We start from the raw sequence: 456,115 nt of genomic DNA, 5'->3' as shown, positions 1-456,115 counted from the left end.
GGCGTTCACCCCCGAGCGACAACCACTGGCTGCACGGTGTGTACAGCCGGTCGGACAGGCCCCGCCTGTCGGCGGGAACCCCCCTGTCCACAGCCGGCGGCCACTGCCGCCGACCCACTCGGTGGGGACCCAACAGGCCCTCCGGCGCCGACTGGAGATTGGGCCGAAGGTATGGGACCGAGCGTGGCCGATCGTGGTCCATTCGGCGCCGTGACACAAGGGGGGTCGTTACTTGCCAGTAACGACCTGATAACCGTGGCGCGACGGGGCGACATCATGCGGCCACACAGGGTGGCACGAAAGGGACAGGTGAATGGCGGGAAACTTGACGGAAACAGGACAGAGCGACCCCTGCGACTTACTGCCAGTAACACTTGGTTCCATTGTCAAGTTTTGGTAAAGGGGCGGTGACTCTTAGCGTTCGGACGGCAAAACGGCCGCGACACCCGGAGGGCATCACGGCCGTCTTGTCACATCGGCACAATCGGCTCGCGGCCGGAGAAATCAGCTCGCCGTCAGAACAGCACGCGCGCCAGCGCGGTGCGGGCGGCGGTGACCCGGGGGTCGTCCGGGCCGATCACCTCGAAGAGCTCCAGCAGCCGCAGCCGGGCGGTGTTCCGGTCGTCGCCGGTGGTGCGGCGGACCGCCTCGACGAGCCGGCCGAAGGCGTCCTCGACATGGCCGCCGACCAGGTCCAGGTCGGCGGCGGCGACCTGCGCGGCCACATCGCCCGGGTTCTCCGCCGCTTCCTTGCGGACCGCGTTCGGGTCCATCGTCTGGACGCGCGCGAGCAGCTCCGCCTGGGCCAGGCCGAGCTTGGCCTCCGGGTTGGCCGGGTCGTCGGTGAGCACGTTCTTGTACGCCTGTACGGCGCCGCCGAAGTCGTTGGCGTCGAGAGCGGAGGCGGCGGCCTCCAGCAGGTGGTCGTACGGGCCGGCCGGCACCTCGGCCGGGACGGCGTCCGGCGAGGCGTCCGGGTCGACGGCGATCCCGGTGAGACCGAACCGCTCCTCGCCGACCTGGATCAGCTGGTCCAGCGTCTCGCGGATCTGGGCCTCGGGGGCCGCGCCCTGGAAGAGCGGGAGGGCCTGCCCGGCGACGACGGCGAAGACCGCCGGGATGCCCTGGATACCGAACTGCTGCATCAGCATCTGGTTGGCGTCGACATCGACCTTGGCCAGCAGGAAGCGGCCGTTGTACTCGACGGCCAGGCGCTCCAGCAGCGGGCCGAGCTGCTTGCACGGCTCGCACCACTCGGCCCAGAAGTCGATGACGACCGGGACCTCGGCGGAGCGCTGCAGGACATCGCGCTCGAAGCCTGCTTCATCGACGTCGATCACCAGGGCGGCGGGCGCCACGGCACCGGTGCCTCCGCTACGGGCGGCCTGCGCACGGGCCTGCTCCGCCTTGACCTTGGCCTCGCCGGCCGCCTTGACAGCGGCGAGGTCGACGACGCCGCTCATGGACATGTTCCTAGGCTGCATACGTACATCCTCCCCCCTGAGCACGCCGTTCCGGAAAGCGATACGGGAACCGGGCCGGTCCGCAGCGCCGGCCGGTGTGCCGGGCGGGCGGACGAAGGCGGTTCCCGGGGGCCCTGAAGAACCCCGGCGGGGCTCCGAACAAACCCCGGTGGAACAGAGACGGGCCTCGATGAGACCCGGTGGACCTTCCGGATCCCCATCCGGCCGGTCCGTGCGGCTCCGGGTCCCCACCCGGCGCCTGGGGCCTCGGTGAAGGCCCTGGTGGCTGTCGCTCGTTCGTTCCGTGGCGTACGGGGGCGGGCCTGCCGCCTTCCTTACGCTACGACCCGTAGCGTAACTGCCGATCGGCCCGCCGGAACAGGCCCTCCCGGTGATCTGTCTCACGGAACCCGGGGCGGAACGAACCTCCCTACCGGCCGGTATGGTCGCCGCATCATGAGCCGCACCGACCCCCAGAACGCCCGGACAGGACGTCCCCGCTCTCCTGCCGCCGATGCCGCGATCCTGGAGGCGACCCGCGCCTCCCTGGTCGACCTCGGCTGGTCGAAGCTGACCATGGGCGATGTGGCGACCCGGGCCGGAGTCGCCAAGACGACCCTCTACCGGCGCTGGGCGGGCAAGAACGAGCTGGTGGTGGACGCGGTGGCCGTCCTCTTCGACGAGCTGGAGCTCCCCGACCGGGGCAGCCTGGCCGCCGATGTGCAGGGTGTGGTGCTCCAGTTCGCCGCCCTGCTGGAGCGGCCGGAGACCCGGACGGCGCTGATGGCGGTGGTCGCCGAGTCGACCCGGGACGACTCGCTGCGGGTGCGGATCCGGGACTCGATCGTGGAGCGGCAGAAGCGGCTGGTGCTGGAGGGCCGGCAGCGGGCGCAGCAGAGGGGCGAACTGCCCGTCGAGACGGACACGGTGGTGGCGGACCGCACCGCCGACCTGATCTTCGACGTGATCGCGGGCGCGGTGGTGCACCGGATGCTGGTGAGCGCCGAGCCGGTGGACGCCGCGTGGGCGAGCGGGTTCACCACGCTGCTGCTACGGGGACTGTCCGGCGCGCAGACGCCTCCTGGTGGAACTCAGACCTGGTAGCGGCCCGGTGCGAAGAGGTGGAGGTGGCCCGCCACCCAGGCCGACGTGCGTTCCAGCCCCTCCTCCAGGGTGACTTCGGGTTCCCATCCTGCCCACTCGCGGGCCCGGGTGTTGTCGGAGAGCAGCCGGTGCACCTCGCTGCCGGAGGGCCGCAGCCGCGCCGGGTCCACGACGATCTCGGCGTCCCGGCCGGAGGCGGTGATGAGGGCCTTGGCGAGATCCCCGATCGAAATCTCCTGCCCGGTACCGAGGTTGACGCTCTCCCCCAGGGCCCGGTCGCAGTCGGCCAGCGCCAGGAATCCGGCGGCGGTGTCGGTGACGTACGTGAAGTCGCGGGTCGGGGTCAGCGAGCCGAGCCGGATCTCCCGTGCGCCGGAGTGCAGTTGGGCGAGGATCGTCGGGATGACGGCACGGGCCGACTGGCGGGGCCCGTAGGTGTTGAACGGCCGCACCACCGTCACCGGCAGCTCGAAGGCGTGCCAGTGCGACAGCGCCATCATGTCCGCGCCGATCTTCGAGGCGGAGTACGGCGACTGCGGCTGGAGCGGGTGGTCCTCGCTGATCGGGGCCGTCAGGGCGGACCCGTAGACCTCGCTGGTGGAGGTGTGCAGGAGGCGGCGTACGGAGTGGCGGCGGCAGGCCTCGGCGATGTTCTCGGTGCCGACGACGTTGGTACGGACGTACGCGCCCGGCGCGTCGTAGCTGTACGGGATGCCGATCAGCGCGGCGAGGTGGAAGACCGTGTCGCAGCCTTCGACGGCGTCCATCACGCGGCCCGCGTCGCCGACGTCCCCGGCGATGAACTCGACCGGGCCGTGCGGGTCCTGGAGGTAGCGGGCCAGGTGGCCTTTGTCGGCGTACGGCTTGTAGTGGACGAACGCCCGGACGTGCGCGCCTCGTTGGACGAGGAGGTCCACGAGGGTGGAGCCGATGAAGCCTTCGGCTCCGGTGACGAGGACGGTGCGGCCGGTCCAGTCGATGACATCGGTGACATCGGTGACATCGGTGACATCGGTCATGAGGTGAACTCCCTTGTGGTGGTGGGTCGTAGGGCGAGGCGGATGACGGTCTCCGCCAGCAGGTCGGCCGCTCGCGCGTGGTTGCCCGGGTCGGCCGCGCGCCCCATCACGGCGAGCCGCGCCGGGTCCGCGAGCAGCGGGTCGATCAGTTCGGCCAGCCGGTCGGCGGTGGTCTCGGCGTCGGGGACGAGGTGGGCGGCACCGGCGTCGGAGAGGACCCGGGCGTTGTGGGTCTGGTGGTCGCCGGGGGCGTGCGGGTACGGCACGAGGACGGCGGGCACCCCGGTCGTCGCCAGTTCCGCGATCGTGGCCGAGCCGGCCCGGCAGACCACCAGGTCGGCCACCGCGTAGGCGAGGTCCATCCGGTCCAGGTAGGGCACGGCCTGGGCGACGGGGCCGGAAGCGGCGCCGGCCGGCTGCTGACGGGCCTCCCCCTGGGCGACGGCCCCCACGCCCGCCTCGGCCAGCTTCCGCCGGGTCTCCGCCAGCGCGGGCGGGCCCGTCTTGATGAGCAGGTGGACGTCCCCACGCCCCTTCCACCGGGCGGCGAGCCCCACGGCGGCCGCCGTGAGCCGGGCCGCGCCGAGGCTCCCGCCGTTGAAGAGGACCACCCGCGCGCCCTCCGGTATCCCGAACGCGCGCCGGGCCTCCGCGCGCAGCGCGGGCCGGTCCAGCGCGGCCAGCGACGCGGCGATCGGCATGCCGACCGTCAGGGCCCGCTCGCCGCCCGACAGATGGGCGCGGCTGCCGTCGAAGGCGACCGTGAGGTGCTCGGTGAGCCGGGCGGCGAACTGGTTGGCCCGGCCCGGGACCGCGTTGGACTCATGGATCACGCTGGGCAGCCCGGCCATCCTCGCGCCGACGATCGCCGGGGCGCTCGGGTAGCCGCCCATACCGACGACCACCTGCGCCCGCTGCCTGCGCAGGACGGCGCGGGCCTGGGCGCCGGAGCGCAGCAGCGCGGCCGGGAGGAGGAAACGCTTCGCGCCGAGCGCGGGGTCGAAGGGGATCATGTCGACGGTGTGCAGCCGGTAGCCGGCGGCCGGGATCAGGGTCGTCTCCAGACCGCGTTCGGTGCCGATGAAGGAGATGACCGCGTCCGGGTCGGCGCGGCGCAGGGCCTCGGCGAGGGCGAGACCGGGATAGATGTGACCGCCGGTGCCGCCCGCACCGATCACGACGGAGAGTGGTGTGCGCATGGCCGCCACTCTCGGGAGGCGGCCTAAGAAGGTTCTAAGAGTCCGGTTTGGCAGGCTTCGGACCATGAACAGGATTCTGGTGGCCGAGGACGAGCCGGAAGTGCGGGCCGCCGTCGAGGACGGGCTGCGGATCGAGGGGTACGAGGTGCGGGGCGTCGGCGACGGGCTGGCCGCGCTGTCGGCGGTGGCCGCCTGGGAGCCGGACGCGGTGGTCCTGGACGTGATGATGCCGGTGCTGGACGGGCTGGCGGTCTGCCGGAGGCTGCGGGCGGTGGAGGACCGGACGCCGGTGCTGGTGCTGACCGCGCTGTCGTCGGTGGCCGAGCGGGTGGACGGCCTGGAGGCGGGGGCCGACGACTATCTGGTGAAGCCGTTCGCGCTGGACGAACTGGTGGCGCGCGTACGGGCGTTGCTGCGGCGGGCCGCGCCGCCCGCCCCGGACGGGGACCTGGCCTTCGCGGACCTGACCCTGGATCCGGTGACGCGGACCGGGCGGCGGGCGGGGCGGCCCGTGGAGTTCTCCCGCACGGAGGCCGCGCTGCTGGAGCTGCTCCTGCGCCACCCGGGCCAGGTGCTGCCGCGCGAGGTGATCCTGGAGCGGGTCTGGGGCCAGGACTTCGGGCCCGACTCCAACTCGCTCGCGGTGTACGTGGGTTATCTGCGGCGGAAGCTGGAGGCGGGCGGCGAACCGCGGCTCGTCCACACCGTGCACGGGCTCGGCTACCGGCTGGACGTGGCGTGAGCGGGGTGCGGAGGCTGGGCGCCCGGTGGCGACGGAGGCGGCCGCTCCGTACGCGCCTCGCGCTGGCGGCATCGGCGGCCGTGGCGCTGGTCGCGGTCGGGGTGTGCGCGGCGGCGTTCTTCGTCATCCGGTACGAGCTGCTGCACCAACTGGACCTGTCCCTGACCCAGTCCGCGACCCGGGTGGTCCAGGAGAACCGGGGCGAGGGCCCGCAGATCATCGCCGGGGAGTGCCGCTACCTCTCCGCGCCCGCCTGCGCCCAGGTCGTCCCGGCCGACCCGGCGGCGGACCCGGAGGCCGCGTATCTGCTGCCCGTCTCCGACCCCGTACGCGAAGTGGCGGCGGGGACGCGGGCCCCGTACTTCAGCAACGTCACCCGGTTCGGGCAGCCGCTGCGGATGCTGACCACGCCGTTCGGGGACGGGCGGGCGCTCCAGGTGGCGCTGCGCGCGGATCCGGTGGAGCGGGGCGTGCGGCAGGCGGCGGTGCTGCTGGCGGCGGTCGGCGGGGCGGGGGTGCTGCTGGCGGGGGTGCTCGGGTACGCCGTCTCGCGTACCGGGCTCGCGCCGGTGGCCCGGCTGACCTCGACCGCCGAGCGGATCGCGGCGACCCGGGACCCGCGCCACCGCATCGAGCTGCCGCCGGGGCCGCCGGGGCGGCAGGACGAGGTGACCCGGCTCGCGGCCAGCTTCAACACGATGCTCGGGGAGCTGGAGCAGTCGGTGAGCGCGCAGCGGCGGCTGGTCGCGGACGCCTCGCACGAGCTGCGGACCCCGTTGACGGCTCTGCGCACCAACGCGGAGCTGCTGGCCCGCGCGGACCGGCTGACGCCCGCGCAGCGCGAGCGGGCCTCGGGGGCGCTGGGGCGGCAGATCCGGGAGGTGACCGGGCTGGTGAACGACCTGATCGAGCTGGCCCGGGACGAGGAGCCGCAACCGCTGCTGGAGGAGGTGCGGATCGCGGAGCTGGTGGAGCGGACGGTGGCCATGGCCCGGACGCACTGGCCGCGCGTCCGGTTCGCGCTGTCCACCGGTCCCGGCGCGGCGGAGGCGGTCCGGCCCGGCGTACCGGCGCGGCTGGCCCGGCTGCTGACCAACCTGCTGGACAACGCGGCCAAGTTCAGCCCACCGGACGCGCCGGTGGAGGTGGGGCTGACCGCGTACGGGGGTGGGCTTGAGCTGACGGTACGGGACCACGGGCCCGGGATCGCGGCCGAGGATCTCCCGTACGTCTTCGACCGCTTCTACCGCGCCGAGGCCGCCCGCGCTCTCCCCGGCTCGGGGCTGGGGCTCGCGATGGCCCGGCAGATCGCCCGCGCGCACGGGGCGGAGCTGACGGTACGGGCGGCGCCGGGCGGCGGGGCGCTGTTCACGGTGGCGTTCGGCGGGGAGGGCCCGTAGGAGCTGAAGGGCCCTCCCCCGGTGGAACCTGCGCGTCCGGGCCCTCCCCGCAACGTCCCCGTACGGCTCAGAAGCCCGGCGGCTCCGTGTACGTGCCCCACTCCTCGCGCAGCGCCTCGCAGATCTCGCCGAGCGTGGCCTCGGCCCGTACCGCGTCCAGCATCGGCGCGATCATGTTCGAGCCGTCGCGGGCGGCGGCCAGCATCGCGTCCAGCGCGGCGCTCACCTTCGCGTCGTCGCGGGCCGCCTTGCGGGCGGTGAGCTGGCTGACCTGGTCGCGCTCCACCTCGTGGCTGACGCGGAGGATCTCCAGGTCGCCGGTGACCGAGCCGTGGTGGACGTTGACGCCGACGACCCGCTTGTCGCCCTTCTCCAGGGCCCGCTGGTACTGGAAGGCGGACTCGGCGATCTCGCCGGTGAACCAGCCGTCCTCGATGCCGCGCAGGATGCCGGAGGTGATCGGGCCGATCGGGTGCTGCCCGTCCGGGTGGGCCCGGGTGCCGCGCTCCTTGATCTGGTCGAAGATCTTCTCGGCCTCGGCCTCGATCCGGTCGGTGAGCTGCTCCACGTACCAGGAGCCGCCCAGCGGGTCGGCCACGTTGGCGACGCCGGTCTCCTCCATCAGCACCTGCTGCGTGCGCAGGGCGATCTCGGCGGCCTGCTCGGAGGGGAGCGCGAGGGTCTCGTCCAGGGCGTTGGTGTGGAGCGAGTTGGTGCCGCCGAGGACGGCGGAGAGGGCTTCGACGGCCGTCCGTACGACGTTGTTGTACGGCTGCTGCGCGGTGAGCGAGACCCCGGCGGTCTGGGTGTGGAAGCGGAGCCACTGCGCCTTGTCGGTCTTGGCGCCGTACGTCTCCTTCATCCAGCGGGCCCAGATGCGGCGGGCGGCGCGGAACTTGGCGATCTCCTCGAAGAAGTCGAGGTGCGCGTCGAAGAAGAAGGAGAGGCCGGGGGCGAAGGTGTCGATGTCCAGGCCGCGGGAGAGGCCGAGCTCGACGTAGCCGAAGCCGTCGGCCAGCGTGTACGTCAGCTCCTGCGCGGCCGTCGCCCCGGCCTCGCGGATGTGGTAGCCGGAGACGGAGAGCGGCTTGTAGGCGGGGATGGAGGAGGCGCAGTGCTCCATCAGGTCGCCGATGAGGCGCAGGTGCGGCTCGGGCTGGAAGAGCCACTCCTTCTGGGCGATGTACTCCTTGAAGATGTCGGTCTGGAGCGTGCCGTTGAGCACGCCCGGGTCGACGCCCTGGCGCTCGGCGGCGACCAGGTACATGCAGAAGACCGGGACGGCCGGGCCGCTGATCGTCATGGAGGTGGTGACGTCACCGAGCGGGATGTCCTTGAACAGGATCTCCATGTCGGCGGCGGAGTCGATGGCGACCCCGCAGTGGCCGACCTCGCCGAGCGAACGCGATTCGTCGGAGTCGCGGCCCATCAGGGTCGGCATGTCGAAGGCGACACTGAGGCCGCCGCCGCCCGCCGCGAGGATCATCTTGTACCGCTCGTTGGTCTGCTCGGCGTTGCCGAAGCCGGCGAACTGGCGGATGGTCCAGGTGCGGCCCCGGTAGCCGGTCGGGTGCAGGCCCCGGGTGAAGGGGTACTCCCCCGGCCAGCCGATCCGCTCGAACCCCTCGTACGTGTCGCCGGGGCGCGGCCCGTAGACCGGCTCCACCGGGTCACCGGAGAGCGTGGTGAAGTCCGCGTCCCGCTTGCGGGCCTTGTCGTAACGGGCCTGCCAGCGGAGGCGGCCTTCCTCGATCGCGTCAGCGTCCATGCTTCGAATTTACTAGGACGTCCTAGTAAATGTCGATGGCAAACCGCCCGGCGCTTCACGCGGGGCGGTGGGAGTGCCGTGCCGGTCAGGCTTTCGCGGGCGCCGGAGCGGTCGCGTCGATCAGATCCTGGGCCTCGCGGCTCACCTTCGGCTCGACGAAGAAGGAGGCGAACGGGATGCAGCCGGCCGCCAGCACCCACAGGAGCTTGCCGAACGGCCACTTCGCCTTGGAGCCGAGGTCGAAGGCGAAGACGACGTAGACGATGAACAGCACGCCGTGGATCTGGGAGATCACCATGGTGTCGCCGGTGTCGAAGGCGTACTTCGCGATGATCGCCACCGTGAAGACGAGCAGCCAGATGGCGGTGACGTAAGCCATCACCCGGTAGCGGGTGAGCACGTTCTGTTTCATGGACACGAGCGTAACGGGACGGCCGGAGCGATCTTCGCGCGGGCCCTCCGTCGAAAGGACAGCCTCGTTCACCCCTCGTCGAAGTCCTGCGCCGCCACCCGCAGCGGCCGGAGCATGGCGAAGATCTCCCCGCACTCCTCGGCGTCGTACACCCCGAGCCCGAAGTCCATCGCGACCAGGTCCTCGGTGGCCGACTCGACGACCTCACGGCCCTTGTCGGTGATGGAGGCGAGCGTGCCACGGCCGTCGTTGGGGTTCGGGCGCTTGCTGACCAGGCCGGACTTCACCAGCCGGTCCACGGTGTTGGTGACCGAGGTGGGGTGCACCATCAGCCGCTCGCCGATCTTCGACATCGGCAGCTCGCCCGCCTTGGAGAAGGTGAGCAGCACCAAGGCCTCGTACCGGGCGAAGGTCAGACCGTACGGCTTGACCACCGCGTCCACCTCCGCGAGCAGGATCTGCTGCGCCCGCATGATCGAGGTGATCGCCCCCATGGAGGGCACGGGCCCCCAGCGCTGATGCCAGAGTTCCTCGGCACGGGCGATGGGATCGAAAGGAAGGCTGAGCGGCTTCGGCACGGCACCGACCTTACCGACTGGTCACATGCCGGTCAGCCCCGTCTCGCCTTTCGGTATCGGACATGCGTCCAGGGGCCGTTCGGCGGACCTCGGCGACCACGAGGAGCGAGACGACGGTACCGATGATTCCGGATCCGGCGACCACGTGGTGCACCGGGAAGAACTCGGCCGCAAGCCCCGCCAGCGCCATGCCCGCGCCCTGGATCGTCATCAGCCCGGCGGTGAGCAGCGTCATGGCCCGCCCGCGCAGCTCCGGCGGTACGGCGTCCACGAACCACTGGTCGAGCCCGATGACGTACGCCGCCCCCATCCCGGCCAGCGCGAGGGCGGCCAGCGCCAGCGGCAGCCCCGGCCGGACCGCGTACACCACCAGCGGCAGCAGGCCCACGGCCGCGACCGGCAGCACGATCCTCGATCGCGTACGGGGCCGGAGCGCGGACCCGACGAAGAGCTCGGCGCCCACGTGTCCGACGGCCATCGCGCAGAGCAGCAGGCCGAGCGCGGCCGGACCGGCGCCGATCTCGGCCACGTACGGAGCGGCGAGCGCCTCCGGAGCGACGACGAACATCGCGGGCAGCCAGAACAGGAACAGCAGCGCCCGGACACGGCGGTCGCCCAGGATCAGCCGGGCTCCGGAGAGCGACTCCTTCAGCAGCGTGGCGGAGGCGCTCCCGGTGCGGGCCGGGCGGTCGCGGGTGCCGAGGCGGAGGAGGGCGGCCGAGCAGAGGAAGGTGACCACGGTGACGGTGATCGCGCCGCGCGGGGAGAGCACGGTGAGCAGCGCGCCGCCCGCGCCGAAGCCGATGAGCATCGCGCTCTGCGAGACGATCCGCAGGAGGGAGCGGCCGAGGACGTAGAGGTCGCCGTCGCCCAGGATGTCGGTGAGCGCGGCCATCCGCGTCCCCGTGAAGACCGGCGCGATCGCGGCGACCAGGCAGCGCAGCGCGAGGAGTCCGGCGACCGGGGTGGCGGGCACCAGCATCACGGCGACGCAGGCCGCGCAGAGGAGGTCGCAGACGACCAGGACGCGGCGGGCCGGATAGCGGTCGGCGACGCCCGCGAAGAGCGTTCCGCCGATGACGTACGGGAGCAGCCCGAGCGCGAACGTCAGGGCGCTGAGCAGCGGGGAGCCGGTGAGGTCGTAGACGAGCACGGTGAGCGCGAGTTCGCTGACGACGACGCCGAGGAGCGAGAGCAGGTGCGCGGCGAAGACGGCCCGGAACTCGCGGACGCGGAAGACGGCACGGTAGCCGGTGGGCGGGGTGGAGGAGGACGCCTGGGACATGAACCGCAGCCTGGAGCCAGGGGTACGCCTCGCCCTAGACTTTCGGCTGGGGACGAATCTCCGATGCCCGGGTGAGGGGTGGCATGCCGTTCCAGCTGCACTTCGACGAGAGCGACCTGCTGCGCTGCCGGTTCGCGCTCTCGCCGCTGGTGGAGACCCAGGAGGCGGTGCGGACGCTGGCCCGGCACCACCGCCACGGCTACCACCTGCCGTGGCTCCGGCGGACCCGGGACGCGGCGGCGGCTCTCGACCTCGAACCGCTGTGGCTGCTGATGCCGGACGGGGGCCACAACCCGGACTTCATCTGCCCGCCGCCGATCGGGCCGCTCGCCACGTTCGCGGAGGAGATCGCGGATGTGCGGGCGGTCGATCCGGAGGTGGCGCGGGCGGACATGGAGCTGGCGCTCCTGGAGCGGCCCGGCGCCCGGGAGTCGGTGACGGGCCGCCGGCTGCTGGCCGATCCGGCGCGGGCCGTGCGGGAGCTGGCCGATCTGCTGGAGCGGGCCTGGCAGGCGCTGATCGAGCCGTACTGGCCGCGGCTGCGGGCGCTGCTGGAGGCGGACATCGCGTACCACTCGCGCAAGCTCGCGGACAGCGGGCTCGCGGGGCTGCTGGGCGAGGTGAGTACGCAGCTGAGCTGGAACGGTTCGACGCTCACCGTGAAGGGCACGCGCGGCGACCACGAACAGGTGCTGGGCGGCCAGGGCCTGGTGCTGATGCCGAGCGTCTTCGTCTGGCCCGAGGTGGTGGGCGGCCACCTGGAGCCGTGGCAGCCGGGGCTGATCTACCCGGCGCGTGGGATCGGCGGGCTGTGGAGCGCGGCGGGCGAGCGGACACCGCAGGCCCTGGCCCGGCTGCTGGGCCGGGTCCGGGCGGACGTGCTGTGCGCGCTGGACGAACCGGCCGGGACGAGCACCTTGGCCCACCGGCTCGGCCTCGCGCCGTCCTCCGTGTCGGCGCATCTGTCGGTGCTGCGGGAGGCGGGGCTGCTGACGTCGCGGCGGTACGGACACCAGGTGCTGTACGAGCGGACGCCCCTGGGGATCACCCTGGCGGCCGGCACCTGAGCGGACGCGCTCAGGCCTACGCGGGCGCCACCTCAGCGGAGGCCCCCAGACTCACGCGGGCCGCTGCCTCGGCGGAGTCCGGTGACGGATGGTGTCGCGGCGCCACTCCGAGTGACCGGTATGTCACGATTGCCGACGTCTGCCCGTGCTCAGCCCTCCGCTGCGCCGTCCGGGCACCACGCCGTCCCGTATCCGTGAGCCACCGCCGTCCGAGGGGGCTGGATGTCCGGCCGTAGAACCGTTTCCAGAGACGTACGCGTTCTCTGCGCCCTTGCCGCCGCCGCTCTCGCGGCCGTCCTCACGGCGGGCTGCTCCGCACCGGACGGCGCGGGCCCGACGGCCGCCGGGGCCGACCCCGTACGCGGCGAACCGGCGCCGAGCGCGGCCTCGCCCTACTGGGTCGACCCGGACAGCGACGCCGCCCGTCAGGTGCGTGCCTGGGACCGGGCGGGCCGGGAGGACGACGCGAAGGCGCTGCGGCGGATCGCCGACCGGCCGGTGGCGCTCTGGCCCGCCTGGGACGCGCCCGGACCCGAGATCGTGGCCGCCACGAAGGCGGCGGCCGAGACGAAGAAGACCGTCCTGCTCGTCGCGTACAACATCCCGCACCGCGACTGCGGGCTCTACTCCGCGGGCGGCGCCAAGGACGCGGACGCCTACCGGTCCTGGCTCGGTGAGTTCACCGAGGCCATCGGCGACGCCCCGGCCACCGTGATCCTGGAGCCCGACGCCCTCCCCCACATCGCGGACGGCTGCACCCCGCCCGAGCACCACGCCGAGCGCTACCAGCTGCTCTCCGAGGCCGTGGACACGCTCAAGGCCAACGCCCGGACCAAGGTCTACCTGGACGCGGGCAACCCGGACTGGATCGTCGAACCGGACAAGATCGCCGGAACGCTGCGCCAGGCCGGGATCGACCGGGCCGACGGCTTCTCGCTGAACGTGTCCAACTTCCAGTCGAACGCGAGCGTGAAGGAGTACGGAGACCTCCTCTCCGACGCCGTCGGCGGCGCGCACTACGTGATCGACACCAGCCGCAACGGCGGCGGCCCGCTCACCGGGGACCGCGCCGAGGCCTGGTGCAACCCACCGGGCCGCGCGCTCGGCACCCCGCCCACCACCGACACCCGCTCCGACCGCCTCGACGCCTACCTGTGGATCAAGCGCCCCGGCGAATCGGACGGCACCTGCCGCGGCGGACCGGAGGCGGGCACCTGGTGGCCGGAGTACGCCCTGGGACTGGCCGAGCGCGCGAAGTCCTGAAGCGCGGTGCCGGGGCTCCAGGAGCGTCGCGCTTCCGGAACCCCGGCACCGCACTTCAAAGATTGCGCAACCTTTAAAGTGTTGTCATGGGATTCGAATCCAGGACAGACACGACGCATCAGGACCGGCCGCGGATGCCAAGGCCGCCTGACGCGGCGCCAGAGACCGTCGGCGAGGCCGCCGTCCTGGTCGGCGGCCCGGCGGACGGCACCCGGATACGGGTCACCGGCCGGCCCGCCGTGGTCCAGGTCACCTACCCCTGCGAGCTGGAAGGACCGTCGGACGGCGCCCGGGCGGAAGCGCTCCACGTCTACCGCCGCGACCTCCAGGTGGAACACGCGCCCCTGCGCTACGGAGTCGACCCGGCCAGCCCCTGACCCGGTACCGCCGGAGCCGGCCGGCGGTCACGGGGCAGGACGGTGGCCTCGGCGCACGCGCCGTCGCCCGGGCTCAGTCCTCGTCGTCGTCCTCGTCCCCGTCCTCATCCATGTCCTCGAACGAGGCGTGGAACAGCGCCGCGAAGCTGGGGAACCTCGTCGTATCGCCGTACTTCGGCGTGAACTCGTAAGCGGCCCACTCGCCGTCCGCTCCGACGTCGGTCGGGTCGAGCAGCCAGTAGTCCTCTCCCTTCGCGATCTCGACGGACCGGCGGAACAGGCTCACATCGTCCTCATTGCCGGCTATCGAGGCGTATACCTCGATCACTCGGCCGCCATCCTCGCTGTCCCGCATCCACCCGACACGACCGCTCGGATGGACACCGTCCACCCAGCCGTCCAGGTGCTCCCATCCGTCGCTCGTCAGGAAGAAGCTCCTCAGGCTCGGCGGCAGCCGCAGCCCGATCCGCTCCTCGGTAGCCGCCAAGGCGTCTTCCCGGGCCGGTTCCGCACCCAGCCAGACGGTGATCCGCTCGCCTCGGTCCAGCGCGTCCGCCTGGTCCTCGTCCAGCAGTTCGTCCGCGCCGTCATGGTTCACCAGGTACCGCTGTCCGTACTTCTCCAGAAACGCGCGCCAGTCATGCGGCGTGGCCGGAGCCGCACCGGCCGTACGCGCCTCAGGTTCCGTTGTCTCACTCATGCCGACCATGGTGGCAGGAGGGTGTGACAACGCCGGCGGCCCTGCCGCGTGCGAAACCCCCGGTTCTCAGGGCGCCTTCACCCACTTCGCCTCCGACGGGACGCCGTCGGTGTCGGTGACGAAGAGCATGTACCAGCCGGGCGGCACCAGTGTGGGGTCGTCCGGCACGCTCACGCTGACCTCGCCCTTGCCCTTCTTCAGGCCCAGTTCGATGGAGCGCTGCTCCACGTCCGTGGTGTGGGTGACCGCGCTCGGCCGCATCAGGCGGGCCGTCGCGATCCGGTCCGCGTCGGCGGTCTTGAAGGTCACCGTCTTCCCGCGCTCGACCGCCTCCGGGCCGTCGCCGATCACCGGGCGGTTGTCCTTGCCCCGGTGCAGGGCGGGCGGGGTGTAGACCTCCATGCGCTGTTCGAACTTGCCGAGCTTGGTGTTGTCCTTGTCGCCGTAGAGCGAGTCGGAACCGAAGGTGACGACCCGGCCGTCGGGCAGCAGCAGCGCCTCGGAGTGGTAGTTGCGGCCGACCGTCGGCTCGGCCGCCTCCTTGAAGGTGTTGGTCTTCGGGTCGTACGACTGCGCCTTGAGGATGTTGCTGTCGCCCCGGCCCCGGTAGTCCTTCGAGCCGCCGCTGGTGAAGACGGTGTCGTCCGGCATGATCACGCTGTTCAGGTAGCGCGTGCCCTGCGGCAGGTCGGGGCCCGGCTTGAAGGCCGGACTGGCCTCCTTGAGGTCGATGACCGCCGTGCGGGCCGTGGACTTCTTGGACTCGCCGACCCCGCCGCCGCCGAGCACCATCACCTTCTGGTCCTGGACGGGCGGCAGCAGCAGCGAGGCGGCCGTCTCCAGCTGGTCGGTGTCGGTCAGGCCCGGCACCTTGGTGAAGGTGTTCTTCCTGATGTCCCAGATCCCGGGGTCGCGGCCCTTGTCCGCCGGGCCGTAACCGGCGTTGGCGCCCGGGTAGAAGAGCTTGCCGCCCTTGGTGAGGAAGAGCGCCGGGTAGGTCGGGAAGTAGTGGAAGGGGCCCTTGGCCCACTTCTTGGTCTTCGGGTCGTAGATCTCGTTGTCGCCCGGCAGGATCGCGCCGACGTCGTCGAGACCGGAGACGGACAGCACCCGGCCGTCCTCCAGGCCGACGAGCGTCGGGTACCAGCGGGCCTCCTTCATCGGGTCGACCTTGATGTACTTCTCCGCCGTCGGGTCGAACTCGTACGCCGCCCTGATCCCCTGGAAGTCCTGCTTGTCCATGGTGATCTTCTCGGCGATCCCGTAGGAGTTGTCGGCCTCCTTGCCCTTCAGACCGACGATCTCGTACTGGGCGGCCTCGGGCGCCACCGCCTCGACGCCGTCGTTCACCGCCTCCACGAAGACCCGCTGCTCGGCCGCCGTCACCTTGGTCTTCCACGGCTTCATCTGGCCGCTCTCGAAGTACGTGACCTCGAACTCGCGCTTCGCCTTCGGCACGGTGACGTCGAACTTGGCGACGTACTCGACACCGGACGGCGAGCGGAAGACCGTGCCCTTCTTCAGCTTCAGCGCCTTGTCCGGGTTCTCGTTCTTGACCCGCATCCCGCCGCCGGCCCGCTTCACCTTGTCGTCCAGCACCTCGTAGCGGGCGGTGCCGCCGGCGATCAGCAGCCGTCCGTCCGGGAGCTGGGCGTGGCCGCCGCAGAAGAAGTCCTCGGGGGTGGGGATCTTCTGGAAGACGTTCTCGGCCGGGTCCCACAGCACGGTGTCGAAGGTGCCCGCGTCGAAGTTCTTCTCGTCGTTGCCGGAGCCCGCGACGATCAGCACCTTCCCGGTGTGCAGGAGCGCCGCGTGGATGGCGTTGGTGCGGTAGTCCTTAGGGATGTCGACGCGCTTCCAGGAACCGTACTCCGCCTGGTACTTCGGCTGGGCGATCTTGTACGCGTGGTACTGGTCCTCCGCGAAGGAGAGCGCCGCCGGCGCGTTGAGCCCCGCGAGCACGACCACGGCGCCGCCGCCCAGGAGCGTCTTCCGCATCTTCTTCGAAGGCCGGTAGGCCATGGGTCAGTTCCCTCCTGCGGTGGTGGTGGCGGTGGTGCCGGCACTCGCGCTGCTGCTGGTGGTGGTCGTCGTGGTCAGGTACGTCGGCTCGGGCAACGCCTGCTGTACGGGGGCGGGCGCGGGGGCAGGCGACGGCGCGGGGACGGCGTTGCCCGCCCGCGTACGCCGGTCGCGCCATTCGGTCCAGGCCCACACCGCGACCGGCGACAGGGCGATCGCGAGCCCGAGCGTCGCCCACGTCCGCATCGCGACATGCGTGTGGTCCAGGTGGACCGAGGCGACGAGCGAGGAGAACAGGACCGCGGCCCAGAAGAGGTGGATACGGAAGGTGAGCAGCCGGTCCGGGGAGACCTGGCCGCCCTTGGGCGTGACGACGAACCGGCCCTCCGTACGCAGCACCGCCGAGCCGAGCGACCTGAGGTAGATCGGCGCGGAGAGCGCGGACATGGCCATCCCGGCGAGGCCGCCGGAGCCCTCGGGCTCGTGCGGCGAGACGTTGTGCCGCCGGTTCCAGAGGTAGAGCCCGATCTGGAGGGCCGCCGCGTCGCTGTAGAGCATCAGCCAGATCGAGGCGGCGACCTGGGTGCCGGACGCGCCGAACCAGAGGAAGAGCACACAGCTGCCCACGCCGAGCAGCCAGTTGACGGCCGTCATCGGGTAGTAGACGAGCATCAGCGTGTAGCTGAGGAGCCGGCCCGGCGGGACCCGGAAGAGCATCTTGACGTACTGCTTGAACAGCGTCTCGTACGTGCCCCTGGACCAGCGCAGCTGCTGGGTGAAGAAGTCCGTCCAGGAGGCGGGCCCCTCACCGACGGCCAGCACGTCGGGGGTGTAGACCGAGCGCCAGAAGCGGCCGGTGAGCGGGTTGCGGCGGCGGTGGATCTCGAAGCCGGTCGCCATGTCCTCGGTGATCGAGTCGTAGAGCCCGCCGACCTGGCGTACGGCGGCGACGCGGACGACGTTGTTGGTGCCGACGAACATCGGGGCGCCGTAGCGGTTGCCCGCGCGCTGGATCAGCGCGTGGAAGAGGAACTGCTGCGACTCGGCGGCCTTGGTGACGGCCGAGTCGTAGTTCCCGTACACCTGGGGTCCGACGACGAAGGCGACGTCCGGGTCCCGGAAGTAGCCCAGCATCCGCTCCAGGAAGTTGGGCATCGGCACATGGTCGGTGTCGACGGAGGCGAAGAAGTCGTAGGCGTCGCCGTGCAGGGCGATCCAGGCGTTGTAGTTGCCGTGCTTCGTCTTCGCCTTGTGGACACCCTTCTTACGGTTCCACTCGGGCACCCCGCGCCGGGTGAAGTGGTGCACGCCCAGCTCCGCGCAGAGCATCCGGGCGGCCGGGTCGTCGCCCTCGTCGAGGAGCCAGATGTCCAGCGGCCCGTCGTGCGTGAGGCGCACCGCGCCCTTCAGGGTGGCGCGCACCATGGAGAGCGGTTCCTTGCCGGGGACGTACGTGGTGAGGAAGGCGACCCGGGTGCCCGGCTCGGGCGTCACGGGTACGGGGTCGCGGGCGACCATCGTCGCGTGCGCGATGGAGACCACGTTGACCAGCATGAAGAGCCCGATCAGGCCGATCGAGACCAGCATCGCGGTGTCGGCGACGACGAGCCACCGCTCCCCGTTCTCCCGCTCGGTCCAGTGCGAGGGCCAGACCAGGTAGAGCATCAGGGTGGCGGTGAGCACCGGGGCGAGCGTCATCAGCAGGACGGCCCTTATTCGGTGCTTCTCCGTCGAGAGCAGGGATCGGTACCGGACTCGGTATCCCTCGGGCTCCGGCTCGGTGAGCGGACCCGCGAGCCGGCTGTAGGTGTCGTAGTCGTAGCCCTCCGACCGCACCGTGCCTCCCACTGTCGAACGGGTTGATATCCCAACAGAAGGGGACAGGCAACGGCGTGTCGACTTGGCAGGTCCGAGTGAGGGGTTTTTGATCCGGGACCGGAAAAGCCCCCGGCCGTGTGGCGGCGGGGGGCTTATCGGGTGAACGCGGGGCGGTGGACGCCGGACGGTCCGTCAGGGGGCGAGATACCGCTCCACCGTCTCGACCTTCGAGGTCAGGCCGTCGGTGACACCGGGCCGGATGTCGGCCTTCAGTACCAGGGAGACGCGTCCGGCGCGGGCCTCGACGGCGGCCACGGCGCGCTTGACGACGTCCATGACCTCGTCCCACTCCCCCTCGATAGAGGTGAACATGGCGTCGGTCCGGTTGGGCAGACCCGACTCCCGTACGACCCGCACGGCGTCGGCCACGTACTCGCCCACGTCCTCACCGACACCGAGCGGGGAGACCGAGAACGCGGCGATCATGCGCTGACCGTGCCTTCGCGGCGGGCGCGGGCGGCGATGACGCCGTCGGCCTCGTACTTCTTGAGCAGCTTGTCGCCGTACAGGCCGCCGAAGGGGATGACGGCGAGCAGGAAGAAGAGCGCGACGCGCTTGAGCGGCCACTTGGCCTTGATCCAGACGTCCAGCAGGAACACGACGTAGATCGTGAAGAGGATGCCGTGGATCATGCCGAGGGGCGGCATCAGGAAGTCGATGTCCGAGACCCGCATGAGCAGCGAGCCGAAGATGAGGAGCGCGGGGAAGGAGAGCGCCTCGGGAAGCGAGATGAGGCGCAGCCGGTGCAGGGCGGAGGCGGTCTTGATGTCCACAGGGGCACCTTCGGTGGGAGGGGTCGTGTGTGGGCGGTGTCGTACGGGCTGGTGAGTCGTACGGGCTTGTGAACGCGGGCACAAGCCGCCCCCATTGTGGCATCGCGCCGGTCCGCTCCGGCCGCCGGGGGCCAATCCCTTCCCGGGCGCGCGTATCGCCGCATATCAGGGCCGGTCGGGGCGCGCATCATCAGGACCGGTCCAGATGCGCATCAGGGGAGCATCAGGGGCGTAACGGTTCCGTAGGGCCTGGCCGGAGCGCGGGGCGGGCGGCTACCTTCGTCCGCGTGGCGATGTTCCGACTCCAAGGCAGCAAGACGCTCGCCGTCGATCTGACGGGCGATGCCGTCAAGGCGAAGAACGGCTCGATGGTCGCGTACGACGGCCGGATGACGTTCAAGAAGATGACCGGCGGCGGTGAGGGCCTCCGCGGGATGGTGACCCGCCGGCTGACCGGCGAACAGATGACGGTGATGGAGGTGTCCGGACAGGGCACCTGCTACTTCGCCGACCGGGCGAGCGAGATCAGTCTGGTCTCCCTGCACGGCGACAAGCTGTACGTGGAGGCGAGCAACCTGCTGGCCACCGACTCCGGCCTGCGCACGGGGACGACGTTCACCGGCCTGCGCGGCGGTGCGAGCGGCAACGGCCTGTTCACCACCACGGTGGCGGGCACCGGCCAGGCGGCGATCATGTCGGACGGCGAGGCGGTGATACTGCGGGTGTCCCCGCAGTATCCGCTGATGGTCGACCCGGGCGCCTACATCGCGCACCAGGGCCACCTGCAGCAGCAGCTCCAGAGCGGTGTGAACTTCCGGACGCTGATGGGCGAGGGCTCCGGCGAGGCGTTCCAGATGCGCTTCGAGGGCGACGGCCTGGTCTACGTACAGCCGAGCGAGCGCAACACCGTCGGAGGCGATGTCTGATGCCGTTCCGCGAGATCAACTCCAAGATGATCGAGGCCACGGTGGTTCCGGGCCAGAGGCTGTTCAGCCAGCGCGGCGCGATGCTGGCCTACCGGGGCGATGTGTCGTTCACGCCGAACATCCAGGGCGGCCAGGGCGGCTTCGCGTCGATGATCGGCCGCCGGGTGACGGGCGAGGCGACACCGCTGATGACGGTGGAGGGCTCGGGCACGGTGATGTTCGGCCACGGCGGCCACCACATCCAGGTGATCAACCTGGCCGGCGACACCCTGTACGTGGAGGCGGACCGCCTCCTCGCCTTCGACGGCTCGCTCCAGCAGGGCACGATGTTCATGGGCTCGCAGGGCGGCGTGATGGGCATGGTGCGCGGCCAGGTGACCGGCCAGGGCCTGTTCACCACCACGCTCCAGGGGCACGGCGCGGTCGCGGTGATGGCGCACGGCGGAGTGATCGAGCTGCCGATCGCGCCGGGCCGGGACATCCACGTGGACCCGCAGGCGTACGTGGCCCACCACGGCGACGTACGCAACAAGCTCTCCACCGCCGTCGGCTGGCGGGACATGGTGGGGCGCGGTTCCGGCGAGGCGTTCCAGCTGGAGCTGAGCGGGAGCGGCGCGGTGTACGTCCAGGCATCGGAGGAGAAGCTTTGAACCCTCCCCTCCCCGAAGGGCAGGGGATTCCTGGCTCAGGCCGCCTCTTGGAGCAGCGCTCCAAGAGGTCTTCCGCCATCGGCACCAGCCGGGGTGAGACCAGCCCGGACGAGCATGACGCGTGCGGAGTTCTTGTCCCGTGGGGACACAGCTCCGCAGGCGGTGCACTTGTAGGTGCGTTCACCCAGCGGCAGTGCGTGCTTGGCTCTCGCATCGCAGCGACCGCAGTCCATCGTGGTAAACGCCGGATGCACCAGGCGGATGTCCCGCCCGTGCTTACGGCCCATCTCGATCAAAGCGGCCTTGGTGGCGCCGATGGCGGCGTCGGCGGCCTTGCGGGCCATGGTCGTTCGAGCGAGGAACTTCGGGCAGAAGTCTTCGACAGCGATGGCGTCGTGGTCGCGGATGGCCTTCTTGGCCCACTTGCGGCCGGTGTCCTCACGCTGCCGCGCGACCTTCTTGTGCGCCTTCGCCCGCAGTCTCTTCGCCTCGCGGTAACCCTTGGACTTGGGGCGGCCCTCCTTCGGCCTGCGGCGGGCCATCATCCGGTCGTACCGGGCCACTTTCGCCCGGGCCTTCCCGCCATGCTCGGCATGCGGCAGGTCGTACACGTCGGACGTCGTGGTCGCGGTCTCCCTCACACCCCAGCCGACACCGAGGACACGGCCCGTCTCTGCCAGCGGCTCCGCCTGTGCGGGAACGACGAACGAGCAGTACCAATGCCCGAGACTGTCCTGGTACACGCGCACCGAGGACGGCTCATGCGGCAGTTCTCGCGACCACACGACCGTCACGGAGATGCCGCCCGCCAGGTGCAGCACACCGTCCTTCAAGCGGAACCCGCGCCTGGTGTAGTTCAGGGTCGTCAGTGCCCCGCGCTTCGACTTCCATCCCGGCATCCCGGCCCGACGTGCCACCGGCAGACGCTCCGCGATGTCCTTGCAAGCCTTGGCACGGGAGCGGCCGAAATCACGGATGACCTGCTGCTGGGCAACCGACGAGCCCTCACGCAGCCAGGGCGTACGGGCACGGGTCTCGGTCAGCATCTTGTCGAGTTGCGCCGGACCGCACGTGGTCTTCTCGCCGGTGAACCTGTTGCGCAGTTGTACGGCCCTCGACTTCGCGACGCACTCGTTCCACACCCACCGGCATCGGTCCCGCTCCGCCACGAGAGCGGTGCGGGCAGTGGACGACACACGCAGCCGGTACGTGAAGCGGGCATGCCCGACCTCGACACCCATCGCCGCCTCGCCCCCTCATGGTCGCACCGGAGTACGGCACTGTCCCGAACCTCCGGCAGGACCATATGTGCAACAGCAGCACAAAGGTGCCCCGCTCCCGCGAGCACCACCCCGACCAGCGATGACGAGCACGCCCGTTCGCATGGCAACACGAGCAGATTGTTCCCCCCGACGTGAGCGCCGGGACCTCATGAAAGGCAGGTGAGCACGCCTGTGATCTTCGATCCGATGACGCTGCCGGCGGACGACAACGTCAACTCCTACACCTTCTGCGTGGAGCTCAAGGGGAGCCGGTGGTTCCTGCAGAAGGGGAAGATGATCGCCTACTACGGGCAGATCAACTTCGACGGCATCGGGCACGGCCGGTTCGACCGGCTGGTGCGCTCCAGCTTCCACTCGCCGCTGCACGCGAGCGACTGGGTGGTGGCGGAGGGCAGCGGGAAGATGCTGCTGGCCGACCGGGCCTTCGACGTCAACTCCTTCGACCTGGACGAGGGCAACCTGACGATCCGGTCCGGGAACCTGCTGGCGTTCGACCCGTCGCTCGCGCTGAAGCAGTCGATCGTGCCCGGCTTCGTGACGCTGATCGGCACCGGGAAGTTCGTGGCCGCGTCGAACGGGCCGGTGGTCTTCATGGAGCCGCCGCTGCGGGTCGACCCGCAGGCGCTGGTGGGCTGGGCCGACTGCCCGTCGCCGTGTCACCACTACGACCACGGGTACATGACGGGCGTGATGGGCGGAATCCGGTCACTGACGGGCATCGGCGGCACCTCGGGCGAGGAGCACCAGTTCGAGTTCGTCGGGGCGGGCACGGTGCTGCTGCAGTCCAGCGAGGCGCTGATGGCGGAGCAGGCGACGGGCGCGGTGCCGGGTCAGCCGGGCGTTCCGGGTGGCGGTTTCGCACCGCGCGCCCCCGGCCAGCTGGGGGACCTCCAGCGTCGCTTCGGCTTGTGAGCGGTAGGCTGCGGAGTGTGACGTCGAACGTCTGCTCCCAGCCGCCGGTCCTTGCCAACCGGCCGGTCACCACTCCGGCGGCTCCGGGGTGCCCGCCGTCACACCTCTTAGTTTCGTCCGGCTTTCAACATCTTAGGTAGAATCGATATATGGAGACCGAGACGGCCACCCGCTGGCTGAGCGACACGGAGCAGTGCGCCTGGCGCACCCACCTGGACGTCAGCAGGCTGCTGACGCACCAGCTGGAGAAGGACCTCCAGCCGTTCGGCCTGACCATGAACGACTACGAGATCCTGGTCAACCTCTCCGAGTCCGAGGACCAGCGGATGCGGATGAGCGACCTCGCCGCCGCGACCCTGCAGTCCAAGAGCCGGCTCTCGCACCAGATCACCCGGATGGAGACGGCGGGCCTGGTCCGCCGCACCCACTGCGAGTCGGACCGGCGAGGGCTGTACGCGGTCCTCACCGACCAGGGCGCCGAGACCATGCGCACGGTCGCCCCGCACCACGTCGAGTCGGTGCGCAACCACTTCATGGACCTGCTCTCGCCGGAGGCCCTGGCGGAGCTGCACGCGGCGCTGACGCCGATCGCGGAGCACCTGCGGGGGCGGCGCGGGAAGCCGTGACCCGTACGGCCTGACCGGCGCGCCTTCGCGGGCCGGTCGGGCCGCAGTGGCGTCGTACGGCTTCGGTCAGGCCACGGCGGCGTCGTCGTACGGCTTCGGTCAGGCCGTGTTCACACCGCGCCCGGCAGCCACAGCCGGAACGCCGCGCCGCCCTCCGGGGCCCGGTGGACCGTGAGCGTGCCGCCGTGGCGGGCGGCCACGTCCCGGGCGATGGCGAGGCCGAGACCCGCACCGCCGTCGTCCCGGCTGCGGGCGTCGTCCAGCCGGACGAACCGTTCGAAGATCCGCTCCCGCTCCTCCTCCGGTACGCCGGCCCCGTCGTCCCGGACCTCCACGCGCACCCCGGACCCGTCGGCCGCCACCCGGACGGCGACCAGGCTCTCCGCGTGCCGCTGGGCGTTGTCCAGCAGGTTGCCCACGACCCGGGCCAGCTGCCCGCGCGACCCGTTCACCTCGTACGAAGCGTCCTCGGCCGCCTCCACCGCCACCGGGATCCGGTCACCGGTCCGCTGGGACACCTCCTCGCGCACCAGCGCCCCGGCCTCAAGCCGCGCGGCCCCGGGCTTCTCCCCCGCGTCCAGCCGGGCCAGCAGCAGCAGGTCGGCCGCCAGCACCTGGAGGCGTACGGTGTCGGCCACCGCGCCCGGCAGGTCCAGCAGCTCCGGGTGGGCGTCGGCCACCTCCAGCTGGGTGCGGAGCGAGGCGATCGGTGAGCGGAGCTCGTGCGAGGCGTCCGCGACGAACCGCCGCTGCCGCTCCACCGACGCCTCCAGGACGGTGAGCGTCTCGTTGGTGGTCCGGGCCAGCGCGGCGATCTCGTCGCGCGAGCCGGGTTCCGGGACGCGGCGGGCCAGGTCCTCGGACGCGGTGATCGCGGCCAGCTCGCGGCGGATGCCCTCGACCGGCCGGAGCGCGCGCCGGGTCACCAGCCAGGTCACTGCGGCGACGACGGCCAGCAGGAGCGGCAGCCCGGTCAGCATGGCCCCGCGCACGGTGTTCACCGCCTCCTGCTCGGCGGCGAGCGGGGCGCCCGCGTGGACGGTCAAGGTCAGTCCGGCGGGCGTGGTGGCCTCGACGGCCGCGAACCGGTAGTCGGCCCGCTTGCCGCCCACGGTGGCGGTGCCGTCGGAGAAGTCCGGATCGTCGGAGGAGACCTCGCCGCGTGCGGGCCGCGCGCTGTCGCCCCCGTCGTCGTCATCGTCGTCGTCACCGGGCGAGGGGGTGGCGGCCGGAGCCGAGGGTGCGGGGCTGACGCCCGGCGAGCGGGTCCCGGAGACGGCCTGGAGCCCCTTCGAGACGAACACCACCCGCCCCTCCTCGTCGGTGACCTGGACCGGGTGGTCCTCCTCGTCGTCCAGGTCCAGATCCTCGAACCGGGTGTCCAGGGCCAGCTGCCCGGCCACCTCGCGGGCCGCCACCTCCGCCTGGAGGTCCGCCTGGTCGATCAGGTTGGTCCGCAGCACGGCGAGCACGGCGAGCCCGGCCGCGACCAGGGCGACGGCGACGACCAGGGTGGCGCCGATGGCGGCCCTGGCCCGTACGGACCTCATCCCGCCTCCAGCCGGTAGCCGGCGCCACGCACCGTACGAATGGAGTCAGCGCCCAACTTGCGGCGCAGGGTGGAGATGTAGACCTCGACGATGTTCGGGTCGCCGTCGTAGGCGAAGTCCCAGACGTGTTCCAGGATCTCCGCCTTGCTGACCACCTGCCCGGCGCGCAGGGCGAGTTGCTCCAGCACCGCGAACTCCTTGGCGGTGAGGGCGTGTTCGTCCTCGCCACGGTGGACACGGCGGGCGGCGGTGTCGATACGGAGGGTGCCGACGGTCAGGACGGGCGCGGCGGTTCCGGCGCCTCGGCGGCGGAGGAGAGCCCGCACCCGGGCGACGAGGACGACGTAGCTGAAGGGCTTGGTCAGGTAGTCGTCGGCGCCGGTGTCGAGCCCCTCGGCCTCGTCGTACTCGCCGTCCTTGGCGGTCAGCATGAGGATCGGCACCTCGTGCCCGGCGGCGCGCAGGGCACCGCAGACCCGGTAGCCGTTCATGCCGGGCAGCATGATGTCGAGGATGACGAGGTCGTAGCCGCCTTCGCTCGCCCGGTGGAGCCCTTCGAGCCCGTCGTGCACGACGTCCACGGCGAAGCCCTCGGCGGTGAGTCCCCGGGCGAGGGACACCGCGAGACGCTTCTCGTCCTCCACGATCAACAGGCGCATGCGCACAGCCTCGCAAACTCCACCTGAAGACGCCTTCAGGTGGCTTCAGGCTGCGTTCAGCAACGGGTCGGCAGTGTGGACCCCGTCAAACCAGCCCAGCACAGCAGCTCCCGGGGAGGAACCTCATGAAGCGCAACGTCACCATCGCCGCCGTCACCGCCGCCGTTCTCATCGGCGGCACGGCCGCCGCCACCGTCGCCTTCGCGGACAGCGACGGGGACCGCGACCGTACGTCCACCAGCTCCGCGGGCACCGTGAGCCTCGCCGACGAGCGGGACGAGCGGGACGACCGTACGGACGACGCTTCCGACGACCGGTCGGACGACCGCTCCCCGTCCGCCGCCAAGAGCGCCGCGATCTCCCTGGACCAGGCCGTCGCCGCCGCGCTGAAGAGCGTCCCGGGCACGGTCACCCAGGCCGAGCTGGACCGGGACGACGACGACCACAACGGCCGTACGGTGTGGGAGCTGGACGTCCGGGGCTCCGACAAGAAGTGGCACGACGTCACGGTGGACGCCGACAACGGCAAGGTCCTGAAGAGCCGCGAGGACGACGACAACGACGACCACGCGCCCCGCTCCTCGGCCGTCACCCTGAACGAGGCGGCGGCAGCGGCCCTCAAGACCGCGCCGGGCACCATCACGTCGATCGACCTGGACGACGATGACGATGACGACGACAAGGGCAGCAAGGGCAACGTCCTGCGCTGGGACGTCGACATCGCCGGCAAGGACGGCAAGCAGCACGAGCTGCGCGTCGACGCGAAGACCGCCAAGGTCACGGTGGACCGGGACGACGACGGTGACGACCGGGACGACGACCGCGACGGCGACGACGACTGACGGGAGCCCGTACCCGGCCCCGTACACGAGAAGGCCCCCTGAGCGCTCAGGGGGCCTTCAGCGCATGCTCAGGGGCTCAGGCGCCCTCGGTCAGCCCCGCCACCAGCTCGTCCGCCGCCGCGTACGGGTCCAGGTCCCCCGCCACGATCCGCTCCGCCAGGGCGTGCAGGCGGCGGTCGCCGCGCAGGTCCGCGATGCGCTCGCGCAGCGCCGTGACCGCGATCGTCTCGACCTCGTGGGAGGCGCGGGCCGTGCGGCGTTCGGCCAGGACGCCGTGCTCCTCCATCCAGGCGCGGTGCTTCTCCAGCGCCTCGACCACCTCGTCGATGCCCTCGTTCCGGGCCGCGACCGTCTTGACGATCGGCGGGCGCCAGGCGCCGGGGGCGCGGGATTCGCCGAGGCCCAGCATGTGGTTCAGTTCGCGGGCCGTGGCGTCGGCGCCGTCGCGGTCGGCCTTGTTGACCACGTAGACGTCGCCGATCTCCAGGATTCCGGCCTTGGCCGCCTGGATGCCGTCGCCCATGCCCGGCGCGAGCAGGACGACGGAGGTGTCGGCCTGGGAGGCGATCTCCACCTCGGACTGGCCGACGCCGACCGTCTCGACCAGGACCACGTCGCAGCCCGCCGCGTCCAGCACCCGGATCGCCTGCGGGGCCGACCAGGCGAGGCCGCCGAGGTGGCCGCGCGTGGCCATGGAGCGGATGTAGACGCCGGGGTCGGAGGCGTGGTCCGACATCCGGACCCGGTCGCCGAGCAGCGCGCCGCCGGAGAACGGCGAGGACGGGTCGACGGCGAGGACGCCGACCCGCTTGCCCGCCCGGCGGTAGGCGGAGACGAGCGCGGAGGTGGAGGTGGACTTGCCGACGCCCGGCGAGCCCGTCAGCCCGACGACGTACGCATGGCCCGCCAGCGGGGCCAGTGCCGCCATCACCTCGCGGAGCTGCGGCGACGCCCCCTCCACCAGCGAGATCAGCCGGGCCACCGCACGCGGCCTGCCTGCTCGCGCCTGCTCGACCAGCGTGGGGACGTCCAGGTCCACGTTCACCGCTCCGTTCTCGCCTTGCCTTGTCTGCGTACGGTGTTACTTGCCCGGCACGCGGATGATCAACGCGTCGCCCTGGCCGCCGCCGCCGCAGAGCGCGGCAGCGCCCGTGCCGCCGCCGCGCCGCTGCAGCTCCAGCGCCAGGTGCAGGACGACCCGGGCGCCGGACATGCCGATCGGGTGGCCGAGCGCGATGGCGCCGCCGTTGACGTTGACCTTGTCCGAGCTGACGCCGAGGTCCTTCATGGACTGGACGGCGACGGCGGCGAACGCCTCGTTGATCTCGATCAGGTCGAGATCGTCCACGCTCAGGCCGTCCTTCTTCAGGGCGTGCCGGATCGCGTTGGAGGGCTGCGACTGGAGGGAGTTGTCCGGGCCCGCGACGTTGCCGTGGGCGCCGATCTCGGCGATCCACTCCAGGCCCAGCTCCTCGGCCTTCGCCTTGCTCATGACGACGACCGCGGCGGCGCCGTCGGAGATCTGCGAGGAGGTGCCCGCGGTGATCGTGCCGTCCTTGGCGAAGGCCGGACGCAGCTTGCCGAGGGACTCGACGGTCGTCTCGGGGCGGATGCCCTCGTCCTGGGCGAAGACGACGGGCTCGCCCTTGCGCTGCGGGATCTCGACCGGGGTGATCTCGGCCTCGAAGACGCCGTTCTTCTGCGCGGCGGCGGCCCGCTGGTGGGAGAGGGCGCCGATCTCGTCCTGGGCGGTGCGGTCGAGGCCGAGGCGGCTGTTGTGCTTCTCGGTGGACTCGCCCATGGGGATGTTCTCGTACGCGTCGGTGAGACCGTCGTACGCCATCGAGTCCAGCATCTCGATCGCGCCGTACTTGTAGCCCTCGCGGGACTTCGGGAGCAGGTGCGGGGCGCTGGTCATGGACTCCTGGCCGCCCGCGACCACGACGTCGAACTCACCGGCGCGGATGAGCTGGTCGGCGAGCGCGATGGCGTCGAGCCCGGAGAGGCACACCTTGTTGACGGTGAGCGCGGGGACGTTCAGCGGGATGCCGGCCTTGACGGCGGCCTGGCGGGCCGGGATCTGGCCCGCGCCGGCCTGGAGCACCTGGCCCATGATCACGTACTGGACCTGGTCGCCGCCGATCCCGGCCCGCTCCATGGCCGCCTTGATCGCGACGCCGCCGAGGTCGGCCGCGGAGAAGCTCTTGAGGGAGCCGAGGAGACGGCCCATGGGCGTCCGGGCGCCCGCGACGATCACTGAGGTGGTGGTACCGGTCGTTGCTGGCATGGGCACGGCCCCTTGGGATCGGATGTGAACGAGGGTTTACCTGAATGTACTGAGCACTCACGCGCCAGTCATCCGGCAGCCGGTGTGACGGCGCGCACGTTGTGTAACCGTGGCGGGAGCGGTGGCGCGGAGCCATGCTGAATCCATGCTGACGCGTATCGACCACATCGGGATCGCCTGTTTCGACCTGGACAAGACGGTGGAGTTCTACCGTGCCACGTACGGATTCGAGGTGTTCCACAGCGAGATCAACGAGGAGCAGGGCGTCCGGGAGGCCATGCTCAAGATCAACGAGACCTCGGACGGCGGGGCTTCGTACCTCCAGCTCCTGGAGCCGACCCGGGAGGACTCGGCCGTGGGCAAGTGGCTGGCGAAGAACGGGGAGGGCGTCCACCACATCGCCTTCGGTACGGCGGACGTGGACGGCGACGCCGCGGACATCCGCGAGAAGGGCGTCCGCGTGCTGTACGACGAGCCCAGGACGGGTTCGATGGGGTCCAGGATCACGTTCCTGCACCCCAAGGACTGCCACGGCGTCCTCACCGAACTGGTCACGAGCAACCCGGAGCACTGACCCGGCGCATACCCGGCCCGGTAGAGTGGGCGGTTCCGGGCCGGGGCCGGGTCGGGGCCGTACCGCGTCCTCGTCGTTTGTCTGTCACCATTCCCCGAGGACAGCTCTCCGCGAGCGGTCCTCGTGTGCAGAGTTGCGACCAGGGTTGGGGTTTCCCCGCTCGAACAGAGTTGAGAGCTCGGGGAAGGATGGGACCGCGCAGTGCGGGGCTACGAAAGCCAGGAGAGCCACCGAGCTGAAGACGACCATCTCTCGCGGTTCGAAGCCGAGATGGACCGGCTGAGGACCGACCGGGAGAAGGCCGTCCAGCACGCCGAGGACCTCGGTTACCAGGTCGAGGTCTTGCGCGCCAAGCTGCACGAGGCGCGGCGCAGTCTGGCGACCCGTCCCGCCTACGACAGCGCGGACATGGGCTACCAGGCCGAGCAGATGCTGCGGAACGCGCAGATCCAGGCCGAGCAGCTGCGCAGCGACGCCGAGCGCGAGCTGCGCGAGGCGCGGGCCCAGACGCAGCGCATCCTCCAGGAGCACGCCGAGCATCAGGCGCGCCTCCAGGCGGAGTTGCACAACGAAGCCGTCCAGCGCAGGCAGCAGCTCGACCAGGAGCTGGCCGAGCGCCGGCAGACCGTCGAGTCGCACGTCAACGAGAACGTCGCCTGGGCCGAGCAGCTGCGGGCCCGCACCGAGTCGCAGGCCCGCCGGCTGCTGGACGAGTCCCGCGCCGAGGCCGAGCAGGCGCTGGCCGCCGCCCGGGCCGAGACCGAGCGGCTGGCGCAGGAGACCCGGCAGCGCGTCGGCTCGGAGGCCGAGAGCGCCCGGGCCGAGGCCGAGGCGATCCTGCTGCGCGCCCGCAAGGACGCCGAGCGCATGCTCGGTGCCGCCTCCGCGCAGGCCCAGGAGGCCACCAGCCACGCGGAGCAGCTGCGCTCCAGCACCACGGCGGAGACCTCGCAGACCCGCCAGCAGACGGCCGAGCTGAACCGGGCCGCCGAGCAGCGGGTGCAGGAGGCCGAGACCCGGCTGCGGGAATCCCGGCTCGAGGCCGAGAAGGTCCTCGCCGAGGCGAAGGACGCGGCCGCCAAGAAGCTGGCCGCCGCCGAGTCGCAGAACGAGCAGCGCACCCGTACGGCCAAGTCGGAGATCGCCCGGCTGGTCGGCGAGGCCACCAAGAGCGCCGAGACGCTCAAGGAGGAGGCCGAGCAGGCCCTCGCCGACGCCCGGGCCGAGGCCGACCGGCTGGTCGCGGAGGCGGCCGAGAAGGCCCGTACGGCAGCCGCCGAGGACGCCGCCGCCCAGCTCGCCAAGGCCGCCCGCTCCGCCGAGGAGGTCCTCACCAAGGCCTCCGAGGACGCGCGGTCCACGACGAAGGCGGCGAGCGAGGAGGCCGAGCGGATCCGCCGCGAGGCGGAGGCCGAGGCGGACCGGCTGCGCGGCGAGGCCGCCGAGCAGGCCGACGAGCTCAAGGGCGCGGCCAAGGACGACACCAAGGAGTACCGGGCCAAGACGGTCGAGCTCCAGGAGGAGGCCCGCCGGCTGCGCGGCGAGGCCGAGCAGCTGCGCTCCGAGGCGGTCGCCGAGGGCGAGCGGATCCGGGGTGAGGCCCGCCGCGAGGCGGTCCAGCAGCTGGAGGAGGGCGCCCGCAAGGCGGAGGAGCTGCTGACCGAGGCGCGCTCCGACGCGGACGAGCTGCGCACCAAGGCGAACGGCGAGAGCGAGCGCATCCGCGCCGAGGCCGCCGAGCGCGCGGCGACCCTGCGCAAGCAGGCCGAGGAGACGCTGGAGCGCACCCGCGCCGAGGCGGACAAGCTGCGGGCCGAGGCCGAGGAGCAGGCGGCGGCCACCACCGCCGAGGCCGAGCGGGGAGCCGCCGAGCTGCGCGAGGAGACCGAGCGCGCGGTCGCCGCCCGGCAGGCCGAGGCCGCCGACGAGCTGAACCGGCTGCACACCGAGGCCGAGGCCCGGCTCGCCGGTGCCGAGGAGGCGCTCGGTGAGGCGCGTACGGAGGCGGAGCGGCTCCGCCGCGAGACGGCCGAAGAGGCCGAGCGGCAGCGCGCCGAGGCCGCCGAGCGCGTCCGTACGCTGACCGAGCAGGCCGAGGCGGAGGCCGAGCGGCTCCGTGACGAGGCCGCGGCGGACGCCTCGCAGTCGCGTGCCGAGGGCGAGAACATCGCCGTACGGCTGCGGAGCGAGGCGGCAGCCGAGGCCGAGCGGCTGAAGACCGAGGCGCAGGAGACCGCCGACCGGGTCCGCGCGGAGGCGGCTGCTGCCGCCGAGCGGGTCGGCGCCGAGGCGGCCGAGGCGCTGGAGGCCGCGCAGGAGGAGGCCACGCGCCGTCGCCGGGAGGCCGAGGAGATCCTCGGTGCGGCCCGGGGCGAGGCCGGCCAGGAGCGCGAGCGGGCCCGCGAGCAGAGCGAGGAGCTGCTGGCCTCCGCCCGCAAGCGGGTGGAGGAGGCGCAGGCCGAGGCGCAGCGGCTGGTCGCGGAGGCGGACGCCCGCGCGACCGAGCTGGTCTCGGCGGCCGAGCAGACCGCCCAGCAGGTACGCGACTCCGTCTCCGGGCTGCAGGAGCAGGCCGAGGAGGAGATCGCCGGGCTGCGCTCGACGGCGGAGCATGCCGCGGAGCGCACCCGCAACGAGGCGCAGGAGGAGGCGGACCGGGTCCGCGCCGACGCGCACGCCGAGCGGGACCGCGCCTCCGAGGACGCGAGCCGGCTGCGCCAGGAGGCGAACGAGGACGCGACCCGGCTCCGCCAGGAGGCCCACGAGGAGACCGAGGCCGCCAAGACGCTGGCCGAGCGGACGGTCTCCGAGGCGATCACCGAGTCCGAGCGGCTGCGCGCGGACACCTCGGAGTACAGCCAGCGGGTGCGTACGGAGGCGTCCGACGCCCTCGCGTCGGCGGAGCAGGACGCGTCGAAGGCCCGGGCCGAGGCCCGGCAGGACGCCAACCGGATCCGTTCGGAGGCGGCGGCCCAGGCGGACCGGCTCATCGGTGAGTCGACGACCGAGAGCGAGCGGATCCGCAACGAGGCGGCCCAGTCGTCCGAGCAGCTCGTCGTGGAGGCCACCACCGAGGCCAACCGGCGCCGCAAGGACGCGAACGAGCAGGCCGACCGGCTGCTGGCCGAGGCCACCGAGGAGGCCGAGCGGCTCCGTACGGAGGCGGCCGAGCACCTCGGCTCCGCGCAGGAGCACGCCGCCCGCACCCGCGAGGAGGCCGAACGGCTGCGTGCGGACGCGGAGTCGGCGGCCGAAACCCTGCGCTCCGAGGCGCGCGGCGAGGCGGACCGGCTGCTGGACGAGGCGCGCGAGGCGGCGGCCAAGCGCCGGGCGGACGCGGCGGAGCAGGCGGACCAGCTCATCAACAAGGCCCGCGAGGAGGCGCTGCGTACGGCCACCGAGGCCGAGACCCAGGCCGACACGATGGTCGGAGCGGCCCGCAAGGAGGCCGAGCGCATCACCTCCGAGGCGACGGTCGAGGGCAACACCCTGGTGGAACGCTCCCGTACGGACGCCGACGAGCTGCTGGTCGGCGCCCGGCGCGACGCGACCCAGATCCGGGAGCGGGCCGAGGAGCTGCGGGCCCGGCTGGAGAGCGAGATCGAGGAGCTCCACGAGCGGGCCCGCCGCGAGACGTCCGAGCAGATGAAGACCGCCGGCGAGCGCGTCGACAACCTGATGAAGGCGGCGACCGAGCAGCGCGACGAGGCCGAGGCGAAGGCCAAGGAGCTGATCGCGGAGGCCAACTCGGAGGCGAGCAAGGTCCGGATCGCCGCGGTGAAGCGGGCCGAGTCGCTGCTGAAGGAGGCCGAGACGAAGAAGGCCGGGCTGGTCCGCGAGGCGGAGAAGCTGCGGGCGGACGCGGCGGCCGAGGCGGAGAAGACGGTCGCCGAGGGCAAACGCGAGCTGGACGTCCTGGTGCGCAGGCGCGAGGACATCAATACGGAGATCTCCCGTGTCCAGGACGTGCTGGAGGCGTTGGAGTCTTTCGAGACTCCGGGCGGCGGCGCGAAACCGGTGCCCGGTCCGTCGGGCGGCGGCAAGGCCCCCGCCGCGGCGGGCACGCGCTCGGGGGGCAAGTCCTCGGAGCGGTAGCGGTCGTACGGGAGGCGACGCGGGAACGTACGGGGGACAGCAGACGTACGGGGGAGAACAGAACGGGATGTCCGGGGACAGCAGGCGTTCGGGGGCGCATGCTCGTCATGGACATTCAACCCTTCGAGTGGCAAGCACTCCGGGGGTCAGCCACTCAAAAGGGGTGTCATTCTCCAGATCAAACCAGTATCTGCACGCTGACACGCCGCTATGGCCCCTAGGATTCCCCTATCACCTCACCGGTCTCATTCGACAGGAACCCCATGAGTGACCCTTCCTCCCCCTTCGGCTTCGAGCTCGTGCGACGTGGTTACGACCGCGGTCAGGTGGACGACCGCATTACCAAGCTCGTCGCCGACCGTGATAGTGCCCTGGCCCGCATCACATCTCTGGAAAAGCGCATCGAGGAGCTCCACCTCGAAACGCAGAACGCCCAGGCCCAGGTGAACGACGCCGAGCCGTCGTACGCCGGGCTCGGTGCGCGCGTCGAGAAGATTCTCCGCCTCGCCGAGGAGGAGGCCAAGGACCTGCGTGAGGAGGCCCGTCGGGCCGCCGAGCAGCACCGCGAGCTGGCCGAGTCGGCCGCCCAGCAGGTGCGCAACGACGCCGAGTCCTTCGCGGCCGAGCGCAAGTCGAAGGCCGAGGACGAGGGCGTCCGCATCGTCGAGAAGGCCCAGGGCGAGGCGAACACGCTCCGCTCCGACGCCCAGAAGGACGCCCAGCAGAAGCGCGAGGAGGCCGACGCCCTCTTCGAGGAGACCCGCGCCAAGGCCGCGCAGGCCGCCGCCGACTTCGAGACGAACCTCGCCAAGCGGCGCGAGCAGTCGGAGCGCGACCTCGCGTCCCGTCAGGCCAAGGCCGAGAAGCGCCTCGCCGAGATCGAGCACCGCGCCGAGCAGCTCCGCCTGGAGGCCGAGAAGCTCCGTACGGACGCCGAGCGCCGGGCCCGTCAGACGGTGGAGACCGCGCAGCGCCAGGCCGAGGACATCGTGGCCGACGCCAACGCCAAGGCCGACCGGATCCGCAGCGAGTCCGAGCGCGAGCTGGCGGCGCTCACCAACCGCCGCGACTCCATCAACGCGCAGCTGACCAACGTCCGCGAGATGCTGGCGACGCTGACCGGTGCCGCGGTGGCCGCCGCCGGCTCCCCGGTGGACGACGAGCCCGCCCAGCGCGGTGTTCCGGCCCAGCAGACCCGCTGATTCCCGGAGCGGTTCCTTCCGCGCGCCCGGTTCCGCCTTTGTGGTGGCGCCGGGCGCGCGGCCGTTCTAGCGTGGGCGCATGATCGAGCTCGAGGGACTGACCAAACGCTTCGGCAGCAAGGTTGCCGTCGACCACCTGACGTGCCAGATCAGACCGGGCATGGTGACCGGCTTTCTGGGCCCCAACGGGGCAGGCAAATCCACCACGATGCGGATGATGCTCGATCTGGACAACCCGACCAGCGGTACGGTGCGCATCGACGGCAAGCCGTACCACGAGTTGCAGGAACCGCTGAAGTACATCGGGGCGCTGCTCGACGCCAAGTCGATGAACGGCGGCCGCAGCGCGTACAACAACCTGCTCTGCCTGGCGCAGAGCAACCGCATCCCGAGCAGCCGGGTCGCCGAGGTGCTCGACACCGTCGGCCTGAGCGCGGTCGCGAAGAAGAAGTCCAAGGGCTTCTCGCTCGGCATGGGCCAGCGCCTCGGTATCGCCTCGGCGCTGCTGGGCGATCCGCGGATCCTGATGTTCGACGAGCCGGTCAACGGCCTTGACCCCGAGGGCATCCACTGGATCCGCAACCTGATGAAGACGCTGGCCGCCGATGGCCGGACCATCTTCGTCTCCTCGCACCTGATGAGCGAAATGGCGCTGACGGCTGACCATTTGATCGTGATCGGCCAGGGCAAGCTGCTCGCCGACACCTCGATGGCGGACTTCATCCAGGAGAACTCCCGCAGTTACGTACGGCTGCGCTCGCCGCAGCAGGAGCGGCTGCGGGACGTGCTGCACCAGGAGGGGTTCACCGCCGTGGAGGCGGACGGCGGCACGCTGGAGATCGACGGCGCGACCACCGAGGAGCTCGGTGAACTGGCCGCCCGTCACCAGGTGGTGCTGCACGAACTGAGCGCGCAGCGGGCCTCGTTGGAGGAGGCGTTCATGCAGATGACCGCCGGCTCCGTGGAGTACCACGCGCACTCCGGACCGGGCGGGGCCCAACCTCCGCCGGCCGTGGACGCGGGCGCGGGCTGGGGCGAGGGCTGGCAGAAGCCGGGCGGGACCACCGCTCCCGGATCCATCGACGGCACCGAGAACAAGGGGGCCTGACGACGATGGCTTCGGTACCCGCGGTCCTCAACTCCGAGTGGACCAAGATCCGTACGGTCTCCTCCACCACCTGGACGCTCATCATCGCGTTCGTCGTCACGGTCGCCATGGGCGCGGGCGTGAGCGCCTTGGTGAACACCACGTTCGACGACTTCTCCGAGGCGGAGCGGCTCACCTTCGACCCGACGCTCATCAGCTTCTCCGGGACGGTCCTGGGCCAGCTCGCGATGATCGTGTTCGGCGTGCTCGTGGTCGGTACGGAGTACAGCTCCGGCATGATCCGCACCTCGCTGGCGGCCGTGCCGCAGCGCGGCACCCTCCTCTTCAGCAAGATCACGGTGGCCGGCGTGCTGGCCCTCGCCGTCGGCCTGCTCACCAGCTTCGTCTCGTTCCTCCTCAGCCAGGCCGTGCTGGGCGACCGGGGCACCGACCTCGGTGAGGAGAACGTGCTGCGGGCGGTCATCGGCGCCGGGCTCTACATGGGGCTGATCGCCATCTTCTCCATGGGCGTCACGGCGATGCTGCGCAGTCCCATGCTGTCGATGGGCATCCTGATCCCGTTCTTCCTGCTGATCTCCAACATCCTGACCGCGGTGCCGTACGCCAAGGACGTCATCCGCTACTTCCCCGACCAGGCCGGGGCGAGGATCATGCAGGTCGTCCCGGAGGCGATGGGCAGCGATCCGTCGCCGTACGGGCCGTGGGCCGGTATGGCGATCATGGTCGGCTGGGTGGCGGCGGCGGTGCTCGGCGGCTACCTGGTGCTGAAGAACCGGGACGCGTAGCCCCCGTAACGGACCGCTCGCAGGCTGTGCGGAACTTGGCCGGAACCGTCAGGCCCTGGTTATCCTCCTAACTCTTACGGGGGTGTGCGGCCTGGCGGCCCGAGCCCCGAACGACAGAGTGAGTCGATGGGGCTGGAGAATGATCGAGGCAGTCGGCCTGACCAAGCGCTACGGCGCGAAGACGGCCGTGGACGACCTTTCCTTCCAGGTGCGGCCGGGGGCCGTCACCGGCTTCCTCGGTCCCAACGGGTCGGGCAAATCCACGACCATGCGGATGATTCTCGGCCTGGACCGGCCGACGGCGGGCCATGTGACGATCGGCGGGCACCCGTACCGGAGCCTGCCGAACGCGCCGCGCCAGGTCGGTGCGCTGCTGGACGCCAAGGCGGTGCACGGCGGCCGGACCGCCCGCACGCATCTGCTGTCGCTGGCCCAGCTCGCCGGGATCCCGGCCCGGCGGGTGGACGAGGTGCTGGGCGTCGTCGGGCTCCAGGACGTCGCCAAGCGCCGCTCCAGCGGCTTCTCGCTCGGCATGGGGCAGCGCCTCGGCATCGCCGCGGCGCTGCTCGGCGACCCGCAGGTGCTGCTCTTCGACGAGCCGGTCAACGGTCTCGACCCGGAGGGCATCCACTGGGTCCGCAACCTGATGAAGACGCTGGCGGCCGAGGGACGCACGGTCTTCGTCTCGTCGCACCTGATGAGCGAGATGGCTCTCACCGCCGACCACCTGATCGTGATCGGGCGCGGCCGGCTGCTCTCCGACATGAGCGTCACCGACTTCATCTCGGCGAACTCCGCCGACTTCGCCCGGGTCCGGGTCCCCGACAACGCCCCGGAGGAGCGGGAGAAGCTCACGTCCTCGCTCATCGAGGCGGGCGGCAGCGTGATGTCCGAGCCGGACGGCGCCCTGCGCGTCACCGGCCTCCCGCTGCCGAGGATCAGCGACCTGGCCCACGGCGCCGACGTACGGCTCTGGGAGCTGTCGCCGCACCGGGCCTCGCTGGAGGAGGCGTACATGCGGATGACGCAAGGCGTCGTGGACTACCGCTCGACGGACGACGCCAAGGCGGGGCTCCTGGAGCCTGCGCAGGGGCCGTACGGGGACGCTCAGGGCGGTTACGGGGCCGGGCCCGGCTACGGGCAGCCCGAGCCGGCGCACGCCCCGCAGCAGAGCTGGTACGCCCCGCCGCCGCCCGGACAGAACCCGTACGCGACCCCGGCCCCGGCCGCCGCACCCGCACCCGCACCCGTCCCCTCCCCCGCCGCCGGGGACCAGACCAGCGAGGACCCCCGATGACGACGCCGGCCGCCGAGCAGGCCCACCAGCAGCCCGGGCAGCCGGGCGGCCCGCTGGGGTACTACGAGTCGCCCATCCCGATCCGGCAGGCCACGCTCGGCGACGCGATCGCCTCGGAGTGGACGAAGATCCGTTCCGTCCGCTCCACGCTCTGGACGCTCGGCGTGATGATCGTGCTGATGGTGGCGATCGGGCTGATGTCCGCGCTGCTGGTCTCCGCCGCCGGCACCGACCTGGCCGGCGAGCCGGTCGTGGCGCTCGGCTTCTTCGGGGTGCTGCTGGGCTCGATCTGTGTGATCACCCTCGGTGTGCTGACCATCGGCTCCGAGTACAGCACCGGCATGATCCGTACGACGCTGACGGCCTGTCCCAGCCGGGCCCGGGTGCTCACGGCGAAGGCCGTCGTCTTCTTCCTGCTCGCCTTCACCATCACCACCGTGACCGCCACGGTCGTCGCGGTGGCGCAGACGGCGATCCTCGGCGCGGGGGTCGACTCCGGCTCGGTCTGGCTGCGCGCCACCGTCGGCGTCGGGCTCTACATCGCGGCGCTCGGGCTGGTGTCGCTGGCCATCGGCGCGATCATCCGGCACTCGGCGGGCGCCATCACGGTCATGATCGCCGTGGTGCTGCTGCCGCTGGTCCTCGCGATGTTCATGTTCTCCGACAGCCTGCGCGAACTGCAGCGCTTCCTCTTCGAGTACTCGATCCCGAACCAGCTCGGCGCGCTGTACGGCACGGCGGTCACCGACTCCGGCCCGTCCGGCTGGGAGCCGCTGCTGCTGATGCTGGGCGTCGCGGCCGTGGCGATGGGCGGCGCCTACCTGGCGCTGGACCGGCGCGACGTCTGAGACGGCGTAACTGAGCCGGCGTTCCGAGACGGTGTACGGAAGCGGCGTCCGAGGCGAGGCCGCGTACGGGCCTCAGTGACGCGGCGCGTTCCTGGACCGCTGCACCCGTGTGGTGCGGCGGTCCTTCGCGTTCCAGCAGGCCTTGTGCCAGTGCCTGCGGTCGTCGATGCCGCCGAACTCGGGCCAGGCGACGAGGTGCGGGACGCCGGAGGGGATCTCCTGGTCGCAGCCCGGGCAGCGGTACCGCTTGCCCTGCGCGCTCGCGCCGCTCACCGGGCGGACCGACCACTCCTCGCCCTGCCAGCTCTCGGTGGCCCCTCCCCCGCCGTACCGCCCCAGCGCCGTACCGGGATGGTCGTCGGGACTCTCGCCGCCACGGGGGCGGTTACGGCGCGGGGACACAGGACACCTCACGGGGGCGGCACGGGCACGTTGTGCTCCCAGCCTAGAGGCTGGCGCCGGGGGCAGGTGCCGGGTCGGGAGGGGCGGGGCGGTCCGGCGCGGTCCGGTGCGATCGGGCACCGTCGGGCACAGGAGTGAGTTAGCGGAAAATCGCAACAACTTCGCGCCGGACCGTGCCTTTGGCACGTGTCAGACGTTGGTGCCAGTGGGGGAGACACGCGTCGGCCGCGAGGAGGCAACACGCGATGCGCATCGGAACGTTCGTTCTGGCAGCTCAGTTCCCGGGCCAGGGACCGGGCGAGGCCCTGCACCGGGCCGTCCGGTCCGCCGAGGCGGCGGAGGAGTCCGGGCTCGACTCGGTCTGGCTCGCCGAGCACCACTTCGTGCCGTACGGAGCCTGCCCGTCCGCCACCACGCTGGCCGCGCTGCTGCTCGGCCGGACCCGGCGGATCCGGGTCGGCACCGCCGTCAGCGTGCTGCCCAACCACCACCCGGTCGCGCTCGGCGAGCAGGCCGCGCTGCTCCATCTGACCAGCGGCGGACGGTTCTCGCTCGGGGTGGGCCGGGGCGGGCCGTGGGTGGACCTGGAGGTCTTCGGCGGCGGACTCGACGCGTACGAGAACGGCTTCCCGGAGGCGCTGGAGCTGCTGCTCGACTGGCTGCGGGAGCCGCGGGTCGCCGGGCGCGGGGAGCGGTTCGGCTTCCGCGAGGTGGCGGTGGTGCCGCGCGCGGACGAGCTGTTGGCCGACGGCTCGGCGGAGGGTCCCGAGGTGATCGTGGCGTGCACCTCGCCGAAGACCGTGCGGCTCGCGGCGGCCCGGGCGCTGCCGATGCTGCTCGGCATGCACTGCGGGGACGAGGAGAAGGCGGAGATGGTCGCCCTGTGGCGTACGGCGGCGCGGGAGGCCGGACATCCGCCGGACGTGGTCGAGCGGGCCGCACATGTGTCCGCCGGGGTGGCCCAGATCGCGGACGGGCCCGGCGAGGCGGCGGAGACGCTGGTGAAGACGATGCCCGGCTGGCTGCGCCAGGGGCTGGACGCGCATGTCACGGTCGACGACCGGCACCGCGTGATGCGGGACCCGGTGGCGTACGCGGAGCTGCTCTGCGGGCTGCATCCGGTGGGCCCGCCGAAGCTGGCCGCCGACCGGCTCGCGGCCACGGCCGAGCGGACCGGCATCACCCGCTTCGCGCTCCTGGTGGAGGGGTCGGGCGATCTGGCGGCGACCGAGGAGAACGTACGGCGGCTGGGCGCGGACGTGCTGCCGCTGCTCATCTGACCTGCGCCTGTACATGGAGGAGATGACCTCGCGTGGAGCGTGGAGCGTGATGCGGTGGTACGTGGTGCGGTGGTACGGGAGCTGCCGCCCCGGAGCCAGTTGCACCTCCCGCGGCCCGAAGCGGCAGCAGAAGCGTTCAGCAGTCCCGTAGTTCGGGCGACTGGTTGAGCAACTGGCCCCTCACCGAGGTGAACTTGGCCAGCCGGTCGTCGACCGAGGCGTCCAGCGGGAACACCGCGACGCGGTGGCAGTTCTGGAAGGCGATACGCACTCCGAAGTGCCGCTGGAGCGCGCCGCGTATCGCATCACTGGCGAGCGCACGCAGCAGCTGACCACGTGCCTGCTCGTCCGGCGGCGGCGTCTGGTTGTCGGCGAACTGACCGCCGTCCACCTTCAGCTGAGCCACCAGCGAGCTGATCATCTCCCACGCGAAAGGCAGGGAGGTCCGGACGCAGTCGACGAAGTCGGCTTCGTCGACCTCGCCTCGCTCGGCCTGTTCCAACAGCGCCGGTGAGACGTCGAGCGACATGGGTTCTCCTCTCGCGACCCCGGACGGTGACCGGGGCCTTACGGGCAGGGAAGAAGGGCGACGACGCAGCGTGCACGGGCGGCGACCTCCTGCATCCACGTTAAGCGCGCAGTGCAGGCCGCACCAGGAGATTGGGAACACAACCGGCCACCGAGCAAGAGGCGCAAAGAGGGGCAAGCCCCCTGCGCGTCTCCGCACTGGGGAGCGAGTGACAGGGGTGGACGGATGGGGAAATCGCGCCGGGCCCCCGTCGTCGAGTAGCGTTGCCGACCATGCGTCTCGTCATCGCCCGTTGCTCCGTCGACTACGCGGGCCGGCTCACAGCCCACCTGCCCTCCGCCCCCCGTCTGATCCTGGTGAAGGCGGACGGCAGCGTCTCGATCCACGCCGACGACCGGGCGTACAAACCGCTCAACTGGATGTCGCCGCCGTGCACCCTGAAGGAGGGCGTCGGCGAGGAGGCGGGCGTCTGGACCGTGGTGAACAAGGCGGGCGAAAAACTGATCATCACGATGGAGGAAATCCTCCACGACTCCTCGTACGAGCTGGGTGTCGACCCGGGGCTGATCAAGGACGGTGTCGAGGCGCACCTCCAGGAGCTGCTCGCCGACCGCATCGAGATCCTCGGCGAGGGCCACACCCTGATCCGCCGTGAGTACCCCACCGCCATCGGCCCGGTGGACATCCTCTGCCGCGACGCGAACGGCGGGACGGTCGCGGTGGAGCTGAAGCGGCGCGGAGACATCGACGGCGTGGAGCAGCTGACCCGCTATCTGGAGCTGCTCAACCGCGACCCGCATCTCGCGCCGGTCAAGGGCGTCTTCGCGGCCCAGGAGATCAAGCCGCAGGCGCGGGTGCTGGCGACCGACCGGGGCATCGGCTGCCTGGTCCTCGACTACGACGCGATGCGCGGCATCGAGGACGACAAACTGCGCCTGTTCTGACCCACCGTCCGTCCACGGCCGGGTGTCCCGTCGCGGGGCACCCGGCTTCCGTGTGTCAGGCCGCGGCCTCGGTGGGGTCGTCGCTCTCGGCCGGGGCCTCGGTGGTCGCCGTGGCGGTCGCCGTGGCAGTCGCCGACTCGGCGGGGCCGCTGGCGGAGGCGGAGGTGTCCGGCGGAGGCGGGCCCGGGTCCGGGGTCTCCGTGGGGGACGTCTCGGACGGGGTCGGATCCGGGTCCGGCTCCGACTCGGACGGCGTCACGGTCGGGCCGGTGCTCGTGGACTGCGAGGGCCTGGGCGAGCTCTTGGTCGGGGTGGGCTCCCCCGGGGTGCTGCTGCTCGGCCCGCTCGACGGCTCCCCCGTACCCGGTGAACTCCCGTCCGGCGACGAGGGGGCCGGGGACGGCGAGCCGGAGGTGGTGGGCGCGGCGGAGCTGGAGGCGCCCGGAGTGGCGGAGACCTCGTCGCCGGGGGCCCCGCCGTCCGGTGCGGGGACGTCGGCCGGCTCGTCGGCGGGGGTCTCGTCGTCCTCGGTGGACTCGGGGGACGACTGCTCGGTGGTGACGTTACGGCTGCCGCCCGGCTCCTCGGTGTCGCCCGCGGTGAGGCCGAGGGTGACGACGGTGCCGAGCACGGCGATGAGCAGCGCGCCCGCGCCCGCCGCGGCCAGGTTGCGCCGGGCGCCGCCGAGGACCGCGCGCCCGCCGCCCGCCTTCGGTGCGGCGGCCGGGAACGGGGCCACCACGGTCGGCTCCTCCTCGGCCGTCTGCCGGGTGAAGAGCGGCGCGGCCGGGAGGCCGAACGGCGGCGTACCGGCGAGGAGGTCATGGCGTACGGCGGGCACCTCGGCGGCCGCCTGGGGCCGGGCCGGAGGTGCGAAGCCGCCGGAGCGGTCCGCGACCAGGGCGAGGGCGCGGCGGCCGGCCACCGCGCCGGACTTGTCGGCGAGCGCGCCGCGCATGGAGATGGAGGTCTCCAGCTCCGTACGGGCCCGGTCGAGGTTGCCGGAGCAGAGCGCGAGGACGCCCAACTCGTGGTGGAAGTAGGCCTCTTCGGCGACCTCGCCGGCGATCCTGGCGGCCTCCTGGCCCGCCCTGAGCGCCTTCTCCCAGGCGCCCCAGCTCATCCCCGCCGCCAGCGCGGGAGCGGCGCTGCGGGCCAGCAGGACGGCCGCGCTGGCCTGGCCCGCCTCGCCGTCGGGCACCAGGCGGCCCATCGCGGCGACGATCGCGTCGGACTCGGCGACGGCCCGCTGCGGGGTGACCGAGGGGTGCGAGACCCACCAGGCGTAGTGCTGGGCGGCGGTACGGGCGTGGGCGGCGGCCTCCTCCGCGTACCCGCCGGCCTCCAGCTGGGCGAGGACACCGGCGGCGAGCCGGTAGCGCGGGCCCGCCGGGGAGAGCAGTCCGCAGCCGGCGAGTTCACCGAGGGCCGCGTCCGCGTGGGTGTCGCCCACGAGGGCCGGCAGATGGGCCTGGTGGGGCACCTCGCCGCCGAGCGCGACGGTGAAGCGCAGGGTCTCGCGGGCCGCCTCGCTGAGCCGGGAGGCGAGCAGGACGGCGGGCGCGGCCCCTTCGCCGAGGGAGGGCAGCGGCACGTCCAGGGTCTCGGCGGTGGGCGCTTCGGGGACCGGGGGCGCGTCACCCGGGCGTGGCTCGAAGTAGTCGTACTCGTCGAAGGCCGCGGGGTCCGTGTTGAGCCGGTCGCGCTGGCGCAGCAGCGATCCGGCCTGGACGAAGCGGAGCGGCAGCCCCTCGGACTCGAACCAGAGGTCGCCCGCCCAGTTCCGCTCGTCCTCGGTCAGCGGGCGCTCGACGACCTTGGCCAGCAGCTCCAGCGAGGCGGCGCGGCCGAGGCCGGCGAGAAGGACCTCCTCCAGGTGCGCGTCGACGCCGGGCGGGGTGAGGTCGGGCGTGGTGCCGAAGAGGAAGGCGCACTCGGGGGTGGCTTCCAGGAGTCCGTCGAGGGCCGCGCCGCCGATCTCCAGGTCGTCGACGATCACGACCGCGCCGACGGAGCGGACGAGGGCGAGCAGCTCCTCGGGGCCGGGGCGGTGCAGCGGGGCGTGGTGGATGGCGTCGAAGAGGCCGTACAGCAGGTCGGCGGCGGTGCGCCGGTGGCCGCTGAGGCGGACGACGCCGTCGGGGGCCAGGTCCGTGCAGTCGGCCGCGACGGCGTCGAGCAGCGCGGTGCGGCCGGAGCCGGCCTGGCCGGTGAGGCGGACGCTGCGGCCGCGGGCCAGCAGCGCCACCAGCCGCTCGCGCTCCTCCTGACGCTCCAGCAGCGGCAGCTGCGGGGCGGGCGGGCCCGCCGGGACGGGTGGTGCGCCGGCGCGCTCGTGGTCGGCGCGTTCGGCGGGGGTGCGGCGGACGGGCGGTTCGGGCTCGGCGCCGGGCGGGCAGGCCTCGACCTCGCTGCCGTCGACCGGGTTGACCGTGAGCAGGAGGTCGCCGACCGTGAGCTGGACGACGCGGGCCTGCTGCGGTGTCGGCTGGCCGAAGTCGGCGGCGTTGGACTCCCGGGACGGCCGGCGGCGGCCGTCGGACGGGTCGGAGCCGTCGGTGCCGTCGGAGGCGCCGGGGGTCCGCCCGTACTCTCCCGGCCCCTGGTGTGTCGGGTCCATCAACAAGTCCCCCAGACGCGTCGCGCTCGGTCAGTCCCTCCGGCCTCGCACGCCCCGCTGTCGCTTCCGGCCCGGTGTCTGTCTCGGGTGGGTGTCATGGGACAGACGGCCGAACCCTAGACCTTCGCACAGTATCCACGCACCGGCGGGGTGCCATGCCGTCCGGGACGTCACATTCCGGTGAGGATTGCGCGTCTTGCGCCCCACAGGTCCGTACGTACTCAGACGCGCGGCAGCGAGTCGGCGGCGATCCCGCCCTCGATCGCCAGGATGCGGTGCAGCCGGGTCGCCACCAGGAGGCGCTGCATCTGCGGCGGTACACCGCGCAGCACGAGACGGCGCCCGGCCCGGCCGGCTCTGCGGTGGGCCCCCATGATGACGCCGAGTCCGGTGGCGTCCCAGGAATTCAGCTCGGTCAGGTCCAGCACCAGATCGCCGGCTCCGTCGTCGACGGCCGAGTGCAGGACCGTACGGGCGTCCGCCGCGCTTCGGACGTCGAGGCGGCCCCCGACGACCAGCTCGGCGTGGTCGCCCCTGATATGCATATGCGCTCCCCTGCTGTTGCTCCGTAGCGAGGTCCGTCTGTCTGTTCTTCTCTTCCACAACTGACTGCCGCAGCGTCAGGGAAGTTGCCGTCTGTAAGCGAACCGATACCGAATTCACTCGGTGGAGTGACGCCGGTTCGCCGGAGACCGGATGCGGCCGGGTACACTCCCCGCCCCTCCGGCCCGCCCCGACAACGGCGGGCCGGAGGGGCGGGGACGCGGTCGGCGTCAGTACGTGTAGAAGCCCTGCCCGCTCTTGCGCCCGATGTCACCTGCGTCGACCATCCGGCGCATCAGCTCGGGGGCCGCGAACTTCTCGTCCTGCGACTCGGTGTAGATGTTGCCCGTGGCGTGGAGCAGGATGTCGACGCCGGTCAGGTCGGCGGTGGCGAGCGGGCCCATGGCGTGGCCGAAGCCGAGCTTGCAGGCGGTGTCGATGTCCTCGGCCGTGGCGACGCCCGACTCGTACAGCTTCGCGGCCTCGACGACGAGCGCCGAGATGAGCCGGGTGGTGACGAAGCCCGCCACATCGCGGTTGACGACGATGCAGGTCTTGCCGACCGACTCGGCGAACTCCCGCGCGGTGGCGAGGGTTTCGTCGCTGGTCTTGTAGCCGCGGACGAGTTCGCAGAGCTGCATCATCGGGACCGGCGAGAAGAAGTGCACGCCGACCACGCGCTCCGGACGCTCCGTCACGGCCGCGATCTTGGTGATCGGGATGGCGGAGGTGTTCGAGGCCAGCACGGTGTTCTCGCCGACGACCTTGTCCAGGGCGCGGAAGATCTCGTGCTTGACCTCCAGCTTCTCGAAGACCGCCTCCACCACGACGTCCACGTCCGCGACGGCGTCGAGGTCGGTGGTCGTGGTGATGCGGGCGAGTGCGGCCTCGGCGTCGGCCGCCTCCAGCTTCCCCTTGGCGACGAACTTGTCGTACGAGGCCTTGATGCCGTCCAGACCGCGGGTCAGCGCCGCGTCGGTGACATCCCGCAGCACGACGTCCCAGCCCGCCTGGGCGGAGACCTGCGCGATCCCGGATCCCATGAGTCCGGCACCGATGACGGCGAGCTTCCTGGCCACGTTCGCACCCCTTGTTCTCTGTCCGCCTCTGCGGCGTCTGTTCACGGCGGTTCACACTGCTCTCCGGCGGAGATTAGTACCCGCCGGGGGCGCTGTGGCCGTGAAGAGATGCGCGTCACGTCTCGAATGACGGACATCACACCGAGACGCGTCATTCGGCGCCACGCCGCGCCCAGTTGGGGCCTGAGCCTCACTACGCTGGGCTCATGGTCAATCTGACGCGCATCTACACCCGGACCGGCGACCAGGGCACCACGGCCCTCGGCGACATGAGCCGCACCGCCAAGACCGATCTGCGGATCGCGGCGTACGCGGACGCCAACGAGGCCAACGCGGTGATCGGGACCGCCGTGGCGCTGGGGCAGCTGGGCGAGGACGTGGTGAAGGTCCTCGTACGGGTCCAGAACGACCTCTTCGACGTGGGCGCCGACCTGTCGACGCCGGTGGTGGAGGACCCGAAGTACCCGCCGCTGCGGGTGGAGCAGAGTTACGTGGACAAGCTGGAGGCGGACTGCGACCGCTTCCTGGAGGAGCTGGAGAAGCTCCGCAGCTTCATCCTTCCCGGCGGTACGCCGGGGGCCGCGCTGCTCCACCAGGCGTGCACGGTGGTCCGGCGCGCGGAGCGGTCGACCTGGGCGGCGCTGGAGGTGCACGGCGACTCGATGAACGCGCTGACCGCCACCTACCTCAACCGTCTCTCCGACCTCCTGTTCATCCTGGCGCGGAGCGCGAACAAGGAGGTCGGGGACGTGTTGTGGGTGCCGGGCGGTGAGCGCTGAGGCATGTCGGCCTAGAGCCGGTCGGCCGGCTCGCGTTCCACCGCGTCCGGGTTCTTCGGGGCCTGCTTCGGGAAGAGCGTGTAGCCGCCGGCGATGATCACGTTGATGCCGATCACCAGGAGCATCTTCTGCTGCCAGCTCTGGAGCGAGCTGACGGCGCCGTCGGGGCCGACGTACCAGACCGCCGCCTGGAGCAGGCCGAGCGCGACCGTCGCGGCGAGGATCCAGCGGGCGGCGGTGCGCCACTCGTGGACGGCGCGGGCCGTGCCGTACTTCGGCGGCTTCACCGGCGGCGGGCCGCCGAACCAGCGGTGTGCGACCCAGGCGTCGACCTTCTTGATGGTGTGGTGGCCGAGGCCCACGGTGAAGCCGATGTAGACGGCGGCCAGTCCGTGCTTCCAGTCCGGCTCGGCGCCGTTCCTGAGGTCGATGACGGTCACCACCAGCAGCACGACCTCCAGCAGCGGCTCGCAGAGCAGTACGGCGGCGCCGAGCCTCGGCTTCCGCGCGACGTACCGCAGCGCGAGTCCGGCGGCCAGCAGAACCCAGAACGCGACCTCGCAGGCCACGACCAGCAGGGCGATCACAGCGTCTCTCCTCCCGTTTCCTCCAGCCTCCCGCCCGCCGGGGCCGCAGACGTCGTCGGCGGTGAGGAAACGGGACTGCATCCTTCGATGTAGTGGCGCATCGGCCGGTGAAGGGAGGCCCGGCGGCGTCGGTGCGTGTTGGATGGAGGAGTGTTCCCAGCCATCCGCCCCCACCGCGACGACGTCGCCCTCGCCGTCTCCGGGCTGCTCGGCGGGCTGCTCCTGTGGGGGCTCGGCCTGCACACCCAGGGCGGCCGCCCCTTCTCCGCGCCCTGGATCACCCTCGTACCGCTGACCGCTATGGCCTCGGTGGAGCTGCTGCGGCGCAGCGCCCCGCGCACCGCGCTGACCGTCGCAACGCTCGCGCTGGTCGCGGACCAGTTCACCCGGGGCAGCCTGGCCACCATCCTGATGTTCACGGACATCATGTACGCGGCCGTGCTGTACGGGACCCCGGCCGCCGCCCGCCGGATCCCGGTGGCCACGCTCCTGGTCACCGTCGCGTCCACGATCGGCTTCCTGGCCTGGTTCCGTCGGCCGGAGGCGCTGCTGATCGGTGTGGTCGTCGGGCTGGTCTCCTTCATCCCCGCGATCACCGGGGTCAGCGTGCGCAGCCACCGCATCGCCGCCGAGACCGCCCGGCTGGCCGCCGTCCAGACCGCGCGGCTGGCCGAGATGGACCGGGTCCAGGCGGTGGTCGCGGAGCGGGCCCGGATGGCGCGCGAGCTGCACGACCTGGTGGCGGGCCGCCTGTCGGCCGTGGCGATCCACTCCACGGCGGCCCTCTCCATCGACGACCCGGACACCTCGCGGAACGCGCTGAAGGTGGTCCGGGAGAACAGCGTGGAGGGGCTGGCGGAGATGCGGCGGCTGATCGGGCTGTTGCGCCAGGGCGGCGAGGAGGGTGCTCCGGCGGCGGCGCCGACGCTGGCGTCGCTGGACGCGCTCATCGAGCAGGCGAACGTCAACGGGGCGTCGGCCGGGCTGGTCTGCACGCTTCAGGACGCCCGGGCGGCGGATTCCGGTGCGCTGCCGACGCCGGTCGAGCTGGCCGCGTACCGGATCGTGCAGGAGTCCCTCACCAACGCGCTCAAGCACGCGGCGCCGGGCCCGGTCACCGTGCGGCTCGGTCTGGCCGGCGAGGTGCTGACGGTCGAGGTGACCAGCGTGTTCGGCAGCCGTCCGGGGCCGACGGCGCCGGGTTCGGGGGCTGGTCTGGTGGGGATGGCGGAGCGGGTGGCACTGCTCGGTGGGACGTTCGAAGCAGGTGGCGCAGGCGCGGAGTTGTGGCGGGTGCGGGCCGAACTGCCGGTACAGGAGAGGGAGATGCGGGAATGACGGTCCGGGTACTGGTCGCGGAGGACCAGGCGGCGGTGCGGGCGGGGCTGGTGCTGATCCTCTCCAGCGCGCCGGACATCGAGGTCGTCGGCGAGGCGGGCGACGGCGAGGAGGCGGTGCGCCTCGCGCGGGAACTCCGGCCGGATCTCGTCCTGATGGATGTGCAGATGCCGCGTCTGGACGGCGTGTCGGCGACCCGGCAGGTGGTGGTGGAGGAGCTGGCGGACGTCCTGGTGCTGACCACGTTCGACCTGGACGAGTACGTCTTCGGGGCTCTGCGGGCGGGGGCGTCGGGCTTTCTGCTGAAGAACACCGACGCCCGCGATCTGCTGGAGGCGGTACGGACGGTGGCGCGCGGCGAGGGTTTGATCGCGCCGGCCGTGACGCGGCGGCTGATCGCGGAGTTCGCCGGCACCACGCCCGTACGGTCCGGGAGTTCGGCCGATCCGGCGGTGCTGGAGGCGCTGACGCGGCGCGAGCGGGAGGTCCTCGGGTGTCTCGGTGAGGGGCTGTCGAACGCGGAGATCGCGCTGCGGCTGGCGATGGCGGAGGCGACGGTGAAGACGCACGTCAGCCGGTTGCTGGCCAAGCTGGGACTGCGGAGCCGGGTCCAGGCGGCTGTCCTGGCCCAGGAGTTGGGGGTCTGACGGCGGCCGGGACCCGGACGGGGCTCGGATGCGGGCCGGGGCCCTCGCCTGCCGGGTCCCGGGCGCGGCCCGGGGCCGCGAAAGGCCGGATTCCGGGTCTATTTCGGGCCGGTTCCGGCCCTCGATCTTTGGTCCAGACCTCTTGACGATTGGTCCAGACCTTCCTAATGTCACCCATCACACACTGCGGTGAGTACGAGAGCACCCGTACTCAGGGCGGCGCAGGGTTTGCAGTCCACGAATCATCCCCGTTTGCTGGACCTCACCCGAGGAGCACCGTTGAGCACTGATACTCCCCCACGCCGTTCCCGGTTCAGATGGATTCCCCTGCGGAGCGGAAGGTCCAAGGTCATCGCCGGTCTCACCGCGCTGGCCGTGCCGTTCGCCGCCATGGTGGGTCTCGCCACTCCGGCCGTCGCGGCCACCTCGGCGACCGCCACGTACACGAAGAAGTCCGACTGGGGCAGCGGCTTCGAGGGCCAGTGGACGGTGAAGAACACCGGCACCACGGCGCTCTCCTCCTGGACCATCGAGTGGGACTACCCCGCCGGGACCCGGGTCAACTCCGCCTGGGACGCAACCGTCACCAACTCGGGCAACCGCTGGACCGCCAAGAACCTCGGCTGGAACGGCAGCATCGCCCCCGGCGCCAGCCTCAGCTTCGGCTTCAACGGCTCCGGCCCCGGCGCGCCCTCCGGCTGCAAGCTGAACGGCGCCTCCTGTGACGGCTCCACCGTCCCCGGCGACAACCCGCCCACCGCCCCCGGCACGCCCACCACCAGCGACGTCACCAACACCTCGGTGAAGCTCAGCTGGAGCGCGGCCACCGACGACAAGGGCGTCAAGAACTACGACGTCCTGCGCAACGGCGCCAAGATCGCCACGGTCACCGGCACCACGTACACCAACACCGGACTGACCGCCGGCACCGACTACACGTACGCCGTCCAGGCCCGTGACACCATCGACCAGCTCGGCCCGGTCTCCGCCTCCGTCTCGGTGCGCACCACCGGCGGTGGCGGCGGCGAGGAGCCCCCGCCCGGTGACAAGATCAACCTGGGCTACTTCACCAACTGGGGCGTCTACGGGCGCAACTACCACGTCAAGAACCTGGTGACGTCCGGCACGGCCGCGAAGATCACGCACATCAACTACGCCTTCGGCAACGTGCAGGGCGGCAAGTGCACCATCGGTGACTCCTACGCCGACTACGACAAGGCGTACACCGCCGACCAGTCCGTCGACGGCAAGGCCGACACCTGGGACCAGCCGCTGCGCGGCAACTTCAACCAGCTCCGCAAGCTGAAGGCCCAGTACCCGCACATCAAGGTCCTCTGGTCGTTCGGCGGCTGGACCTGGTCCGGCGGCTTCGGCCAGGCCGTCCAGAACCCCGCCGCCTTCGCCCAGTCCTGCTACGACCTGGTCGAGGACCCGCGCTGGGCCGATGTCTTCGACGGCATCGACCTGGACTGGGAGTACCCGAACGCCTGTGGTCTGACCTGTGACACCAGCGGCCCGGCCGCGATCAAGACCATGGCCGACGCCATGCGCGCCAAGTTCGGCCCGAACAACCTGGTCACCGCCGCCATCACCGCGGACGGCTCCAGCGGCGGCAAGATCGACGCCGCCGACTACGCGGGCGCCGCGCAGTCCTTCGACTGGTACAACGTGATGACGTACGACTTCTTCGGCGCCTGGGCGAACAAGGGCCCGACGGCCCCGCACTCGCCGCTGACCTCGTACACCGGCATCCCCCAGCAGGGCTTCACCTCCGCCGACGCCATCGCCAAGCTGAAGGCCAAGGGCGTTCCGGCCAAGAAGCTGCTCCTCGGCATCGGCTTCTACGGCCGCGGCTGGACCGGCGTCACCCAGGCCGCCCCCGGCGGCACGGCGACCGGCGCGGCCCCGGGCACGTACGAGGCGGGCATCGAGGACTACAAGGTCCTCAAGAGCACCTGCCCGGCCACCGGCACCATCGCCGGCACGGCCTACGCGCACTGCGGCACCAACTGGTGGAGCTACGACACCCCGGCCACCGTCGGCTCCAAGATGGCCTGGGCGAAGAGCCAGGGCCTGGGAGGCGCGTTCTCCTGGGAGTTCTCCGGTGACACCACCAACGGTGAACTGGTGAGCGCCATGAGCAACGGTCTCAAGTAGCCACCACGCCGTAACCGCACCAGAGCCACCCCCCGAAAAGCGCCGGGGAGACGGGTCCGCCCCCCGTCTCCCCGGCTTTTCGCTGTGTACGTACGCGGCTTCTAGGCCACGTTGACCCGCTGGCCGGGCGGCGCCGCCTCCAGCCAGGCGAGGAAGCCGGTCAGCGCGTCCTCGCTCATCGCCAGCTCCAGGCGGGTCCCCCGGTGGAGACAGCCGAGCACGACGGAGTCGGAGAGCAGCGCCAGCTCCTCCTCGCCCTCCGGCAGCCGGCGGGCGATCACCTCGATCGCAGAACGCTCCAGGCCCCGGCGGGGGCGAGGAGCGTAGGAGAAGACACGGAACCAGTCGACGCGGTCGCCGCTGTAGCGGGCGACACCGTAGACCCAGCCTTTGCCGGAGGGGTCCGCCTCCTCGGAGACGTCCCAGCGGAGGGAACAGTCGAAGGTGCCTCCGGACCGCTGGATCAGCCGCCGGCGCAGACCGAAGACGAACAGTCCCACCAGGACCAGCACGATGACGGATACGCCCACCCACAACGCGAGGACCATCTCCACCGACCTCCTCGCATCGTCGAGTAACGGGTAACGCGTAGCGCGTAACGGATAACGAACCGATTCGAACTGAACTGCACCTGCATCGCCTCAGCCGCGACACGGCTGGATTTCTCCAGCGCGGGCCGCGGCTGAGTAAAAACATCGCTCCGTGGGGGTGCTAGTGCACCGCCACCGCGCGCAGACGGATCTCGGCGCGCCGCTCAGCGGCGGCGTCCGCGTCCGACTTCGCGCGCTCCAGCGCACGCTCGGCGCGCTGGACATCGATCTCGTCCGCCAGCTCGACGATCTCGGCCAGCAGCGACAGCTTGTTGTCCGCGAACGAGATGAAACCACCGTGCACAGCGGCGATGACGGTACCGCCCTCGCTCGTGCGGATCGTCACCGGGCCCGATTCCAGCACACCGAGAAGCGGCTGGTGACCGGGCATGATGCCGATGTCGCCGGACGTGGTACGTGCGACGACCAGGGTGGCCTCGCCGGACCAGACACTGCGGTCCGCGGCGACCAGCTCCACATGCAGCTCAGCAGCCAAGGAGACTCCTCGGGTCACCACCCGGCCGCCCGGCCGGGTGTCGGTTCAATTCTACGGGGCGTGGTGAGGGGGGCGGGACCAGCCCCACCCCCCTCGGTGAGCCGGCGGCTCAGGAGACGCCGAGCTCCTTGGCCTTCGCCTTGAGGTCGTCCAGGCCACCGCACATGAAGAACGCCTGCTCGGGGAAGTGGTCGTAGTCCCCGTCGCAGATCGCGTTGAACGCGGCGATCGACTCGTCGAGCGGAACGTCCGAACCGTCCAGGCCGGTGAACTGCTTGGCGGCGTGGGTGTTCTGCGACAGGAAGCGCTCGACGCGACGGGCACGGTGGACGACGAGCTTGTCCTCCTCGCCCAGCTCGTCGATACCGAGGATCGCGATGATGTCCTGGAGGTCCTTGTACTTCTGCAGGATCCCCTTGACGCGGCTGGCCGCGGCGTAGTGGTCCTGCGAGATGTAACGCGGGTCCAGGATGCGGGACGTGGAGTCCAGCGGGTCCACGGCCGGGTAGATGCCCTTCTCGGAGATCGGACGGGAGAGAACCGTCGTCGCGTCGAGGTGGGCGAACGTGGTGGCCGGGGCCGGGTCGGTCAGGTCGTCCGCAGGGACGTAGATCGCCTGCATCGAGGTGATCGAGTGACCACGCGTCGAGGTGATGCGCTCCTGGAGCACACCCATCTCGTCGGCCAGGGTCGGCTGGTAACCCACCGCGGACGGCATGCGGCCGAGCAGCGTGGAGACCTCGGAACCGGCCTGCGTGAAGCGGAAGATGTTGTCGATGAAGAGCAGCACGTCCTGCTTCTGCACATCGCGGAAGTACTCCGCCATGGTCAGGGCGGACAGGGCCACGCGCAGACGCGTCCCCGGCGGCTCGTCCATCTGGCCGAAGACGAGCGCGGTCTTCTCCAGAACGCCCGACTCGGTCATCTCGTCGATGAGGTCGTTGCCCTCACGGGTGCGCTCACCGACACCGGCGAACACCGACACACCGTCGTGCAGCTTCGCCACACGCATGATCATTTCCTGGATGAGGACCGTCTTGCCGACGCCCGCACCACCGAACAGACCGATCTTGCCGCCCTTGACGTACGGGGTCAGCAGGTCGACGACCTTCAGGCCGGTCTCGAACATCTCGGTCTTGGACTCGAGCTGGTCGAAGGCCGGGGCCTTGCGGTGGATCGGCCAGCGCTCGGTGATCTGCGCCTCGGCCTCCGGCTCGTTCAGGATCTGGCCGAGGGTGTTGAACACCTTGCCCTTGGTGATGTCACCGACGGGGACGGTGATGCCCGTGCCCGTGTCGGTCACCGGGGCCTGGCGGACCAGGCCGTCGGTGGGCTGCATCGAGATCGCGCGGACCACGCCGTCACCCAGGTGCTGGGCGACCTCGAGGGTCAGCGTCTTGCGGGCGCCGGCCTCGGCCGGGTCGTCCACGTCGACGTGCAGGGCGTTGTAGATGTCCGGCATCGCGTCGACGGGGAACTCCACGTCGACGACCGGGCCGATGACCCGGGCGACGCGGCCCGTGGCAGCGGCCGTCTCAACTGTCGTCGTCATTACTTGTCACTCCCCGCGGTCGCGTCGGCCAGAGCACTGGCACCGCCGACGATCTCGCTGATTTCCTGGGTGATTTCGGCCTGGCGGGCCGCGTTGGCAAGCCGGGAGAGGCTCTTGATGAGGTCCCCGGCGTTGTCGGTGGCCGACTTCATCGCGCGGCGGCGGGCGGCGTGCTCGGAAGCGGCCGCCTGCAGCAGTGCGTTGTAGATACGGCTCTCGACGTAGCGCGGCAGAAGGGCGTCGAGGACGTCCTCGGCCGACGGCTCGAACTCGAACAGCGGAAGGATCTCGCCCTTGCGGGTGCTCTCCTGAGCCACCTCGTCGAGCGAAAGCGGCAGCATCCGGTCGTCGACCGCGTTCTGCGTCATCATCGACACGAATTCCGTGAAGACGATGTGCAGCTCGTCGACGCCGCCCTCGGCCGTCTCCTGCTGGATGGCCGCGATCAACGGGGCGGCGATGCGCTTGGCATCGGAGTACGCCGGGTTGTCGGTGAAGCCGGTCCAGGATTCCTCGACCTTGCGCTCGCGGAAGCCGTAGTACGCGACACCCTTACGGCCGACGATGTACGTGTCGACCTCCTTGCCCTCGCCGGCAAGGCGCTCCCGCAGCCGCTCCGCCGCCTTGATGGCGTTGGAGGAGTAGCCGCCGGCCAGGCCGCGGTCGCTCGTGACGAGCAGGACCGCGGCGCGGGTCGGCGCTTCGGCTTCGGTGGTGAGCGGGTGCTTGGCGTTGGAGCCGGTCGCCACCGCGGTCACCGCACGGGTGAGCTCGGTCGCGTACGGCATCGACGCCGCCACCTTGCGCTGCGCCTTGACGATGCGCGAGGCGGCGATCATCTCCATCGCCTTGGTGATCTTCTTGGTCGCGGTGACGGCTTGGATGCGGCGCTTGTAAACGCGAAGCTGAGCGCCCATCGATCAGCCCTCGCCCAGGAGCTTGCCGTCCGAGGTCTCGAACTGCTGCTTGAAGACGGCGATCGCGTCGGCGACCGACTGCAGCGTGTCGTCGGACATCTTGCCGCCCTCGGCGATGCTGGTGAGGAGGTCCTTGCGCTCGCGGCGCAGGTACTCCAGCAGCTCGGCCTCGAAGCGGCGGATGTCCTCGACCGGGACGTCGTCCATCTTGCCGGTGGTGCCGGCCCAGACGGAGACGACCTGCTCCTCCATCGGGAACGGGGCGTACTGCGGCTGCTTCAGCAGCTCGACCATGCGCTTACCGCGCTCCAGCGAGGCCTTCGAGGCCGCGTCCAGGTCGGAACCGAAGGCGGCGAACGCCTCCAGCTCGCGGTACTGGGCGAGGTCCACGCGGAGCCGGCCGGAGACCTGCTTCATGGCCTTGTGCTGGGCGGAGCCACCGACTCGGGAGACCGAGATACCGACGTTGAGCGCCGGACGCTGACCCGCGTTGAACAGGTCGGACTCCAGGAAGCACTGGCCGTCGGTGATGGAGATGACGTTGGTCGGGATGAACGCCGACACGTCGTTCGCCTTGGTCTCGACGATCGGGAGGCCCGTCATCGAACCGGCACCCATCTCGTCGGAGAGCTTGGCGCAGCGCTCCAGCAGACGCGAGTGCAGGTAGAAGACGTCACCCGGGTAGGCCTCACGGCCCGGCGGGCGGCGCAGCAGCAGGGACACGGCGCGGTAGGCGTCGGCCTGCTTCGAGAGGTCGTCGAAGATGATCAGGACGTGCTTGCCCTGGTACATCCAGTGCTGGCCGATGGCCGAACCGGTGTACGGCGCCAGGTACTTGAAGCCGGCCGGGTCGGACGCCGGGGCGGCGACGATGGTCGTGTACTCCAGCGCGCCGGCCTCTTCGAGCGCACCACGCACGGAGGCGATGGTGGAGCCCTTCTGACCGATGGCGACGTAGATGCAGCGCACCTGCTTGTTCACGTCGCCGGAGCGCCAGTTGTCGCGCTGGTTGATGATCGTGTCGACGGCCAGAGCGGTCTTACCCGTCTGACGGTCGCCGATGATCAGCTGACGCTGGCCGCGGCCGATCGGCACCATGGCGTCGACGGCCTTGTAGCCGGTCTGCATCGGCTCGTGCACCGACTTGCGGACCATGACGCCAGGGGCCTGCAGCTCGAGGGCGCGGCGGCTGTCGGTCTCGATCTCGCCGAGGCCGTCGATCGGGTTGCCGAGCGGGTCGACGACGCGGCCGAGGTAACCCTCGCCGACGCCGACGGAGAGCACCTCACCGGTGCGCTGCACCGGCTGGCCCTCCTCGATTCCGCTGAACTCGCCGAGGACGATCGCACCGATCTCGCGCTCCTCAAGGTTGAGGGCGAGACCGAGGGTGCCGTCCTCGAACTTCAGCAGCTCGTTCGCCATGGCGGAGGGCAGGCCCTCCACCTTCGCGATGCCGTCGCCGGCAACGCTGACCGTACCGACCTCCTCGCGCGAGGCCGCGTCCGGCTGGTACGACTGGACAAAGTTCTCCAGTGCGTCCCGGATCTCCTCCGGCCGGATCGTGAGCTCCGCCATCTGGGTTCCCTGCTCTCCTTGTTGGGCCCGAAGTTTCTTAAGGGGGTCTGGGGGCCGACCCCCAGGAATCTTCTGCAATTTCTGCACGGCCCAACCGGGCCGCTGGTCTTGCTTGTTCTTCTGCGCTGAGCTGTGTCAGCCGGCCATGCGCCGGGTCGCCTCGTCGAGGCGGTCCGCGACGGTGCCGTTGATGATCTCGTCACCGACGCGCACCGAGATCCCGCCGAGGACCGAGGGGTCCACGTCCAGGTTCAGGTGCATCTCGCGGCCGTACAGCTTGGCCAGAGCGGCGCCGAGGCGCTGCTTCTGCCGGTCGCTGAGCGGCACCGCCGAGGTGACGACGGCGACCGCGCGGTCGCGGCGCTCCGCGGCGAGCTTGGACAGGGATTCGATCCCTGCCTCCAGGCTACGTCCCCGCGGCTGCGTCACCAGACGGACGATGATCCGCGCGGTGACCGGCTGCGCCTTGCCGCCGAGCAGGCTGCGGAGCAGCTCGCCCTTGGCGGAGGCGGTGGCCGTACGGCTGGTGAGCGCGGAACGCAGCTCCGTGTCGGAGCCGACGATCCGGCCGAACCGGAACAGCTCGTCCTCGACGTCGTCGAGGGCGCCGCCGCGCTGGGCGGCGGTGAGGTCCGCGGTGTTCGCCAGCTCCTCGACCGAGTCCACCAGGTCACGCGACTGCGACCAGCGGGAGCGGACCAGCCCGGAGACCAGGTCGACGGCTTCGCCGCTGACCTGACCGCTGAGCAGGCGCGCGGCCAGCTCGGCCTTGCTCTCGCCGCTCTGGGCCGGGTCCGTGAGGACCCGGCGCAGGGAAACTTCGCGGTCGAGCAGCGCGGTGACCGAGGCCAGGTCGTCGGCGAGGGCCGCCGCGTCGACCGACGTGTTGTCGGTCAGCGCGTCGAGCCGCTCGCGTGCGGCGGCCAGTGCCTCGCGGCTCGCACCGTTCATCGGGCAGCCTCGGCCTTCGCCTCGAGCTCGTCGAGGAAACGGTCGACGGTGCCGCTCTGCCGGGCGTGGTCCTGGAGGGACTCGCCGACGAGCTTGCCGGCCAGGTCGGTGGCGAGCTTGCCCACGTCCTGACGCAGCGCGGAGGCAGCGGCCTTGCGGTCGGCCTCGATCTGGGCGTGGCCGGCGGCGATGATCTCTTCGCGCTGCCGCTGACCTTCCGCCTTCATCTCCTGGATGATGACGGCACCCTGCTCCTGCGCCTCCTGGCGCAGACGAGCGGCCTCGTGGCGGGCCTCGGCGAGCTGAGCCTTGTACTGCTCAAGAACGCTCTGCGCCTCGGTCTGAGCCGCTTCGGCCTTCTCGATGCCACCCTCGATCGCCTCGCGACGCTCTTCCAGGGTCTTGTTGATCACCGGAAGCAGCTTCTTCGAGAAGACGAAGAAGACGATGCCGAAGCAGATCAAGCCGATGACGATCTCGGGCCACACCGGGAGCAGAGGGCTCTGCGCTTCCTCGGCTGCCAGGTACATCATGGTGGACCTTTCGTCGAATGGAGCTACAGGCACAACGTCACTTGACGATGAACGGGACGACGAAGCCGATCAGGGCCAGGGCCTCGACGACGGCGAAGCCGAGCAGCATGTTCTGGCGGATGAGGCCGGCAGCCTCGGGCTGGCGGGCGATGGCCTGCACACCGTTACCGAAGATGATGCCGATGCCGATACCGGGGCCGATCGCGGCGAGGCCGTAGCCGATGGTGCCGACGTTGCCGTTCACGGCCGCGAGGGTCTCGAAAGCAGCAGACATGTCCGTGGTTCCTTCTCTTGGTGGGACCGGTGGAAAGTGTCTTCGCACCGGGCGTCTGGGGTGGGTGAGGGCTCAAGCCGGGGGGCTTGGCTGGTCCTCAGTGAGCTTCTTCGAGCGCCTGGGACAGGTACGTGGCGGTCAGCACGGTGAACACGTAGGCCTGGAGGGCCTGGATGAACATCTCGAACACGGTGAGGACCAGCGTCATGACGAACGACGCGGAGGCGTAGACCGTGCCCAGGACGGTGCCGAGCATGTACCAGGTGGCGATCGTGAAGATCAGGATCAGGATGTGGCCCGCGAACATGTTCGCGAAGAGTCGCACCGCCAGCGTGAACGGCCGGACGAAGACGTTGGAGATGAACTCCAGCGGCGTCAGCAGCACGTAGATCGGCTTGGGCAGACCGCTCGGCACGCAGAGGTTGCGGATGCCTCCGACGAATCCATTCGACCGGAACGTCACCGTCATGTACGTCACCCAGACCACCAGGGCGAGGCCGATGGGGTAGGCGATGACGGAGCTGACCGGGAACTGGGCGATCGGGATGATGGCCCAGAGGTTCAGGATCCAGACGAAGAAGAACAGCGAGACCAGCAGCGGGACGAAGGGCTCGCCCTTCTTGCCGATGACCTCCTTCGCGATGCCGCGGTGGACGAAGTCGTACAGCGCCTCAGCGACCATCTGCAGCTTGCCGGGGACGACCTTCGGCTTCGAGAAACCGGCCCAGAAGAAGGCCAGGATCGCGAAGGTTCCGATGATCGCGAGCAGCATGGGCTTGTTGAACTCGACAGGCCCAATGGTGAAGAGCGGCTCGAAGAGGAACGACCACACGCTGGGGGCTTGGAACCCGCAGTCCTTGAACAGGTGGCAGTTCGTCTCGAAGGCGAGCGTCTGGGCGTCAGTCACCAAGAGCTCCTTCTGCATGGCGCATGGATGCGGCTACCTCGTTGTGTCGGAGCGGCGGGTGGCCGCAGGTCGGCACCGGACTGGTTCTTACGGTGAGGAGGCGGCGGCCGGGCCCGAAGCCTCGCGATGAATCAAGCGACCGCCCTGTTGCCCGCGCTCGCACTACCGCAACCGAGACCGGACGATAGCAGCACGTCGAACACGGCTTTATCCCGGCCCTACTCGCCACGATCTCCCCCCGCTCCACCCGGTCGGTTCCGGGTGTCCGCGTCGGGATCGACGTAGAGCGTCTTGCTCCGCGCGTGCAGCACGGCCTGCGTGGTGATCCAGGTGATCACGGCAGCGACCAGCGAGAGGGCGAAGACCTGAAGATCGAAGAGAGAGGTGTTCCGGATGCTCAGGATGAAGATGAGCAGAAGCACGAGCTGGGCCGAGTAAATCATCAGCCCCATGCCCTGGAACAGGTGAGGCATGGTCTTGCCGACCCAGTTGAGCGCCAGCAGTCCGAGCGCCATGAAGACGATCACGACCACGCAGCCGACCGCAGCGCCGATCGCTCCCTCGCCGCCGGCGACGAGCCCGCCGACGAGGGTGGCGATGGCTCCCACCGCGGCGGTGGGGGTGGCGATGCGCAGTACTTCGCGCATGTCGGACTGCATGGCGGCAGCTCCACTGGTCTTGGGGAGGAATGGGGCGTCGTCATGGACGAGCGTAGGCCCGGTCCGCGAGGCGGATTTCCGGGTCCGAGGACCGTCTCACTAGGGTCCCTCGGCTCCGTCACCGGGTTTCGTGAACGGTATCACAAACTATTTGATGAGGTCTTTACCTAGAAAGTGTGCCAACTGTCACACATGAGAGTTAACCCGCGCGTGTGTGCACGACAAGGCGGCGCAATGTCTGTTAATGCACCAAGGAATCCGAATCGTCAGCGCGACGAGTCGATGGACCGGCGTTCAGGGAAACGCGAACGAGCGCCGATCGCGGTCGCTCCGTTGACGCCGGACACCCCGACCGCCACCGGGGCCCGTTCGGCGCTCTCCTCGCCCATCTGAGCGTCTTCCAGGGCCTGTTGGGCGCCGGAGGCCGTGGGGGCGGGCTTCTCGTCGTACGCGGCGGAGGAAGCCGGCTCCGGGGCGGGGCGGCGGTAGCGCGGCGGGACGAAGCGGTTGGCCCACTGCGGGGTACGGGGGGTGAAGCGCGGCATCAGGAGCAGGACCAGACCGGCCGCGCTCGCCGCCATGATGACGAACACGATCCACGACGACGCCGAGTGGACCGAGTAGCCGACGGTGCCGAAGGCGATCAGGGCCGACCAGAAGTACATGATCAGCACGGCCCGGCTGTGCGAGTGGCCGATCTCCAGCAGGCGGTGGTGCAGGTGGCCGCGGTCGGCGGCGAACGGCGACTGGCCGTTCCAGGTGCGGCGGACGATGGCGAGGATCAGGTCGGCGGCCGGGATCGCGATGATCGTCAGCGGCAGCAGCAGCGGGATGAAGACCGGGAACATCGCGTGGGTCGCCCCGCGCTCACTGCCCTCGAAGAAGATCCGCATGCTGTCCGGGTCGACCTGGCCCGTGATCGAGATCGCGCCCGCCGCCAGCACCAGGCCGATCAGCATCGATCCCGAGTCGCCCATGAAGATCCGCGCCGGGTGCATGTTGTGCGGCAGGAAGCCGAGGCACATGCCCATCAGGATCGCCGCGAAAAGCGTCGCGGGGGCCGCCGCCTCGATCCCGTACCCGATCCAGAGCCGGTAGGCATACAGGAAGAACGCCGCCGAGGCGATGCACACCACGCCCGCCGCGAGCCCGTCCAGGCCGTCGACGAAGTTGACCGCGTTGATCGTGATGACGACCAGCGCCACCGTGAGCAGCGTGCCCTGCCACTGGGTGAGAGCGACCGTGCCGACGCCGGGGATCGGCAGCCACAGGATCGTGAGTCCCTGGATGACCATGACGGCGGCGGCGATCATCTGGGCGCCCAGCTTGAGCAGGGCGTCCAGCTCGAACTTGTCGTCGAGGACGCCGATCAGCCAGATCAGGGCGGCGCCGGAGAGCAACGCCCGTGGTTCGTTGGAGAGTTCGAAGACGCTCTTGAGGTTGTGGAGGTGGTCGGCGACGATCAGCCCCGCACACAGCCCGCCGAACATGGCGATGCCACCGAGCCGGGGTGTCGGTTCCCGGTGGACGTCGCGCGCACGGATCGCGGGCATCGCCCCGATCGCGATGGCGAACTTACGCACCGGTCCGGTCAGCAGATAGGTCACCGCTGCTGTGACACAGAGCGTCAGCAGGTAATCACGCACGGGCTGCCCCACAGGTTTCGCCGGCCATCTCAGCCCCACACCCTAGTCTCTGATACAAGGACTCAACGGTACGGGTGATGGTTCCATGCGCCTCGCCTACCCCGGATAGGGAGGATTCCGTTCCGCCAGCTCCCGGACCTCCGCCGCGATCGGGCCCACATCGCCCGGCTTCCGCACCGCCGCCCCGAACAGCGCCGCGATCCTCGCCATGTCCCCCTCGTCCATCCCCTGCGTGGTGACGGCGGCGGTCCCCAGGCGGATGCCCCGGGCCTCTCCGTACGGCAGCGCACACGTGTCCAGGACCATGCCGGCCGCCGACAGCCGCTCGCGGGCGGTGCGGCCGTCGACGCCGAGCGGGGCCGGGTCCGCGACGACGATGTGGGTGTCCGTGCCGCCGGTGGTGACCTCGAAGCCCTCGGCCTCTAGACCTGCGGCCAGCACCCGGGCGTGCGCGACGACCTGGTGCGCGTACAGCGTGTACGCCGGTGTCTCCGCCTCCCCGAACGCGACCGCCTTCGCCGCCACCGTGTGCATCTGCGCACCGCCCTGCGTGAACGGGAACACCGCCCGGTCGATCCGCTCGGCCAGCTCCGCGCCGCACAGGATCATGCCGCCGCGCGGTCCGCGCAGCACCTTGTGCGTGGTGGCGCAGACGACGTCGGCGTACGGGACTGGGCTCGGCGCCGCTCCCCCGGCGATCAGCCCCATCGGGTGGGCGGCGTCGACGATCAGGTACGCGCCGACCTCGTCGGCGATCTCCCGGAACAGCTCGTAGTCCGGGTGGCGGGGGTAGGAGATCGAGCCGCAGACGATCGCCTTGGGCCGGCGGGCGCGGGCCAGGGCGCGGAGCCGGGAGTAGTCGATGAGCCCGCTGTCCGGGTCCACCCCGTACCCGACGAAGTCGAACCAGCGGCCGGAGAAGTTGCCGGGCGCCCCGTGGGTGAGGTGTCCGCCGTACGGGAGTCCCATCGCGAGCACCGTGTCGCCCGGCCGCAGCAGCGCGGCGTAGGCGGCGAGGACGGCGGAGGAGCCGGAGTGCGGCTGGACGTTGGCGTGTTCGGCGCCGAAGAGCGCGGTGGCCCGGCGTACGGCGATGCGTTCGGCGGCGTCCGCGTGCTCGCAGCCGCCGTGGTGGCGGGCGCCCGGGTACCCCTCGGCGTACTTGTTGGCGAGCGGCGAGCCGAGGGCGGCAAGGACGGCGGGCGAGGTGAAGTTCTCGGCGGCGATCAGCTGGAGGCCGCCGGCCTGCCGGTTCCGCTCGGCGAGCAGGACCCCGGCGATCTCCGGGTCCTGGCGGAGCAGCGAGCCGAAGTCCTGGGGCAGGTCGTCGGGCGCGGTCGGCCCCGGGACGGGTGCGGGTGCGGCGGGAGAGGTGACCGGCATGGGACGGCTCCGGGCCTGGAGGTGGGTGCGCCGGCGAGGGGCCGGTGTCAGCTCCAATGTAGGCCGGGGCGGGGCGGTGTGCCCGCTGTCGCGAGGTCCCGTACGCCGGTCGGCGCACCGGCGCTCCGTACAGCGCGTGTACGTGCGTCAGTGCGTGTACGTCCGTCAGTGCGGGGCGCGTACGCCCGTGAGTGCCGTGACCACCGGGTCGAGCGCCTGGTTGATCTCGTCGCCGATGGAGCGGAAGAAGGTGATGGGGGCGCCGTACGGGTCGTAGACCTCGTCCGCCTCGGCGGTCGGGGCCAGCAGCCAGCCGCGCAGTGCTGCGGCGGCGCGGACCAGGGCGCGGGCGCGCTCGACGACGCCCTCGTCGAGCGGGTCGGGCAGGGTGGCCGGGTCTATCGCCCGGACCAGCCGGGTGAACTCCTTGAGCGTGAAGGTCCGCAGGCCCGCGGAGTGGCCCATGGAGATGACCTGGGCGCGGTGGTCGCGGGTGGCGGTGAGGACCAGGTCGGCGCGGATCACGTGCTCGTCGAGCAGTTCGCGGCCGACGAAGCCGGTGGCGTCCGCGCCGAAGTCGGCGAGGACCACCTCGGCGTTGGCCTCCATCGGGGCACCCTCATGGCCCCAGGTGCCCGCGCTCTCCACGATCAGGCCGCCGCTGAGCGGGTCGCCGAGGCGGCCCACCAGGGCATGGCGGGTCAGCCGCTCGGTGATCGGCGAGCGGCAGACGTTGCCGGTGCTGACGTGGAGGATGCGGAAGGTGTCGGTCCGCCCCGCTATGCCACGCCCCTCGGGGGCGGTCAATTGGCCACCTCGAGGTCGGGGACCACCTTGCGCAGCTCCTCTACGGAGAGCGCGCCGGCCCGCAGGAGGACCGGGGTCGTGCCGGTGACGTCGACGATGGAGGACGGCACGATGCCGGGCGTCGGGCCGCCGTCCAGGTAGACGGAGACGGAGTCGCCGAGCATGCCCTGGGCCGCGTCGCAGTCCTCCGGCGAGGGGTGTCCGGTGAGGTTGGCGCTGGAGACGGCCATCGGGCCGACCTCGGTCAGCAGCTCGATGGCGACCGGGTGCAGCGGCATCCGGATGGCGACCGTGCCCCGGGTGTCACCGAGGTCCCACTGGAGCGAGGGCTGGTGCTTGGCGACCAAGGTGAGCGCGCCGGGCCAGAAGGCGTCGACCAGCTCCCAGGCCTGCTCGGAGAAGTCGGTGACCAGGCCGTGCAGGGTGTTCGGGGAGCCGATGAGGACCGGGGTGGGCATGTTGCGGCCGCGCCCCTTGGCGTCCAGGAGGTCGGCGACGCCCTCGGAGCTGAAGGCGTCCGCACCGATCCCGTACACGGTGTCGGTGGGCAGCACGACCAGTTCGCCGCGGCGGATCGCGGAGGCGGCCTCGCGGAGCCCCGTGGTCCGGTCGGTGGCGTCGTTGCAGTCGTATCGCCGTGCCATCAGCCGGCCTCCTGGAGCGTGTACGGGTACGGGGTGTGGAGCCGGGGGCCGGTCACGGCATGGCCTTACGGGCGGTGGCGAACCGGGGGCGCTTGTTCAGGTCGGGGTGGTCGGCCGCGTCGGCCCAGCCCCGCTCCTCGGTGAAGATCCACGGCACCTGGCCGCCCTGGGTGTCGGCGTGCTCGATGACGACGAGGCCGCCGGGGCGGAGCAGGCGGTGGGCGGTGCGTTCGATGCCGCGGATGGTGTCGAGGCCGTCCTCGCCGGAGAAGAGGGCCATCTCCGGGTCGTGGTCGCGGGCCTCGGGGGCGACGTACTCCCATTCGGTGAGCGGGATGTACGGCGGGTTGGAGATCACCAGGTCGACCTGGCCGTCGAGCTCGGGAAGGGCGCTCAGAGCGTCTCCCTTGTGGACGGTGACCCTGGACCCCTCGGCGTTCTTCCGGGTCCACCTGAGGGCGTCCTCGGAGAGCTCCACGGCGTGCACGCGCGAGCGCGGGACCTCCTGCGCCATGGCGAGCGCGATGGCGCCGGAGCCGGTGCACAGGTCGACGACGACGGGCTCGACGACGTCCATCGCGCGGACGGCGTCTATGGCCCAGCCGACGACCGACTCGGTCTCCGGACGGGGCACGAAGACACCGGGTCCGACCTGGAGCTCCAGATAGCGGAAGAAGGCGCGTCCGGTGATGTGCTGGAGCGGTTCGCGGGCCTCGCGGCGGGCGATGGTCTCCCAGTACCGGGCGTCGAAGTCGGTGTCGGGCACGGCGTGCAGCTCGCCCCGCTTCACGCCGTGGACGAAGGCCGCGAGTTCCTCGGCGTCGAATCGCGGTGAGGGGACACCGGCGTCGGCCAGCCGCTGGGTGGCCTGGGCCACCTCGGCGAGCAGCAGGTTCATCGCGGTTCTCCGTACGGTTTACGGGTGTGCGGGGCGGGCGGTGCGGTCAGCGGCTCACGCGTTGGCGAGCTTGGCGGCGGAGTCGGCGTCGACGCACGCCTGGATGACGGCGTCCAGCTCTCCGTCGAGCACCTGGTCCAAGTTGTACGCCTTGAAGCCGACGCGGTGGTCCGAGATGCGGTTTTCCGGGAAGTTGTACGTACGGATCTTCTCGGAGCGGTCGACCGTACGGACCTGGCTGCGGCGCACGTCGGAGGCCTCCTGCTCGGCGGCCTCCTGGGCGGCGGCGAGCAGCCGGGAGCGCAGGATGCGCATGGCCTGCTCCTTGTTCTGGAGCTGGCTCTTCTCGTTCTGGCAGGAGGCGACGACGCCGGTCGGCAGGTGCGTGATGCGGACGGCGGAGTCGGTCGTGTTGACGGACTGGCCGCCGGGGCCGGAGGAGCGGTAGACGTCGATACGGAGATCGTTGGCGTGGATCTCGACGTCGACCTCCTCGGCCTCGGGGGTGACGAGCACACCCGCGGCGGAGGTGTGGATACGGCCCTGGGACTCGGTGGAGGGCACACGCTGCACCCGGTGCACCCCGCCCTCGTACTTCATCCGGGCCCAGACGCCCTGGCCGGGCTCGGTGGCGCCGTTGCCGCCCTTGGTCTTCACGGCGACCTGGACGTCCTTGTAGCCGCCGAGCTCGGACTCGGTGGAGTCGATGATCTCGGTCTTCCAGCCGATGCGCTCGGCGTACCGCAGGTACATGCGCAGCAGGTCGCCGGCGAACAGGGCCGACTCGTCGCCGCCCGCGCCCGCCTTGATCTCCAGGAGCACGTCCTTGTCGTCGCTGGGGTCGCGCGGGACGAGGAGGAGACGGAGCTTCTCCGTGATCTCCTCGCGCTGCTTCTCCAGCTCCTTGACCTCGGCCGCGAAGTCGGGGTCGTCCGCGGCGAACTCGCGGGCGGTCTCGATGTCCTCGCCGGTCTGCTTCCAGGCCCGGTACGTGGAGACGATCGGGGTCAGCTCCGCGTAGCGCTTGTTCAGCTTGCGCGCGTTGGCCTGGTCGGCGTGGACCGACGGGTCGGCGAGCTTCTTCTCAAGACCGGCGTGTTCGCCGATCAGTTCCTCGACCGCCTCGAACATTCGGGGGCTCCTGGTTGGTCTGAAATCTGCGGGCCTGCTGGAGGGCGTGACTGCCCGGTGGGGTGTACGGAGGGGCTCCCACCGCGTTACGGAGCGCTCCCCCGGACACCCGACCGGAAAAAACGCCGGTTCCGACGCCCCCGGGAAGAGGGCGCCAGGAACCGGCGCAGTGGCTCGCTACTTGCTGGCGGAGCCGGCAGCCTTGCCGAAGCGGGCCTCGAAGCGGGCCACGCGGCCGCCGGTGTCGAGGATCTTCTGCTTGCCCGTGTAGAACGGGTGGCACTCGGAGCAGACGTCGGCACGGATGGTGCCGTTGTCGATGGTGCTCCGGGTGGTGAACGACGCACCGCAGGTGCAGCTGACCTGCGTCTCGACGTACTCGGGGTGGATGTCGCGCTTCAAGGTGTCTCCTAGTTTCGGGAGGGCGCCGGGTCGTCCGCGCGGATTGCGCGGCCGTGAACCGGGGCCGACGTACCAGTCTGCCAGGACCGGCCGTATCTCCCAAAACCGGGGGCGGACCGCAGGTATTCCCCGCAGGCCTCAGCGCACCGTCCGCCCGGCGTCAGCGCACCGTCCGTCCGGCGTCAGCGCACCACCTGTCCGGCGTCGCCCTGGTCCCCGGCGGACTTCTCGGTGGCGGAGGCCGGGATCGGCCGGTCCTGCTTCAGGGCCGCCCACACCCGCTTGCCGGCCTCCTCCTGCGGGAGGACCCGGTTCGGGTCGGCGGGGTCGTACTCCACCGGCAGGGTCACCATGTGCACGTTCTCCGCGCCGAGCCCCTTGAGGCCGTTCGCGAAGCCGGTGAGCTTCTTGACCGAGCCGAGGCCGGAGTCGGTGGTGAGCGCCTTGGTGGCGGCGTTCGCCAGGCCGAACAGCTTCTGCGGGCTGGAGAACACGCCGACGCTCTTCGCCTGCTCCATCAGCGCCTTGATGAACGCCTGCTGGAGCTGGATGCGGCCGAGGTCGCTGCCGTCGCCGACGCTCTTGCGGGTGCGGACGAGGCCGAGGGACTCCTCGCCGTCCAGCGTGTGGGTGCCGGGCTCCAGGTCGAGGTGGCTCTTGGAGTCGTTGATGGCGGTCTTGGTGGTGATCTCGACGCCGCCGAGCTCGTCGATGAGCTTCTCGAAGCCGGTGAAGTCGACCTCGACGTAGTGGTCCATGCGGATACCGGACATCGATTCGACGGTCTTCACCGCGCAGGCCGGTCCGCCGACCTCGTACGCGGTGTTGAACATGGCCCGGTGGGCGGCGGGGACCGTCTCGTCCGTGGTGTCACTGGCGCAGGAGGGGCGTTCGATCAGGGTGTCGCGCGGTATCGAGACGACGCTCGCCGACTTGTGGCCCTTGTCGACGTGCAGGACCATCGCCGTGTCCGAGCGGGCGGCGCCCTCGTCGGCGCCGTACTTGCCGTTGTCGCCGGAGCGCGAGTCCGAGCCCAGCACCAGGATGTCCTGCGAGCCGTCGTCCACGTCGTCGGGGCGGTCGTCGCCGAGCTTGGCGTCGATGTCGATGCTGGAGAGGTTGCCGTCGAGCGTGACGTACGCGTATCCGAGCCCGGCCCCGCCGACGACCACCACGCCCGCCACCGTCCAGGCCGCGACGGCCTTCGTCCGGTGCCGGCGGGAGGGCTTCTTCCGGCGGGTGCCGGTGCCGCGTATCCGCCCCGGGGTCTTCTTCTGCTCGCTCACGCGTCTCCCTCGTCACGGCGTTCCGCTGCTCCTCGCCCCCGGCCCCGTGTGACGGTTCCGGGAGGGTTTGTCATCTCTTGATCAGACGGCGAAGCAGCAAGAAGGGTTGCACAGGGCCCTGTGCGTCCCGCGTGAGCGGCGAAGGGCGCGAGTGGGTCGGCGTACGGGCCGCGATTCCGCGTTCACCTGCGGTTTCGTGGTCCTGACACATATCGGCGGAGGTGCCGTGCGGCGGGACGGCGTGTGGCCAAGGTCTCGGGGCGGAGGCCGGGAACGCCGAGGGCCCCCGGCACCGTGGTGTCGGGGGCCCTCGGCGTCAACTGCCGTGGCTGCGTCAGTCGTTGCCGTTTCCGCTGCCCGGCGTCGTCTTCTGGATCTGGAGCAGGAACTCCGCGTTGGACTGGGTCTTCTTCATCCGGTCCAGGAGGAGCTCGATCGCCTGCTGCTGGTCGAGCGCGTGCAGCACCCGGCGCAGCTTCCAGACGACCGCCAGCTCGTCGGTGCCGAGCAGGATCTCTTCCTTACGGGTGGAGGACGCGTCCACGTCGACCGCCGGGAAGATGCGCTTGTCCGAGAGCTTCCGGTCGAGCTTGAGCTCCATGTTGCCGGTGCCCTTGAACTCCTCGAAGATCACCTCGTCCATGCGCGAGCCGGTCTCGACGAGCGCGGTGGCCAGGATGGTCAGCGAGCCGCCGTCCTCGATGTTCCGCGCGGCACCGAAGAAGCGCTTCGGCGGGTACAGCGCGGTCGAGTCGACACCACCGGAGAGGATGCGGCCGGAGGCGGGCGCCGCGAGGTTGTACGCGCGGCCCAGACGGGTGATCGAGTCGAGCAGGACGACCACGTCGTGACCCAGCTCCACGAGGCGCTTGGCACGCTCGATGGCCAGCTCGGCGACGGTGGTGTGGTCCTCGGCGGGACGGTCGAAGGTCGAGGAGATGACCTCGCCCTTCACCGACCGCTGCATGTCGGTGACCTCTTCCGGACGCTCGTCGACCAGGACGACCATCAGGTGGCACTCGGGGCTGTTGACCGTGATCGCGTTGGCGATGGCCTGCAGGATCATGGTCTTACCGGTCTTCGGCGGGGCCACGATGAGGCCACGCTGGCCCTTGCCGATCGGGGCCACCAGGTCGATGATCCGCGTCGTCAGGATGTTGGAGTCGGTCTCCAGACGGAGCCGGTCCTGCGGGTAGAGCGGGGTCAGCTTCTGGAACTCGGGGCGGCCCCGGCCGGACTCGGGGGCCATGCCGTTGACCGAGTCGAGGCGGACCAGCGCGTTGAACTTCTCGCGCCGCTCGCCGTCCTTGGGCTGCCGCACCGCACCGGTGACGTGGTCACCCTTGCGCAGGCCGTTCTTACGGACCTGGGCGAGCGAGACGTACACGTCGTTCGGGCCCGGCAGGTAGCCGGAGGTCCGGATGAACGCGTAGTTGTCGAGGATGTCCAGGATGCCCGCGACGGGGATCAGGACGTCGTCGTCGGCCACCTGCACATCGCCGGCGAAGTCGTCGCGGCCACGACGGCCACGGCGGTCGCGGTAGCGGCCGCGGCGGCCGCGGCGGCCGCCCGCCTCGTCGTCGAAGTCGTCCTGCGGACCGTTGTCACGGTTGTCGCGGTTCTGCTGGCCCTGACCGCCCTGGCCCTGGCTCTGCCCCTGGCCCTGGCGCTGCGGACGCTGTCCGCCGCCGCCCTGCTGGCCCTGGTCGTCACCCTTGCCCCGGCGGTCGCGCTGGCGCTCACGGCGCTCGCCCCGGTCACCGCGCTCACGGTCACCACGGCCCTGGCGGTCGCCGCGGCGGCCCTCGGCGGTGTCGGCGGCGGCCTCGGCCTTGGCGTCGCCCTTGGGCTCGGCGCGCTCCTCGGTCTTCTGCTCGGCCTGCGGCTCCGCCTTGACCTCGGTCTTCGCCTCGGTCTTGGTGTCGGGGCTGCCCGCCTGCGCGGTGGCGCGGCGGCGACGGCGCTCGCCCGTGGGCTGCTCGTCGCTGGCCGGCTGGCCGGGGATGTCGATCTGCTGCTGGGCCGCCTTCTCGGCGGCGGCCTCGTCCCCGGTGCGCGCCTTGGAGGTGGCGCGCCGCTTGGGCTTGCTCTCCGCCTCGGCGGCGGGGGCGTCGGCGGCCTTGGCGGAGGCCTTGGGGGCGGCGGATCCGCCGCCGGCCTGCGCCTCCTTGATGACCTCGATCAGCTGGCTCTTGCGCATCCGCGCGGTACCCCTGATGCCGAGGCCGGACGCGACCTGCTGCAGCTCGGCCAGGACCATGCCGTCGAGGCCGGTGCCGGAGCGGCGGCGCCGTGCGGTGGTGCCAGAGGCAGCACCTTCGGCGGGCGCGGCACTGTCGACGTTCTTGTCGGCAGTCACGCCCATCAGATCGGTGGTGTCGCTCACGAAGGGTCCTTCCCTGGAGCGGACGTCGGCCTTCTGGCTCGGCGACCGGTTGTGCTGTCCGACTGCGGTCTGTCGATCTTGCTGGATCGCGGACCTTGCCGGGGCGGTGGTCCGCCGGGTACGGCGGAGAGATGAACGTGCGGGGTCCGGCGCGAGATCCCCCTGCTCGGCCCACTCCTGGACGAGCGAGGGGTGTCGTGCCGGTTCCGGAGCGTGCTCGAAACTGCTCAGGCAGGCTGCTCAGGCAGTTGGGGAGGCTCCCGGAAGAATGGTGGTCCCGGAGGGGGACACGAAGCAACGCGCCTCAAAGACGTCGGTTGCAGACTTGAGGTTAACACTACCGGCTCCAACAAACATTCCCCCTCTCGGCCACCGGTAATCACATGCGGTTACGCGGCCAGTGGCAGCACGGTGGCGCCCGCGGAGTCGAGCGCCAGCCGGTTCGCGGCCCAGCCCTCGCCCGCCAGCCGGGCGACCTTGTCGGCGGAACCCTCCTCCGCCAGCGCGAGCACCGTGGGGCCCGCGCCGGAGATGACCGCGGGCACGCCGTCGGCGCGCAGCCGGTGCACCAGCTCGACGCTCTCGGGCATCGCGGGGCCCCGGTACTCCTGGTGGATCCGGTCCTCGGTGGCGGCGAGCAGGAACTCGGGACGCCTGGTCAGCGCCTCGACGAGCAGGGCCGCGCGGCCCGCGTTGAGAGCCGCGTCGACGTGCGGGACGGAGCGCGGGAGCAGGCCGCGCGCCGTCTCGGTGAGCACGGGCCGGCCGGGCACGAAGACCACCGGAACGACGGACTCCGCCGGGTCCATCCGGATCGCCCGGGCCGCTCCGCCGTCCATCCACGCGAGCGTGAAGCCGCCGAGCAGACAGGCGGCGACGTTGTCGGGGTGGCCCTCGATCTCGGTGGCCAGCTCCAGCAGGGCCTCGTCGTCGAGCCGGGCGTCACCGCCGGTCGTCACGGCGCGGGCGGCGACGATTCCGGCGCAGATGGCGGCGGAGGAGGAGCCGAGGCCGCGGCCGTGCGGGATCCGGTTGGCGCAGACGATCTCCAGGCCGCGGGGCTGGCCGCCGAGCAGGTCGAAGGCGGTGCGCATCGAGCGTACGAGCAGGTGGCTCTCGTCCCGGGGCAGCGTCTCGCCGCCCTCACCCGCGATGTCGATGTGGAGCCCGGAGTCGGCGACCCGGACGACGACGTCGTCGTACAGCCCCAGAGAGAGGCCGAGGGCGTCGAAACCCGGACCCAGATTGGCGCTGGTTGCGGGGACGCGCACCCTGACGGCGGCGGCTCGGAACGCGGGACCGGCCATCGGCTGGACGACTCCTTGTAAGGCGGCGGGGATTGCGGTGCGGTGGATCTGCGGCGGTGGGGGCGGGTCTGCGGGGTGGGACTGCGGGGGTGGGGCCGGCGGTCCGGCCCGTACGCGCCGCACACGACGGCGATCGCGCCGCGACAGAGCCGTCGGGCGGATGTCGGGCGGATGGGTACAGCTTATCGAAGGAAGGTTCTGTCGCGACATAGGGCGCACAGGAGGCGCACGATGCGTGTCGCCCGCCTCCTATGCGCTCTCCGCCCCGAAAAGAGGGTGGTTGAGCTGGGTTGTCTCGTGTTGACCCCGGCTTTCGGGCGTCAGGTCAGACGAGGCCGAGCTTCTGTGCGGCGGTGGCCGCGTCGACCGGGACGGTGACCGGCTGCGGGGCGCCCGCGACGGCCCAGTCGGGGTCCTTGAGGCCGTTGCCGGTGACCGTGCAGACGATGCGCTGGCCGGGGTCGACCTTGCCCTCCTCGGCGGCCTTGAGCAGACCGGCGACCGACGCGGCCGACGCGGGCTCCACGAAGACGCCCTCCTGCGAGGCCAACAGCCGGTAGGCGGACAGGATCTGGCGGTCCGTCACCTCGTCGATGAAACCGCCCGACTCGTCCCGGGCGGCCAGTGCGAAGTCCCAGGAGGCCGGGTTGCCGATGCGGATCGCGGTGGCGATGGTGGACGGGTCCTTGACGACCTCGCCGCGCACGAGCGGCGCGGAACCGGAGGCCTGGAAGCCCCACATGCGCGGGGTGTGGGTGGAGACGCCGTCGCCGGCGTACTCGCCGTACCCCTTCCAGTACGCGGTGATGTTACCCGCGTTGCCGACCGGCAGGACGTGGATGTCGGGGGCGTCGCCGAGCGCGTCGACGATCTCGAACGCGGCGGTCTTCTGGCCCTCGATACGGACCGGGTTGACCGAATTGACCAGCGCCACCGGGTAGTTGTCCGAGAGCGAGCGGGCCAGCGTGAGGCAGTCGTCGAAGTTGCCGTCGACCTGGAGGATCTTGGCGCCGTGCACGAGCGCCTGGCCCATCTTGCCGAGCGCGATCTTGCCCTGCGGTACGAGGACGGCGCAGACCATCCCGGCACGCACCGCGTACGCGGCGGCGGAGGCCGAGGTGTTGCCGGTGGAGGCGCAGATGACGGCCTTCGCGCCCTCCTCCTTGGCCCGGGTGATGGCCATGGTCATGCCGCGGTCCTTGAACGAACCGGTGGGGTTGGCGCCCTCGACCTTGAGGTGCACCTCGCAGCCCGTGCGCTCGGAGAGGACCTGCGCCGGAACGAGCGGCGTACCGCCCTCACGAAGCGTGACGACGGGCGTCGTGGCCGTGACCGGAAGCCGGTCCCGGTACTCCTCGATGATGCCGCGCCACTGGTGGGTGCCCTTGCTGGTCATGGGTCCTTTACTCCCCTTCAACACGCATGATGCTGGCGACACCGCGCACGGTGTCGAGCTTGCGCAGCGCTTCGACGGTCCCGGAGAGGGCGGCGTCGGGCGCGCGGTGGGTGACGACGACGAGCGATGCCTCGCCGTCCTTTCCCTGCTGGCGGACGGTATCGATCGATACGCCCTGCTCGGCGAAGACCGTTGCCACCTGGGCGAGCACGCCCGGCTTGTCGGCCACGTCGAGGCTGATGTGGTAGCGCGTGACGACCTCGCCCATGGGGCTGACCGGCAGGCGCGTGTAGGCGGACTCACCGGGTCCGGTGGCCTCGCCCAGTTTGTTGCGGCAGACCGCGACCAAGTCGCCGAGGACCGCGGAGGCGGTCGGGGAGCCGCCGGCGCCGGGACCGTAGAACATCAGCTGTCCGGCGGCCTCGGCCTCGATGAACACCGCGTTGTACGCCTCGCGGACCGAGGCCAGCGGGTGGCTGAGCGGGATCATCGCGGGGTGGACGCGGGCGGTGACGGACTGCCCGTCGGCGGCGCGCTCGCAGATGGCGAGGAGCTTGACCGTGCAGCCCATGCGGCGGGCGGAGGCGATGTCGGCGGCGGTGACCTCGGTGATGCCCTCGCGGTGCACGTCACCGATCTTCACGCGGGTGTGGAAGGCGATCCCGGCGAGGATCGCGGCCTTGGCGGCGGCGTCGAAGCCCTCGACGTCGGCGGTCGGGTCGGCCTCGGCGTACCCGAGGGCGGTGGCCTCGTCGAGCGCCTCGGAGTAGCCGGCGCCGCTGGTGTCCATCTTGTCGAGGATGAAGTTGGTCGTGCCGTTGACGATGCCGAGCACCCGGTTGACCTTGTCACCGGCGAGCGACTCGCGCAGCGGCCGGACCAGCGGGATGGCCCCGGCGACGGCGGCCTCGTAATAGAGATCGCGGCCGTACTTCTCGGCGGCGGCGTGCAGGGCCGCGCCGTCCTCGGCGAGCAGCGCCTTGTTGGCGGAGACGACGCTCGCGCCGTTCTCGAAGGCGGTGGTGATGAGCGTACGGGCCGGCTCGATGCCGCCGATGACCTCGATCACGACGTCGATGTCGCCGCGCCGCACGAGCGCGGTGGCGTCGGTGGTGACCAGGGCGGGGTCGATGCCCTCACGCACCTTCGCGGGGCGGCGGACGGCGACGCCGACGAGCTCCACGGGTGCGCCGATGCGCGCCGTGAGGTCGTCGGCGTGCGTCGTCATGATGCGCGCCACCTCTGAGCCGACCACTCCACAGCCCAGCAGCGCCACCTTCAGCGGACGCGTACGCATCATCCGACCTCTTTCTCATCAAGCTCACGTGGGGACCAGTCTCACTCACCGGACGGGCGTTTCTGACCCCCGTCCGGATCCTGAGATGACTATTTCATCAGCCGACATCGAGACGCAGGAGATCTTCCTCCGTCTCGCGCCGGACGATGACGCGTGCCTCGCCGTCCCGGACGGCGACGACCGGGGGGCGCAGGGCGTGGTTGTAGTTGCTCGCCATCGAGCGGCAGTACGCGCCGGTGGCGGGGACCGCGATCAGGTCCCCGGGCGCCAGGTCGGCCGGGAGGAACGCGTCCTTGACCACGATGTCCCCGCTCTCGCAGTGCTTGCCGACGACCCGGACGAGCATCGGCTCGGCGTCCGAGGTGCGCGAGACGAGCGCCACGCTGTACTCGGCGTCGTACAGCGCGGTACGAATATTGTCCGACATTCCGCCGTCGACGCTGACATACGTGCGCAGCCCTTCGAGGGGCTTGATCGTGCCGACCTCGTACAGCGTGAACGCGGTGGGACCGACGATGGCCCGGCCGGGCTCGACGGAGATGCGGGGCGTACGCAGCTTCGCGGCCTCGCACTCGCGGGTGACGATGTCGCTGAGCGCCTTGGCGATCTCGTGCGGCTCGCGGGGGTCGTCCTCCGAGGTGTACGCGATGCCGAGGCCGCCGCCGAGGTCGATCTCGGGCAGCTCGACACCGTGCTCGTCGCGTACCTCGGCGAGCAGCTGCACGACGCGCCGGGCGGAGACCTCGAAGCCGGCCATGTCGAAGATCTGCGAGCCGATGTGCGAGTGGACGCCGATGAGTTCGAGCCCGTCGAGCGAGAGGGCGCGGCGCACGGCCTCGGCGGCCTGGCCGTCGGCGAGCGCGATGCCGAACTTCTGGTCCTCGTGCGCGGTGGCGATGAACTCGTGGGTGTGCGCCTCGACGCCGACGGTGACCCGGATCTGGACGCGCTGGCGGACGCCGTGGCGCTGGGCGATGTGGGCGACGCGGACGATCTCCTGGAAGGAGTCGAGCACGATGCGCCCGACGCCGGCCTCGACGGCCCGCTCGATCTCGGCGACGGTCTTGTTGTTGCCGTGGAAGGCGATGCGCTCGGCGGGCAGCCCGGCGTCGAGAGCGGTGGTCAGCTCCCCGCCGGAGCACACGTCGAGATTGAGCCCCTCCTCCTTGAGCCAGCGCACGACGGCGCGGGAGAGGAAGGCCTTGCCTGCGTAGAAGACGTCGGCGTCCGGCCCGAAGGCGTCGGCCCAGGCGCGGCAGCGGGCGCGGAAGTCGCTCTCGTCGAGGAAGTAGGCGGGGGTCCCGAACTCCTCGGCGAGCCGGGCGACGGCGATCCCGCCGACGGTGAGGGCGCCGTCCGCGTCGCGGGTGACGGTACGGGACCAGACCTTCTCGTCCAGGACGTTGAGGTCGGCGGCGGGGGCGGAGTAGTGCCCCTCGGTGAGGACGTCGGCGTGACGGGGACCGGCGGGGTGTGCGGAGCGGCTCATCGTGATGCTCTCTCGGGTTTCTTTTCTGATCTCGTCAGAGGTGTTCGGGCGCGCTGATACCGAGCAGGGACAGGCCGCCGGCCAGCACCGTCCCGGCGGCCTCGGCGAGGGCCAGCCGGGAGCGGTGGGCGGCCGAGGGTTTCTCGTCGCCGGAGGGCAGCGGGGAGCCGCTGTCGTGGAAGTCGAAGAACGCGTGCGCGACGGCTTCCAGCTGCCGGGCGACCCGGTCGGGCGCGCGGTGACGGGCTGCGGCGAGGAGGACGCCGGGGTGGTCGGCGAGGAGGTCGAGGAGGGGGCGGGCGGGGCTTTCGTACGGAACCGGAGCCGCATCGGACTCTGCCGTGAACCCGAGGGCGGCGGCGTCGCGGGTGAGGGCGCGGGTCCTGGCGTGGGCGTACCGGACCCGGAAGAGCGGGTTGGCCTCACCTTGGACGAGCAGCTCGTCGCCGAGCGGGGCGCGGTCGTGCGAGGCGGGCCGCAGCAGCCCCCAGCGGGTGGCGTCCGCGCCGAGCCGTTCCAGCAGCTCGGCGGCGGTGGCATGGGCGGGCACGGGGCGGATCGTCGTGGCGAAGGGGCCCGGGGGCGTTTCGTGCGGGTCGGCGGTGACGCCGAGGCGACCCCACTCCAGGTCGCCGCCCCCTTCGCAGCCGACCCCGACCCGGGCGCCTTGCGCGGCGAGGAGCCGGCGTACGGCATCGGCGGTGACGGCCGCGCGCACCTCGGGCGCGTGGTGGAGCCGGATCTCCTCCCCCCGGAGCGCGTCCCCGTGTCCGTACGCACTCCCCTGCTCCCGTACGGCGTCGAGCACGGCCCGGTCGCCGGCGGCCGGGGCGTCCAGGGTGAAGCTCAGGAACCCGGGCCCGGTGATCTCGACCCGCCCGATGCCGGGCTCGGCGGCGACCCGCTCGCGCAGGATCCGCGCGACCTCCAGGGCCGGCAGCCCGGCGTCCCCGGCGAGCTGGAGCGCGACCGCACAGGCGTAGTCGCCGCTGCCGCCGGGCCGGGCCCTCTCCACCCGTACGCGCGCGGGCACGGAGGCGCGCAGCGCATTCTCGTCGACCGCGCGGCGCACGGCGTGCAGCACGGTCCGGGAGAGATCGGCGGGGGTCACGGGACAAGCGTAGGGGAGGAGGAGGGGCACTCCGCGACCCGGTTTCGCCATGCGGTCAGGTGGTGGTGCTGCCTGCCCGTCCGGCACCGCTCCGCCCGTCGACCGGCGGCCGCTCCTCCCCCGTGGCCAGCCGGTGCACCATCCGCACCAGCTCGCTCGGCTCGAACGGCTTCGCCAGGAACGCGTCGACCCCGGCCGAGACGCCCGTGTCCACCTCGTACGGCGTGCAGGCGCTGATGACGGCGATGGGCAGATGGCGGGTACGGGGGTCGGAGCGCAGGCCGGACGCGGTCTCCAGGCCGCCGAGGCGCGGCATCACGACATCGAGGGTGATCACATCAGGACGAACCCGGTGGACCAGGTCCAGGCACTCGACACCATCGGCCGCGGTCACGACCTCGAAGCCCTCCAGCTCGAGATTGACCCTGATCAGCTGCCGGATGACCTTGTTGTCGTCGACAACAAGCACGCGGCCGTACGCCCCTGACACCCTTCGAGAGTAGGTCGGCCCCGGTGACCGCGTCCGGCGTTTGCCCACTTCCGCCCCGGACGGGGGACGGGCTGACGCGACGGAATACCTGTTCACGGAGACCCGTCGGAAGCTGGTAGTGTTTCACCCGTCGCAGAGCAACACCGCGATACGCCCCCGTAGCTCAGGGGATAGAGCATCGGCCTCCGGAGCCGGGTGCGCAGGTTCGAATCCTGCCGGGGGCACTCCGGATCAAGGCGCTGACCAGCAGAAATGCAGGTCAGCGCCTTTTTGTTCGTGCCAAAACAGCAGCGGCCTGCGGCTCCACGCGATGGGCTTCCCTCCGCTCCTCGTGGGAAGGGTCACGAGGAGCGGAATCGGCGGCCACGAGCGTCGTCTCATCCGGCTCCCATGCCGCCGAGAGTCTGAAGCAGGCGCCGCCCAATCCTCCGCGCCCCCAGCGAGACGACGCGGCTCAAAGAGTCTGCTGCGGAACGGATCAGCCGGCGTTCGGTGAGCCCAGGGCCCGGAAGCCTTCCCACATCGGTCTCGGCGAAGGTGCCCGAATGAGTCTCCTCGGGTGCCCAGCGGGCCCATGAAGAGCTGGGACGCAGCCCGGCAGAGGGCGTCATCGCATGGCGGACCCCAGGTATGGGAGCTAGGAGCAAGAAGATCAGCCTGAAGCGGGACCCTCGACCCTGACAGCGGCCAAGTCGCCCTCCGCTTCGCCCCGAGAGCCCGAGAACGCCCATTGGGCGGGGTGCGCTTCGGCGGGAAGTTTGTAGACGAAGACCACATCGCGCTTGAACCCGGGCTGCACGTCTTCGGAACACACTCTGGCCCTGCTGTTCTCCTTGACTCGATAAGCATCCTGAATCATGTCGAACGTCCGACCCTCCGTGTCGACAAGGCCCTGCGAGATCCCACCACCACAGACAGGGTCGAAGGACCTACGGCCGTCGTTGTAGACGGTGGACTCGACGATGACGTACTTGGCGCCGTCACCGGCCTTGAGGATCTTGGTCGTATCGAAGTCGTCGATGGTCAAGGTCGGGGACTCACGGACCTTCTTGACGACGACAGTGACACCGCCGCTCTTCGCCCTCTGTCCCATGGTGTGGATATCAGCAGAGGGAGAGGGGGTCTGCTGCCCCTCCGGCCCCTGTGCGGCGTTGTCGGGATATGTGCGCGTGTCCTGCCAGATCGACGGACTCGATGCGGGTGCAGCAGTCGTACGTGGACCGTCACCACTCACGATGGCGAGAGTGACGCCTGACGACGTTCCAGCAACCACCAACGTCCAGACAGCTGCCGCTAAGACAGCCCGGCGGGGCGGCCGGATCCCGGCTGACGCGGCGACGGGCTCGGCAGGATACGTCGGGGCGTCGGCGGGCTTGGGTGGGATCATGTCGGCAGACTCCTGGGGGGTACGGACCCGATCGGGTGGGCAAATCTATTCCGGGCTTGTCGCGGCGGAGTGCGACCGGGCCTCGTCGGGTGGGCGCGGGTGGTGAAGTGCTCGTCTCAGCGTCTGGCGGAGAGAAGCGGATCGAGGAACCTGCTCGGCTCGCCGTGCCAGGTGATGGCCAGCGCGTCCCGGGCGCGGGTGGCCGCCACGAAGAGCAGCGACCGGGCACGGTGCAGCTCGCGCTGGTGACGGCTGGGGTCCGTCTGTTCCCACGCGTCGACGGAGGTCCGGGGCACGAGCCCCTCCGACGCACCGGCGATGATCAGGCAGCGGTACTCCAGCCCCTTGAAGCGGTACATGGTGCCGATGTGGACGCCCTGGTCACCGCGAGGGCCGTCCTGGGTGATCTCGGACGGGGTGATGCCGGCGCGTGCCAGGCGGTCGGCGAGCTGGGTGACCATCTCGTTGGTCGGGACACAGATCGCCGTGGACTCCCGGGGCACGTCGTGCCAGGCGCGCAACTGCTCCACGACGAGATCCATCTCCTTGTCCCAGCTCGGTGCCCCGTGCAACGAGGGTTCCGTGCCGTGCAGGACGGAGCGGTATCCGGCGAGCGTGTCGGCGTCACCGTCCAGGTCGTCGTAGTCGGCGCCGCCGAGAACCCGGATGGCGTCGCGCAGGATCTCCCGGGTCGTGCGGTAGCTGAGGGTCAACCGGGAGGACCGGCCCCGGATGTGCACGCCGAGACTGCCGAGGGTGACCTGGTTGTCGTAGATCCGCTGATGGGTGTCTCCGACCAGGAAGATGTCATCCGCGTCGGACGGCACCATGGCACGCAGCATCTTCCAGTGGGCGGCACTGAGGTCCTGTGCCTCGTCGACCACGATGTGCCGGTACCGATAGCGCAGCCAGGCGCCGGATCCGGCCTCGGCGTGGAGGTTGTCCAGGCCGCCCCGCTCCTCGCGTGCCTCCGCGCGCTGGTCGATCCGGGTCTTGCGGGCCATCTCCAGGCGGGCGGCCCGCTCCGCGATCTGGCGGTGGGTCTCCAGGCCCTTGGTCTCCAGACGCTGGGCGAAGCGTTCGGCCAGCTGCCAGATCCCGGCGCGTTCGGAGCGGGTGACGCTACGGCCCCGGCCCGCACGACGCGCGGTGAAGTAATCGCTCCGGTTGGACACCGCCTGCCCCAGGATGACCTGGTTCCACTCGTCGCTGAGGAATTCGGCGTTCCAGCGCGTCTGCCCCGTCTCCACGAGCAGTTCCCGCCACTCACGAAGGGCCGCCGCGTCGTCGATCCGGCGCTTCGTGTTGCCCGGGTCGGCCTCGCTGACGATACGCGTGGCGAGCTGGTCGACATGGGCGATGTCGACTCGCGCCAGAACGTCCGGCCCGCCGAGGGAGAGCAGCCGGGCCCTCAGCTCCGCGGCGAGGTTGCGGTTGAAGGTGGTGAGGAGCACGGGCTTCGTGTGGCCGGGTGGAAGTTGCCGCACCAGATGACGGACGCGGTGGAGAGCGACGATCGTCTTCCCCGTACCCGGGCCGCCGCCGACCCGGGCGGGGCCGGAGTAGCGCCGCCGGACCAGCTTCTCCTGGGTGGGGTGGAGGAAGACCTTCCAGCGGCCGAAGTCGCCCTCCTCCAGGATGCTCTGGAGGGATTCGTCGTCGGTGATCACCACGGTCTGGGAGCGGTCGACGGCCGTCTGCCAGTCGTCGGAGTCGAGGTTCTGCTCCGGCTCGGCCACGGCGACGGGCGCGGTCACCTGTTCCATGACCTCTTCGTACGGAACGCCGTCCCGCAACCGGAGGAGGACCTCCCCGGTGTGACGGGGGGCGTACTCGGCGAGGCCCAGCAGTTCGTCGTCGGTCGTGAGTTTCCGGACGATCGGAAGGAGGGGCTGGGTGACGCCGAGGTCCACGAGCTGCTGGTCGGTGTACGCGCCGAAAAGCGGCTCCTCGTCCGGCCATGTCTCCGCGGGTGGACCGGAAGGGGCCGAGGGGGACGCTGCGGGGTTGGTGGGCGGTGTGAGGCCGCGGCGCAGCACGCTCTCTTCGACGACCTGAAGATCGACGTACTCGATCGCACCGGTGATGTGGTTGATGCCGTAGTTGAAGCGTTCGAGGTTCTTGTGGACGTGTCCCCGGTGTTTGACGGCGACGAGGAGCCAGTCGTCACCGCTCAGGCGGATCATCAGAGCACGCCACTCCCGGTTGACGCGCGCCGACCAGAGGCGGTCATGGCCTTCCAGCTGTTTGAGGTCGAATCCGCCGGCGTGCGGGTTGCGGCGGAAGTCGTGCTGGAACTTGTAGAACGCCCCCAGGACCGCCCGGTCCAGTTTGACGATCTCCTTGTCCGCCTTGTCCAGCAGGCGCAGGGTCACACCCGTCCTGGGCGTGCTGTGGACCGTCATGGCTGGTTCTCCCCCTGGTCGTTCGTGGTCGTGTCAGCGTCGCCGCGCACGAGTGCGGCGAGTTCGTCCGCGTTCCATTCCGGCGCGGTACGGACCTGCCAGCCCGCGGCGCGGTAGGCCCCGTCCCGCTGTTCGGCATCGATGTCCCGTCCGCTGACGGGGTCCGGACGGTGGGCCAGGACGACGCCCACCCTCCGGTCGGGCCAGGCCAGTTCGGCGGGCCAGGCCGCCGTTCCCAGCTCGTGGCCCGCCTCGGGTACGGGTACGCCCCCGTCGGCGAGCGCGTGGGCGAGTGCGTCCAGTCCGGGGTCCTCGACCAGCAGCTCGATCACCTCGTCCCAGGCGGGGTCGCGGACGGGCGGGACACCGTCCGTGCCGCCCGCCTTCTCCTGTGGGCCTGCCGATGCACGGCGCCCGTCCGCGGCCGGCTCGGGTGCGTCCGGTGCGGGCTGGTGCGCACGCAGCTGGGAGGTGAGCCATCCGGCTCCGCCGGTGACCGCCAGCTCGGCCGGGTCGAACCCGGACAGCATCCCGGTCGTCAGCTGGACCCCCTCGCCCTCCCCCCCGTCGAGGAACTGGAGCAGGTTGCTCCAGTAGAGCCACGCTTGCCAGCGTCTGCGGTGGGCGGCCTCGTCCGCGTCGACCGTGCCGGGAGCGTCGTCGAGGACGGTCAGCGCGGTCCAGGCCGCCCCTCTCTGCCCGCCGCGCAGATCGAGCGCGATGGTGAGCGGACATCCCGAGCTGTCCCGGGTCGCCATGACCTGGACGGCTCCCTTCCCCGCCGCCAACCGCCGCCCGTGCAGCGCCTCGTGGATCCTGCGTCCGGTCTCGACGCCGTCGGCCAGGGCCCTGCTGGTGGAGGAGACGGCCGCGAAGCCGGCGAGGGCACTCTGTACGCGCAGCCGCCAGGCATCCGGGTCCGGGTCGGTGAGGTACCCGATGAGTGTCTCGACGGGGTTGACCCACACCAGGCGCGTCAGATCACGGGTGTCCCCCTCGTGCATGCGCCGGTGGACGTCCATGGCGGTCTTCTGGGCGGTGTTCGGGTACGGCTTCCACACGGGATCGGCCCCCGGGGCCGTACGCCCCGTCCACGCCTGTACGTCGTCCCAGGTGAGCTGGAAGACCTGCCAGCCCTCGGCTCGCAACCGGGTGCGCTTCACCGCGTCGGCCTCGGCGGTGAGGTGCCCGGGGCCGGCGTGATAGCGGTAGCCGTCCAGGTAGACGGCGACCCTGCGGTCGTCGTCGGTGCTGCGGAAGACCACGTCGGGGCGGGTGAAGCCGAGCGGAGTCTGGGTCTCCATCTGCCAGCCCCGGACGGTCCCGTCGGGTGCGGTGAAGCGCAGGGTGGTGTCCCGGGTGCCGTCGGCGGCGAGCGCGCTGCGGACGCTGACCTCGTCCACACGGTCGGCCCATTCGAGCAGACCACGCCGGAAAAGGGCCTCCAGTTCGCTCTCCACCTGGTGCACGAGGGTGATGTCGCGGGTGGTGGCCACCTGCACGGTGCTCCAGCGGTCGGCCCCACGGCCGAACAGCTCACCGAGCATGTCGAGGGCGTGCTCGCGGCTCACGAGCTCGTACTCGGCGTCGGTCACGTGCCGGAGCAGACACCGGTGGCAGGCGGGTCGGCCCTGCCCCACGCAGACGCAGGTCTCGATCACCTGTCGCGCATGGTCCAGGACGCCCCTCAGCCCGTCCCTCCCGGCCAGGCGGTGCAGATATCCGGTGCCGCCGGGCAGGGTGTCGTACAGGACGAGGAAGTGGCGGCGGAGCGGGCTCTCGCCCCCGTCCTCGGGCATGGAGTCGGTGACGACCGCGAGATGGTCGGGGTCTCCGCCGTAGCTGCGGGCGATCCCGGCCAGGAGGAGGGCTTTGAAGGACGCCAGCCGCTCCTGGGTGTAGGCGGTGACGGCGGGAATGAGGAGGCGCAGCGCGTCGGTGCGCAGCTCGTGGGCGAGCAGCACCCGCTCGCCTCGCCGTGCGGCGTCGTCGGCCGCTCGCCGCCGGGGGCACCAGGGCCGGTGGTATTTGGCGTGGGCCGACGTGTCGCCGGGGTCGTGGGCGGTGGGGCCGCCGTCCGGGTCGGCGAACCCGCACGCGTCGCAGACCCAGAACGGGTTGAGCCGCACCTCCCTTCCGGCGAAGTGCGTGTCCGCGCCGCCGTCCACGCGGGTGGCTCCGACGTTGATGTGGCGGATGCGTGCCTGACGGGTGAACTCCCAGCCGAAGGTGGCGTGTTCGTGCTTCCACGCCTCTTCGATGTCATGTGTGTCGATGTCGACGGCCGGGACGACGGAGTAGTGCCGTCGCTCCCGTTCGTCGGTGTCGTCGCGGACGCGGACGTCGTCGCGCTCGTCGCGGGAGGTGACGCGGCGGGGCACGAGGACCTTGTGCAGGCAGCCGATGTCCCCGATGGCGGCCGACCGGCAGCGGGGGCAGGGCGCGGCGTCCTGCTCGGCCCGGTGGGTGCGGACGTGACCGCAGTCGGGGCAGACGCGCCACCAGAGCCAGGCGGGACGTCCGGGGCTGCCGATGTCGAGTCCGGTGACGCGGTGCTTGTACCCCTGCACGTAGTAGTGGTTGCCGGGGGCGAACTCGGAGAGGGCGAGGCGCGCGGGGCGGCTGTGGCGCAGGGTCTTGCTGTGGTGCGTGCGTGTGCCGTCGGGGCCCTTCTCCGTCCAGGTGAGCGTGGCCTCCAGCTCGGTGGGCGAGTCGATCAGGCTGTAGTTCGGGAGCAGGCCGAGGTCGACCAGGGCCCCGTGCGCGGTGGTGCGGCTGATCTCGCGGGAGAGGCGTGCCACGTCCCGGCGCTCGGCCCGTAGTTCGCGTCCCTGCCGCTCGTGGTCGGGGTCGCCGGCGACGAGCAGCCCGTGGGCTCGGTCGATGGCCTCGGTACGGCGCTGGAGTTCGGCGCGCCGGTCCTCCCACCGTCGGCGCGCCGTGTCCAGGGCGGCACCCAGCCCGTCCTCGCCGGCGTCGGTCGCGTAGGTGACGAGGGCGGCGCGGGCCTGCGGGCTGACACCGGTGCCGCGGTTCTCGTCGTAGGGCGGGAACAGGTCCAGGAAGCCCTGGACGAGCCGGTTTCCGGCGGCGAGTGCCGCTTCGGCGAACTCGGCCTGCCAGGCGGAGGTCCCGAAGAGGTCGGTGGCACGTCCGGGAAGGGGCCTCAGGGGCGTCCCGTCGGGCGAGACCAGCCGTCCGGCGCCCGCGAGGTCGAGGAGGTGGGCCAGGTACTGGCGGCGGAGGATCTCGGCGGCGGAGAGGTAGCAGCCGGGCGGCAGCACCTCTCCGGCGATCATGAGCCGGGGGTCTTCCAGGTAGTAGCGGTCACGCGGGCCGCGGTCGACCATGGTGAGCAGGTAGGCGTTGCCGGTGGACCGTCCGGCGCGGCCCACACGCTGGATGTAGTTGGCCGGGCCCTTCGGCAGCGAGGCGAGGACGACGGCCGACAGGTCGCCGATGTCGATGCCGAGTTCGAGCGTGGGGGTGCAGGACAGCACCTGCGGGTTGGCGTAGTGGACGCGGGTGCCCTCCCGGAACGCCTTCTCCACCGCTTCCCGCCTGGCGCGGCTGAGCGTGCCGGTGTGCTCAGCGGTGTTGATGGTGAAGACCCCGGCCTCGCGGTACATGCGGCGGTAGAAGTCGTCGGAGAAGTCCCGCTGCCGCAGTCCGCTGTCCAGGTCGCGTCCGGTGCCGAGGGTTCCGCCGCACCGGTAGCGGGGGCAGGGCTGCCCGTGCCACTGGTCGGCGAGGTCGGGGTGGACGGTCTGCTCCCAGAAGCACCGGGGGCAGTGCGCGGTGGCGTCGGGCAGCGTGTCGTCGGCGAGGGCCCGGACCTGGATGTGGCCGGGCTGGAGTCCGTAGACGCGGGTGGTGCCGTCGAGGGCCGTCCGCGCGGAGACGACGCCCGCGTCGGCGAGTGCGGGCAGGAGGCGGGTCAGGAAGAGGCCGGCCGCTTCGGGGCGCAGCCCGAGGGAGCGCACGGCCCAGTCCTGGTACCAGCCGAGCCGGCCGGTCAGGACGTCGAAGTCCTCGCTGCCCTGCTTGGGGGTGCCGAGCAGGAAGGCGGGGGCGGAGACGCCACGGGGGAAGGCCGGCATCCCGGTCTCGCGCCCGCCCCAGATCGCCCATCTGCGTACCCCCGCCTGGGCCAGCCAGGGGTCCAGCCAGGCGTGCCGGACCGCTCCGCGGATGCGCATCCGTTCCAGCAGGCCCCGCACGAAGCCGGTGTACCTCTCGGGTCCGGGCGCGGAGCCGTCGGGCAGCGCGATGTCACCCGGGGTGGTCAGGAGTGTCTCCCGTACGATGTCCGCCACCGCGTCGGGGTCCGGCAGCGGTACGTCGGCGGCGATGGTGCGGGTGAGTTCCAGGGTGCGGCCCTGCCGGGAGCGGAGGCCGAACTCCATGACGGTGGCGAACGCCAGGCGCTGGGCGATCAGCTCCCAGGTGGCCCGGGAGCCGCGGCTGCGTCCGGAGAGCAGCGTGTCCACCCCGCGGACGAGGTGGAGGTCCGGTGGGATGACGGCGGCCTGGACGGCCTTGCTGTCGACGACGTCCGCGATCAGGTCGGCGGCGAGGTCGTTCAGGGCGACCGGTTCGTCCTCGCCGATACGGCTGGCGAGCAGCGCCCGCAGCGAGAAGGTGTAGGAGCGGCTGGCGACGTACCCGGCGCGGTGGGCGGCGTCCTGCACGGAGTCGTTGAAGAGGAGCGTCTTGTCCTCTCCCAGGCTCTTGTCCAGTTCGCCGCCGGTGAAGAGCTGGGTGACGGAGGCGGCGGCGAGCGCGGCGAGGCCGGTTCCGAGGTAGCGGATGGAGTTGAAGGTCCGGCAGGCGGGGCACTGGTCGCGTTCGGCCGCCCGGTCGCCGTCGAGGTCGGTGTGGACGAAGGCGGCGTTGTGCAGGGGTACCGGCCGACGGGCTGCCTCGCCGTCGGCGGGCGCGGTGAAGTCGGCTTCGGGTGACAGAGGGCGCAGCCGGCCGCCGGTGCCTTCCAGGACCATGACGGCGGGCCCGCCGCGCCTGCGGTCCGCTCCGGCCCCGAAAGCCGCCTCGTGCACCTCGCGCGGGGTCGCGGCGATCATGTTGCGCACCCGGCGCTTGTCGCGGCCGACGGAGGCCCGGCGGATCTTGGTGGCGTTCAGGTCGAGGTGGGCGGGGTCGACCTCGGGCGAGTAGGCGGCCCAGCCGGAGCGTCCGCACTCGCGGCAGAAGACGGCGGGCAGGAACACCTCGGCGGGCGGCGGTGCGCTGTCGTCTGCCGGTACGGCTCCCTCCCCCACGGCGTCGCGCGGCAGGGCGGGCTTCTCCCCGTCGTACGGGGACGGACCGGCGCCGGAGGTCCGTCCCGCGCGGGCCAGCGCACCGCCGGAGGTGACCCGTTCGTCGTCCCAGCGGAACTCGGCGCGGGCCCCGCTGATGCCGCGCAGGACCCGGGAGACGGAGCGCACCCAGTGGTGGATCTCGATGGAGAGCAGGGGCCGCCCGGGGTTCTGGGGGTCCCGGGCGTACGAGAGGAGGGCGAGGTAGCGGGCGAGCGCCCTGGCAGCGAGGGCCGGCCGCCGCTGCACCGCGACGCCCCAGTGGTAGGCGTACCGGGGCAGGATCTCGGTGATCTCGGCGAGGGTCCTGGGGGTGCCGTCGAGGATCTCCAGGACGGCGGAGGTGAGCCGGTGGCGGCGCAGGACGCCCCCGAGTTCCTCGGGGGTGGGGCCGGCCAGGCCGGTGAACGCGGCGACGAGGTCGTCCATGGCTCCCGGGTCGCGGGTGGGGTCGCCCAGACCGTCGACCTCCTCGGGCGGGGGGAACGGCAGGGTGAAGTCGCTCTCACCGGTGAAGTCCCGCGCCGAGCGCCGGTCCTCGCCCACGACCGCGTCGGCGGGGAACGGTACGCCGAAGACCTGCTCGGCGACCTCCAGCATGCCGGGCCGCCCGGCCTCCCCCCGCCCGGTGCGTACGCCGCTGTCGCCGGGGCCGCCCTCGCCGAGGGTGGCCGAGGTGGCGACCGGGCAGACGGGTCCCAGGGGCCGCCCCGGCTCCGCGAGTCCGGTGACCGAGCCGAGGCGGCGGAGCAGCATGGCGACGTCGGTGCCCTGTGCTCCGTCGTAGGTGTGGAACTCGTCGAGCACGACGTAGGCGAGCGGGGATTCCTGCCACAGACGCCGGTCCTCGGGCCGCTGGAGGAGCAGGTCGAGCATCTTGTAGTTGGTGATCAGGATGTCGGGCGGGGTGCGGCGGATCTCGTCCCGGTCGACGGCGATGTGGGGATTGGCCTGCTTGAACTCCTGGGACGGCCGGTCGCCGATGTAGAGCCCGGCCCGCACGCCCGCGTCGCGCAGCCGGGTGTCCTTCGGATCGCCGAGGCGTTCGCCGATGCGGTGGGCCTGGTCGGTGGCGAGGGCGTTCATGGGGTAGAGCAGGATCGCCTTGACGCCGTCCCGGCCTGCCTCGCGTTCGCGGCGGCAGTGGTCGAGGATCGGGATCAGGAACGACTCGGTCTTGCCCGATCCGGTGCCGGTGGTGACGAGGGTGGGCGCTGCCGGGCTGTGCAGGGTGGAGAGCCGCTCCCAGGCCCGCTCCTGGTGCCGGTGCGGGGTGAAATTCCGGGGCCACCAGCCCAGGTGTCGCTGCCAGTCGTCGTTCTCGGCGCTCCGGAAGGGGGTGCGGACGCGGAGGTAGGGGCCGCGGAAGATGCCGTCCTCGGCGTCCCCGAGGAACCCCTCCAGGGCACGGCGGGTCGACTCGTCGGCCAGCGCGTACGTCGTCGCGAGGTACTGGCTCAGGCTGGCCCGTACCTGGTCGGCGGCGAGGGTGGGACGCACGCGCGGGTCCTCCTTGGTGCGGATGGAAGCAGACCGGCCGAGGATGCCCGGCCATCGGCCTACGGTAACCGGGCGGCGGCACGAGCCTGCTCCCGCCTCACACGTCGAGCTTGCGCCCCGCGTACGCGATGCGGAGGGTGCGCTCCTCGTGGAGCAGCCGGAAGTGCATCCGGCCCGGCTTCGGGAGGAAGTCGCAGTGCCAGTCGAAGAGGTGGTTCTCGCCGTCGGCGTCGGGGAACCAGCACAGCCTTCGGCGCGACTCGAATTCGGTGCGTACGTAGGACCGCCACTGCGGTGCGATGGGCTGCCGGGCAGGGTCCCAGTCGCTGACGGCGTCCTGGAGCTCCCCGAGCCGCTCCCCCACGGGCCGCACCCACACCTCGGCCAGTTCGGCGAAGTGCTGCTCGGCGAGGGGGGTGAACTGGAGGGTCGGGAAGAGTTCCGGACAGCGTGCCCAGAGTTCGGTACCCGACCGCAGGCTCTCGACGGCCTTCTGCCGTGCGGAGTTCGCCCCGCGCCGGATCCACGGAAGGTGGGTGGCGACGTGCTCGCGTCGGGCGGCGTGCACCACGTCGACCTCGGTGACGGCCGATCCGCCGCCCTCGTCGTCGACCAGTTCCTCCCGTACGAGCGTGAGCCGGTCGGTGTCCCAGCGGGAGTCGACCGGAAGCGAGATGCCGAGCCCCCCGGTGAGGTGCGCGGCCCCGAGACCTTCCACGGCGTCGCCGTCGTGCCGGTACTCGACGTCCGCGTGGGTCTCCCCCTCCGGGAACGCCTCCCGGAGCGGCCACTTGGACTGGAGGATGGCCAGCCGCTGCCACAGGTCCTTGGTACCCGGAGACCCGATCCACTTCTGGATCGCGTGGCCCTGGGCGAGCTGCAACGCGGTCACCGGCTCCCCGGAGACGAGCAGGGTTCCCGCCCGGTCCTCCCTGGCCACCGCCAGGACCGCACGGACCATGTCGGTCATGGCCCGGTTGACCCGGTCCGGGTCGGCCTTCGTCCCACAGGACTTCTCGTTCAGGAACAGCTGCGGCATGTCTCCCCCTCCGCCACGATGTCGGTACGCCTCGCCCCGCCCTCCCCGGCGGGCGTCAGCCGATGAGCTGGTCGAGCGTGTTCTCCAGCTCGTCGAAGAAGCCCGGGGGCCACTGGTCGAGCATGCCGTCCGCGTCCACCCGCGGGCTGACGAAGTCCACGCCCGTGCCGTCCCCCCGGAAGTAGTGGAACACCGCCTGCCCGGGAGTGATCCGTCCCTGCTTGACGGCCAGGCGTACCCCGTTGATCACGTGGTCGCTGTGACTTTCCATGATCACCTGCGCGCCCTGCGCGGCGGCCGAGGCGGCGAGCGTGGCCATCTGGGTCTGGCCCTGCGGGTGCAGGTGCGCCTCCGGGTTCTCCAGGAGGATCAGGGCACCGCGGCGGGCACTCAGACAGGCGACGACGATGGGCAGGACGTAGGTGAGGCCGAAACCGACGTTGCCGGGGCGACGGCGCTTGGTGGCGCCGAGCGTGCCCCGGAAGCCGTACGAGAGGCTCACGGCGTCGGTGCCCTTGATGGCGTCGGCCTGGATATCGACTCCGGGGCAGAGGTCGCCCATCCAGGCGGCGGTCTGGTCGATCAGCAGATCGGAGGCGGCCTCGGGGTGGCGCAGCGGCCCCTCGGGGACCGGGTCCTCACGGTGGTGGCGGAGGTAGTTGACGGTGTGCTCACCGCGTACGCCGAGGAAGCCGCGGCCGATCGCCGCCTGGTGGTCGCGAGGGTAGAACTCGGCCGGTGAGATGCGGTCGGCGTGGAGGTACTGGAAGGGCGCGGTGAGGAACGCCGGGGTCACCGCCTCGGGGCCGGCCGGTCGCTCCCGTTCGCCCTCTGAGGTGTCCGGGAGGTCCGCGTCGGCCAGCGGCAGAAGGTTCTGCTCGGCCTCGTACGCGGCGGTCCACCCGTAGTGGTACGCACCCTCGTCGACGGCGAGGCCGATCCGGGGCTCGTCCTCCGTGAAGTCCTCGTGGAGGACGTCCTCGCCGGTGCCGAGCCCGACGAGTTCGCCATTGAGGAGGAAGCCCCGGCCCGCCACGTTCGTACGGCGTCCGGCTCGCCTCTCCTCGGCCGTGAGCGCGGAGAGCGCCAGGTCGCCGGACTCGTAGGACTGGCGCAGGAGCCCGATGGACTGGAGCACGCTGCTCTTGCCGGAGGAGTTGAGACCGGTGAGGAGCGTGAGCGGGCCGAGCGGAAGCTCCGCATGCTGGAACGCCTTGTAGTTGGGCAGCGTCAAACGGTCGATCACGGTGCGGCTACCCCCCGGAACAGTCGTGCCACTTCTTGGAATCGGGTGCGGATCCTCGCCGGGCTCCCGGTTCCCACCGAGATCGACCGGTCGAAGTCCCAGTCGCCCAGGAGCCGGAAGAACTGGTCGTGCACCGCCGGACGGGACGCTACCAGCCGGGCCCGCTCGTCATCATCGAGAAGGGCGAGCTGGACGGAGATCGTCTCGAACAGGGCCTTGTTGATGACGGGCGAGCTGCGCTCGCCTCCCTGCCACTTCCGGAAGGCGTGCTCGCCGAACAGCTCCCAGGCGCACCGCATGGCGGTCCGGAACTCCCGCGCCAGCTGATCCCGTCGCTCGTCGGACAGCGCGTTGATCCGGTACATGGAGTCGATGAGGAACTTGTTGAAGTCGGTCTCGGAGTGCTGGGACGGGTTGGTCAGGCGGAAGGCGAGGAAGCGCAGCACCATCTCGCGGTCGGCCATGCGGGCGTCGGAGACGCTCCACCGGGTGGCCTCCCCGAACGACGGTTCCTCCGCCAGGTCCGCGAGGAACGTCCGGACCTTCCCCCCCACCAGAGCATGCCGGAGCTCCTGCGGCGTGAGCGGCATGCCGCCGGTGTTGATCCTGGTGAAGACGTTGTACTTGACCTTCTCCGGGGTGCCCTGCTGCATGATGTGGACGGTGAGCTGGGTCTCACGCAGCCGGATCCTCATCCGTCCCGTGAGGTCCTGGTAGGTGCTGCCGGCGAGCTGCCACAGGTAGTCCATGCCGCGCAGGGTGAGGGGTTCCAGGCCGGTGATGTCCGGCTCCATGAACCGGGCGATGGCGGTGAGCCGCTGGACGCCGTCCACCACGGCCCACTTGTCCTCGTCGCCCTGGGCCATGTGGAAGTTGGAGATCGGGATGCGCAGCAGCAGGGATTCGATCAGGCGGCTCTGCGCACGGTCGCTCCAGATGCCGGAGCGGCGCTGGAAGTCCGGTGCGAGGTCGATCATGCCCTCCCGCAGCCGGGAGAGCAGCAGGTCCACGGTCGTGGTCTCGGTGTGGATCCGGATGTTGTCGGGCCGGAACGGGGCGGAGGCGTCATCGGCGTCCCGGTGGGCGCCGTGCTCCTCCCCTTCCTCGTCGGCGGGAAGCTCCAGCTCGACGCCGGTCGGACGGCCGTCCGATCCGATCTCGATCGGCGGTCCGAGCGGCAGGAGCAGCGAGTCCGGCTGGTCGATGTCCGCGGCCACGGCGTAGCCCCGGGTTCCCAGAGTCCGACCGCTCTCGACGCCGGCCCGGTCCCCGCCGTCCTCGTCCACCGCCATGGCACCCGCAGCCCTCTTGTCCGCCGCCACCGCCCTGTGCCGTGCCGTCCCCGGCCCAGCCTAGCGAGGGGGCCGGGGAGTGTCAGCGCGACCGCCCGACGCCCGTCCGCAGCGGTCGGCGGTCGGCCCTCGGACTGATCCTTCAGGCCGTCCGGGCCACCGCCCCTTCGAGGTCCAGCTCGGCGACGACGGTCTTGCCGACGGGAAGCCGGTCCAGGACCTCCCAGCGGTCCGCGAGCGCCTCGACCAGCAGCATCCCCCGGCCGGTCTCGGCGAGCGCCCCGGGCGCGGGCGGGGGCACGCCCGGAGAGGGCGGACGGCTCTCACCCCGAGCGTCGGAGACCTCGACGCGCAGGGTCGCGCCGAGGAGCCTGAGGCAGACCTCGAAGTCGCGGCCGGGAATGCGTCCGTGCGTGACGGCGTTCGCGGCGAGTTCGGCGATGAGCAGCGCAGCGGTGTCGGACGCGTCGCCGCCGTACGGCAGCCCCCAGGCGTCCAGCTGCTGGAGGGCGAGCCTGCGGGCGAGCCGGGCGCCGCGCGGGGTGGAGCGGAAACGCTGGGTGAACACACGTACGGTAACGGAATCCGTGTGCGTCACGGTGGGGGTGACTGGTGCTGTCATAGGCCCAAGATCCCGCCTGGTACTGCGGGTTCACCAGGTCCGAGGTGCGTACGCGGCGGCAGCGTACGCGCTGTTCGATGGACAGTACGCGTCACGGCGCGTGACGATGACGGGCGTCGGAATCGGTCCGGCGGTGGGTGGTACGGAAGGTGTCCTGCGATGGCCGGTGAGCACACGGACTGGGGTACGGGAGCGTCGGGCGGCGGGGAACCCGAGGTGTCGGACAGTCTGCGCACCTTCGGCGCGTTCGTCCAGGCTTTACGCGAACACGCGGGCCTGAGCCGGGAGGAGTTCGGCACGCTGGTCGGCTTCTCGAAGCACACGGTCGCCTCGGTCGAACAGGGCCGGCGGATGCCGGACATCGACTTCGTCGAGGGGGCCGAACCTCACCTCGGCAACACGGGCGCACTGCGCGCGGCGGCGCCCCATCTGTCGCGGAAGCCGGGCCTGGCGAGCTGGTTCCGGCAGTGGGCCCGGCTGGAGGCGTCGGCGATCAGCCTGTACACGTACGAATGCCGGGTGGTGCCGGGCCTGTTGCAGACGGAGGCGTACGCGCGAGCCGTCTCCCTGAACGTCCCGCCACTGCCGGACCCGGCGGAGCTGGAGCAGCGGATCGCGGCGCGGCTGGCCCGGCAGGAACTCCTGGCGGTCACGCGGAAACCGCCGACGGCGTTCAGCTTCATCGTGGAGCAGGCGGTGCTGGAGCGGTGCACGGGCGGGAAGGACGTGACGCGGGAACTGCTGGACCACCTAGTGGAGTTGGTGGAGCGGAACTGGAACGTGGAGTTGCAGGTGATGCCTACGGTGAGGGTGAGCCATGCGGGGTTGGATGGGCCCATGCGGCTCGCGGAGACGCCGGAACATCGCTGGTTCGCCTACTCCGAGGGCCAGCAGAACGGGCGGCTGATCACTCACGCCAAGGAGATCAGCCTCCTGCACCAGCGGTATGCGAAACTGCGCTCGCAGGCTCTGACCCCCGAGGAATCGCTGAGCCTGCTGAAGCGATTGCGAGGAGCGCTATGAGCACGTCCGAACTGGCCTGGTTCAAGAGCAGTTACAGCGGCTCTCAGGGCGACGACTGCGTCGAGGTGGCGCAGGGCACGCGGACGGTCCATGTCCGGGACTCCAAGGACCTGCGGAGCCCCGAACTCGCCGTCTCCCCCACCGCCTGGGACGACTTCGTCACGTACGCCGCGCAGAGCTGAGCCTCACGCTGTGCCCCGCACCGGAGTCGTCCGGTGCGGGGCACAGCCGTTCATGAGGCGGGCGGCGTCCACTTCCCCTGGTCGATGGCCTCCTGGAGACGCGCGGAGAAGTAGGCGTGTGCCTCGCGCATCTCTTCCTCGCGGTTGGCCTTGTAGAAGGGGGCGGTGTAGCCCTCGGGGGGCTCGGGCCGTTCCTTGTTCTGGTAGGCGAGGAAGTGCTCGTAGTGCTCTTTGGTCTGGCCGAAGCCGTAAGTGTAGCGGTTGCCCGCGATCTTCCGTTCGTTGGCGTCGAACCAGGTGACGGAGTCGAAGTCCTGCATGATCGGGAAGCGGGCCTTGTACATGGCGACGAGCGCGTCGGCGCTCACGCCGAGCCAGACGGCCACGAGTGCGTCGATCTCCACCAGGGCTGCTCGCCGCGCCCGCTCCGTACGCAGAGGGGTGTTCCGGTTCCATGTCGGGCCGACTGCGTGCAGTGGTTGCAGCTCTGGCCATTCACACGCCCAGGGTTCGTAGGCGGGCCAGGTGGGGTCGTAGAGCTCTTCCCAGAGGTCCGCGTAGGCGTTGGTGAGGCAGTTGAGCCTCAAGGTTCGAAGAAGCAACGCGGACGCCAGGAAATGGTCCCCGCCTGGGGCGGGAAGCCGTCGAGCCTGTGCAACATCAAGGTGACCGACACGCGTTGTACGCAGCAAATAGTCAACCGGGATGGCAGACCAGAAGCCTGCGGTGAGGACAGTGGCTCGGAGGCCGCTCAACCAGGTGCTTCGAACAGCATGAATGTGCGCAGGCCCCGGAGGAACGATCGCGGCATACAAGCTCCGCTCTGTGTCAGGCGCAATCATCTCCCGCCACGCTACCCGGTAGAACTCCGTGTACGGCCTCCGCAGCCTCCGCAGCAGTTCCGCCTCTGTCTGCTCCTCAGTGATCTCCGAAGGCCCCACGCCGAAGCGCCCCGCCGCCGTCTCCCTCGCCCGTGCCACCTCACGCTTAGACGCCTTGAGCTGCTCCGGGGTCCTGCCGTCGCTCCACACATCACGCGCGGGCCCATAGGCCTCGGGCTTTGCAACGTAGACATACTCGGACTCGGGCACCGCATCGTCTGCAAGGGTCATCGGGTTGAGCCCGAAGACTTCGCCAGCGCCCTGGCTCGGCTGCTTGAACAGGGGGTTGGCCAAGCCGATCTGAGGCCCCTTGAGAATCACCTCGGACCAGCCAGCCGGCCGACGCACCACACCCGCACCGTCTGGCACGTTGTACCCGATGAGGTTGTCATCCTTGGCCGTCTTCTCGTTGTAGCCGCTGGTGATCTGAGGCTGGCACGCGCTGAGGCGTAGCGGGTAGTCCGCCAGCGCCCTGATCGCCTGCTCCTCCGCCGTACTTACCGGCGAAAGCAGCCTCGCCTGGCGTACAGGCTGGGTCTCATCGCCAGTGAGTCTCTGCCACCGGGCGAGCATCGCTTCGTTCACACGGACGACCCGCTTACGGTGCGGGCGTTCATCCCAGCTGTCGCCGTAGCGGACCCCGGGATCAGGAGCCTTGCCGTCATCGTCAGCCGAGAGGCGCAGCGCGTCGACCGAGAAGAGCCACGAAAGGTGATCGAACCCGATCCCGCCCGCCCGACCGTAAACATGCACGCCGAAGTGGCTGGACCGGCCAACAGGCGGCGGGAAGAAGCGGTTACCCGCGTTCACGAAGTCACCATGGACGCGGAGCCGCATGTAAGCGGCCTCTCTCAGGCGCCCTTCCTTGTCGCCGCTGAAATGAGAGTCCGGGTGCACCAACCCCACCGTTCCCTCACGAGCCAGGTGCGCCCAGGTTCGGCACATGAATGCCCGGTACAGGTCAGGCCGGGTGCCCGAGATCAGCGGATAGACCACAGCGCTCCCGAGGACTTCCGCCGTCCCCGCCGTCGAGGTCAGGTCGCGCAGATAAGCCCAGCGGTGATTCGCACTCGCCAGAATCTCGCTCTTGCGGTCCTTCCGATCCCCGGCCGACTGCTTCTCACTCAGCTTGAACCAAGGATCGACTTCTGCCAGAACCGCCGCCTCGTCCCAGTCCGGCCGCACCCAAGGCGGGTTCCCCACCTGAAGGTCGAACCCGCCCGCCGCCCCCCGGAAGACATGCGCGAAGTGCAGCTCCCAGTGAAAGAAGCCGTGGCCGTCCTCCGCCCTTATGTCCTTCTCCGTCGTGCCCGCGATGTCCTCGACCGTGTTCAGCCACGGGTAGCGGAACGGGAGCAGTGCCGCCGACCGCATGCCGAGGAAGCCCTCCAGGCGGTCCTCCACATCACCGAGCACCTCCAGCGCGTCGTCCGGGCTGAGCTTCTCGATGCCCGAGAGCAGAGACTCCTCCGGCATGTCGGACGTACCGAGGACGGCCTCCAGGAACTCCAGCCAGTCGCCGAAGCTCTGGAGCGGCACCACCTGGCGCTCCGGCGGGCGGGCGGATCGGGCCGGCCTTCTGGCCGCCGCAGTCTTCCGTACGCCCCCGTCCGAGGAGGCCAACGCCTCGCCCAGCTCGTCCTGTTCCCCGTCCGGGTCGTCGAACAGCCCGGCCGTCCGCCACAGCTGGTCCCCCGGTGCGGAGCCGGACGCGGGCTCGGCCGGAGCCACCGGCTCCGCCCGCTCCGGGGCGGCGGCCTCCGCCGCCGCCCCGGGAACCGCCGCCCCACCCGCAAGGGTGCCCCCCGTGGCGTACACGGGATCGCCGCCGTCGAGTTCGCCGACCCGGTCCAGCGGCCAGAACCACAGCGCGCACCAGGCGTCCATGACCGTCTTCAGCCGCCAGTACGGGGTGCCGTGGCGGGTCAGGTCGTCCAGGACCTTCTGCTTGTCCTCGGCCTCGGTGGACTGGTCCAGCCAGTCGGCGCCCCAGACGTCGACGCGGCGGGCGACCGCCCGTTCGGAGAGTTCCAGCCGGGTCGCGACCAGGGACCACAGGAACTCGGCCCGCCGGGCCACGCCTTGGAGGCGGCCCAGCTCGGTCTTGTCAGCGGCCTTGCGCCACCGTTCGTACCGCTTGCGCCGGGCCTCTTCGGTCTCGTCGCCGCGCTCCTGGAACGGCTTCGGACCCTTGGGGGCCTTCTGGACGCCTTTGCGCCACCGGCCGAGCGCCTTGGCCTCGTCCTCGGCGAGCTTCTTAGCCTCCGGTTCGGCGGCGACCGCGCCCCAGCCGACGGCGGGCAGCAGGAACTGGTGCACCGCTCCCTCGGGGAGGGGGCCGTCGCGGAACGGCAGGTCCGTGGGGGGCAGGGGGTTCTTCCTGGCCAGCCAGGAGCCGTCCGTGAGGGTGTCGGCCTTGTAGACCTTGCGGCCCGCGCCGATGAGGGAGTTGCCGCGCCGCAGGTGGAGACCGAACCAGGGGGCCCGCATGCCGGGGTGCATGGAGTTGAGCCAGAGGGAGACCTCGGCCAGCTCCACGGCCGTGGCGTTGAGGTCCACGCCGTAGGCGTTGTGGAGGGCGACGTACGCCTTGGTCTTCTGGAGCTCGATCTGCCGGAGTTCGGGGTCCACCTTGCGGCCCAGCTCGCGTTCGCGGCGGCGCAGGTACTCGGCGGCGACCTGGTCGATGGCCTCGTTGAGGAACGCTCCGGAGCCGAGGGCCGGTTCGCAGATCTTCCACTCCAGGAGTTCCCTGGCCGGGGTGGTGGTGCCGTCCTGGTCCAGGCGGTGCCTGAGGGCCAGTTCGACGGTGACCTCGGTGAGGGACTTCGGGGTGTAGTAGGAGGCGGAGGTCTGGCGGTCGCGGCCGGCCAGCCGGTACACGAAGGAGCCCCGGGGATGGGCCACCCGCTCCCGGCGGCCGGTCTCCTCGTCGGTGCGCTTGACGAAGACGGCGTCGTCGTAGTCCTGGGCGCGGGAGGCGGGGACCATCCAGCTGCCGTTGGAGGGGTCGCCGCCCTTGGCGACCTCGTACAGCTCCTCCTCGGCGATGAAGCCTGTGTAGGACATCAGGCCCTCGTACACGGCGCCGAGCTGGTTGATGCCGAGCTGGGCGTACGAGATGAAGCCGCCGCGCTCCCTGCCCCGGCCCTTGGTGAGCATCAGGCGGCGCAGGACCTTGTGCAGGGTCTCGTTGCGCAGCCGGGTGTCCAGGACGGGACGGCGGCCGTCCGTTCCGCCCTCCTCGTACGCCGGGTTCTCGATCTGGTCGTCCGAAATGAGGCGGACGGCCTTCTTGGCGAACAGTTCGGAGCGCAGTGCCTCGAAGCGCAGGCCCGCGCTGGTGGAGCGCGCGGCGGCGCGACGGGCGCGGTCGGCCTCGCGGATGCGGTCGGTGTACTCGGCCTCGGTGATCGTGCCGGCGGCGAGCAGCTTCGCCGCCTCGCCCTCGGCCTTGGTCGCGTCGCGCGCCGCCTTCTCCGCCGCGAGGTCCTCGGGCTCGGTGCCGTAGCGGCGGTGGCCGTTCTCGACCTTATCGAAGAGCAGGTCGAGCGATTCGTACAGGTGGAAGCCGCGCCGGGAGCGCTCGCCGACGAGGTCGCGCAGGACGAGGTCCCCGAGGCGCTGGAGCCCGTACCCCTGCTCGTACTCCGGGTAGTCGGAGGGCAGGATACCGAGGGCGGGGCTGGCCTCCGCGTACAGGAGGAACAGGATGCGGTAGAGGTAGCGCAGCGACTCGCGGCTGAGTTCCTTGGCGAGCCGGGCCGGGTCGTCGAGGTCGGCGGGGGCGACGCCGTTCTCCGGTTCGCGCAGGCGGTCCAGGACCTCGTTGGCGATCCACTCCACGCTCAGCCGCAGGCCCTCCCGCAGTTCGGTGGAGACGCCGACGGCGTGTTTGCCCGAGCGGTCGAGGAAGGCGGCGAGCGGGGCGGTGCCGCCTTCGGCGGGGGCGCGCAGCGAGTCGGAGCCGAACAGGGCGGCCAGGGTGTCGAGTTCGCCGCCGTGGCGGTCGTCGCGGCGGTGCAGGGCGGCGTCGAGATCGGCGGCGAGGTAGCGGCCCTCGGGCCAGGCGAGGCGGTCGGCGAGGACGATCACCCCGCCGACGAGCAGGAGGATGTGGCGCGGGGGCGTGTCGCAGGTGAAGAGGAAGTCGGTGAGGGCCTTGGCGTCCGTGAGGTCGGGGGCCGAGGTCTCCGTCCGCACCGGGTGGAGCAGGCGGCCGGCGCCGTCCGGGTCCAGGGCCGCGTCGGATTCGGTGGTCCAGCCGCAGCCGACCGCGTACAGGCCGGGTTCGGCGTGGAGGACCTGGATGTCGTAGGCGCGGTCGGCGCTGCGGACGGTGACGGTCTGCTCGTGGGCGTCCGTGTACCCGAGGGCGCGGAGGGTTTCCAGGTGGCTCTCGGTGTACCGCTTGCGCCACCCCTCGGGCGCGAGCGCGGCGGGCTCGGCGAGCGCGGCGGCGTCCTGGGCGAGCGCGGCGCGGCCCGCAAAGTAGGGGCCGTGCAGGGCCCGCAGCCCCTCCCGGGGGGTGCGGGCGCGCGGCGGCACGGCGTCACGGTCGAGGCCCTCTCGGGCGGCCTCGGCCACCGCGTCGGCGTGGCGTCGGCGTTCGGTTTCCTCGAAGGCCGCCCAGCGGGTGAGGAGGCCGTCCTTCGCCTTCAGGTCCTTGGGGAGGACTTCGGCGAGGTAGTGCGGCGAGAGGTAGTCGCCGTGGTTGACGAGGGAGTCGTACGTCACGTCAGTTCTCCGCCTGGGCGTCGGACGGGTGGGCGGCGGACGAGCCCGGTGAGCCGGTCGAAGAAGCCGGGTCGGTTCCGGGGGCGTCAGGGGTGCCGGGGCGGTCGAGGACGGCGAGGACCCGCAGCAGCGGGCGGCCGGTGGTCTGCAACTGGTCGAGGAGGCGGGCCAGTTCGTCGGCGGTCTCCTCGACGAGGCGCTCGCGCCGGTCGGTGACGCCGGGCAGCAGGGAGTCGGTGCGCCAGCGGGCGACATGGGCGCGGTAGGCGGCGAGGGGCCCGCTGATCCGCTCCTCCCACTGGGCCCGGCCCGCGTCCAGGTGGTGGCGGGCGGCGGCGACGGCGACGGGGACGAGGGCCTGGAGGCCGTCGGGGTCCTGCGGGCCGCCGGTGCGGGCGAGCCTCGGGCCGACCTTGGCGTCGCGCAGCGCGTCGGCCATGGGGCGCACCTCGGGCGTCCCGGTTCCGTCGGGGCGCAGGCCGCCCACGGCCATCCAGCGGACCACGGTCGGGCGGCCGAGGGCGTTGGAGTGGATGCCCTGGACGAGGAAGACGGGGCCGTCGACGTGCGGTGTGGTGATGACCGGGGCCTCCTGCCGGCCGAACTCGACCAGGACCTTGTCCGTCAGCCACTCCACCACCGGGTGGATGTCGGTGAGGAAGGAGACGTCGGGCCACATCGTGGTGCTGCTGCTCCTCGCCTCGTCGAGCTTGCGCTGTGCGAGGGCCCGGTCGGAGGTGACCAGCATCCGGTCGGCGACGCGCTGTTCCCTGAGGTAGGAGGGCGGCAGGGCCTTGAGACGGTGGAGCAGGTCGGGAGCGAGGGACGGGGAGAGGGAGAAGTAGCCGCCGCCCTGGGCGTCGGTGCCGGAGGCCAGGCCGATCAGGTCCGCGGCGCGCTCCTCGTACACCTCGTCGAGGGCGGTGGCGACGAAGTCGGCCGTGTCACCGTCGAAGAGCGAGATCAGTTCGGCGCGGGCGGGCAGCTCGTGTTCGGTGACGGTGTCCACCTGGCCGAAGAGGTCGGCCAGCGCCGTGTCATCCTCGGCGGGCCCGGAGTCCAGGAACTCCTCGACCGTGCCGCCCCGGACCAGCTCCTTGATGAGGCGGCGCTCCTCCTCCTCGGCCCGGTAGAGACCGGACACCGCCTCGGCCGTACCGTCGAGCTTGTGGGCCTCCTCCTCGCGGCGCAGCAGCTTCTCGGCGACCGTGCGGTCGTCCTTGGCTCCGGGGGTGGCCGAGGTGAGGATCAGCGCGTGGAAGCGGGGCTCGTGCTTCTGCCCGTACCGGTCGATACGGCCGTTGCGCTGCTCGATGCGGATCAGGGACCAGGGGATGTCGTAGTGGACGAGGTGGTGGCACTGGCGGTGCAGGTTGACGCCCTCGGAGGCGACGTCGCCGGTGAACAGGAGCCGTACGGGGGTGTCGGCGAGGCCGAACGACTCCAGGACCTTGGCCTGCTCCTCGTCGCTGAGACCGCCGTGCATCACGGCGACGGCCTTGGACGTGCCGTCGGCGCCCACCGGGAGGCCCAGGCGGGCCGGAACGACGTCGGCGAGCCAGGTGAGCGTACGGACGCGTTCGGAGAAGACGACGGCCCGTGTGGTGGACCGGGGGCCGACCCCGATCTCCTTCAGCTGGGCGACGAGCGCGTCGAGCTTGGCGGAGTCGCCGGGAGCGGTGCCGTCGCCCATGCCGTCGACGATCTGCCGGAGGCGGGCGAGCGCGGCCTGCTCGGTGGTGATGGCCGGGTCGGGCAGTTGCCCCTTCTCCTCGGCCTTGCGGACCCGGTCCTGGAGGGAGGCCACGCGGTTCGTGACGGTCTCGCCCAGGGCCTTGTGCGAGGACAGGAAGGTCTTGAGCAGGTTGTAGGCGAAGACCGGTTCGACGGCGACCGAGACGGGGTCCTGGGCGGCCGTGCCGAACTCCGTGCTCGCCGCCGTGGTGGGAATCCAGTGCTCGGCCAGTTCGGCGAAGACGCGTTCCTCCGCCTCCGTGGCGGCGCAGTGGAGGGAGACCGTGGGCCCACGGTCCGGCCACTCGGTGCCCATCTCGTCCCGCACCTCGGGGCTGATCTTGGTGCGCCGGATGTAGAGGTGGCCCAGGTCGTCGGCCGGGTCGTAGTGGTCGCGATCGACGATGGCGGCCGGGTCCAGCAGGGAGATCAGGTCGGCGAAGGACCGTTTGTCGCCGTTGTGCGGGGTGGCGCTGGCGAGCAGCAGGGCGTCCGTGCGCGGGGCGAGGATCTCCGCGAGGGCGCGGCGCTGGCTGCCAGGGTTGATCAGGTTGTGGGACTCGTCGATCACGACCGCGTCCCAGCGGATGCGTTCCAGGTGGTGGCGGTAACGGCCGATGTTCTTGAGGGTGTCCACGGAGATGATCACGCGCTTGTAGTGCGTGAACGGGTTGCGGCCGGAGGGCAGCTCGCGCTGGACACGCTGGATGCCGAGGGAGTCCAGCCGTACGAGCGGGATGGAGAAGCGGGTCCACAGCTCGTGCTGGAACTGCTCCAGGATGCTCTGCGGGGTCACGACGAGAATGCGTTCGCCCCTGCCCCGGCGGATGAGCTCCGCGAGGGTGAGGCCGATCTCCAGGGTCTTGCCGAGACCCACGACGTCGGCGATGAGGACCCGGGGGCGGAGGTTGCGCATGGACAGGGCGAGTTCGGCGGGGCGCTGCTGGTACACGAGCGGGTCGAGCAGGAAGCGGTCGGCGAGCGCGAGGCCTCGTTCCGACTGGGGCAGCGGAGTCTTGCGCAGGGCCGCTTCGAGGAACAGGCGGCTGCGCCGGAAGTACGAGGAGGTATCGGGCACGAGGCGCGTCTTCTCCGGGTCCAGGAGTTCCACCGCGTCGATGCCGCTGAAGAAGACGGCCTCCTCGTCCCGGACGAACTCGGAGACGCCGACCGCCTCGATGCGCTCCCCGTCGTGGTCGGTGGTGGTGGTGTTGCGGACCAGCCACTCCTCGTCCCGTACGAGGATCTGCGCGCCCGGCGGGAACCGGGTCCCCTCCTCCGTCGCCCCCTGGTCGGTCACTCGCGGTCCCTTCCTCTTCCCGTGCTGCGTGCACGCTCGCCGATGCAAGTCTGTCACGGCGGGAGAGGGCGTCGTACGGGATGGAACGGGGGGGCGGAGGGCTCCCCGGGCAGTGCATCGCACCCGCCTGGACGGGGAAGGGCCACGGCTCAGAAACGTGCCTCGCGGGCGTACGCGGCGCGCATCCCCTCGGCGATCCTCAGGGGCGCGGCGGGCCGGATGGCCGTCACCCCGCCCCGTGGCCTGCGGGTGTCCGGACGCGTGGACTCGGCGGCCCGGTGGGCGGAGGTACCTGCCCCGGGGGCGGTCTCTTCGGGGTCGCCTCCCTCCTCGCCCGCCCCGTCCGCCCCGTACTGCCCGGCTCCGGAGGACGCCGGTGCGCCTTCTCTCTCGTCGTCCTCGGCCGCCGCCTGGTCGAGGACCGCGGGCGTGTAGGCATCGGCGCCGGCCGAGGGAGCGGGTGCCGGAGGAGGGAGTTGCGGCACGATGATCTCGGGCGTGAGGTCGGTGAGGCGCCGCTTGGCCTGGAGGGCGGTCAGACCCTGCTCGCGGATGACGTGCACCAGCCGCTCGATGACCTCGGCCAGGGAGGGACGCGTGTCCGGGTCCGACGCCAGCATGTCCGTGACCAGGGGGGCCAGTTCGGGCGGTACGCCCGCCAGGTCGGGAGGGGTCGCCGGGTCCTCGATCTTGAGGGCGACGGCCTGCCAGGTCGGTCCCTCGTACGGGTAGTGCCCGGTCGCGGCGTAGAGGAGCACCGCCCCCAGCGCGTACACGTCGGCCGCCCGGTCCAGCTGCTGCTCGCCCCTGGCCTGCTCCGGGGGCATGCACAGGACGCTGCCGACGACGTAACCGGTGGCGGTCAGGGCGGTACGGCGCTCCGCGAGCACCGCGAGTCCGAAGTCGATCACCTTGGGGCCGTAGGGGGCGAGCAGGATGTTCTGCGGCTTGAGGTCGCGGTGGAGCAGCCCCGCGTCATGGACCGTGCCGAGCCCCTCCGCGAGCAGCGCGCCGAGGCTAGCGGTCTCCGCGAGCGGCAGGGTCCCCTGGCCGGCGACGAGGGTCCGCAGATCAGGTCCGGGGACGTACTCGACGGCGAGCCAGGGCCGGTCGGCATCGGCGTCGGCTCCGACGAAGGCCGCGACGAAGGGCCCGTAGACCGTGCGCAGGCTCTCCACCTCGGACAGGAAGCGCGCCCGGGTGTCCTCGTCGAGCACGGAGGACTTGATGACCTTGACCGCGGCCTGGTGGCCGGCCGCGGACTCGCCCAGGAACACCTGGCCCATGCCGCCGGAGCCGATCCGGCAGACGAGGGTGAACCCCCCGATCTCCGTCGGGTCGTCGTCCCTCAGCGGTTCCACGGTGCCATGCCTCCCCCTCACGGCCGGCTGCCCCGCCGTTCGGTGCGGGGGATCCGGCAGGACCAGGCAGCAGTCTATGCAGCTCCTCCGTCGCCCCGTGCAGTCTCCTCGGCACCCGCGCGGGCCTGGGCCGACTCGACCGTGTGCGCGAACCACTCCAGGATGCCGCGGAGCTGCTCACCGTGTTCGGCGAACACCTCCAGCGGGAACGCGGGACGCAGGTCCAGCTTGGCCGCCGCCAGGTCGATGCCCTCCACACCGTTCAGGCGGGCCATGAGCTCGCGCCGGAACTGCTCGTCGTCGAAGGGCGGCCGGCGCTTGAGATGCTGGAAGACCACTTCGACGGTCCCCGTCACCGGATACAGGGCGAGGGGCCACACCGAGCGCGCCCGGGAACCGGCCAGGGGCAGTGTCGGCGAGCAGCTGGTCTCGCTCCTCCTGCCGTACGTGAGCACGCCGCCCCGTTCGGTCCAGAACCGCAGGCACGAGAGGACTCCCGCGACCGTGTCCGGCGTCTGGTTGTCGTGCAGCAGCTTCTCGAAGCGGGTGGCCGCGGACTCCCCTTCGGCTCCCGCCCCATCGGACTCGGGCGCGGGTGCCTCGTTCCCGAAGTCGTCCCTGCCCACCAGCGTCGCCAGGTCGGAAGCCGTCAGCCGGTGGGAGCGGCGGGCGCGGCCCCGGTCGTCGAACCGTACGCCTTCGCTCTCCAGCACCGCGCGCGGGTCGGAGGCGCCCGTGTGCCCTTCCGGCCAGCGGAAGCCGGGGGAGATCTTTCCGTCCGCCATCAGCACACGGTAGGCGCCGTGCAGGGCGGGCCTGGTGCTGATGTGGTTGCCGACAGCGACGGCGTGGGTGCCGATGAGGGTCGCCAGGTCGCCGTAGGTCGTCCACGTGCCCGCCGGCATGGTCAGCAGCGCCTGGCGCAGCTCGCCCCAGCCGGCCCACTCGGCATCGGCGTGGACCACGCCGTCGAGGGGGCCCGGCCACAGGTCCAACGCCAGCTCGGCCAGTTCGTCGGCGCGGGAAAGGATCTCCGCCCTGCCCCAGCGCTCCACGCCCGCGATGCGCTGGTTCATCCGCAGAGCGCTGGAGTCCAGGATCTGCTGCTTGCGGTGGAAGGGGTGGTTGGAGAGTCTCGCGTTGTCCCCGGAAAGCGTCAGGTTGCCGAGGGTGTGAACCAGTTGAGCGTGCAGTTCCTCCGGGCTCTCGCTCTCCCCGGCCTCCTCGGCGAGGAGGTCGAACCACTGCTGAGCGGGCTGCTGCGGCAGGACGTGCTCGACGGTGAGCTTCGCCCTGGTGAAGTCGACCGGTTCGCTGGCGCCGAAACTCTCCTCGAACCTGCGCAGCACCTCGAACCGCTGGTTCGACCGGCCCGACTTGTAGAAGGGACGGCTGCGGATCGACGCCCGCACTACGGCGTCGGAGGGCCAGACGCCGGTCCCGGTCCTGGCGGACAGGGCGTGGCGTACGGCGTCGGCGAGTGGGCGCCCGTTCTCCAGTTCCCGCTCGACCTCCTTGGGCAGTTGCATGAAGGTGCGGTTGTTGCCCGTGGTGGAGTTACCGGCGAACAGACGCCGGACCAGGTAACTCTCGGCGTAGGAGAGGGCAGTGGCCGCTTCGCCGGGTGCGCAGTCGCCCTCGTCCAGCCGGTCGAGCAGGAGGAGCGCCAGCGGGTAGTGCGTCTGACCGCTCCAACGGGCAAGGCGCTCCAGAACGTCACGCAGACGCGGGTCGCTCTCCCGCCACGGTTCGACGATCCGCATGAGGCGGCCGGCCCTCACCCGCAGCCGGAGGACCTCCGCCTCCAGCGCCTCCTCGTCGGAACTCAGTGGTTCGAGACGCTTCTTCTGGTCCCGGTAGATCTCGCTCTGTTTGGCGCGGCTGTCGCCTCCGACGACCAGGTCGAGCCAGACGAGGAGCTCCAGTCTGCTCGGTCCCAGCAGTTCCTGCATCGGAAGCCACAGGTTGCGGTAGACGGTCTCGCCGCGTCTGGGCAGGCACATGAAGAGGTAGTTGCGGAGCAGGTCGCTCTGGCTCAGCCCGACGCCGGTGTTGTTGATGGACTCGAAGATCCGGTAGACGTTGTCGCCCTCGGCTGCGGTGATCGACACGATGGAGAGAAGGTCCCGGAGGACGGACTCCACGGCACCGATCCACTGCTCGCCGGACCCGTCCTGCTCGGCGGTCTCCTCACCCTCGGTCAGGACGGCGAGGAAATACCGGTAGGCGCCGCCGATGTTCCCCGCTCCTCCGGCCGTGGGGAGGGAGTCCACACAGGCGACGAACGCTTCACGGTCGGCCTGCGTGGGCAACAGGCGGTAGTGGTCGTTCCCGTCCTGGTAACCGTTGACCAGGATCAGGTCGTGAATGCGGGCGGCCTTCTTCTCACGCCCACGAGCCCGGTGCCGGTCCCGCAGCGCGGTGAAGGCGAGCATCAGCGTGGTGAGCCGCTGCTGGCCGTCCACGACGAGCCAGCGCTGCATCCCGCCTGCCGCGACCCGCTCCGGCGCGAGCACGACCGACCCGAGGAAGTGTGCCGCCGGCTCCTTGCCCGCCCGCTTGTCCTCGACGAGCTCCAGGACGTCGTCCCACAACTGGCTCAGCTCGTCGCGCTGCCATGTGTAAGTGCGTTGATAGAGCGGGACCTGGAACTGCGTCTCGCCATGGACCAGTTTGCTGAACGTCGTCTCCTGGGCGTGCACGCGCGCCCCTCCCCGCTTGCTGTGTCGCCGACCCGCCATTGTGCCGCACGCGGACTCGTCGGCAGGAGGAATCCGCGGAGGCGGGGCCAGAACGGCCGCCCCGCAGCGGCGTTACGAATCCCTGTGCAAGCCTGGAACAGGACGCGCATCTTGCGATGACGCGGCGTTCTCACCGATCAGCCGCATCCGAGTGGGCGAAGGTCCGGCTAAGCGACCACGGCACAGGCGGAGGGGCACGGAAACCAAAGGCCATCCGTTCGGGTGATCCTGTTGCGGCCACATGGTCAACACTGCTCACTTCGGACCTCTTTGCCCTCAAAGGTCACTGATCGATACGACAACACGCACAAAATGCCGATGCGGCCGCGCGTGAACCGAGGTGGCTTCGGGCAGAGTTCCGTCGACTTGGAGGGCTCGGCGGTGGGGGGACCGTGATGGCTTCGGGTAACCGGTACGGAAGTGCGGGACAGGGCGCGGCTGGAGGCGGGTTCGGCGGATCCGTGCCGCCGCCCTCCGCTCCGCCCGCCGTCGGGCCGCCGCCTCCCGGGGCCGGGCTTCGGGCTGTCGGGGCCGGGCTGCTCAATCTGACCGGGCTCGGGCTCGGTTACGCGTTGTTGGGGCGGTGGGGGCGGGCCGTCGGGTGCTGGGTCGCCACCGGGATGCTGTTGTTCGTGGCGCTGCCCGCCGATCCGGACGGGGTGCCCGCGCGGGTGCTCGTCGTCTATCTGTTCCTGCTCGTCCTCGCCGCAGCCGACGGGGCGCGGATCGCGCTGCGTTCGGCGCTCGGTGGGTCGTGGCGGCCGGTGGTGGCCGTCGGGTTGGGGGTCGTGCTGTTGGCCGTGCCGGTCGGCGGGACCGTGGCGTACGGGGGCGCTCGGGACGAGGCGCGGGAGGAGATGCTGCTCGACCGGCTGGAGCGCGGGGACCGGAAGGTCGCGGCCGCGGCCACGCAGCCGTTCGGGACGGTGAAGGGTGAGTACGAGGCGGCGCTAGGGGTCTATCGCGCGCTCGACCGGGACCATCCCGGCTCCCGGGCGGCGAAGCTCGTGCCGGACCGGCTGAAGGACTTCTACGAGGCCGTCTCCTCCCCGTACACCGGGAAGCAGCACTGCGATGCCGTGGAGCCGCTGACCTATCTGCGGACGTTGCCGGGGTCGGTGGGCGAGGAGTTGCTGGGAGACCTTGCCGGATGGCCCGACACGCCGCTCGCCGAATCGCTGTACGGGTGCGGTGTCTCGCGGCTGGGCGGGGTGGCCGCCGGAGGCTCGGCGGAGTTCGGTGAGCTGTTGCGTACGTTCCCCGGGTCCGCGTCCGCGCGGCAGGTGGCCCCGGCCATCGGCGGGCGGATCGACGGGCGCGTCACGGAGGTGAGGGGCGGCGAGCCGTGTGCGGCCACCGAGGCGTTGCGGGGGCTGAGGTCCACGGTCGCCGCTCTGCCCGCCGAGAGCGTTCCGGGGCTGAGCGCCAAGGCCGGAAAGGGGATCCAGGACGGGGTGTACGCCTGCGGGGTGGACCAGTTCAAGGAGAAGAGGTTCGGCGAGGCCCGGACCACGCTGGTTGATTTCGCGCGGTCCTACAAGGGTGACGGGCGGGTGGCGCAGGCGCGGAAGATCGCCATCGCCGCGGAGATAGCCGACGACCGGGCGGCGGCCGGCAAGCGGCTGCCGCCGTCGGATCCGCCCGGCGGGCCCCGGATGGAGCTCGTCATCAGCAATGACGCGCCCAACGCCGTCGAGGTGCTCTACACCGGGCCGGTCACCGGCACCGTCTCGCTCAAGCCCTGCGGCGACTGCGAGCGCTACAGCGCGTCGGCCGGTCCCGCGCTCGCCTGCAAGGCCAGTGGCAGGAGCTACCCGAAGGCCCGGCTCCAACTGCCCGCGGGCGAATACCACTTCCTCTACAAGCACGGTACGGGCGCCTCGTCCCGGGTGGACAGTTACGCGGCCGGGTCGAAGGTCCAGCCGGGGTACACGTACACCAGTTGCACCTATGTCATCGAGCGCGGTCCTCTGGGGCTCGATCTGCCCCTGCTGCCCGACTACGCCAAGCCGGCGTCGGCTCCGCCGCTCAGCCCTTCTCGCGCGGGTTCTTCTCGATGACCCGGCCGTCCAGGTCGGCGGTGAGGTAAGCGCCGCCGTACTTGTCGGAGACGTAGAGGCGCAGCACCGGGCGATCGTCGTGGAAGGGCGAGGACGGGTCCAGGATCACGTAACTGCTCTCCGGTTCCGGGATGTTGAGGCTCGTCCTGGCGGTCCGCAGCAGGGCGGGCAGGGCGTCCCAGTCGACGGAGTCCAGGTCGACCGCCTTGTCCCCGGACATGAGCGTGCCGCCCATGTCGTCGTTCTTCGCCTGTCCGTCCCGGTAGCTGAACCGGTCGTAGAGAAGGGAGTTGGACTTCAGCGGCGCCTGGGCCGAGGCGTGCTCGCCGAAGAGCGTGAAGTCGGTGACCTTCGTGCCGCCCATCAGCGGCTTGAGGGCCGCGATGGCCTGGCGTGCTCCTTGCGGGGTGAGGAGGTCGGTGGGCGCCTCCGCGCCGTCGCCGTCGTCGCCGTCGCCGTCCGCGCCGGACTCCTCGTCGTCCACGACCGGTTGGCCGGCCGCGGTGGGCGGCGCGGCACTGCGGTCGTTCGCCGGGGCGCTCGCCGTGGTGTCCGGGCGGTTGCTCCCCTTCGCGCCGTCGTCGCCTCCGCCTCCTCCCCGGAAGAACGACGGGTCGATCATCCAGAGGACGCCTGCCAGCACCGCCGCCGAGACGACGGTCGCGGCCGTGCTGATCACCCGCGTGCGGCGCAGGGAGCGGCGTCTGCGCTCCTCGTCGCCGCCCGAGACCGTCGGGGCCGTGGCCGGGACCGGTGTCGGAGGCATTGTCGGGGGCGGTGTCGGGGGCGGTGTTGACGGGGCGGCGTACGGGTTGTTCGCGTACGGGTGGTGGGGTGCGTCCACCGGGGTGGGGAAGGGCGTCGGGTGGCCGAAACCGGTCGGTGGCGGGGGCGGCGGCGATCCGTACGCGCTTCTGGGGTCCGGGGCCTGCTGAGGCTTCGCCGCCTCCGCCAGCATCCGGTCCAGGGTTCCGGCGTCCGGGCGGGCCGGGATGTCGCGGGTGAGGAGCGCCTTCAGTACGGGGGTGAGCGCTCCGGCCCGTACCGGCGGCGGCACATCCTCGTCGAGCACGGCGGCCAGGGTGGCGAGCGTGGTGGCCTTGCGCAGCGGGTGGTGGCCCTCGACCGCGACGTACAGCATCATGCCGAGCGACCAGAGGTCGGAGGACGGGTCGCCCTCGGTGCCCCGGATGCGCTCGGGGGCTATGTAGTCGGGCGAGCCGATCAGGGCGCCGGTCATCGTGAGGCTCGTCGACTCGCGGATCGCGGCGATGCCGAAGTCCGTGAGGACCGGGCGGCCGTCGGTGCGCAGCAGGACGTTGGCGGGCTTGACGTCGCGGTGCTGGATGCCGGAGGCGTGGGCGGCGTTGAGGGCGGAGAGGATGCCGCGGCCCAGTTCGGCGGCCTCGGCGGGGTCCATCGGTCCTTCGGCCAGCCGGTCCTGGAGGGAGGAGCCGGCCACCAGCTCCATCACGATCCAGGGGTAGCCGTCCTCGCCGGGGTCGACGATGTGGTGGACGGTGACCACGTTCGGGTGGTCCAGGCGGGCCAGGGCGCGGGCCTCGCGCAGGACCCGGGCGCGCAGCCTGCGGGCGCCCTCCGGGTCGTACTCCGCGAGCGCCGGGTCCGGAGGCCGTACCTCTTTCAGGGCCACGTCACGGTGGAGCGCCTCGTCGTGGGCCCGCCACACCATGCCCATGCCACCGCTGCCGAGCCGCTCCACCAGGGTGAAGCGGCCGTCGATCACCCGTCCCGAGGGGGCCTCTGCGCTCATGCGCCGTAGCGTACGGGGGACGTACGACAGGGGGGAGCCGGGGCCGGGAGTCCGTGCCCGGATCGGTACGGGCGCCGGTCCGCGCGGCGGTCAGGCGGAGGCTCGTTTGCGGGGCGAGGCCGTCTTCTTCTTGGTGGTGCCCCGAGTGCCGGACGACGTCTGCTTCTTCGCCGACGACGAGCCCTTGGACGACGAGCCGGAAGAGGTCGACTTGGACGCCGTCTTCTTCTGTGTCGTCTTCTTGGCCGTGGAGGCCGTCGACTTCTTCGTGCCCGTGGACTTGGGCGTGGACTTCTGAGGTGTGGACTTCTGAGGTGTGGACTTCCGGGGTGCCGCCGTCTTCTTGATGGGGTGGACGTCCGCCACGTCCCCCTCCTCGTCCTCCTCCCCCCGGGACTTCTTCGCCGCGCGGACACTGCTCTCCAGCGCCGCGATCAGGTCGATGACCTTGCCGCCGCCGCTCTCCTTCGACTCCGACGGCTGCACCGCCTCGCCCGACGCCTTCGCAGCGATCAGCTCCTCCACCGCCTCCCGGTAGTCGTCGTGGAGGCTGTCCATGTCGACCTCGCCGAGGGTGTCCATCAGCGCGTCGGCCAGGTCGAGTTCGGCGTCGCGGACCGTGACGTCGCCGTCCGGGGCGACTCCTTCGGGCGCGCGGATCTCGTCGGGCCAGAGGAGGCCGTGCATCGCGATCACGTCGTCCACGACCCGGAGCATGCCGAGCCGTTCGCGGCCGCGGAGCGCGTACTTGGCGACGGCGACCTTGTTGCTGCGCTTCAGCGCCTCGCGCAGCAGGGTGTACGGCTTGGCGGCCGGGACCCCGTTGGCGGAGAGGTAGTACGCCGCGTCCATCTGGAGCGGGTCGATCTCGTCGGCGGGCACGAAGGCGACGATCTCGATGGTCTTGGCGGTGGGCAGCGGGAGCTGGGCGAGATCCTCGTCGGTGATCGGGATCATCGTGCCGTCGGCGTCCTCGTACGCCTTGCCGATCTCGCCGCCGGACACCTCCTCCTCGTCCAGCTCACAGACCTTGCGGTAGCGGATCCGGCCACCGTCGGCGAGGTGGATCTGCCGGAAGTGGATCGAGTGGCTCTCGGTGGCGTTGACGAGCTTGATCGGGATGCTGACCAGCCCGAAGGAGATCGCGCCGTTCCATATGGATCTCACCGTTCACCCCTTATGACCGCTCAGGACGTTTGAGTAGGTTTCGACTGTTTCGTGTGACTCTTATCGTATGACGCCGATCACGGAGGTGGAGGGGCGGCGCCTCTCGCTCAGCAATCTCGACAAGGTGCTGTATCCGGCCACCGGGACCACCAAGGGCGAGGTGCTGCACTACTACGCGGCCACGGCGGCGGCCGCGATCCTGCCGCATCTGCGCGACCGGCCGGTCTCCTTCCTGCGCTATCCGGACGGGCCCGGCGGGCAGCTCTTCGTCACCAAGAACCCGCCGCCCGGTACGCCCGACTGGGTGGAGACCACACCCGTCCCGCACAGCGATGACCCGGGCGCCCGCCAGGTGATGGTCCAGGACCTTCCGGCGCTGATGTGGGCGGCCAATCTGGTGGTGGAGTTCCACACTCCGCAGTGGCGGGCCGATGCTCCGGAGATCGCCGACCGGATGGTCCTCGACCTGGACCCCGGCTCCCCCGCGACCGTCGTGGAGTGCTGCGCGGTGGCTCTCTGGCTGCGGGAGCGGCTCGCCGCCGACGGGCTCTCCTCGTACGGGAAGACGTCCGGCTCCAAGGGCCTGCATCTGCTGGTCCCGCTGGAGCCGGTTCCTTCGGCCACGGTGTCCTCGTACGCCAAGCGGCTCGCGGTGGAGGCCGAGAGCGCGCTCCCGGCGCTGGCCCTGCACCGGATGAAGCGCGCCCTGCGCCCCGGCAAGGTCTTCGTCGACTTCAGCCAGAACTCCGCGTCGAAGACCACCGCCACCCCCTACACCCTGCGCGCCAGGGCCGAGCCCGCCGTCTCCGCGCCGGTCACCTGGGAGGAGATCGAAGGGTGTCGGTCGCCGGAGGAGCTGGTGTTCCGGGCGGAGGACATGGCCGGGCGGCTGGAGCGGTACGGGGACCTGCTCGGCCCGCTCCTCGACCCGGAAGAGGCGCGACCGCTTCCGGCGGATCCGCCGTGACCCACAGCCGGTGCGGCGGTTCCCTTTCGGCCGTCCCGTCATGGCAGGGTCATGACCTGGTCACGGCCTGAGGAAAGGCCACAAGTGGCGGGTGGATTGTCGGAGCCGTGGTGCACACTCTGCGCAGGCGCTTTCTTCGGGACGCGCAGCAGGGGCATGCAGCAGGGGCATGGGGAACAGGTGTGCCGGAGACGGGTGGAGCCTCCGGACGCTGCCGTGACGTGGGGAGGGGATGGCGTGTTCTCGGGGATCGATGAGGTCGACTGGGCGTCGATGGAGCATGCCTACGGGCCCGCCGACGACGTGCCGGTGCTCCTGAGGGGCCTCGCTTCCGCCGATCCGGCGGAGCGGGAGAGCGCGCTCGACGGCATGTACGGAGCGGTGCACCACCAGGGAGACGTGTACGCCTGCACGCTCGCGTGCATCCCGTTCCTCTTCGAGCTCGCCGTGGACCCGGAGGTGCAGGACCGGGGCAGCGTGGTCGAGCTGCTCACCAGCATCGGCGGCTTCGATCTGGACGAGGACGACGACGAGATCGACGAGGACGAGATCGAGGGCGCCGCGAACTACGCGATGGCGGCGGCCGCGGTGACCGCCGGAGCCGGGGTCTTCTTCGAGCTGGTCGCCGACGACGACCCCGGCGTACGGCTCGCGGCCCCGCTGGCGCTCGCCACCCTGCACCGGCATCCCGTCCGGGTCCTCGCGCTGCTGCGGGAACGGCTGCCGGCGGAGCCCGACGAGGAGGTGCGGCTCGCTCTCGTGGAGGCGGCCGGGCGGATAGCCCTGCGCCACCGTCCGCTGGCGGGGCGGGTGACCGAGTGGCTGACCCTGCTGGTGGACCGGGAGCGCGCGCCGGGGCTGCGGCTCGCCGCCCTGGCCCAGCTGGCGCGCTGCTGCCCCGACACGCTGCCCCGCGATGTGGTGCCCGTCGTGTCGGAGCTGCTGCGCGAGCTGCGTACGGCCCCGGGCGGCGCGCCGGAGTTCGACCAGGACGGCGAGCCGGACGCCGACGCCGAGGCGGAGCCGGAGGCCGAACCCGTCGGCTGTACGGACGTGGCCCGGGCCGAACAGGCCGCCGCGCCGACCCTGGTGGGCCAGTTGCGCGCGCTCTCCGCCCAGGACAACGCCGGACGCGGCACCCCTTGGGCCGCCGATCTGCTGCGCACCCTGCACGTCGGCCTCGACGACCGGGTCGGTGACCGGACGGCCCTCCTCGTCGACCAGCTCCGCTCCCCGGACCGCTGGCAGCGCATCGACGCCGTACGGATGAGCGGCGGGCTGATACGGGCCTGGCGCGGCTCGTACGAGGAGCTGGTGGCGCTCGTCGGCGACCAGCTGGCCGACCCCGATCCCCGGCTGGCGGACGCCGCCTCGCACGTACTGGAGGAGCTGTTCTCGCTGGCCGCCCCGACCGCCGACGCGCTGGCGGCCCGGCTGGCGGCCGATCCCGGCGGCTGGGTGAAGGAGTGGGCCAGCGGTCCGCCGGGGCTCGGCTCCACGGTGAAGGCGCTGGCCCGGCTCGGTGACGCCCGTGCCGTGCCCGCTCTGGCGGCGGCCCTGGAGCTGCCGGAGGTGCCGCACGACGTGGGGTTCGCGGTCACCCATCTCGGGCCGGCCGCCCGCCCGCTGGCCGGTGCGCTGCGGCGCAGGCTGGCCGGGGTGGCGCTGGACGAGGGGGCGTACGACCGGGCGAGCCCGCTGCTGGCCGGGCTGACCGGGCTGCGGGCGGGCGAGGCGACGCCGGAGGTGCTGCGGGTGCTGCGCGGTGCGCCGGAGTACCGGGGCGAGTGGCTGCGTACGGCGGCGCTGCGGGCGCTCGGCTCGTTCGGGCCGGCCGCGCGGGAGGCCGTGCCGGAGCTGCGGGCGATGCTGCGGCGGCCGGGAACGGCGACGGAGGCGGCCGAGGCGCTCTGGGCGGTCGCCGGGGACCGGGACGCGGTGCTGCCGGTGCTGGTCGAGGCGCTCGGCTCGGACCAGGTGCACGACCGGCGCGGAGCGGCGGCGGCGCTGGGTGCGCTCGGGCCGCGGGCGGCGGTGGTCGCGCCCCGGCTGCGCGGACTGCTGGCCCACGAGGAGCTGTGGCTGCGGGTGGACGCGGCGATCGCGCTCTGGGAGGTGACCGGACGGCCGGAGGAGAGTACGGAGGTGCTCCTGGCCGCCTGGGAGAGGAACCGCCACGTCCGCGTCCGGGTGGCAGAATGCCTGGCACGGATGGGTCCGGTCGGCCCGGCGTCGACGGCGGCACAGGTGCTGCGCGCCGAGCTCGCCTGCGTACGCCGTCACAACGCGCTGGACGGCGGGTACGGCAGCCATGACACCTACGAGGACGAAAAGCTCCTGGCGCTGTGCCGGCAGGCACTCCGGGGCACGGGGAAGACGGGCAGAGGGAGCACGGAATGATCATTTTCGGTACCAAGGGCTATCTCCACCAGCTGGCCATCCTGACGATGGTGTGCGGCTGGTGCGGCAATCCGGCGGCGCACACGCTGCGGAAGCGGGTCACGAAGTTCACGCTGTTCTTCATCCCGCTCTTCCCGTTCTCGACGAAGTACGCGACGCAGTGCACGTTCTGCGGCGGTGAGCAGCAGATATCCAAGGAGCAGGCCGACCAGCTGCTCGCCCAGCACGGCGCCGGTCCGGACGGCGGCCGGGGGCAGGGCCCGCAGCAGCCGGGCTTCCAGCAGCCGGGGCAGAGCCCGTTCCAGCGCTGAAGCCTGCCGTACGGGTACGAAGTGGGCATTGCGTACGGAGACGTCCTAGGGTGTAGGCCCTTGTCGCCCTTCGTCCTTTGTCCTTCGTCCTTGAGGAGGGCCGGCCGTGCGCCCGCTCGCCGTCCGTACCGTCGCAGCCGCCGTGGCCGGGCTCGCCCTGCTCGGCGGCTGCGGTTCGGCCGGCGGACTGGAGAGCGCCGGCGAGGCCCCGTCGGCCGTCGAGCCCGCCCGCCTCTGGCCCGGCCTGCCGCCCGCCTCGGCCGCTCCGTACGACTACGGGGAGGGCGAGACGGCCAGGATCCCCGGGATCACCGTGCCGGGCGGCGATGTGCACCGGCTGGACCCGGTCGCGGTCGCGCAGGCCGGGCTGAAGGCGAGGACGAACCGGGACAGCGGCCTGGACGAGCTGCCCGACGCGACGGTCCGGCAGATCCGGGCCTGCCGGACGGCGCCGGACGCCTGCCCGGTGCTGGCGCCGTACTACTTCGACCTGACCGGTGACGGCAGGGACGAACTGGTGCTCGGCATCCGGATGCCCGAACGCCAGCTGGCCGTGCGCGCGTACCGGGCCGACGGCGCCGGCCGGAGCGGGCTGACCCGGATCATGTCCACCTCGGACGCGGTGATCAGCGTGGAGCTGGCGGGCAGGGACCTGGTCCTGCGGGCGCCTTCGGTGATCTCCGGGTACGAGTACCGCACCGCGTGGTCCTGGGACGAGCGGCAGCAGGCGATGCTGGCCACCCGGGACGAGATCCTGCGGGTGCCGGAGCGGCGCGAGGACACGGACCGCGACCGGGCCCCGAGCCCCGAGGACACGGACCGCAGCCGGACACCGGGCCCCTCGGACTCCGCGTCGGCCGCCCGATGAGACGGCGCCGCTTCCGCTCCCCCGCCTGGACCGCGACCCTCACCTGGAAGTCCGCGGTCTTCCTCACCGCCATGTGCTGCACCCTCGCCGCTCTCCTCGGCGTCCTCGTGCACACCGCGGTGACCCGGCAGACCGTCTCCCACGCCCGCGAGAAGGCGCTCGCCCGGCTGGAGGTCGTCACCGACGCGTACGAGGCCGGGGAGCCGCTGCCGAGGGGTTCCGGCATCGACCCGCCGGGCCTGCCCGCCGCGCTGCGCGACCTGGCCGCGAACGGCGAGCGCGGCACGATCGTCGCGGACGGCCCGCACCGGCCGGACGACCCGGACGGCCGCGGCGGTCCGGCGATGTGGGCGGCGGGCCCGGCGGACGGGCGGGCGCTGGCCACCTGGACGGACTACAGCCACAGCGCCGACACCATCGGCGGCCTGGACCGGGCGATCATCGGCTCCTCGCTGCTGGCCATCGCCGCCACCCTCGTCGTCGGCCTCTTCGCCGTCGGCCGGGTGACCCGCAGGCTGCACCAGACGGCCCGGGTGGCCCGCCGGATCAGCGCGGGCGACCTCGACGCCCGGGTCGGCGACCCCCGTACGAAACGTCCGGTGCGCGGCCAGGACGAGGTGGCCGTCGTGTCGGGCGCCCTGGACACCATGGCCTCCAGCCTGCAGCGCAGGCTCCAGACGGAGCAGCGGTTCACCGCCGATGTGGCGCACGAGCTGCGGACCCCGCTCACGGGTCTCTCGGCCGCCGCAGAGCTGCTGCCGCCGGGCCGTCCGGCGGAGCTGGTGCGGGACCGGGTGCGGGCGATGCGGTCGCTGACCGAGGACCTGCTGGAGATCTCGCGCCTGGACGCCCGGACCGAGCAGGTGGACCTGGCCGTGCACGACCTCGGCCCGGTGGTGGAGCGGGTGGTGCGGGCCTCCGGCACGGAGACCGAGGTGCGGGTCACGGACCCGGCGCCGGTGGAGACGGACCGGCGGCGGCTGGAGCGGGTGCTCGGCAACCTGGTGGCCAACGCCCACCGGCACGGCGCCGGTCCGGTGGTGCTGGAGGTGGCGGGTGCGGTGGTCTCCGTACGCGACCATGGCGCGGGCTTTCCGGCGTACCTCCTGGAGGGCGGTCCGCAGCGGTTCCGCACGGACGGCGCAGGCAAGGGCCACGGACTCGGGCTGACCATCGCCCTGGGCCAGGCCACGGTGATCGGGGCGCGGCTGGAGTTCCTGAATCCCCCGGACGGCGGGGCGCTGGCCCGGCTGACGCTGCCGGAGTACGTACGCCTCGGAGACGGCGATTCCGCCGGGAACACGGGCGACGGGGGCGCGGGGACGCCCGGTCCGGCCTGACATCACGCACAGTGCGCGTTGCGGACGCTCCGTGCCCAACTTAGCGTGACGAAGGCGAGCCCGGCTCGCGTCCCCCACGGCCCCCTTTACTTCCTCATGGAGGCAGCATGTCCCCCCTGTCCCGCCCCTCGCGGTTCCGCCGGATCGGTCTCTGCGTCGCCACCGGCGCCCTCGCGGCGGTCACGGCCGCCGCTCCCGCTCTGGCGGCGGACCCCCACCCCGTCGACCACCGCGGCGAGGCCCACACCTCGGCCCCGGCGTCCGACGAGCTCTCCGCCTCGGCCCTCCAGCGCGAGCACGAGGCCCGCCAGGAGGCGCAGACGCAGAACCAGGCCAAGCCCCAGGCCCCCAAGAAGACCTACAAGGGCCGGGTCGTCGCCAAGCCGTACCTCCTGCTGCGCGACAAGCCGACCCGCAGCAGCAAGGTCGTGGGCTCGGTGAAGTACGGCACCGTCGTCAACATCTTCTGCAAGACGACGGGCGACAACGTCGACGGCAACAACCGCTGGTACCTGCTGACCGACGGCACGTGGGCGTGGGGTTCGGCCCGCTACATCGAGAACATCGGCGCGGCGCCGCGCTTCTGCTGACCTCACCGCACGGCACACCCCGTCCGCCTGGAAGCCACCCGCTTCCAGGCGGACGCGCCATGACCTCCATGACATCGCTATGACATCTATGACATAAGGGAAATACGGCACGCCTCTTGCTACGTTGCGGTCCATGACCGCAACGACGGCGGACGCTCCCCCGCCCGAGCTCCGCCTGCCCAGACGGCGCGGGGTCGAGCTCTCGCTCCTCATCGGGGCCGTCCTGATCTCCGTCTACGGTTACGCGGCCGTCGGCCTCGCCCACGACGGGGCGGTGCCGCCCGATGTCGCCGGTTACGGCGCCGGGCTCGGCACGCTGGCGCTGCTGGCCCATGTGGCGGTCCGCTTCCGGGCCCCGTACGCCGATCCGCTGCTGCTGCCGATCGCCGTCCTGCTCAACGGGCTCGGCCTGGTGCTGATCTACCGGTTGGACCTGGAGACCCCGCGCGACCAGGCCGCGCCCACGCAGCTGATCTGGTCCACGCTCGGCGTGGCGCTCTTCGCCGTCGTCGTGGTGCTGCTCCGCGACCACCGGGTGCTCGCGCGGTACGCCTATCTCTCGGTCGCCACCGCGCTCGTCCTGATGATCGTGCCGATCTTCTTCCCGGCGGTGAACGGGGCGAAGATCTGGATCCGGATCGGCGGACTCTCGTTCCAGCCGGGCGAGTTCGCCAAGATCCTGCTCGCGGTCTTCTTCGCCGCCTACCTCGCCGCCAACCGCAACGCGCTCGCCTACACCGGCCGCACGTTCTGGAAGCTGCAGCTGCCCACCGGCCGGGTGCTCGGCCCGATCGTGGCGATCTGGCTGCTCAGCGTCGGCGTGCTGGTGCTGGAGCGGGACCTCGGCACCTCGCTGCTCTTCTTCGGGCTCTTCGTGATCATGCTGTACGTGGCGACCGGCCGGACCGGCTGGATCGCGGTCGGGCTGCTGCTGGCGGCCGTCGGCGCGTTCGTCGTCGGCTCGTTCGAACCGCATGTGCACAGCCGGGTGCAGGACTGGCTGGACCCGTTCGCCTCGATCGACGCCGGCCGGGGCCCCGGCCAGCTCGCCCAGTCGCTCTTCGCCTTCGCCGCCGGGGGCATGCTCGGGACCGGGCTCGGGGCCGGCCACTCCATCCTCATCGGCTTCGCCGCCAAGTCCGACTTCATCCTGGCGACGGCCGGCGAGGAGCTGGGGCTGAGCGGCCTGACGGCCGTCTTCCTGCTGTACGCGCTCCTCGTGGCGCGCGGCTACCGGGCCGGGCTCGCGCTGCGCGACCCGTTCGGACGGCTGCTGGCCATCGGCCTCTCCTCGATCCTGGCGCTCCAGGTGTTCGTGATCGCGGGCGGGGTGATGGGGCTGATCCCGCTGACCGGGATGGCGATGCCGTTCCTGGCGCAGGGCGGCTCGTCCGTCGTCACCAACTGGATCATCGTGGCGCTGCTGATCCGGCTGAGCGATGTCGCGCGCAGACCGCATCCGGAGCAGGTGGAGACCGGGGTCATCGCCCCGGCCACCGCCTCGTCCGCCGATGAGGACCGGTGATCCGCTACATCCGGCGGGCCGCCGCCCTCTGTCTCCTCCTGCTCGTGGCGCTGCTCGCCAACGCGGCCCGCGTCCAGCTCTTCGAGGCCGACGAGCTGGACGCCAACCCGGCCAACCGCCGTACCACCATCGCCCGTTACGACCAGCCGCGCGGCAACATCCTGGTCGGCGACCGGGCCGTGACCGGCAACAAGGAGACCGGCGAGCAGCTCAGCTTCGAGCGCACCTATCTGCACGGCCCGCTGTACGCGCCGGTGACCGGATACGCCTCGCAGACGTACGGCACCACGCTCCTGGAGAACACCGAGGACGGCGTCCTGTCGGGTACGGACTCCCTGCTGGCCCCGCTCCCCTTCTGGAACGAGTTCACCCGGGGCCGGCAGCCCGGCGGCAACGTCGTCACGACGGTCAAGGAGTCGATGCAGCGCGCCGCGTACGCCGGACTGAGCGGGCGGCGGGGCGCGGTCGCCGCCCTGGAGCCGTCGACCGGCAGGATCCTGGCGCTGGTCTCGACCCCGTCGTACGACCCCGAGCGGCTGTCCGGCACCGGCTCGGCGGTCACCGAGGCGTGGGCCCGGCTCAACGCGGCCGGGAGCCTGCCGATGCTCAACCGGGCCATCCGGCAGACCTATCCGCCGGGCTCCACCTTCAAGATCGTGACGGCGGCGGCGGCGCTGGACGGCCGGGTGGTGACGGACGCGGACGCGCCGACCGACACTCCGTCGCCGTACGTCCTGCCGAACACGCGGACCGTTCTCCCGAACGAGGCGCGCGGGTGCGAGAAGGCGTCGCTGGCCGACGCGATCCGGGTCTCCTGCAACACGGTGATGGCCCATCTGGGCGTGCGGGTCGGGCTGGAGGGGATGGCGGAGACGGCGGAGCACTTCGGCTTCAACGAGAAGGAGCTGCGCATCCCGTCCGGGGTGGCGCGGAGCAACTTCGACACCGACATGAGCCAGGACCAGCTGGCGCTCTCCTCGATCGGCCAGTTCAACACGACCGCGACGCCGCTCCAGATGGCGATGGTGGCGGCGGCGGTGGCGAACGGCGGCGACCTGCGGTATCCGTACCTCGTCGACCGGGTGACCGCCGCCGACGGGGACACGGTCCAGCAGCAGGGCCCGCGCTCCTACGAGCGGGCGATGAGCCCGTCCACGGCGGTGCAGCTCCAGCGGATGATGGTCGACGTGGTGGAGAACGGCACCGGGTCCAACGCGGCGATCGACGGCGTGACGGTCGGCGGCAAGACCGGCACGGCTCAGCACGGCGTCGACAACTCGGGCCTCCCGTACGCCTGGTTCATCTCCTGGGCGCAGGCTCCCGACTCCGGCCGCCCGGCCGTCGCGGTCGCCGTGGTGGTGGAGGACGCGGCGGCGGACCGGGCCGATATCAGTGGCGGCGGCAGCGCGGCCCCGATCGCGCGGGCGGTGATGGAGGCGGCGCTGGAGGAGTGAGCCGCGTCTTACGGGGAGACTTGCCTTACGGGGAGGCTTGTCCTACGGGGGACTTGGCCTACCGGGGGGACTTGCCTTACGGGGAGACTTGTCTTGCGGGGAGACTTACGGCCATGACGTCGACGCCGTCCGCCGTGGCGCGGGCCCTGGAGCGGATCGCCCGGCTGGACCCGGCGCTCAACGCGTTCATCGAGGTCTGGCCGGAGGAGGCGCTGGCCCGTGAGCCGGAGGCCCGGCAACTCCCGCTGCGTGGACTGCCGTTCGCCGTGAAGGGCCCGACCGGCATCCGCTCGTACGCGGCCCGCCGGCTGATCGCGGCCGGCGGCGTCCCGGTCGGCGCGACCTCGGCGCCCGGCCCCGGCACCTACTGGCAGACCTGGGGCCGGGGCGCGTACGGCCGTACGGTCAACCCGTGGCGGGCGGACCGTACGCCCGGCGGTTCGTCGGCGGGCTCGGCGGTCGCGGTGGCGGCGGGAATGGTGGAGCTGGCGACGGGCAGCGACGGGGCCGGGTCGGTGCGCATCCCGGCCGCCTGGTGCGGGGTGTTCGGGCTGAAGACGACGAACGGGCTGCTCCCGTCGCCGGACGCCTCGGGCCTGGCGGCGGCGGGCGTGCTGGCCAGGTCGGCGGCGGATGCGGAGCGGTACGTACGCCATGTGCTGCCCGGGTACGAGGAGTTCGCCGCGCCTCGCCTGCCGCCGGCGGCCGTGTACAGCGAGGACCTGGGGTTCGCGGAGGTGGACCCGGAGGTGGCGGCCGTGGTGCGGGCGGCGGTGGACCGGCTGGTCGCGGCGGGGACGGTGCGCCTGGTGGAGGCCGGGTGCGGGCTGCTCGATCCGGGTCCGGCCTGGCAGGCGGTACGGGGCGGGGCACCGGACGACGCCGAGGCGGTGGCGGTCCGGCGGGCGAACGACGAACGGCTGGACGCGCTCTTCGCCGCCGCGCCCCTGCTGCTGAGCCCGGCCACGCCGAACCGGCCGCACGGGCACGAGGGGCCGGGCGACCGTTACTCGACCGCGCTGACCTGGGCGTTCAACCTCAGCGGCCATCCGGCGGCGAGCCTGCCCGCCGGATTCACGACCGACGGCTGTCCGGTCGGGCTCCAGCTGGTGGCGGCACGCGGGGCGGATGTCTCGCTGCTCGGAATGGCCCGCGCGGTGGAGAACGCTCTGCCTACGGTGCGGCCATGACCTTCATCGAGACGCAAACAGGCTGCGGAAAACACGAGTTGGCCCAGGTGAACACCGCCCGGCTCAGATTCCCGCTGGATTCACCGCAGTTGAAGGACTTCGTCGACGGCCTGGACCCGGTGAACGCGGTCGCCGACGAAGCCGAGGGGTTCGTGTGGCGACTGCGCTCGGACTCCGGGAACGCCACCGACGTACCGGTGTTCGGGGACGAGTGGCTGATCGTGAACCTGTCGGTGTGGCAGGACGCGGAGGCGCTGACGGGCTTCATGTACGCGGGCCGGCACCGGGAGTTGCTGCGCCGGCGCCGCGAGTGGTTCGAGCAGGTGAGTGAGGCGATGACCGCGCTGTGGTGGGTACCGGCAGGTGAACGCCCGACGGTCGCGGACGCCGAGGAGCGCCTGCTGCACCTCCGCGAACACGGCCCCACGGAAAGGGCGTTCACTCTGCGCAACCGCTTCCCGGCACCGGCGGGGACGCGCTGAACCGCGCACCCCGCCGTGGGCGGCCGGTCAGCCGATCGGCCGGCGGATCTCCTCGCGGATCTTGGCGGTCTCGGCCGCCGCCGCCTCCAGGTCGATCGCCGAGGCGTCCTTCAGGGCCGTCTCGGCGCGGATGATCCCCACCGAGACCCCGGTGTTGTCGTCGCCCCAGGCGCACATCGGAACGTTGGCCTTGACGCCGCCCTTGACCGACTGGAGCACCTGGCACTCCAGTGTGATGTCGTACCCGGCGGGGGTGAACTTCTTCGGCGGGACGACGACGGTCGCGCCCTCCCCTTCGGCCCCGCCGTCCATCATCTTGCCGGTCATCACGTCCGGGTCGGCGAACCTCCCGTACATCCCGGAGATCACCAGCGCCCCGCCCGTGGCCGAGCTGTACTGGCCGACCACCGCCTTGGCGTCCCGGACGGTGGGGTCGTACATCTTCTCGATCTTCTTGCCCTCGGTCGAGGACAGGTCCTGGGCCAGGGTGAACTCGCCGTCCAGCAGCTTCTGTTCCAGGACGAGCTGGTACTCGGCGTCCGGGAACGCCGCGTCGACGGTCTTCCCGAACAGCTGGGAGACGCCGAAGGCGATGCCGCCCGCCAGCACGACCGCGCCCACCACGATGCCGGCGATCAGCCCGGTCCGCTTCTTCCGCGGCGGCTGCGCGCCCGGCCCCTGCGGCGGCCACCCGCCCGCACCCGGACCGCCCCAGCCGGCCGCACCGGGCTGCTGCTGCCCCCAGCCGCCACCCTGTTGAGGCGGGGCCGGAGGCTGCTGCGGATAGCCGTAAGGCTGCTGCGGCACTCCGGGGGCGGCGGCCGGCGGACCGTACGGGTTCTGCTGGGGGTGCGGGGGCGGCGGGCCGTACGGGCCCTGCGGCGGCTGAGGCGGGGAGGTCATGCGCTCACGGTACGACACGTTTGCGAACGGAATTTCGACGCGGCGGATATCGGTACCGGGCCGGGACAATCCTCCCGCGCAGGCCGGACGCCCGGCGGCTCCCCCGCACCCCGGCTCATCCCAACGACTCACCCCAACGGCTCGCGCCTGCGCAGCCATTCCTCCGGCGCCCCGGCCGTCCCGGTCGCCGCCCCGACCACCCCGCCGGTGATGGCACAGGTGGTGTCCACGTCCCCGAACCCCTCGGCCGCCGCCCAGAGCGCCGCCTCCAGATCGCGGAGAGGGCGGCCTGCTCCGCGACCCGGTCCAGGTCCTCGTGGAATCGAGCACCGAGCGGGGCGACCCGCATCGCCGCACCGTTGCCGAGGCTGCCGCCGTCGAAGAGCCCGGGGGCCAGGGTGCGCCAGTCGGCCGGGGCGACGAGGAGCTGGGGCAGCAGGAGGTGCATGCCGTGCCCGTAGCCGCGGGCATGGTCGGCGTCGAAGGCGAGGGCGTAGCAGAGGGCCAGGTGGTCCTGGTCGACGAGGCCGCGCTCGTCCAGGGAGCGGTGCAGGGCGAGCGCCAGGGCCGTGTCGTCGGTCCAGTGCCAGAGGGGCTCCTGCGGGGTGCGTCGGGCCCGGATCTCGTTCGCGGCCTGCTGACGTTCCCGGAAGAGGGGGAACCAGCGCTCCCCGAACGCGTCGCCGAGCGCGAGCGCTTCGAGGCTGCGGCGGGCGGCCGCGCGTCCGGCGGCGGTGGCGGGGGCGGGGGCGGGGGCGGAGGACGGGTTGGTCGTCATACCGGCATCGTGCCGTCGGAGCCCGTCGGCGTACATCGAATATCGACAACAGGCAGCGGATTTCACCGGCACCGACCACGCGGCGATCACGATGTGCGAGCCTGCCGGAAATCCCTCATAATGCACACCGGCCCTTTCCCGGAAGGCGTCATGCGGCGAATGCCTTCCGCGGAACTTTCCGCTGGTCAGTGACCGGTCAATGGCTCCCCGATGGCTGGTCGGCGGTGAATTCCGGTCGGCCCCTTCACCCCGTTCCCACGCATTCCCCGCGCTCGAATCGTTGCTTCCGCCCGACGGCGATACGGTGATTACGGGCTTCGCCCACGGAGCCCGGTCTCAGTTATTTGCTCAGAGGAGGAATTATGGCCAACCCCGAGCAGGACCCGAACCAGCAGGAAGGCCCCGCGGACGGCGGCGCGGCCGGCTCCCCCGGTGTCCACGACGGCGGAGCCGACGGAGGCGCGGACGGCGGAGCCGAAGGACCTGCGGACGGCGGCGCGGCCGGCACCCCCGGTGTCCACGACGGCGGAGCCGACGGAGGCGCGGACGGCGGCGCAGATGGCGGAGCGGGCCAGTCCGGCAGCCGCTCTTGAGCACGTCCCGAACCATGCTCCAGGACGTCGGCGCCGCACCGGGCGCCGGGGTCCCGGAGACACGTCTGCCACGTCTGACACGTCTGACCGGCCTGAGCGCGGAAGAGTTCGCCCGTGACGTCTGGGCCCGGAAGCCGCTGCTCACCCGTCGCGCGGGCGACTTCTCCGACCTGTTTTCCGCGGAGGCCGTGGATGAGCTGATCTCGCGTCGCGGCCTGCGTACGCCCTTCCTCCGTGTCGCCAAGGACGGTTCCACCCTTCCCGAGTCGACGTTCACCTCGTCGGCCGGCGTCGGCGCCACCATCGCCGACCAGCTCGACGACACGGCACTGTGGCGGGCGTTCGCCGACGGCGCCACGCTCGTGCTCCAGGCGCTCCAGCGCACCTGGGGGCCGGTGGGCGAGTTCGGTGCCCGGCTGAGCGCGGAGCTGGGGCATCCGGTGCAGGCCAACGCCTATGTCACCCCGCCGCAGAGCCGGGGGTTCGACGCCCATTACGACGTGCACGACGTGTTCGTCGTACAGATCAAGGGAACGAAGCGCTGGCTCGTCCACGAGCCCGTACACCCCGATCCGCTGCGCGACCAGCCCTGGACCGACCACCGCTCCGCCGTCGCCGAGGCCGCGGGGGGCGCCGCCCACCTCGATACCGTGCTGGAGCCCGGCGACGTCCTCTATCTGCCCCGGGGCTGGCTGCACGCCGCCGAGGCGCAGGGCGGGGTCTCCGTCCACCTGACGCTGGGGATCCACACCTGGACCCGGTACGCGCTGGCCGAGCAGCTCGCGCAGGCGGCCCTCGCCGCACTGCGCGACGACCCCTGGATGCGGAGCACCCTGCCGGTGGGGGTGGACGGACCGGACGGCGAGCTCGGCATGGTCCGCGAGCGGCTCCGCGCCGCCGTCGCCGAGGCCGACTCCGCCCCGCTCTTCCACCGGGCCCGGCGCGGGCAGGGCCGCCCGGCACCGCTGGGGCCGCTGGCCCAGCTCGCCGCCGCCGACGGCCTCGGTCCGGACACGCCCGTACGGCTCCGCGCGGCGCTGGAGGCGCGCCTGGAGGGCTCGCGCCTGACCACGCGCGCCGGGTGGCTCGACTTCTCCGAGGCCGACCTGCCGTCCGTGTCCCGGCTGCTCGACGGCGAGGCCCGCGCCGCCGGTGAGCTCGGCGTCGCGCTCGTCGGACGGCTGCTGCGCGCGGGCGTGCTCGTGCCCGCCGGAGAGTGAACGGGCCGCGGTGACCACGCCGGAGAGTGACCACAGCGCGATGACCACGACGGGACGGTTCTTTTGCGCGGACGCCGCCCGGACGCGCGGCGACTCGATCGTCGGTACGGCACCGCACGGCACCGCCTGGGTGCTGATCGAGTACCGGGGCGGCTGGCCGACCGACGGGTTCGACGGCCTCGACCTGGAGCCCGGGACCAAGGCGCTCGTGTTCGCCGCCGCCCGAGCGGCGCGGGCCCGCGTACTCCTGGTGCGGCGTCACGGCCGCAGCGTGCCCCAGGGCCCGCCGCGCTGGGCCGTCCTGCGCTACGACGCCACCGGCGCCCACCGCCAGCACTGGGGCACCTGGGGGTGCGACGAGGACCTGGCGCGGATCGTCGAGGCCCTGCGCACGCCCGGGGAGCCCGACGGCCGGCCCGTCGTCCTCGTCTGCGCCCACGGTCTCCACGACGCCTGCTGTGCCGTGCGCGGGCGGCCCGTGGCCCGCGCACTGAGCGAGCGCCGGCCGGACCTGGTGTGGGAGTGCACGCATGTGGGCGGTGACCGGTTCGCCGCCAACGTCGTCGTCGTGCCCGACGGCGTCTACTACGGGAACCTCGACGCCGGATCAGCCGTGACGGTGGTCGAGGAGCACCTGGCCGGCCGTATCCGCGCCGAGCACCTGCGTGGGTACACCGACCTGTTCCCGCCGCAGCAGGCCGCCGTCGCGGCCGCACTCGACCGCTTCGGCCCGGCGGACCGGCACGACTACGCCGTCGCCCGGACCTTCCGCGACGACGACGGCTGGCGGATCCGCGTCACCGGCCGCCCGCCCGGCCCGGCCGCAGTCGACAAAGAGGCCGACGGAGAGGCCGAGATCGCGATCGACGTCGAGGTGCGGGCCCGGCGGACACCGCAGCGCCAACTGACCTGCCGGGGCCCGGCGACGAGTTCGGCCGTGGTCTACGAAGCGGTCTCGGTCCGGCAGGGCTGACGGAGCGCCTGGGTGGACGGAGCCCTCAGGCAGCCTCCTTCCCCTCCCCGAGCCCCTCCCCGATCGCCTCCGCGACCTCCGCCACCCGGGCCTCCTCCTCGGCGGCGAAGCGTTCGCGGTCCAGTTCCTCGGCTATCTCCTCGTCCTGGGACATGAGCAGGTCCAGGTTGGAGTCGCCGAGTTCCAGGACGCCCATGTCGACGTACGCCTTCTGGAGCCGCGGGCCCCACAGGCCGATGTCCTTGACGCACGGCACGATCCGGCTGAACAGGAGCTTGCGGAAGAGCTGGAGGAACTCCGAGTGCTCCGAGAGGTCCTTCGCCTCCTGCTTGCCGATGCCGAAGTTCTCCAGGACCTCGACACCGCTGAGCCGGTCGCGCATCAGGTAGCAGCCCTCGATGACGAACTCCTCGCGCTCGCGCAGTTCGGCGTCGCTCAGCTGCTTGTAGTAGTCGCGCAGCGCCATCCGCCCGAAGGCGACATGGCGGGCCTCGTCCTGCATGACGTACGCGAGGATCTGCTTGGGCAGCGGCTTGGTGGTGGTATCGCGGATCATTCCGAAGGCGGCGAGCGCGAGGCCTTCTATCAGCACCTGCATCCCGAGGTACGGCATGTCCCAGCGGGAGTCGCGCAGGGTGTCGCCGAGCAGGCCCTGGAGGTTGTCGTTGACCGGGTAGAGCATGCCGATCTTCTCGTGCAGGAAGCGGCCGTAGATCTCCGCGTGCCGGGCCTCGTCCATGGTCTGGGTGGCGGAGTAGAACTTGGCGTCCAGGTCGGGGACGGACTCCACGATCCTGGCCGCGCAGACCATCGCGCCCTGCTCGCCGTGGAGGAACTGGCTGAACTGCCAGGAGGTGTAGTGCTTACGCAGCTCGCCCCGGTCCCTCTCCGTCATCTTCGCCCAGTGCGGGGTGCCGTAGAGCGTGAGGGCCTCGTCGGGGGTGCCGAGCGGGTCGGTGGGGTCGACCTCAAGTGACCAGTCGATGCGCTTGTTGCCGTCCCACTGCTTGTCCTTGCCCTTCTGGTAGAGGGCGAGGAGGCGTTCGCGGCCGTCGTCGTAGTCCCAGCTGAACCGGGCGGCTCCGGTGGCAGGTACCTGCCAGAGCGGTTCGGACGGCGGGGTGGTGTAGAGGTCATGGGTGGACACGGACGGCTCCTTCGCCTCGACTGACTCGACTGGCTTGGCAACTCCTGACAAGTTCCGTGACACCGGAGGCAGTTGGGCACGTACGCCGACCGCCTCCCCTCGCAGGTTCACACGTTGGTAGACGGCGGGTCAACAAGTCGCACGGAGTCGTGCGCAAGGGATTGACGGCCTTGCTGACGAGCAGTCTCATAAGGAGTGACCGCCGGTAACTCCCGTTCCCGGCAACGCCTGTGTGAGGTGCTCCCGCCATGACGACCGTGCCGACCGAAACGTCCGCGACCGCTCGCGATGTGACCGTGCTCCGTGACGCCCTCGGGCCGCTCCGCGACCGTGAGCAGATCGCCGCGCGGCTGCTCGAATCCTCGGCCAAGCACTCCTTCGACCCGGACACCGAACTCGACTGGGACACGGCGGTCGAGGAGGGCAAGTGGTTCTGGCCGCCGGAGCTGCTCTCGCTCTACGACACCCCGATGTGGCACCGCATGTCCGAGGAGCAGCGCCTGGACCTCTCCCGGCACGAGGGCGCGGCCCTCGCCTCGCTCGGCATCTGGTTCGAGATCATCCTGATGCAGCTGCTGGTCCGGCACGTCTACGACAAGCCCGTCACCAGCAACCACGTCCGCTACGCCCTCACCGAGATAGCCGACGAGTGCCGCCACTCGATGATGTTCGGCCGCATGATCGACTGGGGCGGCGCCCCGACGTACGAGGTGCCGCGCGTCTACCACAACCTGGCCCGGGTCCTGAAGACCGTCTCCACCACGCCCGGTTCGTTCGCCGCGACCCTGCTCGGCGAGGAGATCCTGGACTGGATGCAGCGGCTGACCTTCCCGGACGACCGGGTGCAGACGCTGGTGCGCGGCGTGACCCGGATCCATGTCATCGAGGAGGCCCGGCACGTGCGGTACGCCCGCGAGGAGCTGCGCCGCCAGATGGTGACCGCCCCGCGCTGGGAGCGCGAACTGACCAAGCTCAGCTGCGGCGAGGCGGCCCGGGTCTTCTCCATCTGCTTCGTCAACCCGCAGGTGTACGAGAACGTCGGCCTGGACCGCCGGGAGGCCGTCGCCCAGGTGAAGGCGAGCGGCCACCGCGCCGAGGTCATGCAGACCGGCTCCAAGCGGCTGACGGACTTCTTCGACGACATCGGGCTGCTGAACGGTGTCAGCCGCAGGCTGTGGCGCAGTTCCGGGCTGCTGGCCTGAGACGGTGCGGACCGGAGGCTTTAGGCTCGGGGCCATGACGTCCACCGCCGCAGCCCCGCCGCCGCCCCGCGCGTACCGCAGGCTCAGTGTCGAGGAGCGCCGCGCCCAGCTCCTGGTCGCGGCGCTCGGCCTCTTCGCCCACCGGGCGCCCGACGAGGTCTCGCTGGACGAGGTGGCGGTGGCGGCCGGCGTCTCGCGGCCGCTGGTCTACCGCTACTTCCCGGGCGGCCGGCAGCAGTTGTACGAGGCCGCGCTCGGCTCGGCCGCCGACGAGCTGAAGCTCTGCTTCACCGAGCCGCCGGTGGGCCCGCCCACCGAGCGGGTCGCCCGCGTCCTGGACCGCTACCTCCGCTTCGTCGACGAGCACGACACCGGCTTCAGCGCACTGCTGCGCGGCGGCAGCGTGGTCGAGACCTCCCGGACGACGAGCATCGTGGACGGCGTCCGGCGGGCGGCGGCGGAGGCGATCCTCAGCCACCTCGGCCGGATCGGCTCCGCCGAGGAGCGGGGCGCGGGGCCTCGGAGCGCAGGCACGCGGAGCGCAAGCACGCGGAGCGCCGGGCCGCAGAGCGCCGGGCCGAGGCTGCGGATGATGGTCCGCAGCTGGATCGCGGCCGTCGAGGCGGCGTCGCTGATCTGGCTGGACGAGGGCAAGCAGCCCCCGGCGGCCGAGCTGCGCGGCTGGCTGGTCGACCACCTCATCGCGCTGCTCGCCGCGACGGCGGCCACCGACGAGGAGGCCGCGGCGGTGGTACGCGACCTGCTGGCGCTGGAGACCCCGGACGGCCCGGCCGGACGGCTGGCCGAGCTGGTCATCCCGGTCGTCGCCGATGCGGCACACCTGCTGCCGCAGGCCCCTGCGGCAGACTGACCCGGTGAAGAGCGAGAACACCCCTTTCCGCGGCGGCCCCCTGGACGGCCGGGTGCTGCCGGTCCTGGTCGGCCCGACCGGCCACCCACCGAAGTGGTACGAGGTCCCCGTCCCCTCCCCCGACGGCTCCCCGCCCACCGTGTACGCGTACGAACGCGTCCCGGCCGGCTACACCAAGCGGCTCGGCCTCCAGCGCGGCTGGGTCTACGAGTACGCCCCCGGCGGCCGCAAGCGCCCCACCCTCAAGTGGCCCTGGTCCAAGCCCTGAACGCCCGCTTCCCCGGGCGCAGGCCCTAAGATCGACGGTCAGGTGCCGAGGGACGGGTCACTCGGGCGCCGGAGGACGGTCACAAGGGGGGGTGCGCCATGGAGGCGCTGCGTAGCGAAGATCCACGCCGTTTCGGTCGCTTCACCGTGCTGGCCCGCTTCCAGGAAGCCGCGAGCGCCGTGCGGTACGTGGGCCGGGACACCGGCACCGGCGAGCTCGCCGTGATCACCGCCGCGCGCCCCGCGCTCGCCGCCGCCCCCGCGTTCCGGCGCCGCTTCCAGGCCGAGGCCCGCACCGCCGAACGCCTCGCGGGCGGCTGGGTGTCGCCGCCGCTGGAGACAGGCTCCCCGGAGACCGGCTCCCCGGAGACGGGCTCCCTGGAGACCGGCGAGGACGAGCTGCTCTGGACCGCGACCGCGTACGTCCCCGCCGTACCGCTGGCCGAGGCGGTCGGCATCGCGGGCCCGCTGCCGGAGCGCGCCCTGCGGATACTGGGCGCGGGCATCGCCGAGATCCTCTCCCGGGTCCACGCGGGCGGCTCGGTGCTCCAGGGGCTGGCCCCGGGCACGGTGCTGCTGGCCGAGGACGGGCCCCGGCTCACCGCGTTCGGCCCGCTGGGCGCGGCGGCGACGGCGGAGGCGAGGCCGGGCGGGCAGCTCTCGGTGCGGCTGGGCTACCTGACCCCGGAGCAGGTGGCGGGCAAGGAGGTCGGCGCCCCGTCCGACCTTTTCGTGCTGGGGCTGCTGCTGGCGTACGCGGCCACGGGGACGACCCCGTTCACGGAGGGCCCGCCCGAGGAGGCGGCCCGCCGGATCGCCGAGGCCGACCCGGAACTGGACGCCGTACCGGAGGAGTTGCGCGAGCTGATCGCGGGCTGCCTGGCCAAGGACCCGGCCGAGCGTCCCACCGCCGGCACGGTCGCCGCCGAACTGGCCCTGGAGGGCGCGGCCGGCCTGGCCCGGGGCGGCTGGCTGCCCGAGCGACTGGCGGGCGCGGTCGCGGACCAAGAGGCGTGGGTACGGGGGTTGGGGGCGCCAGAGGAGGACGCGCGGCCTGAGGGGGCGCCGGAGGAGGACGCGGTGCCCACCGAGGAGCCCGAGGACGCACGGCCGACGGACGCACCGGCCGAGGCACCTGCCACGCAGAGCCCCACCGACCCGAGGGCCACCACGACCACCGCAGCCGCCGCAGCCACCGAACTCCCCACCCCCAGCAACAACGCCGACACCGGCACCGGCACCGGCACCGGGGACATCGGCGAGGACCGGGGCACCACCCGCTTCCTCAACACCGGCCCCAAGCCGCCGCAGTCCGACCGCGCGACGACTCAGCTCGCCCTCCCCCAAGGCCTCCCCCCGGCCCCGGGCAACGCCCCCGCAGCCCTCCCCGCACCGGTCCCCCACCACACCTACGGCAGCCCCGCCCCCTACCCGGCAGCGGCGCTCCCAGCCTCCAGCGGCCAGGGCAACGGCGGCGGTCAGGGCACCGGCCCCATGGTCGCCCTGCCCCTCCCGCCCGCGCCCGTCCCTCCGGAAGGCTCGGCCACCAGCCGCCGGACCCTGATCACCATCGCGGCAGCGGCGGTCGGCGGGCTCGTCGTGGGCGGCGGCGCGGTCGCCGCGATCGGCGGCGGGGAGACCGCGGCCGCCACGGACGCCAAGCCCCCGGCCCCGAAGCCGCGCCGCACGCTCCCCGGCCAGCCCCCCGAGCCGCGCTGGAGCCACGCCCACCCGGCCTCCGAGTCCGCCCCGCTGACCGCCGCGCTCTGGCGGGACCGGCTGCTGGTGGTGACCAGCGAGAGCCAGGCGAGCGCCGTCGACGTGAGCACCGGCAAGCGGGTCTGGCAGCGCGCGGACGCGGCCAAGGGCCAGGCGGCGCTGGTCGCGGGCGACCTGTGCTTCGTGGCGAGCCCGACGGAGTTCCTCTGGCTCGCGCCGAAGGACGGCACGGTCGTGCACCGCGTGCGGTACGCGGACGGCTTCACCGATCTGCCGGACCTTCAAGTGGGACGGCTGGCGGGCCACTCCGGTCCGGTGGTCTGGTTCACCGGCTCGCGCACGGTCACCGTGAAGGCGCCGAAGCCGAGGAAGGGCAGGAAGAGGGCGGCGGACAAGCGGGTCGTCCAGGCGTACTTCTTCGCGTACGACATCGTGCGGCGCACCGAGGTCTGGCGTACGCCGGTACCGGCGGGCCGCGCCCCCGGCACACCGCGCTACCGGGTGGTGGCGGAACGCTCGGCCGACCTCCTCGTCCGGCAGGACGCCGTCACCCTCACGGCGGCCGAGGTCAAGGCGGCCAGGGGGAAGGGCTTTGTCCGCTCCTTCGACCAGCAGACCGGCAAGCTGCGGTGGGCCAGGCAGTACGGCGCGTCCGGCCCCGACGCGGCCGTCACGGGTGACGAGGACGGGATCCTGTACGCGGGGGTCGGCACGGATCTCCAGTCGTTCGAGGCGGACACCGGCAAGCCGCTGTGGCGGGTCGCCGGTACGGCGGACTCGGCCTTCGGCACCCCGCTCGTCGCGGGCCCGTTCCTCCACACCACCGAGCGCAGCCGGCAGATCGGCGCGGTGGAGCGGGAGAGCGGGCGCCTGGTCTGGCGGCGCTCGACGGAGGTGCCGGGCATCGGCAGCGCACCCGCCCTCACCTTGAGCGGCAGCGGCAGGACGCTGCTCGCTTCCGACGCCACCCAGGTCACGGCGTTCTCGGCGGCCGACGGGGAGCGGCTGTGGAAGTTCCAGGACATCGGGGTCGCCGAGCCGAAGGGGGCCACGGTGAGCGCTCCGTACCGGACGCTCACCGTCGGCGGGGACGTCATCGTCCAGCGGGACAGGGCCTTCTACGCCTTCCCGGCGGCCTGAGCCGAAGGCGACCGTACGGCCTCCGCCGTCCGGGGCATCCCCGGACGGCACGCGGTGCGGTGCTTGCATGACCTGACACCAGGTGACCGGATTAATCGGATGAGCCCACTCACTGGTGGACGAGTCCGATTCTTCCGGTTCCCGTCTCCGTAACGGAGGTGATGTCATGTCAGGCAGGCTCCTGCGCGCGGTCTGCGCGACCGCGCTCGCCACGTCCCTGGCGGTAGCCCCCGCCACCGCCGCCCCGGCCGAACCGGACCCCGTACCCGTACCCGTACCGTCCGAGGAGCCCGTACACCCCGACGGGAACGACGCGGCAGAGGTCGACGCGGAGACCGCACTGGCAGCCCCCGAGGCCGGGGCCCCCAGGAGTGTCGCGACACTCCTCCGCGACCTCCAGACGCGTTACCAGGCGGCGGAGGAGGCGAGCGAGAGCTACAACGCCACCGCCGAGAAGCTGAAGCAGCGGACCGCGCAGGCGAAGAAGGTGAACGGTGAGCTGGCGAAGGCGCACGCCGCGCTGGAGCTCAGCCGGGGGGACGCCGGACGGCTGGCGCGGGAGCAGTATCAGGGGCGCACCGAGTTCTCCGCGTACCTCCAGCTGCTGCTGGCCCGGGACCCGCTGCGCGCGCTGGACCAGAGCCATGTCGTCGAACGGGTGGCGGCGGGCCGCGCGGCGACGGTAAAACGCCTGACCGCGAACGCACGCCGTGCCGACGCCTTGGCCGCCGCCTCGCGCAAGGCGGTCGACGAGCAGAAGAAGCTGGTCGCACGGCAGAAGAAGCAGCGCGACACCGTGCGCGGCAAGCTGAATGAGGTGGAGGCGCTGCTGGCCAGGCTCTCCGCCGAGCAGCTGGCCCAGCTGGCCGGGCTCGAAGAGCGGGGCGTGGCGGCGGCCCAGAGCGAACTGGTCGCTTCCGGCGCGCTCAGCACGACCCGGCCGCCGACCCGGCAGGGCGGTGACGCCGTCTCGTACGCAATCGAGCAGATCGGCAAGCCGTACGTGTGGGGCGCCGAGGGCCCCGGCTCCTTCGACTGCTCCGGCCTGACCTCCCAGGCCTGGGCGACGGCGGGCCGCCCGGTCCCGCGCACCTCGCAGGAACAGTGGAAGCAGCTCCCGAAGGTCCCGATCTCCTCACTGCGCCCCGGCGACCTGGTGATCTACTTCCCGAAGGCCACGCACGTGGCGCTGTACATCGGCGACGGCCTGGTGGTCCAGGCCCCCCGCCCCGGCACCAAGGTGAAGGTCTCCCCACTGGCCTCCAACCCCCTGCTGGGCGCCGTCCGCCCCGACCCCGCAGGCACCCCCCTGTCCACGTACACCCGCCCGGACCTCCCCGAGGGCGCCCGCGACGGCTCGGACACCGGGTACGGCGTGGACCGGGCGCCCGAGTAGTCCTGGCGGCCGGAGCTACGGCCACCAGGACAGCGGGTCGCTCAGGCGCCGGAGACCGAGGCCAGGTAGGCGTTCGTCTTCTCCGGGTCGAAGAAGAAGTTGTCGAAGTCCGCCGGGTCGTTGAAGCCGTTGGCGAAGCGGTCCGCGACGGGCTGGAGCCGGCCGGCCGCGCCGATCAGGTTCAGGACGTGCTCCGGCGGGGCGCCGAGCATCGCGTTGGTCCACTTCACCACGTGCTGGGCGGTGTCCCAGTAGCGGTCGAAGGTGGACTGCATCCAGGCCGCGTCGAACTCCTTGTCGCCGTGGGCCAGGATCGAGTCCAGGTAGGAGTCGGCGCACTTGGAGGCCGAGTTGGAGCCCTGGCCGGTGATCGGGTCGTTGGCCACGACGACGTCCGCGACGCCGAGGACCAGACCGCCGCCGGGGAGGCGGCCGATCGGCTTGCGGACGGTGGGGGCGTAACGGCCGGCAAGGGTGCCGTTGGCGTCGGTCAGCTCGACCTTGGTGGCGCGGGCGTACTCCCACGGCGTGAACCTCTCCATCAGCTCCAGCGTCTTCGCCAGGTGCTCGGAGGGGTCCTTGATGCCCTGGAAGGCGTCGAGCGGGCCGCCCGGGATGCCCTCCCAGAAGAGGATGTCGGCGCGGCCGGAGGTGGTGAGCGTCGGCATCACGAACAGCTCGCCGACGCCGGGGACCAGGTTGCAGCGGACCGCGTCGAACTCCGGGTGCTCCGGGCGCGGGCCCATCCCGTGGACGTACGCGACGGCCAGCGCACGCTGCGGGGCGTCGAACGGCGAACGCGCCGCGTCCCGGCCGAACATGGAGACCAGCTCGCCCTTGCCGGCCGAGACCATCACCAGGTCGTACGTACGCGAGAAGTAGTCCAGGTCGGAGACGGCCGCCCCGTGGATGACCAGTTGCCCGCCGCGCTGGGCGAAGGTCTCCATCCAGCCGGCCATCTTCACGCGCTGGTCGACCGACTGCGCGTACCCGTCGAGCTTGCCGACCCAGTCGATGGCGCGCGAGGAGTCCGGCGCGGCGACGGAGACACCGAGGCCCTCGATCCTCGGGGCCTGGGACTCCCAGAAGTTCAGCTGGTAGTCCCGCTCGTGCTGGAGCGCGGTGTGGAACATGCACTGCGTCGACATGACCCGGCCGGTGCGGATCTCGTCGGCCGTGCGGTTGGACATCAGCGTGACTTCGTAACCCCGGGACTGCAGTCCGAGGGCCAGCTGGAGACCGGACTGGCCGGCTCCGACTATGAGTATCTTCCGCATCGCGGCTCTCCGTTGTGTGTGCTCAAGGCGATCTGTGCGATCTAGGCGGGCGTGACGTCGAGAGCATGGCCCACCAGGGCCAGCAGCGACTCGACGACCGTGATCCTGTTACGCGCATCCATGATCACTATCGGCACCTGCGGCGGTACGGTCAGGGCCTCCCTGACGTCCTCCGCCTCGTAACCCGGCGTTCCCTCGAAGTGGTTGACCGCCACGATGTACGGCAGCCCGCAGCTCTCGAAGTAGTCGAGCGCCGGGAAGCAGTCCTCAAGACGCCGGGTGTCGGCCAGGACGATCGCGCCGATCGCGCCGCGTACCAGGTCGTCCCACATGAACCAGAAGCGCTGCTGGCCCGGCGTGCCGAAGACGTACAGCACGAGGTCGTCGTCCAGGGTGAGCCGGCCGAAGTCCATGGCCACCGTGGTGGTGGTCTTCTCTGGCGTCGCGGAGAGGTCGTCGGTCTCCTCGCTGGCCTGCGTCATCAGCGCTTCGGTTTTCAGCGGCGTGATCTCGGAGACCGAGCCGACGAACGTCGTCTTGCCCACGCCGAAGCCGCCCGCCACCACGATCTTGGTCGCGGTGGGGGCGCGGGTGTGGTCGAGCTGCCAGGCCTGGAGCGACTCCTCGGCCTGGTCCTGCGGCCGGGACGGCTCGCCGTGGGGGTCCGACAGCTGGTCCCGGGGCCCCGCCTGACGCGGGGCGAAGAGCGGCGCCTCAGAGACGGCGGAGTCCATTGAGCACCCTTTCGAGCAGTGCGCGGTCGGGCTGACCGGTGCCGTGACCGGTTCCGTACACGCGGATCTTTCCTTGGTCGGCCAGGTCGCTGAGCAGCACCCGGACGACTCCGAGCGGCATCTTCAACAGGGCCGAGATCTCCGCGACCGTACGCATCCGGCGGCAGATTTCGACGATGGCCTGGAGCTCCGGCATGACGCGCGAGGCCAGGTTGCCGTTGGTGAGCTCGCGGCGCTCCTCGGGTGCTTCGAGGGCGGCGACGAACGTCTCGACGAGCAGGACGTGCCCGAACCGGGTGCGGCCTCCGGTGAGGGAGTACGGGCGGACTCGCGCCGGGCGCTTGTCGGCGCCCCGGACGGGGAGACGGGGTGAGGGCTCGGCTGCGGCGGTCGTCACTGGGCACTCTCCATCGATTTGCGCAGCTCACTGCGGAGTTCGGGGGTGAGGACGTGTCCGGCCCGGCCGACGAAGAGGGCCATGTGGTACGCGACGACGCTCATGTCGCAGTCAGGGGTGGCGTGGACGCCGAGGAGGGAGCCGTCGCTGATCGACATGACGAAGACGCTGCCCTCGTCCATGGCGACCATGGTCTGTTTGACACCGCCGCCGTCCATCAGCTTCGCGGCTCCGACGGTCAGCGAGCCGATGCCGGAGACGATGGTGGCCAGGTCGGCGCTGGACCCCTTGGGCCCGTCCGACGGTCCTGCCGCCTTCACCTCGTGGTGACCGGGGTCGGAGGAGAGCAGCATCAGCCCGTCGGACGAGACGACGGTGACCGAGTGGACCCCTGGCACCTCCTCCACGAGATTGCTCAGCAACCAGTGAAGGTTCCGGGCCTCGGTACTCAGCCCGAACGTGCTGGGCGCAGTCAACTGCGTGCCTCCTCGACTGTGTCCCCCGTCTCTCCGTTCCGGCGATCCGTGCGGCCGCCGGTCTGCTCGGTCGTCCCTGTCTCGTGCCCGGTCCGTGCGGTGGTCACGCCCTCGTGGTCGGCGAGGGCGATGTTGCCGGTGGACTCGGCGATCTCGGCCTCGACATCGCGCCGGCCCTCCTTCGCCGCCTGGTGGAAGCTGCCGAGCCTGCGGCGCAGGTCGTCCCGGTCCAGGCTGCCGGTGCGGCCGGTGGTGGGGGCGTCCTCGGGCCGGACCACCTTGGGCGTGCGCTTGGGCAGGCCCTTGTCGGTGACCCGGGCGGCCTCCGGCTTCCGGGGTCCCGGCACGGTGTCGGCGGCGGCCTCTCCCTGGGGCGCGGGACGGAACTCGGGCCCGTCCGTGCCCTGGTCACCCGGACCGCTGTCGGCCGGACGCTCGTGGCGGTCGGGGCCGATGGCGTACGGGTCGGAGGGCTCGGGGGTGGTGGGGGCGGCGGGCTCCGGGGCGGCCGGGGGTGCCGGAGCGACCTGGGGTTCCGGGGTGGCCGGGGATTCGGGCGGCAGCGGCAGGCGGACCTGCATCGTGACCTCGGAGTCCGACTCCACCGCGGAGTCCGACGCTACGTCCGCGTCCGTGTCCGCGTCCGCGTTCTTGTCCGCTCGCGCGTCCTCGGCCGGCGCGGGCTCCTGCTCACCGGCCTCACCGGCCTCGCGGATCACCCGCTCGGCGGCGACGATCATCGGGTCGACGGGAGGCGCGGCCACGGGTTCAGCGGCAGGCTCGACCACCGGATGGGCGGCGGCCTCCGGCGCCACCGCGGGCTCCGGCGCAGACGCCTCCTCGGCCACCGTCCCCGATACGGGCGGCGCCGCCGCCACCGGTCCCGGCTCCGCCACCGGCCCCGGCAGCATCGGCGTACGGCTCGGCAGGGCGTTGGAGTTGGCCTCGGCCACCGAGCCCGGCAGGTTGAGCGCCGGAGCCTCGCCCGGCAGCTGTACTGCGGGCGGCGAGGAGGCGGGGAGCGAGTTCGGCAGCAGGGTCTGCGGCAGGATGACGACGGCCGTCACTCCACTCCCCTTCTGCTCGCGCAGCTGGACCCGTACGCCGTGCCGGGCGGCCAGCAACGAGGTGACCTGGAGCCCGAGTCCGGCCCCGTCGGCACTCTGCTCCCCCGCCTCGAACGAGGCCGGGTCGGCCAGCCTCGCATTGAGCTCGGCCATCCGGACGGTCGACATGCCGATGCCCGCGTCCTGCACGGAGAGCACCACCTCGCCGGTCTCCAGCAGCCAGCCGGAGAGCTCGACATGGGAGTCCGGCGGCGAGAAGGAGGTGGCGTTCTCCAGGAGTTCGGCCAGGAGGTGGCTGAGGTCGTCGGCGGCGAACCCGGCGATCTGGGCGTGCGGCGGCAGGGACTGGATGGTGACCCGCTCGTACCGCTCGATCTCGCTGACGGCCGCGCGGGCCACGTCGACCAGCGGGATCGGGCCCACGTGGCCGTGGCCGTGCTCGGCGCCCGCGAGGACGAGCATGTTCTCGCTGTGCCGGCGCATGACCGTGGCCATGTGGTCGAGCTTGAACAACGTGGCGAGGCGCTCCGGGTCCTGCTCACGCTCCTCCAGGCTCTCGATCACGCCGAGCTGCCGCTCGACGAGGCCGAGGTTGCGGAGCGAGAGGTTGACGAAGGTGTGGTGGACCGTGTTCTTCAGCCGCTCCAGCTGGGCGGCGAGCTCGGCGGCCCGGACCTGGAGTTCGGCGCGCTGGAGGGTGAGGGTCTCGCGGCCCGCGATCAGTTCGGCGCGCTCGGCGCCGAGGCTCTCGAAGCGGCCGGTGAACTCCTGCTGGAGGCCGGTGAGCTTGGCGTGCAGGGTGTTCATCGACCGCACGACCTGGGCGAACTCGTCGTTGCGGCCGGTGTAGCGGACCGGTTCGGCACTCGCCGGCTCGTCCGCGAGGCGGGCGGCGCCGATGCGGAGGACGGCGAGCGGCTGGGTGAGGGTGCGGGCGACGGCGGTGGAGACGCCGACGGCGAGCAGGAAGCAGCCGCCGAGCAGGGCGATGCTCAGTTCGAGGGCGGTGACGTCGTCGTCGCGGATGCCTTCCAGGCGCTGGACCTGGGTGGTGCCGAGCGCGGACTCGACGCTGCGCATCCGGTCGACCCGGGCGGAGAGCGCGGCCTCCAGCTTCTTGGCGCTGGTCTTGCGCTCGCCTTCGGAGAGCTCGGGGCGGTCGGTGAGGCTGGTGAGGTACTTCTCCGCGCTGTTGACCTCCGGGCCGGTGACGGTGGCGGAGAGCTTGTCGCGGGCGACGGGGTTGGCCGCCTGGTCGAACTCGGCGAGCGAGGCCAGCTCGCGGACCCGGGCCTGCTGGGCGGCGGCGCTCAGCTCGTCCCGGTCGCGGTCGGCCCGTTCGGTCTCGTCGTCCTGGCCCTCGACCGGCAGCCCGGTGAAGGGGTCGATCTGCGGGTCGGCGGGCTCTGGCGTCGGCACGGCGAGGGCGGCGAGGAGGAGTCCGCGGGTGGCGGAGGCCTGCTCGACGGCTCCGCCGAGGGCGAGCGGGGCGCGGGTGGCTTCGGCGGCGCGCGGCGGGGTCTTGTCGGCCAGCTCAGCGGAGATGCCGTGCAGCTTGGCGATGACCTCGGAGTACGCCTGGTGGGCCGCCAGCGCCGAGCCCTTGCCGGTGAGGGCGTCGCGGCGCAGCGAGGGCACGGTGGAGAGGTCGCGCCGCAGGGCCGCCGGGGCCGGTCCGTGGATCTCGTCGATCTGCTGGTCGACCCGGGCGGTGCGGGTGAGGCGGCTCTCGGCACCGGCCTCGCCGTCATCGGCGCGGCCGCCCGCGATGTACGCGGTGACGGCGTCCCGCTCGTCGGCGAGGGAGTGGGCCAGGGTGACGGCCTGCCGGTTCAGCTCGGAGAGGGTCACCAGCCGCTGGGACTCGGCCAGATCGGTGGAGGCGCTCATCGCGGCGGGGGCGCCCGCCGCGATGACGATGACCCCGACGACGGCGACACCGGCGACCAGCCGGCTCCGTACCCGTACGGTCCGCTTGGTGGCGACGGGAGCCGGAGGCGTCGCCCCGGAACCGTCGCGCGTGCTGCCCTTGCTCCGCGGCCGCTTCTTCTGCACCGGTGCTCGCAATCTTGACTCGTCCACCCTTGAAGCAGAGGTGACGCTCGGTCACATAGAAGGACCCCCCGCTCCTGGTACGGCTTCTGACCATTCCAGTGCTTTTGAGAGGGGGGCGCGCATCAACCGCTCCGCCACTCGAACGAGTGAACATCACTCTTGAGTTGGCGAACAAGTTTCCCCACGTGCGCCCCTGACCATGCATAGGGCGCGGGGTGGAACTTCGGCGCGGCCTTTGGCAAGATGCCCGCCCGCACTCCCCGGAGCCCCGCCCTCCGCGTACCGGGCCCGCGTTGACCTGCTGGTACGGCTGGAAACCGTTCCCGTGCGGGCTCGGTGAAGGCCTCGTGCAGACTGGCCCCATGCGCCTCGAACTCGTCACCGTCCCCGGCGATCCCGAACGCCCCAACGAGGACTGGGTGTCGGCTGCCCTCCCGGCGTCCGGCCAGGGGGGAGCGCTGGTGGTGCTGGACGGGGTCACGCCGCCGGAGGGGGACGACGGTTGTGTGCACTCCGTCCCGTGGTTCACCGCCCGGCTGGGCGGCGCACTGGTGGAACTGTCGGGTTCACGGCGAGATATGGACCTGGCCGAGATTCTGTCGGCGTCCATCCGGCGCACCGCCGACGCCCACCGGGCGACCTGTGACCTTTCTCACGTACGTACGCCTCAGGCGACCGTGGCCCTGGCGCGTTGGGGCGAACACGCGATCGAGTACCTGGTGCTCTCCGACGCGGCGCTCCTGCTGGAGGCGCCGGACGGCACGGTCCGGGCGGTCCTGGACGACCGCCTCGACCGGTTGCCGCCGGGTTCGCTGGCCTCGGCGGCGACGGTCGACGGTCTGCTGCGGAACAAGGAGGGCGGCTTCTTCACCGCCGCCGCCGACCCGGCGGTGGCGGCACGCGCGGTGACCGGCACCGTCCCGGCCGATGAGGTCCGGTCGCTGGCCGGGCTGACGGACGGGGCGAGCCGGTGGACGGAGGTGTTCCGCGAGGGCGACTGGGCGGACGCGCTGGAGCTGCTGCGCAAGGCGGGTCCGCGGGGGCTGATCGATCGCGTACGGGAGCTGGAGGCGGCCGACGCGGCCGCCGGGCGCGTACGGCTGCGGCGGAGCAAGACGCATGACGACGCGACGGCGGTGTTCGTGGAGCTGTAGGGGCCGGCCCCCGGACGGGCCGTCACTCCTCCGCGCGGCTGTTCAGCTGGTGCAGCAGCCGGGCCAGTTCGGCCACCTCGGCCCGGTCCCAGGCGGCCAGCTTGCGGACGTACTGCCCGCGCCGGGCGTCGCGGACGCTGCGGAAGCGGGCGAGGCCCTCGTCGGTCAGCCGGACGAGCCAGGCGCGGCCGTCCGCCGGATCGGGTTCGCGGGCGACCAGCCCGAGGTTCTCCAGCGCCCGCAGCTGACGGCTCATGGTGGCCTTGCCGACGCCGAAGTAGGCGGCCAGCTCGGTGGCCCGCTGTCGGCCGGCCGACTCCAGGCGGACGAGCAAGCCGTAGGCGGCGGGCTCCAGTTCGGGGTGGACCTCGCGGGCCATCTCGCCGGAGCTGGCCCGCGCGCGACGCAGGAAGACCGCCAGCTCACGTTCCAGCGCCAGGAATTCGTGGTCCACACCAGTTCCGGCAGTCGCGCCCGGCTCCCGCGCGCTCTCGCTCCCGTGCACGTCAGCACCCCTCGTACGGTTTCCTGCCGATGAAAGTTTCTGCCGCGGCCGGTCAACGCCGCAGCTCGGCCAGTATTTCGCAGGCGTAGACCAACGGCGGCGGCCAGGCCCTCTTCCGTACGCCGGGTCTACGTGCGTAGCGTCGTTGCCGGACCATACGTATGACATGAGCACGCCACGACTGTGGACACCCGTCACCCCACCCCGGAGGCACACCCATGCCCCTGCACCGCCACAGATCCGGCCCCTCCCGCCGCTCGCGCCTCACCGTCGGCGGCGCCCTCTTAGCCGCGCTCGCCCTCCTCCTGACCCTGCCGGGCGCCGCCACCGCGGCCGACGCCGACAGCGCCACCGCGCCACCCGCCCGCGGCACCGCCAGGATGGGCCAGGGCGTCATCGAGCACGACGGCCAGGGCGGGCTGCCCCGCGACCCCCGGGTCGTCCAGACCGAGGGCGTGGACGTCAGCAGCCACCAGGGCAACGTGGCCTGGCAGACCCTGTGGAACAGCGGGGTGAAGTGGGCCTACGTGAAAGCCACCGAGGGGACGTACTACAAGAACCCCTACTTCCCGCAGCAGTACAACGGCTCCTACAACGTCGGCATGATCCGCGGCGCGTACCATTTCGCCACCCCGAACACCGCGAGCGGCGCCGCGCAGGCCAACTTCTTCGTGGACAACGGCGGCGGCTGGTCCCGGGACGGCCGGACCCTGCCCGGCGTGCTCGACATCGAGTGGAACCCGTACGGCGCCCAGTGCTACGGCCTCAGCCAGGCCGGAATGGTCAACTGGATCCGGGACTTCACGAACACCTACCGGGCCCGCACCGGCCGGGACGCGGTCATCTACACCGCGACCAGCTGGTGGAAGGACTGCACCGGCAACAACGCGAGCTTCGGCGCCACCAACCCGCTCTGGGTGGCCCGGTACAACACGACGGTCGGCGAGCTGCCGGCCGGCTGGCCCGTCCACACGATGTGGCAGTACACCTCGACCGGCCCGATCGTCGGCGACCACAACCGCTTCAACGGCGCGCTCGACCGCGTCCAAGCGCTGGCCAACGGCTGACCCCCGCCCGAGCCCACCCCGGTGACGTCACCGCAGGTCACCGGGGTTTCGCGCTGCCCTGCACCCCACTATGCACTCGATGTATACGCGCTATGTATAGTCCTCGGCGTACCGCACACCTGTGCGGAGATTTCCGCGCAGAGGAGTGGCGTGCCCGTGTCCAACAAGATGACCCTGCTCGGGGGCGGGTTGGCCGCCGCCCTCGTGACGACGCTCACACTGGCCCTCAGCGGATGCTCGATGGAGACGACGGCTCCGGGCTCGGCGCGGCAGGACGCGGCGTCCGACGCCAAGGGCACTTTCGGCCGGGCGGACTGCCGTAAGGCGAAGTGCATCGCGCTCACGTTCGACGCCGGGCCGGGTAAGGACACCCCGAAGCTGCTGGACATCCTGAAGGAGAAGAAGGTCCACGCGACCTTCTTCCTGCTCGGCGAGCACCACGTCCTCAAGCACCCGGAGACCGTGCGGCGCATCCAGGACGAGGGCCACGAGGTGGCCAACCACACCTGGACGCACAAGATCCTCACCGACCAGGAGCCGGACGAGATACGGGCCGAGCTGGAGAAGACCCAGGTGGCGATCGAGAAGGTGACGGGGAAGAAGCCCCGGCTGATGCGCCCGCCGCAGGGCCGCACCGACGACAAGGTCTCCGAGATCAGCAAGGAGCTGGGGCTCTCGCAGGTGCTGTGGAGCGCCACCGCGAAGGACTACTCGACCAACGACTCCGCGCTGATCGAGAAGCGGATCCTGGACCAGGCGGGCAGGGACGGCATCATCCTGCTCCACGACATATACAAGGGCACTGTGCCCGCCGTGCCGGGGATCATCGACGCGCTCCAGAAGGACGGCTACACCTTCGTGACCGTCCCGGAGCTGATGGCCCCGGCGGTGCCGGAGCCGGGCACCATCTACCGTCCCTGAGGGCTCCCGGGAAAAGCGGAACGGCCCGCTCCCGTTGACTCGGGAAGCGGGCCGTCCGTACCGGCCGTGCACCTGGGGCCTCTCGTTCGGATCAGGCCGGATCAGGGAGCGGGGTCCGGTGCGTGCAGCTGCAAGGCGGAGGAGGGAGTCGACGCAGTGGGGTCTCCCCTGCTCGAGCTCGTCCGAGAGCTCGGGGAAGTCGGCGACCGACGACAACGCCGCAGATGTGCGTGCCGGGGCACGCGAGCCCGGCCTGATCCGAACGAGAGGCCCTGTGCCACGCCCGTCACTGCGTGGCGGTCAGGCCGCGGCCGGGATCCTTTCCGCCGGGGCCGAGGCCGGGGCGAGGGCGATCTCCAGGACCTGGCGGACGTCGGTGACCGGGTGGACGTCCAGCTTCTCCAGCACCTCGGCCGGGACGTCGTCCAGGTCGGCCTCGTTGCGCTGCGGGATCACCACGGTGGTGATGCCCGCACGGTGGGCTGCCAGCAGCTTCTGCTTCAGGCCGCCGATCGGCAGGACGCGCCCGGTCAGCGAGACCTCACCGGTCATCGCCACATCCGTACGGACGAGGCGTCCGGAGAGCAGCGAGGCCAGCGCGGTCGTGAGCGTGATGCCCGCGCTCGGGCCGTCCTTCGGCACCGCACCGGCCGGGAAGTGGATGTGCACACCCCGGTCCTTGAGGTCCGCGACCGGCAGCTCCAGCTCCGCGCCGTGCGACCGCAGGAAGCTCAGCGCGATCTGCGCCGACTCCTTCATGACGTCGCCGAGCTGACCGGTCAGGGTCAGTCCGGACGCGCCGGTCTCGGGGTCCGCGAGCGACGCCTCGACGAAGAGGACGTCACCGCCCGCGCCGGTCACCGCGAGCCCGGTGGCCACACCCGGCACCGCGGTGCGCCGCTCGGCCGGGTCCTGAGCGGACTCGGGCACGTGGTGCGGGCGCCCGATGAGACCGCGCAGGTCCGCGTCGGTCACCGTGAACGGCAGCTCGCGGTCGCCCAGTTCGTGCTGGGCCGCGACCTTGCGGAGCAGCCGGGCGACGGCCCGCTCCAGATTCCGTACGCCGGCTTCGCGGGTGTACTCGCCGGCCAGCTTGCGCAGCGCCGACTCCTCCAGGGCGACCTCGTCCTTCTCCAGGCCCGCTCGCTCCAGCTGGCGCGGAAGCAGGTGGTCCCGGGCGATGACGACCTTCTCGTCCTCGGTGTAGCCGTCGAGCCGGACCAGCTCCATGCGGTCGAGCAGCGCCTCCGGGATGGATTCGAGGACGTTGGCGGTGGCGAGGAAGACGACGTCGCTGAGGTCGAGTTCGACCTCCAGGTAGTGGTCGCGGAACGTGTGGTTCTGGGCCGGGTCGAGGACTTCGAGGAGGGCTGCGGCCGGGTCGCCCCGGAAGTCGGAGCCGACCTTGTCGATCTCGTCGAGCAGGACGACCGGGTTCATCGAACCGGCCTCCTTGATCGCCCGCACGATGCGTCCGGGAAGAGCACCCACGTACGTACGCCGGTGGCCCCGGATCTCCGCCTCGTCCCGGACACCGCCGAGCGCGACCCGGACGAACTCACGGCCCATGGCGTGCGCGACGGACTCCCCGAGCGAGGTCTTGCCGACACCGGGCGGACCGACGAGCGCGAGCACGGCACCGCCACGCCGCCCGCCGACCACACCGAGCCCCCGGTCGGCACGCCGCTTGCGCACCGCGAGGTACTCGGTGATCCGCTCCTTCACATCGGCGAGACCGGCGTGCTCGGCGTCCAGGACGGCCCGGGCGCCACGGATGTCGTAGGCGTCCTCGGTGCGCTCGTTCCACGGCAGTTCGAGGACGGTGTCCAGCCAGGTGCGGATCCACGAGCCCTCGGGCGACTGGTCACTGGACCGCTCCAGCTTCTCGACCTCCTTGAGCGCGGCCGTCCGGACGTGCTCGGGCAGATCGGCGGCCTCGACGCGGGCCCGGTAGTCGTCGGACTCGTCCTCCGGGTCGCCGTTGAGCTCGGAGAGCTCCTTGCGTACGGCGTCCAGCTGGCGGCGCAGCAGGAACTCGCGCTGCTGCTTGTCCACGCCCTCCTGGACGTCCTTGGCGATGGACTCGGCGACATCCTGCTCGGCGAGGTGCTCGCCCAGCCACTGGATGGCGAGCTTCAGCCGCGCGACGGGGTCCACGGTCTCCAGGAGCTGGACCTTCTGCGCGGTGGTCAGGAACGGGGAGTATCCGGAGTTGTCGGCGAGCGCCGAGATGTCCTCGATCTGCTGGACCCGGTCCACGACCTGCCAGGCGCCGCGCTTCTTCAGCCAGCTGGTGGCGAGCGCCTTGTACTCCTTGGCCAGCTCGGCGGCCGAACCCGGCAGCGGCTCGGGCACGACGACATCGATCACGGTGCCCTCGACCCAGAGCGCCCGCCCCGGCCCACTGGTCCCGGCCCCGATCCGGACCCGGTCCCGCGCCCGGATGAGCGCCCCCGGGTCACCGTCGCTCAGACGTCCGACCTGCTCGACGGTCCCGAGGACACCGGTCCCCGTGTACGTCCCGTCGATCCGCGGGACCAGCAGCACCTCGGGCTTCCCGCCACCGGGACGGGCGGCGGCCTGCGCGGCCTCGACGGCGGCGCGCACCTCGGTGTCGGACAGGTCCAGCGGCACCACCATGCCGGGCAGGACGACCTCGTCGTCGAGCGGCAGCACGGGCAGGTCGATCGGTGTGAACGCCTTGGACTCGGTAGTCATGATCTCCCCTTCGGCAGGCAAGTTGAGCTATGTGGACTCAATGCTTGTGAGCCGCCGAATGTTCCCCGGGTGCTGTTCGCTGTGAGCGATCAGGGCCCGGAGGCCTGGTGAGCGCTCTGTCCACGGGAGCGTCGGACGCGGAACGGCTATTCCCCGGGCCGCTCTCCCCGCTGGGTGAACCTCCCCGGTGAACCTCGGTGAACCGGATACGGTCCGGCGGGCGATAGGGAGGGTGTGAGGCTGTTGCGCCCTGCGGGGGGAGACCGGGATGACGGTACGGAGACGGAGAGCGACGACGCGGCATTGGTGCGCGCCGTGGCACATGGCGACGCGGAGGCGCTCGGCGCGCTCTACGACCGGCATGCGGGCTGGCTGCACGCCCGGCTCGCCCGGCGGTGCGGGGACGCGGAGACCGTGCGCGAAGTCCTCCAGGACACGTTCGTGACCGTCTGGCGCTCGGCCGGCTCGCACCGGGGCGCGCAGGTCGGCGGGTGGCTGTGGGTGATCGCCTCGCGCCGGCTCGTCGACGCCCTGCGGGCGGGCGCCCGCGCCGACCGGGCACCGAGCGCGGTGCCGGAGGCCGTCGCCCCCTCCGCCGAGGACCGGGTGCTGGCGGGCCTGGAGTACGGGGACGTGGGCACCGCGCTGGCCGGGATCTCACCGGAGCTGCGCGAGGTCCTGCGCGCCACGGTCGTGGACGGCCTGTCGACAAGGGAGGCGGCCGCGCTGCTCGGCATTCCCGAAGGCACGGTGAAGACCCGCGCGATGCGGGCCCGGCGCGAGCTGCGGGCCGCGCTGGAACGGCTGGCGCCGGACGGCGAAGCGCTGGGAGGTACGGCATGAGGCGGCAGGGTTCCGGTCCGGGGCCGGACTGGCACGTGGGCGGGGAGCTGGCCGCGCGGTACGCCGCCGGTACGGCTGCCGAGAGCGATGCCTGGTCCCTGGAGAAGCATGTCGAGGCGTGCGGTGCCTGCGCGGCCGTGGTGTCGTCGGCGGTCCGGGCGGTGGCGGAGACCGGGGCGGTGCTGGCCGGCATCCGGGCGGCGGTGCTGGAGCGGGCTGTCCAGGAGCCCCGGGAGAGCGTCGGCTCCCGGGCGTACGCCGACACCACCACCGGCACCAGCACCAGCACCAGCACCAGCACCAGCGGCGTGACAGGCGCGGGGACCACGGGGGTGCCCCCGCGTCTGTCACGGGCCGCACGGGTCGTGTGGGCCGCCGGGCCCGCCCTGCGGGGGGCCTGGCTGGTGGCGCTCGTCTTCGTCGCCCTCGGGGCCGTCGCCCTGTCGTACGGGGCCGGGCTCGGGGCCTCGGTGCGGCCGTTGCTGCTGGTGACGGCGCCGGTGCTGCCGCTCGCCGGGGTCGCCCTGTCGTACGGTCGCCACGCCGATCCGCTGTACGAGATCGCCACCGCGACCCCGTCCGGCGGGCTGCGGCTGCTGCTGACCCGGGCCGCCGCCGTCCTCACGGTGAGCGTCCCGGCGCTGACCCTGGCCGGGGCGGTGCTGCCGGTCGCGGCGGGCGGACCGGGGGCGGCCGCCTGGCTGCTGCCGGGGCTGGCGCTGACGCTCGCGGCGCTCGCGCTGGGCAGTTTCGTCGGCAGCCGCCGGGGGGCGGCTGCCGTCGGCGGAGCCTGGCTGGCCTTCGTCGTCGCTCCTGCCGCCGCCACCGGACCGGCCGGTGCGGCGCTGATGGCGGGAGCCGCCCCGTACTTCGCCGGATCCTCCGTGCAAGGCGGCTGGGCCGCCGGGGCCGTGGCGTGCGCGCTGCTGCTCGCCGCCCGCCGCCGCTCCTTCGACCATCTGGAGACACCGTGAGCGCCAAGGTCGCCGGCCTGACCGTCCGGCACCGCAGGAAGACCGCCCTGGACACCGTGGACCTGGACTTCGCACCAGGTGTGCACGGGCTGCTCGGGCCCAACGGGGCGGGCAAGACCTCCCTCATCCGGGTGCTGGCCACGGTCTCGCCCCCGGACGCCGGGCAGGTGGAGCTGCTCGGCCGGGAGGTCGGCCGGGGAGGAGATCACCGCGAGCGGGCCTCCGTACGGCGCCGGCTCGGCTATCTGCCGCAGGAGTTCGGCTACTACCCGGGGTTCACGGTCCGCGAGTTCGTCGGGTACGTGGCCTGGCTCAAGGAGATGGACGGGGCAGGGGTCGCGGCGGCGGTCGAGCGGGCCGTGGAACGGGTCGGGCTCGGCGAGCGGATCGACGCCAAGGTGAAGACCCTCTCCGGCGGCATGGTGCGGCGGGTCGGCATCGCCCAGGCGATCGTCAACGAACCCGCGCTCCTGCTGCTCGACGAGCCGACCGCCGGTCTCGACCCGGAGCAGCGCGTCGAGTTCCGGGCGCTGCTGCGGGAGCTGGGCCGGACCTCCACGGTGATCGTCTCCACGCATCTGGTCGAGGACGTCGCCGCGGCCTGCACCGAGGTGACCCTGATCGAGGCGGGCCGGATCGCCTACCGGGGCACCACCGCCGACCTGATCGAGTTGGGCGACACGGCGGACGGGCTCGGCGGCAACCCGATCGAACGCGGCTACACCACCGCCCTGCGCACACACCGTACGGCGGTGAGGGCGTGACGGCCACGTCGACCCCGCCCGGGTCCGTCGCCCCGCGCCGCGTCCGCCCTCCGGCGCGTGCCGCGTTCCGGGCCGAGTTGCGGCGCGGGATCGCCCCCTGGACCGCTCCGGCCGTCGCCCTGACCATCGGCGTGCCGATGATCAGCAAGGCCCCTCAGTGGCAGGGCGGTTGGGGCGATACGCAGGAGGTGCTGCACACGTGCGCCACGCTGCTCGCCGGGCCGCTGGTCGCGGCCGCCGGGTGCTGGCAGGGCGGCCGTGAGCACCGGCGTAGAACCACCGCCCTCTGGCTCTCGGTGCCGCGTGGCCGTCCTGCCCAGGTGGTGATGGCGGCGCTGCCGGTGGCGGTGTGGGCGGTCGTCGGCCATCTGGTGGCCGTGGTGGGGGTGCTGGCCGCGACCTGGCCGTATGCCGGGGCAGGCCGGCCTTCGGTGGGCATGGTGGTCATCGATACCTGGTTCCTGGTGTGTGCCGCGTTCGCCGGGTTCGTGGTGGGGCGCGTGTGGCGGTGGCGGCTGGCCGCGCCGGTGCTCGCTGCGGCCACGTACCTCGTCCTCGGCATCCCCTCGTACTCCGCATCCGACCTCCGCTTCCTGAACCCGGCCGAGCAGTACTACCTCTCCGACCGGGTGCCGGTGGCGTGGTTCGTGCCGGTGATGGTCCTCTGGACCGGCGCTCCGGTGCTCGCCCTGGTCACCGCGTACGCCGTCCGGCGCCGGTTCCTCGCGCTCGTCCCCCTGGTGGCCGCCGCCCTCGTCGCGCCCGCGATCGTGAGCAGCGGTGAGGACCTGTTTCGGGAGGACCCGGTGGCGCGACGGCTGATCTGTACGGAGTCGGTGCCGCAGGTCTGCGTGAGCGGGCTGGACGGACCGCTGCTGTCCCAGGTGTCCGACGCGCTGGCCGGGCCGCTCTCCCGCCTGGACGGGGTTCCGGGGGCTCCGCGGAGGTACGTCCACGTCCCCGAGGGCGGCCCGGCCCCGGCCGGCGCCTCCGTACTGCCCCACCACACCCGAGGCTGGACCGTGGTGCGCGGCAGACTCCCCGATCCCGCCGACTACGCCCACCAGACGGCCCGGCACCTCGCCGACCGCGACTGCCCCCTGGCCGTGATCATGGCCGAGGACCGCACCACCGTGCGCATGTGGGAGACCGACGACGCCGTGGCGCGGTGGCTGGCCCCCCTGGCCGGCCCCGGCCTGGACACGCCCTACCTGAACCGGCTCACGGCCATGGGCGACGCCGAGCGCCGGGTCTGGCTCGGCCGCTATCTGGCCACCCGCACCAGCTGCGACCCGAAGGAGGTGCCGACGCTGTGACGACCGTACGGCTTGGGCTGCCCGTCCTCTATCTGCGCTCCCGCGCCCTCCCGGCGACCCTGGCCGCGCTGGCAGCCGTCGCCGTGCTCGCCGCGTGGGCGGCGGACTGGCTGCAGGACCGGCCGGAGTTCGACCACACCGCACGCCTCCCGGTCCTCGCGCTCGCCCCGCTGCTCGCCGCCGCCGCGATCGGCACCGGGTTCCTCTCGCACACCGAGGAGCTGGACCGCACGGCCGTACGCCGCTGGTGGCCCCGGCGGCTGACGCACCTTCTGGCTCTCACCGCGCTCGCAGCCGGGGCCCTGGCCCTGGCCGTCCCCGGTCATCCGGAGCAGTTCGGCGCCCCGGCGATGGTCCGCAACGTGGTGGGCGCGACGGGGGTGACGGTGGCGGCGGCCGCGCTCCTGGGCGCCCGGGCGAGCTGGCTGCCGATGACGGTGTACGGAGGCGCGGTCTATCTGGCGGCGCCCCGGACACCGGGCGGGGCGGCGGCGTACTGGGCGTGGCCGATGCAGCCGGGGCCGGAGGTGGCCGCCTGGGCGGTGGCCGGGACGGCGTACGTGGTGGGGGCGGCGCTCCTGGCGCTGCGCGGCCCGCACCCGAACCGCGATCACTGACGGGGGTGACCCCCTGGAATTCAGGCGCGAACAGGGGGCGGCCTTCTTAGAATCCGGTCCATGGAGCCCGACATCCAGACCTACACCTGCGCCATGATTCCCCCCGCCCCGATCACCCTGGACCGCCGCGAAGGCCCCTTCGGCGAGGTCGTCCTGCGGGAGCGCGGGAAGCACTTCGAGATCATCGCCAACGGGTGCTTCCTGATGGACACCTCCGACGGGCGCTCCGAGCGGCTGCTGGTCGACGCCGCTCTCGGCTCGCTGCCCGTCGGGCGGACCGGGCCGTCGGTGCTGATCGGCGGGCTCGGGGTGGGCTTCTCGCTGGTGCGGGCCGCCGAGGAGGCGCGGTGGGGACGGATCGTGGTGGTGGAGCGGGAGCAGGCGATCGTCGACTGGCACCGGCGCGGGCCGCTGGGGCGGATCTCCGGGGCGGCGCTGGCCGATCCGCGGACCGAGGTCCTCCACGCGGATCTGGTGGCCCACCTCCGTACCGCCACGGAGCGTTACGACGCCCTCTGCCTGGACATCGACAACGGGCCCGACTGGACCGTCACCGAGGACAACGGCAGCCTCTACTCCCCCGCCGGGCTGGCCCGCTGCCGTGACCGGCTGAACCCGGGCGGTGTGCTGGCCGTCTGGTCCGCGCAGCCGTCCCCGGCCTTCGAGGAGGCGTTACGGAATGCCGGGTTCAGCGGGGTTAGGACCGAAGAAGTGCCTGTTGCCCGAGGTGTGCCGGACGTGGTCCATCTCGCATCGCGGAGTCTCTGAACACTCCGCGAACCCCCCTCCCGGTATGTACGGGTCCGGTGGGAGACGGGGCAACCTTCACAAGGCCGACGATCCGCCACCCTGCCCGGACCCCTCTCGCGCCTCCGGGACAACACCCTGCGTAGCCGGGAGCCCTCCGCTGCCTTTACGCTGCTGACCGGCACATACGGATCACCCACGAAATCCACGAGCGAAGACCGTGCCTCGCAGGGGTTCGTCCCGCGCGAGAACGGGCAGGGGCGGGGCGATGGAACAGACACACACCACCCACAACGGCGTCGCGGCCACCCCAGGGGCTCAACGCCGGGTGCTGGTGGTAGAGGACGACGCCACGATCGTCGATGCCATTGCCGCCCGGCTGCGAGCGGAGGGCTTTCTGGTGCAGACCGCGCTGGACGGGCCCGCGGCCGTGGACGCGGCCGAGGCCTGGCAGCCCGATCTGATGGTGCTCGACATCATGCTTCCGGGCTTCGACGGCCTGGAGGTCTGCCGCCGGGTGCAGGCGACGCGCCCGGTGCCGGTGCTGATGCTCACCGCGCGCGACGACGAGACCGACATGCTGGTCGGGCTCGGGGTCGGCGCCGACGACTACATGACCAAGCCGTTCTCCATGCGGGAGCTGGCCGCCCGGGTGCACGTCCTGCTGCGGCGGGTGGAGCGGGCCGCGCTGGCCGCCGTCACGCCGCGCAGCGGCATACTGCGCCTCGGCGAGCTGGAGATCGACCACGCGCAGCGCCGGGTGCGGGTGCGGGCCGAGGACGTCCACCTCACGCCGACCGAGTTCGACCTGCTGGTCTGCCTGGCCAACACCCCGCGCGCCGTCCTCTCGCGTGAGCAGCTGCTGGCCGAGGTCTGGGACTGGGCGGACGCCTCGGGCACCCGTACGGTCGACAGCCACATCAAGGCGCTGCGCCGGAAGATCGGCGCCGAGCGGATCCGTACGGTGCACGGCGTCGGTTACGCCCTGGAGACCCCGGCCCCATGACCCGGCCAGGGTCGGGGATGCGGCCCTTCTCCATCAAGGCCAAGCTCGGCACGCTGGTCGTGGTCTCGGTGTTCATCACCACCGGGCTGCTGATCGTGGCCCTGCGGACCCGGACCGAGTTCCAGTTCATCACCGTGTTCTCGGTGATCGCGACGCTGCTGATCACGCAGTTCGTGGCGCACGGCCTGACCGCGCCGCTGGACGAGATGCGGGCCGTGGCCCGGTCGATCTCGCACGGCGACTACACACGCCGGGTGAGCGGCGCCGGGCGGCGGGACGAGCTGGGCGACCTGGCGCAGACGATCAACCGCATGGCGGACGACCTGGAGGCGGAGGACCGGCACCGCAAAGAGCTGGTCGCCAATGTGTCGCACGAGCTGCGCACGCCGATCGCGGCGCTGCGGGCCGTGCTGGAGAACGTGGTGGACGGGGTCTCGGCCGCCGATCCCGAGACGATGCGTACGGCGCTGAAACAGACGGAGCGGCTCGGCCGGCTGGTGGAGACGCTGCTGGACCTGTCCCGGCTGGACAACGGTGTGGTGGCGCTCAAGGCACGCCGTTTCGAGGTCTGGCCGTATCTTTCGGGCGTACTGAAAGAAGCCAATCTCGCCGCGTCCCAGCGCCATCTCTCGTCGGGGTCGGGCAACCACTCCCGTACGGATGTCCATCTCCATCTGGACGTCTCGCCCCCGGAGCTCACCGCGCACGCGGACGCCGAGCGGCTGCACCAGGTGGTGGCCAACCTCATCGACAACGCCGTCAAGCACAGTCCGCCGCACGGCCGCGTGACGGTCCTGGCCCGACGCGGGGCCTACCCGGAGTCGCTGGAGCTGGAGGTCGTGGACGAGGGCCCGGGCATCCCGGAGGCGGAGCGCCACCGGGTCTTCGAGCGGTTCAACCGAGGCCAGGCGCTCTCACCGCACGGTCCCGGCAGCGACGGCGGTACGGGACTGGGCCTCGCGATCGCCCGCTGGGCGGTGGATCTGCACGGCGGCCGGATCGGCGTGGCCGAATCCGCTCGGGGCTGCCGCATCCAGGTCACCCTCCCAGGGATGGCCGAGCGACGCGGTTGACGATGCGGTTGACATAGGGTTCGAAGCGGAAGGACGCGTTCATCCGCGTCCTGAGGGAAGGGGATCCTGTACAGGATCTCTACGGGATACGGTCTTGGGACCGTATCCACGGTCCTGCGTACCCGAAGTGCAGTGGAACCTCGCTTGTTTCCCGCCATTTCCTGCGCCGAAACCCGCGTTGCGATGTGATGTGCACGACGAAGCACCGGCCCGGTCTGCAAGGAACGGTTTGGGGGGCGTAGCCTTGATTTCCGCTGTCCATCACCTTGTGAAGCGGAAGAGGGCGGTTGCCGCCGTGTCGTCTCAGTCCCCCAGTAACTCGAGCATCTCGACCGACCAAGCCAGCCCGGGCACCAACCCGGCCGCGGCTTTCGGCGCCAATGAATGGCTCGTCGACGAGATCTACCAGCAGTACCTCCAGGATCCCAGTTCGGTCGATCGCGCCTGGTGGGACTTCTTCGCCGACTACAAGCCGGGCACCTCCGGCACGGCGGACAAGCCCGCTCCCGGCGCCGCAGCCTCGGGGGCTGCGGCAACCGAGGCCCCGGCCGCCACCACCCCGGCGAAGCCCGCCGCCGCCGCTCCGGCAGCCCCGGCGCAGGCCGACGCCAAGCCGGCCGAGGCGAAGACCGAGGCGAAGGCGGAGGCCAAGCCCGCCGAGGCCAAGGCCGCCCCGGCTCCGGCCCCGGCGAAGCCCGCAGCGGCCAAGCCGGCCGCCAAGCCCGCCGCCGCTCCCGCCAAGGAGAAGGCCAAGGCAGAGACCAAGGCGGACGAGTCCACCGAGGCCCCGGCCGGCCCGGAGTACGTGACGCTGCGCGGCCCCTCCGCCGCTGTCGCGAAGAACATGAACGCCTCGCTGGAGCTGCCGACGGCCACGTCCGTCCGGGCGGTCCCGGTGAAGCTGCTCTTCGACAACCGCATCGTCATCAACAACCACCTCAAGCGCGCCCGCGGTGGGAAGATCTCCTTCACGCACCTCATCGGGTACGCGATGGTGCAGGCCCTCAAGGCCATGCCGTCGATGAACCACTCCTTCGCGGTGAAGGACGGCAAGCCGACCCTGGTCAAGCCGGAGCACATCAACCTCGGCCTCGCCATCGACCTGGTGAAGCCGAACGGCGACCGCCAGCTGGTCGTCGCGGCCATCAAGAAGGCCGAGACGCTCAACTTCTTCGAGTTCTGGCAGGCGTACGAGGACATCGTCCGGCGCGCCCGCATCGGCAAGCTCGGCATGGACGACTTCTCTGGCGTCACCGCCTCGCTGACCAACCCCGGCGGCATCGGCACCGTCCACTCGGTGCCCCGCCTGATGCCCGGACAGGGCCTCATCATGGGCGTCGGCGCGATGGACTACCCGGCGGAGTTCCAGGGCACCTCCCAGGACACCCTGAACAAGCTCGGCATCTCGAAGGTCATGACGCTCACGTCGACCTACGACCACCGGGTCATCCAGGGCGCCGCCTCCGGCGAGTTCCTGCGGGTCCTCAGCCAGCTGCTGCTCGGCCAGAACGACTTCTACGACGAGATCTTCAAGGCCCTGCGCATCCCGTACGAGCCGGTCCGCTGGCTCACGGACATCGACGCGTCGCACGACAACGACGTGACGAAGGCCGCGCGGGTCTTCGAGCTGATCCACTCCTACCGGGTCCGCGGCCACGTCATGGCCGACACCGACCCGCTGGAGTACCGCCAGCGCAAGCACCCCGACCTCGACATCACCGAGCACGGCCTCACCCTGTGGGACCTGGAGCGGGACTTCGCGGTCGGCGGGTTCGCCGGCAAGTCGATGATGAAGCTCCGCGACATCCTCGGCGTGCTGCGTGAGTCGTACTGCCGCACCACCGGCATCGAGTTCATGCACATCCAGGATCCGAAGCAGCGCAAGTGGCTCCAGGACCGGGTGGAACGGCCCCGCGCCCAGCAGCCCGAGCGCGAGGAGCAGCTGCGCATCCTGCGCCGGCTGAACGCGGCCGAGGCGTTCGAGACGTTCCTGCAGACGAAGTACGTCGGACAGAAGCGGTTCTCGCTGGAGGGCGGCGAGTCCGTCATCCCGCTGCTCGACGCGGTCATCGACTCCGCCGCCGAGGCCCGCCTCGACGAGGTCGTCATCGGCATGGCCCACCGCGGCCGCCTGAACGTGCTGGCGAACATCGTCGGCAAGTCGTACGCGCAGATCTTCCGCGAGTTCGAGGGCAACCTGGACCCGCGCTCGATGCACGGCTCCGGCGACGTCAAGTACCACCTGGGCGCCGAGGGCACCTTCACCGGTCTGGACGGCGAGCAGATCAAGGTCTCGCTGGCCGCCAACCCCTCGCACCTGGAGGCGGTCGACCCGGTCCTGGAGGGCATCGCCCGCGCCAAGCAGGACATCATCAACAAGGGCGGCACGGACTTCACGGTCCTGCCGGTCGCGCTCCACGGCGACGCGGCCTTCGCGGGCCAGGGCGTCGTCGCCGAGACGCTCAACATGTCGCAGCTGCGCGGCTACCGCACCGGCGGCACCGTGCACGTGGTGATCAACAACCAGGTCGGCTTCACCGCCGCCCCGGAGTCCTCGCGCTCCTCGATGTACGCCACCGACGTGGCGCGCATGATCGAGGCGCCGATCATCCACGTCAACGGCGACGACCCGGAGGCCGTGGTCCGCGTCGCGCGGCTCGCCTTCGAGTTCCGGCAGGCGTTCAACAAGGACGTCGTGATCGACCTCATCTGCTACCGCCGCCGCGGTCACAACGAGGGCGACAACCCGGAGTTCACCAACCCGCAGATGTACACCCTGATCGACAAGAAGCGCTCGGTGCGCAAGCTCTACACCGAGTCCCTCATCGGTCGCGGCGACATCACGCTGGAAGAGGCGGAGCAGGCGCTCCAGGACTTCCAGGGTCAGCTGGAGAAGGTGTTCGCCGAGGTCCGGGAGGCCACCTCGCAGCCGGCCGCCCCGCACATCCAGGAGCCGCAGGCCGCCTTCCCGGTCGCCGTGGAGACCGCGGTCTCCGCCGAGGTCGTGAAGCGGATCGCCGAGTCCCAGGTCAACATCCCCGAGTCGATCACCGTCCACCCCCGTCTGATGCCGCAGATGCAGCGTCGCGCGGCCTCGGTGGAGAACGGCACGATCGACTGGGGCATGGGCGAGACCCTGGCCATCGGTTCGCTGCTGATGGAGGGCACCCCGGTCCGGCTCGCCGGCCAGGACAGCCGCCGCGGCACGTTCGGCCAGCGCCACGCGGTCCTGGTGGACCAGGTCACCGGCGAGGACTACACCCCGCTGCTGTACCTCACCGAGGAGCAGGCCCGGTACAACGTCTACGACTCGCTGCTCAGCGAGTACGCGGCGATGGGCTTCGAGTACGGCTACTCGCTGGCCCGCCCGGAGTCGCTGGTCATCTGGGAGGCGCAGTTCGGTGACTTCGTCAACGGCGCGCAGACCGTCGTGGACGAGTTCATCTCCTCGGCCGAGCAGAAGTGGGGCCAGACGTCCGGCGTCACGCTGCTGCTGCCGCACGGCTACGAGGGCCAGGGCCCGGACCACAGCTCCGCGCGTCCCGAGCGCTTCCTCCAGATGTGCGCGCAGGACAACATGACGGTCGCGATGCCGACCCTGCCGTCGAACTACTTCCACCTGCTGCGCTGGCAGGTGCACAACCCGCACCACAAGCCGCTGATCGTCTTCACGCCGAAGTCGATGCTGCGTCTGAAGGCCGCGGCGTCGAAGATCGAGGAGTTCACCACCGGCGGCTTCCGCCCGGTGATCGGCGACGACAGCGTCAAGGCGGAGGACGTCCGCAAGGTCGTGTTCGTCTCGGGCAAGCTCTACTACGACCTGGACGCCGAGCGGGAGAAGCGCGGGGACACGGAGACCGCGATCATCCGGCTGGAGCGGCTGTACCCGCTGCCGGGTGCGGAGATCCAGGCCGAGATCGCCAAGTACCCGAACGCCGAGAAGTACCTGTGGGCCCAGGAGGAGCCGGCCAACCAGGGTGCGTGGCCGTTCATCGCGCTCAACCTGATCGACCACCTGGACCTGGCCGTCGGCGCGGACGTGCCGCACGGCGAGCGCCTGCGCCGCATCTCGCGGCCGCACGGCTCGTCCCCGGCGGTCGGCTCGGCCAAGCGCCACCAGGCCGAGCAGACGCAGCTGGTCAACGAGGTCTTCGAGGCCTGAGGACCGTACGGCTGAACACACCGGAGACCCGGTTCCGCGCTCGTCGCGGGGCCGGGTCTCCGGCGTCTCCGAAGCCTTGGGCGCCTCGTTATCCTTCTCCCATGTACTTCACGGACCGTGGCATCGAGGAACTGGAGAAGCGGCGCGGCGAGGAGGAGGTCACCTTCGAGTGGCTCGCCGAGCAGCTGCGTACGTTCGTCGATCTCAACCCCGACTTCGAGGTGCCGGTCGAGCGCCTCGCCACCTGGCTGGCCCGGCTGGACGACGAGGACGACGAGGACGCGTAACCCGCGAGCCGCTCAGGAGGCGCCTGCCCTGGCCCGGTGGTAGGCGAGCCCCAGCGCGCCCTGTGCCAGGAGTACGGCTCCGGCGGCCGCCCATCCTCCGCTGCGCCGCCGCGCGCCCCACAGCAGGAGCGGGAGCCCAGCCGCGAGCTGGGCGGCGGCGATGGCCCGGGCCCGCGGGCCGCGCACCCACGGGCCGAGGCTGCTGCTCTCCACCGCGTCGAGTTCGACCCGTACGGCATCACGCCACCCGGACCACTCGACGCGCTCCACCCCGCGCTGCACCGCCGCCACGCTGCGCAGCCGGTCGGCGCTCTCGCCCGGGCCGAGTCCGGTCGGCAGAGTGAGTCCCGTACGGGTCAGGACCGCGAGCAGGCCGCGCAGCCGGGCGTCGGCGTCCGATTCGGGGTCGGGCCGGGTCAGCTCCTCCAGCGCCTGGAGGTCGAGTACGGGATCGAGGCCGAGCCGGGCCGCGAACGTACGCATCGCCTCGTCCTCGCCCACCGGCGTACCGTCGGCCAGCCAGATGTAGCCGACGGGACGGCGGAATCCGGCGGCGAGCGTGTATCCCGCCCGGTCGCCGTCCCACCACAGGGCCAGCACCGGCCAGCTGGAGCCGACGGCCAAGGCTCCGGCCCAGCCGCCGATGACCCGGTCGACCGGCTCGGGGCCGCCGCCGGACGGACCGGTTCCGCGCCAGGGCTTCCCTTCCGGTACGAGGACGCTCCACTCCTCGCCCGCGCGCGTCAGCAGCATCTGCTCGCGCAGCAGGTGGGCGAGCGGCCGTACGGTCTCGGGGTCGGCGCGGCACAGCAGGAGCGCCCCCGTGGATGTCGCGTTCATGTGCACACGCTAGGACAATTTGCCCGACTCCGATGGCTTTTGACCGCATCGCACTCCTATAGGGCGACACTTGACTTCCCCGATCCGCGATATATCGTGTTCTTTACGAGACGCGATATGTTGCGTCGCCATCCTCTCCGGGAGGTCCTATCCATGGCTGTGTCGAAGCGGACCGTCGCCGAGCCGCAGAAGCTCACCTTCGACGACCCGGTGACCTCGCTCCACGTACGGGTCGTCGGCGGCACGGTCAACGTCGTCGGGACCGATGAGCCGGGCGCGCGGCTGGAGGTCTCCGCCATCGAGGGGCCGCCGCTCCTGGTGACGTACGAGGACGGCCGGCTGACCGTGGCGTACGAGGATCTGCCCTGGCAGGACCTGCTGCGCTGGCTCGACCCCAACGGGCGCCGCCGCAGCGCGGTCGTCTCGCTCACCGTGCCCGCCGCCGCCTCGGTGGAGGTGGGCGTGATCGGCGCCGGGGCCGTCGTCTCCGGGATCAGCGGCCGTACCGACGTACGCGGCATCACCGGGGACATCGCGCTCGTCGGGCTGACCGGCGCGGTCCGCGGGGACTCCGTCTCGGGCAGCCTGGAGGCGCAGCGCGTCACCGGGGACCTGCGCTTCCACTCGGTGGCCGGTGATCTGACGGTGGTGGACGGGGCCGGCGCCTCGGTCCGGGCCGAGTCGATCAGCGGCGACATGGTGCTGGACGTCGAGCCGTCGGGCGCGGCTGCGGACCGGCCCACCGACATCCGGCTGACCACGGTCTCCGGCGAGATCGCGATCCGGCTGCCGCATCCGGCGGACGCGAAGGTCGAGGCCAACACCGCGAGCGGAGCCGTCTCCAACGCCTTCGAGGACCTGCGGGTCGGCGGGCAGTGGGGCGCGAAGAAGATCACCGGCACGCTCGGCGCCGGCACGGGGACCTTGAAGGCGACGACCGTCTCCGGTTCGATCGCCCTGCTCCGCAGGCCCCCGGCCGAGGACGACACGCGCGGTGCCGCGCCGACCGGAAAGGTTCTCTGACATGCCCCCCGTATTCGCGCACGGCCGACTGCGCCTGTATCTGCTCAAGCTCCTGGACGAGGCCCCGCGCCACGGCTATGAGGTGATCCGCCTCCTGGAGGAGCGCTTCCAGGGCCTGTACGCGCCCTCCGCCGGCACCGTCTACCCCCGGCTGGCCAAGCTGGAGGCCGAGGGCCTGGTCACCCACGCGACCGAGGGCGGCCGCAAGGTCTACTCGATCACCGACGCCGGACGCGCCGAGCTGGCTGGCCGCAGCGGCGAACTGGCCGACCTGGAGCTGGAGATCCGTGACTCGCTGGCCGAGCTGGCCGCCGAGATCCGCGACGACGTGCGCGGCGCGGCGGGCCGGCTCCGCAGCGACATGCGGGCGGCCGCCTCGGAGTCCCGTACGGACCAGGGCAAGCAGTCCTCCCCCTTCGGGGACCTGGGCGACTTCGGCGACCTCGGGAATCTGGGCGACCTCGCGGACAGCAAGGCGTGGCGCGCGGCGAAGGAGGAGGTGCGCCAGGCCAAGGAGGAGTGGAAGGAGCAGGCGCGCCGGGCGAAGGACGAGTCGCGGCGCGCCCGTGAGGAGGCCCAGCAGGCCCGCCGCCAGGCCAAGGAGGCGCAGGACAGGGCGCGCGAGCAGATGCAGAACGCCGCCCGTCAGGTGCAGGAGCACTTCGCCCGCGGCGACTGGCCCGCCGGCGTACGGGAAGGGCTGGCCGAGATCACCGGACAGCTCGGCGGCTTCGCCCGCACCGGCGGCTGGTCCTCGTTCGGCAAGCCGTGGGCCGCCGGAACCGAGACCACCGGGCCCGCCGAGGCGGCCGGAGCGCCGGAGACCGCTGACGGTTCCGGCTGGGGCGAGGACGTCCCGGTCACGGACGACCCGGCGCGCGATCTGGACCGCCTGCTGGACCGGTTCCGCGACACCGTCCGGGACACCGCCCGCGATCACGGGGTCACGGAGGACCAGGTGGCCGAGGCCCGCCGCCACCTGGGCGCGGCGGCGGCGCGGATCGAGGCGCTGCTGCGGCCGGAGGACGAGGAGAGCTGAGGGGCGGCGGGTGCGGGTGCCTTGTCGTACGCGGTGACGAGGTACCCGCACCCGTACGCACGGTCCGCGCCCTCACCCGGCTCCGCTTCCCTGGCGCCGCCTCCGCTTCCCTGGCACCGCCTGCGCTTCCCTGGCGCCGCCTGCGCGTGCCTCACCCCGCTTTGGCGTGTCCCCGGCCGTCGGCCTCGGGCCCGTACAGCGCTCGGTGCACGGTCGTGTACGTCGCGCCGTGCTCGGCGAGGACGTCGGCGACGGTTCCCGGGGTCGCTGTGAGGGCCAGGAGCAGGTGTTCCTCGCCGATGAACCGGTCGCCGCGCCCCAGCGCGACCCGCAGCGACTTCTCCAGGATGCCCTTCGCGCCCGGAGTGAAGGGTCGGTGCCCCGACGACCACCACCGGCGGCTGCGCCGGTCGGCGGCGAGAGCACCCTCCCCGTGGGCGCCTTCGACCCGGTCCACGATGGCGCCGACGTCGATCCCGATGCCTGCCAGGGCCTCGGTGTCGGCCTTCGTCAGCCCGCCCCGGCGGCGGGCCTCGGCGAAGGCGGTGTCGAGGGAGGCGCGGCGGCCGCTCAGGCCGAGGGCCGCGAGGGCGAAGGAGGCCCGGCTGCCTTCACGTTCCAGCAGCGCGAGCAGCAGGTGTTCCTCGGTGACCGATCCGGCCCCGACGCGCTCCGCCTGCGCCACGGCTCCTTTTACGGTCACGCGTGCTCCTTGGGTGAACCGTTCGAACATCAGCGCCTCCCGTACTTCTTGTGCACGGCCTGCCGGCTGACACCCAGCTCGGCGGCGATCTCCTGCCACGACCAGCCCTGGACGCGGGCACTGCGTACCTGTACGGCTTCCAGCTGCTCCAGCAGCCGCCGCAGCGCGGCCACCGCCCGCAGCCCGACGCGCGGGTCGCGGTCACCGGCGCGTGCGGCCAGATCCGTTGCTTCGGTCATGACGTCAACCTACATTGACACTGGAGGATCGTCAATCAAAGTTGACATCATCGTCCGCGAGCCGGGCGTGCCGCTCGACGTCGTACCGCACATCGCCGTAGCGCAGCTTGCCCCGCTCGATCCCCTCGGACGCGAACCCGGACCGTACGGCGACCCGGCAGGAGGCGGTGTTGTCGGTGCGGTGGCCCAGCTCCAGCCGGTAGAGGCCGAGTTCGCCGAACGCCCACCGCGCCACCGCCCGCACGCCGGCGGGCGCGACGCCACGGCCGCGCGCCGCCTCGGTGGTCCAGTAGGAGATCCAGCCCGTGTCATGGATCAGGTTGACGGCGTCGACCGCGACGCAGCCGAGCGGATCGCCGTCCTCCCCCACGACAGCCCAGGTGTAGCCCGTACGGGCTCCCCTCTCCCGCCTACGGTCCGCGATCCAGGCCAGCGCATCGGCCCGGTCGGCGAGGGGCCGGTCGCTCTGGCGGTCCATGTCGGCCGGGGCGAAGGCACGGAGTACGGCGGAGGCGTCGGCGGGGAGCCAGGGGCGCAGCAGAAACCCCTCAGGGGCGGTCAGTTCGTCCATACGGGCCAGCCTCCCGCACGGTCACCACCACCTCCACCCCGGGCCACGCCACCACGGTCAGGCGGCCTCCGTGCGGCGCCTTGCCGAGGACATGGGCGGCCCGCCCGGTGACGGAGACGCGCCAGCCCCGGGTGGAGGGCGGCAGGGACAGCTCCGTGAGGCCGGGACGGGCGGCCGCACGGTAGGCGAGGCGGTAGGAGCGGCTCTCGGAGTCGTACGTGTCGGAGCGGACCGTGCCCGCGACGGCCGGGGCGTACGGGGTCGCCGTCTGCTCCTTGTTCGTACGGAAGCGGCCGTGCTCGTCGACCGCGCAGTAGCCGCCGCCGTAGCACCAGACGTATCCGGCCCAGCCGGAGCTGTAGCGGTTCAGGGAGGCGACGGCCTCGCGGTAGAAGCGGCCCATGTTCGGGAGGGAGTTGTTGAGCGGCCCCCACTCGCCGACGACCACGGGCATCCCGTGCCGGGCCGGATAGGCGGTGACGGCGGCCTCGTACGCCTCGATCCAGCCGGCCTCGGGGTCGTAGTCCGCGCCCGCCTCCATGGCGGTGTTGTAGAAGTGCGGGGCGTAGACGGTCCGGCTGTCGTGGATCCGGCCGAGGCCGGTGGGCACACCTTCGCCGACGATGGGGGTCGGCTCGACGAAGAGCCAGGTGTCCCGGTCCTTGGCCCGGATGGCACGGGCGAGGCGGTTGTACATCGGCGTGAGGTGCTGCGCCTCGATGCGGCGGGCGGCGGTCGCCAGGCCCTCGCCCTCGCGCAGCTCGCCCATCGGCTCGTTGATCAGGTCGTAGCCGATGACGGCCGGGTGGCCGCGGAACCGTTCGGCGAGGACCTGCCACATGGCGGCCTGGGCGCGCCGCAGGTCGGGGTCCTCGTAGAGGTGGGTGAAGGCCCGCTGGACGGCGGGCTGGAAGTACTCGGAGAACCAGTCGTCGGGGTTGGGCGTGAACGGCAGGCCGTCGGTCCTGGTGGCCCACTCCGGGATGCCCCGGTGGTTGAAGGCGGGCCCGAAGACGTCCTGGTGGGCGTCGATGAGGACGTGGACACGGTGCCGGTGCGCCCAGTCCAGGATGCGTTCGATCTTCCGGAGGTAGCGCTCGCTGTACTGCCCGCGCCGGGGCTCCAGGTCGTCCCAGAAGACCAGCAGCCGGGCGAAGTTGAAGCCGTTGGCCCGCAGGTCGCGGAAGTGGCGTTCGGTGATGGCGCTGAGCGCGGCCTCGCCGCGGTTCGCCTTGTCCTCGACGTTCCAGCCCCGCAGGGTGAGGGTGCGGCCCCGACTGTCGGTCAGGGGCGGGATGGAACGTTCGTACGTCGACGGGTCGGCGGACCGGGTGGACGCGGGGTGCGCCGAGGCGGCGGGAGCGAGGGCTCCCGCCGCCAGGACGGACGCGACGACAACGGCTATGAGTGCTCTGCCCATACGCATGGGCGGCATCCCATCAGCAAAGCTGACACTTATTCAAGTATGAGGTACTGACCAGTTGTGCGGAGTTACTCCGTCGGCCGGAGCACGATCTTTCCGAACTGCTCGCCGTCGGCCAGCCGCTGGAACCCTTCGCGGGCCCGGTCCAGCGGGAGCACCTCGTCGATGACCGGACGGACGCCGGTGGTCGCGCAGAACGCCAGCAGGTCCTCCAGCTCGTCCTTGGAGCCCATCGTGGAGCCGACGACCTTGAGCTCCAGGAAGAAGATCCGGGTCAGCTCGGCGTGCGACGGCCGGTCGCCGCTGGTGGCCCCGGAGATCACGAGGGTGCCGCCGGGGCGCAGCGACTTCACGGAGTGGGGCCAGGTGGCGGCGCCGACGGTCTCGATGACGGCGTCCACCCGCTGCGGGAGCCGCGCGCCGGGCTCGTACGCGGCCAGTGCGCCGAGCTCCACCGCCCGCTTCCGCCGGGTCTCGTCGCGGCTGGTGGCGAAGACCCGGAGCCCGGCGGCCTTCCCGAGCACGATCGCGGCGGTGGCGACCCCGCCGCCCGCGCCCTGGACGAGCACCGAATCGCCGGGCCGGACACCGGCGTTGGTGAAGAGCATCCGGTACGCGGTGAGCCAGGCGGTCGGCAGACAGGCGGCCTCCTCGAAGGAGAGCTCCTTCGGCTTGGGCAGCACGTTCCAGGTGGGCACGGTGACCTGCTCGGCGAAGGTGCCCTGGTAGCGCTCGGTGAGGATGGAGCGCGGCTCCTTCGGCCCGACGCCGTGGCCGGACTGGCCGATCACGGAGTGCAGGACGACCTCGTTGCCGTCCTCGTCGATGCCGGCGGCGTCACAGCCGAGGATCATCGGAAGCCGGTCCTGCGAGAGCCCGACGCCCCGCAGCGACCAGAGGTCGTGGTGGTTGAGGGAGGCGGCCCGGACGGTGACGGTGCTCCACCCGGGACGCTTTTCGGGCGCCGGGCGTTCGCCCAGCTCAAGGCCGTTGAGGGGCTGGTCGGGATCGATGCGGGCTGCGTAGGCGGCGAACATGGCTTGACGATAGGCGCGGCGGGCCGCCCACGTAAGCGCGTCCGCGTGTGACGCACACCAAGTGGCCCTGCCGCGATGGAGCAGCGGGGGCCCGAACCCATCAAGCCCCTCCGGCGATTGAGGAGCGGGGTCCGGGGCAGCGCCGCGGGCTCCGCCCCCAGACCCCCGCTCCTCAAACGCCGGAGGGGCTGATTCGGTCACAACCGCTCAACGCAAGGTCAGCGCCGAGCCACACCCTCCGCCCGCGCCGCCGCGGCCACGGCGGCCGTGACCGCCGGCGCGACCCGCTCGTCGAACGGGGACGGGATCACGTAATCCGCCGCCAGCTCGTCGCCGACCACGTCCGCCAGCGCGTTCGCCGCGGCGATCTTCATGCCCTCCGTGATCCGGGAGGCCCGGACCTGGAGCGCCCCCGCGAAGATCCCCGGGAACGCCAGCACGTTGTTGATCTGGTTCGGGAAGTCGGACCGCCCGGTCGCCACCACGGCCGCGTACTTGTGCGCGATCTCCGGGTGGACCTCCGGATTCGGGTTGGCCATGGCGAAGACGTACGCTCCGGGCGCCATCGACGCCACCGCCGCCTCCGGAACCGTACCGCCGGAGACACCGATGAAGACGTCCGCACCGGCGAGCGCCTTCTCCAGGGATCCGGAGATCCCGGCCCGGTTGGTGAGCTCGGCCAGCTCGCGCTTGACGTCGGTCAGGTCGTCCCGGTCCCGGCTGACGATGCCCTTGCGGTCGGCGACGGCGACATCGCCGATACCGGCCTCCAGCAGGAACTTCGCGATGGCCACACCCGCCGCGCCCGCACCGGAGATCACGCCGCGCAGATCGCCGAGCGTGCGCCCGGAGAGCTTGGCGGCGTTGCGCAGGGCGGCGAGGGTGACGACGGCCGTGCCGTGCTGGTCGTCGTGGAAGACCGGGATGTCGAGCCGCTCCTGGAGCTTGCGCTCGATCTCGAAGCACCGGGGCGCCGAGATGTCCTCCAGGTTGACCCCGCCGAAGGACGGGGCGAGCCGGACGACGGTGTCCACGATCTCGTCGGTGTCGGTCGTCGCGAGCGCGATCGGCACCGCGTCGACGCCGCCGAACTGCTTGAAGAGGATGGCCTTGCCCTCCATCACGGGGAGGGACGCCTCGGGCCCGATGTCACCGAGGCCGAGCACGGCGGTGCCGTCCGTCACGACGGCCACGACCTGGGACTTCCAGGTGTAGTCGTGGACGAGCTCGGGGTTGTCGGCGATGGCGCTGCAGACCTTCGCCACACCCGGCGTGTACGCCAGGGAGAGGTCGTCCTTGTCCCGGATCGGAACGGTGGACTGCACGGCCATCTTCCCTCCCCGGTGGAGGGCGAAGGCCGGATCGAAGGGCTCGTCGGCCCCGGTGTCCGCCGCGCTCGTGCGCTGGATGCCACGGTCGGTGGCGCTGTCGGTGGTGCTGTCGCTGCGAGGATTGACGATCTCCGCTGCCATGGTGTTGACCCCTTAAGTCTTCATCGTTTGAGGGTGGCCACTCCTGGTTGAGGAGGGGTGGGCGGGCACCGCGTACGCGCCCTGCGCCAGGCGGTTGGCCCGCCCCGGCAGGGAGAGGTACGTACGCGCGGGCGCGCCGCACACGCGCCCTGAGCCCCGGATGAGGGGTGTAAACGTCTTTCTTACCGGACCGACCCGCCCCCGCACGAGTCCATTGCGATGCGGTGACGTGACTCATAGTCGAATATCTGGACAAGTCGGCAAACCGGCATAAATGCCGCCCGCCGGGAGAGACGCACCGAAGATTCTCCGGCGGCGCGAAGAGTTCACGACAGATGGTCCGGCCCCGAGGTACCGGCCACGCGAGTTCGGGGGTCGCCCGTTATCCGATTTTGACATGGCTGGGCCCCTGAATGGGTCAGTCCAAATGGCAGGATGCCGTCATCAAACGAGGTGACGACACTCGAAGGTGCGTGCCAAGCCTCTCCGAAAGCACCCTCACCCTCACCTGCCGGAGGATCCCGACATGACCGCAAGCATCATGCGTCGCAAGACCGCCAAGTCCCGGATTGCGGCGGTCGGCGCCATCGCGGTCGCCGGATCGCTGCTGCTCACCGCCTGCGGCGACCAGACCGAGAGCGCGTCCTCGGGGAGCGGCGACAGCACGGCCACCAAGGCCGGCGCCCCGCTCTTCTCCAAGCTGCCGGAGAAGTACCGGAAGTCGGGTGTCATCAAGGTCGGTACGAACGCCGAGTACGCCCCCATGGAGTCCGTCGAGAACGGCAAGATCGTCGGCGTCGACCCCGACATCGCCGCGGCCCTCGGCAAGCAGCTGGGCGTGAAGTTCGAGTTCACCTCCGGCTCCTTCGACGGGCTGATCACCGCCCTCAACTCCGGCCGTCACGACATCGCCATGTCGTCCATCACGGACAACAAGCAGCGCCAGGAGGGTCTGGACGACTCCGGCAAGAAGCTGGGCGAGGGCGTCGACTTCGTCGACTACTTCCTGGCCGGCACCGCCGTGTACACGAAGAAGGGCAACCCGCAGAACATCAAGTCCATCGAGGACCTGTGCGGGAAGCCCGCGGCGGTCCAGCGCGGCACCACGTACGAAGAGGCCCTCAAGAAGCAGTCCAAGGCCTGTACGGACGGCGGCCAGAAGGCCATCAAGATCGAGTCGTTCGAGAACGACACCGAGGCGCAGACCCGCGTGAAGTCCGGCGGTTCGGTCGCCGGTGTCAACGACTACCCGGTCGCGGTCGACCTGGCCCGCAAGGCCGACGGCGGCAACGCCTTCGAGGTCGTCGGCGAGCAGATCGACGCCGGTCCGTTCGGCATCGCCGTCAAGAAGGACAACACGGGGCTGCGGGACGCCCTGAAGGAGGCCGTCGACGCGATCATCGCCGACGGTTCGTACCAGAAGGTGCTCGACAAGTGGGGCGCCGGCACGGGAGCGATCGACAAGGCCGCCATCAACGGCGGCAAGTGACCGGACGCTTCACCGAAGGGCAGTCACCATGACTGACAAGTTCGACAAGACACCCCCCGGCTCACCGGCCGGCCCGGTGTCCGTCTCCAAGGCCGCCACCACGGCCCCGGAGAACATCAAGGCCATCCCGGTCCGCCACGTCGGCCGCTGGATCAGCGGCGTCGTGGTCATCGGCCTCCTCGTCGCCCTCGGATACGCCTTCTCGCAGGGCAACATCCAGTGGCACGCCGTCGGCGACAAGCTGTTCGACAAGAACGTCGTCGCCGGAGCCGGCCGCACCCTGCTGATCAGCGTCCTCGCCATGGTGCTCGGCGTGATCCTCGGTGTGATCCTGGCCGTGATGCGGCTGTCGAAGAACCCGGTCACCAGCTGGGTGGCCTGGCTGTACATCTGGTTCTTCCGGGGCACCCCGGTCTACGTACAGCTGCTGCTCTGGTTCAACCTGGCGCTGATCTTCCCGGTCCTGAACATCCCGTTCATCTACAAGGACGAGATGACGGACGTCATGACCCCGTTCATGTGCGCCCTGCTGGGGCTCGCGCTGAACGAGGCCGCCTACATGGCGGAGATCTGCCGCGCCGGCATCCAGTCGGTCGACGAGGGCCAGACCGAGGCGTCGCACGCGCTCGGTATGACCCAGGCCAAGACCATGCGCCGCGTGGTCCTGCCGCAGGCGCTGCGGGTGATCATCCCGCCGACCGGCAACGAGTTCATCAACATGCTGAAGACCTCCTCCCTGGTCTACGCGGTCACCTACAACGAGCTGCTCCGCTCCACCTCGCAGATCGGCTCCACCTCGTACGCCGTGATGGAGATGCTGTTCGTCGCGTCCATCTGGTACATCGTGATGACCAGCGTGTTCAGCGTCGGCCAGTACTACCTGGAGCGCCGCTTCGCGCGCGGCTCGCTGCGCTCGCTGCCGCTCACGCCGCTGCAGCGCATCAAGGTGAACCTCGCCTCGTTCAGCAACCGGCCCTCCGGAGGTGTCTCCGCATGACCACCCCCATGGTGAAGGCCGAGGGCGTCCACAAGTCCTTCGGCGCCGCCCACATCCTCAAGGGCATCGACCTGGAGGTCGCCCCGCGTGAGGTGTTCTGCCTGATCGGCCCGTCCGGCTCCGGCAAGTCCACCTTCCTGCGGTGCATCAACCACCTGGAGCAGATCAACGCCGGCCGGCTCTCGGTCGACGGCGAGCTGGTCGGCTACCGGCAGAAGGGCGACAAGCTCTACGAGCTCAAGGACAGCGAGGTCGCCCTCCAGCGCCGTGAGATCGGCATGGTCTTCCAGCGCTTCAACCTCTTCCCGCACATGACGGCGCTGGAGAACGTCATGGAGGCGCCGATCCAGGTGAAGGGCGAGGCCAAGGCCGTGGCCCGGGCCCGCGCCGAGAAGCTGCTGGACCGGGTGGGCCTCGCCGACAAGGCGAAGAACTACCCGACCCAGCTCTCCGGCGGTCAGCAGCAGCGCGTCGCCATCGCCCGCGCGCTGGCGATGGAGCCGAAGCTGATGCTCTTCGACGAGCCGACCTCCGCGCTCGACCCGGAGCTGGTGGGTGACGTCCTGGACGTCATGCGCGGTCTGGCCGAGGACGGCATGACGATGATCGTCGTCACCCACGAGATGGGCTTCGCCCGCGAGGTCGGTGACGCGCTGGTCTTCATGGACGACGGTGTGGTGGTCGAGTCGGGCCACCCACGCGATGTGCTGGGCAACCCGCAGCAGGACCGGACGAAGTCGTTCCTGTCGAAGGTGCTGTAGTTCGCTCCACGGGAGAGGGCGGTACGGACACGATGTCCGTACCGCCCTCTTCTTTCCCTCGCGCGCCCTACTTCACGGCGAGGATCAGGCTGTCCGAGGGCGAGGACCAGACCGCGCGGGCCTCGCCGAAGCCGGAGGCGAGCAGCGTGCGGGTGTGCCAGGCGGCGGAGGGCATGTCGCCGTCCGCGTGCTCGCCGTAGATCGCGAACCGTTCGGCGGTGGGTCCGGCGAGGACCGGGTCCTTGGCGGCGAGGGCCCACCACTCGGCCCAGTCCAGGGCACCGGCGGCCTTGGCGCGGTCCATGGCGGCGTGCCGGTGGGCGCGTTCGGCGGCGTTGATGCGCGGGGTGTCCGGGTCGATGGTGCGGTCGGCGTTCATGAAGAGGCCGCCGTCCCGGACGAGCCCGCCGAGCTGCCCGTACAGCACGGCCAGCGGCTCGCTGTGGAACCAGTGCAGGGCGGTGGCGGTGAGGACGGCGTCGTACGAGGTGTGGGGCAGCCGGGTGGTCCAGTCCGGGTCCTTGAGGTCGGCGGCGTGGAAGGTGACCCGGTCGTCGCCGTCGAAGGTGCCGCGGGCTATGGCCAGCAGCGCGGGGTCGAGGTCGACGCCGGTGCTGGTGGCGTCCGGGAACCGCTTGAGGAGCCGGTCCGTAATACTTCCCGTACCGCACGCGAGGTCCAGGACCCGGGGCGCGGGGCCGACGACCGCCTCGACCATGTCCAGCATCACCCGGAACCGCTCCTCGCGGTCCGGCATGTACCACTCCTGCTGCCGGTCCCAGCTCTCCTGCCAGGACTGCCAGTCGGTGCTCGTCCCCGTCTCCGTCACGCCAACCTCCAAGTAAGCCTCATGAACGACGGCCACCCATTACACTGACCGACACCCCGACCCTAGACCGACCCGGTAAGGACTACAAGTGGAACTGGCCTATTACTCGGACTACGCCGTGCGCCTGGTCAACACCGAGGAGCCGGCCCGCAACAAGGACGCCCTCACCTCGGTCGATGCGGTACGGGAGCTGTTCGGCGCCAACCAGCAGGCGGCACGGCGGACGACGGAGGCGGACGTGACCCGCTTCCGTTCCGTACGGGGCCGGCTGCGCGCGGTCTTCGAGGCGGCCGACGGCGGCGACGAGACGCTCGCGGTGGACCTGCTCAACTCGCTGCTGCTGGAGTTCCCGGTGAGCCCGCAGATCTCCGGCCACGACACCCGGGACGAGGACGGCCGGCCGGACTGGCACATGCACCTGGCCGACCACCCGTCGAACGCGACCGCCGGATACACGGCCATCGCGGCCATGGGCCTCGCCTTCCACCTGACCTCGCACGGCGTGGACCGGCTCGGCCTCTGCGAGGCGGCCCCGTGCCGCAACGCCTACCTGGACACCTCCACCAACCGGTCCCGGCGCTACTGCTCGGACCGCTGCGCGACCCGGGCCAACGTGGCCGCCTACCGGGCCCGCAAACGCGCGGAGTCGGACCGGACGGGCCTGACCGCGGAGGCGGCCCAGCCGAGCAGCCCGGTCACCGACCGCTGACCCTTCGGCGTGCTCGCCGGAGGCCGGTAGCGGGCTCGTACCCGGGCCAGGACGAGCTCCTCGGGGACCACCCCGTAATCCGTGCTGTCCCCGCCCGCGAACGTGTTGTCGCCGCGCACCCACCAGCCGCCCGGCCGCCGTTCGACCGCCCGCTTCACCACCAGCAGGTCCTGCTGGAAGGGGTGACGCAGGATCACCACGTCACCGGGGCGCACCGGTGCCCCGTACTGCACCAGCAGCAGGTCCCCGTGGTAGAGCGTGGGCACCATCGAAGGCCCTGTCACCTCCACCACCCGCAACGGCCGCCGCCGCCCGGCCCGTCCGCCTCCGGACACCCGTCCCCACTCCGGCATCTCGGCCACCTCCCGGTCCTCCTCCGGCACCCCGTGCCGCGTACCGCGTTCCGCTCCGTACATTCGGCCGACGGCCCGAATCCCACCCCGGACTTTTGACCTAAGCCCCAGGGGCAGCCACGGAAAGCGGCGCTCCACGGAGTAATGTCCCACCTGAGAAGACGATCACGAGGAGGACAGCTCCATGCTTTCCCGCCTGTTTGCCCCCAAGGTGAAGGTCAGCGCCCACTGCGACCTGCCCTGCGGCGTCTACGACCCGGCCCAGGCCCGTATCGAGGCCGAGTCGGTCAAGGCCGTCCAGGAGAAGTACCAGGCCAACGAGGACGCGGACTTCCGCACCCGCGCGGTTCTGATCAAGGAACAGCGCGCCGAGCTCGCGAAGCACCACGTGTCGGTGCTCTGGAGCGACTACTTCAAGCCCCCGCACTTCGAGAAGTACCCGGAGCTGCACCAGCTCATCAACGACACCCTGAAGGCGCTCTCCGCGGCCAAGGGCTCGAACGACCCGAAGACGGGTCAGAAGGCTCTGGACCTGATCGCCGAGGTCGACCGGATCTTCTGGGAGACCAAGAAGGCTTGATCTTCCCCGGGCCGCCCGGCACCCGCGCTCGCGCGCGTCCGGACAGCCCGCACGACCGCACCCGGTCCGCAGGCCGCCGACAACGGCGTCCATGGCGGGCCGGGTGCGGTCGTTCGCCCCGGGCCATCCCTTTCGGGGGCGGGCCCCGGATCCCGGCGGAGGAGCTGCCCGGCCCGCCGCTGTGCCTGCCCCGCGCCAACCGTGCTCGGGCCGCTGCCGGGTGCGGGGCTGACCACCCGGGGCGGGTGCGGGGCCCGTTTCGTAGGATCGGCTGCGTGATCACGGGGAACGGGGCGGGAGCAGAGGGCGACGGAGCGGTGGCGCCGCCGCACGAGGCGTACCGGACGCAGCCACCGGCGTACGCAGGGAATTCGGAGAGCCCACCGGCGTACGCGGGGGACCCGCCGGCGTACGCGGGGAACCCGGCCCACCCGGGAAGCCCGGCGTACCCGCCCCCCGTGCCGCCCACCGCGATCGAGCGCGCGCTGGCCGCCGCGGTCGCGGGCGGGGACCAGAGCGCGGTGGTGGAGGTGCTGGCGCGGACCCGGCTGTACGTGCTCGTCGCCCGGCTGCACGCGGACATCCCCGGCTGGACGGCCCCGCTGCCCACGATCCGCGACGAGGCGTCCCGGCGGACCTGCGTGCCGGTGCTGACGCCGGGGATGCTGCCGCCGTGGCACCCGGAGTGGGTGTTCCGGGAGGTGAGCCTGGGTGAGCTGGCCCGGACCTGGCCGTACGACGTACGCCGGCTCGCGGTGAACCACGGCACGCCCTACGTGGCGATGGCCGACGCCCGGCCCAAGCACCTCAAGGCCTGGCTCCAGGCCGACGAGCGCACCGGCGGGCACGAGCACGGCGTTCTGCTCACCGACAGCGGTGGGCCGCTGCACGGATCGCTCGCCCACGGACTGGCGCTCGGCGCCCACCTCGCCGTCACCAACGGCCTCATCTGGAACCGGCTCGGCGCCGCTTACGAGGACTACGCCACCGACCGGGCCCGGCTGCGCAGCCCGTGGGGCATCCCGCACCGCGCCGAGTACCGCGACCGCCTCACCTCGCTGATGAGGAACCAGCTGGTCGGGCGCGTCCAGGAGTCCGTCCTGCGCACCCGGCACACCCTGGCCGCCCGGCTGGGGCGTACGCCGGCGCGCCAGGAGTGGGGCGAGGCGGTGGCCCGTGGTTTCGCCGCGCGCGACGCCGACGACCGCGCGCTGGCGGACCGGTCGCTGCACCACATCGCGCTGTACGAGGACAAGCTCCGGGCCGACGGCGCGCTCGCCCCGGACGGCCGCGTCGACACGCTGGCCGCCTTCGACCTCGGCCGGGCGGTCAACGTCGTACGGCTCGCGCTCGGCGCCCGGTACGGCGATCCGTACGAGGCCGAGCAGGACGTGCTGCGGCTCGGCGAACTCGCGCGTGGCGCCTACACCTCGTGGGCGGACTTCTCCCTCGGCTACCTCATGGCCCGCATCGTCCACCGGGCCGAGGACGACGGCCCGGAGGCGGCGGAGCCCACGTACCGGCAGTCCCTCGCCGAGCACCGCGTCCTCACCCAGGACCCCGCCGGCCCCTACCAGAACATCCCCTGGTCATGAACCCGATCCCGCACCCGAACAACGCAAGCCACGTGAACCACCCCGCGCCCCCGCCACCCTGGATCCCGCCCGGCGAGACCGAGCAGCTCCTCCACGAGGCGACGCTGCGCGGTGACGCGCGGGCCCAACTGGCCGCGCTGGCCGGGGCCGAGCTGTACATCCCGGCCCCGCGCGCCGAGGTGGACGCCAAGCCGGACACCGTCACCTGGCGCGCCCACCACGACCCGTCGGGGTTCGTCTGCCGGCCCGTCCTCACCCGGGGCATGCTGCCCGCGTGGCATGCGGACTGGGTCTTCCACGGGGTCTCGCTGCGCTGGGTCGCCGAGTTCGGCTGGCCCGAGGCGGGGATGTTCCTCGGGGTGAACGTGGGGACGCCCGGCCAGCTGCTGCTGCCGGCGACCCCGACCGAACGGGCGCTCTGGCAGCGGGCGTACGCGGAGAACGACCGCCTCCAGGAGAACCGGCTGCTCGCGTTGCGCCACGGCGCGCTGCACGGGCCGCTGGCGTACGGGCTGGCCTGCGGGGCACACCTGGCGATCGCGGCCGCGGTGCCGTGGAACGAGGTCGGCACGGTCTGCCGCGAGTACGAGAGGGAGCGCGCGCAGCTCCGCGACTCCTGGGGCATCACGGACCACGCCGGGTGGCGCAGGCAGCTGGACATCCTCCTCGACGCCCGCAACAGCCCGCCGGAACCGGACTTCGTGCTGCGCACCCGCGAGCAGCTGGCGGCCGGCCTCGGTGAGCTGCCCTCCGCCGACCTGTGGCGGGAGACGGCCGCCGGTCACGCCCAGGACCTCGGGGCCGACGCGGGCACGGTGAAGGGCATCGAGGACCTCGTACGGCGGATCATGCGGTACGAGGCCCGGTTCCGCGCGGACGGGCTGCTGGAGCCGGACGGCCGGGTGCGCACCACGGTCGCCTACGACTACGGGCGGGCGGTGAACCTGGCGCGGTGGGGGCTGTCGGCCCGCTACTGCGCCCCGGCCGAGGCCGAGCAGGCGATCGTGTACGCCGGAGCGCTGAGCAAGTCGGCCCACCGGTCGTGGGAGGACTTCTCGGCCTCGTACGCGCTCGGGCGGGTGCTGCGGTTCGACGGGGAGTCCTACGGCCCGTTCTACGAACAGAACGTCATCGCCCACCGGCTGCTGGCGGAGAGCGAGGGCAGCCCGTGGCGCCACATCCCGTGGCGGTGAGCCGGGGACTGCCCCCTCAGACCCGTCAGACGCCGGGCAGCAGGTGGCGGTAGCTGTCCGGGTGCTCCGCGAGGAACGCGGCGAAGTTCTGGGCCGGGTGGCCGGTGAGAGTGGGCACCGCGTCGGAGACGGCCGCCAGTTCGCCGACCGCGATCGCCTCGTACGAGGTGACCCAGCCGGCCACCTCCCACTCCTCGGCCCCGAGCCCGGCCCGGGACGCGTAGGCCTCCTCGACGGTCTCGGGGACGTAGCGGATCGAGCGTCCGGTGACCCGGCTCAGCTCCTCGGCCGCCTCGGCGAGAGTGAACGCCTCGGGACCGGTGAGGTCGTAGCCGCGGCCGTCGTGGGCGGTTCCCTCGTCCAGCAGTACGGCGGCCGCCGCGTCCGCGATGTCCTCATGGGCGACGGCGGCGACCCGGCCCTCTCCTCCCGGACCGCGCAGCACGCCGTCGGCGCCGGTCATCGCGGGCAGCCCCGCCAGGTACCAGTTGTCCCGCAGGAACGTGTGGCGCACGTCGGCCGTGCGGATGTGGGCCTCGGTGTGCCAGTGGTCGCGGGCGAAGGTGAACGTGGCGTCGGGCGCGGCACCCTGGAAGGACACGTACACGATCCGCTCCACGCCCACCGCCACGGCCGCGTCCACCGCCGTGATGTGCTCGCGCACCCGGTCGGGGCTCTCATGCGCCGAGACCAGGAACAAGGTGTGCGCCCCGTCCAGCGCCCGGCGCATGGCCTCGCCGTCGCCGTAGGGAGCGGCGGGCGCGCGGTCGGCACCGGGCAGGTCGGGGAGGCGGGCCGGGTCGCGGCCGAGGAGGCGTACGGGGACTCCGGTACGGGCGAGCCGCTCGGCGACCCGGCCGCCGACGGCTCCGCTCGCTCCGGTCACCGCGGTGAGGGGGCCGTTCACTGGGGTTCGTCTTCCTCTCGTCGTGCCTGGTGCCAGTCCTCAAGGCGCCGCACCTCCACGACCGCGTCCACCGGAAGCGGTCCGTACAGGTGCGGGAACTCCTCGCCGCCGGGCTTCATCGCCTCGTACCGGACGGGGACGGTGAGGCGGGCGGGGTCGACGACCAGGACCACCAGGTCGTGGCCGCCATCCCCATGCCCGTCCCCGTCCTCGCTCCCGACTCCGTCCCCGTACAGCATCCTTGCCACGCCCGGGAGTTGGCCGGGCAGGGAGAGGTGGATGAAGCCCTCCTCCTGGAGGGTGCGGCCGCGGGTGGACATCTCGTACGTCCCGGTCCCGCGGGCCGCCTCCCAGAGAGGTGCTTCGGCGAGGTGCAGCAGTGGTTCGGTCATCGAACCACGCTAGCGGGCGCTGCTAGTAGGTGCGGCGACGCGCCCTGCGGGTGGCCACGAGGACCGTTCCACCGGCCGCCACCAGCGCTGCCGCGATGGAGCCGATGATCCACTCGCCGCCGCGCGATCCGGTGTCGGGCAGCTCACCGGGGTCGGACGGCGACGGCGACGGCCGCCACGTCGGCGACTCGGTGGGCCCCGGCGTGGGGTCGGTGGGAGTGGGGGTCGGGTCGGTAGGCGTCGGGGTGGGGTCGGTGGGAGTCGGGGTGGGGTCGGTGGGAGTCGGGGTGGGGTCCGTCGGCGTGGGCGTCGGGTCCGTGGGGGTCGGCGTGGGGTCCGTGGGAGTCGGCGTCGGGTCCGTGGGAGTCGGCGTGGGGTCGGTCGGCGTGGGCGTGGGGTCCGTGGGAGTCGGCGTCGGGTCCGTCGGGGTCGGCGTGGGGTCCGTGGGAGTCGGCGTCGGGTCCGTCGGGGTCGGCGTCGGGTCCGTGGGAGTCGGCGTGGGATCCGTCGGCGTGGGCGTCGGATCCGTAGGGGTCGGGGTGGGGTCCGTGGGGGTCGGCGTCGGATCCGTGGGAGTCGGCGTAGGCGTCGGCTCCGGGTCGCACGTCGGGAGGTCGCCGTCGAACGGGTACGCGTGGATCTCCTGGCCGCCCGATGTGCCCGAGGTGTGGGTCAGCGAACCCGCCGTGTAGAAGCGGCCGTTGGTACCGCTCATGGTGAGCGTGGTCGTGCTGGACGGCTGCCCGATGAGCACGCTCCCCTGGAACTGGGCCGGGCCTGTCAGCGTCAGGTCCGTCGCGTCCGGGAAGTTCCACAGCAGGCGCTCGCGGAGCCCCGGATTCGGGAGGGAGCCCATGAACGTGGCGACCGTACGCGCGTCCCCGTACACGTTGACCAGGACCGTCGCCCCGGCCGGGATACCGGCGAAGGTGAAGCCGGCGTTGCCGCCGGTCGAGGAGACCAGGTCCGCGTCCACGTCGAAGACCTGGATCGGCGAGGTGTTGTCGCCGGTGAAGGTGAACGTGTCACCGGCCAGCGTCCAGCTGCCGGTCGTCGCGCGGTGCTCGTCGCCGTCGTACGCGTAACACCGGCTGGCCTCGGTGAGCTGCGGGCGGAGACTGGTGAACGGAGCGACCGCGTCGGGGTCGGGGCGCGGGGCGTCCAAGGGGTTCACCGTGCCGCTCAGGGATGCGGCGTAGGCGACCCGGCCCGAGTGCTCGCCCTCCTCGGCGAGGAGGCGCTTGCCGGGGGCGATCAGGATGTCGCCGCCGACCGACAGATAGTCGGACCCGTCCGGCGGCGGGACCCGCGAACCGACGCCCACCACACCGACGTTGTAGATCTGCGAGGCCTCCGGCCGCTTGTCCATGTCGAACCGGCCGAGGGTGACGATCTTCCCCTCCGCCTCGGCGGCGGCCTCCCGGACCAGGTAGTCGCCACCGACGTAGATGTTGATGTTCTCGTCGAAGCCGACGACCGGACCGTTGTTGGGGTCGTTCCACACGGACGGGCACCTGCTGCCGAGGCAGGGGCCGAGCCCGCCCGGCAGCGGATCGGCGGCGGCGGCCGGGGCCAGCATGCCCACCATCGCCGCGGCCGTGGCCACTGTCACTGCTGCCCGGATTGCGTTGCCGCGCCTGCGCGCCTGTTGTTCCATGCCGCGCAATATGCATCTTTAATACTAGTCATTTCTTATGACACGCCGGATTTGCTCCCATGTGTAGGCCTATAGGCGGGCCAGGAGGGGTTCGGCAGGAGGGTTCAGAGGGCCAGCAGCTTCTCCTCCAGCCGGGGATCGAGGCCGACCGGCGGCCGGTCCGGCCGCTGGGGCGCGGTGCCGCCTATGTCGCGCAGCCAGGTCCAGGTGTCGGCGACGGTCTCGGCCACCGGCCGGCAGCGCAGCCCCGCCGCCTCGGCCCTGGCATGACCGCCGCGGTGCAGCGTGTCGTACAGCTCCCCCTCCGGGAGCCAGATCGGCAGCCCGGTCCACGGCTCGACCCCGGCGGCCAGCAGCGCGTCCGGGTCCGTCCAGCGCAGCTCGGCGTCGGAACCGGTGGCCCGGACGCAGGCGTCGAGCAGCTCGCCCATCGTGGCGTGGCCGGCGCGGCTGACCGTGTTGTACGGGCCGTGCAGGCCGACCGCCCCGGCGTCCAGGATCCAGCTCGCCAGGTCGCGCGCGTCGACGTACTGGAGTCCCGCCGTACGTGGGCCGGGTGCGATCACCGGGCCGCCTCGGGCCATCCGCGTGAGCCACCAGGGCAGCCGCCCGATGTTCTCACCGGGGCCGATGATCAGACCCGCGCGCGCCAGCAGGGCCCGGTCACCGAAGGCGTCGAGGGCCGCCAGCTCGCCGCCGCGCTTGGCCCGGTCGTACGGCACGTCCCCCTCCTCGTCGGGAGAGGCACCGGCCACCAGCGGCCCGTCCTCGTCCAGACCGGCGGGCGCGGGAAAGGCGTACACGGAACGGCTGGAGACGTACGTGTAGTGGCCCGCGCGGTCCGCCAGCAGCCGGGCGGCGTCCCGTACGGCGGTGGGCACCCCGCTCCACGTGTCGACCACCAGGTCCCAGCCGCCCGCGTGGCCCGCCAGCGCCGCGAGGCCCCGCTCCCCTCCCGTACGGTCGCCCGTCAGCGCGCGCACGCCCGGCGGCGGCGCGTGGTGGCCGCGGTGGAAGACGGTGACCTCCCAGTCCCGCTCCAGCGCGGCCTCGGTGACGGCCCGTCCGACGAACTCCGTACCGCCCAGCATCAGTAGCTTCATGAATCGAGCCTGCCCGCTCCGGCCGCCCCGGGGAACATCCGCACGCCGTCAGCAGAGCGGGGAACTCCCGGCGGGCTCAGGGCGTACGCGCGAGCGGACTGCGGTGGCGCAGCAGCCACTCGTAGTAGCCGCTGGAACGCCGGGCCGCCTCCCGGTAGGCCGCCTCCAGCTCCGCGTAGACCACCGAGGTGTCCGTCTCCGGTCGCGAGGCCAGGAGCAGCCGGACGGCGAGCGGGTCGCCGCGCAGCGGGCGGATCGCCATGTCGTCACGCGGCCCCGAGGTGGGCTGGCAGGGTGCGACGGCCTCGCCGAGCACGACGAGCGAGGCGGCGGTGAGGTAATCGCCGTGCAGGACCGGCGGATTGAGCCCGGCGGCACCCAGCACCCGGCGCACGCCGTCCCACTCGCCGTCCACCGTCGGATCGACCATCCACCGGTCGCCGGCCAGGTCCCCGAGCTCCACGACGCGGCGGCGGGCGGCGGGATGGTCGCGGGAGAGGGAGATGAACTGCGGTTCGCGGTCGACGAGTACGCGCTGTTCCAGGCCTTCGGGAAGGGCCAGCGGGCTTCCCTCCACCTCGTGCACGAAGGCCACGTCCAGCCGGCCCGCCTCGACCGACCGCAGGAGGGCGTGGGCCGAGACGTCGACCCGCAGGGAGATCTCCGTACCGGGCAGGGCGACCCGTAGCCTGCGGAGCCAGCTGCCGACGACCCGGCTCGCGGTGGAGCCGATGCGCAGCCGGGGCCCGCGGGCGCGGGTGGCGTCGGCCTCCGCCAGGGCGTGGGTCACCAGGGCGCTCATCCCGTCGACGAGCGGCCGGGCGCGGCTGAGGACGGCCCGGCCGAGCGGGGTCGGGCGGCAGCCGGTGCGATCGCGGCGGAACAGTTCGGCGCCGAGCGAGTTCTCGATCCGCCGCAGCTGGGTGGTCAGGGAGGGCTGGCTCACGCCGAGGCGACGGGCGGCCTGGTGCAGACTGCCCGCGTCGGCGATGGCGCAGAGCGCCCTGAGGTGCCTCACCTCAAGCTCCATGAAGCGGAGACTACGACCGGTCATGCCCCTGACACCATCGGCCTCAACCCCATCAAACGGAATCAATTCAGGGGGTGTTGGGCGGCGCGTCATGGAGCGATGAGAAGGTGGCGCCTCCCTGCCGTGGGCGTGGCGTCTCCCCTGCCGTGGGCGTGGCGTGTCCTCGGTCGGGGGAAGTGGCGTCTCCCCGGCCGGGGAAGTGGCGTCTCTCCGGCCGATGAGGTGGCGGGCGCGGGGATAGGGCCGTGTTATCGCCGGTTGGCATCATCCCCGGCGGCCGTCCGCTCCCCCACACTCTCCCCGTACCGCCCCGCGCCCCGTCCGTTCAGCGGACAACCCCCACGGCGCGGGTTCACCGGACAGTAGGAGAAATCCCCCATGAGACACCTCAGGACCGCCATCGCCTCCGCCATCGCCGGTCTCGGCCTCGTCGCCGCGCTCGGTACGGCTCCCGCGGTCTCCGCCGCTCCTGCCCCTGCGGTCTCCACCCCCGCCACCATCGCCGCGTACAACGGGTCGGCCGAGAACGCCGCCGCCAACAAGGCCTTCTTCGACGCGGTGATGAAGTCCGCCGCCGAGAAGCGTGCCGCCGCTCCGATCGGCACGCAGGCCGTCACCGTCACCTACAGTGCGGCCTCCGCCCCCAGCTTCCGCACCCAGATAGCCAACAGCACCCGGATCTGGAACAGCTCGGTCTCCAACGTGCGGCTCCAGGAAGGCTCCAACGCCGACTTCACCTACCGCGAGGGCAACGACCCGCGCGGTTCGTACGCCTCGACCAACGGCCACGGCCGGGGCTTCATCTTCCTGGACTACCGGCAGAACCAGCAGTACAACTCGACCCGCGTCACCACGCACGAGACCGGACACGTGCTCGGCCTGCCGGACACCTACTCCGGCCCGTGCAGCCAGCTGATGTCCGGCGGCGGCCCCGGCCCGTCCTGCACCAACGCACAGCCGGACGCCAACGAGCGGTCCCGGGTGAACTACCTCTGGCGGAACGGCTTCGCCGCCGCGCTGGCGGGCGCCACCTCCTGACCCGCGTCGCCCCCCGCATCGCCGCATGAAGAGGGCCGTTCCGGACGCGGAACGGCCCTCTGTGGTGGAGCGGGCCGGTGTCGTACGAAGGTGGCGGCGGCCCGCACTGATCGGTGTCGTACGACGGTGGCGGCGGCCTCAGCCGGTCAGTTCGGCGCGGACCAGCGTCAGCAGCTCCTCCTCCGTCATGCCCAGCTCCCGCGCGTCCGCGACCACTTCGCGGACCCGCTCCAGGAGATGGGCCCGCCGGGGCGAGGCCCCTTCGGTGACCACCGCGCCGCGGCCGCGGCGCAGCTCGATCAGCCCTTCCTCGCGCAGCCGCTGGTAGCCGCGGAGCACCGTGTGGACGTTCACCCCGAGGGAGTCGGCGAGCACCCGGGCGGCGGGGAGCCGTTCGCCCGGGGTCACCGCGCCGTCGGCGACCGCGCGGCGCACCGAGGCCGCGATCTGGTCGCCGAGGGGCACGGTGGAGGTGGGGTCGACCCGGAAGAGCATGGTCAGCGCCCCGCCCGGTTCCGGTCGACGAGGGTGTTCAGCAGGGCGGCACCGGTCGCGGAGTCCTCGACGGTGACCGCGAACTCGCGTCCGCCTCGCTGCCGGGCCACGATCGCCTCGCCCGAGCGGACGATGAAGCCGGTGCGGCCCGGGCGGATGCGGTACCCCCAGCCGCCGAACTCCGCGACCGCGTCGACCCGGCGGCTGTCCGCCGCCTCGATGCGCTCCAGCGGCACCTGGACCCGTGGCCACGGCAGCAGGCCGGAGACGGTGAGGCCGCGCCGGTCCACGGTGACATGGGCGCGGCTGAAGACGAGCACCAGCACGGCGAGGACCAACAGGGCCGCGCCGATGAACCAGTTGACCGCGTAGCCGACCCCTGTGCCGGTGGCCGCGAGCACCAGGGCTCCCACCGGCGTCCACCAGGCACCGGTGGTACGCGCCCAGCCGGCCACCTCGCCGTCGGCGAGCGGGATCCGCCGGCGTTCGGCGGGGTCCCTCCCGGCGTCGGGGTCCTGCGGCGCCGGGACCAGCCGGGCCAGCAGCAGCCCGATGGATCCGGCGAGGGCGGCCGCGCCGAAGGCCACGGCGAGGTGCCACATGGGGAAGCGGGCGGCCGGCCCGCCTTCGGAAGCGTCCAGGTTGACGATCAGCGTGGCGCCGAGCACGTACGAGAAGAATGCCGCCGCCGCCCAGCCGCCGCCGATGAGCAGGCGGTGGGCGCGCCCGTGGATCCGGCCCCGGACCACCATGAGGAGCCAGGCGGCGCCGAGCACGGGCAGCACCGGAGCGGTGACGAGGACGTAGGTGGTGCGGTCGACGTAACCGTTCACGTCTCCGGAGAGGTCGAAGTGGCCGGCCAGACGGGTGGGAAGGCGGTCCTTGAGGGCGAGGAAGAGGATCAGGTCGACGAGGAAGGCGAGGAGAAAGGGCAGGGCCGCGAGTGTGGTGCGGCCAAGGTTCTTGCGTGTCATGAAAACCTCCGTTGTTCGCATGTTAGTAGAACAACTAGAGGAAGGGCAACGGGTCACGCCGGCGAGGTCCGCGCCGAAGGCCCGGGAACACCTCTGCCCCGTACCGGAGTTGCGGTACGGGGCAGAGAAGGAGGCGACCAGGCCGGGCCTTACATCAAGCAGGTTCCAGCGGCTCCAGCGGCTCCAGCGGCTCCAGCGGGAAGGCCCCTCGGTGGCCGGTCCCCGCTCCCTTGGCCGGGCGCACCTCGAACTCCTCGCAGCTCCAGATCTCCTGGACGAACCCGGTCCGCCGGTCCCACAGACCCAGCACCGCGCCTTCGCCCTCCGCGTCCCGGTAGACGTCCTTGGCTCCCCGGAAGCAGGCGAGGGAACCGGAGAGGCCGCGGCCGGTGGCCGGGAAGTAGTCGGAGAAGGCGCAGGCGATACAGGTCTGGAGCTGGACACCGTCCGGAAGGACGCGCTGGATCGCCGACAGCGCGGCCGCGAAGTCGCTTTCGGCGCGAGCGGATTCGTAGACCGCGCCGTCCAGGTGGAGGGTGAGGTAGAGGTCCGGGTCGGCCCGGCGCAGGGAGAGCAGGCAGCCGAGGGTGGCCTGGCGCAGGGTGCCTTCGACGCGGACGGGCAGCGGGAGGTCCCACTCCAGTACGCAGTCGGTGAGCGCGCCGTCCGCCAGGGCGAACATGCCGCTCTCCGGGGTCGTGCCCGACACCGGCGCCAGGCCGTCGAAGCTCTCGCCCTCGAAGTCGACCCCTCTGATCCGGATCCGGAGCTGCTGTCCGTCCGTGGTGAGGACGACGGCCTCGGAACCGCCCCGGTCCCGGTACCAGCCGGCCCACGACTCATCTGTCATGAGCAGGGACTGTAGCCGCTGCCCGGCACGGCCCCGGTGCCGCCCTCCCTCTCCGCTGAGAGCCCGGACGGTACGTCAACCCGCTTGCGGCTCACGCCACATGGGCCACATCGACGGGCCGTCCGGCAGCTCGACGGCTCGGCCCATGAAGTGGAAGCCGAGCCGTTCGTAGAGCGTGCGGCTACGGGCGCTGCTCGCCTCCAGATAGGCGGGTACGCCGTCACGGTCGCAGCTCTCCAGCTCCGCCCGGATCAGCTCGGCCCCGATGCCCTCACCCTGCCGGTGCGGGGAGACACCGATCATGAGGAGGTAGGCGTGGGCGCGGTCGTGCGGGTGCACCTTCCCGGTCAGCCGTCCGACCAGTTCGCACCGCTCGTTGTCCGGATCGGCGGTCTGCCGCATCAGGGCGGGCGTGGGGTCCTCCCCCTCGGGTGCGCCGGCGGGCACCGGCAGCCACAGGGCCACGGCCGCGCCGTCCTCGGCCACGTCGATACGGCCTTCGGCGAGGGTGATGTCGGCGAAGACACCGAGGAACCTGCCGTGCACCGCCCGCCGGTGCGCCTCGTCCGGGAAGACCCAGCTGCTGACCGGGTCGTGGTGGAAGGCCTCCTCCAGGACCGAGACGACCAGCTCCCTGTCGCCCTGGCCCGCCCGCTGTATCCGTATGCCCATGACCGGCTTCCGCCCCTTCGCCCGCTGCTCTCGACTCTCAGCTCTCAACCAACCTCCGGAATACTAGAGTTGATGGTTCCTGGACCGACCGGATCAGGCCGGTCAGCTGGTGCGGCGGGTGACGAATTCGGCCAGGGCCAGCAGGTCGCCGGCTCCGTCCGGGTCGGGGACCGCGCGCGAGAGGTGGTGCACCGCCCGGGCCATCCGGTCGGCCGCGCAGACCTGCGCCCAGTCCCGGCCGCCGGCCCGGTCCACGGCGTCGGCGGCACGGTCCACCTCCGCGGCGGTGGACAGGGGGCCCCGGTAGAGCGCGGCGAGTTCGGCGGCGGCCGGAGTGCCGGAGGTCAGGGCCGCCACCACGGGCAGCGACTTCTTGTGGGCCGACAGGTCCGCGCCGACGGGTTTGCCGGTACGGGCCGGGTCGCCCCAGATGCCGATCAGGTCGTCGATGAGCTGGAAGGAAAGACCGGCTTCCCGCCCGAAGCCGTCCATGGCGCGGACGGCCCGGTCCTCGGCGCCGGCGTAGAGGGCGCCGAGCGCGCAGGCGCAGCCGAGCAGCGCGCCGGTCTTGGCGGTCGCCATGGTCAGGCACTCGTCGAGCGTGACCTCGTCCGGGCCGCGCTCCTCGAAGGCGCAGTCGGCCTGCTGGCCCGCGCAGAGTTCGATGACGCAGGAGGAGAGGCGGGCGGAGGCCCGTTGTGCGGCCGGGTGGGTGTCCTCGGCGAGCAGCCGCTGGGCAAGGGCCAGCATGGCGTCGCCGGTGATGATCGCGTCCGGGACGCCGAAGACGGCCCAGGCGGTGGGCCGGTGTCTGCGGGTGGTGTCCTCGTCGATGACGTCGTCGTGGAGGAGCGTGAAGTTGTGCGCGAGCTCGACGGCGACGGCGGCGCGCACGGCGCGTTCCGGATCGCCGCCCAGCGCCCGGGCGGCGGCCAGCACGAGCGCCGGCCGGATGGCCTTGCCCGCCTGTCCGGCGGCCGGGGTGCCGTCGGCGTTCTCCCAGCCGAAGTGGTACATCGCGATCCGGCGTATGCCACCGGGCAGCGATTCCACGGCCGTTCGCAGATGCGGGTCGACGATGGCGCGGGTGCGCTCCAGCAGCGCCGCGGCCTCGTGCCCTTCCGTCGCTGCGTCCGTACTGGTCATGGTCACGGTCACTCCCTGGGGCGGTGCGATGGGGCGGGGCCCCGGCGGCCCGGCCGGTGTCGGCCGACCGGGCCGCCGGGGGTGACACGGGGTCAGCGCCAGCGGCTCACCTCCACGTTCTCCAGTACGCCGAGGGCGTCCGGTACCAGGATGGCGGCGGAGTAGTACGCAGTCACCAGGTAGGAGATGATCGCCTGCTCGTCGATGCCCATGAAGCGGACCGAGAGGCTCGGCTCGATCTCGTCCGGGATGCCGGTCTGCTGGAGGCCGATGACGCCCTGTTCGGCCTCGCCGGTCCTCATGCAGATGATGGAGGTGGTGCGGGCGTCGGTGACCGGGATCTTGTTGGACGGGAAGATCGGCACCCCGCGCCAGGCCGGCACGTGGTGGCCGCCGATGTCCACGCTCTCCGGGACGAGTCCGCGCCGGTTGCACTCGCGGCCGAAGGCGGCGATGGCGCGCGGGTGGGCGAGGAAGAGCTTCGATCCGCGCCGGCGCGAGAGCAGCTCGTCCATGTCGTCGGGGCTGGGTACCCCGTCGTGCGGCTGGAGCCGCTGGCCGTAGTCGCAGTTGTTGAGGAGGCCGAACTCCCGGTTGTTGATCAGCTCGTGCTCCTGGCGCTCGCGGAGCGCCTCGACCGTGAGCCGCAACTGCTGCTCGGTCTGGTTCATCGGCTGGTTGTAGAGGTCGGCGACCCTGCTGTGCACCTTCAGCACCGTCTGCGCGACGCTCAGTTCGTACTCGCGGGGCGCTGCGTCGTAGTCGACGAAGGTGTGCGGGACGACGGCCTCGCCGACATGGCCGGCGGAGAGGTCGATCGCCGCCTCGCCGTACTTGTTGGTCCGCTGGTGCGGGATGGAGAGCAGACCGGCGAGATGGGCGCGGAGCGGCTCCGCGCGCTCCGCGAGGTTGAACACGTCCGCACGGCTGAGCGTCAGCAGCGTGCACGCGGTGACGGCACGGGCCGTGTACTCCCAGACGGCGTCGCCGTCGACCAGACTCTGGTCACCGAAGTACGCGCCGTCGGCGAGGACTTCGAGATCCGTCTCGTCCCCGTAGAGGCCGGAGCCGATCTTCTCGACCTTGCCGTGCGCCAGCAGGAAGACCCGGTCCGCCGCGTCCCCCGAAGTGGCGATCACCTCTCCCGCGGCCACGTCCCGCTGCTCGCACCTGCGGGCGAGCTCGGCGAGGACCTCCTCGTCCCCGAAATTGCGCAGAGCGGGCAGCTCCCCCAGCTCGGCGGGGATCACGGCCACCCGGTCCCCGGTCTGGACGAACGTCACCCGGCCGTCACCGACCGAATAGCTGAGCCGACGGTTCACCCGGTACGTACCGCCCTGTACCTGCACCCACGGCAGCATCTTCAGCAGCCACCGTGAGGTGATCTCCTGCATCTGCGGCGCGGACTTGGTGGTCGTCGCGAGGTTCCGCGCAGCCGCCGTCCCCAGACTCTGCTGCGGCGGCGCCTGCGTGTCGCGAACCTCTTCACCAACGGACATCTGACGTCCTCTCGATCTTGGGCTGACCTGCTCAAGAAGCCTTTCAGCGGAGGACGCCGCCCGCCATTACACAAAAGAGTGTGACTAATCGGCCTTCGGTCGGGGCACGTTGCCCCTCGTCGCCCGGCGGACCCTAAAACTTGCATCTTGCATACCACTTATCTAGGATCAAGCCATGCGGCTGACCAGATTCACCGATGTGGCGCTCCGCGTGCTCATGCGGCTGGCGGTCGCGGAGGGCGCGGACCCGCCGACCACGCGCGAGGTGGCGGACACCATGCGGGTGCCGTACACCCACACCGCCAAGGTCGTCGCCCGTCTCCAGCACCTGGGCCTGCTCGACGCCCGCCGCGGCCGGGGCGGCGGCCTCACACTCACCTCGGCCGGACGCTCCGCCTCGATCGGCGCTCTCGTACGGGAGCTGGAGGGCACGGACGACGTCGTGGAGTGCGAGGGCGACACCCCGTGCCCGCTGCGCTCCGGCTGCCGACTGCGCGGCGCCCTGCGGAAGGCCCAGGACGCCTTCTACGCCTCGCTCGACCCGATCACCGTCACCGATCTCGTCGCCTCCCCCACCGGCCCCCTCCTGCTCGGCATCGGCAGCGGCCCGCCGCAGGACTGACCCGAGCCCCGGCCTTCCCGGCCCACCCGCCCGCGCGGGCGGGCCCCCTTCCGCCCAAAAATAAGCATCCTGAATACCAATTCAAAGAGGAGCCTCTCCGTCATGCTCTCCGACCGGTCCACCGCCACCGTCCGTGCCACCCTCCCCGCCGTCGGCGCGACCATCGGTGACATCGCCGACCTCTTCTACAAGAAGCTCTTCCAGGCCCACCCGGAGCTGCTGCGCGATCTGTTCAACCGGGGCAACCAGGCCTCCGGCGACCAGCGCCAAGCCCTCGCCGGGTCCATCGCCGCGTTCGCCACCGCGCTGGTCGAGCACCCCGGCACCCGGCCCGACGTGATGCTGAACCGGATCGCGCACAAGCACGCCTCGCTGGGCGTGACCCCGGAGCAGTACGAGGTCGTCCACACGCACCTGTTCGCCGCGATCGGCGACGTACTGGGTGACGCGGTCACCCCTGAGGTCGCCGCGGCCTGGGACGAGGTCTACTGGCTGATGGCGAACGCCCTCATCGCCATCGAGGCGCGGCTGTACGCCCAGCAGGGAGTGGTCGCGGGCGATGTGTGGCGGGAGTGGGAGGTCGCCGCCCGGATCGCGGAGACCGAGGACGTCGCCACCTTCCACCTGCGGCCGGCGGACGGCGGCGAGGCTCCCGCCTTCCGGCCCGGCCAGTACGTCTCCGTCCAGGTCGAACTGGCGGACGGCGCCCGGCAGATACGCCAGTACAGCCTCTCCTCCTCGCCCGGCTCCCGGCTGCGCTCCATCACGGTGAAGCGGGTGCGCGGAGCGGCGGCCCCCGACGGCGAGGTCTCCCGCCACCTGCACGAGCACGCCCGCGCCGGCGACCGGCTGCGCGTCTCCGTCCCCTACGGGGACCTGGCCCTCGACCACCTGGACGCGCCCCTCCTGCTGGCCTCGGCCGGGATCGGCTGCACGCCCATGCTGTCGATGCTGGAGTACCTGGCCGAGCAGGGCCACGACCGCCCGGTCACCGTCGTGCACGGCGACCGCTCTCCCGCCGACCACGCCCTGCGCGCCCACCACGTCCAGCTGACGGAGAAGCTCCCGGAGGCCGAGCCGCACTTCTGGTACGAGACCCCGGAGGCAGGCCACCCGGCCCACCGCACCGGCCTCGTCGACCTGAACGGCATCACCGTCCTGCCCGGCACCCACGCCTACCTCTGCGGCCCGCTCCCCTTCCTGCGCACGGTCCGCACCCGGCTGCTGGACGCCGGAGTGCACCCGGCCGACATCCACTACGAAGTCTTCGGCCCGGACCTGTGGCTGGCGAGCGCATAAAAGAGGGTGCCGCCGGGGGCGGGCCACAATAGGCAGGTGAACCGCCCCGAGACCCTCCTGCGCCCCAGGGTGCCGTCCCCGCTCCAGGAGGTCCGGGACGACCGCTTCGACCGGCGCGGGATCACGCTCCTCCTCAAGCGGGACGACCTGATCCACCCCGAGCTGCCGGGCAACAAGTGGCGCAAGCTCGTCCTCAACCTGGAGGCGGCCGCCGGGCGGACCGTGCTGACGTTCGGCGGCGCCTACTCCAACCACCTCCGGGCCACCGCCGCGGTCGGCCGGCTGCTGGGCTTTCCCACCATCGGAGTCGTACGCGGCGACGAGCTGGCCCACCGCCCGCTCAACCCGTCCCTCGCCCGGTGCGCCGCCGACGGCATGCGGCTGCACTTCGTGGACCGTACGACCTACCGCGCGAAGGCCTCACCCGAGGTCCTGGAGGCGCTGCTGAGCCTCTTCGGGGACGTGGAGGTGATCCCGGAGGGCGGCAGCAACGCCCTCGCCGCACAGGGCTGCGCAGCGCTGGGACAGGAGTTGCGCGGGCTCACCGATGTGGCTGCTGTGGCCTGCGGGACCGGAGGCACCCTCGCCGGGCTCGCGGCGGGGCTGGACGACCGACAGCGCGCGCTCGGGGTACCGGTGCTGCGCGGCGGCTTCCTCGGCGAGGCCGTCGCGGCGCTCCAGCACGAGGCGTTCGGCGGTCCGGCCGGGAACTGGTCGCTGGACGAGCGCTTCACCTTCGGCGGCTACGCCCGTACGACCCCGGAACTGGACGCCTTCGCCGCGGACTTCGAGGACCGGCACGGGCTGCCGGTGGAGCGGGTCTACGTCGCCAAGCTGCTGTTCGCGCTGACGGTCCTGGCCGAGGAGGGCGCCTTCGCTCCGGGCAGCCGGGTGAGCGCGGTGATCACCGGCACGCCCGAGCCACCGACCCGTACAGCGCTCCCTCAGGACTCGTCCGTCTCCCGGTAGGCGGCCGCCTCCTCCAGGTCCAGCCGGCGCAGCAGCGTACGCATCATCTCGTCGTCGATCCGCCGCTCGTCCCGGAGCTTGACGAAGACCTCCCGTTCGGCCTCGATCATCTCGCGGGAGAGCCGCCGGTAGGTGTCGTCCGCCGATTCGCCGGTGACCGGGTCGGCCGCGCCCAGCCGCTCCCAGACGGCGTTGCGGCGGCGCTCCAGCACAGCGCGCAGCCGGTCGGCCAGCGGCGGCGGCAGGCTGTTGTGCGGGTCGGCGAGCAGCTCGTCCAGGCGGGCCTCGGCGGCCACCGACGCCTCGCTCTGGGCCTGCGCCTCGATGAGCGTCTCGGCCTGCGGGTCGCGTCCCGGCAGCTTCAGTACGCGGACGAGGACGGGCAGGGTCAGCCCCTGGATCACCAGCGTGGCGATCACCGTGGTGAAGGTCAGGAACAGCACCAGGTTGCGGGCCGGGAACGGCTCGCCGTCCTGCGTGACCAGCGGGATCGAGAAGGCGACGGCGAGCGAGACGACCCCGCGCATCCCGGCCCAGCCGACGATCAGCGGCGCGGTCCAGTCGGTGCCCGGCTCCCGCTCCCGTACGCGCCGCGAGAGCCATCGGGGCAGATAGGTGGCCGGATAGACCCAGATGAAGCGGACCACGACGACCGCGACGAAGACGATCGCCGCGTAGCCGAGCGCCGCCACCGCGCCGCCCGCTTCCAGCCCCTTCAGGACGAACGGCAGCTGCAGCCCGATCAGGGCGAAGACCGTGGACTCCAGGATGAAGGCCACCATCTTCCAGACCGCGGCCTCCTGGAGGCGGGTGGCGAAGTCGACCTGCCAGGAGCGGTGTCCCAGATAGAGCGCGACGACGACCACGGCGAGGACTCCGGAGGCGTGCACCCGTTCGGCCGCCGCGTACGCCACGAACGGGATCAGAAGAGAGAGCGTGTTCTGGAGCAGGGCCTCCTTCAGATGCGTACGCAGCCAGTGCAGCGGCACCATAAGCAGCAGCCCGACCCCGACCCCGCCGACCGCCGCCAGCAGGAACTCCGCGATCCCGGCGGCCCACGTCATCCCCTCCCCCACCGCTGCGGCCAGCGCCACCCGGAAGGCGGTGATCGCGGTGGCGTCGTTCACCAGCGACTCACCCTGAAGAATGGTCGTCACCCGCGCGGGCAGTCCGACCCGGCGGGCGATCGCGGCGGCCGTCACGGCGTCCGGCGGCGCCACCACGGCTCCCAGGACGAGCGCGGCGGTCAGCGGCAGCTCAGGGATCACCAGATAGGCCAGCCACCCCACGGCGACGGTGGCGAAGAGCGTGTAGCCCACGGAGAGCAGCGCGACCGGCCGGATGTTGGCCCGCAGGTCGAGGTAGGAGCTGTCGACGGCGGCCGTGTGGAGCAGCGGTGGCAGCAGCAGCGGGAGCACGATGTGCGCGTCCAGGTGGTACGTCGGAACGCCCGGCACCAATCCCGCGATCAGGCCCACGGCGACCAGGACGAGCGGCGCGGGGACCGGAGTGCGGCGCGCCGCTCCGGCGACCGCCGCACTGGCCGCGACCAGCGCCACCAGCGGCAGCGCGTCCATCTCACCGTCCTAGGATCCGTCGTAACCTGCCCATCATGAGCGAGTGTGCGCATGTAGCGGATCTGCCACGCCCCGAACCCGTACCGCTCGGGGAGACCTGCCCCGAGTGCCTGGCGGCCGGGACCCATCCCGTGCAGCTGCGGCTCTGCCTGACCTGCGGGCACGTCGGCTGCTGCGATTCCTCGCCGCTGCGGCACGCCACCGGGCACTTCCGGGAGACCGGTCATCCGGTGATGCGGAGCTTCGAGCCGGGCGAGAGCTGGCGCTGGTGCTTCGAGGACGGTTCGATCGTCTGACGTCTGGGTACGTCAATCCGGCGCCGGTTCTTCGTAATTGGACGCCGCAGACCCCTAGCCACTGTGCGTACTCATGGGTTTACCATGAGTGACGGTCGGGGGATGGGGTGCGGGCGACACTGCATCATGGATCCGATAGCGTCGCCGAGCTGAGAACCGTCGACCGACCGTATGGCTCCGGGCCACCCTTCCCGGAACCTCGAAAGAGTTTGTGCCACCTTGGAGGTGAGGGTGTCCCAGATCGCAGGCGAGCCCGGGAATCAGGACTTCGTAGAGGTCCGGCTGCCCGCTGCGGGTGCCTACCTGTCGGTGCTGCGAACGGCCACGGCCGGTCTCGCAGCGCGTTTGGACTTCACTCTCGACGAGATCGAGGATCTCCGCATCGCGGTCGACGAGGCCTGCGCGATCCTGCTTCAGCAGGCCGTGCCCGGCTCCGTCCTCAGCTGCGTGTTCCGGCTCATCGACGACTCTCTCGAGGTGACGGTGTCGGCCCCGACGACGGACGGCCGCGCACCGGAGCGTGACACCTTCGCCTGGACGGTGCTCTCAGCACTGGCCGGCAAGGTCGAGTCGACGGTCGCCGACGACCGTACGGTCAGCATCAGCCTCTACAAACAGCGCGGCGCGGGCCCCGGGCCGGCGTGAGCGACGGGAACGGGGACGGTCCTGTGCGGGACGAGACGATCCGATCCGGGGTGGTGCGGCCGGCAGGCATCCCGGAGCAACAGGCCCGGCCGCACCCGGTGGACGGAGCGGACGGGCCTGAGAGCCTCAACGTCGCGGTGGAGCAGTCGCAGGAGCGGGCGGGCCAGATGAGCGAGCACGGGCACCACGATCCACACGACCGCAGCGGGGCCCGGGCCCTGTTCATCGAGTTGCGGGAGCTTCCCGACGGCTCGGCGGAGAAGGCGGAGCTGCGCAACCGGCTGGTGCGGATGCATCTGCCGCTGGTCGAGCACCTGGCCCGGCGGTTCCGCAACCGCGGGGAGCCGCTGGACGACCTGACACAGGTCGCCACGATCGGGCTGATCAAGTCGGTGGACCGGTTCGACCCGGACCGCGGCGTGGAGTTCTCGACGTACGCGACGCCCACGGTGGTCGGTGAGATCAAGCGCCACTTCCGGGACAAGGGCTGGGCGGTGCGGGTGCCGCGCCGCCTCCAGGAGCTGCGGCTCTCGCTGACCACGGCCACCGCGGAGCTCTCCCAGCAGCACGGCCGCTCGCCGACCGTGCACGAGCTGGCTGAGCGGCTCGGCATCTCCGAGGAGGAGGTGCTGGAGGGCCTGGAGTCGGCCAACGCGTACAGCACGCTCTCGCTGGACGTGCCGGACACCGACGACGAGTCGCCGGCGGTCGCGGACACGCTGGGCTCGGAGGACGAGGCGCTGGAGGGCGTGGAGTACCGGGAGTCGCTCAAGCCGCTCCTGGAGGATCTGCCGCCGCGCGAGAAGCGGATCCTGCTGCTGCGGTTCTTCGGCAACATGACCCAGTCGCAGATCGCCCAGGAGGTCGGCATCTCGCAGATGCACGTCTCCCGGCTGCTGGCGCGCACGCTGGCCCAGCTGCGCGAGCGCCTGCTCGTCGAGGAGTAGGACGGCCCTCCGCAGGGCGCCACGGATCCCGGGGCTCAGGCCTCCGGGTTCGCGCGGGCCTCCGGGTCGCGCAGGCTTCGGGAGTTGCTCAGGCTTCCGGGTTGGCTCCGGCGCCCCTGCGCAGGCCGAGGATCTGGGTGGTCGCCGGGTTGAGGGCGAACACCAGACCGGTCACGGCGACCGCCGCCAGGACGATCCCGGCCGGGATCAGCGCGCCCTGGGAGCGCAGCAGCGTCCAGGCCACCGGCAGCGCCATGATCTGCGTGATCAGCGCCGGCCCCCGGCTCCAGCTCCGCAGCAGCATCAGGCCGCGGGCGGCGATGAGCGGGATGGCGCCGAGCGCGATCAGCGTGATGCCGACCGTCTCCGCCTGCTGCGGGCTCTCGGGACGCCCGAGCACCCCCATGACCAGCAGGTAGAGCCCGCTGACCGCGAGTGCGGCGCCTTCGAGGGCGTTGATCCCGGCGAGGGCGGTGATCCTTCGCGGGCGCTCCGTCGCGGCGGGCGAGGGGGTGGAGGGGGTCGCTTCAGTGCTCACGCCCTTCAGGTTGGCATCCCCGGGCCCCGGAAGTGAAGCCGGGGGGCGCGGGCGCGGCGCACATCACGTACGAGGGATGCCGACGCCGAGCGCGTACGGCTGAGGATCACGGAACGTGACCGGCCCTGAGCTGAGCGAACCGCGACTTCGGTGCCGAACCACCCGGTAGGTACTCTGACGGGCATGCGCGCACTTCTCGTGGTCAACCCGGCAGCCACCACCACCAGTGCCCGCACCCGTGACGTCCTCATCCACGCTCTGGCCAGCGAGATGAAGCTGGAGGCGGTGACCACGGAGTACCGGGGTCACGCGCGGGATCTGGGGCGGCGGGCGGCCGACAGCGACGACATCGACCTGGTGGTCGCCCTCGGCGGCGACGGCACGGTGAACGAGGTCGTGAACGGGCTGCTGCACCGGGGCCCGGACCCGGAGGGCCTGCCGAAGCTGGCCGTGGTCCCCGGCGGCTCCACCAATGTCTTCGCGCGCGCCCTGGGACTGCCCAACGACGCGGTGGAGGCGACCGGCGCGATCCTGGACGCTCTGGAACACCGGACCGAACGCACGGTTGGTCTGGGCCTGGCCGCCGGCACCCCGGGCACCGAGGACGAGTCCGTACCCGAACGCTGGTTCACTTTCTGTGCGGGTCTCGGTTTCGACGCCGGAGTGGTCGGCCGGGTCGAACAGAAACGCGAGCACGGCAAGCGGTCGACGCACGCGCTGTACGTACGCCAGGTGGTCCGCCAGTTCCTCAACGAGGCCCACCGCAGACACGGGACGATCACGCTCGACGTGCCCGGCCAGGAGCCCGTCACCGACCTCGCGCTCTCCATAATCTGCAACACCGCCCCCTGGACCTACCTGGGGAATCGTCCGGTGTACGCCTCCCCGAAGGCCTCCTTCGACACCGCTCTGGACGTCCTCGGACTGAAGCGTCTGTCGACCTCGGCGGTGGCCTTGTACGGCACCCAGCTGCTCACTTCGAGCCCTGACAGAGGACCGCGCGGGAAGCACGCCGTTTCACTGCATGACCTCACGGACTTCACCTTGCATTCAAAGGTTCCGCTGCCCTTCCAGATGGACGGCGACCACCTAGGACTGCGTACGAGCGTGACGTTCACAGGCGTACGCCGTGCACTGCGTGTGATTGTGTGAGCGGAAGGGCCCAAAGTCCTTTAACTCGAACGTTTGGCCTGGCCCCCACCCCTTAGAAGTGCGGCTGTGACCTAGTCGACACCGAGGAATCAAAAAAAACTTTCCAGAAGGGGTTGTATCCGCCGCCGAGGTTTGCGAATCTCTACATGGCGATCGGGACGGCCCGCAACACCGGCCTCCCTGAGAGCCAGAACCCCTCCTCACCATCACAGACCACACCCAGTGCTTCTGGGAGTCGGCCCGTCATCCGTGGGGGGATTCGTGAAAGCGTTCACATTCACAAGCAACAAACGTGTAATACCAAGGAGAGGTAGCAGCCATGGACTGGCGTCACAACGCCGTTTGTCGTGAGGAAGACCCCGAGCTGTTCTTCCCCATCGGCAACACCGGTCCTGCGCTGCTGCAGATCGAGGAAGCCAAGGCCGTCTGCCGTCGCTGCCCCGTCATGGAGCAGTGCCTGCAGTGGGCGCTCGAGTCCGGCCAGGACTCCGGCGTCTGGGGTGGCCTCAGCGAGGACGAGCGCCGCGCGATGAAGCGCCGCGCCGCTCGCAACCGGGCGCGTAACGCCAGCGCCTGACCGACGCCCCCCACGAACACGCCTCAGCCAGGCGGCGCGTACAGAGCGTGCGCACAGCCCCGCCTTCGAGTCGCAGCGCGCAGTACCCCGGAGCGCATCGCATCGTGAGCATCACGGAGCGGGCCCGGACCGTCACCACGGTCCGGGCCCGCTCTGCTGTGTGCTCCCAGCCGTGTGACTACTTGTCACCACGCACCGGCAGGTCCAGCACCACCTGGGTGCCGCGCTCCGGCGCCGGGACCATGCCGAACGTGCCGCCCAACTCGCCCTCCACCAGCGTCCGTACGATCTGGAGCCCCAGATTGCCGGCCCGCTGCGGGTCGAACCCCTCGGGCAGACCGCGTCCGTCGTCGGTCACGGTGATGAGCAGCCGGCCGTCGGTCGGTGAGCCGCCGCGTACGGCCGAGACCTCCACCGTGCCCTGGTCCGCCACCGCGAACGCGTGTTCCAGGGCGTTCTGCAGGACTTCGGTGAGCACCATGGAGAGCGGGGTGGCGACCTCGGCGTCCAGGATGCCGAAGCGTCCGACGCGCCGGCAGGTCACCTTGCCCGGAGAGATCTCCGAGACCATCGCGATGACCCGGTCGGCGATCTCGTCGAACTCGACGCGCTCGTCCAGGTTCTGCGAGAGCGTCTCGTGGACGATCGCGATCGAACCGACGCGTCGCACCGCCTCGTTGAGCGCCTCGCGCCCCTGTTCGGAATCCATCCGGCGGGACTGGAGCCGCAACAGGGCGGCCACCGTCTGGAGGTTGTTCTTCACCCGGTGGTGGATCTCCCGGATGGTCGCGTCCTTGGTGATCAACTCGCGCTCGCGGCGACGGAGTTCGGTGACGTCCCGGAGGAGGACCAGCGAGCCGATGCGGACGCCCTTGGGCTTGAGCGGGATGGCCCGCAGCTGGATCACTCCGCCCTCGCCCTCCACCTCGAACTCGCGCGGCGCGTACCCGCTGGCCACCTTGACCAGCGCTTCGTCCACCGGGCCGCGGGAGGGCGCCAGCTCGGCGGTGGTGGTGCCGAGGTGGTGGCCGACCAGGTCGGAGGCGAGGCCGAGGCGGTGGTAGGCGGAGAGGCCGTTGGGGCTGGCGTACTGGACGACGCCGTCCGCGTCCAGCCGGATCAGCCCGTCGCCGACGCGCGGCGAGGCGTCCATGTCGACCTGCTGGCCGGGGAACGGGAAGGCGCCGGCGGCGATCATCTGGGCCAGGTCGGAGGCGGACTGGAGGTAGGTCAGCTCCAGCCGGGAGGGGGTGCGGACGGTGAGCAGGTTGGTGTTCCGGGCGATCACGCCGAGGACCCGGCCTTCACGGCGTACGGGGATGGACTCGACCCGTACGGGAACCTCCTCGCGCCACTCCGGGTCGCCCTCGCGCACGATCCGGCCCTCGTCCAGGGCCGCGTCCAGCAGCGGGCGGCGGCCGCGCGGCACCAGGTGGCCGACCATGTCGTCCTGGTAGGAGGTGGGGCCGGTGTTGGGCCGCATCTGGGCGACGGAGACGTACCGGGTGCCGTCACGGGTGGGCACCCACAGCACGAGGTCGGCGAAGGAGAGGTCGGAGAGCAGCTGCCACTCCGAGACCAGGAGGTGGAGCCACTCCAGGTCGGTGTCGCTCAGAGCGGTGTGCTGGCGGACGAGATCGTTCATGGAGGGCACCCGTGGAGCGTACCCGGGGTTAACGGACGTGTTCGAACCGATCGGCCCGGCGGGCCGTGGGACAGGGTGGGGCGTCGGAAGGCGATGGACAGCGCGTCGTGTGCGGCCGGAGAATGTCGCGCACATGGATGGACACAGCCAATTGGTCTAGTCCACAATGAGTTCACCAAGACCTCCGCTCTCCCCGCACAGGAGAGTGGACCGAGGCACCCGGCGCTCTCTGCCCTGACCGCGCCGGTGCCTCATGTGGCCGACGGCACCGCACACCGTCGGTCGGAAGGGCCTGCCTTTTGGAACAGGCCGGATCAGCGAGCGGGGTCCGGTGCGTGCAGCTGCAAGGCGGAGGAGGGAGTCGACGCGGAGCGTCGGCGACCGACGACAACGCCGCAGATGTGCGTGCCGGGGCCCGGGAGCCCGGCCTGTTCCGAAAGGCAGGCCCGCAGCTCCGGGCTGCGGTGCCGGATGGGCTGAGGGTCCCATCCTGGCGCCGCGGCCCGCGGGTGTTTTCGGGGCCGTACCGCATTGCGCGGTGGCTCCTCCCCCGCCGCTCGCGCGCTCAGCGCGTCTCCGTGACCTTCGCCAGCGCGCGTGGTGAGTCCGGGTCCTGGCCCCGGGCGATGGTGACCTCGTAGGCGAGCATCTGCAGCGGCAGGATCTCCAGGATCGGCTGCAGCTCCTCCGGAACGCCCGAGGTCGGCAGTGAGAAGCCTGCCGATGCCGCCTCCACCTGCGCCTTCGGTCCGACCACGAAGAGGTCCGCGCCGCGTCCGCGCAGGCGGTCCAGGACCGGCTGGAGGGCCTCGCCGCCGCGGCCGTCGGTGACCACGGCGATCACCGGGGAGACGTTGTCGACCATCGCCAGCGGGCCGTGGAGGAGGTCGGCGCCGGAGTAGGAGAGAGCCGGGATGTAGCTGGTCTCCATGAGCTTCAGGGCCGCCTCCTTGGCCGTGGGGTAGCCGTAGCCGCGCGAGGTAATCACCATGCGCCCGGCGAAGCGGTAGCGGGAGGCCAGCGCCTTGACCTCGGCCCGGCGGCCCAGGATCGCGCCCGCCAGGTCGGGCAGGACCGACGCCGCCTCCGTACCGTCCTCGCCCGCCAGCCCCGCCACGAAGAGGTAGAGGGAGAGCAGGGAGGCGGTGTACGTCTTGGTGGCCGGGAGCGCCTTCTCCGGGCCCGCCAGGATGTCGATGTGGTACTCGGACACGGCGGCGAGCGCGGAGTCCGGGTTGTTGGTGACGGCGAGGGTGACCGCGCCGGCCTCGCGGGCGGCCCGGGTGGAGGCCACCAGGTCCGGTGAGCCGCCCGACTGGCTGACGGTGATCACCAGGACGTCCCGCAGATCGGGCTTGGCCCCGTACGCCGTCGTGGTGGACATGGAGGCGAGACCGCAGGGCAGGCCGAGGCGGATCTCCAGCAGGTACTTCGCGTAGAGCGCCGCGTTGTCGGAGGTGCCGCGCGCGGTGAGCAGGACGAAGCGCGGCTTCCTGGCGGCGATCTCGGCGGCCACCTCGCGGATGCGGGGCGCGCCCTGGTCGAGGATGCGCCGCAGCATCGCGGGCTGCTCGGCCATCTCGCCGGACATGATGCGGCCGGGCACATCGCGCTGGTCGTCCGGGGCGGGCGGAGGGGTGGCTGACACGTGGGGTGCCTCCCATGCGGTGTCGGTCGGCGGTGGCGGTGGTGGCGGCGTACGGAGCCGCCCGCGGACCGCGCCGCCGGCGCCGTACCGGACCAGTCGACCAGCCGTCGGCGGGGTCCGCCAGCGGGGCCGGGCGGGCGGACCGATCCGTGAGCTGTTCACCGCACAGCTGCCCGATTCTGCTAGATTGGGGCCTTGATTGGTCTATACCACAAGGTTCTACTCATCAGATCGGCAGGCACAGCGTGGAAGTTGTCATCGTCCCGGACGCCACGGCAGGCGGCGAACTGATCGCGGAGGCCATCGCCTCCCTGCTCAGCCGCAAGCCCGACGCCCTGCTCGGCGTTGCCACCGGTTCTACCCCGCTGCCCATCTACCGAGCGCTGGCGGCCAAGGTGGCCGCCGGGTCCGTCGACGCCTCGCGTGCCCGCATCTGCCAGCTGGACGAGTACGTCGGGCTGCCCGCCGGCCACCCGGAGTCGTACCGTTCCGTGGTGCTCCGTGAGGTCGTCGAGCCGCTCGGGCTCTCCGAGGCGTCCTTCATGGGCCCGGACGGCTCGGCCGAGGACGTCCAGGCGGCCTGTGAGGCGTACGACCGGGCGCTGGCGGAGGCCGGCGGGGTCGACCTGCAGCTGCTCGGCATCGGCACCGACGGGCACATCGGTTTCAACGAGCCGTGCTCGTCGCTCGCCTCGCGCACCCGGATCAAGACGCTGACCGAGCAGACCCGGGTGGACAACGCGCGCTTCTTCGACGACGACATCGAGCAGGTGCCGCACCATGTGATCACCCAGGGCATCGGGACGATCCTGGATGCCCGGCATCCGATCCTGCTGGCCACGGGTGAGGGCAAGGCGGAGGCCGTGGCGCAGACGGTGGAGGGGCCGGTCGCCTCGATCGTGCCGGCGTCGGCGCTTCAGCTGCATCCGCATGCGACGGTGGTGGTGGATGAGGCCGCGGCGTCGAAGCTGAAGCTGGCGGACTACTTCCGCGCCACGTATGCGGCCAAGCCGGCTTGGCAGGGGTTGTAGGCGTACGGCTGGGCCGTACGTGCGGGAAGGGCCAGGACGCCGTGAGGTGTCCTGGCCCTTCCCGTTGTGCCGCCCGTCCGGCGAGAGGCTTTGTCCTCAATCGCCGGACGGGCTCGATCTGCCGGCCTGACGGCCTTGTCCTCAAGCGCCGGACGGGCTGGATGTGTCCGCCTGACACGCTTGGTCACTGCCGGACGGGCTTGATTTCCGGCCTTGCGGCCTCGTCCTCAAGCGCCGGACGGGCTGGATGTGTCCGTCACGGCCTCCGCCGCCGCCTGGCCGCAGACCCTCGACGCGCCGTGCGTGGCGATGTGCAGCGCGCCTCTCGGCGTGGACGCCGGGACGCCCATCTCGACCACGATCGTGTCCGGGCGCGCTGCCAGCAGGGCGTCCAGGGCCTCGCGCATCCAGGTGTGGCGGTGTTCGTCGCGGACCACCGCGACGATGCGCCGCTTCCCTGCCGCCGCGACCGCCTCGGCCGCCGGAGCGGCACTCTCGCTGGTGTAGCGGCCTGCCTCGGTGCCGGGGAGGAGGCGGGTGAGGCCGGCGGCGATGCCCCAGGGGGTCTCGTCGCCGACGGCGATGTTGGCCACGGCGGAGAGCTCCGCCACGTACGCCGGCTCGGTCAGCCGGGCGCCGGTGCCGGTGACCTGCACCGCGCGGCGGGCGGCCACCAGGCCGATGTCGGAGCTGACTCCGGTGCCGGGCGCGGTCCCCTCCTGCACTTCCGCGCCCGGCTCCGGGACGTCCCCCCGGGCCCCCTGCGTCCAGGACGCGAGGGCTCGTACACGGGCGGCCGCGTCCGCGAGCCGCTCCTCGGGCAGTTCCCCGCTCCGTACCGCCGCCACGAGGGCGTCGCGCAGGGCCACCACCGTCTCCTCGTCGGTCAGCCCGCCGCCGACGCAGATCGCGTCGGCGCCCGCGGCGATCGCGAGGACCGATCCGCGCTCGATGCCGTAGGTCTTGGAGATGGCTTCCATCTCCACGCCGTCGGTGACGATCAGGCCGTCGTAGCCCAGTTCCTGACGGAGCAGACCGGTGAGGATCCGCGGACTCAGGGTGGCCGGGCGGTCCGGGTCGAGTGCGGGAAGCAGGATATGCGCGCTCATCACCGATTTGGAACCCGCCGCGATCGCCGCCCGGAAAGGCAGCAGCTCACGGGCGTGCAGGGTGTCGAGATCCACATCGATGCGGGGCATCGCCAGGTGCGAGTCGACCGCGGTGTCGCCGTGGCCGGGGAAGTGCTTGGTGCATGCGGCGACGCCGGCGGCCTGGAGCCCCTCGATGTACGCGGCGGTGTGCCGGGCCACCAGGGCGGTGTCGGCGCCGAAGGAGCGTACGCCGATGACCGGGTTGTCCGGGTTGGAGTTGACGTCGGCGGACGGCGCCCAGTTCAGGTTGACGCCGCACGCGGCGAGCCGGCGGCCGAGCTCGTGGGCGACGGCCCGCGTCAGGTCGACGTCGTCGACGGAGCCGAGGGCGAAGTTGCCCGGGAAGGAGGAACCGTCCCTGACCTCCAGGCGGGTCACGTCGCCGCCCTCCTCGTCGATGGCGACGAGGACATCGTCCCGCTCGGATCGCAGTCGCGCGGTGAGGGCGGCGAGCTGCTCGGGCGACTCGACGTTGCGGCCGAACAGCCCGACGGAGGTGAGCCCTTCACCGACGCGGCGCAGCAGCCAGTCCGGTGCGGTGGTTCCGGTGAATCCTGGCTGGAGCACCGCGAGCGCGTCACGCGTCAGGGTGTCCGTGGTGGAAACGAGGGTGGTCATGGGCCCGCACTATCCCTTCACAGCGCCGGAGGTGAGCCCAGCGGCCATCTTCTTCTGGATGATCATGAAGAAGATGACGACGGGCAGGGCGATCATGGTGGAGGCCGCCATGAGTGCGCCGTAGTCCGTTCCGCGCTCGGTGGTGAAGGTCATCAGCCACACGTTGAGCGTGTACTTGGAGTTGTCGTTGATCAGGATGTACGCGAAGAGATACTCGTTCCACGCGTTCACCAGGGCGAAGATCGACGCGGCGGCGAGCCCGGGGGCGAGCAGCGGGAAGACCACCTTGCGGAAGGCACCGAAGCGGGTGAGGCCGTCGACCATCGCGGACTCCTCCAGCTCCACCGGGATGTTCACGACGAAGCCGCGGATCATGATGGTGGCGAAGGGCAGCGTGGCGACCAGGTAGACGACGATCAGGCCCCAGTACTCGTCGATCCCGCCCATGGCGTTGAGCTGGGCGTAGATCGGGATGAGCATCGCCGTCGGCGGCAGCATCTGCACCAGGATCATGATCAGGAGCAGCGGCTTGCGGCCGAAGAAGCGGAACCGGCCGATCGCCAGGGCCGCCAGGGTCGCGATGATCATGCCGCCGACCACCGCGGTGACGGCGACGATCAGGCTGGACTGGATGGCGGTGGAGAAGTTGGGCTGGTTGACCGCGCGTTCGAAGTTCTCGAAGGTGATCGACGTGGGCCACAGGGTCTGGTTGTAGCTGCGGATCTCGCGGTTGGGCCGCAGGGAGCTGATGACCAGCCAGTAGACCGGGAAGATCATGACGACGGCGATGCCGAGGCCGATGATGTCCAGGTGGAGCCGGCTCTTCTTCTGGTCGGGGCGCAGCGCCTGTGTTTTGGTCGTGCTGCTCATTCGACCTCTCCCGTCTTCATGAGCTGGCGCAGGTAGTACACGGCCACGCCGGACAGCAGTACCACCGTGATGAGGGCGATCGCGGTGCCCTGGCTGAAGGAGGTGGACTCGAACGCCTTGGAGTAGGAGTAGAGGCCGAGGGTCTCGTACTCCGGCTCGGGCTTGTTGCCGCGCAGCAGCCAGATCTGGCCGAAGACGTTGAAGTCCCAGATCACCGAGAGGGTGGCGACCATGGTGAAGACCGGCTTGATGACCGGCCAGGTGACGAACTTGTAGATGCCGTACGCGCTGGCGCCGTCGAGCGCCGCCGCTTCCTCCAGCTCCTGGGGGACCTGGGTGAGGGCGGCGTACAGGGTGACGACGACGAACGGGATGGCGCCCCAGACGACCAGCAGGGTGATGATGCCGAAGCCCTGGATCGGGTCGAGGTACCAGTTGTGTCCGAGCCAGTCCTCGCCGACGACCTTGGCGATCAGTGTGTTGATCAAGCCGTAGTCGGAGTCGGCCATGAACCGGAAGATCGAGGCGGCGACCATCAGCGGCATCGACCAGGCGGCGATCAGGGCCACCGTCAGGACGAGCCGGACCCAGGTGGAGAGCCGGCGCATGAGCAGGGCGACAAGCAGCCCGATGCCCATCGTCAGCGTCACACAGATGGCCATGAAGACGACCGTGCGGAAGGTGACCCACCAGAACTCGGAGTCGCCGAGGATGTTGGTGAACTGTTCGAAGCCCACCCAGGGGGCGGGCTCTCCGGACCACAGTTCGCGCCGGCCCATGTCCTGGAAGGACATGACGACCGTCTTGCCGAGCGGGTAGAGGTAGACGGCGGCGATCGCCACGATCGCCGGGAGGATCAGGAAGTAAGGGAGGAGTTCACCCTTCTTCCGCTTCCTCTTCTGTACCCGGGGCGCGTCGTCGTCGGAGGACGACTTCCCGGTCGGCTGCGGGTCGGGCGGTAGTGGGACCGGCGGCCCGACGGCCTTGGTATCAGCGGCAGACACGTGGCTGACCTTCCATCGCGGGTCCGGGGCGGGCCCCGGAATTCACGGCGTTCACTTACGAGAAGAGGGCGGGGGCCCGGCAGCGATGCCGGGCCCCCGCCTGGCGACCGGAAGGTCAGGACTTCTTGTTGATCAGGGCGTTGATCTTGTCGTCGGCCTTCTTGGAGGCGTCGGCGACGGAGGCACCCTTGAGGATCTCCAGGAGGACGTTCTCCAGGATCTCCTCCTTCTCGACAGAGGCCCAGCCCGGCGCGATCGGCGTGAACCAGGCGTCCGGCACCGCGTTGGCGATGGCGGCGGTCTCCGGCTTCGTCTTCAGCGGCTCGAGCTGCTTCTCGTTGTTCGGGAGGACGTTCTTCGAGGCGAGGACGTCGCCGCCCTTGGCGTTGGTGAAGAGGGCGATCCAGTCCTGGCCGAGGTCCTGGACCTTGGACTTGGAGATCGTCGCGAGGTCCGAGCCGCCGATGAAGGAGGGGAGGGCCTTGCCCTCGGGGCCGGGGATACCGGCCGTGGCGATCTTGCCCTCGAGCTTCGGGTTGCCGTTCTCGCCACCCGTGACGCTGCCGGCCTCCCAGGCCTGGCCGTAGATCACGGCGGCCTTCTCGTTGGCCATGACGTTGGCGTGGTCCTGCTCGTCCTTCGTCTGGTCGGCCTTGTTGTACTTCTTGACCAGGTCGACGAAGTGCTGCAGGCCCTTCTGCGACTCGGGGGAGGAGAGCGAGCCCTTCCACTCCTTGGAACCCTCGTCGTAGGTGGCTATCTGGCCACCGTAGGCGGCGACGTAGGACATCGCGGCGTACCAGTAGCGGCCCGGGAAGTAGAGCGAGGAGGCGCGCTTGTCCTTCTTGCCGAGGGAGGCGGAGACCTTGTCCATCGCCGCGAGGAACTCGTCCTCGGTCTGCGGGAGCTCGTCGCTGCCGGTGCCGGCCTTCAGCATGTCCTTGTTGTAGACGGCCAGACGGGCACTGGCGTAGTAAGGAACGCAGTACGTCTTGCCTTCGAAGGTGCAGGTGTCCTTCAGACCCTTGATCCAGGTGTCCGAGTTCTCGTACTTCTCGGGGTCGATTTCCCCGAGTGCACCATTCAGGATGTACTGCATGGTCTCGGTGTTGCCGAGTTCGACAACGTCCGGGAATTTGTCGCCACCGAGGGAGGTGTCAAGCTTCTTGACCTTGTCGGCCCACTGCTGGTACTGAACCTTGACCGTGACGTTCGGGTACTTCTTCTTGAACTCGGCGTTGGTGTCCTTGACCAGCTCCGGCCAGGTCGAGCGGGCCTCGCCCATGAGCCAGACGGTCAGGGTTTCCTTGCGGTCCTTGGGCTCCGCGGACGACTCTCCGTCGCCCGAACCACACGCCGCGACCGAAACCAACATGCCCGCGACACCGATAGCCGCGATGAGCTTGCGCTTCACGTCAAACCCTCCTCAGGGATGCTGCAACCCCACCCACCGCGAAGACATTCGACGAGTTCTGCTGGGGCTGGACCTGGTCTTTAATGGTTTAGACCAGTACCGGGAGCTTGGCCTAGACCTTTAGGGGTGTCAAGGGTGTATAAGAAGTGCACTCGCGTCCGTTATAGGACCGACACCTAAGGGAGGGCGACGACCCGTGACCGGACCGTGCCACCATGTGAGCCGCGACAGACGGAGGAGCCGGTGACGGCAGCAACGCAAGCGTCGGAGAGGCGGGCCATGGGTGCCGACGGGGGCAGTTCGGGGAGCGAGACCGGCAACGGTACGCGCACCGCGCGCGTACCGAAGTACTACCGGCTCAAGCGGCATCTCCTCGACATGACCGATACCTTGCCGCCCGGCACCCCGGTGCCGCCCGAACGCACCCTGGCGGCCGAGTTCGACACCTCGCGCACCACCGTGCGCCAGGCCCTGCAGGAGCTGGTCGTGGAGGGCCGGCTCGAACGGATCCAGGGCAAGGGGACGTTCGTCGCCAAACCCAAGGTCTCGCAGGCGCTCCAGCTGACCTCGTACACCGAGGACATGCGCGCCCAGGGCCTGGAGCCGACGTCCCAGCTGCTCGACATCGGCTATGTCACGGCGGACGACACGCTCGCCGGCCTGCTGGACATCTCGACGGGCGGACGGGTGCTGCGCATCGAGCGGCTGCGGCTCGCCAGCGGTGAGCCGATGGCGATCGAGACCACGCACCTTTCGGCCAAACGCTTCCCGGCGCTGCGCCGTTCGCTGGTGAAGTACACCTCGCTCTACACCGCGCTCGCCGAGGTGTACGACGTCCGCCTCGCCGAGGCCGAGGAGACCATCGAGACCTCGCTGGCCACGCCGCGCGAGGCGGGTCTGCTGGGGACGGACGTGGGGCTGCCGATGCTGATGCTCTCCCGCCATTCGATCGATGGCCAGGGCGAACCCGTGGAGTGGGTGCGATCCGTGTACCGGGGCGACCGGTACAAGTTCGTGGCCCGCCTGAAGCGGCCGACCGACTGAGCGAGCACGGCGTACAAACAGAGCAAGCACGACGTACGAGCAGGCGGTGGCCCGGGGATCTTCTCCTCGGGCCACCGCCTGTTTTCGGTCATCCGCGAAGGCCCCGGATCGGGTGAACCGAACCAGCCCGCCGTCCGTGTCCTTACTGCGGAACTTCGGTGGAGACATCGGTGATATGCGACCGGTATGCGGACAGGGGTTCCGGAGCGCGGCCGTACCACCTTAGATTTCGCGCACGTTACGACAGTGATCACGCGAGGGGACGGATCGACATGCCGGAATCGCCCACACCAGCACCACCGGTTCCACAAGCACCGGGACGGCGGGCGCTGACCCCGAAGTCCATCGTCGTCTGGAGCCTGGTGGCCCTGGTCGGCGCGATCGGCTGGGCCACCCTCGCGCTCTCGCGGGGTGAGGAGGTCTCCGCCGCCTGGATGCTGGCGGCGGCGCTGGGCTCGTACGCCATCGCGTACCGCTTCTACTCCCGGTTCATCGCCAACCGGGTCCTGAAGGCGGACAAGAACCGCGCGACACCGGCCGAACTCCTGGACAACGGTGTCGACTTCCACCCCACCGACCGCCGCGTCCTGTTCGGCCACCACTTCGCCGCCATCGCGGGCGCGGGCCCGCTGGTCGGCCCGGTGCTCGCCGCGCAGATGGGGTACCTGCCGGGCACGATCTGGCTCGTCGTCGGCGTCATCTTCGCCGGTGCCGTCCAGGACATGGTGACGCTGTTCTTCTCCACCCGCCGCAACGGCCGTTCGCTCGGCCAGATGGCCCGGGACGAGATAGGGCCGGTCGGCGGGATCGCCGCACTGATCGCGGTCTTCATCATCATGATCATCCTGCTCGCGGTCCTCGCCCTGGTCATCGTGAACGCGCTCGCGCACTCGCCGTGGGGCGTCTTCTCGATCGGCATGACGATCCCGATCGCCCTCTTCATGGGCGTGTATCTGCGCATCCTGCGGCCGGGCAAGGTCAGTGAGGTCTCCCTCATCGGCGTCGCGCTGCTGCTCCTCGCGATCGTCGCGGGCGGCTGGGTCGCCGAGTCGTCGTGGGCGGACTTCTTCACGCTGGAGCCGGGCACGCTCGTCATCTGGATGATCGTGTACGGGTTCCTCGCCTCCGTGCTCCCCGTGTGGCTGCTGCTGGCGCCGCGCGACTACCTCTCCACCTTCATGAAGGTCGGCACGATCGCGCTGCTGGCCCTCGGCGTCATCGTCGCGCTGCCGACGCTGAAGATGCCGGCGGTCACCGACTTCGCCACCAGCGGCTCGGGCCCGGTCTTCGCCGGCTCGATGTTCCCGTTCGTCTTCATCACCATCGCCTGCGGCGCGCTCTCCGGCTTCCACTCCCTGGTCTCCTCCGGCACCACGCCGAAGATGGTCCAGAAGGAGACGCAGATCCGCGTGATCGGCTACGGCGCGATGCTGGTCGAGTCGTTCGTCGCGATCATGGCGATGATCGCGGCCTGCATCATCGACCCCGGCCTCTACTTCGCCATCAACGCGCCCGTCGGCGTGATCGGCGACAGCGTCCAGTCCGCCTCGCAGGCCGTCGCCAACTTCGGCTTCACCATCACTCCGGACGCCCTGGCCCAGGCCGCCAAGGACGTCGAGGAGGCGAGCCTGCTCTCGCGGACCGGTGGCGCGCCCACGTTCGCGCTCGGCATGGCGGAGATCTTCTCCGCGGTGATCGGCGGAACGGCGATGAAGGCGTTCTGGTACCACTTCGCCATCATGTTCGAGGCCCTCTTCATCCTCACCACCGTGGACGCCGGCACCCGCGTCGGGCGCTTCATGCTCCAGGACATGCTGGGCAACGCCTACAAGCCGTTCCGCGAGGTCAGCTGGAAGCCCGGTGTCTGGTTCGCCAGCGCCGTCGTGGTCGGCGGCTGGGGCTACTTCCTCTGGGTCGGTGTGCACGACCCGCTGGGCGGCATCAACCAGCTCTTCCCGCTCTTCGGCATCGCCAACCAGCTGCTGGCCGCCGTCGCGCTGGCCGTCTGCACCACGCTGCTGGTCAAGTCCGGCCGCCTGAAGTGGGCCTGGGTCACCGCCGTACCGCTCGCCTGGGACGTGGCGGTCACCCTTACCGCGAGCTGGCAGAAGATCTTCTCGCCGGACGTGAAGGTGGGCTTCTTCGCGCAGCGCGACAAGTACCAGGCGGGCATCGACGCGGGCGAGGTGCTGGCCCCGGCCAAGTCCATGGACGACATGCGGACCGTCGTCACCAACTCCACCGTCGACGGCGTGCTCTGCGCGCTCTTCGCGATCCTCATCATCGTGGTGCTCGTGGACGCCGGCCGGGTCTGCTATAAGGCCATCCGCGACCCGGAGAGCGTCAAGCTCCACGAGACGCCGTTCGTCCAGTCCAAGTTCGTCGCCCCGGCCTCGCTCATCGCCACCAAGGAGGAGAAGGCCGAACTGGCCGCCGCCGGTGTCGGCCCCGAGGGCGGCCTGCGCAAGGAGGAGGCCGCGGCGACGGGGAACCGGACATGAGCCGCGCGGACCGTACGGAGCCGGGCGTGACGGAGCCGGGCGTGACGGCCCCCGGCGTGCGGAGCCGGACATGACTCTCGCGGACGTACGGCGGGTGGCCGGGCGGATCCGCTGGTACGTCCGTGAGATGACCGGCGAGGCGACGTACGACCGCTACGTGGCGCACGCCCGGTCGCACGATCCGGACGCGCCGGTGATGACCCGCCGCGCCTTCGAGCGCAGCCGCACGGACGCCCGCGAGGCGGACCCCCGCGAGGGCTTCCGCTGCTGCTGACCACCGTCGGCCGATCGGGGCCGCCGCACCCCTCCCAGGGGCGCGGCGGCCCCTTCTGCCGTCCGTGGACGCGCCCGGCCGCCGCTCGATTTCCCGGGTGCGCGGAGCCGTGACCGTACGAAAGGATGTGCCCATGACATCGCGCTCCCGGTCGCCCCGGCTCCGGCCCCTCCTCCTGACCGTGACACTGGCCCTGACCCTGGCGGCGGCGACGGGCTGCGGCACCGTGCCGGCGCCCGGCTCGAAGTCGCCGGCGGACCGGAGCTCCTCGGCCGAACCGGCGCCCGACCGGGCGGAGCTGGAGGCGCGGGCGAGCGCCGTGCAGCTCGTCGCGGAGCATGTGTGGGTGACCGAGGCCGCGGGCTACGCCTTGGCGCGCCAGTCGGTCGGGGTGCTCGGTGACGACGGGTTCGGCAGCTCCTACACCGCGCCGGACGGCGGGATGTTCCAGCTGTCGGTGGAGCGCCGCCCGCACGCCGTGGCCGACTGTACGGACGGCTCCGCGCCCGCCGGCGGTCAGGAGGCCCTGGTGACGTGCGAGCGGGACGGCGAACAGTGGTACCGCGCCACGGAGTCGGACCACGCGTACGCCCAGGAGCAGGGCGGCCTCGTGATCACGGTGAGCGGGGCGCGCGAGCAGGTGGACCGGGCGACGCTGCGGTCGGCGGCGCTGGCCGCCCACCGCGCCGACGACCACGAATTGGACCGGGTGCTGCCGCCCGCCGGGGACGGCTCCGGGCAGCAGCCGGTCGAGCGCGGCGACCTGCCGCCGGTGGGCGACGGCGCGCCGGACAACGAGGTGGGAGCGAGTGGCTGATGGATCTGACGATCAGAGTGGCGGAGCCCGCCGAGTACGCCGTGCTCGGCGGGATCATCGCCGAGGCGTATCTCGGTGACGGTCTGCTGGACGGCCCGCAGGATCCGTACCTCCTGAAACTGCGGGCGGTGGAGCAGCGGGCGGCCGAGGCCGAGGTGCTCGTGGCGCTCGACGCGGACGGGGTGGTGCTCGGTGGTGTGACGTATGCCGCTCCCGGCACGCCGTGGCGCGATATCTCCGGTCCGGACGAGGCCGAGTTCCGGATGCTGGCCGTGGCCCGCGCGGGGCGCGGACGGGGCGTGGGAGAGGCGCTCGTACGGGCGTGCGTCGAGCGGGCCCGGTCCGCCGAAGGCGTTCGGGGGCTGGTGCTGTCGACGCAGCCGGCCATGCTCCCGGCCCATAGGATCTACCGTCGGCTCGGCTTTCTGCGGACCCCTGAGCGGGACTGGGAGCCGGTGCCGGGCCTGCGCCTCATGACCTTCCGGCTGGAGCTGGAGGCGGCCTCCTGAGGGGCTTATGAAATCGACGCGACACAACATGTGGGGGCCGCAGCATCTGGCGGCCCCCACATGTATGCTCGACCTCGCTGTCGCCGCAGGGGAATCCGGTGCGAATCCGGAACTGTCCCGCAACGGTGTGATCAGTGTGCTTTGCACACCCGAAGTCCGAAGACCTGTCGACAGCGCGTCCGGCTCGACCGAACCGGACGCCAGACGTCCGGGCCTCGCGGATGGGCCGGTGGACGCCGTAGCAGTGCTGCCCTGAAGGGCATCGTGCTGCCCGGTTTCCCCGCTCGCCGCCGGCCCCCAGCCGAGCGAGGGAAAGCCCAGTGACCATCGCGCCCGCCGATCCGGTTTCAGCCACCGAATCCGCTGCCTCCACCACGTCCGGCGAAGGCACGAACGACGGACCCGGGACCGCCCTGTTGCGGACCCTCACCGACCTCACCGTCGATCTGCCCGACACCGACCCCGGACGGGTCGCCGCCTCCGCGCTGCGCGGGCGCAACGCCCGCTCCGACGAGGCCGAGCTGCGCTCGCTGGCCACCGAGGCGGCGGCGGGGCTGATCTCCGAGGACCCGGCGTACTCCAAACTCGCCGCCCGGCTGCTGACCCGTACGATCGCCGACGAGGCCGCGGGCCAGGGCGCCACGTCCTTCTCCGCCTCGGTCGCCGTGGGCCACCGCGAGGGGCTGATCGCGGACCGCACGGCCGCCTTCGTGGAGCTGCACGCGAAGGCGCTGGACGCGCTGGTGGAGCGGACGCTGGCGGAGGGCGCGGACGACCGGTTCGGCTACTTCGGTCTCCGTACGCTGCACAGCCGCTACCTGCTGCGCCACCCGATCACCCGCCAGGTCATCGAGACCCCGCAGCACTTCATGCTGCGCGTGGCCGCCGGTCTGGCCGAGGACGAGTCGGTGCGGGCGCTGGACGAGGTCGCCGCGCTCTACGGGCTGATGAGCAAGCTGGACTACCTCCCCTCCTCCCCCACGCTCTTCAACTCCGGCACCCGGCACCCGCAGATGTCCTCCTGCTACCTGCTGGACTCGCCCAAGGACGAGCTGGACTCGATCTACGACCGCTACCACCAGGTGGCGCGCCTCTCGAAGCACGCGGGCGGCATCGGCCTCTCCTACTCCCGTATCCGCGCCCGTGGTTCGCTGATCCGGGGTACCAACGGGCACTCCAACGGCATCGTGCCGTTCCTGAAGACGCTGGACGCCTCGGTGGCGGCGGTGAACCAGGGCGGCCGGCGCAAGGGCGCTGCGGCGGTCTACCTGGAGACCTGGCACGCGGACATCGAGGAGTTCCTGGAGCTCCGCGACAACACCGGTGAGGACCAGCGGCGTACGCACAACCTGAACCTGGCGCACTGGATCCCGGACGAGTTCATGCGCCGGGTCGACGCGGACACCGAGTGGTCGCTCTTCTCGCCCGCCGAGGTGCCCGAGCTGGTGGACCTGTGGGGCGACGAGTTCGACGCGGCCTACCGCGCGGCCGAGGCCAAGGGCCTGGCCCGCAAGACGATGCCGGCGCGTGAGCTGTACGGCCGGATGATGCGGACCCTCGCGCAGACCGGCCAGGGCTGGATGACGTTCAAGGACGCCTCCAACCGGACCGCGAACCAGACCGCCGAGCCGGGCCGGGTCGTGCACTCCTCGAACCTGTGCACGGAGATCCTGGAGGTCACCAACGACGGCGAGACGGCCGTCTGCAACCTCGGCTCGGTCAACCTGGGCGCCTTCGTGGCGAACGGCTCGATCGACTGGGAGCGCCTGGACTCCACGGTCCGTACGGCCGTGACCTTCCTCGACCGGGTCGTCGACATCAACTTCTACCCGACCGAGCAGGCCGGGAACTCCAACTCCCTCTGGCGGCCGGTCGGTCTGGGCGCGATGGGCCTCCAGGACGTCTTCTTCCAGCTGCGCCTGCCGTTCGACTCGCCGCAGGCCCGCGCGCTCTCGACGAAGATCTCCGAGCGCATCATGCTGGCCGCGTACGAGGCGTCCTGCGACCTCGCCGAGCGCTCGGGCCCGCTGCCCGCGTGGTCGGAGACGCGTGCCGCGCGCGGTGTGCTGCACCCCGACCACTACGACACCGAGCTGAACTGGCCGGAGCGCTGGGACGCGCTGCGCGCCCGGGTCGCGAAGACCGGTATGCGCAACTCGCTGCTGCTCGCCATCGCGCCGACCGCCACGATCGCCTCGATCGCCGGTGTGTACGAGTGCATCGAGCCGCAGGTCTCCAACCTGTTCAAGCGCGAGACGCTCAGCGGTGAGTTCCTCCAGGTCAACGGCTACCTGGTGGACGAGCTGAAGAAGCTCGGCGTGTGGGACGCCCGCACCCGTGAGGCGCTGCGCGAGGCCAGCGGCTCGGTGCAGGGCTTCGCCTGGATCCCTGAGGACGTGCGGGCGCTGTACCGCACGGCGTGGGAGATCCCGCAGCGCGGCCTGATCGACATGGCGGCGGCCCGTACGCCGTTCCTCGACCAGAGCCAGTCGCTCAACCTGTTCCTGGAGACGCCGACGATCGGCAAGCTCTCCTCGATGTACGCGTACGCCTGGAAGCAGGGGCTGAAGACGACGTACTACCTGCGTTCGCGCCCGGCGACCCGGATCGCCCGTGCCGCGTCCGGTCAGGCGTCGGCCGCCGCCCCCATTCCCGTACAGCAGGCGTCGGCTCCCGACGCGGACGCCATCGCCTGCTCTCTTGAGAACCCCGAGTCCTGCGAGGCCTGCCAGTAATGAGCACCACGAACGAAGAGAAGAACCTGCTCGACCCGGGATTCGAGCTGACCCTGCGTCCCATGCGCTACCCGGACTTCTACGAGCGCTACCGGGACGCGATCAAGAACACCTGGACCGTCGAGGAGGTCGACCTCCACTCGGACGTCGCCGACCTCGCGAAGCTGTCGCCGGGTGAGCAGCACATGATCGGCCGGCTCGTGGCGTTCTTCGCGACGGGCGACTCGATCGTCTCGAACAACCTCGTGCTGACGCTGTACAAGCACATCAACTCCCCCGAGGCGCGGCTGTACCTGTCGCGGCAGCTCTTCGAGGAGGCCGTGCACGTCCAGTTCTATCTGACGCTGCTGGACACCTATCTGCCCGACCCGGACGACCGGGCGGCGGCGTTCGACGCGGTCGAGGAGATCCCGTCGATCCGCGAGAAGGCGCAGTTCTGCTTCAAGTGGATGGACTCGGTCGAGAAGATCGACCGGCTGGAGACGAAGGCCGACCGCCGCCGCTTCCTGCTGAACCTGATCTGCTTCGCGGCCTGCATCGAGGGGCTGTTCTTCTACGGGGCGTTCGCGTACGTGTACTGGTTCCGCTCGCGCGGCCTGCTGCACGGCCTCGCCACGGGCACCAACTGGGTGTTCCGCGACGAGACGATGCACATGAACTTCGCGTTCGAGGTCGTGGACACCGTCCGCAAGGAGGAGCCGGAGCTCTTCGACGACGCGCTCCAGCAGCAGGTCACCGACATGCTGAAGGAGGCCGTCGAGGCGGAGCTCCAGTTCGGCCGCGACCTGTGCGGCGAGGGCCTGCCGGGCATGAACACCGAGTCGATGCGCCAGTACCTGGAGTGCGTCGCCGACCAGCGGCTCGCCCGCCTGGGCTTCCCGACGGTGTACGGCTCCGAGAACCCGTTCTCCTTCATGGAGCTGCAGGGCGTCCAGGAGCTGACGAACTTCTTCGAGCGCCGCCCGTCCGCCTACCAGGTGGCGGTGGAGGGCTCGGTCGGGTTCGACGACGACTTCTAGGCCCTTTCCGGAACCCTTTCCGGGCTCCGTACCCCCCGGAACCCTTTCCGGACTTCGTACAGCAGAAGGCCCCACCGTGCCGAGCGCGGTGGGGCCTTCCGCGTCCCCTCACGGCATGACGAGGACCGGCCGAACGGAAAAACATTTGGACTAGACCAAGTCTTGGCGTGCACACTCTCACATCGATCACGTCCGACCGGGCCCGGCCCGCTCCAGGAGAGGCGCACATGCCCGTCATCGAAGTGGCAGACCTCGTCAAGGAGTTCAGCCGACCCACACGGCAGGAAGGCAGATTCGCCGGCATCCGCACACTCCTGACCCGTGAGCAGACCGTCAAGCGTGCCGTCGACGGCGTCAACTTCACGGTCCAGCAGGGCGAGATGGTCGGCTATCTCGGCCCCAACGGCGCGGGGAAGTCCACCACCATCAAGATGCTCACCGGCATCCTCGTCCCCACCTCCGGCACGGTCACGGTCGCCGGTGCCACGCCCTGGCGGGACCGGTCCCGCAACGCCCGCCGGATAGGCGTGGTCTTCGGCCAGCGCAGCCAGCTCTGGTGGGACCTGCCGCTGCGCGACTCGCTCTGGCTGATCAGCCGCCTCTACGACGTGCCCGAGGCCCGGTTCCGCGAGAGGCAGCGGCAGTTCAGCGAGGTGCTCGACCTCGGCCCGTTCCTCGACACCCCCGTCCGCCAGCTCTCCCTGGGCCAGCGGATGCGCGGCGACCTCGCCGCCGCGATGCTCTACGACCCGGACATCCTCTACCTGGACGAGCCGACCGTCGGACTCGACGTCATCGCCAAGGAGCGGATACGCACCTTCGTCGGGGAGCTGAACCGGGAATCGGGCACCACGGTCGTCCTCACCACCCACGATCTCGACGACGTCGAGGAACTCTGCGACCGGATCATCCTCATCGACCACGGCAGGGTCGCCTACGACGGCGCGGTGGGCAAGCTGAAGACCCGCTACGCGCCGCACCGCGAACTCGTCGTGCAGACCGACCGGCTGGAGAGCGTCGAAGGCGCGGAGGTCGTCCGCCGGGAGGACGGCAAGGTGTGGCTGCGCTTCGACCCCGTACGCACCCCGCCCGCCGAACTGGTGGCCGCGGTGCTGGCGCAGCACCGGGTGACCGACCTCTCGATCGTGGAACCCGAACTGGAGAGCGTCATCCACCGGATCTACGCGGACCGCGGATGACCGCGCCGACGACGGTCCCCACGATGAGGACGACCACGAAGGAGCCACTCAGCAGGCCGCTCCAGGCTTATCTGGCCTGTGCCCGGATGGAGTTCCGCGCCGCCCTCACCTACCGCACGGCCTATCTGTCGTCCTTCGCGATGATGCTCCTCCAGATCTGGCTGCTGACGGTGGTCTGGAAAGCCCTCTACGACGGCCGGGCGGAGGTGGACGGACTCAGCCTCACCACCATGACGGCGTACGCGACGCTGACGACGCTCCAGTACCAGCTCGTCAGCCCGTGGCGGTCCTCCCCCATCGACCAGCGGGTACGGGAGGGCAAGGTCGCCGTGGACCTGCTGCGGCCCGTCGGCTTTCCCGGCCAGATGCTCTCCGGCCAGCTCGGGTGGGCGTCGGCCGCGGTCCCGGTCCTGCTGGTGGCGCTGCCGTTCGCGCTGCTGATCGGCGCGGGCCAGGCACCCGCCTCGGCGGCCGCCGGGTTCGCCTACCCGGTGGCGCTGATCGGCGCGCTGCTCGTGAACCAGCTGCTCGGACTGCTGCTCGGCATGGTCTCCTTCTGGACCCTGGAGGTGAGCGGCGCCCTCATGGCCTACCGCTTCGTGGCGCAGTTCTTCTCCGGGACCCTGGTCCCGTTGTGGTTCATGCCAGGACCGATCAGGGCGGCCGCTGAATGGCTGCCCTTCCAGGCCACCGCGTACACCCCCGCGGCCCTCTACCTGGGCCAGATCGAGGGCCTGGCCATCGTCGCGGCCCTCGGGGTCCAGCTCGCCTGGATCGGCGCGCTCGGCACACTGGCCGCGTTCGTCTGGTCGCGCGCCCGGCGCCGCGTCATGTCGCAGGGAGGCTGAGGGGCGATGCGAGGTCCACGTGTCTATCTGCTGCTGGCCGGTGCGGCGTTCCGGGCCGAGTTCCAGTACCGGGGGAACCTGTTCATCAACATCATCGGCGGCCTGTTCTACCAGGGCGTCGGGCTGGCCTTCATCTGGGCGGTGCTGGACCGCTTCGGGCAGGTCGGCGGCTGGGGGCTGGGGGAGATCGCCTTCCTTTACGGGATGAGGCTCACCGCCCACGGCCTGTGGCTGCTCCCCGGTCACCAACTCATCCACGTCGACCATGTCGTCGTGGAGGGCGAGTACGACCGCTATCTCGTCCGTCCGGCGCCGCCGCTGGTCCAGCTCCTCACCCGCAGGGTGGGGCTGAGCTCGATCGGCGACCTGACGGGCGGAGTGGTCCTCCTGTCCATCGCCTCGGCCTCCGCACCGGTCGACTGGTCGCCGGGAGCCGTCGGCTTCCTCCTGCTCGCCGTGGTGGGCGGTGCGCTGGTGGAGGGCTCCTTGCAACTGGCCGCCTCCGCACTGGTCTTCAGGATGAAGAGGGTCTCGCCCATCAAGTTCGCCATCGACATGATCTTCAGCGACTTCGGCAACTACCCGCTGAAGATCTTCGGCCCGGTGGCCGGCTTCGGGCTGACCTTCGTCTTCCCGCTGGCCTTCGTCGCCTATCTACCGGCGACCGTGCTGATGGACCGGGAGGAGGAACTCGCCGTGCCGGAATGGCTCGCCTGGGGCGCCCCGGCCATCGGCGTCGTGCTCATGTACGCCGCGTACCGCTTCTGGGAACGCCAGTCCCGCCATTACGAGAGCAGCGGGCACTGAGCGGGGCCGCCGGGGCCGCCGGGGCCGCAGGACGTCCTACCCTGCGCGCGGCAGGGTAGGACGCTGCGGAGAACGGGGCCGGTCAGACGGCGCCGAACGTGCCGGCCCGTACGCCGGAGACGAACGCGGAGAACGCGGCGGCGGGGACGGTGAGGACCGGGCGCCCGTGTCCTTGGAGCTGCGGACCGGGGCCCCGGGTCCGTCACGCGTCCCGCTCGGCGTGCGTGCGACGCACGCCGAGCTTTTGCTTATCGCCCGAGGAAGTCGAGTGCGCGCTCATCGAGCTCCGCCGCACAGCGCACACCGCGGGCGCGGAACCGCGCGAGGTCCTTGCGCATGTTCTTCACAGCTTTGCGTGTGCGCGTCGACTGCACGCCGTCCATATGGTCGATGGCCCGGTTCCAGGTCTCACATGCCTCCTCGATCCGGCCACGCTTGAGCTGCATCTCCGCGCCGGCCACGAGGTCGAGGGAGACGATCCGCGCATAGGTCGTGGATGGGCGGGCGGTCACCGCCCGGGCGTACTGGCTTGCAGCGGCGCTGAAATCCCCCAGCGTCTCGTGCATCTTGGCCGTCCGGGAGTAGACGGAGGCGGCGGGTGGTCCCCAGGCCAGAGCCCAGAAGGGAGTCTCGTCGCCCTTGTCGGCGGCAAGGAGTTCACGAGCGCGGTCGGCCTCGACAACAGCGGCTCGCCGTTGCCCGCTCTTGGCGAGGGTGTGGGCGTGGACGACACGGAACAGGGCCATGGTCGCGTTGTCGACCTTGCCCTTGGCTCGGTTCAGTCCGGTTTCCGCGAGACCCTGGCAGTGCTCGGGGCGGTGAAGCTTCAGACCCTGCATGGCCATGGTGCGCATGACGAACCCGTCCTGCCCTGTGATGCCGGACTCAACAGCCAGGGCGTAGGACTGAAGGTAGTAGCGCTGGGCGAGTCCCTGCTGTCCCGCGTCGTAGGACTTCCAGCCCAGGAGGTGCACGCCGCGGCTGGCGGCGGAGAGCATGTGCCGACGCATCTCTTCGTTGTGGAAGCGGGCACGGCAAAGCGGTGCGACGTCGTCGCGGAGGTACTGGACAAGGGCGGAGCGCCCGTGCCGGCCGCCGTGGCGTTCGTCCATCTCGGAGAACAACCTCACCATGTCCCTCACCGCACGTACCTCGGCCATTCCGACGATGTGTCCGGTGCGAGCAGCGGCCGACCTGTCGGCCACCTCCTGCACATAGTCGAGAGGCAGTGCGGCTGCGGCCACCGAGTAGGCGGAGCTGTTCAGGAAGGTTCGGCGGTCCAATTCGGCCCTCCACATCGGCACCAGGGCATCGATCGGGTCCGCCCCGAGGGACAGGCCCATGGTGTCATCCGCTGCCCCATCCCGGACGGGCAGGCCGAGGTCAGCCGGCGTGAGCAGACGGCCGAGGTGCCGCGACAGGGCGGCGGCCAAGAACCGAGCGGTCATCTCCTGCGGTACGACACCCTTGAGCCAGTGCCGGATCATGCCCTTGTTCGTGGCCAACTCGACGCCGCATTCGGCAGCGACCTGCCGGACGGCCTTGGCGAGTGCCTCATAGGTGAGACCCGACTCGGAGATGAGATCCCGCAACCGCTGGTTCGGTGCGCTCATGGTCATTCCCACCCTCGTGATACCGGTGATACCGCTTGGCCTCTCGGTCACCGTACCGCCTTGCATCTACTGCGGGTTGACTGTTCATCACGCAAGGCGACCGCCCCATAAGAGGACTCCGGGGCGATCGACATACCCACGTAGAGAAGAGAACGAGTGCTAGTGGAGATGGAGCCGTCGCCCACCGTAGGCACCCTCCTGGTCGACACCAGCCGCACCAACCGCGTAGGCGAGTTCCGAGGGGTAGCCGGCCTCTACTGGTCCCTCCGCCCCGTCGGCGGCGGGCGTGAGTGGGAGGTCGAGCCCCGGCACGTACGGCCCGCGCTTCCGATAGAGCAGCTCCGCGCCCGTACCGCCCGCGCCAACGCCCGCAGTCGGGGTGAGGTGCTGTGAGCAGGCCCCTCGCCCGGTTACGGGTCCGGCTCGCCCTCGTCCTGGGGGCCGCCGAGATCCGCCTAAGGCTCCGCCTCCCCCGCCTCATGTGGGCACTCACCCGGCACCCGGCCGACCGTGAGAGCCCGTTCGCCGAACTCGTACGCATCGAATCCGACCCCGCCTACCGGGCCCTGTTCTGCGCCGAGTTGGACGCGGCCATCGCGGACCGGGACGCGACACGCACCGCCGTCGTGGCGGAAATCGAGGCGGCGGCCGAACAGCTACGGGGCCTGGTCCGGCCCGGCGACCACGAGCGTGCCGCATGAACCGCACGCCGTACGTAGCCGAAGTCACCCTGGCCGCAGGGCAGCGGTTCGCCTCGCTCGGCGGGGTCACCGTACGCAACCGACGGCTCGCCCTCCTCTGGCTCCGCAGACAGGCCCTCCGCCTCGCCAACGGGCACGGGAATGCCGTACGGGACGAGTCACCCGGCGACGTCCGGCCCGTCCTCTTCCACGGCTCCGACGCTCCCGAAGGGCTGCGGTTCTGGGCCACCGACCACGACCGACAGGACGACGCGATACGGACCCTGGAAGCGGGCTTCCCCCTCCAGTTCACCGTCCTCGACCCCGCCGTCGGGCTCAGCCTCACCCTCGCCGGGTGGCACACCTCCCCGGCCGACCGCCCGTAGCCCCTCCACAGAAGAGACCTCACGTGCTGCAGTGCACCGCCGTGACCCGGATTCCCCTCGGCGAGGTGACCGTCGCCCTCGTCACCATGGCCGGCGGACCCGGCACCCCGCCCGACGACTTCACGCTCGACCACTACGTCCTGTGCGAAGTCGGTGAACACGACGCCCTCACCGATCACGCCGCACTCCTCAGTGCCGCCGACGAACCCGACCGGCCCGCCCTCTGGTTCTTCTGGACCGGCACCGACACCGACCGCACCCACCGCGTCCAGACCGAGCCCTGGTGCCCCGCCACCCTCCGCAACCTCGCCGCCGACACTCTCTTACGGTGCTCGTTCTTCAACGACCACACCACAGGGCACTCCTGGGACGTGACCGACCCTCTTGGGGACCTCATCGCCGGACCGCTGAGCGCCGACGACACCTCCGACGATCCACAGGAGCGGCCCCAGCCATGAACCAGTGCACTGCCGTCGCCCTCCTCCCACCTCCCGACCACCTCCTCGCCCTTGCTGCCCCCGGACACCGCCCCGTAGCCGGGCACGTCCTCTGCGAACTCGGCGGCGACCATGACGGCCGGCACGCCGCGATGCTCTGGGACGAAGGCGGACGGCCCGGAAGCGCCGTCTGGGTCCGGTGGAAGGGCTCGGGGCTCGCCAAGCTCTCGCCGCTCCCCTGGTGTCCCGCGCTCGACCCCCGTAACGAAGCCTGCGAACTGTTCACCGCACATCCCTCCCCCCACAGCTGGGACATCACCGACCCCACCCACACCGCCATCACCCACCACCTCACCTACCAACACCCCCACCTCTTCCCTCAGTCCAGAGACGGGAGCGAGAGCGGCAGGGCCCCGGGGCCGGATCCTGCATGATGATCGCCATGAACACGGAAAGCTGCGCCCTCGCCGAGTCGGCTGCCCTCCGCGCGGTCTTCGCGTCCCGTCCCGAAGCGGTGCCGCCCGTCGGCGTCGAAGCGGTGCGGGCCTTCGAGGCGGAGCACCGTGTCGTGCTCCCGGAGCCGTACCGCACCTTCGTGGCGGAGATCTGCGACGGGCTGCGCGCGGGGCCGCCCTACTACGGACTGCTGCCTCTCGCGCAGACACCTTCGGACTGGGGATCGGACCGTCCCGAGCGCCTGCTCTCCGAGCCCTTTCCGCTCACGGAGGCGTGGCTGTGGGAGGCGGAGGAGGGTGAAGCGGAGCTGCCGGAGGAGGAGTACCAGCAGTGCGAGGACCGGATGAGCACGGTCTTCGACCACGGTTCGCTGCTGCTGGGCACCGATGGCTGCGGCATGTACTGGCACCTGATCGTCACCGGCCCGGAGCGCGGTCACGTCTGGCTGATCGACGAGAACGGCGCAATACCCTTCGGCACCCGGCCGGGCACCTCTCTCATGCCGGGCGCGCCCGGTTTCGCGGGGTGGGTGACCCACTGGGCCCAGGGACGCTCCTGGTTCGGTGAAGAGGACGGATGAACCCGTGGGAGCCTTCTATGCCTTCACCCAACTACGCCCGTTCAAGTGCCGCGTGACCTTATAGGGTCGCGCGGCGCTTCGCGTCTCTGTGGGCTTCGCCTCCCTCCGTTCCGCGGCGCGCAGCTGGCGGTCGATGCGGCGCTCGCGGATGAGGCCGACGGCGGCCGGGAGGGCGACGAAGGCGAAGAGGGCGGTCACGGTCAGGTAGTCCAGGAAGAGGTTCATGGCTCTACTGTCGTCAGCCCGGACCGTTTTCGTCAGTGGCAGCACTGCCACGCAGCATCAAATTACTGCCACACTGACTCCATGCTGAAAAATGTCGCCGTCCTGCTGCTGGACGAGGTCCACCCCTTCGAACTCGGCGTGCTCTGCGAGGTGTTCGGCCTCGACCGCAGCGAGGACGGCCTGCCGGTGCACGACTTCGCCGTCGTCTCCGCCCAAGGGCCGGTGGTGCAGACCCATGCCGGCTTCACCATCAGTACGCCGTACGGCCTCGACCGGTTGGAGGAGGCCGACCTCGTCGCCGTACCGGCGAGCAGTCACGCCCCGGACCTGGAGTATCCGCAAGAGGCCCTCCAGGCGCTGCGGCGGGCCGTGGAGCGCGGGGCGCGGGTGCTGAGCGTCTGTTCCGGGGCGTACGTCCTCGGGGCGGCGGGCCTGCTGGACGGGCGCCGCTGCACCACGCACTGGCGCCACGCGGCGGAGCTGGCCCGCCGCTATCCGAAGGCCATCGTGGAGCCGGACGTGCTGTACGTGGACGAGGGGTCGGTCATCACCTCGGCCGGGACCGCCTCGGGCATCGACGCCTGCCTCCACCTCGTGCGCCAGGAGTACGGGCAGGACGCGGCCAACACCATCGCCCGGCGCATGGTGGTGCCGCCGCACCGGGACGGCGGCCAGGCGCAGTACATCAGCCGCCCGCTCCCCCGGAACGCCTGCGACACCGTCGGCTCGACGCTGGCGTGGATGGAGGGCCACCTCGACCAGGAGATGTCGGTGGAGCAGCTGGCGGCGCAGGCGCACATGTCGCCGCGCACCTTCGCCCGCCGCTTCCAGCAGGAGACCGGGACGACTCCGTACCGCTGGCTGCTGCGGCAGCGGGTGCTGCTGGCCCAGCACCTGCTGGAGACCTCCGACCGGACGGTCGACACGATCGCCTCGCAGACGGGGTTCGGCACGGCGGCGACCCTGCGCCACCAGTTCGTCCGGACGCTCGGCACGACGCCGAACGCCTACCGGCGGACCTTCCGGGGCCCGGCGAGCACCGTGCCCGACGTCGCCTGAGGGCGGACGCCGGGCACGGCCCACGACATCAGCGGATCAGATACCGCACTGGGACGCCGACCAGAACCGGTTCGGTCCCTGGTTGACGTGCACGTGGTCACCGTGGCCGGCGTAGCCCGGGCCGAGGATCCCGCGGAAGCCGTGGTAGCGGGCCTGCTTGGCCAGCGTGCACAGGGAGTGCGGGGAGGCTCCGAGGTCGACCGCGTCGCCGTACAGGTGGCGGCTGTTGGTCGCGCCGCCGACGGCCGCGTTGCAGGAGGTGGAGCGGAAGCCGCTGGTGACGCGGATGGACTTGTCGCCGAGCGCGTGGCGCAGCGCCTCCAGCTTCCACATGCTGCTCAGCGCGTTGGCCTTGGCCGTGCCCGCCGCGACCGCGCCGCCCGCCCAGGTGCTGTTGCACTTGTTGAGCTCCGGGTACGTGAAGTGGATCGGCGTGCAGTCGTTGTCCTGGAGCGCGTAGATCTTGGCCTGGGTGGCCGGACCCGCGACCCCGTCGGCGGCCAGGCCGTAGGCCGCCTGGAACCGCTTGACGGCGGCGGTGGTGGCCGGGCCGTACGAGCCGTCGATGGCGAGCACCGAGTCGTAGCCGGGCCAGCCGGCCACCCGGATCTGGAGCTGGGTGACGTCGTTGCCGGTGGCTCCGGGCGCGAGCGTTCGGGTCCAGGTGTAGCAGCCGTCGGCCTGCGCGGGTCCGGCGGTCAGCACCGCCCCGCCCAACGCGAAGGTAATGGTCATGACAAGTCCGAGCAGAACGCGTGCGGCGCGTTTCAGCATGGGGCTCCCTCTCGGTCATGGACGCTGTGCGGCGAGCCTGACGCAGGTGGTCTACCCGCGTCAACTACCCCAAGGAAAACGGTAGTTATCTGCCACGGGTACGCGAGAGGCCCGGCACCGGGAGTCGGTGCCGGGCCCCCTGAAGCCCCTCAGGCGTTCGGGACGGTCTCGTAGCGGGGCGTGCCCTCTTCCATCTGCCGGAGCGCGTCCTTGCGGTCGCGCTTGGAGAGCCGGTCGATGTACAGGTAGCCGTACAGGTGGTCCGTCTCGTGCTGGAGGCAGCGCGCGAAGTAGCCGCTGCCGCGCACCTTGATCGGGTTGCCCTTCGCGTCCTGGCCGCGCACGACCGCGTAGTCGGGGCGGGCGAGGGAGGCGTACGCGGTCGGGACCGAGAGGCAGCCCTCGTTCGAGTCGTCCAGCACCCGCGCCTCGGGGGCCAGCTCCTCCAGGACCGGGTTGCAGACCACACCGGTGTGCCGCTTGCCGTCGTCGTCGGGGCAGTCGTAGACGAAGACCTTGAGGTCCACGCCGATCTGGTTGGCCGCCAGGCCCACGCCCTCGGCCGTCTTCTGGCTGGCGAACATGTCGTCGATCAGCTGCGCCAGCTCGTCGCCGAACTCGGTGACGTCCTTGCACTCCTTGTGCAGCACCGGGTTGCCCACGACCGTGATCGGACGCGACGTACCGCGCTCCCGGTACGCCGCCTCGCGCTCCTCGCAGTCCTCGGTGTCGACGACGAACCCCTCGTCGTCCACGTCGATCCGCCCGTCCGTCTCCTGCTGCGACATGTCCGCCGTACGCCTTCCTGCAAAACCTGAACTCGGTGACCCCGCCGGACCCGGCCGGATGCCGGGATGCGCGGGAGGAACAGCACCGCGATCGGTGCGCGTACAGCCTACGGGCAGCGGTCAGCAGACTTCTTCGAGATCCCGCCACTCGCGGCTGTCCGGACTGTCGGCGACCCAGCCGTCCAGCAGCCCGCGCACCAGACCGGCCGGCGCCGCGAGACCGCACTCGCGCTCGGGGACCCACAGGTCACCGCCGCCCGCCGTGCGATGGCCGAGCGGCCCGGGATGGCCCGGCTCGCTGTGGTCGTGCGGGTCCAGGTGCTCCCCGTCGCCCTCGTCGCTCTCCATCCGGCTCTCCGAACAGGCCCGGCATAGCAGCCGTACGGACGAGGACCAGTCCTCGGCGGCGAACCCGGCGTCCGAGGCGAGCTTCTCCAGCGCGTCCCGGTCCTCCTCGGTGGCCGCCTCCAGCAGCACCACCCAGGTCGGCACCGGCGAGGGCGCCCAGAGCTCGATCTCGTCGAAGACCGGGTACGACGGTCCGGCGGCGGTGACCCGCTCGCCGTTGGGCACGCCGTCGTGCAGCACGACCTCGCCCCAGCGCCGCCCTGAGGACGGCAGCGGGATGGAGAGCACCTCCATCCGGGCCGGGTCGAGCCGGCGGCCCCAGACCACCTCGGCCTCACCCTCCGGCGAGAGCCGCACCGCCGCGCTGCCCAGCTCCATGCCGGTCGGCTCGGTGGTGGCCGCGCTGTTCAGCCCGGAGCCGGGCACCTTGAGGCCGTACGCCTGCCAGGCCCGGCGCGCCAGCGGCCAGTCCTGGAGCGCGGTGGCGGCGATGCCCACGTTCCACCAGTCCGGTGCGCCGGACTCGCGGTCCAGCAGCGCGACCGCCCGCAGGCCCGCCGCGCGCGCCTGCTCCCAGTCGTGCCGGAACTTGTGGAGCAGCGCCAGATTGAACCAGGACTCCGAGAGCCAGGGCTCCAGATCCGCCGCGCGCGTCAGCAGCGCCCCCGCGTCCTCGTACCGGCCGTCGCCGATCAGCGTGAACGCGCGGTCCGTGGCCTGCCGCCAAGAGGCGGACGGCCGATGCCGTACCTTCCCGAAGATCCTCACGATTCCCGCCTGTCCCGACTGGACACCCTCGTTTTCCGCTCTGCTTTCGCATCCAACCATGCCCGGCCGGACGCCCGCTCATTACCCATGGGTTACCCAGCCCCGACCCGGGTCAGACCGCCCCGGCCGAGGACTCTCGCAAGGGCCTCCACCACCTGCGGCCGGTGGTCGTGTCCGGTGGCGAGCCCGAGCCCCTCCAGCGCCCCCGGCGGCCCGGCGACGCCTTCCCCGCACAGGTCGTCGTATGCGTCGGCCGTCCTGACGATTCCGGCGGCGGGCAGCTGCTCCCGGTACGGAACGGCGAGGGCCGGCGCCCGCACATGGTGCGGGCGCCGGCCCTCGGCAGATGCGCTTCGGCCGCGTGCGACAGCTTTCCGTCGCGCATTTGGTTGTGCGACAGCTTTCCGTCGCGCGTTCGGCTGTGTGACAGCTCTCAGTCGCGCGCCGTCGCGGTCCGATCCGTTCCGGCGACGGTGATGTCCTGTTCCGGCACGGCCTCGCCGGCCCGGATCAGGTCGATCCGGCCCATCACCTTGGAGCGCAGGTCGGCCGGGACCTCGTCCTGACCGCAACAGCGCTTGACCAGCTTCTTCACGGCCTGCTCCAGGCCGTATTTCTCCAGGCACGGCGAGCACTCCTCGAAGTGCACCTCGAACTTGGTGCAGTCGCCCTCGGGCATCTCCCGGTCGAGAAACTCGTAGAGATGGTCGAGGACCTCCGAGCAGTCCGTCTCGTGCGGCTCTCCGCAGCTCATGAGGTAGAGCCCTTCCGATCGTCCGAACCACCGGCACCGGTCGCGACGAGCCCGCGCTCCCGGGCGTAGTCCTCCAGCATGCCGCGCAGCTGGCGGCGGCCGCGGTGGAGCCGGGACATCACCGTACCGATGGGAGTCCCCATGATGTCCGCGATCTCCTTGTACGCAAAGCCCTCGACATCGGCGAGATAGACGGCGATGCGGAACTCTTCGGGAATCGCCTGGAGCGCCGACTTCACGTCGGAGTCCGGCAGGTGGTCGAGCGCCTGGGACTCGGCGGAACGCAGACCGGTCGACATGTGCGACTCGGCGCGCGCCAGCTGCCAGTCCTCGATCTCCTCGGCGGCGCTGCGCTGGGGCTCACGCTGCTTCTTGCGGTACGAGTTGATGAAGGTGTTGGTGAGGATGCGGTACATCCACGCCTTGAGGTTCGTGCCCTCACGGAACTGGTGGAAGGAGCCGTACGCCTTCGCGTAGGTCTCCTGGACCAGGTCCTCGGCGTCGGCGGGGTTGCGCGTCATGCGCAGCGCGGCCGAGTACATCTGGTCGAGAAAGCCGAGGGCGTCCCGCTCGAAGCGCGCGTTGCGCTCGGCAGTGGTCTCCGGTGCGCGGCCGTCGTCGGTCCCTGTGTCGGTCCCAGTGACCGGACCCACCTCCTCCAACGATCTGGCGGAGCCGAAACCGGACCCGCTCGCCTCGGAGAATAGTCGACCTTGCTGGGAGACGGGCTGTCGATCAGCGCCGCCCACGGACCGCTCACGGGTGGTCTTCGCCGCAGGCAGCACGGTCCACTCCAGTTCAGCGGCGTTCGAGCGGCTGGGGCAGATGGTCGAACCCATGCGACGGACTCCCTCTCCACGTACGACGTTGTTGTACCGACGTCCCGGCAGACGTCGTTGTACCGACGTCCCGAACAACAGCGCCTCTGTACGCCGCATTCCCGTGGTCCGTGTCACCTGAGGGACGTGAGCCATCCGGTGACCGCTCCGGTGAGGACGCCCATGGCCTGGGCCTCGCTCAGCCCGGACTTCTTCGGTACGGCGAAGCCGTGGTCGCCGTACGCCACTTCCGCCAGCTCGTACGGGCCGGGCGGGAACTCCTCCGGTCGCCCGAACGGGTCGTTGCCGCCCTGGACCACCAGGGTCGGCACGCCGGTGGAGAGCAGCTCGTCGGCCCGGGACTTCTCCGGCTTGCCCGGCGGGTGGAGCGGGAAGCTGAGCGCGAGGACGGCCGCCGCGCCCAGCTCGGTGGCGGTCCGGCAGGCGACCCGGGCCCCGGCGCTGCGACCTCCGGCGACGACCGGCAGCCCGGGCGCGGCCAGCGCGGGCCAGAGGCCGCGCCAGCCGGTGTCCAGGGTCTTCGGGGCGGGCGCCACCTTCTTGCCGGCCACCCGCCACGGCTGCTCCACCAGAGCGACGGTGACGCCGTGCGCGGGCAGGACGGCGGCGAGGGCCTGCAGGTCGCGGGCCTCGATGCCGCCGCCGGCGCCGTGGCTCGCGGCCAGTACGAGGCGGGGCTCGGTGGAGGCCGGGGCGCGGAACCAGGTGATCCGGGCCTCACCGGCGTCGGTCTGCACGTTCTGTTGACGGTTCACGCGGCCATCCTCTCCCGCGTACCGCTGGGACCAGCCGTGTGCCGCTCAGAACAGCGTGGCCTCCTCCGGCGCGGCCAGCTCCTCCAGCAGTTCCGGCCCGTTGTTGCGGACGTTGCTGACCGTGGTGGCGACCGGATAGGCGCGCATCAGCCCTCCCGGCGGCGGCTCCAGGAGCGCGCGCAGCTCGTCCAGGCCGGTGTGCGAGGGGTCCAGCCAGGTGTCCCAGCGGTCCGGGGTGAGCATCAGCGGCATCCGGGGGTGGATGTCGGCGAGCGCGCCGGGTCCCTCGGCGGGGGCGACGGCCAGCGGCGTGGTCTCGGCCTCGGTGGTGATCACCGAGCACGTCACCCACCAGGCGTTCTCGTGGTCGCCGGGCAGGGTCGGGTCGCGCCAGAACTCGTACAGTCCGGCCATCGCGAAGACCGAGCCGTCGGCGGGCGTGACGAAGTAGGGCTGCTTCCGCGCCCGCTTCTTGCCCTTCTTCTCCTCCAGCTGCCGCTCCTCCGCACCGGTGACCCACTCGTAGTAGCCGTCGGCGGGCAGGATGCAGCGGCGCTGGGCGAAGGCCCGGCGGAAGGACGGCTTCTCGTGCACGGTCTCCGCGCGGGCGTTGATCATCCGGGCCGCGCCCTCGGGCGTCTTCGACCAGGAAGGCACGAGCCCCCACTTCAGCGCCCGCAACTGGCGAACCGGACGCTGGTCGTCCGCGTCCTTAACAGGACGTTCCAGTACCGCGTACACCTCTTTGGTCGGCGCCACGTTCCAGTCCGGCTCCAGGGTCTCGGTGGGTTCCCACTTCTCGATCCCGAAGAGTCCGGTCAGGTCCTCGGGCCGCCGACTCGCTGCATACCGTCCGCACATAAGTGCCAGACTGCCACGACCGCCCGCCCCCGCCGCAAGGAGTCGCCCGGCCGATGAACAGCACCGAACTGGGCGATCTCTGGGATCGCCTCACCGGCACCCAGCCCGCACCCGAGCAGTGGCTGGTGGTGATGACGGCCGCGCTGGCGCTCATCGCCGTCGTGCCGAACCCGATATGGCGCCTCGCGCGCAACACCATCACCATCGCGCACGAGGGCGGCCACGGCCTGGTGGCCCTGCTCACCGGGCGGCAGCTCTCCGGCATCCGGCTGCACTCGGACACCAGCGGGCTGACCGTGAGCCGCGGCAAGCCGACGGGCATCGGCATGATCCTCACCGCGGCGGCCGGCTACACGGCCCCCTCGCTGCTGGGCCTGGGCGGCGCCTGGCTGCTGACCAACGGCCGGATCACGCTGCTCCTGTGGATCGCGACCGCGCTGCTCGCCGCGATGCTGGTGATGATCCGCAATGTGTACGGGGCGCTCACCGTCATCCTGACCGGTACGGCCTTCCTGCTGGTGTCCTGGCTGACCTCGTCGGACGTGCAGTCGGCGTTCGCGTACGCGGTGGTCTGGTTCCTGCTGCTGGGCGGGGTGCGGCCGCCGTTCGAGCTCCAGTCCAAGCGGCGCTTCGGCGGTGCTCCGGACTCCGACGCGGACCAGCTGGCCCGGCTGACCCACGCTCCGGCGGTGCTGTGGCTCTTCCTCTTCCACGCGGTGTCGCTGTGCTCGCTGATCGGCGGCGGGCGCTGGCTGCTGGGCTGGTGAGCCGCACGACCGGAGAGCGCGACTCCGGTCCGTACCATGATTTCGTTACGGGGCGGTTTCCGCCCTTTTGTTGACGATCCGGGTCCGGCCCGGAGCCACTAAAGTAAGGGCCATGACCGAGAGTTCCGTGCACCCCGCCCTCTGGCCCGCACCTCACGCGAGTGGAGCCGTCGACGCGACCGTCACCGTGCCCGGATCCAAATCGGTCACCAACCGGGCGCTCGTGCTGGCTTCGCTGGCCTCCGAGCCGGGCTGGCTCCGCCGCCCGCTGCGCTCCCGCGACACCCTGCTGATGGCCGACGCGCTGCGTGCCATGGGCGTCGGGATCGAGGAGACGGTCTCCTCCTCGTCCGCGACCAGCCCGTCCGACGCGGCCTCCTCGGACAACACCGGCGAGGCCTGGCGGGTCATCCCGGCGGGGCTGCACGGCCCGGTCACCGTCGACGTCGGCAACGCCGGCACCGTCATGCGCTTCCTGCCGCCCGTCGCCACGCTCGCCGACGGGCCCGTCCGCTTCGACGGCGACCCGCGCTCGTACGAACGTCCGCTGACCGGCGTGATCGAGGGGCTGCGGGCGCTGGGCGCGCGGATCGACGACGACGGGCGCGGTGCGCTGCCGCTGACCGTGCACGGCGGCGGGGCGCTGGACGGCGGCCCGGTGGCGATCGACGCGTCGTCGTCCTCGCAGTTCGTCTCGGCGCTGCTGCTGTCGGGGCCGCGTTTCAACCAGGGCGTGGAGGTCCGGCACACCGGTTCCGTCCTGCCCTCGATGCCGCACATCCGGATGACGGTGGACATGCTGCGGGCCGTCGGCGCGCAGGTGGACGAGCCGGAGACCGGCGGCGAGCCGAACGTGTGGCGGGTCTCGCCGTCCGCGCTGCTCGGCCGGGACCTGACGATCGAGCCGGACCTCTCCAACGCGCAGCCGTTCCTGGCCGCCGCGCTGGTGACCGGCGGCAAGGTCACCATCCCGGACTGGCCCGAGCGGACCACTCAGCCGGGTGACGCGCTGCGCGAGATCTTCACCGCGATGGGGGGCAGCTGCGAGCTGACCGAGCGCGGACTGACCTTCACCGGCACCGGCCGGATCCACGGCATCGACGTGGACCTCGGCGAGGTCGGCGAGCTGACCCCGGGCATCGCGGCGGTCGCGGCACTGGCCGACTCCCCCTCCACGCTGAGCGGCGTCGCCCACCTCCGGCTCCACGAGACGGACCGGCTGGCCGCCCTCACCAAGGAGATCAACGAGCTGGGCGGCGACGTCACCGAGACGGCCGACGGGCTGCACATCCGCCCGCGCCCGCTGCACGGCGGTGTCTTCCACACGTACGACGACCACCGCATGGCCACCGCCGGGGCGATCATCGGCCTCGCGGTCAAGGGCGTGGAGATCGAGAACGTGGGCACGACCGCCAAGACCCTGCCGGACTTCCCGGACATGTGGACCGGAATGCTCGGGATCTAGATCATGCGCCGCTACGGGAAGAACCCCGACGAGGACGACATCCGCGTCCGCCCCAACCGCAAGGGCAACCGGCCGCGTACGCACATCCGGCCCAAGCACGAGGACGCCGAGGACGGCATGGTCCTCACCGTCGACCGGGGCCGGCTCACCTGCCTCGTCGACGGCCGCACCGTGGTGGCGATGAAGGCCCGCGAGCTGGGCCGCAAGGCCGCCGTGGTCGGCGACACCGTCTCCATCGTCGGGGACCTGTCCGGCGAGAAGGACACGCTGGCCCGGATCGTGCGCATCGCCTCGCGCCGTACGGTGCTGCGGCGCACGGCCGACGACGACGATCCGTACGAGCGCGTGGTCGTCGCCAACGCCGACCAGCTGGCGATCGTCACCGCGCTGGCCGACCCGGAGCCCCGCCCGCGCATGATCGACCGCTGTCTGGTGGCGGCGTACGACGGCGGCCTCACCCCGCTCCTGGTGCTGACCAAGTCGGACCTGGCCTCGCCGGACAAGCTGCTGGAGGCGTACACCCCGCTCGGCGTCCCGTACGTCGTGACCAGCCGCGAGGAGCTGGAGAACGGCGGCGCTGCGGACCGGGTGCGCGAGCAGCTGGACGGCAAGATCACCGCCTTCGTCGGGCACTCCGGGGTCGGAAAGACGACGCTGGTCAACGCGCTGGTGCCGAAGGACCGGCGGCGGACCACCGGCATCGTCAACGCGGTGACCGGCCGCGGCCGGCACACCACCACCTCCGCGCTCGCACTGCCGCTGCCCGACGGCCGCGGCTGGGTCGTCGACACCCCCGGCGTACGGTCCTTCGGACTGCACCACGTCGACCCGTCGCGCGTCATCCACGCCTTCCCGGACCTGGAGCCGGGCACCGAGGAGTGCCCGCGCGGCTGCACCCACGACGAGAACCAGCCGGAGTGCGCGCTGGACGCCTGGGTGGCCGGGGGGCACGCGGATCCGGCGCGGCTCGACTCGCTGCGGCGGCTGCTCGCGACCCGCGAACGGCGCGAGGGCGACTGAGGCCGAGCGCATTCGGTTCTCGCGCCACGCGCATGTCTGCCTGGTTCAACGACTGGTAAAGGCATAATCGCACCGTGCGGAAAGCGCTCGCCGACTACGCAGGAGGCACGGACGATGGCATGGCTGCTGGTCGTGGTCGCCGGACTGCTGGAGACCGGTTTCGCCGTCTGTCTGAAGCTCTCGCACGGCTTCACCCGGATCTGGCCGACCATCGCCTTCGCCGCGTTCGCCTTGAGCAGCTTCGGCCTGCTGACGATGGCCCTGAAGAAGCTGGACGTCGGACCGGCGTACGCGGTGTGGACCGGCATCGGCGCGGCGGGGACGGCGATCTACGGCATGGTCTTCCTCGGTGACGTCGTCTCGACGCTGAAGCTGGTGTCGATCTCGCTGGTGATCATCGGAGTGATCGGGCTCCAGCTGTCCGGCTCCGCGCACTGATCGGGCACGGGCCGGCGGGGCGCGATCACATGCGAGAGTGCGAGCCGGAGTGCGGTCTCGCAACGTTCCGCGACCGCTGAGGACGAGGCGGGCGCGTGCGACGCGGCCACCATACGGTCCCTGGCCAGCGCGAGCAGCCGGGCCGGGTCCGGTACCTGGCCCGGGAGCTCATGGCCCGGCCGGGGCAGCCCCTCGGCCCAGAGCCCCGTGAGCAACCCCTTGACCAGCGGATCCACGCTGGCGGCCCGAACCGTCCAGCGCGCCACAGCGACCGGATGCGCCGGCTCGGGCGCCGTCAGTGCGCGGTCCACGCCGGTCAGATAGCGGTCGGCGGCCTGGCACAGCACGGCGGTGGCCAGACCGGCCTTGGTGGAGAACTCGTTGTAGAGGGTCTGCCGGGAGACACCGGCCAGCGCGGCGACGTCGGCCATCCGCACCGTACGCCAGGGCCGGTCGGCGAGCGCCCTGAGGGCGGCGTCCAGCAGGGCGTCTCGCGCTGTCGGCATCGCCGCCTCCCACGCCCGGGGCCGTGCCGGGGGCCTGCGGTTCAGAGTTGAGGCGCTCATGGCACCTGTCAAGGGTCCGCGTACCGGACGGGGATGGGGGGCGGGGTCGGTGGCCCGTGCCCCGTACAGCTGGATACTGTGACGGCATGCCCGACTACCACGATGATCTGCGCCTCGCCCATGTACTGGCGGACGCCGCCGACGCGGCGACGATGGACCGGTTCAAGGCTCTCGACCTGAAGGTGGAGACCAAGCCGGACATGACGCCGGTGAGCGAGGCCGACAAGGCCGCCGAGGAGCTGATCCGGGGCCATCTGCATCGGGCCCGCCCGCGCGACGCGATCCTCGGCGAGGAGTACGGGGTCGAGGGCACCGGGCCGCGGCGCTGGGTGATCGACCCGATCGACGGCACCAAGAACTACGTACGCGGTGTGCCGGTGTGGGCCACGCTGATCTCGCTGATGGAGGCCGGGGAGAACGGCTTCCAGCCGGTGGTGGGTGTCGTCTCCGCGCCGGCGCTGAACCGGCGCTGGTGGGCGGCGAAGGGCGCCGGCGCGTACTCCGGGCGCAGCCTCACCTCCGCGACCCGGCTGCACGTGTCGAAGGTGGACACCATCGCCGACTCCTCGTTCGCGTTCTCCTCGCTGAGCGGCTGGGAGGAGCAGGGCCGCCTGGACGGCTTCCTGGACCTGACCCGGGCCTGCTGGCGGACGCGGGGGTACGGGGACTTCTGGCCGTACATGATGGTGGCCGAGGGTTCCGTGGACATCTGCGCGGAGCCGGAGCTCTCGCTCTGGGACATGGCTGCGAACGCGATCATCGTTCAGGAGGCGGGCGGCCGCTTCACCGACCTGGAGGGGACCGACGGGCCCGGCGGCGCGAACGGTGCCGCGTCGAACGGCCTGCTCCACGACGAGCTGCTGGGCTACCTCAACCAGCGGTACTGAGACCTCTGCCTCCTGGGGAGTGCGGCGCGTGATCGCGCACTCCCCCGGTGTGCGCCCGGTCCACCCCTTGTCGACCCGCCCCAAGGATGCAACTCTGAGAGTCCCCCCACTTGTGAACTTGTGAATCGACTCACAGAGTCGGCGCACCGAGGAGGTGGCTCGTTTCATGCTCGTCCGTGACGCCATGAGCACGGTGGTCCTCACCATCGGCCCCGCCCATACGCTCCGCCAGGCCGCCCGGCTGATGTCGGCCCGGCGCATCGGAGCGGCCGTCGTCCACGACCCGGACACCTGCGGGCTCGGGATCATCACCGAGCGCGACATCCTCAACGCGATCGGATCGGGCCAGAACCCCGATCAGGAGACCGCGTCCGCCCACACCACCACCGACGTGGTGTTCGCCGCCCCGGCCTGGACCCTGGAGGAGGCCGCGGAAGCCATGACGCACGGCGGGTTCCGGCATCTGATCGTGCTGGACGACAACGGCCCGGTCGGCATCGTGTCGGTGCGCGACATCATCCGCTGCTGGGCACCGGCCCGCCGCCGTACGGTGGCGGCCGCCGGGTCGGCGTGATCCTCTGCGAACGCCCGATGGGCCGGATCCCGTGAGGGAGCCGGCCCACCGTCGACGGCAAGCGTCCGGTCAGCCGCGAAGGGCCTGGACCGCGGCTTCCAGCCGCTTGCCGAAGTCGCCGTCCGCCTGGCGGAAGTTGTCGATCGCGCGCTCGGCGATGCCGTCGCGCGAGACCTGGGAGATGAACCCGGCGAGGTTGTCGACCAGCCGGCCCTTCTCGTCCTCCGACATCAGCCGGTAGAGGGTTCCGGCCTGCACGAAGTCGTCGTCCTCGGCGTGGCTCGGGGCCACGGTGCTGCCGGTGGTGCCGGTGACCGGCAGCGGCTGCCAGAGCGGGCGGTCCGTCTGGACGGGGCCGCCGAAGCTGTTCGGCTCGTAGTTCTTGGCGCCCTGGTGACGGCCGTCGTAGAGGAGGCCGTCCCGGCTGTTGGTGCGCGCCTCGGTGGCGTGCGGGCGGTTCACCGGCAGATGGTCGGCGTTGATGCCGACGCGGTAGCGGTGGGCGTCGCCGTACGCGAAGAGCCGGCCCTGGAGCATCTTGTCCGGGGACGGGCCGATGCCCGGCACGAAGTGCGCGGGGCTGAAGATCGACTGCTCGACCTCGGCGAAGATGTTCTGCGGGTTGCGGTTCAGCTCCAGCTTGCCGATCTCGATCGGCGGGTAGTCCGCGTGCGGCCACACCTTGGTGAGGTCGAACGGGTTGAAGCGGTACGTCGCCGCGTCCGCCGCCGGCATGATCTGGACCTGCACCGTCCAGGAGGGGAAGTCACCGCGCTCGATCGACTCGCGCAGGTCGCGCTGGTGCGAGTCCGGGTCGACACCGGAGAGGCGGACGGCCTCCTCGGTGGTGAGGTTCTTGATGCCCTGGTCGGTCTTGAAGTGGTACTTGACCCAGAAGACCTCGCCGGCCTCGTTGTTCCACTGGAAGGTGTGCGAGCCGTACCCGTTCATGTGGCGGAGCGTGGCCGGGATGCCCCGGTCGCCGAAGAGCCAGGTCACCTGGTGCGTCGACTCGGGCGACAGACCCCAGAAGTCCCAGACGTTGTCCGCCTCCTGCGAGCCGGTGTAGGGGTCGCGCTTCTGGGTGTGGATGAAGTCGGGGAACTTGATGGCGTCCTTGATGAAGAACACCGGGGTGTTGTTGCCGACGAGGTCGTAGTTGCCCTCCTCGGTGTAGAACTTCAGCGCGAAACCGCGCGGGTCCCGCACGGCGTCGGCGGAGCCGAGGTTGCCGGCGACGGTGGAGAAGCGCAGGAACGTCTCGGTCTGCTTGCCGACCTCGGAGAGGAACTTCGCCCGGGTCCACCGCGACACGTCACGGGTGACGGTGAAAGTGCCGTACGCGCCGGCGCCGCGGGCGTGCACGACGCGCTCCGGAATGCGCTCGCGGTTGAAGTGGGCGAGCTTCTCCAGCAGCGCCTGGTCCTGGACGAGCACCGGACCGCCGACGCCCGCGGTCTCGCTGTTCTGGTTGTCCGCGACCGGAGCCCCGGCCTCCGTGGTGAGCGGTCCCTGCGTCACGTGCGCCTCCTGCGTCATGTCCTGCACAGCCATCTGTTTTCTGTACAGCCCTGTCCCTTGGCCAATGCCGTTTCTGATCCTACAATGGACATTGTCTAAGTCAAGTGACCATCCAAAGTCACACCCGATCGGGACTCCGTCCCTCCACTGTTAGGCTGGGCTGCATGAGTGACCTCCTGGAACGACTCCGTGGACGCGGCTGGCGCATGACGGCGCAGCGGCGTGTCGTGGCCGAGGTCCTCGACGGGGACCACGTGCACCTGACGGCTGACGAGGTCCACGCGAGGGCCGTCGACCGGCTGCCCGAGATCTCGCGCGCCACCGTCTACAACACCCTCGGCGAGATGGTGTCCCTCGGTGAGGTGCTGGAGGTCTCCACCGACCGCCGGGCGAAGCGGTACGACCCGAACGCGCACCGCCCGCACCACCACCTGATCTGCGGCCGGTGCGGGGCGATCCGCGATGTGCATCCGGCGGGCAACCCGCTCGCGGACCTGCCGTCGGCGGAGCGCTACGGCTTCACGGTCTCCGGCGTCGAAGTGACCTACCGGGGGCTCTGTCCGAGCTGCGCCGCGTCTGCGTGAGCCCGTGCCGGGCCCGTCCCTACGGGGTGGGCCCGGCGCTCATACGCTTCCGGACATGACGAAGGCCCGGATCTCTTGTCGAGATCCGGGCCTTCGTTCTTCAGTAGCGGGGACAGGATTTGAACCTGCGACCTCTGGGTTATGAGCCCAGCGAGCTACCGAGCTGCTCCACCCCGCGTCGGTGAATGCAACATTACGTCAACGGGTTGGACGGCGCAAATTCCTTCACGCCCGCCCCTGCACGCCCGCCCCTTCACGCCCGCCCCTTCACGCCCGCCCCGGAGCCGCTCCGAGGCCCTACGCGGTCAGCTCCTGGTGCAGCGCGTCACGCAGCCGGGCCGCCCGCTCGGCCACCTCGGCCGGACCCAGCTCCACGGCCCGCGCACACCAGCGCTGGCCCTCGGTGAGCTCGCCCCGGCGCGCGGCGAGCAGGGCCAGCCGCAGCGCGGCCCGCCCGTGACCGGCGTTGGCGGCGCGGCTCCACCACAGGGCCGCCTCGCGCTCGCTGCCCTCGCGGGCCAGCAGCAGCCCCAGGTTGAAGGCGCCGTTACGGCTGCCCGCCTCCGCCGCCTCCCGGTACCAGTGGGCGGCGCTCTCCACGTCACCGCGGGCGGCGGCGAGCATGCCGACCCGGACCTGGGCGCGGCGGTGGCCCTGCTGGGCGGCCCGCTCGTACCACTCCTCGCACTCGGTCTTCTCCGGCATCGGCTCGCCGAGCGCGGGCGGACCCGGCGGCGGCTGGCGCGCGTCCAGCACCCCGGCCAGCCGGAACGCCGCCTCGGCGCTGCCGCCGCCCGCCGCGCAGCGCAGATGGCGCTCGGCCTCCCGGTCCTCACCGTCGCGCAGCAGGGCCATGGCGACCTGGAGCGCGGCGTCGGTGTGCCCGGCCGCCGCCGCTCGCTGGTACCAGCCCAGCGCCGTACGGTCCTCGTCCCGTCCGGCGTGCAGGATGCCGAGGTTGAAGGCGGCGTCCACACTGCCCGCCTCGGCCGCCTTGGAGAACCAGGGCTCGGCGCCGGTGTGGTCGCCGGCCTGGAGGAGGAGCACGGCGAGCGCGTTGGCGGCCTCGCGGTGTCCGGCGTAGGCGGCGCGGCGGTACCACTGCTCGGCCTGCGGCGTGCGGTCCTGGGCGGCGCAGAGCAGCCCGAGGTTGTACGCGCCGTTGACGTCACCGGCGTCCATGGCGGCGCGGTACCAGCGCTCGGCGGTCTGCTGCTCGCCGCGCGCCGCGTGCAGGGCGCCCAGCGCGTTGGCCGCGTTCCCGTCGCCGTCCTGGGCGGCGCGCAGCCACCAGACGGCGGCGCTCTCCTCGTCGCCCGCGTCGCGCAGCAGGAAGCCCAGCGCGCAGGCGGCGCGGGCCTCGCCGTCCTTGGCGGCGGTGAGGTACCAGCGGCCCGCCTCCTTGAGCTCGCCGCGCTGTTCCAGGATCGCGCCGAGGTGCAGTGCGGCACGGCGGTGGCCCCGGGCGGCGGCACGGCGATACCACTGCTCGGCCTCGCCGACGCGTCCGGCGGCGGGACCGGCCACGGGGCTGTCCCGGCCGGCTCGGTCCTTCTCGGCCTGCGCGCCTCGGTCGCCCTTGGCGTCCGTCGTCGGGGCGCCCGTCGTCAGGGCGTCGGCGGTGGCCGGTCCGGCGTGCGGGCCGAGACCGGTCCGGCCGGCGGACCGGCCCAGGCCGAAGGCGTCGTGCGGGTCCTCGACCGCGTTCCGCTCCAGGGTGCGGGCCAGCCGGTAGGCGGCCTCCCGGTGGCCCTGCTCGGCGGCGGCGCGCAGCCACCGCCCGGCGCCGATGTCGCCCCGGTGCTCCAGCAGGTCGGCGAGCGCGTAGGCGCCCAGCGCGTGGCCCTGCTCGGCGGACTGCCGCAGCCAGTACTCGGCGCCGGGCTCGTCGCCGCGCTCGCGGAAGTGACGGCCCAGCGCGTGCGCGGCGGCGGCCGAACCGGCCACGGCGGCGATGCGCCACCAGCCCGCGGCCTCGTCCGGGTAGCCGCGCTGGTGGAGCAGGACGCCCAGGTTGTTGGCGGCGGCCCGGTCGCCGTCGGCGGTGGCGGCGCGGAGGTAGGTCTCGGCACCGTCCAGCTCGCCGCGGCGCAGCAGCAGGGCGCCGAGCACGCTCATGGACGCGGTGTCCCCGGCCTCGGCCGCCCGGCGGTGGCGCGCTTCCGCCTCGGCGCTGTCCGCCGCGTCGACGGCGTCGGTGGTTCCCGCGTCGGCGTCCGTCGTGCCCGTGGCGGAGTCCGTGAGGCCCGCGTCCGGCGTGGTCACATCCGTGACGCCGGTGGTGAGGGCCGCGGCCGCGCGTACGGCGTCGGCGTCCAGGTGTCCCGCTGTCGCGGCTGTCTCGCTCGTGGTACGCCCCCTGCCCCGGGACGGCGCCTCGACGGCGGGCCCCGGTTCACCGGCGGTGGTGGCGTCCCGTGGTCCGGGCGTGCTCGCGCCGGCGCCGACGATGACGGCAGCGAAGGCCGCATCTGCCGCCTTGTCCGCCTTCTGGCCGCGCCGCTGCACAAACCGCCCTGTCTCCAACAGAGTTGCCCTGTCCCCCATAAATACCATCGTCGCACCACCTGTAACCCGCGTACACCTGGTATATCGCGGCCAGTGAGGTCACTTCAGCGTTTTGTCGACATGCCCACAGAGAGACAAGTCAAACACGTCGGAACTCAACTGGTGCCCAGCGAACCGCACTTCACGCCCACGGAACAAGAAAGACACGACGACATGACGAAGGCCCGGATCCCATAGGATCCGGGCCTTCGTCTTCAGTAGCGGGGACAGGATTTGAACCTGCGACCTCTGGGTTATGAGCCCAGCGAGCTACCGAGCTGCTCCACCCCGCGTCGTTGTGTTCAAACCGTACCACGACGCGGGGTGGTGCTTACTCAGGTGCCCTGGCCGCCGCCTGCTCGGCCCCGGCGCCCTCATCAGGCTTCTCTTCGGGCTTCTTCGCCGGGTCGGCTCCGGCGTCCCTCTCCGGGGCAGCGGGCTTGTCGCTCGCGGCCCCGCCCGTGGGCTGAGCCTTGGCCGCCCGCTCCAGAGCTTCCTGGAGCGCGTCCTGGGCCTTGCCGTAGGCGGGCCAGTCCTGCTCCTTCAGCGCCGCCTCACCGTCCTCGTACGCCTTCTGGGCGTCCGCGATGGCCCTCTTGAGCGCATCGGTTCCGGTGGCCGGCGGCTTGGTGGTGTCACCCGGCGGATCACTGGGGTCGGGCGGTGTGGTGTCCGCGTCGCCGTCGCCCCCGAAGACCGCGTTGAGCGCGTCTCCCAGGTTGTTCTCGAAGACGATCTTCGAGCCGAACGAGGCGGCCACCTTGCGCAGCAGCGGATAGTTCTGGTTGCCACCGCGGGTGTAGACGGGCTCGATGTAGAGGAAGCCGCCTTCGAGCGGAACCGTCAGCAGGTTGCCGTAGTCGATGTCGGAGTCCGTGCCCTTGAGGTTCCTCACGAACTCGGCGACGTCGTCGTTGCCGTTGAGCTCACTCTGTACCTGGCCCGGGCCCTTCACGGTGGAGGTGACCCGGAGCAGTCTCATCGTGCCGTAGTCCTTGCTGGCCGCGTCCGCGTTCACCGCCATGAAGGCACCGAGGTTCGGCCGCCCCCTGGGGGTGAAGGTGGTGGTCAGCGAGAACGCCTGCTGGTCCTGGCCCGGCATCTTCATGGACAGGTAGTACGGCGGGACGGAGCCCGACTCCTTGGTGGTCGGGTCGGCCGGCACCTGCCACGCGTCGGAGCCGCTGTAGAACTGCGCGGGGTCCTCGACGTGGTAGCGGGTGAGCAGCTCGCGCTGGACCTTGAAGAGGTCCTGCGGGTACCGCAGGTGGTCCAGGAGCGCCTGCGGGATCTCCGTACGGGCCTTCACCGTGCCCGGGAACGCCTTGCGCCAGGTCTTGAGGACCGGGTCCTTGGTGTCCCACTCGTAGAGCTTGACCTTGCCGTCGTACGCGTCGACGGTGGCCTTCACCGAGTTGCGGATGTAGTTGACCTGGTTCTGCTGGGCGACGACCGCGCGCTGGTTGGTGGTCAGCGAGTCGGCCGTGGTGTCGCCGAGCGTCGTCCGGGAGGCGTACGGATAGCCGTTCGTCGTGGTGTACGCGTCGACGATCCACTGGATCCGGCCGTCGACGACCGCGGGATAGGCGTCGCCGTCGATGGTCAGCCACGGGGCGACCGCCTCGACGCGCTCCTTGGGCGTGCGGTTGTACAGGATCCGCGAGCCGTCACCGATGGCTCCCGAATACAGGATCTGCGGCTCGCTGAAGGAGACCGCGTACGCGGCGCGGTTGAACGTGTTGGAGAGGCTGACCCCGCTGTCACCCTTGTAGCTGGTGGTCTTCTCGCCGTCCTCCTCGTAGTCGAGCTCCTTCTGGGGCCCGCCGACGATGGAGTACTGCTCGGTCTTCTCGCCGTAGTAGATCCGCTGCTCGTACTTCCCGAACTCACCGGTGGACGGCAGGCCCGACTCGGTGAAGTCCGGGGACCCCGTCGGGTTGGTGCCGGTGCTGGTGCCGCGGGCCGCGATGGCGCCGTAGCCGTGGGTGTACGTGAAGTGGTCGTTGATCCAGTTCCGCTTGGGCAGGCCCTGGATGTTCAGCTCACGCAGACCGATGACGGTGTCCTGCTCCTTGCCGTCCTCGCCCTTGTAGCGGTCGACGTCCAGCGTCTTGGGGAACTGGTAGTAGTTCCTGCGCTGCTGGAGCTGCTGGAAGGCCGGGGAGACGACGTTGGGGTCCATCACGCGGTAGCTGGCAGCCGTGTTGGCGGCAGCCCGCAGCTTGGTGTCGTCGCTCGTGGTGGCCTGGCCCGAGTAGTCCTCCATCTGCGCCTTGTCGATGTCGTACGCATCGCGGGTCGCGTCGATGTTCTTCTGGATGAACGGCGCTTCCTTGGCCTGCTCGTTCGGCTGGACCTGGAACTTCTGCACGATCGCCGGGTAGAGCCCGCCGATCAGGATCGCGGAGAGCACCATCAGGCCGAAGCCGATGACCGGCAGCTGCCAGGTGCGGCGCCACAGGGTCGCGAAGAACAGCACCGCGCAGATCGCCGCGATGCAGAAGAGGATGGTCTTCGCCGGGAGATAGGCGTTCGCGTCGACGTACCGCAGGCCGGTCCAGTTGTCCGCGGCCTTGAAGTCACTGGACTTCACCGCGAGACCGTACCGGTCGAGCCAGTAGGCCACGGCCTTCAGCGAGACGAAGATGCCGAGCAGCACCGAGAGGTGGCCGGTGGCCGCGCCGGTGGCACGGGCACCGGGGCTGGTGATGCGCAGCCCGCCGTACAGGTAGTGGGTCAGGGCGGCGGCGATCAGCGAGAGCACGGTGGCCGCGAAGCCGAAGCCCAGCAGGAAGCGGTAGAACGGCAGGTCGAAGGCGTAGAAGGAGACGTCCAGCTTGAACTGGGGGTCCTTCGTGCCGAACGGCACGCCGTTGACGTACATCAGCCAGGTGCGCCACTGGCCGGAGGCGGATGCTCCGGCGATCAGCCCGACGAGCGCGGTGACGGCGAGCAGCACCCACTTCTTGAAGGGGGCGACGCTCATCCGGTAGCGGTCCAGGCTCTGCTGCTCCAGCGACATCGCGCTCAGCGGCGGCCGGAGCCGGTGCGCGAGCCAGATGTTCAGACCGATGGCCAGGGCCATCACCAGTCCGAAGACGAGGAACAGTCCGATCTTGGTCCACAGGGTGGTGGTGAAGACGGAGGAATACGCCACCGACCGGTACCAGAGCCAGTCGGTCCAGAACCCGGCGAACATGACGAAGGCCATGGCGAGAACCGCCAGGACCCCCAAGGTCATGAGCAGGGTGCGGGTCCGCCGGGACGGGCGGCCGACACTGATCCGTGGCCCGGTGGGGCCTCCGCCGCGGTCCGGCATCTGGAAAGCCAACGTGCGCACCTCGAAGTTCGCGGTCGTGTGGAGCGGCCCCAGCGGTCGTAGAGCCCACCTATGCAACTTACTGAAGCTTTACCTAGTTCCCGATACCGGGGCCGAAGGAGGCAGGATATTGCCCATGCCCAACGTTTCTCCCGCAGGACCTCCGATGGCCGCGAGCCCGCTCACCGTCGCCGTCCTCGAAATCGACGCCTATGCCTCCACCCTCGGCTGGGACCAGCCCGCCCGGCTGTTCGCCCTGGTCGACACCGCCCGGCTGCGGGTCCAGGAGCCGGGTCTCGCCGCTCAGCTCGGCCTGGACGACGCCGCCTCCCCGACCGCTTCCCTCACCCCGATCGAGCAGGAGGAGCTGCCCGCCGGCACCGCCCTGGACGATTTCCTCGCCACCATCGCCTGGCCCGACTCCGTGGCGGGCTGCGCCATGACCGTCGAGCGGCTGATGCTGCCGCCGTCCGCCGAGGCCTCCGTTCCGGAAGGGCTCAGCGACAAGCAGCTCACGCAGTGGGTCGCCAAGCACCCCGACCGGCAGGAGGTGCGGATGACGGTGGCCGTGCTGCGGGACGGGGCGCGCGAGTCCGCCGTACGGCTGCGCGAGAAGGACTCCCCCACCGAGGTGCTGACCGGCGCGGGTCTGGTGCCGGGGCTCGCCGAGGCCCTCTCGGCGACGTTCGAGTCCTGACGGGCCCGCCGTCCGCCTCCCGACGCGCTGTCAGCCGGCCGAGCAGCTCGGCAGCGCGTCGGTCTTGCCGGCGCTGATCTTCTCCAGCGACTTCCTGGCGTCGTCGAGGGTCTTGACCCGGACCAGCGTCAGTCCGTCCGGGGTGTCCGAGGCGGCGGCGGCGCAGTTGTCGTCGGGCGTGAGGAAGTAGCGGGCGCCCGCGTCCCGGGCGCCGACGAGCTTCATGTTGATGCCGCCGATCGGGCCGACCTTGCCCGCGTCGTCGATGGTTCCGGTGCCCGCGATGAACTTGCCGCCGGTCAGATTGCCCGGGGTGAGTTTGTCGATGATGCCCAGGGAGAACATCAGACCGGCGCTGGGGCCGCCGACGTCCGCGAGCTTGATGTCGATCGTGAACGGGAACCGGTGGTCCGTCCCGGCCCTGATGCCGACGACCGCCCGCTCCTTGCCGCCCTCTTCCGCCGGCGGTGCCTTCTCGGTGGTGATGGTGACCGGCCGGCCGCCTTCGGGGGCCCGGCCTGCCTTCTCGGCGGCGGCCGCCTCCTTGGCCGGGATGATGGTGAAGGTGACGTCCTCGCCGGGCGGGTGCTTGGTGACCAGCTCGGCGACGTCGCCCGGCTCCTTGACCGCCGTACCGTCGACGCTCTTGATCACGTCACCTGCGTGCAGCTTGCCCTCGGAGGGGCTGCCCTTGACGACGCTGGAGACGATGACCTGGGTGGCGACCGGGATGTCCAGCTCCTTCAGGGCGGCCACCTTGGCGCTCTCCTGGGACTGGCTGAACTCCTCGGCGTTCTCCTGGGTGGACTGCTCCTCGGTCTTGCCGTCCGGGTAGAGCGTGTCGTGCGGTACGACGACGCTGTCGTGGGCCAGCCAGCCGTAGACGGCCTGGCCCAGGTTCATCCGGTAGTCCGCTCCGGTGACCCGGACCGTCGTCATGTTGAGGTGCCCGGTGGTCTCGTACGTCTCGGGGCCCTCGATCCGCAGGACCGGCTCGCCGCGCGCCTCGCCCAGGGTGTTCACCGTCGGCCCGGGGGACATCTCCGAATACGGCACTTTGATCAGCATGCCCGCGCAGAGAAGCGCGATGAGGATGAGGGCGGAGGCGAGCATCGTCGCGGTGCGGCGTGGCATGGAACGACAGTACGGGAAGGGCCTGTCCGTCCACCTTCGGGGCCGGTCCGTCCGGGCACGGGCGACAGCGCGGCGGAGAGGTGGTCACGCGGCGTTCTACGGCCTCAGAGTGCCCCGGAACCGGAGTGCGATTTCTCCATCGCGTCACGGAACCTGGCGTACCCGGCGAGCTCGGTGACATCGCCGGTCGTGCGGTTGCGAGCAGCCCAGCTCGCCCATATCGCACCACCGACAGCAGCGAAAAGTGGAATCAACAGCCAAGCGAGTGCCGCCATCACGACCTCCCTACCCCATGAGCGATCGAATGATCGATCTGCAGATTAACGATCCGGAAGACCAACGCTCACGGCAGGGGTGCGGTTACGCAAATCGGGGCTGATGCGGCCCGGTCCGGTTTGCGCTCAGCAGGCGCCGACCCACTCCTCCGTACCGTCGGAGAAACGCTGGTGCTTCCAGATCGGAACCTCGTGCTTGAGGTCGTCGATGAGCTTGCGGCAGGCGGCGAAGGCCTCCGCGCGGTGCGGGCAGGCGACGGCGACGACCACCGCCAGATCGCCCACCTCCAGTTCACCCACCCGGTGGACGGCGGCGAGGCCGCGGACCGGGAAGTCGGCGACGACCTTCTCCGCCACTCGGCGCAGCTCGTCCTCGGCGGAGGGATGGCAGGAGTAGCCGAGCGCGCCGACGTCCTGTCCGCCGTCGTGGTTGCGCACGGTGCCGACGAAGAGCGCGATGCCGCCCGCGGCGTCGTCCCCGACCGCACGGAAGACCTCGTCGAGGGAGAGTTCGCTCTCCCGGATCGCCAGCAGCCGGATGGGGTCCGGAGCCGCCTGCTCGCCGGGGTGGTCCTGGGTACGTGCCATGCCCCCATCGTGCCGTACGGCACCGACAACACGGAATTGCCTGTTCGACCGGCGGACGCCCGGCCGCGTTGGAGCCTCCTACAGACGGCTGCCGGGGCCCGGTGGACGGGGTCAGATGCGGCGGCGGGCCTTGCGGGCGCGGCGGACCAGGGCTGCCGTGCCGAGCAGGGCGACGGTGGCCCCGGCGGCGGTGGCGGAGACGGCGGTGGCGTCCTTGCGGCCGAGGCGGCGTCCGGCGACGGTGTGGCGTCCCTCGACCTCTTCCAGGAGCGCGCCCAGGACCTCCTCGTTGGTCCACCGCGGCCGCCATCCCGCGTCGTGCAGCCGGCTCACGCTGACCACCCAGGGGTGCATCGTGTACGCCAGGTCGCCGGCCGGGGACGGGGTGAGCCCGATGCGGTGCAGCCGCGCGGCGGCCCCCAGGGCGACGGCGGAGGGCAGCTCCATCCGGCGTACGCCGCTGAGCTCCTCGACCTCCTCCTGTTCGAGCCAGCCGTCGCAGCCGACCGCGAACTCCCCGTCGATCCTCTCCAGCGCGGCGTACTCCAGGGCCGTCACCAGGTCGTCGACATGGCAGAACTGCCAGGTGGGCCGGGAACCGGCGACCACCAGGAGACGGGGTGACTCGAAGTAGCGGGTCAGCGCGGTGTCGGTGCCGCCGACCAGGACGGTGGGGCGTACGACGGTGACGTTGAGCCCGGGGTGGGCGCGGGGCGCGCGGCGGCCGAGGCGTTCGATCTCCAGGAGGTCGCCGACGCCGGTGGCCTCGGCGGTGGCGCGCAGCTCGGCGTCCTCGGAGAGCGGCACGTCGTTGTCGGCGAGCGCCCCGTAGACCATCGCGGAGGTGCACAGCACGACCCGGTGGACCCCGGCGGCGGCCGCGGCGGTGAGCACGGTCTGGGTGCCTCGCACGTTGTACGCGGTGCGGGCGGCGGGGTCGGTCTCCAGGTCGAGATCGAGGGCCAGGTGCACGACGACGTCCGCGCCGCGCAGCTTCTCCGCGATGGCCGGATCGCGTACGTCCAGGATGTGCCAGGTCGCCTCGGAGACCTCTCCGCGGCGTTCGTCGATCGCGATGACCTGCTTGATCTCGTCGGATGCGGCGAGGTGGGCGGTCAGCAGCTCGCCGACGCCGGTCGCGGCACCGGTGACCGCGACGACGGGACCCCGGTTCCTGGGGTTCCTGGGGCGTTTCTTCTCGGGTGTGCTCTCGGGCGACGGGTCGGTCAGGTTTCGCGCTGCGCGAACCTGCGGATCTGGGGAACTCACCGGGCGTCTCCAGCGGTTGTCTTCAGTACGTACCCGAATGACGCGTACGTACCAGGTGGCGTCCATCCTGCCGCAGGCCGGGAGTCGGCGGAGCACTGAGGCCCGAAGCGGGCGTGGTGTCTACGCTGGATGGTGATGTCGGGCAGTCGCCGTCGGTTCGAGCCGGCGGCCCTACGAGCCGAGGAAACCCGTGAGTGACACCCCATTCGGATTCGGCCTTCCGCCGGAGGAGCCGGAGAACGGCGACGAGGGCAAGAAGAAGGACCCCACCGAAGGTGGGCAGGGCGCGGGCGGGCCGGGAAACCCGTTCGGTTTCGGGCCGGGAGCGGGCGGTGACAACCCGTTCGCCGCAATGTTCGGCTCGATGAATCCGAACGATCTCGGTGCGGCCTTCCAGCAGCTCGGCCAGATGCTGAGCTACGAGGGCGGTCCCGTGAACTGGGACATGGCCAAGCAGATCGCGCGCCAGACCGTCTCGCAGGGCACGGCCGACGGCACCAAGGACGCCAGCGTCGGCCCGTCCGAGCGGACGGCGGTCGACGAGGCGCTGCGGCTGGCCGATCTCTGGCTGGACGGCGTGACGTCGATGCCCTCCGGTTCGGTCTCCACCGTGGCGTGGAGCCGCGCGGAGTGGGTCGAGGCCTCGCTGCCGGCCTGGCAGCAGCTGGTCGACCCGGTGGCCGAGCGGGTGGGCCTGGCGATGGGCGATGTGCTGCCCGAGGAGATGCAGGCCATGGCGGGCCCGCTGATCGGCATGATGCGGTCGATGGGCGGCGCCATGTTCGGCCAGCAGATCGGGCAGGCCGTGGGCACGCTGGCCGGTGAGGTGGTCGGGTCGACGGACATCGGGCTGCCGCTGGGCCCGGCGGGCAAGGCCGCGCTGCTCCCGCTGAACGTGGCGCAGTTCGGCAAGGACCTCAGCGTCCCGCAGGACGAGGTGCGGCTGTATCTGGCGCTGCGCGAGGCCGCCCACCAGCGGCTCTTCGCCCATGTGCCGTGGCTGCGCTCGCACCTGTTCGGCGCGGTCGAGTCGTACGCACGCGGCATCAAGGTCGACACGAGCAAGCTGGAGGACGTGGTCGGCCAGTTCGACCCCGCCAACCCCGAGCAGCTGCAGGACGCGCTTCAGCAGGGCATGTTCCAGCCCGAGGACACGCCCGAGCAGAAGGCCTCCCTGGCCCGTCTGGAGACGGCTCTGGCGCTCGTCGAGGGCTGGGTGGACGCGGTGGTCCACGAGGCCGCGAAGTCCCGGCTGACCTCGTCGGACGCGCTGCGCGAGACGATGCGCCGGCGCCGTGCCTCCGGTGGTCCGGCCGAGCAGACGTTCGCCACGCTCATCGGTCTCCAGCTGCGCCCGCGCCGGCTGCGGGACGCCTCGCGGCTGTGGGCCTCGCTCACCGACGCCCGGGGCCTGGAGGGCCGCGACGCGCTGTGGGAGCACCCGGACATGCTGCCGACCGCGCACGACCTGGACGACCCGGACGGCTTCGTCCACCACGAGCAGGCCGACTTCTCCGAGCTGGACAAGATGCTCGGCGAGGCGGCGAAGGGCCCGCAGAAGCCTTCCGAGGCCAAGGAGAGCGACGAGGACAAGGGCGAGGGCGGCCCGGAGGACGGCAAGGACGGCCGCAACCGGTGACGCTGCACGACGACGCCACCCTCGTACTGAAGGGTTACGCCCCCGAGGGTGCGGCCGGTGGTGGCCAGGCTGAGCTGCGCCAGGCCTACCTCGACCACTTGGCGCTCCACGCCGACGGCATGTGGAAGGCGTGCGGGGCCGGGCATCTGACGGCCAGCGCGCTGGTGATCGATCCGGAGCGGGAGAAGGTGCTGCTCACCCTGCACCGCAAGCTCCGGATGTGGCTCCAGATGGGCGGGCACTGCGAGGAGCAGGACGCCACCCTGGAGGCCGCCGCGCTTCGCGAGGCGACGGAGGAGTCCGGCATCACCGGGCTCACCCTGCTGCCGGGCGGCCCGGTCCGGCTGGACCGGCACCCCATCCCGTCGCCGTGCCACTGGCACCTGGACGTGCAGTACGCGGCGCTGGCCCCGGCCGGAGCGGCGGAGCGGATCAGCGAGGAGTCTTTGGAGCTGCGCTGGTTCGGTTACGAGGACGTGGCGTCGGTGGCCGACGCCTCGGTCGTACGGCTGCTGGAGGCGACGCGCGCGCGGCTCTAACGGGTGGGTATGCGTAAGGGGCGGCCTTTATGAAGGCCGCCCCTTACCGCTGTGCTCTGCGGGTGGAGGTCAGTTCCAGGCGTTGTTCTGGTTCTGGCCGTGGGAGCCCTGCTGGCCCATGCCGAACTGGGCGCGGGCGCCCTGGCCGATCTGGGCGTTCTGCGGGGGCATGACCTCGCTCGGCTGCACCAGCGCGAAGCCCTGGCCGAGGAAGCTCAGCTCCCAGCCCTCGCCGGTGTTGCCGCGGCGCCGGAAGACCCCGCTGGAGTGCGTCTGGGCCTGCATCTGCACCCGCAGGGCGCTGGACCAGGCCACGATGGCGTCGGCGTCCACGTTGACGTACTTCTCGGGCGTGACCTGCATCATCAGCGGCTGGCCGGAGGTCATGAGGGCGACCTTGCCGGTGCCGGTGATGTTGAGCTGGTACTTGCCGCTGCCGGAGATCCCGTACTGGCTGTCCACCGCGATGACCTCGGTGTGCAGCGAGGAGTCGAGCGCGAGGACGTAGGAGCTGTCCACGGTCATCCCCTCCCGGTCGACGTCCACGACGTGGATGTACTGGGCGAGGTTGGCGAAGTAGACCGTGCCCTGCCCGGAGACCCGCATCAGGTCGAGGCCCTCGCCGGTGCGCGCGCGGGCGCGCCGCTGGCCCTGCGACTGGTACTCGCCGTCGAAGTCCATCAGTCCCTGGTAGGCGACCATGGCGCCCTTACGGGCCAGGATGTCGTCCTGTCCGGTCAGCGCCACCCGCAGGAGCTGCGGGTTCTGGATCGTGTACCGGTCCTGGGACTGCTGCTCGGTGTGGTTGAAAAGCGGACTCTGCATGGTGTGTTCCCCTCCCCTCAGTTCCGGATCCGCAGGCGGTCCGTACTGTCCTCGCTCGGCTGGACGACGACGATGCCCTCCCCGGAGAAGGCCATCTGGTACGCCTCCCCGCTGCCGCGGCCGATCAGTGCGCCGGCCTTGAAGCTGCGCTTGCCCTTCACCTTGAGGTTGGTGGACCAGGCGACCAGGGCGTCCGGGTCGACGTACGTCTCGTCGTCGCCGCGTCCGCAGTCGACGACGATCGGCGTGCCCCGGGAGGTGATGGCGACCCATCCGGTGCCCTGGACGACGACGTTCCACAGCCCCTGTCCGGCGAACTTGGCCATCCCCTTGACCTTCTCGACGCCCCAGGTGAGGTGCGCGTCGAAGGCGAGGAGGTTGGTGCCGTTGACCGAGATGGCCTCGTTGTTCAGGTTGATGACGACGACGTCGGCGCCGTAGTCGGCGAGGTAGAGCAGTCCGTCGCCGGAGCACTTCATGACGGGTGCGCCCTCGCCGGTGATCCACTGGGAGGCGACCTGCCGGGCGGCGGGCGGATTGGGCTCGTACTGGATGAACCCCTCGTACGCGACCATCGAGCCGGTGCGCGCGTAGAGGTCCTGCCCGGAGGCCATGGCGACCTTGAGCATGGCCGAGCCGTGATTCTCCATCCGGGCCGTGACGGGGGTCGGGGCGAAGCCCGCGAGTTGCTGGTTCATGACGGGCTCCCTCAGACCTCGTAGGGCTGGACGACGATGAAGTTGCCGGGCGCTCCCCGGAACTGGAGGTTCACGGTCTCGCCGCTGTGTCCCGGGTACGCGTTGCGGCGCAGCCGGACCTGGCTGGAGACGATCACCTGGGAGGCGGCCGACCAGGCGACCACCGCGTTGCAGTCGGCGAACGTGGTGGGCGTGACCGGCAGGACGACCGGGGTGCCGTGGGTCTTGATGATCACGGTGCCGGTGCCCTGGAACTGCATGGTGAACAGGGCGCCGCCGGGGATGCCGTGCCCCTCGACGCGGCGGATCTCGTACTGGAGGGACTCGTCGAAGGCGAGGACGCTCTCGGCGGAGACGCAGATGGCGTCGCCCTGGAGCTCGATCGGGTGCAGATACGAGCCCTCTTCGGCGAGGAAGACCTGGCCGCGGCCGGTACAGCGCATCAGCTGCATCTCCTGGCCGGTGGCGTTGCCGACGGCGCGGCCGACGAAGCCGGCGCCCTTGTAGCCGAAGTCGACCTTGCCCTGGTACATCACCATGCTGCCCTGGCGGGCCAGCACGCCGGCGCCGCCCATCGTCAGGTCGACGCGCATGAGCTGCTTGTTCTGCGGGGTCCAGCGCTGGCCGGTGGGCGTCTCCTTGTACAGCTGGAGGGCCGCGTGGAGCCCGGGGCCGGCCGCCGGAGCACCCTGGGGCACGCCGTGCGATCCGCCGGGGGGCTGCTGCCCGAAGGGGGCGGGCTGTCCGTAGGGTGCCGGGGCCGGCTGGCCGTAGGGAGCGGGCGCGGGCTGGCCGTAGGGCGGCGTGCCCTGGCCGGGGACCTGGCCGAACTGGGGCTGCGGGGGCGGCGGGGGCTGCTGTCCGGGCTGGCCGTACGGGGACGGGGCCGGGGGCGCCTGCGGGGTGAGCGGGGCCGCGATCGTGGGCGCGGCGTGCATCGGCTGCTGCGGCGCGGGGCTGGGCGCGGGCGGGGCGCCGAAGGACGGCGCGGGCTGCGGGGCCTGGGGGGCGGCGGGCGGTGCCGCAAAGGCCGGGGGCGCGGTGGCCTGGGCCGGCGGGGCGAACCCGGGCGGAGCCTGCGGGGCGGCCGGCGCCTCTTCCTCCTCGGCGACCTCGCCGCCGAAGTTCCTCAGGAGCGCGTCGAGACCGCCGTCGAAGCCTTGGCCGACGGCGGCGAAGCGCCAGACGTCCTTCAGGTAGAAGTCACCGAGCATCACCGCGCGCTCGGTGGTGAACTCCGACCCGGTGAAGGCGTATCTCACCACTTCCTCGCCGCCCGCGACGATCCGGATGTACCCGGGGCCGACCTGCGACATCTGGCCGGCACCGTCGAGCGTCGCGGTGAAGGAGAGCTTGTGGATGGCGGCCGGAATGCGGTCGAGCGTGACGCGGAAGGACTCGGTGTCACCGGACTGCGGACCGAGCAGCTGAATGGACTCCTCGGGCGATTTCGGCTGGTTGAAGAAGATGAAATACCGGTCGTCCGAGAGCTGTTCGTCGGCATCCAGGCCGAAGCAGCTGATGTCGAAGGTCAGTCCAGGGGCGGCGATCTGCACACCTACGTACAGATCTGTCCCTGGTGTGAGATCACTGATCTTGGCCTTGTGGCCTCGTTGGAATTCCCTGGCCATACGTAACGACCGTCCCCCATCCCGAAGGTGAATGCGTCGCGTCAGGCTAACCGCAAACCGCGACATCCGGCCAAGCCGGTACACACCCGGTACAGAACCACCGGGGGCGACCCGCCGGGCTCACTCCTCGAGTGCGGCCGGCGGGCGGGGCAGCTGGTCGGCCGCCACCACCCCTTCGAGGTAGCCACGGGCCCGCTCGGTACGCGGATACGCCTCCAGCAGCCGCCAGAACCCCGGGCCGTGGCCGGGGACGAGCAGATGGGCCAGCTCATGGAGGAGTACGTAGTCGACGACGTACTCCGGCATGCCCTGGAGCCGGTGCGAGAGGCGGATACTGCCCTCGGCGGGGGTGCACGAGCCCCAGCGGGTGTTCTGGTTGGTCACCCAGCGGACCGATGCGGGCCGGGCCCGGCCGTCGAAGAACTGGGCGGACAGCCGCTCGGCCCGCTCCGTGAGCTCGGTGTCGCCGAGGACCCGCTTGCTCTCCTGGGCCGCGAGCTTGTCGAGCATCACGCCGACCCAGCGCCGCTCCTCCGCCTCCGACATCCGGGCGGGGATGAGCACGATCGTTCGGCCGCCCTCCCGGTAGGCGGAGACCGATTTCCTGCGCCGGGTGCTTCTGCGGACCTCGACCGCGCTCGTCGCCGGGGCGCGGGGCGCACGGGCGGCCGCGCCGGGCTGGCGGCTCACGGCGCTGCGCATGGGGATCTCCCCGGCGGCGCCGGGTGACGGGTCTGCGGGCACGCTTCGACGTTACCCGCTGTCAGTGGAGGAAGTCCCGGCTCCGGGTGCGTTCGCCACCGATCCTCTCCACTCCCCACCCCCCGCTTCGCACCATGAGCAGCATTATTGAATGACTCATCCCGCTACCTGTGGATAACTCCACGCACGCTTCGCCCCGGGCGCGCATTCTGGCAATGGCTCGACGTGGCCGGGAATCCTCCCGGGCACGGTCACGACACCGATGGGGGAAAGCCGTGCGTCTCGGGGGAGAAGTCCTGCATCCGATGTTGAAGCCCGCGCTGCGCCGGGCATGGCGCGGACGGAACACCGTGCAATTCGGAGTGACACCCGCGCACGCCGTGACACTGGGTCCGGTGGACATCGCGACGGGGAGCTTTCTGGAACTGCTCGACGGAACGCGCGGCCTGCCACTGCTCCGCGAGGAGGCCCGGGCCCTGGACCTGTCGGACCGTCATGTGGACGTCCTGGTGGGGCGGCTGGCGGAGGCGGGCCTTCTCGATGATCCGCGGTCGGCGGGAGCGCAGGCGGATGCCCTGCGCCACCGGGCCGAGGTGATGGAGCGTCAACGACCTGATGTGGCCTCGCTCTCCGTCGTCCACCCCGGTCCGGGCGAGGGGCTGCGGCGGATGGCCGCCCGGCGTGCGATGCGGGTCCAGGTGCGGGGTGCGGGCCGGGTCGGCGCGTCGATCGCCGCGGTGCTGTCCGGATCCGGGGTGGGGCAGGTGGAGGTGCTGGACGGGGGCCGGACCGAGCCGGGGGACGTGGCGCCGGCCGGGCTGCCGCCCGCCGCCGTGGGGGAACGGCGCGATGTGGCGGCCCGCCGGCTGGTCCGCCGGGCCGCCGCCGGGCCCACGCCCCGGTCGGCGGGGGCGGAGCGGGGCGCGGGCGAAGGGGCGCCCGGGCTGTCGCTGATCGTCGTCGCGCCCCGGGACGGCCTCTCGGTGTACGCGCCGGTCCCGGACACCGCGGCTCCCTGGATCGCGTCCGGCACGCCTCACCTCTATGCGGGGGTCATCGAGGCCACCGGAGTGGTCGGCCCGCTGGTGCTTCCGGGCGGCACCGGGTGCGCGGGGTGTCTGGAGCTGCACCGCGCGGACCGGGATTCGCAGTGGCCCCGGATGCTGGCGCAGTGGCGTTCGGGTCGGCGGGGCGTGGTGCCCGCCTGCGATCTGGGGCTGGCCACGGCGGTCGCCGGTCTCGCAGCGGCCCATGCCCTGTCCTTCCTGGACGGGGAGCTGCCGGCGAGCACCGGGGCGCGCTGGGAGGCCGCGCTGCCGCTGCTTGACTGGCGGAGCGAGCGGATCGGCCCGCATGCCGACTGCTCGTGCGGAGCGGTGGCGCGGGCCGAGGGGGAAGGGGTCTCCGGCCCCGTTCCGGCGCAGGACACAATGGCTGGGTGACCGCCGCCGCCGGAGAGACACCGGCGGCCCGAGCGGCACGGCGGTCTGGGAACTGGAGGGGCACATGTCTGATCTTCCCCGGAAGGCGGTTACGCGTACGGCCAAGCTGGCCGCGCTCCCGCTCGGCTTCGCCGGCCGTGCCACCTGGGGTCTGGGCAAGCGGATCGGTGGTAGATCCGCCGAGCTGGTCGCCCGGGAGGTGCAGCAGCGCACGGCGGACCAGCTGTTCAAGACCCTGGGCGAGCTGAAGGGCGGGGCCATGAAGCTGGGCCAGGCGCTCTCCGTCTTCGAGTCGGCGCTGCCCGAGGAGGTGGCGGGGCCGTACCGGGCCGCGCTGACCAAACTGCAGGAGGCCGCGCCGCCGCTGCCCGCCGCCACGGTCCACGCGGTGCTGGCGGAGCGGATCGGCGAGGACTGGCGCGAGTATTTCCTGGAGTTCGAGGACAAGCCCTCGGCCGCCGCGTCGATCGGGCAGGTGCACCGGGGGGTGTGGCACGACGGCCGGGAGGTCGCCGTGAAGGTGCAGTATCCGGGCGCGGGCGAGGCGCTGCTCTCGGACCTCACCCAGCTCAGCCGCTTCGCCCGGCTGCTCGGCCCCTTGGTCCCGGGGATGGACATCAAGCCGCTCATCAAGGAGATGCGCGACCGGGTGTCGGAGGAGCTGGACTACGAGCTGGAGGCGGAGGCCCAGCGGGTCCACGCGGAGGAGTTCGCGGACGATCCCGATGTGGTGATCCCGGAGGTGGTGCACCAGTCCGACCAGGTGCTGGTGACGGAGTGGATGGACGGGGTCCCGCTGGCCGACGTGATCGCGGACGGTACGGCGGAGCAGCGGGACCGGGCCGGGCAGCTGCTGGCGCGCTTCCTCTTCTCAGGTCCGGCCCGCACGGGTCTGCTCCACGCCGACCCGCACCCGGGCAACTTCCGGCTGCTGCCGGCGGCGGCACCGGACGCCTGGGACACCCCGGATGCCTCGGACGCCTCGGACGCCTCGGATGCACCGGACGCCTCGGAGGACTTCGAGTCCTCGGACGAAGAGGGTGCCGAGGGTGGTGCGTGGCGGCTGGGGGTGCTGGACTTCGGGACGGTGGACCGGCTGCCGGGTGGGCTGCCGGGGACCATCGGCGAATCCCTGCGGATGACGCTGGAGGGCGACGCGGCCGCGGTGTACGGGCTGCTGCGTGACGAGGGCTTCGTGAAGGAGTCGGTCGATCTGGAGCCGGACGAGGTGCTCGACTACCTCCTCCCGATCATCGAACCGGCGCAGGTGGAGGAGTTCACCTTCAGCCGGGGCTGGCTGCGGGACCAGGCGGGCCGGATAGCCGACCCGCGCTCCCCCGCCCACCAGCTCGGCAGGCAGCTGAACCTCCCGCCGTCGTACCTCCTGATCCACCGGGTCACGCTCAGCACGATCGGGGTGCTGTGCCAGCTCGGTGCGGCGGTGCGGCTGCGGGACGAACTCGAAGCGTGGCTGCCGGGGTTCGTCGCGGAGGCCGAGGAGAACGAGGAGGCCGAGTACGCACCGGAGGGCGAGGAGCCGGAGAGGGACCCGGAGGGCGACGCGTAGCCGGGCCGCCATCAGCCCGTAGCAGCCGGGTCACCACCAGAGGGAGTCGAGGCGGCTCTCGATCGCTCTGATGTGGAGGCGGGCGCAGGTCTCGCAGAAGTGGAGGAGGCGGCCGTCCTCCACGGAGGAGAGCCAGGTCACCGGGGCCGTGTCGCCTTCGGCGGCGGTGCCGCAGCGGGCGCAGACCACCGGTCCGGGGGCGGGTCGTTCGGGGGGATGCGTGTCCTCGTCCACCTCGTGACGATATCCCCGTCTCCGGGACCCGGCAGCACAACGCACCGCGGGGCCGCCCTCGTCGGACGGCCCCGCGGTGGGGTGGTGGTGCTCCGGCGTGGAGCGGAGAGGCGGGGCCTCTCAGTGCGTTCCGGCCATCAGTGCATGACGGCCATGGCCAGCGCCCGGCGGGCACGCAGCGAGGCGCGCTCCGCTCGGCGCTGCATCCGGCGGGCGGCGACGAGGCGCACCGCCTGGCGGTCCACCTCGGCCTCCCGCAGGCGGTCGTGCATATGCGCACGGGCCAGGGCTTCAGGGATGAGTTGCATCTCGCGGGTCCTGTTCTGACGCGAGTCGTTCGCGCCGATGATGGTGACGTCAGGGGTTGCGGAGCCGACGGGCTCCTGCGTGGGGGTGATCATTGATGCCTGATTCCGGGGGTCATGGGTCTGCGGGCGGTCGATGGTTCCTGGGCGCAGCCACCGCGTGGGGGCGGGGGCGGCGGAGCCGGCGATCACGCTGCGACCGGGTTCTTGCGCGGACGGCCACGCGGCCGCTTGCGGGCCACGACGACACCCTGTACGAAGAGCTCGCCGCCCCAGACACCCCACGGCTCGCGCCGCTCCTTGGCACCGGCGAGGCAGGCCTCGACGAGCGGGCAGGTCCGGCAAAGGGACTTGGCGTACTCGACGTCGGCCGGGGACTCGGCGAAGAAGACCTCCGGGTCGTACGAGCGGCAGGGGACGGGTACGCCGAGGTTCTCGATGGCGTCGTCGAGCGCGGTGAGCGCGGTGAGGGGGAGCAAGGTGGAGTCCTCCGTGGAGCCGGGCGGGGAGATCAAGTCGGACTGCGGTACTGACGGGGCGTGCGTTTCGAGTTGCACGGTGGGTGGTGTCCTCGTCTGGTCGTGCCGGCCTGTTGGCCGGTTGGCGGCTGGTACTGCTGGCCCGAGGCGCCTTGGGCATGTCCCGTCCGTTCGGACAAAACAAAAGGGCCGCGGATCCCGAGTGGGGTTCCGCGGCCCTGAGGCGCCGGCCTGATGCTGCATCAGGCTGGATCGCTCCAGGGTTCAGGCCCACGGAAGGCCCACATCGTGTGGTGCTGCTGCGTCTTCTTCTCGGCTCCGGCACCGGCTGCCGCAAAGGCATAGGCCTGAGCCTGTGCGTCCTTCGCTACTGCTGCCGCCGGTGCCTCGATCGGTCGCTCATTGCGCTCCCGCATCACGGGGAGGTTCGCCAGGGTCAGCGGGCTGACGGCGGAGATGCCGGACAGACCGGTGGCGCGGAGCGAAGCAGCCGAGGAGCGGGCGAGGCCGAGCGAGCAGGCGGAGACGACCGAAAGACCGGTCATTTTCTGGGTTTCGATGATGCTGATCACTTCAATCGCCTCCTCTCGGCGTCTAGGGTGACCGGCCGGAGCCGGTCGCGCGTATTCGGATAAGTACAGCACGGATTCAGGGCTTCAGAGAAGTCGCTGTTCCCGTGGTTAAGAACCTATGGTGACGACTGGGGCGGGCGCAAACTATTTTCTGGACGAGTTTTTCTCAGTCCTCCGCGCCGCCCTCCTCGACCTCCTCACCGACCGTCTCACCTGCGCAGATGGCGAGTACGTCGGCTCCGAAACGGGTCAGCTTCCGGTTGCCGACGCCGGCGATGACGACCAGCTCGCCCTCGGTGGACGGCACGGCCTCGGCGATGGCCATCAGGGTCTTCTCGGTGAAGACGCAGTAGTCGGGCTGGCTCAGCCGGGCAGCCTGGCCGGCCCGCCAGTCGAGCAGCCTCCCGTACAGCCCCTCGTCCATGTCGGACGGGCACTCCTCGCACCGCATCAGCTTCATCTCGCCCGCGTCGGTGAGGGTCCGGCCGCAGACCCGGCACCGCACCGGCTGCCGGGGCCTGGGCTCGACGGCCTCGGTCCGCCCGTCCGCCGCAGCGGTGGCCCGGCCGGTGCCCCGGTCGATACCGCCGCCGCCTCCGGCACCGCCCCGGGCGCCGGCCGCCGTGGAGCCCGGGCGCAGCCCGTTCAGGAACCGGGTCGGCCTGCGGTTCGCCCGGCCGCCGGGAGAGCGCGCCAGGGACCAGGAGAGCGAGAGGTGGAGGCGGGCGCGGGTGACGCCGACGTACAGCAGGCGGCGCTCCTCCTCGACCTGCTCGTCGGTCTTGGCGTACGCGATCGGCATCATGCCCTCGGTCAGGCCGACCAGGAACACCGCGTCCCACTCCAGCCCCTTCGCCGAGTGCAGCGACGCCAGCGTGACCCCCTGGACCGTCGGGGCGTGCTGGGCGGCGGCCCGCTCGTCCAGCTCACGGACCAGGTCGGTCAGGGTCGCTCCCGGCCTGGCCGCCTCGAAGTCCTCCGCGAGGCGCACCAGCGCCGCCAGCGACTCCCAGCGGTCGCGTACCGCACCCGATCCGGCGGGCGGGCGGGTGGTCCAGCCCTTCGTGGAGAGCACCGCCCGCACCTGGGACGGCAGCCCCTCCGCCCCGTCGAGCAGGGAGTCGTTGCGCCCGGCGCGGGCGGCGCCGCGCAGGGCGGTGCCCGCCTCGCGGACCTCGGCCCGCTCGAAGAACCGCTCGGCGCCGCGCAGCTGGTAGGGAACGCCCGCGTCCGCCAGGGCCTGCTCGTAGACCTCGGACTGGGAGTTGACCCGGTAGAGCACGGCAATCTCCCCGGCCGGGACGCCTGCCGCGATCAGCTCGCGGATGCGCCGGGCGGTCGCCTCGGCCTCGTGGGGCTCGTCGGGATACTCCGCGTAGACCGGCTCGGGGCCCTTGTCGCGCTGCGAGACCAGCTCAAGACGGTGGTCGGCGGCCCGGCCGCGGGCCTGGCTGAGCAGACCGTTGGCGAGGTGGACGACCTGGGGGGTGGAGCGGTAGTCCCGGACCAGCTTGACCACCGTCGCGCCGGGGTGGCGGGTGCGGAAGTTCAGCAGGTGGTCGGGGGTGGCCCCGGTGAAGGAGTAGATCGTCTGGCTGGCGTCGCCGACGACGCAGAGGTTGTCCCGGTCGCCGACCCACAGGTCGAGCAGCCGCTGCTGGAGCGGGCTGACGTCCTGGTACTCGTCGACGACGAAGTGTTGGTACTGGCCGCGCACGTGGTCGGCGATGTCCTGGCGGTCCTGGAGGATGCCGACGGTCAGCAGCAGCACGTCCTCGAAGTCGATCACCGAGCGGTCGCGCTTGAGCTGCTCGTACGTGGAGTAGATCTGGGTCAGGACCGCCGGGTCGCGCGGGGCGTCCCGCTGGGTCTTCGCGACGGCGGCCGGATAGTCGGCGGGGACGGTCTGGGTGACCTTGGCCCATTCGATCTCGCCGGTGACGTCACGCAGCTCGTTCCGGTCGAGCCGGAGCTCGCAGCGGGCGGCCGCCTCGGCGACCAGCTGCACCTTCCGCTCCAGCAGCCGGGGCAGCTCGCCACCGACTGCTTTCGGCCAGAAATACTGGAGCTGCCGCAGCGCCGCGGAGTGGAACGTCCGCGCCTGGACGCCGGTCGCGCCGAGCTGCCGGAGCCGTCCGCGCATCTCGCCGGCGGCCCGGTTGGTGAAGGTGACGGCGAGGATCGTGGCGGGCTGGAGGATGCCCGCCCGCACCCCGTACGCGATGCGGTGGGTGATCGCGCGGGTCTTGCCCGTCCCCGCTCCGGCCAGCACGCACACCGGTCCGTGCAGGGCGAGCGCCACCTCGCGCTGCTCGGGGTCGAGCCCGTCGAGCACGGCGTCCGGGGTCTCGGGAATCTGCGGGAAGAGGGTGGAGTGCGTTGCTGCTGTCACCCCGCCATGCTGCCAGGTCCCACGGGACGGATGCGGCGGTTGTCCACAGGGGTGAGCTATTCGTCGTACTGATGCGGGGGACGGCGGCCGCACTGATACGGGGGGGGACGACGGCTCCGGTGCGGGGGTGGGAATGGTGGCCGCCTCCCGTACGTTCCACCCGGTGCGGGAAGGCGGCGCAGGCCGCCGGGCCGCATGTGACGCTGCCGGCCGCGCAGCGGGACGGACGAGACAAGGGAGCGCCACCGACATGGCGGGCACTGTGACGATGTACAGCACGACCTGGTGCGGCTACTGCCGTCGGCTCAAGAGCCAGATGGACCGCGAGGGCATCGCGTACAACGAGGTCAACATCGAGCACGACGCGGACTCGGCGGCGTTCGTCGAGAAGGCGAATGGCGGAAACCAGACGGTCCCGACGCTGCTGATCGTTTCCGAAGCCGGCACCGAGTCCGTGATGACGAACCCGTCGCTCGCCCAGGTGAAGCAGGCACTGGCCGCCTGACGCCCCGAGCTTCCAAGTAGGCCCCCGGCTGATGCCGGGGGCCTACGTGTGTCCCGTTCAGTTCGTGCGGTTCAGGCTGCCCGGCCTCGGCAGCGGCTTCCCGTACCAGAGCTCGATCAGCCGGGCGGCGATCGAGATGCCGAACGGAGGCATCACCTCGCCCGACTCGAAGGCGGCGGTGAGGTCCTCGCGGGAGAACCAGCGGGCCTCCTCGATCTCCTCGCCGTCGACGGTGATCTCCGAGGAGGTCGCCCGGGCCATGAAGCCCAGCATCAGGCTGGAGGGGAAGGGCCACGGCTGGCTGGCGATGTACTCGACCTCGCCGACGGTGACGCCCGCCTCCTCGTAGACCTCGCGGATCACGGACTGCTCGATCGACTCCCCCGGCTCGACGAACCCGGCGAGCGTGGAGAAGCGGCCTTCGGGCCAGTGCACCTGGCGGCCGAGCAGCGCGCGGTCCTGGTCGTCGGTGACGAGCATGATGACCGCCGGGTCGGTGCGAGGGTAGTGCTCGGCGCCGCAGGCCTGGCAGCGGCGGATGTGCCCGGCCGCCGCGATGACGGTGCGTTCGCCGCAGCGGGAGCAGAAGCGGTGCAGGCGCTGCCAGTTCTCCAGGGCGACCGCGTGCACCATCAGGCCCGCGTCGCGGGGGCCGAGCAGCAGGCCCGCCTCGCGCAGTCCCGCCGGGCGGGCCGACTGGTCCATGCGGCCGGGTAGCGAGTCCTTCTGGAGCGCGAAGTAGCTGACGCCCTCCTCGTCGGTGCCGAGGAAGTAGCGGTGGGTCTCGGTGACCGGGGCCTCGAAGGCCGGGGTCATCACGATCGCGGTGCCGCCCTCGGGGGTGTCGTCGATCAGCACCTGCCCTCCGGAGACGACGAAGACGCGGGTCGTAGGGTGGCTCCACGCCACGGCCAGCCACGCCTCGTCGAGACGGTGGTGCGCCGCGCGGTCGATGCCGCTGGGTGCGGTGAGGCCGATCGGGCGGTCTGCGGTGGCGTTGTCGAAGGTGCTCACAGGTGCTTCCTACTCCCCCTGGGTGGATCGGATGTGCACAGATTCGTGGAGGGTGTGCAGAGGATGTTCGTGGAGGTGTGCAGAGGATTCAGCGGAGTGCCGTGGCCAGCTCGCCCCACAGGTACGCGGTCGTCTCCACGCCCTTCAGCAGCAGGTCCAGCTCGACCTTCTCGTTCGGCGCGTGCCAGCCGTCGGAGGGTACGGAGATGCCGAGGAAGAGGACGGGCGCGCCGAGGACGTCCCTGAGGTCGGCGGCCGGGCCCGAGCCTCCTTCGCGGGTGAAGAGGATCTCCTTACCGAAGGCGCGGCCCATCGCGCGGGCCACCGCCTGGAGGGCCGGGTGGTCCAGCGGGGTCAGACAGGGGCGGGTGGCGGACTGGAACGTGATCTTGTGGCGGATGCCCGCCGGAACGCGGGACTCCACCCAGGTGCGGACGCTCTCCTGTACGCGGTCGGGGTCCTGGCCGTCGACCAGGCGGAAGCTGATCTTCACCATCGCGGAGGACGGGATGATCGTCTTGCTTCCGGCGCCCTGGTAGCCGCCGCCGATGCCGTTGACCTCGGCGGTGGGGCGGGCCCAGACGCGCTCCAGCGTGGAGTACCCGGCCTCGCCGGAGGCCGCCTGGGACTTCGCCGTACGGAGCCAGGTCGCCTCGTCGAAGGGGAGCTGGGCGAAGAGGGCCCGCTCGGTGTCGGTGAGGTCGGTGACCCCGTCGTAGAAGCCGGGGATCGCCACGCGGCCGTCCTGGTCGTGGAGGGCGGCGACCAGCCGGGCGGTCTCGGTGGCCGGGTTGGGGACGGCGCCGCCGAACGAGCCGGAGTGGATGTCCTGCGCGGGGCCCTGCAGCTCGATCTCGCACTCGGCGAGGCCGCGCATGCCGGTGCAGACGGTCGGCGTCTCCTCGTCCCACATGCCGGTGTCGGAGACGATCACGGCGTCGGCGGCGAGGCGGTCCGCGTACCGCTCGGCCAGGGCGCGGAAGTTCGGCGAGCCCGACTCCTCCTCGCCCTCGATCAGCAGCTTGAGGTGCACGGCGGGGGTGGTGCGGCCGGTGGCGGCGAGGTGGGCGCGGACGCCGAGGGTGTGGAAGAAGACCTGGCCTTTGTCGTCGGCCGCGCCGCGTCCGTACATCCGGCCGTCCCGGATCACCGGCTCGAACGGGTCGGTGTCCCAGCCGTCCTCGCGGGCGGCGGGCTGCACGTCGTGGTGGCCGTAGACCAGGACCACCGGGGCGTCCGGGTCCGCGCCGGGCCACTCGGCGAAGACCGCCGGGGCGCCGGGCGTCTCCCAGATCTCGGTGACCGGGAAGCCGGTCTCCTTGAGCTTGGTGCTCAGCCACTCGGCGCTGCGCCGTACGTCCCCGTCGTGCTCCGGCTGCGCGGATACGGACGGGATGCGCAGCCACGCGGCGAGGTCGTCGAGGAAGGCGGCGCGGTGCTGTTCGGTGTACGTACGGACGGCGCTGTCCGGGGTCTCGCTCATGCTCTTGAGCCTATCCGTCCTCGGAGACCGGCTCGTCCAGCAGGATCCGCTCCAGCTCCGCCCGGCCGGGCAGCCCTTGCGGGTGGACGGTCTCTCCGCTGCGTACGTAGAGGAAGGTGGCGGTGACCGCGGTGAGCGGCAGGTCGTGCAGCTCGGCCCAGGCGAGGCGGTAGACGGCGAGCTGGAGCGGGTCGGCGGTGCGGTGGCGGGTGGTCTTCCAGTCGACGATCTCGTAGGTGTCACCCGTGCGGTACACGGCGTCGATACGGCCCCGGATCACCCGGCCGGCCAGGGTGATCTGGAACGGGGTCTCCACCCGGTACGGCGTGCGCCGGGCGTACGCGGTGCGCTCGAACGCCTCCTTCAGCTCGGCCAGGTCCCGCTCGTCGGCGATCTCCGCGTCGCTCTCGTCGCCCCCGGGCAGCTCGTCGGGGCCGAGCATGGGCAGCGGCAGCTCCTCGTACCGCGACTCCACCCAGGCGTGGAACCGCGTGCCCCGGCGGGCGGCGGGCTGCGGTGGCCGGGGCATGGGCCGGGCCAGCTCCTTGGCGAACGCGTCCGGGTCCTCCGCCAGCCGCAGCAGCTGGGTGGCGGAGAGCGAGGCGGGGACGAGGACGTCGTGCACGGTGGCGCGGGCGCGGCGCAGCTCTCCGGCGAGCGCGTCGAGATCCCGGTCCCAGGAGGCGAGGGTGCGGGTCTCCTCCGGGGTGAGGTGGTCCGCCGGCTCTTCCTGCGGGTGGCGGGCGGCGGGGATGTGAGGGGATGCCTCAGGTGCGGTGTCCCGTACGGGCTCCGGGGCCGTGTCCGGGGCGGCCTGGGTGTCCGGCGTTCCGGCGGGGCGTTCGGTGGGGAGCGCGTCCCAGTCCCACTCCTCGTCGGCCGGTGGCTCGTCGAGCGGGGGCTCGTCGTCCCAGGGGTCGTGCGCCGGTACGTCGTCGGGTTCGGGGGCGTACGCCGGTGGCTGCTCGTCTCCGTGCAGGGCCAGGCGCTCCAGGTGGGCGAGGACCGTGTCCCGGGCCGCGCGGCGGCGGGTGAGGGCCGTGGGGTCGAGCGGGAGCGGCCAGGCCTGGTCGGTGTCGGGCGCCGCGAGGGCCGGGTTCTCCTCGTCCTCGGCGGGCTCGTCGGCCCACGCCTCGATCTCGCCGTGGCCCGCCGCGCAGTGCTCGTACAGCGCCTCCAGGAAGGCGGACGGGCCGCGCGTCCTCTTCTGGGACGGGCCCCACCAGTGGCCGGAGCCGAGGAGGAGGGAGCGCGGGCGCGTGAAGGTGACGTACCCGAGGCGCAGCTCCTCCGTGTGCTGGTGCTCCTTCATCTCCGCCTTGAACGCCTTCATGCCCTTGGCGTCGAACGCGTCCACGTCCGGGAGCGTCGCCGCGTCGCCGCGCAGGGCGTGCGGGAGCACCTTGGCCTGAGCGGTCCAGGCGTCCCGGGCGCGGTCGCTCGGGAACTGGCCGGTGACCAGCCCCGGCACGGCGACCACGTCCCACTCCAGGCCCTTGGACTTGTGCGCGGTGAGGACCTTGACGGTGTTCTCGCCGCCGGGCAGCGCGTTGTCGAGGCCCTTCTCGTACTGCGCGGCGGTCCGCAGGAAGCCGAGGAAGGCGAGCAGCGACGCCTCGCCGTCCAGCGAGGCGAACCGGGCCGCTATGTCCAGGAAGTTGGCCAGCGTCTCGCGGCGGCGGGCGGCCAGCGCCTGCGGCGACGCGGACAGCTCGACCTCCAGGCCGGTGGTGGCCAGGACCCGGTGCAGGACGTCCATCAGGGGGTCCGCGAGCGAGCGGCGCAGGTCGCGCAGCTCACGGGCGAGCCGGGCGAAGCGGATGCGGGCCTCAGCCGAGAACGGCAGCCCGTCGTCGGCCGCGTCCGCCGCGATCAGGAAGGTGTCCAGGGCGTCGGCGAGCGATATCACCTCGGCCGGGTCGGTGCCCTCGACGGCCTCCGCGAGCCGCCGCTCCGGGTCGGCATCGTCGCCTTGGGCGGCCCGGTGGACGAGGAGGCGGGCGCGGCGGCCGAGGAGCGCCAGGTCGCGCGGGCCGATGCGCCAGCGCGGTCCGGTGAGAAGGCGGACCAGGGACGCGTTGGCGCCCGGGTCCTGGAGGACCTCGCAGACGGCGACCAGGTCCGCCACCTCGGGCAGGTGCAGCAGCCCGGCCAGGCCGACCACCTCGACCGGGATGTCCCGGGCGACCAGGGCCGCCTGGATCTGCGGGAAGTCCCCGGCCGTGCGGCACAGGACGGCGATCTCACCGGGCGGGGTGCCGGTGCGCACGAGGTGGGCGAGGGAGTCGGCGAGCCAGTCGATCTCCTCGGTGTGGGTGCTGAGCAGGGCGCATCGGACCAGCCCGTCGCGCTCGGCGCCCGGGGCGGGGCGCAGCGCCTCCACCCCCTCGTGCATCGCGCGCAGCGGCTCCGCGAGGCCGTTGGCCAGGTGGAGGAGGCGGCCGCCGCTGCGCCGGTTCTCGCTGAGGCTGTGGCGGGTGGCGGGGGTGCCGTCGGCGTGCGGGAAGTGCTCGGGGAAGTCGTCCAGGTTGGCGACGGAGGCGCCGCGCCAGCCGTAGATGGCCTGGCAGGGGTCGCCGACGGCGGTCACCGCGTGGCCGGTCGCGCTCGCCCCCGTACCGCTGCCGAACAGCGCCGAGAGCAGCAGCCGCTGGGCGACCGAGGTGTCCTGGTACTCGTCCAGCAGCACCACCCGGAACTCGTCCCGCAGGATCTCCCCCACCTCCGGCCGGGTCAGGGCCAGCTCGGCGGAGAGGGCGATCTGGTCGCCGAAGTCCAGGAGGTCGCGGCTCCGTTTGGCGGTCCTGTAGCGCTCGGTGAGGGAGAGGAGGGAGCGGCGGGCCTCGGCGGTCTCGGGGATCTTGCGCAGGTCGGCGTTGCTGAGCTTGGCGGTGGCCAGCTCACGCAGCAGCTCGGTGTCGTACGTCTCCAGCCGCTCCGGTCGTACGAGATGTTCGGACAGCTCCCCGTCGAGCGCCAGGAGATCGCTGACGAGGGTCGGGAAGGAGCGCGTGAGCGCCGGATACGGGCCCGGGGCCTCGCGCAGCACCTTTGCTGCCAGCTGGTAGCGCGTGGCGTCGGCGAGAAGGCGCGTGGAGGGCTCCAGGCCGATGCGCAGGCCGTGCTCGGTGAGGAGGCGGCCGGCGAACGCGTGGTACGTGGAGATGGTGGGCTCGCCCGGCGGGTGGTCCGGGTCGATGGTCTCGGGGTCGGTGACCCCGGCGGCGACGAGCGCCTTGCGGACGCGCTCGGCCAGCTCGCCCGCGGCCTTGTTGGTGAAGGTGAGGCCGAGGACCTGCTCGGGCGCGACCTGGCCGGTGCCGACGAGCCAGACCACGCGGGCGGCCATCACCGTGGTCTTCCCCGACCCGGCTCCGGCCACGATCACCTGCGGGGCGGGCGGCGCGGTGATGCAGGCCGTCTGCTCCGGGGTGAAGGGGATCCCGAGGAGCTCCTTGAGCTGCTCGGGATCGGTGATGCGTGAGGACACGTGAGAAACGGTAACCGGAGCCACTGACAACCCGGTACGAACCGGATCCCTCAGTCCACCACCTGCCGGCCCTCCGGCTGCGCGCTGCACGAGGCGCGGAAGGTGCAGTGGGCGCAGTGGGTGCCGGTGGTGGGCGTGAACCGTTCGTCCAGGACCTTTCCGGCGGCCGTCGCCAGCAGGTCGGAGACCCACTCCCCGGCCAGCGGCTCCTGCGCCTGCACCTTCGGGAAGGCGTCGCCGCCCTCCTTCTTGGGGGCGGGCTGGCGGAGCTGGACCAGTTCGGCGCCGCCGGGCTCGGGCCGCCGGCCGTCGAAGACCTCGTCGACCGCGCCCTCGCGGACCGCCAGCTGGTAGACGGCGAGCTGCGGGTGGGTGGCCACCTCGTCCTTGGTGGGCGCGCTCTTGCCGGTCTTGAAGTCGACGACGTACGCCCTTCCCTCGGCGTCCTCCTCCACCCGGTCCATCGAGCCTCGGATGCGGACGGCGTACGCGCCCGCCTCCAAGGTCACGTCGAAGTCGTGCTCGCTCGCGGTGGGGGCCCGGCCGCCACGGTCCAGGACGTGCCAGTGCAGGAAGCGTTCCAGGGCGGCGCGGGCCTGGTCCTTCTCCTGTTCGGACTTCCAGGGTGCGTCGAAAGCGAGACCGTTCCAGACGGAGTCCAGGCGCTCCATGAGGACGTCGAGATCGGCGGGCGTACGGCTGGAGGCGACCTCGTCGGCGAGGACGTGGACGACGTTGCCGAACCCCTGGGCGGCCGTGGCCGGGGCGTCGGCCTTCACCTCGCGGCCCAGGAACCACTGGAGGGCGCAGGTGTTGGCCAGCTGGTCCAGCGCACTGCCGGAGAGGGTGACGGGCTGGTCGCGGTCGCGCAGCGGGACGGCGGAGCGGGTCGGCTCGTCCAGGCCCCACCAGCGGGACGGGTGGGCGGCGGGCACGAGCGCCTGGCCCTCGTCGTCGGTGAGCGCGGCGAGGCGGGCGAGGCGGTGGGCGGCGGCGTCGCGCAGGGCGTCCGAGGCCGCCGGGTCGACGGTGGTGGCCCGCAGCTCCGCGACGAGTGCGGCGACGGCGAGCGGGCGGCGTGGGCGGCCGGTGACATCGCGGGGTTCGACGCCCAGCTCGGTCAGGAAGCGGGAGGGCTGGTCGCCGTCGTCGGCGGGGGCCTTCACGGCGGTGACGACGAGGCGCTCGCGGGCGCGGGTGGCGGCGACGTAGAAGAGGCGGCGCTCCTCGGCGAGGAGTGCGCCGGGCGTGAGGGGTTCGGCGAGCCCGTCGCGGCCGATCCGGTCCGCCTCCAGGAGCGAGCCCCGGCGGCGCAGGTCGGGCCAGAGCCCTTCCTGGACCCCGGCGACGACGACGAGCCGCCACTCCAGGCCCTTGGAGCGGTGGGCGGTCATCAGGCGTACGGCGTCAGGTCGGGCGGTCCGCCGGGAGAGGGTGTCGGCGGCGATGTCCTGGGCGTCCACCTCCTCCAGGAAGTTGAGCGCCCCGCGCCCGCCGGTGCGCTCCTCGGCGCGCGCCGCCGTCTCGAACAGGGCGCACACCGCGTCCAGATCGCGGTCGGCGTTGCGCCCGCCCGCCCCGCCGCGCAGCGCGGCCCGCTCCAGCCTGCCGGGCCACGGAGTGCCGTTCCAGAGGGTCCACAGGGCCTCTTCGGCGGTCCCGCCTCCCTCCAGGAGCTCGCGGGCCTTGCGCAGGAGCGCGCCGAGCCGCTGCGCGCCGTGGGCGTACGCCGGGTCGTGCGTGACGAGGCGCTCGGGCTCGGCCAGGGCGCGGGCGAGCAGCTCGTCGGAAGGGGCGGGAAGGCGGACTCCGGCGGCGCGCTCCTCGTCGCGCAGGGCCCGGCCGAGGCGGCGCAGGTCGGCGGCGTCCATGGAGCCGAGAGGCGAGGTGAGGAGGGTGAGGGCGGTCTCGGTGGTGAGCCAGGACGGCGTTCCGGCTTCACCCGGATCCTCCTCGGGGAGGCGTTGCAGCGCCGCCGTCGCCACCGTCCGCAGGGCCGTCAGCAGCGGGGCGACGGCCGGTTCGTGGCGCAGCGGCAGGTCGTCGCCGTCGACCTCCAGAGGGACGCCGGCGGAGGTGAGGGCGCGGCGGACGGCGGGCAGCGAGCGGCCTCCGGCCCGTACCAGCACGGCCATCTCACGCCACGGGACCCCGTCCTCCAGGTGCGCGCGGCGCAGCAGGTCCGCGATGTTGTCCAGCTCCGTGGAGGCGGTCGGATAGGTGTACGTCTCCACCCGGCCGCCCTCCCGGACGGCCTGGAGCTCCCGGTGGGCGCGGACGGTGTCGGCGGGCAGCCGGGTGAGCGGCATCCGGCGGGTGAGCAGCCGGGTCGCCGCGAGCAGCCCGGAGCCGGAGCGGCGCGAGGTGGTGAGGACGCCGACAGGAGCGGGGGTGCCGTCGGCGCGGCGGAAGGTGTCCGGGAATTCGAGGATGCCGTTCACATCGGCGCCCCGGAACGTGTAGATCGACTGGTCCGGGTCGCCGAAGGCCACCAGCGTGCGCCCGGCGCCCACGCCTGCCGCGCGCCCTCGGCGCCGGGGGCCACCCACCCGGTTCCCCGCCAGCGCGTGCAGCAGGCGCACCTGCGCCGGGTCGGTGTCCTGGTACTCGTCGACGTACACCGCGTCGTACGCCCCCGCCAGCTGCGCCGAGACCTTCGGGCGCTCGGCGAGCAGCACCGCGCGGTGCACCAGCTCGGCATAGTCCAGGACGCCCTGCGCGTCGAGCACGTCCAGGTACTCGGCGAGGAACTGGGCCGCCGCGCTCCAGTCCGGGCGGCCCGTGCGGCGGGCGAAGGCGGCGAGCGCGTCCGGGCCGAGGCCGAGTTCGCGGCTGCGGGCGAGCACGGCGCGCACCTCGTCGGCGAAGCCGCGCGTGGTCAGGCAGGCGCGCAGCTCGTCGGGCCAGCGGACGTGGGCCAGGCCCTCCTTCTCCAGGTCGAGCTGGCCGGCGAGCAGGTCGCGGACGGTGACGTCCTGCTCGGGCCCGGAGAGCAGCCGCAGCGGATCGGCGAAGAGGTCGGCGTCCTGGTGGGCGCGGACCAGGGCGTAGCAGTACGAATGGAAGGTGGTGGCCTGCGGGCCGCGGGCCGCGCCGAGCCGGGCCGCCATCCGGTCGCGCAGTTCGACGGCGGCCTTGCGGCTGAAGGTGAGGACGAGGATGCGGGCGGGGTCGGCGCCCCGGTTCACCCGGGCCGCCACGGACTCCACGAGCGTGGTGGTCTTGCCGGTGCCGGGACCGGCGAGGACGAGCAGCGGTCCTTCGGTGTGATCAACCACGGCGCGCTGGCCTGCGTCCAGGAGAGGAGGCTCCACGGAACCCGGCGGGGTGCGCACCAGGCGGTACGCGCCCGTGGTCCGCGGCCGTGTCTCACGGTGCGGACTGTGCCGGGTGGAAGAGGAGGAGCTCACGTGGATCGCCGGTCCTGGTGGGTTCACGGGCCGTACAGGTCGTACAGCCCGAAAAGGGTCGTTCCTGGAGTCGTAGAAGGACGAGGAGAGGAGGTGCGCATGGAGCGCGGTGACGACGACGCTACGCCAGCGGGTGCGCGGGAGGCGGCGGGTGCGCTGCGTCTCTCGTCACGCACCGGCCCGCGCCCGGCCGGACGCGGTCACCGGCAGCCGCCGTCAGGTGTGAGTTTCCTCGCCCTGGCCGGCCGGGCCGGAGGGACCGGCCGGACCGGAGGAGTCACCTCCGCTCCCGTCCCAGCGCGCCCGGCGCATGTCAAGCCGCGGAAGATGGCCGTCCGCCTGACGCGAGGCCTCACGCAACGGCGTCCCCTCCGCGCGGTAGTGGTCCAGCGCCCGCAGCTCGTGGCCCGGCAGCAGCGCCCCGTCCGCCCGCACCACACGCCACCACGGCACGGCGGATCCGTACAGCGCCATGGCCCGTCCCACCTGCCGCGGGCCGCCGTCGCCCAGCCACTCCGCGACATCGCCGTACGTCATGACCCGGCCCGGCGGGATCAGGTCGGCGACGTCGAGGACCCGCTCCGCGTACTCCGGCAGCGCGCCCGGTTGCTCGTCGTCCGTCTCGTCCGTCCCGTCCTGGCTCATCCGTCCCATCCTGCCGTACGCCACCGACAGCGCGGCCGGAACCGTCTCGGTACGGTCACCGAGCATGCGCGCAGGTGCAAAGGGGCGTATGTTGCGCATCCCGCGCCCGGGCGACGCACCCTGATGCCCCCCTCCGTCTCCGGGCCGTGCCACCATCATCCGGGCGGTGACCGGTGATACGAGACCACGAAGACGAACCAGAGGCGACGAAGGAGCAGGGCGTGCAGCCACCGAAGGCGGCGGACGCCTCCGATGCCGGAGAGCGCCCACCGAGTGCGCCGGAGCCCGCCGAGGAGCACCCGCCGCGTACGCCGGAGCACGCCGGAGCACGTCCGTCGCCTGCGCCGGAGCCCACCGGCGAGCGCGCCTCGCGTACGCCGGAGCCCGTCGGGGAGCGCCCGGAGGAGGCCCCGGACCCCGCCGCCGCACTCCGTACCGACGGCTCCCCCGCGACCACCGTGACCGACGTTCCCTCCGCGGCCACCGCGTCCACCAGCGGCCATCTGACCGGCTCCACGCTCGCCTCCGCCGAGGCCGCCCTGAGCGACCGGGTATCCGGCGACGAGCCGCTGCTCCCCGCCCGGGTGCACCGCCCCTCCGACCTGATGCGGCTGCTCATCGGCATCGCCGCCATCGCCGTGCTCTTCGCGATCGCCGCCTTCGCCCAGGGCACCACCACCGGCCTTGAGGACGACATCTCCAAGGGCACCGAGCAGGCGCCCGATCTGCTGATCAAGATCGCCGGGCTGGTCTCCAGCATCGCCGTACTGCTCGTGCCGGTGGCCTTCGCCATCGAGCGGCTGATCAAGCGGGACGGGCTGCGCATCGCCGACGGCGTCCTGGCCGCCGTACTCGCCCACGGCGTCACCCTCGCCACCGACCTCTGGGTCTCGCGCTCCGCGCCCGGCACCATCCAGGAGGCCCTGACCCAGCCGCAGCCGGGCGCCGGACTGACCGACCCGGTGCACGGCTACCTCGCCCCGGTGATCGCGTACATGACCGCCGTCGGCATGGCGAGACGGCCGCGCTGGCGCGTCGTGCTCTGGGCCGTCCTGCTGCTCGACGCGTTCGCGATGCTCGTCGGCGGGTACACCACACCGTTCTCGATCATCCTGACGGTCCTGATCGGCTGGACCGTGGCGTACGGAACGCTGTACGCGGTCGGCTCGCCGAACGTCCGCCCCACCGGCCAGCACCTGATGGCGGGGCTGCGGCACGTCGGCTTCCGGCCGATCGCCGCGATGCGCACCGAGGACGCCGCCGACAGCGACACCGCCGACCCGAACGACCGGGGCCGGCGGTATCTGGTCACCCTGGAGGACGGGCCGCCGCTGGACGTGACGGTCGTCGACCGCGAGCAGCAGGCCCAGGGGTTCTTCTACCGGGCCTGGCGCCGCCTCACGCTGCGCACGCTCACCCAGCGCCGCTCGATCCAGTCGCTGCGGCAGGCGCTGGAACAGGAGGCGCTGCTCGCGTACGCGGCGATCGCCGCCGGGGCCAACGCGCCGAAGCTGATCGCCACCTCCGAGCTGGGTCCGGACGCGGTGATGCTCGTCTACGAGCACATCGGCGGCCGGTCGCTGGACCAGATGGAGGACGAGGAGATCACCGACGACCTGGTGCGCGGCGCCTGGCGTCAGGTGAAGGCCCTCCAGTCGCGCCGGATCGCGCACCGCCGGCTGACCGGTGACGCGCTGCTGGTGGATCGTTCCGGCAAGGTCTTCGTGACGGACCTGCGCGGCGGTGAGATCGCCGCCGGTGACCTGGTCCTCCGCATGGACGTGGCGCAGCTGCTGACGACCCTGGGGCTGCGGGTGGGGGCCGAGCGCTCGGTCTCCGGCGCGCTGGCCGTACTCGGCCCGGACGCGGTGGCGGACTGTCTGCCGCTGCTTCAGCCGATCGCGCTGAGCCGCTCCACCCGCGCGACCCTGCGCCGGCTGGCGCGGGAACGCTCGCAGCAGGAGCGGGACGCGGTGCTGGAGGCATCGCGGGCGGCCAAGGAGGCGCGGGCCCGGGACGCGGCGGAGAAGGCCGCGCAGGCCGGGGCCGAGGCTCCCGCCGAGCCCAAGTCCGGTCACAAGGCCGAGCGGAAGTCGCTGCGGACCGAGAAGCAGGCCGAGAAGCGGGCCGTGGACGACGCGCTGGAGGAGGCACGGGAGGGCGATCTGCTCGCGCAGATCCGCCGTCAGGTGCTGCTGATCCGGCCGCAGGCGCCGGTCGAGCCGGTCCGCCTGGAGCGGATCAAACCCCGTACGCTCTTCAGCTTCATCGCCGGAGCCATCGCCGCGTACTTCCTGATCTCCCAGGTCACCCAGGCCGACTTCGGTGTGCTCGTGGAGCAGGCGGAATGGGGCTGGGTGGCGGCGGCGCTCGGCTTCTCGGGGCTCAGCTACGTGGCGGCGGCGATGAGCCTGCTGGGCTTCGTGCCGGAGCGGGTGCCGTTCCTGAAGACCGTGCAGGCGCAGGTGGCCGGTTCGTTCGTGAAGATCGTCGCCCCGGCCGCCGTCGGCGGTGTGGCGCTGAACACCCGCTTCCTGCAACGCGCCGGCGTGCGCCCCGGTCTGGCCGTGGCGAGCGTCGGAGCCTCGCAGCTCTTCGGGCTCGGCTGCCACATCCTGCTGCTGGCCCTCTTCGGTTATCTCACCGGTACGGAGAAGACCCCGGACTCGCTCACCCCTTCCCGTACGGTGATCGCCGGTCTGCTGACGGTCGCGGTGCTGGTGCTGGTGGTGACGGCCATTCCGTTCCTGCGGAAGTTCGTGGTCACCCGGGTGCGCTCGCTCTTCGCCGGGGTCGTGCCGCGCATGCTGGACGTGGTGCAGCGGCCGCAGAAGCTGGTCACCGGGATCGGCGGGATGCTGCTGCTGACCGGCCTGTTCGTGCTCTGCCTGGACGCGTCGATCCGGGCGTTCAGTGGGCCGGACGTCACCCAGCTGAGCTACGCGAGCATCGCGGTGGTCTTCCTCGCGGGCAACGCGCTCGGCTCCGCCGCGCCCACCCCGGGCGGGATGGGCGCGGTCGAGGGCGCCCTGACGCTGGGCCTGATCGCGGTCGGGCTGCCGATGGAGGTCGCGGCGCCGGCGGTGCTGCTGTACCGCGTGATGACGCTGTGGCTGCCGGTGCTGCCGGGGTGGATCGCCTTCAACCAGCTGACCCGGAAGGGCGAGCTGTAAGACCGAGCGGCAAGGAAGGGCGCACCACCCGCATGGACCGCGCCCCAGCGCGCTCCCCGGCGCCCCGCCGCACGATGGAGCCCATGAGGACTTCCCCCGCTCTGCGTGCCGCCGCCCTCGCCGCCACCGCCACCGTGCTGCTGCCCCTGGCGGGCTGCTCGGACGGCGACGGCGGTGGCGGAGAGGGCCGCTCGACGCCCTCCGGGGCCTCGACCGCCTCCCCCACCGCCACCTCCGAGGAGCTGGCGTCACAGGAGCTGGAGTGGTCGCCGTGTTCGGCGCCGAACGTGGCGCAGGGCGGTGGTGAGTCGCCGTCGCCGCTGCCGGGCGGCGCGGTCTGGGAGTGCTCCTTCATGGACGTACCGCTGGATTACGCGGAGCCGGACGGCCGGACGATCGAGCTGGCGCTGATCCGGGGGAAGGCCAAGGACCAGAAGCGGCGGATCGGGTCGCTGCTGTTCAACTTCGGCGGGCCCGGCGCGTCCGGTGTGGCGACCCTGCCGGCCTTCGGCGCGGACTACGACCGGCTGCGCGGCCGGTACGACCTGGTGAGCTTCGACCCGCGCGGGGTGGGGCGCAGCGAGGGCGTGGAGTGCGCGGACGACGCCCAGTTGGACGCCCTGTACCAGGAGGACTCCACGCCGGACGACGCGGCGGAGGAGAAGGAGTTCGTCGAGGGCCAGAAGGACTTCATCGCCACCTGTAAGAAGAACTCGGGCCCCGAGCTGCCTTATGTGGGCACCACGAACGCCGCCCGCGACATGGATCTGATGCGCACGGTGCTCGGCGACGACAAGCTGCACTACTTCGGCATCTCCTACGGCACCGAGCTCGGCGGCGTCTACGCCCACCTCTACCCGGACAAGGTGGGCCGGGCCGTCTTCGACGCGGTGGTCGACCCGACGAAGGACGCCGAGCAGTCATCGCTCGGCCAGGCGCAGGGGTTCCAGCTCGCCTTCGACAACTTCACCGAGGACTGCGCGGACCGCGCCGACACGTGCGCCCTGCCCGGCGCCACCGGCGAGGAGGTCGAGCAGTGGATCGCCGACCTCCTGGCGAAGCTGGAGAAGGAGCCGATCGACGGCCTCGGCGACCGCGCGCTGACGCAGACGCTGGCCACCACCGGCATCGCCTCCGCGCTCTACTCCAAGGAGACCTGGCCGCTGCTGGAACAGGGCCTGGACGAGGCGGACGGCGGCTCCGGCGCGCTGCTGCTCGCGCTGGCCGACTCGCTGAACGGCCGCTCCGAGGACGGCCGGTACGACAACTCCAACGCCGCCAACATCGCGATCAACTGCGCCGACAACAAGCAGCGCTTCACCCTGGAGCAGACCAAGGCGGCCCTGCCCGCCTTCCGCAAGGCGTCACCGATGTTCGGCGAGTACCTGGGCTGGGGCCTGATGAGCTGCACCGGCTGGCCGGTCGCGGGCGCCTGGGTGACCCCCGACGTCAGCGCTCCCGGCTCCGCGCCGATCCTCGTCATCGGCAACACCGGCGACCCGGCGACTCCGTACGCGGGCGCGAAGGCGATGGTGGAGAAACTCGGCCGGGGAGTAGGCGTCGAGCTGACATACAAGGGCGAGGGCCACGGCGCGTACAACAGTAAGAACAAGTGTGTCCAGGGAGCCGTCGACGGCTATCTCCTGAACGGTACGGTGCCGAAGTCCGGCACGGTCTGCGAGTGATCCCTTGTCGTGACCCGGCTCCGAACTGTGCCCCGGCTCCGATCTGTGACCCGGCTCCCGATCTGTGACCCGGCTCCCGACGCCCTGTCAGAGGCGCCGATTAGCATGGCGGGACATCGCAAGCGCCCGACGCTTCACCAGCGGCTGCGGGCCACGGGGAGGGAATGCGGATCATGCGTGCGCACCGAGTGGCGGTACGGGCGGGAGCGGGCCTGCTGGCGGCGGGACTGCTCGCGGGCTGCGGCCTGCTGTCCACGGAGCCGGAGCCGGACGCGCCCGCGGACGGCCGCCCCGGTGACACCTCCGCCTCACCGTCCCCGGGCTTGAAGGAGACGCCGAAGACCCCGCCCCTGCCCGCAGCGCTCACCTCGCAGCGCCCCGACTGGCAGCGCTGCAAGCCCCCGCGCAACGGCGGGGCGCCCGGCTCCGAATGGCGCTGTACGAGCGTCAAGGTGCCCCTGGACTACGCGAAGCCGTCCGGCGAGACGATCTCCATCGCGCTGATCCGCAAGGAGGCCCGGGACAAGGACCGCCGGCTCGGCTCGATGCTGTTCAACTTCGGCGGTCCGGGCGGTTCGGGCGTCGAGATACTGCCGCGCGCGGCCTCCTCGTACGAGAAGCTCAACTCCCGCTACGACCTGGTGGGGTTCGATCCGCGCGGGGTCGCGGCCAGCTCCGGGGTGAACTGCCGCACCGACGAGGAGCAGGAACAGGCCCTCCGGAGCGTCGACCTGACCCCGGACACGGCGGCCGAGGAGACGGTGTTCCTCAAGGACGGCGCCGACTTCGGCGCGGGGTGCGAGCGCCGGTCCGGCAAGGTCCTCCCGCACGTCGGCACGTCCAACGCCGCCCGCGACCTGGACCTGATCCGCCAGGTCCTCGGCGACGACAAGCTGTCGTATTTCGGCTTCTCCTACGGTACGGAGCTGGGCGGGACGTACGCGCACCTCTTCCCGCAGAACGTGGGCCGCACCGTGCTGGACGCGGTCGTCGACCCGACGGCCGACGGCGTCGGGCACGCGCGCAACCAGGCGAGGGGCTTCCAGCGCGCCCTGGAGAACTACCTCAAGGACCGCGGCCAGGACCCGAAGGCGGCCTCGGAGCGCATCGCCCGGCTGCTGGCCGGCATCGATCGGAAGCCGCTGCCCACCGCGTCCGGCCGCGAGCTGACCGAGTCCCTCGCCCTCACCGGCATCGTCACCCCGCTCTACTCGCGGTCCAACTGGCCCACGCTGACCGCCGCCCTGGACGAGGCGGAGAACAAGGGCACGGGCGACGGCCTGCTCCAGCTCGCCGACTCGTACAACGGACGGGACGAGAACGGGCGTTACGACACCCAGGCCCACTCCCAGCGGGCGATCTCCTGCGCCGACTCCAAGGCCCGCCCGACGGTGGACGAGGCCCGCGCGCTGCTGCCGGAGTTCCGCAGGCTCTCCCCCGTGTTCGGGCCGTTCCTGGCCTGGGACACGGCGGGCTGGTGCGCGCAGTGGCCGGTCGACGGCGAGCACGAGACGCCGGAGACCAGCGCGCCGGGGGCGGGCCCGATCCTGGTCATCGGCACGACCGGTGACCCGGCCACGCCGTACGAGGGGGCGCAGCGGATGGCGGACGAGCTCGGCAAGGGCGTCGGCATCATGCTCACCAACAAGGGCGAGGGGCACGGGGCGTACGGCGAGGGCGACTGTGTGACCGAGGCGGTCGACAGCTACTTCCTGGACGGGAAGGTCCCGGAGTACGGCATGACCTGCGGGTGACGCGCACGGCAAAAAAAGGGGGGCCGGTCCACCTGAGGTGGACCGGCCCCCCTTTACCTGAACCGCGTGACGTTCTAGTAGATCGGCTTCTCCGGCTCGATCTGGTTGACCCAGCCGATCACGCCGCCGCCGACGTGCACCGAGTCGGCGAAGCCCGCCGACTTGAGGACCGCGAGGACCTCGGCGCTGCGGACACCCGTCTTGCAGTGCAGGACGATACGGCGGTCCTGCGGAAGGTCCTGGAGCGCGTTGCCCATGAGGAACTCGTTCTTCGGGATCAGCTTGGCGCCCGGGATCGAGACGATCTCGTACTCGTTCGGCTCGCGGACGTCGATGATCTCGATCTTCTCGTCGCCGTCGATCCACTCCTTGAGCTGCTTGGGAGTGATCGTGGAGCCGGCCGCCGCTTCCTGGGCCTCCTCGGAGACGACGCCGCAGAAGGCCTCGTAGTCGATGAGCTCGGTGACGGTCGGGTTCTCGCCGCAGACCGCGCAGTCGGGGTCCTTGCGGACCTTGACCTGGCGGTACTGCATCTCCAGGGCGTCGTAGATCATCAGACGGCCGACCAGCGGGTCGCCGATGCCGGCGAGCAGCTTGATCGCCTCGGTGACCTGGATCGAGCCGACCGACGCGCACAGCACACCCAGCACGCCGCCCTCGGCGCAGGAGGGGACCATGCCCGGCGGCGGCGGCTCCGGGTAGAGGCAGCGGTAGCAGGGGCCGTGCTCGGACCAGAACACGGAGGCCTGGCCGTCGAAGCGGTAGATCGAGCCCCATACGTACGGCTTGTTCAGCAGAACGGCCGCGTCGTTGACCAGATAGCGGGTGGCGAAGTTGTCCGTGCCGTCCACGATCAGGTCGTACTGGGCGAAGATCTCCTTCACGTTGTCGGCTTCGAGCCGCTCCTCGTGCAGGACCACGTTGACGTACGGGTTGATACCCAGCACGGAGTCCTTGGCCGACTGCGCCTTGGACCGGCCGATGTCGGCCTGGCTGTGGATGATCTGGCGCTGCAGGTTCGACTCGTCGACCTCGTCGAACTCCACGATGCCCAGCGTGCCGACACCGGCCGCGGCGAGATACATCAGGGCCGGAGAGCCGAGGCCGCCGGCGCCCACACAGAGCACCTTGGCGTTCTTCAGGCGCTTCTGCCCGTCCATCCCGACATCCGGGATGATCAGGTGGCGGGAGTACCTGCGGACCTCGTCGACGGTGAGCTCGGCGGCCGGCTCGACCAGGGGTGGCAGCGACACAGGAACCTCAACAATGCAGGTGGTCGGATTTGCGTACATCGACTGCGCGTACATCGACTACGCACGGTTGTTCTTCCGGTAACACTGCCACGCCCCTTCTCATTCCGAGATACCGGGTCCGATCCGCGAGACGATTTCGTCCCAGTACCTGGGCAGCGCCGCGAATGGATCGCTTTGTCCGCTCCGTCCGTCGCCGCTCCGCCCGCCCCGGTCCGTGAAGAAGATCGTCCCGGCGCCCTGCCAGCGGGCGACGCGCATCGCCTCGTCGAGATGGGTGCGCGGCACCCCGTGGACGAAGTGCGCGAACCGCTCCGGCGGGTAGTCCGCCGTCCACTCGGCCACCTGTGACCAGCGGTAGTCGGTCCACGGCCCCTGGAAGGTGACCAGTTGGTCGGCGGCCTCGGCGTATCCGGGGTACGGGTGGGTCCCGTGGCCGAGGACGAGGCGGCCGCCGTCGTCCGCGCTGTCGCTCTCCGCGAGGAGCGCGTGGAGCATGCCGGTGAGACGGCGTACGCCGGGGAGTTCGGCCCGGTCGGCGGGACAGCGGGCGAGGTAGAAGCCGCCCACCCGGTACCAGTCGATGAAGGCCCGGGCGTCCGCGATCAGCTCGTCGAAGGGCCGGTTGCCGTGGGCCAGGTCGAGGTGGCCGAGGAGCCGGCCGCCGCAGGCGCGTACGGAGTCGTCCGGGGCCTCGCCGTGCAGCGCGCGTTCCCGGGCGTTGCGGAGCCTTCCGGCCACCTCCAGACAGTGCGGGTCGGGCCGGGTGCCGGGGCCCTCCGCGATGTTGAGGACGGCCCAGTGCAGCGGCGTGCCGGGGCGGATCAGCTCGGCCCACTCGGCCGGGGCGAGCAGCGGGTGGGCGTAGCCGGGGACACCGAAGCCGAACTGTTCGCCGCCGGCGGTCCTGCGGGCGTCGGCGGGAGCGGTCAGATGCGGCACGCCGCCTCCATCCAGATGTCCGCGAGCGACTCCTCCAGGTTGATCCGGGGCCGCCAGCCGAGCCGGTCCCGCGCGGTGCGGACGTCGGCCTGCTGCCAGGCCCCGCAGCCGTCCGGGTACGGCGACGGGGTCGCGGAGAGGTGCTCCATCACCGACTCGGCGGAGGTGCGCGGGGCGCCGATCGGCAGGCGCGCGGGGGGCGTGTCCAGCTCGTGGAGTGCGCCGGCGTATCCGGCGACCCTGGCCAGTACGGCGGCGGCGTCGCGGAGCCGGACGGCGCGCCCGGTACCGATGTTGACGACGCCCTGCGCGGCGGAGAGCGAGGCGGCGTGGACGGCCCGCGCCACATCCCGTACGTCGACGAAGTCCCGCTGCACGCCGAGGCCGCTCAGCTTGAGCTCGCCGTCGCCGGACTGCATGGCCCGGCGCATCGCCTCGGCGAGCCGGCCCAGCGGGGAGCCCGCCGGGGTGCCGGGGCCGACGGGCGAGAAGACGCGGAGCACGACGGCGTCGAGGCCCGAGCCGAGGACCAGTTCGGTGGCGGCGAGCTTGCTGACGCCGTACGGGCCGCCGGGGCGCGGGATGGCGTCCTCGGCGGTGGAGGAGCCGGGCTGCGAGGGACCGTACTCGGAGGCGCAGCCGACCTGGACGAGCCGGGCGCCGCAGCCGCTGCGGCGCAGGGCCTCGCAGACGGTGGCGACGGCGACGGTGTTGTGGCGGGTGAGGTCGCGGGCGCCGCCGCGGGTGGCGCCCGCGCAGTTGACGACGACTCCGGGGTGGACGGCGTCCAGGAAGCGGGTGAGCGCTCCCGGGCTGCCGCCGGCGAGGTCGAACCGGACGTCGGCGTCGTCGCCGCGCCCGAGGGCCGTGAGGTGGACAGCGGGGTCGGCGAGCAGCCGGTCGGCGACGAAGCGGCCGAGGAATCCGTTGGCTCCGAGCAGCAGCACCCTCATCGCGCACCGCCTCGGTGCCGACGGCGGGCTGCCGGTGCGGGGGACTGGGGGGTCATGGCGGGTTTCTCCTTGGTGGGTCGGTTCGCCGGTCGGCGTGGTGTCGGACAGGGCCCGCGGCGTCGGCTCCGCGGGGGTGGTGCGGTGGTGCGGTGGTGCGGTTCTGGTGGCGGCGGTCTTCCTGCGGGGGTACGGGGGTCGGTCACGCCCTGCTGTGTGCGGAGGCGCGGGAGAGGGCGGCGGAGGCGTGGACCAGGAGTCCGAGCGCCGCCGCTCCGCAGGCGAGGGCGGGGACGGCGCCCGGGCCGCCCGCCGCCACGAGGGCGTGGACGGGCCGGGCCAGGGGTTCGAGGCCGGGCAGCCGGCCGGCGAGGACGAGGGCGGGGGCGACGGCCTCCACGGCACAGGCGGCGGCGAGCGCGACGGTGCCCGGCTCGGGCAGTCCGTGCGCGGCGAGCAGCCGGGCCAGGAAGAACAGCACCCCCAGGGCGGCGGCCGCGGCCGGCAGTCCCTGGGAGCCGAGGCCGAGGCCGGCCAGCAACAGCAGGGGCAGCAGGGCGCAGAGGAAGAGCGCGACGGCGGCCAGGAGCAGGGGGCGAACTCCGGCGCCGAACTCCTCCAGTGCGCGGCTTCCGGTGAGTTTGCGGTGGGCCCGCACGGTGAAGAGGTGCGCGCACCAGGCCGCCGGGGCGATGGCGGCGGTGAGCCCGAGCAACGGGGCCGGGTCGGCCTCCCACGGCCCGTCCGGCCCGCCGCTGACGACCTGGCCGATCAGCCCTTCGCCGTACACCGCGAAGCTCAGGAGCCAGCAGGCGTACATCCCGGCGCGGCCCGCTCCTTCGGTCGCGCGCAGGGGCCCGCGGCCCAGGCAGAGCCGGAGCGCGAGGTACGCCAGGAGTGCGCCGGTGAGGGTCACGGCGGCCCGCGCTCCCCCGCCGAGCGCCCCTTCGGTGACCCGGAGCAGCCCGGCGGTGGCGAGGCAGGCGGCACCGGGGAGCAGCGCGAGCAGCGTCCACCCGGCGCGGGCCTCGGTGTCGGGCCCGGGCGGCGGAGGCCCGGCGGGTGGGGGCCCGGCGGGGGTGCGGGCGTACAGCTCCTCGGCGAGCGCGAACACGTCCCGGTGGCGGTAGCGGGCGGCGGTCCGGTCGGTGAGCCCGCGGGCCTCCAGACCGGCGGCGATCTCCAGTGGACTCACGGCCCGTTCGCACAGGTCGCGGTGGTGGTGCAGCAGGGACTTCACGGGGTCGGCGGGGCCTCGGCGTACGGGGGTTGCGGGCCTGCGGCGCACGGCGCGCGGCGCGATCTCGGCGGGGCGGTCGGATACGGCCGTGGCGCGGGTTCCGGGCTCGGGGGCTTCCGGCGACACGGCGGCGGGCCCAGCGGTCCGGGCAGGCACGACGGTGTCCTCCGGACCGACGTCCGGACCGTCTTCCCGACCGACTTCCGGGCCGGCTTCCGGACGAGGCGTCGGGCGGTGGTCTCCGTGGCCGGGACCGGTCTCGTGGTCACGCATCGCCGTCCTCCCGTCCGCAGGTGGCCGCGCGGACGCACACGGGCTCGGCCCGCCGGGCGGTCTCCGCGCCGCACTCCCCCTCCGGCTCCGCCTCGTCGGCCGAGCTCGGCACCCGAGCGCCGGTCACGGAGGGCTGGGGCTGGGTCCAGTGGCCGAGGAGGCGGGACTCCGCCGGGGTGGCGAAGAGCAGGGGCTCGCCGTCGGCGTCCACCGTGTCGGCCTCCCGGCGCACCGGCGCGTGCGAGATCAGCTCCAGGTAAATGCCGCGAAATGCCGCGAGGTTCTGTTCGACGGTGAAGAGTTCGAGCGCGCGGGCCCGCGCCGCCGCGCCCAGGCGCGCCCGGCGCTCGGGGTCGCGCAGCAGCGCGATGCAGGCGTCCGCGAGCGCCCGGGGGTTGCGCGGGGGCACCACCAGGCCGGTGCCGCCGATGACCTCGACGACGGCTCCGACATCCGTGGAGACCGTGGCCCGGCCGCAGAACATCGACTCGACGAGGCTGATCGGGAAGCCTTCGACGACGCTGGAGAGCACGGTCACGCCGCCCGCCGCGTACGCCTGGGCGAGGCCGGGCACTTCGGGCCCGCCGATCTCCTCGAAGGTGACCGGGCTGACGCCCTCGGTGTGGGCGCCGGTGGCCTCGTCCGGGAAGAGCTGGGCGGCCAGCGACCGGCAGTGCGCGAGGTACGTGGCGCCCTCGTCCCCGTCCGCCGGCACGCCGAAGATCCGCAGCCGGGCGTCCGGTTCGGCGCGGCGGACCTCGGCGAAGGCGTGGAGCAGGGCGATCAGGTCCTTGGCGGGCTCGATCCGGCCGACCCAGACCAGCGTGTCCGGGCCGCCCGCGTCGTCGTCCTCGCCGACCGTCGCGAAGCGCCCGGCCGCCATGCCCGGGTAGACCGTGCGCTGCTTGGCCGGGTCGGCGCCGCACCGCTGCTGCCAGCGGCGGACGTGGGTGTTGCCGGGGGTGATGACCGCGGCCTGGCGGTAGACCTCGGCGGCCAGCAGACCGTGGGAGCGGGCGAGGAGGGCGCGCACCGGAGCGCCGAAGGGCGCCCGGGGCGCGGCGAGGTGGTGCGCGCGGAGCGGCACGCCGTGCTCGGTGACCAGGAGCGGCACACCGAAGAAGCGTTTGGCCAGCAGCCCCGGAATCGCGGCCGCTCCGCCGGACACGGCGTGGCAGAGGTCGACCGCTCCGAGGCTCTCGGGGGCGTACCAGTCGAGCGAGAGCGGGCGCAGGACGCGCTCCAGTTCGGCGGCGAAGGCGAGGTGGTCCACGACGGTGGCGCTCTGCACGGTCCGGCCAGCGCCCCGGGCGCGGGATGCGGCCTCCAGGATCCGTACGGTGGTCTCGGAGCGGAGGGCCAGGTGGAGTCCGCCGCGCTCCCGGGCCAGCTCGGCCAGTCCGTAGAAGCCCTCGGTGAAGAGCCCTCCGTCGGTGGCCGGTTCCGTACCGGCGTCCTCGGTGGCGCAGACCGCGGTGGCCAGCGCCCGCAGATGGCCGGCGAAACGCCTGCGGTCGCGGCGCCCGTAGGAGACGCCTCCGCCGGTCACCAGCCTGGCGAGCAGGCCGCGTTCACCGCTGCCGCGCGGAGTGCCGTCCTCGGGGATCCGGAGCGGCGCGGTGCGTACCCGGCTGACGTGGTGCGGCAGCCGGACCCAGCCCTGGTCCTCCTGGTGGGCGGAGCGGCTCAGTGCGAAGAGGTCGAACTCGTGCTGCGGCAGCCCGCGCACCAGCCGGTCGCACCAGAGCCCGGACTCACCGTTCGCATACGGATGACCACCGTCGGTGAGCAGTCCGATCCGCACGAGTACACCCCCGATCTCCCTTGTGGGCGGCCGCCGTTGGAACGGCGACTCTCAGCGGGACGACCGTAAGCGGATACGCCGGTGGCGCGACGGACGGTTGTCCGTCGCGCCACCGAAAGGGGTGAACCGTCGTAACTTTCCGGTGCCGGTCGCGTTCCGTCGCGATACAGCGGTCGGTTGTTACGGAGGGTCAGGCTGCGGCCAGCCCCTGCGCGCCGTCCGGCGAGCCGCCGGGCGACCCGGGTCCGGGCGCGGAGAGTGTCCTCAACTACCGGGATATACCCAGGGGTTGGGCTTGCACTTGATCCCGTCGATGTCCAGGGACTTGGTCTGCTGCTGCATCACCGGGGCCGGAGCGCCGGGCGTGCGGCAGCTCACGTGATCGTGCCCGAGCCGGTGGCCGACCTCGTGGTTGATGAGCATCTGACGGTAGGCCAGCATCTTCTTCGGACCGAAGGTGGCGGAACCCTGGGCCCACCGATAGGCGTTGATCATCACCCGGTCGGTCGAGGCGGAATCGCACGAGACGTTCTGGACCGTCGTGTCCAGACCGGATTTCGCACACCATTCACCGGTCGTCCCGGGACTGGCGAGCGTGATCACGAAATCCGGGCTCCCGGAGGAGATCCGCTCGAAGGTCATCACCCCGTTGTGCGCCCAGCTCCGGTCGTCGTTCAGCGTCTTCTGGACGGCTTCGGCGAAGAGGCCGGCGTCGAGGGAGAGACCCTTCTCGACATCGATCCGGTAGCGGTACTTCTGCCCCTTCCCGGGCGCCTTCGCCAGTCCGGGAACGGCTTCGAACGCACCGGTCGCCTTGAGGTCGGCGGCGAGCGGGAAGGCCTGTGCCATCTTGGCGGCGTACGACAGGGGCTTGACCTCGGGGGGCCTGGTGGCGGGCTGATCGGGTGTCGGGCGAGCGTCCGAGCGCGAGGCGCCCTCGCCGGCCTCCCGGTCGACACCGGCCGCCCGCTCCGCCGCCGCCGTCCGGCCGGCGGAGTCCTCGGCGACCTGGCCGGCCACCACGACCGCGAGCACGGTCGTCACCGCGGCTGCGGCGATCCCGGTGAAGGTCCGCCCCTTGCCGCCCTTGGGCTCAGGCCGTTCGGCGGGGTCGCCGTCCGTACCGTCATCGGGCCCCGCCGGAGGCCCGGCGTCGGAGGTCTCGGAGGTGACGGCCGAGGCGGGCGCGTCGGCGTCGAAGGCGTCGACGAACTCGCGGCGCGGGCCCGGCATCGCCCCGGGATCGGCGGCCGGCTGACGCGCCGTCCGCCCGTCGGCGGCACGCTGGGCGGCCCGCTGGGCGGACACCTGACGGGCCACGGCCTGTTCGCGGGCTTCACCGTCCTGGTCCTGGCGGCCCGGTGCGCCGTACGGCTGCGCGTACGAGGAGGCGGCGCCTTCGTGCGGCTGCCTCGGGGAGTACGCGTGGGGCCCGGTGCCCCAGCCGCCGCCCGGCTCGTGCTGCTCGGGGTGGCCGCCGCGCACCTGGGGGGCGTCCTGGAAGGGCGCGGCCGGGTAAGGGGCGTCGAGGAACGCGGTGTCCGGGTGCGGTGCGTGCCCGTCGGCGGAGGGCGCGGAGCCCTGGCGCCTGCGCCGGCCGCTGCCGGAGGCGGGGCGGGGTACGGCGCGGCGGCCGCCCGGATCCGCCGCTGCGGCGTCCGGGCGGGTGGCCTCGGCGCCCTTTCGGCTGTGTCGTCCCACGCCCCGGATCAGCTCCCGCCGCAATCGTCCAGCAGTTCCCGGAACGCCTGGGCGACCGCCTCCGGGTACTCCATCATCGCCACGTGCCCCGCGTCGGGCAGGGTCAGCAGCCGGGCGTCGCGGAAAGCCGCGGCCGCCCTGCGCGCCATCCGGTACGAGACGAGCTGGTCCCGTCCGCCGTACACGAGCTGGGTCGGTGCGAGCACCCGCTCGGCCTGGCGCCACAGTCCGTGCTGGCCGCCCAGGGTGTACGCGTCCACGATGCCCCGGGCCGAACGCGTCATCGCGTCCCAGAAGTACGGCAGCTCCAGCCGGCGCTCCATCTCGGCCACCGCGTTGCGGAAGGCTTCGTCGGAGACCCGTTCCGGATCGCCGTAACAGAGTGCCATGACTCCGCGGGTCCGCTGCTCCGCCGTCCACCCCTTCGTGAGCCGGGCGAACAGCGGAGCGACCCCCGGCACCGCCAGGAGGCCGGTCGGTACGGCGGGCCGCTGCACCCGCCACTCAGGCAGTGCGGGCGAGATCAGGGTGAGGGTGCGCACCAGGTCGGGGCGGACGGCGGCGACCCGGGTGGCGACCGCGCCGCCCAGGGAGTTGCCGAACAGGTGGACGGGACCGCGCTCGCCGGCGTCGAGCAGCCGGATCACCGCACGGGCGTGGCCGGTGATCGAGTAGTTGCCGTCGTCCGGCGGCGGCGAGTCGCCGAATCCGGGCAGGTCGACGGCGTCGGGATCGACCACGTCCGCCAGCAGCGGCATCAGCGCCGACCAGTTCTGCGAGGAGCCGCCGAGCCCGTGCACGAAGAGCGCGGGGGCCAGACCCGTCCGGTCGGCGGGCCGGGAACGGACGGTCAGCGTGAGCCCGGGAAGGGCCACGGAGCGCAGCCGCTCGCCCTCGGCGATCTGGACGGCGCTGACCGTGGGAGCCACCGCGGCGGCGACGGCCTGGGCACCCGGCAGCTCGGTCGAAGACATGCGCCAATGTTACGAGACGATCACGCCCCCGTTCATGTGTTCGCGGTCACAGGACGCATCGCGGGGTAGGAGTGTTGCTCCTACGCTTCAAGAGAAGCGGCCACGGGGAAAGAAAGGGAGTCACCATGACGGTCGACCCGAGCGACCCGGACACCTTCGAGAGCGCCGAGCCGCGGACACCGGGCCCGGAAGCGCCGGAGGCGGACGCCGCCGAGCAGCGGACGGACGTACGGCCCGAGGGCGACGAGCCGGTGGAGGACGCGGACCTGACCGCCGCGAACGAGGCCGATGTGGCGGAACAGCGCAGGGTGATCCCGCTGGACGAGGACGATTACCGGTAGACCGCCCCGCTTTGTCCCGGGCCCCGGAGAACTGTGGCTTCCACCCGCGTCCGGTCCGTGAAATTCTGCGTCCGCGCCGCGCGCACCGGGGTTACCCAAAAGTACGATGGCTGTACGGCGCAGCGTGTACGGATCGGCTGTGCTGGAACACACATTTGGGAGGCGGCGTGAGCGCCATCGAGCAGACAGAGGCAGCGCGCCCGCGGGGCACGCGTCTTCCCCGCCGCGCCCGACGCAATCAGCTGCTGGGCGCCGCGCAGGAGGTCTTCGTCGCACAGGGCTACCACTCCGCCGCGATGGACGACATCGCCGAGCGGGCCGGCGTCAGCAAGCCGGTGCTCTACCAGCACTTCCCCGGGAAGCTGGAGCTCTACCTCGCCCTCCTGGACCAGCACTGCGAGTCGCTGCTCCAGGCCGTGGTGACGGCGCTGGCGTCGACGACGGACAACAAGCTGCGCGTCGAGGCGACGATGGACGCCTATTTCGCGTACGTGGAGGACGAGGGCGGCGCCTTCCGGCTGGTCTTCGAGTCCGACCTGACCAACGAGCCCGCCGTACGCGAGCGGGTCGACCGGGTCTCCCTCCAGTGCGCCGAGGCGATCTCCGACGTGATCGCCGGGGACACGGGCCTGTCCAAGGACGAGTCCATGCTCCTGGCGGTCGGCCTCGGCGGCGTGTCGCAGGTGGTCGCGCGCTACTGGCTCTCCAGCGGCTCCAGCATCCCGCGCGACACGGCGGTGCAGCTGCTCACCTCGCTGGCCTGGCGGGGCATCGCGGGCTTCCCGCTGCACGGCGTCGATCAGCAGCACTGACGCCCTCCGGGCGGCGCGGACACCTGTCGTGGCCGTGTCCCGGAGCGTGTTCGCTGCGGGCGTTGCCGGTCGGGCCGTGAGCCGTGGCCCCACCGGGCTAATGTGGCTGCGTACGGCGCGGTTCGCCGCGCAGGGACTGACCGTCGGAGGGACATAGCCGTGGAGGTCAAGATCGGGGTGCAGCACACGCCCCGCGAGATCGTTCTGGAGAGCGGGCTTTCCGCCGAGGACGTCGAGAGCGCGGTCGCCGCCGCACTGGGCGGCAAGGCGGAGCTGCTGAGCCTCACGGACGACAAGGGCCGCAAGGTCCTGGTGCCGGCCGACCGGATCGCGTACGTGGAGATCGGTGAGCCGACCGCACGGCGTGTGGGGTTCGGCGCGCTGTAGTCCACAGGACGCGGTGAGCACGGGAGCGGCCCGGCGGGATCTTCCCGCCGGGCCGCTCCCGTATGCCCTGCGCGAAGATCCCTCATGCCGTGACGGGCCCGGCCGTACCCGTAAGGGTTTCCCCGGCCCGGCGGAGGGTTGCACGGCGCGGGCCAGGGGTAGTACCGCCTACGACCGATTTGCCCGCCCCGCACACCCCCGCGAGGTGATCCTTAGTGATCTGGGAATCCTTCGGCGCCGCCGTGCTCGGACTCGTCCTGGCCTGGGCGGCCGTCCGCTCACTGGCCGACCGGCTCCCCTCCGCCCGTGCTGTTTATCTCACCGGTGCGCTGGGGGCGGTGTTCGGAGCCTTCCTCACGCACTCGGCGCTGGGTCCCGGCCATGGCGTGGCGACCCTGATCGGCGCCGTCTTCGTCGGGGCGGTGACGCTGTCTCTGCTGATCCGCCCGCGCGGCCGCCGCCTCACGAGGTCGGCGGCGGCCCAGTAAGGCCCGGCACAAGGCCCGGTATTACGCGGCCAGTCCCAGCGCGGCCATGCGCTTGGTGTGGGCCTCGGTGATCCGGGAGAACATCCGGCCCACCTCCGCCAGGTCGAAGCCGTCCGCGACGCCGCCCACCAGCATCGTCGAGAGCGCGTCGCGGTCGGCGACCACCCGCTGGGCCTGCGACAGCGCCTCGCCCATCAGCCGGCGGGCCCAGAGCGCGAGCCGCCCGCCGAGCCGGGGATCGGCCTCGATCGCGGCGCGCACCTTCTCCACGGCGAAGTTCCCGTGGCCGGTGTCGTCGAGCACGGCGAGGACCAGGGAGCGGGTGTCGGTGTCGAGCCGGGCCGCCACCTCCCGGTAGAAGTCGCTGGCGATCGAGTCACCGACGTACGCCTTGACCAGGCCCTCCAGCCAGTCGGACGGCGCCGTCTGGCGGTGGAAGTCGTCCAGCGCCTTGGCGAACGGCTCCATCGCGGCGGTCGGCTCCTCGTCGATCGCGGCGAGCCGGTCGGACAGCTGCTCGAAGTGGTGGAACTCGGCGGCGGCCATCTTCGCCAGCTCCGCCTTGTCCCCGAGGGTCGGCGCGAGTTTCGCGTCCTCGGCGAGGCGCTCGAAGGCCGCCAGCTCGCCGTAGGCGAGGGCGCCCAGCAGGTCCACGACGGCGGCGCGGTACTGCGGCTCCGCGGAGGCGGTGGCCCAGTCCTGGGCGGCGATTCCGGTCGCTCCGGGCGCTTCTTCGGGGTGGTCAGTGGCGTTGTCAGGCGTCTCCATGAACCGCACAATAGCCCGCCGGACGAGGGACGGAACGGCCCGGCGAGAAGCGGACATCACACCGATCCGATGAATTCGTCCAACACACATGCGCGAATCCGGGGTACAGTGGTATTGCGCTTACTGAGCATTTTCCTGTGCCAGGGGCGCGTCCTTTGAATGAGGATGCCCGGTCGGTGGCCCGATCGGCTCCGACCCGACAGCCCTCCACGCGGTGCGTACGCCACGTACGACTGCAGATGAGGGGCCCCCTCAGCGGCACGAGCGCTCGAGCGACGGCAGTGGTCCCGCGCCACCCGGCCCATCCACGGCCGGATGACCAACCCCGGCACGGTACGACCCCCAGCGTTCGCCTCGGACCGCGCTTCACAGAAGAGGCAGCACCCTGACTACGTTCCGCGACCTCGGCATTTTCCCCGAGACGGCCGAAGCCCTTGAGGCAGTCGGCATCATGTCCCCCTTCCCCATCCAGGAGCTGACGCTTCCCGTAGCGCTCTCCGGCTCCGACGTCATCGGCCAGGCCAAGACCGGCACCGGCAAGACGCTCGGCTTCGGACTCCCCCTCCTGGAGCGCGTGACCGTCCCCGCCGACGTCGAGGCGGGGCGCGCCACGCCCGAGCAGCTGACCGACGCGCCGCAGGCGCTCGTCGTCGTTCCCACCCGTGAGCTGTGCCAGCAGGTCACCAACGACCTGCTGACCGCCGGCAAGGTCCGGAACGTCCGCGTTCTCGCGATCTACGGCGGCCGGGCGTACGAGCCCCAGGTCGAGGCCCTGAAGAAGGGCGTCGACGTGATCGTCGGCACCCCGGGCCGTCTGCTGGACCTGGCGGGCCAGCGCAAGCTCGACCTCTCCCACATCCGCGGGCTCGTCCTCGACGAGGCCGACGAGATGCTGGACCTGGGCTTCCTGCCCGACGTCGAGCGCATCATCACGATGCTGCCGCCCAAGCGCCAGACGATGCTGTTCTCGGCCACCATGCCCGGTGCCGTCATCAGCCTCGCCCGCCGCTACATGTCGCAGCCGACCCACATCAACGCCACCTCGCCCGACGACGAGGGCACGACCGTCAAGAACACGGTCCAGCACGTCTACCGCGCGCACAACATGGACAAGCCGGAGATGCTCGCCCGCATCCTCCAGGCCGACGGCCGCGGGCTGGCGATGATCTTCTGCCGGACCAAGCGGACGGCCGCCGACATCGCCGAGCAGCTGGAGAAGCGCGGCTTCGCCTCCGGCGCGGTCCACGGCGACCTCGGCCAGGGCGCCCGTGAGCAGGCGCTGCGCGCCTTCCGCAACGGCAAGGTCGACGTCCTCGTCTGCACCGATGTCGCCGCGCGCGGCATCGACGTCGAGGGTGTGACCCACGTCGTCAACTACCAGTCGCCGGAGGACGAGAAGACCTACCTCCACCGCATCGGCCGCACCGGCCGCGCGGGCGCCAAGGGCATCGCGATCACGCTGGTCGACTGGGACGACATCCCGCGCTGGCAGCTGATCAACAAGGCGCTGGACCTGAAGTTCCCGGACCCGCCGGAGACGTACTCCACCTCGCCGCACCTCTTCGAGGAGCTCGGTATCCCGGCGGGCACCAAGGGTGTGCTGCCGCGTGCCGACCGGACCCGTGCCGGTCTGCGCGCGGAGGAGGTCGAGGACCTCGGCGAGACCGGTGGCCGCGGCCGCAAGTCCGCCGCCCCGGCTCAGGCCCGTGAGGAGCGCGAGCCGCGTACGCGTACGCCGCGTCAGCGCCGCCGCACCCGTGGCGGATCCTCCGAGGAAGGCGCCGCGACGGTGCCCGCACCCGCCAAGGAGGCCGCGCCGGTCTCCCCGGCCGGTGACGAGGCTCCGGAGACTCCGCGCACGCCGCGCCGCCGTCGCCGTACGCGGAACAGCGCTGCCGAGACCGTGACCGAGGCGGCCGTGGCGGTCGCCGAGGCTCCGGCCCCGGTGGCTGCCGCTCCGGTGGCCACGGCTGCCGAGACCGTGGCCGCCGTGGTCGCGGCCGAGCCGGTCGCGGAGACCGTCGGTGAGGCCAAGCCGCGCCGCCGCCGCAGCCGCGCCGCGAAGCCGGTGGCCGAGGCCGTGGCTCAGGTTCCCGCTGCCGCCGCTCCGGTGGAGGCCGGGTTCCAGACCGTGGCCGCCGCCGCGGGCATCGCGGAGCCGGTCGCCGAGCCGGTCGCGACGAAGCCGCGCCGCCGCGCCCGGATCGTGAAGCCGGCCGACGAGGTGGACTTCCAGATCGCCCCGGCCTCCGAGCCGGAGCCCGAGTCGAAGACCCGCCGCCGTCCGGCCCGCGCCACGAGCCGCCCGAAGGCGGAGTCGAAGGCGGAGTCGAAGCCGAAGGCGGAGGCTGCCCCCAAGGCGGCCAAGGCCGCCAAGGGTTCCCAGGCCGAAGCCGGTACGGAGACCGCGTCGAAGCCGAAGAGGGCGTCGCGCGCGAAGGCCGCGGCCCCCGTCGAAGCCGTTACGCCGGAGGCTCCGGCCGCCGCCGAGGCCGAGGCCAAGCCGCGCCGCCGCCGGGCGACCCGCAGCGTCACCTCGACCGCGACCCAGGAGGCCGCCGTGGTCTCCGAGGCCGAGGCCGTGGTGAGCGAGGCCGCCGCCGAGGCGAAGCCCCGCCGCCGCCGCGCCACCCGCGCCGCGGGCAAGGCCACGGTGACGACCGAGAGCTGACGGTCCGGCCGGACCGCTTGAGGCCCCGGTCCCCGCAACCGCGGGGGCCGGGGCCTTCTCGCTGCCCGGTGGTGCCCCGGTCCGGTAGCGGCGATAGCCTCGGCCCCATGAGCCGCCCGCCCACCTTCACGCCGCCCGCCTGTGCCACCTCCCGTGTCCTGCGCACCGAGCGGCGGGACTTCGCCGTCCTGGACGCCGTACCGGCGAACGCTCCCGCACGCGCCACCGCACTCCTGCTGCCCGGGTACACCGGCAGCAAGGAGGACTTCATCGCGCTGCTCGAACCGCTGTGCGCGGCCGGGTACCGGGTGGTCGCCGTGGACGGCCGAGGGCAGTACGAGTCCGAAGGGACGGATCACCAGGAGGCTTACGCGCAAGGGGAGTTGGCCCGTGACGTACTCGCGCAGGCCGCCGCTCTGACCGGCGGCGACGGGACGCTGCACCTGCTCGGGCACTCGCTCGGCGGCCAGATCGCCCGCGCCGCCGTCCTGCTCGACGCCACCCCGTTCCGCTCTCTGACGCTGATGTCCTCCGGCCCCGCCGAGGTCGTCGCCGCCCAGCGGGACAAGGTGAAGATGCTGAGCGACGCGCTCTCCGTGCTCACCATGGACGAGGTGTGGGAGGCGATGCGGGCCCTGGACCCGCCGCAGGACGCGGACACTGGCGACGGCGAGGACATGCGCCGCCGCTGGCTGCGCCACCATCCTGCGCAGCTGATCGCCACCGGCGCCCAGCTCTCCGCCGAACCGGACCGGGTGGACGAGCTGGCCGCCCTCGGGCTGCCCGTCCACGTCCTGTCCGGCGAGCGCGACGACGTATGGCCGGTGGAGCAGTTCGACGCGATGGCCCGGCGGCTCGGCGCGCACCGCACCACGATCGCCGGCGCCGAGCACTCCCCCAACACCGCCCGCCCGCGCGAGACCGCCGAGGCGCTCGCCGCGTTCTGGGACGGTGTTCCGGCCTCCTGAGGCTCAGTACTGCGACTGCAGGTGCTGCCAGAAGCCGTCGCGCAGCGCCCGGCGCAGGTGCGCGTGGCCGCGCAGCGAGTGCTGGAGCAGGCGTTCGGCCTCCACCAGCAGGTCCTGGTCGACCGAGCCCGGCAGGTAGGGGTGGCCGGGCAGCAGGTCGGCGAGGGATTCGCGGCCGCGGGCGGCGAGCCAGGCGGCGGCGATCTGGGCGCCGACGAAGCGGACGTCCTCCCGGGAGGGTGCCGGGGTGTCGTCCTCGTACGTGGTGACCGGGCGCCGGGTGACGTACGGGCGGCAGAAGTCCAGGTCGAAGGTGCGCTGGCTGTCGACCTCCCAGAGCAGCGGTTCGGCCTGGTTGCGGCCCTCGCCGGCCTCGATGCCCCAGAGGTGGACGCGCGCCCCGTAGCCCTGGGCCGCCTCGACCGCCGAGACCAGGTCCTCGTCGCCGCCGACGAGGGCCGCGTCGCTGATGGCGCGGTGCCGGGCGAGCGATTCCAGGTCGGTGCGGATGAGGGAGTCGACGCCCTTCTGCTGGTTGTTGGCGTTGAGGTTGCCGAGCCGCACCTTGACGTCGGGGAGTTCGGCGATGGCCTGCTGCTCGGTGGTGTGGATGCGGCGTCTGGCTCCGTCGTACCAGTACACGCGCAGCAGCCGGCTGTCCGCGAAGATCGTGCGGGCCCGGTCGATGAAGGCCTCGATCAGCCCTTCGGCGTCGAGATCGAAGGAGCGGCGGTCCTCGGTGCCGGTGACGAGCAGTCCGGCCGCGGCGTACACATAGCCCGCGTCCACGAAGATGGCGTGGGTGGAAGGGGTCTTGGAGACCTCCACGAGCATGCGCTGGAGCAGCTCGTTGGTGCGGTCGAGACGCTCGACGATATCCGCCGGGTACTTAGACATCCAAAAAATTTCCTTAGCGTAGGGAATGTTTGTACCAGGCAAGCCGTTGTTACATGCAAGGAACCGACGAGACGAAGGGAAGCCCTGTGCGCTTCGAGATCATGCGACTCGACGACGTCGACGGTACCGCCGTGGACAGCACCGTCGTGGACGCCGCCTCCGTCAACCGGATCGTGCGGCAGGCCGCGGCCATCGGCCAGCGGATCTACATCCGGCCGGCCGAGAGCGCGGCTTCGTAACGCGCCACGCACCACCGAAGGCAAGCCGCCCCCGCACGGAAGGACCGTGCGGGGGCGCTGTGGTGTGCGGGGGGGGGGGCGGGCTCAGGAGGTCTGGACGACCTGGGTGACGCCGTTGATGATCTGCTGTACGGCGATGGCCGAGAGCATCATTCCGGCCAGCCGGGTCACCAGGACCACGCCGCCGTCCTTGATGATCCGGATGATCACCAGCGAGTAGCGCATCGCCAACCAGAGCACCACGTGCATGGCCGCGATCGCCGACCAGACGGAGAGCTGGCCGCCGAAGCCATCGGCGTGCTGCACGGCCAGGATGACCGAGACGATCGCACCGGGACCGGCGAGCAGCGGCATGCCCAGCGGTACGAGCGCCACGTTGACGTCCTTGGTCTGCGTCGGCTCGTCCGTCTTGCCGGTCAGCAGGTCCAGCGCGATGAGCAGCAACAGGAGACCGCCCGCGATCATCAGGGCGGGTACGGAGACATGCAGGTAGTCGAGGATCTGCTGGCCGAGCAGACCGAAGACGGCGATCACGCCGAAGGCGACCGCGACGGCCTGGAGGGCCATCCTGCGCTGCACCTTGGCAGGACGGCCCGCGGTGAGGGCCAGGAAGATCGGAGTGATTCCGGGCGGATCCATAATCACAAAAAGAGTGAGAAAAAGGGATCCGAAGACAGCGACGTCGAACACAGTGAGCCTTGCGAGAGATGAGCGGGCGGTACGGAGGCGCGCGGGCCCGGCCGGCGGCCGTCGGCGTACGACGGCAGGGGTGAGGGGCGCGGGAGGAATGGGACGTGGTGAGGTGGAGCAACCCCGGGAGGGCTCAGCGGCGGCCGGTTCCGCCCGCGCCCGGCACCGGGAAGGCTCCCGTGGCGCGCCGGGTGATCTCGCCGTAGATCTCGGGGTCGGTGGTGTACGCGCCGAGCCCGACGGTCTTTCGGCTGCCGTGGTAGTCGCTGGAGCCGGTGGGCAGGAGCCCCAGCTCCCGGGCGAGGCCGCGCAGCCGGGCCCTGGTCGGCTCGTCGTGGTCCATGTGGTCGACCTCGATGCCGTCGAGGCCCGCGGCGGCGAGCGCGGCGATCGTGGTCTCGGGGACCGTCGCACCGCGCTTCGAGGCGCCGGGGTGGGCGAAGACGGTGACGCCGCCCGCCGCCTTGACGAGCCGGACCGCGTCGAAGGGGTCGAACTCGTGCTTCTCGGCGAACGCCCGGCCGCCGTTGCCGAGCCAGTCGGACGTGAAGGCGTCGGAGACCGTGTCGACGACGCACGCTTCGACGAGGGCGGCGGCGACGTGCGGACGGCCGACCGAGCCGTCCCCGGCGATCCGGGCGACCTGTTCCCAGGTGATGGGTACGTCGAGCGCCCGGAGCTTGCGGACCATCTCCTGGGCGCGCGGCACCCGGTCGTCGCGGACCAGCTCGCGGGCGCGCTCCAGCTCGGGTTCGGCGGGGTCGAAGAGGTACGCCAACATGTGCATGCTCACGCCGTCGACCCGGCAGGAGAGCTCGGCGCCGGTGACGAGGGTGATGCCCTCGGGCAGAGCGTCGATGGCCTGCTTGTGACCGCCGACGGTGTCGTGGTCGGTGAGCGCGACGACGTCCAGGCCCGCGGCGGCGGCGTTCGCGACCAGCTCGGCGGGGGTGTCCGTACCGTCCGACGCGGTGGAGTGGGTGTGCAGGTCGATACGCACGACGGCTGACTCCAGGGCTCGCGGGCGGACGGGGGACCGCTCAAGGATAACCGCCGCACACCAGGCCCCCGGCCGGTATCAGCCCTGTTCCGGCGTGATCTAGGGCCCATCCGGCCCTGATCCGCCGCACACCCCCTAGGGCCTGTCGTCAAACTGCCGCCTGCCTTTAGCGCTCGCCCGTCCCCTGTCGCGGCGGCGCCTCCGGCGCGGCCAGCAGGCGCGGAGTCAGCGCGCCGCACGGGACGAGGTCCACCTCTCCCCCGGCGTCACGCAGGTCGGTCAGCACCACCTCGTCGTACAGCAGCAGCCCCGACTGCTCCGGCCACAGGATCGCCCACAGCCACAGCCCGCGCGCCTCGCCGGCGAAGACCGCCCGGTCCTCCGGGGCGTTCTTGACGTGCCAGAGCGGGGTGGGGCGGCCGGCGGCGTGCACCTTGGCGTCGGGCGCGGAGTCGACGTCCAGGTGGTGGCCCGGATCGGGGCCCGCGATTCCGGCGTACCGCGCACCGAGTCCGACGCCCAGCTCCTCCGCGACGAGCAGCAGTTCACCCATACCGCCCAACGGGCCCGGACCCGAGCAGGCCACCACGGTCGCGCGGCCGCCGCTGCGGTCGTCGCCCGCGCTCGCCACACCGGTGAACAGCCAGCCGACGGGGAGCGGCCACGGCATCCAGACGGGCACCTGCGAGCGGTGCACCACGACGCCGAGCGCCTCGACGCTCGGCGGGACGACCGGCTGCATCGGGTGCACCTGGCCGTGCGCGGAGCACTGCCAGGCGTCGGCGAAGAGACCGGGCGCCCTGACCCGGCCACCGCACTTCGGGCAACTGGGTTCGCCCCTCATAGAGCCCCACGGTCCTCCCCGCCGGTCGCCGCGTCAAGGACGATCACCCGTCCGCAGCGTGGCTGCGACCGGGGAAAATAGATGTAGTTTGCATTTATTAGTGGGTCTAACTTATTCTGTGCATAACGCATCGATCTGGAGGAGAGAAGGAGTTCAGCCCATGCCGGAAAGCCGGACCATGCCGGGAGCGGACCCGTTCGACGAAGGGGCCGCTCCACCCAGCATCCTGCGCCAGCCGAAGGCCGTCTGGGCCACGGCCGGCGCCTCGGTGGTCGCGTTCATGGGGATCGGCCTGGTGGACCCGATCCTGCCGTCCATCGCCCAGGGTCTGGACGCCTCACCGAGTCAGGTGTCGCTGCTCTTCACCTCGTACTTCCTGATCACCGCCGTCGCCATGCTCGTCACCGGCTTCGTCTCCAGCCGCATCGGCGGCCGCAAGACGCTGCTGGCCGGCCTCGCGCTCGTCATCGTCTTCGCCGCGCTCTCCGGCACCTCGTCCTCGGTCGCCGAACTCGTCGGCTTCCGGGCCGGCTGGGGCCTCGGCAACGCACTCTTCGTCTCCACCGCGCTCGCGGTGATCGTCGGAGCGGCGGCGGGCGGCAGCGCCGCGGCGATCCTGCTGTACGAGTCGGCGCTCGGCCTCGGCATGGCGTGCGGGCCGCTGCTCGGCGCGCTGCTCGGGGACGCCAGCTGGCGCTACCCGTTCTTCGGTACGGCGGCGCTGATGGCGATCGGCTTCCTCTGCATCGCCGCGTTCCTCAAGGAGCAGCCGAAGCCCGCCGTCAAGACCTCGCTGCTCGACCCGGTGAAGGCGCTGGGCCACGGCGGGCTGGCCTCGGTGGCGGCCTCGGCCTTCTTCTACAACTACGCCTTCTTCACGATCCTGGCGTTCACACCGTTCGTGCTGGACATGACCCCGTACAAGTCCGGTGCGGTCTTCTTCGCCTGGGGCCTGCTGCTCGCGGTCTTCTCCGTGCTCGTCGCCCCGCGCCTCCAGCGCCGCTTCGGCTCGCTCAAGGTGCTCGGGGCCTCACTGGTACTGCTCGCCGCCGACCTGCTGATCCTCGGTTACGGGAACCACGCGACGGCCGTCGTCGCCACGATCGTCTCCGGTGCCTTCATCGGCATGAACAACACCGTCTACACCGAACTGGCCCTCGGCGTCTCGGACGCGCCGCGCCCGGTGGCGAGCGCCGGATACAACTTCGTCCGCTGGTTCGCCGCGGCCGCCGCGCCCTTCCTCGCTCCGAAGATCGAGGAGTGGAGCGACGTCCACATCCCGTTCGTGGTGGCCGCGCTCGCCGCGCTGGTCGGCGCGGCCGTCGTCGGCGTACGGCGTACGGCGCTGGTCCACGAGGCCGAGGAGCTGGAGCCGGTCCACGCCCTGGAGGACAGCGTGACGGTCTTCGCCGACCGGTGAACAACGTGAAAAGGGACCTCAGTCCAGCGGTACGGACGTGCGCAGCGGGTCGCGCAGGTCCGTACCGTGCGTCAGCCACCGCTCCTGGAGCTCCTGCGCCCCGCGCACCCGCTTCCAGGCGGCCTCGTTGTGGGTCATCGGCAGCAGCGGCAGGAAGCGGACCGGGTCCATCGGCTCGTCCAGCTCCAGGTCCTCCACCAGCCCGCCGGACTCCGCGACCAGCACCGAGGTGAACGGCGCGCCGGGCCAGAGCGGATCGCCCAGGTCCAGCGACGCGCCCGGCGCGACGATGAGCCCCTCGACCTGCGGCGAGGCGGCCAGCACGGCGAGCGGCCGCAGCACCTGGTCGGTGTCGGCGAGCCCCGCCCGTACCGACAGGACCAGCTCGGCGCGCGGGCCCTTCACCGGGTCGGCGAGCGGTGCTGTGGGATCGGCCATGGGCTGCGCGGACATGCCGAGCGTGGCGTAGCGCACCACATCGCCGTCGAGGAAGCGGAGCACCTCGATACGGTCCGTACCGAGGAACGTCACATCGGCGCGGGCGTCCGGTTCTCCGAGGGCCGAGCGGAGCCGGGCTTCGACCAGAGCGAGAATTTCTGCCATCCGGCGAGCATAGAGTGCGCGCGGAATGGGCAAAGTAGGGGATTCACTCGGGACGGCTGATAGCCTGGCCGCCGGTCGGGACAGCACGCAGAAGCGTCGCTCTCTTTGTCCCGACGACACGTCGTCCCCCACGGGGGACCGGCCGGAGGAGGTGGGGACTGCTATGGATCCAAGTCGACCGTGCAGTACCGATCACTCTTCCGCGTACCGCTGTTCCCTTTGAACTTCTCGCTGGACTTCCCGTTGAACTGACGCCTCGTCGGCCATCCCCGACGACCCGTCCGACGGTCGTTCGCACCGCGAAGAGCACCAGGAAATCCGCGGAAGAGTCTCTCGTTCTCTGCCTGTCTGTTGCGAACACCCTTTTGCCTGTCTGTTGCGAACGCCGTCATCGCGCCCGCGCGGTGGAGCCCGCTTTGCGGACGTGAGCGCACGTCCCCATTCCGGGCTGTTCCACGCCCTCGCCGACGGCCCTCCGTGAAGGAGCCAGCCATGTCGATGATCCGTGACCTGCGCGCTGCCGTGCGCCCGTCCCTGCGTCCCTCCCTCCGTAAGAACAGCGCTCCGCACAGCGCGTACGACACCACCCGCGACCCGTCCGCCTCCAGCGCCGTCGTCGACTGCGCGGTGTACCGCGACGGCACCCGGCTGGAAGGCGGCGCGACCCCGACGCCGCACGAGGCGATGCTGGAGGTACGCGAGAAGGGCGGCTTCGCCTGGATCGGGCTGCACGAGCCGACGGAGGAGGAATTCGCTGGCATCGCCCGGGAGTTCGGACTCCACCCGCTCGCCGTGGAGGACGCCGTCCACGCCCATCAGCGGCCCAAGCTGGAGCGGTACGACGACACGCTCTTCACCGTCTTCAAGACCATCCACTACGTGGAGCACGCCGAACTGACCGCGACCAGCGAGGTCGTGGAGACCGGCGAGGTGATGTGCTTCACCGGCCGGGACTTCGTCATCACCGTCCGGCACGGCGGCCAGGGCTCGCTGCGCGCGCTGCGCCACCGTCTCCAGGACGACCCGGAGCTGCTGGCCAAGGGCCCGTCGGCCGTGCTGCACGCCATCGCCGACCATGTGGTCGACGGGTACATCGCGGTGGCGGAGGCGGTGCAGGACGACATCGACGAGGTGGAGATCGATGTCTTCTCCACTCCGGCCAAGGGCGGCCGGCGCGGTTCGGACGCGGGGCGGATCTACCAGCTCAAGCGGGAGGTGCTGCAGTTCAAGCGGGCCGTCTCGCCGCTGCTGCGGCCGATGCAGCTGCTCAGCGAGCGGCCGATGCGGCTCATCGACCCGGACATCCAGAAGTACTTCCGGGACGTCGCCGACCACCTCGCCCGGGTGCAGGAGGAGGTCATCGGCTTCGACGAGCTGCTGAACTCGATCCTCCAGGCCAATCTGGCGCAGGCGTCCGTCACCCAGAACGAGGACATGCGCAAGATCACCTCCTGGGCGGCGATCATCGCCGTCCCCACGATGATCTGCGGGGTCTACGGCATGAACTTCGACTACATGCCGGAGCTGGAGTGGAAGTACGGCTATCCGCTGGTGCTCGGCCTCATCGGTGCGGTCTGTTTCTCCATCCACCGCATCCTGAAGCGCAACGGCTGGCTGTGACCGCGCCGGACTAAGCTCCCGCCCATGACTGATGCTGCCGCCGCCCTGCTGGAGAAGGCCCTCGTCGAGGAGGCCACGAAGAAGTCCGGCCTCGTCTGGGTCCGCGCCACCGGGCCCGCCCGCGCGGTGTGGCACGTCTGGCACGAGGGCGCGGCCCACCTCGTCGGGGACGGTCCGGGCGACCAGCCGCTGCCGGAGGGCCTGGCCGACGGCGGGAGCGCCGAGGTGACCGTACGCAGCAAGGACAAGGGCGGCCGGCTGGTCGCCTGGACGGCGGCGGTACGGGTGCTGGCACCGCACTCCGAGGAGTGGGAGGCGGCCGTCGCCGAGCTGAAGGGCAAGCGGCTCAACGCGCCGGACGCCGAGGTGATGGCGGAGCGGTGGGCGCGGGAGTGCGCGGTGGTGCGCCTGACGCCCGAGGCGGTCAGCACGGATCTGCCGGACACCTCGCTGGCCGCCGCCCCGCTGCCGACGGCGGCGACCACCCGGCGGCCCGTACCGGCCGGGCTTCCCCGGCTGCTGCTGAAGCGGCGCCGCTAGGGGGTGTCTGAAGGTCAGCCGGAGGACTTCGGGAGCTTGCCGCCGTAGTCGACGGTGTCGTCGTCCTGCGGGGCCTCCAGCGCGACCGCGCGCCCCCAGTCGGCCAGCGTGACGGTGCCCCCGCCGCCGCCGCGCGCCACCCGTACCGGATACGGCTTGCCCTCCAGGGACACGTCCAGCGCGCCGCCCTCGCCCTTCCCACCGAGGAGCTGGATGGTGCGGTGGCCGGTGACGGTGTCCCGGGCGCCCTTGTTCAGGGTGCCGTGCAGCGTGAGCAGGCCGTCCAGCAGGACCTTCTTGTCGGTGAAGCCGCGCAGCTGGCGGTAGCTGGGGTCGTCCTCGGGCACCTTCACGTACTTGCCGCCCAGCTTCTCGGCGGCCTCCTGGTCGGAGCGGCCCGCCTTGCCGTCCTCCTCGTGGCTCCAGAAGTCGGCGTCGGCCTTGATGAAGAGTGCGTCCTCGATCCGCAGGAGGACGAAGCTCCGCTTGCTGGAGGAGACCGACCCGGTGCCGCCCTTGTCGCTGAGCTTCATGTTCAGCATGTAAGTGCCGCCCTTGCTGACCAGGGTGCCCGCCAGCCGTACGCCGTCGGCGCTGTCCGCCGCCGCCCGGGTCCTGGTGTCGATCTGCTCGGCCGAGAGTTTCCCGATCCCGTTGGTCCCCTGGTCCGGGTCCTCGCCCGCGCAGGCGGTGAGGGCCGCGACGAGCCCGCCGCAGAGCACGACGGCGAGCGCGGTCCGGCGATGATTCCGGACGGCCGGGGCAAAAGAGGTCACGGGTGTACTGCCTCTCAACGGCGATCGGGGGCAGAGCGCAGCGTACCCGGGGTCCACGCGCCGTCCGGCAGCCAGCCGTACGGACGGGTCCGCCGGGGCGCGCCACCACGGCAGGGGCTAGCCTGATCATGGCGTACGGCTGTCCGCGTACGGCGGAAAGCGCTGGTCCGCGACAGCGTCGGCCGGACCGGAACGACGAGAGCGACAAGGAGGCGGAGCATGGCGGCAGGGGCCCCCAGGGTCTTCGTCTCGCACCTCTCCGGGGTGCCCGTGTTCGATCCGAACGGGGACCAGGTCGGCCGGGTCCGCGACCTGGTGGCGATGTTGCGGGTCGGCGGACGGCCGCCGCGCATCCTGGGCCTGGTCGTCGAGGTGGTCAGCCGACGGCGGATCTTCCTGCCGATGACCCGGGTGACGGGCGTCGAGTCGGGCCAGGTCATCACGACCGGTGTGGTCAACATGCGGCGCTTCGAGCAGCGGCCCACCGAACGGCTCGTCCTCGGCGAGTTCCTCGACCGCCGTGTGCGGCTGGTGGAGACCGAGGAGGAGGTCACCGTCCTGGACGTGGCGATCCAGCAGCTGCCGGCCCGCCGGGACTGGGAGATCGACAAGTACTTCGTCCGCAAGGGGCGCGGCGGGGCGCTGCGCCGCAAGGGCGAGACGCTGACGGTGGAGTGGTCGGCGGTGAGCGGCTTCTCGCTGGAGGAGCACGGGCAGGGCGCGGAGAACCTGGTCGCCACCTTCGAGCGGCTGCGCCCGGCCGATGTCGCCAACGCCCTGCACCACCTCTCGCCGAAGCGCCGGGTCGAGGTGGCCGCCGCGCTGGACGACGACCGGCTCGCCGACGTCCTGGAGGAGCTGCCCGAGGACGACCAGGTGGAGATCCTCGGCAAGCTCAAGGAGGAGCGGGCCGCCGACGTCCTGGAGGCGATGGACCCGGACGACGCGGCCGACCTGCTCTCGGAGCTGCCCGAGGAGGACAAGGAGCGGCTGCTGACCCTGATGCGGCCGGACGACGCCGCCGACGTACGGCGTCTGATGGCGTACGAGGAGCGGACGGCGGGCGGTCTGATGACGACCGAGCCGATCGTGCTGCGCCCGGACGCCACGGTGGCCGACGCGCTCGCCCGGGTCCGTCAGCAGGACCTCTCCCCGGCGCTCGCCGCACAGGTGTACGTGTGCCGCTCACCCGACGAGACGCCGACCGGCAAGTACCTGGGCACCGTGCACTTCCAGCGGCTGCTGCGCGATCCGCCGTTCACGCTGGTCAGCTCCATCGTCGACAGCGATCTGGTGCCGCTGCCGCCGGACACCCCGCTGCCGACCGTGACCAGCTATCTGGCCGCGTACAACCTGGTCTCGGCGCCCGTGGTGGACGAGAGCGGCTCGCTGCTGGGCGCGGTGACCGTGGACGACGTCCTGGACCACCTGCTGCCGGAGGACTGGCGCGAGACCGACTTCCACGGCGAGGGGGGCATCCGCCATGGCCGGTGAGGAGAGGGCGAAGGCCGCCTCGACGGGCTCCTCGGGCCTGACGCGCCCGCCGCGCACCCGGATCGACCAGCCGAAGTCGCCGCGGCGCCGGCTGATCCCGGAGTACGACCCCGAGACGTTCGGCCGGTTCTCCGAGCGGATCGCGCGGTTCTTGGGGACGGGCCGGTTCATCGTCTGGATGACGCTGATCATCATCGTCTGGGTGGTGTGGAACATCTGGGCGCCGAAGGAGCTGCGCTGGGACGAGTACCCGTTCATCTTCCTGACCCTGATGCTCTCGCTCCAGGCCTCGTACGCGGCTCCGCTGATCCTGCTCGCGCAGAACCGGCAGGACGACCGGGACCGGGTCACCCACGAGCAGGACCGCAAGCAGAACGAGCGCTCCATCGCGGACACCGAGTACCTCAGCCGGGAGATCGCGGCGCTGCGGATGGGCCTCGGCGAGGTCGCCACCCGGGACTGGATCCGCTCCGAGCTCCAGGACATGGTGCGGGACATGGAGGACCGGCAGATCCTCCTCACGTCCGAGAGTGACGAAGGCGACCGCTGACGGGCTACCCGCCCGTGGGGCCCGGCGCCGTAACATCGTCTGTATGGCTACGGAAGACGCGGTGCTTGAGGCACTGGCGACAGTGAACGACCCGGAGATCCACCGCCCGATCACCGAGCTGGGCATGGTGAAATCGGTCGAGATCGATCCTGACGGTGTAGTCGCTGTCACGGTGTATCTCACGGTCTCCGGCTGCCCGATGCGCGACACCATCACCAGGAACGTGACCGACGCGGTCTCCCGCGTCGAGGGCGTCTCCCGCGTGGAGGTCACCCTCGACGTGATGAGCGACGAGCAGCGCAAGGAGCTGGCGAGCTCGCTGCGCGGCGGGACCGCCGAGCGCGAGGTGCCCTTCGCCAAGCCCGGCTCGCTGACCCGGGTGTACGCGGTCGCCTCCGGCAAGGGCGGCGTCGGCAAGTCCTCGGTGACGGTGAACCTCGCGGCGGCGATGGCGGCCGACGGGCTGAAGGTCGGCGTCGTGGACGCGGACATCTACGGGCACAGCGTGCCCCGGATGCTCGGCGCGGACGGCAAGCCCACCCAGGTCGAGAACATGATCATGCCGCCGTCCTCGCACGGCGTGAAGGTCATCTCCATCGGCATGTTCACCCCGGGCAACCAGCCCGTGGTGTGGCGCGGCCCGATGCTGCACCGGGCGCTCCAGCAGTTCCTCGCCGATGTGTTCTGGGGCGACCTGGACGTCCTGCTGCTGGACCTGCCGCCGGGCACCGGTGACATCGCGATCTCCGTGGCACAGCTCGTGCCGAACGCGGAGATCCTGGTCGTCACGACCCCGCAGCAGGCGGCGGCCGAGGTGGCGGAGCGGGCCGGCTCCATCGCCGTACAGACGCATCAGAAGATCGTCGGCGTCGTGGAGAACATGTCGGGCATGCCGTGTCCGCACTGCGACGAGATGGTCGACGTCTTCGGCTCGGGCGGCGGCGCCCGGGTCGCCGAGGGGCTGACCCGGACGGTCGGCGCCGAGGTGCCGGTGCTGGGCTCGATCCCGATCGACGTACGGCTGCGCGAGGGCGGCGACGAGGGCAAGCCGGTGGTCCTCTCGGACCCGGACTCCCCGGCCGGCAAGGCGCTGCGCGGAATCGCGGAGAAGCTGGGCGGCCGCCAGCGGGGCCTGTCGGGCATGTCGCTGGGGATCACCCCGCGCAACAAGTTCTGACCTTTTCGCCTCAAGCTGGCCTTTTCGCCCTCAAGCGCCGGACGAGCCCGAGCAGGACCCGGCCCGTCCGGCGCTTGAGGACGTCTTCGGCCTACTCGTAGGTCTCGATGTCCTTGATCACCGCGAACCCGAGACCGTACGCGCTCATCCCCCGCCCGTACGCCCCGATGTGCACACCTTCGTGCGCCGACCCGGCCAGCACCCAGCCGAACTCGGACTCCCGGTAGTGGAACTCCACCGGAACGCCGTCCACCGGCAGGGACAGCTTCGACCAGGGCGCGGAGCCGAGGTCGTCGGCGAGGGTGAACGCCGTCTCGGTCTGCTGGTCCAGCCAGTCGTCGCGCAGCGTGTGGTCCATCTGCGGCGGCCAGGTGTACGCCAGCAGGCCCGAGCCGGCCAGCCAGGCGGCCGAGGAGACCGTGGTGGCGTCCAGGACGCCCGTACCGTCACCGCTGCGTCTGACGGGGCTGGCGGCGACCGTGATGACGGCCGCGAACCGTTCCTTCTCGGCGACGGAGCCGTCCGTCTTCACCGAGGGCTCGTCACCGTGTCCGGTGGAGCCGTGCTGCACGGTGCCGTCCGCCGCCGTACCGACCTGCATCAGCCAGCGCGGCCCGGTGAAGGCCTCGTCCAGCCCGTACCAGGGGAACGGGGCCTCCAGATAGCCGTCGACGGTACGCCGCCGGGCCGCCGGCACCTCCTCCGCCGTGACCGTGCCAGGGGCACCGTCCGTATCCACCCGACTCGTCGTCTCCATCTGAGCGGCCGCCTCCTCGATCAGTCCTGATCCGGAGCGGCCCGCCCCCCGCGGGCGTGGGCGTCCTCGCAACCGGACAGATGGAGAATAGCCATACCGTCCGGACGAGTCGGGATTGACCTGGCGTCAGGTGGCGTCCGCGTCGAACGGCGGCCGCTCGGGCTGCGTCTGCTGCGGGGTCTTCTTCAGCAGGTCAGGGGTGGTGTCGCCGGTCTTGGTGAGACTGGTCGAGGTGGCGGCGGCCGACGCGCCCGCCGATCCGTTCGCCGCACTGTTGGCGGAATCCGGCGCCGGCGTGCGCCCGTTCACCGCGTCCGTGACGTCGGAGAGCTCCTTGCGGAGGTCGAAGCTCTCGCGGATCTCCTTCAGCCCCAGATCGTCGTTGCCGTCCATCAGCTGCTTGCGGACGAACGTCTTGGGGTTGAGGTCCTCGAACTCGAAGTCCTTGAACTGCGGGCCCAGCTCCGAGCGGATGTCGTCCTTGGCGCTGTCCGAGAACTCACGGATCTTGCGGATGGTACGCGTGACGTCCTGGATGAGCTTGGGCAGCTTGTCGGGGCCGAAGACCAGCACGGCCAGCACTCCGAGCGTCAGCAGCTCCAGTGCGCCTATGTCATTGAACACCTAGCTGCTCCTTGTGTTCTCCGCGTGTTCTCCGCCGGTCCCGGCTGCTCCGCCCGGCCGGCCCCGGCCAGGTGGGACGAGCGCCCGGACCGCTCAACGGTACCTGGCCGACCTGTCCGGGCGGTACCTCGCCGTGTCGCTCACGTGCCGCTCGACGAACCGAGCGTCAACGTGACGGACATCTCCTTGCCGCCTCGGGTCAGCCGCAGCTCCAGCCGGTCGCCCGGCCGGTGGGCGCGGATCTTCACGATCAGCTCCTCGCCGCTGTGCACCCGCTGGCCCTGGACGTCGGTGATGACATCGCCGGACCGGATGCCCGCCTTGGCGGCCGGGCCGTCCTTGGTGACCGCGGGGCCGTCGTCGGCGCCCTTCGTGCCGACCTTGGCGCCGTCGCCGGTGAACTTCATGTCCAGCGTGACGCCGATCACCGGGTGGGTGGCCTTGCCGGTGTTGATCAGCTCCTCGGCGACGCGCTTGCCCTGGTTGATCGGTATCGCGAAGCCGAGGCCGATGGAGCCGGACTGGCCGCCGCGCTCGGCGCCCCTGCCGCTGTCGGCGGCGCGGATGGCGCTGTTGATGCCGATGACGTGGGCCTGGGTGTCGACGAGCGGGCCGCCGGAGTTGCCCGGGTTGATCGGGGCGTCGGTCTGGAGGGCGTCGACATAGCTGATGTCGCTGCCGTCGCCCTTCTCGCCGCCCGCGGTGATCGGGCGCTGCTTGGCGCTGATGATGCCGGAGGTGACCGTGTTGGACAGGTCGAAGGGGGCGCCGATGGCCACCACCGGGTCGCCGACCTGGACGTTGTCGGAGTTGCCGAGCGGCAGCGGCTTGAGGCCGGAGACACCCTTGACCCGCACGACGGCGAGGTCGTAGCCGCTGTCCTTGCCGACGAGCTCGGCGGCGGCGGTCTCGCCGGTGCTGAACGTGACGGTGATGTCGCCGCTGGATCCGGCCGGGGCGACGACGTGGTTGTTGGTGAGGATGTGGCCCCGGCCGTCGAGGACGAAGCCGGTGCCGGTGCCGGACTCGGCGGTGCCGCTGACGTGCAGGGTGACCACGCTGGGCAGGGCGCTGGCGGCGATGCCGGCGACGCTCTCGGGCGCCCGGTCGCCGTTGTCGTGGCTCGCCTGCGGCAGTTCGACGGTGGTGAGGCCGCCGGTGCGCTCGACGTACGCGCCGACGCCGCCGCCGATACCGCTGGCGACCAGGGCCAGCAGCAGCATTCCGGCGAAAGCGCCGCCGGGCCGGTTCTTCCGGCTCCCCGGCTCGCTGCCGGCCGGCGGCCCCACCTGCGTCAACGGCTGCCCGGGCGCGCCCCACGGGTCGTACTGCACCCACTGCGAGGACGGCTGAGAACCCTGCGGAGGTACGGGGGTGGGGTGCGCTGCCTGCGGCGGTACGGGGGCCGGGGGCGCTGCCTGCGGGGGTACGGGGGTGCCGTGGGCCGGGGTCGGCCGCTGGACCGGCGGCGCGGGCGCCCACGGCCCGGGGCCGCCGTACGGCGGGGTGCTGTAGGCGTCGGGCTCGTGCAGCGGCGGCCCGGCGGGGAGGGAGGGGTGCGGCTCCTGGCCGGAGGTGGGCGCGGGGCCGGCCGCCAGGTGCTCGGCGGGCGCGGGAGCGACCGAGGGGTCAGAGGCACCGGTCGGGCCAGGGCGGTCGGCGGGCGCGGGAGCGGCCAGGGGGTCCGAGGCACCGGTCGGGCCAAGGCGGTCGGCGGGCGTGGACGGGGTCGTGTCCTCGCCCGTGGCCGGGCGGCCCTGGCTTTCCGGCTCGTCGCGGCCGGGGCGGGCCGCCGTGGGGCGGCTCCACCACTTCGCCTGCGGCCCGGTGGGCTTACCGTCGTCCATGCTCTCCCCGCAACTGGCCTCTGCACGCCCCACAGAGGCGTCCCTCCCCGGAATTCAACCAGGTTTGCGAATCCCCGCGCAGGGGTCCCGTCGTGGTTCGGCCAGGTGCCGTCAGCGGCGGGGCAGGAGCGGGCCCGCCAGGTCGTTGGTCGGCGCGGGCTGCGGCGGCGCGGACGGCACCGGCGGGGTGAGCGCCTTCGCCGTCGATCCGCTGCCCAGCACCGCCGCGAGGAGCGGGGTGGAGCCACCGGTCGGACGTATCAGCGGCGGCACGGACGCGTTCAGCACCGGGAGCGTGAAGGGGTGCCCGCCCAGGGCCGGGGCGGAGAACAGCGGCGGGGCCGTCGTCCGGGCCCCCGGCGACAGGGGCGGCTTGACCCCCGGGGCGGGCGATGCCGGTGGAGCGGTGAGCGAGGGCGCGGAGCGGTGCGCTCCGGTCGACGACACGTCGCCCGCCGAGCGGTTGACGGCCAGGCGGTCACCGCCGCCCACCGACTGGGCGCCGCCGCGACGGCTCACCGCCGCATCGGAGCCACCGGCGCGGGTCTCCGCGTCAAGCGGGATCACGCTGTTGCCGCTGCCCTCGGCGCGCAGGAGGGGGTCCGGTCCTGAGTCCAGCGGCAGGGTGCCGCCGAGCGCGATGGCCGCCAGGGAGACGGCACCGGCCGCCGCGAAGGCGAAGCGCCGGCCACGCCACGGCGAACGCTCGGCGTCCCGGGCCACCTCGTGGAAGCGGAAGGCGGAGCGGGAGCCGCCGGGCAGGACGGCGGTGGAGCCGTGGGGAGCCGGGAGATACCCGAAGCCGGCCGGCGGGGACGGCTCCACGGCGGAGTCGCGGCGGGTGGAGCCGGAGGACCCCAGCGGGGAGAAGAACTCGTCGGCGAAGGGCCCGCCCGAGCCGAACGGCCGGCCGGAACCGGTGTCGTCGCCGCCGGGGCCCCCGGGAAGGCCCTGCAGACGGGCCAGGAACCCCTCGGAGGGCGAGGGTGCGGCGGACATGGCGAAGGCGCTCTTGAGGCGGCGCTGGGCGTCGGCCTCGACCTTGCACCGGGCGCAGGTGGCCAGGTGGGCGAGCACCCGCTCGCGGGCGTCGTGATTCAGCTCGCCGTCGACCAGCGCGGCGAGCCGGTCCCCCAGGTGCGCTTCCGCAGGGGTGGGACCGGTCGGACCTGTGCCACTCACGCCGTTCCGCCCTCCCCTGCCAGGACCGCGTCCGCCAGGGAGCGCTGCTCGGCGCGGGCTTCGGGCGAACGGTGCTTGAGCGCCTTGCGCAGGTGCGAGCGGCCGCGGTGGATACGGCTGCGCACGGTGCCGAGCTTCACGCCGAGCGTGGCGGCGATCTCCTCGTAGCTGAGGCCCTCGATGTCGCAGAGGACCACGGCGGCACGGAACTCGGGCGCGAGGGTGTCCAGCGCCTGCTGCACGTCGGCGTCGAAGTGGGTGTCGTTGAAGACCTGCTGCGGGGACGGCTCCCGGCTGGGCAGCCGCTCCGCCGCGTCGTCGCCGAGCGAGTCGAAGCGGATGCGCTGCTTGCGCCGGACCATGTCCAGGAAGAGGTTGGTGGTGATGCGGTGCAGCCAACCCTCGAACGTGCCGGGCGTGTATGTCGACAGCGAGCGGAAGACTCTGACGAAGACCTCCTGCGTGAGGTCCTCGGCGTCGTGCTGGTTACCCGTCAGCCGGTAGGCAAGGCGGTACACGCGACCGCTGTGCGTGCTGACGATCTCTTCCCATGAGGGCGGGGTCCACGCCTGGTCCGCATCGGAGGCGAAGGTCGCGGTCGGTGCGGAGTCCTCGGAAGAACGGTCAGCAATGTTGGTCACGGATTTCGGCTCACCGGCCGACCTGAGAAGGCGCCGCAGCACCCCGCCCCGATCCACAGGCGCAGCCGCACCTCCCCTATCGGCTCTGGTGGTGTCCAGTGGAGCCCCTACCATAGCCACCTCGCCCGTTAGCTCCGGATAAGACTTTTCCCTGCTGGGGCCGGGCGTCGCCCGGAACGTCCTCGCAGCTCACCGGTCCGATCCGCGGGCCGGGTCACTGCGCTCTCCCCACTCCTTGCACAACGCCCGGTCCCATCTGCGGGTTCCCGGGTCCAGCGGATACAGTCACCGTTGCGCCAACTACGGGGACAGGAGAGGGTCATTACCGCCAACCGGCAGACGAGCTGGGGCCTCGCCGACGCCTTTGTCGCCGAGGACGAAGCTCTGCACCGGGCCAGGGAGCACTCCCGTGAGCTGGGGATCCGCTCGGTCTCCCCGGGCACCGGTGCCGCGCTGCGCCTGCTGGCCGGTGCCGCGGACGCCAAGGCGGTGGCGGAGATCGGCACGGGCACCGGCGTGTCCGGCATCTATCTGCTGCACGGGATGCGGCCCGACGGCGTGCTGACCACGGTGGACCCGGAGCCCGAGCGCCAGCAGTTCGCCCGGGAGGCGTTCCGCGAGGCGGGCTTCGCCTCCAACCGGGCCCGCTTCATCCCCGGCCGCGCCCTCGACGTACTGCCCCGGCTCGCGGACGGCGGTTACGACCTCGTCTTCTGCGACGGCGACCGGCTGGAGAGTCTCGACTGCCTCGCTGAATCGTTGCGCCTGCTGCGCCCCGGCGGGCTGGTCTGCTTCGAGGGCGTCTTCGCCGACGGCCGCACCGTCGACTCCGCCGCGCAGCCCGCCGAGGTGCTGCGGCTGCGGGAGCTGCTGCGCGCGGTGCGCGAGAGCCAGGAGCTGATGCCGACGCTGCTGCCGGTCGGCGACGGGCTGCTCTGCGCGGTCCGGCGCGGCTGAGCCCCGTACCCGTGGAAACGCCTCCGGACGCACCACTGCCCGGTACGGAGATCCGTACCGGGCAGTGGTGAAGGTGATGGGCGTTCCGCGTCAGCCGACGACCTTCTTCAGCGCGTCGCCGAGGGCATCGGCCTCGTCCGGAGTCAGCTCGACAACGAGTCGACCGCCGCCTTCGAGCGGAACGCGCATGACGATGCCCCGCCCCTCCTTTGTCACCTCGAGCGGGCCGTCGCCCGTCCGCGGCTTCATGGCCGCCATGCTCGTTCCCCTTCCTGAAACCAGCTCATCGCAACCGGCGGCCCCATGACAGGCGCTGCCTCACCGGCATCGAACACATTGCTTCTTCGCCATTATCCCGCATCAAGGACCCCTATGACCAACATCGCTCTGCATCGCTTGCGCAACGCGCTCTCTCAAAACCACCCAATTCGGCGATCCGGCTGCGATACTGCGCCGCCCCGGAGCCCCAGGTGAGAGCCAATTGTTAGACGCAGGTCACATCTACGGGCCGCTCCGCGTCGGCCATGCTTGCCTCCAGTGGCAACGATGCCCGAGCAGTGAGGGGATGGACCGCAATGGCCGACGAGCCGGCGAACACCGTGCTGTACGACGTGAGCGAGGGTCTCGCGACGATCACGATCAACCGACCCGACGCGATGAACGCCATGAACACCGCGGCGAAGGTCGCGCTCCGGGACTCCCTGCGGGCGGCGGCCGCGGACCCTGCCGTACGGGCGGTTCTGCTCACGGCCACCGGGCGCGCCTTCTGCGTGGGCCAGGACCTCAAGGAGCATGTCGCCACGCTGGCGGCGACGCGTGAGGCGGGCGACGGCAACGCGCTGAGCACGGTGCGGGAGCACTACAACCCGATCGTGCGGGCGATCACGGAGATGGCCAAGCCGGTGGTGGCCGGGGTGAACGGGGTCGCGGCCGGGGCCGGGTTCGGGTTCGCGCTGGCGGCCGACTACCGGGTGGTCGCCGAGACCGCCTCCTTCAACACCTCCTTCGCGGGCGTCGCACTCACCGCCGACTCGGGCGTGTCCTGGACCCTGCCGCGGCTGATCGGGCCGAGCCGCGCCGCCGATCTGCTGTTCTTCCCGCGTTCGATCTCCGCGCAGGACGCGTACGAGCTGGGGCTGGTCAACCGGGTGGTCCCGGCGGAGCAGCTGGCCGAGGAGGCCGCGCGGGTGGCCCGGGCGCTGGCGGACGGGCCGACGGTGGCGTACGCGGCGCTGAAGGAGTCGATGGCGTACGGCGCCGGCCACACGCTCGCCGAGACGCTGGAGAAGGAGGACGAACTCCAGACCCGGGCGGGCGCGTCGCAGGACCACACCATCGCGGTGGAGGCGTTCCTGAAGAAGGAGAAGCCGGTCTACCTGGGGAAGTAGCGGCTCACCCCACGGTGGCGCCGCCCCGGGCCACGCACGCCGCGAGGTGGTCGTCGACCAGGCCGCACGCCTGCATCAGGGCGTAGGCGGTGGTCGGGCCGACGAAGCGGATCGAGCGCTTCTTGAGCTCCTTGGCCAGCGCGGTGGACTCCGGTGTCACGGCGGGGACGTCGTCCAGGGCGCGCGGGGCGGGGCGGCCGGCGGGGTCGGGGGCGTACGACCAGATCAGCTCGTCCAGCTCCCCGGCCGGCCAGTCGGCGAGCACCTTCGCGTTGGCGAGGGTGGCGTCGACCTTGGCCCGGTTGCGGATGATGCCCGGGTCGGCGAGGAGCCGCTCCCGGTCGGTGTCGGTGAACTTCGCGACCTCGGCGATCCTGAACCCGGCGAACGCCGTACGGAACGTCTCGCGGCGGCGCAGGATCGTCAGCCAGGACAGGCCGGACTGGAACGCCTCCAGGCAGAGCCGCTCGAAGAGGGCGTCGTCGCCGTGGACCGGGCGGCCCCACTCGGTGTCGTGGTAGGCGAGGTAGTCCTCGGTGGACAGGCCCCAGGGGCAGCGCAGCCCGCCGTCGGGGGCGGGCAGGGCTCCGCCGTCGCTCATCGGCCCTCGTCCTCTCCACGGGCCGGGCCGGCGCCCTGGTCTCCCGGCTCGGCCGGCCGGTCACCCGGATGCTTGAACAGATCGGTGCCCGTGCTCACCGCCGACGCCTGCGCCCCGGCCAGGGCGGACTCCAGCTCCGCGATCCGGGCGTCCCGCTCGGCCAGCTCGGCGCCGAGCCGGGACAGCGCCTCGTCGACATCGGCCATCCGGTAGCCCCGCGCGGCCATCGGCAGGCGCAGCGCCTCGACGTCCGCCCGGCCGACCGGGCGGGTGGCGGGCAGCGGGTCGGTGAACCGCTGGGGCTCCACGTCCTGGAGCACGGCGCTCCCGCCACCGCCGACCACCGCGAGGGTGACCGCCGTGACGACCACGACCATCGTGAGCAGCAAGAACCAGAACACGCGCATCTCCCGGGGGGGGGCTGAGACCTCGACCGGCTCCGATCGTGCCATGCGGCACTGACAAAAGTCGGGGCCGACCGGATAAGGCCTTAGGGTCGCAGGCGAGCGATCCGCGGGCCGACTGCGGGCTGTCGGCGGGCCGACGGCGAGCAATTCGAGGAGGAGACACGGGATGCGGAGCGGTGCACTCAGGCTGGGGCGGCGGGAGTTCGGGCCGCACGAGCCGGTGATCATGGCGATCGTGAACCGGACCCCGGACTCCTTCTACGACCAGGGCGCCACGTTCCGGGACGAGCCGGCGCTCGCCCGGGTCGAGCAGGCGGTGGCCGAGGGCGCCGCGATCATCGACATCGGCGGGGTGAAGGCCGGTCCCGGCGATGAGGTCAGCGCCGAGGAGGAGGCCCGCCGCACGGTCGGGTTCGTCGCCGAGGTCCGCCGCCGCCACCCGGATGTGGTGATCAGCGTGGACACCTGGCGGCACGACGTGGGCGAGGCGGTCTGCGAGGCCGGGGCGGATGTGCTGAACGACGCGTGGGGCGGGGTCGATCCGAAGCTGGCGGAGGTGGCGGCGCGGTACGGGGCGGGGCTGGTGTGCACGCACGCGGGGGGCGCGGAGCCTCGGACGCGGCCGCACCGGATCGCGTACGAGGATGTGATGGCGGACATCCTGCGGGTGACGGTGGGTCTTGCGGAGCGGGCGGCGGCGCTCGGGGTGCGGGCGGACGGGATCATGATCGATCCGGGGCACGACTTCGGCAAGAACACGCGGCACTCCCTGGAGGCGACGCGTCGGCTTGAGGAGATGGCGGAGACGGGGTGGCCGGTGCTGGTGTCGCTGTCCAACAAGGACTTCGTGGGCGAGACGCTGGACCGGCCGGTGAAGGAGCGGGTCATCGGGACGCTGGCGACGACGGCGGTGTCGGCGTGGCTGGGGGCGCGGGTGTACCGGGTGCATGAGGTGGCGGAGACGCGGCAGGTTCTGGACATGGTGGCGTCCATCGCCGGGCATCGCCCTCCGGCCGTGGCGCGGCGGGGGTTGGCGTAGGTCGGCCGCCTGCCCGGCGGGCGGGGTCCGGGGCGCTGCCCCGGGCCCCGCTCCTCAAGCGCCGGAGGGGCTGAGTCCGGCCGGACCGGCCGGAAAAGATGTCCTCAATCGCCGGACGGGCTTGAGTGTGCCGGGCGGGCCGGAAGTGGTTACCGCCCGACCTCCTTCGTCACCAGCGTCACCGCTTCGTCCACGTCGTCCGTCACGTGGAAGAGCAGCAGGTCCTTCTCCGAGGCCTTGCCGCCCGCGACCACCGTTTCGCGGAGCCAGTCGACCAGGCCGCCCCAGTACGCCGTGCCGAAGAGGACGATCGGGAAGCGGGTGACCTTGCCGGTCTGGACGAGGGTGAGCGCCTCGAAGAGCTCGTCCAGGGTGCCGAGGCCGCCGGGCAGGACCACGAAGCCCTGCGCGTACTTCACGAACATCGTCTTGCGGACGAAGAAGTAGCGGAAGTTGACGCCGATGTCGACGTGCGGGTTCAGCCCGGACTCGAAGGGCAGCTCGATGCCGAGGCCGACCGAGACGCCCTTCGCCTCCCGGGCGCCCTTGTTGGCGGCCTCCATCGCACCGGGGCCGCCGCCGGTGATCACCGCGAAGCCCGCGTCGACCAGGGCCTTGCCGATCGCCACCCCGGCCTCGTACTCCGGTGATCCGGCCGGGGTGCGGGCCGAGCCGAAGACGCTGATCGCGCTCGGCAGCTCCGCGAGCGCGCCGAAGCCCTCGACGAACTCCGACTGGATGCGCATCACCCGCCACGGGTCGGTGTGCACCCACTCGGAGTCGCCCTCGGAGTCCAGCAGCCGCTGATCGGTCGTGCCGGGCTGGACCTGCTCCCTGCGGCGGACCACCGGACCCAGCCACTGTTCCTCCGGGGCGACCGCGCCCTCGGGGACCTCCGCACCTTCAGGGATTCGTGCGTCCTCGGCGTTGCCCATGTTCCGCTCCCTCCACCGACCTGCGTCGTCCTGGGTCGGGCCGTGTCGTGCTGCGTCCGGCCAGCGTAGATCGGCGGAGGTTACGTACGGGGGAATGCCGTGCGTCGGGCGGTCAGCCGGTCAGGCGGTGAGCCAGGAGCGGAGGCGGTCCTCGCAGTGGGTGATCTTCTCGACGACCACGTGCTCGTCGCGCTTGTGGGCGTAGATGGGGTCGCCGGGGCCGTAGTTCACCGCCGGGATGCCGAGGCCGCCGAAGCGGGAGACGTCCGTCCAGCCGAACTTGGGCCGGGCCGTGCCGCCGACCGCCTCCATGAACGCCTTCGCGGCCGGGTGGGAGAGGCCGGGCATGGCCGCGCCGGAGTGGTCGTCGATGACGATCTCGGCGACGCCGCAGTCGGCGAAGACCTCGCGGACGTGGGCGACGGCCTCCTCCTCGGTGCGGTCGGGGGCGTACCGGTAGTTGACGACGACGGTGCAGGCGTCCGGGATGACGTTGGTGGCGACGCCGCCCTCGATGCCGACCGCGTTGAGCCCCTCGTGGTACTCCAGGCCGTCGATGACCGGGCGGCGCGGCTCGTACGCCGCCAGCTTCGCCAGGATCGGGGCGGCCGCGTGGACGGCGTTGGACCCCATCCAGCTGCGCGCCGAGTGCGCCCGCTCCCCGGCTGTACGGAGGTGGACCCGGAGCGTGCCCTGGCAGCCGCCCTCGACCTCGCCGTCGGAGGGCTCCAGAAGGACGGCGAAGTCTCCGGCGAGCCAGTCGGGGTGGGCGGTGGCGATGTGGCCGAGGCCGTTGAGGTGGGCGGCGACCTCTTCGTTGTCGTAGAAGATGAAGGTGAGGTCGCGGTTGGGCTCCGGGACCGTCGCGGCGATCCTGAGCTGGACGGCGACGCCGGCCTTCATGTCGGTGGTCCCGCAGCCCCAGAGGATGCCGTCCGCGTCGAGGCGCGAGGGGACGTTGTCGGCGATCGGCACGGTGTCGATGTGTCCGGCGAGGACGACACGCTCGGCGCGGCCGAGGTTCGTGCGCGCGACGACGTTGTTGCCGTGGCGGTCGACGGTCAGGTGGGGCAGGCCGCGCAGCGCTGTCTCGATCGCGTCGGCGAGCGCCTTCTCCTCCCCGCTGACCGAGGGGAAGTCGACGAGCCGGGCGGTGAGCGCCGGGCCGTCCAGGGTCAGGTCAAGCGTGCTGTCGGACATGGCTACGACCCTAGAGGACCGGAGTGAGGGCCTGGTAGCACCCCTGGAGGACCCGGACATCGGGCCCCGAAGACCCGGGCACCGGTCCCGGAGCACCTGGGTATCGGTCCCCGGCCGTACCCTCCAGTACGGTGGGCCCCGTGTCCCGGACAGCCAGCCCCGCCCGTCGCCGCCTTCTCCGCTACGCGGCCGGCTTCACCGTGCTCGCCGCGCTGGGCGGTTATCTGGCCGTTCAGTACGACTCCTCCACCACCGAGTCCGCGCCGCGCTGCGTGGTCCGGGCCGCCGACGGCGACCACACGTACGAGATGAGCCTGCACCAGGCGGCGAACGCGGCGACGATCTCCGCCGTGGGGACCACGCGCGGGATGCCGGAGCGGGCGGTGACGATCGCGATCGCGACGGCGATCCAGGAGTCCACGCTCCGCAACATCGACTACGGCGACCGCGACTCGGTGGGCCTGTTCCAGCAGCGGCCCTCGCAGGGCTGGGGCACGGTGGCCGAGATCATGGACCCGGTGTACTCGGCCGGCGAGTTCTACGACCACCTCGCCGAGGTCCCGGGCTACTCGCGGCTCCCGCTGACCGTGGCGGCGCAGCGCGTCCAGCGCAGCGGCTTCCCGCAGGCGTACGCGAAGCACGAGCCGGATGCCGCGCTGCTGGCCGCGGCGCTGACCGGGCGCGAGCCCGCATCGCTGAACTGCACGCCGTCGGCGAAGACCGCCGAGGGGCCGGGTGACGCGGCGCAGGTGCGGGCCGAGCTGGTGCGCACCTTCGGCAAGGACGTGCTGCCGGTCACGAAGGCGGCGGGCGCGTCGGCCGCCGCCACGGTCTCGGTGCCCGTACCGGTGTCGGCCCGGGCCACGGCGGAGGACCGCGCTCCGCAGCGCGGCTGGGAGCTGGCGCACTGGGCGGTGGCGCACTCCCAGGAGCTGCGGATCGAGCGTGTGAGCTACGCCGACCGGGTCTGGGAGGCCGGACCGGGCTGGCGGACGGAACGCACGAAGGACAAGGAACCGGACACGACGGCCGTCGGAATCCGGGTCGCTCAGTAGTACGACCCGTCACCCGGAAGGGCCCTTGGGGCCGCCCCCCGGACACTCTTGGGCCGCCTCGTCGGCCTTCCGTTCACCCCGCACCGACTCCCTTGTCGTTCAAGGGAAGTGACGGTTCATCGAACGCCTTCGGAATGGATCGTTTGCCCGGGTTCCTCCACTGCGGATTATCCGACGCATTACCCACTCTTTACCTTTGCTCGCCGCAACTTTCCCTCCCCTCGGCCCTGTTGTCAGTGCGTCCGGCTCACCGGACCCGAATCACTGACTTCCCGTCGAAGGAGCACCATGTCCCTCCCCCTGACCCGTCGGATCGCTCGTACCGCGCTGCTGATCGCCGCGGGTGCGGCCCCCGTGGTCGGTGCGGCCGGCGCCGCGAGCGCCGCAGAGCTCCCGCAGACCCCTGACCTCGGCGGTCTGACCGCGCTCGACGGTGCCGGCCTCGGCAACACCGTGGACAGCGCCGCCCAGCAGGGCACCCAGGCCGCCGGTGAGACCGGCGGCCGCCTCGTCGGCACCGCCCTCCCGGCCGCGGGCCGGACCGCGGGCCAGACCGCCAAGGTGGCCGCCCCGGCCGTCCAGGACACCGCCGGCCAGACCGCGGGCAGCGCGGGCGAGGCCGTCGGCGGCATCGCCGGCGCCGCCGGTGGCGGCCTGCCGACCGACACGCTCGCGGGCGGCCTGCCCACCGGTGGCCTGCCGCTGAACGGCCTGCCGATCGGCTGACCCACCGCAGCAGCCTGAGCATGCGAGAGGGGCGCGGGGAGTGCGCACTCCCCGGGCCCCTCTCGTACGACGCGTGCGTCACGAGCCCCTCTCGCATGCGTACGTCACGAGCCCCTCTCGCATGCGTACGTCAGAAGCCCCTCTCGTACGCGTACGTCACGGGCCCCTCTCGTACGCCGTACGTCAGGACAGGCGCTTGACCGCCGCCGCCACCCGCTCGTCGGTCGCGGTGAACGCCACCCGGACGAAGCGCTCGCCCGCCGGGCCGTAGAAGTCGCCGGGCGCCACCAGGATGCCCAGCTCCGCGAGGTACGCCACGGTCTCCCAGCACGGCTCGTCGCGGGTCGCCCAGAGGTACAGGCTCGCCTCGCTGTGCTCGATCCGGAAGCCGTGCGCCTCCAGGGCCGCGCGCAGGGCCAGGCGGCGGTCCGCGTACCGCGCGCGCTGCTCGGCCACGTGCACGTCGTCCCCGAGGGCGGCGACGGTGGCGGCCTGGACCGGGGCGGCCGTCATCATCCCGCCGTGCTTGCGGATCAGCAGCAGCTCACCGAGGACGGCCGCGTCGCCCGCGATGAACGCGGCCCGGTAGCCGGCCAGGTTGGAGCGCTTGGAGAGCGAGTGGACGGCGACGATCCCGTCGTAGTGACCGCCGCAGACGTCCGGGTGGAGCACCGAGACGGGCTCGGCGTCCCAGCCCAGCTCCAGGTAGCACTCGTCGCTGAAGACCAGCACGCCGTGCTCGCGCGCCCAGGCGACGATCCGGATCAGCTCGTCCTTGGCCAGCACCTTCCCGGTCGGGTTGGACGGCGAGTTGAGCCAGAGCAGCTTCAGCCCGGCCGGGTCCAGCTCGGTCGGGTCGTCGTAGACGACGGGCTCCGCACCGCAGAGCCGCGCGCCGACCTCGTACGTCGGGTAGGCGAGCCGCGGGTAGGCGACCTTGTCGCCCGCGCCGAGCCCGAGCTGCGTCGGCAGCCAGGCCACCAGCTCCTTGGAGCCGACGACCGGCAGCACGTTGGCGTGGGTCACGCCGACCGCGCCGAGGCGGCCCTCCACCCAGCCGGTGAGCGCGTCGCGCAGCGCCTCGGTGCCCCACACCGTCGGATAGCCGGGACTGTCGGCGGCGGCCACGAGCGCCCGCTGGATCACCTCGGGCACCGGGTCCACCGGCGTACCGACGGAGAGGTCCACGATGCCGTCCGGGTGGGCCTGGGCCGTGCTCTTGTACGGCGTGAGCCTGTCCCAGGGGAAGACCGGGAGACGGGAGGAGACTGCGGACACGGTGCTCTGCTTTCTCGGGGCTTTCCCGGGGCTTTCTTGAGGCTTTCCGGGGCTGTTCAGGTAGCGGCGGCCGTACGGGAAAACGCCTCGGCCCCGCACGGTGACATGCCGTACGGGACCGGGCTGCGCACGTGGTACCGCCGCTTACTGGTTCTGCGGCGGCAGTCCGGCGACGAACGCGTGGTCGCGCTCGATGAGACCGAGCTTGGAAGCACCACCCGGCGAGCCGAGGTCGTCGAAGAACTCGACGTTCGCCTTGTAGTAGTCCTTCCACTCCTCCGGGGTGTCGTCCTCGTAGAAGATGGCCTCGACCGGGCAGACCGGCTCACAGGCTCCGCAGTCGACGCACTCGTCCGGGTGGATGTACAAGGACCGCTGGCCCTCGTAGATGCAGTCGACGGGGCACTCTTCGATGCAGGCCTTGTCCTTCACGTCGACACAAGGCTGCGCGATGACGTAGGTCACGCTGTCGTTCCTCCTCGGTAGGGCGTTGGCTCTCGCGCGGGAGCGCGGCGTCGTCGATGCCCGCCCCTAGTATCTCCGTTCTCGGGCACGATCCGAACAGGAGGGGCGGACTGAGCTGTGGAATTCACCATGGGCGGACGGCTGGAAGTCCGGATCACACCGGCTGACGTGGGTAAACGCGTGTCGGTCCGGCGGCGTTCCCCGGAGGGTGGCGCGGGCGCTGAGTTCACCGACACGGTCGGCGTTCTCACATCATGGAACGACGGTGTGGTCGCGATCACACCGAAGAGCGGGGAGTCCGTCCACATCGTGGAATCCTCCCTGGTGGCGGGCAAGGTCGTCCCCGCCGCCCCGGCCCGCAGGCGGGGCCCGGCGGCCTCGTTCGCGGAGCTGGCGGCTGTCACCGCGCGCGCCTGGCAGCCGGTGGAGAGCGAACCGCTGGGCGACTGGCGGCTGCGCGCCGCCGGCGGCTTCACCCGGCGCGCCAACTCCGCGCTGCCGCTCGGCGATCCGGGTCTGCCGCTCGGCGAGGCGTTCGGGCGGGTCGAGCGGTGGTACGAGGAGCGGGGCCTGCCTCCGTACATCCAGACGGCGACCGGGGCCGAGGGCGCGCAGGAGGCCCTCTGCGCGGAGCTGGAGGGGCACGGGTGGCGGCGCGAGGTCACGGCGGAGGTGCGGATCGCCGCGCTGGCGCCGGTCGGTGACCTGGACGTGGACGTGTCGGCGGTGCGGCTGAGCCGTGCGCCGGACGAGGCGTGGCTCGCGCGCTACCAGCGCTTCTCCACACCGGGCCCCGAGGTGCTGCAGGTGCTCGGCAGCGGTCCTTCGGTCTGGTTCGCCACGGTGGCCGGCGACGAGGGCGAGGGCCGGGACGAGGCGCCTGCGGCGATCGGGCGGTGTGTGGTGGACGGGCGGTGGGCCGGGTTCATGGCCGTCGAGGTCGCGCCCGGGCACCGGCGGCGCGGGCTGGCCACCACGGTGATGGCGGCCCTGGCCCGGCGGGTCCTGGACGAGGGCGCATCGGCGGCCTGGCTCCAGGTGGAGGAGGACAATGAAGGGGCGCGGGCGCTGTATGACGGCATGGGTTTCGCCGCGCACCACCGCTACCACCACTTCCGGCCCGCGGAGCGGAGCTGAGGTACGGCAGCACGGACGAGCAGGAGCATGGGTCACCTATGAGCGCGCAGGATTCCGGTACGGCCGACCGCCGGCGGCAGTTCGCCGAGGAGGCCCGGTCCGAGCGGCCCGATCTGGCGCTGCTCTGCCTGCTGCTGGGCGCGGAGGCGGGCCCGGTCGGCCCCGAGGAGCCGCGCCCGGTCGATCCGGACGGGCCGTCCGCCGATCCGTACGGGATCGACGCGGCGCAGATCGAGCTGGACCGGCTGGCCGGGCTGCTGCCGTACGGCTCGCGCTCACCGGCCGCCTGGGCCTCGGCGCTGGCCGAACTGCTCGGTGAGCGGAACGAGTTCTGCGGGTCGTCGGCGGACTACCAGCGGCTGGAGTCCTCGCTCCTCCAGCAGGTGCTGCGCCGCCGCCGGGGACTGCCGATCCTGCTCTCGGTGGTGTGGATCGAGGTCGCCCGGCGAGCCGGCGCCCCGGTGTACGGGGTGGCGCTGCCGGGCCACTTCGTGGTCGGCTTCGGGGATCCGGGCCATCAGGTGCTCGTCGATCCGTTCACCGGCGGCGCGCCGTTGACCGGTGAGGACGCCGACCTCCTGGTCACCACGGCGACGGGCGCGCCCCTCGAGCCGTCGATGCTGACGCCCGCGCGGCCGCTGGAGATCGTGCTGCGGATCCTCAACAACGTCCGGGCCTGGGCCGCCGCCCGGCCCGAGCGCACGGATGTGGCCCTCTGGGCCGTGGAGCTCTCCCTGCTCCTGCCCTCGCACCCGGCACGGCTGCGCTACGAGCGGGCCCAGCTCCTGGTCCAGCGCGGCGAGTTCCAGCGCGGGGCGGCGGAGATGGAGGAGTACGCGGAGGTGCTCGACACCATCGAGCCGACCACGGCCGAGTCGATCCGGCACCAGGCCCAAGCGGCCCGGGCCCTGCTGAACTGAACCGAGCAGAACTGAACCGGGCTGGACTGAGCTGGACCTAGCTGGACTGAGCTGAGCCGGAATGAGCTGAACTGAGCCAACGGCCGGTCGGGGCCTCTGGCACGAACGGAATAACGGCCGACCGACAGAGGTTCACAGCTGAACTGAGCCAACAACCGCCGGAAACGGCTGGAATTGCGCGCTCCCACTCGTCCGACCCCCATCTCATGGAGCCGGATTCGGCCAGTCCGCCACGCCGTGCGCTCCCGCTGTACATCCGAACGCCCCCATCCGCGCCCATCAGGCACGGGAATCCGCCAATTCGTCGGCGTACCCGAATGCTCATGCGCTCCACTGGAGACCCGTCACCCGACGCGCACACGCCATCGCATTCTGCGATACGTCTGTAGTGCGCGCGCCAGGAGAGAAATGCCGAGGCAGCTTGATGACAACCGTTCTGCTGGTCCACACCGTGCCGCTGTGGCGCGCTTCGCTCGCTTCCCTGCTCGGCGCGGGGCAGGGGATAGACGTGACGACCGCCGACCGGGGCGCGATACGTTCGGCGCTCGCCGGCCTCGGTCCGGAGGCGGGACCAGCACCGGACGTGCTCCTCACCGACCTCGACTGTCCGGACGCGCTGGACGTCCTGGAGGAGGTGAGATCGCTGGCCGAACCGCACGGCAGAGGCTGCCCGCTGGCGGTGCTCACCCGCAGCGACCGGCCGCGCGGACTGCGCCGGGCGTACGAGGCGGGGGCCCGCGGCTATATCGACAAGTACCGGCCGGTGGACGACCTCTCCGAGGTCATGCACAAACTGGCCGACGGCGGCCGGCATATTGACGAGTCACTTGCCTTCAGCCTGTTGCAGGTGGCCGACATGCCCCTGTCTCCCCGGGAATTGGGCGTGCTCTCCCTTGCCGAGAGCGGGGAGACGGTCTCCGGTATCGCGGAGCGGCTGCATCTGACGCCGGGGACGGTACGGAATTACCTCGCCGCCGCCATTCGGAAGTCCGGCGCGCGAAATCGGGTCGACGCGATCAGACGGGCGAAGGAGGCGGGGTGGATATGAACCCGTTCCCGTGAGACGTGCGCTCCGCCTCGCTAGGTGTGTTCTCCGGCTCGTGGTCCACGGCGACCGGCCCGTGGTCCACGGCGACCGGCCCGTCGTGGACGTCGTCCGGTGCCCAGAGGCCCGCCAGGTCGCGGTAGAGCTCCGAGGTACGCAGCAGCTCCGCCGAGGTCCCGCAGCGGGTGCGCGGGCCGTCCATCACCAGGATCCGGTCGGCGCGCCGGGCCGAGCTGAGGCGGTGCGCGACGACGACCAGAGCGCCCGGCAGCGCGGCGAAGGCCAGCTCGGCCCGGGTCTCGGCGGCCGGGTCGAGCCGGCTGGTCGCCTCGTCGAGCACGAGGAGCGGCGGGGCCGCCACATGGGCCCGGCCGAGCGCGATCAGCTGGCGTTCTCCCTGCGAGAGCCGGTCCGGTTCGAGGAGGGCGTCGAGCGAGCCGAGCCGGGTGAGCAGGGGGTCCAGGCCGAGCGCGTCGGCCGTCGCGGCCAGGTCGCGGTCGCTCGCGCCGGGGCGGAGGTAGCGGAGGTTGTCCCGCAGCGAACCGGTGAACACGTACGCGTGCTGCGGCAGCAGAACCCGTACGGAGGTGGCGTCGGCCGCGCGTACCGGCCGCCCGTGCCACCGCACCGCGCCGCCGGTGGGCGCCTCCACCCCGGCAAGGACCGCGGCGAGCGTCGACTTGCCGCTGCCGCTCGGCCCGACGACGGCCAGGTGCTCGCCGGGGGCGACGGTGAGCGAGAGCCGGTCCAGGACGGGGTGCGCGGCCGGTCCGTACGCGAAGGTGACGGCGCGGAGCTCGGCGACGGGTGCGCGGCCCCGCGGGAGTGGCCGCCGGTCGTCGGCTTCGTCCTCGGCCGGGGGCGGCGGCGCGTCGGTGAACCGGTCCAGGACCACCAGCAGCCGGCCGCCGACCGTGGAGAGCATGGTCATCAGCGCCTGGACCGCCGGGGCCAGCGCCTGGGTCAGGTAGGTGAGTGCGCCGACCAGCGCGCCGGGTGTGAGGCCGTCGCGGAGCAGCCACGGGGCGCCGAGGAGCAGCAGGAGGGGCGGGAAGCGTCCGCAGACCGCCAGGGCCACCACCCGTACGCCGGACCAGCGGGCCAGTGAACGGGCCGCGCGGACCTGGTCCTCGGCCAGGGCCTCGGACTCCGCCACCGTGCGGTCGGCGGCCCCGGCGGCGGCGATGTCCCGCAGGTCGGCGGCGGTCCGCCCCGCGTGGGCCGCGTACGCCTCGTCGGCGGTGAGGTAGTCGCGCTGGCGGGCGGCCATCGGGACCAGGGTGGCCAGGAAGAGCGCGGCGCCCAGGACGAGCGGAGGCAGCACGAGCAGCAGGAGGCGCGGTTCCAGGGCCAGCAGGCCCACCACGGCCCCGGCCACCGTGAACACGAACGACCGCAGTGTCAGGACGAGTCCGGCCCAGCCGTCGCGGGCGATCTCGCTCTGGTGGGTGACCTGGGAGAGGGAGCGGGCGGTGGTGCCGGCGGGGTGCGCGAGGGCGCCGGTGAGCGCACGGGAGACCGCGCGCCGCACGAGTCCGTCGCGCAGCGGCTCCACCAGGTCCGCGAGGCGTCCGAAGACCCCGCGGGTGGCGAGCTGCGCGGGGAGTACGGCGACGGCGGCGACGGCCAGCCAGAGGAGGCCGGTGAGCGGGCGTCCGGCGAGGAAGCCGTGGTCCAGCGCCCTGGCGACGCCGAATCCGCCCAGGAAGGTCTGGACGAACTCCAGCAGCGACCAGCCGGCCAGCCGCAGGACCACTCCGGTGCGGGCGCGGAGGAAGGGACGGGCGTCGCGGGTGACGCGGGTGAGGGGGCCGTTACGGCGAGCGCTTCCGGACGCTTTCACCGGGCCTCCACCTCCGTACGGGCCCGTGGCAGCGCCTCCGCCTCCCCCGCCTCCGTACGGGCCCGTGGCAGCGCCTCCGCCTCCCCCGCCTCCGTACGGAACACCGCCCGGTACTCCGGATCCGTCCACAGCTCCTCGTGCGGGCCCGTGCCCCGGACCCGGCCGTCCTCCAGCCAGAGCACCTGGTCCGCGCGGGCGGCCGAGGAGAGGCGGTGGGCCACGATCACGCGGGTGGAGCGGCCGGCCCGTTCGTCGAGCGCGCGGCGGACGTGGTGCTCGGTGACGGTGTCGAGGCCGGAGAGCGCGTCGTCCAGGATCAGCAGGCGGCCCGGGTGGGCGAACGCGCGTGCCAGGCCCAGGCGTTGGCGTTCGCCACCGGAGAGCGGAGCGTCGGTGAGCGGGGTGGCGTAGCCGTACGGGAGGAGCCCGACGAACCCGTCGGCGCGGGCGGCGCGGGCGGCGTCCCGTACCGCCTCGGGACCGGCGGTCCACGGCCCGAAGGCGATCGTGTCCTCCACGGTGGTGCCGGGCAGGGCCGGGCGGGCGAAGGCGTAGGCGATCTCGGGGCGGAGGAGGGCCGGGTCCATGGCGGCCAGCGGCACGCCGTCCAGGAGCACGGTTCCGGTGTCCGGGTCGAGCAGCCGGCCCGCGACCGCCGCGAACACCGACTTGCCGGAACCGGAGCGGCCGACGACGGCGAGGGACGTGCCGCCGGGGACGGTCAGGCGTACGCCCGTGAGCAGCGGCTTTCCGTCCTGTACGACGCCGACGTCCCGGAGTTCGAGGTGTCCGGGGCCGCCGGGGAGCGGGCCGAGGCCCTGGTGCGGCAGCGGGTCCAGGGTGAGGAGCGGGTCCAGCGTGCGGGCGGCGGCGCGGCTGCGGGCGAGGGCGCCGAGCGCTCCGGTGAGGGAGCCGATGCCGACGGCGAGGGCCGCGTACCGGGAGGCGGCCACGAGGTCGCCGACGCCGATCGCGCCCGTGTGGAGCCGGAGTCCGCCGACCGCGAGGACCAGCAGCATGAGGAGCGGCAGCAGCAGGGCGCTCTGCCCGGCGGCCCGCCCGTACACGGCCCAGGTGCGGCGGCCGTGGTCCGCCAGTGCGGAGAGCGGTTCGAGGATGCGGCGGTACTCGCGGGCGCCGGTGCGGGCCGCGCGGATGGTCTCGGCGCCGTCGAGGGCCTCGGTGAGGCGGTGGGCGATGAGCGACTGGGCGCGCTGGTAGTCGGCCCCGGCGTCGGCGGTGCGGCGGGTGAAGGTGTGCAGGAGGGCGACGAGGAGGGGCGCGCCGAGCAGGAAAGCGGCGGCGGTCCACGGGTCGATGAGGAAGAGGCCGGTGACCGCGCCGAGCGGCAGCAGGACGCCCGCGACGGCGCCGGCTGCGGTGGTGGGCGCGGTCGCCGCGTCGGCGGTGCGGGCGGTGAGCCGGGCGGTGAGGTCGCCGGTCGGTACGGCGAGGGCGCGGCGCGGTTCGGCGGCCAGGACCCGGGCGGTGGTGCGGGTGCGGAGGTGGGCGGTGAGCTGGGCGCCGGTGCGGGTGGTGAGCACGGCCGCGCCCGCGTCGAACCCGGTCTCGGCGAGGGTCAGTACGGCGCAGAGCAGCAGCCCGGACCAGGGCACGGGGCCGCCGCCGATGAGCCCGTCGACCGTGTGGCCGAGGGCGGCGGGCAGCGCGAGGGCGGCGAGCGCGCCGCCGGTGGAGCAGAGGAACAGGGCCAGGAGGGCGGCCGGGTGGCGCCGGGCGAGCCGGCGTGCGCCGGAGGGCGTCGGTGGGCGGGGCTTCAGCCGCACGTGGTCTTCCCTTCCGGACCCGCGTCGATCGCGTTCGGACGTGCTGGCGGTACGGACGTGCTCGCGTACGAACGTACGGAGGTGCTGACGTGCGGACGTACAGACGGGCTGACGTACGGACGGGCTGACGTACGTACGCCGCCGGCCCCGGGCGGACGAACCGCTCGGGACCGGCGGACGGGCCGCCCGGCCCGCCGGCAACTTCACCGGCGGAGCGGGCGGCGAGGCGTCACGGGGTGCAGAGGACCACGCTCAGCGAGCTGAACTCGCAGACCAGCAGCGAGACCTGGCTGCCCGTGGCGAGCTCGCCGAAGGCCTCCTCGGCCGGGGTCTCCATCGCCTGAAGGTCCAGAAGCGCCATGATGGTGTTTCCTTTCTGGGACGGTAACCGGAACCTGTTGCTCCGGCTGGGTGTTGAGCGGTTGTGGTGCTACGACCCCTGAAGGAGCCGGTCTGTGGGGCCGCTCGCGCGGCCGGGGTGCGCCACCGGTGGAGCGGCGGCGGCGAGGAAGGGAAGCGTGGCGGGCTGACCCGGCGCGGTGTCCAGCGCGCTGCCCAGAGCGAGCAGGCAGCCGGCGGTTCCGGTGGCCAGGTCCATCGACAGCCGCATCAACTGCTCGCCGGCGAAGGCGAGTCCGCCTCCGTACGCGAGACCGTGACCGGCCAGGAGGCGGGTGTGGAGGCCGATCGCCCGCTGCCGGGTCTCCTCGTCGCACAGCGGTGTGGCCGCCAGGTGCATCAGGAGTCCGGCCGAGCCGCGCAGCAGTCCGGGCTGGACGTAGAAGGCGGAGAGCGCGGCCGGGAGCAGGGCGCGGCCCTTGGCCTCCAGCTCCGGATCGGGGCGGTGGGCGAGGTAGGCGTCGATGACGGCCGCGATGCCGGCGCTGCCCGCTCCGAGGTACGGCATCAGCCGCTTGCCCTCGACGACGAGGAGCTCTCCGTCGTCGCCCGCCCGGCACCGGTCCAGGTCGCGCCGGAGAGCGGCGGCGGCCAGGTCGAGGAGGACGGGGTCGCCGGTGGTCTCGTACCGGCGGACCAGGAGCAGGGCGACACCGGTCGCGCCGTGCAGGAGACCGGTGCGCGGTGAGGGCGGGCCGTCGACCAGGGCGCGTACGGCGAGGGCCGTGGCCCGGCCGGCGGCCGCGGCGAGCGCCGGGGCCTCGGTGGCGGAGGCGATGCGGGCCAGGTCGTCGAGAGCGAGGCCGATACCGGCGTAACCGCTGTGCAGTCCGGGTGCCAGGCCTTCGAGCGGCTGGTCCAGGACGATCCGGACGAGGTCGGCGGCCTCGGCGGTGCGGCCGACCCGGCTGAGGGTCCAGGCGATGCCGGTGAGGCCGTCGTAGAAGCCGAGCGGGGAGCCGGAGGCCGGGTCCTTGGCCTGCCGCACCAGCCACTCCTCGGCCGGCTCGCAGCGCGGGGCGCCGGTCTCGTGGAGGGCGTAGAGCACGCCGGCGGCGCCGTACGCGAAGGACTGGCCGCCGGTCGCGGTGGCGAACTGGGCGATGTCGCCGGGGAAACATCGGTCGTCGCGGTCGGGCGTACAGGAGGCGGCGATGGCGCGGGCCATCGCGGCCCGGCTCTCGGGCCAGTCGCCGGGATCGGGCACCGGCGCACCGGCAGCCCCGGCCGTCTCCGCACCCGCCTGCGCGTCCGACACCGGCATACCGCCGGCCCCGGCTGTCTCCGCACCCGCCCGCACGTCCGGCACCGGTTCCGCACCGCGCCGGATCTCCTCCACCGCCGGCCGCAGGCTCTCCTCCGCCACCGGGAAGGTGTGCGCGATCTCCCGGGCGAGGCCGGCGGCCTTCGTGCGGTCGATGCCGAAGAGCGTGGTGAGCGGCAGGTACAGCGCGAGCCGCAGACAGGCGAGCGCGTACCGGTCGATGTCGGTGCCGCGCCGGTCGGCCGGGGCGACGAAGGCCGGGTTGGCGACGATCTGGCGGCGGCGGTCGGCGGCCGGCGAGGCGGCCTCGAAGTCGAGCAGCGCGATCCGGCCGGACTCCTCGTCGACCATGACGTTGCTCATGTGCAGATCGCTGATGACGATGCCACGGGCGTGGACGGCCGCGACGGCGCGCTCGACCTTCCCGTACAACTCCTCTGCCCACGCCGCGTGCTCGGCGAGCAGCTCGGGCGCCGGGTTCTGCCGGGCGAGCGGGAAGCGGCGGGCGAAGACGGTGTTGAGCGTGATGCCGGGCAGGTACTGGAGGACCAGGAAGTGGTGGCCGCCGACCTCGAACGCGTCGTGCACGGCCGGTACGCACTCCAGTCCGGCCAGGTGCTCCAGCGCGATCCGCTCCCGCTCAAGCCGGGCGACGGCGTCCGCGCCGTCGGCGGCGAGCCCGGCGTAGGGGCGGGCCTCCTTGAGGACGATCTGCTCGCCGGTCCGGGTGTCGCGGCCGAGGTAGACCCCGCCGCCGTTGGAGAAGTGCAGCGCCTTCTCGACGGTGTACGGCAGGTCGCCGAGGCCGACGGCGGCGCGGGCTTCGAGGTGCGGGCGCAGGAAGTCGGGCGCGGTCACCCAGGCCGGTATCCGGAAGGCCGGACCCCGGTCGTCCGGGACCAGGCGGCCCTGCGGATCGGCGACGGCGGGCACGGGCCGCCCGTCGGGGCCCGTACAGAAGCGGGCGGCGAACGCGCCGTACCGGGTGTGCACCGGGCCGTCTCCGCAGCGCAGGTCGCTGAGGATGTACGGGCCGTGCTCGCCCTCCAGCAGCTCCATCAGCGCGGTGCACACCTCCGGGAACGTGTCCTCGGAGTGCGGATACACGGTGATGAACTTGCCACTCCCGGCCCGGTCCGCGTACTTGGAGTTCCGCAGGGCCAACAGGCCGGGCGACGGCACGCACTTGAAGGGCAGCCGGTGGGCCAGACAGTAGGCCGCGACCCGCTCCAGGACCGACTCGGCGTTGTCGGCGGCGGCCGATATGTGGATCTTCCAGCCCTGCGCCGGCAGCCGGAGCCCGTCCGGGCTGAAGGAGAGCCAGTCGCCGCGCCGGGACCGGGTCCATCCGTCGGGTGCGGCGCCCTGGACCGGAGCGTAGAACGAGCGGTCCTCGGCGCCCTCTTCGAGGGAACGGTGGGGTGCGTCGTAGAAGTGGCGGCTCGCCTGGCAGTACGCGGCGTACTCCGGATTCACGACATTCCCTCCGTTCGGTCTTCGGTGGCGAGAGAGAAATTGTCATAACGATGAGCACCGCCAATAGTCACCGATGTCACGACTCATACATGCGCACGATCCATGCGGACCGCATCGCGCAATGGTGCTTTCCCTGCTGCGGGCGGGGGCGCGCGCGGGGCGCGTTCGGCCGGGGGCGCACAACGGTCCGTCCTCGCCGAGGTGCGGATTCCGCCTGCGGAGCGGGTGCCGGGCGGTCGCGGCCCGGTGTACGAGCTCGGCCGACGGCACGGGCGGAACCCTCTGCCGTACGCGTATGTGTTCAGCCCACGCAACACGTCAACCCGCATGGGCGATCGACGTGTTCAGCCCGCCGCGCGCACCAACCCGTCTCCCGCAGCCGTACGGAAATAGAGCACGGACCGGCCGTCGCGGCGGCGGCGTACCAGTCCCGCGTCCAGCAGGACCCGCAGATGGCGGCCGACCGATCCCAGGCCCTGCCCGGTCAGTGCGGTGAGCTGGGTCGTGGTCAGCGGTGAGCCGAGCAGGACCAGAACTCCCGCCCGCGCGGGGCCGATCAGCGTGCCGAGCGCCTGCGGTACGGGTTCGCGCCCGGTGTCGGCGAGCGCGCCCGTGCAGGGGTAGACCACGCCGTAGCGGTACGGGATGTCCCAGCAGACCCAGCCGACATCGGCGGTGACCGGCGTGAACACCAGCTGCGCGCCGCCGAGTTCACGCGGCGGGTTGTCGTACGTGTTGATCTGGAGCCGGCTCCCGCCGAGCCACCGCATCCCCGGCCGCATCCCGTCCAGGGCCCGCGCCCAGCCGCCGCGGCTCAACTGGGCCGCCCGTGCGATGACATCGGCCTCCAGCACGCGGCGCCGAGCCGGCCACTCCGGCTCCACGGTCCGCGTCCACACCCACTCCAGGATGTCCGCGCTCCGCCGCGCCAGGTCGTCCCGGTCCAGCGCGGCGGGCAGCGGCCGGCCCAGGCTCCGGACGAGATCGGCGCGGGCCACCTCCGGCGGTGTCGCCCGGACCCGCGCCAGCTCCCGCTCGAACGTGTCCGGCTCCTGCCCGGCGGGCGGCGGGACGGGGGCGGGGGTGAGGAAATCGGCGCTCCAGCGAGGGGTGAAGGCGGTGCGGACGATCCGGGCGGCGAGCGGATCACCGGCCTGGAGCCGGCGGTAGGCGGGCAGCCACCGCTCCAGCCAGGCGCGCTCACCCGGATGCGCGGCGGTGGCCCGCTCCAGGGTGCGCAGGCTCGCCACGGTCTCCGCGAGCGGCGAGACGGTGAAGCGGCTGCTCGCGAGCGTGTCGGTGGAGATCTGCCACCAGCCCATGGGGCGCTCCTGACCCTCGGTGTCGTCGCCGGCCGGCGAAGAGCGGCGAGCCACGTTTCGCGTGTCCGCGAAAGAGTAACGACCCCGTGGGCCGCGCTCGCACACTCCGCTGATGCGCACCTACCGCGAACTCTTCCGCACCCCGGAGTTCCTGCCCCTCTTCACCACCGTCTCCGTGCAGGTGGCGGCCCAGACCGCGACCGGCCTCGCTCTCGGCACCCTCGTCCACGCCGCGACCGGCTCACCGCTGCTGTCGGCGCTGGCCATGTTCGGCCCGTCGCTGGCCCAGCTCGCCGGGGCCCTCACCCTGCTCTCGGCGGCGGACCGGCTGCCGCCGCGCGCCACGCTGACCGGCCTGGCGCTGCTGTTCGCCCTGGGTACCGGCGTACAGGCGGTGCCGGGCCTGCCGCTGTGGGCCGCCTTCGCGGTCCTCCTGAGCCTCGGGGTGGCCTCATCGCTGGGCGGCGGCGTGCGGTACGGGCTGCTCAACGAGATCCTGCCGCAGCGGGGCTTCCTGCTCGGCCGGTCCGTGATGAACATGTCGTCGGGGACCATGCAGATCGTCGGGTTCGCGGTGGGCGGGGTGCTGGTGACGACTCTCTCGGCGCGCGGCACGCTGCTGGTCGGGGCCGGTCTGTACGTCGTGGCCGCCGCACTCGCCCGGTTCGGCCTCACCGCCCGGCCGCCCCGCGCCACCGGCCGGGCCTCGGTCCGGGAGACCTGGCGGACCGACGCGCTGCTCTGGTCGTCCGCGCCGCGCCGCTCCGTCTACCTCGCGCTGTGGGTGCCCAACGGGCTGGTGGTGGGGTGCGAGTCGCTGTACATCGCGTACGCGCCCGGACACGCCGGGCTCCTCTTCGCCTGCGGGGCGCTGGGGATGCTGGCCGGGGACACGCTGGTGGGCCGGTTCGTGCCGGGGCGGTGGCGAACGCGGCTCGGCGCTCCGCTACGGCTGCTGCTGGCGGCCCCGTACCTGCTGTTCGCGCTGGACCCCGGGCTGCCGGTCGCGGTGGTGGCGGTGGTGCTGGCGAGCGTCGGCTTCAGCGCGAGCCTGCTGCTCCAGGAACGGCTGCTGGCCCTGACCCCGCCGGAGCTGAGCGGCCAGGCGCTGGGGCTCAGCTCCTCGGGAATGCTGGCGATGCAGGGCGTGGGCGCGGCCCTCGCCGGGTCGATCGCCCAGGTGACCTCGCCGGGGACCGGGATGGCGGCGGTCGCGGCGCTCTCGCTGGCGGTGACGGTGGCGCTGACGCCGGGGCTGCGGGCGGGACGCGGGCAGGAGGCGGCAGGCAGACTGCAGGGGAACGGATCACCCCGTACGAAGGAAACGAAGGAGACGACGACCTCGTGACCAGCCAGCACCCGCCCGACTCCCCCGAGAGCACCGAGAGCACCGAGAGCACCGAGAAGAAGGCGGCGGGCAGCCAGCGGGAGGCGATGCTCGCGGGCGAGCTCTACCTCGCCGACGACCCGGAGATCGCGGCGGACGCCCTGCGCTCGGCGCTCCTCAACGAGCGCTTCAACGCCACGTCGGCCGGCGACCCCGAGGCCCGCCGGGCGGCCCTGGCCGAACTGCTGGGCGAGCTGGGCGAGGGCGCCGAGATCCGGCCGCCGCTGCGGGTGGACTACGGGCACCAGACCACGGTCGGCCCGCGCACGTTCGTGAACTTCGGCGCGGTGTTCCTGGACGTCGCCCGCATCACGATCGGCGCCGACGTCCAGATGGGCCCGACCGTCCAGCTCCTCACCCCGACCCACCCGATCGACCCGGAGCCGCGCCGCGCCAAGTGGGAGGCCGCGCAGCCGATCACGATCGGGGACAACGTGTGGCTGGGCGGCGGAGTGATCGTCTGCCCGGGCGTGAGCATCGGGGAGAACACGGTGGTGGGCGCGGGCGCGGTGGTCACGAAGGACCTGCCGGCCAATGTGGTGGCGGTGGGGAACCCGGCCCGGGTGATCCGGAAGATCGGGGAGGGCGAGGAGGCGGGGCCGGCGACCGCGTGACCGGCGGAGCGGAGGGGCAGGCCGAGGCGGCGGGGCCGGCGACCCTGTAACCGTAGTTCCGGGGTCATGGACACCCTGGGGTCGTGGATCGAGCCGGCCCCACGACCCCGGCGGCTCGTCCCTTACGCTTCCCGCCACTCCTCCGTCGCGCACGAGACCTCGAAGTGCCACCACCCCTCCTCCTCGCCCCGGACGAGCAGCTCCTTGATCGCGCCGAGGTCCGCGCCGCCCGGCACGGTGAACGCGAGCAGCGGGAAGTCCGCGCTGAAGACCTCGCCGCCGAGCCCGAACGGGGCGAGCCGCTCGTGCACGGCGCGGGCGTCCCGGCCGAGCGGCCCGTCCGGCAGGGGCAGCACGCGTATGGTGCAGTTGCCCGAGTCCGCCACCCGCCCGGTGGCCCAGTGCACGCCGTCCGCGTCGGTCGTGAACCGTACGGTCTCGCCCTCGGCCACTCCGTCCTGGAGGAAGGGCACGTTGTCGACCCGGGCGGTGTCGGCGCCGAGCCGGGTCGCCCACAGTCCTTCGGTGTCGTACGGCAGCCGGTCCGCCCGTGGGACGAACCGGAACCAGACCTTGATCCGCCGCCCGTCGCCCCGAGGCGGGCGCGGCGGACCGGCGTCGGGCAAGCTCATGGCCCCATGGTCCCCCGTGCGCCGCGCACCCGCTCGTCCGGCTCCGGGCCGACGGCGACCACCGCGCACAGGCGGGACATCAGTTCATGAAGTCAACGAGCATCCCAACTGGCCACGAAATCGCCCAATCGCCGCGCCACTGACGTCAGTTGTTGCGAATCCGGCCGTTCCCACGAGACACCTCACGCACACCTCTTGACGCGTACAGGCCCACCGGGGAAACATCACCGTAACAAGAGAGCGCTCTCTCGCATTCTCCCCACACGCGCTCTCCCGCCCGTCCGTCGTGCACACGTACCACGACCCAGGAGACGTACCTTCATGCATGTTCCCCCCACCGCACCAAGCACCGCACCGCGCTCCGCACCCCGCAGGCACCGCCGTTCCCGGGCTCTCGGGTTCGCCGCGCTCGCCGTATCGCTGCTCATGGCCGTCCCCACCGCCCAGACAGCGTTCGGCGAAGAGGTCCAAGGGGACCGGAAGGCTCAGGCCGCCGTCCCGGGCGGCGGTGACCTCGGTCCGAACGTCCATGTCTTCGACCCGTCCACGCCCGACATCCAGGGCAAGGTCGACGAGATCTTCAAGAGGCAGGAGTCGGCGCAGTTCGGCCTGGACCGCTATGCGCTGCTCTTCAAGCCGGGCACGTACGACGACATCAACGCGCAGATCGGGTTCTACACCCAGATCGCGGGCCTCGGGCTCCACCCGAACGACACCACGTTCAACGGCGATGTGACGGTCGACGCGGGCTGGTTCGACGGGAACGCCACGCAGAACTTCTGGCGCTCGGCGGAGAACCTGACGCTGAACCCGGTCTCCGGCACGAACCGCTGGGCGGTCTCGCAGGCCGCGCCGTTCCGCCGGATGCACGTCAAGGGCGGGCTCAACCTGGCGCCCGACGGGTACGGCTGGGCCAGCGGCGGCTACATCGCGGACAGCAAGATCGACGGCCAGGTCGGACCGTACTCCCAGCAGCAGTGGTACACCCGTGACAGCTCGGTCGGCGGCTGGGGCAACGGCGTCTGGAACATGACGTTCTCGGGCGTCGAGGGCGCACCGGCCAACAGCTTCCCGGAACCGCCGTACACGACGCTCGACACCACCCCCATCTCGCGCGAGAAGCCGTTCCTCTATCTCGACGGTGACGACTACAAGGTCTTCGTCCCGGAGAAGCGGGAGAACGCGCGTGGCACGTCGTGGGCGAACGGCACACCGGCCGGCGAGTCGATCCCGCTGGACCAGTTCTACGTGGTGAAGGAAGGCGCGGACGCGGCCACCATCAACGCGGCCGTGGAGCAGGGCCTGCACCTGCTCTTCACGCCCGGCGTCTACCACATCGACGAGACCATCACCATCGACCGCCCCGACACGGTGGCCCTCGGCATCGGCCTCGCGACGATCATCCCGGACAACGGGGTGACGGCGATCAAGGTCGGTGACGTGGACGGCGTGAAGCTCGCGGGCCTGCTGGTCGACGCGGGCCCGGTGAACTCCGAGACGCTGATCGAGGTCGGCCCGGAGAACGCCTCGGCCGACCACGCGGCCAACCCCACCTCGCTCCAGGACGTGTTCGTACGGATCGGCGGCGCGGGCCCCGGCAAGGCGACCACGAGCATCGTCGTCAACAGCGACGACGTGATCATCGACCACACCTGGGTCTGGCGCGCGGACCACGGCGAGGGCTGGGGCTGGGAGACCAACCGGGCCGACTACGGCGTCCGCGTCAACGGCGACGACGTGCTCGCCACCGGGCTGTTCGTCGAGCACTTCAACAAGTACGACGTCGAGTGGTACGGCGAACGCGGCCGCACGATCTTCTTCCAGAACGAGAAGGCGTACGACGCTCCGAACCAGGAGGCGATCCAGAACGGCGACACCAAGGGGTACGCGGCCTACCGGGTCGACGATTCGGTCGAGGAGCACGAGGGCTGGGGCATGGGCAGCTACTGCTACTACAACGTCGACCCGACCATCGTGCAGGGCCACGGCTTCAAGGCACCGGTGAAACCCGGCGTGAAGTTCCACAGCCTGATCGTGGTCTCCCTGGGCGGCAACGGCCAGTACGAACACGTGATCAACGAGGTCGGCTCCCCGACCTCCGGCACGGACACGATCCCCTCGCAGGTGGTGTCCTTCCCGTAATCCACGGGACCTGTACGGAAGCGGGGCCCGGCTGCTGATGAGCGCCGGGCCCCGCTTCACTGCTTTCTCCCGTGCGTACAGGCCCGCCCGTACCGAATGGAGCTCCCGGCGAACTCCGGCGCCGTCTCGGTGGTGACCGGCGCCCGGGGCGGTTCAGGTCATCCCAGGACGAGGGTCTCGTCTCCGAAGTCGGCCACGAGTTTCAGCTGTCCGCCCAGTGCGGCGACATACGCGGCAAGCGTCTCGACCTCGGAGCGGTTGATCGCGCCCTTTTCTATGGCCGACACACGCCCTTGAGTGACGCCGAGAACCTTCGCCACTGCCGCTTGCGTCATCTGCTGACGCTTCCGCACCTCGGCGAGACGGTGCGCCCTCACCTCGGACAGCAGCAGGGCAGTGCGCCGATCGACCTCCTGGGCCTCATCGGCGGAGAAGTCGAATTCACCCTTGAGATCGTCCCAGTTGGCAGCGTCGACCGCCTTCGGCTCAGCGCTCATGGCCCCTCATTCCTTCTCATCCCTGTACGCCTCGTAGGCGTCTTCCGCCGCTCTGATCGCCGATCGGTACCATCCGGACCAACTGCCGGCCTCAGTTCCTTGAGGTTCGCGAGAGTCGACCCCGTGATGCGGTCAACGAGCGGCCGACCGAGCGCAGGCCCTTCGATCTGCAGGACGTTGATGGCAGCGGTTACCTGAACGAGCGTGTCCCGGTCATGCTGGCGCAGGCCATGTAACCAACTCCTCGCCGGCTCCACAACGATGATCTTGAACGGCATTTACTCTCCAGTCGACCAGAACATCACTCCTATATGATATCGCACCTGTGCAATAACCGTGCGGGTCGGCGGGAACGGGCGCAGCCCCGCCGGAGTGTCCGGGCGGGGCTGCGGGTGGTGCTGGTGAGGTGCGGTCCGGAGGCTCAGCCCTCGCCGGTCAGGTTGATGGTGACCGTGCGGGCTTCCGGGGTCGTGCCGGTCAGGGCCGTCTTCATCGCCTGGGCCACGTCGTCGGCGTCGACCGGGTGCTTCGAGCCGTCGGCCTTGACCGCCTCGATGCCGTCGAAGACGCCGTCCAGGAGGGTGTTGATCGCGTCCTTGTCGTAGACGTCGACCAGCCGGCCGTCGACGGCCTTCATGGAGAGGATCTGCGGCAGCGAACGCGCCGGGCCGAACTGGATCTGCTTCGGGCCCGCCTTGATGGTGATCAGGTCGGACATCGCGGGCTCGGCGAACTCCTTCATCGCCCGGGTCAGTTCGGCCTGGGTGATGGTGGGTTCCCTGGTGGCGACGGGCAGGTCGACCACGCGGGCCTGGCCGGTCTGCACCTGGGTGCGGTAGGCGTCGCGGACCGAGATCAGCGACTGGCCGACGTCCAGGGTCTTGCCGGGCTTGCCCGGCACCGCGACCGCCTTGTTCGGCTCGAAGCGGATCGTGCCGTCCTGGGCCGAACCGGCGACGCCCGCCAGGTCGGCCAGCGCGACGCCGAGCTTCTCCTCGTCCACGGGGATCACCGGGTCCGCGGTGCGCGCCCCGCCGAAGAGCGAGCCGATCACCGAGACCGGGTTGTAGTCGCTGCCCGCGGCACCGCGCACGGTCTCCTGGCTGTCCAGGACGAGACCGGCCTTTTCCGGGTCCAGCTTCTGTTCCTTGCCGTCCACGGAGAGCGTCAGCGGCGCCTGGGACCGCTCGCCGAGCGCGGCCTCCAGCTTGGCGACCGCCTCCTCCTTCGTGCCGCCGCCGATGTCGACGCCGAGCACCGTGGTGCCCTTGGGGACCTCGGAGTGGTTCAGCAGGAGTCCGGCGCCGTAGGCGATGCCGAGCAGCACGACCGCGGCCACGGCGAGGAGGACCAGCTTGGAGCGGCCCTTCTTCGCGGGAGCGGGCGCGGGGGCCGGAGGCGTCGGCGCCGGACGCGCCGCGCCGCGGCCGGGCACGGGCCCGCCGGCCTGGCCGCCGGGGCCGCCGGGGCCGCTCGCGAACGGGTCGCTTCCGCCCGGGCCTCCCGGGAAGGGGCCACCGCCGGAGCCGGGACCGCCCGGGAACGGGCTGCCCGAGCCGCCCGGACCGCCCGGGAACGTCGAGCGGGGCTCGCTGGGCACCACGGGGATGCCGCTCGTCAGCGTGTCGCCCGAGACATGGCCGCCGGGACCGGAGTCGGGTGCCGGGGACTGCGGCGTCAGGATCGCGGTGTCGTCGGAGAGCCGGGGCGGTACGCCTCCGGGGGCGCCGCCCGGAACCATCGGGCCGGTGCCGCCGAGGCCCGGGACGCCGTCGAGGTTCGGAGTCAACGACGAGGTGCCGGTGGCCGGGCCCGTCGTGGGGCCGGACGGGCCGGGCGCACCCGGCGTACGGACGCCGAGGTCGGGCGTGGAGCGGGGGCCCGCGCCCGGGGGTTCGGTGCTGTAGCCGTCCAGGGCGCTGCCGGAGCCGGACGTTCCCGGGCCGCTGCCGGGGCGGGGTGCGGCGTCGGAAAAGTACGGCAGGTCCGGGCGGGGCCGGCCGGTGGCGTCGGAGCCGCCACCGGGGCCGCCGGGAGTGCCGGGACCGCCGGAGCCACCCGGCCCACCGGGGCCGGTGCCCGGACCGCCCGCGCCCAGCGGACCCGCGCCGCCGGAACCCGTACCGGGCGCACCACCGGAACCAGGCGCACCGCCCGTACCGGAAGCCGGGGCCGGGGCCGGGTTCTTGCGCGGGGCGAACCAGTCGCTGCCGCTCTTCCCCTTGGCCGGCTCGTCGGACGGGGACGGGTCGGCGGAGCCGCCGCCGTCCCGGGCCTGGGCCGGCGCGGACGAGGAGGCCGGGCCACCGGACGCGCCGGTTCCGCCCGAAGCTCCGTCGGTCAGGCCCGACGGCGCGGACGGCGGTGTGCCGGGGCGCGGTGTGGATCCGGTGCGCTCCGCGTCGGGGCGGCCGGTGGCGATGTCGCTCTCCGCCATCGGCGTACGCATCACGACCGGCGGGATGGGACGCGATCCGGGGATGTTGATCCGGATGCGCGTCGTCAGCGTCGTCTCGGTCTTCGGCTCTTCGGGCCGGGGCGGATCGACGGATTCCGGGGCCTCGTCCGAGCCGGCCGGCGACGCATACTGGCGGGATCCGTACGGCGGCGTACCCGACGGGTACGCGGCTCCACCGCGCCCCTGGGGCCCGGAGGACGAACTGTCAGTTTCACGACTCAAAGCAGGTTCTCCCGATTGGCTCCGCCGCCCGTACTTCCCCCATGCCGCAGGCCAGGGGACGGCTCGGCGCGCGCACCACCATACTGGCCGCCGCCGTAGGACACTCCGCGACCGGGGGAAACCTCCACCTCGGCATCACACCTGTGGGGGGCATTCCGGGCACGGACTTAGCACTTCAGATACCGGACCGGCCGTTACGAGTGGCCGATTGCGGCACTTTGGAGGTCGTGGCACACATCACAGCGACGGCGGTCCCGCCGAGCATGAAGAGCACCAGGCCGAGTTCGTCGCCGAAGACGTAGTCACCTTCCGGTCGGCCGGACAGCAGCAGGAACACCGTGATGAACCAGCCGACCGCGGGCGCGAGGGCGCCGATCTGGGTGCCGGTCAGGATGCGGCCGCCGTAGAAGAGGCCCGCCGACCCGGCCAGCGCGATGATCAACCCGCCCGGGAACCAGGCCGCTTGGACCAGCGTTCCGGCGAGCGCGACGAGGGCGCCGAGCACCGCGAGCCCGAAGTAGGCCGCGATCCGGGCCGGGTTCGGCCGCGCGGTGAAGCCGGTGCCCTCCGGCACCCGCGGCGGTGCGTTGGTACGCGGCGCGTTGCTGCTCGGCGCGCCGGAGCGCGCGCCCTTGGGGCGTGCTGCTTTGGCAGGCGCCGCCTTGTCGCGCGCCGCCTTACCCCGCGACACCTCGGCGCCCGCCGCCTCGCCACCCCGCGCACCGGCGCGGTCACGGCCCTTGCCGGAGTTCCCGCTCATGCGCCCGCCTCCGAACCGGAATCGGTCCCGGCACCCGAAGCGGAACCGGAATCCCCGTCCCGTACGGCATCCGCCCGGACCTCCGCCACCCCCGCGAACAGGTCGTCCTCCCGCGCTCCCCCGCCGCCCCCCGGCACGCCCCGCACCAGCTGATAGCACTCCGTCGTCAGCAGCGGCTGGCCCAAGTCGTTGGAGAGCGCGAAGAAGGAGGCGTCCTCGCCGGCCACCACGACCTGCGTCGCGTGCGCCCGCATCGCCGCCGCCTTAGCTCCGGCGTACGCCGATCCGTCGATCTCCGCCGTGATCGCGTCGCCGTCCACCACGCCCGGCACGTCGTCCACGGCCGCGATGCCCGGGAAGGCGTCCGGGGCCGTCGTGCGCAGGTGGTCGAAGGCGGCCTCCAGCACGGCCCGCTCCACGCGGTTCCAGTACACCTTGGCGATGGTGTGCGGGGTGCCGGTGCCGTACGCGGGGTCGGCGGCCAGGTCGGTGGCGCGCATCGCGACCCGGTGGGCCTGGATGTGGTCGGGGTGGCCGTAGCCGCCGTCGGGGTCGTAGGTGATCAGGACCTGCGGGCGGACCTCGCGGATCACCTCCACGAGCGGGGCGGCGGCCTCGTCCACCGGGGTGGACCAGAAGGCGCCGGGGCGCTCGTTCTGTTCGGTGCCCATCATCCCGGAGTCCCGGAACCGGCCCGCACCACCGAGGAAGCGGTGGTCGGTGACGCCCAGCTCCTTCAGCGCCGCGGCCAGTTCGCCCACGCGGTGCGCGCCCAGGACGTCGTCCCGGTCGGCGGCGAGGTGGGCGAGGGCGGGCGGGATGACCTCGCCCTCCTCGCCGAGCGTGCACGTCACCAGCGTGACGTGGACGCCCTCGGCCGCGTACCTGGCCATCGTGGCGCCGTTGTTGATCGACTCGTCGTCCGGGTGCGCGTGCACCAGCAGCAGACGGCGGGCGGGGAGGTCCTTCATGGGGACCACCCTACGAGCCCGGCGGCCCCCGGTGTCCCCCGCTCCCCGCCGACCGCGTCAACGCCGGGCGTACCGGGTCGGAAAGCGGGTACACGCGGTCGGAAGGCGCGTACACACGGTCAGAACTTGATACTCCCGATCATCCCCGCCACGTTGGACGTCAGGTCCGAGATGGTCGGCGCCACGGAGGAACTCGCGATGTAGAACCCCAGCAGCACGCAGACCACCGCATGTCCGCCCTTCAGTCCGGATTTCCGGATCAGCAGGAAGACGATGATCGCCAGCAGCACCACCGCCGAAATCGAGAGCGCCACGGCGGTTCACCTCCATCAGTACGTTTGGGACGGGGACACGGGGATACGCGGAGCCGATGGGTTCTTACCCACCGAGCGCTACGGATCATAACTATCCGTGCCAACGCATTGATCGGGGCACAGCAGCACGAGGGGCGCACGGACCGCTGCGCGAGGCTAAGCCCGACCGGCAAATGGAGGGTGGGAGAAGGAGCGGGGCTGGGTGCGTGCAGCTGCAAGGCGGAGGATTGAGGCATGGCGGAGCCATGGTGATTGACGACAACGCCGCAGATGCGCGTGCCCAGCCCCGCGACGCCGCCCTCCATTTGCCGGTCGGGCTAAGTTCGGGGCCATGACCTCACCGAAGCTGTCCTTTCCCCGCCAGCACGCACGGACCCAGCGGTTCACTCTCGGCGCACCGCGCGCCTTCACCGTCTCACCGGATGAGACGCGTGTGATCTTCCTGCGTTCCACCTCGGGCACCGACCGGACCAACCGGCTCTGGGTGCTCGATCCGGCCTCCGGTGAGGAGCGCCTGGTCGCCGATCCCGAGGCGCTGCTGGGCGGTTCGGCGGAGCGGCTGTCGCCGCAGGAGCGGGCCCGGCGCGAGCGGACCCGTGAAGGGTCGGCCGGGATCGTGTCGTACGCGGTGGACTCGGCGGCCGAGTTGGCGGCCTTCGCGCTGTCCGGGAAGGTGTACGTGGCCGAGCTGCGGGCCGGTACGGCGCGGGCGCTGCCGGTTCCGGGTCCGGTGATCGACCCGCGGCCCTCTCCCGACGGGCGCCTCATCGCGTACGTGTCCAAGGGCGCGCTGCGGGTCGTGGGCGCGGAGGGCGAGGAGGACCGGGCGCTGGCGGAGCCGGAGGACGCCCATGTCACCTACGGTCTGGCCGAGTTCGTGGCGGCGGAGGAGATGCACCGCTTCCGGGGCTTCTGGTGGTCGCCGGAGTCGGACCGGCTGCTGGTGGCGCGGGCCGACGACAGCGCCGTACAGCGGTGGTTCATCGCCGATCCCGCGCATCCGGAGCGGAAGCCGGCCGAGGTGGCCTATCCGGCGGCGGGGACGCCCAACGCCGAGGTGCGGCTCTTCGTGACGGACCTGGAGGGCGCCCGTACGGAGGTGGTCTGGGACCGGGCGGCTTTCCCGTACCTGGCCCAGGTGCACTGGTCCTCCGCCGGTGCGCCGCTGCTCCTCGTACAGGCCCGTGACCAGCGCAGCCAGCGGTATCTGGCGGTGGACCCGGAGTCCGGTGAGACCCGGATCGTCCATGTGGACGAGGACCCGGTGTGGCTGGATCTGTTCGGCGGGGTGCCCGCGTGGGCGCCGGACGGGCGGCTCGTGCGGATCGCGGACGAGGGCGGCGCGCGAGTGCTGGCCGTCGGCGACCGGCTGCTGACCGGGGCGCAGTTGCACCTCCAGGCGGTGCTGGACATCGGTGAGTCGGACATTCTGGTCTCGGCCGTGGCGGGCGAGGAGGCGGCGGCGCCGGAGACCGGTGAGAGCCATGTGTACCGGGTCAACGAGCTGGGAATCGAGCGGATTTCCGAAGGGGTGGGTGTGCACTCCGCCGTCCGCTCGGGCGGTCTGACCGTGCTGGTCTCGGCCACCCCGGACGAGCCCGGATCGGCCGCCTGGGTCGTCCGGGACGGCAAGCGGCTGGTCCGGATCGCGAGCCACGCCCAGGAGCCGGTGCTCTCGGCACAGGTGACGCTCACCGAGGGGGGCGCACGGCGGATTCCGTGCGCCGTGCTGCTTCCGTCGGACTACCAGGAGTCGGACGGTCCGCTTCCGGTCCTGATGGATCCGTACGGCGGACCGCACGGCCGCCGCGTGGTCGCCGCCCACAACGCGTACCTCACCTCGCAGTGGTTCGCGGACCAGGGCTTCGCGGTGATCGTGGCGGACGGGCGGGGCGCGCCGGGCCGTTCGCCCGCCTGGGAGAAGGCCGTACGGGACGACTTCGTGCTGACCCTGGACGACCAGATCGAGGCCCTGCACGCGCTGGCCGGGCGGTTCCCGCTGGATCTGGAGCGGGTCGCCATCCGGGGCTGGTCGTACGGCGGTTACCTCTCCGGTCTCGCGGTGCTGCGCCGCCCCGACGTCTTCCACGCGGCCGTGGTCGGCGCTCCGGTGACGGACTGGCGGCTCTACGACACGCACTACACCGAGCGCTATCTCGGCGATCCGGGCGCGCAGCCCGAGGTGTACGCGTACAACGCGCTGATGACCGAGGACGGGCTCTCGCACGCGGCCGAGCAGGTGCGGCCCATGATGATCGTGCACGGGCTCGCGGACGACAACGTGGTGGTCGCGCACGCGCTGCGGCTCTCCTCGGCGCTGCTGGCGGCCGGCCGGCCGCACGAGGTGCTGCCGCTGAGCGGGGTGACGCACATGACGCCCCAGGAGCAGGTGGCGGAGAACCTGCTGCTGCTCCAGGTGGACTTCCTCAAGCGGTCGCTGGGGCTGCCCCGCGCGTAGGCGGAGACGCGGCCGACCGGCCGGAGCGACAAGACGACGCCCCGGCCGGTCCACGGCACCCGCACGGCCGTACGGTGTCCAGCATGAGCCGTCCGTATATCGGTGCGGCGACGGTCAAGTTGCCTGCTTGTTAACGGATATGAGGGTCGCTCGGCATCCGGTGGGCGCCCGGTGCGCGGTCGGAGGATAGATTTCCGTACCGACCGACAAATCACCCACACGGGGGAAGTACGTTGACGAACGACCTGCGCGGGCCGCTGCGCCTCGCCGCTGCCCTGACCGCCTGTGCCGCCGTGACCGCCGGGCTCGCCGGATGTGGCAGCGGCGACGGCTACACCCTCGTCAGGCCGCCTTTCTCGGACAACCCCGCGTGTGACACGTTCACCGGCGCGATCCCGGACAGACTCGGCGGCTACGTGCTGGAGAAGACGGACGTGGCCGGTGCGGGCGCCTGGGGTGACGGCGACGTCATCGTGTACTGCGGCATGCCCGAGCCCGAGGCCGGTGCGGAGTGCATCGACGAGGGCGGGGTCGACTGGGTCGCCCAGACGCCCGCCGACGACCGGACCGCCAAGATGTTCTCCACCCACGGCCGCACCCCGGGCGTGCAGGTCCGGCTCCACCACGAGACCACCGACGCCGCGTCCGTCCTCTCGGCCCTCGGCCCGGCGGTGCAGAAGATCGAGGCCGGCGAGGAGTGCGCCGCCACCGGGAGCTGACGACGCAGGCCTACGGGGAGCCCGCGGGCCCGGAAGGCTCCGGCGGCGGCTCTCCGAAGCCCTGGGAGCCGTCTTCAAGGCCCTCCGAGCCGTCCTCGGAGTCCTCCGGCCCGCGCACCTCCTCCACCGGCCGCCCCAACGCCTCCAGCTCCCCCTCCTGCGGCACCACCTGCTTCTCCTCCGCGAAGTGGCACGCCGAGTCGTGCCGGGCCGGGGTGTCCACCAGCCGGAACTCCGCCGGGACCGCCAGCAGCGGCACCTCCAGCTCGCACCGCTCCTGCGCCTTCCAGCAGCGGGTCCGGAAGCGGCAGCCGGACGGGATGTTGGCCGGTGACGGCACGTCGCCGTGGAGGATGATCCGCTCGCGGTGGGCGCGGGCCTCGGGGTCCGGGACCGGGACGGCGGAGAGCAGCGCCTGCGTGTACGGGTGGGTGGGGTGGTCGTAGATCTCCGCGTCGGAGCCGATCTCCACGATCCGGCCGAGGTACATCACGCCGACCCGGTCGGAGATGTGCCGCACGATGGAGAGGTCGTGCGCGATGAAGACGAAGCTGAGGCTGAACTCCGCCTGGAGCCGGTCCAGCAGGTTGACGACCTGCGCCTGTACGGAGACGTCGAGCGCGGAGACCGGTTCGTCGGCGACGATGATCTCCGGGTTGAGCGCGAGGCCGCGGGCGATGCCGATGCGCTGGCGCTGGCCGCCGGAGAACTGGTGCGGATACCGGTTGATGTACTCCGGGTTGAGCCCGACCACGTCCAGCAGGTCCTGCACCTTCTGCCGCCGGCTGCCCTTCGGAGCGACCTCGGGATGGATCTCGTACGGCTCCCCGATGATGTCGCCGACCGTCATGCGCGGGTTCAGCGAGGTGTACGGGTCCTGGAACACCATCTGGATGTTGCGGCGTACGGCCTTCAGCGCGCGTCCGGACAGCTTCGAGATGTCCTCGCCCTTGTAGCGGATGGCCCCGGCGGTGGGCTTCTCCAGGTGGACGAGCATCCGCGCGACGGTGGACTTGCCGCAGCCGGACTCCCCGACGATGCCGAGCGTCTCGCCCGCGTGCAGGTCGAAGTCGACGCCGTCGACGGCCCGGACCGCGCCGACCTGCTTCTTGAAGAGGATGCCCTGGGTCAGCGGGTAGTGCTTGGCGAGGTCCCGTACTTCGAGGATCGGCTCGCCTTCGACGTACGGCCGGGTGCCCTCCCCCGCCTTGGACAGCAGGGTCGAGCCGGCCGCGTTCCCCGTCCGGTCAGCGTCCATCGAGCGTCTCCTTCCAGAAGTGGCAGGCGCTCCGGCGCTGCTCGTCCACCTCGTAGAGCGGCGGCACATCGGTGCGGCACACGTCCTGCGCCATCGGGCAGCGCGGGTTGAACGCGCAGCCGGGCGGGATGTGGAGCAGGTTGGGCGGCAGGCCCTTGATCGCGTAGAGCTCCTGGCCCTTCTGGTCCAGGCGCGGGATCGACCGGAGGAGGCCCTTGGTGTACGGGTGGGCGGGCGCCTTGTAGATCTCGTGGACGGGCGCGGTCTCGACGATCCTCCCCGCGTACATCACCGCGATCTTGTCGGCCACGTCCGCGACGACGCCGAGGTCGTGGGTGATCAGGATGAGCCCCATGTTCAGCTCGCGCTGGAGCTCGGCGAGCAGGTCCATGACCTGGGCCTGGACGGTGACGTCGAGCGCGGTGGTGGGCTCGTCCGCGATGATCAGCGACGGCTCCAGGGCCAGCGCCATGGCGATCATGATGCGCTGGCGCATCCCGCCGGAGAACTGGTGGGGATACTGGCCGACCCGCTCCTTCGCCGCCGGGATGCGCACCCGGTCCATCAGCTCGACGGCCTTGGCCCGCGCGTCCTTCCGGGACATCCCGCGGTGGACGACGTACATCTCGCCGAGCTGTTCCCCCACGGTGAGGACCGGGTTCAGTGAGGAGAGCGCGTCCTGGAAGATCATGGCCATCTCCTGGCCGCGGATCTTGCGCCGCTCCTCCGCCTTGAGCTTCAGCAGGTCCTGGTCCTTGAAGAGGATCTCGCCGCCGGAGATCTTCCCGGGCGGCATGTCGAGAATGCCCATGACGGCCTGGGCGGTGACGGACTTGCCGGAGCCGGACTCGCCGAGGACGGCGAGCGTCTCCCCCTCGGCCACCGAGTAGTTGACCCCGTTGACGGCCTTGGCGACACCTTCGCGGGTGTGGAACTCCACGTGCAGATCGCGCACTTCGAGCAACATGGCAACCGGCTCCTCAGCGCAGCTTGGGGTCGAGGGCGTCGCGCACCGCGTCGCCGAGCATGATGAAGGCGAGCACGGTGATCGCCAGCGCCCCGGCGGGCCAGAGCAGCATGTGCGGGGCGTTGCGGATGTAGTTGGCGGCGGCGGAGATGTCGATGCCCCAGGAGACGGCCGGGTCCTTCAGGCCGACCCCGAGGAAGGACAGGGTCGCCTCCAGCGAGATGTACGTACCGAGCGCGATGGTCGCCACGACGATGACGGGCGCGATGGCGTTCGGGGTGATGTGGCGCAGCAGCATCCGGGAGTTGGAGGCGCCGAGCGCGCGGGCCGCCTGGACGTAGTCGTTCTGTTTGGCGGTGATCACCGAGCCGCGGGCGATACGGGCGATCTGCGGCCAGCCGAGCAGGATGATGAAGCCGACGACGGGCCAGACGGTGGAGCTGGTGACGACGGAGAGGAAGACCAGGCCGCCGAGGATGACGGGGATGCCGAAGAAGACGTCGGTGAGGCGGGAGAGGATCGAGTCCCACCAGCCGCCGAAGAACCCCGCGAGCCCGCCGAGGACGCTGCCGAGGAGGGCGACGCCGAGGGTGGCGCAGACGCCGACCGTGACCGAGGTGCGGGTGCCGTACACGACCCGGGTGTAGACGTCGCGGCCCTGCGGGTCGAAGCCGAAGGGGTGGCCGGGCTCGGAGCCCTTCTGCGCGTCGTCCAGGTTGGCCTGGAGCGGGTCGCCGCTCGCGATCAGCGAGGGCCAGATCGAGATGATCACCAGGAAGAGGATGACCAGCGAGGAGATGATGAAGACCGGGTTGCGCCGCAGGTCGCGCCAGGCGTCCGACCAGAGGCTGCGCGGCTTTCCGGCCGGTCCGGTGCCGTCGGGCCCGCCCGGGGTCTTCTCCAGGCTGGTGCCCTCCTCCATGGCGAGGTCCGTCGCGCCGCCGGCGCCCGCCTGGGAGATCGCTTCGTCCGGGGTCTGCGGCTCAGGCATAGCGGATCCTCGGGTCGAGTACGGCGTACAGGAGGTCGACGATCAGGTTGGCGGCCAGGAAGACGAGGACCAGGATGGTGACGAACCCGACGACGGTCTGGGAGTTCTGGCGCAGGATGCCCTGGTAGAGCTGGTAGCCGACCCCGTGGATGTTGAAGATCCGCTCGGTGACGATGGCTCCGCCCATCAGCGCGCCGACGTCGGTGCCGATGAAGGTGACGACGGGGATCAGGGAGTTGCGCAGCAGATGCCGCACGACGACCCGGCGCCGGGGCAAGCCCTTGGCGACGGCGGTGCGTACGTAGTCGGCGCGGGCGTTCTCGGCGATCGAGGTCCGGGTGAGCCGGGTGACGTAGGCGAGCGAGACCGAGGCGAGGACGAGGCCGGGGACGAGGAGTTCGTCGAAGGTGGGGTCCGAGGAGACCGAGGGCTTGATGATGCCCCACTTGACGCCGAGGAGGAGCTGGAGCAGCAGGCCGGTGACGAAGGTCGGGATGGCGATGACGACCAGGGTGAGGATGAGGACCGTGGTGTCGACGGGCCGGCCGCGCCGCAGGCCGGTGACGACGCCGAGGCTGATGCCGATGACGATCTCGAAGACGATCGCGACGATGGTGAGCCGGATGGTGATGGGGAAGGCGGTGGCCATCAGCTCGGTGACCTTCTGCCCGTTGAACGCGGTGCCGAAGTCTCCGGTGAAGAGGTTCCCCATGTACGTCAGGTATTGCTGCCACACCGGCTTGTCGAGGCCGAACTCGGAGCGCAGCTGGGCGGCGGTGGCCGGATCGCACTGGCGGTCGCCGCAGAGGCCCGCGATGGGGTCGCCCATCACGTTCACCATGAGGAAGATCAGCAGCGTGGTGCCGAAGAAGACGGGGATCATCTGCAGCAGCCGCCGGATCACATAACGTCCCATGAGGGGCTCCGGGGGTCGGGGGGTGCCTTGTCGGTCAGGCCGGACAGGCGGAGTGGCGGATGGGCTGGGGGCCGGGGCGCGTCAGGCGCCCCGGCCCCCGGTCCCGCGGGTCAGTTGACCGTGATCTCCGTGTAGACCGGCACGCTGAACGGGTTCAGCTCCACGTTGCTGACGCGCTCCGAGTAGCCCGCGCTGCCGTTCTGGTACCAGAGCGGGATGGACGGCATCTGCTCGACCAGCACCTTCTCCGCGTCCTGGAAGGTGGTGATGGCCTTCGCCTTGTCGGTCTCGGCGTTGGCCTGGTCGACCAGGTCGTCGAAGTCCTTGTTGGTCCACTTGCCGTCGTTGGACGGGGCGTTGGTGTAGTAGAGCGGCTGCAGGAAGTTCTGGATGAGCGGGTAGTCCATCTGCCAGCCGGCGCGCCAGGGGCCCGTCATCTTCTGCGTGGAGACCTGGTTGCGGAAGTCGGCGAAGGTGCCGACCGCGCCGCCGACGCAGGCCTGGTTGTTGCCCATGACGTTGTTGATGCTGTTGCAGACGGCGTCGACCCACTCCTTGTGGGAGCCGGTGTCCGCGTTGTACGAGATCTTCAGCTGGCCGCCCGGGATGCCGCCGCCCTCGTCGATCAGCTTCTTCGCCTCGGCCTTGTTGTACGTGCACTCCTTGCCGCAGAGCCCTTCCTTGAAGCCGCCGTCCTCGCCGAGGACCGGAGAGGTCCAGTCGGTCGCGGGCGTGCGGGTCTTCTGGAAGATCTGGTCGGTGATCTGCTTCCGGTTGATCGCCATGGAGAGCCCCTGGCGCACCTTCCGGGCGTTGTCCGTGTCCCATTCCTTGTCGTAGAACGGGAAGGAGATGGTCTGGATGATGCCGGCGGGGGTGTTGATGTACCGGTCGCCGAGGTCCTGTTCGACGTTACGGAGCTGGGAGGCGGGCACGTCGTCGACCAGGTCGAGGTTGCCGGAGGTCAGCGAGGTGTAGGCGGTGTTGTTGTCGGTGAAGACCTTGAGGTCGACGCCGCCGTTCTTCGCCTTGTCGTCGCCCGGGTAGTCGTCCCACTTCCGCAGGCTCATCGCGGAACCCTTGGCGTACGACTCGACGGTGTACGGGCCGTTGCCGACGGGCTTGGAGAGCCAGGCGTCGTGGTCGGTGTAGAACGCCTTGGGCAGCGGCGCGAAGGCCGCGTAGCCGAGGGTGTCGGGCCAGAGGGAGAACTTCTGGCTGAGCTTGGCGGTGAAGGTCAGGTCGTCGACGACCTTGAGGCCGGAGAGGGTCTCGGCGGAGGCGGAGCCGGACTCGGGGTGGACCTGGTCGTAGCCCTCGATGTACTGGAAGAAGTAGGCGTTCTTCTGGTTGTTCTTCAGCGCCGCGCCGTAGTTCCAGGCGTCCACGAAGGACTTGGCGGTGATCTTCTCGCCGTTGGAGAAGGTCCAGCCTTCCTTGAGCTTGATCGTGAAGTTCTGGGCGTCGTCGGAGTCGATGGACTCGGCGAGCATGTTCTGCGCCTCGCCGGTCTTGGGGTCGTACCGGATGAGCCCCCGGAAGACCATGTCGAGGACCTTGCCGCCCTGCACCTCGTTGGTGTTGGCGGGCTCCAGCGGGTTCTGCGGGTCGCCCCAGGAGGAGCTGACGATCCCGTCGGCGCCGCTGCCGCCGCTGTCGTCGCCTCCGCCGCCGCAGGCCGTCGCTGCCAGGGCGACGGCCACCGCACATGCGGCCCACCGGGTCCGTGTGGCTCCGCGCATGAAGTGCCTCCTAGAGTCATCGAGTAGCTCAATGCCTCATATCACCCCATACCGCCACGCATCGCATGCGGGCTTACCCCGTACGGGCACGGGCGCACCCGGACGCACGGATGCCCGACCCCTGTCGAAGGGGCCGGGCATCCGACGTACAGCTACGCCAGGAAGTTACGCCGCGTGAACGACATCCCTCTCCTCGGCGAAGTGGCACGCCGACTCGTGCGCGGCCGGTCCGCCCGAGGTGACGAAGCGCTCGGGGATCGCCAGCAGCGGCACCTCCGTGGCGCAGCGCTCCTCGGCCTTCCAGCACCGGGTGCGGAAGCGGCAGCCCGACGGCGGGTTCGCCGGCGACGGGACGTCACCGGTGAGGATGATCCGCTCGCGGCCCTCACGCGCGGAGGGGTCCGGCACCGGCACCGCGGAGAGCAGCGCCTGGGTGTACGGGTGCGTCGGGTGGTCGTAGATCTGCGTGTCCGTACCGATCTCGGCCATCTTGCCGAGGTACATGACGCCGACCCGGTCCGAGATGTGCCGGACGATGGAGAGGTCGTGCGCGATGAAGAGGTAGGAGAGGTTGAACTCGTCCTGGAGCTTCTCCATCAGGTTGATGACCTGCGCCTGCACCGACACGTCGAGCGCGGAGACCGGCTCGTCGCAGATGATGATCTCCGGGTTGAGCGCGAGGCCGCGGGCGATGCCGATGCGCTGGCGCTGGCCGCCGGAGAACTGGTGCGGGTACCGGTTGATGTACTCCGGGTTGAGGCCGACGACGTCCAGGAGCTCCTGGACCTTGCGCCGCCGGTCGCCCTTCGGAGCCACCTCGGGGTGGATCTCGAACGGCTCCCCGATGATGTCGCCGACCGTCATGCGCGGGTTCAGCGAGGTGTACGGGTCCTGGAACACCATCTGGATGTTGCGTCGTACGGCCTTCAGCGCGCGCCCGGACAGCTTGGTGATGTCCTGGCCCTTGTAGAAGACCTCGCCGGCGGTCGCCTTCTCCAGCATCATGAGCAGCTTGGCGACGGTGGACTTGCCACAGCCGGACTCGCCCACGATGCCGAGCGTCTCGCCCTGGAAGAGATCGAAGGAGATCCCGTCCACGGCCTTGACCGCGCCGATCTGCTTCTTGAAGAGGATGCCCTGGGTCAGCGGGAAGTGCTTGACCAGGTTGCGCACCTGGAGGATCGGCTCGCCCCGCTCGACCGGCGCCTCGAGAGCGGCTACGGCCTCCGCTTCGGTGGCGGCGTCGACCGTCCCCACCTCGGTGACGTTGGGGGTGGCGTCCACGGACTCCTTGTCGAGCTCAGCCATGGATCGTCTCCTTCCAGAAGTGGCACGCGCTGCCGCGGCCCGGCAGGTCGGTGCCGTCGCGCTCGGTGACCGGGTGCAGCGGCGGGACGTCCGTACGGCAGATGTCCTCGGCCTTGGGGCAGCGGGGGTTGAACGCGCAACCCGCCGGGATGCGCGTCAGGTTGGGCGGCAGGCCCTTGATCGCGTAGAGCTCCTGGCCCTTCTGGTCCAGCCGCGGGATCGAGTCGAGCAGACCGCGCGTGTAGGGGTGCGACGGGCGGCTGTAGAGCTCGTGCACCGGAGCGGTCTCGACGATCCGGCCCGCGTACATCACCGCGATCTTGTCCGCGACGTCGGCGACCACGCCGAGGTCGTGGGTGATCAGGATGAGCCCCATGTTGTACTCGCGCTGGAGCTCCGCGAGCAGGTCCATGACCTGGGCCTGGACGGTGACGTCCAGAGCGGTCGTGGGCTCGTCCGCGATGATCAGGTCGGGCTCCAGGGCCAGCGCCATGGCGATCATGATGCGCTGGCGCATACCGCCGGAGAACTGGTGCGGGTAGTCGTTGACCCGCTCCTTCGCCGCCGGGATGCGCACCCGGTCCATCAGCTCGATGGCCTTGAGCTTGGCGTCCTTCTTGGACATGCCGAGGTGCGCGCGGAACATCTCGCCGAGCTGGTAGCCGACGGTGAGGACCGGGTTGAGCGAGGATAGCGCGTCCTGGAAGATCATCGCGACCCGGCGGCCCCGGATCTTGCGGCGCTCCTCCTCGGACATGGTCAGCATGTCCTGGCCGCGGAAGAGGATCTCTCCCTGCGGGATGCGGCCCGGAGGCATGTCCAGGATGCCCATGATCGCCTGCGCGGTCACGGACTTGCCGGAGCCGGACTCACCGAGCACGGCCAGCGTCTCGCCGGCGTCGACGGTGTAGTTGACACCGTTGACCGCCTTGGCGACACCTTCGCGGGTGTGGAACTCGACGTGCAGGTCACGCACTTCGAGCAGCGGGCCCTGGTGGTCGTCGTCGCTGCGGGGAGCGGGGACGTTCGCGGTTTTTTCGATCGTAGTCACGTACGCCTCCCTCAGCGCAGCTTGGGGTCGAGGGCGTCGCGCACCGCGTCGCCGAGCATGATGAACGCCAGCACGGTGATGCTGACGAAGCCGGCCGGGAAGAGCAGCGGGTGCAGCGACTCGCGGATCCGCCCCAGCGACTGGTTGATCATGACGCCCCAGGAGATGGTCGGCTCCTGAATACCGACACCGAGGAAGCTGAGCGTCGCCTCGGCCGAGATGATCACGCCGAGCGAGATGGTCGCCAGCACGATCAGCGGGGTCAGCGCGTTCGGCAGCACGTGCCGGAACATCAGCCGGCCGGTGGAGGCACCGAGCGAGCGGGCGGCGGTGACGTAGTCGGACTGCTTGGTCTGCATGGCGGTGGACCGCATGATGCGGGCCATGCTCATCCAGCCGAGCACGGTGAGCGCGGTGAGCACGCCCCAGATGCCGCCGATACGGAAACCGTCGTCGTCACGGAAGCTGTTGAGGATGACGATGGCGCCGACGAGGAACGGGATACCCATCACGATGTCGATGCCGCGCGAGATGATCGCGTCGACCCACTTGCCGTAGAACCCGGCGACGAGGCCGAAGATCAGGGCGATGAGAGCGGAGCCCAGGGTGGCGAGGACGCCGACGGTGATCGAGGTGCGGGTGCCGTAGATCGTACGGGCGTAGACGTCGCAGCCACGGGCGTCGTAGCCGAACCAGGCGTCGGCGCTGGGCTTCTGCAACGAGCGGCTCAGCTCGCACAGTTGCGGGTCGGCGCTGGCGAACAGCGACGGGAACGCGGCCATGGCGACCAGCACCAGGATGATGCCGGAGGGGATCAGGAAGAGCGGTCGGCGCACGAGGTCGCGGACCGCGTCCTGGAGGAGGCTGCGCGGCTTGGCCAGCTCCTTCACGGGGGCCTTGGTGCCCTTCGCCGATGCGGCCTTGGCCTCCTCGGCGGACTCCGGGGCTGCGGAGGTCTTGGTTGCGTCAGGCATAGCGAATCCTCGGGTCAAGCACGGCATAGAGCAGGTCCACGACGAGCGCCATCACCACGTAGACGATGACGAGGAGGGTCACGAAGCCGACGAGCGCCGGTCCGTCCTCGATCTGGATCGCCTTGAAGAGGTTGTAGCCGACACCGGGGATGTTGAAGATCCGTTCGGTGACGATGGCCCCGCCCATGAGCGTTCCGAGGTCCGCGCCGAGGTAGGTGACCACGGGGATCAGCGAGTTCCTCAGCACGTGGATGCCGGTGATGCGGGACGGGGAGAGCCCCTTCGCCTTGGCCGTACGCACGTAGTCCATCCGCAGGTTCTCCGCGACGGAGGCTCTGGCGAGGCGGGCGATGTAGGCGAGCGAGACGGAACCGAGCACGAGGCCGGGCAGAAGGTAGCTGACGAAACCTTCGTTGGTCCCCGAGACGGGGAAGATGCCGGCCTTGACGCCCAGGAAGATCTGGCTGACCTGCCCGAGGACGAAGATCGGGACAGCGATGACGGTGAGCGTGGAGAGCAGGACGAGATTGTCCAGGAACTTTCCGCGCCGCATGCCCGCCATCACACCGGCGGCGACACCGATGATCATTTCGAAGACGAAGGCGATGCCGGCGATGCGGAGGGTCTCCGGCCACGCGTCGGCGATCATTTCGCTGATGGGACGGGAGCCGCTGAGGCTCGTCCCGAAATCACCCTGGACCAGACCCGCGAGGTAGTAGCCGTAGCGGATCGGCAGGGGGTCGTCCAGGTGGTACTGCGCGGTCAGCGCGGCTCTGGTCGCCTCCGGGACAGGTCGCTCTCCGTACAGGTTCTGTACCGGATCACCGCCCATGGCGGTGACGAGAGCGAAGACCAGAAAGGTGGTCCCGATGATGACCGGGAGCATCTGGAGCAGCCGTCTTGCGACGTAGCGGCCCATGGTTCCTCCTCGTGGGAACGACGGGGGGCGGATTGGGTCCGCCCCCCGTCGTCAGGCCCTAATTTTTGCCTACTGCGTCATGCGAGGACGCAGGTCAGGACTTCTCGACCTTGGTGAGCTCAACCTGGTTGAACACGTTCAGCTCAACGTTCTTGACGTTGGTCGAGTGACCGAAGACGTTCTTGCCGAAGCGCAGCGGGATCACCGGCATGTCCTTGGCGAGGATGTCCTCAGCGGCCTGCCACTTGACGATGGCCTCTTCCTCGGTCTTGGCCTGACGGCCCTCGTCGACGAGGCGGTCGAAGTTCTTGTTGCTGTACCCGTAGTAGTTCGAGGAACCGTTGGAGGTGTACAGCGGGCCCAGGTAGTTCTCCATGGACGGGTAGTCCATGATCCAGCCCATGCGGAACATGCCGGAGAACTTCTTGTTCTCGACCTGCGTCAGCAGCTCGGCGAACTTCGGCACGGCCTGGCTCACGCACTCCAGACCCAGGTTCTTCTTGAGCTGGTCACACGTGGCGTTGATCCACTGCTCGTGACCGCCATCGGCGTTGTGACCGATGTTGATCTTGTTACCGGCGATGCCACCGGCCTCGGCGAGCAGCTTCTTGGCGGCGGCGGGGTCGAACTTGCAGGCCTCGCCACAGGTGTCCTCGCGGTAGCCGCCCACGACCGGGGAGACGAAGGAACGCGCGGAGGACTGCGAACCCTGGAAGACCACCTTGATGATCTCGTCGCGGTCGATGGCCATCGAGATGGCCTTGCGCACGCGCGGGTCGCTGTACTTCTTGTCGTACGTCGGGAAGGCGACGAACTGGAAGGTGGAGGCCGGCGACGTCTTGAAGCGGTCACCGAGCTCGCTCGGGGCGGTGCCCATGACCTCGGTCGGGATCTGGTCCACGATGTCGAGGTTGTTGGCGAGCAGGTCGTTGTACGCGGTGTTCTGGTCCTGGAAGATCCGGAACTCGACCGAGTCGACCTTCGGCTTCTCACCGAGCTTGTAGTCCGGGTAGGCCTTGACCTTCACGAACTTGTCGTGGTTCCACTTGCCGTCCATCTGGAACGGACCCTGGCCGATCGGGGCTTCCTCGTACGCCTTGACATCGGCGAGGGCGGCCTCGGGCACGGGGTAGAACACCGTGTAGCCGAGGACCGACTTGTAGCCGGCGAACGGGGCCTTGAGGGTGACCTGGATGGTCTTGTCGTCCACGGCCTTGAGGCCGGTGAGCAGCTTGGCCTTCGGGGCGGCGGCCTTCTTCGGGCCTTCCTCGCCGTCCGGGTCGACGGGGTTCATCTCGTCGTAGCCCTGGATGGTGCTGAAGAAGTAGTTGCCGTCGGCCGTGTTCGGGCCGTAGGCGCCCCAGTTCCAGGCGGCGACGTAGTCCTTGGCGGTGACGGGCTTGCCGTCGTGCCAGGTGGCGTCCTTGATCTTGATCGTCCAGACCTTGTTGTCCGGGCTCTCGATGGACTCCGCGGCGGCCAGCACCGGCTCGTTCTTCGAGTCGAAGTCGACGAGCGGGGTGAACAGGCCCGACAGGACCTGCGAGCCACCGGACTCGGTGACCGACTGCGGGATGAGTCGCTTGGGCTCGGCGATGTTCATGCTGAACCCGCCGCCGGACGAGCCCTTGTCGCCCTCGTCGCTACCGCCGCCGCCACAGGCGGTCGCGGCCAGGGCGACGACTATCGCGCACCCGACCATCTTGGAACCACGCATGGGTTCTCCTCCTCAAGAGTCCACTTTTGATCACTGCAAGAGGGGCACTGGAACGTCGCCGACACCCCTGACGGCGATGAACAGTGACCCTGAAGTGTGCTCGTGAGTCGGCGCTCCCCACAGCGCGTGACCCATTGACCCGAGCTCAATGGAGCCAACTATTGAGTACGACCGGGCCGTAAACCACACTTAAAGGGTCTCGGTTTGACAACATCACCGGCCCCTGGATGACCGAAATCCGGACAAAGTGATCCTAGACAGACGCCCGCGAAACGGACTGTTAACGCAACTTCCGGAGGGCGACGCCCGATAACCGGACACATGCATCAGGAAAATGGATTGCGTACCGACCCGTCCCGAACCGCATTCTCCCACCGGAACCGGGGCCCTGACAGGCGTATTGCCGACCCGGTCGGACAAGGAGCATGACGCTCCATCAGGATGTTGCCGGCTGCGCGTTCCGGTTACGGCCGTGGGAAACGGGAAGGCCGGCACACGGGTCGGCGTACGGGTCGGCGTACGGGCAGGCATACGGGACAAGCGAAAGGTCCGGCCTCCACAGGTCGTGGAAGGCCGGACCGATCTCGCCGTACCTCGTCCCGTACCGCCGGGCGCCGAGAACCGTCTCAGCGCCCGGCTACGGGGTTACGTGCCCGCTTGTGCCGGGTTACGTCAGCGCTTGGCGCGGGAGGCGGTGCGGCCGCGCTCCTTGGCGTCCAGGACGACCTTGCGGATCCGCACGGTCTCCGGGGTCACCTCGATGCACTCGTCCTCGCGGCAGAACTCCAGGGACTGCTCCAGGGAGAGCTTGCGGGCCGGGACCACGTTCTCCGTGGTGTCCGCGGAGGCCGCACGCATGTTGGTGAGCTTCTTCTCCTTGGTGATGTTCACGTCCATGTCGTCGGCGCGGGAGTTCTCGCCGATGATCATGCCCTCGTACACCTCGGTGCCGGCCTCGGTGAAGATGACACCGCGCTCCTGGAGGTTGACCATCGCGAACGGCGTCACCGAACCCGAACGGTCCGCCACCAGCGAGCCGTTGTGACGGGTGCGCAGCTCGCCGAACCACGGCTCGTGGCCCTCGAAGATGGAGTGCGCGATGCCCGTACCGCGGGTCTGCGTCAGGAACTCCGTACGGAAGCCGATGAGGCCGCGGGACGGGACGATCCACTCCATGCGGACCCAGCCGGAGCCGTGGTTCGTCATGGTCTCCATGCGGCCCTTGCGGGTCGCCATGAGCTGGGTGATGGCGCCGAGGTGCTCCTCGGGCGAGTCGATCGTCATGCGCTCGATCGGCTCGTGGACCTTGCCGTCGATCTGCTTGGTGACGACCTCGGGCTTGCCGACGGTCAGCTCGAAGCCCTCGCGGCGCATCTGCTCGACCAGGATGGCGAGCGCGAGCTCACCACGGCCCTGGACCTCCCAGGCGTCGGGGCGCTCGGTGTCCAGGACGCGGAGCGAGACGTTACCGATCAGCTCGCGGTCCAGGCGGTCCTTCACCTGGCGGGCGGTGACCTTGTGGCCCTTGCCGCCCTTGCCGACGAGCGGCGAGGTGTTGGTGCCGATGGTCATCGAGATGGCCGGCTCGTCGACCGTGATCAGCGGCAGCGCGATCGGGTTCTCGGGGTCGGCCAGGGTCTCGCCGATCATGATGTCCGGGATACCGGCGATGGCGCAGATGTCACCGGGGCCCGCCACCTCGGCCGGCTTGCGGGTGAGCGCCTCGGTCATCATCAGCTCGGTGATGCGGACGTTGGACATGGTGCCGTCACGCTTGATCCAGGTGACGGTCTGGCCCTTGCGCAGCTCGCCCTGCTCGACGCGGCAGAGCGCGATACGGCCGAGGAAGTTGTCGGCGTCCAGGTTGGTGACGTGGGCCTGGAGCGGCGCGGCCTCGTCGAACTCCGGGGCCGGGACGTGGCTGAGGATCGTGGAGAAGAACGGCTCCAGGTTCTCGCTGTCCTGCGGGACGGTGCCGTCCTCGGGCTTGGTCAGCGAGGCGACGCCGTCACGGGCGCAGGCGTAGACGATCGGGAACTCGATCTGGTCCTCGTCCGCGTCCAGGTCCAGGAACAGGTCGTACGTCTCGTCGACGACCTCGGCGATCCGGGAGTCGGGACGGTCCGTCTTGTTGATGCAGAGGATGACCGGCATCTTCGCGGCCAGCGCCTTGCGCAGCACGAAGCGGGTCTGGGGCAGCGGGCCCTCGGAGGCGTCGACGAGCAGCACGACCGCGTCCACCATCGACAGACCGCGCTCGACCTCGCCGCCGAAGTCGGCGTGGCCGGGGGTGTCGATGATGTTGATCGTGATCGGGTCCCCGCCGTCCTTGGGGTGGTACTTCACCGCCGTGTTCTTGGCGAGGATCGTGATGCCCTTCTCACGCTCCAGGTCGTTCGAGTCCATCATGCGGTCGTCGAGCGACTCGGCAGCGTGCGCGGCGAAGGAGCCGGCCTGCTTGAGCATGGCGTCGACCAGCGTGGTCTTGCCGTGGTCGACGTGGGCGACGATGGCTACGTTACGGATGTCGTGGCGCGTGGGCATGGGTGGCTTGAGCTTCTCTCGGATCGTGGGATCAGGCGTCTCAGTCGGTCTTCGAGTCCTCGTACGCCCGCCGGGCGGCACGCCACGGCTCGTCCCATGGTACGGGCCCTGCGCGTGCCGGGCTTCCCGGGCCGATCCGCGAAGGCGGTCTTCCCGTGTGATTCAGCCGATATTCAGCTCATGTCAAGGAGCGGCGGCGGCTGAGGAGGAGCCGCGTGGGGGGAGGTGCCGGGAGGGTGTGAGGAGGTCGAAACGGCCCGGGTCAGGGCGGATACCACCTTGCCCGCCGGGGTCGCCGACGGGCAAGGGTTTTGAGCAGCATCTGAGCTTGTGCAAACCGTTGACCTGCTATTTTCTCCGCTGACCTGCCGGTTCTTCCGGTGACCTGCCGGTAGCTCCGGTGACCTGCTACTTCTTGCGGTCTGCGGGGGAACCTGCCGCTTGCCGGTCGGTGAACCCGATGTCCTGGTAACGGGGGGCCGCGAAACCGAAGGCACCGACGTTCGCGAGTTTCTTGTCCACGGCGACGAGCTGCGGGCGCTGGTAGAGCGGAATCGATCCGGCGGCCGCCCAGATCCGGGCGTCCGCCTGCTTCATCAGTTCCCGTGAGGCCTTCTCGTCGAGCTCGGCGACCGCCTGGTCGAAGAGCTGGTCGATGTGGTCGGTGCCGACCCGGGTGTAGTTCTGCTCGACGAGGAGCGAACCGTCGGTGGCCGGCTCCGGCTTGGCGTAGATCGGGCGTCCGTCGGTGGCCGGGTAGGCCGTGGCGGGCCAGGAGTAGAGCGCCAGGTCGTAGTCGCCGGAGGCGATGTGGTCCTTGAAGTAGCTCTCGTCGGGGACCTTGGTGATCTCCGTACCGATGCCGATCTTCTCCAGCATCGCCGCGATCCTCTCGCCCACCCCGCGCAGCGACTGCGAGCCGGGTCCGGAGGGGAGCACGAAGCGCAGGGTCAGCGTCTTGCCGTCCTTGCCGAGCGGCCCCTGCACCGAAGCGGGTGCGGGTGCGGCGGTACCCATGGGGGCGTACGCGCCGGCGGCTCCGCCGGGCTGCTTGTCCTGGGCGTTGGCCTTGGCGGCGGTGTCGGCGGCCTTGGCGGTGTCGGTCGCCTTGCCGGCGTCGGCGGCCTTGCCTGCGTCGGCGGCTTCGGCGGCTTCGACGGCGGGGCTGTCCTCGCTCAGGGCGCGCGCCTGGCGGAGCAGGGCGAGGCTCTGGGCGGCGGCGGCCTGGGAGGGAGCCAGGATGTGGGTGGCGCTGGAGGCGTCCGGGCCCTGGACGGGTCCTGCGCCCGGCTTGTCGTCCTGGCCGACGATGTAGAGGCCTTCGGCGCGGGAGGCGGCGCTGTCGTCGGAGCCGGTGGCGGCCCGGTCGTCCGTCTCGCCGGCCTTCTCCTCCGCCTTCTCCTCGGTCTTGTCGGTCTTCTCGGCCTTCTCCTCGTCCGCCTCGGTCTTCTCCGAACCTTCCTTGCTGTCCTTGCTGTCCTTCTCCTCCTCCTTGCTGTCCTTCTTCTCCGCCTCGCTGCCCGCCTTGGTGTCCTTCGGCTTCTCCGCCGCACCGCCCTGCGTCCAGCCCGCGTCGGCCAGCAGCGCCTGGGCCTCCTTGGTGTTCTGGTCGCCGAGCGCCCCGCTGCCGTCCTTGTAGCCGGGCTGTCCGGCCAGGGCCAGGTGGCTGCCGAGCGGCTTCGCCGGGAGCCCGAGCGGCTTCAGTACGGTCTCGGCGATCTCCTGCCGGTCCAGCGCGCGGGCCACCGCCCGGCGGACCCGGTCGTCCGCGAGCGGGCCGGACTCGCCGTTCAGCGCGAGCTGGGTGTAGGCGGGCTCCAGGGACTTGCGTACGGCATAGCCGCGCAGGGCCTTCTGCTCCGCCCCGTACGCGGCGACGGCCTTGCGGGTCTTCTCGCGGGCCACCTGCGCGATCTCGGCCTGCTCCTCGTCGGAGCCGTGGGCCAGGGCCCAGGAGCGCAGGGCGGCGGCGGGAGTGAGGTCGGCGCCGGGGCCGTGGGTGAGCGGCTGGCCGTTGCTGCCGTCGCGGAGGGCGAGGGCGATGCGGTCGGCGGTGGTGGCGTCGATGTCGGTGATGTGCACGGTGCCGTCGGCGAGGGCCTTGGTGCGGTCCTTGGGGGCGACGGCCCGGAAGACGATGCTGTCCAGCTTGGCCTTCTCGCCCCACCAGCGGGGGCTGCGGACGAGGGTGACGGTGCCCTTGGCCTTGCTCACGCTCTTGAGCTGGAAGGGGCCCGCGGTGTTCTTCAGCGCGGTGCGCGCGCCGTCGTTGAAGGTGTCCGGCGAGCCGGTGATCTCCTTCGGGTAGAGCGGCGAGAAGAGCGAGCGCCAGTCCGCGTACGGCTTTGCGAACGTGACCCGGACCTGGAGGTCGTCGGCGCCGCGCTCGATCTTCTCGATCCGCTCGTAGCCGGCGTTGCGGGCCGTCCAGAAGGCCGAGTCCTTGCCGCTGAGCGCCCGCCACTGGGCGACGAAGTCGGGGGCGCCGATCTCGCGGCCGTCGCTCCAGACCGCCTGCTGGTTGAGCTTGTAGAGGACGACCTGCTTCGGCTCGCGCTCGATGATCTTGGCGGACTCCAGGTAGTCCGGGTTGAGCTTGGGCTGCCCGGCCGCGTCCATCGCGAAGAGCGTGGGCAGCAGGGCCCCGGTGATCTTGGTGGTGGCGCTGTCGGCGTCCGCCTGGAAGGCGTTGAGGGTGGTGGGCATCGCGTCGACGGCCCAGTTCACCGTGGATCCGTCGGCGACCCGGTCGCGGGCGGCGGGCGCGATGTCCTGCGGGACCCCCCGGGAGGTGTCCTCGGTGTCGGAGCTGCACCCCGCCAGCACGGGGATCGTGAGCACCCCCACCGTGAGGAGCGCGAGCGAGCGGCGCTTTCGTACCGTCCCGCGCGGGACGCCGACGTGGGACATGGCTGATACCTCCGGGGCCGTCCCGGACCACCCCGCACCGGAATGGACCGGATAGTGCGTATCTGATGGCATTTGCAGTTGATCACACTGATTCCTGTCCCCCACTGAAAGCGCCTCCGCGCGGGAGGGGCAGCCGACACGGCGGGCGGAGACCGCAAGCTCACCCGCCCGGAGGAACGATTCCTCAGAAGGAGTGCACGGTCGGTCGGGTGCGCGCCCCCACGTGTACGAGCCGTCCGGCGAACTCGCCTGCGTACCCAGCGGTACTGAACCGGGGCAGGGAGGGCATAAGCACGTCCTACCTGAGGAGGCTGTGGTGGCGAGAGACGGGATGGAACTGGCCTCGGTGCTGGCGGCCGCACGGGATGCCGCACCGGTGAATTCGGTCGATGTCGTGGCGCGCGACCTGCGCACCCGGTTCGGTGCGCGGTACGTGTCGTTCCTCTTCGTGGACGTGGTCGGCAACCGCCTGCTGCGGGTCAGCGACATGGCTGACGCCTCCCAGGAGAACCGGACCGAGCGGGTTCCGCTGGCGGGCAGCGGCATCTACGAGAAGGTGCTGCGGTCCCAGAAGCCGGTGCGGGAGGAGCAGGACGGGCAGGGCCAGCGCGTCCTCGCGCCGGTGACCAACCGCGGCGACGCCATCGGCGTGCTGGAGCTGTTCCTCGACACCGTCACCGACGACGTACTGGCCCAGGTCGAGGAGGCCGCGCACGCGCTGGCGTACATCATCGTCACCGACCGCCGCTTCACCGACCTCTACCACTGGGGCAACCGCACCACGCAGGTCAGCCTGGCGGCGGAGATCCAGCGCCAGCTCCTGCCCTCCGCCCCTTCCTGCGACGCGGCCGAATTCGCTCTCGCCGGAGCGCTGGTCCCGGCCTCCGACATCGCCGGGGACACCTACGACTACAGCCTCGACAACAGCGCCCTGCACCTGTCCGTCACCGACGCCATGGGCCACGACGTCAACGCCTCGCTCATCGCCACGCTCGCCGTGAACGCCTCACGCGGCGCCCGCCGTGCCGGAGCCGATCTGGCCGAACAGGCCCGCCAGATGCACCAGGCCCTCCTCGACCACGGGAACAACACCTTCGCCACCGGCCAGCTGCTCCGCATCGCCCTGGACGGGAGCCGCGCCCAGCTCGTCAACGCCGGCCATCCCGGACCGCTCCGGATGCGCGACGGCCAGGTCGTGGAGATCGCGCTGCGGGTCGACATGCCGTTCGGCTTCCCTCCGCAGGGTGCCTACCGGGTGCAGGACCTCGACCTGCGCCCCGGCGACCGCATCCTGCTGTTCACCGACGGGGTGCAGGAGCGCGAGGCGGAGACGGTCGACCTGCCCGGACTCCTGGCGCAGACCGCCGCGGAGCACCCGCGTGAGGTCGTCCGCACAGTGATCACCGCGGTCGCCGACGCCTACGGCGGCCGCCCGCCCAAGGACGACGCCACGGTCCTGTGCCTGGACTGGAACGGGACGTCGGCGCGTACGAGGAGGGGTTCGGCGCCCGCGCCGCGCTGAACGTGTCCACGGCCGGGTCGGCAACTCCATACGAGGGCGGTCAGTCCGGTACAGGCACCGGTCGGTCCGGGGTGTCCAGCCACGGCAGATGCGTGCCGTCAGGAGCAACGGTCAGCCCGAACCGCTCCGGCCCGGGCCAGCCGTTGGCGCGCCACCAGCCGTAGGCGGTCCGGCCTGGACGACGGGCCGTACGGTGTGGTCACCCGCCGAGCACGTCCAGACGGCGCCCGACGCGGTGCGGGTGGCGTGCAGGCCGATGTGGTGGTCGGGGCAGAGCGGCCAGATGAGGCGGTGGCGGTCCGCGAGAAGGCACTGGAAGCCCTCGGCCGCTTCGGCATGGATGCCGGCCGGGCCGATGCCCTGGACAGGTTCCGGCCCGACGTGGACGGTGCCTTCCGGCTCGCGCTCGGTGGGCGGCGTTTGCCGTACAGGCACGTCGAGCCGTCGCCCGGTCTCTGTGTGAACCTGCGTGAGCATCGCGGTGACGGCCTGTTGGGCATGTGCCAGGCGGTGTCCGCCGAGGAGAGGGGCGAAGTACGAGGGCGGCATCGCACCGTTCTCCACGAAAGCCGACCAGAGGAACGCGAGGGCGTCCGGGGAGGCGAGGGCGTCCTCCGGGTCGGTATCGAGACTCGCGGCCAAGGTACGGAGCCACGTCCTGAACGCCTGGTCCGCCGGATCGGGAGGCGGCACTACTGCCTTCATCGTGTCCCCGTCCTGCCCCGTCCGTACGAAAGGCGGTGGACGGTCATCCCTTCTCCGGGAGCGACACGTATTCGGAAGGCGGGTGGGGCCCGGCCGAGAGCTGCTCCTCCGGGGCCTCTGCGGTCTCTGCGCGAGTTCGCGAAGCAGCGGCTTCCTCATCCGCGTCCACCTTGGCGTAGGCGACGGCGGATTGTTCCCACGCTTCCCGCACCTGTGACGGAGGTGCGCCTGCGGCGCTCAATGTCTCGGCCACCTCACCCCATGCCTGACCGGTGAGGAACCAGTGCTGAGCCGTGGACAGGAGCTCGACAGCCCGCCGGCCAGCTGCGATGGCCTCGTCAAGGCGGCCCGTGCCGCGATACGCGGTACCGAGGTTGTTCCAAGCAGTGGCCTGACCATGCGTGTCGCCGGTCGACTGGTGAAGGTCAAGAGCGGTCTGGTGGGCACGGACAGTCTCGTCGAAACGACGCAACTCCCCCAGCCTGAGCCCGAGATTGTTCCAAGCAGTGGCCTGACCATGCGTGTCGCCGCTCTGCTTGAAGAGGTCAAGAGCGGTCTGGTGGGCACGGACAGCCTCGTCGAAACGACGCAACTCCCCCAGCGCGAGCCCGAGATTGTTCCAAGCAGTGGCCTGACCATGTGTGACGCCGCTCTGCTTGAAGAGGTCAAGAGCGGTCTGGTGGGCACGGACAGCCTCGTCGAAACGACGCACCTGTCGGAGCGCGTCGCCAAGGTTGCTCCAGGCAGCAGCTTCGTTGGCGGCGTCCTGGAGTATCTGGCAGGCGCTGAGGGCCAGCGCACGGACTGCAAGACAGTCCTGGAGACGCCACCGCCACTGTAGATAGGAGCCGAGTGCGAAGCCCAGATCGAGGCCTGTTCGGGGGCTGGTGTGGGCAAGGGCGATGAGGTTTTCACGTTCGGCGTCGAACCAGGCCAGCACTTGGTCCCGGTCCTGGAACCGAGAGGATAGGGGGCTGCCCGGGGGATCAAAGTGAGTGTCGGCTGCCTCCGCGCGCTGCACGTAGTAGTCGATGAGCCGCGCTCGTGCCTGGTCGTAGCGGCGGTGCGGCGCGCGACCACGGCTCATGGCGGCCTGCGCTTGCTCATGGGCGTAGGCGCGTAGGAGGTCATGCATCTGCCATCGGCCGCGGGCCGCCGGCGTGCGCTCGATGAGGTGGCTGACGGCAAGCCGTGCGAGGAGACGTTCCGTGACCGCTTGTGGCTGGTCGGCCAGGACCATGGCAGCCGAGGTGGCGATGTCCGGCCCGGGGTTGAGGGACAGCAGGCGGAACAGGTCCTGCTCCTGCGGGGAGAGGCGTTCCAAGGACTGGTCGAACATCGTCCGCAGGCTGCGTTCGCCGTCGTTCAGGCCGTCCAAGATGCCTTCCGCGTCACCGAGCGCGTCGGCGCGTTCGGCCAGTGGCTGGCCAGGGTCCTGCGCCAGCAGGGCCGCCGTGATCTGCAGGGCCAGCGGCAGGTAGCCGCAGGCCGACGCCACCCGCTCAGCAGCTTCCGGCTCCTGCTCGACCCGCACATCATCCGGGTCGTTGTTCTTCAGGGCCGCCTCCAGCAAGGCAACGGCGTCTTCCGGCTGGAGGCTGTTGACCGTCCGCATCCGGCCGAGGCCCGGGAGGCGGTGCCGGGACGTGACGAGCATCCCGTGGTGGCCGGGCGGCAGCAACGGCTCCACCTGAGCCACGGCCGAGGCGTTGTCCGCGACCACCAGCAGCCGCTCCCCCGCCTCCTGCCGGGCGTTGAGCTGCGATCGGTACAGCGCCTCCCGCCCCGCCCCGGGCGGCGGAAGGTGCTCGGGGCGCACCCCGAGCGAGCGCAGCAACGCTTCCAGAGCGTCTTCGGCCTGCGCGGGGTAGGGGTCGTAACCGTGCAGGTCGACCAGGAGGACCCCCGTGTACCAGCCCCGCTTCTGCGCGGCGTGCCCGGAGGCGTAGGCCAGCGTGGTCTTGCCGACTCCGGGCCAGCCCGACAGCACGGCCACCGCAGGACCGTCGGTACGGTCTGGGTCCAGCACACCCAGGATGTACGCGAGGTCGTCCTCACGGCCGGTGAATCCCGCCGGCGGCTGAGGCAACGCGTCCAGCGCCGTCGGCACGGGCGCGTACTGCTGTACGTACGTCTTCACGGCCATGGTGCCGTTCGCCACCAGCTGGCTGTTCGTGACGTCGACACCACGGAAGTCATTGTGGACCCCACCCGCAGGACGGCCCTGCCCCTGCCCCCGCTTCTGCGGATTCCCGCTCTTCTTGCCCTTGCGCTTGGCGCCGCTCTTGCCCCCCACAGCACTGCCCTACTTGTCGTAGTTGTTCGTCACCGTCATGGTTCCGCTGCCGAGCACCTGGCTGTTCGTGAACGTCGCACGGCTGAAGTCGTTGTGCACCGTCCCGGCAGGCTGAGCAGCCTCCACCTGTGCCACCAGCGACTCCAACTCGGCGAGCACCAGCCGCTGTTCCTCCTCCGGCAGCTCTTCCAGAAGCGTCTCCAGGCGGGTCTGCCACCGCGCGACCTGCGCGATCTGCACCCGCTGCACCTCCTCGCCCTCCTCGGCCGCCTCCAGCACCGCCCGCGTCTGGTCCAGGCGCTCCAGCTCCACCTGCTCGCGGGCGCTCTCCCCGCGACCGAAGAGCCGGGCGATGCCGTTACGGATGCCGTTCCACGCGTCCGTACCCGCGGCTTGCACGATCGCGCCGCCCCCGGCGGCAGCTACGGCGATGAGCCCCTCGGCCAACATGGCGTTCCCCCTGAATCCAGGTTCCGACAGACAAGGACCATCAGCGTAGTTCGACCGCACCGCCGCCACCGGCCAGTTCGCCGTATCTCCGCCTGAAGATCGCCGTTCAGATCGAGCACGCGCCCTAATGCGCCGCGAGCCTCTCCACCAACCCGATCGCGCGCGACAGCAACTCCCGCTCCTCCGCCGTCAGTTCCGACTCGATCGCCCGGGCCAGCCAGTCCGTCCTGCGGCCGCGCTCCTCCTCCAGCAGCGCCTGGCCGGCGGTGGAGAGTTCGAGGAGGGTCTTGCGGCCGTCGGTCGGGTGGGCGCGGCGGGTGATCAGGCCCTGGTCCATGAGCAGGCCGACCGCTCGGGCCATCGACTGCGGGCGGACCCGCTGGTCGGCCGCCAGGTCGCTCGTCGTCATCGCGCCGCTGCGGTCCAGCGCGCCGAGGACGGCCACCTGGCCGAGCGGCATCTGGTCCTCCAGCTTCACGCGGCGCGTGAGCTTTCCCGTCGCGGTGCGCAGCTCCGCGGCGACGGCAGCGGCGGAGGCTGCGGCAGAGCCAGCGGCGGCGGCAGAGCCAGCAGCGGCAGCGGCGGATTCCGGATGAGGCATACCAGATGTTAACGCAGCGTAGCCAACCGGTAGAAATGAGCAGCTTAGCTGAACAGCATTACTGCACAGCCTTGCTGTAGAGTTTTACGCGTCGGGTCCCGCGCCACCGTCGCCGCAGCCGAACCCGGCCACACGCGTGACAACGGGAAGGACTCCCATGACCGCCATCGCCTCCGTCACCGGCCGCACCGTCCTCGACAGCCGCGGCAACCCCACCGTCGAGGTGGACGTCGAACTGGCCGACGGCTCCATCGGCCGGGCCGCCGTCCCCTCCGGCGCGTCCACCGGCGCCCGCGAGGCCGTCGAACTCCGCGACGGCGACCCGGCCCGCTGGCACGGCAAAGGCGTCGACCAGGCCGTACGCCACGTGAACACCGAGCTCGCGGCCACCGCCATCGGGCGCGAGGCCGAGGACCAGGCCGGGCTCGACGCCGCGCTCGTCGCTCTCGACGGCACCCCGGCCAAGTCCCGCCTCGGCGCCAACGCCGTCCTCGGCGTCTCGCTGGCCGCCGCGAAGGCCGCGGCAGCGGCCCACCGGCTGCCGCTCTACCGCTACCTCGGCGGCTCCGACGCCCGCCTGCTGCCCGTACCGATGATGAACATCGTCAACGGCGGCGCCCACGCCGACAATCCGCTGGACTTCCAGGAGTTCATGATCGCTCCGGTCGGCGCGGCCACCTTCGCCAAGGCCGTACGCATGGGCTCCGAGGTCTTCCACACGCTGCGCCGCGACCTCATCGCCGCCGGGCACTCCACCGGTGTCGGCGACGAAGGCGGGTTCGCGCCCTCGCTCCGCACCGCCGAGGAGGCTCTCGACTTCGTGGTGGCCGCCGTCGAGCGGACCGGCTACCGGCCGGGCACGGACATCGGCCTCGTCATGGACCCGGCCTCGTCCGAGTTCTTCCGCGACGGTGTGTACGACTACACCGGCGAAGGCGTACGCCGCTCCTCCGCCGAACAGGTCGACTACCTGGTCAAGTTGATCGACACCTACCCCGTCGTGTCCATCGAGGACCCGATGGCCGAGGACGACCTGGCCGGGTGGCGCGACCTCACCGCCCGCGTCGGCGCGCACTGCCAGCTCACCGGCGACGACGTCTTCTGCACCAACGAGGCGATCCTGCGCGACGGCATCGCCTCCGGTGTCGCCAACTCCGTTCTGGTCAAGGTCAATCAGATCGGCACCCTGACCGAGGCTCTCGCCACCGTCGCCACCGCCCACCGCGCCGGCTACACCGTCGTCATGTCCCACCGGTCCGGCGAGACCGAGGACACCACCATCGCCGACCTGGCCGTGGCCACCGGCTGCGGACAGATCAAGACCGGATCGCTCTCCCGCTCCGACCGCACCGCCAAGTACAACCAACTCATCCGCATCGAAGAGCAGTTGGGCTCCAGTGCGCAGTACGCCGGATCGCGCGTCCTGTCGGGCGCCACCGGCAGCCGCTGAACGAGAACAGACCGGCCCGCCTGCTCAGTGAACAGGCGGGCCGGCCCAAATGGCTCAGTTGGCTCAGTACGTGCGTCAGTTGCCGATGCCGGAGCTGCCCACGCCCGTGTTGCCGATGCCGTGGCTGCCGAGGCCCGTGTTGCCGAGACCGGCGTTGCCGAGGCCGCCGTTGTGGATGCCCGCGTTGCCGACGCCCCAGTTGTGGATGCCCGCGTTACCCGCACCCGAGTTCTCGATACCCGCGTTGCCCAGGCCCCAGTTGGCGATCCCCGCGTTGCCGACGCCCCAGTTGTGGATGCCCGCGTTGCCGACGCCCGAGTTCCCGATGCCGGAGTTGCCCAGGCCGTCGGCGGCGGCCGTGCCCGCGCCGAACACGGCCAGAGCGGCTGCGGCACCGAGCGCCGTCGTGACGCGGATAAGGGTCGTGCGCATCGTTGCATACCTCCGATTTAGGAAATCTTGCTCGCTATGCCTAGCACGCGGCCCTTCCGGATACGGGGATGCCTGCCCGCCCGCCTTCGTGTCGCCCGGCGCTGAAGCCCTGAGCCCGAAGGCCAGAGGCCCTGCGCCCCTACGGCCCGTCCGCCGGGTCCGGATGGCCGTCCAGGTGCGCGTCCATCTCCACCAGCGTCGGGTCCACCACGTCGAAGTCGTGCGCCGACGGGTGGCCGGCGAACAGCCCGCACGCGTCGCCGCTCCGCGCGTCGACCGCCGCGCACCAGGCCAGACCCGCCAGCCGGGCCCGCTCACCACTGCCGCCGCCACTGCCGCCGCCACTACTGCAGCCGCCGCTGCCGTGCCAGCGCACCCAGACGCCCTCACGGGTCGCGTCGACGTCCCAGAGCAGGGCCGCGTGCTCGCCGGTGTGGTGCTCGGCCAGTTCACACAGGACGTACCCCGCCTCCGGCGGCTCACCGGGAACCGCATACCGGACCACATGCTCCGGAGGCGGTAACAGCGCCACGGCCGTGCACTGGCTCACCGGACCGGAACCCTCCGGCCGCCCGTCCTCAGGGCTCATCCACGTCTCCGTTCGCATCCCCGTCCACATCGCCGTCGACATCCCTTCCTCCTCCTCCCTTCCTCTCCTCCCGGATCTTGACGATTTCACCCAGCGGATCGGTCACGAAGAACGAGTGCGGTCCCGGGTGGTGGTCGAAGTACGCGCACGTGTCGACCTTGCCGGTGGCCAGGTGCCGCAGCCTCGCGGGACACAGCGGCCGGACCTCGAACCGGTAGACGCGGTGCGCGCCGCTGCCCGTCCACAGCAGCCACAGGTCCTGGTCCTCCACGGTGTCGGCCGCCCAGAGGTACGCGGCATGCTCGGCCGACTCGTCGTGCTCGCCCAGCTCACACAGCAGGAATTCGTCCTCCTCCAGGACCTCGGACGGATACTCGGGGCCGCCTTCCATGGTGGTGAGCGCCAGAAGCGCCTCGTAGTAGGGGACATCGGTTACGGCGGTGCACTGCAGCACGGATTCAGTTCTCTTCCCTGAGGTGCAGGGGCGGTGGGTCGCCGGACCCTACCGCCCACCCGGCGAGAGTGACGCACAGCCCCACTGCGGGGTCGGCCACGGTGAGCAGGGCGGGGAGCCCGCGCTCCAAGGCGGATATGGCCTCGCCCTGGCGCCCTTCGTCCCCCGCCCACGCCCGCAATCCTTCCGGAGCGTCGGAGCCGTGAAAGGTGACCTGCCGGACGTCCCTGGCCCGCAGCCACGGCGAGGCGGGCGGCAGGTCCCGGCCGTGTCCGTCGGCCAGGCGCAGCGCCTGCCGCCGGAGCCAGCGGAGTACGAGGCGGCGGTTCGGTACGGCGATCCCGCCGAGCCACAGCGCCCGCCCGCCGGCCGTCGCGGTGACGGCCGCCACGTAGACCAGGTCCCTCACGCCGCACGCTCCGGCCTCAGCAGGCTCCGCAGCCGGTCCGCCGCCGCAGCAACCTCCGCCAGTACGACCTCGCGCTCCGCCTCCCGGTCGACGATCGCCGCCTCCAGCTCAGCGAGGAACAGCGCCCGGTACGCCGGGTCGGACTCGATCCGTTGCAGCTCGGCGAACGGCGCCTCGCGCTCGGCCCGGCGCCGGATGAGCACCCGCGTCAGCCGCGCCACCCGGCCTCGCACACGTAGACCCACCCGCACCCACACCCGCACACGCGCCGAAAGGTTCACAGCACCTCACCCCGACTACGCGCGTTGAGCCGTGCCGTACGGGCCCGCAGCTGCTCCATCACCAGCGCCGGTCGTACGTGGCCGGGCTCGGCCTCCCACTCGCGCCCGCCGCCCACTGGACGCAAGGACCAGCGGGCGCCGGCCACTCCTCGGAACTCGCCCACGCGGTCGGCGCGGCTGGTGTCGACCACGAGGGCCCCGAGCGCAGGAGGCTTCGGATGTTCCGGAGGTTCCGGGATGTCAGGAGGCTCCTGGGCATTCGGGCACGCGTTCTCGCCGTTCACCTGATAGCTCCTCTCCGTGACTGAATGGCTACCGGGGCGGCTCAGCGTGGCCTACCGTCGAGACAGACATCAACGTTTCGGATCTGGGGGGTACGTTGGCCAACCGCAAGAAGCTCAATGCGCTCGACAGCCCGGAGGCGGCCTACGGCGTGCGCCTGCGCGAGGCACGTGAGGCCCGGGGCTGGCGGCAGGACGATCTCGGCAGGCGGTGCGGATACTCCGGGCGCCACATCTCCGGGGTGGAAACCTGCAGCAAATCTCCAACTCTCAGCTTTTCGATCGCCGTTGACGGTGCATTGGGGTTCGCCGGAACCGCTGATTCGTTCGAGCGCGAATGCCGGAAGATCAAGCACGGTGTGCTGTTGCAGGGCTTCCCGGAGTACGTGGTCCTGGAGGGCGCGGCGGCGGAGATCCGCATCTTCGAGGTCGGCGTGATTCCTGGCCTGCTCCAGACGCGTGAGTACGCGCAGGCGTTGGCCAGCGGAGCCGTCACCCGTGGAATCATCACGCCCCAGGCGGCCGAGGAACGCGTCGCGCTCCTCATGAAGCGTCAGGAGTCCTTAGTACGGCTCATGCCGCCCGTGCTCATGGCGGTGCTGGACGAGAGCTGCATCCACCGGCCGATCGGTGGACCTGAGGTCATGGCGGCGCAGTTGCAGCATCTGATCGACCTCTCCGGGCAGCCGGACACCACGATCCAGCTCGTGCCGTACAGCGTCGGTGAGCGCCGACCCTTCAATCGGGCGGTGAATCTGCTGACGCTGGACGACCGGTCCTTGGTCTCGTACGTCGAGTCGGAGACGCAGGGCTATCTCGACCGTGAAATCGCCTCTGTACTGCCGCTGGTGAGGGCCTACCATCAAGGACAGTCCATGTCGCTGTCGCCGACAGAGACCGTTGACGTGGTCCGCCAGCATCGAAAGGGCATCTCGTGACAACCGCATCCTCCGCCCAGCAGTGGGTCAAGTCCTCCTACAGCGACAATGGCGGCACCTGCGTCGAGTGGGCTCCGCACACCGCGACCACCACCGGCACCGTTCCCGTACGCGACTCCAAGAACCCGACCGGCCCGACGCTCAACGTCAGCGCCGCCGCGTTCTCCACCTTCGTGACAGGTCTCAAGTCCGAGGAGCTGTAACCCTCATGGCGACCGAACCTCCGGCCCGGCACTGGGTCAAGTCCTCTTACAGCGGCAACGGCGGCTCCTGCGTCGAGTGGGCTCCGCACACCGCGTCCACCACCGGCACCGTTCCCGTACGCGACTCCAAGAACCCGACCGGCCCGACGCTCAACGTCACCGCCACCGCGTTCTCGTCCTTCGTCTCGGGCGTCAAGGCCGGGGGTTTCAGGGCCGTTTGAACGGCCCGAGCACCACCACTCGCCCCACCGCGCCGAGCACGGTGGGGCGCTGTTCTGCCGCCCCCGCCTCCACCCTCACCGTGCCGTACACCACCACATCGGTGGTCCGCATCCGCGCGAACAGGCGCGCGACACGGCAACCACGGCCGAATTAGGGGCCCTTGGCCGGAGTCGTCATGCGCTCAACTCATTGACAGCCGACCGTCCCGCTGCCACCGTCTCGTCTGACGGCGGCAGTTCCCGGACCCCGGCCCCACGGGTCCACCGCGCGCACTCCCCCACCTCACCCCACCCCGCGCCTCCCTCCCCCACCGCCCGGCCGCCGTCGAATGGGAGCGCTCCCAGAGAAGGGCCGCACTCGTGAGACGACTTCTTCGTACGCTCGCCGCCTCGGCGTTCGCCTGTCTGCTCCTCCCGTTCGGAGCGGCGCAGAGCAACGCCACGACCACCTCGGTCCAGGCGAGCCCGATCAGCATGACCAGCGGTTTCTACACCGACCCGCACTCCGGCCCCGCCGCCTGGGCCGCCGCCAACCCCGCTGACGGCCGCGCCGCCGCCATCCGGGACAACATCGCATCTCGCCCCATGGCCCGCTGGTTCGGCGCCTGGAGCGGGGACATCGGGGCCGCCGTCGGCTCGTACGTCGGAGCCGCCGATGCCGCCGACAAGCTGCCCGTGCTCATCGCGTACAACATCCCGGGCCGCGACGCCTGCGGCGGCCACTCCGGCGGTGGCGCCGGGACCCCGGCCGCGTACCGCTCCTGGATCTCCGCCTTCGCCTCGGCCATCGGCACGCGGCCCGCGCTGGTGGTGATCGAGCCGGACTCGCTCGGCGACTTCAGCTGCCTGAGCCAGGCGCAGATCGCCGAGCGCAACGGGATGCTCCGGGGCGCCCTGACCGAGTTCCGTAACCGCGCGCCCAACACCTGGACCTACCTCGACGCCGGAAACCCGGCCTGGATCGGCGCGGCCACCATGGCCCAGCACCTGGACGGCGCCGGTGCCCGCGAGGCGCACGGTTTCTCGCTGAACATCTCGAACTACTTCACCACCGGCGAGAACACCGCGTACGGCAACGCCATCAGCTCGGCGCTCTCGTCCTCGTACGGCTACACGAAGCCGTACGTCGTCGACACCAGCCGCAACGGCAACGGCTCCAACGGCCAGTGGTGCAACCCCGGCGGGCGCCGGATCGGCACACCGAGCCAGACCGGCGGCGGCGCCGAGATGCTGCTGTGGCTGAAGACGCCCGGCGAGTCGGACGGCAACTGCGGAGTCGGCGGCGGGTCGGCGGCCGGGCAGTTCCTGCCGGAGGTCGCGTACAAGATGATCTACGGATACTGAGGACCCGGACAGCGGTGGTGGGTGGCGGGGCCTGCTCCGGACCGGGGGTCAGGCGCGAAGGTGCCGCCTACCGCAAAAGTGCGGCCACCCTGCGAGTCAGGGTGGCCGCACCATGGTTTCTCTCCTACTTCTGGTTCTTCTGGGCCGTGATGATCACGACGACCGTGAGCACACCGCAGGCCAGGCCCGCGAGTGTCCAAGGGATGCTCGGTCTACCGCCATCGAGGTGGTAGCCGATGGTGGCGAAGGTGAGCGTCTCGATCAGGACGATGAGCAGCCACCAGCGTCTTCCTGGCATCCGGTCTCTCCTTTCGGTTCATGAGATGGGGAGGTGCCCGGCCTCTCTAGGAGAAGCGCAGTTTGCAGTGCTTGTTGGTGCAGTAGGCGCGGAACTTGGTGGTGTAGCGCTTGTGGCCGGACAGTCCTGGCCCCTGCTTGTTCCGGTGGTACGAGACAGTGACGGCGAAGCGTTCCTCGTAGCCGCAGATCGGGAGAACCTTGAACGCGCAGACCTGGGCCATACCGCTGGCGCCCCACTCGTGGTAGGTGGCCGTTCTCTTGTTGCGGGACGGGCCATGGAACTGGATCGACCAACCGAGTTTCGATGCGAGCCCACTCTCATCGTCGCTGGACCATGCCCGGGAGCTTTTGATGTTCCCCTTCTTGTCCAGGCAGAACTCGGCCTGCAGGGAAGTCGTGCCCAGTTGGATCTTCACGGCCTTTTCGTATACGCGGTACTTCTTGGAGACGGTCTTGCACGAGGACTTGGCCGTCCCCCCGTTGTCGAAGAAGTTGACGGGGTCGGCGCACACGTAGTCGTAGGCGCTGCAACTCCCTCCGGGGATGGGGTCGACGCTCAGGAAGCGGCCGGTGGACGGGGAGTAGAGGCGTACACCCATGAGCATGGTTCCGGTCGGGGTCTCGGCGGAGCGCTGGAACCCACCCAGCCATCCGTAGCGGCCGGCCGGTGAGGAACCCTGGGGGTTGCCGTACTCGTCGGAGTCGAGCACGACAGGGCTTTCGGAGGTGTTCAGGGGAAGCTGGACACGGACGTCACCATGGAGATTGGTGAGCATGAGCACGGTCGCGCCGGTCTGGTCGGTGACCGCGGCCAGAGCTCCGTTCAGCGAACTGACGTTGCGTGAGATGGCTCCCGTGCCGTTCTCCACGATCCAGCTGGGGCTGTCACCGTCGCCTCCGTAGTGGTTGAGCTTGGAGCCGGTCCGGGTCCAGGTGCCACCGCTCTCGGTCTCGGTGGTCCAGCCACGGAAGCGGAAGGCCGAGTCGAGCTGCCAGGTCTGGCGCTCGGTGCCGGCGGTCTGCCGCCGGACAAGATCATTGACGTAGTAGTCGATCTTGGCTCCGGGCAGGGCCGTGGTACGGCCGTACGCGTCGTAGGTGTGGCCGGGGTCGATGAGGCGGTCGGCGCTGTCGTAGGCGTGGGTGGTGGTAGTGGTTTCTCCGGCCGTCGCACACCCGGGGCCGGGCTCGCCGACCGTGGTGGCGAGCTTGGTGCGGTTGCTGCGCTTGTCGAGGGAGTACGCGCGACGGGTGCAGACCGAGTCGGTCGTCTCCTCCGCCGCCGTCAGCCGGCCGACACCGTCGTAGGTGTAGTCGCGGCTGCTGCTCCCGCCGACGCGGTTGCTGACCTTCCCATGGGCGGTGTGGGCCACCGCGTCGGAGTAGACGGTGACGTCATCGCTGGTACGGGTGTAGGTCTGGCTGACCGCTGTGCCGAGGGTGTTCTCCGTCCGGCGAAGTGTGTATCCGCCCGGCAGTTGCTCGGTTTCGATCGACCCCTCGGCGTTGTACGTGGCCGCGAACGTGCCGGCGACGGAGTCGACGACCTTGGTGGCCAGACCGCGTGGCTCGACCGCCGTGTCGTACGTGTACGTGCGCGTCGACGGGGCCGTGTCGGTGACGGTCAGGGGACGGTCCAGCCCGTCGTAGGCCGTTCTGGTGATACCGCCGTCCGCATCGGTGTAGGAGATCAGCCGGCCCAGCTTGTCGTACTGCTTGGTGATGGTTCCCCCCGTGGGGGAAGTGATGGTGACCGGCTCTCCGCTCGCGGGGTCGTAGGTCATGGTGCTCGTCGGCACGGACTCGCCGAGGCCGCCGCTCATCGTCGCGGTGGTCTGGCGCCCTGCCACGTCGAACTCCAGCGAGAGCGTGCGGGTCACCCCGTTGGCCGTGTCGATGAGCTTGGCCTGCTGACCGTAGAGGCCGTACTCCATCGTGGAGTTCTCGAGCTTGGCGGGGTTGCTGCCGCCGCCGACGACGTCTCCTGCCGGGCCGGTCCAGCACAGTTGGTCGGCCCACTCGGGGCGCCCCTTGCACCAACCGGTGCCGGTGGCCGACCAGTACTCGACGACCTTGGAGACCGCGTCCGCACCCGTGCCGCCGGGGGGCTGGATTCCCGTGACCTGGCCTGAGGCGTTGTACTGGGCACTGCTCACCAGGCCGAGGCCGCCCGGGTCCTGGACAGTCCGGGTGGGGATGCCCTTCGCCCAGTCGTACTGGGTGGCGTTGAGCCGCTTCTCGCCCATGACCGAGTAGTGGTCACGGACGCGGACCCCTCTGATCGTGAGGGTGACCTGATTGCTGACGGCGGCACTCCCGTCGGTGGGCCTGCCCTCGTCGTACTCCGTCACCGTCCAGAGGCGGGCGGGGACCGAACTGTTCGCCGGGATCAGAACGGTGTTGCCGTCCTTGAGGTCCTTGGTCAGATCGATACGGTGCAGAGGCCCGAACGTCTCCGTCTCCCGCATGCCGGTCGGGTCGTACACCCAGCTGGTCGACAGCAGGTGCGCCCGCTCGGCCGAGGACCGCGAGTCGACGCCGAGATCCGTCAGAGTGGCCCGCTCGGCGGCTGTGGTGCCCAGGGCGAGCGTCCGGTTCGCGGGGGTCAGTTCGCGGACGGTGTTCCCGAACCGGTCGTAGTCGGTGGTGGAGATGTGCCCGCCGGGCTCGGCGACGTTCACCGACTGTCCGGAAGCGTCCATGTAGTGCACCGTGGCACGCTTGTACCCCGACGCGGCGAGGTTCCCGCCGGAATGGGAGGCGGGTACGGCGTCGGACGGGAAGACGGCGGTGGCGTCCACGGGGAGCGCGCTCTGCCCCCATTTCTTGATGTCCGCGGAGCCCATGCCGTACGGAGCGCTCGCCCCGGTGAGCGGAACGCCGTAGACGACCGACGTGGACGCCGTTCCCTGCTGCTGATCGACGGTGCCCGGGACGAGGGTCGGCCGGGACACCTTGAGGAGCATTCCGTCGCCGGGCAGCGAGCCGGAGCCCGCGTTGCCGTAGGTGAAGGTGAAGGGCAGCGTTCCCGCGGGCTGTGCCCAGGTCACTCGGCCGGCCCAGTAGGCGTACTGGTTCAGCCCGGCCTTGCTGAGCCGGGGGTCCCAGACCTGGCGGAGACTTCCGTTGGTGTCGTAGCGGTACGCCGTCACGGCTGTCGCGGTTCCGGAAGCGGCGCCCGGAGCGGTTGCCCACAGGCGCAGTTCGCGGACCTGGCCCACGAAGTCACCGAACTGCTCGTCGGTCTGCGTGCCGGTCGCGGTGGTCGTGGTCGCGTAGACGAATTCCAGGACGCGGCAGCCCTTGGTGGAAGGAGTCGCCTCGCAGACGGCCGCTGTGACGGCGGAGGTGGGAGCGATGATCCTCTTGGGCCGGGCGAGTTGCTTGCCGTTCACGGTCACGGACTCGGACACCACGGTGGTCGTGGTGTGCGTCAGCCCCTTCAGAAGGGAGCTGGACACCTGCCAGGTCGACGCGGTCGGGGCGGCCTTGGTGAACGTGGTGACCGTGCCCTCGGTGTCGGACAGGGTGAAGGAGCCGTCGAAACGACCGGTGAGGGTGAGGTGCTGCGAGCCGGGCTCGGGAAGCCATCCCGTCCTCGCCGCGTTACTGGTGAAGGCGATCGCCTTGCCATCCGCCAGAACGACGTCCAGCGCGGTGTCGGAAACCCTGCGGATGTGGCCGAAGACGGACTCGGACAGTTCGGCGGTGGTGCCCGTCACCCACTCCTTTCCGAAGATCGGAGCCTGTCCTTCGAGCTTCGCGCCTCCGTCCGGGTCCCGGGAAGAGGCGCTGCGCGTCACGGTCATGCCGAAGAACGAGGCATCGGTGGCGGACAGGCTGTAGTCGCCGGTGAGCAGGTTGACCGACCCCGGCCCGATCTCCTCGGTCGCCGCGCCGGAGGCGTTCCGGTCCACGGTGACGGTGACGGGGTCGGTGGTGCCGGCCGCGTTGTTGGGGCCGGTGAAGTCGGCCTTGATCTGCACGGAGCCGTCCGGGTCTACCGTGTCGGTCGCGTTCCAGACCAGCGGTGCGTTCTTGCCGCTGACGAGCGGAACCGGCCACGCGGTGATCGCGCTGCCCTGGGAGAAGACGTCCTTGAGCGGCATTCTCACCCAGGGATCGGCGTCCGAACGGCGCCACGAGAAGGACGCCGCGGTGTACTTGGCGGCGTCGGCCTCGGCGACCAGCGGAAGCCGACGCGCGGTGCGCTCCCCCGACTCGGGCTGCGCGATGCCACCCGGGCCGGCGTGGAAGGTGTACTCGATGGCCTCGGACTTGTTGTCCGCCTTGTCGACGGAACGGACCTGGAGGGTGTGGGTGCCGTCCTTCGGCGGGGTCACACTGATCGCTCTGGCGACGGTGGAGCCACCGGTGGGGACCTTCGTCCACGTCACCTCGTCCAGGGTCCACTCCAGCCAGTTGTGGTCGGTGGCGTTCGGGGTGACGGTGAAGGTGCCGGCCTTGCCTGCGCCCTTGACCCACTGGCCGGTCGGGTAGTCGGTCGAGACGACCTTCGTCGGGGCGGAGGGGGCGGTGGTGTCGACCGTAAAGGTCTTCCACTCCGACCAGCCCAGGTTGTAGTGCGTGCCGTCATAGGGGCTGCTACGGAACTTGTACGTCTTCCCGTTGGCCAGCACCCCCGCCGGGACGGTCACCGGGGCGGGCTGCCCCGACGGCACGAACCCGGAGCGCAGGACCTCGCCGACCTGGGTGTTGGTGGCGTTGTCGAAGATCTGGTACGCGCCCTGGATCTTGTCACCGTTGGGGTCCACGAAGGTGTCCCGCAGGCTGGGGCGCACCGTGTTGACCATGTACGCCCCGCCGTAGGAGAAGAACGGCGGACCCGCCTCCTGCTTCGTGCCGGTCTGCGGCCGGTGGTTGTAGGTCACCGTGAGCTTGGGCGGGTTCTTCGCGGCGTTGGCGGAGTTGACCCGCTTCCACTGCGCCACCGCGGTCTCGCTCGTGGCCCGCAGCCCCATGTGCGACCGGGCCGCCTTGGCGGAGGCCCACTCCTGAGCCAGAGCCGTCACATTCGCGTTGATCCACCCGTCCGGTGCGGAGGTGCAAGCGGTGTTGCCCCGGGTCTCGGTGGAGGTGGCCTTCTTCGCCGTCCAGGCCGGCTGGGCGGTCCAGCGCGAGGAGGTGGAGGCGGCCGCGGTCGACCAGACCTCCCAGGACTGCGGCTTGCAGTCGGTGTTGGCGGAGTGGAAGTTCCACAGGGACAGCTTGGCGTCGGTCACCAGGGCGTCCGCGATCGGCGCGGTGTTCCACGAGATGAACGAACGCGCTGTACGAGGCGTGCCGTTGGCGTTCGTGGTGCCCGGGTTGCCGAGGTCGAGTTCGACGTCGGTGGACCAGTCGCGGGTCTCGCCCTGCTGGACGTAGGTGTCGAAGACGTTGGAGAGCGCCGAAGTAGAAGGGTCGACGGTGACCGGGTACTTCGTGGCCGGGTCCGCGAGGAACTTCGCGTCGGGGGTGACGATCAGGTCGACGCCGTCGTCGTTCCGCACCACCTTCATGGCGACCGGCACGCGGCGGGTGTGCTCGCCGGAGACCTCGTCCACGGTGGCGTCCCACATCACCGGGGCCGGCATGACGGCGGTCTTCTTGTTCTTCTCGTCGGTGAACAGGACGCTGCCGTCGGCCTGCTGCTCGACGTCCAGGCCCTTCGCCTTCAGCGGCAGGGTGTAGGTGTAGGCGCCTGTGCTCGGGCGCTGCTTGATTTCGACGTACTGCTCGAAACCGGTACGGGTCGCCTCCACGACCACGTCCGCACCGGGCACGGCGTTGACGTACTCAGCGCGGGCGCCGTCCAGCTTCGGGGCGGGCAGGCCGCCCTTCCACTGGAGCGTGATCTGCTCGTCGCCCTCGCCCAGGGTGACCAGGTCACCGGCCTTGGACGCCTGCGCCGCCTTGAGCGAGGCGGGCGGGGCGCTGGTACGGCCGGAGAGCTTCAGCCCTTCCGGGTGCGCCTTCGGCTCCACAGAGCCGTCCTTCTGAGCGACCAGGTCCAGATCGATGTCCCGCCACTCACCGGACGCCTCGTCCGCGAAACGGACCGGACCCGCCGTCAACTCCGTGGTCAGCGAACCGTCCTTGTTCGCCCACGTCGTGGAGGTCTCCGTACGCTCCGACAACGCCTCCACCCGCTTGCCCGACAACCGGGCAGCCACCCGGGCCGACCGGACGTCCGCGGCCTGCGTGACAGCAGCCGCCTTCTCCGGCGCGCCAGGCTCCTGGCCCTGGCCGGCGGCCACCGTACTTCCATCGAGCAGCGTGACGGACAGAGCCAGGACCAGACTCCCCGCCAGATAGCGGAGACTCCCCCCGGATCTCATCCGCGCACGCTTCTCGGGTGCAGATATATGCAACGTGATGCCCCCTCGACTTCACCAACACACTTCCATCACTTATGTGATGCATACGTGAAGATACGGGAAAGGGAGGGCCGATCCTCCCAGGAGGAGGGCGTGATCGAATCCGAGGTTCCGATTTCTGCTGTGGTGTGCGTCTCCTTGACACCGGGGCGGAGGATCTTCGCTGTCGGCTTCGCCTGGATCTCCCGGAGCCGCCCGACACTCCTGGGCTGGTGAAGGAGTCCGCGAAGTAATTCGGGGACCATGTCGAGAACCCGCTCCCGGCTCCGTCCCCGTGGTGGAAGCAGCCGCAAGGCGACCACGAAGCGGCCCCCATCGGCCGCGCCCACAGAGGCGAACCCCATGGCCAAGTACCTGCTGCTCAAGCACTACCGAGGTGCTCCGGAGGCCGTCAACGACGTGCCCATGGACCGGTGGGCGCCGGAGGAGGTCACGGCGCACATCCAGTACATGAACGACTTCGCCGCCCGGCTGGAGAAGAACGGCGAGTTCGTCGACGGGCAGGCGCTCGCGCCCGAGGGGGCGTGGGTCCGGTACGACGGGGAGGGGCGGCCGCCGGTCACCGACGGGCCGTTCGCCGAGACCAAGGACCTGATCGCCGGATGGATGATCATCGACGTCGACTCGTACGAGCGTGCCGTCGAGCTGGCCGGTGAGCTGTCGGCCGCCCCGGGCGCGGGCGGCAAGCCGATCCACGAGTGGCTGGAGCTGCGGCCGTTCCTGACCGCGCCGCCGACCATCGCGGAGTGACCTCACCGATGCCGATGCCCATGGACGAGTTGCTGCTCCGGTCCCTCATTCCGGGCGTGCTCGGGGTCCTCGTCCGCCGCGGAGCCGATTTCGCGGCGGCCGAGGACGCCGTCCAGGAGGCGCTGATCGAGGCGGTGCGGGTCTGGCCCGGCGATCCGCCGCGCGATCCGAAGGCGTGGCTGGTCACCGTCGCCTGGCGGCGGTTCCTGGACGCGACGCGGGCCGAGTCCGCGCGGCGGCGGCGCGAGGACGCGGTGGAGGAGGAGCCGGTACCCGGGCCCGCCTCCGGCACGGACGACACGCTCCAGCTCTACTTCCTCTGCGCCCATCCGTCGCTCACACCGTTGTCCGCCGTCGCGCTCACGCTGCGGGCCGTCGGCGGGCTCACCACGCGGCAGATCGCGCAGGCGTATCTGGTGCCCGAGGCGACGATGGCGCAGCGGATCAGCCGGGCCAAGCGCACGGTCTCCGACGTACGGTTCGACCGGCCCGGCGATGTCGCCACCGTGCTGCGCGTCCTCTACCTGGTCTTCAACGAAGGCTACTCCGGCGACCTGGACCTCGCCGCCGAGGCCATCCGGCTCACCCGGCAGCTCGCGGCCGCGATCGACCACCCCGAGGTGGCGGGGCTCCTCGCCCTCATGCTGCTCCACCACGCCCGGCGCGCCGCCTGTACCGCGCCCGACGGCAGCCTGGTGCCGCTCGCCGAGCAGGACCGGGGGCGGTGGGACACGGCGGCGATCGCCGAAGGCGTGGAGATCCTCCAGGCGGCGCTGGCCCGGGACCGGCTCGGCGAGTACCAGGCCCAGGCCGCGATCGCCGCGCTCCACGCCGACGCGCCGACCGCCGCCGAGACCGACTGGGTGCAGATCGTGGAGTGGTACGACGAGCTGTGCCTGCTGACGGAGAGCCCGGTCGTGCGGCTGAACCGGGCGGTGGCGGTGGGTGAGGCGGACGGGCCGCGCGCCGGGCTCGCCGCGCTGGCGGAGGTGGACGGTGCGCTGCCCCGGTACGTGGCGGTGTCCGCGTACCTCCATGAGCGGGACGGGGATCTGGAGACGGCGGCGAAGCTCTACGCGGAGGCCGCCCGCAAGGCGCAGAACGCCGCCGAGCGCGACCATCTGACGCGGCAGGCGGCCCGGCTCAACTCCCGCAAGAGATAAGGGATCAGGGGCTGCGTGTCCCGTCCGTCACCCGCTCCAGGCCGTAGAAGTCCGCCACGCAGCCGCCCGGCCAGTAGCTGGCGCCCCCCTTGCTGAACGGCTCCAGCATGCCGCTGACGACGAGCCGCCGGTACGGCATCACCTGCTCGCCGTCGGCCGCGCCCTGCCGCAGCCGCCGGTCCTGCGCGTCCCACTTCTCCGCCCTCGCGCGCATGGTGGTGTCCAGGTTGAGCAGCGCGACGGCGGGGCCGAAGCAGACCAGCGCGCAGAGCGCGGCACACACGGCCTTGACCGGTGCCGTACGGCGTACGTGCTGCCGCACCGCGAGGCCGACCAGCGCCCCGGCCGCGACGAGGAGGATCACGTACAGCAGGAGGTAGTCGTTCCAGAGCCGGTTGGCGCTCGGGTCGCTCACCCGGTCCTGGAACACCGGGTACGCGATCACCGTGCACAGGTAGCCGGCGAGCAGGAGGGTCAGCAGGCCGGCCCAGGCGAGCAGCGGCCAGTGGGCCGGAAGGCGGGGCGTACGGCCGTCCCGGCGGTCGCCGAGCAGGCCCAGCAGGACGCCGACCGCGACCGCGCCGACGTACTGCCAGGTCGTGACCGTCTGGACGGTGATCTCCGCGAAGTGCCGCAGGGAGGCGGCGAGCGAGTCGGGGGCGAGCAGGGACGTGGTCTGCGCCCCGAACCGTTCACGGCGGTTCATCGAGCCGGGTGAGGTGATCAGCACGAGTCCGCCCGCCAGCGTTCCGGCCAGACCTGCCACACACCACCGGCGGACGAACGCCCTCGCGGGGTACGGGATGAGGCGGCCGCTCAGGAGCAGCGTGGCCAGCAGCACCAGCACCAGCACGATCGCCGTCTCCTCCGAGAGGGTGGCGATGACGGCGCCCGCGAGCAGCGCGACGGCGAGGGCGGCCCCCCTGCCCCGGCGCGTACGGGCGAGGAGCAGCGGGATCAGCGCGGCGCAGGCCAGGACCGGGGGCAGGGTGTGGGAGACGGAGGCGGCGGGCCAGTAGAACGTCTTGTACGTGTTCGGCGTGACGAACAGGAAGAGCGCGGCCGCCATCGCCGCGACCAGCAGCGGCAGCCCGCGCGGCACGGTGACGCCGCCCCGGCGCAGCGCGAGGACGGTGACCACCCACAGGACCGCGAGGATCAGGGCCCCGCTCACCGCCGGGTACCACTGGTGCCCGGCCACCTGGAACTTCGCGTAGGCGCCGACCAGGAGCGCGTTGGCCACGCGTCCGTTGTCGTCGAAGTAGAACCTTCCAACCAGGCCCGTGATGCCGTCGTCCCGTACGGCGGGGAGGAAGCACCAGTCGTCGGCGCCGGGCCGCACCCAGCGGCCGAACCAGGAGGCGGCGGCGAGCAGGGCGAGGGGCGGGAGGGCCAGGGCGGTGAGCCAGAGGGTGGTTCCCGGTCGGGTGTGGGGTGGAGGTGGAGATGGAGATGGTCGGGGGTTCGGGTCGGCGTTCGGTGGCGTCGTGTTGCGGGTCCCTTCGGTCATCGCTTCTCGCCCGTCCTCGGTGCGAGCGTCCGGTCCGCCATCGGGCGGGCGGTCAGCGGCTGTCGTGGCTCCGCGCGGTCCGGGACGGCGGTCTCGGGAACCTCCGCCGTCTCCGTGCGGCGGCCCGACATGATCGCCCAGCGCGCCAGCAGGAACGAGAGCGGCGTGACGATGACCCCGGCCGCCAGCGCCGCCAGGTTCTTGTCCATGCCGAGAGCAGTGACCGCGCCGTAGAGCAGTGCTCCGGACGCCACCAGATTGGCCAGGCTGGAGACCGGATAGCGGACGAACGCCCGCCAGGTCGGGCGCGTCCGGCAGGTGACGTACGAGTTGAGCAGGAACGAGCAGACGATGCTGACCACGTAGCCGAGGACATGGGCCACGAGGTACGGGATCCAGCGGTTCAGCGACGCGTAGACGCCGAGGTAGACGGCGGTGTTCACACAGCCGACGAGGACGAAGCTGCCGAACTGGCGTGCCGTACGCGTCCGGGGCGAGGCGCCGCTCACGACGGGCCCGTCCGGCTCGCCGATGACCAGCGGCCCGGTCGGCAGGCGGCGCTCCGGCAGGCTCCGGCAGGTCGCGTCGGTCTCGCGCACCACGTACGACGGGCGGTGTTTGGCCTCGTGGTAGATCCGGCCCACGTACTCGCCGATGACTCCGAGCGTGACCAGCTGGATGCCGCTGAGCGCGACGACGGCGGTGAGGAGGGTCGCGTAACCCGGGGTGTCCGCGCCGTGCAGGACGACGGTGACCACCGTCCACAGCGCGTACGCCAGAGCCGAGACGAAGACCCAGAAGCCGGTGTAGATGGCGAGGCGGAGAGGCCCGTTGTTGAAGGAGAGGAGGCCGTCGATCCCGTAGTTGAGCAGCCGCCGGCTCCCCCACTTCGACCGGCCGGCCACGCGCTCGCTGTTGCGGTAGCGGAAGCCGACCGTGTCGAAGCCGATCCAGGAGAAGATCCCTTTGGAGAACCGGTTGCTCTCCGGGAGCGAGAGGACGCTGTCCACGGCCCGCCGCGACAGCAGCCGGAAGTCGCCGGATCCGTCGATCAGCTCCACGTCCATGCACCGCCGCACCAGCGCGTAGTAGGTGTGGCTCAGCGTGGAGCGCACCACGCCTTCGCCGGTCCGGTCGCGGCGCGGGATGACCTGGTCGTAGCCGTGGCGGTGGAGTTCGAGCATGCGCGGGATCAGCTCGGGCGGGTGCTGGAGGTCGGCATCCATGATGACCACCGCCGCGCCCTGTGACATGCGCAGACCGGCGAGCATGGCGGCCTCCTTGCCGAAGTTGCGGCTGAAGGCGGTGTAGTGGACACGCTCGTCGCGCACGGCGAGCGCGGCGAGGAGTTCGCGGGTGGTGTCACCGCTGCCGTCGTCCACGTAACAGATCTCGAACGGTGTGGAGAGCCCTTCGAGGACGGTGAGCAGCGCGGTGTGGAAGGTACCGAGCACCTCGGCCTCGTTGAAGCACGGCACGACGACGGAGAGCTGAAGGCCGGTCATCTGACATCTCCAGGCTGCGGCCGGGTCACCCACGTGGGGCCTGTCTTGTTGCGGTTTCTCTACATTTGCCCATGCCGTAGAGGGAGGCCGGAGCTTCCGAGCCCGGACGCGCGGGCCGCCGTGGCCTTTCATCCGAACAGCGCAGACCCGTGCGGGAGGGCCGCCGAAGCTCCGGTCGCGGGCGCCGAAAGGCGGACATAACCTCACGAACGTGACGCCATCCGTGGACCGTATCCGGGGCACCGGACCCGGCCGGGCTCTGCGCGGCGGCCCGCTCGCCGCGCTCCTCGCCGCGCTCCTCACCGTGCTCGTCGCCGTGTGCTGGCTCGCCGGGCCCGGCACCGTGGACGCGCGCGCGGAGGACCCGGTGGAGCTGTCCCGGGACGGCCAGATCACCGACCGGGTCGGCGCGCTCCAGGACCGGGACGCCGCCGTGGAGGACGCGCTCGACCGGCTCTACGCGGAGCGGCGGATCCAGCTCTTCGTGGTGTACGTACGCGACTTCTCCGGGCGCTCCGGACAGACCTGGAGCGACGAGACCGCCGACCGCAACGGGCTCGGCCAGGACGATGTGCTGCTCTCCGTCGCCACCCACGACCGGCAGTACGCCTACTCCGTGGACGCGGACTCCGAGCTCACCGACGAGCAGCTGCGCGCGGTGGCGTCCACCGCGATCGAGCCCGCGCTGCGGGAGAACGACTGGGCGGGCGCGGCGATCGGGGCGGCGGACGGGTACGTCTCCGTCCTGGACGGGCGCCCGGTGACCGCCCCGGCCATCACCCCCGGCCCGGCCGACCCCGGCTCCGGCGCCTCCGGCCCCTCCTCCGGTGCGGGTGACTTCCTGCTGCCGGTGGTCGTCGTCGGGGGCGCGGGGGCGCTCGCCGTGTTCGCCTTCACCCGGCGCAAGCGGCGCTCCACGACCCGCACCACCCCGGCCGCCACCGGCTGGGGGCGGCCGGCGGAGGCCGGCAGCGCGCCGGAGCCGCCGGTGCCGCTGGAGGAGCTGGACGCGCGGGCGAAGCAGGTGCTGGTGGACACCGATGACGCGGTCCGTACCAGCGAGGAGGAACTCGGCTTCGCGACCGCCCAGTTCGGCGAGGAGGCGGCGAAACCGTTCACCAAGGCGGTCGCCCGGGCCAAGGACGACCTGACCCGGTCCTTCCGGTTGCGCCAGCAGCTCGACGACGCCTTTCCCGAGGACGACGCCACCCGGCGCCGGATGCTGGAGGAGATCCTCAGCCGGTGCGCGGCCGCCGATGAAGGGCTCGACGCGGTGGCGGAGGACTTCGACCGGCTGCGCGCCCTGGAACGCGACGCTCCGGAGGCCCTGGCCACGTTGGAGACCACCTTCGCCACGCTCACCGGACGCGTGTCGGGGGCCGAGGCGGCGGTGGCGGAGATGCGGGAGCGGTACGGGGACGGGGCCGCCGCGCCCGTCGCGGGCGCCGTCGAGCAGGCCAAGGACCGGCTCGCCTTCGCCACCTCGGCCCTGGACCAGGCCCGCCAGGCGGTCGGGACCGCCGACCACGCACGGGCCGCCGTCTACATCCGGGCCGCCGAAGGCGCGGTCGGCCAGGCGGGCACGCTGATCGACGCGGTGGACCGGCGCGCGGCGGAGCTGGCCGAGGCGGCCGGGAAGCTGCCCGCCGCGCTCACCGAGACGGAGACCGACCTCGCCGACGCGCGCGGCCTCCTCGAAGGCACCGCGCCCGCCACCTCCACCGCCGACCTCCGGGGCCGGATCGCCCGCGCGGAGGCCGTACTCACCGACGTACGGGAGGCGACGGCCTCAGGCCCGTACGACCCGGTCGACGCGCTGCGCCGGGTGGAGGAGGCCGACGCGGCGCTGGACGAGGCGCTCGCCGGGGCGCGGGAGCGGGAGGAGGGCGGGCGGCGGGCCCGCTCGCTCCTGGACCAGGCGCTGCTCACCGCCCGCTCCGCGATCGCCGCGGCCGCCGACTACATCACCACCAGCCGGGGCGCGGTCGGCGCCGAGGCCCGCACACGGCTCGCGGAGGCCCAGCGCCGCTACGAGCAGGCGGGACGGCTGGCCGACGGCGACCCGCAGGCCGCCTTGGCCGAGGCGCAGCAGGCGGACGCGCTGGCCCGGCAGGCGCTGAGCCTCGCCGAGCAGGACGTACGCGGCTTCCAGGGCTCCAGCGGTCCGGGAGGCTTCGGCGGGCCGCGCGGGGGTGGCGGTGGCGGCGGGATGGGTGGGGCGGTGCTGGGCGGGATCATCCTCGGCGGGCTGTTCGGTGGCGGCGGCGGGCGGGGCGGTATGGGCGGGGGTTACGGGGGCGGGCTCGGCGGCGGGTTCGGAGGCGGCGGGCGGGGCGGCGGGTTCGGTGGTGGGCCCGGGAGCTTCGGCGGAGGCGGCACGCGGGGGCGGCGGGGCGGAGGCGGGCGCTTCTGAACGAGCGTTTTATCCTACCGGGAGTGTTTGGTAATGCACCCTGCATCGGCCGCGACGGGTCTGGTAGAACACGTGTGTGGTCTACAGATTCATTGCGAACATCGCCTATGGGTGGCAGGACAAGCGTCCGCCGGACAGTTACGTTCCCACTGCCGGAGTTGCTGAGTCGAAGGACGAGGAAAGTTTCGCGCTCGAGTTCCAGTGTGGCTTCGGGGAACCCGACGAACAGGACATCCGCAACGGCTGCGATTCTTACTGCGTCGTCACTCCCGACCAGAACACCGCGTACGGATGCGTGCGCACCGTGGAGCTGGAAGGCAACCTCCTGCGCGTCACCTTCAACCCCGCGTACCTGCACGATCTGTGCTTGGACGATCCAGTGGTCGAGGCACTCCTGCGGGCGCCGGATGAAGACGTTACTCGTATGCGAGAGGCACTCACGCGCATCCTCACCTACGGTCGCCCTGACGCACTACCGACCTTGATTGCTGTCTGAATCTGCCGACACGGACGTCGTCAGGATCTCGCCGGTATCTTTCGGCGAGGCTCATAGTGCGGACGGGCTGGGGGTGGGCGTGGCTTGACGCCTATGAGTTCTTCCAGTTGGGGGTCGATTCTCGGGTGAGTCTGCGGCTCATGAGGTCGATCATCGCCAGTTGGATCATGGCTTCGGAGCGGTGGGGGTGGGTTTCGTAGTCGCGGGCGAGGCGGCGGTGGTGCATGAGCCAGCCGAAGGTCCGCTCGACGACCCAGCGCCGCGGGATCACCTTGAAGCCCTTCTGGGCGGGGTCGCGGCGGGTGACTTCGACGTCGATGCCCAGGCGGGCGCCGTGGTCGATGGCCTTGGTGCGGTAGCCACTGTCGGCCCACGCCTTCGTGACGCGGGGGTGACCTTCGGCGATGTTCGAGAGCAGGTGGATTCCGCCGGCGTTGTCGGAGACGCTGGCGGCGGTGACCAGCACGGCCAGGAGGAGCCCGGCGGTGTCGACGCCGATGTGGCGTTTGCGGCCCGCGATCTTCTTGCCTGCGTCGATGCCCTGGCCGGCCGAGGGCACGTTGGCAGAGGTCTTGATGCTCTGGGCGTCGAGGATGCAGGCGCTGGGCTCGGCGTCTCGGCCCTCGGCCTTCCGGACAAGCCGTCGCAGGAGTCCGTTGAGCTGGTCGAAGACGCCGTCCTTCTGCCAGGCGGCGAAGTATCCGTAGACGGTTTCCCACGGGGCGAAGTCGTGTGGGAGGTAGCGCCAGGGGATCCCGGTCCGGTCGACGTAGAGGATGGCGTCCATGATCCGGCGCAGGTCGTGTTCGGGCGGCCGCCCGATGTCCAGGCCCTTCCCTCTGCGTTCTGCTCGCCAGGCTGTCAGGGTTGGCTCAAGCAGTTCCCAACGGGCATCGGACAGGTCACTGGGGTACGGCCGTTGTCGGCGAGGCATGTTTCCGTAGTACCGATGGCTACCGTCCGACCACAGGGCGCAAACAGGCGCGACCGGGGGCGTGTTGGGATCAGACAGGAGCGAAGGGACCGAAACGGGCCCTCGAAGGCTGTCACCCGCCCCATCTGCCACAACAAGCGGCTGCCGCCTCAGCCGGCCCGAAGCGGCCTGCCACCTGAACTGCAACTAAGCTCCCCTATCAGGACAAAACGCTCTTTGAACGAGCGCTTCTGAACGGCGTTTCTGAACGGGCGCTTCTAACGGGCGCTTCTGAACGACCCGGCAGCCCGTGAACGACCCGGCAGCCGATGAACGACCCCCGGCAGCCGGTGAACGACCGGCGGAACCACACCCGTACCAGCGATCCCGACACCCAAGGAGCCGTGCCATGACCAAGCAGACCATCCTCGGCCGCGTCACCCAGCTCGCCAAGGCCAACATCAACGCCCTGCTCGACCAGGCGGAGGATCCGCAGAAGATGCTGGACCAGCTGATCCGCGACTACACCAGCAACATCGCCGAGGCCGAACAGGCGGTCGCCGCCACCATCGGCAACCTGCGGCTGATGGAGCAGGACCACACGGAGGACGTGGCGGCGGCGGCCGAGTGGGGCTCCAAGGCGCTGGCGGCCAGCCGGAAGGGGGACGAGCTGCGCGGGGCCGGGTCGGTGGCGGAGGCGGACAAGTTCGACAACCTGGCCAAGGTGGCGCTCGGGCGGCAGCTCCAGTCCGAGCAGGAGGCGAGGACGGCCGAGCCGACGATCGCCTCGCAGACCGAGGTGGTCGACAAGCTCAAGACCGGGCTCGACCAGATGAAGGCCAAGCTCTCCGAGCTGAAGGCCAAGCGGGACGAGCTGGTGGCGCGCGCCAAGTCGGCGCAGGCGCAGAACCAGATGATGGACGCCGTGAAGAACATCGACGTGCTCGATCCGACGAGCGAGCTGAGCCGCTTCGAGGACAAGGTGCGGCGCGAGGAGGCGCGGGCGCTGGGCAAGCAGGAGCTGGCCGCCTCCTCGCTGGACGCGCAGTTCGAGGAGCTGGACAGCCTGGGCGCCGGCGCGGAGGTGGAGGCGCGCCTGGCGGCCCTGAAGGCGGGGTCCGCGTAACGGGGGGCCGGGTCAGTACATGCTCAGCAGCTGCTCCACGGAGAGTTCGGCTGCCGGTGCCCCGGTCGGCAGGGCCAGTTCGAACCAGACGGTCTTGCCGCGCGGGGTGCGGCGTGCGCCCCAGGCGGCGCTGAGCAGGCCGACCAGCTGGAGCCCGCGCCCGCCCTCGTCGGTGTCGCGGGCCCGGCGGCGGCGCGGCTGGACGAGTCCGGCGTCCCACACCTCGCAGACCAGGGTCCGGTCGCGCAGCAGCCGGAGCCGGATCTCGCCCTCGCCGTAGCGCAGGGCGTTGGTGACCAGCTCGCTGACGAGGAGTTCGGTGGTGTCGACCAGGTCGTCGAGGTCCCAGGCCATGAGCTGCGAGCGGGCCAGCTCGCGGGCGCGGCCCACCGAGCGGGGTTCGCGCGGCAGCCGCCAGTCCCCGACGGCCTCCTCGGGCAGGCCCTGGATGCGGGCCATCAGCAGCGCGATGTCGTCCTCGCCGTGGCGGGTGTCGAGCGTGGAGAGGACGAAGTCGCAGGCGTCCTCCAACGGCATCTGCGGACCGGTGAGCACCGAGCGCAACGCGTCCAGGCCCTCGTCGAGCGGCTGGTCGCGGGATTCGACGAGCCCGTCGGTGTAGAGGGTGAGCAGCGCGTTCTCGGCCAGCTCCACCTCCACCTCCTCGAACGGCTCGCCGCCGACGCCGAGCGGCATTCCCGGTGGTACGTCGATGAGCCGGGCGGGACGGCCGGGCTCGACCACGGCGGGCGGGAGGTGGCCGGCGTTGGCGAACGTACAGCGTCGGGTGACCGGGTCGTAGACCGCGTACACGCAGGTCGCCAGATACACCTCGGAGAGGTCCGCCTCCCGCGACTTCTGCGCGGCGCGGGAGGGCCACTGGGCGCCTCCGCTGCCGCCGAGCCCCTCGCTGCGCTCGCCGCCGCCCGGGGAGCCGAGGCCGCGCGCGACCTCGTCCAGGGCGGAGAGCACTTCGGCGGGTTCCAGGTCCAGGAGGGCCAGGGTCCTTACGGCGGTGCGGAGTTCGCCCATGGCGACGGCGGCCCGCAGGCCCCGGCCCATGACGTCGCCGACGACCAGTGCGGTGCGGTGGCCCGGCAGCTCGATGACGTCGAACCAGTCGCCGCCGACCTCGGTGGCGGTGTTGCCCGGGAGGTAGCGGCAGGCGATGTCGAGCCCGGCGGCCTCGGGGTCGCCCGGGGGCAGCAGGCTGCGCTGGAGGATCAGGGCGCGTTCGTGCTCGCGACGGTAGAGGCGCGCGTTGTCGATGCAGACGGCGGCGCGGGCGGCCAGCTCCGTGGCCAGCGCCCGGTCGCGCTCACCGAACGGCTCGCTCCCCTTCGTACGGGAGAACTGGACGAGGCCGACGACGGTGTCGTGCGCGACCATCGGCACGGCGAGCGTCGACTGCACGAACCCCATGTCGTCGCCGGGCACCGCCTCCACATGGCCCGAGCGCAGCGCGATGGCGCAGGGCGAGCCGAACGGGAAGCGGTGGACGGAGCCGAGCGCGGGCGGCAGGTCGCCGGGGCCCGGCGCGCCGCTGCCGGCCACGGCGGTCGGCAGGGCGTCGGCCACGGCGCTGGCGTGGGCGACCCGGCGCAGCTCGGCCGAGCCGCCGCCGGACTCGCGGTGCGGTGGCGCCCAGGAGCCGGGCGCGGCCTCCTCGCCGGTGAGCAGGCCCTGGTAGAGGTCGACGGCGGCCAGGTCGCAGAAGCCGGGGACGGCCACGTCGAGCAGCTCGCGGGCGGTGGTCTCCAGGTCGAGCGAGTTGCCGATGCGGGCGCTGGCCTCGTTGAGGAGGGCCAGGTTGCGCCGGGCGCTGGCGGCCTCGCGGGCGGCGATGTGACGGCGGGTGACATCGGTGGCGAGGCCCGCGACGCCGACGGGCCGACCGGAGCCGCTGTGCACCCGGTAGAGGTTCATGGACCAGTGGCGGCGGCCGGTCCCACCGGGGGTGGGGCCGACCAGCTGGAGGTCGGTGACGGACTCGCCGGTCTGCAGGACGCGTTTGAGCGTGGCGGCCAGCCGGTCGGCCTCCGGGCCGGGGAGGTAGTCGTCGACCGTGCGGCCCCGGTGGTCGTCGGCCGCGCCGCCGAAGACGGTCGCGAAGCGCTGGTTGGCGCGGACGACGGTGAAGTCCGTACCGAACAGCACGAAGCCGAACGGAGATTGGCCGAATATGGCCTGCGAGGCGGCGAGGTCCGTCTCGATCCTGCGCAACGCGCGGACGTCCACGACGATGCAGAGCGCTGCCCGCTCACCGTCCGCCGTCTCACTGGGCATCACATAGACCTCGGCGAGCCCGTGCGCACCGCCCTCGCCCGGCATCCGGAACGGGACGAGGCCCGTCCACTCCTTGCCGTCCAGGATCTCGCCGACTCTCCGGTGACCGTCCGAGCGCAGCTCGGCAGGCATGAAGGCCTCGACCGGGTCACGCCCGATCGCCTCGTCGGCGGCCATGCCGAAGAGGCCGGCGGCCCGGCGGCTCCACTGCTCGATCAGACCGTCGGCCCCGATCGAGAAGGAGGCGACCCTGATGTAGTCGTAGATCGAGCCGGGCGGACTGCTCTGCCACACGACGTCGCCCGTTGTCCCAGGTATTTCGCTCACGCGACCGTCCCCTCCAGCTCACACACCGGACCGGTCCTGCCCGCAGTATTCAGCACTACGGCCCCGACCGACACGGCGTTCACGATCACAGCAAGGTCTCAGTCCCTTTCAGCCAGGTCCTGCCCGACCTCTGGTGATCGCTGTGCGTCCCACCCCACTCCTAACCAGGGAGAGCGAGCTCGAACCACACCGTCTTGCCGCTCTTTCCGCGACGAGTCCCCCAGCGGCGTGCGGAGCAGGCCACGAGCTGCAGTCCCCGGCCGCCTTCGTCGTCGGGTCCCGCACTGCGTTCGGTGGGTGGATCCGGAAGCGGATCGGAGACCTCCACCAGCAGTCCGGGGGTGGCCTGCGGGCGGTCGGGGGTGCGCGGGCGGTCGGCGGCGGCGAGCCGGAGGTCGGTGGCGAAGTCTCCGGTCAGCTCACCCGACCCGTTGCTCCCGGCGGCCGGGTGCGTGCGCTCCAGACGTACGCCGATGGGGCCGGAGGCGTACCGCAGGGAGTTGGTGACCAGCTCGCTGACCAGCAGGACCGTCATGTCACCGACCGCCGGGTCCAGGCCCCAGCAGTCCAGGGCGTCACGGACGGCGTGCCGGGCGCTGCGCACGGAACCCGGTTCGGCCGGGAAGGTCCACTCGGCGCAGTCACCTTCGGTCTCGATCACGCCGATCACTTCCCAGGGCCGGCCACGGACTCACCCCATAGATAAATGGGGACAATCAGCCCATACCCACCATTTATGGCTTACTACCGCGCAGCCCGGGGTTTGGTGCAGACGGGCGTACCCGGTCCGGCCCGCCGCCAGGCCTCGGATCAGCGCAGTTCGCCCGCGGCCGCGAGGTCGTCGAAGAGCAGCTGGTCCACCGGCGGCACGAGCGGGCGGTCGGCGTAGGAGAACCACGCCACCTCCTCGATCTCGCTGCTCGCGGCCAGGACGCCGCGATGGTCGGCGTAGTAGCAGCTCATACGGACGAGGGGGGCGTCGGGACCGTCATGGGCGTGCGCCTCGTACGTACCGGCGTGGACGACGGTCTCCGGGATCAGGCCGACCGTCAGCTCCTCCTCGATCTCGCGGAGGAGGGTCTCCAGGTCGGTCTCGGCGCCCTCGCGCTTGCCGCCCGGGATGTAGAAGACGTCCTTGCCCTGGGGTCGGGCGCAGAGGATCCTGCCGTCCTCGATCAGTACCCAGGCCACCGTGTCGATCAGCACCGCCATCACCGCTCCACCCTTGCTCGCCTCGCCCGGAACGCTCCTGCCGGACGGGCGGGACCCTACCGCCTGCGGGGCAGGATGCCGGAGCCCGACCTGTGGCCCCCGAACGCGGCAGCGGGCCCCCGAGCGTGGCAGCGGGCCCCGGAGCGCGGTCGCGGCCCCGGAGCCCGGTGTGAGCGCTTCAGGCCCTCAGGACCGGCTGCCGCCCTGCCCCACGCGCTCCACCCGGTACACCTGGTGGTGCTTGCGGTCGTCGAGGCCGTCGGCGACCCTCTGCGCCTCGGCCTGTGTGGCGTATCTGCCGACGCGGTAGCGGTTGCCACCGTCGTCCTGCCGTATCACCAGCCACGGGAGCACGGCACCGCTGTCGCTCATCGTGTCGCTCCCCCGCATGTCGCCCCTCTTTCCGCCGGCGTGCACGACACCGGCATGCACGGCACCGGCGTGCACGTCTCTAAGGATCCCCAGGAAACCGCAGTGCGCATATGCCCGAGCGTACGCCTGACCTTCACTCAGCGCAGGCGTCTTTACACAAAGAGATACACATCCGGCCATGACGAAGGGGGCGCATCCGCTGGATGCGCCCCCTTCTCACCCCCGTCGTCCCAGCTCGCGAAGGAGCGGGACGGCCCGACGGGGCGTCAACTCATCTGACCGGCAAGTGATAAGCGACCCGGTAGCGATCGGCGGGCACCACCACATCGGCGGTCTCCACCGCGCGCCCCGAGGCGTAGTACGTACGCCCGATCACGATGACCACATGGCCAGGCACCCCGCCGAGCGCCAGCAGCTCCTCCGCGAGCCCGGGCCGCGCGCCGACCTCCTCGGCCACGTTGTCCACGACGATGTCGATCGCCGCCATCCGGTCGACCACACCGCAGCCGCCCAGCGGACCCTCCTCAGGGAGCATCACCGGCGTACGCCCGGTGACAGAGAGGGGCTCCCAGGAGGTGGAGAGCATGATCGGCTCGCCCGCCTCGCGGAACACGTAATGCGTCCGCATGACCCGGTCGCCCGGCTCGATGCCGAGCCGCTCGGCCACCTCGGCGCTCGCTCCCTCCTGCTCGCTGCGGGACTCCCAGGTCCCGCGCACGCCGTCGGCCGTCTGCTCCTGGCGGAACGGGCTGGCACCCTTCCCCGGGCGGTATCCGGACCGGGCGATCATGCGGGGAACGGGGCGCTCGCGCACGTACGTCCCGGAGCCGGAGCGGCCCTCGACCAGCCCCTCGGCCATCAGGACCTTGCGCGCCTCCAGGGCGACGGTGTCCGAGACCCCGTACTCCTCCCGGATGCGGGCCTGCGACGGCAGGCGGGTATGGGGCGGCAGCGCGCCGTTCACGATCTTCTCCCGCAGATCGCTCGCCACGCGCAGATAGGCGGGCTGCTCACCGAAAGTCACAGGCCACTCCCAACAGGTTGACAGTCTGCAACAGCCTGACAACCGTGGGTTGCGCACCGCAAGCATGGGCCAGAGTTTCACTTAATGTGATGACGCTGAAGCGGATCATGCATGGATCGACCGACGGCACCAGAGCGCTTCCCGGCCAATCCCCGCCCTGGATCTCTGCCCTGAATCACTGCCCTGGACCGCGGCGATCGACACGGCCGCGACGGACCGCAACTCCCCACCCCTTGACCGTTTTTGGTCCAGACCAATACCTTCCTGTGCACAGCACGGCTCCGCACACCCCTTCCGCATCCGTACGTCCCCACCGCACCGGATCACGCACAGGAACGAGCCTCATGCCCCGAAGAAACCTGTCCCGACTGACCATCGCGGGCGTCACCTTCGCCCTGCTGGCGAGTGCCGCCCCGGCCGCCGTGGCCGGCCCGGACCGCGGCCAGAGCAACGGCGACCGCTCCAAGGGCCACCACCGGCCCGCGTACAAGAACATCGGCTACTTCACCCAATGGGGCGTCTACGGGCGCGACTTCCAGGTCAACGACCTGCAGACCAGCGGGAGCGCGGCCAAGCTGACCCACATCAACTACGCCTTCGGCAACGTCAGCGCCGAAGGCAAGTGCTTCACCGGCAACATCGCCGGCCAGGCCGACGCCTGGGCGGACTACGCCCGTCCCCTCGACGCGGCGAACTCGGTGGACGGCGTCGCCGACACCGACACCCAGCCGCTCGCGGGCAACTTCAACCAGCTCCGCAAGCTGAAGGCCAAGAACCCCGGCCTCAAGGTCATGATCTCGCTCGGCGGCTGGAGCTGGTCCACGCACTTCTCCGACTCGGTGCGCACCGCGGCCTCCCGCAAGGCGCTCGTCGCCTCCTGCATCGACCTGTACATCAAGGGCAACCTGCCGGTGGACGGCGCGCGCGGCGGCCAGGGTGCGGCGGCCGGTGTCTTCGACGGCATCGACGTCGACTGGGAGTGGCCCGGCTCGGCGGCCAACGAGGGCACCGTCTTCCGGCCGGAGGACAAGAAGAACTTCACGGCCCTGATCAGCGAGTTCCGCGTCCAGCTCGACGCGTACGCCAAGAGCCAGGCCAAGCAGAAGAAGGGCCACGGCCACCACAAGCCGAAGCCCAAGCACTACGACCTGTCGGCGTACGTCCCCGCCAACCCGAAGGCGATCGACGCCGGCTTCGACGTGAAGCGGCTCATGAAGGACTTCGACTTCGTCAACCTTCAGGGCTACGACTACCACGTGTCGGGCGAGAAGAAGACGGCCCAGCAGTCGGCGCTCTACGCGAAGAACGACTTCAGCGTGGACCAGACCGTGCGGGACTGGGTCAAGCGCGGCGCGCCCAAGCACAAGCTCGTGGTCGGCATGCCGACGTACGGCCAGGGCTGGACCGGAGTGAGCGGCGGCGGCAACGGCCTCGGCCAGCCGGCCACCGGCCCGGCTCCGGCCACCTGGGCCAACGGCTACGAGGACTACAAGGTCCTCAAGAAGCTGGCCGAGTCCGGCGCGTTCAAGGTCCACCGGGACACGAAGAACGGCCACGCCTGGCTCTTCGACGGGACCACGCTGTGGACGTACGACGACCCGCAGGTGCTGCGCGCCAAGACCTCGTACATCCGGGACAAGGGCCTGGGCGGCGCGATGTTCTGGTCGCTGGACGGGGACACGGAGAACGGTGAGCTGGTGACCGCCGTGGACCGCGGTCTCAACCGGCGCTAGGAGAAACGAGGTTGGGGCGGTCGCCTGATACGACCGCCCCAACGTCATGTCACCGGTTCAGTGAGGCTCCACCGGGGTCAGAAGTGCAGACCCCAGCTGTTGATCCGGCCGGTGTCCAGGCGCGCGTTGTCCGCGACCCGGAGCTTCCAGGTGCCGTTGGCGGCGACGGAGGAGGCGTTGACCGTGTACGTGGTGACCACGTTGTCGGCGCTGCCGCCGGAGCCGAACGCCTTCAGGTTGAAGACCGTGCCGTTGGGAGCGACGAGGTCGATCCTCAGGTCACCGATGTAGGTGTGCGAGATGTTGACCGGCACCTTCAGCGCCGACGGGGCGTTGCCGGCGATCCCGGTGACGGTGACCGGCGACTCGACCGTGGAGTTGTCGTTGACCGGGTAGCCGGTGGTGTTCTCGAACTTCTTGCCCGGGTCCGGGTCCGGCGGGGTCGTGCCGCCCGCTCCGACGTACAGGAGGCGGTTGGGCGAGCCGGTGCCCGGGTTGCCGACGACGTTCGGCGTGGCGGCCGCGACGAGACCGGCGGAGACCTGGGCGGGGGTGGAGCCCGGGTTGTCGGCGAGGTAGATCGCGGCCGCGCCGGCGACGTGCGGGCTGGCCATCGACGTACCGGAGATGGTGTTCGTGGCGCTGTCACTCGTGTGCCACGACGAGGTGATCGAGGAACCGGGCGCGAAGATGTCCACGACCGCGCCGAAGTTGGAGAAGCTGGAGCGGGCGTCGGTGTTGGTCGTCGAGCCCACCGTGATGGCCTCGGTGACCCGCGCCGGGGACTTGGTGTTCGCGTTGGTCGACTCGTTGCCCGCCGCGACGGCGTAGGTGATGCCGGAGGCGATGGAGCGGCGGACGGCCGCGTCGAGGACCGAGTCCGCGCCACCGCCGAGGCTCATGTTGGCGACGGCGGGCTTGACGGCGTTGGCCGTCACCCAGTCGATGCCCGCGACGACGCCCGCGGTGGTGCCCGAGCCGCTGTTGTTCAGCACCCGGACGCCGACGATCCTGGCCTTCTTGGCGACGCCGTAGGCGCCGCCCGCCACGGTGCCCGCCACGTGCGTGCCGTGGCCGTTGCCGTCCTGCGAGACGTTGTCGTTGTCCACGGCGTCGAAGCCGTTGAACGCCCGGCCGCCGAAGTCGCTGTGGCTGATCCGTACCCCGGTGTCGATGATGTAGGCGGTGACGCCCTCACCGGCCTTGTCGGGGTAGGTGTAGCGCTGGTCCAGCGGGAGGTTCCGCTGGTCGATGCGGTCCAGGCCCCAGGAGGGCGGGTTGTTCTGGGTGGCGGAGACCGTGAAGGTGCGGTTCTGCGAGACGGACGCGACGGCCGGGTCGGCGGCGAGCTTCTTCGCCTCCGCGGCGGTGGCCTCGACCGCGTAGCCGTTGAGGGCCGCGCGGTAGGTCCGTTCGATGGACGCGCCGTACTTCTTCGCGAGGGCCTTGCCCTGGGCGGAGTCCGACCTGGCGGCCGAGTCCTTCAGCGTGACGATGTAGCTGTCGCTGATGGTGCCCGGGGCGCCGGCGTTCAGGATCACGCCTTCGGGTGCGCTCTCGGCCGCGGTCGCCGGGAGGGTGCCGGCGGTGGCGAGGGCGACGGCGGCTGCGGTGGCTATGACGGTCGCCGCGGCGAGTCTTCGACGTGCATGGGGGGTGTGACGCATCACTGACATGTGAGGGGTCCTCCTCATAGGCGGTGCGCTGGTGGGGGGTGGTGCCGGAGCCGCGCGAGACTCCCGACAGGGGCATGACAAATCAACGACCCGAACGCCCCGTTTTCTGCGTCGTCCGCGACCGGCATGCCCTGCTGCCAGCGAAAGATTGACCGATCCATGGCAAACCCACAAGGGTGCCTTGAGCCCCGCCATACGCGCGCCATTCACCTGCCATATGCCTGACATCCTGGCGACCATGACCACGTACCACTGCCCCCAGGACGGAACCCGGTCCCCCACTTCAGCCCTGACCTGGCGGTGTCCCACCTGCCGGGGCCCGTGGGACCTGGACTTCACCCCGGCCTCCGGGCTCTCCGCGCATGTGCTTTCCGGGCGTGCCAATTCACTGTGGCGTTACGAAGAGATCCTGCCGCTCGCCGCCCCCGAGGCCTCCCTCGGCGAGGGCCGCACCCCGCTGGTCCCGCTCACGGAGACCGTCTCGGCCAAGCTGGACTACTTGATGCCGACACTCTCCTTCAAGGACCGGGGCGCGGTGATGCTCGCGGAGCTGGCCCGGCGGCTGGGCCCGGACCGGGTGGTGGCCGACAGCAGCGGCAACGCGGGCACGTCGGTCGCCGCGTACTGCGCACGGGCGGGGCTGCCCTGCACGGTGTACGTCCCCGAGGGCACATCGGCCAAGAAGACCGAGCAGATCCGGGCCCACGGCGCACGCCTGGTGACCGTCCCCGGCGGCCGGGAGGCGACGGCCCTGGCGGCCCGCGCGGCGGCGGACGAGCCGGGAGTCTTCTACGCCTCGCATGTCTTCAACCCGTACTTCCTGCACGGCACGAAGACGTACGTGTACGAGCTGTGGGAGGACCTCGGCGGCCGGCTCCCGGACACGCTGGTGGTCCCGGTCGGCAACGGCACGCTGCTCCTCGGCGCGGCCCTCGCCACCGCCGAGCTGCACGCGCTGGGCCTGATCGCGGACCGGCCGCGGCTCGTGGCCGTGCAGGCGGAGGCGGTGTCACCGCTGGCGGAGGCGTTCCGGGCGGAAGCGGCGGAGCTGCTGCCGGCGGGCCCGGTGGCCCCGACCCTGGCGGAGGGCATTGCGATCCCGCGTCCGCCGCGCGCCCGGCAGATCCTGGCGGCGGTACGGGCGTCGGGCGGCACGTTCCTGACGGTGTCGGAGGACGAGATCCGCGACGCGCAACGGGACTTGGCGGCGCGCGGGTTCTTCGTGGAGACGACGGGGGTGGCGTGCTGGGCGGCGGTCCGGGACGACGCGGCGCACCGGCCGCCGGGGAGCGTGGTGGTGCCGTTGTGCGGGGCGGGGGTGAAGACGGGGATGGCGGGCTGAGGGGGTGGGGTCGGGTTTGCTGAGCTCTTACGGCTGAGCCTCCGGCTCTTCCCTCTCCCGCAGGTACGCGTCCAGCTCCGCGGCGCCCGCCAGCAGCGCGCGGCCGCGCCCAGCGAGCCGGGAGTGCCAGTCGGTGAGGGCGGCCTCCAGGGGCGCGAGCCCGCCGGCCGCCCGGACCTGGTCGAGCAGCGGAGCGATCTGCTCCAGCAGGTAGCCGCCGCGCCGGAGTTGGTGGACCAGCCGGGCGTCCCGGACGTCGGCCTCGCCGTACACGCGGTAACCGGTCAGCGGGTCGCGGCGCGGGCGGACCAGCCCGGCCGCCTCCCACTTGCGCAGGGTGGCGGGCCGGAGGCCGAGCTGGTCCGCCAGCGGCCCGATGAAAGTGGCGGCGGAACTTCCGGGCGGCCCGGACTCCCCCGCCTCCGGCCCCAGGTCGCGCAGGGCGTTCTCCACCGCCCGCAGGGTCCGCCGGTCCTCCAGGAGCTGGGCGTGGCTCTCGTCGACGAGGAGGAACGCCTCGTCGGCCGCGCCCCGGTTCACGGCCCGCATGACGGCCGTCGCCGTCCGGTGGCCGTGGCCGGGCAGGAGGGCGAGGAAGGCGGCCAGGGCCCGCGCGTGGAGCGGGGTGTAGGTGCGGTAGCCGCTCGCCGTGCGCTCGGCGGCCGGGAGGATGCCCGCCTCCTCGTAGTTCCGTACGGCCTGGGTGGAGAGACCGTGCGGACGGGCCAGGTCGACCGGCCGAAGGTGCACCCGCCTTTGAGGCTTTCCCTCCACAACAACCACCTGCTCCATGCCCTGGCGGGCAAAAGTCTCCACCGAAGGTTCAACGATACCGTTGAATGCATGACCCCTGGCACCGCGCCTATCGCGCACCTCACGCATGCCGTCGAAGCCTCCGCCGTCCTGAAGCTGTTCCCGTCCCGCCCGCGTGTCCTCGCGCTGGGCGAGCCGACGCACGGCGAGGACACGTTGCTCGACGTACGCAACGAACTCTTCCGGCACCTCGTGGAGCAGGAGGGTTACCGGACGATCGCCATCGAGAGCGACTGCCTGGCGGGCCTGCGCGTGGACGCGTACGTGACCTCCGGCACCGGAACGCTCGACGAAGCCATGACGCACGGATTCAGCCACGGATTCGGCGCGTCCGCCGCCAACCGTGAACTGGTCCGCTGGGCAAGGGAGTTCAACACCGGCCGCGACGCCTCCGACCACCTCCGCCTCGCCGGTTTCGACGGCCCCCTGGAGATCACCGGCGCCGCGAGCCCCCGGCAGGCCCTCACCGCGCTCCACACCTTCCTCGCCTCCTGGCTGGACGCGGACCACCTGCTGCCCTGCACCGCCGCCACGCTCGACCACCTCCTCGGCCCCGATGCCCGGTGGACCGAACCCGCCGCGATGATGGACCCGTCCCGGTCCTTCGGCCGCTCCTCCGAGGCGGCGGAACTCCACCTCCTCGCCGCCGACTTGGTGTCACTGCTCGACGAGCGGACCCCGCACCTGATCACGGCGGCCGGCCGGGAGGCCTGGGACCGCGCCCGGCTGTACGGCCGCACCGCCACCGGCCTGCTGCGCTACCACTTCTGGATGGCCGACACCTCGCCCGCCCGTCTGCCCCGGCTGCTCGGCATGCGGGACCGGATGATGGCCGAGAACCTCCTCGATCTCGCCGCCCGCGGCCCGGTCCTCGCCTTCGCCCACAACAGCCATCTCCAGCGGGAGAGGAGTTCGATGCGGATGGGCGGTGAGCGGCTGGAGTGGTGGAGCGCCGGATCGCTCGTGAGCGCGCGGCTGGGAGCGGAGTACGGGTTCCTCGCCACGGCTCTCGGCACGATCCGGCACCAGGGTGTGGACGAGCCGCCGCCGGAGACGGTGGAGGGCCTGCTGTACGCGCTCCCGGCCGACCGCTTCCTCATCGACCCCCGCGCGCTGTCCGCCACCTTGGGCGACCCGCTCCCCGCGCCCCGCGTGTCCCCGTGGTTCGGCTACTTCGGCCTGGACCCGGCGCACCTGGCGGAGACGGACGGCCTGGTCTTCGTCAAGGACGTCGCCCGGAGCTGAGGGCCCACCCCGAAAGGGCAGGGCAGGGCCATCCGGCGGGCGCGTTCACGCCAAGTTTCCGGGGCGGGCGTGCCGTACCGCCCGCCCGTACGGCCGCCTCCCTACCTTCGTACCGTGAGCCTCTCGCGTATCTCCGTCCTCGCCTCCCTGGTCGCGGCCGCCCTGATCGCACCGCTGCCGCCCCTCCCCCACGCAACCGCCGCAGCCACTCCGAAACCGCCGCCGGCCTCCGTACCCGCCTGCGGCCGGACGGATGGCCAGGACCCCGCCTGGGCCCTGACCTCCACGCGCTTCGGAGAGGCCGAGGGCTACGACGCGTACGTCGGGAACGGCTACCTCGGCCACCGCGTCCCGGCCGCCGGTACCGGCTACGCGGCCACCGGCGAGAAGACCGGCTGGCCGCTCTACACGCCGCGCTACGACGGCGCGTTCGTCTCCGGCCTGTACGCACGGGACAAGGCGGTCTCCGAGGGCCGCGAGGTGATCGCCGCACTGCCGAGCTGGACGACGATCGAGGTGGGCGTCGGCAACGAGAAGTTCGGCGCGGACACACCGGCCGGCCGGGTCTCGCACTACCGCCAGACGGTCTTCCTCAGCTGCGGCCTCGTCCGCACCTCGCTGCGCTGGACGACGGCGGACGGCCGGGCCACCGACCTCACGTACGACGTCCTCGCCGACCGGTCCGACGTCCACACCGGAGCCGTACGCCTGCGGATGACACCGCGCTGGAACGGTACGGCGACGGTCACCGGCCGCCTCGACGACCGGGGCGCACGCCGGATCACACTGCGCAAGGACGGCACGTTCAGGACGCTCGGCACCGGCGTGGAGGGCGCGGTGGCGCAGGCGATGCGCCGGGGCTCGGGGGTCGTGGAGACGCTGCGTCCCGAGTCGCGTACGGCCCCGAGGCCGACGCCGGTCCGTGAGGGGCGGACGTACACCTTCGAGAAGTACGTCGGCGTGGACACCGCCCTGACCTCCACGGCCCCCGCCGACGACGCCCGCGAGGCGGCCCACCGCGCGGCCCGCCGTGGCTGGGACCGGATCTTCACGGCGAACGAGACGGCGTGGCGCGAGGCGTGGTCCGCCGATGTCCTGGTCCCGGGCGACCGCCGGCTCCAGGGGTGGCTGCGCTCGACCCAGTACGGGCTGCTGGCCAACACCCGGCGCGGCTCCTCCGACAGCATCGCCCCAGCGGGCCTGACCAGCGACAACTACGCGGGCATGATCTTCTGGGACGCCGAGACCTGGATGTTCCCCGGCCTGCTCGCCACCCGTCCGGAGCTGGCCCGCTCGGTCGTCGAGTACCGCTACCGCACCCGGGACGCGGCCCGCGCGAACGCCGAGAAGTACGGCCACCGGGGCCTGTTCTACCCGTGGACCAGCGCGAGCCGGGGCCGCATCGACTCCGAGTGCCAGAGCTGGGACCCGCCGCACTGCCTCACCCAGAACCACCTCCAGGGCGATGTGTCGCTCGCCGTCTGGCAGTACTACCTCGCCACCGGCGACCGCGACTGGCTGGCGGCCAGGGGCTGGCCACTCCTCCAGGGCATCGCCGAGTTCTGGCGGTCACGCGCCACGGCGAACGCGGACGGCAGTTACTCGATCAAGAACGTGGCCGGGCCCGACGAGTACAGCAACGGCGTGGACGACGCCGTCTTCACCAACGCGGTCGCCGCCACGGCCCTCCGCAACGCGACGCGCGCGGCCGAACTCCTCGGCCACCGCCCGCCGACGGCCTGGAACCGGGTGGTGGACGGCCTCCGCATCCCGTACGACTCCGCCCGGAAGGTGTTCCTCCAGTACGCGGGCTACAACGGCTCCACGATCAAGCAGGCGGACACGGTCCTGCTGATGTATCCGCTGGAGTGGCCGATGGAACCGGGTGCGGCGGCCGCCACCCTGGACTACTACGCGGCCCGCACGGACCCGGACGGCCCGGCGATGACCGACTCGGTGCACGCGATCGACGCGGCGGCGATCGGGGAGCCGGGCTGCTCGACGTACACGTATCTCCAGCGGGCGGTACGGCCGTTCATGCGCGGACCCTACGACCTGTTCTCCGAGGCGAAGGGCGAGAAGTCGGGCGCCGAGGACCCCTTGTCCGGCTTCCCGGCCGAGGACTTCCTGACCGGGAAGGGCGGCTTCCTCCAGGTCTTCACGCACGGCCTGACGGGCCTGCGCCTGCGTGAGGACGGCGTCCACCTGGACCCGCTGCTGCCGCCGCAGCTGAGCGAGGGCGTGCGGCTGACGGGGCTGCGGTACCGGGACGCGACGTACGAGGTCGAGATCGGCGCCCGGACGAGCACGGTCCGCCTGACGTCGGGCACGCCGTTCACGGTCCACACGGCGGAGGGCGCACGCCGCCGGCTCTCCTCGCCCCTCACCCTCCCCACCCGCCGCCCGGACCTGACCCCGACGCCGGACGCGGCCCGCTGCCGCCCGGTGACGGCCACCTCGGAGTCGCCGGGCCTCTACGCGGAGGCGGCGGTGGACGGTTCTCCGACGACGTCCTGGTCACCGGAGGGTGCGACGGGAACGCTGACGGTGGATGTGGGCCCGCGCCCGCTACGGATCACGGCGGTGACCCCGCGCTGGAGCGACGTACCGCCTGCGTCCCACACGGTGGAGACCTCCGTCGACGGCCGCTTCTGGCGCCCGTACCTGGCGGGCGACACGGCCCGGAAGGTCCGGGTGACGGTGGCCTCGGAGGACCCGGAGAAGCCGGCGGGGGTGGCGGAGCTGAGGGTGGAGGCGGGGCGGTAGAAAGAGGAGGCCGGGGCGACAAACGCCCCGGCCTCCCTCACGTAACCACTCAACCGCTCAGCCGCTCAGCCGCCGGACACCTGCCCCCGCCCCGGCATCTGCGTCTCGCCCGCCGCCTCCGCCTCGGCCTTCGCGTCGCTCACCGCGACCTCGGCCTGCTTCGCGGCCTCGTTGGCGGCAGCGGCGGCGTCCAGAGCGAGCGTCGGGTCGCCCTCGAGCTCCGGAGTCGCGGCCTCGTCCGACGTACCGTCCGTACCATCCGTACCGCCGTCCGCCGTGTCCGCACGCTCCGCGGCCACGGGCGATCCCATCGCCGACCGGTCGCCGAACGCGCTGGTGACGGTACGGACCGCCTCCGTCAGCTCGCCCGGGATCACCCAGAACGTGTTGTTGTCGCTCTGCGCCAGGTGCGGGAGCGTTTCGAGGTACTTGTACGCCAGGACCTTGGCGTCGGCGTTGTTGCGGTGGACGGACTGGAAGACGAGCTCGACCGCCTTGGACTCACCGTCCGCCCGGAGGATCATGGCCTGCTGCGTGCCTTGGGCCTCCAGGATGTCCTTCTGCTTCGTACCCTCCGCCGTGAGGATCTTGGCCTGCCGCTCACCTTCGGCATGCAGGATGGCCGCGCGCTTGTCCCGCTCGGCCCGCATCTGCTTCTCCATCGCCTCCTTGATGGTGTTCGGCGGATCGATGGCCTTGATCTCGACCCGGTTGACGCGGATGCCCCACTTGCCGGTCGCGTCGTCGAGGACGGCCCGCAGGCGGGCGTTGATCTCCTCACGCGAGGTGAGCGTCCCCTCCAGGTCCATGGAGCCGATGACGTTCCGCAGCGTGGTGACGGTGAGCTGGTCGATGGCCTGCAGATAGTCGGCGACCTCGTAGGCCGCCGCCCGCGGATCGGTGATCTGGTAGTAGAGGACCGTGTCGATGTTGACCACGAGGTTGTCCTCGGTGATCACCGGCTTGGGGTCGGAGGAGTACACCTGCTCACGGACGTCGAGCTTGGTGTTGACCCGGTCCGCCACCGGCAGGACGAAATTCAGGCCCGGCTGCAGCGTCCGGCGGTATCTGCCGAACCGCTCGATGTTGTAGCGGCGCGCCTGCGGAACGATCCGCACCGTGGCGGCCACCAGAAAGACAACGACGATCGCCGCCACAAGAATCGGGATGACCACCGGATCCATGCGTCCTCCCTCGCTAGGTGTTCAGCCGTTCATGCGTTCACGGAAGAAGCTCACGCGGGTACACGACGGCTGTGGCGCCTTCGATCTCCATGACGTCCACCAGCGCTCCCACCGGGATCACATGGCTCTCGTCGAGCGCGCGAGCGGACCATTCCTCACCGGAGACCTTGACCAGACCGTGGGTCGCGGTCACCTCCTGCATGACCTCGGCCCGCTTGCCGACCAGCGCGTCGCTGCCCTCATGGGTGACGGGTGAGCCGGACAGGGCCCGCAGGGCGACAGGACGTACGAGAACGAGCCCCGCAACCGCCGCCAGGGCCAGCGCCACGAGCTGCCCGAGCAGACCGATCCCCACACCTGCCACCACGGCGGCGACCAGCGCAGCGCCGGCCAGCAGCCCGAAGACCAGGGTCAGGGTGAAGAACTCCGCGACGCCCAGCGCCGCGGCGGCGAGCAACCATGCGAGCCAAGGCATCGAATCAGCCTCCCCAGGGGGACCTATACGTCACTTACCCGCCGGCCCCGGGACGGAACCGCTTCTGCCCCCGCCCGATCCGCGATCGGGCCGGACCTACGCCACGGACGACGAGCAGGTCCGGCCCGGCGTCATCGACGACGTACCCGCCTCACCGCGCCAGCTCCTGGACGCCCTCGCCTTCCGCGACCGCCTCCTCACCACGGCCGCCCGCACCGTCCCCGACGGCTTCCTTCCGTACGTGGCCCATGAGGAGGGCTCGTCCTTCGAGCCGATGCTCGAAGGCGCCGCACAGCCGCCAGGATCACGATCCGGCACAGGATCGACGAAGGGGCCGGGCTCACGAGAGTCCGGCCCCTTCGGCCCGCTTGTCCGCCACGTCGAGCGACGGGGCGTCACCTCATCCGCTCACACGTTGAAGCGGAACTCCACCACATCCCCGTCCTGCATGACGTACTCCTTGCCCTCCATGCGCGCCTTGCCCTTGGCGCGGGCCTCGGCGACCGAGCCCGTTTCGACCAGGTCGTCGAAGGAGACGATCTCCGCCTTGATGAAGCCCTTCTGGAAGTCGGTGTGGATCACACCGGCCGCCTCCGGGGCCGTGGCGCCCTTCTTGATGGTCCAGGCGCGGGCTTCCTTCGGGCCGGCCGTGAGGTAGGTCTGGAGGCCCAGGGTGTCGAAGCCGACGCGGCCGAGGGTGGCGAGGCCGGGCTCTTCCTGGCCCATGGACTGGAGGAGCTCCAGGGCCTCGTCGTCGTCGAGCTCGATGAGCTCGGACTCGATCTTGGCGTTGAGGAAGATCGCCTCGGCGGGGGCGACCAGGGCGCGCTGTTCGTTCTTGAAGTCCTCGTCGACCAGCTCGTCCTCGTCGACGTTGAAGACGTAGAGGAACGGCTTGACCGTGAGCAGGTGCAGCTCGTGGAGGAGCTTGCCCTTCTCCGTGGCGGCCGTGATGCCGGCCGAGAAGAGCGTCTGGCCGGACTCCAGGATCTTCTGCGCGTCCTCGACCGCGGCGAGCACCGCGACCTTGTCCTTCTGGAGGCGGGACTCCTTCGTCAGGCGCGGGACGGCCTTCTCGACGGACTGGAGGTCGGCGAGGATCAGCTCGGTGTTGATCGTCTCGATGTCGTCCTTCGGCGAGACCTTGCCGTCGACGTGGACGACGTTCTCGTCCTTGAAGGCGCGGATGACCTGGCAGATCGCGTCGGACTCGCGGATGTTCGCCAGGAACTTGTTGCCCAGGCCCTCACCCTCCGACGCGCCCCGGACGATGCCGGCGATGTCGACGAAGTCCACCGTGGCCGGCAGGAGCTTCTGGGAGTTGAAGATCTCCGCGAGCTTGTTCAGCCGCGGGTCCGGGACGCCGACCACGCCGACGTTCGGCTCGATCGTGGCGAACGGGTAGTTGGCCGCCAGCACGTCGTTCTTGGTCAGGGCGTTGAACAGGGTCGACTTGCCGACATTCGGCAGACCGACGATTCCGATCGTGAGCGACACTTTGGCGACTTCCTGGAGTGAGGAGGGGGTCAGGGGCGTCCGTGGCCGGCTCGGCTGTTCGGGCCGGGTCGCGGAGTGGACCGATTCTCCAGTTTACGGGCGGGGGCGCGCCGCCCCGCACGGGTCCGCCGAAGGCCCTGGGCGCGGAGGTTCCCATACGCCTCGACACCGTACGTACACCGCCGAACAGGTCTGTTTCGGCCGCGCCGCATCGAACGCAACGCCAAGGTCGGCCAAAGCGCGTGTCCAACGCCTGATTCCTCCGGCCCGGCGACCTACGTTGTCCCCGTGGAACAGCCCAGGACACGTCCCCCGCAGCGCAGGCCGGCCCCGCAGGCCGCGCCCGTTCCTCCCGTCGCGCCCGTGCCGGGTGTCTTCGGTGAGTCCGCCACCGTCTACCGGGCGGGGGGCAGCGGCGGGCGGGGTCGTGCCGTGCCGCCCGTGCTGCTCGCGCTGCGGCGGTTCCCCAACCCCCGGCTCACCGGGATCGGGGCCGGGCTGTTCGCCGCGCTGACCATGTTCGTGCTGGCCTGCCTGGACCGGCTGCTGTTCGACAGCTCCGAACTCGTCTACGGGCTGCTCTTCCTGCCCGTCAGCGCGCTCACCGCGCTCTGGGTCCGGCCCGCCGACCTCGTCACCGCGCCGATCAGCGTGCCCATCGCCTTCGCCGTCGGGGTCTTCCCGATCTCCGGAGGGCCGGGAGGCTTCGGCGGGCAGGTCATGGGCCTGGTCACCGCGCTCGCCGTGCACGCGGGGTGGCTGTACGGCGGGACGCTGGTCGCCGGGCTCATCGCCTCCGTACGCAAGGTTCTGCACATGCGGGCCCGGCAGCGGTATCTGGTGGCTCAGGGGCGTACGGGAGCGGTCGGGGCGGAGAAGGCCCCGCGGCCCGCTCCCCGGGCGCCGAAGAAGAAGGTCGCCGGGGCGGGCGCACCGGCCGGGCGGGCCGAGCGGCCCCGCGCCAGCCGGTAGCGCCGGCCCGGTAGCCGGCGCCGGCCCCTACCGACCCGCCGCCGCCATCGCCGCGCCCACGATCCCCGCGTTGTTCTGCAGCTCCGCCGGGACCATCTCCGCGCGGACCTTCTCGATCAGCGGCAGGAACTTCTCCGCCTTGCGGCTCACGCCTCCCCCGATGATGAACAGCTCGGGCGAGAACAGCATCTCCACGTGCAGCAGGTACTTCTGCACCCGGTGCGCCCAGTGCTGCCAGCTGAGGTCCTCGTCCTCCCTGGCCTTCGTGGAGGCGCGCTTCTCCGCGTCGTGGCCGTGCAGCTCCAGGTGGCCCAGCTCGGTGTTGGGGACGAGGCGGCCGTCGACGAAGAGCGCGCTGCCGATGCCCGTACCCAGCGTCAGCATGATGACCGTGCCCTTGCGGCCCCGGCCCGCGCCGAACGTCATCTCCGCGACCCCGGCCGCGTCCGCGTCGTTCAGGATCGTCACCTGCTGACCGACCCGCTCGCCCAGCAGGGCGCGGGCGTCCGTGTCGATCCAGCCCTTGTCGACATTGGCCGCCGTGCGCGTGGTGCCGTCCGTGACCACGCCCGGGAACGTGACCCCGATGGGGCCCTGCCAGTCGAAGTGGCCGACCACCTCGGCCACGCAGTCGGCCACGCGGTCGGGCGTGGCCGGGTGCGGTGTCAGCACTTTGTGGCGCTCCTGCGCCAGGTCCCCTCGGTCCAGGTCCACGGGAGCGCCCTTGATCCCTGAACCGCCGATGTCCACGCCGAAGATCTCCATGGAAACACCGTACGGGGAGGCAGGGCGCTGTGCCCTGCTACTCGGCCTACTCGGTGCCTGCCCGCGCCTACTCGGCGGAGAGGGCCGCCGCCTCGGCGCGCAGGTCCCGGCGGAGCTCCTTCGGGAGGGAGAAGGTGATCGACTCGTCGGCCGTCTTGACCGTCTCCACGTCCTCGTAGCCGCGCTCCGCGAGCCACTCCAGGACCCCTTCGACCAGGACGTCCGGGACCGAGGCGCCGGAGGTCAGGCCGACCGTGGACACGCCTTCCAGCCACGCCTCGTCGATCTCGCTCGCGAAGTCGACCAGGTACGCGGCGTCGGCACCGGCGTCGAGGGCGACCTCGACCATGCGGATGGAGTTCGAGGAGTTCTTGGAGCCGACCACGATGACCAGCTCGGCGTCCTCGGCCAGCTTCTTCACCGCGATCTGGCGGTTCTGCGTGGCGTAGCAGATGTCGTCGCTGGGCGGCGAGAGGAGGTTGGGGAACTTCGACTTGAGCGCGCCCACCGTCTCCATCGTCTCGTCGACGGAGAGGGTGGTCTGGGAGAGCCAGACGACCTTCGACTCGTCGCGGACCTCGATGTTCGCGACGTCCTCGGGGCCGTCGACCAGCTGGATGTGGTCGGGGGCCTCGCCGGAGGTGCCGATGACCTCCTCGTGCCCCTCGTGGCCGATCAGGAGGATGTCGTAGTCCTCCTTGGCGTACCGGACGGCTTCCTTGTGGACCTTGGTGACCAGCGGGCAGGTCGCGTCGATGGTCGCGAGCTTGCGCTCGGCGGCCTCCGCGTGGACGGTGGGCGCGACTCCGTGCGCGGAGAACATCACGATGGAGCCCTCGGGCACCTCCGCGGTGACGTCCACGAAGATCGCACCCTTCTTCTCCAGGGTCTGCACGACGTACTTGTTGTGCACGATCTCGTGGCGGACGTAGATCGGGGCCCCGTACTGCTCCAGGGCCTTCTCGACGGCGATCACGGCGCGGTCCACGCCCGCGCAGTAGCCACGGGGTGCGGCGAGCAGGACACGGCGGGCAGGCTTTGCAGTCATGCGTCCCATCGTAAGGCCGTACCCAGCGGGCGCCTCGACGGCCGGGTCGGGAGACTGATGGCTGCACGTGTGTGGCGGACAGTGACTGTGGAGGGTTCATGACGCCGGTCCCGGGGAGCGACAGCGGAAGCAGCGTGGAGGAGGGCAAGCTGCGGCGGACCCTCGGCTTCCGGGACCTCGTCGTCTACGGGCTCCTGTTCATCGCGCCCATGGCCCCCGTCGGCATCTTCGGCACCCTGGACGCCAAGTCCGGCGGTTCGGTCGCCCTCGTCTACCTGGTGGCCACCGTCGTCATGGGGTTCACCGCCTTCAGTTACGCGCAGATGGTGCGGGTCGCGCCCTTCGCCGGGTCGGTCTTCACGTACGCGCGCAAGGGGCTCGGGGAAGGGCCCGGGTTCATCGCCGGGTGGATGGCGATGCTGGACTACCTGCTGATCCCGGCCGTCGCCTACCTCTTCTCCGGGATCGCGATGAACGCGCTGGTCCCGGAGGTGTCGCGGTGGGTGTGGACCGCGATCGCGGTGCTGGTGACCACGCTGCTCAACCTGTGGGGCGTACGGGCGGCCGCGCGGGTCGGGTTCGCGGTGCTGGCCATGGAGATCGTGGTGCTGCTGGTCTTCGTGGTGTCGGCCGTGGTCGTCCTCGTACGGGACGGGGCGCAGCGCGGGTGGCTGACGCCGCTCACCGGGGACGCGGCGTTCTCCATGGCGGCGGTGCTGGGCGCGGTGTCGGTGGCCGTGCTGTCGTATCTGGGGTTCGACGCCATCGCCTCGTTCGCGGAGGAGGTGACGGGCGGGTCGCAGAAGGTGGCGCGGGCGGTGCTGTTCTGTCTGGTGCTCGCGGGGGTGCTCTTCATCGCCCAGACGTATCTGGCGGCGCTGCTGGAGCCGATGAGTTCGGCCGAGCTGGCGGCGGATCCGACGGCGCAGGGGTCGGCCTTCTACGACGCGGTCGACGCCTCCGTGGGGACCTGGCTGCACGACCTGGTGGCGGTGAGCAAGGCGATCGGGGCGGCGTTCGCGGCGCTGGCGGGGCAGGCGGCGGCCGGGCGGCTGGTCTTCGCGATGGCCCGGGAGCGGCGGCTGCCGGGTCTGCTGGCGAAGGTCGACCCGAAGTCGGGCGTGCCGCGCCTCGCGATCCTGGGTGCGGCGGTCGTGACGCTGGTGGCGGCGGTGTGGGCGGCCCGGCGCGACGACGGGCTGGACCATCTGGTGTCGGTGGTGGACATCGGTGCGCTGACGGCGTTCGTGCTGCTGCACGCGTCGGTGGTCGGCTGGTTCGTCGTACGCCGGATGAGCGGGCCGCCCGTCTGGTGGAAGCACGTGCTCTTCCCGGTGGTCGGTGCGGGGATCCTCGTCGCCGTGATCGTGGAGGCGACGACGAGCGCGCAGGTGGTGGGGCTCTGCTGGCTGGCGGTGGGGTTCGTGGTGCTGGCGGTGCAGGGGACGGGGACGCGTGGCGTGGGGAGCGAGCGGTGAGGGGGTCCTCTCCGCTACCCGAGCCGGTCTTCTCCGGTAGGCGAGCCGGTCTTCTCCGGTAGCGAGCCGGTCTCCGCTGTCAGTGCGTGCCGATACGCTCGATCGCATGGCTCTCAACACGTCCGTGGAAGCGCCGCTGCCCGTCGGTGAGGTGTCGCGCCTGATCGGCGGGTGGATCGACAAGCTCGGCGCCATCTGGGTGGAGGGGCAGATCACCCAGCTCTCGCGGCGGCCGGGTGCCGGGGTCGTCTTTCTGACCCTGCGCGACCCGGCCCATGACATCTCGGTGAGCGTGACCTGCTTCCGGCAGGTGTTCGACCGGATCGCCGACGTGGTGAGCGAGGGCGCGCGGGTCGTCGTGCTCGCCAAGCCCGAGTGGTACGCGCCCCGGGGACAGCTGTCGCTGCGGGCCACCGACATACGGCCGGTCGGCATCGGTGAGCTGCTGGTGCGGCTGGAGCAGCTGAAGAAGTCGCTCGCCTCCGAAGGGCTCTTCGCACTGGACCGGAAGAGGCCGCTCCCCTTCCTGCCTCAGCTCATCGGGCTGGTCTGCGGGCGGGCCTCCGCCGCCGAGCGCGATGTCCTGGAGAACGCGCGCCGCCGCTGGCCCGCCGTCCGCTTCGAGGTCCGCAACACCGCCGTGCAGGGCGTGAACGCGGTCGGCCAGGTGGTCCGGGCGGTCGAGGAGCTGGACGCGCTGCCCGAGGTGGACGTGATCGTCGTGGCGCGGGGCGGCGGGAGCGTGGAGGACCTGCTGCCGTTCTCCGACGAGCGGCTGATCCGGGCCGTCGCCGCCTGTCGTACGCCGGTGGTCTCCGCGATCGGCCACGAGCCCGACTCCCCGCTGCTGGACCTGGTGGCCGACCTGCGCGCCTCCACGCCCACGGACGCGGCCAAGAAGGTCGTCCCGGACGTGGGCGAGGAGCTGGACCGGGTGCAGCAGCTCCGGGACCGGGCGCTGCGGACCGTACGAGGAATCCTGGACCGCGAGGAGCGAGGGCTCGCGCACGCGCTGGGCCGGCCCGCGATGGAGCGGCCGCAGCGGCTGGTGGACGAGCGGGCGGCGGAGGTCGACGCGCTCGTCGGGCGGAGCCGCCGGGTGCTGGGCCATCTGCTGGACCGGGCCGATTCGGAGCTCGCGCACACCCGGGCCCGGGTGGTCTCGCTGTCGCCGGCCGCCACGCTGGAGCGGGGGTACGCGGTGCTCCAGCGGCCCGACGGCCATGTGGTGCGCTCCCCCGCCGAGGCCGGTGCGCCCGGTGAGCCGCTGCGGGCGCGGGTGTCGGAGGGCGAGTTCACGGTGCGGGTGGACGGGGACGAACCCCGCGATGACGTTGCAGCTCAGAACTAGGGTGGATCACATGACGGACGACGGTACGGCGGCGGCTGCCGCGACGAGCACGCTCGGGTACGAGCAGGCGCGGGACGAGCTGATCGAGGTCGTACGCCGGCTGGAGGCGGGCGGCACGACGCTGGAGGAGTCGCTGGCCCTGTGGGAGCGCGGCGAGGAGCTGGCGAAGGTCTGCCGCCGCTGGCTGGAGGGCGCCCGGGCCCGGCTGGACGCGGCGCTGGCCCGGCCGGAGGGCGAGTCCGGAGGGGGTCCGGCCTCCGACGGCTGATCACGCGGAGAGCCGGAGGAGCTGTGGAGTGGATCACTCCCCTCCGACTTTAGTTGAAAGTTAACCTACCTCTCCGTTACGGTTCAGTACGTCACTTCCCCGTGCCCTTTCGGAAGGTTTACCCCCACATGTCCCTCATTCTCGACCCCGCCGCCCAGGACCTCCTCTTCCGTGAGGCCCGCACCGCCAACACCTTCACCGACGAGCCGGTGACCGACGAGCAGGTCCAGGCCATCTACGACCTGGTCAAGTTCGGCCCGACCGCCTTCAACCAGTCGCCGCTGCGCGTCGTCCTGGTCCGCTCCGCCGAGGGCCGCGAGCGTCTGGTGCAGCACATGGCCGAGGGCAACCGCCCGAAGACCGCCACCGCCCCGCTGGTCGCGATCCTGGCCGCCGACAACGAGTTCCACGAGGAACTCCCGGCGCTGCTCCCGCACTTCCCGCAGGCCAAGGACATGTTCTTCGCCGAGCGCCCGGTCCGTGAGTCGGCCGCCGGCCTCAACGCCGCGCTCCAGGCCGCGTACTTCATCATCGGTGTCCGCGCCGCCGGCCTGGCCGCCGGACCGATGACCGGTTACGACGCCGCCGGCATCCAGAAGGAGTTCCTGGACGGCGACCACACCCCGCTGATGGTCGTCAACATCGGCAGGCCCGGCGAGGACGCCTGGTTCCCGCGCAGCCCGCGCCTCTCCTACGACGAGGTCATCACCACCGTCTGAGCGACGCCACCCGGCCATGTGAAGGGGCCCCGGAACACCTGGTGTTCCGGGGCCCCTTCACGTACGTACGGCTGCGAAGGCTCAGGACGTCGGCGAGGCCGAGACCGACGGCGACGACACCGGCTCCGTCCTGAGCGCCTCGACCATCTCCACCAGCCGCTCCCGGGGCGCCGTGCCCGTCACCACGGTGGTGTGGCCCTTGCCGGGCAGGACGAGGGCGTCGTACTTCTCGCCCTCCCAGACCTGCCAGGTGCGGCCCGCGACCGCCTCGGTGGTGCCGGTGTCCTTGGCCTTCTGGCTGACCTGCGGGATGTACGTGCGCGCGTCGGCCGTGGACTGCTCGACCGCGACATACCGGCCGTCCGGGTCGTGGAAGCCGAGGTGCCAGGCCTTGCCCGCGGCGCGGTCGAACGACACGGAGGTCGGCTTCCACTTCTCCGGCAGGCCCTCCGGCGCGGCGACCGGGTAGGGCGCGGCGACGCGCACCGTCGCCAGTTCCACCGTGAAGTCGACGGCCTTGACCGGGTCGAGGTTCTCGTCGTGCGGAACGAAGATGTAGATGACGCCCGCACAGGCGGCGGTCACGATGGTCGACAGGAACATGTTCCTGGCCGTCTGCTTGCCTCGCTTGCTCTCTGCCACGGCATCCATGGTGGCACGCGACCCGGCACGCCCGGCCGCAGGGTGGGGCCGGAGGCGGGTGCTGACCGTGGGTGGCGGCGGGGACACGGACCGGGGTGCTCATGCGTGACCCGCACTGCTCATTTTATCGACCTACCGATAGAGTCACAGCACCCTCATATCCGGTCGTCGCCGTACAGAAAGGTGCGCTCCGATGTCCGAGCATCATCTGCCGTCCCAACTGGAGGTCTCCCCGGAGGCCCCCGACCGCAACCTGGCCCTGGAGTTGGTCCGGGTCACCGAGGCCGCCGCGATGGCCGCCGGGCGCTGGGTGGGCCGCGGCGACAAGATCGGCGCCGACGGCGCCGCCGTGAAGGCCATGCGCACCCTCGTCTCGACCGTCTCGATGAACGGCGTCGTCGTCATCGGCGAGGGCGAGAAGGACGAGGCCCCCATGCTGTTCAACGGCGAGCGGGTCGGCGACGGCACCGGCGCCGAGGTCGACATCGCGGTCGACCCGATCGACGGCACCACGCTCAACGCCAAGGGCATGCCGAACGCGATCGCCGTGCTGGCGGCCGCCGACCGCGGCGCGATGTTCGACCCGTCGGCGGTCTTCTACATGGACAAGCTGGTGACGGGGCCCGAGGCGGCGGACTTCGTCGACATCAACGCCCCGGTGGCGGTGAACATCCGGCGTGTCGCCCGGGCGAAGAACTCCACGCCCGAGGACGTCACGGTCGTCATCCTGGACCGGCCCCGGCACGAGGGCATCGTCAAGGAGATCCGGGAGACCGGCGCGCGGATCAAGTTCATCTCGGACGGCGATGTCGCGGGCTCGATCATGGCCGCCCGCGAGGGCACCGGCGTCGACCTGCTGATGGGCGTCGGCGGAACGCCCGAAGGCATCATCTCGGCGTGCGCCATAAAGTGCCTCGGCGGTGTCATCCAGGGCAAGCTCTGGCCCAAGGACGAGGCGGAGCGGCAGAAGGCGCTGGACGCGGGCCACGACCTGGACCGGGTCCTGTCCACCGACGACCTGGTCAGCGGCGACAACGTGTTCTTCGTGGCGACGGGGATCACCGACGGTGAGCTGATGCGCGGTGTGCGGTACCGCGCGGAGACGGCGACCACCGAGTCGATCGTGATGCGCTCCAAGTCCGGCACGATCCGGTCGATCTCCTCGACCCACCGGCTGTCGAAGCTGCGCGCCTACAGCGCCATCGACTTCGACCGCGCGAAGTAGCGGACGAGTCGAGGGAGAGGGGGCGCGAGGGCTACGGTCCTCGCGCCCCCTCTCCCTTGCGCGGTCTCAGCCTGCCGCGGCTATGCGCTCCGCCGGTGCGGCGGCGGTCAGTTCGATGTCGCGGCGGCGACGGCGGGCCAGCGCGACCCGGCGCTCGGCCGCGGTGAGCCCGCCCCACACCCCGTACGGCTCCGGCTGCATCAGCGCGTGCTCCCGGCACGCCACCATGACCGGGCAGCGGGCGCAGACGCGCTTGGCGGCCTCCTCCCGGGCCAGTCGGGCGGCGGTCGGCTCCTTCGACGGGGCGAAGAACAGCCCGGCTTCGTCCCGGCGGCACACCGCCTCCGAGTGCCAGGGGCCCGCCTCGTCCTCCCGGGCGGGGGTCCGCTGGGCAGGAACGGCGGCGACCTGCAGAGGCTGATGCGGCGGTTGCAGCACGGTCTACTCCTGACGACGGCTACGGCTTCGCGAGCGAGAGACGATGCAGCAGTCCATACCCGTTGCGTGTACGCCTATGCACTGAGCGGCACCGGCGCACGGTGTGCGGCAAGGGCTCCAGGAGGTGTTCTGGCTGATTCTCGAAGTGCGTCCGTCCGTGCCGCGCTCAGTGGCCGAGGTGCTTGCGCAGCCGCCTCTGGAGGTCCGCGACGAACTTGCCGCGCTTCGGCTTGGCCTCCACTCCGCCGAACACCGCATAGCCGTTCACCACGACGACCGGCGCCTCCGGGTCCACCGACTCCAGCGAGCGGATGTCGAAGCCGCCGAGGACTCCTGTGCCGTTGCCGCGCAGCGTGATGTTCTCCGGCACCCGGATCTCGACACTGCCGAAGATGGCCGTGGCATTGATGACGGTGAGTCGTTGGCTGAAAAGCGCCTCGGTCAGATCGATCTCCACGCTGCCGAAGAGCGAGAAGGCGTTCGTCCGGGGGCCGACGCGCCAACGGCCCTTACGGGTGGCGCTGCTGAAGACCGCGACGAGGTTGTCGACCGGGCCGTCGGCGGCCTCGGGGCCGTACCCGTACGGCTGCGCCTCCGGGCGCGGGGAGGCGGCGCCGGAGGAGGCGGGCAGATCACGGACCAGCGGCTGGAGTTCGCCGACGGTCTTGGCCCGGTAGACGAGGTCGACCCGCTCCGCGTGCTCGTCCGCCGTCAGGCGCCCCTCGGCCATCGCCTCGCGCAGGATGTCCGCGATCCGGTCGCGGTCGGCGTCGGAGGCGCGGATCGAGTCGCCGGGCACGGCCTCGGCGGGCGAGACCTGGGCGGGCGGGGCGGACGGCCGGGCGGGCTGCTGGGGCTGCTTCTCTAGGTCCACCGCCCCAGCGTACCCAAACGCGATAGATCGCGACTACCCTCCGGTCGGCGCGCCTGGAGGCAGGGCGGCGAGCGCGGAGGCCGGTCGGCGCGCCCGGAGACGGACGGGCCGGTCTCCAGGTGAGCCTTACCTCACAGGATCGGCCGAGGAGGCGCGTTCTACCCTGGTTGATGCGCTGCCCAAGGGAGGTCAGCCGCTGTCGCCGAGTGAGGAATGGCCGTAATGCCAGAGTTTGCGTACTCCGATCTGCTCCCGCTGGGAGAGGACACCACGCCGTACCGTCTGGTGACCGCCGAGGGTGTCTCCACCTTCGAGGCCGACGGCCGTACGTTCCTCAAGGTCGAGCCGGAGGCGCTGCGCACGCTGGCCGCCGAGGCGATGCACGACATCTCGCACTACCTGCGCCCGGCCCACCTGGCGCAGCTGCGGCGGATCGTGGACGACCCGGAGGCCTCCTCCAACGACAAGTTCGTGGCGCTGGACCTCCTGAAGAACGCGAACATCGCCGCCGCGGGCGTCCTGCCGATGTGCCAGGACACCGGGACGGCGATCGTCATGGGCAAGCGCGGGCAGAACGTGCTGACCGAGGGCGGTGACGAGGAGGCCCTGTCGCACGGGATCTTCGACGCGTACACCAAGCTCAACCTGCGCTACTCGCAGATGGCCCCGCTGACCATGTGGGACGAGAAGAACACCGGCTCCAACCTCCCGGCCCAGATCGAGCTGTACGCCACCGACGGCGGCGCGTACAAGTTCCTGTTCATGGCGAAGGGCGGCGGCTCGGCCAACAAGTCGTTCCTCTACCAGGAGACGAAGGCCGTCCTCAACGAGGCCTCCATGATGAAGTTCCTGGAGGAGAAGATCCGCTCGCTCGGCACCGCGGCCTGCCCGCCGTACCACCTGGCGATCGTGGTCGGCGGCACGTCGGCGGAGTTCGCGCTGAAGACCGCCAAGTACGCCTCCGCGCACTACCTGGACGAGCTGCCCGCCGAGGGCTCCCCCACCGGCCACGGCTTCCGGGACAAGGAGCTGGAGGAGAAGGTCTTCGAGCTGACGCAGAAGATCGGGATCGGCGCGCAGTTCGGCGGCAAGTACTTCTGCCACGACGTGCGCGTGGTCCGCCTGCCCCGCCACGGCGCCTCGCTCCCCGTCGCCATCGCCGTCTCCTGCTCGGCCGACCGCCAGGCCACCGCGAAGATCACCGCCGAGGGCGTCTTCCTGGAGCAGCTGGAGAAGGACCCGGCCCGTTTCCTCCCGGACACCACCGACGAGCACCTCGACGAGGCCGGCGACGTCGTGAAGATCGACCTCAACCGGCCGATGGACGACGTGCTGGCCGAGCTGACCAAGTACCCGGTCAAGACCCGGCTCTCGCTGACCGGCCCGCTGGTCGTGGCGCGCGACATCGCGCACGCCAAGATCAAGGAGCGGCTGGACGCGGGCGAGGAGATGCCGCAGTACCTGAAGGACCACCCGGTCTACTACGCGGGCCCGGCGAAGACGCCCGAGGGGTACGCCTCCGGCTCCTTCGGGCCGACGACGGCCGGCCGGATGGACTCGTACGTGGAGCAGTTCCAGGCGGCGGGCGGCTCCAAGGTGATGCTCGCCAAGGGCAACCGCAGCAAACAGGTCACCGACGCCTGCGGCTCGCACGGCGGCTTCTACCTCGGCTCGATCGGCGGCCCGGCGGCGCGGCTCGCGCAGGACTGCATCAAGAAGGTCGAGGTCGTCGAGTACGAGGAGCTCGGCATGGAGGCGGTCTGGCGCATCGAGGTCGAGGACTTCCCGGCGTTCATCGTCGTCGACGACAAGGGCAACGACTTCTTCACCGAGCCCGCCCCGGCGCCGACGTTCACCAGCATTCCGGTCCGGGGTCCCGGCCTGGGCTGACCGGCCGCCGGCCACGGCACACGCGGCACACGGAGAGAGGAGGCGTCCGAACGGGCGCCTCCTCTTCCGCGTTCGGGCGGTGCCCGGGCGGCAGCCGAGCCGCGCCCCGGTGCGAGGACGACTCCCGTACGGCGATATCAAGCCAATCTCGCGCCGGCAGACGCCACCGGCCCGATCGGGTCCGGAACAGGCCCGACGGCCTCCACCGCACGCCCGCCGGCCGACGCACAGGCCGGATGGCCATCCCCGGCAGAGCGCTGTCAGCTCGCCCGAACGGACACCACACGCAAGGACGTTGAAAAACTCGCCCCGACCGGCCCCGGCCGCCCTCGGGCCACCGCACCGGTCAGGTGGCCGGTCCGCACCGCCGCTTTCCCGCAGCCCGCCGCCTTCCGGGCTTGCGCCGCGCCGGGCGCACCGCCAAAGGTTGCCGGACGTTCCTGACCATCTCCACCGGCCTGATCCGCCGGGCACCCTGGGCGCCCTGCGGCCCTTCGCCGCGCGACCACTGCCGAACTCCGGAAAGGCGGACGCCGCATGACCCCGGCCCCCCACCGCAGCCACACCGACGACCTGCTCGCCTTCATCGCCGCAAGCCCTTCGCCGTACCACGTGGTCGCGAGCGCCGCCCAGCGGCTGGAGAAAGCCGGATTCCGCGAGCTGCTCGGCACGGACGACTGGACCGGGGCGACCGGCGGCTGCTTCGTCAGCCGGGCCGGAGCACTGATCGCGTGGTACGTCCCCGAGGGCGCGCCCGCGCACACCCCGTTCCGGATCGTCGGCACCCACACCGACTCGCCGAACCTGCGGATCAAACCCGCACCGGACACCGGAAGTTCGGGGTGGCGGCAGATCGGGGTGGAGATCTACGGCGGGGTCCCGCTGAACACCTGGCTCGACCGGGACCTCGGCCTCTCCGGCCGGCTCGCGCTGCGCGGCGGCCCGAACGGCAGCCCGCGCAGCCGCCTCGTACAGATCGACGAACCACTGCTGCGGGTACCGCAGTTGGCGATCCATCTGGACCGCACGGTCAACGACGGCGTGGCGCTGGACCGGCAGCGCCACATCGCGCCGATCTGGGCGCTCGGCGATCCGCGCGAAGGTGAGCTGCTGCGGCTGGTCGCGACGGCGGCCGGGGAGGACGCGGCGGACGTGCTGGGCTGGGACCTGATGCTGCACGACATCCAGCAGCCCGGGTACCTGGGCGCCGAGCGGGAGTTCGTGGTGGCGTCCCGGCTGGACAACCAGGTCTCGGTGCACGCCGGAGTGAGTGCTCTGGTGGACGCGGCGACCGGGGCCACCGAGCCGTCCTTCGTCCCGGTGCTGGCCGCCTTCGACCACGAGGAGGTCGGCAGCGGTTCCGAGACCGGCGCGCAGAGCCCGCTGCTGGAGCGGGTGCTCTCCCGCTCGGTCGCGGCCCGCGGCGGCTGCGACGAGGACTGGTCGCGGGCGCTGTCCGGAGCGTTCTGCGTCTCCGCCGACATGGCGCACGCGGTGCACCCGAACTACGCGGAGCGCCACGACCCCGACCACCGTCCGCTGCCCAACGGTGGCCCGACGGTCAAGGTGAACGTCAACCAGCGGTACGCCACCGACTCCACCGGTATCGCCATGTTCACGGCCGCCTGCGAGCGGGCGGAAGCGCCCTGGCAGCCGTTCGTCTCCAACAACGCGATGCCGTGCGGCACGTCGATCGGCCCGCTGACTGCGGCCCGTCTCGGCGTGACGACGGTGGACGTGGGCGTGCCGGGCCTCTCGATGCACTCGGCGCGCGAGCTGTGCGGGGTGGACGACCCGGCGTATCTGGCGGCGATCCTCGGCGCGGTGATGACGGGCGGCTGACGGCGGCGGGCGGTGGGTGGCGGACGACGCCGCCACCCACCTGGATCCGTACGCCTCCTACACGTACGCCTCCTACACGAAGCGCTGCTTCGCGCTGCCGTCGCACGTCTGGAGCTTGAGCGGGTCCTTGGCCCCCGCCAGCGTCAGACAGAGCCCGGTCGCGGCGGCCGGGCGGATGGTGCCCGCCTGGCGGACGAACTTCTGGTTGGCCGCGCCCGCGCAGTTCCACACGACGAGCGTGGCGCCCGCGTTGTACTTGGCGCCCGACACGTCCAGGCACCGGTCATGGCTGAGCGCGGTGCGCAGGGTCTGCGTACCGGTGTCGTACCACCAGTTCTGGTTGCGTCCGCCGTGGCAGTCCCAGCCGCCGATCGCGGTGCCGTTACGGGTCACCGAGGCGGGGACGTCGACACAGGTGCCGGTGGCCTCGTTCTTCACCGGCCGGAACAGGTCGTCCCAGGCGGCCCCCTGGAGGACCGGGTTGCCCGTGCTGGCCGGGTCGGCGCAGCTCGCCTCGCGGAGCCCGGAGTCGTACATCTGGGTCAGGCAGGAGGCGAAGGCCCGGTGGCCGGCCGCGTTGGGGTGGAAGGACTGGCGTACGGAGTTCTCGTCCGGCAGTCCGGGCTTGCCCAGGTCGATGTAGAGCCCGCGCGCCCACGGGGCTTCGCTGCACACCTCGTGGCCGTGGAAGAGGCGGGAGTTGTCGAGGTACGTGGCGCCGGTGGAGGCGGCCGCCTTGCGCATGCCCACCTGGAAGGCGGGCACGGCGGTGTTGCGGCCCCAGACGGTGTCGGAGTCGTAGCCGAGGCCGCCGCAGATGAGCTTGCCGGGGAACTTCGGGTTGTCGTAGAAGTCCGGGCCGATCGGGCTCGGGTAGCCCATCAGGACGAGCTTGTAGTCGCTGTTCGCGTACCCGGCGTCGGTCATCACCGTACGCAGGTCGCGGACGGTCGCCTCGACCTTGGGGACCAGCGCGTCCACGCGGGCCTGCCAGCCGCCCGCGTACTTCGGCTCGCACGGGCCCTGGAGGGTGAGGTAACGGACCACGCAGTCCGTCATGACCGGGCCGAACTGGAGGTCGTCGTTGGCTCCGGCGACCAGGACGACCATCTTGATCCGGGTGTTGCGGGCCTTGATGGCGAGGCTGTCGCTCTGGACCAGCTCGTCGGCGTACTGCTTGTTTCCGCCGATTCTGATGTTCCCGGAGTAAGCGCCGGAGCAGGAGACGTTGTACGTGACGTCCGCCGCGATGCCCGTGCGGTGGATGGCGGCCTCCGGTGAGCGGTGGCACCAGTTGTCCGGCCCGTTGGTGCCGGGGTCGTAGGTGCCGACGCCTTCGCCGGAGATCTCGCTGTCGCCCAGCGAGATGAGCCCGGTCTTCCGTTCGGCGAGCGGCCGTTCGGCGGGGCTGCCGTACAGCCGGGTGGCTTCGGCCGCCCGGATCGTTTCCAGCGCGGGCGGGAGAGGAGTCGATGCGATAGTGCTGGTGCCGGTACCCGAATCGGCCGCGCCCGCCGGTCCGGCGACCGCCAACGTGGTGGCGGCCACCGCGAACGCGGCGGTGACGGCGGCCGTACAGCGGAGCCGGCGAAGGCTGCGGAGCCCTCGAAGTCTGAGCCTGGTGCGCCTCATTGCGCCTCCCGGGTGAGTGGTTACCCCGGGTATTTACTGGCCGGTAGGCGACTTGGGAATAGCTGGAACAAGACACGTGCTCATCTTTTGCAGGAGGTTTAAACACGATGGCCGACACGGCGGCAGATCCGAAGGGCGGTCCGGAGTTCCGGATCGAGCACGACTCGATGGGTGAGGTGCGGGTTCCCGCCCATGCCAAGTGGCGCGCGCAGACCCAGCGCGCGGTGGAGAACTTCCCCATCTCCGGGCAGCGGCTGGAGCGGGCGCACATCGAGGCGCTGGCCCGGATCAAGGGCGCGGCCGCCAAGGTCAACGCCGAGCTGAAGGTGGTGGATCCGGAGATCGCGGCCGCGATCCAGGAGGCGGCCGACGAGGTCGCGTCGGGCCGCTGGGACGAGCACTTCCCGGTCGACGTCTTCCAGACGGGCTCCGGCACCTCCTCCAACATGAACACCAACGAGGTCATCGCCACGCTCGCCTCCGAGCGGCTCGGCAGCCCGGTCCACCCCAACGACCACGTCAACGCCTCGCAGTCGTCCAACGACGTCTTCCCCTCCTCCATCCACATCGCGGCCACCGCCGCCGTCACCGCCGACCTGATCCCCGCGCTGGACCACCTGGCGGAATCGCTGGGGCGGAAATCGGCCGAGTTCGCGGAGGTCGTGAAGTCCGGCCGTACGCATCTGATGGACGCCACCCCGGTCACCCTCGGCCAGGAGTTCGGCGGCTACGCGGCGCAGATCCGGTACGGCGTGGAGCGGCTGCGCGCCTCGCTGCCGCGCCTGGCCGAACTCCCGCTCGGCGGTACGGCGGTGGGCACCGGCATCAACACGCCGCCCGGCTTCTCCGCCGCCGTGATCGCGGAGGTGGCCGAGGCCACCGGGCTGCCGCTGACCGAGGCCCGCGACCACTTCGAGGCGCAGGGCGCCCGGGACGGTCTGGTGGAGACCTCGGGCCAGCTCCGGACGATCGCCGTCTCGCTCACCAAGATCTCCAACGACCTGCGGTGGATGGCCTCGGGCCCGCGCACCGGCCTCGCCGAGATCAACCTGCCCGACCTCCAGCCCGGCTCGTCGATCATGCCCGGCAAGGTCAACCCGGTGATCCCCGAGGCGGTCCTGATGGTCGCCGCCCAGGTCACCGGCAACGACGCCACGGTCGCCACGGCGGGCGCGGCCGGCAACTTCGAGCTGAACGTGATGCTCCCGGTCATCGCGAAGAACCTGCTGGAGTCCGTACGGCTGCTGGCCAACGCCTCCCGGCTGCTGGCCGACCGCACGGTGGACGGGATCACCGCCAACGTGGAGCGGGCCCGCTCCTACGCGGAGTCCTCGCCCTCGGTGGTCACCCCGCTCAACAAGTACATCGGCTACGAGGAGGCGGCGAAGGTCGCCAAGCAGTCGCTCAAGGACGGCACGACGATCCGCGAGACCGTCCTGGCCTCGGGACACGTCGAGCGCGGCGATCTGACCGTGGAGCAACTGGACGCGGCGCTCGACGTGTTGCGGATGACACGGCCGTGACGCACGGGTCACCTGGGCCCCTGGGGGCGCCCGGGTGACCCCGCCGGGCCGCCCGGGCACACCGGGTGACCTGAGTCGCAGCGGGCGGGCGCGGACGCTCCGTAAGATCCATCCATGACAGGTACGGGAGAGTGCGCACGCTGGGCGCCGGGGGACCAGATCCTCTGGCGCTACCGCGACAACGGCCGGGCCCACCGGGCGCCCGGGGCCCCGCCCGTGCACATCTGCCGCCCGGTGACCGTCGTCCAGGACACCGACGAGCTGCTCGCCGTCTGGATGGCGCCCGGCACCGAATGCGTACGCCCGGTCCTGGCGAACGGCACGCAGGTGCACGCCGAGCCGCTCGCCACCCGCTACACCGCGCCGCGCACCACCGCACGCTCCACCTGGTTCGGCACCGGCGTGCTGAAGCTGGCCCGGCCCGGCGACCCGTGGTCGGTCTGGCTCTTCTGGGACCGGGGCTGGCTCTTCCGGAACTGGTACGTGAACCTGGAGGAGCCGCACACCCGGTGGTCCGGAGGAGTGGATTCCGAGGATCACTTTCTCGACATCTCCGTGAACCCGGACCGGAGCTGGAAGTGGCTCGACGAGGACGAGTTCGCCCAGGCGCAGCACGTCGGTCTGATGGACCGCGCGACCGCCGCGGGGGTCCGGGAGGCGGGCCGGGCGGCGGTCGAGGTGATCACCGGGTGGGGGTCGCCGTTCCGGGACGGCTGGGAGCACTGGCGGCCCGATCCGGGGTGGCGGGTTCCGCCGCTGCCGGATGACTGGGACCGCACCCCTGCCCCTATGCCGTCGTGAGACCCTGGATACACCCCACGGGAGCCCGGTCGGCAGGCCCGGCTCTCCGAGGGACACACCGGATCTGACCACAAGTCATCGCACCGGTCGTGCGGACCGACGGGCCACGGACCCGGCCGGACCGCCCGGTCGCAGGACCACCACGAGGGGGTGGAGACGTGTTCGCTGCCCGCTGCCGCCTCGCCGTGACCAGACCGGCGCCCGCACGGAACGTCGTCCTCCGGCCATCTCGCGGACGTACGGTTTCGGCCCCGCGCGCCGGGGCATCCGCAGACAGCCGTTGTCCTCATCGCGGTCGCCGGGGCACAGTGGCGCCCCACGAGGCGACTGCCTCATACAACCGGCCCGGACGGACGGAATCCCACGCGTGACGGAGCACCCCACCTCCCACGAAGGCCGGCAGCCGCTCGCGGCACGGCAGCAGGAGCGCACCCGGCCCCGGCAGCAGGACGCGGCGGCCGCGGCCGCCGCGGCCGCGATCCCGTCGCCGGCCGCCGCACCGAACCCCGGGCCCGGACCCGCCGCCGTCACCGAGGCGCAGGCGGCCACCCGCCGCGAGGGCGACCGGCTGCGCTTCGTCGGGGCCGCGACCCGGCGCATCGCGCGCGGCATCGACCTGGACGAGATCGTGCTCGGCCTCTGCCGGGCCAGCGTGCCGACGTTCTCCGACGCGATCCTGGTCTACCTGCGCGACCCGCTGCCGGTCGGCGACGAGCGGCCGGTGAGCCCGTTCGTGCTGCGGCTGCGCCGCTCCGACCGGCTCCGCCACACCGACGAGGAGAGCGGCGAGGCGGGCCCGGAGAGCGAGCGGCTGCGGCCGCTGCTCAGCGACCCGACGGCCGACCTGATGCCCGCCGCCGAGCTGTGCGAGGTGCGGGCGGGCGGCGCGCTGGCCGAGGTGCTGCGCGGTGTGCGGCCGGTCTTCGGCGACTCGGCTGCGGCCCGCGCCGCGCTGCCCGAGCTGCTCGGCCCCGGCCGTCCGGTCCCCACCGGCCACCGCGCGATCCTGGCCCCGCTGCGCGGCCGGCGCCGGGTGATCGGCGCGGCCGTCTTCGTACGGTCCACCGAGCGGCCCGCCTTCGAGGCCAGTGACCTGCTGGTGGCCGCGCAGCTGGCGACGCACACCGCGCTCGGCATCGACAAGGCCGTGCTGTACGGGCGCGAGGCCTACATCGCCGACGAGCTCCAGCGCACGATGCTCCCCGACTCGCTCCCGCAGCCCACCGGCGTACGCCTCGCCTCGCGCTACCTCCCGGCGGCCGAGACGGCCCGGGTCGGCGGCGACTGGTACGACGCGATCCCGCTGCCCGGCAGCCGGGTCGCCCTCGTCGTCGGCGATGTGATGGGCCACTCCATGACCTCCGCCGCGATCATGGGCCAGCTGAGGACGACCGCGCAGACCCTCGCGCAGCTCGACCTGCCGCCGCAGGAGGTGCTGCACCACCTGGACGAGCAGGCGCAGCGGCTCGGCAGCGACCGGATGGCCACCTGCCTGTACGCGGTGTACGACCCGGTCTCGCACCGGATCACCATCGCCAACGCCGGCCACCCGCCGCCCGTCCTGCTCCACCTGGGCGGCCGGGCCGAGGTGCTGCGGGTGCCGCCGGGCGCCCCGATCGGGGTCGGCGGGGTCGACTTCGAGGCCGTGGAGCTGGACGCACCGGCCGGCGCCACGCTGCTGCTGTACACCGACGGGCTGGTCGAGTCGCGGCTGCGGGACGTGTGGACGGGGATCGAGCAGCTGCGGGAGCGCCTGGCGGCGACCGCGCAGCTCACCGGCCCGGACCACGCGCCGCCGCTGGAGGCCCTCTGCGACGACGTGCTCGACATGCTGGGGCCGGGCGACCGGGACGACGACATCGCGCTGCTCGCCGCCCGCTTCGACGGGATCGCGCCGAGCGACGTGGCGTACTGGTACCTGGAGCCGGAGGACGCGGCTCCGGGCCGGGCCCGCAGGCTGGCCCGGCGGGCGCTCGCCCGGTGGGGTCTGGACGAGATGTCCGACGAGGTGGAGCTGCTGGTCAGCGAGGTCGTCACCAACGCGGTGCGCTACGCGGAGCGGCCGGTGACGCTGCGGCTGCTGCGGACGGACATCCTGCGCTGCGAGGTCGGCGACGATTCTCCGCAGCTGCCGCGCCAGCGCCGGGCGCGCGAGACGGACGAGGGCGGCCGCGGGCTGTTCCTGGTGAACCGGCTGGCCCGGCGGTGGGGCGCGACGCGGCTGTCGACCGGCAAGGTGGTCTGGTTCGAGATGGCGACGCGCTGACCGGACGTACGCGAAAGAGGGGCGGTGCCGACGTCGGCACCGCCCCTCTTCCCCGTCATGCGCTTCCACGTCATCCGCGCGGGATCAGTCCCCCAGGAAGCCGGGCCGCTCGCCCGGCTGCCCGTCGTCCTCGCCGGGCTCCGGCGGCAGCTCGGGGCTCTTCGTGGGCGGAACGGTCGGCGGCGTGATGGTCGGCGGCGTCGAAGGAGTCGGCGGCGACGACGGCGGCGGCGTCTCGCTGGGCGGCGTGCTCGGCGTCTTGGACGGCGTCTTCGACGGCGTGGGTTCCTCGGACGGGGTCGGCTCCTCCGACGGCGTCTTCGACGGCGTGGGCGGCGGCGGGACCTCGCCGCGCTCCACGTCCTGGAGGTCGAACTTCGCGTCCGAGCCGCCGCCGAGGGCGCCGAGCGTGTAGTCCGCCCAGATCCGGGCCGGGAAGCCACCGCCGTTGGCGCGGCCGGAGTTGGCCGTGCCGGTGAGGGAGACCTGCCGTCCGCCCTGGGGCGACTCGCCGAAGAGGGCCACGACCGTGGTCAGCTCGGGGGTGTACCCGGCGAACCAGGCCGACTTGTTCTCCTCCGAGGTGCCCGTCTTGCCGGCCGCCTGGTAGGCGGAGGTGTTGGCGGCGCTGCCGGAGCCGGACTCGACGACGCCGGTGAGCGCGGAGGTGACGGTGTCGGCCGAGGCGCGGCTGATCACCTGTTCCCGCTTGGGCGCCTCCGGCTTCACCGTGCGGTCGCGGTGCTCGGCGGACTGGAGGATGTGCGGGGTGATCTTGCGGCCGTGGTTGTCGAGGGTCGCGTAGACGCCGGCCATGTCCCAGGTGGAGGCGTTCATGGTGCCGAGGGTGACGGCGGGGCGCTCGGGGAAGTTCTTGTCCGGTACGCCGAGGGCGAGCGCGGTCCGCTTGGTGGCGGCGGGCGTCACGTCCACGATCATCTGCGCGAAGACGGAGTTGACCGAGCTGTTCATCGCCTTCTGCACGGAGATCGGACCGTAGCTGCGGTCGTCCTCGTTCTGCGGGGCGAAGTCGGTGTCGCCGCCGACGACGGGCCGCTTGCTGGTGCCGTCGTAGATCGTGTTGAGCCCGATCAGGTTGCCGTTCTGCGTCTCCGACTCGTTCTCCAGGGCGGCGGCGAGCACCAGCGGCTTGAAGGTGGAGGCCGGCTGGTAGTCCTGGCGGGTGGCGTTGTTGACGTAGTGCTTGACGTAGTCCTCGCCGCCGTACATCGCGAGGACCTTGCCGGTCTTCGGGTCGACGGAGGTGGCGCCGGCCTGGACGGTGGCGTCGACCTTGTTGCCGTCGCGGTCCAGCTGCGACTCCAGCTCCTTGTCCACCGACTTCTCCAGCTGCTGCTGGCGCTTCTTGTCGATGGTGAGCGTGAAGGTCCAGCCGCCGGACTCACGGTCCTCGGCGGAGATGCCCTGCTTGTCGAGCTCCTTGTTGACCGCCTCGACGAGATAGCCGGTCTGGCCCTCCATGCCCTTGGCCGGCTTCGGCTTCTGCGGGACCGGGAACTCCTGCTTCGCCCGCTCGGCCTCGCTCAGCCAGCCCATCTCGACCATGTTCTTCAGCGTGTAGGCCCAGCGGTCCTTCACGAGGCGCTTGCCGGTGTCGGTCGCGGTGGCCCAGTCGTACTGGCTCGGGGCCTGGAGGAGCGATGCGAGGTAGGCGCCCTGCGAGACGTTCAGGTCCTTGGCGTCGATGCCGTAGTACGCCTGGGCGGCCGCCTGGATGCCGCTGGCGCCGCGTCCGTAGTAGGCGGTGTTGATGTACCCGGCGAGGATCTGGCCCTTGGACTGGTCCTGGTCGACCTTGAGCGAGATCACCAGCTCCTGGAGCTTGCGGCTGATCGTCGGGTCCTGCGTCAGGTAGAAGTTCTTCACGTACTGCTGGGTGATCGTCGACCCGCCCTGCTTGCCCTTGCCGCTGACCGTGTTGAGCAGCGCGCGGGTCGTGCCCTTGAGGTCGATGCCGTCGTCCTCGTAGAAGGTCTTGTTCTCCGCGGCGACGAAGGTGTGCTGCACCTCCTTGGGCACCTGGGCCAGGTCGACGATCTGCCGGTTGACGTCGCCGTTGGACCGGGCGAGGAGCGTGCCGTCGCTGTACTGGTAGACGTTGCTCTGCCGCTGCGCCATGGCGTTCGGCGCGGGCACGTCGACGTACAGGTAGAGCGCGCCGAAGGCGCCCATGCCCAGCAGGACGATCCCGAAGAACGTGCCCAGCAACTTCTTCCACGTGAAGAGTCTGCGTATGCCGCCGCTCTTCGCAGCCCGGCGCGACTCCTGCGCCCGGGCTCGTCGCGCATCCGCTCGACCCATCGCTGTGTTGCTCCCGCTTCTCTGCTCGACCGGCTCGCTCGGTTCACCCGTTTCCGTTCAGACCTGCCAGCTAACACCGTCGGCAGGGACGAAAGGCAAGCGATCCGGCCTTTTCCGGACGTGACAATCAGCACCCGTTCCCTAGGGAACCGACTCCTGAGGGGTGCGCAAGGTTGCGAGAACCGTTAATGTGACATCACATTGATAGCGCGGCACGAGCCGCACGGAACGGGGGACCCCATGACCGGACAGCACGACGGACACCACCCGGACGCTTCGGCCGCCGCACTCGACATCGACGCCCCCGACATGCCCGAGCCGCAGGTCAGGGAGGTCACCGCCCATTCGATCCCCGGCGGGCTGGGGCTCCTGCTGACGGTGCTCGGGGTGTTCGCCGGGGTCGGTCTCGCCATCGTCGGCGGGGTGATCGGGGCGGGCGGCAACAACGCGGTCGGTGTCCCGCTCTTCATCCTCGGGGCGCTCCTGGTGATCACCTCGTTCTTCTGCATGAGCGGTGTGAAGATGGTCGCTCCGGGCGAGGCCCGGGTGATCCAGCTCTTCGGGCGGTACGTCGGCACCATCCGCACCGACGGACTGCGCTGGATCAACCCGCTGACCTCCAGCCAGAAGATCTCCACCCGGGTCCGCAACCACGAGACCGCCGTCCTCAAGGTCAACGACGCCTACGGCAACCCGATCGAGCTGGCCGCGATCGTCGTCTGGAAGGTCGAGGACACCGCGCAGGCGCTCTTCGAGGTCGACGACTTCCTGGAGTTCGTCGCCACCCAGACCGAGGCGGCCGTCCGGCACATCGCCATCGAGTATCCGTACGACGCCCACGAGGAGGACGGCCTCTCGCTGCGCGGCAACGCGGAGGAGATCACCGAGAAGCTGGCGATCGAGCTGACCGCCCGGGTGAAGGCGGCGGGCGTCCGGATCATCGAGTCCCGCTTCAGCCACCTCGCGTACGCCCCCGAGATCGCCTCCGCCATGCTCCAGCGCCAGCAGGCCGGCGCGGTCGTCGCGGCCCGCCAGCAGATCGTGGAGGGCGCGGTGGGCATGGTCGAGATGGCGCTGGCCCGGATCGCCGAGCAGGAGATCGTGGAGCTGGACTCCGAGCGGAAGGCCGCCATGGTGAGCAACCTGATGGTGGTGCTGTGCGGTGACCGCGCGGCCCAGCCGGTCCTCAATACGGGCAGCCTCTACCAGTGACCGGCGAGCCCCCGCCCCGGCGGACCCCGGCGGACCGGCCGCGGCAGCGCAAGCAGATGGTGCTGCGGCTGGACCCGGCGGTGCACGACGCGCTGGCCCGCTGGGCCTCCGACGAGCTGCGCAGCGCCAACGCGCAGATCGAGTTCCTGCTGCGCCGGGCGCTGAAGGAAGCGGGGCGGCTGCCGGGGGCGGCGGCACCGATCGCCCGCCGGGGCCGGCCGCCGAAACAGCCGCCGGAGGAGCTGGCCACCCCGCCCGCCCCCGACGCGTAGACAGCGCCCCTGGCCCGCGACCGCAGGCCAGGGGCGCTTTTCGGACCCGTATACACGGCAGGTATACACCACGTGTACAGTGCTGGGCATGTCTATCGGTCACACCCTCCTGGGCCTCCTGGAATCCGGCCCCCGCCACGGCTACGACCTGAAGCGGACCTTCGACGAGAAGTTCGGCCAGGACCGCCCGCTCCACTACGGCCAGGTCTACTCGACGATGTCCCGGCTCCTGAAGAACGGGCTCGTCGAGGTCGACGGCGTCGAGAGCGAGGGAGGGCCCGAGCGCAAGCGGTACGCCATCACGGACGCCGGGATCACCGATGTCTCGCGCTGGCTCATGCAGCCCGAGAAGCCGGAGCCGTACCTCCAGTCGACGCTCTACACCAAGGTCGTCCTGGCGCTGCTGACCGACCGCAGCGCCTCCGACCTGCTGGACTCCCAGCGCTCGGAGCACCTGCGGATGATGCGCGTCCTCACCGACCGCAAGCGCAAGGGCGACCTCGCCGACCAGCTGATCTGCGACCACGCCCTGTTCCACCTGGAAGCCGATCTGCGCTGGCTGGAACTGACCGCCGCCCGCCTCGGCCAGCTCGCCAAGGTGGTGGCCCCGTGATCCCCGACGGCTCCCTGCTCGCCGCGCACGACCTGCGCAAGACCTACGGTTCGACGCCCGCGCTGGACGGCGCCTCGTTCTCCGTGCACCCCGGCGAGGTCGTCGCCGTGATGGGCCCCTCCGGCTCCGGCAAGTCGACGCTGCTGCACTGTCTGGCCGGGATCATCACGCCGGACTCCGGCACCATCACCTACGCCGGCCGCGAGCTCTCCGCGATGTCGGACGCCGAGCGCAGCGCGTTGCGCCGCAGCGACTTCGGCTTCGTCTTCCAGTTCGGCCAGCTCGTGCCGGAGCTGACCTGCGTGGAGAACGTCGCACTGCCGCTGCGCCTCAACGGGGTGAAGCGCAAGGCCGCCGAGCGCACCGCCCGGGAGTGGATGGAGCGCCTGGAGGTCGACGACGTCGTCGCCAAGCGCCCCGGCGAGGTCTCCGGCGGCCAGGGCCAGCGCGTCGCCGTGGCCCGCGCGCTGGCGGCCTCCCCGAAGGTGATCTTCGCGGACGAGCCGACCGGCGCCCTGGACTCCCTCAACGGCGAGCGGGTGATGGAGCTGCTCACCGAGGCGGCCCGCTCCTCCAACGTGGCGGTCGTCCTGGTCACCCACGAGGCCCGGGTCGCCGCCTACTCCGACCGTGACGTCACCGTGCGCGACGGCCGGGCCCGCGACCTGGAGCACGCCGTATGACGCTGCTCGACTCCCGTACCGCCCCCGCCGCCGGGCAGGACCGCCCGCAGCCGCCCTCGCGCGGCGCGGCCACCCTCCGGGACCTCGGCCTCGGCATCCGGTTCGCCGCCGCCGGGGGGCGCGAGGGCTGGATCCGTACGCTGCTGACGGCGGTCGGCGTCGGCCTCGGGGTCGCGCTGCTGCTGCTCGCCTCCTCCGTTCCGCACATGCTCGACGAGCGCTCCGCCCGGGACCAGGCGCGCAGCGAGGCGCAGATCTCCGACTCGCCGGACACGAACGCGGCGAAGTCGGACACCTCGGTGGTCCGGATCAACACCACCACCGAGTACCACGACCGGACCATCGAGGGCTATCTGATGCGCGCCGACGGGACGGCGCCCGTCCGCCCGCCGGGCCTCGGCCGCTTCCCCGGGGCGGACGAGATGGTCGTCTCCCCGGCCCTCAAGGTGCTGCTCGCCGACCCCGGGAACAAGCTGCTGCGCGAGCGGCTGCCGTACGAGATCACCGGCGTGATCGGCGACGCCGGGCTGCGCTCACCCGGTGAACTCCTCTACTACGCGGGCAGCGACACCCTGACGCCCGCCTCGGGCGGCCACCGGATCGCCGGGTACGGGGACCCCCGCGAGGCCGATCCGCTGCCGCCGCTGCTGGTCGTGCTGACGGTCATGGTCTGTGTCGTGCTGCTGGTGCCGGTCGCGATCTTCATCGCCACCGCCGTGCGGTTCGGCGGCGACCGGCGCGACCGCAGGCTCGCCGCGCTGCGGCTGGTCGGCGCGGACATCCGCACGACCCGGCGCATCGCCGCCGGAGAGGCGCTGTTCGGCGCGGTCCTCGGGCTGCTGATCGGGCTGGCCTTCTTCCTGGTCGGGCGGCAGTTCGTCGGCGCGGTGGAGATCTGGGACGTCAGCGCGTTCCCGGCGGACCTGGTGCCGGATCCGCTGCTCGCTCTGCTGATCACCGTGGCGGTGCCGCTGACGGCCGTGCTGGTCACGCTGGTCGCGATGCGCTCGGTGGTGATCGAACCGCTCGGTGTCGTACGGCGTGGGCGCGACCGGGGCCGCCGGCTCTGGTGGCGACTGCTGATGCCGGCCGCCGGTCTGGCGGTGCTCGGCTTCACCGGCCGGGTCGACGAGTACACCTACGCCCCCGTCAATCCGTACCTCATCGCGACGGGTGCCGTGCTGGTGCTGGTCGGCCTCGCGCTGCTGCTGCCGTGGCTGGTGGAGGCGTGTGTCAACCGGCTGCGCGGCGGCCCGGTGCCGTGGCAACTGGCCACCCGCAGGCTCCAGTTGAGCAGCGGGGCCGCGTCCCGCGCGGTCAGCGGGGTCACGGTGGCGGTGGCCGGTGCGATCGCACTGCAGATGATGTTCGCCGCGATGAACGCCGACTTCAACCGGATGACCGGCCAGGACCCCACACGGGCCCAGTTCGCCGGGTACTCCGAGGACGTCACGGGCGAGGCGGCCACCGCGGCCATCGAGAAGTTCCGCGCCACCGAGGGGGTGGAGGTGGTGATCGGTTCCGTGCAGGCGTACGCGTCCAAGCCGGGGGTCTACGCCGAGGACGACGTCCCGCCCACCACCTCCGTCACCATCGGCACCTGCGAAACCCTGCGCGAGCTGGCCCGGATCACCGACTGCGAGGACGGCGACACCTTCGTCGTCCACCCGCCGGGCGACCAGGACATGTCCCACTGGATCGATCAGGCCGCCCGCAAGGGCAAGGTGGTCGAGATCGGCTCCGGGTACGGCAAGCCGCTGCGGTGGACGCTGCCCGCCGACTCCCCCACCGTGCTGGGCCGCAAGGACCCGATGGGCGAGACGCACCACGGGATCATGGCCACCACCGGCGCGATCGACGCGAGCACGCTGCCCGGCGCGCAGATCACCGCCCAGATCCGGGTCGACCGGAGCGTGCCGGACGTCGCCGAGCACGTACGGAACACGGCGGCCGGGATCGACCCCGGCATGCGGCTCGTCACGCTGGACTCGGTGGAGCGCGACCGGCAGTACGCCAGCATCCAGACCGGCCTCCAGGTCGGCGCGAGTGTGGTGCTGCTGCTGATCGCCGCCTCGATGCTGGTCTCCCAGCTGGAGCAACTGCGTGAGCGGAAGCGACTGTTGTCGGTGCTGGTCGCCTTCGGCACCCGGCGTACGACGCTGAGCTGGTCGGTCCTGTGGCAGACCGCCGTGCCCGTGGTCCTCGGCCTCGTGGTGGCGGTCGCGGGCGGGCTGGGACTCGGCGCGACGCTCGCCTGGATGATCCGCAAGAGCGTCTCCGACTGGTGGCTGTTCCTGCCGCTGACGGGGGCCGGTGCGGGGCTGATCCTGCTGGTGACGGCGTTGTCGCTGCCGTCGCTGTGGCGGCTGATGCGGCCGGACGGGCTGCGGACGGAGTAGCGGGAGCGGGCCGGTGCGGCCAGGGGAAACCCCCGGGCCGGTGCGGCCAGGGGAAACCCTCCTGGCCGCACCGGCCTTCGCTCATACAACCCGTACCGGCAGCGGCTCCATCGCCCCGCGCAGCGCGGCGCCGAACTCCTCGAACTCGCCGCCCCGCGCGGAGCCCGTACGCATCGCCAGCGCCACCCGCCGGGTCGGGGCCGGGTGGGCGAAGTAGCCGGTGGCCAGGGCGTCGTTGCGGGCGGTCTCCACCGTGACGGCGGTGCGCGGCAGCAGCGTCACCCCGAGCCCGCCCGCCACCAGCTGCACGAGGGTGGAGAGCCCGGCGGCGGTCGTGGTGACCGGCGCCCCCTGCGTACGCCCGGCCTCCCGGCAGATGTCCAGGGCCTGGTCGCGCAGGCAGTGGCCCTCGTCCAGGAGGAGCAGCGGCAGCTCGCGCAGCGCGTCGCGCGGGATGTCGGCGCGGCCGCCGAGCCAGTGGTCCTGCTCCATGACCAGCACGAAGTCCTCGTCGAAGAGCGGGATCTCGCTCACTCCGGGGACCCCGAGCGGCACGGCGAGGAGCAGCAGGTCAAGCCTTCCGGCGGCGAGCCCCTCCAGCAGTGACGAGGTCTGCTCCTCGTGGACCTGGAGGTCGAGGTCCGGGTAGCGGTCGTGGACCAGCCGGAGCACGGTCGGCAGGAGGTACGGGGCGACGGTCGGGATCACGCCGAGCCGGAGCACTCCGGTGAACGGCGCGCGGGCGGCCTCCGCCTCCTCCATCAGCGCGGCGACGGCTTCCAGCACGACGCCGGCCCGCACCGCGAGCCGCTCACCGGCCGGGGAGAGCAGCACCTTGCGCGTCGTACGCTCGATGAGCTGGACACCCAGTGCCTCCTCCAGGGTGGAGACGGCTCCGGAGAGTGCCGGCTGACTCATCCCGATTGCTGCCGCCGCGTCCCGGAAGTGCAGATGTTCCGCCACGGCCGCGAAGGCGCGCAGCTGCGACAGGCTGGGCTGTTTCGCGGACTGCCTGGCCGGCTTCTGAGGGCGTATGCCCGGTTTTCCCTGGCCCACTGATAGGCACCTCCGATCATCACGACCGAGTGTAGCTATTTCCCTGATCAATGCACTCTGTGCCAAGGTGGATCACGTCCAACCCTCAGGAACTCCCCCAAAAAGGGAGTTCCAGACGCTGCAAGGAGAGCGCGTGCTCACTGTCGGTGACAAGTTCCCCGAGTTCGACCTGACCGCTTGTGTTTCGCTGGAGAGCGGCAAGGAGTTCGAGCAGATCAACCACAAGACCTACGAGGGCAAGTGGAAGATCGTCTTCGCGTGGCCGAAGGACTTCACCTTCGTGTGCCCCACCGAGATCGCCGCCTTCGGCAAGCTGAACGAGGAGTTCGCCGACCGGGACGCCCAGGTCCTCGGCTTCTCCGGTGACTCCGAGTTCGTGCACCACGCCTGGCGCAAGGACCACCCGGACCTGACCGACCTGCCCTTCCCGATGCTGGCCGACTCGAAGCACGAGCTCATGCGTGACCTCGGCATCGAGGGCGAGGACGGCTTCGCGCAGCGCGCCGTCTTCATCGTCGACCAGAACAACGAGATCCAGTTCACGATGGTGACCGCCGGTTCCGTGGGCCGTAACCCCAAGGAGGTCCTGCGGGTCCTCGACGCGCTCCAGACCGACGAGCTGTGCCCGTGCAACTGGACCAAGGGCGAGAACACCCTCGACCCCGTCGCGCTCCTCTCGGGCGAGTGAGCTGATACGGACATGGCACTCGACGAACTGAAGTCCGCCATACCGGACTTCGCCAAGGACCTGAAGCTGAACCTCGGTTCGGTCATCGGCAACAGCGACCTCCCGAAGCAGCAGCTGTGGGGCACCGTGCTGGCCTGCGCGATCGCCTCGCGCTCGCCGAAGGTGCTGCGCGAGCTGGAGCCCGAGGCGAAGGCCAACCTCTCGCCGGAGGCGTACACCGCGGCGAAGTCGGCGGCCGCGATCATGGCGATGAACAACGTCTTCTACCGGACCCGGCACCTGCTGTCGGACCCGGAGTACGGCACGCTCCGCGCGGGCCTGCGGATGAACGTCATCGGCAACCCGGGCGTGGAGAAGGTCGACTTCGAGCTGTGGTCGCTCGCCGTCTCCGCGATCAACGGCTGCGGCCAGTGCCTGGACTCCCACGAGCAGGTGCTCCGCAAGGCCGGAGTGGACCGCGAGACCATCCAGGAGGCCGTCAAGGTCGCCTCGGTGATCCAGGCGGTCGGTGTGACCCTCGACGCCGAGGCCGTACTCGCCGAGTAGTCACCCGCACCACCCCTGATACGAGGAAGAGCCCCGAGGACGACCGACCGTCCTCGGGGCTCTTCTTCTGCTGTTCCGCCTACGGCTGCTTCTCCGGCGGCTCATCCTGCGACGGGTCCCGGCCCTCCGGCGGATCGGGGAACACGACCGGGGTGACCGGCTCGGGTGGCGGCCCTTCCAGCACCGCGTCCGGGGCGGCCGGTGGCCCGGTCGGCGCGACCCCCAGCGCGGTGGCCCCGTGCTGGCCTCCGACCGTGCGCGGGGCACCGTAGGACCGCAGGTAGACGACCACCGTATTGGTGACCGCGACCAGCGGTACGGCGACCACCGCGCCGCCGATGCCCGCGACCAGGCCGCCCGTCGCCACCGCGAGGACCACGGCCAGCGGATGGACCCGGACCGCCCGGCCGAGGATGAACGGCTGGAGGATGTGGCCCTCGATCTGCTGCACCGCGAGCACCACCACCAGCACCATCAGCGCGGTGAACACGCCTTCGGTGACCAGCGCGACGACCACCGCCAGCGCTCCGGAGACCACGGCGCCGAGCAGCGGGATGAAGGCGAACAGGAAGATGAACACGGCCAGCGGCACCGCGAGCGGCACATTGAGGAAGTAGAGGCCGAGGCCGATGAAGATGGCGTCGATCAGGGCGACCAGCACCGTGCCGCGTACGTAGGCGGTCAGCGTCCGCCAGGCGCGCGGCCCGGCCCCCGCGACGCCGGGACGGGCCGCGGCGGGCACCAGCTTCAGCGACCACTCCCAGATGCGGCGGCCGTCGTAGAGCAGGAAGAGCGTGGAGAACATCGCCAGCAGCAGGCCGGTGAGGAACTCCACCATGAAGGTGACGCCCTGGAGGCCGGCGGAGGTGATCTCCTCCGTGTTGGTGCCGATGGTGTCGTTGAGGTTCTTGGCGATGTCGTTGATCTGCGACTCGGTGACGTGGAAGGGGCTGTCCAGCAGCCAGCGCTTCAACTCGTCGATGCCGTCGAGGACCCGGTCGGAGAGCGTGTCGAGGTTCTCCATCACCTGCCACACCACGAACCAGCCGACCAGGCCGATGATGACGAACCCGAGCACGGCCGTGACGGCGGTGGCGAGCCCGTGCGGCAGCCCGTACCGCTTGAGCCGGACGACGGTCGGCTGGAGCATCGCGGTGACGAGCAGCGCGGCGGAGAAGGCGAGGACGACCAACTGGACGGCGCTGATCACCTGCATCAGCACCCAGAGCGTCCCGGCGAGGACGAGCAGCCGCCACCCCGCCTCGGCCGCAACCCGCATCCCCCACGGAATCGCGGCGACCGGGTCGGGTTTGGCGGCGACGGAGGGGGCGTACGTGGGGGGCGCGGGAACCTGTCCGGAATCCGCGGCGTCCGGGGACCCATGAGGGTCGTCGTCGCCGTGGGCACGCTCCCGGCGCTCTTCCAGGCGTGCGCCCAGCTCCGTCAGTTCGGACCCGAAGCGGCCCAGCCAGCCTGGCAGTTTTGACATGTCTCTTTCCCTTCCCCCAACTTCGCTCCCCAGCGCTGCCAGGTTCGCCGGATGCGACCGTACACGCGCGAAGCCCCCCACCGCGTGCGCGGTGGGGGGCTTCGGGAGAGCCGGAAGCTCTAGTACCAGTTGTTGGCCTGCCAGAAGGACCAGGCGCCGCACGGGGAGCCGTAGCGGCTGTCCATGTAGCTGAGGCCCCACTTGATCTGGGTGGCCGGGTTGGTCTGCCAGTCGGCGCCGGCGGAGGACATCTTGTGGCCCGGGAGGGCCTGCATCAGTCCGTACGCGCCGGAGGACGGGTTGACCGCCTGGTAGTTCCAGGTGGACTCGTGGTCCACGATGTTGCTGAAGCACTGGAACTGGTCCGCGGGAACCATCTGGCGGGCCATCGCCTGGACCTCGGACACGGAGTACGAGCCCTGCGCGGAGAACGAGGAGGCGTCGCGGACGGAGGACCGGCTGGCGCGCTCGGCCTCTTCCTTCTTCTCCTTCTCCGCCTTCTCCTCGGCCAGCCGCTCGGCCTCGGCCTTCGCCTCGGCCGCCGCCTTCTTGGACTTGGCGTCCTTGGCGGCCTGGAGACGGGCGGACTCCTCGGCCGACTTCTTCGCGACGGCTTCGGCCGCGGATGCCTGGGCATCGGCCTGCTGCGTCAGCGAAGCGATCTGGACCTGGGCCTGCTGGCCCGCGGGGATGTCTGCGAGCAGCGTGGTGTCGGCTGCGGCAGCCTCGAAGTTGTTGTCGTCGGCGGCAGGTGCGCCGCCCGCAGCAACGCCTACGACGGCGCCGACGGTGGTGACCGCGGTGGCAGATGCCACGGCGAACCCCCGGACCGAGATCCGGCTCACATGGTGTCCTTCCAGCATCGTCCGCTTAGGTGACCTCGCGGGCGCGTTCGTGCCCCTGGCACTGGCCTCCCTACTGCGTGGGTCACGGGAGGCACGGGCCCGATGGGCAACCCCGGTGAAGGAGTCGCCGCGTGGTACTCGCGGGCGGCATACGGCGGTTACGTGTGGAGTTGTGTGGTGCGTGGCGCCTCTGGAGGTGCCCAAGTGCCGTATGCGGGGCCTGACGGAAGCAAGACTCTGCCGGACGGGGATGCCACGGGGCAATTCTGTGTTGCGTGGGAAAGGTCACACCCCGTTTGGGTCATCCGTTTGACGGAAATGACGGCGCAACACAAGGCCGCCCGGCTAAGCTCTTTGGCTCGCCGGGCGGCACGAACAAGGACATGCAGGTCAGATGTGGCCTTCCTCCAGCATTTCGGTCACCAGTGCGGCGATCTGGGAACGCTCCGAACGCGTGAGCGTCACATGCGCGAAGAGCGGATGACCCTTCAGCTTCTCGACCACGGCGACGACTCCGTCGTACCGGCCGACCCGGAGGTTGTCCCGCTGGGCCACGTCATGGGTGAGCACGACGCGCGAATTCGCCCCGATCCGGGACAACACGGTCAGCAGCACGTTCCGTTCGAGGGACTGCGCCTCGTCCACGATCACGAACGCGTCGTGGAGCGAGCGGCCGCGGATGTGGGTGAGCGGCAGGACCTCCAGCATCCCGCGCCCCAGCACCTCCTCGATAACCTCGCGCCCGGCGACCGCCGAGAGCGTGTCGAAGACCGCCTGCGCCCAGGGGCTCATCTTCTCGGCCTCGCTGCCGGGGAGATAGCCGAGCTCCTGGCCGCCCACCGCGTACAGCGGGCGGAAGACCATCACCTTCTTGTGCTGCTGACGCTCCAGCACCGCCTCCAGGCCGGCGCAGAGCGCGAGCGCCGACTTCCCGGTGCCGGCCCGGCCGCCCAGCGAGACGATGCCGACGTCCTGGTCGAGCAGCAGGTCCAGGGCGATCCGCTGCTCGGCGCTGCGGCCGTGGATGCCGAAGGCCTCCCGGTCGCCGCGCACGAGGCGCACATTGCCCTCCGCCGTCACCCGGCCCAGCGCCTTGCCGCGCTCCGACTGGAGGACGAGCCCGGTGTGGACGGGCAGCTCGGCGGCCTCGGGGACGTACAGCGTCTCCTCGGTGAAGAGCAGGTCGACCTGCTCGCCGGAGAGGGACAGTTCGGTCATCCCGGTCCAGCCGGAGTCGGTGATGGCCAGCTCGGCGCGGTACTCCTCGGCGAGCAGGCCGACCGAGGAGGCCTTGATCCGCAGGGGCAGGTCCTTGGAGACGACCGTGACGTCGTACCCCTCCGCCTGGAGGTTGCGCGCGACCGCGAGAATCCGTGAGTCGTTGTCCCCCAGCCGGTAGCCGGCGGGCAGGACGCCGGGGTCGGAGTGGTTGAGTTCGACGCGGAGCGTCCCGCCCAGATCCCCGAGCGGGATCGGGGCGTCCAGCCGGCCGTACCGGATCCGGAAGTCGTCCAGCAGGCGCAGGGCCTGCCGGGCGAAGTATCCGAGCTCCGGATGGTGCCGTTTGGCCTCCAGCTCCGTGACCACCACGATCGGCAGCACGACTTCGTGCTCGTCGAAGCGGGCCATGGCTCCGGGATCGGCCAGCAGGACGCTGGTGTCGAGAACGTATGTGCGCCTGTCGGGCATGCGGCGCTTGCTACTGGTCACCACGGAAGGACGTACCCCCTCGGACGAGGTCGGGGAGTGCGACGGACGGTCGCGGAGCTTCCCGAAAGGAGAGGACGGACCGGGATCGGGCCCCTGCACGCGGGCCGGACCACGGCCACCACGTCGGCCGCAGGCTGTCTGCGTCCACGGCTACGGGCCTTCGTGCGCAAAGGGCCTCCCGGGCGAGCGGACTGGGTGCCGCTCACTTGGTTGCGACATCCGCCTGGTTGGTGACCGGATGTCGACCTGCCAGGGGTATTCCCTTTTCAGCCCGAAGCCATGCCGCTGCATATGACACGGTGTGGAGAAGTCCCGGTGGACGCGCGATGACGCTCCATATACGCGATGACTCCCCTTATATAGGGGAGTCATCGGGCCGTACGGGTGAAGGGGCCGGTTCAGGCCCCGTAGCGCCGGTGGCGGGCGGCGTAGTCGCGCAGGGCCCGCAGGAAGTCGACCTTCCGGAAGGCCGGCCAGAAGACCTCGCAGAAGTAGTACTCCGAATGGGCGCTCTGCCAGAGCATGAAGCCCGACAGACGCTGCTCGCCGCTGGTGCGGATCACCAGGTCGGGGTCGGGCTGGCCACGGGTGTAGAGGTGCTCGGAGATCAGGTCGGTGGAGACGATCTCCGCCAGCTCCTCGAAGGTCGTACCGCGCTCCGAGTGCTCCAGGAGCAGCGAGCGCACGGCGTCCGCGATCTCCTGGCGGCCGCCGTAGCCGACGGCGACGTTGACGATTATCCCGTCGACATGGGACGTCGACTGCTCGGCCTCCTTGAGCACCGTCTGCGTCCCGGCGGGCAGCAGGTCGAGCGTGCCCACGTGGTGGACGCGCCAGCGGCCGTCGGCGGCGAGGTTGCGCACGGTGTTCTCGATGATGCCGAGGAGCGGTTTCAGCTCGTGTTCGGGCCGGTCGAAGTTGTCCGTGGAGAGCATCCAGAGGGTGACGACCTCGACATCGGTCTCGCTGCACCAGCCGAGCAGCTCGGAGATCTTGTCCGCGCCGGCCTGGTGGCCCTGCACGGCCGAGCCGCCGGACGCCTTCGCCCACCGGCGGTTGCCGTCGAGGATGACCCCGATGTGCTTCGGCACCTGATCGTGGTCCAGGCGGCCTTCCACCCGGCGCGCGTAGAGCCTGTACACCAGGTCGCGGAAGTTCACTGAGTTCACCCTCTCGGTTCCGTACGGGCCCGGGGCCCGCCCTCCCCGTCGCCGGGGGTCGTCCGGGGTCAGCCCCCGCAAGGGAACGCCGCGCGGTCCGCACGGACCCGCGCGGGTATGAGCCGCGCCACACGTCGGCTTTCCCGAAGCCGCCACATTACTGCGATCGGGTCACGGGGGCCCAACCCGGTCTGTCACAACTCCGTGATAAGGAGGGAAAGTGACTGATTACCTCTCCCCAGAGCTCTACTACCGCGCTGCGGATTCGCGCTACGACACCATGGAGTACCGCCGCACCGGCCGCAGCGGCCTCAAGCTGCCCGCCCTCTCGCTGGGCCTGTGGCACAACTTCGGCGACGACCGTTCGCTGGACTCCCAGCGGGCGATCCTGCGCCGCGCCTTCGATCTCGGGGTGACGCACTTCGACCTGGCGAACAACTACGGCCCGCCGCCCGGCTCGGCCGAGCTGAACTTCGGCAAGCTCTTCGCCCAGGATTTCGCTCCGTACCGGGACGAACTGGTCCTTTCCACCAAGGCCGGCTATCTGATGCACCCCGGCCCGTACGGCGAGTGGGGTTCGCGGAAGTACCTGCTGTCCTCGCTCGACGCCTCGCTCAAGCGGATGGGCGTGGAGTACGTCGACATCTTCTACTCGCACCGCTTCGACCCGCACACCCCGCTGGAGGAGACGATGGGCGCGCTGGCGTCCGCCGTCCAGCAGGGCAAGGCGCTGTACGTCGGTGTCTCCTCGTACAACGCCGAGCAGACGGCGGAGGCGGCCGGGCTGCTGCGGGAGATGGGCGTCCCGGCCCTGATCCACCAGCCGTCCTACGCCATGATCAACCGCTGGATCGAGGACGACGGCCTGCTCGACACCCTGGAGGCGGCCGGCATGGGCTGCATCTCCTTCGTGCCGCTCGCCCAGGGGCTGCTCACGAACAAGTACCTGAAGGGCATCCCGGAGGGCTCGCGCGCCACCCAGGGCAAGTCGCTGGACCCGGGCCTGCTCTCGGACGAGGTCCTGCGCCGGCTGCGCGGCCTGAACGACATCGCGCAGGGCCGCGGCCAGTCGCTCGCCCAGCTGGCCATCGCATGGGTGCTGCGCGACAGCCGGATGACGTCGGCGCTGATCGGAGCGTCGAGCGTGAAGCAGCTGGAGGAGAACGTGGCGGCGCTGGCCGGTCCGGCGCTGACGGCGGCGGAGCTGAAGGAGATCGACACCTTCGCGGTGGACACCGAGGGCACGAACATCTGGGCGGGGCGCGGCTGACAGCGGGTCAGGGGCCTCGGCGGGGCGGGCGTCAGGTGTGGCGGAGCGGCGCCGGGGCCGGCCCAGAAAAAACGGGCCGGTCCGTGGGGGGGGATACGGACCGGCCCGAGGGGGGGTTTCCACCATAACCCTTCGTAAGTCCTGACGCGTGCCACGCCACTCCACAACTACTCTCCGGATTCACCGGACTCCGTAAGGGGCCGGTCGGAGGCGCTGCGGACGCCTGGCGCGGGCCCGGATTCGTCCCCGGTATCGAGGGGGCGCGGAGCGGCACGGGCTTGACGCCACGCGGTGTGAAGCGCCACGCGGTGTGAAGCGCCACGGGGTGTGAAGCGCCACGGGGTGCGTGGCGACTCTCCGCGCAATTGCGGACAGGGGTTGTCCTGCTGAGCTTCTAGGTTCGTCCTATGACGAGCCGAGCCCGTAGGACCGTGACCGTGAGCTGGCCCGAGGCGAACGCCCGGAGGCTGGCCCGCCAGCACCTGTCGGGCCCCGCGCCCGGCCTCTCCCCCGCCGACGCGGCCGGCGCGATGCTCGGTGCGCACGCCCAGGTGCTGTCGGCGGCCGAGCTGTCGGTGGGGCTGCGCGGCGAGGGGCTGACGCGCGCGGACGTGCGTACGGCGCTGTGGGCCGACGACCCGGCCCGGCGGACCCTGGTCAAGACGTTCGGGCCGCGCGGCACGGTCCATCTGCTGCCGGCGGCCGACCTGCCGCTGTGGACCGGCGCGCTCTCCGCCGTACCGACCGGCCCGAACCCGTTCCCCAAGGACACCCGGATGACCCCGGACCAGGTGGAGGAGGTCGTGACGGCGATCGGGGCGGCGCTGACCGGGGCGGAGCTGACGGTCGACGAGCTCTCCGAGGAGGTCGTCGCGCGGACCGGGCCGTGGGCCGGGGACCTGGTGATGCCCGGCTTCCAGGCGATGTGGCCGCGCTGGCGGCAGGTCCTTCACCTGGCGGGACACCGGGGCGCGCTCGCCTACGCGCCGAACCGGGGCCGCCGGGCGACCTACACCAACCCCGGGTACACCCCCTTGCCGGGCGCGGAGGCGCAGGCGGCGCTGGTGGAGCGGTACCTGTACGCGTACGGTCCGGCCACTCCGGCCCACTTCGCCCGCTGGCTCGCCGCGCCGAAGCGGTGGGCGGACGGGCTGTTCGCCTCGCTGGCCGGTTCCGGCGCGATCGAGGAGGTGGCGTTCGCGGAGGCCGGGCCCGCCTGGGTGGTGGCGGGCGACACGGACTTCCCGGCCGGTCCGGTACGGGGCGTGCGCCTGCTCCCGTACTTCGACGCGTTCGCCATCGCCTCGCAGCCCCGCGAGCGGCTCTTCCCCGGCCGGGCGTACGAGCGTGCGCTCGGCGGCGGGCAGGCGGGGAACTACCCGGTGCTGCTGGTGGACGGCACGGTGGCGGGCGTCTGGCACCAGCGCCGCTCGGGCCGGCGGATCGCGGTGACGGTGGAGCCGCTGGAGCCGCTGTCGGCGGCGCGGCTGCGGGCGCTGGAGGACGAGGTGGAGCGGGTGGGGGCGGTCATGGAGGGGCGGGCGGAGCTGACGGTGGGGACGGTGTCGGTGGGGCCGCACGCATAGGAGGCGTACGCGTAGAAGTGGTACGCGTAGAAGGCGTACGCGTGGAGGGCTCCCGGCCGGCGCTCTCAGTGCGGGTGGAAGCGGACCGCCAGGGTGTCTCCCGCCGCGACCACGAAGTCGCCCTGCTCGCAGCGGATGACCGCCTCGTGGACCTCGCCGTTGCCGTCTCTGCGCTCCAGCGTGCCGACGACCGTCCAGGCACCCCCGTACGGCACGGGTGGCAGCTGCGTCAGCGGGGCGTGCTGCCACTGGTTGGCCGGTACGCACCAGTCCGGCAGCAGCGGCCAGGTGCCCGGGGTGACGCGTAACGTCCAGTCGGAGGTGCAGGTCAGCAGCACGGACTGGTCCCGGTCGATCACGAACTCCACAGCCTCCGGCTCACCCGCGCGCCCTTCGGGCCGGTAGAAGACCCCGTGCACGGCAGTGATCCGGGACCCCGTGAGCCAGTCGGCGTTGCCGCTCCGGGTGCGTCCGGCCGGAGCTCCGTACTCTTCCCTCTCCACCCTCATGGCCGCTCCCCGTCTCCCTCGCTGGGCCTGCTCCCGCTGAGTAGGACGGCTGCTCGTGCGATCGCGTTGCCTGGCGGGCAAGGCTGAACTGGCGTCCGGGGTAGGCAGGTTGACACCCGTCGGTACGTCACAGGGGCTTGCGGGCCTCAATCAGGAAGCGGGTGGTGTGGGCGAGGAACGGACCCTCCTCCTCGATCTTCCGGTGGAGTGCGGCCAGTTGGGGCCGGTACTGCTCGACGGTGAATCCGGGAACCATCCAGATCACCTTGCGGAGGAAGTAGACGACCGCGCCGATGTCGAAGAACTCGGTACGCAGCCGCTCCGGCCGCAGACCGACGACCTCAAGACCGGCCGCCTCGGCGGCGGTGCGCGCGTCCTCGGGGTCGCGGGCGTTGCGGACCCCGGGCGGCTGCGGGCCGAGGCAGAACTCGACGAGCTCGAAGACGCTGGCCGGTCCGACCTGCTGGGAGAAGTACGTACCGCCGGGTGCGAGCACGCGGGCGATCTCCTCCCACCAGGTGGTCACCGGATGCCGGCTGACCACCAGGTCGAAGGCCGCGTCACCGAAGGGCAGCGGCGGCTCGTCCGCGTCCGCGACGACGACGGCACCGAGCGGGTGCAGCAGCGCGGTGGCGCGGGCGATGTTCGGCGGCCAGGACTCGGTGGCCACGGTGACCGGCGGGAGGATCGGCGCGGCAGCGAGCACCTCGCCGCCGCCGGTCTGGATGTCGAGCGCGGCCCGCGCCTCTCCGAGCCGGTCCGCCATGGCGCGCGCGTACCCCCAGGAGGGCCGCTGCTCGGTGGCCCGGCCCTCCAGCCAGGAGAAGTCCCACCCGTCGACGGAGACGGAGTCCGCCTCGGCGACGAGGGCCTCGAACCGGTCACGGGAGGCGTCGGAGGCGAAGGACGGGGCGGAGCGAGGGGCCGGGCGGGGCGGAGGGGGCGGAGGGGACTGTTCGGACATACGGGGATCGTGCCAGGCCGGGGGTGGGTGGCGCGAATGGATTCCGGGGCGCGCGGGTCGCGGGGCTTACGGGGCACGGGGGCGTGCGGGGCACGAGGGCGTGCGGGCTGCCGGGGCGGGGCCTGTGGGCTGCCGGGCCTGTTCACCGGCCGAGCCCTGGGGCTCAGGCCGCCAGAGCCCCCAGCAGTACGCCGACCAGCGCGCCCGCGATCATGAACGGCCCGAACGGGATGCCGGTCTTCCGCCCCGCCCGGCGCAGCAGGACGAGCCCGAGCCCGTACGCCGCGCCGAACAGGAACCCGGCGAACCCGCCCAGGAACAGCACCTCCCAGCCGTACCAGCCGAGGGCGACGCCCAGGGTGAGGGCCAGCTTCACATCGCCGAAGCCCATGCCGTTCGGGTTGATGAGGAAGAGCAGGAGGTAGAAGCCGCCGAGCACGAGCCCGCCGAGGAGCCCGGAGGTCCAGGATCCGGCATGACCGGGAAGGAGGGCGGCGCCGCCGAGCAGGAGGACGGCCACGGCGGCGAGAGGCAGGGTGAGCGGGTCGGGCAGCCGGTGGACGCGGCGGTCGACGGTGGCGAGGAGGACGGCGGGCGGGGCGAGGAGCAGCCACGCGGCCAGCTCGGGCCGGGCCCCGGTGGCGGCGGCGAGCGCGAGGCAGGCGAGGACGGTGATGAGGGGGGCGAGGGTGCCGGGGGCGTAGGGGACGCGGCCGGGGCGCGGGGGGCGGGGAGCGGTGGTGTCTTCGGCCGCCTGCGGCTGGGGGGCGTGGCCCTCGTCTCCGTACGGTACGGGACCGGGCTCCTCGTCTCCGTACCGTACGGAAGCTTGCGGGCCGGCGCCGCAGGAGGTGCAGCGCGCCGGGCCGAGCCAGCCGGCGAGCGGGCCCGTGAGCGGGTGGCCGGCGGGGCAGGTGGTGTGCCAGGGCTTCTCGGGGTCGACGGCGAACCGGTACGCGGCGCGCGGGATCAGCAGTCCGGTGACTCCACCCCAGACAGCGGCGACGGCGAGCAGCGCGAGGTCCACACCACGACCCTAATCGGCCGCGCGGACAAGGGGCTTGGGTCCTGGGGCCCACTCCTCACCGTTCGGGACCCAGGGGCGTACGCCGGGGGCTACGGTCGGTGGCCATGAGGACCTGGCGGGATGGCGACGGGACACTGACGGTCGGCGGGGACGCGGGGGCCCGGGAGGTGCCGCTGCGGATAGCGGCCTCGTACCGGTCCCGTACCCGGGGGTTGCTGGGGCGGGACGGGATCGACGGGGCGTTGCTGCTCACGCCGGCCGGGAGCGTGCACACGTTCCGGATGCGGTTCGCCATCGATGTGGCGTACCTGGACCGGAAGTTCACCGTGCTGGCCGTCCGCACGATGAAGCCCGGCCGCCTCGGTCTGCCGCGCCTGCGCTCCCGCCATGTGGTGGAGGCGGAGGCGGGGGCGATGGAGCGGTGGGGGGTGCGGCCGGGTGTGCGGGTGGAGCTGCGGGCGACGGACGCCCGATAGGTCCTACGGCGGGCCCGCGCCGAGCAGGGTCCAGGCGCCGTAGGCCGCCGAGGCGCAGGCCAGTACGGCGATGACGGCGGCCGTGCGGCCCGTGCTCCGCAGCCGTACCAGCGCGGCGGCGGGCGGGAGGAGCAGCGGGAACGCGGGCATCATCAGGCGGGGCCGGGAGCCGAAGTACCCGGCGCCGATCAGCGAGATGACGACGATCGCGATCCCGTAGACGAGGAGGGGCAGCGGCTGCCGCTGCCGTACGCACAGCACCACCAGCCAGCCGAGCAGCCCGAGCGCCGCGCAGAGCCCGAGCGTGGCGGGCAGCGGCAGCCCGGCGATGAAGGCGGCGAGCGCGCGGCCGCCGTCGATGCTGTTGCCCCACTGCGCCTGGACGTCGAAGTACGCGACCGGGCTGCCTTGGCGGACGGCGACGAACACCACGTACGCCAGCCAGCCCAGCGGTGCGAGCGCCACCCCGGCGATCATCCGGGCGTTGCGGCGGAGCAGCGGGCCGAGACGGCTCTCGGCGCGGTACTCCCGTACGAGGGTGACCGCGGCGGTGATCGCCAGGGCCGCGATGAGGGCGGCGGCCGAGGGCCGGGTGAGCCCTGCCAGGACGGAGAGGGCGCCCGCGACGAGCCAGCGGCCCTTGAGGACCGCGTACAGCGCCCAGGCGGCCAGGGCGGTGAAGAGCGTCTCCGTGTACGCCATCGACTGGACGAACGCCGTCGGGTACACGCCCCACAGCGCGGCCAGCGCCACCCCCGTACGCCGTCCGTACAGCTCCGCCCCGACGGCGAAGATGCCCCAGGCGGCGAGCAGCCCGGCCGTCCAGGCGACCAGGAGCCCGGCGCCGCCGAGGGTGAGCGGGGTCACCTCGGAGATCCCGCGCTCCAGGGCGGGGAGGAGGGGGAAGAAGGCCAGGTCGGAGTGGAGGGCGCCGTCGGGGAGGGTGGCGGTGTAGCCGTAGCCGTTCTCGGCGATGCGCTGGTACCAGACGGAGTCCCAGCGGCCGGTGAGCCGCACCAAGGGGTCCTTGCCGGAGGCTTGTGCGGCCGCCCAGAGCACCAGGAGCCCCAGGGCCCGGACGGCGGCGTAGACCGCGAGCGCGGGCGCGGCGGCCCGGAGCGCGGCGGCCGCGCGGGGGGCGGGGTCGCGGGGGTGCGGGGCGGGGGCGCCGGGCATCCGGGTGCGGAGCTGGTGATCGGACATATGGCCGATTATCTCCTCCGGGGCGGGTGCTCCTGGCCGCGGTGGGGCGGTGCGTGGTGTCTCTGTGGCCTCCGTGCCTCTCCGCGAGCCACTGCGCCTCAGCCTCTGCGCCTCTGCCTCTGTATCTCTGTGCCGCTGCCCTCTGCGCCTCTCCAAGGGCACCTTGGGCCCGTGGACCCATGCCCGGGGCACATGTCTCCCTTCAGGGACTGGGCACGGCGCTCCCGAACACCTTCCACGGCGAGACCGTGACCGACTCCATCACCGTCAACTGCGGGTGCGCGGCGGCGATTTCCTTCCGTACGGCGACGGCGTCCGGCCAGGAGTCGAGGGACGCGGAGCCGTCGATGACGACCCCGTCCCAGTCGGTGCCGGCCGTCGCGCCGCTGCGGTCGACGACGAAGCCGATGCAGAGCACGGAGGCCCGGCCGACGGTCCGCCGGATGGCGCTCACCGCCCGCTCCCGCTCCACCGGCGGCAGCTCCCCCACCGAGAACTCGACGGCGACGACTCCGCCGCGCGCCCGCCGTATGCGGACCAGGAGGTCGGGGCCGCCGTCCACCCACAGCCGGAAGCCGACTTCCTGGAGCCTTTGCAGCCCGGAAAGAGAGAGAAGCTGCTCCCGCGTCACAGGCGACCGGGCACCACTCGAAGGGAGGTCCAGGCTGACGAGCATGGTCCTCCCGGTCACCGGATGGACCGGGCGAAGCCCCTCCGATTCCAGGTCACCGAGGAGTGTCGCGGCGTCCAGCCGGGTCCAGCCCAGGTGGTACGAGGAGAAGAACCCGGCACTCATCGACGCCGCCCCGCCCTCATCACGACATGAATCCCATCATTCGCGTGCGCTAATACAGGAGTAGGCGACCACCGACAGGTCCGAGCGTACCGAGCGGCGGTGGGTGCGGCGTGGGCCCACGGACCCACGGGCGGCCCAAAGTGCGGGCCGGGCAGCCGCACCCGGCCGTCTTGGGCCCGACTTTGGGGCCGGGGGCCCGGGCCGGGGACGTGTTCCGGCCGTACGCTCACGGCCGACAGGCAGCCCACGCGGTGTTCTCGGGTGCCGGCTTACGTGGGCTTCGGGCCACGGGCTTCGGGCCACGGGGCTACAGGTTCGGGGAGGGGATGCGCCGTGAGCGGTGGCGGGGGCATGGAGGGCAGGAGCGCGGGCCACATACCGCCAGGTCGCCGGGGTGCAGGGGGCTCCGGCGCCCTGGCAGGCACGGAACCGGGCGGCCGTTTCTTCGCGTTGACGCGGAGCTGGGCGACGGGCGCGCTGGTCTACCTCGCCGCCGGTTTCCTGTCGAGCCGGGTCCTGCTCGAACTACTCGGCAGCGAGGCGCGGTTGGAGTCGTTCGGCTGGCGGCTCGCCCTGCTGCACATCCCCGCGCTCACCGTCACCCTCCTCACCGTCCTGGCCGCCGCCCGCATGCTCCCGGACGAACACCGCCCCTCCCGCCTGCTCTACCTGCTGGCCGCGCTGGCCGTACCGGTGGCCGGTCTGGCGTACGGCTTCGCGGTCTCGTGGGAGGCGGTGGGGATCGAGGGCGTGCTGATGCCGGTGGTGTCGCTGGCGGCGGGCGCGGCGTCGGGTGTAGCCGTCGACCGGCTGGTGGAGGAGCGCGCGACCCGGCCCGCGCCGCCGTCGACGTACTCGTACAACTGGCGTGACAGCGGCGCCACGGCGGTGGAGTACCTCGGTGTCGTGGTCCTCGTCGTGACGCTGGTCGGCGCGATGGCGATGGCGGGCGTCGGCGGACAGATCGGGGAACGTATCCGCTGCGCGATCAGTGCGCTGGCCGGGGGCGGCGGGTCGTGCACCACGGGTGGCGGGACCCCTGAGGCGCAGCCGAGGACGGACGCCGACTACGAGCCGAAGATGTGCCAGATCTCGTCGGTCTCGGACAAGGCGGGTGGCAAGGTCAAGATCGGCTGGTTCGAGTGGGGCGAGGAGTACGGCTTCCAGCAGAAGGTCTCCCAGGCGAGCACCGACATCAACGGGGACGGCAAGGTCGACGGGAACGACAAGGTCGTCTCCATGACCTTCACGGACGCGGCCTCCGCCGGTGTCACGGCCAGTACGCCGGGGGTGAAGCTGGGGAAGCTCGGCAAGGCGGATGTCGACATCGGCGGCGGCATCAAGATCACCAACGGTGACACCTGGATCTTCGCGAGCGAGGAAGAGGCGCAGAAGATGCGGGACGACATCGAGGAGATGAAGATGTGGGAGACCGCCACCAAGCACGGCGGCGGGTACGGCGGGAACTGGTACTCCGGCATGAAGTGGGCGGAGAAGAAGGAAGATATCGAGCGGAAGATCGGCGACAAGAAGATCTCGTACGCGACGGTCGGCCTCAACGCCTATGCCGACGGCGGACTTTCGGTGAAGGGCGGCGACGGGGACGAACTCGGCGCCAAGCTCGGCGGGAAGGCCACGTTCTCGCCCGAGGTGACGATCACCAAGGACGACGTGAGCGGCAACGAGTCGTACACGTACACCGCCAAGCTCACACTGGAAGGCAAGCTGAGCGGCAACGCGGGCCCGTTGAAAGGCGTGTTGAGCGACAAGCAGAACCGCACCGGCGCCATCACCGTCACCCGTGACCAGAAGACCGGGAAGATCGTCCGCATCGACATGACGCAGACGGTGGAGAACGGTTCGCCGTCCGGCAAGCTCGAAGTCGGCGGCGACAACGGCGAGTCGGGCGCGGACAAGCGCGGCGGCAAGAGCAGCGTGTCGGACCCGTCGGGCGAGAGCGGCATCGACGTGGTGACCAACTCGATCGTCTTCGGCAAGGAGGCGGACGCGGCCACCGAGGCGAAGCGGGCCGTCGCCGAACAGTGGCTGGACGGCTCCGGGAACAACACGGCCCCCTTCGAGTACCTCTTCGGCGACCGTGGCATGGAGACCCGCCCCACGGGCAACGACCCTTTCGAGAACCTGATGTTCGAGGACGGGCTGTCCAGCACGATGCGCTACCTCGGCGAGAGTGACGCGCAGGAGTTCGGCTTCGAGATCTCGCTCGGGATGAGCCTCGGGTTCTCGCTCTCCGACGAGCAGAAGAAGGAGACGCTGACGGACGCCCGGTTCCTGGGGGCGCCGCAGGGTGACGGCCGCACATATCTTCCGTACAGCTACTGCGCGAACTGACGAGGGATGACGATGGCGAAGAGGCCCCACGCGAGGAGCAGGCGGACCGCGGCGGCGTTGGGACTGTCCCTCTGCCTGGCGCTGCCGGCAGGCTGCGGCAGCGACACGGACGGCAAGGCCTCGGTCCCGGAGGGCTGGTCCACGCTGGACACGGACAGCCTGAGCGTCGGCTACCCGAAGACCCAGGGGTACGCGGAGCAGCCGGCGGCCGAACGCAGCGGGAGCAACGCGGCGGTGGCGCTGAAGGTGGAGGACGGCATCCGCACGGGCATGGTCTCCGTCCAGCTGAACTTCGCCACCGGCGTGAGCGACGCGGCCGAGGCGGCGGCCGCGGCAGGCGCCGGAATCGGCATGGGCGCCACCCGCAAGTCGACGAAGGACGTCCGCCTGACCGGCCCCTCGACCGCCCGGGACGCCCGCCGCATCGACTACGACTTCACGGCCGACGGCCAGAACGACACCCCGAACAAGGGCACCCCGATGACGGGCGTGCTGGTGGCGGGCGTGGACTCGGGGGGCGTGCCGTTCGTGGTGCGGCTGAACGCGGTGAAGGGGGCGGTGGAGGGGGCGGAGCTGGATGCGTTCGTGGGGTCTATTGCGGTGAAGTAGGGGTCGGGAAGAGACCGTTCAGGCAGCTTCGTGCCTCAGCGGGTCGATCGCCGTGACCCAGCGGGCAAACCAGGAGCCGTGGCGCCTCCGGCAACCAGCCGTCGGCGCCCGAAAGCGTCGTACCGGATAAAGCCGCATCAGCCCGGCCCATACGGACCGTAATACGGCACCAAACGGCTCACCACCGATCACCACCCACAGAAAGCAACAGGACGCACACCCACGGGATACACCCGTCGGTAATTTAATGGCCCTGCCAAAGATCTCCACCGCGAACGCGCAGCGTTCACATTCCGTCCCGCTTTCCGTTTCCGTTCCGCTTGGAGTGGGAGGCGCGGCGGAGGCGAGGGCCGCGCCTTCGGTGCCGGTCGGCGGGCGGATTGGTGTTCCACCTGGGGGATCGTGTGAAGAGACACCACTTTCCCCATGACCGCCTCTTCACCGCAGGTCAATTCCCTCTCGTTTTGCGCACCCTTCCGCTTCGGTGCGATTGGCCGCACGGACACAGGGCGTGCTTTGATCCATCGCACTGCGGCAGTCGGCCCGGCTATTTCGCTTCAGGGAGCCACACAAGGGATTTCATGAATCCTGCTCAGCTTTCCGTTGAATGCTCCGAGCCGACCACCGCATCCCCCGAACCCCTATATATCCATGTGAAGGGAAGCTCCTCATGAACTCCACCCCCCAGGTTCCGACCCAGGTCATCTCCGACGCCGACCTGGACAACGTGTCCGGTGGCATCCTCAACGGTTCCCTGAACAACAACGCCCTGGGCCTGTCCGCCGACGCCCCGGTCTCGCTGTCCGGCGCCCTCCAGGCCGCCACCGGCACCGTCGACGCCGCCACCGGCCTCAACCTTCAGGGCGTCTCGGGTCTCGTCTCGGGTCTCTGAGCCGGCCGTGTGCCGTTGAGCGGCACACCTCACGGCAGTGATGCCGGGCCGCCGGTTCTCCCCATACCGGTGCGCCCGACCGTGTGCCCCGGATCCCACCGGATCCGGGGCACACGGGGTACTCCCCTTTCCGAGGAAGCGTGGCGTGCACTTTCGTCAACAGGCCCTTTCGAAGCTGCGGTCCCCCGAAGACATCGATCTCCCCGTGCGCTACGCCCGTCCGCGCGGCGGGCTCGTCCTCGTCGTCACGCTCGCGGTCATGCTCGGCGCGGCCTTCTGGGCGGTGACCGGCACCGTGTCCTCCACGCTGAGCGCGTCCGGCGTCCTCACCCACGCGCAGGGCAGCTACGTCCTGCAGAGCCCGGTCGCCGGTCAGGTCACCGACGTACTCGCCGAAGAGGGCGAGCGGGTCGCCGCCGACGCGCCGCTCGTGAAGGTCCGTACGGCCGACGGCAGCACCGTCGTCCGTACCCTCGCCGCCGGCCGGCTCACCGCGCTCGCCGCCACCATCGGCTCCGTGATCACCCCGGGCGCGGACGTGGCGGCCGTCGAACGCGTCGCCAAGGCCGACGACCCGCTCATGGCCATGCTGTACGTCCCCGCCGGGGCCGGCGCGACCGTCCCCGTCGGGGCCTCCGTCGATCTCACCGTCCAGTCCGTGCCCACCCAGCGGTACGGCGTGCTCCGCGGCACGGTCGAGTCCGTCACCCGGACCGCGCAGACCCGCCAGCGGATCTCCGGCTTCCTGGGCAGCAGCCAGCTGGGCGAGCAGTTCTCCCGGCAGGGCCCGCCGGTCGCCGTGCTCGTCCGTCTCACCACCGACGCGGACGGCGGCGAGTCCGGCTTCGCCTGGTCGTCCTCGCAGGGCCCGCCCTTCCGGCTGGACTCCATGACCCTGGCCGGCGGCTCCATCGAACTCGCCGAGCAGCATCCGATCGAATGGCTGCTTCCATGACCGCTCCTCCCGGCCACGCCACCCGCAAGAGCAGCCACAAGCCCCACAAGGCGCCCAGAGCCCGCAACCCCCGCAAAGCCGCACCGGCGAAGCGGCCGAGGCGCGTCCGTACCCCCACCGTCCTCCAGATGGAGGCCGTCGAGTGCGGCGCCGCGGCCCTCGCCATGGTGCTCGCGCACCACGGCCGCCATGTGCCGCTGGAGGAGCTGCGCATCGCCTGCGGGGTGTCGCGCGACGGTTCCCGCGCCAGCAACGTACTGAAGGCCGCCCGCAGTTACGGTCTCCGCGCCACCGGCATGCAGATGGAGGCCACCGCACTCACCGAGGTCCGGGCGCCCGCCGTCCTGTTCTGGGAGTTCAACCACTACGTCGTGTACGAGGGGCCCGGCCGGCGCCTCGGCCGGCGCGGCGTGTACGTCAACGACCCCGACAAGGGCCGCCGCTTCGTACCGGACGAGGACTTCGACACCAGCTTCACCGGCGTCGTCCTCGTCCTGGAACCGTCCGGCGACTTCCGCCGCGGCGGCCGTAAACCCGGCGTCCTGCGGGCCATCCCCGACCGGCTGCGCTCCACCCGGCCCACCCTGCTGGCCGCTCTCCTCGCCAGCCTGCTGCTGGTCGCCGTCGGCGCGGCGGTGCCCGCACTGAGCCGTACGTACATCGATATTTTCCTGATAGGCAATCAGACCTCGCCGCTGGGGCCGCTGTTCGCCTCGATGGCGGCCATGGTCGTCCTGACCGCCGTCCTCACCGGCCTCCAGCAGGCCAATCTGCTGCGCGGCCGGATCATCTCCTCCACCCTCGGCAGCGCCCGCTTTCTGCGCCATCTGCTGCGGCTGCCGGTCACCTTCTTCGCCCAGCGCAGCCCCGCCGACCTCGTCCAGCGGCTCCAGTCCAACGACTCCGTGGGCGAGACGCTGGCCAGGGACCTCGCGGCGGCCGGCGTGGACGGCGTCGTCGTGATCCTCTACGCGCTGCTGATGTGGACGTACGATCCCCAACTCACCGTCGTCGGCGTGCTGATCGCCCTCCTCAACATCGTCGCCATGCGCGTCGTGATCCGGCTGCGCGCCGCCCACACCCAGAAGCTGCGCGCCGACACCGCCCGGCTGACCAACACCTCGTACACCGGCCTCCAGCTCATCGAGACGATGAAGGCCACCGGCGGCGAGGACGGCTACTTCCGGCGGTGGGCCGGACAGCACGCCACCACCCTGGAGGAACAGCAGCGGCTCGGCGTGCCGAGCGCGGTGCTGTCCGTCGTCGCGCCGACGCTCGCCACGCTCAACAGTGCGCTGATCCTCTGGATCGGAGGGCTGCGAGCGGTCGACGGCTATCTGTCGGTCGGCCTGCTGGT

At 71.4% G+C, this 456,115-nt stretch carries 397 protein-coding genes, 3 tRNA genes, 3 pseudogenes and 1 riboswitch (1 of these 404 running past the window's edge); of the genes and pseudogenes, 178 read left to right on the top strand and 225 right to left on the bottom strand.

What is annotated here, in order from left to right:
- Window positions 1–515: 515 nt before the first annotated feature.
- The gene (locus ACQP09_RS25415; protein WP_433403461.1) at window positions 516–1,484 is read right to left on the bottom strand and encodes a tetratricopeptide repeat protein; all 969 of its coding nucleotides are present in this window, start codon (window positions 1,482–1,484) and stop codon (window positions 516–518) included.
- 435 nt (window positions 1,485–1,919) lie between these two features.
- On the opposite strand from ACQP09_RS25415, the gene ACQP09_RS25410 reads away from it, so the two are divergent.
- Window positions 1,920–2,567, top strand: coding sequence for a TetR/AcrR family transcriptional regulator (locus ACQP09_RS25410; RefSeq protein WP_433403458.1), 648 nt, complete (start codon window positions 1,920–1,922; stop codon window positions 2,565–2,567).
- Here the strand turns inward: ACQP09_RS25410 and ACQP09_RS25405 are convergent.
- Both ACQP09_RS25405 and ACQP09_RS25400 read right to left on the bottom strand, forming a co-directional pair.
- Window positions 2,555–3,586 carry a GDP-mannose 4,6-dehydratase gene (locus ACQP09_RS25405; protein WP_433403456.1) on the bottom strand — a complete coding sequence of 344 codons (1,032 nt, stop codon included), beginning with the start codon at window positions 3,584–3,586 and terminating at the stop codon, window positions 2,555–2,557. The two genes, ACQP09_RS25410 and ACQP09_RS25405, sit on opposite strands and share 13 nt — an antisense overlap.
- On the bottom strand, window positions 3,583–4,785 hold the full coding sequence (locus ACQP09_RS25400) for a UDP-N-acetylglucosamine--N-acetylmuramyl-(pentapeptide) pyrophosphoryl-undecaprenol N-acetylglucosamine transferase (protein WP_433403453.1): 1,203 nt from the start codon (window positions 4,783–4,785) through the stop codon (window positions 3,583–3,585). The genes ACQP09_RS25405 and ACQP09_RS25400 overlap by 4 nt, the downstream gene beginning before the upstream one ends.
- Window positions 4,786–4,849: 64 nt before the next feature.
- On the opposite strand from ACQP09_RS25400, the gene ACQP09_RS25395 reads away from it, so the two are divergent.
- Together ACQP09_RS25395 and ACQP09_RS25390 are read left to right on the top strand one after the other, a co-directional pair.
- Window positions 4,850–5,527 carry a response regulator transcription factor gene (locus tag ACQP09_RS25395; RefSeq protein ID WP_327220623.1) on the top strand — a complete coding sequence of 226 codons (678 nt, stop codon included), beginning with the start codon at window positions 4,850–4,852 and terminating at the stop codon, window positions 5,525–5,527.
- Window positions 5,524–6,927, top strand: coding sequence for a sensor histidine kinase (locus ACQP09_RS25390; RefSeq protein WP_433403450.1), 1,404 nt, complete (start codon window positions 5,524–5,526; stop codon window positions 6,925–6,927). Before ACQP09_RS25395 ends, ACQP09_RS25390 begins: the two co-directional genes overlap by 4 nt.
- A 67-nt stretch (window positions 6,928–6,994) precedes the next feature.
- On the opposite strand, the gene ACQP09_RS25385 is transcribed toward ACQP09_RS25390, so the two are convergent.
- The 4 genes from ACQP09_RS25385 to ACQP09_RS25370 all read right to left on the bottom strand — a co-directional run bounded on the left by ACQP09_RS25385 (window position 6,995) and on the right by ACQP09_RS25370 (window position 10,970).
- Entirely contained in the window at window positions 6,995–8,695 is a 1,701-nt protein-coding gene (locus ACQP09_RS25385; RefSeq protein WP_433403447.1) for an acyl-CoA mutase large subunit family protein, read from the bottom strand.
- A gap of 85 nt (window positions 8,696–8,780) precedes the next feature.
- Window positions 8,781–9,107, bottom strand: a complete 327-nt coding sequence (locus tag ACQP09_RS25380; protein WP_433403445.1) for a DUF3817 domain-containing protein — start codon at window positions 9,105–9,107, stop codon at window positions 8,781–8,783.
- A gap of 68 nt (window positions 9,108–9,175) precedes the next feature.
- Window positions 9,176–9,685, bottom strand: coding sequence for a MarR family winged helix-turn-helix transcriptional regulator (locus tag ACQP09_RS25375; RefSeq protein ID WP_161268193.1), 510 nt, complete (start codon window positions 9,683–9,685; stop codon window positions 9,176–9,178).
- Window positions 9,686–9,695: 10 nt separating this feature from the next.
- On the bottom strand, window positions 9,696–10,970 hold the full coding sequence (locus ACQP09_RS25370) for an MFS transporter (protein WP_433403441.1): 1,275 nt from the start codon (window positions 10,968–10,970) through the stop codon (window positions 9,696–9,698).
- Window positions 10,971–11,053: 83 nt separating this feature from the next.
- Between ACQP09_RS25370 and ACQP09_RS25365 the strand changes: the two genes are divergently transcribed.
- The 3 genes from ACQP09_RS25365 (at window position 11,054) to ACQP09_RS25355 (ending at window position 13,677) form a co-directional block, all read left to right on the top strand.
- Entirely contained in the window at window positions 11,054–12,037 is a 984-nt protein-coding gene (locus tag ACQP09_RS25365) for a DUF5937 family protein (RefSeq protein WP_433403439.1), read from the top strand.
- 222 nt (window positions 12,038–12,259) lie between these two features.
- Complete coding sequence (locus ACQP09_RS25360) at window positions 12,260–13,300, top strand: glycoside hydrolase family 6 protein (RefSeq protein ID WP_433403436.1); 1,041 nt, start codon at window positions 12,260–12,262, stop codon at window positions 13,298–13,300.
- 134 nt (window positions 13,301–13,434) lie between these two features.
- A complete protein-coding gene (locus ACQP09_RS25355) occupies window positions 13,435–13,677 on the top strand; it encodes a hypothetical protein (protein ID WP_433403433.1) in 243 nt (80 codons plus the stop codon).
- Between the two features lie 73 nt (window positions 13,678–13,750).
- On the opposite strand, the gene ACQP09_RS25350 is transcribed toward ACQP09_RS25355, so the two are convergent.
- The 5 genes from ACQP09_RS25350 to ACQP09_RS25330 form a co-directional block, all read right to left on the bottom strand.
- Window positions 13,751–14,386: an SMI1/KNR4 family protein gene (locus ACQP09_RS25350; protein ID WP_433403430.1), complete on the bottom strand. Its 636-nt coding sequence runs from the start codon at window positions 14,384–14,386 to the stop codon at window positions 13,751–13,753.
- Window positions 14,387–14,443: 57 nt separating this feature from the next.
- Window positions 14,444–16,399 (bottom strand): galactose oxidase-like domain-containing protein, encoded by a 1,956-nt coding sequence (locus ACQP09_RS25345; protein ID WP_433403428.1) that lies wholly within the window; start codon window positions 16,397–16,399, stop codon window positions 14,444–14,446.
- Window positions 16,400–16,402: 3 nt separating this feature from the next.
- Complete coding sequence (locus tag ACQP09_RS25340) at window positions 16,403–18,235, bottom strand: glycosyltransferase family 2 protein (protein WP_433403425.1); 1,833 nt, start codon at window positions 18,233–18,235, stop codon at window positions 16,403–16,405.
- A gap of 174 nt (window positions 18,236–18,409) precedes the next feature.
- On the bottom strand, window positions 18,410–18,703 hold the full coding sequence (locus ACQP09_RS25335; RefSeq protein WP_433403423.1) for an MTH1187 family thiamine-binding protein: 294 nt from the start codon (window positions 18,701–18,703) through the stop codon (window positions 18,410–18,412).
- Complete coding sequence (locus tag ACQP09_RS25330; RefSeq protein WP_018509878.1) at window positions 18,700–19,050, bottom strand: DUF3817 domain-containing protein; 351 nt, start codon at window positions 19,048–19,050, stop codon at window positions 18,700–18,702. Before ACQP09_RS25330 ends, ACQP09_RS25335 begins: the two co-directional genes overlap by 4 nt.
- A gap of 293 nt (window positions 19,051–19,343) precedes the next feature.
- Here ACQP09_RS25330 and ACQP09_RS25325 point away from each other — a divergent pair, with 293 nt between their 5' ends.
- On the top strand, window positions 19,344–19,976 hold the full coding sequence (locus tag ACQP09_RS25325) for an AIM24 family protein (protein WP_433406759.1): 633 nt from the start codon (window positions 19,344–19,346) through the stop codon (window positions 19,974–19,976).
- Entirely contained in the window at window positions 19,976–20,626 is a 651-nt protein-coding gene (locus ACQP09_RS25320) for an AIM24 family protein (protein WP_433403420.1), read from the top strand. Before ACQP09_RS25325 ends, ACQP09_RS25320 begins: the two co-directional genes overlap by 1 nt.
- A gap of 35 nt (window positions 20,627–20,661) precedes the next feature.
- On the opposite strand, the gene ACQP09_RS25315 is transcribed toward ACQP09_RS25320, so the two are convergent.
- Entirely contained in the window at window positions 20,662–21,867 is a 1,206-nt protein-coding gene (locus ACQP09_RS25315; RefSeq protein WP_433403418.1) for an RNA-guided endonuclease InsQ/TnpB family protein, read from the bottom strand.
- 201 nt (window positions 21,868–22,068) lie between these two features.
- Between ACQP09_RS25315 and ACQP09_RS25310 the strand changes: the two genes are divergently transcribed.
- Both ACQP09_RS25310 and ACQP09_RS25305 read left to right on the top strand, forming a co-directional pair.
- The gene (locus ACQP09_RS25310) at window positions 22,069–22,821 is read left to right on the top strand and encodes an AIM24 family protein (protein WP_433403415.1); all 753 of its coding nucleotides are present in this window, start codon (window positions 22,069–22,071) and stop codon (window positions 22,819–22,821) included.
- Between the two features lie 149 nt (window positions 22,822–22,970).
- A complete protein-coding gene (locus ACQP09_RS25305; RefSeq protein WP_433403412.1) occupies window positions 22,971–23,447 on the top strand; it encodes a MarR family winged helix-turn-helix transcriptional regulator in 477 nt (158 codons plus the stop codon).
- A 110-nt stretch (window positions 23,448–23,557) separates the two neighbouring features.
- On the opposite strand, the gene ACQP09_RS25300 is transcribed toward ACQP09_RS25305, so the two are convergent.
- Both ACQP09_RS25300 and ACQP09_RS25295 read right to left on the bottom strand, forming a co-directional pair.
- Entirely contained in the window at window positions 23,558–24,997 is a 1,440-nt protein-coding gene (locus ACQP09_RS25300) for a sensor histidine kinase (RefSeq protein ID WP_433403409.1), read from the bottom strand.
- Window positions 24,994–25,656 (bottom strand): response regulator transcription factor, encoded by a 663-nt coding sequence (locus tag ACQP09_RS25295; RefSeq protein ID WP_433403407.1) that lies wholly within the window; start codon window positions 25,654–25,656, stop codon window positions 24,994–24,996. Before ACQP09_RS25295 ends, ACQP09_RS25300 begins: the two co-directional genes overlap by 4 nt.
- 125 nt (window positions 25,657–25,781) lie before the next feature.
- On the opposite strand from ACQP09_RS25295, the gene ACQP09_RS25290 reads away from it, so the two are divergent.
- Entirely contained in the window at window positions 25,782–26,498 is a 717-nt protein-coding gene (locus ACQP09_RS25290; protein ID WP_433403405.1) for a PepSY domain-containing protein, read from the top strand.
- A 76-nt stretch (window positions 26,499–26,574) separates the two neighbouring features.
- On the opposite strand, the gene meaB is transcribed toward ACQP09_RS25290, so the two are convergent.
- Entirely contained in the window at window positions 26,575–27,543 is a 969-nt protein-coding gene (gene meaB / locus ACQP09_RS25285) for a methylmalonyl Co-A mutase-associated GTPase MeaB (protein WP_366425006.1), read from the bottom strand.
- Window positions 27,544–27,579: 36 nt separating this feature from the next.
- Window positions 27,580–28,785, bottom strand: a complete 1,206-nt coding sequence (locus ACQP09_RS25280) for an acetyl-CoA C-acetyltransferase (RefSeq protein WP_433403401.1) — start codon at window positions 28,783–28,785, stop codon at window positions 27,580–27,582.
- 145 nt (window positions 28,786–28,930) lie between these two features.
- Between ACQP09_RS25280 and mce the strand changes: the two genes are divergently transcribed.
- From mce to ACQP09_RS25245, 7 genes are all read left to right on the top strand, one after another.
- Window positions 28,931–29,359 (top strand): methylmalonyl-CoA epimerase, encoded by a 429-nt coding sequence (gene mce, locus ACQP09_RS25275; RefSeq protein ID WP_019762239.1) that lies wholly within the window; start codon window positions 28,931–28,933, stop codon window positions 29,357–29,359.
- A 201-nt stretch (window positions 29,360–29,560) separates the two neighbouring features.
- Window positions 29,561–33,454, top strand: a complete 3,894-nt coding sequence (scy, locus tag ACQP09_RS25270) for a polarized growth protein Scy (protein WP_433403398.1) — start codon at window positions 29,561–29,563, stop codon at window positions 33,452–33,454.
- Window positions 33,455–33,717: 263 nt separating this feature from the next.
- Window positions 33,718–34,656 (top strand): cellulose-binding protein, encoded by a 939-nt coding sequence (locus ACQP09_RS25265; RefSeq protein ID WP_018509889.1) that lies wholly within the window; start codon window positions 33,718–33,720, stop codon window positions 34,654–34,656.
- Window positions 34,657–34,735: 79 nt separating this feature from the next.
- Complete coding sequence (locus ACQP09_RS25260; RefSeq protein WP_433403394.1) at window positions 34,736–35,764, top strand: ABC transporter ATP-binding protein; 1,029 nt, start codon at window positions 34,736–34,738, stop codon at window positions 35,762–35,764.
- Window positions 35,765–35,769: 5 nt separating this feature from the next.
- Window positions 35,770–36,549 (top strand): ABC transporter permease subunit, encoded by a 780-nt coding sequence (locus ACQP09_RS25255; protein WP_433403391.1) that lies wholly within the window; start codon window positions 35,770–35,772, stop codon window positions 36,547–36,549.
- Between the two features lie 139 nt (window positions 36,550–36,688).
- Window positions 36,689–37,846, top strand: a complete 1,158-nt coding sequence (locus tag ACQP09_RS25250; RefSeq protein WP_433403389.1) for an ABC transporter ATP-binding protein — start codon at window positions 36,689–36,691, stop codon at window positions 37,844–37,846.
- Window positions 37,843–38,694: an ABC transporter permease subunit gene (locus tag ACQP09_RS25245; RefSeq protein WP_433403386.1), complete on the top strand. Its 852-nt coding sequence runs from the start codon at window positions 37,843–37,845 to the stop codon at window positions 38,692–38,694. The genes ACQP09_RS25250 and ACQP09_RS25245 overlap by 4 nt, the downstream gene beginning before the upstream one ends.
- Before the next feature lie 72 nt (window positions 38,695–38,766).
- On the opposite strand, the gene ACQP09_RS25240 is transcribed toward ACQP09_RS25245, so the two are convergent.
- The gene (locus ACQP09_RS25240; protein WP_404059555.1) at window positions 38,767–39,096 is read right to left on the bottom strand and encodes an ATP/GTP-binding protein; all 330 of its coding nucleotides are present in this window, start codon (window positions 39,094–39,096) and stop codon (window positions 38,767–38,769) included.
- A gap of 245 nt (window positions 39,097–39,341) precedes the next feature.
- Between ACQP09_RS25240 and ACQP09_RS25235 the strand changes: the two genes are divergently transcribed.
- A complete protein-coding gene (locus ACQP09_RS25235; protein WP_432149699.1) occupies window positions 39,342–40,376 on the top strand; it encodes an LLM class flavin-dependent oxidoreductase in 1,035 nt (344 codons plus the stop codon).
- Window positions 40,377–40,512: 136 nt separating this feature from the next.
- Here ACQP09_RS25235 and ACQP09_RS25230 read toward each other — a convergent pair whose 3' ends face one another.
- The gene (locus tag ACQP09_RS25230; protein WP_003966234.1) at window positions 40,513–40,905 is read right to left on the bottom strand and encodes an SCO5389 family protein; all 393 of its coding nucleotides are present in this window, start codon (window positions 40,903–40,905) and stop codon (window positions 40,513–40,515) included.
- A 272-nt stretch (window positions 40,906–41,177) separates the two neighbouring features.
- Between ACQP09_RS25230 and nucS the strand changes: the two genes are divergently transcribed.
- Window positions 41,178–41,849, top strand: coding sequence for an endonuclease NucS (nucS, locus tag ACQP09_RS25225; protein WP_432149700.1), 672 nt, complete (start codon window positions 41,178–41,180; stop codon window positions 41,847–41,849).
- A gap of 55 nt (window positions 41,850–41,904) precedes the next feature.
- On the opposite strand, the gene ACQP09_RS25220 is transcribed toward nucS, so the two are convergent.
- The 3 genes from ACQP09_RS25220 to ACQP09_RS25210 all read right to left on the bottom strand — a co-directional run bounded on the left by ACQP09_RS25220 (window position 41,905) and on the right by ACQP09_RS25210 (window position 46,091).
- Window positions 41,905–44,469, bottom strand: coding sequence for an ATP-binding protein (locus tag ACQP09_RS25220; RefSeq protein ID WP_433403382.1), 2,565 nt, complete (start codon window positions 44,467–44,469; stop codon window positions 41,905–41,907).
- 221 nt (window positions 44,470–44,690) lie between these two features.
- Window positions 44,691–45,014: an STAS domain-containing protein gene (locus ACQP09_RS25215; RefSeq protein WP_018492200.1), complete on the bottom strand. Its 324-nt coding sequence runs from the start codon at window positions 45,012–45,014 to the stop codon at window positions 44,691–44,693.
- A 228-nt stretch (window positions 45,015–45,242) separates the two neighbouring features.
- On the bottom strand, window positions 45,243–46,091 hold the full coding sequence (locus ACQP09_RS25210; RefSeq protein ID WP_432149702.1) for a 3-hydroxyacyl-CoA dehydrogenase family protein: 849 nt from the start codon (window positions 46,089–46,091) through the stop codon (window positions 45,243–45,245).
- Window positions 46,092–46,297: 206 nt separating this feature from the next.
- Between ACQP09_RS25210 and ACQP09_RS25205 the strand changes: the two genes are divergently transcribed.
- On the top strand, window positions 46,298–46,870 hold the full coding sequence (locus tag ACQP09_RS25205; RefSeq protein ID WP_404059572.1) for a cob(I)yrinic acid a,c-diamide adenosyltransferase: 573 nt from the start codon (window positions 46,298–46,300) through the stop codon (window positions 46,868–46,870).
- A gap of 11 nt (window positions 46,871–46,881) precedes the next feature.
- Here ACQP09_RS25205 and ACQP09_RS25200 read toward each other — a convergent pair whose 3' ends face one another.
- On the bottom strand, window positions 46,882–47,457 hold the full coding sequence (locus ACQP09_RS25200; RefSeq protein ID WP_433403377.1) for a hypothetical protein: 576 nt from the start codon (window positions 47,455–47,457) through the stop codon (window positions 46,882–46,884).
- Between the two features lie 150 nt (window positions 47,458–47,607).
- On the opposite strand from ACQP09_RS25200, the gene ACQP09_RS25195 reads away from it, so the two are divergent.
- From ACQP09_RS25195 to ACQP09_RS25185, 3 genes are all read left to right on the top strand, one after another.
- A complete protein-coding gene (locus ACQP09_RS25195; RefSeq protein WP_433403375.1) occupies window positions 47,608–48,795 on the top strand; it encodes a sensor histidine kinase in 1,188 nt (395 codons plus the stop codon).
- A complete protein-coding gene (locus tag ACQP09_RS25190) occupies window positions 48,792–49,442 on the top strand; it encodes a response regulator (protein WP_433403372.1) in 651 nt (216 codons plus the stop codon). Before ACQP09_RS25195 ends, ACQP09_RS25190 begins: the two co-directional genes overlap by 4 nt.
- A gap of 279 nt (window positions 49,443–49,721) precedes the next feature.
- Complete coding sequence (locus ACQP09_RS25185) at window positions 49,722–51,599, top strand: glycosyl hydrolase family 18 protein (RefSeq protein ID WP_433403369.1); 1,878 nt, start codon at window positions 49,722–49,724, stop codon at window positions 51,597–51,599.
- A 101-nt stretch (window positions 51,600–51,700) separates the two neighbouring features.
- Here the strand turns inward: ACQP09_RS25185 and ACQP09_RS25180 are convergent, their stop codons facing one another.
- From ACQP09_RS25180 to ACQP09_RS25060, 25 genes are all read right to left on the bottom strand, one after another.
- Entirely contained in the window at window positions 51,701–52,147 is a 447-nt protein-coding gene (locus ACQP09_RS25180; RefSeq protein ID WP_433403366.1) for a DUF2550 domain-containing protein, read from the bottom strand.
- Window positions 52,148–52,310: 163 nt separating this feature from the next.
- Window positions 52,311–52,685, bottom strand: a complete 375-nt coding sequence (locus tag ACQP09_RS25175; protein WP_015611381.1) for a F0F1 ATP synthase subunit epsilon — start codon at window positions 52,683–52,685, stop codon at window positions 52,311–52,313.
- Window positions 52,686–52,794: 109 nt separating this feature from the next.
- Window positions 52,795–54,237: a F0F1 ATP synthase subunit beta gene (gene atpD / locus ACQP09_RS25170; protein WP_018509906.1), complete on the bottom strand. Its 1,443-nt coding sequence runs from the start codon at window positions 54,235–54,237 to the stop codon at window positions 52,795–52,797.
- Window positions 54,237–55,154 (bottom strand): F0F1 ATP synthase subunit gamma, encoded by a 918-nt coding sequence (locus ACQP09_RS25165; RefSeq protein WP_432149706.1) that lies wholly within the window; start codon window positions 55,152–55,154, stop codon window positions 54,237–54,239. Before ACQP09_RS25165 ends, atpD begins: the two co-directional genes overlap by 1 nt.
- Window positions 55,155–55,157: 3 nt before the next feature.
- A complete protein-coding gene (gene atpA, locus ACQP09_RS25160; RefSeq protein ID WP_433403362.1) occupies window positions 55,158–56,729 on the bottom strand; it encodes a F0F1 ATP synthase subunit alpha in 1,572 nt (523 codons plus the stop codon).
- A gap of 135 nt (window positions 56,730–56,864) precedes the next feature.
- Window positions 56,865–57,680, bottom strand: a complete 816-nt coding sequence (locus tag ACQP09_RS25155) for a F0F1 ATP synthase subunit delta (RefSeq protein ID WP_433403359.1) — start codon at window positions 57,678–57,680, stop codon at window positions 56,865–56,867.
- Window positions 57,677–58,213, bottom strand: coding sequence for a F0F1 ATP synthase subunit B (locus ACQP09_RS25150; protein WP_404059593.1), 537 nt, complete (start codon window positions 58,211–58,213; stop codon window positions 57,677–57,679). The genes ACQP09_RS25155 and ACQP09_RS25150 overlap by 4 nt, the downstream gene beginning before the upstream one ends.
- A 37-nt stretch (window positions 58,214–58,250) precedes the next feature.
- On the bottom strand, window positions 58,251–58,487 hold the full coding sequence (gene atpE, locus ACQP09_RS25145; protein WP_003966254.1) for an ATP synthase F0 subunit C: 237 nt from the start codon (window positions 58,485–58,487) through the stop codon (window positions 58,251–58,253).
- A 97-nt stretch (window positions 58,488–58,584) separates the two neighbouring features.
- A complete protein-coding gene (atpB, locus tag ACQP09_RS25140; RefSeq protein ID WP_432149708.1) occupies window positions 58,585–59,412 on the bottom strand; it encodes a F0F1 ATP synthase subunit A in 828 nt (275 codons plus the stop codon).
- Between the two features lie 200 nt (window positions 59,413–59,612).
- The gene (locus ACQP09_RS25135; protein ID WP_433403356.1) at window positions 59,613–60,053 is read right to left on the bottom strand and encodes a hypothetical protein; all 441 of its coding nucleotides are present in this window, start codon (window positions 60,051–60,053) and stop codon (window positions 59,613–59,615) included.
- A 266-nt stretch (window positions 60,054–60,319) separates the two neighbouring features.
- Window positions 60,320–61,711: an MraY family glycosyltransferase gene (locus ACQP09_RS25130; protein ID WP_433403353.1), complete on the bottom strand. Its 1,392-nt coding sequence runs from the start codon at window positions 61,709–61,711 to the stop codon at window positions 60,320–60,322.
- A gap of 84 nt (window positions 61,712–61,795) precedes the next feature.
- On the bottom strand, window positions 61,796–63,082 hold the full coding sequence (gene glyA, locus ACQP09_RS25125; RefSeq protein ID WP_433403350.1) for a serine hydroxymethyltransferase: 1,287 nt from the start codon (window positions 63,080–63,082) through the stop codon (window positions 61,796–61,798).
- A 165-nt stretch (window positions 63,083–63,247) separates the two neighbouring features.
- Window positions 63,248–63,889 carry a low molecular weight phosphatase family protein gene (locus ACQP09_RS25120; RefSeq protein WP_030569157.1) on the bottom strand — a complete coding sequence of 214 codons (642 nt, stop codon included), beginning with the start codon at window positions 63,887–63,889 and terminating at the stop codon, window positions 63,248–63,250.
- Window positions 63,886–64,533: an L-threonylcarbamoyladenylate synthase gene (locus ACQP09_RS25115; protein WP_432149712.1), complete on the bottom strand. Its 648-nt coding sequence runs from the start codon at window positions 64,531–64,533 to the stop codon at window positions 63,886–63,888. Before ACQP09_RS25115 ends, ACQP09_RS25120 begins: the two co-directional genes overlap by 4 nt.
- A gap of 52 nt (window positions 64,534–64,585) precedes the next feature.
- Entirely contained in the window at window positions 64,586–65,431 is an 846-nt protein-coding gene (gene prmC, locus ACQP09_RS25110; RefSeq protein WP_404059609.1) for a peptide chain release factor N(5)-glutamine methyltransferase, read from the bottom strand.
- A 54-nt stretch (window positions 65,432–65,485) separates the two neighbouring features.
- The gene (gene prfA, locus ACQP09_RS25105; RefSeq protein ID WP_398723455.1) at window positions 65,486–66,562 is read right to left on the bottom strand and encodes a peptide chain release factor 1; all 1,077 of its coding nucleotides are present in this window, start codon (window positions 66,560–66,562) and stop codon (window positions 65,486–65,488) included.
- 177 nt (window positions 66,563–66,739) lie between these two features.
- Window positions 66,740–66,964 (bottom strand): 50S ribosomal protein L31, encoded by a 225-nt coding sequence (gene rpmE, locus ACQP09_RS25100; RefSeq protein ID WP_003966263.1) that lies wholly within the window; start codon window positions 66,962–66,964, stop codon window positions 66,740–66,742.
- Between the two features lie 182 nt (window positions 66,965–67,146).
- Window positions 67,147–68,250, bottom strand: a complete 1,104-nt coding sequence (locus ACQP09_RS25095; protein WP_433403345.1) for an LCP family protein — start codon at window positions 68,248–68,250, stop codon at window positions 67,147–67,149.
- 334 nt (window positions 68,251–68,584) lie between these two features.
- Window positions 68,585–70,636, bottom strand: coding sequence for a transcription termination factor Rho (rho, locus tag ACQP09_RS25090; RefSeq protein WP_433403342.1), 2,052 nt, complete (start codon window positions 70,634–70,636; stop codon window positions 68,585–68,587).
- A 389-nt stretch (window positions 70,637–71,025) separates the two neighbouring features.
- Window positions 71,026–71,943 (bottom strand): homoserine kinase, encoded by a 918-nt coding sequence (thrB, locus tag ACQP09_RS25085; RefSeq protein WP_433403339.1) that lies wholly within the window; start codon window positions 71,941–71,943, stop codon window positions 71,026–71,028.
- 325 nt (window positions 71,944–72,268) lie between these two features.
- Window positions 72,269–73,339 carry a threonine synthase gene (gene thrC / locus ACQP09_RS25080; protein ID WP_433403337.1) on the bottom strand — a complete coding sequence of 357 codons (1,071 nt, stop codon included), beginning with the start codon at window positions 73,337–73,339 and terminating at the stop codon, window positions 72,269–72,271.
- Between the two features lie 7 nt (window positions 73,340–73,346).
- Complete coding sequence (locus tag ACQP09_RS25075) at window positions 73,347–74,636, bottom strand: homoserine dehydrogenase (protein WP_432149831.1); 1,290 nt, start codon at window positions 74,634–74,636, stop codon at window positions 73,347–73,349.
- Window positions 74,637–74,733: 97 nt separating this feature from the next.
- Window positions 74,734–76,125 carry a diaminopimelate decarboxylase gene (lysA, locus tag ACQP09_RS25070; protein ID WP_433403334.1) on the bottom strand — a complete coding sequence of 464 codons (1,392 nt, stop codon included), beginning with the start codon at window positions 76,123–76,125 and terminating at the stop codon, window positions 74,734–74,736.
- A 34-nt stretch (window positions 76,126–76,159) separates the two neighbouring features.
- Window positions 76,160–77,236, bottom strand: coding sequence for an ArgS-related anticodon-binding protein NrtL (gene nrtL / locus ACQP09_RS25065; RefSeq protein ID WP_433403332.1), 1,077 nt, complete (start codon window positions 77,234–77,236; stop codon window positions 76,160–76,162).
- A 55-nt stretch (window positions 77,237–77,291) separates the two neighbouring features.
- Window positions 77,292–77,705 carry a response regulator gene (locus ACQP09_RS25060; protein WP_432149718.1) on the bottom strand — a complete coding sequence of 138 codons (414 nt, stop codon included), beginning with the start codon at window positions 77,703–77,705 and terminating at the stop codon, window positions 77,292–77,294.
- Window positions 77,706–77,878: 173 nt separating this feature from the next.
- On the opposite strand from ACQP09_RS25060, the gene ACQP09_RS25055 reads away from it, so the two are divergent.
- A tRNA-Arg gene (locus ACQP09_RS25055) sits at window positions 77,879–77,950 on the top strand.
- Window positions 77,951–78,378: 428 nt separating this feature from the next.
- Here ACQP09_RS25055 and ACQP09_RS25050 read toward each other — a convergent pair.
- The 7 genes from ACQP09_RS25050 to ACQP09_RS25020 form a co-directional block, all read right to left on the bottom strand.
- The gene (locus tag ACQP09_RS25050) at window positions 78,379–79,113 is read right to left on the bottom strand and encodes a hypothetical protein (RefSeq protein WP_433403328.1); all 735 of its coding nucleotides are present in this window, start codon (window positions 79,111–79,113) and stop codon (window positions 78,379–78,381) included.
- Between the two features lie 116 nt (window positions 79,114–79,229).
- The gene (locus ACQP09_RS25045) at window positions 79,230–81,518 is read right to left on the bottom strand and encodes a UvrD-helicase domain-containing protein (protein WP_433403326.1); all 2,289 of its coding nucleotides are present in this window, start codon (window positions 81,516–81,518) and stop codon (window positions 79,230–79,232) included.
- On the bottom strand, window positions 81,515–88,336 hold the full coding sequence (locus ACQP09_RS25040) for a DEAD/DEAH box helicase (protein ID WP_433403323.1): 6,822 nt from the start codon (window positions 88,334–88,336) through the stop codon (window positions 81,515–81,517). The genes ACQP09_RS25045 and ACQP09_RS25040 overlap by 4 nt, the downstream gene beginning before the upstream one ends.
- A gap of 97 nt (window positions 88,337–88,433) precedes the next feature.
- A complete protein-coding gene (locus ACQP09_RS25035; RefSeq protein ID WP_367527362.1) occupies window positions 88,434–89,375 on the bottom strand; it encodes a hypothetical protein in 942 nt (313 codons plus the stop codon).
- A gap of 55 nt (window positions 89,376–89,430) precedes the next feature.
- Window positions 89,431–90,621 carry an AAA family ATPase gene (locus ACQP09_RS25030; RefSeq protein ID WP_433403319.1) on the bottom strand — a complete coding sequence of 397 codons (1,191 nt, stop codon included), beginning with the start codon at window positions 90,619–90,621 and terminating at the stop codon, window positions 89,431–89,433.
- Window positions 90,618–91,913 (bottom strand): DUF262 domain-containing protein, encoded by a 1,296-nt coding sequence (locus tag ACQP09_RS25025; protein ID WP_433403316.1) that lies wholly within the window; start codon window positions 91,911–91,913, stop codon window positions 90,618–90,620. Before ACQP09_RS25025 ends, ACQP09_RS25030 begins: the two co-directional genes overlap by 4 nt.
- 142 nt (window positions 91,914–92,055) lie before the next feature.
- The gene (locus ACQP09_RS25020) at window positions 92,056–92,535 is read right to left on the bottom strand and encodes an ATP-binding protein (protein ID WP_433403313.1); all 480 of its coding nucleotides are present in this window, start codon (window positions 92,533–92,535) and stop codon (window positions 92,056–92,058) included.
- A 159-nt stretch (window positions 92,536–92,694) separates the two neighbouring features.
- Here ACQP09_RS25020 and ACQP09_RS25015 point away from each other — a divergent pair, with 159 nt between their 5' ends.
- A complete protein-coding gene (locus ACQP09_RS25015) occupies window positions 92,695–93,558 on the top strand; it encodes a helix-turn-helix domain-containing protein (RefSeq protein WP_367813597.1) in 864 nt (287 codons plus the stop codon).
- Window positions 93,555–93,740, top strand: coding sequence for a DUF397 domain-containing protein (locus tag ACQP09_RS25010; RefSeq protein WP_175513746.1), 186 nt, complete (start codon window positions 93,555–93,557; stop codon window positions 93,738–93,740). The genes ACQP09_RS25015 and ACQP09_RS25010 overlap by 4 nt, the downstream gene beginning before the upstream one ends.
- A 50-nt stretch (window positions 93,741–93,790) precedes the next feature.
- Here ACQP09_RS25010 and ACQP09_RS25005 read toward each other — a convergent pair whose 3' ends face one another.
- From ACQP09_RS25005 to ACQP09_RS24990, 4 genes are all read right to left on the bottom strand, one after another.
- Window positions 93,791–99,358 carry a hypothetical protein gene (locus tag ACQP09_RS25005; protein WP_433403310.1) on the bottom strand — a complete coding sequence of 1,856 codons (5,568 nt, stop codon included), beginning with the start codon at window positions 99,356–99,358 and terminating at the stop codon, window positions 93,791–93,793.
- 1 nt (window position 99,359) lies between these two features.
- On the bottom strand, window positions 99,360–102,392 hold the full coding sequence (locus tag ACQP09_RS25000) for an SNF2-related protein (protein ID WP_433403308.1): 3,033 nt from the start codon (window positions 102,390–102,392) through the stop codon (window positions 99,360–99,362).
- A gap of 149 nt (window positions 102,393–102,541) precedes the next feature.
- Window positions 102,542–103,753, bottom strand: coding sequence for a serine/threonine-protein kinase (locus ACQP09_RS24995; protein WP_433403305.1), 1,212 nt, complete (start codon window positions 103,751–103,753; stop codon window positions 102,542–102,544).
- 74 nt (window positions 103,754–103,827) lie between these two features.
- Window positions 103,828–106,455, bottom strand: coding sequence for a GmrSD restriction endonuclease domain-containing protein (locus tag ACQP09_RS24990; RefSeq protein ID WP_433403303.1), 2,628 nt, complete (start codon window positions 106,453–106,455; stop codon window positions 103,828–103,830).
- 434 nt (window positions 106,456–106,889) lie between these two features.
- Between ACQP09_RS24990 and ACQP09_RS24985 the strand changes: the two genes are divergently transcribed.
- Window positions 106,890–108,554, top strand: a complete 1,665-nt coding sequence (locus ACQP09_RS24985) for a hypothetical protein (protein ID WP_433403300.1) — start codon at window positions 106,890–106,892, stop codon at window positions 108,552–108,554.
- On the opposite strand, the gene ACQP09_RS24980 is transcribed toward ACQP09_RS24985, so the two are convergent.
- On the bottom strand, window positions 108,523–110,328 hold the full coding sequence (locus ACQP09_RS24980; RefSeq protein ID WP_433403298.1) for a serine/threonine-protein kinase: 1,806 nt from the start codon (window positions 110,326–110,328) through the stop codon (window positions 108,523–108,525). The genes ACQP09_RS24985 and ACQP09_RS24980 overlap by 32 nt on opposite strands.
- Before the next feature lie 90 nt (window positions 110,329–110,418).
- Window positions 110,419–111,495, bottom strand: coding sequence for a Ku protein (locus ACQP09_RS24975; protein ID WP_433403295.1), 1,077 nt, complete (start codon window positions 111,493–111,495; stop codon window positions 110,419–110,421).
- Between the two features lie 67 nt (window positions 111,496–111,562).
- On the opposite strand from ACQP09_RS24975, the gene ligD reads away from it, so the two are divergent.
- The 10 genes from ligD to ACQP09_RS24925 all read left to right on the top strand — a co-directional run bounded on the left by ligD (window position 111,563) and on the right by ACQP09_RS24925 (window position 122,622).
- Window positions 111,563–112,462: a non-homologous end-joining DNA ligase gene (gene ligD / locus ACQP09_RS24970; RefSeq protein WP_433403293.1), complete on the top strand. Its 900-nt coding sequence runs from the start codon at window positions 111,563–111,565 to the stop codon at window positions 112,460–112,462.
- Window positions 112,463–112,699: 237 nt separating this feature from the next.
- Window positions 112,700–114,862: a HEAT repeat domain-containing protein gene (locus ACQP09_RS24965; RefSeq protein ID WP_433403290.1), complete on the top strand. Its 2,163-nt coding sequence runs from the start codon at window positions 112,700–112,702 to the stop codon at window positions 114,860–114,862.
- Window positions 114,859–115,173 (top strand): zinc-ribbon domain-containing protein, encoded by a 315-nt coding sequence (locus ACQP09_RS24960; protein WP_433403287.1) that lies wholly within the window; start codon window positions 114,859–114,861, stop codon window positions 115,171–115,173. Before ACQP09_RS24965 ends, ACQP09_RS24960 begins: the two co-directional genes overlap by 4 nt.
- 106 nt (window positions 115,174–115,279) lie before the next feature.
- On the top strand, window positions 115,280–116,041 hold the full coding sequence (locus ACQP09_RS24955) for a hypothetical protein (protein WP_433403284.1): 762 nt from the start codon (window positions 115,280–115,282) through the stop codon (window positions 116,039–116,041).
- Entirely contained in the window at window positions 116,038–117,381 is a 1,344-nt protein-coding gene (locus ACQP09_RS24950; RefSeq protein ID WP_433403283.1) for an ATP-binding protein, read from the top strand. Before ACQP09_RS24955 ends, ACQP09_RS24950 begins: the two co-directional genes overlap by 4 nt.
- 107 nt (window positions 117,382–117,488) lie before the next feature.
- Window positions 117,489–117,971 carry an SH3 domain-containing protein gene (locus ACQP09_RS24945; protein WP_432149727.1) on the top strand — a complete coding sequence of 161 codons (483 nt, stop codon included), beginning with the start codon at window positions 117,489–117,491 and terminating at the stop codon, window positions 117,969–117,971.
- Between the two features lie 133 nt (window positions 117,972–118,104).
- Window positions 118,105–119,496, top strand: a complete 1,392-nt coding sequence (locus ACQP09_RS24940; RefSeq protein WP_433403280.1) for an FtsW/RodA/SpoVE family cell cycle protein — start codon at window positions 118,105–118,107, stop codon at window positions 119,494–119,496.
- Window positions 119,493–120,950, top strand: coding sequence for a penicillin-binding transpeptidase domain-containing protein (locus ACQP09_RS24935; protein ID WP_433403278.1), 1,458 nt, complete (start codon window positions 119,493–119,495; stop codon window positions 120,948–120,950). The genes ACQP09_RS24940 and ACQP09_RS24935 overlap by 4 nt, the downstream gene beginning before the upstream one ends.
- A 113-nt stretch (window positions 120,951–121,063) precedes the next feature.
- Window positions 121,064–122,140: an amidase family protein gene (locus tag ACQP09_RS24930; protein ID WP_433403275.1), complete on the top strand. Its 1,077-nt coding sequence runs from the start codon at window positions 121,064–121,066 to the stop codon at window positions 122,138–122,140.
- On the top strand, window positions 122,137–122,622 hold the full coding sequence (locus ACQP09_RS24925) for a DUF3291 domain-containing protein (protein ID WP_433403272.1): 486 nt from the start codon (window positions 122,137–122,139) through the stop codon (window positions 122,620–122,622). The genes ACQP09_RS24930 and ACQP09_RS24925 overlap by 4 nt, the downstream gene beginning before the upstream one ends.
- A gap of 27 nt (window positions 122,623–122,649) precedes the next feature.
- On the opposite strand, the gene ACQP09_RS24920 is transcribed toward ACQP09_RS24925, so the two are convergent.
- Window positions 122,650–123,525 (bottom strand): hypothetical protein, encoded by an 876-nt coding sequence (locus ACQP09_RS24920; protein WP_433403269.1) that lies wholly within the window; start codon window positions 123,523–123,525, stop codon window positions 122,650–122,652.
- 128 nt (window positions 123,526–123,653) lie between these two features.
- A pseudogene (locus ACQP09_RS24915) lies at window positions 123,654–124,303 on the bottom strand (ADP-ribosylglycohydrolase family protein).
- A 362-nt stretch (window positions 124,304–124,665) separates the two neighbouring features.
- Between ACQP09_RS24915 and ACQP09_RS24910 the strand changes: the two are divergent.
- From ACQP09_RS24910 to ACQP09_RS24900, 3 genes are read left to right on the top strand one after another with little or no spacing between them, the layout of a single operon-like run.
- Complete coding sequence (locus ACQP09_RS24910) at window positions 124,666–124,896, top strand: hypothetical protein (RefSeq protein WP_380984280.1); 231 nt, start codon at window positions 124,666–124,668, stop codon at window positions 124,894–124,896.
- A complete protein-coding gene (locus tag ACQP09_RS24905; RefSeq protein ID WP_433403264.1) occupies window positions 124,893–126,116 on the top strand; it encodes a cupin domain-containing protein in 1,224 nt (407 codons plus the stop codon). Before ACQP09_RS24910 ends, ACQP09_RS24905 begins: the two co-directional genes overlap by 4 nt.
- Window positions 126,117–126,156: 40 nt before the next feature.
- Window positions 126,157–127,089, top strand: coding sequence for a sucrase ferredoxin (locus tag ACQP09_RS24900; protein WP_433403262.1), 933 nt, complete (start codon window positions 126,157–126,159; stop codon window positions 127,087–127,089).
- 25 nt (window positions 127,090–127,114) lie between these two features.
- Here ACQP09_RS24900 and ACQP09_RS24895 read toward each other — a convergent pair whose 3' ends face one another.
- Window positions 127,115–128,236, bottom strand: a complete 1,122-nt coding sequence (locus ACQP09_RS24895; protein ID WP_433403259.1) for a ferritin-like domain-containing protein — start codon at window positions 128,234–128,236, stop codon at window positions 127,115–127,117.
- Between the two features lie 248 nt (window positions 128,237–128,484).
- On the opposite strand from ACQP09_RS24895, the gene ACQP09_RS24890 reads away from it, so the two are divergent.
- The 5 genes from ACQP09_RS24890 to ACQP09_RS24870 all read left to right on the top strand — a co-directional run bounded on the left by ACQP09_RS24890 (window position 128,485) and on the right by ACQP09_RS24870 (window position 134,831).
- Entirely contained in the window at window positions 128,485–129,438 is a 954-nt protein-coding gene (locus ACQP09_RS24890) for an AurF N-oxygenase family protein (protein ID WP_433403256.1), read from the top strand.
- A 34-nt stretch (window positions 129,439–129,472) separates the two neighbouring features.
- On the top strand, window positions 129,473–130,309 hold the full coding sequence (locus tag ACQP09_RS24885) for a TetR/AcrR family transcriptional regulator (RefSeq protein WP_433403253.1): 837 nt from the start codon (window positions 129,473–129,475) through the stop codon (window positions 130,307–130,309).
- A 4-nt stretch (window positions 130,310–130,313) separates the two neighbouring features.
- Window positions 130,314–130,577 (top strand): hypothetical protein, encoded by a 264-nt coding sequence (locus ACQP09_RS24880; RefSeq protein ID WP_381048010.1) that lies wholly within the window; start codon window positions 130,314–130,316, stop codon window positions 130,575–130,577.
- A 98-nt stretch (window positions 130,578–130,675) separates the two neighbouring features.
- On the top strand, window positions 130,676–133,435 hold the full coding sequence (locus ACQP09_RS24875; protein WP_433403250.1) for a PQQ-binding-like beta-propeller repeat protein: 2,760 nt from the start codon (window positions 130,676–130,678) through the stop codon (window positions 133,433–133,435).
- A 166-nt stretch (window positions 133,436–133,601) separates the two neighbouring features.
- Window positions 133,602–134,831 (top strand): NlpC/P60 family protein, encoded by a 1,230-nt coding sequence (locus ACQP09_RS24870; RefSeq protein ID WP_433403247.1) that lies wholly within the window; start codon window positions 133,602–133,604, stop codon window positions 134,829–134,831.
- 41 nt (window positions 134,832–134,872) lie between these two features.
- Here ACQP09_RS24870 and ACQP09_RS24865 read toward each other — a convergent pair whose 3' ends face one another.
- The 5 genes from ACQP09_RS24865 to ACQP09_RS24845 are packed head-to-tail and all read right to left on the bottom strand — an operon-like array spanning window position 134,873 to window position 140,837.
- A complete protein-coding gene (locus ACQP09_RS24865) occupies window positions 134,873–136,108 on the bottom strand; it encodes a styrene monooxygenase/indole monooxygenase family protein (protein WP_433403245.1) in 1,236 nt (411 codons plus the stop codon).
- A 41-nt stretch (window positions 136,109–136,149) separates the two neighbouring features.
- Entirely contained in the window at window positions 136,150–136,842 is a 693-nt protein-coding gene (locus ACQP09_RS24860) for a GTP-binding protein (RefSeq protein ID WP_433403242.1), read from the bottom strand.
- Window positions 136,823–137,239 carry a DUF742 domain-containing protein gene (locus ACQP09_RS24855; RefSeq protein WP_015611323.1) on the bottom strand — a complete coding sequence of 139 codons (417 nt, stop codon included), beginning with the start codon at window positions 137,237–137,239 and terminating at the stop codon, window positions 136,823–136,825. Before ACQP09_RS24855 ends, ACQP09_RS24860 begins: the two co-directional genes overlap by 20 nt.
- Complete coding sequence (locus tag ACQP09_RS24850) at window positions 137,236–137,715, bottom strand: roadblock/LC7 domain-containing protein (RefSeq protein WP_433403239.1); 480 nt, start codon at window positions 137,713–137,715, stop codon at window positions 137,236–137,238. Before ACQP09_RS24850 ends, ACQP09_RS24855 begins: the two co-directional genes overlap by 4 nt.
- Window positions 137,712–140,837: a nitrate- and nitrite sensing domain-containing protein gene (locus ACQP09_RS24845; RefSeq protein WP_433406757.1), complete on the bottom strand. Its 3,126-nt coding sequence runs from the start codon at window positions 140,835–140,837 to the stop codon at window positions 137,712–137,714. The genes ACQP09_RS24850 and ACQP09_RS24845 overlap by 4 nt, the downstream gene beginning before the upstream one ends.
- 362 nt (window positions 140,838–141,199) lie before the next feature.
- Between ACQP09_RS24845 and ACQP09_RS24840 the strand changes: the two genes are divergently transcribed.
- Window positions 141,200–141,991 carry a hypothetical protein gene (locus ACQP09_RS24840; protein WP_433403236.1) on the top strand — a complete coding sequence of 264 codons (792 nt, stop codon included), beginning with the start codon at window positions 141,200–141,202 and terminating at the stop codon, window positions 141,989–141,991.
- 22 nt (window positions 141,992–142,013) lie between these two features.
- Here the strand turns inward: ACQP09_RS24840 and ACQP09_RS24835 are convergent, their stop codons facing one another.
- Window positions 142,014–142,496 carry a MarR family winged helix-turn-helix transcriptional regulator gene (locus ACQP09_RS24835; RefSeq protein WP_432149744.1) on the bottom strand — a complete coding sequence of 161 codons (483 nt, stop codon included), beginning with the start codon at window positions 142,494–142,496 and terminating at the stop codon, window positions 142,014–142,016.
- 218 nt (window positions 142,497–142,714) lie between these two features.
- Between ACQP09_RS24835 and ACQP09_RS24830 the strand changes: the two genes are divergently transcribed.
- Both ACQP09_RS24830 and ACQP09_RS24825 read left to right on the top strand, forming a co-directional pair.
- A complete protein-coding gene (locus ACQP09_RS24830; RefSeq protein ID WP_433403234.1) occupies window positions 142,715–143,563 on the top strand; it encodes a lysozyme in 849 nt (282 codons plus the stop codon).
- 168 nt (window positions 143,564–143,731) lie between these two features.
- Complete coding sequence (locus tag ACQP09_RS24825) at window positions 143,732–144,484, top strand: polysaccharide deacetylase family protein (RefSeq protein WP_433406755.1); 753 nt, start codon at window positions 143,732–143,734, stop codon at window positions 144,482–144,484.
- 300 nt (window positions 144,485–144,784) lie between these two features.
- On the opposite strand, the gene lon is transcribed toward ACQP09_RS24825, so the two are convergent.
- Complete coding sequence (gene lon, locus ACQP09_RS24820) at window positions 144,785–147,202, bottom strand: endopeptidase La (RefSeq protein WP_433403231.1); 2,418 nt, start codon at window positions 147,200–147,202, stop codon at window positions 144,785–144,787.
- Window positions 147,203–147,436: 234 nt separating this feature from the next.
- Here lon and ACQP09_RS24815 point away from each other — a divergent pair, with 234 nt between their 5' ends.
- The 10 genes from ACQP09_RS24815 to ACQP09_RS24770 all read left to right on the top strand — a co-directional run bounded on the left by ACQP09_RS24815 (window position 147,437) and on the right by ACQP09_RS24770 (window position 158,991).
- A complete protein-coding gene (locus tag ACQP09_RS24815) occupies window positions 147,437–148,045 on the top strand; it encodes an RNA polymerase sigma factor (protein WP_433403228.1) in 609 nt (202 codons plus the stop codon).
- Complete coding sequence (locus tag ACQP09_RS24810; RefSeq protein WP_433403226.1) at window positions 148,042–149,019, top strand: zf-HC2 domain-containing protein; 978 nt, start codon at window positions 148,042–148,044, stop codon at window positions 149,017–149,019. Before ACQP09_RS24815 ends, ACQP09_RS24810 begins: the two co-directional genes overlap by 4 nt.
- Window positions 149,016–149,783, top strand: coding sequence for an ABC transporter ATP-binding protein (locus ACQP09_RS24805; RefSeq protein ID WP_433403223.1), 768 nt, complete (start codon window positions 149,016–149,018; stop codon window positions 149,781–149,783). The genes ACQP09_RS24810 and ACQP09_RS24805 overlap by 4 nt, the downstream gene beginning before the upstream one ends.
- On the top strand, window positions 149,780–151,099 hold the full coding sequence (locus ACQP09_RS24800) for a hypothetical protein (RefSeq protein ID WP_433403221.1): 1,320 nt from the start codon (window positions 149,780–149,782) through the stop codon (window positions 151,097–151,099). Before ACQP09_RS24805 ends, ACQP09_RS24800 begins: the two co-directional genes overlap by 4 nt.
- Window positions 151,096–151,716: a hypothetical protein gene (locus tag ACQP09_RS24795; protein WP_433403219.1), complete on the top strand. Its 621-nt coding sequence runs from the start codon at window positions 151,096–151,098 to the stop codon at window positions 151,714–151,716. Before ACQP09_RS24800 ends, ACQP09_RS24795 begins: the two co-directional genes overlap by 4 nt.
- 60 nt (window positions 151,717–151,776) lie before the next feature.
- Entirely contained in the window at window positions 151,777–152,484 is a 708-nt protein-coding gene (locus tag ACQP09_RS24790; RefSeq protein ID WP_433403216.1) for a spermidine synthase, read from the top strand.
- A 247-nt stretch (window positions 152,485–152,731) separates the two neighbouring features.
- Window positions 152,732–153,469, top strand: a complete 738-nt coding sequence (locus ACQP09_RS24785) for a response regulator transcription factor (RefSeq protein WP_018509977.1) — start codon at window positions 152,732–152,734, stop codon at window positions 153,467–153,469.
- The gene (locus ACQP09_RS24780) at window positions 153,466–154,542 is read left to right on the top strand and encodes a HAMP domain-containing sensor histidine kinase (protein ID WP_433403213.1); all 1,077 of its coding nucleotides are present in this window, start codon (window positions 153,466–153,468) and stop codon (window positions 154,540–154,542) included. The genes ACQP09_RS24785 and ACQP09_RS24780 overlap by 4 nt, the downstream gene beginning before the upstream one ends.
- 295 nt (window positions 154,543–154,837) lie before the next feature.
- Window positions 154,838–158,704 carry a multifunctional oxoglutarate decarboxylase/oxoglutarate dehydrogenase thiamine pyrophosphate-binding subunit/dihydrolipoyllysine-residue succinyltransferase subunit gene (locus tag ACQP09_RS24775; protein WP_433403211.1) on the top strand — a complete coding sequence of 1,289 codons (3,867 nt, stop codon included), beginning with the start codon at window positions 154,838–154,840 and terminating at the stop codon, window positions 158,702–158,704.
- 101 nt (window positions 158,705–158,805) lie between these two features.
- Window positions 158,806–158,991 carry a DUF6104 family protein gene (locus ACQP09_RS24770; protein WP_003966321.1) on the top strand — a complete coding sequence of 62 codons (186 nt, stop codon included), beginning with the start codon at window positions 158,806–158,808 and terminating at the stop codon, window positions 158,989–158,991.
- A 12-nt stretch (window positions 158,992–159,003) separates the two neighbouring features.
- Here ACQP09_RS24770 and ACQP09_RS24765 read toward each other — a convergent pair whose 3' ends face one another.
- Window positions 159,004–159,831, bottom strand: a complete 828-nt coding sequence (locus tag ACQP09_RS24765; RefSeq protein WP_433403208.1) for a hypothetical protein — start codon at window positions 159,829–159,831, stop codon at window positions 159,004–159,006.
- 153 nt (window positions 159,832–159,984) lie between these two features.
- Here ACQP09_RS24765 and ACQP09_RS24760 point away from each other — a divergent pair, with 153 nt between their 5' ends.
- Window positions 159,985–160,854 carry a DUF4097 family beta strand repeat-containing protein gene (locus ACQP09_RS24760; protein ID WP_433403205.1) on the top strand — a complete coding sequence of 290 codons (870 nt, stop codon included), beginning with the start codon at window positions 159,985–159,987 and terminating at the stop codon, window positions 160,852–160,854.
- A 1-nt stretch (window position 160,855) separates the two neighbouring features.
- Window positions 160,856–161,893 carry a helix-turn-helix transcriptional regulator gene (locus tag ACQP09_RS24755; protein ID WP_433403203.1) on the top strand — a complete coding sequence of 346 codons (1,038 nt, stop codon included), beginning with the start codon at window positions 160,856–160,858 and terminating at the stop codon, window positions 161,891–161,893.
- Between the two features lie 151 nt (window positions 161,894–162,044).
- On the opposite strand, the gene ACQP09_RS24750 is transcribed toward ACQP09_RS24755, so the two are convergent.
- From ACQP09_RS24750 to ACQP09_RS24725, 6 genes are all read right to left on the bottom strand, one after another.
- A complete protein-coding gene (locus ACQP09_RS24750) occupies window positions 162,045–162,626 on the bottom strand; it encodes a Clp protease N-terminal domain-containing protein (RefSeq protein ID WP_433403201.1) in 582 nt (193 codons plus the stop codon).
- A complete protein-coding gene (locus ACQP09_RS24745) occupies window positions 162,626–162,835 on the bottom strand; it encodes a sigma factor-like helix-turn-helix DNA-binding protein (protein ID WP_006127526.1) in 210 nt (69 codons plus the stop codon). The genes ACQP09_RS24750 and ACQP09_RS24745 overlap by 1 nt, the downstream gene beginning before the upstream one ends.
- Before the next feature lie 31 nt (window positions 162,836–162,866).
- Window positions 162,867–163,406, bottom strand: a complete 540-nt coding sequence (locus tag ACQP09_RS24740; protein ID WP_433403198.1) for a GNAT family N-acetyltransferase — start codon at window positions 163,404–163,406, stop codon at window positions 162,867–162,869.
- Window positions 163,384–164,832 carry a cellulase family glycosylhydrolase gene (locus ACQP09_RS24735; RefSeq protein WP_433403196.1) on the bottom strand — a complete coding sequence of 483 codons (1,449 nt, stop codon included), beginning with the start codon at window positions 164,830–164,832 and terminating at the stop codon, window positions 163,384–163,386. The genes ACQP09_RS24740 and ACQP09_RS24735 overlap by 23 nt, the downstream gene beginning before the upstream one ends.
- 65 nt (window positions 164,833–164,897) lie before the next feature.
- Entirely contained in the window at window positions 164,898–165,866 is a 969-nt protein-coding gene (locus ACQP09_RS24730) for a zinc-binding dehydrogenase (protein WP_433403193.1), read from the bottom strand.
- 218 nt (window positions 165,867–166,084) lie between these two features.
- Window positions 166,085–167,338: an NAD(P)-dependent malic enzyme gene (locus ACQP09_RS24725; protein WP_433403191.1), complete on the bottom strand. Its 1,254-nt coding sequence runs from the start codon at window positions 167,336–167,338 to the stop codon at window positions 166,085–166,087.
- 526 nt (window positions 167,339–167,864) lie between these two features.
- Here ACQP09_RS24725 and ACQP09_RS24720 point away from each other — a divergent pair.
- The 3 genes from ACQP09_RS24720 to ACQP09_RS24710 are packed head-to-tail and all read left to right on the top strand — an operon-like array spanning window position 167,865 to window position 170,585.
- Window positions 167,865–168,827 carry an ABC transporter substrate-binding protein gene (locus ACQP09_RS24720; RefSeq protein ID WP_432149763.1) on the top strand — a complete coding sequence of 321 codons (963 nt, stop codon included), beginning with the start codon at window positions 167,865–167,867 and terminating at the stop codon, window positions 168,825–168,827.
- A gap of 28 nt (window positions 168,828–168,855) precedes the next feature.
- Window positions 168,856–169,824 (top strand): amino acid ABC transporter permease, encoded by a 969-nt coding sequence (locus tag ACQP09_RS24715; protein ID WP_432149764.1) that lies wholly within the window; start codon window positions 168,856–168,858, stop codon window positions 169,822–169,824.
- Window positions 169,821–170,585: an amino acid ABC transporter ATP-binding protein gene (locus ACQP09_RS24710; RefSeq protein WP_018509991.1), complete on the top strand. Its 765-nt coding sequence runs from the start codon at window positions 169,821–169,823 to the stop codon at window positions 170,583–170,585. Before ACQP09_RS24715 ends, ACQP09_RS24710 begins: the two co-directional genes overlap by 4 nt.
- 67 nt (window positions 170,586–170,652) lie before the next feature.
- Here ACQP09_RS24710 and ACQP09_RS24705 read toward each other — a convergent pair whose 3' ends face one another.
- Complete coding sequence (locus ACQP09_RS24705) at window positions 170,653–171,414, bottom strand: class I SAM-dependent methyltransferase (protein WP_433403187.1); 762 nt, start codon at window positions 171,412–171,414, stop codon at window positions 170,653–170,655.
- Between the two features lie 88 nt (window positions 171,415–171,502).
- On the opposite strand from ACQP09_RS24705, the gene ACQP09_RS24700 reads away from it, so the two are divergent.
- Window positions 171,503–172,123 carry a CGNR zinc finger domain-containing protein gene (locus tag ACQP09_RS24700; RefSeq protein WP_433403184.1) on the top strand — a complete coding sequence of 207 codons (621 nt, stop codon included), beginning with the start codon at window positions 171,503–171,505 and terminating at the stop codon, window positions 172,121–172,123.
- Here ACQP09_RS24700 and sodX read toward each other — a convergent pair.
- Window positions 172,036–172,539 carry a nickel-type superoxide dismutase maturation protease gene (gene sodX / locus ACQP09_RS24695; RefSeq protein ID WP_433403181.1) on the bottom strand — a complete coding sequence of 168 codons (504 nt, stop codon included), beginning with the start codon at window positions 172,537–172,539 and terminating at the stop codon, window positions 172,036–172,038. The genes ACQP09_RS24700 and sodX overlap by 88 nt on opposite strands.
- Before the next feature lie 121 nt (window positions 172,540–172,660).
- Between sodX and sodN the strand changes: the two genes are divergently transcribed.
- From sodN to ACQP09_RS24680, 3 genes are all read left to right on the top strand, one after another.
- A complete protein-coding gene (gene sodN / locus ACQP09_RS24690) occupies window positions 172,661–173,056 on the top strand; it encodes a superoxide dismutase, Ni (RefSeq protein ID WP_003966342.1) in 396 nt (131 codons plus the stop codon).
- Between the two features lie 458 nt (window positions 173,057–173,514).
- Complete coding sequence (locus tag ACQP09_RS24685) at window positions 173,515–174,651, top strand: DUF1266 domain-containing protein (protein ID WP_433406754.1); 1,137 nt, start codon at window positions 173,515–173,517, stop codon at window positions 174,649–174,651.
- Window positions 174,648–175,844, top strand: a complete 1,197-nt coding sequence (locus ACQP09_RS24680; RefSeq protein ID WP_433403178.1) for a DUF1266 domain-containing protein — start codon at window positions 174,648–174,650, stop codon at window positions 175,842–175,844. The genes ACQP09_RS24685 and ACQP09_RS24680 overlap by 4 nt, the downstream gene beginning before the upstream one ends.
- Window positions 175,845–175,869: 25 nt before the next feature.
- Here the strand turns inward: ACQP09_RS24680 and ACQP09_RS24675 are convergent, their stop codons facing one another.
- From ACQP09_RS24675 to ACQP09_RS24655, 5 genes are all read right to left on the bottom strand, one after another.
- Window positions 175,870–176,751 carry an NAD(P)H-binding protein gene (locus ACQP09_RS24675; RefSeq protein WP_433403176.1) on the bottom strand — a complete coding sequence of 294 codons (882 nt, stop codon included), beginning with the start codon at window positions 176,749–176,751 and terminating at the stop codon, window positions 175,870–175,872.
- Window positions 176,748–177,143 (bottom strand): DUF952 domain-containing protein, encoded by a 396-nt coding sequence (locus ACQP09_RS24670; protein WP_433403173.1) that lies wholly within the window; start codon window positions 177,141–177,143, stop codon window positions 176,748–176,750. The genes ACQP09_RS24675 and ACQP09_RS24670 overlap by 4 nt, the downstream gene beginning before the upstream one ends.
- A 22-nt stretch (window positions 177,144–177,165) precedes the next feature.
- Entirely contained in the window at window positions 177,166–178,800 is a 1,635-nt protein-coding gene (locus ACQP09_RS24665; protein WP_433403171.1) for a choice-of-anchor A family protein, read from the bottom strand.
- A gap of 104 nt (window positions 178,801–178,904) precedes the next feature.
- The gene (locus ACQP09_RS24660) at window positions 178,905–179,903 is read right to left on the bottom strand and encodes an NAD-dependent epimerase/dehydratase family protein (RefSeq protein ID WP_433403168.1); all 999 of its coding nucleotides are present in this window, start codon (window positions 179,901–179,903) and stop codon (window positions 178,905–178,907) included.
- 76 nt (window positions 179,904–179,979) lie between these two features.
- On the bottom strand, window positions 179,980–180,933 hold the full coding sequence (locus ACQP09_RS24655) for a LysR substrate-binding domain-containing protein (protein WP_433406753.1): 954 nt from the start codon (window positions 180,931–180,933) through the stop codon (window positions 179,980–179,982).
- A gap of 378 nt (window positions 180,934–181,311) precedes the next feature.
- Here ACQP09_RS24655 and snpA point away from each other — a divergent pair, with 378 nt between their 5' ends.
- Entirely contained in the window at window positions 181,312–181,971 is a 660-nt protein-coding gene (gene snpA / locus ACQP09_RS24650) for a snapalysin (RefSeq protein ID WP_432149774.1), read from the top strand.
- 138 nt (window positions 181,972–182,109) lie between these two features.
- On the opposite strand, the gene ACQP09_RS24645 is transcribed toward snpA, so the two are convergent.
- From ACQP09_RS24645 to ACQP09_RS24620, 6 genes are all read right to left on the bottom strand, one after another.
- Window positions 182,110–182,466: a GntR family transcriptional regulator gene (locus tag ACQP09_RS24645; RefSeq protein WP_432149775.1), complete on the bottom strand. Its 357-nt coding sequence runs from the start codon at window positions 182,464–182,466 to the stop codon at window positions 182,110–182,112.
- Between the two features lie 2 nt (window positions 182,467–182,468).
- Window positions 182,469–183,440, bottom strand: coding sequence for a DUF1648 domain-containing protein (locus ACQP09_RS24640; RefSeq protein ID WP_433403164.1), 972 nt, complete (start codon window positions 183,438–183,440; stop codon window positions 182,469–182,471).
- Window positions 183,441–183,594: 154 nt separating this feature from the next.
- Window positions 183,595–184,290, bottom strand: a complete 696-nt coding sequence (locus ACQP09_RS24635; RefSeq protein ID WP_433403163.1) for a DUF6304 family protein — start codon at window positions 184,288–184,290, stop codon at window positions 183,595–183,597.
- Between the two features lie 75 nt (window positions 184,291–184,365).
- Window positions 184,366–184,962 (bottom strand): GNAT family N-acetyltransferase, encoded by a 597-nt coding sequence (locus ACQP09_RS24630; protein ID WP_433403160.1) that lies wholly within the window; start codon window positions 184,960–184,962, stop codon window positions 184,366–184,368.
- A 102-nt stretch (window positions 184,963–185,064) separates the two neighbouring features.
- Window positions 185,065–186,108 (bottom strand): family 2 encapsulin nanocompartment cargo protein polyprenyl transferase, encoded by a 1,044-nt coding sequence (locus tag ACQP09_RS24625; protein ID WP_433403157.1) that lies wholly within the window; start codon window positions 186,106–186,108, stop codon window positions 185,065–185,067.
- A gap of 92 nt (window positions 186,109–186,200) precedes the next feature.
- Entirely contained in the window at window positions 186,201–187,607 is a 1,407-nt protein-coding gene (locus ACQP09_RS24620) for a family 2B encapsulin nanocompartment shell protein (protein WP_433403154.1), read from the bottom strand.
- A 175-nt stretch (window positions 187,608–187,782) separates the two neighbouring features.
- Here ACQP09_RS24620 and ACQP09_RS24615 point away from each other — a divergent pair, with 175 nt between their 5' ends.
- From ACQP09_RS24615 to ACQP09_RS24605, 3 genes are all read left to right on the top strand, one after another.
- On the top strand, window positions 187,783–188,229 hold the full coding sequence (locus ACQP09_RS24615) for an RrF2 family transcriptional regulator (RefSeq protein ID WP_404059806.1): 447 nt from the start codon (window positions 187,783–187,785) through the stop codon (window positions 188,227–188,229).
- A 102-nt stretch (window positions 188,230–188,331) separates the two neighbouring features.
- On the top strand, window positions 188,332–189,528 hold the full coding sequence (locus ACQP09_RS24610) for a globin domain-containing protein (RefSeq protein WP_433403151.1): 1,197 nt from the start codon (window positions 188,332–188,334) through the stop codon (window positions 189,526–189,528).
- Between the two features lie 36 nt (window positions 189,529–189,564).
- A complete protein-coding gene (locus tag ACQP09_RS24605; protein WP_433403148.1) occupies window positions 189,565–190,497 on the top strand; it encodes a 1-aminocyclopropane-1-carboxylate deaminase/D-cysteine desulfhydrase in 933 nt (310 codons plus the stop codon).
- On the opposite strand, the gene ACQP09_RS24600 is transcribed toward ACQP09_RS24605, so the two are convergent.
- Window positions 190,473–192,074, bottom strand: coding sequence for a Na+/H+ antiporter (locus tag ACQP09_RS24600; protein WP_433403146.1), 1,602 nt, complete (start codon window positions 192,072–192,074; stop codon window positions 190,473–190,475). The genes ACQP09_RS24605 and ACQP09_RS24600 overlap by 25 nt on opposite strands.
- Window positions 192,075–192,109: 35 nt before the next feature.
- Here ACQP09_RS24600 and ACQP09_RS24595 point away from each other — a divergent pair, with 35 nt between their 5' ends.
- The 3 genes from ACQP09_RS24595 (at window position 192,110) to ACQP09_RS24585 (ending at window position 193,962) form a co-directional block, all read left to right on the top strand.
- Window positions 192,110–192,370, top strand: coding sequence for a UBP-type zinc finger domain-containing protein (locus ACQP09_RS24595; RefSeq protein WP_030560950.1), 261 nt, complete (start codon window positions 192,110–192,112; stop codon window positions 192,368–192,370).
- Window positions 192,371–192,601: 231 nt separating this feature from the next.
- The gene (locus ACQP09_RS24590; RefSeq protein ID WP_024492166.1) at window positions 192,602–193,015 is read left to right on the top strand and encodes an anti-sigma regulatory factor; all 414 of its coding nucleotides are present in this window, start codon (window positions 192,602–192,604) and stop codon (window positions 193,013–193,015) included.
- Between the two features lie 23 nt (window positions 193,016–193,038).
- Entirely contained in the window at window positions 193,039–193,962 is a 924-nt protein-coding gene (locus ACQP09_RS24585; RefSeq protein ID WP_356746768.1) for an RNA polymerase sigma factor SigF, read from the top strand.
- A gap of 88 nt (window positions 193,963–194,050) precedes the next feature.
- On the opposite strand, the gene ACQP09_RS24580 is transcribed toward ACQP09_RS24585, so the two are convergent.
- Complete coding sequence (locus ACQP09_RS24580; RefSeq protein WP_433403140.1) at window positions 194,051–194,500, bottom strand: hypothetical protein; 450 nt, start codon at window positions 194,498–194,500, stop codon at window positions 194,051–194,053.
- Window positions 194,501–194,683: 183 nt separating this feature from the next.
- On the opposite strand from ACQP09_RS24580, the gene ACQP09_RS24575 reads away from it, so the two are divergent.
- Both ACQP09_RS24575 and ACQP09_RS24570 read left to right on the top strand, forming a co-directional pair.
- On the top strand, window positions 194,684–195,652 hold the full coding sequence (locus ACQP09_RS24575) for a diacylglycerol/lipid kinase family protein (protein ID WP_433403138.1): 969 nt from the start codon (window positions 194,684–194,686) through the stop codon (window positions 195,650–195,652).
- Between the two features lie 319 nt (window positions 195,653–195,971).
- Window positions 195,972–196,229, top strand: a complete 258-nt coding sequence (locus ACQP09_RS24570; protein ID WP_003953983.1) for a WhiB family transcriptional regulator — start codon at window positions 195,972–195,974, stop codon at window positions 196,227–196,229.
- Between the two features lie 178 nt (window positions 196,230–196,407).
- Here the strand turns inward: ACQP09_RS24570 and ACQP09_RS24565 are convergent, their stop codons facing one another.
- Complete coding sequence (locus tag ACQP09_RS24565) at window positions 196,408–197,874, bottom strand: sensor histidine kinase (RefSeq protein ID WP_433403135.1); 1,467 nt, start codon at window positions 197,872–197,874, stop codon at window positions 196,408–196,410.
- Window positions 197,875–198,439: 565 nt separating this feature from the next.
- The gene (locus ACQP09_RS24560; RefSeq protein ID WP_432149787.1) at window positions 198,440–199,522 is read right to left on the bottom strand and encodes an SIS domain-containing protein; all 1,083 of its coding nucleotides are present in this window, start codon (window positions 199,520–199,522) and stop codon (window positions 198,440–198,442) included.
- Between the two features lie 245 nt (window positions 199,523–199,767).
- On the opposite strand from ACQP09_RS24560, the gene nagB reads away from it, so the two are divergent.
- Entirely contained in the window at window positions 199,768–200,553 is a 786-nt protein-coding gene (nagB, locus tag ACQP09_RS24555) for a glucosamine-6-phosphate deaminase (RefSeq protein ID WP_432149788.1), read from the top strand.
- Between the two features lie 227 nt (window positions 200,554–200,780).
- On the opposite strand, the gene ACQP09_RS24550 is transcribed toward nagB, so the two are convergent.
- The 4 genes from ACQP09_RS24550 to ACQP09_RS24535 all read right to left on the bottom strand — a co-directional run bounded on the left by ACQP09_RS24550 (window position 200,781) and on the right by ACQP09_RS24535 (window position 205,610).
- Entirely contained in the window at window positions 200,781–202,322 is a 1,542-nt protein-coding gene (locus tag ACQP09_RS24550) for a glycoside hydrolase family 3 protein (protein WP_433403131.1), read from the bottom strand.
- Window positions 202,323–202,331: 9 nt separating this feature from the next.
- A complete protein-coding gene (locus tag ACQP09_RS24545; protein WP_433403129.1) occupies window positions 202,332–203,192 on the bottom strand; it encodes a carbohydrate ABC transporter permease in 861 nt (286 codons plus the stop codon).
- On the bottom strand, window positions 203,189–204,196 hold the full coding sequence (locus tag ACQP09_RS24540) for a carbohydrate ABC transporter permease (RefSeq protein ID WP_433403126.1): 1,008 nt from the start codon (window positions 204,194–204,196) through the stop codon (window positions 203,189–203,191). Before ACQP09_RS24540 ends, ACQP09_RS24545 begins: the two co-directional genes overlap by 4 nt.
- Before the next feature lie 115 nt (window positions 204,197–204,311).
- Window positions 204,312–205,610, bottom strand: a complete 1,299-nt coding sequence (locus tag ACQP09_RS24535) for an extracellular solute-binding protein (RefSeq protein ID WP_433403122.1) — start codon at window positions 205,608–205,610, stop codon at window positions 204,312–204,314.
- Between the two features lie 279 nt (window positions 205,611–205,889).
- Between ACQP09_RS24535 and ACQP09_RS24530 the strand changes: the two genes are divergently transcribed.
- The 10 genes from ACQP09_RS24530 (at window position 205,890) to ACQP09_RS24485 (ending at window position 217,363) form a co-directional block, all read left to right on the top strand.
- Window positions 205,890–206,654 (top strand): GntR family transcriptional regulator, encoded by a 765-nt coding sequence (locus tag ACQP09_RS24530; RefSeq protein ID WP_018489091.1) that lies wholly within the window; start codon window positions 205,890–205,892, stop codon window positions 206,652–206,654.
- 272 nt (window positions 206,655–206,926) lie between these two features.
- The gene (locus tag ACQP09_RS24525) at window positions 206,927–209,155 is read left to right on the top strand and encodes a carbon starvation CstA family protein (protein ID WP_433403118.1); all 2,229 of its coding nucleotides are present in this window, start codon (window positions 206,927–206,929) and stop codon (window positions 209,153–209,155) included.
- A 70-nt stretch (window positions 209,156–209,225) separates the two neighbouring features.
- Window positions 209,226–209,429, top strand: a complete 204-nt coding sequence (locus ACQP09_RS24520) for a YbdD/YjiX family protein (RefSeq protein ID WP_432149794.1) — start codon at window positions 209,226–209,228, stop codon at window positions 209,427–209,429.
- Window positions 209,430–209,562: 133 nt separating this feature from the next.
- Complete coding sequence (locus ACQP09_RS24515; protein WP_433403115.1) at window positions 209,563–210,246, top strand: hypothetical protein; 684 nt, start codon at window positions 209,563–209,565, stop codon at window positions 210,244–210,246.
- Window positions 210,246–210,755 (top strand): GNAT family N-acetyltransferase, encoded by a 510-nt coding sequence (locus tag ACQP09_RS24510; protein WP_433403112.1) that lies wholly within the window; start codon window positions 210,246–210,248, stop codon window positions 210,753–210,755. The genes ACQP09_RS24515 and ACQP09_RS24510 overlap by 1 nt, the downstream gene beginning before the upstream one ends.
- Before the next feature lie 64 nt (window positions 210,756–210,819).
- Window positions 210,820–210,941, top strand: a riboswitch (cobalamin riboswitch).
- A gap of 134 nt (window positions 210,942–211,075) precedes the next feature.
- Window positions 211,076–213,490: a ribonucleoside-diphosphate reductase subunit alpha gene (locus ACQP09_RS24505; protein ID WP_433403109.1), complete on the top strand. Its 2,415-nt coding sequence runs from the start codon at window positions 211,076–211,078 to the stop codon at window positions 213,488–213,490.
- Entirely contained in the window at window positions 213,490–214,509 is a 1,020-nt protein-coding gene (locus ACQP09_RS24500; protein WP_018510062.1) for a ribonucleotide-diphosphate reductase subunit beta, read from the top strand. The genes ACQP09_RS24505 and ACQP09_RS24500 overlap by 1 nt, the downstream gene beginning before the upstream one ends.
- A 227-nt stretch (window positions 214,510–214,736) precedes the next feature.
- Window positions 214,737–215,708: an ABC transporter ATP-binding protein gene (locus tag ACQP09_RS24495; protein ID WP_433403105.1), complete on the top strand. Its 972-nt coding sequence runs from the start codon at window positions 214,737–214,739 to the stop codon at window positions 215,706–215,708.
- A 23-nt stretch (window positions 215,709–215,731) separates the two neighbouring features.
- Window positions 215,732–216,556: an ABC transporter permease gene (locus ACQP09_RS24490; RefSeq protein WP_433403102.1), complete on the top strand. Its 825-nt coding sequence runs from the start codon at window positions 215,732–215,734 to the stop codon at window positions 216,554–216,556.
- Window positions 216,557–216,562: 6 nt separating this feature from the next.
- Complete coding sequence (locus ACQP09_RS24485; protein ID WP_433403099.1) at window positions 216,563–217,363, top strand: ABC transporter permease; 801 nt, start codon at window positions 216,563–216,565, stop codon at window positions 217,361–217,363.
- An 82-nt stretch (window positions 217,364–217,445) separates the two neighbouring features.
- Here ACQP09_RS24485 and ACQP09_RS24480 read toward each other — a convergent pair.
- Both ACQP09_RS24480 and ACQP09_RS24475 read right to left on the bottom strand, forming a co-directional pair.
- Window positions 217,446–217,615: pseudogene (locus ACQP09_RS24480) on the bottom strand (DUF397 domain-containing protein).
- Window positions 217,612–218,976, bottom strand: a complete 1,365-nt coding sequence (locus ACQP09_RS24475) for a tetratricopeptide repeat protein (RefSeq protein ID WP_433403097.1) — start codon at window positions 218,974–218,976, stop codon at window positions 217,612–217,614. The pseudogene ACQP09_RS24480 and the gene ACQP09_RS24475 overlap by 4 nt, the downstream one beginning before the upstream one ends.
- 168 nt (window positions 218,977–219,144) lie before the next feature.
- Between ACQP09_RS24475 and ACQP09_RS24470 the strand changes: the two genes are divergently transcribed.
- Genes ACQP09_RS24470 through ACQP09_RS24445 form a run of 6 tightly spaced genes read left to right on the top strand, consistent with a single transcriptional unit; the run spans window position 219,145 to window position 221,515 of the window.
- Window positions 219,145–219,369 carry a hypothetical protein gene (locus tag ACQP09_RS24470; RefSeq protein WP_433403094.1) on the top strand — a complete coding sequence of 75 codons (225 nt, stop codon included), beginning with the start codon at window positions 219,145–219,147 and terminating at the stop codon, window positions 219,367–219,369.
- Window positions 219,366–219,677: a hypothetical protein gene (locus tag ACQP09_RS24465; RefSeq protein ID WP_433403092.1), complete on the top strand. Its 312-nt coding sequence runs from the start codon at window positions 219,366–219,368 to the stop codon at window positions 219,675–219,677. Before ACQP09_RS24470 ends, ACQP09_RS24465 begins: the two co-directional genes overlap by 4 nt.
- Entirely contained in the window at window positions 219,674–220,042 is a 369-nt protein-coding gene (locus ACQP09_RS24460; RefSeq protein WP_433403089.1) for a hypothetical protein, read from the top strand. Before ACQP09_RS24465 ends, ACQP09_RS24460 begins: the two co-directional genes overlap by 4 nt.
- A 41-nt stretch (window positions 220,043–220,083) precedes the next feature.
- Window positions 220,084–220,500 (top strand): hypothetical protein, encoded by a 417-nt coding sequence (locus ACQP09_RS24455; RefSeq protein ID WP_433403086.1) that lies wholly within the window; start codon window positions 220,084–220,086, stop codon window positions 220,498–220,500.
- The gene (locus tag ACQP09_RS24450) at window positions 220,497–220,913 is read left to right on the top strand and encodes a hypothetical protein (RefSeq protein WP_433403084.1); all 417 of its coding nucleotides are present in this window, start codon (window positions 220,497–220,499) and stop codon (window positions 220,911–220,913) included. Before ACQP09_RS24455 ends, ACQP09_RS24450 begins: the two co-directional genes overlap by 4 nt.
- Window positions 220,910–221,515 carry an SMI1/KNR4 family protein gene (locus ACQP09_RS24445; RefSeq protein ID WP_433403081.1) on the top strand — a complete coding sequence of 202 codons (606 nt, stop codon included), beginning with the start codon at window positions 220,910–220,912 and terminating at the stop codon, window positions 221,513–221,515. Before ACQP09_RS24450 ends, ACQP09_RS24445 begins: the two co-directional genes overlap by 4 nt.
- Before the next feature lie 15 nt (window positions 221,516–221,530).
- Here ACQP09_RS24445 and ACQP09_RS24440 read toward each other — a convergent pair whose 3' ends face one another.
- Entirely contained in the window at window positions 221,531–221,740 is a 210-nt protein-coding gene (locus ACQP09_RS24440) for a hypothetical protein (RefSeq protein WP_433403079.1), read from the bottom strand.
- Between the two features lie 81 nt (window positions 221,741–221,821).
- Here ACQP09_RS24440 and ACQP09_RS24435 point away from each other — a divergent pair, with 81 nt between their 5' ends.
- Window positions 221,822–222,799, top strand: a complete 978-nt coding sequence (locus tag ACQP09_RS24435) for a GlxA family transcriptional regulator (protein ID WP_433403076.1) — start codon at window positions 221,822–221,824, stop codon at window positions 222,797–222,799.
- Window positions 222,800–222,835: 36 nt separating this feature from the next.
- Here the strand turns inward: ACQP09_RS24435 and ACQP09_RS24430 are convergent, their stop codons facing one another.
- The 8 genes and pseudogenes from ACQP09_RS24430 to ACQP09_RS24395 form a co-directional block, all read right to left on the bottom strand.
- Complete coding sequence (locus ACQP09_RS24430) at window positions 222,836–223,573, bottom strand: D-Ala-D-Ala carboxypeptidase family metallohydrolase (protein ID WP_404059918.1); 738 nt, start codon at window positions 223,571–223,573, stop codon at window positions 222,836–222,838.
- 149 nt (window positions 223,574–223,722) lie between these two features.
- On the bottom strand, window positions 223,723–224,361 hold the full coding sequence (gene def / locus ACQP09_RS24425) for a peptide deformylase (protein WP_404059921.1): 639 nt from the start codon (window positions 224,359–224,361) through the stop codon (window positions 223,723–223,725).
- A 120-nt stretch (window positions 224,362–224,481) separates the two neighbouring features.
- Window positions 224,482–225,477 (bottom strand): tetratricopeptide repeat protein, encoded by a 996-nt coding sequence (locus tag ACQP09_RS24420; protein ID WP_015611249.1) that lies wholly within the window; start codon window positions 225,475–225,477, stop codon window positions 224,482–224,484.
- A gap of 92 nt (window positions 225,478–225,569) precedes the next feature.
- Window positions 225,570–225,779: pseudogene (locus ACQP09_RS24415) on the bottom strand (metal-dependent phosphohydrolase); the annotation flags it as partial.
- Between the two features lie 131 nt (window positions 225,780–225,910).
- A complete protein-coding gene (rsrA, locus tag ACQP09_RS24410) occupies window positions 225,911–226,231 on the bottom strand; it encodes a mycothiol system anti-sigma-R factor (RefSeq protein WP_432149810.1) in 321 nt (106 codons plus the stop codon).
- Window positions 226,228–226,884 carry a sigma-70 family RNA polymerase sigma factor gene (locus ACQP09_RS24405; RefSeq protein WP_356747237.1) on the bottom strand — a complete coding sequence of 219 codons (657 nt, stop codon included), beginning with the start codon at window positions 226,882–226,884 and terminating at the stop codon, window positions 226,228–226,230. The genes rsrA and ACQP09_RS24405 overlap by 4 nt, the downstream gene beginning before the upstream one ends.
- A 299-nt stretch (window positions 226,885–227,183) precedes the next feature.
- Window positions 227,184–227,825 carry an alpha/beta hydrolase family protein gene (locus ACQP09_RS24400; RefSeq protein ID WP_433403072.1) on the bottom strand — a complete coding sequence of 214 codons (642 nt, stop codon included), beginning with the start codon at window positions 227,823–227,825 and terminating at the stop codon, window positions 227,184–227,186.
- A gap of 45 nt (window positions 227,826–227,870) precedes the next feature.
- Window positions 227,871–228,686 (bottom strand): SOS response-associated peptidase, encoded by an 816-nt coding sequence (locus ACQP09_RS24395; protein WP_433403070.1) that lies wholly within the window; start codon window positions 228,684–228,686, stop codon window positions 227,871–227,873.
- 53 nt (window positions 228,687–228,739) lie between these two features.
- On the opposite strand from ACQP09_RS24395, the gene ACQP09_RS24390 reads away from it, so the two are divergent.
- The 4 genes from ACQP09_RS24390 to ACQP09_RS24375 all read left to right on the top strand — a co-directional run bounded on the left by ACQP09_RS24390 (window position 228,740) and on the right by ACQP09_RS24375 (window position 232,376).
- Window positions 228,740–229,453 (top strand): M50 family metallopeptidase, encoded by a 714-nt coding sequence (locus ACQP09_RS24390; protein WP_433403067.1) that lies wholly within the window; start codon window positions 228,740–228,742, stop codon window positions 229,451–229,453.
- 112 nt (window positions 229,454–229,565) lie between these two features.
- On the top strand, window positions 229,566–230,918 hold the full coding sequence (aroA, locus tag ACQP09_RS24385) for a 3-phosphoshikimate 1-carboxyvinyltransferase (protein WP_433403064.1): 1,353 nt from the start codon (window positions 229,566–229,568) through the stop codon (window positions 230,916–230,918).
- Window positions 230,919–230,921: 3 nt separating this feature from the next.
- Window positions 230,922–231,938: a ribosome small subunit-dependent GTPase A gene (gene rsgA, locus ACQP09_RS24380; RefSeq protein WP_433403061.1), complete on the top strand. Its 1,017-nt coding sequence runs from the start codon at window positions 230,922–230,924 to the stop codon at window positions 231,936–231,938.
- Window positions 231,939–232,052: 114 nt separating this feature from the next.
- Window positions 232,053–232,376, top strand: coding sequence for a DMT family transporter (locus tag ACQP09_RS24375; protein WP_018510081.1), 324 nt, complete (start codon window positions 232,053–232,055; stop codon window positions 232,374–232,376).
- Here ACQP09_RS24375 and ACQP09_RS24370 read toward each other — a convergent pair.
- Window positions 232,268–232,882 carry a TetR/AcrR family transcriptional regulator gene (locus tag ACQP09_RS24370; RefSeq protein WP_433403057.1) on the bottom strand — a complete coding sequence of 205 codons (615 nt, stop codon included), beginning with the start codon at window positions 232,880–232,882 and terminating at the stop codon, window positions 232,268–232,270. The two genes, ACQP09_RS24375 and ACQP09_RS24370, sit on opposite strands and share 109 nt — an antisense overlap.
- A 146-nt stretch (window positions 232,883–233,028) precedes the next feature.
- Between ACQP09_RS24370 and hisN the strand changes: the two genes are divergently transcribed.
- Together hisN and ACQP09_RS24360 are read left to right on the top strand one after the other, a co-directional pair.
- On the top strand, window positions 233,029–233,829 hold the full coding sequence (gene hisN, locus ACQP09_RS24365) for a histidinol-phosphatase (RefSeq protein WP_433403055.1): 801 nt from the start codon (window positions 233,029–233,031) through the stop codon (window positions 233,827–233,829).
- Window positions 233,830–233,995: 166 nt separating this feature from the next.
- Window positions 233,996–234,403 carry a CBS domain-containing protein gene (locus ACQP09_RS24360; RefSeq protein ID WP_432149818.1) on the top strand — a complete coding sequence of 136 codons (408 nt, stop codon included), beginning with the start codon at window positions 233,996–233,998 and terminating at the stop codon, window positions 234,401–234,403.
- Between the two features lie 69 nt (window positions 234,404–234,472).
- Here the strand turns inward: ACQP09_RS24360 and ACQP09_RS24355 are convergent, their stop codons facing one another.
- Window positions 234,473–235,942, bottom strand: coding sequence for a catalase (locus tag ACQP09_RS24355; protein WP_433406752.1), 1,470 nt, complete (start codon window positions 235,940–235,942; stop codon window positions 234,473–234,475).
- Window positions 235,943–236,088: 146 nt separating this feature from the next.
- Here ACQP09_RS24355 and ACQP09_RS24350 point away from each other — a divergent pair, with 146 nt between their 5' ends.
- A complete protein-coding gene (locus tag ACQP09_RS24350) occupies window positions 236,089–236,508 on the top strand; it encodes a Fur family transcriptional regulator (protein ID WP_433403051.1) in 420 nt (139 codons plus the stop codon).
- Window positions 236,509–236,612: 104 nt separating this feature from the next.
- Here the strand turns inward: ACQP09_RS24350 and ACQP09_RS24345 are convergent.
- The 4 genes from ACQP09_RS24345 to ACQP09_RS24330 form a co-directional block, all read right to left on the bottom strand.
- Window positions 236,613–236,686 (bottom strand) — tRNA-Met (locus ACQP09_RS24345).
- Between the two features lie 119 nt (window positions 236,687–236,805).
- Entirely contained in the window at window positions 236,806–239,064 is a 2,259-nt protein-coding gene (locus tag ACQP09_RS24340; protein WP_433403048.1) for a sel1 repeat family protein, read from the bottom strand.
- A 210-nt stretch (window positions 239,065–239,274) separates the two neighbouring features.
- Window positions 239,275–239,348, bottom strand: a tRNA-Met gene (locus ACQP09_RS24335).
- Window positions 239,349–239,386: 38 nt separating this feature from the next.
- Window positions 239,387–242,374 (bottom strand): UPF0182 family membrane protein, encoded by a 2,988-nt coding sequence (locus tag ACQP09_RS24330; protein ID WP_433406751.1) that lies wholly within the window; start codon window positions 242,372–242,374, stop codon window positions 239,387–239,389.
- Between the two features lie 136 nt (window positions 242,375–242,510).
- Between ACQP09_RS24330 and ACQP09_RS24325 the strand changes: the two genes are divergently transcribed.
- Window positions 242,511–243,071: a PPA1309 family protein gene (locus ACQP09_RS24325; RefSeq protein ID WP_432149820.1), complete on the top strand. Its 561-nt coding sequence runs from the start codon at window positions 242,511–242,513 to the stop codon at window positions 243,069–243,071.
- A 30-nt stretch (window positions 243,072–243,101) separates the two neighbouring features.
- Here the strand turns inward: ACQP09_RS24325 and ACQP09_RS24320 are convergent, their stop codons facing one another.
- The 3 genes from ACQP09_RS24320 to ACQP09_RS24310 all read right to left on the bottom strand — a co-directional run bounded on the left by ACQP09_RS24320 (window position 243,102) and on the right by ACQP09_RS24310 (window position 246,337).
- The gene (locus ACQP09_RS24320) at window positions 243,102–244,205 is read right to left on the bottom strand and encodes a YlbL family protein (RefSeq protein ID WP_433403044.1); all 1,104 of its coding nucleotides are present in this window, start codon (window positions 244,203–244,205) and stop codon (window positions 243,102–243,104) included.
- 401 nt (window positions 244,206–244,606) lie between these two features.
- Entirely contained in the window at window positions 244,607–245,068 is a 462-nt protein-coding gene (locus tag ACQP09_RS24315) for a molybdenum cofactor biosynthesis protein MoaE (protein ID WP_433403041.1), read from the bottom strand.
- Window positions 245,069–245,179: 111 nt separating this feature from the next.
- Window positions 245,180–246,337 (bottom strand): SDR family oxidoreductase, encoded by a 1,158-nt coding sequence (locus ACQP09_RS24310; protein WP_404059966.1) that lies wholly within the window; start codon window positions 246,335–246,337, stop codon window positions 245,180–245,182.
- Window positions 246,338–246,527: 190 nt separating this feature from the next.
- On the opposite strand from ACQP09_RS24310, the gene ACQP09_RS24305 reads away from it, so the two are divergent.
- Complete coding sequence (locus ACQP09_RS24305) at window positions 246,528–247,976, top strand: zinc-dependent metalloprotease (RefSeq protein WP_433403038.1); 1,449 nt, start codon at window positions 246,528–246,530, stop codon at window positions 247,974–247,976.
- Window positions 247,973–248,515, top strand: a complete 543-nt coding sequence (locus ACQP09_RS24300) for an NUDIX hydrolase (RefSeq protein WP_433403035.1) — start codon at window positions 247,973–247,975, stop codon at window positions 248,513–248,515. The genes ACQP09_RS24305 and ACQP09_RS24300 overlap by 4 nt, the downstream gene beginning before the upstream one ends.
- 69 nt (window positions 248,516–248,584) lie before the next feature.
- Here the strand turns inward: ACQP09_RS24300 and ACQP09_RS24295 are convergent, their stop codons facing one another.
- The 4 genes from ACQP09_RS24295 to ACQP09_RS24280 form a co-directional block, all read right to left on the bottom strand.
- Window positions 248,585–249,340 (bottom strand): AIM24 family protein, encoded by a 756-nt coding sequence (locus ACQP09_RS24295; RefSeq protein ID WP_433403032.1) that lies wholly within the window; start codon window positions 249,338–249,340, stop codon window positions 248,585–248,587.
- A gap of 17 nt (window positions 249,341–249,357) precedes the next feature.
- Window positions 249,358–250,038: an AIM24 family protein gene (locus ACQP09_RS24290; protein WP_326703619.1), complete on the bottom strand. Its 681-nt coding sequence runs from the start codon at window positions 250,036–250,038 to the stop codon at window positions 249,358–249,360.
- An 11-nt stretch (window positions 250,039–250,049) separates the two neighbouring features.
- Complete coding sequence (locus tag ACQP09_RS24285) at window positions 250,050–251,669, bottom strand: TerD family protein (protein WP_433403029.1); 1,620 nt, start codon at window positions 251,667–251,669, stop codon at window positions 250,050–250,052.
- Window positions 251,670–251,789: 120 nt separating this feature from the next.
- Window positions 251,790–252,413, bottom strand: coding sequence for a M48 metallopeptidase family protein (locus tag ACQP09_RS24280; protein ID WP_433403026.1), 624 nt, complete (start codon window positions 252,411–252,413; stop codon window positions 251,790–251,792).
- A gap of 254 nt (window positions 252,414–252,667) precedes the next feature.
- Here ACQP09_RS24280 and ACQP09_RS24275 point away from each other — a divergent pair, with 254 nt between their 5' ends.
- Window positions 252,668–253,813 (top strand): ThiF family adenylyltransferase, encoded by a 1,146-nt coding sequence (locus ACQP09_RS24275; RefSeq protein WP_433406750.1) that lies wholly within the window; start codon window positions 252,668–252,670, stop codon window positions 253,811–253,813.
- A gap of 64 nt (window positions 253,814–253,877) precedes the next feature.
- Window positions 253,878–255,380, top strand: coding sequence for an ABC1 kinase family protein (locus tag ACQP09_RS24270; protein WP_433403024.1), 1,503 nt, complete (start codon window positions 253,878–253,880; stop codon window positions 255,378–255,380).
- Between the two features lie 30 nt (window positions 255,381–255,410).
- Here the strand turns inward: ACQP09_RS24270 and ACQP09_RS24265 are convergent, their stop codons facing one another.
- The 5 genes from ACQP09_RS24265 to ACQP09_RS24245 form a co-directional block, all read right to left on the bottom strand.
- A complete protein-coding gene (locus ACQP09_RS24265) occupies window positions 255,411–255,614 on the bottom strand; it encodes a hypothetical protein (RefSeq protein WP_433403021.1) in 204 nt (67 codons plus the stop codon).
- A gap of 137 nt (window positions 255,615–255,751) precedes the next feature.
- The gene (locus ACQP09_RS24260; RefSeq protein ID WP_356746814.1) at window positions 255,752–256,015 is read right to left on the bottom strand and encodes a hypothetical protein; all 264 of its coding nucleotides are present in this window, start codon (window positions 256,013–256,015) and stop codon (window positions 255,752–255,754) included.
- A gap of 92 nt (window positions 256,016–256,107) precedes the next feature.
- A complete protein-coding gene (locus tag ACQP09_RS24255; protein ID WP_366387351.1) occupies window positions 256,108–256,476 on the bottom strand; it encodes a WhiB family transcriptional regulator in 369 nt (122 codons plus the stop codon).
- A gap of 164 nt (window positions 256,477–256,640) precedes the next feature.
- Window positions 256,641–256,970, bottom strand: a complete 330-nt coding sequence (locus tag ACQP09_RS24250; protein ID WP_433403018.1) for a hypothetical protein — start codon at window positions 256,968–256,970, stop codon at window positions 256,641–256,643.
- A 166-nt stretch (window positions 256,971–257,136) separates the two neighbouring features.
- Window positions 257,137–259,362: an ATP-dependent DNA helicase UvrD2 gene (locus ACQP09_RS24245; RefSeq protein WP_433403016.1), complete on the bottom strand. Its 2,226-nt coding sequence runs from the start codon at window positions 259,360–259,362 to the stop codon at window positions 257,137–257,139.
- Between the two features lie 250 nt (window positions 259,363–259,612).
- On the opposite strand from ACQP09_RS24245, the gene ACQP09_RS24240 reads away from it, so the two are divergent.
- Window positions 259,613–259,867, top strand: a complete 255-nt coding sequence (locus ACQP09_RS24240; RefSeq protein WP_237327839.1) for a glutaredoxin domain-containing protein — start codon at window positions 259,613–259,615, stop codon at window positions 259,865–259,867.
- Window positions 259,868–259,924: 57 nt separating this feature from the next.
- Here the strand turns inward: ACQP09_RS24240 and nudC are convergent, their stop codons facing one another.
- From nudC to ACQP09_RS24215, 5 genes are all read right to left on the bottom strand, one after another.
- Entirely contained in the window at window positions 259,925–260,881 is a 957-nt protein-coding gene (gene nudC, locus ACQP09_RS24235; RefSeq protein ID WP_326703626.1) for an NAD(+) diphosphatase, read from the bottom strand.
- Window positions 260,882–260,969: 88 nt separating this feature from the next.
- Window positions 260,970–262,364: a dipeptidase gene (locus ACQP09_RS24230; RefSeq protein WP_433403014.1), complete on the bottom strand. Its 1,395-nt coding sequence runs from the start codon at window positions 262,362–262,364 to the stop codon at window positions 260,970–260,972.
- Window positions 262,365–262,374: 10 nt separating this feature from the next.
- On the bottom strand, window positions 262,375–265,854 hold the full coding sequence (locus ACQP09_RS24225; RefSeq protein WP_433403011.1) for a UvrD-helicase domain-containing protein: 3,480 nt from the start codon (window positions 265,852–265,854) through the stop codon (window positions 262,375–262,377).
- Between the two features lie 50 nt (window positions 265,855–265,904).
- Window positions 265,905–269,264: an ATP-dependent helicase gene (locus ACQP09_RS24220; RefSeq protein ID WP_433403008.1), complete on the bottom strand. Its 3,360-nt coding sequence runs from the start codon at window positions 269,262–269,264 to the stop codon at window positions 265,905–265,907.
- 216 nt (window positions 269,265–269,480) lie between these two features.
- Window positions 269,481–269,909, bottom strand: a complete 429-nt coding sequence (locus tag ACQP09_RS24215) for an MGMT family protein (RefSeq protein ID WP_433406749.1) — start codon at window positions 269,907–269,909, stop codon at window positions 269,481–269,483.
- Between the two features lie 221 nt (window positions 269,910–270,130).
- Here ACQP09_RS24215 and ACQP09_RS24210 point away from each other — a divergent pair, with 221 nt between their 5' ends.
- From ACQP09_RS24210 to ACQP09_RS24200, 3 genes are all read left to right on the top strand, one after another.
- The gene (locus ACQP09_RS24210) at window positions 270,131–273,082 is read left to right on the top strand and encodes a lysylphosphatidylglycerol synthase domain-containing protein (protein ID WP_433403005.1); all 2,952 of its coding nucleotides are present in this window, start codon (window positions 270,131–270,133) and stop codon (window positions 273,080–273,082) included.
- Between the two features lie 83 nt (window positions 273,083–273,165).
- Window positions 273,166–274,767, top strand: a complete 1,602-nt coding sequence (locus tag ACQP09_RS24205) for an alpha/beta hydrolase (RefSeq protein WP_433403002.1) — start codon at window positions 273,166–273,168, stop codon at window positions 274,765–274,767.
- A 173-nt stretch (window positions 274,768–274,940) separates the two neighbouring features.
- Complete coding sequence (locus tag ACQP09_RS24200) at window positions 274,941–276,521, top strand: alpha/beta hydrolase (protein WP_433402999.1); 1,581 nt, start codon at window positions 274,941–274,943, stop codon at window positions 276,519–276,521.
- A gap of 74 nt (window positions 276,522–276,595) precedes the next feature.
- Here the strand turns inward: ACQP09_RS24200 and moeZ are convergent, their stop codons facing one another.
- The 7 genes from moeZ to ACQP09_RS24165 form a co-directional block, all read right to left on the bottom strand.
- Window positions 276,596–277,774 carry an adenylyltransferase/sulfurtransferase MoeZ gene (gene moeZ, locus ACQP09_RS24195; RefSeq protein ID WP_355877786.1) on the bottom strand — a complete coding sequence of 393 codons (1,179 nt, stop codon included), beginning with the start codon at window positions 277,772–277,774 and terminating at the stop codon, window positions 276,596–276,598.
- Between the two features lie 99 nt (window positions 277,775–277,873).
- A complete protein-coding gene (locus tag ACQP09_RS24190; RefSeq protein WP_433402995.1) occupies window positions 277,874–278,713 on the bottom strand; it encodes a spherulation-specific family 4 protein in 840 nt (279 codons plus the stop codon).
- Window positions 278,701–279,666, bottom strand: coding sequence for an NAD-dependent epimerase/dehydratase family protein (locus ACQP09_RS24185; RefSeq protein WP_031123076.1), 966 nt, complete (start codon window positions 279,664–279,666; stop codon window positions 278,701–278,703). The genes ACQP09_RS24190 and ACQP09_RS24185 overlap by 13 nt, the downstream gene beginning before the upstream one ends.
- A 199-nt stretch (window positions 279,667–279,865) precedes the next feature.
- Complete coding sequence (locus ACQP09_RS24180) at window positions 279,866–281,059, bottom strand: hypothetical protein (RefSeq protein ID WP_433402992.1); 1,194 nt, start codon at window positions 281,057–281,059, stop codon at window positions 279,866–279,868.
- Window positions 281,060–281,168: 109 nt separating this feature from the next.
- Window positions 281,169–282,980 carry a DUF3492 domain-containing protein gene (locus ACQP09_RS24175; protein WP_433402990.1) on the bottom strand — a complete coding sequence of 604 codons (1,812 nt, stop codon included), beginning with the start codon at window positions 282,978–282,980 and terminating at the stop codon, window positions 281,169–281,171.
- 264 nt (window positions 282,981–283,244) lie between these two features.
- On the bottom strand, window positions 283,245–284,681 hold the full coding sequence (locus ACQP09_RS24170) for a DUF3152 domain-containing protein (RefSeq protein ID WP_433402987.1): 1,437 nt from the start codon (window positions 284,679–284,681) through the stop codon (window positions 283,245–283,247).
- An 8-nt stretch (window positions 284,682–284,689) separates the two neighbouring features.
- Window positions 284,690–285,655: an alpha/beta fold hydrolase gene (locus tag ACQP09_RS24165; RefSeq protein ID WP_433402984.1), complete on the bottom strand. Its 966-nt coding sequence runs from the start codon at window positions 285,653–285,655 to the stop codon at window positions 284,690–284,692.
- 125 nt (window positions 285,656–285,780) lie between these two features.
- Between ACQP09_RS24165 and ACQP09_RS24160 the strand changes: the two genes are divergently transcribed.
- The 4 genes from ACQP09_RS24160 (at window position 285,781) to ACQP09_RS24145 (ending at window position 287,683) form a co-directional block, all read left to right on the top strand.
- Complete coding sequence (locus tag ACQP09_RS24160) at window positions 285,781–285,996, top strand: hypothetical protein (RefSeq protein WP_433402982.1); 216 nt, start codon at window positions 285,781–285,783, stop codon at window positions 285,994–285,996.
- A gap of 167 nt (window positions 285,997–286,163) precedes the next feature.
- A complete protein-coding gene (locus ACQP09_RS24155) occupies window positions 286,164–286,808 on the top strand; it encodes a TetR/AcrR family transcriptional regulator (RefSeq protein ID WP_030561100.1) in 645 nt (214 codons plus the stop codon).
- 159 nt (window positions 286,809–286,967) lie between these two features.
- Window positions 286,968–287,195, top strand: coding sequence for a DUF3107 domain-containing protein (locus ACQP09_RS24150; RefSeq protein WP_093693231.1), 228 nt, complete (start codon window positions 286,968–286,970; stop codon window positions 287,193–287,195).
- Between the two features lie 215 nt (window positions 287,196–287,410).
- A complete protein-coding gene (locus ACQP09_RS24145; protein WP_433402978.1) occupies window positions 287,411–287,683 on the top strand; it encodes a hypothetical protein in 273 nt (90 codons plus the stop codon).
- A gap of 21 nt (window positions 287,684–287,704) precedes the next feature.
- Here ACQP09_RS24145 and ACQP09_RS24140 read toward each other — a convergent pair whose 3' ends face one another.
- Window positions 287,705–288,451: a ferritin-like fold-containing protein gene (locus ACQP09_RS24140; RefSeq protein WP_433402975.1), complete on the bottom strand. Its 747-nt coding sequence runs from the start codon at window positions 288,449–288,451 to the stop codon at window positions 287,705–287,707.
- Window positions 288,452–288,902: 451 nt separating this feature from the next.
- Between ACQP09_RS24140 and ACQP09_RS24135 the strand changes: the two genes are divergently transcribed.
- Window positions 288,903–291,122 carry a DEAD/DEAH box helicase gene (locus ACQP09_RS24135; RefSeq protein ID WP_433402972.1) on the top strand — a complete coding sequence of 740 codons (2,220 nt, stop codon included), beginning with the start codon at window positions 288,903–288,905 and terminating at the stop codon, window positions 291,120–291,122.
- 107 nt (window positions 291,123–291,229) lie between these two features.
- Window positions 291,230–292,090 (top strand): alpha/beta fold hydrolase, encoded by an 861-nt coding sequence (locus ACQP09_RS24130; protein WP_433402969.1) that lies wholly within the window; start codon window positions 291,230–291,232, stop codon window positions 292,088–292,090.
- A 3-nt stretch (window positions 292,091–292,093) separates the two neighbouring features.
- On the opposite strand, the gene ACQP09_RS24125 is transcribed toward ACQP09_RS24130, so the two are convergent.
- Window positions 292,094–292,987, bottom strand: a complete 894-nt coding sequence (locus ACQP09_RS24125; RefSeq protein WP_432152658.1) for an NYN domain-containing protein — start codon at window positions 292,985–292,987, stop codon at window positions 292,094–292,096.
- A gap of 101 nt (window positions 292,988–293,088) precedes the next feature.
- On the opposite strand from ACQP09_RS24125, the gene ACQP09_RS24120 reads away from it, so the two are divergent.
- Window positions 293,089–293,226 carry a hypothetical protein gene (locus ACQP09_RS24120; RefSeq protein WP_404060773.1) on the top strand — a complete coding sequence of 46 codons (138 nt, stop codon included), beginning with the start codon at window positions 293,089–293,091 and terminating at the stop codon, window positions 293,224–293,226.
- Window positions 293,227–293,310: 84 nt separating this feature from the next.
- Here ACQP09_RS24120 and ACQP09_RS24115 read toward each other — a convergent pair whose 3' ends face one another.
- The 3 genes from ACQP09_RS24115 to ACQP09_RS24105 all read right to left on the bottom strand — a co-directional run bounded on the left by ACQP09_RS24115 (window position 293,311) and on the right by ACQP09_RS24105 (window position 295,760).
- The gene (locus ACQP09_RS24115; RefSeq protein ID WP_433402966.1) at window positions 293,311–293,916 is read right to left on the bottom strand and encodes a MarC family protein; all 606 of its coding nucleotides are present in this window, start codon (window positions 293,914–293,916) and stop codon (window positions 293,311–293,313) included.
- A gap of 133 nt (window positions 293,917–294,049) precedes the next feature.
- Window positions 294,050–294,916, bottom strand: coding sequence for a PHP domain-containing protein (locus ACQP09_RS24110; RefSeq protein ID WP_433402963.1), 867 nt, complete (start codon window positions 294,914–294,916; stop codon window positions 294,050–294,052).
- Between the two features lie 166 nt (window positions 294,917–295,082).
- The gene (locus ACQP09_RS24105) at window positions 295,083–295,760 is read right to left on the bottom strand and encodes a DUF6758 family protein (protein ID WP_433402960.1); all 678 of its coding nucleotides are present in this window, start codon (window positions 295,758–295,760) and stop codon (window positions 295,083–295,085) included.
- Between the two features lie 178 nt (window positions 295,761–295,938).
- Between ACQP09_RS24105 and ACQP09_RS24100 the strand changes: the two genes are divergently transcribed.
- Window positions 295,939–297,180: an MFS transporter gene (locus ACQP09_RS24100; RefSeq protein WP_433406747.1), complete on the top strand. Its 1,242-nt coding sequence runs from the start codon at window positions 295,939–295,941 to the stop codon at window positions 297,178–297,180.
- 18 nt (window positions 297,181–297,198) lie between these two features.
- Here the strand turns inward: ACQP09_RS24100 and ACQP09_RS24095 are convergent, their stop codons facing one another.
- A complete protein-coding gene (locus ACQP09_RS24095) occupies window positions 297,199–297,783 on the bottom strand; it encodes a suppressor of fused domain protein (RefSeq protein ID WP_433402958.1) in 585 nt (194 codons plus the stop codon).
- 492 nt (window positions 297,784–298,275) lie between these two features.
- On the opposite strand from ACQP09_RS24095, the gene ACQP09_RS24090 reads away from it, so the two are divergent.
- Together ACQP09_RS24090 and ACQP09_RS24085 are read left to right on the top strand one after the other, a co-directional pair.
- Window positions 298,276–299,403 carry a magnesium and cobalt transport protein CorA gene (locus ACQP09_RS24090; RefSeq protein WP_433402955.1) on the top strand — a complete coding sequence of 376 codons (1,128 nt, stop codon included), beginning with the start codon at window positions 298,276–298,278 and terminating at the stop codon, window positions 299,401–299,403.
- A 24-nt stretch (window positions 299,404–299,427) separates the two neighbouring features.
- On the top strand, window positions 299,428–299,943 hold the full coding sequence (locus ACQP09_RS24085; RefSeq protein ID WP_433402953.1) for a hypothetical protein: 516 nt from the start codon (window positions 299,428–299,430) through the stop codon (window positions 299,941–299,943).
- A 14-nt stretch (window positions 299,944–299,957) separates the two neighbouring features.
- On the opposite strand, the gene ACQP09_RS24080 is transcribed toward ACQP09_RS24085, so the two are convergent.
- Window positions 299,958–300,719: a hypothetical protein gene (locus tag ACQP09_RS24080; protein WP_433402950.1), complete on the bottom strand. Its 762-nt coding sequence runs from the start codon at window positions 300,717–300,719 to the stop codon at window positions 299,958–299,960.
- A gap of 219 nt (window positions 300,720–300,938) precedes the next feature.
- On the opposite strand from ACQP09_RS24080, the gene ACQP09_RS24075 reads away from it, so the two are divergent.
- From ACQP09_RS24075 to ACQP09_RS24065, 3 genes are read left to right on the top strand one after another with little or no spacing between them, the layout of a single operon-like run.
- A complete protein-coding gene (locus tag ACQP09_RS24075) occupies window positions 300,939–302,213 on the top strand; it encodes a magnesium transporter MgtE N-terminal domain-containing protein (RefSeq protein WP_433402948.1) in 1,275 nt (424 codons plus the stop codon).
- Complete coding sequence (locus tag ACQP09_RS24070) at window positions 302,203–302,763, top strand: DUF1003 domain-containing protein (protein ID WP_433402945.1); 561 nt, start codon at window positions 302,203–302,205, stop codon at window positions 302,761–302,763. Before ACQP09_RS24075 ends, ACQP09_RS24070 begins: the two co-directional genes overlap by 11 nt.
- 43 nt (window positions 302,764–302,806) lie before the next feature.
- Window positions 302,807–303,940, top strand: coding sequence for an Mrp/NBP35 family ATP-binding protein (locus ACQP09_RS24065; RefSeq protein WP_433402942.1), 1,134 nt, complete (start codon window positions 302,807–302,809; stop codon window positions 303,938–303,940).
- A 91-nt stretch (window positions 303,941–304,031) separates the two neighbouring features.
- Here ACQP09_RS24065 and ACQP09_RS24060 read toward each other — a convergent pair whose 3' ends face one another.
- From ACQP09_RS24060 to sigE, 5 genes are all read right to left on the bottom strand, one after another.
- Window positions 304,032–304,697, bottom strand: a complete 666-nt coding sequence (locus ACQP09_RS24060) for a hypothetical protein (protein ID WP_433402939.1) — start codon at window positions 304,695–304,697, stop codon at window positions 304,032–304,034.
- A 126-nt stretch (window positions 304,698–304,823) separates the two neighbouring features.
- The gene (locus ACQP09_RS24055; RefSeq protein ID WP_433402936.1) at window positions 304,824–305,321 is read right to left on the bottom strand and encodes a sec-independent translocase; all 498 of its coding nucleotides are present in this window, start codon (window positions 305,319–305,321) and stop codon (window positions 304,824–304,826) included.
- Window positions 305,322–305,461: 140 nt separating this feature from the next.
- Window positions 305,462–307,168: a trypsin-like peptidase domain-containing protein gene (locus ACQP09_RS24050; RefSeq protein ID WP_433402933.1), complete on the bottom strand. Its 1,707-nt coding sequence runs from the start codon at window positions 307,166–307,168 to the stop codon at window positions 305,462–305,464.
- A gap of 111 nt (window positions 307,169–307,279) precedes the next feature.
- Window positions 307,280–308,350 (bottom strand): anti-sigma factor family protein, encoded by a 1,071-nt coding sequence (locus ACQP09_RS24045; protein WP_433402931.1) that lies wholly within the window; start codon window positions 308,348–308,350, stop codon window positions 307,280–307,282.
- Window positions 308,347–309,105: an RNA polymerase sigma factor SigE gene (sigE, locus tag ACQP09_RS24040; protein WP_380961552.1), complete on the bottom strand. Its 759-nt coding sequence runs from the start codon at window positions 309,103–309,105 to the stop codon at window positions 308,347–308,349. The genes ACQP09_RS24045 and sigE overlap by 4 nt, the downstream gene beginning before the upstream one ends.
- 177 nt (window positions 309,106–309,282) lie before the next feature.
- Here sigE and ACQP09_RS24035 point away from each other — a divergent pair, with 177 nt between their 5' ends.
- The gene (locus tag ACQP09_RS24035) at window positions 309,283–309,948 is read left to right on the top strand and encodes an O-methyltransferase (RefSeq protein WP_404060078.1); all 666 of its coding nucleotides are present in this window, start codon (window positions 309,283–309,285) and stop codon (window positions 309,946–309,948) included.
- A 90-nt stretch (window positions 309,949–310,038) separates the two neighbouring features.
- On the opposite strand, the gene ACQP09_RS24030 is transcribed toward ACQP09_RS24035, so the two are convergent.
- Window positions 310,039–310,206, bottom strand: coding sequence for a DUF3117 domain-containing protein (locus ACQP09_RS24030; RefSeq protein ID WP_003966491.1), 168 nt, complete (start codon window positions 310,204–310,206; stop codon window positions 310,039–310,041).
- Between the two features lie 317 nt (window positions 310,207–310,523).
- Between ACQP09_RS24030 and ACQP09_RS24025 the strand changes: the two genes are divergently transcribed.
- The gene (locus tag ACQP09_RS24025; RefSeq protein ID WP_433402928.1) at window positions 310,524–311,336 is read left to right on the top strand and encodes an enoyl-CoA hydratase/isomerase family protein; all 813 of its coding nucleotides are present in this window, start codon (window positions 310,524–310,526) and stop codon (window positions 311,334–311,336) included.
- Between the two features lie 4 nt (window positions 311,337–311,340).
- Here ACQP09_RS24025 and ACQP09_RS24020 read toward each other — a convergent pair whose 3' ends face one another.
- Window positions 311,341–311,937 (bottom strand): DNA-3-methyladenine glycosylase I, encoded by a 597-nt coding sequence (locus ACQP09_RS24020; RefSeq protein ID WP_433402926.1) that lies wholly within the window; start codon window positions 311,935–311,937, stop codon window positions 311,341–311,343.
- The gene (locus ACQP09_RS24015) at window positions 311,934–312,344 is read right to left on the bottom strand and encodes a cell division protein DivIVA (protein WP_433402923.1); all 411 of its coding nucleotides are present in this window, start codon (window positions 312,342–312,344) and stop codon (window positions 311,934–311,936) included. Before ACQP09_RS24015 ends, ACQP09_RS24020 begins: the two co-directional genes overlap by 4 nt.
- Before the next feature lie 166 nt (window positions 312,345–312,510).
- On the opposite strand from ACQP09_RS24015, the gene folP reads away from it, so the two are divergent.
- Window positions 312,511–313,383: a dihydropteroate synthase gene (gene folP, locus ACQP09_RS24010; protein WP_433402920.1), complete on the top strand. Its 873-nt coding sequence runs from the start codon at window positions 312,511–312,513 to the stop codon at window positions 313,381–313,383.
- A 149-nt stretch (window positions 313,384–313,532) separates the two neighbouring features.
- On the opposite strand, the gene ACQP09_RS24005 is transcribed toward folP, so the two are convergent.
- Complete coding sequence (locus ACQP09_RS24005) at window positions 313,533–314,318, bottom strand: TIGR00730 family Rossman fold protein (protein WP_326703665.1); 786 nt, start codon at window positions 314,316–314,318, stop codon at window positions 313,533–313,535.
- A 120-nt stretch (window positions 314,319–314,438) separates the two neighbouring features.
- Entirely contained in the window at window positions 314,439–315,518 is a 1,080-nt protein-coding gene (dapE, locus tag ACQP09_RS24000; protein WP_433402917.1) for a succinyl-diaminopimelate desuccinylase, read from the bottom strand.
- A 140-nt stretch (window positions 315,519–315,658) separates the two neighbouring features.
- On the opposite strand from dapE, the gene ACQP09_RS23995 reads away from it, so the two are divergent.
- Window positions 315,659–316,573, top strand: a complete 915-nt coding sequence (locus tag ACQP09_RS23995) for a hypothetical protein (RefSeq protein ID WP_433402914.1) — start codon at window positions 315,659–315,661, stop codon at window positions 316,571–316,573.
- A gap of 288 nt (window positions 316,574–316,861) precedes the next feature.
- Window positions 316,862–317,299, top strand: coding sequence for an ATP-binding protein (locus tag ACQP09_RS23990; protein WP_433402912.1), 438 nt, complete (start codon window positions 316,862–316,864; stop codon window positions 317,297–317,299).
- Window positions 317,300–317,482: 183 nt separating this feature from the next.
- Here the strand turns inward: ACQP09_RS23990 and dapC are convergent, their stop codons facing one another.
- Together dapC and fdxA are read right to left on the bottom strand one after the other, a co-directional pair.
- Window positions 317,483–318,577, bottom strand: a complete 1,095-nt coding sequence (gene dapC / locus ACQP09_RS23985; protein WP_433402909.1) for a succinyldiaminopimelate transaminase — start codon at window positions 318,575–318,577, stop codon at window positions 317,483–317,485.
- A 144-nt stretch (window positions 318,578–318,721) separates the two neighbouring features.
- Window positions 318,722–319,042 (bottom strand): ferredoxin, encoded by a 321-nt coding sequence (gene fdxA / locus ACQP09_RS23980; RefSeq protein WP_003966501.1) that lies wholly within the window; start codon window positions 319,040–319,042, stop codon window positions 318,722–318,724.
- 117 nt (window positions 319,043–319,159) lie between these two features.
- Here fdxA and ACQP09_RS23975 point away from each other — a divergent pair, with 117 nt between their 5' ends.
- From ACQP09_RS23975 to ACQP09_RS23965, 3 genes are all read left to right on the top strand, one after another.
- Window positions 319,160–320,179, top strand: coding sequence for a GNAT family N-acetyltransferase (locus ACQP09_RS23975; protein WP_433402906.1), 1,020 nt, complete (start codon window positions 319,160–319,162; stop codon window positions 320,177–320,179).
- A 38-nt stretch (window positions 320,180–320,217) separates the two neighbouring features.
- Window positions 320,218–321,099, top strand: a complete 882-nt coding sequence (locus ACQP09_RS23970) for a tetratricopeptide repeat protein (protein ID WP_433402903.1) — start codon at window positions 320,218–320,220, stop codon at window positions 321,097–321,099.
- A 424-nt stretch (window positions 321,100–321,523) separates the two neighbouring features.
- The gene (locus tag ACQP09_RS23965; RefSeq protein ID WP_432152638.1) at window positions 321,524–322,147 is read left to right on the top strand and encodes a LuxR C-terminal-related transcriptional regulator; all 624 of its coding nucleotides are present in this window, start codon (window positions 321,524–321,526) and stop codon (window positions 322,145–322,147) included.
- Here ACQP09_RS23965 and ACQP09_RS23960 read toward each other — a convergent pair.
- The 5 genes from ACQP09_RS23960 to ACQP09_RS23940 all read right to left on the bottom strand — a co-directional run bounded on the left by ACQP09_RS23960 (window position 322,116) and on the right by ACQP09_RS23940 (window position 330,235).
- Window positions 322,116–323,987, bottom strand: a complete 1,872-nt coding sequence (locus ACQP09_RS23960; RefSeq protein ID WP_433402900.1) for an ATP-binding cassette domain-containing protein — start codon at window positions 323,985–323,987, stop codon at window positions 322,116–322,118. The two genes, ACQP09_RS23965 and ACQP09_RS23960, sit on opposite strands and share 32 nt — an antisense overlap.
- On the bottom strand, window positions 323,984–325,774 hold the full coding sequence (locus ACQP09_RS23955; RefSeq protein WP_433402898.1) for an ATP-binding cassette domain-containing protein: 1,791 nt from the start codon (window positions 325,772–325,774) through the stop codon (window positions 323,984–323,986). Before ACQP09_RS23955 ends, ACQP09_RS23960 begins: the two co-directional genes overlap by 4 nt.
- A 229-nt stretch (window positions 325,775–326,003) precedes the next feature.
- On the bottom strand, window positions 326,004–326,135 hold the full coding sequence (locus ACQP09_RS23950) for a SapB/AmfS family lanthipeptide (RefSeq protein WP_018510165.1): 132 nt from the start codon (window positions 326,133–326,135) through the stop codon (window positions 326,004–326,006).
- Window positions 326,136–326,204: 69 nt separating this feature from the next.
- The gene (gene lanKC, locus ACQP09_RS23945) at window positions 326,205–328,913 is read right to left on the bottom strand and encodes a class III lanthionine synthetase LanKC (RefSeq protein WP_433402895.1); all 2,709 of its coding nucleotides are present in this window, start codon (window positions 328,911–328,913) and stop codon (window positions 326,205–326,207) included.
- A 344-nt stretch (window positions 328,914–329,257) separates the two neighbouring features.
- Window positions 329,258–330,235, bottom strand: coding sequence for a helix-turn-helix domain-containing protein (locus ACQP09_RS23940; RefSeq protein WP_433402892.1), 978 nt, complete (start codon window positions 330,233–330,235; stop codon window positions 329,258–329,260).
- A gap of 112 nt (window positions 330,236–330,347) precedes the next feature.
- Between ACQP09_RS23940 and ACQP09_RS23935 the strand changes: the two genes are divergently transcribed.
- Window positions 330,348–331,583, top strand: coding sequence for an MFS transporter (locus ACQP09_RS23935; RefSeq protein ID WP_433402889.1), 1,236 nt, complete (start codon window positions 330,348–330,350; stop codon window positions 331,581–331,583).
- A gap of 86 nt (window positions 331,584–331,669) precedes the next feature.
- The gene (locus tag ACQP09_RS23930; RefSeq protein WP_433406745.1) at window positions 331,670–332,236 is read left to right on the top strand and encodes a sugar O-acetyltransferase; all 567 of its coding nucleotides are present in this window, start codon (window positions 331,670–331,672) and stop codon (window positions 332,234–332,236) included.
- A 122-nt stretch (window positions 332,237–332,358) separates the two neighbouring features.
- Here the strand turns inward: ACQP09_RS23930 and ACQP09_RS23925 are convergent, their stop codons facing one another.
- Window positions 332,359–332,868 (bottom strand): DUF4265 domain-containing protein, encoded by a 510-nt coding sequence (locus ACQP09_RS23925; protein WP_433402886.1) that lies wholly within the window; start codon window positions 332,866–332,868, stop codon window positions 332,359–332,361.
- Between the two features lie 321 nt (window positions 332,869–333,189).
- On the opposite strand from ACQP09_RS23925, the gene ACQP09_RS23920 reads away from it, so the two are divergent.
- Window positions 333,190–335,010: a coagulation factor 5/8 type domain-containing protein gene (locus tag ACQP09_RS23920; RefSeq protein ID WP_433402883.1), complete on the top strand. Its 1,821-nt coding sequence runs from the start codon at window positions 333,190–333,192 to the stop codon at window positions 335,008–335,010.
- A gap of 158 nt (window positions 335,011–335,168) precedes the next feature.
- Here the strand turns inward: ACQP09_RS23920 and ACQP09_RS23915 are convergent, their stop codons facing one another.
- The 5 genes from ACQP09_RS23915 to ACQP09_RS23895 form a co-directional block, all read right to left on the bottom strand.
- Entirely contained in the window at window positions 335,169–335,507 is a 339-nt protein-coding gene (locus ACQP09_RS23915; RefSeq protein ID WP_433402880.1) for an XRE family transcriptional regulator, read from the bottom strand.
- 421 nt (window positions 335,508–335,928) lie between these two features.
- Window positions 335,929–338,187: a hypothetical protein gene (locus tag ACQP09_RS23910; protein WP_433402877.1), complete on the bottom strand. Its 2,259-nt coding sequence runs from the start codon at window positions 338,185–338,187 to the stop codon at window positions 335,929–335,931.
- Between the two features lie 175 nt (window positions 338,188–338,362).
- Complete coding sequence (locus ACQP09_RS23905) at window positions 338,363–338,947, bottom strand: DUF6113 family protein (protein ID WP_433402874.1); 585 nt, start codon at window positions 338,945–338,947, stop codon at window positions 338,363–338,365.
- Window positions 338,944–339,918 (bottom strand): N-acetyl-1-D-myo-inositol-2-amino-2-deoxy-alpha-D-glucopyranoside deacetylase, encoded by a 975-nt coding sequence (gene mshB / locus ACQP09_RS23900; RefSeq protein WP_433402871.1) that lies wholly within the window; start codon window positions 339,916–339,918, stop codon window positions 338,944–338,946. The genes ACQP09_RS23905 and mshB overlap by 4 nt, the downstream gene beginning before the upstream one ends.
- Window positions 339,919–340,037: 119 nt before the next feature.
- The gene (locus tag ACQP09_RS23895; RefSeq protein WP_109163769.1) at window positions 340,038–340,232 is read right to left on the bottom strand and encodes a hypothetical protein; all 195 of its coding nucleotides are present in this window, start codon (window positions 340,230–340,232) and stop codon (window positions 340,038–340,040) included.
- Between the two features lie 331 nt (window positions 340,233–340,563).
- On the opposite strand from ACQP09_RS23895, the gene ACQP09_RS23890 reads away from it, so the two are divergent.
- Together ACQP09_RS23890 and ACQP09_RS23885 are read left to right on the top strand one after the other, a co-directional pair.
- The gene (locus ACQP09_RS23890) at window positions 340,564–342,690 is read left to right on the top strand and encodes a prolyl oligopeptidase family serine peptidase (RefSeq protein ID WP_433402868.1); all 2,127 of its coding nucleotides are present in this window, start codon (window positions 340,564–340,566) and stop codon (window positions 342,688–342,690) included.
- Between the two features lie 233 nt (window positions 342,691–342,923).
- Window positions 342,924–343,409, top strand: a complete 486-nt coding sequence (locus ACQP09_RS23885; RefSeq protein ID WP_433402865.1) for a DUF3515 family protein — start codon at window positions 342,924–342,926, stop codon at window positions 343,407–343,409.
- A 10-nt stretch (window positions 343,410–343,419) separates the two neighbouring features.
- Here the strand turns inward: ACQP09_RS23885 and ACQP09_RS23880 are convergent, their stop codons facing one another.
- From ACQP09_RS23880 to ACQP09_RS23825, 12 genes are all read right to left on the bottom strand, one after another.
- Window positions 343,420–344,667 (bottom strand): ABC transporter ATP-binding protein, encoded by a 1,248-nt coding sequence (locus tag ACQP09_RS23880; protein WP_433402862.1) that lies wholly within the window; start codon window positions 344,665–344,667, stop codon window positions 343,420–343,422.
- Window positions 344,657–345,634 (bottom strand): ABC transporter ATP-binding protein, encoded by a 978-nt coding sequence (locus ACQP09_RS23875; RefSeq protein ID WP_433402860.1) that lies wholly within the window; start codon window positions 345,632–345,634, stop codon window positions 344,657–344,659. The genes ACQP09_RS23880 and ACQP09_RS23875 overlap by 11 nt, the downstream gene beginning before the upstream one ends.
- A gap of 13 nt (window positions 345,635–345,647) precedes the next feature.
- Window positions 345,648–346,625 carry an ABC transporter permease gene (locus ACQP09_RS23870; RefSeq protein WP_433402857.1) on the bottom strand — a complete coding sequence of 326 codons (978 nt, stop codon included), beginning with the start codon at window positions 346,623–346,625 and terminating at the stop codon, window positions 345,648–345,650.
- Window positions 346,618–347,541: an ABC transporter permease gene (locus ACQP09_RS23865; protein ID WP_151509842.1), complete on the bottom strand. Its 924-nt coding sequence runs from the start codon at window positions 347,539–347,541 to the stop codon at window positions 346,618–346,620. Before ACQP09_RS23865 ends, ACQP09_RS23870 begins: the two co-directional genes overlap by 8 nt.
- A 110-nt stretch (window positions 347,542–347,651) precedes the next feature.
- The gene (locus tag ACQP09_RS23860) at window positions 347,652–349,283 is read right to left on the bottom strand and encodes a peptide ABC transporter substrate-binding protein (protein WP_433402853.1); all 1,632 of its coding nucleotides are present in this window, start codon (window positions 349,281–349,283) and stop codon (window positions 347,652–347,654) included.
- Window positions 349,284–349,448: 165 nt separating this feature from the next.
- A complete protein-coding gene (locus ACQP09_RS23855) occupies window positions 349,449–350,591 on the bottom strand; it encodes an ABC transporter ATP-binding protein (RefSeq protein ID WP_433402852.1) in 1,143 nt (380 codons plus the stop codon).
- On the bottom strand, window positions 350,584–351,642 hold the full coding sequence (locus tag ACQP09_RS23850; RefSeq protein WP_433402849.1) for an ABC transporter ATP-binding protein: 1,059 nt from the start codon (window positions 351,640–351,642) through the stop codon (window positions 350,584–350,586). Before ACQP09_RS23850 ends, ACQP09_RS23855 begins: the two co-directional genes overlap by 8 nt.
- Window positions 351,643–351,653: 11 nt before the next feature.
- The gene (locus ACQP09_RS23845; RefSeq protein WP_433402845.1) at window positions 351,654–352,616 is read right to left on the bottom strand and encodes an ABC transporter permease; all 963 of its coding nucleotides are present in this window, start codon (window positions 352,614–352,616) and stop codon (window positions 351,654–351,656) included.
- A complete protein-coding gene (locus ACQP09_RS23840; protein ID WP_433402843.1) occupies window positions 352,609–353,535 on the bottom strand; it encodes an ABC transporter permease in 927 nt (308 codons plus the stop codon). The genes ACQP09_RS23845 and ACQP09_RS23840 overlap by 8 nt, the downstream gene beginning before the upstream one ends.
- 94 nt (window positions 353,536–353,629) lie before the next feature.
- Entirely contained in the window at window positions 353,630–355,252 is a 1,623-nt protein-coding gene (locus tag ACQP09_RS23835) for a peptide ABC transporter substrate-binding protein (protein ID WP_433402840.1), read from the bottom strand.
- A 672-nt stretch (window positions 355,253–355,924) separates the two neighbouring features.
- Window positions 355,925–357,796 carry a translational GTPase TypA gene (gene typA, locus ACQP09_RS23830; RefSeq protein WP_433402837.1) on the bottom strand — a complete coding sequence of 624 codons (1,872 nt, stop codon included), beginning with the start codon at window positions 357,794–357,796 and terminating at the stop codon, window positions 355,925–355,927.
- Window positions 357,797–358,204: 408 nt separating this feature from the next.
- Window positions 358,205–360,706, bottom strand: coding sequence for an ABC transporter family substrate-binding protein (locus ACQP09_RS23825; RefSeq protein ID WP_433402834.1), 2,502 nt, complete (start codon window positions 360,704–360,706; stop codon window positions 358,205–358,207).
- A 331-nt stretch (window positions 360,707–361,037) separates the two neighbouring features.
- Between ACQP09_RS23825 and ACQP09_RS23820 the strand changes: the two genes are divergently transcribed.
- Window positions 361,038–362,228, top strand: a complete 1,191-nt coding sequence (locus ACQP09_RS23820; protein ID WP_433406744.1) for a PP2C family protein-serine/threonine phosphatase — start codon at window positions 361,038–361,040, stop codon at window positions 362,226–362,228.
- 111 nt (window positions 362,229–362,339) lie between these two features.
- Here ACQP09_RS23820 and ACQP09_RS23815 read toward each other — a convergent pair whose 3' ends face one another.
- The 4 genes from ACQP09_RS23815 to ACQP09_RS23800 all read right to left on the bottom strand — a co-directional run bounded on the left by ACQP09_RS23815 (window position 362,340) and on the right by ACQP09_RS23800 (window position 366,280).
- Window positions 362,340–362,933 (bottom strand): hypothetical protein, encoded by a 594-nt coding sequence (locus ACQP09_RS23815; RefSeq protein ID WP_433402831.1) that lies wholly within the window; start codon window positions 362,931–362,933, stop codon window positions 362,340–362,342.
- A 43-nt stretch (window positions 362,934–362,976) separates the two neighbouring features.
- Window positions 362,977–365,229: an ATP-binding protein gene (locus ACQP09_RS23810; RefSeq protein WP_433402828.1), complete on the bottom strand. Its 2,253-nt coding sequence runs from the start codon at window positions 365,227–365,229 to the stop codon at window positions 362,977–362,979.
- Window positions 365,230–365,238: 9 nt separating this feature from the next.
- Entirely contained in the window at window positions 365,239–365,679 is a 441-nt protein-coding gene (locus ACQP09_RS23805) for a hypothetical protein (protein WP_433402825.1), read from the bottom strand.
- Window positions 365,680–365,803: 124 nt separating this feature from the next.
- Window positions 365,804–366,280, bottom strand: coding sequence for a MarR family winged helix-turn-helix transcriptional regulator (locus ACQP09_RS23800; protein WP_433402823.1), 477 nt, complete (start codon window positions 366,278–366,280; stop codon window positions 365,804–365,806).
- Between the two features lie 157 nt (window positions 366,281–366,437).
- On the opposite strand from ACQP09_RS23800, the gene eno reads away from it, so the two are divergent.
- Entirely contained in the window at window positions 366,438–367,730 is a 1,293-nt protein-coding gene (gene eno / locus ACQP09_RS23795; protein ID WP_433402820.1) for a phosphopyruvate hydratase, read from the top strand.
- A 75-nt stretch (window positions 367,731–367,805) separates the two neighbouring features.
- On the opposite strand, the gene ACQP09_RS23790 is transcribed toward eno, so the two are convergent.
- The 6 genes from ACQP09_RS23790 to ACQP09_RS23765 form a co-directional block, all read right to left on the bottom strand.
- Complete coding sequence (locus tag ACQP09_RS23790) at window positions 367,806–368,162, bottom strand: hypothetical protein (protein WP_433402817.1); 357 nt, start codon at window positions 368,160–368,162, stop codon at window positions 367,806–367,808.
- Window positions 368,163–368,301: 139 nt separating this feature from the next.
- Window positions 368,302–368,712, bottom strand: coding sequence for a hypothetical protein (locus tag ACQP09_RS23785; RefSeq protein WP_433406743.1), 411 nt, complete (start codon window positions 368,710–368,712; stop codon window positions 368,302–368,304).
- Between the two features lie 28 nt (window positions 368,713–368,740).
- Entirely contained in the window at window positions 368,741–369,205 is a 465-nt protein-coding gene (locus tag ACQP09_RS23780) for a hypothetical protein (protein WP_432148841.1), read from the bottom strand.
- Between the two features lie 4 nt (window positions 369,206–369,209).
- A complete protein-coding gene (locus tag ACQP09_RS23775; protein WP_433402815.1) occupies window positions 369,210–369,614 on the bottom strand; it encodes a hypothetical protein in 405 nt (134 codons plus the stop codon).
- Window positions 369,611–369,847 (bottom strand): hypothetical protein, encoded by a 237-nt coding sequence (locus ACQP09_RS23770; RefSeq protein WP_433402813.1) that lies wholly within the window; start codon window positions 369,845–369,847, stop codon window positions 369,611–369,613. Before ACQP09_RS23770 ends, ACQP09_RS23775 begins: the two co-directional genes overlap by 4 nt.
- A 44-nt stretch (window positions 369,848–369,891) precedes the next feature.
- The gene (locus tag ACQP09_RS23765) at window positions 369,892–370,179 is read right to left on the bottom strand and encodes a hypothetical protein (protein ID WP_433402810.1); all 288 of its coding nucleotides are present in this window, start codon (window positions 370,177–370,179) and stop codon (window positions 369,892–369,894) included.
- Window positions 370,180–370,274: 95 nt separating this feature from the next.
- On the opposite strand from ACQP09_RS23765, the gene ACQP09_RS23760 reads away from it, so the two are divergent.
- From ACQP09_RS23760 to ACQP09_RS23750, 3 genes are read left to right on the top strand one after another with little or no spacing between them, the layout of a single operon-like run.
- On the top strand, window positions 370,275–371,114 hold the full coding sequence (locus ACQP09_RS23760; protein ID WP_433402807.1) for a helix-turn-helix domain-containing protein: 840 nt from the start codon (window positions 370,275–370,277) through the stop codon (window positions 371,112–371,114).
- On the top strand, window positions 371,111–371,317 hold the full coding sequence (locus ACQP09_RS23755) for a DUF397 domain-containing protein (RefSeq protein WP_433402805.1): 207 nt from the start codon (window positions 371,111–371,113) through the stop codon (window positions 371,315–371,317). The genes ACQP09_RS23760 and ACQP09_RS23755 overlap by 4 nt, the downstream gene beginning before the upstream one ends.
- A gap of 5 nt (window positions 371,318–371,322) precedes the next feature.
- Window positions 371,323–371,538 carry a DUF397 domain-containing protein gene (locus ACQP09_RS23750; protein WP_433402802.1) on the top strand — a complete coding sequence of 72 codons (216 nt, stop codon included), beginning with the start codon at window positions 371,323–371,325 and terminating at the stop codon, window positions 371,536–371,538.
- Here ACQP09_RS23750 and ACQP09_RS23745 read toward each other — a convergent pair.
- Window positions 371,525–371,650 (bottom strand): hypothetical protein, encoded by a 126-nt coding sequence (locus ACQP09_RS23745; protein ID WP_433402800.1) that lies wholly within the window; start codon window positions 371,648–371,650, stop codon window positions 371,525–371,527. The genes ACQP09_RS23750 and ACQP09_RS23745 overlap by 14 nt on opposite strands.
- 248 nt (window positions 371,651–371,898) lie before the next feature.
- Here ACQP09_RS23745 and ACQP09_RS23740 point away from each other — a divergent pair, with 248 nt between their 5' ends.
- Window positions 371,899–372,882 (top strand): glycoside hydrolase family 6 protein, encoded by a 984-nt coding sequence (locus ACQP09_RS23740; RefSeq protein WP_433402797.1) that lies wholly within the window; start codon window positions 371,899–371,901, stop codon window positions 372,880–372,882.
- Window positions 372,883–373,006: 124 nt separating this feature from the next.
- Here the strand turns inward: ACQP09_RS23740 and ACQP09_RS23735 are convergent, their stop codons facing one another.
- The gene (locus tag ACQP09_RS23735) at window positions 373,007–373,180 is read right to left on the bottom strand and encodes a hypothetical protein (protein WP_433402795.1); all 174 of its coding nucleotides are present in this window, start codon (window positions 373,178–373,180) and stop codon (window positions 373,007–373,009) included.
- A gap of 46 nt (window positions 373,181–373,226) precedes the next feature.
- On the bottom strand, window positions 373,227–379,523 hold the full coding sequence (locus tag ACQP09_RS23730) for a DNRLRE domain-containing protein (RefSeq protein ID WP_433402793.1): 6,297 nt from the start codon (window positions 379,521–379,523) through the stop codon (window positions 373,227–373,229).
- A 381-nt stretch (window positions 379,524–379,904) separates the two neighbouring features.
- Between ACQP09_RS23730 and ACQP09_RS23725 the strand changes: the two genes are divergently transcribed.
- On the top strand, window positions 379,905–380,312 hold the full coding sequence (locus tag ACQP09_RS23725; RefSeq protein ID WP_404060260.1) for a YciI family protein: 408 nt from the start codon (window positions 379,905–379,907) through the stop codon (window positions 380,310–380,312).
- Window positions 380,313–380,332: 20 nt separating this feature from the next.
- Window positions 380,333–381,475, top strand: coding sequence for an RNA polymerase sigma factor (locus ACQP09_RS23720; RefSeq protein ID WP_433406741.1), 1,143 nt, complete (start codon window positions 380,333–380,335; stop codon window positions 381,473–381,475).
- Window positions 381,476–381,479: 4 nt separating this feature from the next.
- Here the strand turns inward: ACQP09_RS23720 and ACQP09_RS23715 are convergent, their stop codons facing one another.
- Together ACQP09_RS23715 and ACQP09_RS23710 are read right to left on the bottom strand one after the other, a co-directional pair.
- Window positions 381,480–382,985: a DUF6056 family protein gene (locus ACQP09_RS23715; RefSeq protein WP_433402790.1), complete on the bottom strand. Its 1,506-nt coding sequence runs from the start codon at window positions 382,983–382,985 to the stop codon at window positions 381,480–381,482.
- The gene (locus tag ACQP09_RS23710; protein ID WP_433402788.1) at window positions 382,982–384,490 is read right to left on the bottom strand and encodes a glycosyltransferase; all 1,509 of its coding nucleotides are present in this window, start codon (window positions 384,488–384,490) and stop codon (window positions 382,982–382,984) included. Before ACQP09_RS23710 ends, ACQP09_RS23715 begins: the two co-directional genes overlap by 4 nt.
- Window positions 384,491–384,713: 223 nt before the next feature.
- Here ACQP09_RS23710 and ACQP09_RS23705 point away from each other — a divergent pair, with 223 nt between their 5' ends.
- Window positions 384,714–386,903 carry a TPM domain-containing protein gene (locus tag ACQP09_RS23705; RefSeq protein ID WP_433406740.1) on the top strand — a complete coding sequence of 730 codons (2,190 nt, stop codon included), beginning with the start codon at window positions 384,714–384,716 and terminating at the stop codon, window positions 386,901–386,903.
- 76 nt (window positions 386,904–386,979) lie between these two features.
- Window positions 386,980–387,399 carry an Imm10 family immunity protein gene (locus ACQP09_RS23700; protein ID WP_433398767.1) on the top strand — a complete coding sequence of 140 codons (420 nt, stop codon included), beginning with the start codon at window positions 386,980–386,982 and terminating at the stop codon, window positions 387,397–387,399.
- Window positions 387,400–387,490: 91 nt separating this feature from the next.
- On the opposite strand, the gene ACQP09_RS23695 is transcribed toward ACQP09_RS23700, so the two are convergent.
- Complete coding sequence (locus ACQP09_RS23695) at window positions 387,491–388,333, bottom strand: IS5 family transposase (RefSeq protein ID WP_433398764.1); 843 nt, start codon at window positions 388,331–388,333, stop codon at window positions 387,491–387,493.
- 388 nt (window positions 388,334–388,721) lie between these two features.
- Here ACQP09_RS23695 and ACQP09_RS23690 point away from each other — a divergent pair, with 388 nt between their 5' ends.
- Window positions 388,722–389,438 carry a PspA/IM30 family protein gene (locus ACQP09_RS23690; RefSeq protein ID WP_433402785.1) on the top strand — a complete coding sequence of 239 codons (717 nt, stop codon included), beginning with the start codon at window positions 388,722–388,724 and terminating at the stop codon, window positions 389,436–389,438.
- Between the two features lie 12 nt (window positions 389,439–389,450).
- Here the strand turns inward: ACQP09_RS23690 and ACQP09_RS23685 are convergent, their stop codons facing one another.
- The 5 genes from ACQP09_RS23685 to ACQP09_RS23665 all read right to left on the bottom strand — a co-directional run bounded on the left by ACQP09_RS23685 (window position 389,451) and on the right by ACQP09_RS23665 (window position 394,659).
- Window positions 389,451–392,018: a SpoIIE family protein phosphatase gene (locus tag ACQP09_RS23685; RefSeq protein WP_433406739.1), complete on the bottom strand. Its 2,568-nt coding sequence runs from the start codon at window positions 392,016–392,018 to the stop codon at window positions 389,451–389,453.
- A 193-nt stretch (window positions 392,019–392,211) separates the two neighbouring features.
- Entirely contained in the window at window positions 392,212–392,721 is a 510-nt protein-coding gene (locus tag ACQP09_RS23680) for an ATP-binding protein (protein ID WP_433402782.1), read from the bottom strand.
- Window positions 392,722–392,861: 140 nt separating this feature from the next.
- Entirely contained in the window at window positions 392,862–393,266 is a 405-nt protein-coding gene (locus tag ACQP09_RS23675) for an NUDIX hydrolase (protein WP_432148857.1), read from the bottom strand.
- A gap of 183 nt (window positions 393,267–393,449) precedes the next feature.
- Window positions 393,450–393,653 (bottom strand): SPOR domain-containing protein, encoded by a 204-nt coding sequence (locus tag ACQP09_RS23670; protein WP_432148858.1) that lies wholly within the window; start codon window positions 393,651–393,653, stop codon window positions 393,450–393,452.
- Between the two features lie 253 nt (window positions 393,654–393,906).
- On the bottom strand, window positions 393,907–394,659 hold the full coding sequence (locus tag ACQP09_RS23665; RefSeq protein ID WP_031123187.1) for a GntR family transcriptional regulator: 753 nt from the start codon (window positions 394,657–394,659) through the stop codon (window positions 393,907–393,909).
- Window positions 394,660–395,003: 344 nt separating this feature from the next.
- Here ACQP09_RS23665 and ACQP09_RS23660 point away from each other — a divergent pair, with 344 nt between their 5' ends.
- Entirely contained in the window at window positions 395,004–396,392 is a 1,389-nt protein-coding gene (locus ACQP09_RS23660; RefSeq protein ID WP_433402777.1) for a glycoside hydrolase family 18 protein, read from the top strand.
- A 77-nt stretch (window positions 396,393–396,469) separates the two neighbouring features.
- Here ACQP09_RS23660 and ACQP09_RS23655 read toward each other — a convergent pair whose 3' ends face one another.
- A complete protein-coding gene (locus ACQP09_RS23655) occupies window positions 396,470–398,068 on the bottom strand; it encodes a S8 family peptidase (protein ID WP_433402774.1) in 1,599 nt (532 codons plus the stop codon).
- Between the two features lie 238 nt (window positions 398,069–398,306).
- Between ACQP09_RS23655 and ACQP09_RS23650 the strand changes: the two genes are divergently transcribed.
- Entirely contained in the window at window positions 398,307–399,410 is a 1,104-nt protein-coding gene (locus ACQP09_RS23650) for a threonine synthase (RefSeq protein ID WP_433402772.1), read from the top strand.
- Between the two features lie 27 nt (window positions 399,411–399,437).
- Here ACQP09_RS23650 and ACQP09_RS23645 read toward each other — a convergent pair whose 3' ends face one another.
- Window positions 399,438–400,202, bottom strand: coding sequence for a TioE family transcriptional regulator (locus ACQP09_RS23645; protein ID WP_433406737.1), 765 nt, complete (start codon window positions 400,200–400,202; stop codon window positions 399,438–399,440).
- 51 nt (window positions 400,203–400,253) lie between these two features.
- Between ACQP09_RS23645 and ACQP09_RS23640 the strand changes: the two genes are divergently transcribed.
- Window positions 400,254–401,468 (top strand): erythromycin esterase family protein, encoded by a 1,215-nt coding sequence (locus ACQP09_RS23640; protein ID WP_433402769.1) that lies wholly within the window; start codon window positions 400,254–400,256, stop codon window positions 401,466–401,468.
- A 114-nt stretch (window positions 401,469–401,582) separates the two neighbouring features.
- Entirely contained in the window at window positions 401,583–404,234 is a 2,652-nt protein-coding gene (locus ACQP09_RS23635; RefSeq protein WP_433402766.1) for a glycosyl hydrolase family 65 protein, read from the top strand.
- A gap of 65 nt (window positions 404,235–404,299) precedes the next feature.
- Here ACQP09_RS23635 and ACQP09_RS23630 read toward each other — a convergent pair whose 3' ends face one another.
- The 3 genes from ACQP09_RS23630 to ychF form a co-directional block, all read right to left on the bottom strand.
- Entirely contained in the window at window positions 404,300–405,418 is a 1,119-nt protein-coding gene (locus ACQP09_RS23630; protein ID WP_433402763.1) for an SPFH domain-containing protein, read from the bottom strand.
- 37 nt (window positions 405,419–405,455) lie between these two features.
- A complete protein-coding gene (locus tag ACQP09_RS23625) occupies window positions 405,456–405,893 on the bottom strand; it encodes an NfeD family protein (protein ID WP_433402760.1) in 438 nt (145 codons plus the stop codon).
- 408 nt (window positions 405,894–406,301) lie between these two features.
- Complete coding sequence (ychF, locus tag ACQP09_RS23620; RefSeq protein ID WP_433402757.1) at window positions 406,302–407,390, bottom strand: redox-regulated ATPase YchF; 1,089 nt, start codon at window positions 407,388–407,390, stop codon at window positions 406,302–406,304.
- Window positions 407,391–407,753: 363 nt separating this feature from the next.
- On the opposite strand from ychF, the gene ACQP09_RS23615 reads away from it, so the two are divergent.
- Window positions 407,754–408,362, top strand: a complete 609-nt coding sequence (locus ACQP09_RS23615) for a DUF6542 domain-containing protein (RefSeq protein WP_433406735.1) — start codon at window positions 407,754–407,756, stop codon at window positions 408,360–408,362.
- A gap of 27 nt (window positions 408,363–408,389) precedes the next feature.
- Here ACQP09_RS23615 and ppgK read toward each other — a convergent pair whose 3' ends face one another.
- Window positions 408,390–409,127, bottom strand: coding sequence for a polyphosphate--glucose phosphotransferase (gene ppgK / locus ACQP09_RS23610; protein ID WP_433402754.1), 738 nt, complete (start codon window positions 409,125–409,127; stop codon window positions 408,390–408,392).
- A 67-nt stretch (window positions 409,128–409,194) separates the two neighbouring features.
- Window positions 409,195–410,184: a 4-hydroxy-3-methylbut-2-enyl diphosphate reductase gene (locus tag ACQP09_RS23605; RefSeq protein ID WP_433402751.1), complete on the bottom strand. Its 990-nt coding sequence runs from the start codon at window positions 410,182–410,184 to the stop codon at window positions 409,195–409,197.
- 89 nt (window positions 410,185–410,273) lie between these two features.
- On the opposite strand from ACQP09_RS23605, the gene ACQP09_RS23600 reads away from it, so the two are divergent.
- The 4 genes from ACQP09_RS23600 to ACQP09_RS23585 all read left to right on the top strand — a co-directional run bounded on the left by ACQP09_RS23600 (window position 410,274) and on the right by ACQP09_RS23585 (window position 413,991).
- Window positions 410,274–411,653, top strand: coding sequence for an APC family permease (locus tag ACQP09_RS23600; protein ID WP_433402748.1), 1,380 nt, complete (start codon window positions 410,274–410,276; stop codon window positions 411,651–411,653).
- 106 nt (window positions 411,654–411,759) lie between these two features.
- Window positions 411,760–413,004 carry an exodeoxyribonuclease VII large subunit gene (gene xseA / locus ACQP09_RS23595; protein ID WP_433402746.1) on the top strand — a complete coding sequence of 415 codons (1,245 nt, stop codon included), beginning with the start codon at window positions 411,760–411,762 and terminating at the stop codon, window positions 413,002–413,004.
- 10 nt (window positions 413,005–413,014) lie between these two features.
- Window positions 413,015–413,272, top strand: a complete 258-nt coding sequence (locus tag ACQP09_RS23590; protein ID WP_433402744.1) for an exodeoxyribonuclease VII small subunit — start codon at window positions 413,015–413,017, stop codon at window positions 413,270–413,272.
- Window positions 413,273–413,400: 128 nt separating this feature from the next.
- The gene (locus ACQP09_RS23585; RefSeq protein WP_433402741.1) at window positions 413,401–413,991 is read left to right on the top strand and encodes a malonic semialdehyde reductase; all 591 of its coding nucleotides are present in this window, start codon (window positions 413,401–413,403) and stop codon (window positions 413,989–413,991) included.
- Between the two features lie 81 nt (window positions 413,992–414,072).
- On the opposite strand, the gene ACQP09_RS23580 is transcribed toward ACQP09_RS23585, so the two are convergent.
- A complete protein-coding gene (locus ACQP09_RS23580) occupies window positions 414,073–414,642 on the bottom strand; it encodes a DUF4245 domain-containing protein (RefSeq protein ID WP_433402738.1) in 570 nt (189 codons plus the stop codon).
- Between the two features lie 184 nt (window positions 414,643–414,826).
- Here ACQP09_RS23580 and glpX point away from each other — a divergent pair, with 184 nt between their 5' ends.
- Entirely contained in the window at window positions 414,827–415,858 is a 1,032-nt protein-coding gene (gene glpX, locus ACQP09_RS23575; RefSeq protein WP_010063347.1) for a class II fructose-bisphosphatase, read from the top strand.
- A 66-nt stretch (window positions 415,859–415,924) separates the two neighbouring features.
- Here the strand turns inward: glpX and ACQP09_RS23570 are convergent, their stop codons facing one another.
- Window positions 415,925–416,296, bottom strand: a complete 372-nt coding sequence (locus ACQP09_RS23570) for a WhiB family transcriptional regulator (protein WP_015611061.1) — start codon at window positions 416,294–416,296, stop codon at window positions 415,925–415,927.
- Window positions 416,297–416,462: 166 nt separating this feature from the next.
- A complete protein-coding gene (locus ACQP09_RS23565) occupies window positions 416,463–417,170 on the bottom strand; it encodes a DUF1707 SHOCT-like domain-containing protein (protein WP_432148873.1) in 708 nt (235 codons plus the stop codon).
- Window positions 417,171–417,392: 222 nt separating this feature from the next.
- On the opposite strand from ACQP09_RS23565, the gene ACQP09_RS23560 reads away from it, so the two are divergent.
- Together ACQP09_RS23560 and ACQP09_RS23555 are read left to right on the top strand one after the other, a co-directional pair.
- Window positions 417,393–419,060 carry a fumarate hydratase gene (locus ACQP09_RS23560; RefSeq protein ID WP_237327705.1) on the top strand — a complete coding sequence of 556 codons (1,668 nt, stop codon included), beginning with the start codon at window positions 417,393–417,395 and terminating at the stop codon, window positions 419,058–419,060.
- A 537-nt stretch (window positions 419,061–419,597) separates the two neighbouring features.
- On the top strand, window positions 419,598–420,902 hold the full coding sequence (locus ACQP09_RS23555) for a M18 family aminopeptidase (protein ID WP_433402732.1): 1,305 nt from the start codon (window positions 419,598–419,600) through the stop codon (window positions 420,900–420,902).
- Window positions 420,903–420,974: 72 nt separating this feature from the next.
- Here ACQP09_RS23555 and ACQP09_RS23550 read toward each other — a convergent pair whose 3' ends face one another.
- Entirely contained in the window at window positions 420,975–422,534 is a 1,560-nt protein-coding gene (locus ACQP09_RS23550; protein ID WP_433402730.1) for a ricin-type beta-trefoil lectin domain protein, read from the bottom strand.
- Window positions 422,535–422,641: 107 nt separating this feature from the next.
- Between ACQP09_RS23550 and ACQP09_RS23545 the strand changes: the two genes are divergently transcribed.
- The 3 genes from ACQP09_RS23545 to ACQP09_RS23535 all read left to right on the top strand — a co-directional run bounded on the left by ACQP09_RS23545 (window position 422,642) and on the right by ACQP09_RS23535 (window position 427,124).
- On the top strand, window positions 422,642–424,057 hold the full coding sequence (locus ACQP09_RS23545; RefSeq protein ID WP_433402727.1) for a class II fumarate hydratase: 1,416 nt from the start codon (window positions 422,642–422,644) through the stop codon (window positions 424,055–424,057).
- A gap of 114 nt (window positions 424,058–424,171) precedes the next feature.
- Window positions 424,172–424,858: a cytidylyl-2-hydroxypropylphosphonate hydrolase gene (gene fomD, locus ACQP09_RS23540; protein WP_433402724.1), complete on the top strand. Its 687-nt coding sequence runs from the start codon at window positions 424,172–424,174 to the stop codon at window positions 424,856–424,858.
- Window positions 424,859–425,225: 367 nt separating this feature from the next.
- Window positions 425,226–427,124, top strand: coding sequence for a SpoIIE family protein phosphatase (locus ACQP09_RS23535; RefSeq protein ID WP_433402721.1), 1,899 nt, complete (start codon window positions 425,226–425,228; stop codon window positions 427,122–427,124).
- A gap of 84 nt (window positions 427,125–427,208) precedes the next feature.
- On the opposite strand, the gene ACQP09_RS23530 is transcribed toward ACQP09_RS23535, so the two are convergent.
- Window positions 427,209–429,446 carry a transglycosylase domain-containing protein gene (locus ACQP09_RS23530; RefSeq protein WP_433402718.1) on the bottom strand — a complete coding sequence of 746 codons (2,238 nt, stop codon included), beginning with the start codon at window positions 429,444–429,446 and terminating at the stop codon, window positions 427,209–427,211.
- Window positions 429,447–429,686: 240 nt separating this feature from the next.
- Between ACQP09_RS23530 and ACQP09_RS23525 the strand changes: the two genes are divergently transcribed.
- The 5 genes from ACQP09_RS23525 to ACQP09_RS23505 all read left to right on the top strand — a co-directional run bounded on the left by ACQP09_RS23525 (window position 429,687) and on the right by ACQP09_RS23505 (window position 434,625).
- Window positions 429,687–430,658, top strand: coding sequence for an SPFH domain-containing protein (locus ACQP09_RS23525; protein WP_433402716.1), 972 nt, complete (start codon window positions 429,687–429,689; stop codon window positions 430,656–430,658).
- A 56-nt stretch (window positions 430,659–430,714) separates the two neighbouring features.
- Window positions 430,715–430,930, top strand: coding sequence for a hypothetical protein (locus ACQP09_RS23520; RefSeq protein ID WP_433406734.1), 216 nt, complete (start codon window positions 430,715–430,717; stop codon window positions 430,928–430,930).
- Between the two features lie 88 nt (window positions 430,931–431,018).
- Complete coding sequence (locus ACQP09_RS23515; RefSeq protein WP_355877218.1) at window positions 431,019–431,543, top strand: PadR family transcriptional regulator; 525 nt, start codon at window positions 431,019–431,021, stop codon at window positions 431,541–431,543.
- Entirely contained in the window at window positions 431,540–432,226 is a 687-nt protein-coding gene (locus ACQP09_RS23510; protein ID WP_433402712.1) for an ABC transporter ATP-binding protein, read from the top strand. The genes ACQP09_RS23515 and ACQP09_RS23510 overlap by 4 nt, the downstream gene beginning before the upstream one ends.
- Window positions 432,223–434,625 carry an FtsX-like permease family protein gene (locus ACQP09_RS23505; RefSeq protein ID WP_433402709.1) on the top strand — a complete coding sequence of 801 codons (2,403 nt, stop codon included), beginning with the start codon at window positions 432,223–432,225 and terminating at the stop codon, window positions 434,623–434,625. Before ACQP09_RS23510 ends, ACQP09_RS23505 begins: the two co-directional genes overlap by 4 nt.
- A gap of 81 nt (window positions 434,626–434,706) precedes the next feature.
- On the opposite strand, the gene ACQP09_RS23500 is transcribed toward ACQP09_RS23505, so the two are convergent.
- Window positions 434,707–435,681 (bottom strand): hydrogen peroxide-inducible genes activator, encoded by a 975-nt coding sequence (locus ACQP09_RS23500; protein ID WP_433402706.1) that lies wholly within the window; start codon window positions 435,679–435,681, stop codon window positions 434,707–434,709.
- Window positions 435,682–435,814: 133 nt separating this feature from the next.
- Here ACQP09_RS23500 and ACQP09_RS23495 point away from each other — a divergent pair, with 133 nt between their 5' ends.
- Both ACQP09_RS23495 and ACQP09_RS23490 read left to right on the top strand, forming a co-directional pair.
- On the top strand, window positions 435,815–436,369 hold the full coding sequence (locus tag ACQP09_RS23495; RefSeq protein ID WP_007452441.1) for a peroxiredoxin: 555 nt from the start codon (window positions 435,815–435,817) through the stop codon (window positions 436,367–436,369).
- A gap of 12 nt (window positions 436,370–436,381) precedes the next feature.
- Window positions 436,382–436,915, top strand: coding sequence for an alkyl hydroperoxide reductase (locus ACQP09_RS23490; RefSeq protein ID WP_018510280.1), 534 nt, complete (start codon window positions 436,382–436,384; stop codon window positions 436,913–436,915).
- 79 nt (window positions 436,916–436,994) lie between these two features.
- Here ACQP09_RS23490 and ACQP09_RS23485 read toward each other — a convergent pair whose 3' ends face one another.
- The 4 genes from ACQP09_RS23485 to ACQP09_RS23470 form a co-directional block, all read right to left on the bottom strand.
- On the bottom strand, window positions 436,995–438,404 hold the full coding sequence (locus ACQP09_RS23485; RefSeq protein WP_433402701.1) for an AI-2E family transporter: 1,410 nt from the start codon (window positions 438,402–438,404) through the stop codon (window positions 436,995–436,997).
- Window positions 438,405–438,523: 119 nt separating this feature from the next.
- On the bottom strand, window positions 438,524–439,249 hold the full coding sequence (locus ACQP09_RS23480) for a transglycosylase SLT domain-containing protein (RefSeq protein ID WP_433402699.1): 726 nt from the start codon (window positions 439,247–439,249) through the stop codon (window positions 438,524–438,526).
- 390 nt (window positions 439,250–439,639) lie between these two features.
- A complete protein-coding gene (locus ACQP09_RS23475; protein WP_128847652.1) occupies window positions 439,640–440,962 on the bottom strand; it encodes a PhoH family protein in 1,323 nt (440 codons plus the stop codon).
- A 395-nt stretch (window positions 440,963–441,357) separates the two neighbouring features.
- Entirely contained in the window at window positions 441,358–442,119 is a 762-nt protein-coding gene (locus tag ACQP09_RS23470; RefSeq protein WP_432149036.1) for an isoprenyl transferase, read from the bottom strand.
- A 220-nt stretch (window positions 442,120–442,339) separates the two neighbouring features.
- Between ACQP09_RS23470 and mgrA the strand changes: the two genes are divergently transcribed.
- Entirely contained in the window at window positions 442,340–443,389 is a 1,050-nt protein-coding gene (gene mgrA, locus ACQP09_RS23465) for an L-glyceraldehyde 3-phosphate reductase (RefSeq protein ID WP_433402695.1), read from the top strand.
- 407 nt (window positions 443,390–443,796) lie between these two features.
- Window positions 443,797–444,975, top strand: coding sequence for a winged helix DNA-binding domain-containing protein (locus ACQP09_RS23460; RefSeq protein ID WP_433402693.1), 1,179 nt, complete (start codon window positions 443,797–443,799; stop codon window positions 444,973–444,975).
- Window positions 444,976–445,040: 65 nt separating this feature from the next.
- On the opposite strand, the gene ACQP09_RS23455 is transcribed toward ACQP09_RS23460, so the two are convergent.
- From ACQP09_RS23455 to ACQP09_RS23445, 3 genes are all read right to left on the bottom strand, one after another.
- Window positions 445,041–445,484, bottom strand: a complete 444-nt coding sequence (locus ACQP09_RS23455) for a hypothetical protein (RefSeq protein WP_433402690.1) — start codon at window positions 445,482–445,484, stop codon at window positions 445,041–445,043.
- A gap of 127 nt (window positions 445,485–445,611) precedes the next feature.
- Window positions 445,612–446,448: a class I SAM-dependent methyltransferase gene (locus ACQP09_RS23450; protein ID WP_433402688.1), complete on the bottom strand. Its 837-nt coding sequence runs from the start codon at window positions 446,446–446,448 to the stop codon at window positions 445,612–445,614.
- Window positions 446,449–446,611: 163 nt separating this feature from the next.
- The gene (locus ACQP09_RS23445; protein ID WP_433402685.1) at window positions 446,612–447,475 is read right to left on the bottom strand and encodes a prepilin peptidase; all 864 of its coding nucleotides are present in this window, start codon (window positions 447,473–447,475) and stop codon (window positions 446,612–446,614) included.
- A gap of 104 nt (window positions 447,476–447,579) precedes the next feature.
- Between ACQP09_RS23445 and ACQP09_RS23440 the strand changes: the two genes are divergently transcribed.
- On the top strand, window positions 447,580–447,951 hold the full coding sequence (locus ACQP09_RS23440; protein ID WP_433402683.1) for a DUF192 domain-containing protein: 372 nt from the start codon (window positions 447,580–447,582) through the stop codon (window positions 447,949–447,951).
- A gap of 3 nt (window positions 447,952–447,954) precedes the next feature.
- Here the strand turns inward: ACQP09_RS23440 and ACQP09_RS23435 are convergent, their stop codons facing one another.
- Together ACQP09_RS23435 and ACQP09_RS23430 are read right to left on the bottom strand one after the other, a co-directional pair.
- Window positions 447,955–449,154 carry a hypothetical protein gene (locus ACQP09_RS23435; RefSeq protein ID WP_433402681.1) on the bottom strand — a complete coding sequence of 400 codons (1,200 nt, stop codon included), beginning with the start codon at window positions 449,152–449,154 and terminating at the stop codon, window positions 447,955–447,957.
- Window positions 449,155–449,356: 202 nt separating this feature from the next.
- Window positions 449,357–449,950: a hypothetical protein gene (locus tag ACQP09_RS23430; RefSeq protein WP_433402678.1), complete on the bottom strand. Its 594-nt coding sequence runs from the start codon at window positions 449,948–449,950 to the stop codon at window positions 449,357–449,359.
- Window positions 449,951–450,283: 333 nt separating this feature from the next.
- Between ACQP09_RS23430 and ACQP09_RS23425 the strand changes: the two genes are divergently transcribed.
- The 5 genes from ACQP09_RS23425 to ACQP09_RS23405 all read left to right on the top strand — a co-directional run.
- A complete protein-coding gene (locus ACQP09_RS23425; RefSeq protein ID WP_433402676.1) occupies window positions 450,284–452,302 on the top strand; it encodes a hypothetical protein in 2,019 nt (672 codons plus the stop codon).
- Window positions 452,303–452,314: 12 nt separating this feature from the next.
- Window positions 452,315–452,911: a hypothetical protein gene (locus ACQP09_RS23420; RefSeq protein ID WP_433402673.1), complete on the top strand. Its 597-nt coding sequence runs from the start codon at window positions 452,315–452,317 to the stop codon at window positions 452,909–452,911.
- A 670-nt stretch (window positions 452,912–453,581) separates the two neighbouring features.
- Window positions 453,582–453,803: a type A2 lantipeptide gene (locus ACQP09_RS23415; RefSeq protein WP_404060412.1), complete on the top strand. Its 222-nt coding sequence runs from the start codon at window positions 453,582–453,584 to the stop codon at window positions 453,801–453,803.
- 145 nt (window positions 453,804–453,948) lie between these two features.
- Window positions 453,949–454,758, top strand: a complete 810-nt coding sequence (locus tag ACQP09_RS23410) for an HlyD family efflux transporter periplasmic adaptor subunit (RefSeq protein WP_433402671.1) — start codon at window positions 453,949–453,951, stop codon at window positions 454,756–454,758.
- Window positions 454,755–456,115: the 5' portion of an NHLP family bacteriocin export ABC transporter peptidase/permease/ATPase subunit gene (locus ACQP09_RS23405; protein ID WP_433402669.1), read on the top strand. 892 nt of this gene lie beyond the right edge of the window; 1,361 of the gene's 2,253 nt are visible here — the first part of the coding sequence; its start codon is at window positions 454,755–454,757; its stop codon lies beyond the right edge, outside the window. Before ACQP09_RS23410 ends, ACQP09_RS23405 begins: the two co-directional genes overlap by 4 nt.

Origin of the sequence: Streptomyces sp. CA-146814, from assembly GCF_050942385.1 — a bacterium.
GTDB lineage: Bacteria > Actinomycetota > Actinomycetes > Streptomycetales > Streptomycetaceae > Streptomyces.
Note: the sequence above shows the minus strand (reverse complement) of the source record. Positions and strands in the feature narration are given on the sequence as shown.

Coding starts and splice junctions, on each gene's coding strand:
- ACQP09_RS25415 (WP_433403461.1), bottom strand. CDS start 1,484: ATGCAGCCTAGGAACATGTCCATGAGCGGCGTCGTCGACCTCGCCGCT.
- ACQP09_RS25410 (WP_433403458.1), top strand. CDS start 1,920: ATGAGCCGCACCGACCCCCAGAACGCCCGGACAGGACGTCCCCGCTCT.
- ACQP09_RS25405 (WP_433403456.1), bottom strand. CDS start 3,586: ATGACCGATGTCACCGATGTCACCGATGTCACCGATGTCATCGACTGG.
- ACQP09_RS25400 (WP_433403453.1), bottom strand. CDS start 4,785: ATGCGCACACCACTCTCCGTCGTGATCGGTGCGGGCGGCACCGGCGGT.
- ACQP09_RS25395 (WP_327220623.1), top strand. CDS start 4,850: ATGAACAGGATTCTGGTGGCCGAGGACGAGCCGGAAGTGCGGGCCGCC.
- ACQP09_RS25385 (WP_433403447.1), bottom strand. CDS start 8,695: ATGGACGCTGACGCGATCGAGGAAGGCCGCCTCCGCTGGCAGGCCCGT.
- ACQP09_RS25380 (WP_433403445.1), bottom strand. CDS start 9,107: ATGAAACAGAACGTGCTCACCCGCTACCGGGTGATGGCTTACGTCACC.
- ACQP09_RS25370 (WP_433403441.1), bottom strand. CDS start 10,970: ATGTCCCAGGCGTCCTCCTCCACCCCGCCCACCGGCTACCGTGCCGTC.
- ACQP09_RS25365 (WP_433403439.1), top strand. CDS start 11,054: ATGCCGTTCCAGCTGCACTTCGACGAGAGCGACCTGCTGCGCTGCCGG.
- ACQP09_RS25360 (WP_433403436.1), top strand. CDS start 12,260: ATGTCCGGCCGTAGAACCGTTTCCAGAGACGTACGCGTTCTCTGCGCC.
- ACQP09_RS25355 (WP_433403433.1), top strand. CDS start 13,435: ATGCCAAGGCCGCCTGACGCGGCGCCAGAGACCGTCGGCGAGGCCGCC.
- ACQP09_RS25350 (WP_433403430.1), bottom strand. CDS start 14,386: ATGGTCGGCATGAGTGAGACAACGGAACCTGAGGCGCGTACGGCCGGT.
- ACQP09_RS25345 (WP_433403428.1), bottom strand. CDS start 16,399: ATGGCCTACCGGCCTTCGAAGAAGATGCGGAAGACGCTCCTGGGCGGC.
- ACQP09_RS25335 (WP_433403423.1), bottom strand. CDS start 18,703: ATGATCGCCGCGTTCTCGGTCTCCCCGCTCGGTGTCGGTGAGGACGTG.
- ACQP09_RS25325 (WP_433406759.1), top strand. CDS start 19,344: ATGTTCCGACTCCAAGGCAGCAAGACGCTCGCCGTCGATCTGACGGGC.
- ACQP09_RS25320 (WP_433403420.1), top strand. CDS start 19,976: ATGCCGTTCCGCGAGATCAACTCCAAGATGATCGAGGCCACGGTGGTT.
- ACQP09_RS25315 (WP_433403418.1), bottom strand. CDS start 21,867: ATGGGTGTCGAGGTCGGGCATGCCCGCTTCACGTACCGGCTGCGTGTG.
- ACQP09_RS25305 (WP_433403412.1), top strand. CDS start 22,971: ATGGAGACCGAGACGGCCACCCGCTGGCTGAGCGACACGGAGCAGTGC.
- ACQP09_RS25300 (WP_433403409.1), bottom strand. CDS start 24,997: ATGAGGTCCGTACGGGCCAGGGCCGCCATCGGCGCCACCCTGGTCGTC.
- ACQP09_RS25295 (WP_433403407.1), bottom strand. CDS start 25,656: ATGCGCCTGTTGATCGTGGAGGACGAGAAGCGTCTCGCGGTGTCCCTC.
- ACQP09_RS25290 (WP_433403405.1), top strand. CDS start 25,782: ATGAAGCGCAACGTCACCATCGCCGCCGTCACCGCCGCCGTTCTCATC.
- ACQP09_RS25280 (WP_433403401.1), bottom strand. CDS start 28,785: ATGCCAGCAACGACCGGTACCACCACCTCAGTGATCGTCGCGGGCGCC.
- mce (WP_019762239.1), top strand. CDS start 28,931: ATGCTGACGCGTATCGACCACATCGGGATCGCCTGTTTCGACCTGGAC.
- ACQP09_RS25265 (WP_018509889.1), top strand. CDS start 33,718: ATGAGTGACCCTTCCTCCCCCTTCGGCTTCGAGCTCGTGCGACGTGGT.
- ACQP09_RS25260 (WP_433403394.1), top strand. CDS start 34,736: ATGATCGAGCTCGAGGGACTGACCAAACGCTTCGGCAGCAAGGTTGCC.
- ACQP09_RS25255 (WP_433403391.1), top strand. CDS start 35,770: ATGGCTTCGGTACCCGCGGTCCTCAACTCCGAGTGGACCAAGATCCGT.
- ACQP09_RS25250 (WP_433403389.1), top strand. CDS start 36,689: ATGATCGAGGCAGTCGGCCTGACCAAGCGCTACGGCGCGAAGACGGCC.
- ACQP09_RS25245 (WP_433403386.1), top strand. CDS start 37,843: ATGACGACGCCGGCCGCCGAGCAGGCCCACCAGCAGCCCGGGCAGCCG.
- ACQP09_RS25235 (WP_432149699.1), top strand. CDS start 39,342: ATGCGCATCGGAACGTTCGTTCTGGCAGCTCAGTTCCCGGGCCAGGGA.
- ACQP09_RS25230 (WP_003966234.1), bottom strand. CDS start 40,905: ATGTCGCTCGACGTCTCACCGGCGCTGTTGGAACAGGCCGAGCGAGGC.
- nucS (WP_432149700.1), top strand. CDS start 41,178: ATGCGTCTCGTCATCGCCCGTTGCTCCGTCGACTACGCGGGCCGGCTC.
- ACQP09_RS25220 (WP_433403382.1), bottom strand. CDS start 44,469: ATGGACCCGACACACCAGGGGCCGGGAGAGTACGGGCGGACCCCCGGC.
- ACQP09_RS25215 (WP_018492200.1), bottom strand. CDS start 45,014: ATGCATATCAGGGGCGACCACGCCGAGCTGGTCGTCGGGGGCCGCCTC.
- ACQP09_RS25205 (WP_404059572.1), top strand. CDS start 46,298: ATGGTCAATCTGACGCGCATCTACACCCGGACCGGCGACCAGGGCACC.
- ACQP09_RS25190 (WP_433403372.1), top strand. CDS start 48,792: ATGACGGTCCGGGTACTGGTCGCGGAGGACCAGGCGGCGGTGCGGGCG.
- ACQP09_RS25180 (WP_433403366.1), bottom strand. CDS start 52,147: ATGGTCCTCGCGTTGTGGGTGGGCGTATCCGTCATCGTGCTGGTCCTG.
- atpD (WP_018509906.1), bottom strand. CDS start 54,237: ATGACGACGACAGTTGAGACGGCCGCTGCCACGGGCCGCGTCGCCCGG.
- ACQP09_RS25165 (WP_432149706.1), bottom strand. CDS start 55,154: ATGGGCGCTCAGCTTCGCGTTTACAAGCGCCGCATCCAAGCCGTCACC.
- atpA (WP_433403362.1), bottom strand. CDS start 56,729: ATGGCGGAGCTCACGATCCGGCCGGAGGAGATCCGGGACGCACTGGAG.
- ACQP09_RS25155 (WP_433403359.1), bottom strand. CDS start 57,680: ATGAACGGTGCGAGCCGCGAGGCACTGGCCGCCGCACGCGAGCGGCTC.
- ACQP09_RS25150 (WP_404059593.1), bottom strand. CDS start 58,213: ATGATGTACCTGGCAGCCGAGGAAGCGCAGAGCCCTCTGCTCCCGGTG.
- atpE (WP_003966254.1), bottom strand. CDS start 58,487: ATGTCTGCTGCTTTCGAGACCCTCGCGGCCGTGAACGGCAACGTCGGC.
- atpB (WP_432149708.1), bottom strand. CDS start 59,412: ATGCAGAAGGAGCTCTTGGTGACTGACGCCCAGACGCTCGCCTTCGAG.
- ACQP09_RS25135 (WP_433403356.1), bottom strand. CDS start 60,053: ATGCAGTCCGACATGCGCGAAGTACTGCGCATCGCCACCCCCACCGCC.
- glyA (WP_433403350.1), bottom strand. CDS start 63,082: ATGCCGGTCACCTCTCCCGCCGCACCCGCACCCGTCCCGGGGCCGACC.
- ACQP09_RS25115 (WP_432149712.1), bottom strand. CDS start 64,533: ATGGCACGGCGATACGACTGCAACGACGCCACCGACCGGACCACGGGG.
- prmC (WP_404059609.1), bottom strand. CDS start 65,431: ATGAACCTGCTGCTCGCCGAGGTGGCCCAGGCCACCCAGCGGCTGGCC.
- prfA (WP_398723455.1), bottom strand. CDS start 66,562: ATGTTCGAGGCGGTCGAGGAACTGATCGGCGAACACGCCGGTCTTGAG.
- thrB (WP_433403339.1), bottom strand. CDS start 71,943: ATGGCCGGTCCCGCGTTCCGAGCCGCCGCCGTCAGGGTGCGCGTCCCC.
- thrC (WP_433403337.1), bottom strand. CDS start 73,339: ATGACCAGCAAGGGCACCCACCAGTGGCGCGGCATCATCGAGGAGTAC.
- ACQP09_RS25075 (WP_432149831.1), bottom strand. CDS start 74,636: ATGCGTACGCGTCCGCTGAAGGTGGCGCTGCTGGGCTGTGGAGTGGTC.
- lysA (WP_433403334.1), bottom strand. CDS start 76,125: ATGAGCCGCTCCGCACACCCCGCCGGTCCCCGTCACGCCGACGTCCTC.
- ACQP09_RS25050 (WP_433403328.1), bottom strand. CDS start 79,113: ATGATCCCACCCAAGCCCGCCGACGCCCCGACGTATCCTGCCGAGCCC.
- ACQP09_RS25045 (WP_433403326.1), bottom strand. CDS start 81,518: ATGACGGTCCACAGCACGCCCAGGACGGGTGTGACCCTGCGCCTGCTG.
- ACQP09_RS25035 (WP_367527362.1), bottom strand. CDS start 89,375: ATGCCGCAGCTGTTCCTGAACGAGAAGTCCTGTGGGACGAAGGCCGAC.
- ACQP09_RS25025 (WP_433403316.1), bottom strand. CDS start 91,913: ATGGCGGTGGACGAGGACGGCGGGGACCGGGCCGGCGTCGAGAGCGGT.
- ACQP09_RS25020 (WP_433403313.1), bottom strand. CDS start 92,535: ATGACAGCACCAGTCACCCCCACCGTGACGCACACGGATTCCGTTACC.
- ACQP09_RS25015 (WP_367813597.1), top strand. CDS start 92,695: ATGGCCGGTGAGCACACGGACTGGGGTACGGGAGCGTCGGGCGGCGGG.
- ACQP09_RS25010 (WP_175513746.1), top strand. CDS start 93,555: ATGAGCACGTCCGAACTGGCCTGGTTCAAGAGCAGTTACAGCGGCTCT.
- ACQP09_RS24985 (WP_433403300.1), top strand. CDS start 106,890: ATGGCTTCGGGTAACCGGTACGGAAGTGCGGGACAGGGCGCGGCTGGA.
- ACQP09_RS24980 (WP_433403298.1), bottom strand. CDS start 110,328: ATGAGCGCAGAGGCCCCCTCGGGACGGGTGATCGACGGCCGCTTCACC.
- ligD (WP_433403293.1), top strand. CDS start 111,563: ATGACGCCGATCACGGAGGTGGAGGGGCGGCGCCTCTCGCTCAGCAAT.
- ACQP09_RS24960 (WP_433403287.1), top strand. CDS start 114,859: ATGATCATTTTCGGTACCAAGGGCTATCTCCACCAGCTGGCCATCCTG.
- ACQP09_RS24950 (WP_433403283.1), top strand. CDS start 116,038: ATGAGACGGCGCCGCTTCCGCTCCCCCGCCTGGACCGCGACCCTCACC.
- ACQP09_RS24945 (WP_432149727.1), top strand. CDS start 117,489: ATGTCCCCCCTGTCCCGCCCCTCGCGGTTCCGCCGGATCGGTCTCTGC.
- ACQP09_RS24940 (WP_433403280.1), top strand. CDS start 118,105: ATGACCGCAACGACGGCGGACGCTCCCCCGCCCGAGCTCCGCCTGCCC.
- ACQP09_RS24930 (WP_433403275.1), top strand. CDS start 121,064: ATGACGTCGACGCCGTCCGCCGTGGCGCGGGCCCTGGAGCGGATCGCC.
- ACQP09_RS24925 (WP_433403272.1), top strand. CDS start 122,137: ATGACCTTCATCGAGACGCAAACAGGCTGCGGAAAACACGAGTTGGCC.
- ACQP09_RS24920 (WP_433403269.1), bottom strand. CDS start 123,525: ATGACCTCCCCGCCTCAGCCGCCGCAGGGCCCGTACGGCCCGCCGCCC.
- ACQP09_RS24910 (WP_380984280.1), top strand. CDS start 124,666: ATGGCCAACCCCGAGCAGGACCCGAACCAGCAGGAAGGCCCCGCGGAC.
- ACQP09_RS24900 (WP_433403262.1), top strand. CDS start 126,157: ATGACCACGACGGGACGGTTCTTTTGCGCGGACGCCGCCCGGACGCGC.
- ACQP09_RS24890 (WP_433403256.1), top strand. CDS start 128,485: ATGACGACCGTGCCGACCGAAACGTCCGCGACCGCTCGCGATGTGACC.
- ACQP09_RS24885 (WP_433403253.1), top strand. CDS start 129,473: ATGACGTCCACCGCCGCAGCCCCGCCGCCGCCCCGCGCGTACCGCAGG.
- ACQP09_RS24875 (WP_433403250.1), top strand. CDS start 130,676: ATGGAGGCGCTGCGTAGCGAAGATCCACGCCGTTTCGGTCGCTTCACC.
- ACQP09_RS24870 (WP_433403247.1), top strand. CDS start 133,602: ATGTCAGGCAGGCTCCTGCGCGCGGTCTGCGCGACCGCGCTCGCCACG.
- ACQP09_RS24865 (WP_433403245.1), bottom strand. CDS start 136,108: ATGCGGAAGATACTCATAGTCGGAGCCGGCCAGTCCGGTCTCCAGCTG.
- ACQP09_RS24860 (WP_433403242.1), bottom strand. CDS start 136,842: ATGGACTCCGCCGTCTCTGAGGCGCCGCTCTTCGCCCCGCGTCAGGCG.
- ACQP09_RS24840 (WP_433403236.1), top strand. CDS start 141,200: ATGCGCCTCGAACTCGTCACCGTCCCCGGCGATCCCGAACGCCCCAAC.
- ACQP09_RS24830 (WP_433403234.1), top strand. CDS start 142,715: ATGCCCCTGCACCGCCACAGATCCGGCCCCTCCCGCCGCTCGCGCCTC.
- ACQP09_RS24825 (WP_433406755.1), top strand. CDS start 143,732: ATGACCCTGCTCGGGGGCGGGTTGGCCGCCGCCCTCGTGACGACGCTC.
- lon (WP_433403231.1), bottom strand. CDS start 147,202: ATGACTACCGAGTCCAAGGCGTTCACACCGATCGACCTGCCCGTGCTG.
- ACQP09_RS24810 (WP_433403226.1), top strand. CDS start 148,042: ATGAGGCGGCAGGGTTCCGGTCCGGGGCCGGACTGGCACGTGGGCGGG.
- ACQP09_RS24790 (WP_433403216.1), top strand. CDS start 151,777: ATGGAGCCCGACATCCAGACCTACACCTGCGCCATGATTCCCCCCGCC.
- ACQP09_RS24785 (WP_018509977.1), top strand. CDS start 152,732: ATGGAACAGACACACACCACCCACAACGGCGTCGCGGCCACCCCAGGG.
- ACQP09_RS24780 (WP_433403213.1), top strand. CDS start 153,466: ATGACCCGGCCAGGGTCGGGGATGCGGCCCTTCTCCATCAAGGCCAAG.
- ACQP09_RS24770 (WP_003966321.1), top strand. CDS start 158,806: ATGTACTTCACGGACCGTGGCATCGAGGAACTGGAGAAGCGGCGCGGC.
- ACQP09_RS24765 (WP_433403208.1), bottom strand. CDS start 159,831: ATGAACGCGACATCCACGGGGGCGCTCCTGCTGTGCCGCGCCGACCCC.
- ACQP09_RS24760 (WP_433403205.1), top strand. CDS start 159,985: ATGGCTGTGTCGAAGCGGACCGTCGCCGAGCCGCAGAAGCTCACCTTC.
- ACQP09_RS24755 (WP_433403203.1), top strand. CDS start 160,856: ATGCCCCCCGTATTCGCGCACGGCCGACTGCGCCTGTATCTGCTCAAG.
- ACQP09_RS24750 (WP_433403201.1), bottom strand. CDS start 162,626: ATGTTCGAACGGTTCACCCAAGGAGCACGCGTGACCGTAAAAGGAGCC.
- ACQP09_RS24745 (WP_006127526.1), bottom strand. CDS start 162,835: ATGACCGAAGCAACGGATCTGGCCGCACGCGCCGGTGACCGCGACCCG.
- ACQP09_RS24740 (WP_433403198.1), bottom strand. CDS start 163,406: ATGGACGAACTGACCGCCCCTGAGGGGTTTCTGCTGCGCCCCTGGCTC.
- ACQP09_RS24735 (WP_433403196.1), bottom strand. CDS start 164,832: ATGCGTATGGGCAGAGCACTCATAGCCGTTGTCGTCGCGTCCGTCCTG.
- ACQP09_RS24730 (WP_433403193.1), bottom strand. CDS start 165,866: ATGTTCGCCGCCTACGCAGCCCGCATCGATCCCGACCAGCCCCTCAAC.
- ACQP09_RS24725 (WP_433403191.1), bottom strand. CDS start 167,338: ATGGCAGCGGAGATCGTCAATCCTCGCAGCGACAGCACCACCGACAGC.
- ACQP09_RS24720 (WP_432149763.1), top strand. CDS start 167,865: ATGACCGCAAGCATCATGCGTCGCAAGACCGCCAAGTCCCGGATTGCG.
- ACQP09_RS24715 (WP_432149764.1), top strand. CDS start 168,856: ATGACTGACAAGTTCGACAAGACACCCCCCGGCTCACCGGCCGGCCCG.
- ACQP09_RS24710 (WP_018509991.1), top strand. CDS start 169,821: ATGACCACCCCCATGGTGAAGGCCGAGGGCGTCCACAAGTCCTTCGGC.
- sodX (WP_433403181.1), bottom strand. CDS start 172,539: ATGTACGGAGCGGAACGCGGTACGCGGCACGGGGTGCCGGAGGAGGAC.
- sodN (WP_003966342.1), top strand. CDS start 172,661: ATGCTTTCCCGCCTGTTTGCCCCCAAGGTGAAGGTCAGCGCCCACTGC.
- ACQP09_RS24680 (WP_433403178.1), top strand. CDS start 174,648: ATGAACCCGATCCCGCACCCGAACAACGCAAGCCACGTGAACCACCCC.
- ACQP09_RS24670 (WP_433403173.1), bottom strand. CDS start 177,143: ATGACCGAACCACTGCTGCACCTCGCCGAAGCACCTCTCTGGGAGGCG.
- ACQP09_RS24665 (WP_433403171.1), bottom strand. CDS start 178,800: ATGGAACAACAGGCGCGCAGGCGCGGCAACGCAATCCGGGCAGCAGTG.
- ACQP09_RS24660 (WP_433403168.1), bottom strand. CDS start 179,903: ATGAAGCTACTGATGCTGGGCGGTACGGAGTTCGTCGGACGGGCCGTC.
- ACQP09_RS24655 (WP_433406753.1), bottom strand. CDS start 180,933: ATGGAGCTTGAGGTGAGGCACCTCAGGGCGCTCTGCGCCATCGCCGAC.
- snpA (WP_432149774.1), top strand. CDS start 181,312: ATGAGACACCTCAGGACCGCCATCGCCTCCGCCATCGCCGGTCTCGGC.
- ACQP09_RS24645 (WP_432149775.1), bottom strand. CDS start 182,466: ATGCTCTTCCGGGTCGACCCCACCTCCACCGTGCCCCTCGGCGACCAG.
- ACQP09_RS24640 (WP_433403164.1), bottom strand. CDS start 183,440: ATGACACGCAAGAACCTTGGCCGCACCACACTCGCGGCCCTGCCCTTT.
- ACQP09_RS24635 (WP_433403163.1), bottom strand. CDS start 184,290: ATGACAGATGAGTCGTGGGCCGGCTGGTACCGGGACCGGGGCGGTTCC.
- ACQP09_RS24630 (WP_433403160.1), bottom strand. CDS start 184,962: ATGGGCATACGGATACAGCGGGCGGGCCAGGGCGACAGGGAGCTGGTC.
- ACQP09_RS24625 (WP_433403157.1), bottom strand. CDS start 186,108: ATGACCAGTACGGACGCAGCGACGGAAGGGCACGAGGCCGCGGCGCTG.
- ACQP09_RS24620 (WP_433403154.1), bottom strand. CDS start 187,607: ATGTCCGTTGGTGAAGAGGTTCGCGACACGCAGGCGCCGCCGCAGCAG.
- ACQP09_RS24615 (WP_404059806.1), top strand. CDS start 187,783: ATGCGGCTGACCAGATTCACCGATGTGGCGCTCCGCGTGCTCATGCGG.
- ACQP09_RS24610 (WP_433403151.1), top strand. CDS start 188,332: ATGCTCTCCGACCGGTCCACCGCCACCGTCCGTGCCACCCTCCCCGCC.
- ACQP09_RS24600 (WP_433403146.1), bottom strand. CDS start 192,074: ATGGACGCGCTGCCGCTGGTGGCGCTGGTCGCGGCCAGTGCGGCGGTC.
- ACQP09_RS24595 (WP_030560950.1), top strand. CDS start 192,110: ATGAGCGAGTGTGCGCATGTAGCGGATCTGCCACGCCCCGAACCCGTA.
- ACQP09_RS24575 (WP_433403138.1), top strand. CDS start 194,684: ATGCGCGCACTTCTCGTGGTCAACCCGGCAGCCACCACCACCAGTGCC.
- ACQP09_RS24570 (WP_003953983.1), top strand. CDS start 195,972: ATGGACTGGCGTCACAACGCCGTTTGTCGTGAGGAAGACCCCGAGCTG.
- ACQP09_RS24565 (WP_433403135.1), bottom strand. CDS start 197,874: ATGAACGATCTCGTCCGCCAGCACACCGCTCTGAGCGACACCGACCTG.
- ACQP09_RS24550 (WP_433403131.1), bottom strand. CDS start 202,322: ATGACCACCCTCGTTTCCACCACGGACACCCTGACGCGTGACGCGCTC.
- ACQP09_RS24545 (WP_433403129.1), bottom strand. CDS start 203,192: ATGAGCAGCACGACCAAAACACAGGCGCTGCGCCCCGACCAGAAGAAG.
- ACQP09_RS24530 (WP_018489091.1), top strand. CDS start 205,890: ATGGGTGCCGACGGGGGCAGTTCGGGGAGCGAGACCGGCAACGGTACG.
- ACQP09_RS24525 (WP_433403118.1), top strand. CDS start 206,927: ATGCCGGAATCGCCCACACCAGCACCACCGGTTCCACAAGCACCGGGA.
- ACQP09_RS24520 (WP_432149794.1), top strand. CDS start 209,226: ATGACTCTCGCGGACGTACGGCGGGTGGCCGGGCGGATCCGCTGGTAC.
- ACQP09_RS24515 (WP_433403115.1), top strand. CDS start 209,563: ATGACATCGCGCTCCCGGTCGCCCCGGCTCCGGCCCCTCCTCCTGACC.
- ACQP09_RS24510 (WP_433403112.1), top strand. CDS start 210,246: ATGGATCTGACGATCAGAGTGGCGGAGCCCGCCGAGTACGCCGTGCTC.
- ACQP09_RS24500 (WP_018510062.1), top strand. CDS start 213,490: ATGAGCACCACGAACGAAGAGAAGAACCTGCTCGACCCGGGATTCGAG.
- ACQP09_RS24495 (WP_433403105.1), top strand. CDS start 214,737: ATGCCCGTCATCGAAGTGGCAGACCTCGTCAAGGAGTTCAGCCGACCC.
- ACQP09_RS24490 (WP_433403102.1), top strand. CDS start 215,732: ATGAGGACGACCACGAAGGAGCCACTCAGCAGGCCGCTCCAGGCTTAT.
- ACQP09_RS24485 (WP_433403099.1), top strand. CDS start 216,563: ATGCGAGGTCCACGTGTCTATCTGCTGCTGGCCGGTGCGGCGTTCCGG.
- ACQP09_RS24475 (WP_433403097.1), bottom strand. CDS start 218,976: ATGAGCGCACCGAACCAGCGGTTGCGGGATCTCATCTCCGAGTCGGGT.
- ACQP09_RS24470 (WP_433403094.1), top strand. CDS start 219,145: ATGGAGCCGTCGCCCACCGTAGGCACCCTCCTGGTCGACACCAGCCGC.
- ACQP09_RS24460 (WP_433403089.1), top strand. CDS start 219,674: ATGAACCGCACGCCGTACGTAGCCGAAGTCACCCTGGCCGCAGGGCAG.
- ACQP09_RS24450 (WP_433403084.1), top strand. CDS start 220,497: ATGAACCAGTGCACTGCCGTCGCCCTCCTCCCACCTCCCGACCACCTC.
- ACQP09_RS24445 (WP_433403081.1), top strand. CDS start 220,910: ATGATGATCGCCATGAACACGGAAAGCTGCGCCCTCGCCGAGTCGGCT.
- ACQP09_RS24440 (WP_433403079.1), bottom strand. CDS start 221,740: ATGAACCTCTTCCTGGACTACCTGACCGTGACCGCCCTCTTCGCCTTC.
- ACQP09_RS24435 (WP_433403076.1), top strand. CDS start 221,822: ATGCTGAAAAATGTCGCCGTCCTGCTGCTGGACGAGGTCCACCCCTTC.
- ACQP09_RS24430 (WP_404059918.1), bottom strand. CDS start 223,573: ATGCTGAAACGCGCCGCACGCGTTCTGCTCGGACTTGTCATGACCATT.
- def (WP_404059921.1), bottom strand. CDS start 224,361: ATGTCGCAGCAGGAGACGGACGGGCGGATCGACGTGGACGACGAGGGG.
- rsrA (WP_432149810.1), bottom strand. CDS start 226,231: ATGAGCTGCGGAGAGCCGCACGAGACGGACTGCTCGGAGGTCCTCGAC.
- ACQP09_RS24395 (WP_433403070.1), bottom strand. CDS start 228,686: ATGTGCGGACGGTATGCAGCGAGTCGGCGGCCCGAGGACCTGACCGGA.
- ACQP09_RS24390 (WP_433403067.1), top strand. CDS start 228,740: ATGAACAGCACCGAACTGGGCGATCTCTGGGATCGCCTCACCGGCACC.
- aroA (WP_433403064.1), top strand. CDS start 229,566: ATGACCGAGAGTTCCGTGCACCCCGCCCTCTGGCCCGCACCTCACGCG.
- rsgA (WP_433403061.1), top strand. CDS start 230,922: ATGCGCCGCTACGGGAAGAACCCCGACGAGGACGACATCCGCGTCCGC.
- ACQP09_RS24375 (WP_018510081.1), top strand. CDS start 232,053: ATGGCATGGCTGCTGGTCGTGGTCGCCGGACTGCTGGAGACCGGTTTC.
- ACQP09_RS24370 (WP_433403057.1), bottom strand. CDS start 232,882: ATGCCGACAGCGCGAGACGCCCTGCTGGACGCCGCCCTCAGGGCGCTC.
- hisN (WP_433403055.1), top strand. CDS start 233,029: ATGCCCGACTACCACGATGATCTGCGCCTCGCCCATGTACTGGCGGAC.
- ACQP09_RS24360 (WP_432149818.1), top strand. CDS start 233,996: ATGCTCGTCCGTGACGCCATGAGCACGGTGGTCCTCACCATCGGCCCC.
- ACQP09_RS24355 (WP_433406752.1), bottom strand. CDS start 235,942: ATGACGCAGGAGGCGCACGTGACGCAGGGACCGCTCACCACGGAGGCC.
- ACQP09_RS24350 (WP_433403051.1), top strand. CDS start 236,089: ATGAGTGACCTCCTGGAACGACTCCGTGGACGCGGCTGGCGCATGACG.
- ACQP09_RS24340 (WP_433403048.1), bottom strand. CDS start 239,064: ATGGTATTTATGGGGGACAGGGCAACTCTGTTGGAGACAGGGCGGTTT.
- ACQP09_RS24330 (WP_433406751.1), bottom strand. CDS start 242,374: ATGCCGGACCGCGGCGGAGGCCCCACCGGGCCACGGATCAGTGTCGGC.
- ACQP09_RS24325 (WP_432149820.1), top strand. CDS start 242,511: ATGCCCAACGTTTCTCCCGCAGGACCTCCGATGGCCGCGAGCCCGCTC.
- ACQP09_RS24320 (WP_433403044.1), bottom strand. CDS start 244,205: ATGCCACGCCGCACCGCGACGATGCTCGCCTCCGCCCTCATCCTCATC.
- ACQP09_RS24315 (WP_433403041.1), bottom strand. CDS start 245,068: ATGGCACGTACCCAGGACCACCCCGGCGAGCAGGCGGCTCCGGACCCC.
- ACQP09_RS24295 (WP_433403032.1), bottom strand. CDS start 249,340: ATGCAGAGTCCGCTTTTCAACCACACCGAGCAGCAGTCCCAGGACCGG.
- ACQP09_RS24290 (WP_326703619.1), bottom strand. CDS start 250,038: ATGAACCAGCAACTCGCGGGCTTCGCCCCGACCCCCGTCACGGCCCGG.
- ACQP09_RS24285 (WP_433403029.1), bottom strand. CDS start 251,669: ATGGCCAGGGAATTCCAACGAGGCCACAAGGCCAAGATCAGTGATCTC.
- ACQP09_RS24270 (WP_433403024.1), top strand. CDS start 253,878: ATGTCTGATCTTCCCCGGAAGGCGGTTACGCGTACGGCCAAGCTGGCC.
- ACQP09_RS24260 (WP_356746814.1), bottom strand. CDS start 256,015: ATGATCACCCCCACGCAGGAGCCCGTCGGCTCCGCAACCCCTGACGTC.
- ACQP09_RS24240 (WP_237327839.1), top strand. CDS start 259,613: ATGGCGGGCACTGTGACGATGTACAGCACGACCTGGTGCGGCTACTGC.
- ACQP09_RS24230 (WP_433403014.1), bottom strand. CDS start 262,364: ATGAGCGAGACCCCGGACAGCGCCGTCCGTACGTACACCGAACAGCAC.
- ACQP09_RS24215 (WP_433406749.1), bottom strand. CDS start 269,909: ATGAGCCAGGACGGGACGGACGAGACGGACGACGAGCAACCGGGCGCG.
- ACQP09_RS24205 (WP_433403002.1), top strand. CDS start 273,166: ATGAGGACTTCCCCCGCTCTGCGTGCCGCCGCCCTCGCCGCCACCGCC.
- ACQP09_RS24200 (WP_433402999.1), top strand. CDS start 274,941: ATGCGTGCGCACCGAGTGGCGGTACGGGCGGGAGCGGGCCTGCTGGCG.
- ACQP09_RS24185 (WP_031123076.1), bottom strand. CDS start 279,666: ATGAGGGTGCTGCTGCTCGGAGCCAACGGATTCCTCGGCCGCTTCGTC.
- ACQP09_RS24165 (WP_433402984.1), bottom strand. CDS start 285,655: ATGTCTTCGACCGAGCTGCCGGGTGCCCAGGCCGTCGCCGCCGCGGTG.
- ACQP09_RS24160 (WP_433402982.1), top strand. CDS start 285,781: ATGACGGTCGACCCGAGCGACCCGGACACCTTCGAGAGCGCCGAGCCG.
- ACQP09_RS24140 (WP_433402975.1), bottom strand. CDS start 288,451: ATGGAGACGCCTGACAACGCCACTGACCACCCCGAAGAAGCGCCCGGA.
- ACQP09_RS24135 (WP_433402972.1), top strand. CDS start 288,903: ATGTCCCCCTTCCCCATCCAGGAGCTGACGCTTCCCGTAGCGCTCTCC.
- ACQP09_RS24130 (WP_433402969.1), top strand. CDS start 291,230: ATGAGCCGCCCGCCCACCTTCACGCCGCCCGCCTGTGCCACCTCCCGT.
- ACQP09_RS24125 (WP_432152658.1), bottom strand. CDS start 292,987: ATGTCTAAGTACCCGGCGGATATCGTCGAGCGTCTCGACCGCACCAAC.
- ACQP09_RS24120 (WP_404060773.1), top strand. CDS start 293,089: ATGCGACTCGACGACGTCGACGGTACCGCCGTGGACAGCACCGTCGTG.
- ACQP09_RS24105 (WP_433402960.1), bottom strand. CDS start 295,760: ATGAGGGGCGAACCCAGTTGCCCGAAGTGCGGTGGCCGGGTCAGGGCG.
- ACQP09_RS24100 (WP_433406747.1), top strand. CDS start 295,939: ATGCCGGGAGCGGACCCGTTCGACGAAGGGGCCGCTCCACCCAGCATC.
- ACQP09_RS24095 (WP_433402958.1), bottom strand. CDS start 297,783: ATGGCAGAAATTCTCGCTCTGGTCGAAGCCCGGCTCCGCTCGGCCCTC.
- ACQP09_RS24090 (WP_433402955.1), top strand. CDS start 298,276: ATGTCGATGATCCGTGACCTGCGCGCTGCCGTGCGCCCGTCCCTGCGT.
- ACQP09_RS24085 (WP_433402953.1), top strand. CDS start 299,428: ATGACTGATGCTGCCGCCGCCCTGCTGGAGAAGGCCCTCGTCGAGGAG.
- ACQP09_RS24075 (WP_433402948.1), top strand. CDS start 300,939: ATGGCGGCAGGGGCCCCCAGGGTCTTCGTCTCGCACCTCTCCGGGGTG.
- ACQP09_RS24070 (WP_433402945.1), top strand. CDS start 302,203: ATGGCCGGTGAGGAGAGGGCGAAGGCCGCCTCGACGGGCTCCTCGGGC.
- ACQP09_RS24065 (WP_433402942.1), top strand. CDS start 302,807: ATGGCTACGGAAGACGCGGTGCTTGAGGCACTGGCGACAGTGAACGAC.
- ACQP09_RS24060 (WP_433402939.1), bottom strand. CDS start 304,697: ATGGAGACGACGAGTCGGGTGGATACGGACGGTGCCCCTGGCACGGTC.
- ACQP09_RS24050 (WP_433402933.1), bottom strand. CDS start 307,168: ATGGACGACGGTAAGCCCACCGGGCCGCAGGCGAAGTGGTGGAGCCGC.
- sigE (WP_380961552.1), bottom strand. CDS start 309,105: ATGGTAGGGGCTCCACTGGACACCACCAGAGCCGATAGGGGAGGTGCG.
- ACQP09_RS24030 (WP_003966491.1), bottom strand. CDS start 310,206: ATGGCGGCCATGAAGCCGCGGACGGGCGACGGCCCGCTCGAGGTGACA.
- ACQP09_RS24025 (WP_433402928.1), top strand. CDS start 310,524: ATGGCCGACGAGCCGGCGAACACCGTGCTGTACGACGTGAGCGAGGGT.
- ACQP09_RS24020 (WP_433402926.1), bottom strand. CDS start 311,937: ATGAGCGACGGCGGAGCCCTGCCCGCCCCCGACGGCGGGCTGCGCTGC.
- ACQP09_RS24015 (WP_433402923.1), bottom strand. CDS start 312,344: ATGCGCGTGTTCTGGTTCTTGCTGCTCACGATGGTCGTGGTCGTCACG.
- folP (WP_433402920.1), top strand. CDS start 312,511: ATGCGGAGCGGTGCACTCAGGCTGGGGCGGCGGGAGTTCGGGCCGCAC.
- ACQP09_RS24005 (WP_326703665.1), bottom strand. CDS start 314,318: ATGGGCAACGCCGAGGACGCACGAATCCCTGAAGGTGCGGAGGTCCCC.
- dapE (WP_433402917.1), bottom strand. CDS start 315,518: ATGTCCGACAGCACGCTTGACCTGACCCTGGACGGCCCGGCGCTCACC.
- ACQP09_RS23990 (WP_433402912.1), top strand. CDS start 316,862: ATGTCCCTCCCCCTGACCCGTCGGATCGCTCGTACCGCGCTGCTGATC.
- ACQP09_RS23970 (WP_433402903.1), top strand. CDS start 320,218: ATGAGCGCGCAGGATTCCGGTACGGCCGACCGCCGGCGGCAGTTCGCC.
- ACQP09_RS23965 (WP_432152638.1), top strand. CDS start 321,524: ATGACAACCGTTCTGCTGGTCCACACCGTGCCGCTGTGGCGCGCTTCG.
- ACQP09_RS23950 (WP_018510165.1), bottom strand. CDS start 326,135: ATGGCGCTTCTGGACCTTCAGGCGATGGAGACCCCGGCCGAGGAGGCC.
- ACQP09_RS23940 (WP_433402892.1), bottom strand. CDS start 330,235: ATGGGCTGGTGGCAGATCTCCACCGACACGCTCGCGAGCAGCCGCTTC.
- ACQP09_RS23935 (WP_433402889.1), top strand. CDS start 330,348: ATGCGCACCTACCGCGAACTCTTCCGCACCCCGGAGTTCCTGCCCCTC.
- ACQP09_RS23930 (WP_433406745.1), top strand. CDS start 331,670: ATGCTCGCGGGCGAGCTCTACCTCGCCGACGACCCGGAGATCGCGGCG.
- ACQP09_RS23925 (WP_433402886.1), bottom strand. CDS start 332,868: ATGAGCTTGCCCGACGCCGGTCCGCCGCGCCCGCCTCGGGGCGACGGG.
- ACQP09_RS23920 (WP_433402883.1), top strand. CDS start 333,190: ATGCATGTTCCCCCCACCGCACCAAGCACCGCACCGCGCTCCGCACCC.
- ACQP09_RS23915 (WP_433402880.1), bottom strand. CDS start 335,507: ATGAGCGCTGAGCCGAAGGCGGTCGACGCTGCCAACTGGGACGATCTC.
- ACQP09_RS23905 (WP_433402874.1), bottom strand. CDS start 338,947: ATGAGCGGGAACTCCGGCAAGGGCCGTGACCGCGCCGGTGCGCGGGGT.
- mshB (WP_433402871.1), bottom strand. CDS start 339,918: ATGAAGGACCTCCCCGCCCGCCGTCTGCTGCTGGTGCACGCGCACCCG.
- ACQP09_RS23890 (WP_433402868.1), top strand. CDS start 340,564: ATGACCTCACCGAAGCTGTCCTTTCCCCGCCAGCACGCACGGACCCAG.
- ACQP09_RS23880 (WP_433402862.1), bottom strand. CDS start 344,667: ATGGACGCTGACCGGACGGGGAACGCGGCCGGCTCGACCCTGCTGTCC.
- ACQP09_RS23875 (WP_433402860.1), bottom strand. CDS start 345,634: ATGTTGCTCGAAGTGCGCGATCTGCACGTGGAGTTCCACACCCGCGAA.
- ACQP09_RS23870 (WP_433402857.1), bottom strand. CDS start 346,625: ATGCCTGAGCCGCAGACCCCGGACGAAGCGATCTCCCAGGCGGGCGCC.
- ACQP09_RS23865 (WP_151509842.1), bottom strand. CDS start 347,541: ATGGGACGTTATGTGATCCGGCGGCTGCTGCAGATGATCCCCGTCTTC.
- ACQP09_RS23860 (WP_433402853.1), bottom strand. CDS start 349,283: ATGCGCGGAGCCACACGGACCCGGTGGGCCGCATGTGCGGTGGCCGTC.
- ACQP09_RS23855 (WP_433402852.1), bottom strand. CDS start 350,591: ATGGCTGAGCTCGACAAGGAGTCCGTGGACGCCACCCCCAACGTCACC.
- ACQP09_RS23845 (WP_433402845.1), bottom strand. CDS start 352,616: ATGCCTGACGCAACCAAGACCTCCGCAGCCCCGGAGTCCGCCGAGGAG.
- ACQP09_RS23840 (WP_433402843.1), bottom strand. CDS start 353,535: ATGGGCCGCTACGTCGCAAGACGGCTGCTCCAGATGCTCCCGGTCATC.
- ACQP09_RS23835 (WP_433402840.1), bottom strand. CDS start 355,252: ATGCGTGGTTCCAAGATGGTCGGGTGCGCGATAGTCGTCGCCCTGGCC.
- typA (WP_433402837.1), bottom strand. CDS start 357,796: ATGCCCACGCGCCACGACATCCGTAACGTAGCCATCGTCGCCCACGTC.
- ACQP09_RS23825 (WP_433402834.1), bottom strand. CDS start 360,706: ATGTCCCACGTCGGCGTCCCGCGCGGGACGGTACGAAAGCGCCGCTCG.
- ACQP09_RS23820 (WP_433406744.1), top strand. CDS start 361,038: ATGGAACTGGCCTCGGTGCTGGCGGCCGCACGGGATGCCGCACCGGTG.
- ACQP09_RS23815 (WP_433402831.1), bottom strand. CDS start 362,933: ATGAAGGCAGTAGTGCCGCCTCCCGATCCGGCGGACCAGGCGTTCAGG.
- ACQP09_RS23805 (WP_433402825.1), bottom strand. CDS start 365,679: ATGTTGGCCGAGGGGCTCATCGCCGTAGCTGCCGCCGGGGGCGGCGCG.
- ACQP09_RS23800 (WP_433402823.1), bottom strand. CDS start 366,280: ATGCCTCATCCGGAATCCGCCGCTGCCGCTGCTGGCTCTGCCGCCGCC.
- eno (WP_433402820.1), top strand. CDS start 366,438: ATGACCGCCATCGCCTCCGTCACCGGCCGCACCGTCCTCGACAGCCGC.
- ACQP09_RS23790 (WP_433402817.1), bottom strand. CDS start 368,162: ATGCGCACGACCCTTATCCGCGTCACGACGGCGCTCGGTGCCGCAGCC.
- ACQP09_RS23750 (WP_433402802.1), top strand. CDS start 371,323: ATGGCGACCGAACCTCCGGCCCGGCACTGGGTCAAGTCCTCTTACAGC.
- ACQP09_RS23745 (WP_433402800.1), bottom strand. CDS start 371,650: ATGCGGACCACCGATGTGGTGGTGTACGGCACGGTGAGGGTGGAGGCG.
- ACQP09_RS23735 (WP_433402795.1), bottom strand. CDS start 373,180: ATGCCAGGAAGACGCTGGTGGCTGCTCATCGTCCTGATCGAGACGCTC.
- ACQP09_RS23730 (WP_433402793.1), bottom strand. CDS start 379,523: ATGAGATCCGGGGGGAGTCTCCGCTATCTGGCGGGGAGTCTGGTCCTG.
- ACQP09_RS23725 (WP_404060260.1), top strand. CDS start 379,905: ATGGCCAAGTACCTGCTGCTCAAGCACTACCGAGGTGCTCCGGAGGCC.
- ACQP09_RS23720 (WP_433406741.1), top strand. CDS start 380,333: ATGGACGAGTTGCTGCTCCGGTCCCTCATTCCGGGCGTGCTCGGGGTC.
- ACQP09_RS23715 (WP_433402790.1), bottom strand. CDS start 382,985: ATGACCGAAGGGACCCGCAACACGACGCCACCGAACGCCGACCCGAAC.
- ACQP09_RS23710 (WP_433402788.1), bottom strand. CDS start 384,490: ATGACCGGCCTTCAGCTCTCCGTCGTCGTGCCGTGCTTCAACGAGGCC.
- ACQP09_RS23695 (WP_433398764.1), bottom strand. CDS start 388,333: ATGCCTCGCCGACAACGGCCGTACCCCAGTGACCTGTCCGATGCCCGT.
- ACQP09_RS23690 (WP_433402785.1), top strand. CDS start 388,722: ATGACCAAGCAGACCATCCTCGGCCGCGTCACCCAGCTCGCCAAGGCC.
- ACQP09_RS23670 (WP_432148858.1), bottom strand. CDS start 393,653: ATGCGGGGGAGCGACACGATGAGCGACAGCGGTGCCGTGCTCCCGTGG.
- ACQP09_RS23660 (WP_433402777.1), top strand. CDS start 395,004: ATGCCCCGAAGAAACCTGTCCCGACTGACCATCGCGGGCGTCACCTTC.
- ACQP09_RS23655 (WP_433402774.1), bottom strand. CDS start 398,068: ATGTCAGTGATGCGTCACACCCCCCATGCACGTCGAAGACTCGCCGCG.
- ACQP09_RS23650 (WP_433402772.1), top strand. CDS start 398,307: ATGACCACGTACCACTGCCCCCAGGACGGAACCCGGTCCCCCACTTCA.
- ACQP09_RS23645 (WP_433406737.1), bottom strand. CDS start 400,202: ATGGAGCAGGTGGTTGTTGTGGAGGGAAAGCCTCAAAGGCGGGTGCAC.
- ACQP09_RS23640 (WP_433402769.1), top strand. CDS start 400,254: ATGACCCCTGGCACCGCGCCTATCGCGCACCTCACGCATGCCGTCGAA.
- ACQP09_RS23630 (WP_433402763.1), bottom strand. CDS start 405,418: ATGGATCCGGTGGTCATCCCGATTCTTGTGGCGGCGATCGTCGTTGTC.
- ACQP09_RS23625 (WP_433402760.1), bottom strand. CDS start 405,893: ATGCCTTGGCTCGCATGGTTGCTCGCCGCCGCGGCGCTGGGCGTCGCG.
- ppgK (WP_433402754.1), bottom strand. CDS start 409,127: ATGGAGATCTTCGGCGTGGACATCGGCGGTTCAGGGATCAAGGGCGCT.
- ACQP09_RS23605 (WP_433402751.1), bottom strand. CDS start 410,184: ATGGGACGCATGACTGCAAAGCCTGCCCGCCGTGTCCTGCTCGCCGCA.
- ACQP09_RS23600 (WP_433402748.1), top strand. CDS start 410,274: ATGACGCCGGTCCCGGGGAGCGACAGCGGAAGCAGCGTGGAGGAGGGC.
- xseA (WP_433402746.1), top strand. CDS start 411,760: ATGGCTCTCAACACGTCCGTGGAAGCGCCGCTGCCCGTCGGTGAGGTG.
- ACQP09_RS23590 (WP_433402744.1), top strand. CDS start 413,015: ATGACGGACGACGGTACGGCGGCGGCTGCCGCGACGAGCACGCTCGGG.
- ACQP09_RS23585 (WP_433402741.1), top strand. CDS start 413,401: ATGTCCCTCATTCTCGACCCCGCCGCCCAGGACCTCCTCTTCCGTGAG.
- ACQP09_RS23580 (WP_433402738.1), bottom strand. CDS start 414,642: ATGGATGCCGTGGCAGAGAGCAAGCGAGGCAAGCAGACGGCCAGGAAC.
- glpX (WP_010063347.1), top strand. CDS start 414,827: ATGTCCGAGCATCATCTGCCGTCCCAACTGGAGGTCTCCCCGGAGGCC.
- ACQP09_RS23560 (WP_237327705.1), top strand. CDS start 417,393: ATGCCAGAGTTTGCGTACTCCGATCTGCTCCCGCTGGGAGAGGACACC.
- ACQP09_RS23555 (WP_433402732.1), top strand. CDS start 419,598: ATGACCCCGGCCCCCCACCGCAGCCACACCGACGACCTGCTCGCCTTC.
- ACQP09_RS23550 (WP_433402730.1), bottom strand. CDS start 422,534: ATGAGGCGCACCAGGCTCAGACTTCGAGGGCTCCGCAGCCTTCGCCGG.
- ACQP09_RS23545 (WP_433402727.1), top strand. CDS start 422,642: ATGGCCGACACGGCGGCAGATCCGAAGGGCGGTCCGGAGTTCCGGATC.
- fomD (WP_433402724.1), top strand. CDS start 424,172: ATGACAGGTACGGGAGAGTGCGCACGCTGGGCGCCGGGGGACCAGATC.
- ACQP09_RS23530 (WP_433402718.1), bottom strand. CDS start 429,446: ATGGGTCGAGCGGATGCGCGACGAGCCCGGGCGCAGGAGTCGCGCCGG.
- ACQP09_RS23525 (WP_433402716.1), top strand. CDS start 429,687: ATGACCGGACAGCACGACGGACACCACCCGGACGCTTCGGCCGCCGCA.
- ACQP09_RS23520 (WP_433406734.1), top strand. CDS start 430,715: ATGGTGCTGCGGCTGGACCCGGCGGTGCACGACGCGCTGGCCCGCTGG.
- ACQP09_RS23515 (WP_355877218.1), top strand. CDS start 431,019: ATGTCTATCGGTCACACCCTCCTGGGCCTCCTGGAATCCGGCCCCCGC.
- ACQP09_RS23505 (WP_433402709.1), top strand. CDS start 432,223: ATGACGCTGCTCGACTCCCGTACCGCCCCCGCCGCCGGGCAGGACCGC.
- ACQP09_RS23490 (WP_018510280.1), top strand. CDS start 436,382: ATGGCACTCGACGAACTGAAGTCCGCCATACCGGACTTCGCCAAGGAC.
- ACQP09_RS23485 (WP_433402701.1), bottom strand. CDS start 438,404: ATGTCAAAACTGCCAGGCTGGCTGGGCCGCTTCGGGTCCGAACTGACG.
- ACQP09_RS23460 (WP_433402693.1), top strand. CDS start 443,797: ATGACGAGCCGAGCCCGTAGGACCGTGACCGTGAGCTGGCCCGAGGCG.
- ACQP09_RS23455 (WP_433402690.1), bottom strand. CDS start 445,484: ATGAGGGTGGAGAGGGAAGAGTACGGAGCTCCGGCCGGACGCACCCGG.
- ACQP09_RS23450 (WP_433402688.1), bottom strand. CDS start 446,448: ATGTCCGAACAGTCCCCTCCGCCCCCTCCGCCCCGCCCGGCCCCTCGC.
- ACQP09_RS23440 (WP_433402683.1), top strand. CDS start 447,580: ATGAGGACCTGGCGGGATGGCGACGGGACACTGACGGTCGGCGGGGAC.
- ACQP09_RS23435 (WP_433402681.1), bottom strand. CDS start 449,154: ATGTCCGATCACCAGCTCCGCACCCGGATGCCCGGCGCCCCCGCCCCG.
- ACQP09_RS23430 (WP_433402678.1), bottom strand. CDS start 449,950: ATGAGTGCCGGGTTCTTCTCCTCGTACCACCTGGGCTGGACCCGGCTG.
- ACQP09_RS23420 (WP_433402673.1), top strand. CDS start 452,315: ATGGCGAAGAGGCCCCACGCGAGGAGCAGGCGGACCGCGGCGGCGTTG.
- ACQP09_RS23415 (WP_404060412.1), top strand. CDS start 453,582: ATGAACTCCACCCCCCAGGTTCCGACCCAGGTCATCTCCGACGCCGAC.